The 461373-nt window shown below is 59.7% G+C and carries 404 protein-coding genes, 2 pseudogenes and 1 riboswitch (1 of these 407 cut by a window edge); of the genes and pseudogenes, 202 read left to right on the forward strand and 204 right to left on the reverse strand.

Going from position 1 to position 461373, the window contains the following annotated elements:
• Positions 1 to 172: 172 nt before the first annotated feature.
• Complete coding sequence (locus HU718_RS17035; RefSeq protein WP_186616073.1) at positions 173 to 1390, reverse strand: MFS transporter; 1218 nt, start codon at positions 1388 to 1390, stop codon at positions 173 to 175.
• 131 nt (positions 1391 to 1521) lie between these two features.
• Between HU718_RS17035 and HU718_RS17040 the strand changes: the two genes are divergently transcribed.
• On the forward strand, positions 1522 to 2157 hold the full coding sequence (locus HU718_RS17040) for a TetR/AcrR family transcriptional regulator (RefSeq protein ID WP_186616074.1): 636 nt from the start codon (positions 1522 to 1524) through the stop codon (positions 2155 to 2157).
• 33 nt (positions 2158 to 2190) lie between these two features.
• Here HU718_RS17040 and HU718_RS17045 read toward each other — a convergent pair whose 3' ends face one another.
• A complete protein-coding gene (locus HU718_RS17045) occupies positions 2191 to 2556 on the reverse strand; it encodes an avidin-fold protein (protein ID WP_186616075.1) in 366 nt (121 codons plus the stop codon).
• A gap of 189 nt (positions 2557 to 2745) precedes the next feature.
• On the opposite strand from HU718_RS17045, the gene HU718_RS17050 reads away from it, so the two are divergent.
• From HU718_RS17050 to HU718_RS17065, 4 genes are all read left to right on the forward strand, one after another.
• Entirely contained in the window at positions 2746 to 3306 is a 561-nt protein-coding gene (locus tag HU718_RS17050) for a hypothetical protein (RefSeq protein WP_186616076.1), read from the forward strand.
• A gap of 461 nt (positions 3307 to 3767) precedes the next feature.
• Entirely contained in the window at positions 3768 to 4130 is a 363-nt protein-coding gene (locus HU718_RS17055; protein ID WP_186616077.1) for a DUF6124 family protein, read from the forward strand.
• A gap of 244 nt (positions 4131 to 4374) precedes the next feature.
• Positions 4375 to 6234 (forward strand): RNA-directed DNA polymerase, encoded by a 1860-nt coding sequence (locus HU718_RS17060; RefSeq protein WP_186616078.1) that lies wholly within the window; start codon positions 4375 to 4377, stop codon positions 6232 to 6234.
• On the forward strand, positions 6227 to 7771 hold the full coding sequence (locus HU718_RS17065; RefSeq protein WP_186616079.1) for a DNA polymerase: 1545 nt from the start codon (positions 6227 to 6229) through the stop codon (positions 7769 to 7771). The genes HU718_RS17060 and HU718_RS17065 overlap by 8 nt, the downstream gene beginning before the upstream one ends.
• A 284-nt stretch (positions 7772 to 8055) precedes the next feature.
• Here the strand turns inward: HU718_RS17065 and HU718_RS17070 are convergent, their stop codons facing one another.
• Entirely contained in the window at positions 8056 to 8859 is an 804-nt protein-coding gene (locus HU718_RS17070) for a 2OG-Fe(II) oxygenase (RefSeq protein WP_186616080.1), read from the reverse strand.
• A gap of 260 nt (positions 8860 to 9119) precedes the next feature.
• Here HU718_RS17070 and HU718_RS17075 point away from each other — a divergent pair, with 260 nt between their 5' ends.
• Positions 9120 to 10091: an AraC family transcriptional regulator gene (locus HU718_RS17075; protein WP_186616081.1), complete on the forward strand. Its 972-nt coding sequence runs from the start codon at positions 9120 to 9122 to the stop codon at positions 10089 to 10091.
• 696 nt (positions 10092 to 10787) lie between these two features.
• Here the strand turns inward: HU718_RS17075 and HU718_RS17080 are convergent.
• The gene (locus HU718_RS17080; RefSeq protein ID WP_186616082.1) at positions 10788 to 12707 is read right to left on the reverse strand and encodes a tyrosine-protein phosphatase; all 1920 of its coding nucleotides are present in this window, start codon (positions 12705 to 12707) and stop codon (positions 10788 to 10790) included.
• Positions 12708 to 12867: 160 nt separating this feature from the next.
• On the opposite strand from HU718_RS17080, the gene HU718_RS17085 reads away from it, so the two are divergent.
• Complete coding sequence (locus HU718_RS17085) at positions 12868 to 13317, forward strand: GNAT family N-acetyltransferase (protein ID WP_186616083.1); 450 nt, start codon at positions 12868 to 12870, stop codon at positions 13315 to 13317.
• A gap of 118 nt (positions 13318 to 13435) precedes the next feature.
• Here the strand turns inward: HU718_RS17085 and HU718_RS17090 are convergent, their stop codons facing one another.
• Complete coding sequence (locus HU718_RS17090) at positions 13436 to 13702, reverse strand: DUF6555 family protein (RefSeq protein WP_225936804.1); 267 nt, start codon at positions 13700 to 13702, stop codon at positions 13436 to 13438.
• Positions 13703 to 13844: 142 nt separating this feature from the next.
• Here HU718_RS17090 and tspO point away from each other — a divergent pair, with 142 nt between their 5' ends.
• Together tspO and HU718_RS17100 are read left to right on the forward strand one after the other, a co-directional pair.
• A complete protein-coding gene (tspO, locus tag HU718_RS17095) occupies positions 13845 to 14285 on the forward strand; it encodes a tryptophan-rich sensory protein TspO (protein ID WP_186616084.1) in 441 nt (146 codons plus the stop codon).
• Entirely contained in the window at positions 14285 to 15271 is a 987-nt protein-coding gene (locus HU718_RS17100; RefSeq protein ID WP_186616085.1) for an alpha/beta hydrolase, read from the forward strand. The genes tspO and HU718_RS17100 overlap by 1 nt, the downstream gene beginning before the upstream one ends.
• Positions 15272 to 15281: 10 nt before the next feature.
• On the opposite strand, the gene HU718_RS17105 is transcribed toward HU718_RS17100, so the two are convergent.
• The gene (locus tag HU718_RS17105; RefSeq protein ID WP_150707928.1) at positions 15282 to 15476 is read right to left on the reverse strand and encodes a hypothetical protein; all 195 of its coding nucleotides are present in this window, start codon (positions 15474 to 15476) and stop codon (positions 15282 to 15284) included.
• A 235-nt stretch (positions 15477 to 15711) separates the two neighbouring features.
• Between HU718_RS17105 and HU718_RS17110 the strand changes: the two genes are divergently transcribed.
• Entirely contained in the window at positions 15712 to 17571 is a 1860-nt protein-coding gene (locus HU718_RS17110) for an ABC transporter ATP-binding protein (protein ID WP_150707927.1), read from the forward strand.
• 91 nt (positions 17572 to 17662) lie between these two features.
• On the opposite strand, the gene HU718_RS17115 is transcribed toward HU718_RS17110, so the two are convergent.
• The 5 genes from HU718_RS17115 to HU718_RS17135 form a co-directional block, all read right to left on the reverse strand.
• On the reverse strand, positions 17663 to 18736 hold the full coding sequence (locus tag HU718_RS17115) for a patatin-like phospholipase family protein (protein WP_225936805.1): 1074 nt from the start codon (positions 18734 to 18736) through the stop codon (positions 17663 to 17665).
• Between the two features lie 11 nt (positions 18737 to 18747).
• On the reverse strand, positions 18748 to 19653 hold the full coding sequence (locus tag HU718_RS17120) for a diguanylate cyclase regulator RdcB family protein (RefSeq protein WP_186616087.1): 906 nt from the start codon (positions 19651 to 19653) through the stop codon (positions 18748 to 18750).
• On the reverse strand, positions 19650 to 22163 hold the full coding sequence (locus HU718_RS17125; RefSeq protein ID WP_225936806.1) for a dynamin family protein: 2514 nt from the start codon (positions 22161 to 22163) through the stop codon (positions 19650 to 19652). The genes HU718_RS17120 and HU718_RS17125 overlap by 4 nt, the downstream gene beginning before the upstream one ends.
• Positions 22164 to 22202: 39 nt before the next feature.
• Positions 22203 to 23615 carry a hypothetical protein gene (locus HU718_RS17130; protein ID WP_186616088.1) on the reverse strand — a complete coding sequence of 471 codons (1413 nt, stop codon included), beginning with the start codon at positions 23613 to 23615 and terminating at the stop codon, positions 22203 to 22205.
• 242 nt (positions 23616 to 23857) lie between these two features.
• On the reverse strand, positions 23858 to 24271 hold the full coding sequence (locus HU718_RS17135; protein WP_016984875.1) for a PaaI family thioesterase: 414 nt from the start codon (positions 24269 to 24271) through the stop codon (positions 23858 to 23860).
• 214 nt (positions 24272 to 24485) lie between these two features.
• Here HU718_RS17135 and HU718_RS17140 point away from each other — a divergent pair, with 214 nt between their 5' ends.
• Complete coding sequence (locus tag HU718_RS17140) at positions 24486 to 25016, forward strand: ATP-binding protein (RefSeq protein WP_016984874.1); 531 nt, start codon at positions 24486 to 24488, stop codon at positions 25014 to 25016.
• A gap of 18 nt (positions 25017 to 25034) precedes the next feature.
• Here the strand turns inward: HU718_RS17140 and gbdR are convergent, their stop codons facing one another.
• The 3 genes from gbdR to HU718_RS17155 form a co-directional block, all read right to left on the reverse strand.
• Positions 25035 to 26135 (reverse strand): choline metabolism transcriptional regulator GbdR, encoded by a 1101-nt coding sequence (gbdR, locus tag HU718_RS17145; RefSeq protein WP_150707923.1) that lies wholly within the window; start codon positions 26133 to 26135, stop codon positions 25035 to 25037.
• Between the two features lie 89 nt (positions 26136 to 26224).
• Entirely contained in the window at positions 26225 to 27625 is a 1401-nt protein-coding gene (gene gabP / locus HU718_RS17150; protein ID WP_186616089.1) for a GABA permease, read from the reverse strand.
• Between the two features lie 313 nt (positions 27626 to 27938).
• Positions 27939 to 28421: an HIT family protein gene (locus tag HU718_RS17155; RefSeq protein ID WP_186616090.1), complete on the reverse strand. Its 483-nt coding sequence runs from the start codon at positions 28419 to 28421 to the stop codon at positions 27939 to 27941.
• A gap of 312 nt (positions 28422 to 28733) precedes the next feature.
• Here HU718_RS17155 and HU718_RS17160 point away from each other — a divergent pair, with 312 nt between their 5' ends.
• Both HU718_RS17160 and HU718_RS17165 read left to right on the forward strand, forming a co-directional pair.
• Positions 28734 to 30080, forward strand: coding sequence for a HEAT repeat domain-containing protein (locus tag HU718_RS17160; protein WP_150707920.1), 1347 nt, complete (start codon positions 28734 to 28736; stop codon positions 30078 to 30080).
• A gap of 282 nt (positions 30081 to 30362) precedes the next feature.
• Positions 30363 to 30839, forward strand: coding sequence for a short chain dehydrogenase (locus HU718_RS17165; RefSeq protein ID WP_102899044.1), 477 nt, complete (start codon positions 30363 to 30365; stop codon positions 30837 to 30839).
• A gap of 47 nt (positions 30840 to 30886) precedes the next feature.
• Here HU718_RS17165 and HU718_RS17170 read toward each other — a convergent pair whose 3' ends face one another.
• Complete coding sequence (locus HU718_RS17170) at positions 30887 to 31321, reverse strand: HhH-GDP family DNA glycosylase (protein WP_186616091.1); 435 nt, start codon at positions 31319 to 31321, stop codon at positions 30887 to 30889.
• Positions 31322 to 31516: 195 nt separating this feature from the next.
• Between HU718_RS17170 and HU718_RS17175 the strand changes: the two genes are divergently transcribed.
• Positions 31517 to 31765, forward strand: coding sequence for a DUF6555 family protein (locus HU718_RS17175; RefSeq protein WP_016984867.1), 249 nt, complete (start codon positions 31517 to 31519; stop codon positions 31763 to 31765).
• A gap of 2 nt (positions 31766 to 31767) precedes the next feature.
• Positions 31768 to 32160, forward strand: a complete 393-nt coding sequence (locus HU718_RS17180) for a GFA family protein (protein WP_150707918.1) — start codon at positions 31768 to 31770, stop codon at positions 32158 to 32160.
• A 68-nt stretch (positions 32161 to 32228) separates the two neighbouring features.
• On the opposite strand, the gene HU718_RS17185 is transcribed toward HU718_RS17180, so the two are convergent.
• Complete coding sequence (locus HU718_RS17185) at positions 32229 to 33236, reverse strand: NAD(P)-dependent oxidoreductase (RefSeq protein WP_186616092.1); 1008 nt, start codon at positions 33234 to 33236, stop codon at positions 32229 to 32231.
• A gap of 496 nt (positions 33237 to 33732) precedes the next feature.
• Between HU718_RS17185 and HU718_RS17190 the strand changes: the two genes are divergently transcribed.
• Both HU718_RS17190 and HU718_RS17195 read left to right on the forward strand, forming a co-directional pair.
• Complete coding sequence (locus HU718_RS17190) at positions 33733 to 34095, forward strand: DUF6124 family protein (protein WP_186616093.1); 363 nt, start codon at positions 33733 to 33735, stop codon at positions 34093 to 34095.
• A gap of 226 nt (positions 34096 to 34321) precedes the next feature.
• A complete protein-coding gene (locus tag HU718_RS17195; RefSeq protein WP_007916145.1) occupies positions 34322 to 34540 on the forward strand; it encodes a hypothetical protein in 219 nt (72 codons plus the stop codon).
• A 370-nt stretch (positions 34541 to 34910) separates the two neighbouring features.
• Here HU718_RS17195 and HU718_RS17200 read toward each other — a convergent pair whose 3' ends face one another.
• Positions 34911 to 35102, reverse strand: coding sequence for a hypothetical protein (locus HU718_RS17200; protein WP_225936807.1), 192 nt, complete (start codon positions 35100 to 35102; stop codon positions 34911 to 34913).
• 492 nt (positions 35103 to 35594) lie between these two features.
• Here HU718_RS17200 and HU718_RS17205 point away from each other — a divergent pair, with 492 nt between their 5' ends.
• From HU718_RS17205 to HU718_RS17235, 7 genes and pseudogenes are all read left to right on the forward strand, one after another.
• Positions 35595 to 35957, forward strand: a complete 363-nt coding sequence (locus HU718_RS17205; protein WP_217868227.1) for a DUF6124 family protein — start codon at positions 35595 to 35597, stop codon at positions 35955 to 35957.
• A gap of 286 nt (positions 35958 to 36243) precedes the next feature.
• Entirely contained in the window at positions 36244 to 36435 is a 192-nt protein-coding gene (locus HU718_RS17210) for a PLD nuclease N-terminal domain-containing protein (RefSeq protein WP_016984858.1), read from the forward strand.
• A gap of 199 nt (positions 36436 to 36634) precedes the next feature.
• Entirely contained in the window at positions 36635 to 37780 is a 1146-nt protein-coding gene (locus tag HU718_RS17215; protein WP_186616094.1) for an AI-2E family transporter, read from the forward strand.
• Positions 37781 to 37812: 32 nt separating this feature from the next.
• Positions 37813 to 38646: a DUF2955 domain-containing protein gene (locus HU718_RS17220; RefSeq protein WP_225936808.1), complete on the forward strand. Its 834-nt coding sequence runs from the start codon at positions 37813 to 37815 to the stop codon at positions 38644 to 38646.
• On the forward strand, positions 38640 to 39086 hold the full coding sequence (locus HU718_RS17225; RefSeq protein ID WP_150707915.1) for a potassium channel family protein: 447 nt from the start codon (positions 38640 to 38642) through the stop codon (positions 39084 to 39086). Before HU718_RS17220 ends, HU718_RS17225 begins: the two co-directional genes overlap by 7 nt.
• A gap of 177 nt (positions 39087 to 39263) precedes the next feature.
• Positions 39264 to 39824: pseudogene (locus HU718_RS17230) on the forward strand (nucleotidyltransferase family protein).
• A 100-nt stretch (positions 39825 to 39924) separates the two neighbouring features.
• Positions 39925 to 40392 carry a thiol-disulfide oxidoreductase DCC family protein gene (locus HU718_RS17235; protein WP_186616096.1) on the forward strand — a complete coding sequence of 156 codons (468 nt, stop codon included), beginning with the start codon at positions 39925 to 39927 and terminating at the stop codon, positions 40390 to 40392.
• On the opposite strand, the gene HU718_RS17240 is transcribed toward HU718_RS17235, so the two are convergent.
• Together HU718_RS17240 and HU718_RS17245 are read right to left on the reverse strand one after the other, a co-directional pair.
• Positions 40376 to 40867 carry a DUF2269 family protein gene (locus tag HU718_RS17240; RefSeq protein ID WP_186616097.1) on the reverse strand — a complete coding sequence of 164 codons (492 nt, stop codon included), beginning with the start codon at positions 40865 to 40867 and terminating at the stop codon, positions 40376 to 40378. The genes HU718_RS17235 and HU718_RS17240 overlap by 17 nt on opposite strands.
• Position 40868: 1 nt before the next feature.
• The gene (locus HU718_RS17245) at positions 40869 to 41996 is read right to left on the reverse strand and encodes a saccharopine dehydrogenase family protein (protein ID WP_186616098.1); all 1128 of its coding nucleotides are present in this window, start codon (positions 41994 to 41996) and stop codon (positions 40869 to 40871) included.
• Between the two features lie 270 nt (positions 41997 to 42266).
• Between HU718_RS17245 and HU718_RS17250 the strand changes: the two genes are divergently transcribed.
• Complete coding sequence (locus HU718_RS17250; RefSeq protein WP_186616099.1) at positions 42267 to 43853, forward strand: EAL domain-containing protein; 1587 nt, start codon at positions 42267 to 42269, stop codon at positions 43851 to 43853.
• A 20-nt stretch (positions 43854 to 43873) separates the two neighbouring features.
• Here the strand turns inward: HU718_RS17250 and HU718_RS17255 are convergent, their stop codons facing one another.
• From HU718_RS17255 to HU718_RS17280, 6 genes are all read right to left on the reverse strand, one after another.
• Entirely contained in the window at positions 43874 to 44017 is a 144-nt protein-coding gene (locus HU718_RS17255; RefSeq protein WP_202883839.1) for a hypothetical protein, read from the reverse strand.
• A 156-nt stretch (positions 44018 to 44173) separates the two neighbouring features.
• A complete protein-coding gene (mdeB, locus tag HU718_RS17260) occupies positions 44174 to 46837 on the reverse strand; it encodes an alpha-ketoglutarate dehydrogenase (protein WP_186616100.1) in 2664 nt (887 codons plus the stop codon).
• Between the two features lie 36 nt (positions 46838 to 46873).
• Complete coding sequence (locus HU718_RS17265; protein WP_186616101.1) at positions 46874 to 47182, reverse strand: putative quinol monooxygenase; 309 nt, start codon at positions 47180 to 47182, stop codon at positions 46874 to 46876.
• A gap of 27 nt (positions 47183 to 47209) precedes the next feature.
• The gene (gene nfsB, locus HU718_RS17270) at positions 47210 to 47863 is read right to left on the reverse strand and encodes an oxygen-insensitive NAD(P)H nitroreductase (protein WP_095118542.1); all 654 of its coding nucleotides are present in this window, start codon (positions 47861 to 47863) and stop codon (positions 47210 to 47212) included.
• 54 nt (positions 47864 to 47917) lie between these two features.
• Positions 47918 to 49090, reverse strand: a complete 1173-nt coding sequence (locus HU718_RS17275; RefSeq protein ID WP_186616102.1) for an L-dopachrome tautomerase-related protein — start codon at positions 49088 to 49090, stop codon at positions 47918 to 47920.
• Positions 49091 to 49138: 48 nt separating this feature from the next.
• Complete coding sequence (locus HU718_RS17280; RefSeq protein WP_110719809.1) at positions 49139 to 50146, reverse strand: zinc-binding alcohol dehydrogenase family protein; 1008 nt, start codon at positions 50144 to 50146, stop codon at positions 49139 to 49141.
• 110 nt (positions 50147 to 50256) lie between these two features.
• Here HU718_RS17280 and HU718_RS17285 point away from each other — a divergent pair, with 110 nt between their 5' ends.
• The 8 genes from HU718_RS17285 (at position 50257) to HU718_RS17320 (ending at position 58066) form a co-directional block, all read left to right on the forward strand.
• Positions 50257 to 51150, forward strand: a complete 894-nt coding sequence (locus HU718_RS17285) for a LysR family transcriptional regulator (RefSeq protein ID WP_180700042.1) — start codon at positions 50257 to 50259, stop codon at positions 51148 to 51150.
• A 45-nt stretch (positions 51151 to 51195) separates the two neighbouring features.
• Positions 51196 to 51401, forward strand: a riboswitch (cobalamin riboswitch).
• Between the two features lie 92 nt (positions 51402 to 51493).
• Positions 51494 to 53431, forward strand: coding sequence for a TonB-dependent receptor plug domain-containing protein (locus HU718_RS17290; protein ID WP_186616103.1), 1938 nt, complete (start codon positions 51494 to 51496; stop codon positions 53429 to 53431).
• A complete protein-coding gene (locus HU718_RS17295; RefSeq protein WP_186616104.1) occupies positions 53431 to 53790 on the forward strand; it encodes a (2Fe-2S) ferredoxin domain-containing protein in 360 nt (119 codons plus the stop codon). Before HU718_RS17290 ends, HU718_RS17295 begins: the two co-directional genes overlap by 1 nt.
• Positions 53787 to 54704, forward strand: coding sequence for an ABC transporter substrate-binding protein (locus HU718_RS17300; RefSeq protein ID WP_186616105.1), 918 nt, complete (start codon positions 53787 to 53789; stop codon positions 54702 to 54704). The genes HU718_RS17295 and HU718_RS17300 overlap by 4 nt, the downstream gene beginning before the upstream one ends.
• A 54-nt stretch (positions 54705 to 54758) precedes the next feature.
• Positions 54759 to 54962 (forward strand): PLD nuclease N-terminal domain-containing protein, encoded by a 204-nt coding sequence (locus HU718_RS17305; RefSeq protein WP_016984840.1) that lies wholly within the window; start codon positions 54759 to 54761, stop codon positions 54960 to 54962.
• A 183-nt stretch (positions 54963 to 55145) separates the two neighbouring features.
• Positions 55146 to 56234 (forward strand): NAD(P)/FAD-dependent oxidoreductase, encoded by a 1089-nt coding sequence (locus HU718_RS17310; RefSeq protein ID WP_150729068.1) that lies wholly within the window; start codon positions 55146 to 55148, stop codon positions 56232 to 56234.
• A 45-nt stretch (positions 56235 to 56279) separates the two neighbouring features.
• The gene (locus tag HU718_RS17315; RefSeq protein WP_150707900.1) at positions 56280 to 56600 is read left to right on the forward strand and encodes an isochorismate lyase; all 321 of its coding nucleotides are present in this window, start codon (positions 56280 to 56282) and stop codon (positions 56598 to 56600) included.
• Between the two features lie 56 nt (positions 56601 to 56656).
• Positions 56657 to 58066 carry an aminotransferase-like domain-containing protein gene (locus HU718_RS17320; RefSeq protein WP_186616106.1) on the forward strand — a complete coding sequence of 470 codons (1410 nt, stop codon included), beginning with the start codon at positions 56657 to 56659 and terminating at the stop codon, positions 58064 to 58066.
• Here HU718_RS17320 and panB read toward each other — a convergent pair.
• Positions 58054 to 58869, reverse strand: coding sequence for a 3-methyl-2-oxobutanoate hydroxymethyltransferase (panB, locus tag HU718_RS17325; protein WP_186616107.1), 816 nt, complete (start codon positions 58867 to 58869; stop codon positions 58054 to 58056). The two genes, HU718_RS17320 and panB, sit on opposite strands and share 13 nt — an antisense overlap.
• A 312-nt stretch (positions 58870 to 59181) precedes the next feature.
• On the opposite strand from panB, the gene HU718_RS17330 reads away from it, so the two are divergent.
• Positions 59182 to 59664, forward strand: a complete 483-nt coding sequence (locus HU718_RS17330; protein WP_150729070.1) for a GNAT family N-acetyltransferase — start codon at positions 59182 to 59184, stop codon at positions 59662 to 59664.
• Between the two features lie 167 nt (positions 59665 to 59831).
• Positions 59832 to 61373 carry a methyltransferase regulatory domain-containing protein gene (locus tag HU718_RS17335; RefSeq protein ID WP_150707896.1) on the forward strand — a complete coding sequence of 514 codons (1542 nt, stop codon included), beginning with the start codon at positions 59832 to 59834 and terminating at the stop codon, positions 61371 to 61373.
• A gap of 33 nt (positions 61374 to 61406) precedes the next feature.
• On the opposite strand, the gene HU718_RS17340 is transcribed toward HU718_RS17335, so the two are convergent.
• Positions 61407 to 61880, reverse strand: coding sequence for an anti-virulence regulator CigR family protein (locus HU718_RS17340; RefSeq protein ID WP_181429367.1), 474 nt, complete (start codon positions 61878 to 61880; stop codon positions 61407 to 61409).
• A gap of 126 nt (positions 61881 to 62006) precedes the next feature.
• Between HU718_RS17340 and HU718_RS17345 the strand changes: the two genes are divergently transcribed.
• Positions 62007 to 62462, forward strand: coding sequence for a VOC family protein (locus tag HU718_RS17345; protein ID WP_102899075.1), 456 nt, complete (start codon positions 62007 to 62009; stop codon positions 62460 to 62462).
• 44 nt (positions 62463 to 62506) lie between these two features.
• On the opposite strand, the gene HU718_RS17350 is transcribed toward HU718_RS17345, so the two are convergent.
• On the reverse strand, positions 62507 to 63490 hold the full coding sequence (locus HU718_RS17350; RefSeq protein ID WP_186616108.1) for a hypothetical protein: 984 nt from the start codon (positions 63488 to 63490) through the stop codon (positions 62507 to 62509).
• Positions 63491 to 63696: 206 nt separating this feature from the next.
• Here HU718_RS17350 and HU718_RS17355 point away from each other — a divergent pair, with 206 nt between their 5' ends.
• The gene (locus tag HU718_RS17355) at positions 63697 to 64383 is read left to right on the forward strand and encodes a hypothetical protein (RefSeq protein ID WP_186616109.1); all 687 of its coding nucleotides are present in this window, start codon (positions 63697 to 63699) and stop codon (positions 64381 to 64383) included.
• A gap of 86 nt (positions 64384 to 64469) precedes the next feature.
• Here HU718_RS17355 and HU718_RS17360 read toward each other — a convergent pair whose 3' ends face one another.
• Both HU718_RS17360 and HU718_RS17365 read right to left on the reverse strand, forming a co-directional pair.
• Positions 64470 to 64736, reverse strand: a complete 267-nt coding sequence (locus tag HU718_RS17360; protein ID WP_186616110.1) for a hypothetical protein — start codon at positions 64734 to 64736, stop codon at positions 64470 to 64472.
• 174 nt (positions 64737 to 64910) lie between these two features.
• Positions 64911 to 65756 (reverse strand): hypothetical protein, encoded by an 846-nt coding sequence (locus HU718_RS17365; RefSeq protein ID WP_186616111.1) that lies wholly within the window; start codon positions 65754 to 65756, stop codon positions 64911 to 64913.
• Between the two features lie 281 nt (positions 65757 to 66037).
• Between HU718_RS17365 and HU718_RS17370 the strand changes: the two genes are divergently transcribed.
• Entirely contained in the window at positions 66038 to 66805 is a 768-nt protein-coding gene (locus HU718_RS17370) for a hypothetical protein (RefSeq protein WP_186616112.1), read from the forward strand.
• Positions 66806 to 66897: 92 nt separating this feature from the next.
• On the opposite strand, the pseudogene HU718_RS30005 reads toward HU718_RS17370, so the two are convergent.
• A pseudogene (locus HU718_RS30005) lies at positions 66898 to 67008 on the reverse strand (MarR family transcriptional regulator); the annotation flags it as partial.
• 125 nt (positions 67009 to 67133) lie between these two features.
• Here HU718_RS30005 and HU718_RS17375 point away from each other — a divergent pair.
• Entirely contained in the window at positions 67134 to 67292 is a 159-nt protein-coding gene (locus HU718_RS17375; RefSeq protein WP_095118515.1) for a DUF2986 domain-containing protein, read from the forward strand.
• A gap of 62 nt (positions 67293 to 67354) precedes the next feature.
• Positions 67355 to 67789 carry a helix-hairpin-helix domain-containing protein gene (locus HU718_RS17380; RefSeq protein WP_186616113.1) on the forward strand — a complete coding sequence of 145 codons (435 nt, stop codon included), beginning with the start codon at positions 67355 to 67357 and terminating at the stop codon, positions 67787 to 67789.
• Between the two features lie 19 nt (positions 67790 to 67808).
• On the opposite strand, the gene HU718_RS17385 is transcribed toward HU718_RS17380, so the two are convergent.
• On the reverse strand, positions 67809 to 68336 hold the full coding sequence (locus tag HU718_RS17385; RefSeq protein ID WP_186616114.1) for an AAA family ATPase: 528 nt from the start codon (positions 68334 to 68336) through the stop codon (positions 67809 to 67811).
• Positions 68337 to 68679: 343 nt separating this feature from the next.
• Between HU718_RS17385 and HU718_RS17390 the strand changes: the two genes are divergently transcribed.
• From HU718_RS17390 to HU718_RS17400, 3 genes are all read left to right on the forward strand, one after another.
• Positions 68680 to 69147 (forward strand): metallophosphoesterase family protein, encoded by a 468-nt coding sequence (locus HU718_RS17390; protein ID WP_102899085.1) that lies wholly within the window; start codon positions 68680 to 68682, stop codon positions 69145 to 69147.
• Positions 69148 to 69280: 133 nt separating this feature from the next.
• Positions 69281 to 70063 (forward strand): methanethiol S-methyltransferase, encoded by a 783-nt coding sequence (gene mddA / locus HU718_RS17395; RefSeq protein ID WP_186616115.1) that lies wholly within the window; start codon positions 69281 to 69283, stop codon positions 70061 to 70063.
• Between the two features lie 143 nt (positions 70064 to 70206).
• Positions 70207 to 72588 carry a DUF3772 domain-containing protein gene (locus HU718_RS17400; RefSeq protein WP_186616116.1) on the forward strand — a complete coding sequence of 794 codons (2382 nt, stop codon included), beginning with the start codon at positions 70207 to 70209 and terminating at the stop codon, positions 72586 to 72588.
• Positions 72589 to 72592: 4 nt separating this feature from the next.
• On the opposite strand, the gene HU718_RS17405 is transcribed toward HU718_RS17400, so the two are convergent.
• Genes HU718_RS17405 through HU718_RS17445 form a run of 9 tightly spaced genes read right to left on the reverse strand, consistent with a single transcriptional unit; the run spans position 72593 to position 82264 of the window.
• Positions 72593 to 73711, reverse strand: a complete 1119-nt coding sequence (locus HU718_RS17405; RefSeq protein ID WP_110719835.1) for an NAD(P)/FAD-dependent oxidoreductase — start codon at positions 73709 to 73711, stop codon at positions 72593 to 72595.
• A complete protein-coding gene (locus HU718_RS17410; protein WP_150707880.1) occupies positions 73708 to 74811 on the reverse strand; it encodes a DegT/DnrJ/EryC1/StrS family aminotransferase in 1104 nt (367 codons plus the stop codon). Before HU718_RS17410 ends, HU718_RS17405 begins: the two co-directional genes overlap by 4 nt.
• Positions 74795 to 76036 carry an MFS transporter gene (locus HU718_RS17415; RefSeq protein ID WP_095118508.1) on the reverse strand — a complete coding sequence of 414 codons (1242 nt, stop codon included), beginning with the start codon at positions 76034 to 76036 and terminating at the stop codon, positions 74795 to 74797. Before HU718_RS17415 ends, HU718_RS17410 begins: the two co-directional genes overlap by 17 nt.
• A complete protein-coding gene (locus tag HU718_RS17420) occupies positions 76033 to 78297 on the reverse strand; it encodes a glycosyl hydrolase family 65 domain-containing protein (protein WP_202883840.1) in 2265 nt (754 codons plus the stop codon). The genes HU718_RS17415 and HU718_RS17420 overlap by 4 nt, the downstream gene beginning before the upstream one ends.
• A complete protein-coding gene (locus HU718_RS17425) occupies positions 78291 to 79337 on the reverse strand; it encodes an NAD-dependent epimerase/dehydratase family protein (RefSeq protein ID WP_095118507.1) in 1047 nt (348 codons plus the stop codon). The genes HU718_RS17420 and HU718_RS17425 overlap by 7 nt, the downstream gene beginning before the upstream one ends.
• Before the next feature lie 2 nt (positions 79338 to 79339).
• On the reverse strand, positions 79340 to 79972 hold the full coding sequence (locus HU718_RS17430) for an HAD family hydrolase (RefSeq protein WP_150707879.1): 633 nt from the start codon (positions 79970 to 79972) through the stop codon (positions 79340 to 79342).
• Between the two features lie 49 nt (positions 79973 to 80021).
• Positions 80022 to 80504 carry an adenylyltransferase/cytidyltransferase family protein gene (locus tag HU718_RS17435; RefSeq protein ID WP_052229445.1) on the reverse strand — a complete coding sequence of 161 codons (483 nt, stop codon included), beginning with the start codon at positions 80502 to 80504 and terminating at the stop codon, positions 80022 to 80024.
• A 7-nt stretch (positions 80505 to 80511) separates the two neighbouring features.
• Positions 80512 to 81015 (reverse strand): GNAT family N-acetyltransferase, encoded by a 504-nt coding sequence (locus HU718_RS17440; protein WP_186616117.1) that lies wholly within the window; start codon positions 81013 to 81015, stop codon positions 80512 to 80514.
• Positions 81005 to 82264, reverse strand: a complete 1260-nt coding sequence (locus tag HU718_RS17445; protein ID WP_186616118.1) for an aspartate aminotransferase family protein — start codon at positions 82262 to 82264, stop codon at positions 81005 to 81007. The genes HU718_RS17440 and HU718_RS17445 overlap by 11 nt, the downstream gene beginning before the upstream one ends.
• Positions 82265 to 82947: 683 nt before the next feature.
• Between HU718_RS17445 and HU718_RS17450 the strand changes: the two genes are divergently transcribed.
• The gene (locus tag HU718_RS17450; RefSeq protein ID WP_186616119.1) at positions 82948 to 83409 is read left to right on the forward strand and encodes a DUF3574 domain-containing protein; all 462 of its coding nucleotides are present in this window, start codon (positions 82948 to 82950) and stop codon (positions 83407 to 83409) included.
• A 149-nt stretch (positions 83410 to 83558) separates the two neighbouring features.
• Here HU718_RS17450 and HU718_RS17455 read toward each other — a convergent pair whose 3' ends face one another.
• From HU718_RS17455 to HU718_RS17550, 20 genes are all read right to left on the reverse strand, one after another.
• Entirely contained in the window at positions 83559 to 84959 is a 1401-nt protein-coding gene (locus HU718_RS17455) for an APC family permease (RefSeq protein ID WP_186616120.1), read from the reverse strand.
• The gene (locus HU718_RS17460; protein ID WP_186616121.1) at positions 84949 to 87336 is read right to left on the reverse strand and encodes a TonB-dependent receptor plug domain-containing protein; all 2388 of its coding nucleotides are present in this window, start codon (positions 87334 to 87336) and stop codon (positions 84949 to 84951) included. Before HU718_RS17460 ends, HU718_RS17455 begins: the two co-directional genes overlap by 11 nt.
• 464 nt (positions 87337 to 87800) lie before the next feature.
• A complete protein-coding gene (locus HU718_RS17465; protein ID WP_150707873.1) occupies positions 87801 to 88466 on the reverse strand; it encodes a sulfite oxidase-like oxidoreductase in 666 nt (221 codons plus the stop codon).
• 159 nt (positions 88467 to 88625) lie between these two features.
• Positions 88626 to 89681, reverse strand: a complete 1056-nt coding sequence (locus HU718_RS17470; protein ID WP_186616122.1) for a substrate-binding domain-containing protein — start codon at positions 89679 to 89681, stop codon at positions 88626 to 88628.
• Positions 89682 to 89704: 23 nt separating this feature from the next.
• Entirely contained in the window at positions 89705 to 90730 is a 1026-nt protein-coding gene (locus HU718_RS17475) for an ABC transporter permease (RefSeq protein WP_186616123.1), read from the reverse strand.
• Positions 90723 to 92279 (reverse strand): sugar ABC transporter ATP-binding protein, encoded by a 1557-nt coding sequence (locus tag HU718_RS17480; protein WP_186616124.1) that lies wholly within the window; start codon positions 92277 to 92279, stop codon positions 90723 to 90725. Before HU718_RS17480 ends, HU718_RS17475 begins: the two co-directional genes overlap by 8 nt.
• Positions 92280 to 92287: 8 nt before the next feature.
• Positions 92288 to 92959 (reverse strand): methionine ABC transporter permease, encoded by a 672-nt coding sequence (locus HU718_RS17485; protein WP_150707869.1) that lies wholly within the window; start codon positions 92957 to 92959, stop codon positions 92288 to 92290.
• Complete coding sequence (locus HU718_RS17490; RefSeq protein WP_186616125.1) at positions 92956 to 93756, reverse strand: methionine ABC transporter ATP-binding protein; 801 nt, start codon at positions 93754 to 93756, stop codon at positions 92956 to 92958. Before HU718_RS17490 ends, HU718_RS17485 begins: the two co-directional genes overlap by 4 nt.
• On the reverse strand, positions 93753 to 94562 hold the full coding sequence (locus HU718_RS17495; protein WP_150707867.1) for a MetQ/NlpA family ABC transporter substrate-binding protein: 810 nt from the start codon (positions 94560 to 94562) through the stop codon (positions 93753 to 93755). Before HU718_RS17495 ends, HU718_RS17490 begins: the two co-directional genes overlap by 4 nt.
• Before the next feature lie 27 nt (positions 94563 to 94589).
• Positions 94590 to 95636: an isopenicillin N synthase family dioxygenase gene (locus tag HU718_RS17500; RefSeq protein WP_186616126.1), complete on the reverse strand. Its 1047-nt coding sequence runs from the start codon at positions 95634 to 95636 to the stop codon at positions 94590 to 94592.
• 497 nt (positions 95637 to 96133) lie between these two features.
• Positions 96134 to 97051, reverse strand: a complete 918-nt coding sequence (catA, locus tag HU718_RS17505) for a catechol 1,2-dioxygenase (protein WP_175554084.1) — start codon at positions 97049 to 97051, stop codon at positions 96134 to 96136.
• Between the two features lie 171 nt (positions 97052 to 97222).
• The gene (gene catC / locus HU718_RS17510) at positions 97223 to 97513 is read right to left on the reverse strand and encodes a muconolactone Delta-isomerase (RefSeq protein ID WP_007916075.1); all 291 of its coding nucleotides are present in this window, start codon (positions 97511 to 97513) and stop codon (positions 97223 to 97225) included.
• Between the two features lie 15 nt (positions 97514 to 97528).
• Positions 97529 to 98650, reverse strand: a complete 1122-nt coding sequence (locus HU718_RS17515) for a muconate cycloisomerase family protein (protein WP_150707863.1) — start codon at positions 98648 to 98650, stop codon at positions 97529 to 97531.
• Between the two features lie 23 nt (positions 98651 to 98673).
• Positions 98674 to 99435, reverse strand: coding sequence for a 1,6-dihydroxycyclohexa-2,4-diene-1-carboxylate dehydrogenase (locus HU718_RS17520; RefSeq protein ID WP_186616127.1), 762 nt, complete (start codon positions 99433 to 99435; stop codon positions 98674 to 98676).
• A 20-nt stretch (positions 99436 to 99455) separates the two neighbouring features.
• A complete protein-coding gene (gene benC, locus HU718_RS17525) occupies positions 99456 to 100469 on the reverse strand; it encodes a benzoate 1,2-dioxygenase electron transfer component BenC (protein WP_186616128.1) in 1014 nt (337 codons plus the stop codon).
• 20 nt (positions 100470 to 100489) lie between these two features.
• The gene (benB, locus tag HU718_RS17530; protein WP_102899109.1) at positions 100490 to 100978 is read right to left on the reverse strand and encodes a benzoate 1,2-dioxygenase small subunit; all 489 of its coding nucleotides are present in this window, start codon (positions 100976 to 100978) and stop codon (positions 100490 to 100492) included.
• Positions 100978 to 102333, reverse strand: coding sequence for a benzoate 1,2-dioxygenase large subunit (gene benA, locus HU718_RS17535; protein WP_186616129.1), 1356 nt, complete (start codon positions 102331 to 102333; stop codon positions 100978 to 100980). Before benA ends, benB begins: the two co-directional genes overlap by 1 nt.
• A gap of 152 nt (positions 102334 to 102485) precedes the next feature.
• Positions 102486 to 103442, reverse strand: a complete 957-nt coding sequence (locus HU718_RS17540; RefSeq protein ID WP_186616130.1) for an AraC family transcriptional regulator — start codon at positions 103440 to 103442, stop codon at positions 102486 to 102488.
• 876 nt (positions 103443 to 104318) lie between these two features.
• Positions 104319 to 105242: a bifunctional helix-turn-helix transcriptional regulator/GNAT family N-acetyltransferase gene (locus HU718_RS17545; protein WP_186616131.1), complete on the reverse strand. Its 924-nt coding sequence runs from the start codon at positions 105240 to 105242 to the stop codon at positions 104319 to 104321.
• A gap of 67 nt (positions 105243 to 105309) precedes the next feature.
• The gene (locus HU718_RS17550; protein WP_102899113.1) at positions 105310 to 105585 is read right to left on the reverse strand and encodes a hypothetical protein; all 276 of its coding nucleotides are present in this window, start codon (positions 105583 to 105585) and stop codon (positions 105310 to 105312) included.
• A gap of 137 nt (positions 105586 to 105722) precedes the next feature.
• On the opposite strand from HU718_RS17550, the gene HU718_RS17555 reads away from it, so the two are divergent.
• Together HU718_RS17555 and HU718_RS17560 are read left to right on the forward strand one after the other, a co-directional pair.
• Positions 105723 to 106559 carry an AraC family transcriptional regulator gene (locus tag HU718_RS17555; RefSeq protein ID WP_186616132.1) on the forward strand — a complete coding sequence of 279 codons (837 nt, stop codon included), beginning with the start codon at positions 105723 to 105725 and terminating at the stop codon, positions 106557 to 106559.
• A 55-nt stretch (positions 106560 to 106614) separates the two neighbouring features.
• Positions 106615 to 107211 carry a LysE family translocator gene (locus tag HU718_RS17560; RefSeq protein WP_186616133.1) on the forward strand — a complete coding sequence of 199 codons (597 nt, stop codon included), beginning with the start codon at positions 106615 to 106617 and terminating at the stop codon, positions 107209 to 107211.
• A 112-nt stretch (positions 107212 to 107323) separates the two neighbouring features.
• Here HU718_RS17560 and HU718_RS17565 read toward each other — a convergent pair whose 3' ends face one another.
• Positions 107324 to 108094, reverse strand: a complete 771-nt coding sequence (locus HU718_RS17565; RefSeq protein ID WP_150729098.1) for an AraC family transcriptional regulator — start codon at positions 108092 to 108094, stop codon at positions 107324 to 107326.
• A 231-nt stretch (positions 108095 to 108325) separates the two neighbouring features.
• On the opposite strand from HU718_RS17565, the gene HU718_RS17570 reads away from it, so the two are divergent.
• The 7 genes from HU718_RS17570 to HU718_RS17600 all read left to right on the forward strand — a co-directional run bounded on the left by HU718_RS17570 (position 108326) and on the right by HU718_RS17600 (position 116776).
• A complete protein-coding gene (locus tag HU718_RS17570; protein ID WP_186616134.1) occupies positions 108326 to 109951 on the forward strand; it encodes an APC family permease in 1626 nt (541 codons plus the stop codon).
• A 22-nt stretch (positions 109952 to 109973) separates the two neighbouring features.
• A complete protein-coding gene (locus tag HU718_RS17575; protein WP_186616135.1) occupies positions 109974 to 110900 on the forward strand; it encodes a 4-hydroxyproline epimerase in 927 nt (308 codons plus the stop codon).
• A 55-nt stretch (positions 110901 to 110955) separates the two neighbouring features.
• A complete protein-coding gene (locus tag HU718_RS17580; RefSeq protein ID WP_150750952.1) occupies positions 110956 to 111903 on the forward strand; it encodes a dihydrodipicolinate synthase family protein in 948 nt (315 codons plus the stop codon).
• 72 nt (positions 111904 to 111975) lie between these two features.
• Positions 111976 to 113568: an aldehyde dehydrogenase (NADP(+)) gene (locus tag HU718_RS17585; protein WP_186616136.1), complete on the forward strand. Its 1593-nt coding sequence runs from the start codon at positions 111976 to 111978 to the stop codon at positions 113566 to 113568.
• Positions 113558 to 114820: an NAD(P)/FAD-dependent oxidoreductase gene (locus tag HU718_RS17590; RefSeq protein ID WP_186616137.1), complete on the forward strand. Its 1263-nt coding sequence runs from the start codon at positions 113558 to 113560 to the stop codon at positions 114818 to 114820. The genes HU718_RS17585 and HU718_RS17590 overlap by 11 nt, the downstream gene beginning before the upstream one ends.
• Before the next feature lie 172 nt (positions 114821 to 114992).
• Positions 114993 to 115826 (forward strand): oxidoreductase, encoded by an 834-nt coding sequence (locus HU718_RS17595; RefSeq protein WP_186616138.1) that lies wholly within the window; start codon positions 114993 to 114995, stop codon positions 115824 to 115826.
• A gap of 11 nt (positions 115827 to 115837) precedes the next feature.
• Complete coding sequence (locus tag HU718_RS17600) at positions 115838 to 116776, forward strand: AraC family transcriptional regulator (protein ID WP_150729105.1); 939 nt, start codon at positions 115838 to 115840, stop codon at positions 116774 to 116776.
• A 5-nt stretch (positions 116777 to 116781) separates the two neighbouring features.
• Here the strand turns inward: HU718_RS17600 and HU718_RS17605 are convergent, their stop codons facing one another.
• The 3 genes from HU718_RS17605 to HU718_RS17615 form a co-directional block, all read right to left on the reverse strand.
• On the reverse strand, positions 116782 to 116994 hold the full coding sequence (locus tag HU718_RS17605; RefSeq protein WP_150729106.1) for a hypervirulence associated TUDOR domain-containing protein: 213 nt from the start codon (positions 116992 to 116994) through the stop codon (positions 116782 to 116784).
• 29 nt (positions 116995 to 117023) lie between these two features.
• On the reverse strand, positions 117024 to 117224 hold the full coding sequence (locus tag HU718_RS17610) for a hypothetical protein (protein ID WP_150707851.1): 201 nt from the start codon (positions 117222 to 117224) through the stop codon (positions 117024 to 117026).
• Between the two features lie 169 nt (positions 117225 to 117393).
• Positions 117394 to 118320: a Gfo/Idh/MocA family protein gene (locus HU718_RS17615; RefSeq protein WP_186616139.1), complete on the reverse strand. Its 927-nt coding sequence runs from the start codon at positions 118318 to 118320 to the stop codon at positions 117394 to 117396.
• A 188-nt stretch (positions 118321 to 118508) separates the two neighbouring features.
• On the opposite strand from HU718_RS17615, the gene HU718_RS17620 reads away from it, so the two are divergent.
• Both HU718_RS17620 and HU718_RS17625 read left to right on the forward strand, forming a co-directional pair.
• On the forward strand, positions 118509 to 119558 hold the full coding sequence (locus HU718_RS17620) for an NAD(P)-dependent alcohol dehydrogenase (protein ID WP_127928461.1): 1050 nt from the start codon (positions 118509 to 118511) through the stop codon (positions 119556 to 119558).
• Positions 119559 to 119681: 123 nt separating this feature from the next.
• Positions 119682 to 120377 (forward strand): tRNA (adenine(22)-N(1))-methyltransferase, encoded by a 696-nt coding sequence (locus HU718_RS17625; RefSeq protein ID WP_302471966.1) that lies wholly within the window; start codon positions 119682 to 119684, stop codon positions 120375 to 120377.
• A gap of 351 nt (positions 120378 to 120728) precedes the next feature.
• Here the strand turns inward: HU718_RS17625 and HU718_RS17630 are convergent, their stop codons facing one another.
• The 5 genes from HU718_RS17630 to HU718_RS17650 all read right to left on the reverse strand — a co-directional run bounded on the left by HU718_RS17630 (position 120729) and on the right by HU718_RS17650 (position 129663).
• Positions 120729 to 120992 carry a PAAR domain-containing protein gene (locus HU718_RS17630; RefSeq protein WP_116029674.1) on the reverse strand — a complete coding sequence of 88 codons (264 nt, stop codon included), beginning with the start codon at positions 120990 to 120992 and terminating at the stop codon, positions 120729 to 120731.
• Between the two features lie 92 nt (positions 120993 to 121084).
• Positions 121085 to 121426, reverse strand: coding sequence for an immunity protein Imm33 domain-containing protein (locus tag HU718_RS17635; protein ID WP_186616141.1), 342 nt, complete (start codon positions 121424 to 121426; stop codon positions 121085 to 121087).
• 3 nt (positions 121427 to 121429) lie between these two features.
• A complete protein-coding gene (locus HU718_RS17640; protein WP_116029672.1) occupies positions 121430 to 126118 on the reverse strand; it encodes an RHS repeat-associated core domain-containing protein in 4689 nt (1562 codons plus the stop codon).
• Complete coding sequence (locus HU718_RS17645; RefSeq protein ID WP_217868228.1) at positions 126115 to 129021, reverse strand: type VI secretion system Vgr family protein; 2907 nt, start codon at positions 129019 to 129021, stop codon at positions 126115 to 126117. The genes HU718_RS17640 and HU718_RS17645 overlap by 4 nt, the downstream gene beginning before the upstream one ends.
• A 126-nt stretch (positions 129022 to 129147) precedes the next feature.
• Positions 129148 to 129663 (reverse strand): Hcp family type VI secretion system effector, encoded by a 516-nt coding sequence (locus HU718_RS17650; RefSeq protein ID WP_007949952.1) that lies wholly within the window; start codon positions 129661 to 129663, stop codon positions 129148 to 129150.
• Between the two features lie 433 nt (positions 129664 to 130096).
• Between HU718_RS17650 and HU718_RS17655 the strand changes: the two genes are divergently transcribed.
• The 4 genes from HU718_RS17655 to HU718_RS17670 all read left to right on the forward strand — a co-directional run bounded on the left by HU718_RS17655 (position 130097) and on the right by HU718_RS17670 (position 132742).
• Complete coding sequence (locus HU718_RS17655; RefSeq protein ID WP_016987787.1) at positions 130097 to 130312, forward strand: tautomerase family protein; 216 nt, start codon at positions 130097 to 130099, stop codon at positions 130310 to 130312.
• Positions 130309 to 130965 carry a DsbA family oxidoreductase gene (locus HU718_RS17660; RefSeq protein ID WP_150709127.1) on the forward strand — a complete coding sequence of 219 codons (657 nt, stop codon included), beginning with the start codon at positions 130309 to 130311 and terminating at the stop codon, positions 130963 to 130965. Before HU718_RS17655 ends, HU718_RS17660 begins: the two co-directional genes overlap by 4 nt.
• A gap of 49 nt (positions 130966 to 131014) precedes the next feature.
• On the forward strand, positions 131015 to 131725 hold the full coding sequence (locus HU718_RS17665) for an SDR family NAD(P)-dependent oxidoreductase (RefSeq protein ID WP_122844663.1): 711 nt from the start codon (positions 131015 to 131017) through the stop codon (positions 131723 to 131725).
• Positions 131726 to 131818: 93 nt separating this feature from the next.
• Complete coding sequence (locus HU718_RS17670) at positions 131819 to 132742, forward strand: LysR family transcriptional regulator (RefSeq protein WP_150709126.1); 924 nt, start codon at positions 131819 to 131821, stop codon at positions 132740 to 132742.
• A 33-nt stretch (positions 132743 to 132775) separates the two neighbouring features.
• On the opposite strand, the gene HU718_RS17675 is transcribed toward HU718_RS17670, so the two are convergent.
• The 3 genes from HU718_RS17675 to gabT all read right to left on the reverse strand — a co-directional run bounded on the left by HU718_RS17675 (position 132776) and on the right by gabT (position 135353).
• On the reverse strand, positions 132776 to 133264 hold the full coding sequence (locus HU718_RS17675) for an Lrp/AsnC family transcriptional regulator (RefSeq protein ID WP_016987783.1): 489 nt from the start codon (positions 133262 to 133264) through the stop codon (positions 132776 to 132778).
• 44 nt (positions 133265 to 133308) lie between these two features.
• The gene (locus HU718_RS17680; protein WP_123594368.1) at positions 133309 to 133965 is read right to left on the reverse strand and encodes an HAD family hydrolase; all 657 of its coding nucleotides are present in this window, start codon (positions 133963 to 133965) and stop codon (positions 133309 to 133311) included.
• Positions 133966 to 134060: 95 nt separating this feature from the next.
• The gene (gene gabT, locus HU718_RS17685; RefSeq protein ID WP_150729112.1) at positions 134061 to 135353 is read right to left on the reverse strand and encodes a 4-aminobutyrate--2-oxoglutarate transaminase; all 1293 of its coding nucleotides are present in this window, start codon (positions 135351 to 135353) and stop codon (positions 134061 to 134063) included.
• A 271-nt stretch (positions 135354 to 135624) separates the two neighbouring features.
• On the opposite strand from gabT, the gene HU718_RS17690 reads away from it, so the two are divergent.
• Positions 135625 to 136551 (forward strand): 2-hydroxyacid dehydrogenase, encoded by a 927-nt coding sequence (locus HU718_RS17690; protein ID WP_150729113.1) that lies wholly within the window; start codon positions 135625 to 135627, stop codon positions 136549 to 136551.
• Positions 136552 to 136669: 118 nt separating this feature from the next.
• Here HU718_RS17690 and HU718_RS17695 read toward each other — a convergent pair whose 3' ends face one another.
• From HU718_RS17695 to HU718_RS17755, 13 genes are all read right to left on the reverse strand, one after another.
• Complete coding sequence (locus HU718_RS17695) at positions 136670 to 137749, reverse strand: tartrate dehydrogenase (protein ID WP_186614987.1); 1080 nt, start codon at positions 137747 to 137749, stop codon at positions 136670 to 136672.
• 26 nt (positions 137750 to 137775) lie between these two features.
• Positions 137776 to 139233: an NAD-dependent succinate-semialdehyde dehydrogenase gene (locus tag HU718_RS17700; RefSeq protein WP_186614985.1), complete on the reverse strand. Its 1458-nt coding sequence runs from the start codon at positions 139231 to 139233 to the stop codon at positions 137776 to 137778.
• A gap of 161 nt (positions 139234 to 139394) precedes the next feature.
• A complete protein-coding gene (gene argE / locus HU718_RS17705; protein WP_150707215.1) occupies positions 139395 to 140552 on the reverse strand; it encodes an acetylornithine deacetylase in 1158 nt (385 codons plus the stop codon).
• The gene (locus tag HU718_RS17710; RefSeq protein ID WP_186614982.1) at positions 140549 to 141703 is read right to left on the reverse strand and encodes an NAD(P)/FAD-dependent oxidoreductase; all 1155 of its coding nucleotides are present in this window, start codon (positions 141701 to 141703) and stop codon (positions 140549 to 140551) included. The genes argE and HU718_RS17710 overlap by 4 nt, the downstream gene beginning before the upstream one ends.
• Positions 141700 to 143076, reverse strand: coding sequence for an FAD/NAD(P)-dependent oxidoreductase (locus HU718_RS17715; RefSeq protein ID WP_150707217.1), 1377 nt, complete (start codon positions 143074 to 143076; stop codon positions 141700 to 141702). The genes HU718_RS17710 and HU718_RS17715 overlap by 4 nt, the downstream gene beginning before the upstream one ends.
• Positions 143058 to 143366 carry a (2Fe-2S)-binding protein gene (locus HU718_RS17720; protein ID WP_016987774.1) on the reverse strand — a complete coding sequence of 103 codons (309 nt, stop codon included), beginning with the start codon at positions 143364 to 143366 and terminating at the stop codon, positions 143058 to 143060. The genes HU718_RS17715 and HU718_RS17720 overlap by 19 nt, the downstream gene beginning before the upstream one ends.
• Positions 143363 to 145204 (reverse strand): ABC transporter ATP-binding protein, encoded by a 1842-nt coding sequence (locus tag HU718_RS17725; protein WP_150707218.1) that lies wholly within the window; start codon positions 145202 to 145204, stop codon positions 143363 to 143365. Before HU718_RS17725 ends, HU718_RS17720 begins: the two co-directional genes overlap by 4 nt.
• Before the next feature lies 1 nt (position 145205).
• A complete protein-coding gene (locus tag HU718_RS17730) occupies positions 145206 to 146081 on the reverse strand; it encodes an ABC transporter permease (RefSeq protein WP_016987772.1) in 876 nt (291 codons plus the stop codon).
• Positions 146078 to 147034 carry an ABC transporter permease gene (locus HU718_RS17735; RefSeq protein WP_077572462.1) on the reverse strand — a complete coding sequence of 319 codons (957 nt, stop codon included), beginning with the start codon at positions 147032 to 147034 and terminating at the stop codon, positions 146078 to 146080. Before HU718_RS17735 ends, HU718_RS17730 begins: the two co-directional genes overlap by 4 nt.
• Before the next feature lie 45 nt (positions 147035 to 147079).
• The gene (locus HU718_RS17740; protein WP_150707219.1) at positions 147080 to 148717 is read right to left on the reverse strand and encodes an ABC transporter substrate-binding protein; all 1638 of its coding nucleotides are present in this window, start codon (positions 148715 to 148717) and stop codon (positions 147080 to 147082) included.
• A gap of 93 nt (positions 148718 to 148810) precedes the next feature.
• Positions 148811 to 150085, reverse strand: a complete 1275-nt coding sequence (locus HU718_RS17745; protein WP_150729114.1) for an NAD(P)/FAD-dependent oxidoreductase — start codon at positions 150083 to 150085, stop codon at positions 148811 to 148813.
• 44 nt (positions 150086 to 150129) lie between these two features.
• Complete coding sequence (locus tag HU718_RS17750; protein ID WP_016987768.1) at positions 150130 to 150798, reverse strand: haloacid dehalogenase type II; 669 nt, start codon at positions 150796 to 150798, stop codon at positions 150130 to 150132.
• A gap of 474 nt (positions 150799 to 151272) precedes the next feature.
• Positions 151273 to 152745, reverse strand: a complete 1473-nt coding sequence (locus HU718_RS17755; protein ID WP_077572459.1) for an aldehyde dehydrogenase family protein — start codon at positions 152743 to 152745, stop codon at positions 151273 to 151275.
• A gap of 242 nt (positions 152746 to 152987) precedes the next feature.
• On the opposite strand from HU718_RS17755, the gene HU718_RS17760 reads away from it, so the two are divergent.
• Positions 152988 to 153845, forward strand: a complete 858-nt coding sequence (locus tag HU718_RS17760; RefSeq protein WP_186614979.1) for a GNAT family N-acetyltransferase — start codon at positions 152988 to 152990, stop codon at positions 153843 to 153845.
• A gap of 47 nt (positions 153846 to 153892) precedes the next feature.
• Positions 153893 to 154600 (forward strand): cupin domain-containing protein, encoded by a 708-nt coding sequence (locus HU718_RS17765; protein WP_150729116.1) that lies wholly within the window; start codon positions 153893 to 153895, stop codon positions 154598 to 154600.
• Positions 154601 to 154722: 122 nt separating this feature from the next.
• On the opposite strand, the gene HU718_RS17770 is transcribed toward HU718_RS17765, so the two are convergent.
• Positions 154723 to 155733, reverse strand: coding sequence for a LacI family DNA-binding transcriptional regulator (locus HU718_RS17770; RefSeq protein ID WP_186614977.1), 1011 nt, complete (start codon positions 155731 to 155733; stop codon positions 154723 to 154725).
• A 204-nt stretch (positions 155734 to 155937) separates the two neighbouring features.
• Here HU718_RS17770 and HU718_RS17775 point away from each other — a divergent pair, with 204 nt between their 5' ends.
• Genes HU718_RS17775 through HU718_RS17785 form a run of 3 tightly spaced genes read left to right on the forward strand, consistent with a single transcriptional unit; the run spans position 155938 to position 159454 of the window.
• On the forward strand, positions 155938 to 157101 hold the full coding sequence (locus tag HU718_RS17775; protein ID WP_264083884.1) for a Gfo/Idh/MocA family protein: 1164 nt from the start codon (positions 155938 to 155940) through the stop codon (positions 157099 to 157101).
• Positions 157091 to 158173 carry a sugar phosphate isomerase/epimerase family protein gene (locus HU718_RS17780; RefSeq protein WP_150729119.1) on the forward strand — a complete coding sequence of 361 codons (1083 nt, stop codon included), beginning with the start codon at positions 157091 to 157093 and terminating at the stop codon, positions 158171 to 158173. Before HU718_RS17775 ends, HU718_RS17780 begins: the two co-directional genes overlap by 11 nt.
• 42 nt (positions 158174 to 158215) lie before the next feature.
• Complete coding sequence (locus tag HU718_RS17785; protein WP_186614972.1) at positions 158216 to 159454, forward strand: nucleoside permease; 1239 nt, start codon at positions 158216 to 158218, stop codon at positions 159452 to 159454.
• Positions 159455 to 159521: 67 nt separating this feature from the next.
• Here the strand turns inward: HU718_RS17785 and ycaC (HU718_RS17790) are convergent, their stop codons facing one another.
• Together ycaC (HU718_RS17790) and HU718_RS17795 are read right to left on the reverse strand one after the other, a co-directional pair.
• Positions 159522 to 160154 (reverse strand): isochorismate family cysteine hydrolase YcaC, encoded by a 633-nt coding sequence (gene ycaC / locus HU718_RS17790; RefSeq protein ID WP_007916011.1) that lies wholly within the window; start codon positions 160152 to 160154, stop codon positions 159522 to 159524.
• A gap of 128 nt (positions 160155 to 160282) precedes the next feature.
• Positions 160283 to 160879 carry a TetR family transcriptional regulator gene (locus HU718_RS17795; RefSeq protein WP_186614969.1) on the reverse strand — a complete coding sequence of 199 codons (597 nt, stop codon included), beginning with the start codon at positions 160877 to 160879 and terminating at the stop codon, positions 160283 to 160285.
• A 141-nt stretch (positions 160880 to 161020) separates the two neighbouring features.
• Between HU718_RS17795 and HU718_RS17800 the strand changes: the two genes are divergently transcribed.
• From HU718_RS17800 to HU718_RS17815, 4 genes are read left to right on the forward strand one after another with little or no spacing between them, the layout of a single operon-like run.
• Positions 161021 to 162121 carry an alkene reductase gene (locus HU718_RS17800; RefSeq protein ID WP_186614966.1) on the forward strand — a complete coding sequence of 367 codons (1101 nt, stop codon included), beginning with the start codon at positions 161021 to 161023 and terminating at the stop codon, positions 162119 to 162121.
• A gap of 60 nt (positions 162122 to 162181) precedes the next feature.
• Positions 162182 to 162964 carry an SDR family NAD(P)-dependent oxidoreductase gene (locus HU718_RS17805; RefSeq protein WP_186614964.1) on the forward strand — a complete coding sequence of 261 codons (783 nt, stop codon included), beginning with the start codon at positions 162182 to 162184 and terminating at the stop codon, positions 162962 to 162964.
• Positions 162965 to 162978: 14 nt separating this feature from the next.
• Entirely contained in the window at positions 162979 to 163809 is an 831-nt protein-coding gene (locus HU718_RS17810) for an alpha/beta fold hydrolase (protein WP_186614961.1), read from the forward strand.
• 56 nt (positions 163810 to 163865) lie between these two features.
• The gene (locus tag HU718_RS17815) at positions 163866 to 164864 is read left to right on the forward strand and encodes an NADP-dependent oxidoreductase (RefSeq protein WP_186614958.1); all 999 of its coding nucleotides are present in this window, start codon (positions 163866 to 163868) and stop codon (positions 164862 to 164864) included.
• A 199-nt stretch (positions 164865 to 165063) separates the two neighbouring features.
• Here the strand turns inward: HU718_RS17815 and HU718_RS17820 are convergent, their stop codons facing one another.
• The gene (locus tag HU718_RS17820; RefSeq protein WP_095111883.1) at positions 165064 to 165996 is read right to left on the reverse strand and encodes a helix-turn-helix transcriptional regulator; all 933 of its coding nucleotides are present in this window, start codon (positions 165994 to 165996) and stop codon (positions 165064 to 165066) included.
• A 569-nt stretch (positions 165997 to 166565) separates the two neighbouring features.
• Between HU718_RS17820 and HU718_RS17825 the strand changes: the two genes are divergently transcribed.
• The 4 genes from HU718_RS17825 to HU718_RS17840 all read left to right on the forward strand — a co-directional run bounded on the left by HU718_RS17825 (position 166566) and on the right by HU718_RS17840 (position 170496).
• Positions 166566 to 167915: an MFS transporter gene (locus HU718_RS17825; protein ID WP_186614956.1), complete on the forward strand. Its 1350-nt coding sequence runs from the start codon at positions 166566 to 166568 to the stop codon at positions 167913 to 167915.
• Between the two features lie 99 nt (positions 167916 to 168014).
• On the forward strand, positions 168015 to 168707 hold the full coding sequence (locus tag HU718_RS17830; protein ID WP_150795015.1) for a fumarylacetoacetate hydrolase family protein: 693 nt from the start codon (positions 168015 to 168017) through the stop codon (positions 168705 to 168707).
• 41 nt (positions 168708 to 168748) lie between these two features.
• Entirely contained in the window at positions 168749 to 169507 is a 759-nt protein-coding gene (locus HU718_RS17835) for an SDR family oxidoreductase (protein WP_150795030.1), read from the forward strand.
• Positions 169508 to 169539: 32 nt separating this feature from the next.
• Entirely contained in the window at positions 169540 to 170496 is a 957-nt protein-coding gene (locus tag HU718_RS17840; protein ID WP_186614954.1) for a 2-hydroxyacid dehydrogenase, read from the forward strand.
• Positions 170497 to 170905: 409 nt separating this feature from the next.
• On the opposite strand, the gene HU718_RS17845 is transcribed toward HU718_RS17840, so the two are convergent.
• Entirely contained in the window at positions 170906 to 173032 is a 2127-nt protein-coding gene (locus tag HU718_RS17845; protein ID WP_186614951.1) for a TonB-dependent siderophore receptor, read from the reverse strand.
• 267 nt (positions 173033 to 173299) lie between these two features.
• On the opposite strand from HU718_RS17845, the gene paoC (HU718_RS17850) reads away from it, so the two are divergent.
• Positions 173300 to 175513, forward strand: coding sequence for an aldehyde oxidoreductase molybdenum-binding subunit PaoC (gene paoC / locus HU718_RS17850; protein WP_186614947.1), 2214 nt, complete (start codon positions 173300 to 173302; stop codon positions 175511 to 175513).
• Positions 175514 to 175525: 12 nt separating this feature from the next.
• Here the strand turns inward: paoC (HU718_RS17850) and HU718_RS17855 are convergent, their stop codons facing one another.
• On the reverse strand, positions 175526 to 176236 hold the full coding sequence (locus HU718_RS17855) for a carboxymuconolactone decarboxylase family protein (protein ID WP_225936809.1): 711 nt from the start codon (positions 176234 to 176236) through the stop codon (positions 175526 to 175528).
• Positions 176237 to 176542: 306 nt separating this feature from the next.
• Here HU718_RS17855 and HU718_RS17860 point away from each other — a divergent pair, with 306 nt between their 5' ends.
• Together HU718_RS17860 and HU718_RS17865 are read left to right on the forward strand one after the other, a co-directional pair.
• On the forward strand, positions 176543 to 177490 hold the full coding sequence (locus HU718_RS17860; RefSeq protein ID WP_186614944.1) for an NAD(P)-dependent alcohol dehydrogenase: 948 nt from the start codon (positions 176543 to 176545) through the stop codon (positions 177488 to 177490).
• The gene (locus HU718_RS17865; RefSeq protein WP_102899148.1) at positions 177490 to 178194 is read left to right on the forward strand and encodes a helix-turn-helix transcriptional regulator; all 705 of its coding nucleotides are present in this window, start codon (positions 177490 to 177492) and stop codon (positions 178192 to 178194) included. Before HU718_RS17860 ends, HU718_RS17865 begins: the two co-directional genes overlap by 1 nt.
• A gap of 33 nt (positions 178195 to 178227) precedes the next feature.
• Here the strand turns inward: HU718_RS17865 and curR are convergent, their stop codons facing one another.
• Positions 178228 to 178812 carry a TetR family transcriptional repressor CurR gene (curR, locus tag HU718_RS17870; RefSeq protein WP_102899149.1) on the reverse strand — a complete coding sequence of 195 codons (585 nt, stop codon included), beginning with the start codon at positions 178810 to 178812 and terminating at the stop codon, positions 178228 to 178230.
• 212 nt (positions 178813 to 179024) lie between these two features.
• Between curR and HU718_RS17875 the strand changes: the two genes are divergently transcribed.
• The 4 genes from HU718_RS17875 to HU718_RS17890 all read left to right on the forward strand — a co-directional run bounded on the left by HU718_RS17875 (position 179025) and on the right by HU718_RS17890 (position 185340).
• Positions 179025 to 179702, forward strand: a complete 678-nt coding sequence (locus tag HU718_RS17875; protein ID WP_186614941.1) for a type 1 glutamine amidotransferase domain-containing protein — start codon at positions 179025 to 179027, stop codon at positions 179700 to 179702.
• Between the two features lie 102 nt (positions 179703 to 179804).
• Positions 179805 to 180929, forward strand: coding sequence for an alkene reductase (locus HU718_RS17880; RefSeq protein WP_186614938.1), 1125 nt, complete (start codon positions 179805 to 179807; stop codon positions 180927 to 180929).
• Between the two features lie 281 nt (positions 180930 to 181210).
• Positions 181211 to 182749 carry a cryptochrome/photolyase family protein gene (locus HU718_RS17885; RefSeq protein ID WP_186614935.1) on the forward strand — a complete coding sequence of 513 codons (1539 nt, stop codon included), beginning with the start codon at positions 181211 to 181213 and terminating at the stop codon, positions 182747 to 182749.
• Between the two features lie 128 nt (positions 182750 to 182877).
• Positions 182878 to 185340: a PAS domain-containing protein gene (locus tag HU718_RS17890; RefSeq protein ID WP_186614932.1), complete on the forward strand. Its 2463-nt coding sequence runs from the start codon at positions 182878 to 182880 to the stop codon at positions 185338 to 185340.
• Here HU718_RS17890 and HU718_RS17895 read toward each other — a convergent pair.
• Positions 185302 to 186849 (reverse strand): sensor domain-containing diguanylate cyclase, encoded by a 1548-nt coding sequence (locus tag HU718_RS17895; protein WP_150729134.1) that lies wholly within the window; start codon positions 186847 to 186849, stop codon positions 185302 to 185304. The two genes, HU718_RS17890 and HU718_RS17895, sit on opposite strands and share 39 nt — an antisense overlap.
• A gap of 265 nt (positions 186850 to 187114) precedes the next feature.
• On the opposite strand from HU718_RS17895, the gene HU718_RS17900 reads away from it, so the two are divergent.
• Both HU718_RS17900 and HU718_RS17905 read left to right on the forward strand, forming a co-directional pair.
• A complete protein-coding gene (locus tag HU718_RS17900; RefSeq protein ID WP_186614930.1) occupies positions 187115 to 188371 on the forward strand; it encodes an MFS transporter in 1257 nt (418 codons plus the stop codon).
• Positions 188372 to 188551: 180 nt separating this feature from the next.
• Positions 188552 to 189574, forward strand: coding sequence for an alpha/beta hydrolase (locus HU718_RS17905; RefSeq protein ID WP_186614927.1), 1023 nt, complete (start codon positions 188552 to 188554; stop codon positions 189572 to 189574).
• Positions 189575 to 189659: 85 nt separating this feature from the next.
• Here HU718_RS17905 and ycaC (HU718_RS17910) read toward each other — a convergent pair whose 3' ends face one another.
• Positions 189660 to 190292 (reverse strand): isochorismate family cysteine hydrolase YcaC, encoded by a 633-nt coding sequence (gene ycaC, locus HU718_RS17910; protein ID WP_007916011.1) that lies wholly within the window; start codon positions 190290 to 190292, stop codon positions 189660 to 189662.
• A gap of 211 nt (positions 190293 to 190503) precedes the next feature.
• Here ycaC (HU718_RS17910) and HU718_RS17915 point away from each other — a divergent pair, with 211 nt between their 5' ends.
• Together HU718_RS17915 and HU718_RS17920 are read left to right on the forward strand one after the other, a co-directional pair.
• A complete protein-coding gene (locus HU718_RS17915) occupies positions 190504 to 192090 on the forward strand; it encodes a sensor domain-containing diguanylate cyclase (RefSeq protein WP_186614925.1) in 1587 nt (528 codons plus the stop codon).
• Between the two features lie 135 nt (positions 192091 to 192225).
• Entirely contained in the window at positions 192226 to 192972 is a 747-nt protein-coding gene (locus tag HU718_RS17920; RefSeq protein WP_186614922.1) for a response regulator transcription factor, read from the forward strand.
• A 329-nt stretch (positions 192973 to 193301) separates the two neighbouring features.
• Here HU718_RS17920 and HU718_RS17925 read toward each other — a convergent pair whose 3' ends face one another.
• The 6 genes from HU718_RS17925 to HU718_RS17950 form a co-directional block, all read right to left on the reverse strand.
• Positions 193302 to 193688 (reverse strand): DUF6124 family protein, encoded by a 387-nt coding sequence (locus HU718_RS17925; protein WP_225936810.1) that lies wholly within the window; start codon positions 193686 to 193688, stop codon positions 193302 to 193304.
• A 632-nt stretch (positions 193689 to 194320) separates the two neighbouring features.
• Positions 194321 to 196279 (reverse strand): MacB family efflux pump subunit, encoded by a 1959-nt coding sequence (locus HU718_RS17930; RefSeq protein WP_186614919.1) that lies wholly within the window; start codon positions 196277 to 196279, stop codon positions 194321 to 194323.
• Positions 196280 to 196281: 2 nt separating this feature from the next.
• A complete protein-coding gene (gene macA / locus HU718_RS17935) occupies positions 196282 to 197430 on the reverse strand; it encodes a macrolide transporter subunit MacA (RefSeq protein WP_102899161.1) in 1149 nt (382 codons plus the stop codon).
• Positions 197431 to 197496: 66 nt separating this feature from the next.
• Positions 197497 to 215343: a non-ribosomal peptide synthase/polyketide synthase gene (locus tag HU718_RS17940; protein WP_186614916.1), complete on the reverse strand. Its 17847-nt coding sequence runs from the start codon at positions 215341 to 215343 to the stop codon at positions 197497 to 197499.
• Complete coding sequence (locus HU718_RS17945; protein WP_186614914.1) at positions 215340 to 228356, reverse strand: non-ribosomal peptide synthetase; 13017 nt, start codon at positions 228354 to 228356, stop codon at positions 215340 to 215342. Before HU718_RS17945 ends, HU718_RS17940 begins: the two co-directional genes overlap by 4 nt.
• 257 nt (positions 228357 to 228613) lie before the next feature.
• The gene (locus tag HU718_RS17950) at positions 228614 to 235021 is read right to left on the reverse strand and encodes a non-ribosomal peptide synthetase (RefSeq protein WP_186614911.1); all 6408 of its coding nucleotides are present in this window, start codon (positions 235019 to 235021) and stop codon (positions 228614 to 228616) included.
• A 477-nt stretch (positions 235022 to 235498) separates the two neighbouring features.
• Between HU718_RS17950 and HU718_RS17955 the strand changes: the two genes are divergently transcribed.
• The 4 genes from HU718_RS17955 (at position 235499) to HU718_RS17970 (ending at position 238963) form a co-directional block, all read left to right on the forward strand.
• The gene (locus HU718_RS17955; RefSeq protein WP_150707254.1) at positions 235499 to 236293 is read left to right on the forward strand and encodes a helix-turn-helix transcriptional regulator; all 795 of its coding nucleotides are present in this window, start codon (positions 235499 to 235501) and stop codon (positions 236291 to 236293) included.
• Between the two features lie 33 nt (positions 236294 to 236326).
• Complete coding sequence (locus HU718_RS17960; protein WP_186614909.1) at positions 236327 to 237721, forward strand: efflux transporter outer membrane subunit; 1395 nt, start codon at positions 236327 to 236329, stop codon at positions 237719 to 237721.
• Between the two features lie 157 nt (positions 237722 to 237878).
• Positions 237879 to 238484 carry an SCO family protein gene (locus HU718_RS17965; RefSeq protein ID WP_008079652.1) on the forward strand — a complete coding sequence of 202 codons (606 nt, stop codon included), beginning with the start codon at positions 237879 to 237881 and terminating at the stop codon, positions 238482 to 238484.
• Positions 238484 to 238963 carry a copper chaperone PCu(A)C gene (locus HU718_RS17970; RefSeq protein ID WP_186614906.1) on the forward strand — a complete coding sequence of 160 codons (480 nt, stop codon included), beginning with the start codon at positions 238484 to 238486 and terminating at the stop codon, positions 238961 to 238963. The genes HU718_RS17965 and HU718_RS17970 overlap by 1 nt, the downstream gene beginning before the upstream one ends.
• A 79-nt stretch (positions 238964 to 239042) precedes the next feature.
• Here HU718_RS17970 and HU718_RS17975 read toward each other — a convergent pair whose 3' ends face one another.
• Positions 239043 to 239540 (reverse strand): hypothetical protein, encoded by a 498-nt coding sequence (locus tag HU718_RS17975; protein WP_186614903.1) that lies wholly within the window; start codon positions 239538 to 239540, stop codon positions 239043 to 239045.
• 233 nt (positions 239541 to 239773) lie between these two features.
• On the opposite strand from HU718_RS17975, the gene HU718_RS17980 reads away from it, so the two are divergent.
• Together HU718_RS17980 and HU718_RS17985 are read left to right on the forward strand one after the other, a co-directional pair.
• Positions 239774 to 240148 carry a hypothetical protein gene (locus HU718_RS17980; RefSeq protein WP_186614901.1) on the forward strand — a complete coding sequence of 125 codons (375 nt, stop codon included), beginning with the start codon at positions 239774 to 239776 and terminating at the stop codon, positions 240146 to 240148.
• The gene (locus HU718_RS17985; RefSeq protein ID WP_110719896.1) at positions 240145 to 240351 is read left to right on the forward strand and encodes a helix-turn-helix transcriptional regulator; all 207 of its coding nucleotides are present in this window, start codon (positions 240145 to 240147) and stop codon (positions 240349 to 240351) included. Before HU718_RS17980 ends, HU718_RS17985 begins: the two co-directional genes overlap by 4 nt.
• 26 nt (positions 240352 to 240377) lie before the next feature.
• Here HU718_RS17985 and HU718_RS17990 read toward each other — a convergent pair whose 3' ends face one another.
• Complete coding sequence (locus tag HU718_RS17990; RefSeq protein WP_186614898.1) at positions 240378 to 241082, reverse strand: hypothetical protein; 705 nt, start codon at positions 241080 to 241082, stop codon at positions 240378 to 240380.
• Positions 241083 to 241198: 116 nt separating this feature from the next.
• Positions 241199 to 242215, reverse strand: coding sequence for an ABC transporter substrate-binding protein (locus tag HU718_RS17995; RefSeq protein ID WP_186614896.1), 1017 nt, complete (start codon positions 242213 to 242215; stop codon positions 241199 to 241201).
• 418 nt (positions 242216 to 242633) lie between these two features.
• Between HU718_RS17995 and HU718_RS18000 the strand changes: the two genes are divergently transcribed.
• Entirely contained in the window at positions 242634 to 244844 is a 2211-nt protein-coding gene (locus HU718_RS18000) for an LTA synthase family protein (protein WP_186614894.1), read from the forward strand.
• Between the two features lie 68 nt (positions 244845 to 244912).
• Here the strand turns inward: HU718_RS18000 and HU718_RS18005 are convergent, their stop codons facing one another.
• Complete coding sequence (locus HU718_RS18005) at positions 244913 to 245326, reverse strand: hypothetical protein (RefSeq protein WP_095118432.1); 414 nt, start codon at positions 245324 to 245326, stop codon at positions 244913 to 244915.
• Positions 245327 to 245598: 272 nt separating this feature from the next.
• On the opposite strand from HU718_RS18005, the gene katG reads away from it, so the two are divergent.
• Positions 245599 to 247869 (forward strand): catalase/peroxidase HPI, encoded by a 2271-nt coding sequence (gene katG / locus HU718_RS18010; protein WP_186614892.1) that lies wholly within the window; start codon positions 245599 to 245601, stop codon positions 247867 to 247869.
• A 283-nt stretch (positions 247870 to 248152) separates the two neighbouring features.
• Here katG and pepN read toward each other — a convergent pair whose 3' ends face one another.
• The 6 genes from pepN to HU718_RS18040 are packed head-to-tail and all read right to left on the reverse strand — an operon-like array spanning position 248153 to position 254669.
• A complete protein-coding gene (pepN, locus tag HU718_RS18015; protein WP_186614890.1) occupies positions 248153 to 250810 on the reverse strand; it encodes an aminopeptidase N in 2658 nt (885 codons plus the stop codon).
• 10 nt (positions 250811 to 250820) lie between these two features.
• On the reverse strand, positions 250821 to 251651 hold the full coding sequence (locus HU718_RS18020; protein ID WP_150707264.1) for a DUF2797 domain-containing protein: 831 nt from the start codon (positions 251649 to 251651) through the stop codon (positions 250821 to 250823).
• Complete coding sequence (locus HU718_RS18025) at positions 251648 to 251908, reverse strand: YeaC family protein (protein ID WP_007919229.1); 261 nt, start codon at positions 251906 to 251908, stop codon at positions 251648 to 251650. The genes HU718_RS18020 and HU718_RS18025 overlap by 4 nt, the downstream gene beginning before the upstream one ends.
• A 33-nt stretch (positions 251909 to 251941) precedes the next feature.
• A complete protein-coding gene (locus HU718_RS18030) occupies positions 251942 to 252811 on the reverse strand; it encodes a rhomboid family intramembrane serine protease (protein WP_150707265.1) in 870 nt (289 codons plus the stop codon).
• Entirely contained in the window at positions 252808 to 253779 is a 972-nt protein-coding gene (locus HU718_RS18035) for a metallophosphoesterase (RefSeq protein ID WP_150707266.1), read from the reverse strand. The genes HU718_RS18030 and HU718_RS18035 overlap by 4 nt, the downstream gene beginning before the upstream one ends.
• A complete protein-coding gene (locus HU718_RS18040; RefSeq protein WP_003224174.1) occupies positions 253779 to 254669 on the reverse strand; it encodes an NAD(+) kinase in 891 nt (296 codons plus the stop codon). The genes HU718_RS18035 and HU718_RS18040 overlap by 1 nt, the downstream gene beginning before the upstream one ends.
• Before the next feature lie 115 nt (positions 254670 to 254784).
• On the opposite strand from HU718_RS18040, the gene HU718_RS18045 reads away from it, so the two are divergent.
• Positions 254785 to 255735 (forward strand): DUF1853 family protein, encoded by a 951-nt coding sequence (locus HU718_RS18045; RefSeq protein WP_186614888.1) that lies wholly within the window; start codon positions 254785 to 254787, stop codon positions 255733 to 255735.
• 130 nt (positions 255736 to 255865) lie between these two features.
• Here the strand turns inward: HU718_RS18045 and HU718_RS18050 are convergent, their stop codons facing one another.
• Together HU718_RS18050 and HU718_RS18055 are read right to left on the reverse strand one after the other, a co-directional pair.
• On the reverse strand, positions 255866 to 257149 hold the full coding sequence (locus HU718_RS18050; protein ID WP_150707268.1) for an arsenic transporter: 1284 nt from the start codon (positions 257147 to 257149) through the stop codon (positions 255866 to 255868).
• 155 nt (positions 257150 to 257304) lie between these two features.
• Complete coding sequence (locus tag HU718_RS18055; RefSeq protein ID WP_038366013.1) at positions 257305 to 257862, reverse strand: NADPH-dependent FMN reductase; 558 nt, start codon at positions 257860 to 257862, stop codon at positions 257305 to 257307.
• Positions 257863 to 258046: 184 nt separating this feature from the next.
• Here HU718_RS18055 and HU718_RS18060 point away from each other — a divergent pair, with 184 nt between their 5' ends.
• Both HU718_RS18060 and HU718_RS18065 read left to right on the forward strand, forming a co-directional pair.
• Positions 258047 to 258277 carry a hypothetical protein gene (locus HU718_RS18060; protein ID WP_095118425.1) on the forward strand — a complete coding sequence of 77 codons (231 nt, stop codon included), beginning with the start codon at positions 258047 to 258049 and terminating at the stop codon, positions 258275 to 258277.
• 85 nt (positions 258278 to 258362) lie between these two features.
• Positions 258363 to 259256: a LysR family transcriptional regulator gene (locus HU718_RS18065; RefSeq protein ID WP_186614886.1), complete on the forward strand. Its 894-nt coding sequence runs from the start codon at positions 258363 to 258365 to the stop codon at positions 259254 to 259256.
• On the opposite strand, the gene HU718_RS18070 is transcribed toward HU718_RS18065, so the two are convergent.
• The 5 genes from HU718_RS18070 to HU718_RS18090 all read right to left on the reverse strand — a co-directional run bounded on the left by HU718_RS18070 (position 259222) and on the right by HU718_RS18090 (position 264585).
• Entirely contained in the window at positions 259222 to 259836 is a 615-nt protein-coding gene (locus HU718_RS18070) for a GNAT family N-acetyltransferase (RefSeq protein ID WP_102899182.1), read from the reverse strand. The genes HU718_RS18065 and HU718_RS18070 overlap by 35 nt on opposite strands.
• A 14-nt stretch (positions 259837 to 259850) precedes the next feature.
• The gene (locus tag HU718_RS18075) at positions 259851 to 262106 is read right to left on the reverse strand and encodes an Orn/Lys/Arg family decarboxylase (protein ID WP_150707270.1); all 2256 of its coding nucleotides are present in this window, start codon (positions 262104 to 262106) and stop codon (positions 259851 to 259853) included.
• Between the two features lie 189 nt (positions 262107 to 262295).
• Positions 262296 to 263054, reverse strand: a complete 759-nt coding sequence (gene dnaQ, locus HU718_RS18080; protein WP_186614883.1) for a DNA polymerase III subunit epsilon — start codon at positions 263052 to 263054, stop codon at positions 262296 to 262298.
• Between the two features lie 211 nt (positions 263055 to 263265).
• The gene (rnhA, locus tag HU718_RS18085) at positions 263266 to 263736 is read right to left on the reverse strand and encodes a ribonuclease HI (protein WP_064390484.1); all 471 of its coding nucleotides are present in this window, start codon (positions 263734 to 263736) and stop codon (positions 263266 to 263268) included.
• Positions 263737 to 263826: 90 nt separating this feature from the next.
• Positions 263827 to 264585, reverse strand: a complete 759-nt coding sequence (locus tag HU718_RS18090; protein WP_038366031.1) for a class I SAM-dependent methyltransferase — start codon at positions 264583 to 264585, stop codon at positions 263827 to 263829.
• A 66-nt stretch (positions 264586 to 264651) separates the two neighbouring features.
• Between HU718_RS18090 and gloB the strand changes: the two genes are divergently transcribed.
• The 8 genes from gloB to fabI all read left to right on the forward strand — a co-directional run bounded on the left by gloB (position 264652) and on the right by fabI (position 275717).
• Positions 264652 to 265419 (forward strand): hydroxyacylglutathione hydrolase, encoded by a 768-nt coding sequence (gene gloB, locus HU718_RS18095; RefSeq protein ID WP_186614881.1) that lies wholly within the window; start codon positions 264652 to 264654, stop codon positions 265417 to 265419.
• 99 nt (positions 265420 to 265518) lie between these two features.
• On the forward strand, positions 265519 to 266982 hold the full coding sequence (locus HU718_RS18100) for a transglycosylase SLT domain-containing protein (protein WP_007910577.1): 1464 nt from the start codon (positions 265519 to 265521) through the stop codon (positions 266980 to 266982).
• Positions 266983 to 267522: 540 nt separating this feature from the next.
• Positions 267523 to 269355: an extracellular solute-binding protein gene (locus tag HU718_RS18105; RefSeq protein ID WP_186614879.1), complete on the forward strand. Its 1833-nt coding sequence runs from the start codon at positions 267523 to 267525 to the stop codon at positions 269353 to 269355.
• A complete protein-coding gene (locus HU718_RS18110) occupies positions 269352 to 271193 on the forward strand; it encodes an extracellular solute-binding protein (RefSeq protein ID WP_186614877.1) in 1842 nt (613 codons plus the stop codon). The genes HU718_RS18105 and HU718_RS18110 overlap by 4 nt, the downstream gene beginning before the upstream one ends.
• 4 nt (positions 271194 to 271197) lie before the next feature.
• Positions 271198 to 272271: a microcin C ABC transporter permease YejB gene (locus HU718_RS18115; RefSeq protein WP_007910584.1), complete on the forward strand. Its 1074-nt coding sequence runs from the start codon at positions 271198 to 271200 to the stop codon at positions 272269 to 272271.
• Position 272272: 1 nt separating this feature from the next.
• Positions 272273 to 273292, forward strand: coding sequence for an ABC transporter permease (locus HU718_RS18120; RefSeq protein ID WP_016987120.1), 1020 nt, complete (start codon positions 272273 to 272275; stop codon positions 273290 to 273292).
• Position 273293: 1 nt separating this feature from the next.
• A complete protein-coding gene (locus tag HU718_RS18125; RefSeq protein WP_095111844.1) occupies positions 273294 to 274904 on the forward strand; it encodes an ABC transporter ATP-binding protein in 1611 nt (536 codons plus the stop codon).
• Positions 274905 to 274922: 18 nt separating this feature from the next.
• Positions 274923 to 275717, forward strand: a complete 795-nt coding sequence (gene fabI / locus HU718_RS18130; protein ID WP_007910591.1) for an enoyl-ACP reductase FabI — start codon at positions 274923 to 274925, stop codon at positions 275715 to 275717.
• 573 nt (positions 275718 to 276290) lie between these two features.
• Here the strand turns inward: fabI and HU718_RS18135 are convergent.
• From HU718_RS18135 to HU718_RS18150, 4 genes are read right to left on the reverse strand one after another with little or no spacing between them, the layout of a single operon-like run.
• Positions 276291 to 277256, reverse strand: coding sequence for a GGDEF domain-containing protein (locus HU718_RS18135; protein ID WP_186614874.1), 966 nt, complete (start codon positions 277254 to 277256; stop codon positions 276291 to 276293).
• Between the two features lie 55 nt (positions 277257 to 277311).
• A complete protein-coding gene (locus HU718_RS18140; protein ID WP_186614872.1) occupies positions 277312 to 277890 on the reverse strand; it encodes a hypothetical protein in 579 nt (192 codons plus the stop codon).
• 1 nt (position 277891) lies between these two features.
• On the reverse strand, positions 277892 to 280054 hold the full coding sequence (locus tag HU718_RS18145; RefSeq protein WP_186614869.1) for a xanthine dehydrogenase family protein molybdopterin-binding subunit: 2163 nt from the start codon (positions 280052 to 280054) through the stop codon (positions 277892 to 277894).
• 22 nt (positions 280055 to 280076) lie between these two features.
• Positions 280077 to 280532 carry a (2Fe-2S)-binding protein gene (locus HU718_RS18150; RefSeq protein WP_150707277.1) on the reverse strand — a complete coding sequence of 152 codons (456 nt, stop codon included), beginning with the start codon at positions 280530 to 280532 and terminating at the stop codon, positions 280077 to 280079.
• Positions 280533 to 280798: 266 nt separating this feature from the next.
• On the opposite strand from HU718_RS18150, the gene HU718_RS18155 reads away from it, so the two are divergent.
• Positions 280799 to 281629 carry an alpha/beta fold hydrolase gene (locus tag HU718_RS18155; RefSeq protein WP_186614866.1) on the forward strand — a complete coding sequence of 277 codons (831 nt, stop codon included), beginning with the start codon at positions 280799 to 280801 and terminating at the stop codon, positions 281627 to 281629.
• 130 nt (positions 281630 to 281759) lie between these two features.
• Here the strand turns inward: HU718_RS18155 and HU718_RS18160 are convergent, their stop codons facing one another.
• A complete protein-coding gene (locus HU718_RS18160; RefSeq protein ID WP_186614863.1) occupies positions 281760 to 282152 on the reverse strand; it encodes a GFA family protein in 393 nt (130 codons plus the stop codon).
• An 863-nt stretch (positions 282153 to 283015) separates the two neighbouring features.
• Here HU718_RS18160 and HU718_RS18165 point away from each other — a divergent pair.
• On the forward strand, positions 283016 to 283381 hold the full coding sequence (locus HU718_RS18165) for a DUF6124 family protein (RefSeq protein WP_077572365.1): 366 nt from the start codon (positions 283016 to 283018) through the stop codon (positions 283379 to 283381).
• 228 nt (positions 283382 to 283609) lie between these two features.
• On the forward strand, positions 283610 to 284278 hold the full coding sequence (locus tag HU718_RS18170; RefSeq protein ID WP_186614860.1) for a class I SAM-dependent methyltransferase: 669 nt from the start codon (positions 283610 to 283612) through the stop codon (positions 284276 to 284278).
• Positions 284279 to 284663: 385 nt separating this feature from the next.
• Here HU718_RS18170 and HU718_RS18175 read toward each other — a convergent pair whose 3' ends face one another.
• Complete coding sequence (locus HU718_RS18175; RefSeq protein WP_186614857.1) at positions 284664 to 284915, reverse strand: transmembrane sensor/regulator PpyR; 252 nt, start codon at positions 284913 to 284915, stop codon at positions 284664 to 284666.
• Between the two features lie 287 nt (positions 284916 to 285202).
• Between HU718_RS18175 and HU718_RS18180 the strand changes: the two genes are divergently transcribed.
• The 8 genes from HU718_RS18180 (at position 285203) to HU718_RS18215 (ending at position 292534) form a co-directional block, all read left to right on the forward strand.
• A complete protein-coding gene (locus HU718_RS18180) occupies positions 285203 to 285727 on the forward strand; it encodes a sigma-70 family RNA polymerase sigma factor (RefSeq protein ID WP_186614854.1) in 525 nt (174 codons plus the stop codon).
• Positions 285728 to 285731: 4 nt separating this feature from the next.
• Positions 285732 to 286697 carry a FecR domain-containing protein gene (locus tag HU718_RS18185; protein WP_186614851.1) on the forward strand — a complete coding sequence of 322 codons (966 nt, stop codon included), beginning with the start codon at positions 285732 to 285734 and terminating at the stop codon, positions 286695 to 286697.
• Between the two features lie 89 nt (positions 286698 to 286786).
• Complete coding sequence (locus tag HU718_RS18190) at positions 286787 to 289207, forward strand: TonB-dependent siderophore receptor (protein ID WP_186614848.1); 2421 nt, start codon at positions 286787 to 286789, stop codon at positions 289205 to 289207.
• 94 nt (positions 289208 to 289301) lie between these two features.
• Positions 289302 to 289805 (forward strand): VOC family protein, encoded by a 504-nt coding sequence (locus HU718_RS18195; protein WP_110719925.1) that lies wholly within the window; start codon positions 289302 to 289304, stop codon positions 289803 to 289805.
• A 35-nt stretch (positions 289806 to 289840) separates the two neighbouring features.
• Positions 289841 to 290674 (forward strand): AraC family transcriptional regulator, encoded by an 834-nt coding sequence (locus HU718_RS18200; protein ID WP_186614845.1) that lies wholly within the window; start codon positions 289841 to 289843, stop codon positions 290672 to 290674.
• Positions 290675 to 290856: 182 nt separating this feature from the next.
• Positions 290857 to 291159 (forward strand): ArsR/SmtB family transcription factor, encoded by a 303-nt coding sequence (locus HU718_RS18205; protein ID WP_007910618.1) that lies wholly within the window; start codon positions 290857 to 290859, stop codon positions 291157 to 291159.
• Positions 291160 to 291220: 61 nt separating this feature from the next.
• Positions 291221 to 292204, forward strand: a complete 984-nt coding sequence (locus HU718_RS18210) for a zinc-dependent alcohol dehydrogenase family protein (protein ID WP_186614842.1) — start codon at positions 291221 to 291223, stop codon at positions 292202 to 292204.
• Positions 292205 to 292225: 21 nt separating this feature from the next.
• Positions 292226 to 292534, forward strand: coding sequence for an antibiotic biosynthesis monooxygenase family protein (locus HU718_RS18215; protein ID WP_150707327.1), 309 nt, complete (start codon positions 292226 to 292228; stop codon positions 292532 to 292534).
• A 116-nt stretch (positions 292535 to 292650) separates the two neighbouring features.
• Here the strand turns inward: HU718_RS18215 and HU718_RS18220 are convergent, their stop codons facing one another.
• From HU718_RS18220 to HU718_RS18230, 3 genes are all read right to left on the reverse strand, one after another.
• Positions 292651 to 293238: a LysE family translocator gene (locus HU718_RS18220; protein WP_186614839.1), complete on the reverse strand. Its 588-nt coding sequence runs from the start codon at positions 293236 to 293238 to the stop codon at positions 292651 to 292653.
• A 197-nt stretch (positions 293239 to 293435) separates the two neighbouring features.
• On the reverse strand, positions 293436 to 295673 hold the full coding sequence (locus tag HU718_RS18225) for an ATP-binding protein (RefSeq protein WP_186614836.1): 2238 nt from the start codon (positions 295671 to 295673) through the stop codon (positions 293436 to 293438).
• Complete coding sequence (locus HU718_RS18230) at positions 295670 to 296284, reverse strand: biliverdin-producing heme oxygenase (protein WP_150707329.1); 615 nt, start codon at positions 296282 to 296284, stop codon at positions 295670 to 295672. The genes HU718_RS18225 and HU718_RS18230 overlap by 4 nt, the downstream gene beginning before the upstream one ends.
• A gap of 275 nt (positions 296285 to 296559) precedes the next feature.
• On the opposite strand from HU718_RS18230, the gene HU718_RS18235 reads away from it, so the two are divergent.
• A complete protein-coding gene (locus tag HU718_RS18235; RefSeq protein WP_186614833.1) occupies positions 296560 to 297180 on the forward strand; it encodes a LysE family translocator in 621 nt (206 codons plus the stop codon).
• Here HU718_RS18235 and HU718_RS18240 read toward each other — a convergent pair.
• Complete coding sequence (locus HU718_RS18240) at positions 297177 to 297590, reverse strand: VOC family protein (RefSeq protein ID WP_186614830.1); 414 nt, start codon at positions 297588 to 297590, stop codon at positions 297177 to 297179. The genes HU718_RS18235 and HU718_RS18240 overlap by 4 nt on opposite strands.
• A gap of 210 nt (positions 297591 to 297800) precedes the next feature.
• Between HU718_RS18240 and HU718_RS18245 the strand changes: the two genes are divergently transcribed.
• The 4 genes from HU718_RS18245 (at position 297801) to HU718_RS18260 (ending at position 301190) form a co-directional block, all read left to right on the forward strand.
• Positions 297801 to 298883 (forward strand): bifunctional transcriptional activator/DNA repair enzyme AdaA, encoded by a 1083-nt coding sequence (locus tag HU718_RS18245; protein WP_186614827.1) that lies wholly within the window; start codon positions 297801 to 297803, stop codon positions 298881 to 298883.
• Positions 298884 to 298915: 32 nt separating this feature from the next.
• On the forward strand, positions 298916 to 299713 hold the full coding sequence (locus HU718_RS18250) for an isocitrate lyase/PEP mutase family protein (protein WP_186614824.1): 798 nt from the start codon (positions 298916 to 298918) through the stop codon (positions 299711 to 299713).
• A gap of 1 nt (position 299714) precedes the next feature.
• Entirely contained in the window at positions 299715 to 300344 is a 630-nt protein-coding gene (locus tag HU718_RS18255; RefSeq protein WP_186614820.1) for a DNA-3-methyladenine glycosylase family protein, read from the forward strand.
• 330 nt (positions 300345 to 300674) lie between these two features.
• Positions 300675 to 301190 carry an HvfX family Cu-binding RiPP maturation protein gene (locus tag HU718_RS18260; RefSeq protein WP_150708773.1) on the forward strand — a complete coding sequence of 172 codons (516 nt, stop codon included), beginning with the start codon at positions 300675 to 300677 and terminating at the stop codon, positions 301188 to 301190.
• Positions 301191 to 301193: 3 nt separating this feature from the next.
• Here HU718_RS18260 and HU718_RS18265 read toward each other — a convergent pair whose 3' ends face one another.
• The gene (locus HU718_RS18265; RefSeq protein WP_186614817.1) at positions 301194 to 302810 is read right to left on the reverse strand and encodes a L,D-transpeptidase family protein; all 1617 of its coding nucleotides are present in this window, start codon (positions 302808 to 302810) and stop codon (positions 301194 to 301196) included.
• 151 nt (positions 302811 to 302961) lie between these two features.
• On the opposite strand from HU718_RS18265, the gene HU718_RS18270 reads away from it, so the two are divergent.
• The 4 genes from HU718_RS18270 (at position 302962) to HU718_RS18285 (ending at position 306269) form a co-directional block, all read left to right on the forward strand.
• Positions 302962 to 303672 carry a murein L,D-transpeptidase catalytic domain family protein gene (locus HU718_RS18270; RefSeq protein WP_095118392.1) on the forward strand — a complete coding sequence of 237 codons (711 nt, stop codon included), beginning with the start codon at positions 302962 to 302964 and terminating at the stop codon, positions 303670 to 303672.
• A gap of 255 nt (positions 303673 to 303927) precedes the next feature.
• Positions 303928 to 304185 (forward strand): DUF2790 domain-containing protein, encoded by a 258-nt coding sequence (locus HU718_RS18275; RefSeq protein ID WP_150708770.1) that lies wholly within the window; start codon positions 303928 to 303930, stop codon positions 304183 to 304185.
• A gap of 9 nt (positions 304186 to 304194) precedes the next feature.
• On the forward strand, positions 304195 to 304866 hold the full coding sequence (locus tag HU718_RS18280) for a heavy metal response regulator transcription factor (protein ID WP_016985270.1): 672 nt from the start codon (positions 304195 to 304197) through the stop codon (positions 304864 to 304866).
• Entirely contained in the window at positions 304863 to 306269 is a 1407-nt protein-coding gene (locus tag HU718_RS18285) for a heavy metal sensor histidine kinase (protein WP_186614814.1), read from the forward strand. The genes HU718_RS18280 and HU718_RS18285 overlap by 4 nt, the downstream gene beginning before the upstream one ends.
• 455 nt (positions 306270 to 306724) lie before the next feature.
• Here HU718_RS18285 and HU718_RS18290 read toward each other — a convergent pair whose 3' ends face one another.
• Complete coding sequence (locus HU718_RS18290; protein ID WP_186614811.1) at positions 306725 to 308137, reverse strand: MFS transporter; 1413 nt, start codon at positions 308135 to 308137, stop codon at positions 306725 to 306727.
• Between the two features lie 103 nt (positions 308138 to 308240).
• On the opposite strand from HU718_RS18290, the gene HU718_RS18295 reads away from it, so the two are divergent.
• The gene (locus HU718_RS18295) at positions 308241 to 309128 is read left to right on the forward strand and encodes a LysR family transcriptional regulator (RefSeq protein WP_186614808.1); all 888 of its coding nucleotides are present in this window, start codon (positions 308241 to 308243) and stop codon (positions 309126 to 309128) included.
• Here the strand turns inward: HU718_RS18295 and HU718_RS18300 are convergent.
• Positions 309125 to 309745 (reverse strand): cell wall hydrolase, encoded by a 621-nt coding sequence (locus HU718_RS18300; RefSeq protein WP_150708766.1) that lies wholly within the window; start codon positions 309743 to 309745, stop codon positions 309125 to 309127. The genes HU718_RS18295 and HU718_RS18300 overlap by 4 nt on opposite strands.
• A gap of 199 nt (positions 309746 to 309944) precedes the next feature.
• On the opposite strand from HU718_RS18300, the gene HU718_RS18305 reads away from it, so the two are divergent.
• A complete protein-coding gene (locus tag HU718_RS18305; protein WP_186614805.1) occupies positions 309945 to 310796 on the forward strand; it encodes a CAP domain-containing protein in 852 nt (283 codons plus the stop codon).
• 202 nt (positions 310797 to 310998) lie between these two features.
• Here the strand turns inward: HU718_RS18305 and HU718_RS18310 are convergent, their stop codons facing one another.
• Complete coding sequence (locus HU718_RS18310) at positions 310999 to 311196, reverse strand: hypothetical protein (protein WP_186614803.1); 198 nt, start codon at positions 311194 to 311196, stop codon at positions 310999 to 311001.
• 112 nt (positions 311197 to 311308) lie between these two features.
• Between HU718_RS18310 and moaA the strand changes: the two genes are divergently transcribed.
• Positions 311309 to 312307 (forward strand): GTP 3',8-cyclase MoaA, encoded by a 999-nt coding sequence (gene moaA / locus HU718_RS18315; protein WP_186614801.1) that lies wholly within the window; start codon positions 311309 to 311311, stop codon positions 312305 to 312307.
• 36 nt (positions 312308 to 312343) lie between these two features.
• Positions 312344 to 313240 carry a bestrophin family protein gene (locus HU718_RS18320; protein WP_186614798.1) on the forward strand — a complete coding sequence of 299 codons (897 nt, stop codon included), beginning with the start codon at positions 312344 to 312346 and terminating at the stop codon, positions 313238 to 313240.
• 180 nt (positions 313241 to 313420) lie between these two features.
• Here the strand turns inward: HU718_RS18320 and HU718_RS18325 are convergent, their stop codons facing one another.
• Both HU718_RS18325 and moaB read right to left on the reverse strand, forming a co-directional pair.
• Positions 313421 to 314626: a molybdopterin molybdotransferase MoeA gene (locus HU718_RS18325; protein WP_186614795.1), complete on the reverse strand. Its 1206-nt coding sequence runs from the start codon at positions 314624 to 314626 to the stop codon at positions 313421 to 313423.
• The gene (gene moaB, locus HU718_RS18330; protein WP_186614793.1) at positions 314623 to 315162 is read right to left on the reverse strand and encodes a molybdenum cofactor biosynthesis protein B; all 540 of its coding nucleotides are present in this window, start codon (positions 315160 to 315162) and stop codon (positions 314623 to 314625) included. Before moaB ends, HU718_RS18325 begins: the two co-directional genes overlap by 4 nt.
• Positions 315163 to 315450: 288 nt before the next feature.
• On the opposite strand from moaB, the gene HU718_RS18335 reads away from it, so the two are divergent.
• The 4 genes from HU718_RS18335 to HU718_RS18350 all read left to right on the forward strand — a co-directional run bounded on the left by HU718_RS18335 (position 315451) and on the right by HU718_RS18350 (position 321592).
• Positions 315451 to 316350 carry a LysR family transcriptional regulator gene (locus HU718_RS18335; RefSeq protein ID WP_150708760.1) on the forward strand — a complete coding sequence of 300 codons (900 nt, stop codon included), beginning with the start codon at positions 315451 to 315453 and terminating at the stop codon, positions 316348 to 316350.
• A gap of 695 nt (positions 316351 to 317045) precedes the next feature.
• Positions 317046 to 318389 carry a chromate efflux transporter gene (chrA, locus tag HU718_RS18340; protein WP_186614791.1) on the forward strand — a complete coding sequence of 448 codons (1344 nt, stop codon included), beginning with the start codon at positions 317046 to 317048 and terminating at the stop codon, positions 318387 to 318389.
• Positions 318390 to 318797: 408 nt separating this feature from the next.
• Entirely contained in the window at positions 318798 to 320162 is a 1365-nt protein-coding gene (locus HU718_RS18345) for a glutamine synthetase family protein (protein ID WP_186614789.1), read from the forward strand.
• Positions 320163 to 320308: 146 nt separating this feature from the next.
• Positions 320309 to 321592, forward strand: a complete 1284-nt coding sequence (locus HU718_RS18350; protein WP_186614787.1) for an NAD(P)/FAD-dependent oxidoreductase — start codon at positions 320309 to 320311, stop codon at positions 321590 to 321592.
• Positions 321593 to 321697: 105 nt separating this feature from the next.
• Here the strand turns inward: HU718_RS18350 and HU718_RS18355 are convergent, their stop codons facing one another.
• The gene (locus HU718_RS18355; RefSeq protein ID WP_186614784.1) at positions 321698 to 322483 is read right to left on the reverse strand and encodes a DeoR/GlpR family DNA-binding transcription regulator; all 786 of its coding nucleotides are present in this window, start codon (positions 322481 to 322483) and stop codon (positions 321698 to 321700) included.
• A gap of 253 nt (positions 322484 to 322736) precedes the next feature.
• Entirely contained in the window at positions 322737 to 323630 is an 894-nt protein-coding gene (locus HU718_RS18360; RefSeq protein ID WP_186614782.1) for a LysR family transcriptional regulator, read from the reverse strand.
• A gap of 85 nt (positions 323631 to 323715) precedes the next feature.
• On the opposite strand from HU718_RS18360, the gene HU718_RS18365 reads away from it, so the two are divergent.
• Positions 323716 to 324492: an NAD(P)H-dependent oxidoreductase gene (locus HU718_RS18365; RefSeq protein ID WP_186614780.1), complete on the forward strand. Its 777-nt coding sequence runs from the start codon at positions 323716 to 323718 to the stop codon at positions 324490 to 324492.
• Between the two features lie 64 nt (positions 324493 to 324556).
• On the opposite strand, the gene HU718_RS18370 is transcribed toward HU718_RS18365, so the two are convergent.
• Entirely contained in the window at positions 324557 to 325075 is a 519-nt protein-coding gene (locus HU718_RS18370) for a transporter suffix domain-containing protein (protein WP_016982834.1), read from the reverse strand.
• A 121-nt stretch (positions 325076 to 325196) separates the two neighbouring features.
• On the opposite strand from HU718_RS18370, the gene HU718_RS18375 reads away from it, so the two are divergent.
• The 3 genes from HU718_RS18375 to HU718_RS18385 are packed head-to-tail and all read left to right on the forward strand — an operon-like array spanning position 325197 to position 328888.
• Positions 325197 to 326750, forward strand: coding sequence for an efflux transporter outer membrane subunit (locus HU718_RS18375; protein ID WP_225936811.1), 1554 nt, complete (start codon positions 325197 to 325199; stop codon positions 326748 to 326750).
• The gene (locus tag HU718_RS18380; protein ID WP_186614778.1) at positions 326743 to 327873 is read left to right on the forward strand and encodes an HlyD family secretion protein; all 1131 of its coding nucleotides are present in this window, start codon (positions 326743 to 326745) and stop codon (positions 327871 to 327873) included. The genes HU718_RS18375 and HU718_RS18380 overlap by 8 nt, the downstream gene beginning before the upstream one ends.
• On the forward strand, positions 327863 to 328888 hold the full coding sequence (locus HU718_RS18385) for a DUF2955 domain-containing protein (protein ID WP_150708752.1): 1026 nt from the start codon (positions 327863 to 327865) through the stop codon (positions 328886 to 328888). Before HU718_RS18380 ends, HU718_RS18385 begins: the two co-directional genes overlap by 11 nt.
• Here HU718_RS18385 and HU718_RS18390 read toward each other — a convergent pair.
• Entirely contained in the window at positions 328873 to 329319 is a 447-nt protein-coding gene (locus HU718_RS18390; protein ID WP_186614776.1) for a YMGG-like glycine zipper-containing protein, read from the reverse strand. The two genes, HU718_RS18385 and HU718_RS18390, sit on opposite strands and share 16 nt — an antisense overlap.
• 172 nt (positions 329320 to 329491) lie before the next feature.
• Here HU718_RS18390 and HU718_RS18395 point away from each other — a divergent pair, with 172 nt between their 5' ends.
• Together HU718_RS18395 and yidD are read left to right on the forward strand one after the other, a co-directional pair.
• A complete protein-coding gene (locus HU718_RS18395) occupies positions 329492 to 329734 on the forward strand; it encodes a hypothetical protein (protein WP_011333569.1) in 243 nt (80 codons plus the stop codon).
• A 17-nt stretch (positions 329735 to 329751) separates the two neighbouring features.
• The gene (gene yidD / locus HU718_RS18400) at positions 329752 to 329937 is read left to right on the forward strand and encodes a membrane protein insertion efficiency factor YidD (RefSeq protein ID WP_225936869.1); all 186 of its coding nucleotides are present in this window, start codon (positions 329752 to 329754) and stop codon (positions 329935 to 329937) included.
• Between the two features lie 19 nt (positions 329938 to 329956).
• On the opposite strand, the gene HU718_RS18405 is transcribed toward yidD, so the two are convergent.
• The 3 genes from HU718_RS18405 to HU718_RS18415 all read right to left on the reverse strand — a co-directional run bounded on the left by HU718_RS18405 (position 329957) and on the right by HU718_RS18415 (position 331945).
• The gene (locus tag HU718_RS18405; RefSeq protein ID WP_186614774.1) at positions 329957 to 330976 is read right to left on the reverse strand and encodes an AbrB family transcriptional regulator; all 1020 of its coding nucleotides are present in this window, start codon (positions 330974 to 330976) and stop codon (positions 329957 to 329959) included.
• A gap of 141 nt (positions 330977 to 331117) precedes the next feature.
• A complete protein-coding gene (locus tag HU718_RS18410; RefSeq protein WP_186614762.1) occupies positions 331118 to 331540 on the reverse strand; it encodes an HD domain-containing protein in 423 nt (140 codons plus the stop codon).
• Positions 331541 to 331555: 15 nt separating this feature from the next.
• A complete protein-coding gene (locus HU718_RS18415) occupies positions 331556 to 331945 on the reverse strand; it encodes a hypothetical protein (protein WP_186614759.1) in 390 nt (129 codons plus the stop codon).
• A 164-nt stretch (positions 331946 to 332109) separates the two neighbouring features.
• On the opposite strand from HU718_RS18415, the gene HU718_RS18420 reads away from it, so the two are divergent.
• Complete coding sequence (locus tag HU718_RS18420; RefSeq protein ID WP_186614757.1) at positions 332110 to 332541, forward strand: hypothetical protein; 432 nt, start codon at positions 332110 to 332112, stop codon at positions 332539 to 332541.
• A 113-nt stretch (positions 332542 to 332654) separates the two neighbouring features.
• On the opposite strand, the gene HU718_RS18425 is transcribed toward HU718_RS18420, so the two are convergent.
• On the reverse strand, positions 332655 to 333068 hold the full coding sequence (locus HU718_RS18425) for a hypothetical protein (RefSeq protein ID WP_186614755.1): 414 nt from the start codon (positions 333066 to 333068) through the stop codon (positions 332655 to 332657).
• Positions 333069 to 333676: 608 nt separating this feature from the next.
• Between HU718_RS18425 and HU718_RS18430 the strand changes: the two genes are divergently transcribed.
• Complete coding sequence (locus tag HU718_RS18430) at positions 333677 to 333982, forward strand: fructose-bisphosphate aldolase (RefSeq protein WP_186614753.1); 306 nt, start codon at positions 333677 to 333679, stop codon at positions 333980 to 333982.
• 115 nt (positions 333983 to 334097) lie between these two features.
• Here the strand turns inward: HU718_RS18430 and HU718_RS18435 are convergent, their stop codons facing one another.
• The 5 genes from HU718_RS18435 to HU718_RS18455 form a co-directional block, all read right to left on the reverse strand.
• Positions 334098 to 335942, reverse strand: coding sequence for an NERD domain-containing protein (locus HU718_RS18435; protein WP_186614745.1), 1845 nt, complete (start codon positions 335940 to 335942; stop codon positions 334098 to 334100).
• Positions 335943 to 336233: 291 nt separating this feature from the next.
• Positions 336234 to 336782, reverse strand: coding sequence for a cupin domain-containing protein (locus tag HU718_RS18440; RefSeq protein ID WP_007950154.1), 549 nt, complete (start codon positions 336780 to 336782; stop codon positions 336234 to 336236).
• A 582-nt stretch (positions 336783 to 337364) separates the two neighbouring features.
• Positions 337365 to 338648, reverse strand: a complete 1284-nt coding sequence (locus HU718_RS18445) for an NAD(P)/FAD-dependent oxidoreductase (RefSeq protein WP_150731145.1) — start codon at positions 338646 to 338648, stop codon at positions 337365 to 337367.
• A gap of 49 nt (positions 338649 to 338697) precedes the next feature.
• Entirely contained in the window at positions 338698 to 340188 is a 1491-nt protein-coding gene (locus tag HU718_RS18450) for an aldehyde dehydrogenase (RefSeq protein ID WP_034155535.1), read from the reverse strand.
• A 250-nt stretch (positions 340189 to 340438) separates the two neighbouring features.
• Positions 340439 to 341815: a glutamine synthetase family protein gene (locus HU718_RS18455; protein WP_007918694.1), complete on the reverse strand. Its 1377-nt coding sequence runs from the start codon at positions 341813 to 341815 to the stop codon at positions 340439 to 340441.
• Positions 341816 to 342097: 282 nt separating this feature from the next.
• Here HU718_RS18455 and HU718_RS18460 point away from each other — a divergent pair, with 282 nt between their 5' ends.
• The 5 genes from HU718_RS18460 (at position 342098) to HU718_RS18480 (ending at position 347439) form a co-directional block, all read left to right on the forward strand.
• Positions 342098 to 342859: a gamma-glutamyl-gamma-aminobutyrate hydrolase family protein gene (locus HU718_RS18460; protein ID WP_186614743.1), complete on the forward strand. Its 762-nt coding sequence runs from the start codon at positions 342098 to 342100 to the stop codon at positions 342857 to 342859.
• Positions 342860 to 343228: 369 nt separating this feature from the next.
• Positions 343229 to 344371, forward strand: a complete 1143-nt coding sequence (locus HU718_RS18465) for an ABC transporter ATP-binding protein (protein ID WP_186614742.1) — start codon at positions 343229 to 343231, stop codon at positions 344369 to 344371.
• Positions 344372 to 344400: 29 nt separating this feature from the next.
• On the forward strand, positions 344401 to 345282 hold the full coding sequence (locus tag HU718_RS18470) for an ABC transporter permease subunit (protein ID WP_371042493.1): 882 nt from the start codon (positions 344401 to 344403) through the stop codon (positions 345280 to 345282).
• Positions 345279 to 346151, forward strand: coding sequence for an ABC transporter permease subunit (locus HU718_RS18475; protein ID WP_186614740.1), 873 nt, complete (start codon positions 345279 to 345281; stop codon positions 346149 to 346151). The genes HU718_RS18470 and HU718_RS18475 overlap by 4 nt, the downstream gene beginning before the upstream one ends.
• 190 nt (positions 346152 to 346341) lie before the next feature.
• Positions 346342 to 347439 (forward strand): polyamine ABC transporter substrate-binding protein, encoded by a 1098-nt coding sequence (locus HU718_RS18480; RefSeq protein ID WP_186614738.1) that lies wholly within the window; start codon positions 346342 to 346344, stop codon positions 347437 to 347439.
• Positions 347440 to 347682: 243 nt separating this feature from the next.
• Here HU718_RS18480 and thpR read toward each other — a convergent pair whose 3' ends face one another.
• Entirely contained in the window at positions 347683 to 348204 is a 522-nt protein-coding gene (gene thpR / locus HU718_RS18485; RefSeq protein WP_186614736.1) for an RNA 2',3'-cyclic phosphodiesterase, read from the reverse strand.
• A 107-nt stretch (positions 348205 to 348311) separates the two neighbouring features.
• Between thpR and HU718_RS18490 the strand changes: the two genes are divergently transcribed.
• Positions 348312 to 348506, forward strand: a complete 195-nt coding sequence (locus HU718_RS18490) for a hypothetical protein (RefSeq protein WP_150708741.1) — start codon at positions 348312 to 348314, stop codon at positions 348504 to 348506.
• Positions 348507 to 348669: 163 nt separating this feature from the next.
• On the opposite strand, the gene HU718_RS18495 is transcribed toward HU718_RS18490, so the two are convergent.
• Both HU718_RS18495 and HU718_RS18500 read right to left on the reverse strand, forming a co-directional pair.
• The gene (locus tag HU718_RS18495; protein WP_186614734.1) at positions 348670 to 349023 is read right to left on the reverse strand and encodes a DUF1428 domain-containing protein; all 354 of its coding nucleotides are present in this window, start codon (positions 349021 to 349023) and stop codon (positions 348670 to 348672) included.
• 2 nt (positions 349024 to 349025) lie between these two features.
• Positions 349026 to 350108 carry a hypothetical protein gene (locus tag HU718_RS18500; protein WP_150730259.1) on the reverse strand — a complete coding sequence of 361 codons (1083 nt, stop codon included), beginning with the start codon at positions 350106 to 350108 and terminating at the stop codon, positions 349026 to 349028.
• 287 nt (positions 350109 to 350395) lie between these two features.
• Between HU718_RS18500 and HU718_RS18505 the strand changes: the two genes are divergently transcribed.
• The gene (locus HU718_RS18505; protein ID WP_150708738.1) at positions 350396 to 350671 is read left to right on the forward strand and encodes a hypothetical protein; all 276 of its coding nucleotides are present in this window, start codon (positions 350396 to 350398) and stop codon (positions 350669 to 350671) included.
• Between the two features lie 95 nt (positions 350672 to 350766).
• Here HU718_RS18505 and HU718_RS18510 read toward each other — a convergent pair whose 3' ends face one another.
• Both HU718_RS18510 and HU718_RS18515 read right to left on the reverse strand, forming a co-directional pair.
• Positions 350767 to 351834 (reverse strand): hypothetical protein, encoded by a 1068-nt coding sequence (locus HU718_RS18510; RefSeq protein WP_224795143.1) that lies wholly within the window; start codon positions 351832 to 351834, stop codon positions 350767 to 350769.
• 110 nt (positions 351835 to 351944) lie between these two features.
• On the reverse strand, positions 351945 to 352148 hold the full coding sequence (locus tag HU718_RS18515; protein WP_007918829.1) for a hypothetical protein: 204 nt from the start codon (positions 352146 to 352148) through the stop codon (positions 351945 to 351947).
• A gap of 243 nt (positions 352149 to 352391) precedes the next feature.
• On the opposite strand from HU718_RS18515, the gene HU718_RS18520 reads away from it, so the two are divergent.
• The 4 genes from HU718_RS18520 (at position 352392) to paoC (HU718_RS18535) (ending at position 358340) form a co-directional block, all read left to right on the forward strand.
• Positions 352392 to 354146 (forward strand): L-lactate permease, encoded by a 1755-nt coding sequence (locus HU718_RS18520; RefSeq protein ID WP_186614732.1) that lies wholly within the window; start codon positions 352392 to 352394, stop codon positions 354144 to 354146.
• A gap of 422 nt (positions 354147 to 354568) precedes the next feature.
• Complete coding sequence (gene paoA / locus HU718_RS18525) at positions 354569 to 355192, forward strand: aldehyde dehydrogenase iron-sulfur subunit PaoA (RefSeq protein WP_095118347.1); 624 nt, start codon at positions 354569 to 354571, stop codon at positions 355190 to 355192.
• Positions 355189 to 356145 (forward strand): FAD binding domain-containing protein, encoded by a 957-nt coding sequence (locus HU718_RS18530; protein ID WP_150730261.1) that lies wholly within the window; start codon positions 355189 to 355191, stop codon positions 356143 to 356145. Before paoA ends, HU718_RS18530 begins: the two co-directional genes overlap by 4 nt.
• The gene (gene paoC, locus HU718_RS18535) at positions 356142 to 358340 is read left to right on the forward strand and encodes an aldehyde oxidoreductase molybdenum-binding subunit PaoC (RefSeq protein WP_186614730.1); all 2199 of its coding nucleotides are present in this window, start codon (positions 356142 to 356144) and stop codon (positions 358338 to 358340) included. The genes HU718_RS18530 and paoC (HU718_RS18535) overlap by 4 nt, the downstream gene beginning before the upstream one ends.
• 377 nt (positions 358341 to 358717) lie before the next feature.
• Here paoC (HU718_RS18535) and HU718_RS18540 read toward each other — a convergent pair whose 3' ends face one another.
• Positions 358718 to 359194: a (R)-mandelonitrile lyase gene (locus HU718_RS18540; RefSeq protein ID WP_186614728.1), complete on the reverse strand. Its 477-nt coding sequence runs from the start codon at positions 359192 to 359194 to the stop codon at positions 358718 to 358720.
• Positions 359195 to 359291: 97 nt separating this feature from the next.
• Between HU718_RS18540 and HU718_RS18545 the strand changes: the two genes are divergently transcribed.
• On the forward strand, positions 359292 to 360185 hold the full coding sequence (locus HU718_RS18545; RefSeq protein ID WP_150730264.1) for a LysR family transcriptional regulator: 894 nt from the start codon (positions 359292 to 359294) through the stop codon (positions 360183 to 360185).
• A gap of 359 nt (positions 360186 to 360544) precedes the next feature.
• Here HU718_RS18545 and HU718_RS18550 read toward each other — a convergent pair whose 3' ends face one another.
• Entirely contained in the window at positions 360545 to 361489 is a 945-nt protein-coding gene (locus tag HU718_RS18550; RefSeq protein WP_186614725.1) for an aldo/keto reductase, read from the reverse strand.
• A gap of 112 nt (positions 361490 to 361601) precedes the next feature.
• Between HU718_RS18550 and HU718_RS18555 the strand changes: the two genes are divergently transcribed.
• Entirely contained in the window at positions 361602 to 362372 is a 771-nt protein-coding gene (locus HU718_RS18555; protein WP_186614723.1) for an alpha/beta hydrolase, read from the forward strand.
• Positions 362373 to 362646: 274 nt separating this feature from the next.
• Positions 362647 to 363513, forward strand: a complete 867-nt coding sequence (locus HU718_RS18560; RefSeq protein ID WP_186614721.1) for a CAP domain-containing protein — start codon at positions 362647 to 362649, stop codon at positions 363511 to 363513.
• Here the strand turns inward: HU718_RS18560 and HU718_RS18565 are convergent.
• The 3 genes from HU718_RS18565 to HU718_RS18575 all read right to left on the reverse strand — a co-directional run bounded on the left by HU718_RS18565 (position 363483) and on the right by HU718_RS18575 (position 367428).
• Complete coding sequence (locus HU718_RS18565) at positions 363483 to 364424, reverse strand: DHH family phosphoesterase (protein ID WP_186614720.1); 942 nt, start codon at positions 364422 to 364424, stop codon at positions 363483 to 363485. The two genes, HU718_RS18560 and HU718_RS18565, sit on opposite strands and share 31 nt — an antisense overlap.
• 101 nt (positions 364425 to 364525) lie before the next feature.
• Entirely contained in the window at positions 364526 to 365809 is a 1284-nt protein-coding gene (locus tag HU718_RS18570) for a Zn-dependent hydrolase (RefSeq protein WP_150730073.1), read from the reverse strand.
• A gap of 134 nt (positions 365810 to 365943) precedes the next feature.
• On the reverse strand, positions 365944 to 367428 hold the full coding sequence (locus HU718_RS18575; RefSeq protein WP_186614718.1) for an NCS1 family nucleobase:cation symporter-1: 1485 nt from the start codon (positions 367426 to 367428) through the stop codon (positions 365944 to 365946).
• 625 nt (positions 367429 to 368053) lie between these two features.
• Between HU718_RS18575 and hydA the strand changes: the two genes are divergently transcribed.
• The 3 genes from hydA (at position 368054) to preA (ending at position 372292) form a co-directional block, all read left to right on the forward strand.
• The gene (hydA, locus tag HU718_RS18580) at positions 368054 to 369493 is read left to right on the forward strand and encodes a dihydropyrimidinase (protein ID WP_186614716.1); all 1440 of its coding nucleotides are present in this window, start codon (positions 368054 to 368056) and stop codon (positions 369491 to 369493) included.
• Between the two features lie 156 nt (positions 369494 to 369649).
• Complete coding sequence (locus HU718_RS18585; RefSeq protein WP_186616444.1) at positions 369650 to 371017, forward strand: NAD(P)-dependent oxidoreductase; 1368 nt, start codon at positions 369650 to 369652, stop codon at positions 371015 to 371017.
• Positions 371018 to 372292: an NAD-dependent dihydropyrimidine dehydrogenase subunit PreA gene (gene preA / locus HU718_RS18590; protein WP_077573438.1), complete on the forward strand. Its 1275-nt coding sequence runs from the start codon at positions 371018 to 371020 to the stop codon at positions 372290 to 372292. It abuts the gene before it with no gap.
• Between the two features lie 284 nt (positions 372293 to 372576).
• Here the strand turns inward: preA and HU718_RS18595 are convergent, their stop codons facing one another.
• Positions 372577 to 373197 carry a TetR/AcrR family transcriptional regulator gene (locus HU718_RS18595; RefSeq protein WP_007919317.1) on the reverse strand — a complete coding sequence of 207 codons (621 nt, stop codon included), beginning with the start codon at positions 373195 to 373197 and terminating at the stop codon, positions 372577 to 372579.
• 139 nt (positions 373198 to 373336) lie between these two features.
• On the opposite strand from HU718_RS18595, the gene copC reads away from it, so the two are divergent.
• Together copC and copD are read left to right on the forward strand one after the other, a co-directional pair.
• Positions 373337 to 373699, forward strand: coding sequence for a copper homeostasis periplasmic binding protein CopC (gene copC / locus HU718_RS18600; protein WP_180699887.1), 363 nt, complete (start codon positions 373337 to 373339; stop codon positions 373697 to 373699).
• A 3-nt stretch (positions 373700 to 373702) separates the two neighbouring features.
• Entirely contained in the window at positions 373703 to 374560 is an 858-nt protein-coding gene (gene copD, locus HU718_RS18605; protein ID WP_186616443.1) for a copper homeostasis membrane protein CopD, read from the forward strand.
• 114 nt (positions 374561 to 374674) lie between these two features.
• Here the strand turns inward: copD and HU718_RS18610 are convergent, their stop codons facing one another.
• Positions 374675 to 375817, reverse strand: a complete 1143-nt coding sequence (locus HU718_RS18610; protein WP_186616442.1) for an HlyD family secretion protein — start codon at positions 375815 to 375817, stop codon at positions 374675 to 374677.
• On the reverse strand, positions 375814 to 377469 hold the full coding sequence (locus HU718_RS18615; protein ID WP_186616441.1) for an MFS transporter: 1656 nt from the start codon (positions 377467 to 377469) through the stop codon (positions 375814 to 375816). The genes HU718_RS18610 and HU718_RS18615 overlap by 4 nt, the downstream gene beginning before the upstream one ends.
• A 295-nt stretch (positions 377470 to 377764) precedes the next feature.
• Between HU718_RS18615 and HU718_RS18620 the strand changes: the two genes are divergently transcribed.
• The 6 genes from HU718_RS18620 to HU718_RS18645 all read left to right on the forward strand — a co-directional run bounded on the left by HU718_RS18620 (position 377765) and on the right by HU718_RS18645 (position 384009).
• Positions 377765 to 379060, forward strand: a complete 1296-nt coding sequence (locus HU718_RS18620; RefSeq protein ID WP_150811774.1) for an OprD family porin — start codon at positions 377765 to 377767, stop codon at positions 379058 to 379060.
• Positions 379061 to 379341: 281 nt separating this feature from the next.
• Positions 379342 to 380166, forward strand: coding sequence for an NAD-dependent epimerase/dehydratase family protein (locus HU718_RS18625; protein WP_127928752.1), 825 nt, complete (start codon positions 379342 to 379344; stop codon positions 380164 to 380166).
• 30 nt (positions 380167 to 380196) lie between these two features.
• Positions 380197 to 381090, forward strand: coding sequence for an SMP-30/gluconolactonase/LRE family protein (locus HU718_RS18630; RefSeq protein ID WP_186616440.1), 894 nt, complete (start codon positions 380197 to 380199; stop codon positions 381088 to 381090).
• Between the two features lie 63 nt (positions 381091 to 381153).
• Positions 381154 to 382125, forward strand: coding sequence for a TRAP transporter substrate-binding protein (locus HU718_RS18635; protein WP_150730276.1), 972 nt, complete (start codon positions 381154 to 381156; stop codon positions 382123 to 382125).
• A gap of 76 nt (positions 382126 to 382201) precedes the next feature.
• The gene (locus tag HU718_RS18640) at positions 382202 to 382729 is read left to right on the forward strand and encodes a TRAP transporter small permease (protein WP_034156125.1); all 528 of its coding nucleotides are present in this window, start codon (positions 382202 to 382204) and stop codon (positions 382727 to 382729) included.
• The gene (locus HU718_RS18645; RefSeq protein WP_150750820.1) at positions 382729 to 384009 is read left to right on the forward strand and encodes a TRAP transporter large permease; all 1281 of its coding nucleotides are present in this window, start codon (positions 382729 to 382731) and stop codon (positions 384007 to 384009) included. The genes HU718_RS18640 and HU718_RS18645 overlap by 1 nt, the downstream gene beginning before the upstream one ends.
• A gap of 42 nt (positions 384010 to 384051) precedes the next feature.
• On the opposite strand, the gene HU718_RS18650 is transcribed toward HU718_RS18645, so the two are convergent.
• The 3 genes from HU718_RS18650 to HU718_RS18660 form a co-directional block, all read right to left on the reverse strand.
• Positions 384052 to 384852: a sulfite exporter TauE/SafE family protein gene (locus HU718_RS18650; RefSeq protein ID WP_186616439.1), complete on the reverse strand. Its 801-nt coding sequence runs from the start codon at positions 384850 to 384852 to the stop codon at positions 384052 to 384054.
• 9 nt (positions 384853 to 384861) lie between these two features.
• Entirely contained in the window at positions 384862 to 386106 is a 1245-nt protein-coding gene (locus HU718_RS18655; RefSeq protein WP_186616438.1) for an NAD(P)/FAD-dependent oxidoreductase, read from the reverse strand.
• Between the two features lie 164 nt (positions 386107 to 386270).
• Complete coding sequence (locus HU718_RS18660; protein ID WP_007915092.1) at positions 386271 to 386612, reverse strand: ArsR/SmtB family transcription factor; 342 nt, start codon at positions 386610 to 386612, stop codon at positions 386271 to 386273.
• Between the two features lie 91 nt (positions 386613 to 386703).
• Between HU718_RS18660 and HU718_RS18665 the strand changes: the two genes are divergently transcribed.
• Positions 386704 to 387567 (forward strand): MBL fold metallo-hydrolase, encoded by an 864-nt coding sequence (locus HU718_RS18665; protein ID WP_150730280.1) that lies wholly within the window; start codon positions 386704 to 386706, stop codon positions 387565 to 387567.
• 125 nt (positions 387568 to 387692) lie between these two features.
• Complete coding sequence (locus HU718_RS18670; RefSeq protein WP_186616437.1) at positions 387693 to 388550, forward strand: tyrosinase family protein; 858 nt, start codon at positions 387693 to 387695, stop codon at positions 388548 to 388550.
• Positions 388551 to 388553: 3 nt separating this feature from the next.
• Here the strand turns inward: HU718_RS18670 and bkdR are convergent, their stop codons facing one another.
• Positions 388554 to 389042: a Bkd operon transcriptional regulator BkdR gene (bkdR, locus tag HU718_RS18675; RefSeq protein WP_016985245.1), complete on the reverse strand. Its 489-nt coding sequence runs from the start codon at positions 389040 to 389042 to the stop codon at positions 388554 to 388556.
• A gap of 185 nt (positions 389043 to 389227) precedes the next feature.
• On the opposite strand from bkdR, the gene HU718_RS18680 reads away from it, so the two are divergent.
• The 5 genes from HU718_RS18680 (at position 389228) to HU718_RS18700 (ending at position 395429) form a co-directional block, all read left to right on the forward strand.
• Positions 389228 to 390463, forward strand: a complete 1236-nt coding sequence (locus HU718_RS18680; protein WP_034156130.1) for a 3-methyl-2-oxobutanoate dehydrogenase (2-methylpropanoyl-transferring) subunit alpha — start codon at positions 389228 to 389230, stop codon at positions 390461 to 390463.
• A 1-nt stretch (position 390464) separates the two neighbouring features.
• Positions 390465 to 391523 carry an alpha-ketoacid dehydrogenase subunit beta gene (locus HU718_RS18685; RefSeq protein ID WP_003224000.1) on the forward strand — a complete coding sequence of 353 codons (1059 nt, stop codon included), beginning with the start codon at positions 390465 to 390467 and terminating at the stop codon, positions 391521 to 391523.
• Positions 391524 to 392795, forward strand: coding sequence for a dihydrolipoamide acetyltransferase family protein (locus tag HU718_RS18690; protein WP_077573471.1), 1272 nt, complete (start codon positions 391524 to 391526; stop codon positions 392793 to 392795). It abuts the gene before it with no gap.
• A 7-nt stretch (positions 392796 to 392802) separates the two neighbouring features.
• Positions 392803 to 394176, forward strand: a complete 1374-nt coding sequence (lpdA, locus tag HU718_RS18695; RefSeq protein ID WP_186616436.1) for a dihydrolipoyl dehydrogenase — start codon at positions 392803 to 392805, stop codon at positions 394174 to 394176.
• A gap of 233 nt (positions 394177 to 394409) precedes the next feature.
• Positions 394410 to 395429 carry a branched-chain amino acid aminotransferase gene (locus tag HU718_RS18700; RefSeq protein WP_053121443.1) on the forward strand — a complete coding sequence of 340 codons (1020 nt, stop codon included), beginning with the start codon at positions 394410 to 394412 and terminating at the stop codon, positions 395427 to 395429.
• A 250-nt stretch (positions 395430 to 395679) separates the two neighbouring features.
• Here the strand turns inward: HU718_RS18700 and HU718_RS18705 are convergent, their stop codons facing one another.
• From HU718_RS18705 to HU718_RS18715, 3 genes are all read right to left on the reverse strand, one after another.
• Positions 395680 to 396513, reverse strand: a complete 834-nt coding sequence (locus HU718_RS18705) for a TIGR03915 family putative DNA repair protein (RefSeq protein ID WP_186616435.1) — start codon at positions 396511 to 396513, stop codon at positions 395680 to 395682.
• Positions 396510 to 397730 carry a putative DNA modification/repair radical SAM protein gene (locus HU718_RS18710; RefSeq protein ID WP_007915071.1) on the reverse strand — a complete coding sequence of 407 codons (1221 nt, stop codon included), beginning with the start codon at positions 397728 to 397730 and terminating at the stop codon, positions 396510 to 396512. The genes HU718_RS18705 and HU718_RS18710 overlap by 4 nt, the downstream gene beginning before the upstream one ends.
• Positions 397731 to 397877: 147 nt before the next feature.
• A complete protein-coding gene (locus tag HU718_RS18715; RefSeq protein WP_186616434.1) occupies positions 397878 to 398636 on the reverse strand; it encodes an ArsR/SmtB family transcription factor in 759 nt (252 codons plus the stop codon).
• Between the two features lie 79 nt (positions 398637 to 398715).
• On the opposite strand from HU718_RS18715, the gene HU718_RS18720 reads away from it, so the two are divergent.
• Positions 398716 to 399819, forward strand: a complete 1104-nt coding sequence (locus tag HU718_RS18720) for a cytochrome P450 (RefSeq protein WP_186616433.1) — start codon at positions 398716 to 398718, stop codon at positions 399817 to 399819.
• Positions 399820 to 399947: 128 nt separating this feature from the next.
• Here HU718_RS18720 and HU718_RS18725 read toward each other — a convergent pair whose 3' ends face one another.
• Positions 399948 to 401267, reverse strand: coding sequence for an Nramp family divalent metal transporter (locus tag HU718_RS18725; RefSeq protein WP_077573596.1), 1320 nt, complete (start codon positions 401265 to 401267; stop codon positions 399948 to 399950).
• 72 nt (positions 401268 to 401339) lie between these two features.
• A complete protein-coding gene (locus HU718_RS18730) occupies positions 401340 to 401876 on the reverse strand; it encodes a chalcone isomerase family protein (protein ID WP_102899285.1) in 537 nt (178 codons plus the stop codon).
• Between the two features lie 147 nt (positions 401877 to 402023).
• Between HU718_RS18730 and HU718_RS18735 the strand changes: the two genes are divergently transcribed.
• Positions 402024 to 402797 carry a hypothetical protein gene (locus tag HU718_RS18735; RefSeq protein WP_186616432.1) on the forward strand — a complete coding sequence of 258 codons (774 nt, stop codon included), beginning with the start codon at positions 402024 to 402026 and terminating at the stop codon, positions 402795 to 402797.
• Between the two features lie 84 nt (positions 402798 to 402881).
• Positions 402882 to 403439 carry a DcrB/PsbP domain-containing protein gene (locus tag HU718_RS18740; protein WP_150793689.1) on the forward strand — a complete coding sequence of 186 codons (558 nt, stop codon included), beginning with the start codon at positions 402882 to 402884 and terminating at the stop codon, positions 403437 to 403439.
• On the opposite strand, the gene HU718_RS18745 is transcribed toward HU718_RS18740, so the two are convergent.
• The 4 genes from HU718_RS18745 to HU718_RS18760 all read right to left on the reverse strand — a co-directional run bounded on the left by HU718_RS18745 (position 403429) and on the right by HU718_RS18760 (position 407183).
• The gene (locus HU718_RS18745) at positions 403429 to 404145 is read right to left on the reverse strand and encodes an alpha/beta hydrolase (protein ID WP_186616431.1); all 717 of its coding nucleotides are present in this window, start codon (positions 404143 to 404145) and stop codon (positions 403429 to 403431) included. The genes HU718_RS18740 and HU718_RS18745 overlap by 11 nt on opposite strands.
• A 180-nt stretch (positions 404146 to 404325) precedes the next feature.
• Positions 404326 to 405438 (reverse strand): succinylglutamate desuccinylase/aspartoacylase family protein, encoded by a 1113-nt coding sequence (locus HU718_RS18750; RefSeq protein ID WP_186616430.1) that lies wholly within the window; start codon positions 405436 to 405438, stop codon positions 404326 to 404328.
• Positions 405439 to 405638: 200 nt separating this feature from the next.
• Positions 405639 to 406418: an ABC transporter substrate-binding protein gene (locus HU718_RS18755; RefSeq protein ID WP_150708856.1), complete on the reverse strand. Its 780-nt coding sequence runs from the start codon at positions 406416 to 406418 to the stop codon at positions 405639 to 405641.
• A gap of 336 nt (positions 406419 to 406754) precedes the next feature.
• Positions 406755 to 407183, reverse strand: coding sequence for a rhodanese-like domain-containing protein (locus tag HU718_RS18760; protein WP_186616429.1), 429 nt, complete (start codon positions 407181 to 407183; stop codon positions 406755 to 406757).
• Between the two features lie 101 nt (positions 407184 to 407284).
• On the opposite strand from HU718_RS18760, the gene ftrA reads away from it, so the two are divergent.
• The 6 genes from ftrA (at position 407285) to HU718_RS18790 (ending at position 411474) form a co-directional block, all read left to right on the forward strand.
• Entirely contained in the window at positions 407285 to 408259 is a 975-nt protein-coding gene (ftrA, locus tag HU718_RS18765; protein WP_186616428.1) for a transcriptional regulator FtrA, read from the forward strand.
• A 437-nt stretch (positions 408260 to 408696) separates the two neighbouring features.
• Positions 408697 to 409077 carry a DUF6124 family protein gene (locus HU718_RS18770; protein WP_123376665.1) on the forward strand — a complete coding sequence of 127 codons (381 nt, stop codon included), beginning with the start codon at positions 408697 to 408699 and terminating at the stop codon, positions 409075 to 409077.
• A gap of 2 nt (positions 409078 to 409079) precedes the next feature.
• Entirely contained in the window at positions 409080 to 409349 is a 270-nt protein-coding gene (locus HU718_RS18775) for a hypothetical protein (RefSeq protein ID WP_007915053.1), read from the forward strand.
• Positions 409350 to 409655: 306 nt separating this feature from the next.
• Positions 409656 to 410876, forward strand: coding sequence for a colicin E3/pyocin S6 family cytotoxin (locus HU718_RS18780; RefSeq protein ID WP_180700143.1), 1221 nt, complete (start codon positions 409656 to 409658; stop codon positions 410874 to 410876).
• Between the two features lie 14 nt (positions 410877 to 410890).
• Positions 410891 to 411130 carry a pyocin S6 family toxin immunity protein gene (locus HU718_RS18785; RefSeq protein WP_180700142.1) on the forward strand — a complete coding sequence of 80 codons (240 nt, stop codon included), beginning with the start codon at positions 410891 to 410893 and terminating at the stop codon, positions 411128 to 411130.
• Between the two features lie 8 nt (positions 411131 to 411138).
• Entirely contained in the window at positions 411139 to 411474 is a 336-nt protein-coding gene (locus HU718_RS18790; protein ID WP_180700141.1) for a hypothetical protein, read from the forward strand.
• A 59-nt stretch (positions 411475 to 411533) separates the two neighbouring features.
• On the opposite strand, the gene HU718_RS18795 is transcribed toward HU718_RS18790, so the two are convergent.
• Positions 411534 to 411872 (reverse strand): FKBP-type peptidyl-prolyl cis-trans isomerase, encoded by a 339-nt coding sequence (locus HU718_RS18795; RefSeq protein WP_053121462.1) that lies wholly within the window; start codon positions 411870 to 411872, stop codon positions 411534 to 411536.
• 163 nt (positions 411873 to 412035) lie between these two features.
• On the opposite strand from HU718_RS18795, the gene HU718_RS18800 reads away from it, so the two are divergent.
• The gene (locus HU718_RS18800; RefSeq protein WP_186616427.1) at positions 412036 to 413112 is read left to right on the forward strand and encodes a sensor domain-containing diguanylate cyclase; all 1077 of its coding nucleotides are present in this window, start codon (positions 412036 to 412038) and stop codon (positions 413110 to 413112) included.
• A 5-nt stretch (positions 413113 to 413117) separates the two neighbouring features.
• Here the strand turns inward: HU718_RS18800 and HU718_RS18805 are convergent, their stop codons facing one another.
• Together HU718_RS18805 and HU718_RS18810 are read right to left on the reverse strand one after the other, a co-directional pair.
• The gene (locus HU718_RS18805) at positions 413118 to 413582 is read right to left on the reverse strand and encodes a hypothetical protein (protein ID WP_186616426.1); all 465 of its coding nucleotides are present in this window, start codon (positions 413580 to 413582) and stop codon (positions 413118 to 413120) included.
• Positions 413583 to 413683: 101 nt separating this feature from the next.
• Positions 413684 to 413989 (reverse strand): RcnB family protein, encoded by a 306-nt coding sequence (locus tag HU718_RS18810; RefSeq protein ID WP_116030094.1) that lies wholly within the window; start codon positions 413987 to 413989, stop codon positions 413684 to 413686.
• Between the two features lie 433 nt (positions 413990 to 414422).
• Between HU718_RS18810 and HU718_RS18815 the strand changes: the two genes are divergently transcribed.
• A complete protein-coding gene (locus HU718_RS18815; protein WP_077573511.1) occupies positions 414423 to 415715 on the forward strand; it encodes an MFS transporter in 1293 nt (430 codons plus the stop codon).
• A gap of 12 nt (positions 415716 to 415727) precedes the next feature.
• On the forward strand, positions 415728 to 416498 hold the full coding sequence (locus HU718_RS18820; protein WP_016986234.1) for a substrate-binding domain-containing protein: 771 nt from the start codon (positions 415728 to 415730) through the stop codon (positions 416496 to 416498).
• Here the strand turns inward: HU718_RS18820 and HU718_RS18825 are convergent.
• On the reverse strand, positions 416488 to 417402 hold the full coding sequence (locus HU718_RS18825) for a LysR family transcriptional regulator (RefSeq protein ID WP_186616425.1): 915 nt from the start codon (positions 417400 to 417402) through the stop codon (positions 416488 to 416490). The two genes, HU718_RS18820 and HU718_RS18825, sit on opposite strands and share 11 nt — an antisense overlap.
• 251 nt (positions 417403 to 417653) lie before the next feature.
• Here HU718_RS18825 and HU718_RS18830 point away from each other — a divergent pair, with 251 nt between their 5' ends.
• A complete protein-coding gene (locus HU718_RS18830) occupies positions 417654 to 419462 on the forward strand; it encodes a monovalent cation:proton antiporter-2 (CPA2) family protein (protein ID WP_095118284.1) in 1809 nt (602 codons plus the stop codon).
• A 118-nt stretch (positions 419463 to 419580) separates the two neighbouring features.
• On the opposite strand, the gene hcnC is transcribed toward HU718_RS18830, so the two are convergent.
• The 5 genes from hcnC to HU718_RS18855 all read right to left on the reverse strand — a co-directional run bounded on the left by hcnC (position 419581) and on the right by HU718_RS18855 (position 424489).
• Positions 419581 to 420840 (reverse strand): cyanide-forming glycine dehydrogenase subunit HcnC, encoded by a 1260-nt coding sequence (hcnC, locus tag HU718_RS18835; protein WP_150708931.1) that lies wholly within the window; start codon positions 420838 to 420840, stop codon positions 419581 to 419583.
• Entirely contained in the window at positions 420833 to 422242 is a 1410-nt protein-coding gene (hcnB, locus tag HU718_RS18840; protein ID WP_186616424.1) for a cyanide-forming glycine dehydrogenase subunit HcnB, read from the reverse strand. The genes hcnC and hcnB overlap by 8 nt, the downstream gene beginning before the upstream one ends.
• Positions 422239 to 422556 (reverse strand): cyanide-forming glycine dehydrogenase subunit HcnA, encoded by a 318-nt coding sequence (gene hcnA, locus HU718_RS18845; RefSeq protein WP_102899299.1) that lies wholly within the window; start codon positions 422554 to 422556, stop codon positions 422239 to 422241. The genes hcnB and hcnA overlap by 4 nt, the downstream gene beginning before the upstream one ends.
• Before the next feature lie 240 nt (positions 422557 to 422796).
• Entirely contained in the window at positions 422797 to 423336 is a 540-nt protein-coding gene (locus tag HU718_RS18850; protein ID WP_186616423.1) for a hypothetical protein, read from the reverse strand.
• Positions 423337 to 423559: 223 nt separating this feature from the next.
• Positions 423560 to 424489, reverse strand: a complete 930-nt coding sequence (locus HU718_RS18855) for a membrane protein (protein WP_007914999.1) — start codon at positions 424487 to 424489, stop codon at positions 423560 to 423562.
• A gap of 307 nt (positions 424490 to 424796) precedes the next feature.
• On the opposite strand from HU718_RS18855, the gene HU718_RS18860 reads away from it, so the two are divergent.
• Both HU718_RS18860 and HU718_RS18865 read left to right on the forward strand, forming a co-directional pair.
• Positions 424797 to 425480 (forward strand): response regulator transcription factor, encoded by a 684-nt coding sequence (locus HU718_RS18860; RefSeq protein WP_064120914.1) that lies wholly within the window; start codon positions 424797 to 424799, stop codon positions 425478 to 425480.
• A complete protein-coding gene (locus tag HU718_RS18865) occupies positions 425458 to 426852 on the forward strand; it encodes a sensor histidine kinase (RefSeq protein WP_110719425.1) in 1395 nt (464 codons plus the stop codon). Before HU718_RS18860 ends, HU718_RS18865 begins: the two co-directional genes overlap by 23 nt.
• A 131-nt stretch (positions 426853 to 426983) precedes the next feature.
• Here HU718_RS18865 and HU718_RS18870 read toward each other — a convergent pair whose 3' ends face one another.
• The 3 genes from HU718_RS18870 to HU718_RS18880 are packed head-to-tail and all read right to left on the reverse strand — an operon-like array spanning position 426984 to position 429232.
• A complete protein-coding gene (locus tag HU718_RS18870; RefSeq protein WP_105708726.1) occupies positions 426984 to 427394 on the reverse strand; it encodes an SRPBCC family protein in 411 nt (136 codons plus the stop codon).
• Positions 427395 to 427415: 21 nt separating this feature from the next.
• Positions 427416 to 428213, reverse strand: coding sequence for an SDR family NAD(P)-dependent oxidoreductase (locus HU718_RS18875; protein WP_150793665.1), 798 nt, complete (start codon positions 428211 to 428213; stop codon positions 427416 to 427418).
• On the reverse strand, positions 428210 to 429232 hold the full coding sequence (locus HU718_RS18880) for an aldo/keto reductase (RefSeq protein WP_186616422.1): 1023 nt from the start codon (positions 429230 to 429232) through the stop codon (positions 428210 to 428212). The genes HU718_RS18875 and HU718_RS18880 overlap by 4 nt, the downstream gene beginning before the upstream one ends.
• Positions 429233 to 429345: 113 nt before the next feature.
• Between HU718_RS18880 and HU718_RS18885 the strand changes: the two genes are divergently transcribed.
• The gene (locus HU718_RS18885) at positions 429346 to 430242 is read left to right on the forward strand and encodes a LysR substrate-binding domain-containing protein (RefSeq protein WP_186616421.1); all 897 of its coding nucleotides are present in this window, start codon (positions 429346 to 429348) and stop codon (positions 430240 to 430242) included.
• A 202-nt stretch (positions 430243 to 430444) separates the two neighbouring features.
• Positions 430445 to 431104: a methyltransferase family protein gene (locus tag HU718_RS18890; RefSeq protein WP_186616420.1), complete on the forward strand. Its 660-nt coding sequence runs from the start codon at positions 430445 to 430447 to the stop codon at positions 431102 to 431104.
• A 121-nt stretch (positions 431105 to 431225) separates the two neighbouring features.
• Here the strand turns inward: HU718_RS18890 and HU718_RS18895 are convergent, their stop codons facing one another.
• Complete coding sequence (locus HU718_RS18895) at positions 431226 to 431894, reverse strand: HAD family hydrolase (RefSeq protein ID WP_186616419.1); 669 nt, start codon at positions 431892 to 431894, stop codon at positions 431226 to 431228.
• Positions 431895 to 431950: 56 nt separating this feature from the next.
• Positions 431951 to 432364, reverse strand: a complete 414-nt coding sequence (locus tag HU718_RS18900; RefSeq protein ID WP_150708921.1) for a response regulator — start codon at positions 432362 to 432364, stop codon at positions 431951 to 431953.
• Positions 432365 to 432563: 199 nt separating this feature from the next.
• Here HU718_RS18900 and HU718_RS18905 point away from each other — a divergent pair, with 199 nt between their 5' ends.
• Entirely contained in the window at positions 432564 to 433505 is a 942-nt protein-coding gene (locus HU718_RS18905; RefSeq protein ID WP_186616418.1) for a class I SAM-dependent methyltransferase, read from the forward strand.
• 140 nt (positions 433506 to 433645) lie between these two features.
• On the opposite strand, the gene HU718_RS18910 is transcribed toward HU718_RS18905, so the two are convergent.
• Positions 433646 to 434425 (reverse strand): helix-turn-helix transcriptional regulator, encoded by a 780-nt coding sequence (locus tag HU718_RS18910; protein ID WP_186616417.1) that lies wholly within the window; start codon positions 434423 to 434425, stop codon positions 433646 to 433648.
• 110 nt (positions 434426 to 434535) lie between these two features.
• Here HU718_RS18910 and HU718_RS18915 point away from each other — a divergent pair, with 110 nt between their 5' ends.
• Both HU718_RS18915 and HU718_RS18920 read left to right on the forward strand, forming a co-directional pair.
• A complete protein-coding gene (locus tag HU718_RS18915) occupies positions 434536 to 435651 on the forward strand; it encodes a polyamine ABC transporter substrate-binding protein (RefSeq protein WP_186616416.1) in 1116 nt (371 codons plus the stop codon).
• Between the two features lie 149 nt (positions 435652 to 435800).
• Complete coding sequence (locus HU718_RS18920) at positions 435801 to 436919, forward strand: DmpA family aminopeptidase (protein WP_186616415.1); 1119 nt, start codon at positions 435801 to 435803, stop codon at positions 436917 to 436919.
• A gap of 344 nt (positions 436920 to 437263) precedes the next feature.
• Here HU718_RS18920 and HU718_RS18925 read toward each other — a convergent pair whose 3' ends face one another.
• Positions 437264 to 437896, reverse strand: coding sequence for a TetR/AcrR family transcriptional regulator (locus HU718_RS18925; RefSeq protein WP_150708916.1), 633 nt, complete (start codon positions 437894 to 437896; stop codon positions 437264 to 437266).
• A gap of 161 nt (positions 437897 to 438057) precedes the next feature.
• Here HU718_RS18925 and HU718_RS18930 point away from each other — a divergent pair, with 161 nt between their 5' ends.
• Entirely contained in the window at positions 438058 to 438498 is a 441-nt protein-coding gene (locus tag HU718_RS18930; protein WP_186616414.1) for a hotdog fold domain-containing protein, read from the forward strand.
• A 64-nt stretch (positions 438499 to 438562) separates the two neighbouring features.
• Here HU718_RS18930 and HU718_RS18935 read toward each other — a convergent pair whose 3' ends face one another.
• The 4 genes from HU718_RS18935 to HU718_RS18950 form a co-directional block, all read right to left on the reverse strand.
• Positions 438563 to 439249 carry a GNAT family N-acetyltransferase gene (locus HU718_RS18935; RefSeq protein WP_150708914.1) on the reverse strand — a complete coding sequence of 229 codons (687 nt, stop codon included), beginning with the start codon at positions 439247 to 439249 and terminating at the stop codon, positions 438563 to 438565.
• A 51-nt stretch (positions 439250 to 439300) separates the two neighbouring features.
• On the reverse strand, positions 439301 to 439858 hold the full coding sequence (locus HU718_RS18940) for a YceI family protein (protein WP_186616413.1): 558 nt from the start codon (positions 439856 to 439858) through the stop codon (positions 439301 to 439303).
• Positions 439859 to 439937: 79 nt separating this feature from the next.
• Positions 439938 to 440936 carry an acyltransferase family protein gene (locus HU718_RS18945; protein WP_150708912.1) on the reverse strand — a complete coding sequence of 333 codons (999 nt, stop codon included), beginning with the start codon at positions 440934 to 440936 and terminating at the stop codon, positions 439938 to 439940.
• A gap of 152 nt (positions 440937 to 441088) precedes the next feature.
• Complete coding sequence (locus tag HU718_RS18950; RefSeq protein ID WP_186616412.1) at positions 441089 to 442444, reverse strand: MATE family efflux transporter; 1356 nt, start codon at positions 442442 to 442444, stop codon at positions 441089 to 441091.
• 200 nt (positions 442445 to 442644) lie between these two features.
• Here HU718_RS18950 and HU718_RS18955 point away from each other — a divergent pair, with 200 nt between their 5' ends.
• From HU718_RS18955 to HU718_RS18965, 3 genes are all read left to right on the forward strand, one after another.
• Complete coding sequence (locus tag HU718_RS18955) at positions 442645 to 443208, forward strand: chorismate mutase (RefSeq protein WP_150731300.1); 564 nt, start codon at positions 442645 to 442647, stop codon at positions 443206 to 443208.
• 164 nt (positions 443209 to 443372) lie between these two features.
• Positions 443373 to 443852 carry a phage infection protein gene (locus HU718_RS18960; protein ID WP_150811771.1) on the forward strand — a complete coding sequence of 160 codons (480 nt, stop codon included), beginning with the start codon at positions 443373 to 443375 and terminating at the stop codon, positions 443850 to 443852.
• Between the two features lie 147 nt (positions 443853 to 443999).
• Positions 444000 to 445643 carry a sensor domain-containing diguanylate cyclase gene (locus tag HU718_RS18965; RefSeq protein ID WP_186616411.1) on the forward strand — a complete coding sequence of 548 codons (1644 nt, stop codon included), beginning with the start codon at positions 444000 to 444002 and terminating at the stop codon, positions 445641 to 445643.
• Here HU718_RS18965 and HU718_RS18970 read toward each other — a convergent pair whose 3' ends face one another.
• The 3 genes from HU718_RS18970 to HU718_RS18980 all read right to left on the reverse strand — a co-directional run bounded on the left by HU718_RS18970 (position 445644) and on the right by HU718_RS18980 (position 447790).
• Positions 445644 to 445937, reverse strand: coding sequence for a hypothetical protein (locus HU718_RS18970; protein WP_150793648.1), 294 nt, complete (start codon positions 445935 to 445937; stop codon positions 445644 to 445646).
• An 82-nt stretch (positions 445938 to 446019) separates the two neighbouring features.
• Positions 446020 to 446406, reverse strand: coding sequence for a c-type cytochrome (locus tag HU718_RS18975; RefSeq protein ID WP_186616410.1), 387 nt, complete (start codon positions 446404 to 446406; stop codon positions 446020 to 446022).
• A gap of 52 nt (positions 446407 to 446458) precedes the next feature.
• Positions 446459 to 447790, reverse strand: a complete 1332-nt coding sequence (locus tag HU718_RS18980; RefSeq protein WP_186616445.1) for an aminotransferase-like domain-containing protein — start codon at positions 447788 to 447790, stop codon at positions 446459 to 446461.
• Between the two features lie 89 nt (positions 447791 to 447879).
• Between HU718_RS18980 and HU718_RS18985 the strand changes: the two genes are divergently transcribed.
• Positions 447880 to 448773, forward strand: coding sequence for a DMT family transporter (locus tag HU718_RS18985; RefSeq protein WP_186616409.1), 894 nt, complete (start codon positions 447880 to 447882; stop codon positions 448771 to 448773).
• Between the two features lie 3 nt (positions 448774 to 448776).
• Here the strand turns inward: HU718_RS18985 and HU718_RS18990 are convergent, their stop codons facing one another.
• The gene (locus HU718_RS18990) at positions 448777 to 449592 is read right to left on the reverse strand and encodes an AraC family transcriptional regulator (protein ID WP_186616408.1); all 816 of its coding nucleotides are present in this window, start codon (positions 449590 to 449592) and stop codon (positions 448777 to 448779) included.
• Positions 449593 to 449723: 131 nt separating this feature from the next.
• On the opposite strand from HU718_RS18990, the gene HU718_RS18995 reads away from it, so the two are divergent.
• Complete coding sequence (locus tag HU718_RS18995) at positions 449724 to 450236, forward strand: carboxymuconolactone decarboxylase family protein (protein ID WP_186616407.1); 513 nt, start codon at positions 449724 to 449726, stop codon at positions 450234 to 450236.
• Between the two features lie 563 nt (positions 450237 to 450799).
• On the opposite strand, the gene HU718_RS19000 is transcribed toward HU718_RS18995, so the two are convergent.
• Positions 450800 to 452245: a SulP family inorganic anion transporter gene (locus HU718_RS19000; protein ID WP_186616406.1), complete on the reverse strand. Its 1446-nt coding sequence runs from the start codon at positions 452243 to 452245 to the stop codon at positions 450800 to 450802.
• Between the two features lie 156 nt (positions 452246 to 452401).
• Between HU718_RS19000 and HU718_RS19005 the strand changes: the two genes are divergently transcribed.
• Both HU718_RS19005 and HU718_RS19010 read left to right on the forward strand, forming a co-directional pair.
• Complete coding sequence (locus HU718_RS19005) at positions 452402 to 452719, forward strand: DUF7693 family protein (protein ID WP_095113668.1); 318 nt, start codon at positions 452402 to 452404, stop codon at positions 452717 to 452719.
• 53 nt (positions 452720 to 452772) lie between these two features.
• A complete protein-coding gene (locus HU718_RS19010; protein ID WP_134176579.1) occupies positions 452773 to 453318 on the forward strand; it encodes a hypothetical protein in 546 nt (181 codons plus the stop codon).
• Positions 453319 to 453359: 41 nt separating this feature from the next.
• On the opposite strand, the gene HU718_RS19015 is transcribed toward HU718_RS19010, so the two are convergent.
• Positions 453360 to 453995 (reverse strand): hypothetical protein, encoded by a 636-nt coding sequence (locus HU718_RS19015; protein WP_186616405.1) that lies wholly within the window; start codon positions 453993 to 453995, stop codon positions 453360 to 453362.
• Positions 453996 to 454124: 129 nt separating this feature from the next.
• A complete protein-coding gene (locus HU718_RS19020; RefSeq protein ID WP_186616404.1) occupies positions 454125 to 454583 on the reverse strand; it encodes a GNAT family N-acetyltransferase in 459 nt (152 codons plus the stop codon).
• A 143-nt stretch (positions 454584 to 454726) separates the two neighbouring features.
• On the opposite strand from HU718_RS19020, the gene HU718_RS19025 reads away from it, so the two are divergent.
• Positions 454727 to 455371: a TetR/AcrR family transcriptional regulator gene (locus HU718_RS19025; RefSeq protein ID WP_186616403.1), complete on the forward strand. Its 645-nt coding sequence runs from the start codon at positions 454727 to 454729 to the stop codon at positions 455369 to 455371.
• Positions 455372 to 455390: 19 nt separating this feature from the next.
• On the opposite strand, the gene HU718_RS19030 is transcribed toward HU718_RS19025, so the two are convergent.
• The 3 genes from HU718_RS19030 to ggt all read right to left on the reverse strand — a co-directional run bounded on the left by HU718_RS19030 (position 455391) and on the right by ggt (position 458929).
• Positions 455391 to 456404 carry a lysozyme inhibitor LprI family protein gene (locus HU718_RS19030; RefSeq protein WP_186616402.1) on the reverse strand — a complete coding sequence of 338 codons (1014 nt, stop codon included), beginning with the start codon at positions 456402 to 456404 and terminating at the stop codon, positions 455391 to 455393.
• 197 nt (positions 456405 to 456601) lie between these two features.
• Positions 456602 to 457135 carry a cysteine hydrolase family protein gene (locus tag HU718_RS19035; RefSeq protein WP_186616401.1) on the reverse strand — a complete coding sequence of 178 codons (534 nt, stop codon included), beginning with the start codon at positions 457133 to 457135 and terminating at the stop codon, positions 456602 to 456604.
• A 66-nt stretch (positions 457136 to 457201) separates the two neighbouring features.
• Complete coding sequence (gene ggt / locus HU718_RS19040) at positions 457202 to 458929, reverse strand: gamma-glutamyltransferase (protein ID WP_186616400.1); 1728 nt, start codon at positions 458927 to 458929, stop codon at positions 457202 to 457204.
• 154 nt (positions 458930 to 459083) lie between these two features.
• On the opposite strand from ggt, the gene HU718_RS19045 reads away from it, so the two are divergent.
• Positions 459084 to 459599 carry a methylated-DNA--[protein]-cysteine S-methyltransferase gene (locus HU718_RS19045; protein ID WP_150731287.1) on the forward strand — a complete coding sequence of 172 codons (516 nt, stop codon included), beginning with the start codon at positions 459084 to 459086 and terminating at the stop codon, positions 459597 to 459599.
• Positions 459600 to 459693: 94 nt separating this feature from the next.
• On the opposite strand, the gene HU718_RS19050 is transcribed toward HU718_RS19045, so the two are convergent.
• On the reverse strand, positions 459694 to 460284 hold the full coding sequence (locus HU718_RS19050) for an NUDIX domain-containing protein (protein WP_186616399.1): 591 nt from the start codon (positions 460282 to 460284) through the stop codon (positions 459694 to 459696).
• Between the two features lie 194 nt (positions 460285 to 460478).
• Between HU718_RS19050 and HU718_RS19055 the strand changes: the two genes are divergently transcribed.
• Positions 460479 to 461373, forward strand: partial view of an RHS repeat-associated core domain-containing protein gene (locus tag HU718_RS19055; protein ID WP_217868230.1) — the 5' end (the start) only. Its footprint extends 3884 nt past the window's final position; the window shows 895 of its 4779 coding nt (coding positions 1-895); its start codon is at positions 460479 to 460481; the stop codon falls past the right edge of the window.

Raw genomic sequence — 461373 nt, forward strand, 5'->3', positions numbered from 1 at the left:
GAATTCCGTGGGCTTTCTTTTGGTTTCGAGACCATAACATGGCTGCAAAGCCACGGTTTTAGATGAGACGCTTCTGGCCGGTTGCCGACGTCGACGACATTCAGATTCAGGTCAAAAGCGCTAAGCGTGCCATGGTCGCCCTCGAGGCTCACGCAGTGCGCGCATCCGGGCATCAGTGCCCGGCAACCGCAACCGCTCCAGCAACACGCGGCCCCGATCTGAACCCATGCACCCGCGCGCCGAAGGCAATGGCAAACCCTACGCTCACCAGCACCACCATGGCCCAGGGAAACGAGGCAACGCCCCAGCGGTCGAGCAACACCCCGCCGACCACCCCGCTGCCGGCAATCGCGCTGTTCCACGCCACCACATTCAACGACAGCGCGACATCGGCGCCGTCACCAGCAGCATCCGCCAGTGCCGTCTGCAACAAAGTCGCCGCGCCGCCAAAACTCAATCCCCACACCGACACGCCGATGTAAATCACCTGCGGCACATGCCCCATAAATCCCAGCACCACGCAAACACCAGCGAAGGTAGCGAGGCTCACCAACACCGTTTTGCGCAACAGCGGCTCAACCAGTTTCGCGGTCAGCCAGATCCCCGCCAGCGCGGCGATGCCGAACACCAGCAACACCAGATCCACGCGATCGGCCAACCCCGCCGGCGCCACGAACGGCGCAATGTAGGTGTAGAGAATGTTGTGCGCCAGCATCCAGCTGATCACCACCGCCAGCACCGGTCGGACGCCCGGCGTCGTCAGCACATCGCGCAGCGACAGGCGCTGATGCGCAGGCTGTGGTGGATAGTCGGGGACTTTCACCAGCACCCATACGATCAAAATCAAAGTCAGCCCGGACATAATGCCGAACGTCGTACGCCAACCGACCAGCCCTCCCAGCCATGTGCCGAGCGGCACCCCCAAAGACAAGGCAATCGGCGTACCGACCATGGCCAGCGCCAACGCCTTGCCCTGTTGATCCGGCTCGACCATGCGCCGCGCATAACCAGCCAACAGACTCCACGCCAACCCTGCCGCCACCCCCGCAAAGAAACGCGCCACCAGCGTCACGCCATAATGCGACGACAGCGCCGTGATTGAGTTGAACAGCAGAAAACCAACGATGGTCAGCAGCAACACATTGCGTCGACGCCAGCCACGAGTGGCAATGGTCATCGGGATCACCGCCAGCACCGAGCCCAGCGCGTACGCGGTGACCATTTGCCCGGCCATGGAAGGCGAAATCGCCAGACCATCACTGATCAGCGGCAACAGCCCGGCGGGCAGGGTTTCGGTGACGATGCAGATAAAACCGGTCATAGCCAGCGCCAGCAAGGCGCCGATGGGCAGGCTTTTCGGCGCTGCCGATAGAGTCATTGAGGGTGTCACAGGAAACTCCTTGAGTTTGGAAATTCAGACTTGCGTACCGATCGATATAAAATACTGGCGGCAGCCGAGGCACGTTGTCAACGACTTATGTATCGACTAGTATCCAAATCACTTTCCGAGGAGTCTTTGCTATGGCCAGAACCGGCCGCCCCCGCGCATTCAATCGCGACAACGCCGTCGACCAGGCCATGCAATTGTTCTGGCAACACGGCTACGACTCGACATCCCTCGCCCTGTTGAAGGCTGAACTGGGCGGCGGCATTTCCGCGCCGAGCTTCTACGCCGCGTTCGGCTCCAAAGAAGCCCTGTTCGACGAATGCGTGCAGCGTTACCTGGCGACCTTCGCCCAAGTCACCGAATGCCTATGGGACGAAACCCTGCCGCCACGCCAAGCCATCGAAACCGCACTGCGCCAGTCAGCACGCATGCAGTGCGACGACGGCCACCCGAAAGGCTGCATGGTCACCCTTGGCGTCATGAGCGCACCCAGCCCGGAAAACGCCCACGTCGCTCAAGCACTCACCCACTCCCGCGCCCGAACCCGCGCCGGGATTGTGGCGTGTGTCGAACGTGGTGTGAGTGAAGGACTGTTAGCGGACGACACGAACGCCGCCGCCATGGCGACGGTGTTCGACAGTTTCCTGCAGGGGATTTCCATCCTTGCTCGGGATGACACGCCGATTGAGAGTATTGATGCGGCGATTACGCAGGTGATGCGGACGTGGGATGTAGCGGCGGTGAGTCAGCCTTCATTGGATTTTCAGTGACTGAAAGGCTCGCGTAGCTAAAAAACCGGGCGGCTACGCGGCCGCCTCAACATAACTCGACTCCCCGCCACCCTCGGCCCCCGACAACCAACCCCACACAAACCGCAACGTCGTCCGCCCCGCCTCATCAACCCCCACCACGCCCCGCGACCAACCCGCGCGAATCTCGCCATCCGTGGTGATGCACTGATAAAGCAGCTCGATACTGTCCGGCCCGGTCACCCGCCCGACCTGGTTGCCCATGCGAATATGCCCACCCGCATAAGTCCCCCAAACCGCCGCGCCTTCGACGAAGTATTCAAACACCGTGCGTGCATCGGACAAGCCCTGAGCGTTATTCGCCACGGAAAACCGACGGTTGTGCAAACGCTCGATGACTTGCGAAAAAGCAGATTCCATAAACCACACATCCTTAGTCGAGAAGATCCATTCCAGCCTGCGGGCATCCTAATCCATTACTTCCGCGCAGCAAGGCTCTACAGCCGTTTTCTGCCAACCCAACCGCACAGCCACGTTTGACGGTCCTACCCGCCCCACCTAGTCTGCCCAAACACCCTGACAGCCAAAACCGAGTTCACGAGAGGCAAGATGAGCAACTTCCCAATCGTCGCCACCGTCCTCTCAATGATCCTCGGGCTCTCCGTCACCCGCCTGCTGCTCGGCGCATTAACGGTGTTCCGCATCCGCCGCGTAGCCAAGCCAGATTGGGTGGCACTGGTCTGGGCGGTGATGCTGTTTACCATGCAGCTGCAATTCTGGTGGGCCGTCAACGCACTGTCGGCGGTGAAACAGACCTTCTCGTTTCTCGAATTTCTACTGTTGGTGATGCTGACACTGTCGCTGTTCGTCACGGCGGCGTTGCTGCTGCCGAGCCGCAGTGAGGATGAGCAGAACGGATTGCGCGTGTATTTCGAACAGGATGGGCGCTATGCATTGCTGTCGCTGTCCACGTATCTGTGCCTGGGGCTGATCGTGAATGTCACGCTGTTTGAGGCATCGCCGGTGGCGCTTTGGGGTTTGCTGGATGTGATCATGATTGTGTTGCCGATTGGCGCGTTTGTGGCTCGGTCGCGTACAGCGTATGCGGGGATTACGCTGATTTATGTGCCTATTAATGTGATCGACATGCTGATTTCGCTGGCGAATTAACTCCCACCTGTAGCGAGAGGACTTGCCCCCGATGGATCGCGAAACGGCTCTCGCTCATCCACTCTCCGAAGACATCGCAAAACAGCTCTAACTGCCCTGTTGAAGCAATTCCTGGACTTTGTTTAAAGACACCCCAAGTTACGTCATCCCAACCTACAACGCCTTGCGCCGTTGCCTACGACTACGCCAGAATCCGCCGGCTTGTGCGCCTCGGATGCGGGTTCTATTGTGGGTCGGTCACTGAACAGCAGTGATCGGGTTTGGTAGCCCGACTTTCCCAGGCGCATTGCGCACCTTTCGCAGAGATCGTTTTTTTGATCTCCGCTTTATGGTGGCCATGCGTAGGGCGTCCTCGGACGCGCCGGGCTCCTGGGCCGGTCTACCAACCTGTGCATGGCCGCCACCCCTCGTTTGGTAGCGAAGTGTGATGGCTCCTTAATCGTTTCCCAGGAGTTTCATCTATGTTCAAAATTACGCCGAATCCGCCAGAAATCGATCCGATTGCGGGCGACGAATCCCCAGACGCCAAGAAATTCAACGAAGCCGTCGACCGCGCCCTCTCCCATTACCTCGGCCCTGCCCCGGAAATCATGCTCACCCCGTACCAAACCAACAAGATGTTCATCGCCAACCCGAACACCAAGACTGAGGAATTGCTGGTGAATGCCAGTGAATCACTCGGCTCGGCATCGGTGATGCTTGGGGATGTGATCGGGCTGGTGCAGGGACCGGCACGCAAGACGCTGCAAGGCATTGCGCAGGTGGTAATGCTTGGGGAGTTGGCGGTGAATCGGGCGTTGGATAACGTAGTGCCGACGGAATAACGAAAAAACCTCCATGACGGTTGGGATACCGTCATGGAGGTTGATCAGACATGCCGACCAAGACTGAAAGTAAATCCGTCCCCTTTTTGTCCCATCTTTTTACAACCATGGCAGACATTCAAATAAGTGCTAGAGTTCTAAAGGAATTTTTACGCTGCGTTCCTGTGAGATTTAAGCCCTCAAACCAATATCAATATTGCGCATCGAAAATATAAATTAAAATAATCTCCAAAGAAAATTAGACATGTCGGAAGAACTGGGAAGTGAAGCACATAAAACCCGACCTGACTTAGATCCCGAAGCCCACTCCAAAGCAGAGAAAGTAAAACAAGATTTAAACTCCATCATACATCTAATTGAAAATAACGACCCTACTTTAAAAACCAAGAAAATCAAAAAGAAATTACATCACCTTATAGAAACATGTATCGCTCACGGCATCCTAAAAGAAGACACGCCAAAAAAAGCCATTGAATTATTAGCGTTTGACATAGACGTAGATGCAGTACTACAACACTTAACTCAAGACATGAGAGATGATTGGTTTTTTGATGTCCTCCAGCACAGAGACTTAATTGAAAACAAAAAACAGCTGCATGAAAACCTTCAGAGTCTAATACTAGATGGCAACGGAAAATATCAAGGCGCAATTAGAACCGTGTACGACATTCCCAAAAAAAGCATTGGGTTAAGATATTCTCTAGAAACAGACTTTTACGATCGTTTTATTTACCAGGCCATCTGCTCATTTCTGATCCCATATTATGACCCATTATTGTCACATAGAGTGCTTGGACATAGATACAACAAGAACAGATCATCCGAGCGCTACATATTTAAAAGCCGCATCGATCTTTGGACCACTTTCGAAGGAGTGACCAAAACCTCTCTTCAAAACAATCAGACCCTACTAGTAACAGACCTCATAAATTATTTCGAAAACATATCAATTGACTCAATAAGATCAGCCTTTGAAGAGAGCATAGACAAAATCGCAGCAACCGGGCCAAAAAAACTAATGATACGAAATGCAATAAATACACTCTGCGAACTCTTAAGTCGCTGGGGATTTAATGAAAAACATGGCCTGCCACAGAATCGAGATGCATCATCATTTATTGCGAATGTTGTCCTGAACTCTGTTGACCAAACCATGGTTTCTCTTAAATACGATTACTACAGATACGTTGACGACATTAGAATCATATGCAGCTCACCACAAGCAGCCAAAATTGCGCTGACTGAATTAATCAATCAACTCCGAAAAATCGGAATGAATATCAACTCTGCAAAAACCAATATCCTAACCAGCAATAGCGCTACTGAAGAAATCAGTGAAAGCTTTCCCACTTCAGACGACCGCAGCCAAACAATTGACAGTATGTGGCGATCCAGAAGTAGAAGAGTTATAGCTAGATCTGCAAAATATATTCACCAGTTACTCCGAGAATGCATTAATGAAAAACAGTCTCAATCAAGACAGTTTCGCTTCGCCATAAATCGGCTCATTCAGCTTACAGAAGCCAACTTATTTGATATACACACAGACATAGCAGTAGAGCTTAAGCAATTATTAATTAAAACCTTAGAGGACCACGCAGCATCTACAGACCAGTACTGCCGCATATTATGGGCATTAAAGCCGTCTTCAGATGAACTTGAAACAATATCCGCCTACCTTCAAGATCATGATCGCTCTATTTATTCTTGGCAGAATTTTCACTTATGGCTATTGCTTGCAAGAGCAAAATTCAAAAACAATGAAATTATAGGCTTCGCCAGAAAAAAACTTACCGAAAACTTACTTCACTCCGAATGCTCCGCCATATTTATCTACTTACGCTGCACCAATGAGACGGATCATCTTCGTCCATTAATTCAAGAGTTCAGCAATGACTGGCCTTTCTATCATCAGAGAAATTTCCTTCTCGCCATAAACGAGTTCGACAAAGAAGATGTCGCCGAGTTGCTACCAAAGATTGGCACAAAACTTATGTGGACTGGCTTACGCGCGAAGCCTTACTTTGAGAATGGAATACCTTTACTTGACAGAGAGCCGGCCAGCGCTTTAAGCATTTACGAGGAAATAAGTCCTTATGAATAACAATAAAAAAGCACTACTTTTCATTCACGACTACACTGAACAGGGCAATGATTTATTTTATTTATGGGACGGAGCTCAGATTGGAGAGGTGACAGCCGAAAAACTTGTCACGGATGATGCAGAGATCATTTGTCATGACTATTGGTTAATAGCACCAGCGATATATAGAACAACCCAGCAACTACCAAAAATCATTACCGACGTTGAAGAACTCCGAATCTCGACATCTGGCAAAAAGACCGATAGAGAACTAAAAGAAAAAACTGACATTGCACAGTCGTTAAAGGCGCGGGTTGATGCGGACACGATCAAAAAATATCTTGCCATTTTCCACCGAAAATCTGCGGTAGATGACAGCATTCTCACTACAATAGGCCAAGCTTTGCTAGAACTATCAGAGGAGATAGAAATATTAGCAAAGAAACTTGACGAATGGGATCGCTTCATCAAGATAGAACGACCAATAACAGAGCAATTAATACAATCAGCAGCTAAAGGCATTGCAATAAACGAAGAAAAACTTCGCTTACACAAGAAAAATATTGAATTTGATTATTACATGACACTGAAGTCCTTCTCATCAAAATACAATGTGCCGTTAGAAATACCGTCAGACGCTGAAATCATTAACTATCTTGAACCAAAAGGGTATGATTTTTCCGGAGTAAACGTTGACTACGTTTTAAAATTCGTACCGATGCAGGACGACTTCGCCATAGATCTTTTAAAGCTCATGAAAATTGCAAAATCGAGAAAGGTACTCAACCTGATCCCTTTAAGTCAAAGAAGGATATATCCTATAACAGATGTTTTCGGCTCAGTCACCTCTCGCATATACTTCAAAGACCCTTCATTACAAAATCTAGCTAAACAGCACAGAAATATACTAGCGCCGGATAAAGGAAAATTATTTTCCTACGTCGACTTTGATCAGTATGAAGCTGGGATAATGGGCATATTATCTGGTGACAGCGAAATCCTGAGACTTTATGCCAGCGGCGACCTTTACGAAACCGTTGCAGAGGAAGTTTTTGGTAATAAAACCAATCGGAAGGAGGCGAAAAGGCTATTTCTCTCATACGCTTACGGAATGCGAAAACAAAGCCTTTATGATGCAGCATCAAACTACGGTGCAAATAGACAGGCAGCAAAAGATTTTTTTAACAAATTCTCTGTTTTCGAGAAATGGAAAGTCGCTATACATTCGGAATTTCAACAACAAGGCTATGTCAAAACCTCCTTAGGAAACCATATGCAACGTGAAATAATCGGACCTTTATCTGAACAAGAAAAGAGATCTTCCGTGAGTCAAATAGTACAAGGCACCGCATCTCTCATATTCAAAAAAACACTTTTAAACCTGAGGAGCGAAACCAACGTTCAAATCAAAGTACCAATGCATGACGCCGTACTTTTCCAACATGATGAAAAATTCAACGCTGAGACGGTCGCGCAAATATTCTCCTCTACCATGACCGAGCATTTCGAGGGAAAAATTCAAGGAAAAGCATCAATTAGTGAGTTTTTTGAGAATTAACGTTCGACAATATTAGTAGACAGACACTTTGAGCCTTGGTGTTTGTGTCTGTTTAAGGTGCCTTATATGCGTATTATGATGAGGATCACTTAGGCAAGCATCTGCTCCAACCATGCCTTTCCTAATTTTAAGTCCGCATCGACTGACTAGGGATCGTCGGCGCTAGTGGGCAAGCTGCCTCTTGAGCAGGAGTTGACCACCACCGTCACCGATCCGGCCGACCTCGACCCCGCATGCAAGTCGACTCACAGGAATTAGTGGCTTTGTCGAACGCCAATGAGCCTTCACCTCTTCGTCTTAAACAACTTACTCACGTAATACCTCAAACTCCACCGATCCTTCGGCCGCGGCTTATAGTGCGTTTTATTCCTCTGCCCCGGCTCCCCACCCACCCCACTCGCCGTGTAGTAATAAAGCGCAATCGACCGCCGAGTGATGTGCTCCGGCGTAGTCAACGGCTCCGGATGCCCGTGATTGCTGTCCTTATCCGTATTGAAAATCACACACCGGTTATAAATCGGCAGCACCTTCTTCAGGCAATTCTTCATCCCCACATCCCAAAGCTCCAGGTTGCCGCCGTACGCCTCCTGCCAGTCCTCGGTCAGGTAAATGATCACGTTCAGTCGTCGTTCAACGTTGAGCTTTTTGTTCAGCCGAAAATCCGAGTGCACGCCGAGGAAGCCGCCGGTTTTGGTTTCGTGCAGGCCACCACCTGCGAAGTAGGGATCAGGAATCAGCCCTTGAATACCGGTGAGTTTTTCGAGGAATTCCAGCATGGGTGCGGAGTTGAAGGTGTTGAAGACGTTCTTCAGGTACGGGCTGCAGGCGTTGGGGCTGATCTGGCGTTTGAGTTGGCCTTTGTAGCCGCGCTCGTAGATTTGTTCGTTGTTGGTCGGTTCGACCGGGAAGTGTTCGCGGATGCTGGCGATGACGTCTGCTTGCAGGAAGTTGTCGATGACGATGTGCGGGAATGGTGTGGCTTGGGTGTATTCGTGGGTCAGCAATTCGCCGAAAGCGCTGGCGGCGTTTTGGTCGAAGTCGAGTTCGGGGGTCAGGGTGATGGGGAGTGTTTGTATGTTGGCTTGCATTGCCGCTCCGATGATCTTTATGGCTTTCAGGGCTGGTCAAACAGGGCTTGGCGCGGTGCCTCTGTTTGTTCGCTGAGTCGAGTGGCGAGCAGGTTGCCATGTTGGCAATGGCCTGCCGAGTGTCCTTTGCTTAAACGTGGCGCTGCGGTGTTACGGCATGTTTCTAGCTGTCACAAACGCGTCATATTTCCTCTGCTAATCTCTTCGGCGCCCTGCCCTACACCCCAGTCCTAGAGCCCCCAACCGAAGGTGCCGCCAAGGTGTTTCCGTCTCCCGTTCGCCAGCAAATCATCCTGCGCTCCGACAACCTCCGTTCGGACGACTTCGGTGCACTGTTTTCCCGATTGTTTGGCAATCGTTATGCCGACAATCCGCCGCTGCCGTCGAACATCATTATTGGCGGTGTTTACGGGCGCCATGATGGCGTGAGTTTTCGGCGGATGCATTATCACGGTGATTTCACCGTCGCTTTCCCCGATCCACAGGATGAGATCACGTTCGTCATTCCCACTGCTGGCAAGATCGTTTTCAACCACGCTACTGAGTCCATCGGTATGTCGCACGTGGGGCTGGCGATCGATAAGGCGGATATCCGTTCGATGCGCTTTCTGGATGATCACGCGCATCACGGGATGTCGATCAATCGTCTTCAGCTCACCGAGCGGCTATCGGCGCTATTGGATAAGCCGATTCTGCAGAAGATTGTTTTTGAGCCGAGTGTGGATCTGAATTCGGCGGCGTTTCAGGGGATCAAGGCGTTGATTGATCTGGCCACGGGGACGGAGTTTGATCTGCTGATCAACAGCGGAACGTTGATGCCGTCGCGGTTGCGCGAGATGTTGGTCGATGCGGTGCTGGAGGCTTGGCCGCATAACTTTTCCGAGGCATTGCAGCGGCCGGCGCCGATGGTTGCGCCAAAGCATGTGAAGTTGGCGGTGGAGTTTATTCAGGCGCATCCGGAGCAGTTGGTCAGTGGCGTGGATCTGGCGCGGTTGAGTCATGTGAGTCAGCGCGCATTGCAGGAAGGGTTTCGGCGGTTTGTCGGGATGTCGATTGTGGCGTATCAGCGGCAGGTGCGGCTGGAGCGGGCTTATGAGGATTTGAAGCGGCGGGGTTCGGGGTCGGTGACGGAGGTGGCGTTGCGGTTTGGGTTTAGCAATGTGGGGCGGTTTTGTCGGTATTTTCAGGGGGCTTATGGGGTGAGTCCGGCGGAGTTTCGGGCTCGGGGGTGATTGGGTAACAGGTTTGCAAGGTAACTTGTGGTGAGAAGATTTAGCTAAACGTCGCACCCCGCCGATGGGTCGCTAAGCGTGGGGATGACACGCCGGCGCGGTTGATCGAGGAGTGGGCGCGGAGGCGTTTGGCCGAGTTGGCCAGTTGATTTTGCGTTAACTGCTTTCCCCTCACCCTAGCCCTCTCCCCAAGGAGAGGGAACCGAGCCGGGGATATTGAAGATCTACACCGACCCGAGAGTCTTGCTTTGAATCCATAATCGCCTCGATCTTTCAGGTCGATGCATGACGCAAGACGCCTCGGTCAGTCCCCTACAAGCGAAAGGGACACTCGCAGGTTTTGTGGTGGGGCTGCCCCTCATCGGAACGCCGCCCGCCCATCCCTCTCCCGAGGGAGAGGGAGCCGATTGGTGGGCTTTTCAAAATTTGAGCTCGACTCGGTATGCCACGTCGGTGTAACTCTTCCAATCCACGCGGTCAGTCCCCTCTTCCTTCGGGAGAGGGTTAGGGTGAGGGGCTTTTGATTGGCTGCTATCGGATGGAATCAAATGTGTGGGAGCGGGCTTGCTCGCGAATGCGGTGGGTCAGTCGATGTTGGTGTTGGCTGATCTGGCGCTTTCGCGAGCAAGCTCGCTCCCACATTGGGTTTTGGGGCGTTTGTTGGATGGGGTCGTCCTTCCTTGACCCCGTTTTGTTTTAGAACGCGTAACTGGCCTTGAGGCCGCCGTTGAAGCCGTGGCTGTCGCCGCCGCCATTGGCGCCGACTTCTGCGCCGAGGCTCAGGGCGCCGAGGTTGGCCATGAGGTTGACGCCGCCGCTGAATTGGTCGCGGTTGTCGAAGGCCGCGCGTTGTTCGATGTCGAGGCCTAGCAGGTGGCTTTGGCTGTCGACCTGGTTGTTGCCCAGTGTGCGTTCGTAACCCACTTGCACGCCCGGCACCAGTTGCCATGCGCCCATCGCCACCGGGGCGAAGGCGACGTTGAGGTTGGCGACGGCGCTGCGGCGGGTGGCGCTGTTGTCGTCGACGTCGAGGGCCAGTTCGCTGCCCTTCTCTTTGAAGCCGTTGAGGTCTAGGTGGCTGACTCGGAAACCGAGGCTTGGCTCGAAGGTCATGCCGTTGATTGGGGCGCGGTAGCCGAGGGCGACGGTGGCGCCGGTGAGGTCGCCGTGGGTGTCGCCTTTTGCAGTGCCGAGGCCGCCGCCGAGGTCGCGTTTGCTGTCGTAGTCGACGTAGCCGGCGCTGGCGTTGGCATCGAGGAACAGGCCTTGTTCGAGGCTGGTGAAGCCGTAGCGGGCGCCGACGTTGAGGAAGGTGAAGTCGGTATCGGCTTCACCACCCGCGCCGCCGACGCTGCCCTTGCTGTAACCGAAGCCGCCGCGTGCGCTGAGTTGTTCGCTGTAGCGCTGGGTGATGCCGACCATCAGGCCTTGGCTGTGTTCGTTGCTGCTCTCGGCGTGGGCCGAGCCGTCGGTGCCGAGGTAGCCGGCGAGCGCGGTGGTCCAGAGGCGGTATTGGCCGACCTTGAGGTCAGTGCCGCTGGCGAATGGCGCGGCGGCTTGTTCGATCATTGCGTTTTGGCGCAGCAGGTAGCTGGCGGCGTCGGCGTGTACCTGGCCGCCGACCTGGGATTCGACACCGCCGAGGGTGCCAGCGTCGATGGCCGATTGCAGGTAGTAGTTGTAGGCGCTGTAGGTGCCGGACAGATCGGTATTCTGCAATTGGCGAAGCAATTCGGCGCCAGCGGCGGCGTTGCCGATCAGCCCCGCCTGACCCGGCAGGCTGTTGTATTCGACGAGTTTGCCGCGCAGGACGTAAATGGTTTCCTGCGACAGGCCGAGGCCTTGTTTGAGGTAATTGTCCATGCTGCCGTATTGCGCGGTGACTTCGTCGAGACCGGCCTGCAAGTAGCTGGCCTGGACGCCGAGCAACGGCTCATACACGGCGGCCATACTTGGCGGCATGGCTTTCAACGTGGCGGCGACGCGGGCGGCGGTGTAGTCGTTGGTCGCCAGATAATTGGCCATGATGGTCGCATTGTCGACACCGGCGATGCTTTGCAACACAGCGGCGGTCCAGCCGGTGCGGTCCTTGCCGGCGGTGCAGTGGAACAGTTGTGCGCCGTCGGTGCTGGCCAGTTCGTTGAACAGTTTGTTGAACTGGCCGCGCATGCCAGCGTCGCTGACGAACGCGCGGTTGGTCTGCTCCATCATGGCGATGGCGTCGGCGGCGCTTTTGAAGGAGATGTTGGTGATGTTCGCGCCGGAGGTGGTGCTGCCGATGATGTCGATGTTCTGGTAGGTCGCTCCGCTCAGCATCGTGTCCGGAGTGGCGGCGATTTCGCTGGGGGTGCGCAGGTCGTAGACGGCTTTGATGCCGAGGCTGTTGAGGGTCGCCAGGTCGGAGGCCGTCGGAGTTACCGCGTTGGCGCGGTAGAACACGCCAGCGCGCATGGTGCCGTCGTGGGCGGTGGAATACGCGGTGGTGGTGCCGGCGACATCGCGGAAATTGTCCATGCCTTGCAGGCGCGGCGTGTCCAGCAGCACGGGCTCGGCAGCGTGGGCGGCGGCGATGGACAGGCTCAGTACGGACAGCGAACACAGAAGACGTTGAAACACGGTGCAGCCTCATTGTTTAAGCGTTGGGCTGATCACTATGGGTAGGCAAGTGATACTGAATATGACAGTTTTGCTTTGAACGGAAATGGCTGCGCGATCGGGCCGTGGGGTGCGCGATTGGTCCATCCGTTGGAAGGTAACGTCTCAGGGATTAACGAAAATGGACTTTCAGATTAGAACGGCAACCCGCGACGATGCAGCAGTGATCAGTGAACTCATCGTGAGGACTTTGCATGAGTCCAATGGACGCGACTATTCAGCGCAAATCATCGAGCAAGTGCAGCGCAGCTTTTCACCGCAGGCGATTCTGGCATTGATGGTCAGCCGTCAGGTTTATGTGGCGACCTTCAATTGGCGCGTCGTGGCAACCGCCAGTCTTGATCAGGACGTGGTGCGCAGCGTGTTTGTCGAGCCTGCGTGGCAGGGCAAAGGGCTGGGTAAGCGGTTGATGGAAAAGCTTCAGTCTGTCGCCGTCAGCCAAGGTCTTAAAAAGCTGCACGTGCCCTCTTCGATCACGGCTGAAGGTTTTTACCGAACGCTTGGATTCGACAAAATTCGCGACGAATATCACGGTGCCGAACGCACGATTATCATGCAGAAGAGGTTGTGACCTGAGCGGCAGAGCCACTGTAGGACTGAGCCTGCTCGCGATAGCGGTGTGTCAGCCAACCGATGTGCAGGATGACACTGCGCTTTCGCGAGCAGGCTCGCTCCCACAATGACCGGTGTCAGTTGGTCTGGCTGACCACGTTGATGTGCGTGATCCCTACTCGCTCGGCATGTTCGAGGATCTGCTCGGGCGTTGAATCTGCGGTGGGCATGAGCAGGCCGTTTTCAGCGTCGCCCAAGTGCAGTTCCAGCAGATGCATCGCGGCTTCGTGCTTGGCCAACTGCTGCTCCTTGAGCTCAAGCAGAAAAGTCCTGGGCTCGCCGTTGAATCGATATTCGATGTGATAGGTGTACATGATTTCATCCGCGTCAGTAGGAAAAGGCACTGTTTATCCTGACGCGACGGTCAGTTTTTAGTTCAAATTGAATCGCCCCTCAGGCCAATCTGGAATTCATGGCAAACTTTTCGCGCGTCGGGGCGTCCTTTTCTTAAACCCCTTACCGGCTGATCTCAGCCAAGGACTGGCGATGACCTTCTTTATCTTTCTTCTGGCCTGCGCGGCTGCGGCAACCACCGGCGTGATGTTCAAACCGGGGCCGTGGTACGAAGCGCTGAACAAACCTCGCTTCACTCCGCCGAACTGGGCATTCCCGCTGGCCTGGACGATTATCTATCTGCTGCTGGCCTGGGCCGGTTATCGCTTGAGCCTGATCCCCGGCAGCCAGACCGTGCTGGCCTTGTGGGCGGCGCAGATTGCGCTGAACACGTTGTGGACGCCGGTGTTCTTCGGCGCGCATCAGGTGTTGGCGGCGATGGTGATTCTCACCGTGTTGTGGCTGGTGGTCGCGGCGATGGTGGTGCTGGCGATACAACTGGACCTGATCACGGGGTTGATCCTGTTTCCTTATCTGGCGTGGCTGTGTGTTGCCGCTGCGTTGAATTTTTTTATCCTGATCAAGAACCGCTGATGACCAATGCCAATTGGGGTAGTGAAACACCGTGGCCGCAAGGTGAGCGTGAGTTGGCGCAGGTGCGGGCCTTCAACAGGAAGCTCGCCTGGCTGCCACGCTTCAAGATCCGCAATCGACTGACGCCGCGCTTGATTCAGGCTCTGTTGCGCGCGAGTCAGATTGGCGGCTCGGGCGCGTTGCGCAAGCTTGGCCTGACCGCTGAGCGCAAGCTGATTGCTAACGTGCCGGTGCGGATCATCCGCCCCAAGGGCCGGGCGAAAGGCGTGGTGCTGGATTTTCACGGTGGCGGCTGGGTGATCGGCAATGCGCAGATGGACGATAACTTCAACGCGGCCATCGTCAATACCTGCGAAGTGACGGTGGTTTCGGTCGACTATCGATTAGCGGTTTCAACGCCAATTGAAGGTCTGCTGCAAGACTGCCTCAACGCTACTCGCGGAGTATTGAGTGATGCCGAATTTGCCGGTCTGCCTGTTGTAGTGGTCGGTGAATCGGCGGGCGGTCATCTGGCGGCGGCGACCTTGTTGACGCTCAAGCAATGGCCCGATTTACTGCAACCCATCCGCGGCGCACTGCTGTATTACGGCGTCTACGACCTGACCGGAACCCCAAGCGTACGCAGTGCGCCTGCCGACACACTGGTGCTGGACGGCCCCGGCATGGTCGAGGCGCTACGTCTGCTCACGCCCAACCTGACTGACGAACAGCGCCGTCAGCCACCGTTATCACCTCTGTACGGCGACTTCAGCGGTTTCCCGCCCGCCCTGCTGTTTGCCGGTGAACTCGATCCGCTGCGCGACGACACCCTCGACATCGCCAAGCGCTGGGCGCAATCAGCGCCGGTCGAAATGTACCTGCTGCCCTCCTCGCCCCACGGCTTTATCCACTTCCCCACGGCCATCGCTCAGGGCGTGCTGGCCTATAGCCGGAAATGGATTTCGGCACGCATCGAGGCCGTTAAGGTGCCTGACGAACTGGCGTAAACGTTGAGGCTCAGGCGAGGTAAAAGAAGTACAGCGCCAAACCCAGCAACTGCATGAGCAACAGGATGGAGAGCAAATGATTGCAGCCCTTCCACGCCTTGCTCACCGGTTGGTTTTTTGCCACTCGGTAGCGAAGATAACTGTCGAGTGAAAGTGACGCCGCAGGGATCAGCACGAACAGGAACATCAAAAAGAAATTAAACATTTCCTTTGCCCGTCGACTCCCAACATGAAACCGGATTTGTTCGCTGCATCGTGCACTGCTCAAGTCGTCTGAGCAGATAGCTTAGCTGATCGGCATGTACCCGGGATCCTTGGGGTTCTGCCACATAGTGATCCCGGGCAATAACACTTAGTGGGGACAAGTCGGTGACGTGCGATCCCTCAAAGCCGCCATTAAGTGGCAAAATCCCCCGACCCTGATCATTTCGGAGACCACAATGCTTCGCGTGTTTGAACAACGGCTCGACCCATTTCCTCCCGACGAAGCACCACCTCCGCCCGTCGGCCTGATGCGGTTCCTGTGGGCCTGCACACGTGGCGCACGCGGTTATATCCTCGCGCTGGCGCTGCTCAGTGCCGGTGTGTCGATCTACGAAGCCTGGTTGTTTTCCTTTCTTGGCCAGGTCGTCGATCTGCTCTCGACGTGGCAGGCCGGCGGCGGGGTCAACGCGCAAGAAAGTCGCGTGCTGTGGGGCATCGGCATCGTGTTGTTCATCAGCATCGGGCTGGTGGCGCTGCGCACCATGGTTCAGCACCAGATCCTCGCGATCAATCTGCCGCTGCGGTTGCGCTGGGACTTCCATCGGCTGATGCTGCGACAAAGCCTTTCGTTTTTCTCCGATGAGTTTTCCGGGCGGGTCACGACCAAGGTCATGCAGACCGCGCTGGCCGTGCGCGAAGTCCTGTTCACCCTGATCGAAATCGCACCGGGCATCGGCGTTTACTTCATCGCGATCATCGCCCTCGCTGGCGGTTTTGCCTTGAAACTGATGCTGCCGTTCATTGCCTGGCTCGCATTATTCGGGCTGGCCATGGTTTATTTTGTGCCGCGCCTGGGGAAGGTCGGCCAGGAACAGGCCGATGCGCGATCATCGATGACCGGGCGCATTGCCGACGCCTACACCAACATCACCACGGTGAAACTGTTCTCGCATTCCAAACGTGAAGCCCACTTCGCCCGCGCGGCGATGGAGGATTTCAAGCTCACCGGTTTTCGCCAGATGCGTCTGGTCAGTCAGTTCGAAATCGTCAATCAGGCGCTGGTGGTCGGGCTGATTATCGGTGCCGGCGGCTATGCCCTTTGGCTGTGGCATCTGGGCCAGGTCGGCACCGGCGCGGTGGCGGCGATTACCGCCATGGCGCTGCGCATCAACGGCATGTCGCACTGGATCATGTGGCAGATGACGTCGCTGTTCGAAAACATCGGCACCGTCCAGGACGGCATGGCCACCCTCACCCGTGGCCCCAAAGTGCAGGACGCGCCGAACGCCGCCGTGCTGGTGCCGGCGGGCGGCGCGGTAACGTTCGACAAGGTGAACTTCAACTACAACGGCGAACGTCAGGTCCTCGACAACTTGAGCCTGAATATCCGCCCCGGCGAAAAAATCGGCCTGGTCGGCCGCTCCGGTGCGGGCAAATCGACGCTGATCAATCTGCTGCTGCGCTTCTACGATGTCGACAGTGGTGAGATTCGCATCGACGGCCAGAACATCGCAAAGGTGAGCCAAGACAGCCTGCGCAGCGCCATCGGCATGGTCACCCAGGACACGTCGCTGCTGCACCGCTCGATACGCGACAACATCGCCTACGGCCGCCCGGACGCCACCGACGAAGACATCCGCCGCGCCGCCGCTAACGCACAGGCCGACGGTTTCATCAGCCAACTCAGCGACAAGCAAGGCCACAGCGGCTACGACACCCTGGTCGGCGAACGCGGCATCAAGCTCTCCGGCGGCCAGCGTCAACGCATTGCGATTGCTCGGGTGATGCTGAAGAACGCGCCGATCCTGCTGCTCGACGAAGCCACCAGTGCGCTGGATTCGGAAGTCGAAGTGGCCATTCAGGAAAGTCTTGATGAAATGATGCAGGGTAAGACCGTCATCGCTATTGCGCATCGGTTGTCGACGATTGCGGCGATGGATCGACTGATTGTCATGGACGAGGGGCGGATTATCGAGCAAGGGACGCACACTGAGTTGCTGAACAGAAACGGCATTTATGCGCGGCTCTGGCAGCATCAGAGTGGTGGGTTTCTGGGTGAGGATCAGGGTGTGGCGGCGGCGATGGATCAGGCTTGAGGGTGAAGGACCGAAGGCAATCGCTCATGAACGATTGCCTTCGGCTGAAGCGGACATTCAAGCCCTTTACTCTTCCAGAATAAACTCCTTGTCAGGGCTGCTTCGACAACCGCGCCATCGCATCAGCCAGTGTGTCATCGGCGCCTGCGGACTCACTGGCGATACTTGCAAGAGCCGCCTGCGCGCCCCGCAGTTGATCGCGGCTTTGCTGAGCCTTCATGACTCGGCCAACACAATGCAGCGTGTCCTGATAACCCTGCTCGATCCAGGTCGGGATCTTGTCGACATCAAAACCGAGCAGGTCCTGAGCACCGCTCATGAGACCGGTCGCTCGGTTCAGGCTTTGCTGGGGACGAATTTCCAGGATGGTCGCCTCCGGAAATCGTTGACGGCTCCATGGAGAACCATCACTCAGGTGAGTGACGATCACCAGGTTGCATCCGGCTTCCAGCAAAGGGGTGATTGGCGTGTTGCCCTGCATCGTCTGCCAGCCACCTTGACCGCCGTCCGAGAAACGCTTCGCACCCTGTTTGCGCGAGGCGAACAATAGCGGGATTGCAGCAGAAGCCAGCAAAGCCTGTTTGCGCTCGTCTTCCGGGAGGGACTGTATATGCACGAATTCCGAATCCGGTGTATTGCTCAGCCCCAGCTCGGCGATGAATGCTGACGCCAAGTCCTGCAGGCCACCGTTGCTGCGATACAACGACACATAGAGCGGCAGCCCTGTCGCTAGCTGCTTGCTGTCGAGAAACTCATCCATCAGTTGCTTCAACGGTTGGTCGTCCAGCAAGCCTTCGTCTAGCCCATCAAGCCAGCTCGGCAACTCGAACTCGAAGGCGCCCGCTATTTTCTTCACGGCGTGAACAAGCCCGAGCACAGCCCCTGCCCCCTGAATCCGCAGGCCCGCTGCAGCCAACAGCGCCAGATATCCAGGCGCTTTCATGCTCAACGGGGAGTCATTGGCCAATCTTTCCCAGACAGCCTCAAGGCGCTCGACAGCAACATCCAGCGATGGAGAAGAAGCCAGAACGCCGCCGTTGAGAGCGCCAATGCTGGCCCCTGAAACTGCGTCGATACGGGTGCCGAGTTCGCGCAAGGCTTTGAGCACACCGACCTGATAAGCTCCCTTTGCCCCGCCACCAGAGAGCACCAGGCCAACTTTCATGGGCGTATCCATCACGAAGCCTCCAGAAACAGCTCACTGATCATGGCCTCTGTCACACGTGGCGCACCAATGATGCGGGGCAAATGCACAGGCAACTCTTCGGGCGTCTGCGACGCCGCAAACGCGAACGGTGTGGAATAAGGATCCGTCCAGTCACCCAGATAACGGATAGCATCTTCGCCGTCAGCAGACACGACACCGCCAACAGGACGAGCCAGCCATCGGTCGCGAGTCGCGATACGCTCGCCCTGACTGATTCCCGCATCCTTGTTTATCTGAATGATTGCCTGATTGGCCAGACGCTCAAGCTGTTTTTGTCGTTCGTGCCCGGACACTGTCTGGCAATAGTCGCCAAACGCCCCCCACCGCAGTTCTTCAAGTGCTGCATAGCAGCGCCCGGACAGCGTGAACATGTTGAACCGCCCTGCTCCCCACTTGCCGAAAACATCGTCCAGATGCAAGTGTGCCTGCTGTAACCGGTCAATCCTGGCGACATTGCGATCCAGATCATCACATCGTTCGTCCAGGCGTTGCGAAAGCAGATTAATGGCCTGGCGGCTCTCTATCGAAAAATCGACGAGGGTGGCGACGTCACGCTTGAGCGCATTGACCCGGTTGTTGACTTGAACAATCGCATGGTTGCCTTTTGCCAACGACTCGCTCAAGTCTTTCAGCCAGTTCAACGCCCCTTCCACACCATCGGTGAGGCTTGCGTTGATCTCAGCCTGATTGCGATCACCCTGACCGGTAAAGCCGTCGTAAAGGCGAGCGAAAAATCCATCCCGCTTGGCCATGTAACGTTGGCGTTCACGCGCGACATCAATGCCGTTGGCAAAGTCCACCACGAATTTTTCGGGCAGACACGTCAGTGTCTGGCAGATATCCGAGCCGGGTGAAATCGGGGTCTGCTCACTCATGCCGCCACCTCAACGCCCGCGGAAGGGACGTCACGTTTGAGCGCATCACTGTCCTTTTGAATACCAGGCACATGGCGCTTGAAGCCTGCCAGCAGTTCACCCAGTCTTTGCTGCTGCCCTTGATCGGACTGTTTGTCGCGAATACTTTGATTCAGGTCGCTGCGGATGGACTCGACGGTGAGCCTGAGTTCATCAAAGAAGTTGTCAACACTGGCCTCCAGTGGCTTGGCGATAGTCTCGACCGTGGCACTCGCCAAACCAGCGAACAGATCGGCGACAGACTTTTCGATGGAGGCCTTCACCTTATTGACGTCGATTTCAAAGTATTCTTCTTTTGATGAATAGGTTTCCCAACCCCAGTCATCTGTGTCGAAGAAGCTGCAAATGCCCCCCCACAAGCCACCGGCTCGACGCCGACGGCGCACACTGCGCTGCTTATTTTCGATGACCTCACCCAACACTTCTCCACTGGAAGGTCGCATTGAAAGCGCTGGCATGGGTGGTAGTTTGATTGCAATGGCAAAGCCGCTACGGTTCAGGCGCTGGTTGAGTTGACTGATAATCTCACTGGCTTGAGTTGAAATGCCTTGCTCGAACAAGACATGAAAATCTCTCAGAATGAGTTCAGTCTCTGCGACCAGACGTCTCTCATTGAGCGTGATTATCTCGCGGACGCCGTTCTCGATACCTTGCGTAATCTCTTTAGCTTTTTCGCGATCGCTGAGTTTGATGACAGGCGTATTTTCATCAAACTCATAGCCGTAGCTCGTCCGTCGTCTTTCCAGCCTCCGCTGGCTAGCCGCACCTGTAAGCATAGAGAGCAGCCCGGTCAGTGAATCTCTTTTGCGCTCCTGAGGTTGTTGCTCCTCGGTTTCCTTGCCCGCTTTGAATCCCTCTTGAATCTGGTCGCTGATGGCGGCACGAATTTCAGAAAAGACCTTGTCCATCTTTCCATCAATGGCTTGCAAGGCACGCTCGGCATCCTTTCGCGTCTTGGCTTCCAGGCCGCTGATGCGCTCTATGTCATTGCGTAGAGAATTGATCTGCTCGCTCAATTCTTCTACGCCCTTTCCCAGCGCAGCATCTCGAACAGAGAGAAAGTTGTTCAATCTGGCCGCGATGTCAGCGAGCTTGGCGGCAGCAGAAGCCACGGCAAGTGTCGCAGCGCCGGCGTGGGCTTTACGAATGATCTGATCCAGAGGGGCCGCGAACAACGAGGCATTCCAGAGTGCGTTGGCCGCTGTTTTCACAGCCTCCGGATTTGTCACCATGCTCGTCCAAAGCATGCCGAACGCTGCTTTACCGAAGTCCTCCACCCAGGCGTTCTGCTCGCCGACAATCGTCGGCAAGCAGCCATTGAGTGCCAACTCGCGTCGTGCACGGTTGGCAAGATCGCCGAATTTTGACGATACGGGGAATACCTGAGAATGCTGTAGTCGACCCTCCATCAATGAATCAGCAACAAGGCGTTTGGTCTGCGCCTCATCATCACTGTTGCGATCTTTCTCATCGAACTTGTTGACGAGCGCAAACATCCGCCCTTGAGCTACATCTGCGATTCGCTCCAACTCCTGGCGCACATGCTGGTCAGCATCCGACTTGAGTTGAGTGAAGTCCAGAACGGCTAAAACAGCCGAGGCGTTTTTCAGTTGCTCGCCAAGCATTTTGCGAAGATGCTGCTGGCCGGCTTCATTCGGGCCGGGCGTGTCGAGCAAGGTCAAACGGCCCAAACCTTCTGGCATTGCGGCCAAATGGGAAAACTCGACTTCAATAGCGGGGATTTCGTGAATTTCGTCATAGCTATCAAATGGGAAGTCCACGCCCAACTCGAGCGCTACGCGCACTAGGTCATTCAAGCTTCTGAGGAACCAAAAAATGGCCTCAGGACCCTGATAGCAGTTGTCAAACCGCTGATTCTCGTCAATTAGCCGCAGCAGGGACTGCATATCCTTGTCGTCAATCAGTTCGTAGGGCAATTGTTGCCCGGCGGGGTCACGCAACAACTCATGCAACTCAGCTACGACACTGTTGATCGGGCCGATGTTTTCCAGACGCAAAACAGGTTCGATCTGGCCGGGGGTATGACGAATAAGCGTCGGTAGAGCGGTCATCGGACGATTTCGATTTGGCAGCACCTCGGTGCCGACAATGGCGTTAATCGTCGTCGATTTACCTGCCTTCATCGTGCCTACGACGGCCAGCACCATTTCCAGGCGCTGAAGCTTGTCTGCTTCACCCCGGAGCATTTGCAAATCTTTCTGGATGCTGGCCTGGGTAAACGTCTGGTGCTCATGACCGTGCTCATCAACCACGACGCCGTCTGCATCCTTCATTCGTTGCAGCAGATCGATTTCCACTTCAAGCAAACGCAGGGATTCTTCGCGCAGCAGTTCGATATTTTGCTCGTACATCTGATCTCCTTGAAAATTAGCGGCCCGGATTGTGGTCCTTGAATCTGCCAATGCTTTACTCACAACAGCTGTCACTGCATCAAATAACGAAGGGAACATGGCCAACGCCTCAGAAACTTGAAAACTCACGGTGTGCTATCAGCGAACGTCGTACCCCAACATAAACAACGAACGCTCCAACATACTTAATGTCACGGGGAAACCCTGAGCGCGCAGCATTTGGCCCGTAGTCCACAGCAAGCGGCTGCTCATCCGCACAAGCTCAGCCCACTCCCTGTTGCGTGCAGGAATGTCGCTGGAGGTGGTATAGAGGCTTGTGAAAATGAAGAGGTCTTGCGAAGGATTTCTCGTTTCATCCTTTTGGTTCGCGGTCTTGGTATTCGGGCCCCAGCGAAATGCCAAATCCGCAGGAACCGTGCGCTCAGCATTTGCCAAAAGCCAAGTGCGCGCCAACAACCCCAATGCCGCACCCACACGACCGTCATAAATAATCAAGCTGTCCGGCGCCGCGGCGGCATAGATCTTGGTCATCGCCGAATTCATCAACAGTGTTTTTCCGTTGAAATCGTCCAGCGGGTCTGCACATGCGCGGTCAAGCAACTTAACGGCCCTGCGGATTGAACGGCACAAGGTCTTGGCTGCCGCCTGCGACTCGACACACTGCAAAGAAGCATCGTCAGCCTTTCGCGCTACGCCCCCCCAGGCAAAGATCGCCTTGCACGCAACCAACGCTGCAGCATCATCATTGGCCGCCAGGCTCTTGCGCAGCTCAGCTGCAATACTCGCAAAATCATGCGGTGCGGCTTTTTCAGGCCAGCAATAGTGTTGATTCGCCTGGCTCAAGCTCTGGCACCACCAATCGCTGGCGCCATGCCGAGCTCTCCAGTCTTTCCAGGAATGGTGCCTACTGACCTTGTAGCGATGCGAAAACGAACCTGCTGCACCTGTCCATAAACCGCTCAGATACTGAGCAAAATCAAATTGCCTGGCAGTGAGCAAACCCTTCCCGACTCGTCGTACCGGGTTCGAAAATGAAAGATCATTGGCTGCGAGAGGCGTCACGAGCCAGACAGCATTAGGCGTCGATGTGCGAATATCGACCACGCCGAGTGCTTGCAGAATTGGCAGTACGTAATTGATGTTTCGCGTGCCGTACGCTCCGCTCAACGTAACTCTACTGGCACGACAGAGCGGGCCGGATAGCGTCGGATCATTGTTCGACTTGATCAGGCACGGACTTTCAATCCCATGGCTGTGTTGGTGAAGGTAATTCAGCGCAGCTTCGAACGCCGATCTGAGCAGGACGTGGCGCTTGGAGGCGACCAATACGATCACCCGGTCATCGGCGAAACCTTCAACGATGTATTCACTGCGTTGGGACGGAGTCCGAAGTCGACTCAGCTCTCCCATGCGCGACCAGGCACGAGAAATCGTTTGCACCACCCTCTGCGTCATGCTGATTCCTTTCGATCTCAAAGCTGCTCGCGACTGACTGAAACTGGCTGGCCGATCCATCTCCAAGATCGCCAATATGATGTCGAAAAGGCGCACGAAGGCGCTCCCTTTCCCATGATTCCACTTCAGTCTGCTTTGGCAGCGGCGCCCGATTATGCACAGGAAGACATCGAAATGCCATCACACCAGACACCGACCAAAGTTTTATCGACGCGGCCGAAACTCAATCAGCAACGGCCCTGATTGGCTTACCGTACGAGTTTCAACGGGTGCGCCAAAAGATGCAGTGGCGCAAGGATTAATGGCACAGTGACCAACGCTTTGATGAATACTCACTTTCAACCCATCGGCACCGCAAACACCGCACTGGCCCGCGCAACCGTTCGCTCACCAACATTCAAACTAACTGCAGCAAACGCCAATTGACGTCCCTTTTTCGAGTACTCCAGACGTACCTCCAGCCACTCATTCATTTTTACCGCGCCGAGATAATCCAGGGTCATGCTCGCGGTGATCAATGGCTGTGGAGGGTCGCTGGAAAAGGCCATGGCGTAACCCATCCCGACATCGGCCAATGTCGCCAATACCCCGCCATGCAAGGTGCCACGGCCGTTGGCATGGCGTGAGTCAGTCAATAAACCCAGCTCCAATTGCAGCCCGCTGCCGCGCGCGTAGATCGGGCCCAGCAAATCCAGCAACGGGCTGCTGCGGCTGAATGGGGTGAATCCCTCGGGAATTGCGGTGGCGTCCATGGTCCCTCCGTGTGCCGGCGACTCACCGGCGTCATTGAGCTGAATACTTCGATTCAGTTGGAAGGTTTATGGGGAATGATGTAACGGGGGAAGAACTATACGGATGCGGAATCTGCACTGATAAACCGTGCGCCCTGAATGGGCGGTACTTACACCCGGGGAGCTGTCTTGATACCTTGCCGAACCGAAACAGGCTCTTGTTCAAGGAGGAAAATTGCGGATCTACATTACAGGCGCTTCGTGTGCGGGCGTGACGACATTGGGGCAGAACCTCGCCCTTTTGCTCGACCTGCAACACGTCGATGTCGATGATTATTACTGGCTGCCCACCAATCCTCCGTTCACGACTAAACGACTACCCGATGAACGCGTTTCATTGATGCAGCGAGAACTCGGCGACGACGATTGGGTGTTGACCGGCTCGTGTATCAATTGGGGAGATGCGCTGATTGCCCATGCCGATCTGATTGTGTTCGTTGTCACACCTACGCCTGTTCGCCTTGAGCGGCTGGCAGTACGGGAAAGGCGCCGCTTTGGAGATCGGATTGCGCCCGGTGGTGATATGCATGAAATACATGTGGCCTTTCGAGAATGGGCCTCGCAATACGACAATCCAGACTTTTCAGGACGCAATCGAGCGTGGCACGAGTCGTGGTTATCAGCGCAAACAGCCCCGGTGTTGCGAGTTGACGGCATGAGAAGTACTGAAAAAATGGCTGCGGATGTCATTCAGGCTTTGTCGTGATCGCGGGAACCAGAACGATCAGCCCGTAGACACTAGATCGCCACCCTCCACCATCCGAACGCTGGCAAACGTCGATTCGTTGCGTGCCTGATCAAACGTCGTCAGCGGCTTGATCATTGACGGCTGCGTTACCGGTTTACGGCTCATCTCAGAACCGGATCGCTCGTCGCTCGGCGGCACGCCAAAGTGCTCGCGATAGCATTTGGAGAAATGCGGGGTGGAGACGAAACCGCAAACATACGCCAGCTCAACGATCGACAAGGAGGTTTGCTTGAGCAGCTGTCGCGCGCGAATAAGCCGCAACTTCAAGTAGTAGCGCGACGGCGTGCATTGCAGGTATTTCTGAAATAGCCGCTCCAGTTGCCGACGTGACAAATCGACGTATTCAGCCAGGTTATCCAGGTCGATCGGCTCTTCGAGATTGGCCTCCATCAAAGCAACAACTTCTTGCAGCTTGGGCTGATGCGTGCCGACCACATGTTTGAGCGGCACTCGCTGATGGTCCTGCTCGGTGCGGATGCGTTCGTAGACGAACATCTCGGAGATGGCGTTGGATAGCTCACGACCATGATCGCGCGCAATCAGGTGCAGCATCATGTCCAGCGGCGCGGTTCCGCCGGAGCTGGTGAAACGGTTGCGATCGAGGGTAAACAGGCTGGTGCTGACACTGACGCGCGGGAAAGCTTCCTGCATGGCTGCCAGAAATTCCCAATGCACGCTGCACTCGTAGCCGTCGAGCAACCCGGCTTTGGCCAGCGCCCAGCTACCGGTGCACACCCCGCCCAAGCGCTTCGATTGACGCGCCAAGGCTTGCAACCAAGTCGTGTGCTCGCGGGTAATCGAACTCTGGATGCCGACGCCACCGCAGACGATGACCGTGTCCGCCACAGCGGGATTGCTCCACGCTCCATCCGGCGTGATCGGCACGCCATCGCTGGCCCAGACCGCCGCGCCATTGGGGCTGAAGGTATGCCAGCGATACAGCGTTCGCCCCGTCAGTTGATTGGCCATGCGCAATGGCTCGACGGCGGACGCCAGCGACATCAGGGTGAATTTGTCCAGCAGCAGAAAACCAACGGTTTGTGTCTTACCGTCGGCCGCGGTGGGGGTCGATGACATCATGTCCTCATAAAGATCGGCCTGAGATGCAGGCGTCGGTCATATCCCTCGGCCTTCGCCAAGGGAGTATCAGGTTCGGCGCCAAAGCCTTACCCCACCGACGTGACCCTCGCCGCCGGCGCAGGATGACGCGACGTCACCAGGCCGATAAAGGAAATCGCCAGCGCCAAGCCGATGGTTGTGGTGACTTCGGTGCGGTGTTCCGGGGTAATCATCATCACCGCCAACGCTGCGCAGATGAACACAATCACCAGCCACGTCAGCCAGGGAAACAGCCACATGCGAAAGGTCAGTTCGACGTTGCGCTGTTGCAAAATCCGCCGCATGCGCAACTGCGACACGGCAATGGCGAGGTAGACCAGCAAGGCAATCGCCCCGGAGCTGGCCAGCAGGAATTGAAACAGTCCGGCGGGCATGAAATAGCTCCACACGGTGATTGACGCACCGATCACGGTGCTGGCGATGACCGCTGCGCGCGGAACACCTTCCGAGGACGTCGCCTTCAGCATCTTCGGCGCGTCGCCACGACGACCCAACGAAAACAACATGCGCGAGGCAATGTAGATCGAGGAGTTCATGCAACTGGCTACGGCGATCAGTACGACGATGTCGACCATAAACTTGGCATGGGGAATGTTCATGATTTCCAGGGCCCGCTGATAGGAACCTACCGAGGCCAGCAACGGATCATTCCAAGGCACCACAGAGATGACCACGAAAATCGACAGCAGGTAAAACACGCCGATACGCCAGATTACCGAACGCGTGGCTTTGGCTATGTTTCGCGACGGGTCATTCGATTCGGCGGCGGCGATGGTCACCGCTTCGGTACCGATAAAGCTGAACATGATGGTGATGAAAGCGCCGACCACCGCTGACAAGCCGTTGGGTGCAAACCCACCGTGCTCGGCCATCAGCCCACTCAAACCGCTGACTTCTCTGTCGGGAATACAGCCCATCAACACGGCAAAACCAACGCCGATAAAACCAATGATCGCCACGACCTTGGCCATGGCGAACCAGAACTCGAATTCGCCGTACTTGGACACGCTGAACAGGTTGGTCACCACCAGCGCAATGATCGAGCCCAACGCGAACAGCCATGCATCAACCTGCGGAAACCATTGGTTGAGTACATGCCCGGCGGCGAGCGCTTCGATAGGAATCACCAGCACCCAGAACCACCAGTAGAGCCAACCGATAGTGAACCCCGCCCAGCGCCCGATGGCATGGTCGGCATAGGTCGAGAACGAGCCAGTGTCGGGGTTAGCCACCGCCATTTCGCCGAGCATGCGCATGACCAGCACCACCAGCAAACCGGAAAACAGATAGGCCAGAAGAACCGCCGGCCCCGCCGCCGCAATGGCATGCCCCGAACCTACGAACAAACCGGCGCCGATAATCCCGGCGATGGACAACATAGTGACGTGACGAGGCTTGAAGCCCTGCGCCAATTGGCTACTCGAATCCGTTGAGTTCGGGCTGATCATTGGTTTTTTTATTCTCTGCTGATCGACATTTAAGCAAGTTGACCGGGCAAACGAGTACGCTCGTTGCCTGCTGAACCTCCCGAAAGAAGCCCGTTCAACCGCCGCAGTTCTTATCAACCCCATGATCTGAATGGGGTTATTTTGATGTGAAGACACGTCACCTTACCCGGCCTGCCGGACGACTCAATAGCCTGATTGCGCCATGATTGTGTCTGATATCGACATGCAAAGACCGAACGGTCGAGATCGGCACCAAGCAGTCAGCGAGAAGTCGCAGAATAGTTTGCGGGTTCGTTGTGCCTTGTTCCAACAATCAGCCAAACGCAATACGCAGATGTTTGATCACTTCTTCAATGGAAGGGCCTTGCGCCTGCGGTGGTATCGGGTTTTCCCCAAACTCCCGCCAGACGAACAACGTCAGCTCTGCACCGTCAGTCGCTGACGCAGCGCATTCAACGTGGGCAAACGTATCGAGGAGCCGATATCGCGTGTCCTGCCAGAACAGCGCTTCGACCCAGTGATAAACCGGAATGAAATGGAAGTGGATCGGTAAACCCGGCTGATGCCCGTAGCGACCGATGTAGAGGTGTTTTGGCGTGAGTTGTCGCTCGATGACTTGCTGGGTTTTGGCAAGCAGACCGCCCAACTCGCTCAAGGCATCGGATGACAACTCGGCCAGCGATGTGGTTTCGACCTTCGTCCCCAGCATCAGATAGCCGGGAAGCGTGTTCGCCAGATGGTGATTGATGATCCAGTGTTCGGTTTCATGAATGATGAAATTCGGGGCAATTTCCATGTGCCGGAGGTCCTGAAGCAATTGAGGCCAAAGAGTAACAAAGGACTCGTCACGATGCCTGCGCAGATCCCGATCCCCCGGCAATGTAAACATCATCCGCGCCCGACGCGGCGCGTTCGGCTCCGCCCACCATGGGCAACAATAGTCATCACTCATAAGGCAACGTTTGAAGAGCTTTAAAAAAATCAAGTCGCTCCTGACCGAGTTGAGGTCTTCAGAAAAACAAGGATTTTTTTGCCCTCCGGCGCAAGTCGCGTAGGCTGGCGCTTTTGCGCAAAAAATCACCCCCGCAAGGACGCACAGGACTGCCCCATGAACACCACTCAAGACTGGCTGGCTCGGTTGGCACAAAAGCAAGGACAGTCTTCCACCTATGAAGATTATCGGCGCAACGAGGCGCTGGAGATCCTCACTCGCCTCGGCAATACCGGCACATGGGCCGACGTGAGCAATCACTCCAACGGTTTTGTTCGAGAGGTTGCGGTGCGAGAACTGTGCAGACAGCCGTCCCCCGAAGCATTAGCGGTGTTGATCGAACGCCTGAACGATTGGGTCACGCAGGTGCGCGATTTGGCGGCGGCGGGCCTGCAACGCTACTTCTCGCCTGCTCATACACAGGCCTGGTTGTCCGCTCTTGAACCGGTGATGGCATTGGCAGCGCAACGCCGGGTCGACCACAGTCAGACGCTGTCGACGGTACGCAAAATGCTGCAATCGGCGGAATGCCGGGATGAGGTGTACGCCGACCTCTTGAATCGCCAGGGCAAAGCCGCGCGCTACCTGTTTACGCTTTTGCTGGAAAACCCTGAAGATCGCGAAGCCCTGCTCCGCAGCGCTTTGGCTCATCGTGAATTGACCGTACGCTTGATGGCGGTGCCGGCGAGTGCGATGTTGCCGGCGGCACAAAGTCTGCCGTTGCTCCTCGATGCGATGTCGCGCCCCGGCGGCAAAATCCGTGTGCGCGTGCTGTATGCGCTGCTGCCACTACTTGCCGATCCGAAACCGGTTCTGCGCGAAGCCTTGCTGGATGTGTCACCAGCCGTCCGCAATCTGGCGCTGTGGGCCGCACCGCGTAATGACGTTGATGCGCATGCCGTCCTCACCGAGCGCCTGAGCCAGCCTTTGCCCACGGCAAAACAACACTGGCTGGGCGTGATCGGCCTGACCACTGAACTCAATGACACGTTGCCAGAACACTGGCATACAGCCGCACTGCGCTCGGCCTTTGTCACTGTGCGACAGGCCGCAGCGCGCCTGCTTCGCGCTGATCAATTGCCTGAACTGTTCGCGGCGCTTGATGATCCGTCGGATAAAGTTTTTTCGGTGGTGATTGCGCAACTGGACAAAGTTGCCTGGTCTTTGTTGATCCGCGGAATGACAGCCAAACTTGACCAAGACTGGCATGAACTCCCGCTGACGCGTCGCAACGCCATTTTCCAACTGCTCCCGACCTGGCAACAAATCGGCTACTTGTTAGGTCGCCTCGATACAGGGCATGCGGGGCAAACCTACTGGATAGGTCAAATCGAAGGGTGGTGCGACAGGCAGTATCTGGCTGTCGATCCGGTAACGCCCAAGGCCGAGCGCGAAGCAATGCGGGAAAAGCTTCGGGAGTTGACGGCAAAGGGGCTGATCCGCTCGGGTGCTCGCTTTTCATGACCCCGCAGCCTCAACAGACAGGACTCAAGATGATCCGCCGGTCATAGACCAGTGATAGCGTTTGGTGCCGTTCCTCAAACGCCACCTCGGGCCTGACGTACATAGAAAAGCCCCTGGCACCCGATGAACCTGTGGCGCTGCTGCTTCGTCCGGTCTTCATCGGGCCAAGTTGTTTTCACCGTTACCGGTTCATTTCGGGACAACGCCTACCTTTCCTCCTTTACATGGAACGACAGTCGATCCTTGTTCTCTACCGCTGAACCTACAGCGGAGGGATTGACCATGATTGCCCCTGAAACCGGTATGAGAGCGGGTGAGCGATATCGCATAGAAAGCGTCGAGCGTGCGCCGCAATTTCCTGGATTTTTCCTCGACGGCAAGTATTACCTGGGTCCCGAGTTGCAGACGGCCGTAGGCTGGCTCGAAGGGCAGAATTTCTTGTATGACCAACTCGATCCCAATGGCGAACCGGTTTATCCAGACAGACTCGTTGGCACGATCACCGGGCGAACGCTGGAACTGGCAGATGGTTTGCGCCTGAGCATCGAGGAAATGCCGTTTCAGGCAGAAGTCGTTACGCCACTCCAGACGTTTGACGAAGCGAGCATTGCAACCCGACCACTGGCGATATCGCGGCGACATGCAGCAGCAGGCTTGCGCCAGCCGATGCAACCTTCGGCGCTTCTGGTTGCAGGCGCTGCATTGCTGGTCGGGCTGTGCCTGCTGGCAATCAATCGTTCTGGTCGTCGAGTCAGGTAGCCTTCGCACGACGCGGGTAGTGGCCGCTGCTTTGTCACGGCCCGCGCTCAAAGGCTGATCGCAGAGCCTGCTTCGCGCATGAATATTTCCACGGTTTTCGGACCGATGCCGTCGAATTCTGCGAGGCGCTTTTCAAAGGCCTGACGATCGGCGCTGGCCTCGACCATATGGCTGACCTTGCCCGCGTATTCATCGTTTAGCTTGCGGGCCAAGGCGTGAAGACGTACGGCGGTGGTCTCGTCATAACGCACGTAATGCGCCTCCCCGAGCATCGCGACCAGTTCACGATGGCTGCACGCAGCCAGTTTGCTCGGTGTATCGCGCCCGTGTTTATCAGCGATCACCCGATAGGCTTCGGCAGCGATTTCGGCCTGTATCCGCTTGCCCATCAAGAAACTGGCAAGCAGCCACTTAAACAGCGCAGCGTCATCGTTGTGCTTGAAATGAATGTTCAAATCCTCGGCGCTGATCGTCTTGTTCACCGGTTATCTCCGGGGCTGAAATCGTGGGGTATTTTCGTCCGCGTGTGTGCTTGGCAGACGCTTGATCTTTAGGCCGCCGCCGGTTCCAACCGTTCAAAGCAAAGCGTTTGTCAGCAGCCTGAAACAAACCGCGAAAATCCTTTGAATTTTTTGGGTTGGCAAAACTCATTTGCGTATGAGCGTAAGGAGGAACTCATGAGCAACGTCGACATCTTCGTCATCGAATACAAACTGCACGGCCAGCCAAAATCATTCGTCATCCGCGCCAAGACCATGCGCAACGCTGACGCATGGCATTGGGCGAGTTGCGACGCCGGCATTGCACCCATTCCCAAACCCGGCAAGCCACCGTTGAAAGTCATCTCCAAACCCCAGGCCGAGCGGTTCGGCATCACCGAGGTGAAATGGCGCGAAACGGCAACGGTGGACTGGATGGAGGCTTGATCATGCTCAAACAGATCGGCACCACACCCATCCGCCGCGACCATCGCGCGAGTTGTCATTGCGGCGCCGTGATCCTCGAAATCCACCTGCCCGACGGCCTGCCCACGCCCCATCGCTGCGACTGCTCGTTCTGCAAACGCCGAGGCGCGATCGTCGCGGCAGTGCCGGCGGCTGACCTGAAAGTGATTCGAGGAAAATCCGCATTGTTGAAGTACAGTTTTGGCCAGCAGGTGGCCGAGCATTTTTTCTGCGGTAACTGCGGCATCTACACCCATCACCGACGCAGCACCAACCCGCAGGAGTTTGGTTTCAATGTCGGGTGTCTTGAAGGGGTTAATCCTTATGATTTGGGTGAGGTGCCGGTGGCGGATGGTGGGGCTTGGCAGTCGCCTTAGCTGGCGAGCGCATCAAGGCTCGCCAGCGGTTCAATGAGCAAGATCGGCATTGCCGAAAGCGACCTGCCTTATTGCACCTTAAGCTCAAGCAACTCACCGCCCTCCTTGCTCAGACGCTCCAGATAAGCACCGGCCTCCAGCAACTGATAAGGAAAGTACAGGCCTGCTGGCGTCGGCGCTCGACCGTCGAGCCCAAGCAATCGCTCCAGCAGCATGGCGATGCTCAGCCCCGTAAGTGCAGCGGCGCCTGCCGGGTGAACGAGGGCATGCCGGGTGTGCAACGGTAGCCCTTGATGATCCTCGCCGACCATTTCGATAAGAATTTCGGTCGACATCGGCCGGCCCGCGCGCCGTGATGAACTCACCCCGCTGGCGAGATTGAACTGAACATTCGGTGCATCGGTGGCGGCCGCCAGACCAGTGACGTCGATGGACGAGAAACCGCTGGCTTGCATCGGCGTACCGTCCAGCGCACGGAAGCTGACGTTCTTGTCCTCCCCTTCGCGCCAGACGTAATCGCCCTCGCGCCGAGTCAGGGCGGCAGGCAGCATCTTGTTCAGGTGCTCGAAATCCTTGGCCACGGTCGGCCCGCCACCGTCCTCCTCGTCGACCAACGCATCAATGCGGATATCGCGCACCCGCGAAAACGACTCGGCAAGGTGCAGCGCCGCCACCGTCGTTGCACCCACCATCCATTCGTAACCCAGCACGATGGGCGCCGCGTCAGGGCGATGGATGAAACTGGCGATTTGCGGTGCAATCTCGAAAATGCCGGAAGAAATGCTCAGATGCGGCACCTTGCGCTGCTGCGCGAAACGCAGCCCGGCAAGGGAATGATCCATGTAGAAAACCGCCACGGCGCTGACCGGGCGATCGCCCAACCCGAGGTCATCGGCAGTTGGGTCAATGACCACCCCCTGCGCCCCGCCCATTTCCTCGGCAGCTTGTTGCGCCTTGGCCAGGTCGCGGCCGCCGATCAACAACGGGACGTCGGGATAGGCAGCGCGCAGCGCTTCGGCAGAACGGTGGCCAATCGCGCCGGAACCGCCCAGGAATAGAATTGGATGAACTGACATAGGTATCCTTCCTCGTCTTTTTGGGGTTGCAACTTAGTGTTGGTGCGTGCCTTGGCGTGAGGGTTCCCCACCATTGGCTGAGCTGGAGGATGGACCGACGAATGTCAGTTTGAACAGCGTGTTGATGAGGCGTGTTTAGGAGTTTTTCGTGGTTGTTTAAAAGACACGTCGCGTTACCTGCTTAAGGCTACAACGTCTTGCGCCGTTGCCTACGACTACGCCAGAATCCGCCGGCTTGTGCGTCTGGGGCGCGGGTTTTATCGTTTCCGGGTCACTGAAAAACAGTGATGGGGTTTGGTAGCCCGCTTCCATATGACGCATAACGTCACCGTGCGCAGATGCTTTTTCAGCATTTGTCTTATGGTGGCCATGCGCAGGGCGTCCTCGGGCGCGCCGGATTTTCCATATGGGCCGGTCTACCAACCTTCGTATGGCCACCACCTTTCGTTTGGTAGCGAAGGTGATGGTTCCTTAAGTCCCATATGGAGCTTCATCTATGTTCAAACCAACGCCGAATCCACCAGAAACCGATCCAGTCTCACCCTACAAATTCCCAGACTCCCGAACACTCAACGACGCAGCCGAGCGCGCCCTCGATTACTACCTCACGCCAACCCAACGCATCATGGGCAGCGACCAGAAACACGCGCCCATGTTTCTGGCCAACGCCGACTACGACAGCGAATCCCTGCTCGTCAACGCCAGCGAGTCCCTCAGCTCAGCCACCGAAATGCTCTGCAACTTCGCCGCCCTCCTGGACCCAGGTCACCGCAAGACTGCGCTGGGGATTGCGCAAGTGGTGATGCTGGGGGAGTTGGCGGTGAATCGAGCGCTGGATAATGTTGTGCCGGTGGATTGAGGGGTATTCCCTTTGTGGCGGTGGTGTGGCTGCTGTCACAAAGGGATCAAGATTGCATTGGGCGTCTGCTTTCGGCCAGAAGCGACCGGACTGCCTGATAAATAAATCTGTCCCCATTCCACCCGGCGATGAGTTCCCCTTCCTTGAACCATGAAGGCAATGTGATAGCATGCGCTCGCCCCCGGAGAGGGGGAATTTTTCTACATCCCGCAAGGAATATGCCCCCGTGAAAGACTTCGTCATCAGCGTAAACAACACCGTCCTCTATCTCTCCCTGGCGTTCATCTGGCTGGTCGCTATCGTCGCGATTTTCACCAGCGGGTTCCTCCCGGCGCTGGGTATCTTCGTGGCCGGCACCCTGTGCTGGTGCATCATTTCCGGCTTCTGGTTCGTCCAGTCGGCGACCTACGAAGAACTGCGCAAGCTAAACGCAAACAAAGGCTGAAACGTCAGGGCGGAGCAGTAAGTGCCCCGCCCTACCCTGAGCGCTTGGTTCCGTGCCGAGCGCTCTCGCCCACTTTAATGGCTCGCATAAATCCCGCATTCTCCGAAATCCTGAAATTCCCGCCATTCCTTTTCTGCCAATAAAAGCCCAGTACTATCTTTCAAGAAATATCCCCGTCCCTTGTTCTCATCCGCTGAGTGACGAACTAAAGGTGGTTTGGTTTGGGACATTATCTGACTGCGCCATAGCTGACCGACATCAGAACTGCACTCTCATGGCATCTCAACGATTTACCGGTCGAATACGACTACGTAGAACAAAAAGAAGAAATGGGACAGATTTATTCTCTGAAAATAAATTTGTCCCTTTTTTACTGATCGGCAGCAGGATCAATGACCACGCCCTGCGCCCCGCCCATTTCTTCTGCGGCTTGCTGAGCCTTTGCCAGGTCACGGCCGCCGATCAGTAACGGTACGTCGGGATGGGCGGCGCGTAAGGCTTTGGCAGAACGGTGGCTGATGGCGTCGGAGCCGCCCAGAAACAGAATTGGATGAACTGACATAGGTATCCCTCCTCGTCTTTTTGGGTTGCAACTTATGTTGGTTGCGTGCCTTGGCGTGAGGGTTCCAAGCCATTGGCTGAGCTGGAGGATGGACCGACGAATGTCAGTTTGAACGGCGTGTTGATGAGGCGTGTTTAGGAGTTTTTTGTGGCTGTTTAAAAGACACGTCGCGTTACCTGCTTAAGGCTACAACGTCTTGCGCCATTGCCTACGACTACGCCAGAATCCGCCGGCTTGTGCGCCTCAAGGGCCACCGGTAACTTGGTTCGCATCACTGATTCCCAGTGATCGGGTTTAGTAGCCCGTGGTAAATGAAAGTGCACAAGCGTCCATCAAAAGGTATTCACGTACCTGCACTCGATGGCGGCTGTGCGTAGGGCGCCCTCGGGCGCGCCGGCTTTCTTCTTTTCCCCGGTCTACTAACCTGCGTACAGCTGCCACCCCCTGTTTAGTAGCTCGGAGCGGCGGCCACACCACAGGAAAAAGAAGAACATGTTCAAGATCACGCCGAACCCGCCGGAAACAGATCCGGCCTCCCCGTATGAATCCCCCAACTCCAAGAAATTCCACAAAGCCGCCGAACGCGCCCTCGATTACTACCTCACGCCAACCCAACGCATCATGGGCAGCGACCAGAAACACGCGCCCATGTTTCTGACCAACGCCGACTACGACAGCGAATCCCTACTCGTCAACGCCAGCGAGTCCCTCAGCTCAGCTACCGAAATGCTCTGCAACTTCGCCGCCCTCCTGGACCCAGGCCACCGCAAAACTGCGCTGGGGATTGCGCAAGTGGTGATGCTGGGGGAGTTGGCGGTGAATCGAGCGCTGGATAATGTTGTGCCGGTGGATTGAGGGGTGATCCCTTTGTGGCGGTGGTGTGGCTGCTGTCACAAAGGGATCAAGATTGCATTGGGCGTCTGCTTTCGGCCAGAAGCAGACCTCAAGGTGTCTCCGGAATCAAAGGTGATTCAGCCCTCCAATAATTACGGCATTTGCAATCCACAACAGAGCAGCGCGGATCTGTCTTGCCCATTTGCGCGAAGAAGCAAAAAGCGCGGCCCGTTTTTTCGCAGGCCCAACACCACGTTGCGTTTTATGGCCTATCTTGAAGCGTAACTTCACTCGCAGGACTGCATACATGGGCTCTTTTTTGTACGACCTTATCGCCTTCGTCATTTTCGTTCTGGATATCTGGGCAATCATCAATGTGGTGAAAAGCTCGGCAGAAACACCGAAGAAAGTTTTATGGGTGGCGCTGGTCGCGCTTCTGCCAGTGATCGGCCTGATCATCTGGGCAATAAAAGGCCCTCGTAGCAAAACACGGGTATGAGCCTCCAAAACGTTCAGTAGCAGGATCACCCCGCTATGAAAGGGGGCGTAAGGTCTCCGGTATTCCTCTAAAAAACACTCAAGCGATCCCCCGCGACGGTTATAAATCTGCGGTCATGGGGATGGTTTTCTGATCGCCCAACCTTCGAAAAATCAGCGTCTATACTGCCTCCACGCGACGAATAGCAAGGGATTAGGCAATGTTAAACACAAACATTTCTGCAAGGGCGCTATCCGGTGGTTTGCTCGATGTGTTGATTCGCGCCGGATTGATCACGGTACTGGTGCTGTTCTGCTTTCAGATCTTTGAACCCTTCCTCAATCTGATGCTTTGGGCAGTGATCCTGGCGATCACCCTGTACCCACTGCACACCCTGCTTAAGCGCAAATTGGGCAATAAAGATGGCCGCGCCGCGACGCTGATCGTCGTGGTCGCCCTGGCCTTGCTGATGGTGCCGATTTATCTGCTGGGCACCTCAATCACTGAATCGGTCGAAGGCTCCTTGGCAATTCTCAAGTCCGACACCGTGACCATTCCACTGCCCAACGAAAAAATTGCCACCCTGCCGCTCATTGGCGAACGGCTCTATGCCTTCTGGTTGCAGTCGGCGACCGACATGAGCAGCGTGGTGATGAAGTTGATGCCGTACATCAAAACAATCGGCTTGACCTTGCTGGGCAAGATGGCTGGAGTTGGCGTGGGCTTTCTGTTGTTTATCGGTGCCCTGATCATCGCCGGTGTGCTGATGGCCTACGGCGACAACGGCGAACGCAGCGCCATCGCCATCGCCACCCGTCTTTCCGGCCCGGAGCGCGGCCGACGCATTGCGACACTGTGCACCGCGACCATTCGCGCGGTCGCCCAGGGCGTGGTGGGTATCGCCTTTATCCAGATGCTGCTGGTGGGCGTCGGCTTCGTGCTTATGGGGGTGCCCGGTGCCGGGCTGCTCGCCATGGTTGCGCTGTTGATGGGGATCATGCAGTTGCCGGTAATCCTCGTGACGGTGCCGGTAATCGCCTATGTCTTCGCCACTGACGGCACCACGCTCGGTACCGTCGTTTTTTGCATTTACAGCCTGATCGCCGGCATGTCCGACAACGTCCTCAAGCCATTGATGCTCGGCCGCGGCGTCGACGTGCCGATGCCGGTGATTTTGATCGGTGCGCTGGGCGGTATGGTCAGCGGCGGGTTTATCGGTCTGTTCATTGGGCCGGTGATGCTGGCGGTCGCCTATCAACTGTTTTGGCAGTGGATCGACGACCAGCCGCACATCGAGGTTCTGGATGAACTATTGAGCGTTGAGCCACCGCAACGTGGGTCAGCGAACGAGCTCCCGCCGGTCTGAGGCGCATGCGCTTGAAGGCATGTCCTGCCCGCATGAGCCGGTTACTGCTGTGTGCCGCCGTGGGCCTGAGTGGCTGCGTGCGTCTGGGCCTGTTTCTGGTGTTCCGCTATGGCATGCGAGGCTGCAGCGCGCTGGTCGCGACCTTCATGGTGGTCGGCTTGACGATGATCAGCGCGGCCGGCGCCACCGACTTCGATCTGGCCCTGCAGGTGGTGGTCTCGTTGGTCAAAGGCATGCTGCTGGCGCTCACGGCGGTGTCGATCAGCCACTGGCTGTTCCCGGATCCCATCGATACACGACCACCCGCCCCCGCACCGACCCTGTCGGCAGATGAGGTCAACTGGCTGGCGTTGCGCGCCGCGCTGGTGGTGATGCCTGCCTTCCTGTTGGCGCTGATCGATCCGGCCAGCTACATGCCGATCACCATGAAGTCGGTCAACCTCGGCCAACAGAGCACCGTTACCAGCGCGCGATCTGCCGGGCGGGAACTGCTCGGCTCAACCCTGCTCGGCGGCCTGCTGGCGATTATCTTCTGGTTCGCCCTGGGCCTGTTCGTCAATCTGTGGATGTTCTTCCTGTGGATGCTGCTGTTCGGGCTGCTACTGGCCCGAAAACTCTATGGGCTGAGCCCTGGCCGCTACACGCCAGATTTCTGGCTCAACAGCCTGATGACCATGATCATTCTGCTCGGCCAGTCGGTGCAGGACAGCGCCGCCGGCAAGGATGTCTATACCGCCTTCACGATCCGCATGGGGCTGTTCATTCTGGTCACGCTGTATGCCTGTGCGATGGTTTATCTGCTTGATAATCGCCGGCAACGTCGCAACGCCTCTAACCCAACCTCTACAGAGGATCGCACATGCTGATCAATTTCCTCGTGGGTCTGCCGGTGATCGTGCTCTGCGTGGTTTTGCAGGCGGTGTTCCTGGCCCTGTGTGCGCGGCGTTATGCGTCGCAGCAGCGCAAGATGAAGGCGTGCCACTCCAAGACAGATGACGTGCGTTTGTTGTCGATGGTCATGGTGGTGATGCTCATCGGCAACTATGTGCAAATGGCCCTGTGGGCCTTGCTGTTCCTGCTGCTAGGCGAGTTCAAAGACTTCACCAGCGCGCTGTATTTTTCCGGCGTGACCTTCTCCACGTTGGGCTATGGCGATGTGGTTCTGAGCCCGCAATGGCGCTTGCTCAGCCCGCTGGAGGCGGCTAATGGCATTCTTATGTTCGGTGTTTCTACGGCAATCATGACCGCTGCCGTCATGGACATCATCAAACAGAACGCGATTGGCGAACAGGAGCGTTCGCGTTGAAACATTGCGGCTTAGGCCGCGGCTTTCTTTGATGAAGTCGACAATCCGCTTATGGCCGAAAGCGGACATTCACGACGATCCGCTTCTGGCCAAAAACAGTCGAAAGCATTCATCGAATGTCACGATTGTGGCTACCTTTGACAAGATCAAATGACCAAGCGCAATGAGAAAAACCCAATGCAGCACGAAGCACAGCTAAAAACCCTGCTCACTCAGGATCCTGTAAGGATGAAAATCCTGCGCATAGCTCGCGAGCTGAACTTGCCGGACTGCTGGATTGGCGCCGGCTTCGTGCGCAGCCTGGTGTGAGATCACCTGCATCAGCGCCAGTCTTCAGCGCTGCGCGCAGATATCGATATCATCTGGTTCGACCCGGCACGTGCCAGTGCGCAAACCGATTCGGCACTGGCAGGCACACTATCGAGCCTCTGTAGCGAATTGAACTGGTCTGTAAAAAATCAGGCTCGAATGCACTTGCGCAACGCCGATGCTCCCTATCGCTCCGCTGCCGATGCAATGACCTATTGGCCCGAAACCGCAACCGCCGTCGCTGTCAGACTTGATCATCACGATGAGATAGAGGTTTTGGCGCCGTTCGGGCTGGAAGATCTGTTCTCGCTGGTGGTGCGGCCAACAGAGCGATTCAGAATCGAAAAACATGCCATGTTTCTGGACCGCATTCGAGCCAAAGCGTGGCGTGAGACTTGGCCCGACTTGATATTTGTCACGGAGCGGTGAGTTCACACTCTCGCCGGTTCTTGCCAGGTACGGCCATTCGCAGACAGCAACTTCTAAGGCTATGATCGCAACATTCCAGCCTTTCCCGAACCCAGCCCCAATGCCCACCTCAAAAACCCGCCCTACCCCCGCCCCGCTCCTCAATCCCGGCGAATCCGTCGTCCTCTTCGATGGCGTCTGCAAACTCTGCAACGGCTGGGCACGTTTCCTTATCCGCCACGACCACCAACGTCGCGTGCGTCTGGCCGCCGTGCAATCGCCCGAGGGTCAGGAGCTTCTGGCATGGGCCGGCCACCCCATCGACCAATTCGACACCATGGCCGTCATCCGCGACCACCATTACTGGGAACGTTCCGACGCTTTCTTCGAGGTCATCAGCCAATTACCCGCCCGCTGGCAACCGTTGCAGTTGCTGCGCGTTTTCCCCCGCAGCCTGCGCGACTGGGCCTACGACCGTATCGCGCTAAACCGCTATCGCCTGTTCGGCAAATACGACACTTGCCTACTCCCCACTCCAGATCACGAACAACGCTTCCTGAAAGCCGCAGCACCTACACCAGAAAGCTGAACAACTGCACCGGCGTCATCTTCGTGGACATCATCAGCACGATGACAAACATTCCGGCAAAACCCATCACGCCCATCCAGAACCATTTCCGGTACACGGCTTGATACTGCTCATCCAGCGCCGCGCCCACTTCGTTCGCACTCGCCGCCATCACGCACAGGCGTTTCTGCAACAGCAGCACCGGCAACCACAGCGAGCCGACGCAGAAAAAGATGATCAACGAGGTCAGCACCCACTCGGTGCTCATGCTCAGCCCCGACAGGCGCATCAGCAGATAACCGGTGATGATCTGCACGAAACCGGCCGGCGTGGTGATCCACGTGTCGAAGCCGACGACCATGCGCGCGACGTGGGCGATCACTTGCGGGTTGCGCGTGCGGCTGGCGGCGATCAGGTAGAGGTAGGAGCCCATGCCGAAACCGAACAGAAAAATCGCGGCGATGATGTGCAGGTACTTCAGGCACAGGTAGAGCATGTCAGCGCTGCCCGTCCGAGAAGTTCACGATTAGGCTCAGGTTGGCCGGGTCGTTGATCGCGGCCATGTATTCGGCGACGCTGATTTCGCCCACGCACGGTCGGGCGCCGGCGGCCGGTACGTAGCCCGAAGCCATTTTTGTCGCCAGGGCCACGGCGGCGCAGCTGGGGATTTCCGGGCCTTTGTCGTTCAGGGCGGTGAGTTGCGCGGTCATCGACAGCGGTTTGCCGTCAACGCCGAGGCCTTGAACGTCGATGTACATCGCGCTTTTGCCATCGCCGAAACGCTCGAAGCGCAGGCCCAGTCGATGCAGTCTGCCGGCCCACAGGGCATGGTCGCGAACAAGTCCGACTTTCAGTGCCTGCGCCAGCAAGCCGTTGGCGATGCCGCCGAGTTTGAGCCCGGCGCCGGCCTTGAACTTCAGGGTCTGCGCGCCATAACGGCTGGCGAAGATGTCCATGTCCGGGACATCAACGTTAGCCAGCAGCCTGGTACCCATCTGCGGCATTTTGCGCAAGGTCAGATCGAGCCAGCCGGATACTTCATGCACCTTGCCGTTTTTGAGTTGCTTGATCGGTTTGCCGGCATAGGCGAGTACGCCTTCGATGGTCGACAGCCCCGGCATTTTCGCCGATGAGGAAATGCCGTGTTCGATCGAGTCGATGCGGGAAAAGCGCTGGCGCTGTTCATCGATGATTGCCGACGACAGCGTCGGCACCGAACTGCAACCGCTGAGGATCGCCACGCCAGCCTGTTTCGCCCGCGCATCAAGCACGTCGATGCCATTGACGAACGTGCGGCAGTCGGCCAGATCGCAGTAGTTCACGCCCGCGTCGATGCAGCTCTCGGCGACGGCATAGGATTGCCCCTGAAACGGCCCGCCGGTGTGGACGACCAACTGAATGTTCAGCGCTCTCAATGCGGATTTGAACTCGCCGCCCATGGCGTCGCCGCACCAGCCAGCGCAGACGTTGGCTGAATGACGGTTGAGCTCATCGAGTTTATTTTGCAACTTGCGCGGATCGCGCCCCGAAAGCACCAACTCCACATCCGCCATCAACGCCAGATGCCGGCACACGATGCTGCCGAAATTTCCGTAACCACCGACCACCATCACCCTGAACGGCATGCAATTCTTCCCTAAGTCATTCCATCACACAGGCGTGCAGGATATAGGGCTGAACGTCAGCAAGCCATTCAGATCCGTTGCTCGCCACCCATTTGCGCTACTACCGGGTACGCAGCGGAGAAACGCGCGGTTCCGGTTTTGGAGCTTGATCCATCCATCACACACATTGATCTGCAGCAATATCGGTAAGCCGCTGCCGTCGTAATCTGTCTTTGCTGAAATCAGCCGTGCTGTGCGCACGTCACAGGCCTGTGGCCAAGGTGGCGACAAATGAATAAAAAACGCATCGTCTGGGGGAGCATTCTCCTGGGGCTTCCGTGTGTCTTGCTGCCAGTGATTCTGATGGGCTACCTCGCCTGGATGCTCAATCTGGCGTCTGCTCAGCAGCGTCTGGAAACCCTTGCTGCCGTGGCCTCCAGCCGCGCCAACGGCACGTTCAATGAAGCCGCCGGAGCACTGAAAGCCATCGCCGGGTCCGAGCTGGCACCGTGCACGCCTGAGAGCATCGATGAGATGCGCCTGCTGACCATCAACACGTTAACGGTGAAGTCCGTCGGCTATGTCGAGCAAGAAATCTACGCATGCGGTTCATGGGGCTTAGTCGGCCAACACGTGACACCATGGCGCGAGGACTTCACCACCGCCGACGGTGTGCGCATATCTCTCGATGTGCAGTCGCGCATCGTCCCTGCCAAACCGATGATGGCGCTGCAATACGCGGCCTTCAATGTGCTGGTCGACCCCGCGCAATTTCTCCATGTGATGCTGGACGAAGACCTGCACCTGGCAGTCGGCACCGCTGCCGGGGATCTGGTCGGCGTCTCACGCCCGGGCGCCGAACATTTTTTGACACGCGTGCATTCCGGCCCCACCTCGGGTCTGCAGGACGGTTACCTCTACACCCTCGTGCACAGCGGCGATTGGGTCGCCATCGCAGCTCTGTCGCGCCGGGATCTGCTGCAAGGCCTGATCCGCATGGAGATGTTGCTGCTGCCGATCGGCGGGTTGCTGGCCGGCATCCTGGCGCTGCTGATCATCAGGCGCACCCGTCAATGCCTGTCGCCGCTGGCCGAACTGCAGCAAGCCGTGCGCAATCGTGAGTTCGTCGTTCATTACCAGCCGATCATGGATTTGAGCGAAGGGACATGCATCGGCGCCGAGGCACTGGTGCGCTGGCAACGTCCGGACGGCAGGCTGGTGCGACCCGACGCGTTCATTCCGATGGCTGAACACAGCGGCCTGATCCTGCCAATCACCGATCAAGTGATCGAGTGTGTGATGCGCGATCTCGGCCCGCTGCTGGTCGAACAGCGCGATTTGCACGTGGCAATCAATCTGGCCGCCGAGGACGTTTGCAGTGGCCGTTTTCTGCCCAAGCTGGAAGCTGCGTTGAGCCAGACCGGCGTGCGTGCGCATCAAATCTGGCTGGAAGCCACCGAACGCGGTTTTGTCGAAATCGACTCGGCCCGCAACACCGTCAATCAAGCCCGCGCACTGGGTTATCTGGCCGCCATCGACGATTTCGGCACCGGTTTCTCCAGCCTTCAACACTTGCAGCAATTGCCGCTGGATGTACTGAAGATCGACAAGTCGTTCGTCGACACCATCGACAAGGCCCCTGACGCCGGTTCGGTGATCAACCACATCATCGAAATGGCCAAGAGCATGCGCCTGCAGATTGTCGCCGAAGGCATCGAAACCCCGGCGCAGCTGGATTACCTGCGCGATCACGGTGTGCATTTCGGTCAGGGCTGGTTGTTTGCCAAACCGATGCCGGCCGAAGAGTTTCAGCGGTTCTATCAAGAGCAGGCGAGCGTTGTGATCGATCATGATGCGCAGGAGCCCGTGCTCCAGTAGGTGTAAGGTTCCCTGCCACCCTACCGTTTGGACAAACGAAACACCGTCATCGGCCATTGCACCCGCGGCGTGCCGTCATTGAACAGACCGACGCGATCCATTTGCGCAGCGGGCAGCCAGAGTGTGCCGTCGCGATCAAGAAACGGCGCATCGACCCAATGCAAGCTGCGCACCCGGCCAGCACGGCTGCAAGCATCAGCCCATACAACGGGGCGCGTGCGACTTTTACAGGCGTGACGCCGAATTCGACCAATGTACCGAACGACATGGATCTGCCTCTGATGTGGGTTGATGAAAGAAGCGACACACGACGTGTAGGCTCAGCAGTTCCAAGGAGCTTCGGCATCGGCGTCGATGGCGTATTTCGCCCGAGCCTGGGCATGTGCCTGCGGATCGACCGAAGCAAGCGCCGCCAAAACGATGTGATAGCGATCCACCTCAAAGAAGCTGCGCAACTCCGCGCGTGTGTCGCTGCGTCCAAATCCGTCGGTGCCCAGGCAGATGCACGGCGCCTGTAAATACGGCACCACCAATTGTGCATAGGCGCGCACGTAATCACTGGCTGCCACGACTGGCGCGTGACCGGGCAGACAATGCAGCAGGTGACTCTGGCACTCGACATCGCCGCCGAACACTTGCTGGCGCTGTACCTCGCGGGCATCCCGGGCGAGTTCGGAGAAGCTGGTCACGCTCCACACTTCGCTGCTGACTTGCCACTCTTGATCCAGCATGTGCGCGGCGGCAATCACCTCGCGCAGAATCGCTCCCGAACCCAGTAAACGAACCGCCGCTACCTCCTCACCATAGCGGGCATAGAGGCGCATGCCGCGAATCACGTCCGCGTGTTCGTCTGGTTCAAGTGAGGCCTGAACGTAGTTCTCGTTGGTTACCGTCAGGTAATAGAACTCATCCTCTTGCTGCTCAAGCATGCGCCGGCTGCCATGGTCGATGATCACCGCCGCCTCGCTGGCAAATGCCGGGTCGTAGGCGCGGCAATTGGGCACAGTGGCTGCCATCAACTGACTGGAGCCGTCCTGATGCTGCAGTCCTTCACCGGCCAGCGTTGTGCGCCCCGATGTGGCGCCGATCAAAAAGCCTCTGGCGCGCTGATCGGCTGCTGCCCAGATCAGATCGCCAATGCGCTGAAAACCGAACATCGAGTAGTAGATGTAGAACGGCAGCATCGGCTCGCCATTGACGCTGTAGGACGTGGCCGCAGCGATCCAGGAAGAAATCGCACCGGCTTCGGTGATGCCTTCTTCGAGCAGTTGCCCGTCGGTTGATTCCTTGTAATAGAGCAGCGCGCCGGCATCTTCTGGCTCGTACAACTGGCCGACAGATGAATAAATCCCGATCTGCCGGAACAGATTCGCCATGCCGAATGTGCGCGCTTCATCGGCGACAATCGGCACAATGCGCGGCCCCAATTGTTTGTCCTTGATCAGATGGGTGAACAGTCGCACCACCGCCATGGTCGTCGAGTTTTCACGCTCATCGGCCGTCAGCGCAAAACGGCCATAGCTGTCGAGCGGTGGCACTGCTATGGGTGCAGCCACACCGTTGCGCTTGGGCAGGTAACCGCCGAGTGCCCGTCGCTGCTGATGCAGGTATCGCAGCTCGGGGCTGTCGTCGGCCGGTTTATAGAAGCGCATTTGTGCCACGGCCTCATCGTCCAGCGGCAAGGCGAAACGATCACGGAAGGCCTTGAGCACCTCGATATCGAGTTTTTTCTGCTGGTGCGAGGTGTTGCGCGACTCGCCGATCTGGCCCATGCCGAAACCTTTCTTGGTTTTGGCGAGCACCACGGTCGGCCTGCCCTTGTGCTTGCGCGCGGTCTCGAACGCGGCATGCAGCTTGCGAAAGTCGTGACCGCCCCGGCGCAACGCATCGATCTGCTCCGGGCTCATGTCTGCAACCAACGCCTGCAACTGCGGGTCCTGGTCGAAGAAATGGCTGCGGTTATACGCGCCGTCATTGGCCCCCAGATTCTGGTACTCGCCATCCACCATCCCGGCGAAGTGGCGTAACAATGCATGGCCGTCATCGCGGGCAAACAATGGGTCCCAGTCCGAACCCCACAACACCTTGATCACGTTCCAGCCGGCGCCGCTGAACAGTGACTCCAGTTCCTGAACGATTTGCCCGTTGCCGCGTACGGGTCCGTCGAGACGCTGCAGATTGCAGTTGATCACGAAGGTGACGTTGTCGAGACTCTCACGCGCTGCCAGCGAAAGCGCCGCGATGGACTCCGGCTCGTCCATCTCGCCATCACCAAAAACGCCCCAGACATGCCGCCCCTCTGTCGAGGCAATTCCACGATGCTGCAAATACCGCAGGAACCGTGCCTGGTAAATCGCATTGATCGGGCCAATCCCCATTGAGCCCGTGGGAAACTGCCAGAAGTCGGGCATCAGCCAGGGATGCGGATAGGAACACAATCCGCCGCCCTTCACTTCTTGCCGGTAACGCTCCAGTTGCGACGCCTGCAAACGCCCTTCAAGAAAGGCCCGCGCGTACACCCCGGGGGCAGAGTGCGCCTGGAAATAAACCAGATCACCCCGCCCGGCTTCGCTGTCCGCACGGAAAAAGTGATTGAAGCCGACCTCGAAAATTTCCGCCGCCGAGGCGTAACTGGCGATGTGACCGCCCAATTCGCCATAGGCCTTGTTCGCTTTCGCCACCATGGCCAGGGCGTTCCAGCGAATGATCGAAGTGATGCGCTCCTCCATCACCAGATCCCCGGGATAAACCGGCTGCTGTTCGAGCGCGATGGTGTTCTGGTACAGCGAATACGCACTCGCCGTCGTTTGCACGCCGAGACGGCTGGCCTGCTCGGCCAGTCGCAGCAGCAAAAACCGCACGCGCGGTCTGCCGCCGACTTTGGCAACACCTGCCAGGGCTTCCAGCCACTCGTTGGTTTCAATGGCATCGATGTCTTCGTGAACCGGCGTTCCGTGGGTTGGCCGTGGCGCGGTATCTTTCATGGCAGAACACCCTGACAGGTTGAATGGACGACTGGATCAGTTCGAGACGTGCTCAAGAAATATCAGTTGCAGCGGCTCCTCCAGCAGCTCATCCGCCGCGGCGGCAAAGCGCTTGAAGTAAGGCATGGCGAAATGCGCATCCAGTGCCGCCTGATCCTTGAAGGCCTCGCGCATGTAGAACGTGCCGCGCTGGTCGCGCAGTTCAAACAACACATAGTCGAGATTGCCCGGCTCTGCGCGTGTCGGTTCCACCAGCGCCAGCAAGCCTTGTTTCAAGGCCTGCTCCTGGCCTGACCTGGCCTTGAGCACGGCAATCGAGATCAATGCTTCGGCAGACTTGCTCATCTTCAATACTCCAGGGACCGGTTGCATTCAGAGAAAGGTAAACAGCGACTGGGCCGGCAAGCGTGACTTGGGCAGGCCTGCGTTGAAGTCTTCGCTGCTGTGATAGCCCAGGCTGACCACGACCAGACTGGTGAAGCCCTGTTCGCGCAGGCCCAGTTCACTGTCGAGGACTTTGCTGTCGAAACCTTCCATCGGCGTCGCGTCGATACCCAGCGAGGCGGCACCCAGCAGCAATGTGCCCAGCGCGAGGTAGGTCTGCTTTTCCATCCAGTGCTGCAGGTCTTTCTGATCGAAGCGATGCAGATCGACAAAACCGCGCCGTCCACGCTCCTGCCCTGCTCGCGCCTCGGCATTGTGAAAACGCCCGTCCATGGCTTCCTGAGCCAGCAACGCTTGCAGGTATTCCTCCGGCAGATGCGTGCGAGTACAAAAGACGATGACGTGCGACGCGTTGAGTATTTTTGGCTGATTGAAGCTGAACGGTCCCTGGGTACTGTGGGCGATTCGCGCCCGGCTCTGATCACTCTCGGCAACCACGAAATGCCAAGGCTGGGAGTTGACCGACGACGGGCTGTTGCGCAGTTGTTCCAGCAGCAACTCCAGTGTGTGCCTGGGAATCTTGCGGTCGGCATCGAAAACTTTTGTGGTGAAACGGCGCTTGGCCAGAGAAACGAGATCCATGATTGAACTCCTGATCTGAAAAGTGAAAACGCAGAACTCAATGCAGCGTGAAAATCAGCGCGTTGGCGCCGGCGCTGCGTCGATCTTCAGGCGCATCAGGCTGTAAGGCTTTTGCCGCTGATCCTGCCCGGAACGGAATGCCGCCTGGCGATGCAACTGGTTGGCGATGAAATACAGATAGCCATCGGGGCCAATCGACAATGTGTCTGGCCAGAGCAGACGCGGGTCGTGGACCAGCGTTTGCCATTGGCCGTCCGGCAGTCGTTTGCGGATCGCGTTGTGCTCGTAATCGCCGGCATAGATGGCGCCGGCGGCGTCAGCCTCCAGACCATCGGACGCGCCCTTCTCCCCCAGATCCTGCACGGCAGCCGTCAGTTGCTGTTCACTGAAGTTGGCATCACGCAGCAACGCGGTGGCCACCGAATACAGGTGCCGACTCGACAGCGGTGTGAAATACAGCGTCTTGCCGTCCGCCGACAGCGCGATGCCGTCCGAGGCCACGCCCAGCGGTTTGCGCTTGCCGTCCGGACTTTCAACGGTGAGTGGCAGGCCTTCAACCACCGGGACAAACGTCGGGTCGACCGAGGTTGCCGGCACACCGCTCAAACGGCGCATGGCACTGCCGCTGGCGATGTCCATGACGATGATCGCGCCCGGTCCGCGCAGGGACGAGTCAGTGAGATAGACCGTCCCCTCGGGGCCTGTGCGAAAGTCGAAACGCATGTCGTTGACGTAGGTGCTCGGCAACATGACGTTGTCCGGGAACACCAGACGCTTGACGATCTGGTTGGTGACCAGGTCCACCGCGATCAGCTTCGCGCCCTTGGGTTTTGGGTCGGCGAAGCCCGGCGCGGCGGTATCGAGCAACCAGACACGGCCCCGCCCGTCGGCCACCACGCTCTGTACGCTGATCAGACCATCACTGGGATCGTTGAGGTTTTCCCGGTTGATCGCCGCGTTCGGGTAAGCCACGACTTTGCCGTCGCGGATCTCGCCCACGGTGAACGGCACGTTGTCGCCCCAACGCGGGAAGTTGACGAAGATTCGCCCGGTTTCGGTGACGGTCACGCCGGTGGGCATCGCGTCATAGAACGCATGGACCTGTTCGAGCGTGCCGAACGATCGGTCGGCGGGGGCATTGGCCGGCAACGCGACGGCGCTGATTGCATGGGCGAACGGCGCCGCCATGACCATGGCCAATGCAGCAGAAAGCTTTTTCATACGCATGAGCTGCTCCTGACCGGCCCGCGTACAGGCCCGTCTGAATGAGTGAAATCAGAAACCTTCGAGCACCAGTTTGCCTCGGGCCTTGCCGCTCTCGACCAAGGCATGGGCACGGCGCATGTTTGCCGCGTTGATCGCGCCAAAATGTTCACCGACAGTCGTTTTCAAAATGCCTTGGTCAATCAGATCGCTGACGCGATTGAGCAGGTGATGCTGCTCGATCATGTCCGGGGTTTCGTACAGCGAACGGGTGAACATCAGCTCCCAGTGCAGCGACAGCGATTTGCGCTTGAGCGGCATCACGTCGAGGCTTTCAGGATCGTCGATCACGCCCAGACGCCCTTGTGGTCGAAGCACTTCGATCAGTTGGGCAAAATGCTGCTCGGTATGGGTCAGGCTGGCGACATGGCTGACCTCGTCAATGCCCAGTGCCTGCAACTGTGCGAGCAGCGGCTGACTGTGATCAATGACGTGATGCGCGCCCAACTGGCGGACCCAGTCAGCCGTTTCCTGCCGCGAGGCGGTGCCGATGACGGTAAGCTGCGTCAACTGTCGGGCCAGTTGCACCAGCATCGAACCGACGCCGCCCGCTGCGCCCGTGATCAACAGGCAATTGCCCTGCCCTGAACCTTCGCTGACACCGAGACGGTCGAACAACAATTCCCAGGCGGTGATCGACGTCAACGGCAATGCTGCCGCATCCGCTGCACTTAACGAACGCGGTTTGTGCCCGACGATTCGCTCGTCCACCAGGTGAAATTCGCTATAACTGCCGGTGCGGGCAAGGGAGCCTGCGTAGAACACTTCGTCGCCAGGCTGAAACAGCGTCACTTCAGCACCGACCTCACGGACGATGCCGGCGGCATCCCAGCCGAGGATTTTCGGTTCTTTGGTGAAAGTGCCGGCGCGCACTTTGGTATCGACCGGATTGACCGACACCGCACGAACTTCTACGAGCAAATCCCGTGGGCCGGGAGTCGGCACCGGCAGGTCGATGTCCTGCAACGATTGCGGATCTTCAATGGGCAAAGCGTGTTGGGTGAAGGTGATGGCTTTCATGGAAACTCGCTGTCTGAAGAGCTGATGTGCTCACTTGCCGCCATCTTCGACTTCCCAGACACAAAGAAAAACCAGCAGAATGGGCCAACACTTTCACTGCAGGAGTGAAAATGATCCGCATTGATGATCTTGGTTTGTTCACCCGCAGCGCCGCGCTGGGCAGCTTCACCGCTGCCGCCCTCGAGGCCGATTTATTGCCCGGTCAGGTTGCCGCGGCGATCAAGCGTCTGGAGCGTGAACTCGACGTGCGCCTGTTTGCGCGCACCACCCGCAGCCTGCGATTAACCGCCGAGGGCGAGCAATACTTGCCCACCGCCCACTCGGTGCTGGAGGCGCTCAAGCAAGGCCAGGAAAACCTGCGCGGTGAAAACGCCACGTTGCGCGGTGTGCTGCAAGTGACGGCGCCGTCAGATCTGGGGCGCAACATTTTGCTGCCGTGGCTTACGCTGTTTCGCCGCCAGCACCCGGAGCTGACCTTGCGATTTTCTCTGTCGGACCAGATCGCAGACTTGTTTCGCGACCCGGTAGACGTGGCGATTCGATACGGCTCGAATGAGGATGCCAACTACGTGGCGCTGCCGTTGGCACCGTGGAACCGGCGGGTGCTGGTCGCCGCACCGGAATACGTGGAGCGCCACGGATACCCGCAAACACCGGACGATCTGCACAACCACCCTTGCCTGCTCTACCAGCAAGGTGGCCGGGTCTACGACAAGTGGAGCCTGGGCAGTGAAACGATCCAGGTCTCGGGACCGATGTTCAGCGACGACGCCGACGTCGTGCGCCGCTGGGCGTTGAGCGGCGAAGGCATCGCCAACAAATCATGGCTGGACGTCAGTGCAGACGTGATCGCAGGGCGGCTGATCGTGCTGCTGAAGGATTTCCCCGGCAATGCCTCACCCTTGAGTCTGGTGTGCCCGCATCGCAAGCAGATCAGCCCGGCGGTGTCTCAGCTTTATACGTGGTTGAGTGGCCAGTTTGCCGCTCTGGAACGCATCCAATAGCCCCCCCGTTGCTTGCCACATTGACGAACCGCCCGTCGGATGTTCAGATGCCGCCCTGTTTCAGGTGTCCCATGCCGCCGTGCATGGGGTGAAACGGGAAACCGGTACGTTCTTTTCGAACAAGTCCGGTGCTGCCCCCGCAACGGTATGCGCGTGATGCTTTCGACAGACCACTGTGGCCACTCGGCCATGGGAAGGTGAAAGCCTCGATACGCGCGAGCCCGGAGACCGGCCTGAAATGCTGTTTGGCAAAATCCTGCGGTGGGCGGGCATGGGCCGGTATTGGCTGTGCGCGATGCCTTCTCCTGCATGCTCTTCTGCGAAGATCCTTTTCGAGAAGACAATGATTCGACCTTTCAACACTTGTGCTCCAACCCTGTTCCTTGGCTGCCTGTTCAGCCCGCTGCTACTGGCCGACGACACGCCGCTGGAACTCAATCAGCAAATCGTTTCTGCACCGTCAGTGGAATCGACCACTGTCGCCGACATGGCCAGGTTCGGCAGTAAAGTCGAGATCGTCAGCCGCGAACAAATCGAACGCGCCGGCCCCAGCGCCGATGTCAGCCGCGTCATGCAGATGCTCATTCCCGGCCTGTACGTTGCGCCGAAAAACGGCCCGTTCGACTACGGTACCTATTCGCTGCTGGGCGGGCGCAACGACGACACACTGATCCTGCTCGACGGTGTGCGACTGAACAATCGCCTGTACGGCGGCCTCTATCTGGACACCCTGCCGGCCAACGCCATCGAACGCATCGAAGTGCTCAAAGGTGGCCAGAGCCTGTTGTTCGGCACCCAAGCCGTTTCCGGTGTGATCAACATCGTCACCCGCAGCCCGCAGTCGCGCAAAGCCTCCGGTGAAGTGAATCTGGGCGTCGACAGTTTCGGCGGCACCAGCGAAGACGCTCGGGTCGAGAATATCTTCACCAACGGTTTCGGCGATCTCGGCTTGCTGGCGTACGTCAGCCACAACGTCTCCGACGGTTACCAGCCGTATCGCAACCGTGACATGAAAAACGTCAGCGAGAAGAACCGTGCCTACGAAGTCACCACCTTCGGCGGCAAGGCCATTCAGTCGTTCGGCGATGATTCGCGGCTGGAACTGTTCTACCAATACGCCGACGCCAACCTCGATTTCGCCCGCCCGGTCGACAATCACACGACCACCAACGATCGCGTGCAGCAGATCGCCACGGCGACCTTCGAGCAGAACATCAACGAGCGCCTGAGTTACTTCGTCAAAGGTCATATCAACGACTGGGACACGCGCTACACGCGGGTCAACAACGTCGCCGGCGGCGGCACCAAAGTCATTAACCACAACGACTATTGGGGCTTCACCGACTGGGGTGTGCAGGCCGAAGGCAAGGCTGAATTGCCCGGCGGCCATGTGCTGGTGTTTGGCACCGACAATCAATGGTTCAAGGGCCAGGACGATGTACTGATCATCGATAACGACAAGGCCGAAGCCCATGCGTTCTACACGCAACTGCGCCCGCAGATCGACGCTCTGCCCGACTGGCATCCAAGCATCGGTGTGCGCCACGAAGCCATGAGCGGCGGCGACGGTGCCACCGTTGGCATGCTCACTTCGCTGTATGACCTCAACGACAATTGGTCGGTGCGCGGCCAATACGGCAGCGCTTACAAACTGCCGAACGCCGAGCAACTGTTCGTCAATGAACCGGGCGACGAGATCGGCAATCGCAATCTGAAACCGGAAAAAAGCCGCAACGCGGAATTGGGTGTCGACTACAAAGGCTTTCTGCTGGATCGCGAATTCAGCGCCAGCGTGACCCTGTTCAAACGCAAGATCGACGACCTGATCACCCTCGACGGCATTCAGTGGGTCAACGGTGAAGGCCTGGTGCGCATGCGCGGTTTCGAGGCTGACGCGAAACTGACGCTCAACGATCAGTGGAGTCTGCAAGCGGACATGACCCGCAACCTCACCGAATCGCGCACGGGGGCGACGATCAATGACATCCCGAGCTTCTTCGCCCGTTCCCGCGTGGGTTATGAATCGGAAAATCGCCTGTGGGGTGCCGGCGGCGCGATCCGCTACATCCGCGACATCACCAGTTCGAAACAGGTTGAATACGGCCACTATTCGGTGGTCGACGCCGACGCTTATCGCTACCTCGACAACGCCCACCAACACCGCGTGAGCCTGCTGGTGGAAAACCTCTTCGACCGCGATTACGTCACCAGCCGCTCGAGCAATGTCGACAACCTCGGCCGGCCGTTCACCTCCGAAGTGCGCTACACGTACCGCTTCTGATGAGTGAGATCAAAACCGTCGACGGCGTCGACACGCACCCGGACTGGTCGCACGTTCCCGAGCATGCGCGCCATGTGTTCCTCTGCACCGGCCCGCGCTGTACTCAGCGCGGCGCCCAACAGCTATGGAAAACCTTGCGCCGGCACCTGCTGGAGCACGATCGCATCGAAACCCCGGGCGGTGTCTTGCTGACGCGTACGCACTGCCAGTTTCCGTGCAATCTGGGGCCGATTGTCACGGTGTATCCGGAGCGCTGCTGGTATGGCGTGCGCAGCAACGATGAGGTGCGGCGGCTGGTCGAGGGGCATCTGGTCGGCGGTGAAGTTGTTGCGGATTTGCTGATCAAGGCGCGGACATGAGATCGATCCTGGTGGCGCTTGGCGCCCTGCTCTGCTCACTGCCCGTACTCGCCGACAGTTATCGCAATTGCAGCGAACAATGGAACGCCGTGAAGCCTTTACGCATCGTCGCGCTCAATCAGCATGCCGCCGATATCGTCCTGGCGCTCGGCGCGGGGCCTGCATTGGTCGGCGTGGCTTACCTGGATGACAACGCTGCCGGACAGCGACCATCCGAGTATTTCGGCGTTCCGGTGATCGCCCGGCAGTATCCGGCCAGCGAAGTGCTTTACGCTGCGAAGCCGGATCTGGTGATCGGAGGGTTTGCCTCGGCATTCGGCGACGGTGTGACTTCACGCTTGGGGCTGGCGCGTAATGGCGTCGGTTCGTATCTATTGGAGTCGGCCTGCAATGGGCATTCGCTGGATTACTTCGCGCATGTGCGCAATGACTTACTGACGCTGGGCAAGCTGCTGCACCAGCAGCAAAAAGCCCAAGCGTTGATCGACTCCATGGAAACCGACCTCGCCAGCGCCCGGGCCTTGGCTCGTACGGGCCAACCGTTGTCAGTGTTCTATCTCGACAGCGAAGTCAAAGGCCTCGACAGCGAAGGCCGACGTGGCTTCGTCACGACGCTGTTGGCCGCCGTCGGTGCACGCAATGTATTCGCCGACATCAATCTTTATCGGGTGACCGTCAACAGCGAAACCCTGCTGGCCAGCGACCCGGACGTGATCCTGCTGGCCGACGCCGAATGGTCGCCCGCCATGCGCAAACGCTATCTGCTGACCCACGATCCGGTGCTCTCACAACTGCGCGCGGTGCGTGAAAACCGAATGATCGACATCCCTTTCACTCACCTGCTGCCGACCTTTAACAGCGGTCGGGTGGCACTGGAACTCGCTCGCCAGCTCAACGCCTTGAACAAAAAATAAATGAACCTGCCGCACCCCACGCCACCTAACGCACAGACCATCAGGAGGTAGCCAATGCAAATCGAAACCGTGTGGATCGTACTGGCGGCAGTTCTTCTGCTTATCGAACTCTGGGCCATCAATCGGGTGCGCAAGAGCGAGGGGAAATCGAGCAATAAAGGCGTGTGGATCGTGCTGATCGTGTTTGTGCCGTTGTTCGGGTTGATTGCCTGGGCGTTGGCGGGGCCCAAGCATGTCCGTCAGCATTCGGCGTCGTAATCTGACCCTTGATCCATAGCGACTGAGCATCCGTCACGGACTGGCATTCCAAATGCCCGCCGAAGATATGCCCGCTTAACCGGTTGCCAGCGTACGAGCCCGGCTTCGGCCGGGCTTTTTTTCTGGTTGCTCACAGCCTCTCCCTGCTGCAGGATCAGCCGATCGACAACAGGGAATGTTGAAATGAACCAGACAACACATCGGCGAATTGTGGTGGTGGGTGCGGGCATCGTCGGCGCCTCGATTGCGTATCACCTGTCCGGCAAAGGTGCGCAGGTCACGTTGATCGAGGCCGGCGAGATCGCGAGCGGCGTGACGGCAAGCTCTTTCGCCTGGATCACTGCCGCGCACGCCGGCGCTGATCCGATTGCGCAGTTGCGCGGTATGGCCATAGAAGCATATCGACGACTCGAAACCGAGCTGCCGGATTTGCAGATTCGCTGGACCGGGGCTTTGTCGTACAACGAATCAGCAGAGTATCCGGCGTCGGCGACATTGTTATCGTCTGCCGAGGTGCTTGCCCGCGAACCCAATCTGAAAAATCCCCCACCCTGCGCGTTATTTCTTGCGGAAGAAGGCGCACTCGAAGCCGTTCAGGCCACCCACGCCTTGATTGTCGGCGCCCAGGCGCTGGGGGCGCAATTGCTCACGCAAACCAGAGTGACCGCTTTCAAAACCTGCAACGCAGATGTCACCGGCGTTGAAACCACAGCGGGCACGTTTGATGCCGACCTTGTTGTGCTTGCCGCGGGGACTGGCACCCGACAGTTAACACAGATGCTCAACGTCTCCCTGCCCATCGAGGCCTCGCCCGCCATTGTCATCCACTACCAGACCCAACCGGGCCTCGTCAAAGGCATCATCTCCGGCCCAGACATGGAAATTCGGCAAAGCGCCGACGGCACGTTGCTGGCCGCTGAAGATTATCTGGGAGAGGCGTCGGGCAACTCGCCGACAGACATCGCCCGGCAAACCGCCGAAGCCATACGCAAAGAACTTCACGGGGTGTCTTTCATTGCGCCGCAAACCGTCGCCGTCGGGCTGAGACCCATGCCCGCTGATGGCATCCCCGTGGTCGGTTACTTGCCAGGGGGCGGCGGGGTTTACGTTTGTGCGATGCATCCCGGTGTGACGCTGGCAGCAATCGTCGGGCGCCTCGCCAGTGAAGAGCTGCTGGATCGCCAGTCATCTGCTGCCCTTCAACCGTGCCGCCCAGAGCGCTTTTTTCAGAATTCCGGCACAGTGACAAACAACGCTGCTCTTACCCGCTGAAAACCCGCCGCACTATCACCAACAAATCGAGAGGCACCGACGCACATGGAAGTCATCAATACGTTACAACCCGCCGAATGTGCGGACATGCAAGATATTCGAAGTGAAATCGACCGACTCGATCAAGCGGTGATCAAACTGCTGGGCAAGCGCTTTCAGTACGTACTCGCTGCCTCGAAGTTCAAGACCTCGGCGACCTCAGTGCGGGCACCGGAGCGTTTTCAGGCGATGTTGGCAACCCGTCGCGACTGGGCCGAAAGCGAAGGCTTGAATGCAGATGCCATTGAGAAAATGTACCGCGACCTGGTCAATCACTTCATTGCTGAAGAGATGAAGCACTGGGCGGCGGCGCAGACCGACAACTGACTGCTTTGGCGCAATCTTCCGTTTGCGCCGTAGGCTGACAATCAAGGAGAACAGCATTGACGCCTCCCAAGGACACCGCGTTCGCCTTTCAAGCGGTCTACCACTACATCGTCGGCCTGATCGAGGTGGCCAGTGGCACGACTGAGCAGAAACTGCCGTCCCTGCGACAACTGGCCCTGCGCCTCGGCGTTTCGGTGTCGACGACCAAATACGCCTATGCACTGCTCGAAGACGAGGGCCGAATTTACGCCAAAGCCAGATTCGGCTATTTCACCCGGTCAATACCAGCGGCGCCAGTGGCTATCAGCTCAGCCAATCTTCTGGACCACGTCTTCGCCAGCGCCCGTCGGCCCGGCATGCTGGCGCTGAGCAGCGATGCGCCGGCGATGCTGCTGTCGCTGCAAGGCCCATTGTTGACAATGGAGCGCGAACTGACCCGCCAATACCCGCACTCGCACGCGCCTCTTTATCAGTCCCTAGGTGAACCCGAATTGCGCGCGGCCCTGGCGGAACGCTACACCCGTTCCGCTCACAACCACTGGCAGGCCGAGCAGGTGTATATCGGCGCGGACCTGAGCAGCGTAGTGGAGTTGTCGCTCAGTGCCTTGAATCTCGGTGGCACTGTGGCGCTGGTGGAGTCGCCCTGCTCATGGGCAATTCTGCGCCAGTTGCAGGCGGCCAACATCCGCGTCATCGAAATGCCCCTCGGCGATGACGGCCGCTTCGATCTACCCGCGTTGAAGGCGTTACTCACGCGCGAATCGGTGCGCCTGGCGGTGCTCTCCTCCACGGTGAATATTCCCCAAGGCCAGTTGATGCCAGCGCACGATAAACAGCAGATCTGTGACTGGCTGGCCGAGAGCGATATCTGGCTGTTCGAAAACGACACCTGGGGCGAGTTGAGCTTCTCCGATTCACCCGCGCGCTATCGCGATTTTGCCGACCCCGACAAGCTGCTGGTGTTCTCGACGTTCGACAAGATCATTGGCGGCGAAGCCCCGTATGGTTATGTGCTGTGCCGCCAGCAGGCCGCGCAATTTCATCGATTGTTCATGCAGCGCGGATTTCGCCTCTCGCCAATTCGCCAGAAAGCGATTGCCAGACTTTACAGCTCCAGGCGCATCGACCAGCACCTGACCACCCTGCGAGCACTGTTGCTCAAGCGCATGCAACAGCTACAGACTTTGTTGGAAGAACACGGTAACGGTCAGTGGCAGGTAGTCGCCCCACAGGGCGGTGCGAGCTTCTGGCTCAAAGCTGTGCGTCCAATCAACATGCAACGGGTGTTCGAGCGCCTGCTGACCGAGCGGATCGTCATCGCCCCCGGCGAAATCTTCAGCCAGCAAGGCGCCTGGAAGCAGCACCTGCGCCTGAGCTACACCCTCGATTGGGACAAGGATATCGGCCACGCGGTGAAACGACTGGCGCAGGCGTTCACCGAAGAAAACCGCGTCTACAGTCCATAGCAATGCCGCGCCTCAGGAAACCGACCATGGCGCACATCGTCAGCAAACTGTGCGCAAGCATCGCTGATCACCGCGCCGACATCGGCGTAGCGTTTGACGAAGCGCGGCAGATGCTCACCGCCCAGGCCGAGCACATCTTCGGTGACCAGCACCTGCCCGTCGCAGGCCGGTGAGGCGCCGATGCCGATGGTGGGCATTGGCGAGTCCAGGGTAATCTGCCGCGCCACGCCCTCCGCCACTCCTTCGAGCAACAGGCTGAAGGCGCCCGCGTCGAGATTGGCCCGGGCATCTTCGGCAATCACTGCACCGGTTTCAGCGGTCAAGCCCTGAGCCTTGAAACCGCCCATGACGTTGACGAATTGCGGCATCAGGCCGACATGGGCCATCACCGGAATCCCACGCGCCACGAGAAACTCGACAGTGGACGCCAAGGCCTTGTTGGCCTCCAGCTTGACCGCGTCGCAACCGGTGCGCGCCAATACCTGAGCGCAATTACGAAAGGCCTGCTCGTGGGATTCCTGATAACTGCCAAATGGCATGTCGGCGACCACACAGGCCAGGCGCGTGCTATCGACCACCGCCCGCGTGTGGCCGATGATTTCTTCGAGCTGCATGCTCAGCGTCGAGGCGCGGCCATAACCGACCATGGCCGTGGAGTCGCCGACCAGAATAAAGTCGACGACCGGGTCGATCAGCTTGGCGATGCTGCTGGTATACGCCGTCAGCGAGACGATTTTCTGTTGGCCTTTCATGGCAACCAACTGCGGCACGGTCAGGCGTTTGGTGCGGGTATGCAGGCTCATGGGTGACTCCTTGAGGCAGCCGCCCGTAAACGATAAATGTTGTCGAAATCAACGCAAAAATCTTCCATACAGTGCTCAATTCCAAAGGTTTCGAGCGCTCGATTATTCGCCTGACGTAAAAACATTCAATGCACAGATCTACCTGAAAAAGCGACCCAGGGGCCCCCCGCGTCAGTCTGCCCGGTTGAAATGCCGATAGGCATCGGGATGCTTTATTTCGTCGTTTAACGCAGGATGTGTTGCTCGTGCAGCGCCCGCCACGCCTTTTCATCCAGCACGCCGAATTCCTCACGTCCTAAAGGAAAGCCATTCATGGAAGAAGTCATTACCTACCGAACTGCCACCGCCGAAGATGCATTGGCGATGTGCGAACTGGGTCAATTACTCAATTCGGTTCACCACGCCGCCCGCCCCGATATCTACGCCGCCGCCACCGAAGATTTCGCCCGCGACTTGCCGCACTGGGCCGGGGTATTCGAAAAACCCGGGCAGATTGTCTTCATCGCCAGCGCCGGTGAACGGCCCGTGGCGTTCATTACTGCCACCCTGTCCGCCAGCGCCGGCCCTTTGATGCAGCCGCAGAATGTGGTGCGCATCGGCTCGGTGTGTGTCGCCGAACCGTTCTGGGGCAAAGGCATTGGCCGCGCGCTGATTCAACGGGTTAAGGACTGGGCCATCGAGCAGAATGCACAGGACTTGCGCCTGACGGTCTGGCCTTTCAACGAGCGCGCGGTGCGCATGTATGCCGAGTTCGGCTTCGAGACCCGCGCCCTGGAGATGGGCGTGCGTTTGTGAGGAGCGGCCAACTCCGATCATGAATAACCCCGGCAAAATATCAGCACGAACCCTATCGAATGGTTCGATCCTGCCGACAACATCCTGTGTGGACAGCGAGAGGTTTCAACGACGCAAGTCCGTCCCGTATAAAGCTACTTTCAATGACGATTCAAGAGGCTGCACCCATGAGCAATGCCTGGAATGAAGGTTATTTCACGGACGAAGGCTACACCTACAGCTATAGCCGGGAAATCAATCCGGTTTTCCAGCGTTATTGCCTGTTGTTGCGCGGCTTTGCCGGCCTGGACAATCCCGACGGTTATCACTGCGAGCTCGGTTTTGGTCAGGGTGTATCGATCAATATACACGCCACGGCCAACCCGGCAGGCTTCGTCGGTACCGACTTCCACCCCGGTCAGGCGGCCCATGCCATTGAGCTGGCGGAACTCAGCAACAACGGCGCAAAACTCTATGACGACAGCTTCGAGCAACTGCTTGCGCGCCATGATTTGCCGCAATTCGACAGCATCAGCCTGCATGGCATCTGGACCTGGGTCAGCCGCGACAACCAGAAGCTGATCGTCGAATTCGCCCGCCGCCACCTCAAACCGGGTGGTCACCTGTACGTCAGCTATAACGCATTCCCGGGCTGGTCGCCTTCAGCGCCGTTGCGCCAGCTGTTCAGCCTGCACGACCGCTTTGCCAGTCACTCGACGCGGGCGGATCAGCGCATCGATGCCGCGTTGCAGTTTTCCGAAGCGCTGCTGGCGGCCAACCCCAAGTACGCCATCGCCGCGCCGAGTCTGGGCGCCCGGCTGCAGACCATCAAAGGTCAGGACCGCCAATACGTCGCCCACGAATATTTCAATCGCGACTGGAACTGCATGTATTTCGCCGACATGGTGGATGCGCTGGCCCCGGCCAAGCTCGATTACGTCACGACGGCGGTGCCGCTGGATTCGGTCGACGTACTCAACCTGAGCGCCGAAGGCCTGGCCTTTCTCGACGGTATCGAACACCCGGTGATGCGCGAGCAGGCGCGTGACTACTTCGTCAACCAGGCTTTCCGTCGCGACCTGTATGTGCGCGGTGCCAACCGACTCAGCGCTGCCGAGCGCCGATCGCGAATGCTCAATACGCGATTTGTGCTGATGCAACCGACAGAAAACGTAGCGTCCAGTGTCACCGGCCCTGCTGGCGAAGCGTCACTGCAAGCGGAAATTTACCGCCCGGTCCTCGATGCACTCGCCGGCCAGACCTACGAAGCCAAAACGATGCAGCAGTTGCTCGATGCGGTGTCACCAATGGCCTACGACGATCTGGAACAGGCCATCGCCATCCTGGTCAGCATGGGCTCGGTAGCCCCTTGCCAGAGCGAAGCCGCCGAGGCGCTGGTGTACGAACGCTGCGCCGCGTTCAACTTGCAACTGTGCAAGCGCGCGCTGTTCAACGCCGATATTCAGGTGCTGAGCAGCCCGGTTACCGGTGGTGGCGTCACGGTCAGTCGCTTCCAGCAACTGTTCCTGATCGCAATCCGCCAAGGCAAACAGCACCCGGCGGAGTGGGCGCAACTGGCGTGGAGCGTCATCGCCGAACAAAACGAAGTGTTGGTCAAGGACGGCAAAACGCTGACCACCGCCGAAGCCAACATCGCCGCACTGACCGAACAGGCCCAGGCATTTGCCGAGCAATCGCTGATCGTGCTGAGTGCTTTGAAAATCGTTTGATCGGCGTGGGTGGTGCGCAACGGGCAGTAAATCTTAATCAAACGCCCCGTTGAGCACCTCGTAAATCAGGCCGGTGGCCAACGCGACCAAGATCAGGTCCGTGCCCACCTGCTGCCATTCGTAGCCATCGTAATGCGGCAAATGACCGACCAGGCGTCCATCGAGCTTTTTCGCGATCCCGGGTGGCAACGGTTTACCGCGTGCAAGATTCTTTTGAATGCCCGGTGGCAGCGCAGGCCCCGGGCTCCAGTAGTCGCGGTAGCCGCCAACAATCCCGAGCACATTGCCGCGATCGATACTAGGGGCATGACTCCAGTCACCGCCAGAGTTGTTGCCCTTGTTGCCATTGCCTTTCTGGTTACCGTGACCCTGCATGTTCTGCGGATTGCCCTTGCCATTGCCATTGCCCTGCCCCTTGCCATTGCCGGGATCGGCCAATGCCATCGCCGAGCTGAAAACCAGGGCCAGGGAAGAAATCGTTGCAATCAACTTACGTGACTTGATCATGCGGCGCGCCTTCATGGTGGGATGCTCCTGTGTCATCTTGACGTTACACATCAGCTTAGTTTATTCCGGCTGACCGATCGTCGATTACAGCCCAGCCCATCGACACCGCCTGACAGGAGCTATTTCATGGAGCTGAAGTTCAGCCACATCGACGTACTGGTCAAAGACCTTGAACAAGCTTGTGCCTATTACGCGCAGATACTGCAGGCGCGGATCTCCACAACGCAGATCTGGAATCGCGGGGGCCTGCACGTACGCTATGCCGTGGCGTTGATCGGTCAGGAACGCTTCATGCTGGTCCAGCCGCTGGCGGGCAATCTCAAGGAGCTGTTGGATACGGTGGGCGAAGGCATGATTTACCGTCATTGCTACACGACCCCTGATATCGAACTGGCCTACGACGAACTGATCGCCAGCGGGGTTCAGCCGGAGGACGAAAACGGCCAGCCGCTGATTCGCGAGAACCTGCAGTCGCCCTCCGGGACACGCATCATCTGGCTGCCGAAACGCTTCGGGCATTTCTCGATCGAGATTCTTGAGGAGAAGGCGCTGGGGGCGTTTATCGAAGCCGCATTTGCCTGAACGTTATGCAAGATCCTCGTGGGTATTTTTCAGTTTGCTGCCCCTCAATCCATTCGGTTGCGCTCAATGATAATGACCGGAAAACGCTTTTCTTTGAACAAACCAAGCAACTTGCGCCAGGCAGCCCCGACCATCGCCGCTATCTGGGGAATATAGGGAAAAGAAACAAATACGCCAGGCGGTCCCGCTGACACTTGTCGATTACTCGCAGTCAATTGAAGGAGGATCGTACAAAGCTCATCCCAATCTGTTGCATTCGACGGATTCGTAGGTGCGCCGACGCTATAAACACCCCGCCTCGGTATGCAATCCACACCGACAAGAGTGTTATCGATCTTGGTCCTGTTAAATAAAGCCTCGATGACTTCACCCAGCGTGGTATTGCAGAGTTTTCCATGAACGGCAGGTGCGCACATCCACCTGGACCGCCAATTGCCGCTGGTGTTCCAGCCTGCACTTTTGCTTCCCGGAGCCGCGGCGTACCAACCATAAGGTGGCGGGCTGGAAAGGTGTTTCAGGGTAAAAGTGCCCAACAACGGGCCACGACAGCCATTCGCCAGATGCAAGTTAAACTCCGGCCAGTTGGAGAGTAACGCGAGTTCTTTATTGGTAGACAGATTGGGACGCGATGGCGAGAGTGCTGTTACCGGAACCGATGGAAGAGATGCCTTCGGGGCAGCCTTGGCCTGGATAATCAAGCCTCTGGTGCGAGTTCTGAAGGACTGATGATCGCGCGTGAAAACATCCATGACAAAAATCGCCGCGTCGCCCAATTCCACCGGACGGGTAATTTTTTGTTGATAAAAGTCTTCTGTACCTGAAACGGTCATATCCGCATAAGGTCTTTTGTCGATCCAGCCGAGTGTCACCGTTATCGCACCGTTGGTAGGATCTGCTGCGAGCGCTTGCTGCAGATCAGACACAAATGCCGGAGCGAAAAGTCGTCTCAACTGTTCAAGCTCTCCATAGCCGCCGAACCCACGATATTGAAGAGAAATTGCCTTATCGATATCCGTACTTAAACTCATGCCAGTCCTTGGTTGCGTCGTGGAAAAATATCCCAATGTCGAGGTTCTACAGACCTTATAGAATTGTCGCAACAGTTCCAGGGTAAGTAGACTGTCCTCCTGCGTCCTTTTTCAGCGTTCAACCCACGAGCCATAAAGTCTCTTGCTGGCACGCTCCCACCTATTCCCACACAGAGCCTGAAAGCTTGGCTATTGAAGGAAATAAAATGACCGCATCTATCAGGCGGGACGAAAATCTTCGACGTTTCAGAAAATATCTGCGCATTGACGCGGCTCTGTTTATCGCCAGCATGGTGGGAGCTTTCACCCTCAGCGGTTTTGCACACTTGGAGAAATTCTATCTGATACTCGATGTACCGATCGAACGGGTGAACATCAGTGCACAGCAGTTTTCGGCCTATGGCGCCGCCGGATTCGGATCCTTCCTGGGTTCACTATTTTTTGCTATGTCTCTGGTTGGAACCGTCACCCTTCTCATGTTGATTTTCGAGAAACCCCGGGGCGACACAGTTGATTCCGCAGCCAGCCCCAAGTGGATTGCCAACGTACGTGACCGTGCTGCAGAAAATCGCGTTGGGTTCATTGCTGTCGGCATGCTCTGCCTGCTCACGTTTGTGCTGTTATCCACTTGGTATTTTTTGATACGCGCCCCTTCAAACACTGGCCGGGCAGCGGCGCTGAAACTTGCGTCCACATGCGATGTGCGTCATGTGGTTTACGCAAACCTCGACAAGTACGAGGGATGCCAGATCGCAGAATCCAACGACATGCTTTACTTCTTGAAGCGACACCACAACGACTCAACGGGCGTCGAGTTCCATACCTTTGAGTTACCGAAAGCAGGCATAAGAAGCATCACAGGGGAAAAGCAGAGGCTCACGTATAAACAGTGAAACGACGAAAGCCGCTTACTTGCCAGGCATAAAAAACCCGGCTGATAAGGCCGGGCTTTTGCCAGTACTACGCTCATACTCTGCATTCAGACTGCACGGCGTTCAAGCAGACGGTCTGCCCCACCTTCGGCAACCAGGTTGCCCTTCAGACGATCCGAACCATCGGCAGCGACCGCGTCGCTGAACAGTGGGTCAGTTTGAGTCGCAGCGGCAACGGCGTCGCTGAACAGTGGGTCAGTTTGGGTCGCGGCGGCAACGGCGTCACTGAACAGTGGATCAGTTTGGGTCGCAGCGGCAAAGGCGTTCATTGCAAAGACCGAGAAAGCGATGCCGAGGATGGTTTGGCGTTTCATGTTGATGCTCCGTGTGCAGTGGGTGGGTATGGAGCTGATCTTACGCCGCGACAGCGATATGAGAACCTGATTGAGTTAATGGTTGTTATTGACGCAGTCAATGGCACAGCTGAGCATCGTGGCGATGGCGGCTCTACGGCTCGGCGAGACCACCGGCGCTACCTCGGTTCGAAATCAACGCTGGCCGCTGGTGTTGTAATCACACACCAACGTTCTGAATGTCCGTGGGATCGGTACGTACTTCAACAAAGGGTAGATCGCAGGCTCGATATCTTCACTGGCAGTGATTTTCGGGGCGATGAGTATTTTGCTGCGACTGCTATCGAGGTAAAGCACGTCAAACTCGTCAGGATGGACTGTGCTGCAAGGCGAGTAGCTATTGAAGTCTGCCGCATGAGCAAAACGATAGAGAACTTGGCCGCGACGCTCATCCGATGCCAGCACTTTGGTCACAAATATGGCCGTCAACAGAAACACCAGACAGTTTGATAAATGGCAGACCATATAGCCGGCAGTCCGCTCACCTTTGCGACGTGCCTCGGAATACCGTACGAACATGGCGAATGAGGCAATGAAAATCAGGTAGAAAAGTAACTTCAGTTTAGCCACGGCATGCATGAATGTCGCTGCGGCCAAGGTCATCGGCAGCAGAGACGGGTCGACGTGAAACATCTGATTTATTTCTGCTTGAGCATCGATCTTGGCGAAAACACTCAGGCCACCCAGAAAAACCGCCCAGATCAGCAAGCTCGACTTCAAATGCATCAGCTTCTGAGCGAGTTTGATTTCGATCAGGCTCATCAGAATGTAGAAACTGAGAAGCATCGACACGGCAAAAGCCAGGACGAATATCGTCGGATAAGGCGTGCTTGAACGGACCGCGAAGCCAGCAATGACGATGAGCAGGAAGGCGATGACTGCCAGCACGCATAGTGCCCTGACCGTCGCAATCGGGTTGAGTGATTTGCTCTGCGTTTCACTATGGGTAACAGCTTGAGTCGGGAGGGGAATGTCCTGCATGGGCAGTCGGTCCTTGATTCGGGATTGAGGTTCTCGGCGCAGCATTCTTCTCAACGTATCGGCAATCAGTCCCGATGCTGAAGCGCCTGAAAGTGGCAACCCGGGATGTCGATCAACATTCATCAGGCACAAGCGGTTCCCGATGATTCACGACTATGCTGGAACTACGATGACATTTGCACGGCCAGGCAAACCGAACGGTTTGCAGGCCTGGGCGGTGCGGCGCCCCTTTCACCCCTGCCGACTCAGGAAAACCGCGCTGAAGGACAAGGAGATCCGTCATGCCCGATCATGCCCGCACCACCACCGCAGCCCTCCTCATCAGACACCCGACTGTCGAGATGGTCACTCCAACCTATCAAAGCGACGACGAGACCCTTGACGGCGGTGTTTGCCGCGGCATGGCCAGCCGCTGGATCGGCGCACAATTGCTTGGCGGCAAGAACGTCGCCCAATTCCGCATACTTGCGAACAACACTGACGGTAAAGTGAACATGGAGTTCGTCAGGTACCAGGCTGCATTCAACGCTGTTGGCAAAGAGTTCGATAGCGCGTGTGTCCAATACGAAAACCTCAGGGCCGAGGCCGATCGGCTGAAGGGCGTATTCAACGGGACGCTCGAGAAGGGCTGGTTCGAATGGATGCCGACCGCGCAAAGCGTTGCAGACGCTGAGGAGGCAGCGTTGAAAGCAGAGAAAACGCTTCTGGCATCAGTCAGCATTCTGTACAGATATATGTCGGGCGGACTTCACGAGGTCAAAAAGGTAACCGATGTTGACTACACCACCTTTGAGCAAGCGCTCCACACGCACCTCACGGGGAATGGTTTCTACTACATCGGTCTCGGCGGCACACACGCAATCGCCTTCTACATCGCACAAGCGGGCGAATGCCTGTTCATCGACGCCAATACTGGCGAATGGAAGTCGCCAGATCTTGCGACCTTGTCGACTTTTTTCAGCGACTATATGTCCAGCCTTTACCTGACCGAGTACGCAGGAAAGCGAGTCGATATTTACCACCTCCCGCACATGCTCGACGCCACCTAGCGACTTGTTGATTACGCGTGCTATTGCTGGTCGATCGGGCCTGCTCACCTTCGATCCAGGGCGGTGACTCGGTATGGGCATTAATGGGAGCGTACGGACGTCTTTTTCGAAATCCTGCGAAACAGCTTTTTGCCGAGACTGCCAACGGTCTGGTTGTCCTCCTTCCACAGCGCAACGAGCGTGATGTATTGCGTGTGGTTGACGATGTTAGAAATGAGGTTGCCTGGACCCTGTCCATGCGTCAGGATTCTCCCGACTTTGTCCCGCAGGACGAGCAAACCAAATGCCCTTCGAGCGTCGAGACTTAACTGACAAACCGAGTATCACCATGAACCGCCAGAAAAAGCTGCAGCAGTTGTTCAAAGAAAAAGCGAAAAAAGCCAGTGCAAAACTGGCTCCCAAGAAACCCAAATACATCAGCAAGGCTGATCGAGCGAAGCTCGAAGCTGAAGCGGGTTCTGACTCAGTGATGTCTTCTGAGAGCTGATCCTTGTCTGCCGATCAAAGCAAAGTCGTCGACGCCTTCAGTGCGCATTCCTGGCCGCAGTGTTGGGCGAGATCACATTGCCGCTCGACGTGGCGAGCGAATCGGTCAACGACGATCTGCCACTCCTCGCGCCGTTCTTCGTCCGGCTGCGCAGGATCGGCGTCGAACATCTGATGAACCACGACACCTTTGAGCCTGAAACGACTTTAGGAGCACGCATGCTGGAACATGTTGATATCGAAGATCTGTATAAAATCGAAGGTTCTCTCCATAAGCATCTGCAAATTGAAGGGGCCTTGTCTTCACTCGGCGGCCCAGGCTGGGATGGCTTTGGCTTCAAGAACAGAGTTCTGAAAGAGCTGGGTTATGACGTCGATGCACAAGGCAACACCGACGCAATGAAAATCAGGGCTTACAACACGGCCGCTGACGCCATCAACAAACTCGGCGCAAAAATTACCGCCAAAAAGCTGCTGTCCGAGCTGGGCATTTCCTGACAATACGCTCAACCGCCATTTACTTCGCTCGCCGGGCAGTCAAAACCGCACTGATTGACTGACTGTCCGTTGGCTTAATCTTCAGGCCTTCTCCTGGCACGCTGAAAAGTGCTCGTACTCTAGTGCTGCCATCGTACGTTCTGTATATAAATCGAACCGCTGCCTTTGCAATATCGTCAGGAAGATAATTCAGAATCATTGGGCTGTGGTTAGTCACCAATACTTGCTGCCCCGAGGACCGAAGCACTTCTACCAACTGCTCGACGATTTCCGGATTAACGCCGTTTTCGACTGCATCAAAGAGAAGCAACGAGTTGCCGTGGCTCAATTGAGCAATAATTGCAAGAATTCGAAGCAAACCATCGTTAACGTGCTTTGAATCAGTGTCTATTCGCTCGCCTTCAAACTCTTCAATGATTGACAGCTTCTTCCAGCCCGCTCTTTCTTGCTTGACCTTGAAGTCCACTACAGCAGGATAAAATTCCCTAAGCAGACTCACCAGCTTATCGCGTGCTTCACACTTGATCCCAAACAAAAACGAAGACAACCTCTCGCCACCAACACCGATATCAGTAGCAGCCTCTCGCAGAGAAGCCCCGCATCAGGTGTGGAGACAAAAGTTCAAGAGAGCGAATATTAGAAACTTTCTCTTTCAACTCAATTATTTCCGGCGTCAAAACTTACTAAATCAAACCACCCTGCATTTCACCCTCAATTCCCAACCGATGACACCGTTACGTTCGCCATGGACAGCGCCTCGAACTGAATACGCAAGACGTTACACATTGAAACGTTATTGCGTGGTGGTTGCTGACGGAGCCTGCTCAAAGCAGAGACAAATTGTTCGATTGTCAGCAAACAGGTCACCCTCTTCCTGCTAACCTGCGCCCATGAAAACCGCCATCATCTCCGATACCCACGGCCTCCTCCGCCCTGAAGCCCTCACCTGCCTGCAAGGCTGTGACCTTATCATCCACGCCGGAGATATCGGTTGCCCTGAGATCCTCACGCAACTCACCTCTATTGCCCCTACCCACGCCGTGCGCGGAAACAACGACCTCAACCTGCCCTGGGCGGCCAACCTCCCGGACTATCTCACCTTTGAGATCAACAGCTGGCAAACCCTGCTGACCCACGATATCGCCGACGTCCCTGCCGATCTCGACAGCAAGATCAAACTCGTCATCACCGGCCACTCGCACAAACCCTGCATCCAATGGCACGGTGATTGTCTTTACCTCAATCCCGGCAGCGCCGGTCGCCGTCGTTTCAAACTGCCGGTCACATTGGCACTTCTCGACGTATCGGCTGATACGCTCACCCCTCAGCTGGTGCACCTGCTGGATTCCCCTGCGTGATGGGACAGCCCGCTCGGCTGAAAACGTCAGCAGACAAAATGCGGCTGGAAATCCCTGCCACGTTTAGAGGTTATCCTTCAGTTAATCCACAGGTGCGAGTTTGCAGTCCACGCTATGACCGAGAGAATCGATCATGAATATGTCATCCAATGTAAAACCACAAACAGCAACTCTGGCCAGCCGTTTGGCCTATCTGTTTTACAGCCTGAGCTGTTATTTCATTTTCCTGCTGACGATTTTGTACTTGATCGGTTTTGTTGGCGGGTTGGTGGTCCCCAAGAACATCAACTCAGGCGACTATCGCAATCTGCCCCTTTCAATACTGATCGACATTGCCCTCATAACGCTGTTCGGTCTTCAACACAGCGTTATGGCCAGGCAAGGCTTTAAAGCAAGGTTGGCGCAATGGTTGCCTCCCGCCATGGAGCGAGCGACTTACGTGCTGTCGAGCAGCCTGATGCTGTTGCTGCTCTTCTATCTATGGCAACCCATTCCCATGTCGATCTGGAGCATTCGATCGAGCTTTGCCGCCACGCTGGTTTCCGGGCTTTTCTGGGCCGGATGGCTACTCATATCGTTCGCGACCTTCTTGATCAGCCATTCCGAATTATTTGGCGTAAGCCAGGCAATTCGGGCTTTTCGGCGCACTGAAGTACAAACCTCACCCTTCATCACGCCATCGCTCTACAAAATGGTCAGGCACCCCATGTATCTGGGTTTCCTCATCGCATTCTGGGCGACACCCAACATGACAGTCGGACATCTGGTCTTCGCCTTGACGTGTACGATTTACATATTGATCGGCACTCATTTTGAAGAGCGCGATTTAGTCAGAACGTTCGGCAACAACTACCTCGACTATCAACAGCGAGTGGGCAAGCTTCTGCCCTTCTGGAAAAATTCAGACGACGTATAACCATCGAGATCCCAAGGGTAGCCAGCCTCAAAGGTGCGTCACGGAGCCGACGTTGCGCGCCATCCACCTGAAATTTTTTCTCGGCCCTCGCCCTGATCACCTAACCTCATAGACTGTGTGATCAATTCGAGCCTCCCCCCTCCATGCGCAACACATTGAAGTCGCTGATCCTTGTCGCGCTCATGCTGCTTGTTCCCGCCGGTTCGTCAATGTGGGCGGCGGATTTGCCAGCGCCCTCGACGAGCGCCGCCGCGCCGCTTGCGGTCATCAATCAAAGTGACTTGCAGGCCCTGCAACTGCGTCTCGACGGGCTCAAGCAACAGATCTCGTCCGCGAACAACTACAACCAGCTCGAGGGTCCGCAGGATCGGGTGCAGGCGTTCATTCTGGATGTCGACCGGTTGTCGGCGGCGTTGTTGCCGCAGCAGGCGCAGTTGGCCGTGCAGTTGGGAGTGCTGGGGGCCGCGCCGGACGCAGAGGTAGCGGCGGAACAGGCGGATATCGTCGCGCAACGGGCGTCCCTGGCGGAGCAGAAGAACAAAGTAGACGGGACGCTGAAGAGCCTGGCGGCGTTGAAGCAGAGCGCGGCGGATCTGATTACGCAGATCGCCGGCATCCGTCGCACACTGCTGGAAAGTGAGCTGACGCTGGGCACTGACAGCGTGTTGAGTCCAAGTTTCTGGTCGCCACTGGTGAGTCCGACCGAGGATGATCGTCAGCGTCTGCGTTTTTTCGTCGCGCAGGTGCGTGACACATGGGCCACCGTGTGGGCCCCGGGCCAACGCGTCTATACCAGTGTGCTGATGGCGTTGGCGCTGATCATCTGGACGTTCGGGCGCTGGCTCGCGGAACGGGGTCTGACCTGGGTGTGCATTTACCGCATGCCCGAGGGACGCCTGCGCCGCAGTGCACTGGCGTTCGCCTCGGCGCTGGCGACCATCGCCACCACCGGCATAGCCTTGCAGTTGCTGTTCTATGCCTGCACCCGCCATCAACCTTTGCCGCCGGTGCTGGAAACTTTCTCCGAAGAGTTCGAGAAGGTCGTGTATGCCTGCGTGCTGCTCACCGGGTTGAGCCGCGCGTTGCTGTCGACCGAACATCCCTCGTGGCGCCTGCCGGCGATTGCCGATCAGGTGGCGCTGGCGCTCAAGCCCTACCCGCGCATTCTGTCCTGCACGTTACTGGTGCTGGTGACGCTGGTGCAGGTCAGCAACGCCACCGGTATGAGCAGCCAGATCGTGATCGCCGGGCGCGGGGTCATTTCGATCGTCGTGCTGGCGATCGTGACGGTCCTGCTGTTGCGCGTCGGCAAGGTGCACAAGGCGCTGGTCGCGGCCGATGATGCGGCGGCGAACAGTACGTTTGCCGGGGTGATTTACACCATTGCCGGCATCTCGATGTTTGTCTCGGCGATCGCGCTGCTGGCTGGCTACGTGTCGCTGGCGCGGTTCATCAGTTATGAGCTGGTGTGGGCGTACATTGTCTTGTCGGGTTTCTACCTGCTGATCCAGTTGATCAAGGATGTCTGCGAGCACGTGTTTTCGCCACGGCACGCTAGCGGCAAGGCGCTCAAACAGTTATTGGGTATCGGTGATCGACGACTCGATCAGATTTCGATTCTGCTGTCCGGTTTCAGTCGGGCCGCGCTGTTGCTGCTGGCGGTCATCGCTCTGTTTGTCGGCGGCATCGGCACCACGCTCGGGCAACTGGCGAGCAATATCATGGCAATCCTTGGCGGCGCCGGGTTGCGCAAGCTGAACATCGTTCCCGGCCATCTGCTCAATGCCGTGCTGGCGCTGATGATCGGCATCTGGCTGATCCGCGCCCTGCGCCGCTGGCTCGACAATGAGTTCCTGCCCAAGACCGACATGGACCCGGGCATGTGCGCTTCGCTGAGCACGCTGTTTTCCAACATCGGTTATGCCTTTGTGATTCTGCTGACGCTGTCGTCGCTGGGCGTGCAGTGGACCAATCTGGCGTGGATCGTCAGTGCGTTGTCAGTGGGCATCGGTTTCGGCTTGCAGGAGATCGTGAAGAACTTCGTCTCCGGCCTGATTCTGCTCACCGAGCGTCCGGTGAAAGTTGGCGATTTGATCAGCATCAGTGGCGTCGAAGGCGATATTCGCCGGATCAACGTGCGCGCCACGGAAATCCAGCTCAGCGACCGCTCGATTGTGATCGTGCCGAACTCGCAACTGATCTCGCAGAACCTGCGCAACGTGACACTGGGCGGCAGCGCGCAAGGCGTCGCATCGCTGGAGTTGGTGTTCCCGCTGGACATCGATCCCGAAGCGGTCAAAGACCTGTTGCTCACAACTTATCGGGAGAACGAAACCATCCTCGATAAACCGGCGCCGTTCGTGCGCTTCAGCAAGCTGTCGCCGGACGGAATCACCTTGACGGTGACCGGGTACGTGGGCAGCCCGAGGATTGTCGGGGTGACCAAGAGCGATCTTTTGTTCGAAGTGCTCAAGCGTCTGGGGGCGGCGGGAATTGCGCTGGCGCAGCCGGCGGCGAGTACGTGAGTAATCAATGAGGCGAACAACCGCCGATTTCCTGCACGACGCGGTCCGCCAAAGCCAGACAGCTCGTCAGCCCCGGAGACTCGATGCCAAACAGATTCACCAGACCCGGCACGCCATGCGCCGCTGGGCCACTGATGACAAAGTCCGCCGCCGGTTGCTGTTCGCCGCTGATCTTCGGGCGGATGCCGCTGTACGCCGGTTGCAGACTGCCATCGGGCAGCCCCGGCCAATAGCGGCGAATCGCCTGATAAAAGCTGTCGGCCCGCTGCGGGTCAACGCGGTAATCAACGTCCGCGACCCATTCCACATCCGGCCCGAAGCGCGCCTGCCCCGCGAGGTCGAGCGTCATGTGGACACCGAGTCCGGCGGCTTCGGGTGCGGGGTAGACCAGATGGCGAAAAGGTATCCGCCCGCTGAAGCTGAAATAGCTGCCTTTGCACAACCGCGGCACGGGAATGAACGATGAGCACAGGCCGGTGATACGACTTGCGACTTGCGGCGCCGACAAACCGGCACAATTGACCAGTTCGCGACAACCCAGGGTCATGGGCTGCGCACCGCCCATCCGCAACTCGATCCCGGCAGGGTGACAGCGGGCGGATTCAAACGGGGTATGAAAGGCAAACGAGGTGCCCATGGACTCGGCATCCGCTTGCAGGGCGAGCATCAAGGCATGGGAGTCGACAATTCCGGTGGAGGGCGACCAGAGTGCCGCGACACAGGACAGTTCCGGCTCCAGCGCCAGCGCCTGGCGCGCGTCGAGCAACTGCAAGCCCTCGACACCGTTGCGCCGCCCCTGCTCCCACAAGCGTTGCAAGGCACCGCGCTGCGCGTCATCGGTCGCAACGATCAGCTTGCCCAGACGCTGGCAAGCCACGGCGTGCGCCTCACAGAAGGCATACAGACGACGGTTGCCTTGCACACACATTTGCGCCTTCAAGCTGTTGCCGGCGTAATAGATACCGGCATGGATGACCTCTGAATTGCGCGAACTGATGCCCGTCCCGATGCCCTCGCCCGCCTCCACCACAATCACTTCACGCCCACTCGAGGCCAGTGCCCGGGCCACCGCCAGCCCGAGCACACCGGCGCCGATCACTACGCATTCGATATCGATATTCACCGCCCCTCCGTGCGTTCGAATTGCTTGATCAGCGTGGTGACCTTCTCCACCTCGCCATCCGACAAATGATGATGACAAGGAAGGGTGAGCATTTGCCGGGACAGACGTTCGGTATTGGCCAGCACGAGGCGCGGCTGACTGCTCAACCAGGCTTTTTGCCAATGGATGGGCAGCGGATAATGAATCGCCGTTTGCACATCGTACTGCGCCAGAAACGCCTGCAAGCGATCACGATTTTGCGACTGCACGACATAGTGATAATAGGAATTTCCCGGCTTGCCGCCACCCAGGTCGGTACCCGTACGAGTGGTGCCGAGGACGTCATCATAGAAAGCGGCGATTTCCACACGTCTTTTCAGCCATTGATCCAGATACTGCGCTTTGACATTGAGCGCCGCGGCCTGCAACGAGTCGAGGCGCGAATTGATCCCGAACCGCACCGATTCGTTACGGGTTTCCAGGCCATGATTGCGTGCAATACGTGCGTATTCGGCAATCTTCGGATTGCGGGTGACCAGCATCCCGCCATCCCCCAGGCCCCCAAGCGTCTTCAACGGATGCATGGAAAAGGCTGAGGCATCGCCTCGAGTGCCGACTTGCTGACCGTCGAGGGTAGTGCCGATCGCCTGTGCGCAATCCTCGATGACGGCCACTGCGCGGGCACGGCACAGGTCGAGGATGGCATCGATATTCAGCGGACGTCCGCGCAGATAGACCGGAATGACCGCTTTGGTCCGCTCATTCAAAAGGGGCGCGATCGTATCGACGTTCATCAGCTCATCGTCGCCCACGTCCGCCAGGATCGGCCGGGCACCTGCCGCCACAATGGCACCGACGGTGGCGACAAAGGTATTGGCGCAGGTAATGACTTCGTCGCCAGGCCCGATATCCAGCGCACGCAATGCCAGAAACAACGCATCCGTGCCTGAATTGAGGGCCACCGCATGCGCCCCGCCACAGCGTTCCGACATCCAGGCTTCGAACGCCAGAACCTCTTCACCCAGGATGAATTCGCCTGACTGCAGGAGCGCCTGCCAGCGCTCGAAAATCTCGCTCGAAAGGTCTTGGGCCTGTTCCTGGACGTTATTGCACTTGATCATTTCGCGCACTCCTTGGCATGAACATGAGGGAAGTCAGGACAATCAGCAGGGTCCCGACCGCACTGACAACAGCGGTAAGCGTGAGGGTCTGGGAGTAGCCGACGATTCCGCCGACCACACCGCTGCCCAGATAGATGAAGGGGTGCACGCCGCTGGTCACGAAGGTATCGACCGCCACGACCTTGCCCAGATCCTTCTCCGGGGAATGTGTCTGCATGGCAGTTGCCCAGCCGGTGAGCCAGGAGGCTTCGACGATGCCGACGAACGTCGCCCCCAGAATCGCCATCCACGCCGATGTGCCCAGCCCGAGCAAGGCCATTGCCCCCGCGAGGAACAATCCGCAAGTGACGGCGAGCCCCACCAGTCGCTCATGCCCCGAGGCCAGCACCGTGATGACCGAACCGATGCAAGCGCCGAACCCCGATGCCGCCAGGCAATAACCCCACATGTCTTCACTGAAGCGCTGACTGATCGCATAAGGGGCAACGACCAGAAAGATCGGGAAACACAACACGTTCACCACCAGCGTCGCGGCAAAACCCAACAGCAGCGTGGCGTTGTTGACGACCACGGTGATGCCGTTGAGCGCTTCACGCAGCGAGAACTCTTCTTCCGATTCATGGTGGCCGACATTCGGCAGCTGCGCGGTGTAAATGGCAGCGCAGAAGAAGGTCAGCCCATCGATCAGGATCCCCCACACTGGGTCCCAAAGAATGATGAACACCCCTAGCGTCGCCGGAAACAGAATGGCGACCAGGTTATCGATGAAGTTCATCGCCCCGTTGCCCGCCACCAGGGCCTTTTTCGGCAACAGATTGACCAGCAGCACCTGTGCACAGGGTTTCGATACACCAATACCGATACCGAAGATCAGATACGCCAGCACCAAAAAGCCCCAGTGCGCCCCTGTCACCAGCAGCGCAACGGCGGCCAGTTGCGCAAGGCCTCGCGCCGTATCGGTGTAGATGAGTACCTGCCGGGGCGATTTGCGATCCGCCAGCATCCCCCCGGCCAGCGCACCGATAACGGTTCCGACACCGACGGCAGCCATGATGAAACCAAATACATCACCACCGAAACCGTCGCGAATCAGTGCGATCGGCAGCGCCGCCAGGCAGATGGCATCGCCGGCCATCGACAGGCCCTGGCCAATCAGCAACTTGCGAAACGGCAAGACACCCAAGGCTTCGTTGTAAGGTGACAAGCGTTCTTTGATAGAAATCATGGGTGCCCCTCCTTGAGGCCTATTCGTCCATCCTCGCCGCGCTGGGTCGGCAACTGGCGATCGCCGTGGCGAATCTCCAGCTCGTCGTCACCGAGTACGGAAATCCGCAGTCTTTGCCCGCGGAACTGCAGAGTGAAATGGTAAGCCTGCCAGTGTGCGGGCAACTTCGGTCGGAAGGCCAGTTGGCCCGATTCGATATCCAGCCCCGACAGCCCCTCGACCAATCCTTGCCAGGCGCCGGCATAGGCGGAAAGATGCAGCCCGTTGCTGTAGTCGTCGACCGGCGTGAAGTCGAGGTTATAGCGGCTGGCCCGGGCAATGAAATCGGCACTGGTGTGCGTCTCGCCCAGATGCGCGGCGACGACGGCATGCGGGCCGTAACTCAACGAGGACTCATGCACCGTACGCGGTTCATAGTAATTGAACGCGGCGCGCTTCACGGCCGCTGAAAAATCGTCGGGAAACATCGACATCAACAGCACGATGTCAGCCTGCTTGACCAGTTGCGAATCGAAGTTTTGCAGTTTCTCCGCGCTGTCGCGTTCGACCTCGTCGGCAAACTGCGGCCCACGCTGTTTGACCACACGCAGGCGGGTGTCCGGCAATGCCGCGTAACCTTCGAACTCCTCAGGAATGGCCACCCCGTCCACCGTGATCCACGGCAGGTAGACGTTATCGGCTATCGCTTGCCAGAGTCGGCGTTGCGCGCCAGACACCCCGGGAAAGCCCGGGCGGTCCAGCAATGAAAGCACCCGCCGGATACTCCAGCGCAGCAGGTAATTGGTAAAGAAACTGTTGTTCACGTGGTAGTGATACTCGTCCGGGCCCATGACCGAATTCACCACATAGGCCTGCTTGCTCTCTGACCACTTGAACACCGATGCCGCGAATCGAGCGCTTTCAATCAGGATATCGAAGCCCCGAGACGCCATGAACGCGTCATCACCGGTTACCGCCCAGTACTTGTTCACGGCATAGCTGACGTCTGCCGAAATGTGCAGCACCTCATCGACACTCCACTCTCGCCTTATGTCCTGTTCAGGATAGGACAACACATAATGCGGGCCATTTTCGCCGCCCTGATCGTTGGACGCCTCCGGGAACCGTGCGCCGCAAAAGCCAGTGGAACGCGCGAACTGCAGCGCTTTTTCAATGAAGGTGTAGCGGTAGTCAATCAATGCCCTGGCAACGTCCGGCGCGTTCCAGATCCAGAACATGCACTTGTGCAGTTCGGTGTCGAAGAACGTCGCACCAGAATGGTAAGTGCTGGTCAGGCCTCGCGCCGGCGATATCGTGCCATTGACGCCATGCGCTGCGCCGAGGCCATGTTGCAGTAATTGGAATACTGCGTACTTCATACCCAGATCAGTGCACGTGTGCGGAGCCTGAATGGTGACTTCATGCTCACGCCAGAGGCTGTTCCATTGGCTCAAATGACAGCCTTGAATCCTTGCGACATCAAAGTCGCCGGCAAACGTGTCAGGGTGGGTCTGATCGCTATCGACGCCCACCCGCCAATGCGTCACCAACCGGTGCTGGCTGACCGCTGCAAAGTCGAGGGTCACCGAAGCCACACAACCCTCTTGCCCCTGCCGCCAGGAAACGACGGAACTCGCCGTTGAATCCGCCTGTTCGACGCGCACGTCATAACGCAGCCGCTGCTCGGCCGTGTCGACGATCAGGCTGAACGACGCTTGATCGACAACGCTTTGCCCGAAATGGTAATGCCGCGCGGTCAGCCAGTCACAAGCCCCGAGGTATTCGTTCGACGCGCTGCCATCCACTCCGTAATCAAGCCTCAATCGATGGCCTGCGGTGCCAGTGCCGAGGCGTTTCAAACTGATCTGCGTCGACACCGCCGCCTGATCCGGGGCATCAATGAACTGGGTGACCGTCAGCTCATATTGCACACCGGCCAGCTGAAACTGCTCGCAACTGCTGACGGTCGCCTGATCGAGTGCCAACACCACCACGGGTTCGTTGCTTGCCGGCTCAAGCGGCAACCCCGTATCAACATCGTAAAGCCGCAGGATGGCCGGCGCGGGCAAGGCAATGATTTCCCGCGAGACGCCGACACCGGCCGCATACACCCCCGCCAACAGCAACTGCGTGCGCCGGCTGCGTGGCGATGCGTTGGGCATGTGCGCACGCACGCCGAGCAAGGGATTGGCCAGGGTCGCCACGCACGCCGCGAAGGACGACGATCTCGCGTCGATCGCGACAATGTCTTCGCGGTGCTCGCCGTAGGAAATGCTCAGCACGATGCGCCTCCTGACGCCTGGAACGACCAGTCGTTGTGCAGCATGTTGCGTACGTTGTGATAACGGATATCCGCTAACACATCGCCGCTGTCCTTGAAGTTCCCCGACTGCCACTGCTCGCAGATTTCGACGATCGCATCGCGGATCGAAAAGATGAATTCGAAACCCAGCGTCTGTTGCACCCGTCGGGAATCCAGCCGGTAGGATCGAACATCGTCACTGTGGGTCGTGGTGATCGGCACATTGGTGCGGAAGTACCGATCGACAATCTCTTTTACCTGACTGGCAATGTCGGTCACCGTGTGGTTCTCGTAGCCGACATTGATTGCCGTCCCGGACACCTCGCCTAGGGACTCCCGTTCGACCAGCATCGTATACAGCCGGGTCAGATCGCCGATATGCACGTTAGGGCGATACTGACTGCCGCCGAATACGGTGATTTCACCGCGCGCCAGCGCACTGGCGGTCAGGATGTTCACGGTCAGATCCAGACGTTGCCGAGGCGACCAGCCGCACACCGTGGCGGCGCGAACCGCGACAGTCTCGAACGATGAATCGGTCAGTTCGAAGAGTATCTTCTCGCCATCAGCCTTGAACCGGTTGTAGTCGGTGATGGGCACGCAGGGCTGGCGTTCGTCGACAAAAGGTTCTGCATTGACGCCGTAGACACTCGCTGAAGACGCGTAGATAAAACGCCGGCAACCCAGACGCTTGGCGCTGCTCATGAGATGCGGCAGGCAATCGATGTTTATCGATTGGCCCAGTTCCGGGGCCGAATTGAAACTCGGATCGTTCGCCACTGCAGCAAGATGCACAACGGTGTCGACACCTTGCAGCGACGTTTCCACGAGCGCCGGATCGCGTATGTCGCCCTTGATGAATTCCAGGCCGGGATGGTTCAGCAAACCTTCGAGCCCGTTGCCGAAATACAGCGCATCCAGCACCCGGACGCGGTACCCGGCGGCAAGCAGTTTGGGCACCAGACGCGAGCCAATGTAGCCAGCACCGCCGGTAACAAGAACAGTTGATTCCTTTTTCATGGTTAATTCCTTCCCTGTGATGAGTGCGCCAGCGTGAATTCATCAAGCGATGACAGTATTGAAGCGCGTGGATGGCTAGCCTTGGGTTCAAGCGGATCACGGCGAATCTGCCAGGCGCGCACGCCCAGGCCGCACGCCAGGTCAGTCGCATAGGGGCTGTCGTCGATCAGGTGAACATCCTGCGGAGCGTGGTCGCCGATCAGTTGTTGAACCAGTTTGTCGCGGGTTTGATGTGGTGCTTGCCGGGTAATCGAGACCGGCGCCTGTCCCCATACGTTCGCCCGTTTCAGCGCCGCCTCGAACAATTGCGGAGCATTCAGCGACGCCGTATAGAACATCACCGGCTGCGCGGACGCTTCGATGCGCTGCAGCAATCGCAAAGAATCCTCGAACAGCTCGGTGCCCGGTGAGAGCCGCTGGAATTCCTCCTGTTTGTACGCGGCCAGTTCGTCGGCGCTGAACCTTGCGGACGTTGCACCGCCGGCATGACGGGTGGTCAGCGCCAGCAGTCGGGAAGCGCCTTCCATGCGTGGCCGCCCGGCGATGTGCTCGATGTATTGCTGCGATGTCAGTTGCTGTCCTGAAAACTCAAGGGCCGCATTGCGCCAGGCTTCGAAATGCGGTGTGTCGATCATTGTTCCGTCGAGATCAATCAGTAAAAGGTTCGACATGGTTGTTTACCTGTCAGCTGTTCTTGGCCATGACCAGTTGAGCGATCCTGGAAGTCGAGTCGAATATCTTGTCGTCCGTCAGCACCATCCGCCCTCCCACGCTTTCAACCAGCGCCCGCTCCGCCTGCAGTCTGGTGTCCGATCCATCGGTGTAATCCGCGCCCTTGAAATACAAATTGGGGCGCAATGTCTTGATCATGAATTCAGCGGTAGCTGTATGGTTGACGATGACGTAATCGCAATAACGGATGGAAGCGAGAAACTCCGCGCGCTTTCGATCGGGAAATACCGGCCGGTCCGCGCCTTTGTTCACGTATGGGTCTGCGGTGACGGATACGAACAGTCGATCGACCATCGTATTGGCGCGCTGCAGATGATAAATATGCCCAGGGTGAACAATGTCAAAACAACCGTGACAAAGCCCGATCACCAAACCTTTTTCGCGGCAATAAACCGCCTCGTCCTGCAATGCAGTAATGTCATTCAAAACGCCCATGATAAATTCAATCCTTTGATTTGAGAGATTTAGCCATGATGTTCAAGTGTTCAAACTCACCCCAATAATCGGGAAGTTGCCCGACGATCTGAAAGCCATTGCGTAAATGAAAGCGGTAGGCCGCCCGTTCTCTGTCGATATTGCCGATATCGAGACACAGCCAGGCCTTCTTATGTTCCAGTGCAAACTTTTCAATCTCGTCATATAACAAGGACGCAACGCCATATCGACGATATTCACTGTCAACAATCAACCAGTCTGCCCATAACACATGCTTTGACGGGATAGCGCCCGGAGCGCACCCCATGGTTCCGATGACCACATCGCCAAGTGCGGCAATAAAACGATCGCCCTCATGGTTTGGGTCAGCGAGTTCCCGGGCAAATTGCTCACCGGCAGATTCAGTCAAGTCCTCGCTGGAACCAATTTGTGCGACCAGTGCCAGCACTGCCGGCATATCGGACTTTATGAATCGGCGAATGCAAATATCCCGATCAAGTTCATTTTCCATGGAATGGAATCCTCTTGAGTGCCGAATCCAGTCGCTCACAGGCATCCGCGATCATTTCCGCTGTGTGCGCCGCGCTAAGTGTTACCGGCTCAGGACAGTAACCAAGGGGCATCAGAAAGCCATACAGGTTGTATTCGCAGGACAACAGATAAAACAACTTCTGGGCAAAATCGATCGGATAAAAACCTTCTATCTCCTTCATTGTCCGAGGACGTTCGGAAGTGCCGATATGGACGCCGATTCGACCGCCATAACCATCGATATGGCAAGGAATCCGGTGTTTATCGAAGACATCCCGAAGTCCCGATTTCAACTGAGACTCCAGCGCGGCGACGTGCCGATGCACCGCACCGTCCTGCAGGTGATCGATAGCGGCAAGTGCGGCGGACACAGAAAGATAGCGCCCGGTGTTGGTGCCACTGATCTGCACCGGACCGCGGGGCGCGATGACATCCATGTACTCGGCTTTACCGGCAATCCCGGCGATGGGCATGCCGCAACCGAACGCCTTGCCGAAGGCGGCAATGTCAGGAGTGACCGCGAAATCTTTCTGCGCACCGCCGATATTGGCGCGAAACCCGGTCAGCACTTCATCGAAAATCAACAACGCCCCGTGCCGCGTGGTCAGTGCCCGCAACTCTTGCAGAAAGCCCTCGTCCGGTTTGATGCAGCCGAGGTTCAGGGCGACAGGCTCCAGAATCACGCCCGCGACATCGTCCTTGTACTTTTCAAAGGCGTGCTCCACGGCTTGCAGATCGTTCCAAGAAACCGCCACCGTCAAACTTCCGAATTCGTTCGGAATACCCACAGTACCTGACAGACGCTCCAGTTCTCCGCCGGCCAATACCTCACCCGAGCGTGGCGAAGAATCCACGTTCCAGGTCAGCGAATCATTGAGCCCATGAAAATGGCCTTCAAACTTGATGATGATTCGTTTGCCGGTAACGGCACGGGCAATGCGCGTTGCATACATGGTGGCTTCCAGGCCGGAGTTCACCAGTCGCAACTTCTCGGCGCACGGCACCACCGCGCAAAACTTCTCGCTCAACAGGCGATGTTCATCGGTTTCGTATTGTTGGAGAAAACCTCGCTCCAAGGCTTTGCTGATCGAATGTTTGATGACCGGACTGTCGTGCCCTAACAGGCATGAACCCCAGCCCATAATATAATCGTCGCACCATTCGCCAGAGGATAATTGAATACGCGCACCCGCAGTATTCTGCACATTGATCGGCCCAACTACCGACAAGTGATTCCATCCTGACAGTACATTTCCAACACGTGTTTCCCTTAAACAATCCATGACCACTGACACTCCTTTCATACCATTGAGTGTGAATAACAACCCTGCACTCACGCAGGACACAGGCGCTATAAGGCATGCAAAAAAACTCACACGAAAAATCGCGCGACATTCGAAATCAGACAAATACTTAGTCAAGTAAAGTTGTGAAGAAAGAACCTAGTCTCGCCCCCTCACAGCGTCAATTTAAAAACTAAATCGCAAACACAACAAGCTGATTCCCATGAAGAAAAACTTTCCTTAAACACAAACAGCCAAACAACCCGCGCAGCTTATTTCAAAAAATTATAAATTAATTAAACAGCAAACTTATCAGCAGGTTATGCCATCCATTCCTACCAACGCTTCAATATAAAAAATCTGATACGCAAATTCCTCGAGCATCTGAGATGATCAATTAATTGTCCGACTATTCAAGAAGCAAAGGTCATCACTTAACAATTGGCGCACGGCAGCACATACCCGAAACTGACGCGAACCGCTTTAAAACCCTTGGACATGAAACGATTAAATACGCCGCAACCTCTTATTCCAGAAATAGAGGCCATGTAAGTTTTTTAATCTTTTATCGCTATTTAGCTCGCATTCTATAATTGCCCCGCCTGCACTCATATAAGAAGGAAAGCTCCATGCCAAAACGCTTGTTACTGGTTGCACTGTTCGTTGCGGTCGCCGGTTGCGCCAGCCCTCCTCCCGCCTCTGTTCACACCCACAATCCATCCAGTTCCACTCTGCAGGGCGACGCCTCGCGTCCGGCGCAGGCGCAGTGGATTCGCACCGAGCTGTATTTCTCGGTGGGTTCGATCGATGGCAAGGACGGTGCAGTCAGTCCGGCGCGCTGGCGCGAGTTTCTTGATCAGGAGGTGACGTCGCGGTTTCCTGATGGATTCAGTGTGCTTGATGCTTATGGGCAATGGCGGGATAAGGGCGCCAAGGAGCCTGAGCGGTTGAGTACCAAGGTGATTGTGATTTTGCATGAGAACAGCGCGAAGAATGGGGCCAACATCGAAGCGATTCGACTGGCTTACAAGCGTATTACCGGGGACTTGTCGGTGCTGCGGTTGTCGCAGCCGGCAGAGGTCTCCTTCTAGAATCAGAAGCCCCTCACCCTAGCCCTCTCCCAAAGGGAGAGGGAACTGAGTCGGGGAAATTGAAGAAGTCCGCCGACCTGATACTGGCTCACTGAATCCATAATCGACCTCGACTTGTATTTGCTTCAAGCCATAATCGATTCGGTCTTTCAGGTCGATGTATCACCCAAGACACCTCGGTCGGCTCCCTCTCCCTCCGGGAGAGGGCTGGGGTGAGGGCTTGGCGTCAGTCGGCTCAATACTGCCAGTATCACCGCACCCACCAACAACACCGCGATCCCGAAAAACGCCCCACACCCCACCACCGTCACGCTGGAATACAGCATGTACAGGCACAACCCGAAGAACAGCAACGGCAACAGCGGATACCACGGCACCTTTACCGGCCGCGGCACATGGGGAAAACGTCGCCGCAAAATAATCAGCGCTACGCTGCTCAAACTCAGAAACAACCAATAAACCGGGGTCAGGTATTCAACCATGGTGTTGAAGCCGCTCTGCGTGAAACTGCCAAACAGCACCAGCAGCAACGCCACCGCACCTTCTGCCAGCAACGCTTTGCGCGGCACACCATGCCGGTCATCCCAGGCGCCGAAACTGCGCAGTTGCGGCACATCACGCGCAGCCGCGTAAGTGGTGCGAGCGCCGACCAGCAAGGTCGAGTTGATGGTCGCGATCGCGGCGATGCCAACCATCAGCAAAATCAGCAGGACACCCGGCGCACCGAATGCGCGGTTCAACAACTCAACCGCCGGTGCATTGCTGGCGGCCAGTCCGGCGAATCCCAGGCCTTCAACGAACGCCCAATTGAGCGCCAGATAAATCGCCATCAACACGCTCAGCGCACCGAGCATGGCAATGAAAATCCCCCGCCGGTCATCACGCACTTCTGCCGATAACGTCGCCGCATCGCTCCAGCCTCCGAACGCCAGAAACACAAAAATCATCGCCGCCGAAAACCCGGCCACACCGGTGTTTTCCGCGACGGGCGCAAGACTCGGCGCAGGCGCTTCGATGCCTTGCCAGGCCAAAAAAACGCCGGCACTGGCAATGCTCAAAAAACCCAGTGCAAGCAGGCCAACCAGCAAGGTCTGCGTGATGAAGCCGATGTGTTTACCGGCAAGATTAAGCAGCACCAACGCCGCAATCACCGCCCCGGCAAACAGCCCCGAACCGTACGGTCCCAGCGGCACCACCGCGTTGACGTAATCGGCAAACATGAACGCCGACAAGGCAATCCACCCGGTGTGCATCACCGAAAACCGCGACCAGGCGAACAAGAATCCCATACGCTCGCCATAAGCGGTGCGCAGAAAGTGATAGTCACCACCCGGGTGCGGAAACGCTGTGGCCATCTCGGCAAAACACAGCGCACCGATCATCGACGCGACACCACCAAGCACCCACACCAAGTAGAAATGCTCCGGTCCGACGTTGAGCGCCACGGTCGGCGCGGTTTTCAGGATGTCGGTGGTGATCACCATGCCCAGCGTGATCAGCAACGCCTGAAAAACCGGCAGATGGCGCCCCGGCCCCGCGTCAGAAACCATAGGTGGCGCGGGCGTAGTAGTAAGCGCCGTTGGTGCCGATTGGCGACAGTACGTCGTACGGCAGGTTGCCGCCGTAGTTGATCGCCGAGCCGGAACGCTCCGGGTAGTTGTCGGTGAGGTTGTTGCCGCCCACCGCGATGTTGAATTTCGGCGTGAATTTGTAAGCCACCTCGGCGTCCAGTTGCCACACGGCACCGTAGGTTTGCTCCGGTTGCGAGTCGCCGAAATCGAACACGCGAGTGGTCTCGCCCTGGCGCGTCAAGCGTCCGAGCAGGCCCCAGTGTTCGCTGGCCCAGTTGGCGGAAAAGATGAAGCGATCCTTCGGCGCAGCGTCGGTCAGGGTGTTGGTTTCTTCGACGCCAACGAGCGCGTCATTGCCGATGCCCAACGCCGTCAGTTGCGACGGCGTGCCTTTGGTGCTGGTGACTTTGGTGTGGTTGTAGGTGTACGCGGTGGTCAGGCCCAGTTGCCCTTCGTAAAACGGCTGATGGTAGTTGAGCACCAGTTCGGCGCCGTCGGTGCTGGTGTCCGCCGCGTTGGTGAAGAAGTTGACGTCGTGCACGCCAGCAACGCCGAAGTTGTCGTTGATGTAGTTTTCCAGGGCATCGCTGCCAATGCGTTGCGACAGGGTGATGCGGTCTTTGACGTCAATGCGGAACACGTCCAGCGAGGCATCGAAGCGTTCGTTCAACTGAAAGGTCAGACCGAGGCTGAAGTTTTTCGAGGTTTCCGGATCAAGCTTCTCGGCGCCGAGTGCACGGGCGATCGGATCGTTGACCGAGAGCACACGGATGTCGGTCAGGGTACCGCCATCGCCGAAGTTGCTGGTGGTGTTCTGGAAGCCGCTTTGGGCCAGCGACGGCGCGCGGAAGTTGTTCGAGACGGCACCGCGCAAGGCCCATTGTTCGGTGAGTTTGTAGCGACCGCTGAGTTTACCGGTGAGTTTGCTGCCGGCATCGTCGTAATGCTCCCAGCGCGTGGCGGCGTCGACGAAGAAGCGGTCGGTGAGATCGCCGGACAACTCGGCGTAAGTGCCGAACACGTTGCGATCCAGATCCGACTCTTCGCTCGGGCGCAGGCCGTTGGCGCCGTCGGCTCCGGAGCCGATGTAGGAGGCCTCGTCACCGGCATAGGTCAGGTAGTTTTCGTAGCGGTATTCGCCGCCGACCGCCAGTACGAACGAGCGCCCGCCCAGGCGAAGTTCGCGGCTGAAATCGAGGTTGCTGGTGGTCTGGCGCAGCTCGTAATCGCCGGTGTCGAACTTCGTCGGTGAGTCTTCGCCGAGGCTGACGTTAAGCGTGCGCCGGGTCGAGCCATCGAAGCGGTTGCGACCGTGAGTGACGCTGCTGTCAAAGTCCCACTCGTCACCGAGCAGGCCTTTGAAACCGGCGGTGGCGGAGACGTCCTTGTTGTCACCGAGCGATTGCGGCAAGTAGCCGTTGGGGTAGAACTGCGGCTGTTCGTACGGGTAGCGATAGAACTCGGCGCCGGTGGTGTGGCGCTGGTTGTATGTGCCAAAGCTGTAGGCCTTGCCGCCGGCCAGCGGCAATTCGCTGTTGAACCAGAGGTTGACGTCCCGCGCGACGCCGTCGCCCATCACATAGTTGCGTTGGCCGGGGGTGTCGGCAAAACCGTCGAAACCGGCGCGGTTGGTCGGGTTGCGATCCTTGTATTCGGTACCGCCACGAATAAACCCGCCCTCCTCGCCCAGGCGCGTGCCGATCTTCGCGGTGGTGACGCTGTTCTGGCCGTCGGTGGTGGTCTTGTCGATGGCGTCCTGACGGGTGTGATAGGCGCCATAACTGGTGGACACCTCGCCGCCCTCGGGCGCGTCGTCGAGAATGATGTTGATCACCCCGGCGATCGCATCGGAGCCGTACTGCGCACCGGCGCCGTCACGCAGCACTTCAATGCGTTTGATCGCGCTGAGCGGGATCGAGTTGAAATCCACCGGTGCGGTACCGCGCCCGATCTTCGACGAGTCGTTGACCACCGCTGACGTATGGCGACGCTTGCCGTTGACCAGCACCAGCACCTGATCCGGACTCATGCCGCGCAGTTGCGCCGCGCGCACGTGGTCGGCGCCGCCGGAGTTGGATTGGCGCGGCAGGCTGAAGGACGGCAACAGCGTCTGCAACGCCGCGCCCAATTCACCGTCAGCGGCGCCGGCGGATTTGAGGTCTTCGGCAGTGAGCACGTCGACCGGCATCGGCGAATCGAGCACGGTGCGCGAAGTGCCACGGGTGCCGGTGACCAGCACGGTACCGAGGCGGGATTCGCTGTCAGCGCTGACGGAAGTTTCTTCGGCGTTGGCCGGAAGTTGCCAAATAGCGGACACAACGGCAGCCGCCAGTAATGAACGGGAACGGTAATGCATATAACAGCTCCTTGAATCGCAGTTAATACCCAGCCGTTGCCGACAATAAAAGTGCGGCAAGCAATGCGCGGCAATGTCTGCTGTAGTTTTGGATTTCTGGAAGGCAGTGAAGGCTTTTCAGGTTTTGATAATGGCTGTTGCGTAGTTTCCCCAGCGTGAGTCGTTTCCCCTTGAAACTCGATGCTAGACGAGCGGCTGCGGGCCGTAAAAGAACCAATAACGCTTAGGTTAGATCGCTCTAAAAAGTTGTTCTTAGTCCAACAGAAGTGTTGCTGAGCCAACACCAGAACCAACTAACCTACAACTAAGCAAGGTGCGGAATACATCACCCTGTGGGAGCGAGCCTGCTCGCGAAAGCGCTGGATCAGTCACCAAAAAGGCAACTGGCCCGGCCCCTTCGCGAGCAGGCTCGCTCCCACAGGTTGATCGTATTCCAATGTTTCAACAGGCTGCGTCCTGGAGACTTAATCGAACGCTTTCTCCAGCCAGGCATCCTCGGCAATATCCAGTTCATCCCCACTGAATCGCTGCTCGGCAAACGGATCAGCGTGCAGGTGAAAGCCGTTCTGCTCCCAGAACCCCGGTTGTTCCTGCTCGACGAATTCAAGCCCGCGCAGCCACTTCGCGCTCTTCCAGAAATACCGCCCCGCCACCACCAGCCGTAGCGGCCAGCCATGTTGCGCGGTCAACGGCTGGCCGGCGTAATGGGTGGCCAACAGACTGTCGGGGTGCAACAGATCATCGAGTCGCAAGTTGGTCTGGTAATCGGGGTCGGCATGAGCCATGACGAACGCTGATGTCGGCTGGATATCGAACGCCTGCAACAAATCCTGCAGATGCACCCCGCTCCACTCGGTGTCGAACTTCGACCAGCGTGTCACGCAATGGATGTCACATCGCAGTTGCCGCTGTGGCAGTGCCTGCAGATCGGCGTAACGTAATTCGATTGGCTGTGCGAGCGTGCCGGACAGGCGCAGCGACCAGTTGGCGAGGTCGTATTCTGGCACTTCGCCTTCGTGCAGGATTGGAAAACGCTCCGTCAGCACCTGGCCTGGGGGTAGTCGTTCCCCGAGCACCGGATCGGCTTTCGGCGAACGGCTTTTGCGAAGGCGTGCAGCTTTGTTGTGCATGTAAACTCCAGAACTCCCCTCAGTTTGCGCAACTACGCATTACCCCTGTGGGAGCGAGCCTGCTCGCGAAAGCGGTGGGTCAATCAACAGAAATATCAACTGATCAGACCTCTTCGCGAGCAGGCTCGCTCCCACATGGGCGATGTCGTGGCAAATGTTCTAGTTGGCCACGGGAATCCACGGGGCCCGCGCGACATTAGCGGTATCACCGAAGCTGGGGAGCTTCTGCGCCAGATCTCGAACATTCTTCACATCCAGATCCAGCAACTGCTGGCGAGTAATCAGCGTCGGCGGTACCAGCACCTGATGCCCCGGATTTTCCCCGGCAATCAACATCGCCAGGCTGCGCACGCTGATCGCCCCGGCGACTTGCGGATTGACCGCCGCCGTCGCCACCCAAGCGCTTTCCGCTTCTTTCATGATCTGAATATCAGCGGTAGAAATATCGGCGCTGTAGATCTTCACCTTGCTCGTCAGCCCTGCCTCATCAACGGCAATTTTCGCGCCTTTGGCAAACTCATCGAACGGCGCAAAAATCACGCTGATGCCTGGATTGGCTCGAAGCACGGCGCTGGCCTGATCCGCCACCGAGTTGGCGATCGGCGGATTCAACGTGCCAAAGCGTGCCTTCTCGACGATCCCCGGATTGGCTTTCTTCACCTGACTCCAGATCTCGTCGCGACGCTCCATCGGCGTAAAACCGCTGATGTACACGTAGCCGGCATCAAACTGCGTGCCGTTGTCCTTGACTGCTTGATCCAGCGCCAGACGTGCCAGCGCGTGGTGATCCTGCTCGACCTGGGTCACTTGCGGCGTGTTCAGATCGACATCGAAAGCGACGACCTTGATGCCTTTGGCGATGGCCCGGTCAATCGGCGCTTTCAGTGTTTCGGCCAGGCCGAGCTGAACGATGATGCCGTCGACGCCGAGATCAATCGCCTGATCGATCATCTCGCCCTGGCTTGCCGCCTGCTGTCGGGCATCGAATACGCGCAGGTTGGCACCCAGCGCTTCGGTCTGTTTTTCCACGCCACGCAAGTACGCCTCGGGGAAGTCCCCGGAAAACAAATACCCCACCAGCGCGATCTGCACCTGACCTTTATCAAACGGTGCGGGCGCGCCGGGCAAGGCTTTGGCCTGAGCGCTCAGCGCCATTGCCGAAAGCAACGCACCGGCGAGGCAGTGACGGGCGAATTGTGTGATTGAACCGTGCATACAACTTCCTTGCATAAAGCGGCTCAACGCGCCCGATGCGCGAGGCCGAAGGTGAACATCAGGGCCAGCACCAGCACCAGTCCCTTGACGAAATCCTGCGCGTAATATGGCGCGTTGAGCATGGTCAGGCCGTTGAGCAGCGCTGCCACCAGCAGCGCACCGACCAGCGTGCCGAAAGCATTGGGCTTCTTCGCACCAAGCACGGCAAAACCGATCAAAGCGGCGCCGAGGGCATCCAGCACCAGACCGTTACCCGAACTGACGTCGCCGCGACCCAGGCGCGCAGCCAGCAACAATCCGCCCAGCGATGCGAGCAACGCCGAGAGCACGTAAGCCAACAACTTGAAGCGCTGCACCGGCGCACCGGCCAGTCGTGCGGCCTGCTCGTTGCCGCCGATGGCATAGAACAAACGACCAATGCGCGTGCGTTCGAGAAACAGCCACACGGCTAAAGCGACTGCGGCGGTAATCAGCACGGGAATCGGCACCACCTCCCACAATCGCCCACGCCCCAGCGCCAGAAATGCGGCACTGAACGTACCTTCGGTTTCCTCACCACTGGGCAAGGTCATGCCCACTGCAATCGAGCGTCCACCGGTGGGAATCAGCTGCACGCCGATCACCAGAAACATGCTGCCCAGCGTCGCGAGAATGTCCGGCACCCGCAGTTTGACGATCAGCCAGCCGTTGAGCAGGCCGACCAGCGCCCCGCCCGCCAGACTGATCAATACCGCAGGCACCGCACCCCAGCCGAGCACGACCATCACGTAGCTGGCGATCATCAGGCTCATCGCCGCCACAGCGCCAATCGACAAATCGAGGCCGCCGACGGCCATGGTCAGCGTCACGCCCAGCGCCAGCAGCGCAACAATCGACACCGATTGCAGGATGCTGAACAGGTTGCCGACGCGCAGGAATGCCGGCTCGGCCACACTGAAAAACACCACGATCAACGCCAGCAGCCACAGCAGGCCGTAGCGAATCAATACGTGCAGCAGGCGCTCGGCGGGTGCCGCTGCGCTCGATAACAGTGAACTTGAATCAGGCACTCGCTCTGCTCCTTGGCGTGGCTTGAGGGGAATGTTCGGTGACGTCGCTGCCGGCCAATGCAGCGACCAGATCAGCACGATTGAGGCCGGCGCGCGGGTACTCGGCGACCACGGCGTGATCGCGCACCAGCAGGATGCGGTCAGCAATTTCCAGGGCTTCATCGACGTCGGCGCAAATCACCAGCGTCGCTCGGCCCTTGGCGCTGTCGCGCAGCAGTTGGCCGATGTCGCGGCGGGCGCGCACGTCGACGCCTTGAAAAGGTTCATCGAGGATCAATACCCGCCCTTCGCCGAGCAGCCAGCGGCCGAGCACGACTTTCTGTTGATTGCCGCCTGACAGTGCGCTCATCGGCACATCGATACCGCCAGTCTTGATCCCCAGCGCCGCCACTTGTGCCTCGACCGCCGTGGCTTCGGCGCGGTTGCGGATAAAACCGCCACGGCTGAAGCGTTCGAGAAACGGCAAGGTCAAGGTCCGGCGCAGGGAAAAGTCCGGCACTAGTGACTGACTGGCGCGGTCTTCGGCGGCGAAGAAAACCCCGCTTTGAATGGCCTGGCGCGGTGAGTTTGCGTGCCACGCAACACCATCCAGTTGCACGCGGCCCGACAGCGCTTTACGCAGGCCGAACAGCACCTCGGCGATTTCACTTTTACCGGCGCCCAACAGCCCGGTCAGCACCACCACTTCGTTTTCGTGCAGGGTCAGATCGAACGCGGCGGAACGCGACAGAATTTGCATGGCGTTGAGTTTCAACACCTCGCGCCCGGCCACGCGCGGCTGGTAGACATGCTCGGCCAGCGCCTGTCCCAGCATGGCGCTCACCGCTTCCGGCAATTGCCGAGCGGTGAACTCGCCCGCGAACTGGCCATCCCGCAACACAATGGCGCGATCTGCCACGCGTTGCAGGTCGGAGAGTCGATGGGAGATGTACAGAATCGCCACGCCGCGAGTGCGCAAGGTGTCGATCAAACCAAACAAGCGCTGCGCTTCGGCATCGGAAAGTGCTGCTGTCGGCTCATCCAGAATCAGCAGGCGCGGCTGCAAAGCCAAGGCTCGAGCGAGCACCACCAATTGCCGTTCGGCCTGACCGAGATGCTCGATTGGCTGCTCCAGCGGCAAGGTCAAACCCAACCCGGCAGCAATGCTCGCGGCGCGCTCCAGCAGGCGTTTACGATTGAGCCAGAAGTCCGCGTCCGGCTTGCACAGTTCATCGAGCAGAAGGTTTTCCGCGACGCTCAAACCCGGTGCGATGCCCTCGTTGATCTGCTGGTGCACCGCGACAATACCGAAGCGTCGCGCCGACAGCGGCGAACTGAAATGGCGTGGCGCGCCGTCTAGCCAGATCTCGCCAGCATCGGCGGTCTGGCTGCCCGCGAGGATCTTCACCAGAGTTGACTTGCCCGCACCATTGGCGCCGAGCAGCGCCACCACTTCGGCGGGATAGATGCCCAGGCTGACGGCATCCAGCGCCCGGCTCGCACCAAATATTTTGCTCAACTCACGTACACGAATCAGCGGCTCACGGGCCACAGCGACCGGCACCCTCATACAAATCCTTAGCGGCGATGCGCCAGCGAACGAACCAATCGATCGCCCAGGCTTTGCACGCCCTGGACGAGGATCACCAACACCACCACCGTGGCAACCATCACTTCATTGTTGAACCGCTGATAGCCGTAACGAATCGCCAGATCACCGAGCCCGCCACCGCCGATCACCCCGGCCATCGAGGAAAAACCGATCAGCATCACCAGCGTCAAGGTGATCCCGGCCAGCAACGCCGGCAGCGCTTCGGGCAACAGCACTTTGAAGATCACATGACCAATGTCGCCGCCCATGGCGAGGATCGCTTCGATGCGACCCTTGTCGACTTCGTCCAGAGCGTTTTCGACGATGCGTGCGAAGAACGGAAACGCGCCGATGGTGATCGGCACCACAGCGGCGGTGCTGCCCAGCGTCGTACCCACCACCAGCCGCGTCAGCGGGATCAGGGCAATCAGCATCACCACGAATGGCAGCGAACGGCCGAGGTTGACCACGCCACCCAGCACGGCATTCAAGCGTGGCATCGGCAACAGTCCGTCGCGGCGACTGATGAACAGCAACACGCCCAGCGGCAGGCCGATCAGCAGCGTGAACAGCCCCGCGAGCAAGACCATGTACAGGGTTTCACCGGTGGCGGTGAACACCAGTTGCAGGATTTCATCCCAATTGACCGTGCGGTTCATGAGTGCGCCGCCCGTACGCCGTATTGTTTGAGAAAACTCAGGCCCAGCTCAGCGTGGCCCAGCGGCAAGCCACAGGTCGGCCGCAGCGAAGCGCCGAGTTGCGATTGCGCATCGGCCAGCAGACGGGGCACCGGCCCGGCTTCCACCAGACGTCCATTGGCCATGAACGCAGCGTGATCGCAGATCGACTTGACCACGTCCAGTTCGTGGGTGATCAACACGATGGTCACGCCCAGTTGCCGATTGATATCGCGCAGCAATTGCAGGATCGATTCGGTGGTTTCCGGGTCGAGTGCACTGGTGGCCTCATCCGAGAGCAGGTACGCCGGCTCAGCGGCCAAAGCGCGGGCAATGCCGACGCGCTGTTTCTGCCCGCCGGACAACTGCGAGGGAAACGCCTGCGCTTTGTCACTCAAGCCAACCAGCTCCAGCAGTTCGCGCACCCGCACATGGCGCCACGGCTTGCCGACATTGGCGATTTCCAGCGGGACCGCGATGTTGTCGAACACCGTGCGCGAATGCAGCAGGTTGAAGCCCTGGAAGATCATGCCGATGCGCTGGCGCTGCTGGCGCAGTTCGCTGACCGACAGTGTCGTCAGGTCAACGCCATCCAGCACAATGCGTCCGCTGTCCGGTCGCTCGAGCAGATTGAGGCAGCGCAGCAGCGTCGACTTGCCCGCCCCGCTACGCCCGAGAATCCCGTAGACCGCGCCGTCGGGAATGCTCAGCGAGACCTGATCGAGTGCCGGTTGCGCGGCCGAAGGATAAGTCTTGCTCAACTGCTCGACGGCGATCATGGCTTGCTGCCCGCCACCGGAATCACCGAGCCGGCGAAGTTGTCGCTGATGTATTTGGCGACCTCTGGCGACGTCAGGTCCTTGGCCAGTTGCGCGATACGCGGGTCGTGTTCGAGCTTGGGCGTGGTCACCAGAATGTTGGCGTAAGGATTGTGCTCGGCTTTTTCCAGGCCCAAGGCATCCTTGGCCGGCACCAGGCCTGCGTCGAGCGCGTAGTTGCCATTGATCACGGCCAGATCGACGTCGTCCAGCGAGCGCGGAATCTGCGGCGATTCGATCTCGAGAATCTTCAGTTGTTTCGGGTTCTCGGCGATGTCTTTGGGCGTTGCCTGATCCGCCGCCGGGTCGTTGAAGCCGGGTTTGAGCTTGATCAGGCCGTTGTCCTGCAACAGATACAACGCACGACTAAGGTTGGTGACGTTATTGGGCACGGCGACGGTGCCTTTTACCGGTACATCGGCGAAGCTTTTATGGCGATGCGAGTAGATGCCCAAGGGTTCGATGTGCACCGTGGCGGCCACCGCAAGTCTCTCGCCGAGGGCCTTTTCCTGGGATTTCAGGTACGGCAAGTGCTGGAAGTAATTGGCGTCGACGTCACCGTGCACCAACAGCTCATTGGAGTTCACCCCGTTGGGGATCTCGATGACTTTGAGATTCAGTTGCGGATCGATTTTCTGGATGTACGCCAGAATCTGCGCGTGGGGCACCGGGTCGGCAGCCACTCGCAACGGCTCCAGCGCCTGCGCACCGAACGACGTCACCAGCGCGCCGAGCACGGCCAGGGTCAAACCTGCTTTCTTGATCATGTGCGGAGTCCTTGAGCGAGTGATGAGTCAGGCGGATTTACGAACGGGCGGTGGCGGCAGTAGCGCATCGGCGTAGAAGCGCTGCGCGACATCGGGATGCGAGCGCAAACGACCTTTGAGGTAGTTCCAGCCGACATCGCGAAACAGCGGATTGAGCGGATCACTCGCCGGCCCGCGCGCCTCGCGCAACAGTGCGGTGGGCAGCGGATACAGCGGCACCACGGCATCCAGTTGCGCACCGAGGAAGAACGCGACAGACAGGCGTTCGCTATCCGCCGGAGGTGAAACCACGCGATGCACCGTGGCCCGCAGATAACCGTTGCTGGCCAGTTCGAGCAGTTCGCCGATGTTCACCACCAGGGTGTTCTCGCGCGGCAACGCATCGATCCAGCGGCCATCTTCGATCTCGACCTGCAGACCGGCCTGCTGGTCTTGCAGGAGGAAGCTGAGGAACCCGGAATCTTTGTGCGCGCCGACACCTTGATGGCTCGACTCGCTGTTCTGGCCGGGATAGCGCATCAACTTGATGTGTTCGTTGGGTTTGTCGCCGTAGAGCTGATCAAACGCATCGGCGCGCAGCGAGAGTGCCTGAGCGAACGCACGCAGTAGGCGCAACGACATCCGCGTCATCGCCTCTTGCCATTCCAGCAGCAAAGGTTTCAGTTCCGGCAGTGCCGCCGGCCATTGGTTGGGGCCTTGCAGCCGCGTCCAAAACGGGCTGTTCGCCGTCAATGGCAACGCCTCGCGCTCGGCGCCCAGATCAAACTGCTCGCGCAGATCAGGCTGGCCACGGGTGATCTCCGAAGCGGCACGGTTGTAACCGCGAAAGTGCGGTGAATTGATCATGCCGACAGCGGTTTTCTCGCTGTCGGGCAAGGCGAAAAACTGGCGGGCGTGGGTCTGCACCTGCTTGAGCAAGTCGCTGTCGATACCGTGGCCGGTCAGGTAAAAGAAGCCGACGTCGCGGGCGGCGTGGCGCAGGTTTTCGAGAAATTCGTAGCGCTGTTGCGCTGTGCCTTCGAACTGCGACAGGTCCAGCGTCGGTAATGTGGAGATATCGAGGGTATGCGGCATGATTCACTCCCGTGTGAATCAAACCTGAAGAACCTGTGATCGATTCAGCGTGTGCCGTCATGGCAATCGGGGGTCTATCGGTTTGATGCGTTTTGATTCGTCGTTGCGACAAAACTAAACGATCTTAAAAATACGTAGCCAATATCTTTTTCGCATTACCTTAGGCCTGATTTCCCCTCACCCCAGCCCTCTCCCAGAGGGAGAGGGAGCCGACCGCGTTGTCTTGCGTTATGCGCCGACCTGAAAAACCGGGTTGGATTCGGTAAAAAACGTTCAGGTCGGCGTAGCGCTAAAGATCACCTCGGTCAGTCCCCTCACCCCAGCCCTCTCCCGAGGGAGAGGGAGCCGACCGCGTTGTCTTGCGTTATACGTCGACCTGAACAACCGGGTTGGATTCGGTAAAAAACGTTCAGGTCGGCGTAGCGCTCAAGATCACCCCGGTCAGTCCCCTCTCCCTCTGGGAGAGGGTTAGGGTGAGGGAACCAGACGACTCGGTATCAAGCGTCCTGCAACGCACGCGGCCGCTGACTGCGTTGTTCGGCACTGGCGTCCGGCGCCGGTTGCAACTGGAAGTCGAACTTCAGCTCGGCATAACGCCCCAACGCTGCGTCCTCACGGAACACCACCTCCCCGACCAAGCCTTCACGGGTCGCATAGGCAAAGTCATCCCACAAATATTGATCACCCGACAGATTGATCTGCGTCGTCAGGTGCCGATGCCCCGGCGCGCTGATGAAAAAGTGCACATGTGCCGGACGCTGGCCATGGCGCCCGAGCTGGTTCAGGCATTCCTGGGTCGGCCCCTGCGGGTCGCAGCCATAGCCGGACGGCACGATGCTGCGAGCGCGGTAGCGGCCGTCGGCGTCGGTAATGATGCGTCGACGCAGGTTGTACTCGGACTGGCTCGAGTCGAAAAACGAATAGGTGCCCTTGGTGTTGGCGTGCCACAGGTCAACGGTAGCGCCGGCCAATGGTTGGCCGTGAAGATCGAATACCTGGCCTTCAAGGTGCATGACGGTGGCGACGCCCTCTTCGCTGCCGTCATCCATTCGGCATTCACCTTCGCACAGGGGCGCGCCGGCAACGTACAGCGGGCCTTCGATGGTGCGTGGCGTGCCGCCGGTCAAGCCGATCTGTGCATCCTTGGCGTCCTGCAACAGGTCGAGGAAGTGCTCGATGCCAAGGCCGGCGACCAGCAGTCCGGCTTCGGAACGCGCGCCCAAACGGTTGAGGTAGTCGACCGCTTTCCAGAACTCGTCCTCGCTGATTTCGAGGTCTTCGATGATTTTCGCGCTGTCCTGCAAGATGCGCAGGACGATGTTTTTCAGCCGGGAGTTGCCGTCGTCGTTGGTAAAACCGGCGGCTTCTCTGAAGAAGGCTTGCAGCTCGGCGGTGTGGGCAATTTTCACGGTCATGGTGGTTACCTCATCTTGTTGTTTTGTTGGCGCAGTTTCTTGGCTCCCCCCGATCCCCTGTGGGAGCGAGCCTGCTCGCGAATGCGGTGGATCAGTCACTATTGATGCCGAATGACATATCGCTTTCGCGAGCAGGCTCGCTCCCACAAGGTTTTCGGGGCGGACCGGAATTTAGCGATCGTCCGTATGGATCGACGACGGATGCCGGCAGAGACCATCAACCTCAATGTCCATGTAGGGAAACAGCGGCAAGCGCATCAGCGTGTCGTGCAGGGCCTCAACACTCGGCACATCGAACACGCTGTAATTGGCGTAGTGCCCGGCGATGCGCCACAAGTGCCGCCAGACGCCGTCGCGTTGCAGCCGTTGCGCCAATTCCTTTTCGTCCGCCTTGAGCCGGGTGGCCAGCGACGGGTCCATGTCGACGGGTAATTTCACGGTCATTTTTACGTGGAACAACATGGTGACTCTCCTGATTCAGTGGCGACGAAAACGCGCCAGACGCTCTTCGTCCAGCGTCAGGCCAAGGCCTGGAGTTCGCGGGATATGCAGGTGGAAATCGCGGTACTGCGGCGTTTCAGTGACGATGTCTTCGGTCAGCAACAACGGCCCAAACAGCTCGGTGTCCCAGGTCAGTTGTTTGAGCGTGAGGAAGGCGTGCGCCGAGGCCAGCGTGCCGATGGAGCCTTCGAGCATGGTGCCGCCGTACAGCGCGATGCCGGCGGCCTCGGCGATTTGTGCGGTGCGCAATACGGCGCGCGGGCCACCGTTTTTGGCGATCTTCAGGGCGAATACACTGGCAGCGCCGTCGGCCGCGAGGCTGAAAGCATCCTCGACGCTTTCGATCGATTCGTCGGCCATGATCGGCGCCAGGCTGCGCTGATTCAGGCGAATCTGCCCGGAGCGGTTGACCCGCGAAATCGGCTGTTCAATCAGGTCGATACCGTTGTCACCGAGCACCTGACAGCCGCGAATCGCCTGGGATTCATCCCAATACTGGTTGACATCAACCCGCACGCTGGCGCGCTCGCCCAAGGCTCTTTTGATCGCCACCACGTGTTTGAGATCCTGTTCCAGCGGGTTGGCGCCGATCTTCAATTTGAAGATGCGATGGCGACGCGCTTCGAGCATCTGCTCGGCTTCGGCGATGTCGCGGGCGGTGTCGCCGCTGGCCAGGGTCCAGGCCACTTCGAGGCTGTCACGCACGCGGCCGCCGAGCAGTTCGCTGACCGGCAGACCGAGGCGCTTGCCTTGGGCGTCGAGCAATGCGCTTTCGATACCGGACTTGGCGAAGGTGTTGCCCTTGGCGATCTTGTCGAGCCGCTGCATCGCGGCGTTGATGTTATTGGCGTCCATGCCGACCAGCGCCGGCGCCAGATGCGCGTCGATATTGGCTTTGATGCTTTCCGGGCTTTCATAACCGTAGGCGAGGCCGCCGATGGTGGTCGCTTCACCGATGCCTTCGATACCGTCACTGCAGCGCAGACGCAGAATCACCAGGGTCTGTTTTTGCATCGTGTGCATCGCCAGCTTGTGCGGGCGAATGGTCCGCAGATCGACGATGATCGTCGATACGCTTTCAATCAGAATTCTCTGCATGTCTGTGTCCCTTGAAAACGTGATCAACCGAGGTCGCCGCCACCGACCGGCAAAGTCACGCCGGTGATGTACGAGGCGTCATCGGAGGCCAGAAAGAGGATCGCGCCGACCTGTTCGTCGAGGCTGCCGTAGCGTTTCATCAGGCTGCTGTCGAGGGTTTGCGCAACGATTTCCTGATACCAGGCCTGCTCCTGCGCCGACTGTTCGCCGGCATTGCGCGGGATGCGCCGGGGCGGCGCTTCGGTGCCGCCCGGTGCAGTAGCGTTGACGCGAATGCCGCGCTCGGCGTTCTCGAACGCCAGGCACGCGGTCAGCGCATTGATGCCGCCCTTGGCCGCGCCGTACGGCACGCGATTGATGCTACGGGTGGCAATCGACGAGACATTGACGATGGCGCCGCGCCCTTGCTTGAGCATGTACGGCAGCGCGGCGTGGCAGCACCACAGGGTCGGGAACAGCGAGCGGCGGACTTCGGCTTCAATCTGTTCGACTTCGTAATGCTCGAACGGCTTGGCCCAGATCGTGCCGCCGACGTTGTTGATCAGGATGTCGAGTCGGCCGAAGGTGTTGATGGCTTCAGCCATGACCCGTGCACAATCGGCGTATTGCTCAAGGTCGGCGGTCAACGCGAGAACGCCCTCGCCTTGCAGTTCGTGAACCAGCTCGGAGCGATCAACCGCGACCACTTGCGCGCCTTCGTTCAGCAGGCGTTCGCAGACGCGGCGGCCGATACCCTGCGCCGCGCCGGTGACCAGCGCGACCTTGTTGGAGAATCTGTTGTTCATGACAACCTCGAAAAAGGATTTCAGGCAGCCGCAGCGGCAAATTTTTCGTAGTAGAAATTCGCGGGAGTGATGCCCTGCTCGCGGATGTATTGGCTGACCGCTTCGACCATCGGCGGCGGGCCGCAGAGGTACACGTCGACGTCGCCTTCATTGAGGTGGCGCGGCTCGATGTGCTGGGTGACGTAGCCCTTGAGTGGATGCGCACTCTGCGGGTTGGCCACGCAGGCGCCGAAACTGAAGTTCGGGATGCGGGCGGCGAAGACTTCGAGACGATCAAGTTCAACCAGATCGAAATCGTTGGTCACGCCGTAGATCAAATGCACGGGATGATCGCTGCCCTGCTCGGCGATCTTTTCCAGCATCGCAGTGAACGGTGCCAGGCCGGTGCCGCCCGCCAACAACAGCAGCGGCCGCTTGATCTCGCGCAGGTAGAAACTGCCTAAAGGCCCCGCCAGGTTCATGCTGTCGCCGGCCTTGGCCAACCCGGTGAGGAAGCTGCTCATCAAACCGCCAGGCACGTTACGGATCAGGAAGCTGACTTCGCCGTCCTTCTGCAACGAGCTGAAGGAGTAGGCGCGGGTCTGCTCACTGCCGGGCACTTGCAGATTGACGTACTGGCCCGGCAGAAACGCCAGTTTGCTCAGCGCTTCGCCCTTGATCGACAGCGCGATAGTGCTTTCGGACAACTGCCGGACAGCGCTGATCGATGCCTGGAAGTTCGCTTGTTCGGTCTTGCACACCTGCGAGCCTGCCGGCACTCGCACCACACAGTCGCTTTCAGCGCGCATCTGGCAGGTCAGCACATAGCCTTGCGCAAGCTCGTCGTCGCTCAAGGCGTCTTCAATGAAGTTGTCGCCCATGTCGTACCGCCCGGCTTCGGCGAAACATTTGCAGGTGCCGCAGGCGCCATCGCGGCAATCCAGCGGGATGTTGATGCCTTGGCGATACGCCGCGTCGGCCACGGTTTCATGGCCGCTGGCCTCGATGAAACGGGTGACGCCGTCTTCAAAATTAAGCGCGATCTGGAAATTCATGGTGCACCTCGTCGTGTCGACTAGATGTGATAAATGTCGATGACCTGACGGACGTAATCGTTTTTCAGCACGACTTTCTTGGCCTTGATCAGCGGCTGTTCGCCACGCAGATCGAGGGTGTAGAAACTGCTGCCGAAGTAGCTGTCGGTGACCTGATAGCGAAAGCTCAGGGTGTGCCAGTTGAAGCGCACCAGGCACTGGTCTGCGCTCTGCTCGACGATTTCGATGTTGCTCAGGTTGTGCGAAGTGCGGGTGTCGGGGATGGTCGCGCTGGAGCGCTCGGTCTTGATCCGAAAGATGCGGTCTTCGAGGCCGCCACGGTTGCCGTACCAGATCAGCGAGATTTCGCTTTGCGGGTCTTCGGTGAGCGTGTCGTTGTCGTCCCAGGCCGGCATCCAGAAGGTCGCGTCGGCGGCGTACAGTTCCAACCATTGATCCCACTGGCCGTCATCGAGATAACGTGCTTCGCGATAGAGGAAGTCACGCACGGTGTCGTAGCGGTTGCTCATCACACGGCCTCCACGGGGATCAGTTGTGGTTCGCTGGCAGCGGCTTTGAGCATGGTTTCCTGCCAGTACTTGTGTTGCAGCACGAACAGGCCTTCGTCTTCGGTACGCATGCCGGAGAGCAATGGTTTAAGGTCGATTTCTTCGGCGGCGGCGTCGGCGCCTTCGACCCAATGGGTGGCGCCACGGGACATGTCGTTCCAGCCGCGACCCGCGCCATAACCGGTCTGGCATGAGCGGAACTCTTCCAGATCATCCGGCGTGGCCATGCCGCTGACGTTGAAGAAGTCTTCGTACTGCCGAATGCGTTTGGCTCGGGCTTCGGCGCTCTCACCTTTGGGGGCGATGCAGTAAATGGTGATTTCGGTCTTGTCGACCGAGATCGGCCGGGCGATACGGATCTGCGAACTGAACTGATCCATCAAGTAAACGTTGGGGTACAGGCACAGGTTGCGCGAGTTTTCGATCATCCAGTCGGCGCGGGCCTGGCCGAAATCACGGGCCAGTTCGTCGCGGCGCTCATAGGCCGGACGGTCTTCAGGGTTGGCCCAACGGGTCCAGAGCAGCAAATGGCCGTGATCGAACGAGTAGAAACCGCCGCCCTTCTTCGCCCAACTGCCGGCGCTCATGGTCTTGATCGCTTCACCCGCTTCGCGCTGCTGGCGCTGGTTCTGGGTGGCGGCGTAGTTCCAGTGCACCGAGCTGACGTGGTAGCCGTCAGCACCGTTTTCGGCGGTGAGTTTCCAGTTACCTTCGTAGATATACGAGCTGGAGCCGCGCAACACTTCCAGGCCTTCTGGCGACTGATCGACGATCATGTCGATGATCTTCGCGGATTCGCCCAGATGTTCAGCCAGGGATTTCACATCGGCATTCAGGCTGCCGAACAGGAAGCCGCGATAGGACTCGAAACGCGCAACTTTGGTCAGGTCATGGGAGCCTTCGCAGTTGAAGCCTTGCGGGTAACCGGCCTCGCTCGGGTCTTTGACCTTGAGCAGTTTGCCGCTGTTGTTGAACGTCCAGCCGTGAAACGGGCAGGTGTAGCTGGAGCGATTGCCGGACTTGTGCCGACAGAGCATCGCACCACGATGGCTGCAGGCATTGAGGAACGCATTGAGCACACCGTCCTTGTTGCGTGCGATGAAGATCGGCTGGCGCCCCATGGTGGTGGTGAGAAAATCGTTGTTGTTGGGGATCTGGCTTTCATGGGCGAGGTAAATCCAGTTACCTTCGAAGATGTGCGCCATTTCCAGTTCGAACAGACGCGGATCAGTGAACATCTCCCGCTTGCAGCGGTAGGCGCCCTTCTCTTGGTCTTCATCAAGCATGGCATTGAGGTAGTCGATTCCCAGGGACATGGCCGGGGCCTCCATTGTTATTGTTCAGGCCAGGTCAGATTAGGGAGGCGATGCACGGGGCAATAGCCGAATCCTGCAGATCGCTATCCGTTTTGTGCAGGATGGCGCGGCAGATGATTCGGCGTGTTTCGGAAGGGGTTTAGCGCAGTGTTTTAGTGGCGGCGTTTGAAGGTCTGCGATGGCAGTTCGCCGTACTGTTGGCGATAGCTATCGGAGAAGCGGCCGAGGTGCAGAAAGCCGTAGTCCAGGGCCAGCTCGGTGAGATTGCGTACCGGGCAGCGTGGGTCGCTGAGGCAGGCGTGAATGCGTGCCAGTTTGCGCTGGCGGATGTATTGCATTGGCGTGACGCCGAGTTGGCGTTCGAACAAGCTGTACAGCGAGCGCGGGCTCATGCTCGCCTGTGCGGCCAGATGTTCGGCGGCCAAATCCAGTTTAAGGTTGCGTTCGATGTAATCGAGAATGCGCTCGAAGCTGACATTCGGTGCGCTCAGGCACTCACGGCTGACGTTGGTGTTCATCAGCGAAATCAGTTTGCTGCCGATGATCTGCGCGTAATGCTCCTGTACCCGCAGCAACGGATCGCTGGCCTCGGCTTCCTGACAGATCATCGCCAGCAGGTTGGTGAAGCCTTCCAGCTCATCCAGCCGATAGTGATTGCGCAGGAAACGGATACCGCTTGCCGGACGCTGCCAACGCTGCTCGTCGCACACCGATTCGAGCACGCTGACCGGCACCTTGAGAATGAATTTCTCGCAGTCTTCCGAGTACGTCAGATCAACCGGATCATCCGGGTTGATCAACAGCAACTCGCCGGGCACCAGATGCTGTTCGCGCTTGTGCCCGCGCCACAGGCAATTGCCTTGCAAGAGCACTTGCAGGTGGTAAACGGTCTCCAGCGCCACTGAGGTCACGCGCACGCTGCCGCCATAGCTGATGCGGGCCAGATCGAGATCGGCGAGTTTGCGATGGTTGAGGCTGGCTTGCGGGTGGGTGGTTCTGGACAGGCCGATGAAGTGCTGGCCGACGTGCTGATTGACGTAGTCGGAGACGGCATAAGGGTCAGCGTGACGGAACACGCTGCTGCGATCGCTCAGCAGATGGCTGTCCATGGGGCATTGCTCGTTGTTGTCGTTATTTTCGGATCACGGGGTTTCAGGCATCACGAGTCACAGTACGCCGGAGTGTCGGGGTGGGCAATTGGGCGAAGGTTTGGGTACTCGATAATCGAACGCTTTTTGCGGACTACAGAGTGGTTTGAACAACGCCTACACTTGCCGAAGAAATGCCCTACACGCAAAAAAAACCCGACACAGAAAAATCCTACTTATGACAGTTTTATAAAACAAAAAAAACCCGTTCCAGTCGAAACTGAAACGGGCTTCTCCCACCTCAACGGCCGTTACTTCAGGTCGTCAAAGCGGTCTCGCAGGAACTCGTAAAAGCGAAATGCTTTAAACAATCTCCATACAAGGCTCAGCGTACGCAGCAAAAGCTTCATACGTTTTGGCCTCCAGGGCTGGGGGCCAAACCTCCGGCAAACTTACCGGATCATGCTTGCCTTCAGCCTGCACGTTAAAGCAGCTAGTGAGGCGGCCGGTTGAAATCCCTCCGAAACATCATTCCGGCACGGGTGCAAAACCGTGTCAAAGGGCATGAAACCGTTTAGTCACCAGCCTGGCCTCAGCGCTGCTCGAACAAGTGAGCGCCCGCATCATAACCTTCATTCAAAGGCTTTCAGGAAAAGTAATTTTCTGTTTTGTTAACCATTATTTCTGCCAGCTTTTTCTGGAAACCAAATAGCGCAGACAACCAGTTTATTACGAACTTTAACCTTGCAAGGGGGCACAAAGACTCCTACCATGAGCGAACGTTAAAGCAGCTAGTGAAGCAACAAACCTCAGCCGCAAACCGAGGTTAAAAAACCACCCCGCTAAGGTGGTTTTTTTTCGTCTGCCTTTTCACTGCACTCGACGATGAAAATCAGATCACAGCACCCGCGCCCACGTCTGACTCACCAGATCCTTGCCAAAGCTGTGAACCGCTTCTTCCTCCACCAGTTCAAACCCGGCCTGCTGATAAATCTTGCGTGCAGCCGTCAGGTTGCTGGTCGTCCACAGGGTCATTTTCTGGTAGCCAACCTGGCGGGCGAAACGCAGGCACTCCTCGACCAGACGGCTGCCAATGCCCAAGCCCCGCGCGCTGGCGTCGACGTAGAGCATGCGCAGTTTGGCGGTGGTGGCGTCCTGACGGACGATGAACACGGAGCCGATGACCTTGCCGTCCTTTTCCGCAATCCAGCAGCGCTCGCTCGTCGGGTCGTAATCACGCAGGTACTTGGCGACCACCTCGGCCACCAGCGCCTCGAACTCCGAATTCCAGCCGTATTCACGGGTATACAGGGCCGCTTGTTGCTGCATCACCGTGCCCATGTCGCCGGGCTGCGGATCGCGTAATACGTAGGTTGCGTCTTTGTTGCCTTGCAGCAGTGTCTGGATCAACGTCATGGCGCCGATCAGTTGCTTCTGCTGCGGTTCAGGCAATCGCTCGAGCATGGCGACGATCTGTTCGCGGGAGGCCTTTTCCAGCGGGATCAGGATTTCACGGCCCAGGTCAGTAAGGTGTAATTGCGCAGCGCGAGCATCCGTGGGTGACGGCACTTTCTGGATCAGGCCGCGCTTCTCGAAACCGCTGATGATGCGGCTCATATAACCGGCGTCGAGGCCGAGCATCTGGCGCAGATCCGCGCTGGTCAGATCACCGCGCGAGGCCAGCTCATACAAAATGCGTAGCTCGGTCAGCGAGTAGTCGCTTTGCAGCAGATGCTCCTGCAGTACGCCGATCTGATGGGTGTAGAAGCGATTGAAGCCGCGCACGACGTCGGCTTGCTCGAGGAGATGGCTGCTGGACATGGCAAACACTCAGATAATTGCTTAAGGCAACTATATATTTGCCTAAAGCAACCATGTCAACAGAAAGCTATTTACATTTGGCCAAGACCACCTGACAGGTGTTCGGCGTGCCCCCGGAGCGCCCGGCATAACGGATGCAGTTGTTCATCGATTTCTGCCGGGCCATGTTCAGACTGGAGCCCCACGCCAGACCGCCCTCGCCGACCGACGGCAAGGCTTTGGCGTAGCAGGCGTCCCCAACGCCGGAGGGCGGATAGTGTTTGCGGCTTGAGCAGCCTGCCGTCAGCGCCAGGCTGAGGGCGATCAAGGTGAGTAAAACCCCACGCGAGCATCGGTTCATCATCGCATTCCACCTGTCGCCAAAGGGGCCGTGACCTACAGAGTCTAGCCCCCTCACCTGCACAAATCTTCTAAACGTCGACGAGCATTGCGCGGTATTTTATGGGGCCGCACCTTTCAATGGCGAACTCTGGAGCCTTCGTGGATAAACGCAACTGGATCGAGCTGTCCCAGGATGTCGACACCGGGATTGAATCGATTCGCGCTCACTTTGAGGGCCATGCCTACGATCCGCACTGGCATGACAGCTTCCTCGTCGGCGTTACCGAGCAAGGTGTGCAGCAGTTCAATTGCCGCCGCGTGCGCCATCGCAGTACGCCGGGCAACGTGTTCCTGCTGGAGCCGGGGGAGATCCACGATGGGCAAGCGCCGACCGAGGAAGGTTTTACCTATTCGATGCTCTACCTCGATCCGCACTGGCTGGAGCGTGAACTGCATGCGCTGTTCGAAGACGCACCGTCCGACAGCCAGCCCGGTTTTGCCGACACGCTGAGTCAGGACCCGCGTCTGGCCACAGCGATCAGCCACGCTTTCCAGGCGTTGCATGACGGCGATCTGCGCATCGTCCGGCAGACCGCCGTCGATGGCTTGCTGAGCTCGCTCACGCGGCATCTCGACTGGCGCAAGCGCCAGGTTTTCGATCCGCGCCTGCCGTTGGTGGCGCAACTGGCGCGGGATTATCTGCACGCGCACACCTATGAAGATATCGGTCTCGATGATCTCGCGCAGGTCTGCGGAGTAGACCGTTTTCGTCTCAGCCGCGCCTTCAAGTCTGCTTTTGGCCTGGCGCCGCACGCGTACCTGATCCAGCTGCGCTTGGCCAAGGCGCGGCAGTTACTGGCTCGGGGTGAAACGCCGGCGCAGGTCGCCAGCGTGCTCGGTTTTGCTGATCAGAGTCACCTTGGGCGCTGGTTCCGCCGGGCCTACCAACTCACTCCCGCCGACTACCGCAAGCGCTGCTCAAACCTTCCAGACTGACGCACGTCAACTGGCGATCATGGATGCCTGTTTTCATTTTCAGGGAATCCGGATCATGGCGTCATTATTGCCCTTCCTGCTGTTTGCTTTCGTTGCCTCGATCACGCCGGGGCCGACCAATATTCTGGTGCTGAGCCACAGTTCGCGCCAAGGCTTGCTCGCCACTCTTCCAATCATTTTTGGCGCCTGTGCGGCGGCGGCGCTGATTGTGTTGGTGGTCGGCCTCGGTGCCGGCGAAACCTTGCTGCGCTACCCGCGCGTGCAGCAAGCCATGGCCTGGGGCGGTGTGCTCTGGTTGAGCTGGCTGGCGTGGCAGATCTTCCGCAGCGCGCCGCCATCGCTGGACCCGACGGGTACGCAGGAAGAAGGTTTCAGCGTGCTGGGCGCCGCCATGCTGCAACTGGTCAACCCCAAGGTGTGGATGATGGCCGTGGCGGTGGTCAGCGTGTTTGTCGGCGGTGATGACAAGACCTTGCGGCTGCTGGTTTTGTCACTCGCGTTTCTGCTGGTGTCGTTGCCGTGTATGACGTTGTGGGCGTTACTGGGCGTGGGCAGCGCGCGGTTGGTGGGATCGCCGAAAGCGTTCAAGCGGATGAATGCGGCACTGGCGCTGTTGTTACTGCTCTCGGCATGGCTGACTGTCCTGAAATAACTCCACTGTAGGAGCTGCCGAAGGCTGCGATCTGTTGATCTTGATCTTAAAAAACAGAATCAAAAGATCGCAGCCTTCGGCAGCTCCTACATAGCGCTTCAATACCATTTCATCAGGGTGAGGTGGCCTGCCGATACTCGCGCGGAGTAAACCCGGTCGAGGCCTTGAACTGCCGAGTGAAGGCGCTGTGATCGGTGTAGCCGCATTGCAGCGCCACATCGGTAATCGGCAGGTCGGTGTGCAGCAAGCGGTGCGCATGTTCGAGGCGCACTTTCTGGATCATCTGCCGTGGCGTCAGGTGGAACACCCGTTTGCAGTAACGCTCCAGTTGCGCCACGGAAATACCGGCGATACGGGTTAACTCACCCAACGTGACGCGGCGATTGAAATTCGCGCGGATGTGCTCATCGACAGCCGCCAGCCGCTCGAATGCCGGATGCGTTTCACTGGCCGATTGCAGGTCCACGGAAATCCCCGCCAGGCCAATGATCACGCCATCACGGTTGTACAGCGGCTGCTTGTGCGTCAGGCACCAGCCCGGTTCGCGACTGCCATACAGGTGCAGCTCCAACTGATCCTCCAGTACAAAGCCCTCTTCCAGCACCTTGCGATCCTGCTCGGTGTAGCCCGGCCCAAGTTGCGCCGGGAACACCTGCGCGCTGGTCTTGCCCAGTAACGGGCGTAAATCCTTCAAGCCACAGCGCTGCACCAGCGTGCGATTGGCGAGCACGTAACGGGCCTGCACATCCTTGATGAAAATCGCCGCGTTGGGGATCACATCGAGCATCGGCAACAACAGCGCCGCACCGGCCAACAACTCCTCCAGTGTTTGCGGACGATGCCCATCAATGTCTTGTGACAGGATCGAAAACGCCTGTTGCATCAAACAACACCCTCGTAACGTGGATGGACGAAGCGCCCGCCATGCGGCCTTCGTGTGCAGATTGCAGCATCGCTCAAGACCTGTCGAGGGCCACGTTTCGCCAGTGCGATTGTGCTGATTTCGTCATCGAAGCCGCCGCAAAACATCAATCGCCACACCATCGATGAGTTCAAAGTCTGGCCGTCCCAGTGACACAACTGCCTATCCAATAACTCACAAGAAGGCGATGCCATGTCAGGCCAAGGCAAGTTCAAAAAACAGCTTTCACTGATCGACCTCACATTTATCGGGCTCGGGGCGATCTTCGGTTCCGGCTGGTTGTTCGCGGCCAGTCATGTGTCCGCCATTGCCGGGCCGGCGGGGATTTTTTCCTGGCTGCTGGGCGGTTTTGCCGTGTTGTTGCTGGGCATCGTCTATTGCGAGCTGGGCGCTGCATTGCCGCGAGCCGGCGGTGTGGTGCGCTATCCGGTTTACTCCCACGGGCCGCTGCTGGGCTACCTGATGGGCTTCATTACCCTGATTGCGTTTTCCAGCCTGGTGGCGATCGAAGTGGTTGCCTCACGCCAATACGCGGCGGCATGGTTTCCCGAGCTGACCAAGGCTGGTTCTGGCGATCCGACGATTCTCGGCTGGCTGGTGCAGTTCGGCCTTCTGTGCGTATTTTTCCTGCTCAACTACCGCAGCGTAAAGACCTTCGCCAAGGCCAATAATCTGGTCAGCGTGTTCAAGTTCATCGTGCCGCTGCTGGTGATCGGCGTGCTGTTCACCTTCTTCAAACCGGCGAATTTCCAAGTACAAGGTTTCGCCCCGTTCGGCTTGTCCGGTATCGAAATGGCGGTGTCGGCGGGCGGTGTGATTTTCGCTTACCTAGGGCTGACGCCGATCATCTCGGTGGCCAGTGAAGTGAAGAATCCACAGCGCACCATTCCCATCGCACTGATCCTCTCGGTGCTGCTGTCGACGCTGATTTATGTACTGCTGCAAATGGCCTTTCTCGGCAGCATCCCGACGGAAATGCTCGCCAATGGCTGGGCCGGTATCAGCAAGGAATTTTCCCTGCCGTACCGCGACATCGCGCTGACGCTGGGCGTGGGCTGGCTGGCGTATCTGGTGGTCGCCGACGCAGTGATCTCGCCGAGCGGCTGCGGCAACATCTACATGAACGCTACCCCGCGAGTGATTTACGGTTGGGCGCAGACCGGCACCTTCTTCAAAGTCTTCACCCACATCGATGAAAAATCCGGCATCCCGCGACCGGCGCTGTGGCTGACCTTCGCCCTGTCGGTGTTCTGGACCCTGCCGTTCCCGTCGTGGGAGGCGCTGATCAACGTGGTTTCCGCTGCGCTGGTGTTGAGCTACGCCGTAGCCCCTGTGACCGTGGCCGCGCTGCGCCGCAATGCGCCGGACATGCCGCGCCCGTTCCGGGTCAAGTGCATGGGTCTGCTCGGGCCGGTGTCGTTCATCATCGCCGCGCTGATCGTCTACTGGTCGGGCTGGAACACCGTGTCGTGGCTGCTCGGCCTGCAAATCCTGATGTTCGTGGTCTACCTGCTCTGCGGTCGTTTTGTGCCGACCGCTCACCTCAATCTGGCCAGCCAAGTGCGCTCCTCGGCGTGGTTGATCGCCTTCTACGCGGTGACCATCGTGCTGTCGAAGCTCGGCACCTTTGGCGGCCTCGGCATCCTCGCACACCCGTTCGACACCATCGTCGTCGCTGCTTGCGCCACCGGCATTTATTACTGGGGCGCCGCGACCGGTGTGCCGGCGCATCTGCTGCGTCTTGAAGAGGACGATGAGGAAAGCGAAGTCACCGCCTCCGCCGCGACCGTGGCTGCGCGCCCTGCCGGCGCCTACTGAAATCACCTAAAGGAATCTATCCATGAAAAAACTACACGTCATTGATTCCCACACCGGCGGTGAACCCACGCGTCTGGTGATGACAGGCTTCCCCGATCTGCCCGGCAACAGCATGGTGGAAAAACGCGATGCGCTGCGCACTGAGCATGATCAATGGCGCCGCGCCTGCCTGCTGGAGCCCCGTGGCAATGATGTATTGGTCGGCGCGTTGTATTGCGCGCCAGTCTCGCCGGACGCCACGTGCGGGGTGATTTTCTTCAACAACGCCGGTTATCTGGGCATGTGCGGCCACGGAACGATTGGTCTGATCAACTCGTTGCAGTACCTGGGGAAAATCGAACCGGGCGTGCACAAGATCGACACCCCGGTCGGCCCGGTCAGCGCCACTTTGCATGGCGACGGAACCGTCACCTTGGGCAACGTCCCCGCTTATCGCCACCGCAAACAGGTACCGGTGGATGTGCCGGGTTACGGCCGCGTGTTGGGCGATATCGCCTATGGCGGCAACTGGTTCTTCCTGGTTTCCGAGCACGGCCAGACGCTGACCATGGACAACGTCGAACATCTTACGGCGTACACCTGGGCGATGCTCAAGGCTCTCGAAGACCAAAGCATTTTCGGCGAAGACGGTGCCGTCATCGATCACATCGAACTGTTCGCCGATGACGATCGGGCCGACAGCCGCAACTTCGTCATGTGCCCCGGCAAAGCCTACGACCGCTCCCCGTGCGGCACCGGCACCAGCGCCAAACTCGCCTGTCTGGCCGCCGACGACAAGCTGCAACCCGGCGCAACCTGGGTGCAGGCGAGCATCACCGGCAGCCAGTTCGAAGGCCGCTTCGAATGGCAAGGCGAACGCATTCGTCCGTACATCACCGGACGCGCGTACATGACCGCCGACAGCACCTTGCTGATCGATGAAGCAGACCCGTTCGCGTGGGGCATCTGAGCCACCGCGCAGACTTTTCACCTTACTTTGAATGATGTGCCAAGGAGTTAAAACAATGAGCGACAACATCTTCACCGGTTGCATGCCGGCCCTGATGACCCCGTGCACCGCCCAGCGCAAACCGGACTTCGACGCGTTGGTGGCCAAGGGTCGCGAACTGATCGATATCGGCATGAGCGCCGTGGTTTATTGCGGTTCGATGGGCGACTGGCCGTTGCTCACCGAGGCTGAACGGCAGGAAGGCGTGGCGCGTCTGGTCGCTGCCGGCATCCCTACGATTGTCGGCACCGGCGCGGTGAATTCCCGTGAAGCGGTTTCCCATGCGGCGCACGCGGCAAAAGTCGGCGCGCAGGGTTTGATGGTGATTCCCCGCGTGCTGTCCCGTGGTGCTTCGGCGACTGCGCAAAAAGCCCACTTCGCCGCGATTCTGCAAGCCGCACCGAACCTGCCAGCAGTGATCTACAACAGCCCTTACTACGGCTTCGCCACCCGCGCCGACCTGTTCTTCGAACTGCGTCGCGAGTACCCGAACCTGATCGGCTTCAAGGAATTCGGCGGTGGTGCCGACCTGCGTTACGCCGCCGAAAACATCACCAGCAAAGACGATGACGTGACCCTGATGGTCGGTGTCGACACGCAAGTGGTGCACGGTTTCGTCAACTGCAACGCCACCGGTGCGATCACCGGTATCGGCAACGCCCTGCCCCGCGAGGTGCTGCAACTGGTGGCGCTGAGCAAGCAGGCGGCCAAGGGTGATGCCAAGGCCCGTCGTCAGGCGCGAGAGCTGGAATCGGCGCTGGCGGTGCTGTCGTCGTTCGATGAAGGCTGCGATCTGGTGCTGTACTACAAGCATCTGATGGTGCTCAACGGCGACAAGGAATACACCCTGCACTTCAACGAAACCGATGCGTTGAGCGATTCGCAGCGGCGTTATGCCGAGAAGCAGTACTCGCTGTTCCGTCACTGGTACGAGAACTGGTCGGCGGAACAGAACTTCGCCTGATCAACGCCTCCTCACCTGCCGCGATGCGTTGTGCTACGCGGCAGGCATTTCCCTTTTTATCAGGAAGACACCATGACTCTGACGGGCCACATGCTGATCGGGCAGCACTCGGTTGCGGGTAATCGCGAGGCTATTCGCGGGATCAATCCGGCCACGAATGAAGCGCTGGAACCGGCGTATGCCGGAGGATCGACGGAGCATGTCGAACAGGCCTGCGCGCTGGCCTGGGCAGCGTTCGATGTTTATCGCGAGACAGCACTGAATCTCCGCGCCGAATTTCTGGAAAGCATTGCTGGAGAAATCGAAGGGCTCGGCGATGAACTGATTGACCGTGCCCATGCCGAAAGCGGTCTGCCGCGTGCACGGTTACTGGGCGAACGCGGGCGTACTTGCCAACAATTGAGAATGTTCGCCCGCACCGTCCGCGGCGGTGAATGGCTGGACGTGCGCGTCGATAGCGCGCAGCCGCAGCGCCAACCGCTGCCGCGCGCGGATCTGCGTCAACGGCAGATTGCACTCGGGCCGGTCGCGGTATTTGGTGCGAGCAATTTTCCGCTGGCGTTTTCAGTCGCGGGCGGTGACACCGCATCGGCACTGGCCGCCGGTTGTCCGGTGATCGTCAAGGCGCACAGTGCCCATCCCGGCACCAGCGAACTGGTCGGCCGCGCAGTCGCTCGGGCGGTAAAAGCCTGTGGTTTGCCGGAAGGCGTGTTCTCGTTGCTGTACGGTTCCGGCCGCGAAGTGGGCATTGCGTTGGTCACTGATCCACGGATCAAAGCAGTGGGTTTCACCGGTTCGCGCAGCGGCGGTCTGGCGCTGATTCAAGCGGCGCAAGCGCGGCCCGAACCGATTCCGGTGTATGCGGAAATGAGTTCGATCAATCCGGTGTTGCTGTTTCCAGCGGCGTTGGACAATCGCACGCAAGCATTGGCGGCAGGATTTGTGGCTTCGCTGACATTAGGCGCGGGCCAGTTCTGCACCAACCCGGGCTTGGTGATTGCCTTGAAAGGACCGGCGCTGGACAAGTTTGTCGCCGCCACCGCCGTAGTCATTCAACGCAGTCCGGCGCAGACGATGCTGACACCGGGCATCTTCAGTGCTTACGAGTCTGCCGTGAATGCAGTGGCCGAGAATGCCAGCGCGAACATCGCCGGTGTTGGTCAGAGCGGCAACGGCCCGAACCAATGTCAGGCCTGTGTATTCGTGACCGAGGCCGCTGACTTTCTCGCCGATCACCGCCTGCAAGCGGAAGCATTCGGGGCGGCGGCGCTGATCGTGCAATGCAGCAGTGAGGCTGAAATCCGCGAGGTCACCGAACATCTGGAAGGCCAGTTGACCGCCACGTTGCATCTGGATGACCAAGACCTGGAACAGGCGCGTGCATTGCTGCCGACGCTCGAGCGCAGGGCCGGTCGCTTGCTGGTCAACGGCTGGCCCACCGGGGTCGAGGTGTGTGACGCGATGGTGCATGGCGGGCCGTTCCCGGCCACGTCCGACTCGCGCACGACATCCGTCGGTACAGCGGCGATCCTGCGTTTCCTGCGCCCGGTCTGCTATCAGGACTTCCCCGACAGTTTGCTGCCTGACGCATTGAAACAAGGCAATCCGCTGCAATTGCGTCGCCTGCTCGATGGGCAAAGGGAAGCGCAGCACCATGACCAATAACGTCTCCCACGACATCGCTGTAGTCGGCGCCGGCATCATCGGTGTCGCCTGCGCACTGCGTCTGGCACGCCAAGGATTGCGCGTGGTGGTCATCGATTCGCAGCAACCCGGCCACGGCGCCTCGTTCGGCAATGCCGGGCATCTGGCGACCGAGCAAGTGTTTCCGATCGCCGATGCGTCCATCCTCAAGCGCCTGCCGGCCATGTTGATGGACCCAATGGGACCACTGCGACTGGACTGGAAGTACCTGCCGCGCGCCTTGCCGTGGTTCACGCGGCTGCTGTTGAATCTGCGCCCGGCGCCTTTTCAGAACACCGTGGCAGGTTTGCGCGCGCTCAATGAAAACAGTCTGCAGGCTTGGCAGCGCTTGCTCGCCGACATCCAGCGGCCGGACCTGCTGAAGATCGATGGCTCGTTGCTGGTGTTCGAACGGCCCGAATCACGTCAGGCAATCCAGGCACTAAAGGCCCGAATGCATCAGCAGCAGGTGCCGGTCGACTACTGGCAGGCCGGCGCCATCCGCGAAACCGCACCACAACTCAGCGAACAGATTCAGGGCGGCTTGTTTTTCCCGCGCACCGGGCATTTCATCGATCCCTACCGCGTGGTCTGTGAACTGGTCGAAGCGGCCAAGGCCAGTGGCGTGAGTTTTGTCCAGCAACAGGTTCAGGGCGGCCACGTGCAGGAGCACGGGGTCACGCTGACCACCGGCAATGGCGCTCTGACTGCAAGTCGCGTGCTGATCGCCTGCGGTGCGCACTCAGCGAAACTCACCGCCGCCCTCACCGGCAAAAAAGTACCGCTGGACACCGAGCGCGGCTATCACCTGATGCTGCCGCAGGAGCGCGACCGCCTGCCCATCCCCGTCACCTCGCTGGAGCGCAAGTTCATCATGACGCCGATGTCCGAGGGGTTGCGGTTGGCGGGCACCGTCGAGTTCGCCGGGCTGGAAAAGCCACCGAGCATGGAACGCGCGTGGCAGTTGCATCGGTTGAGTCAGGGTCTGTTCCGCAAGGATCTGAGTGCTGAAGCGGCGACGCCTTGGATGGGTTTTCGACCGTCATTGCCGGATTCGTTGCCGGTGATTGATCAGGTCTGTGAGGGCAAGGTGTTGCTTGCGTTTGGGCATCAGCATCTGGGGCTGACGCAGGCGGCGGTGACGGCGGAGATGGTGGTGCGGATGACGGACGCAGATGCAATCCGGGCAACGGCTTTGCCAAGTGGCGCGCCCTATCGACTGGCACGTTTCTGACGGCCACAGAACAGCAAGATCGAACGTGAGCGTGCTTAGCGGCGCTGCCACCGTTTTATCTGCACATCACGAGCGCCTGATAGGAATAGGCAAGGCTGCAAGACAAACCGGCATAGGTTACCGCTTGGGTGGTGGTTACCATGACGTCACACCCGAGTCATTGGAGACCGTCATGAAACCCAGCAAAACCCTGTTCATCACCGGCGTCAGCAGCGGTTTCGGCCATGCACTGGCCAAGGAAGCCATTGCCAACGGCCACCGCGTGATCGGTACTGTGCGTAATGAAACCGACCTGAAAAACTTCCAGGCGCTGTCCCCGGAGAACGCTTACGGCGTGCTGCTGGACGTCACTGACTTTGAGCGGATCGACAGCGTCATTGCGCAAGTCGAAGCCACGCATGGCCCGGTCGATGTGCTGGTCAACAATGCCGGTTACGGTCACGAAGGCATTTTTGAAGAATCGCCGCTGGAGGACATGCGCGGTCAGTTCGACGTCAATGTGTTCGGCGCGGTCGCAATGACCAAAGCCTTCCTGCCCTACTTCCGCCAGCGTCGCGCCGGCCACATCCTCAACATCACCTCCATGGGCGGCACCATCACGATGCCCGGCATCGCCTATTACTGCGGCAGCAAATTTGCGCTTGAAGGGATCTCCGATACCCTGAGCAAAGAGCTGCGCCCCTTCAATGTCTTCGTCACGGCGGTGGCGCCTGGCTCGTTTCGCACCGACTGGGCCGGCCGTTCGATGCAACGCACCGCGCGCAGCATTGCCGACTACGACGCCAGTTTCGACCCGATCCGCCAAGCCCGGGAAGCAAAAAGCGGCAAACAGCTCGGCGACCCGCAAAAGGCTGCGCAAGCGATGCTGCAGATCATCGATTGTCCCGAGCCTCCCGCCCATTTGTTACTCGGCAGTGACGCGTTGGGACTGGTGCGTGACCGACTGCAACAGGCGCTCGACGAGATTGATCAATGGCAAGCGCTGAGTTGCTCCACCGATCACTGAGAGAGAAAACAATGACGCCGGCCGATGGCAGCACCGCGCGCATGGTGCAACTGATGGAAGTCCTCGCCCCGGTCGAGGGCTACAACCTCAGCGCGCTCGATGACGTGCGCTTCCTGCGCTCGAATCGCCCACTGACGCGCACTCCGGTGTTGTACGACCCCGGCATTGTCATCCTCTGCCAGGGTCGCAAGCGCGGTTATCTGGGTGAGGACACCTACGTCTATGACGCGCAGCATTATCTGGTGGTGTCCGTGCCCATCCCCTTCACCATGGAGACCGACGCCACGGCAGCCGAGCCGATGCTCGCGATTTACATGCAACTGGACTTTCAGTTGGCCAGCGAGTTGATGGTGCAAGTCGATGAGGTGCATGGCGTCAGCGATGCTGAGCCAAAAGGCATGTACGCCTCGCCGATGGACGACGCGCTGCGCACCACGACCTTGCGTTTTCTCGAGGCGATGAGCGTCGCTGGTGAAGCGCAAATTCTCGGGCCGGCGCTGGTGCGTGAGATCTATTACCGCATTCTCACGGGCGAGCAAGGTGGATCAATGCGTGCCGCGCTGCATCGTCGCGGGCATTTCGGCAAGGTGAGCCGGGCGATCCGCAAGATTCACAGCTGTTATCAGCAGCGCCTCGACGTCGAGCAATTGGCCCATGAAGCGAGCATGAGCGTGCCGAGTTTTCACCTGCACTTCCGCAATGTGACCGATACCTCACCGATGCAATACCTGAAGTCGACACGCCTGCACCAGGCGCGGCTGCTGATGCTGCGCCAGGCCATGAGCGCATCGGCGGCAGCGTTCGACGTCGGTTATGAAAGCGCCTCGCAATTCAGTCGCGAGTTCAAACGGTTTTTCGGCCGGACGCCGCAGGCGGAGATTGAATGGATGAAGACGACGTACTCATTGCCGCCGCCGACAACGCCTTCCGAATTCGTATCGTCGCACTAGTCCGGTCATTTCGCGGGATGAAGCGCCGCGCCGTGGTGCATTGCCAGATGCCCGGTCTTGTCACTTTTGACTTCGTACTGCGGCTCGTCCTTGGAAGCAGGCCGATAGCGGCCCATGAACTCGACATCCCGGGTGTGCACCTTGACCACCTTGCCGCGAATCTCGCCGGTTTCGCTGTTCCAGTGAACCGCGTCGCCGACCTTGAATGACGTGCTCATGGCCTGTCCCCCACACTTATTCAATCCGGTCATTGCGACTCAGGATGCTCGCTCGACACCGAGTTATTGGCCGCCACATCCGTCATGTCTTCATCGAGCGGCGACTCTTCATCGGCGGGCAACGGAACCTCGGGCGGGTTGCGTTTCGGATCATGCCCCGTCTCATTGTCCGTGGTCCGTGTCACGTCTTGCTGTGACCGGTTGCCCGGTGCATTTTCATCGATGTCCATGCTTGCTTCTCCGTTCTTGTACGCGGGATATCCGCGCTTAAACGTGAGAGGCAACGGCACAGCGCAAGTGCCGGGCACTGGACGAACGGTGCTCCAACGAAAAAAGCCTGCCGTTCAGGGCAGGCTTTCGCTTGGTGACTAAAAATAATCGTGCCGGGCCAGCCGCGCTCTAATCGTAAAACGCCTCAACCAACACCCGACTGCCGACAAAAAAACTGTCCGCCACCAAGCGCAACGGCTGCACATCCAGGTCACTGGCCTTATCGCCAATCAACTGCTGAAAATGCCGATACACTGCCGCGTACTCACCCTCCCCCGACACGGCCTGACGCACGCCATCGATGCTCAACAACGCGCCGCCGTTATCCAGACGCAGAACACCCTCGGCGCAACGCACCTCGATACTCCACAGCTCATCATGGCCATGGTCGAAGTCGAACTCCGCACGCACATCGAGTTGATGCGCATCAGCCATTTTGATCGACGCAGCAATCGGCGATTGGCAGTTGCTCGGCACGCGCAGTTCAGCCGATTCGACAAACAGCGGCAGCTTCAGCAGATGGGTGACGATCGACAAGGCATTGATGCCCGGATCGAATACGCCGAGGCCGCCGGGTTGCCAAATCCAGGTCTGCCCGGGGTGCCATTTGCGTACATCTTCTTTCCAGTCGATCTGCACGCTTTGCAGCGTGCGCGAGGCGAGCCAGTCGCGCGCGGCTTCGATACCGGGCGCATAGCGTGAATGCCAGGCAAACAAGGCGCTGACGCCCCGCTCTGCTGCCTGATCAACCAAGGCCAATGCCTCACCCAAAGTGGCACACGGTGGTTTTTCCACCAACACGTGTTTGCCGGCGGCCAGCGCTTGCTGCACCAGGGCAAAACGACCTTGCGGCGGCGTGCAGAAGGCAATCGCATCCACCGGCGGACCGTTTTCCAGCAACTCACTCAACGATTGGAAGTTCTCAACGCCCGCGCAGGGCTTGCCCTGGGTGGCGACGGAGACCAACTGGAAAGCGGGATTGGCGAGGATTGCCGGCACATGTTGATCCTGGGCGATCTTGCCGTAGCCCACCAGACCGAGACGGATTGGTTGCATCAATGACTCCTGTTTTGATTTTGTTGTCGTCAGTGAATCGGGAGATTACCTGCAAACGCCACGAGCGTCTGTCCGCGCAATGTCACAACAACGCACAGGATCAGGCAAGGATTGCACAGGAATGCACTAGTGCCCGAAGCGCTGGAAAAGAAACAATGCCTTACGACAAACCGATCGAGGATGTTCCCATGCTTGTACAAGCCTACGGCGCCCACGCGGGCGACAAACCCCTTGAACCGATGCAGATTAATCGCCGCGCGCCGGCCGCCCATGATGTGCAGATCGATATCGCCTTTTGTGGCATCTGCCATTCGGATCTGCACCAGGTGCGCGCGGAATGGGCCGGCACGCAATTCCCTTGCGTCCCGGGCCACGAAATCGTCGGCCGCGTTTCCGCCGTCGGTGCACATGTTTCGGACTACAAGGTCGGTGATCTGGTCGGCGTCGGTTGCATCGTCGACAGCTGCAAACATTGCGATGACTGCGAAAGCGGGCTAGAAAACTACTGCGACGGCATGATCGGCACCTACAACTTCCCGACCGCGGATGCGCCGGGCTGGACGCTGGGCGGCTATTCGCAAAACATCGTTGTGCATGAACGCTACGTGTTGCGTATCCGTCATCCTGAAGCGCAACTGGCCGCCGTCGCACCGCTGCTGTGCGCGGGCATCACCACCTACTCGCCGCTGCGTCACTGGAATGCGGGACCGGGCAAGAAAGTCGGCGTGGTTGGCATCGGTGGCCTTGGCCACATGGGCATCAAACTGGCTCACGCTCTGGGTGCCCACGTTGTCGCGTTCACTACCTCTGAATCCAAGCGTGAAGCAGCCAAGGCGCTGGGCGCCGATGAGGTTGTGGTGTCGCGCAACGCGGAAGAAATGGCCGCACACGCCAAGAGTTTCGACTTGATCCTCAACACGGTCGCCGCCCCGCACGATCTCGATGCTTTTCTGGTGCTGCTCAAGCGTGATGGTGCCCTGACGCTGGTCGGTGCGCCGGCCACCTCGCACCCGTCGCCGAACGTGTTCAACCTGATCATGAAGCGCCGCACGATTGCCGGTTCGATGATTGGCGGCATTGCCGAAACTCAGGAAATGCTCGATTTCTGTGCCGAGCACGGCATCGTTTCCGACATCGAACTGATCCGCGCCGACCAGATCAACGATGCCTACGAGCGCATGCTCCAGGGCGATGTGAAATATCGTTTCGTGATCGACAACGCAACGTTGGCTGGCTAAGCCTCAGCGCCCATTGGCCGTTCAGCGCGGCCAATGGGCCATCGAATTCCGTCGCCGGGATTTGACAGGTCCGGCGTTGCTCGCCAGAGTCGCACCCCTTTGCCTGCCATCAAGGGGTTGCCGTTGAACGAACAGACATTGTCCATGCGCCTCGAGCGGGTGGCTGCCCACGTACCTGCCGGTGCGCGACTGGCGGATATCGGCTCGGATCACGGCTATCTGCCGGTGGCGCTGATGCGTCGTGGTTTGATCAGCGCGGCCGTGGCTGGCGAGGTTGCGGCGACGCCGTTCCACGCGGCTGAACGCACTGTGCGCGAAAACGATTTGCAGCAGCACATCTGTGTGCGCAGGGCCGATGGTCTGGCAGCAATCAAACTTGACGACGGCATCACCGCCGTCAGCGTCTGCGGCATGGGCGGTGAAACCATCCGCGACATCCTCGACAGCGGCAAGGCTCACCTCAACGGCCAGGAACGTCTGATCCTGCAACCCAACGGCGGTGAACAACCCTTGCGCCAGTGGCTGATGGAAAACGGCTACCGCATCCTCAGTGAAGAAGTGCTGCGGGAAAACCGCTTCGACTACGAAATCATCGTCGCCGAACGCGCCGAACCGGTGAGCTATTCCGACCAGGAACTGTACTTCGGCCCGCTACAGATGCAGGCACGCAGTCCGGAGTTTCTGGCCAAGTGGCAACGCATACTGAACGAAAAGCAAAAGACCCTCGGTCAGTTCGCCCGGGCGCAGCAGGCTTTGCCCGAGGCGAAGGTACGAGAGATCACGCGACAGGCTGAATGGATCGCGCAGTTGCTGGCTTGAGAAGCCGTGGCCGGCAGGTGCGCATGCGCCAATTCCGCGGGCAGGCTCGCTTCCAGATTCTGGTATTGACCTCACGTCAACACTTCGCCCTTTCGTCCCTGGGCTTTGCTTTTGTCACCGTCACACTTGAACGGGAGTCCAAGTGTGACGGTGACGTGATGCTGCCCTCCCTTGAATTACAGTTGAGGGATAACGTTGTAAATCTCTGGCGGAGAGAGTTCTGAGTTCGCTTGAAAACCCTGACGTCATTGCCTTCCTCCGCAGCCGCTACCGCCCACTGCATTCAAATTACATTTCTTCACTAAGGTCAAACGCCACGCCGCTGGCTCTCCGTCAGCGGCATTACAGCACTCAGCTGACGACCGCACCCTTCGGGCCACTGGCAATCAGCGCAGCGCCACAGGCGGTTTTCATGCCATCGAGCGCGATGGGCGTGCCATCGACGGTGTAGGCGCTGCTGCCCTCGGCAATCGGGAATATCCCTTTGCACAACGGGCAACTGACCTTGTGACCGACACCGGCAATCGGCTTGCCATTGAGGTCAGTCCGGGAGAAGGCTTCGAGGACCTTGCCACCGTGAGTGGTGGAGTCGCCCAAGCGAATGGCGTCTTTCATGTTGTCACTCCTTTGACCAAGCCGCTGATATTCCATTTGATCCACGGGATCAATCAAACGCGAAACCGGTGGTGAACCGGCTTCAATACTCCTTACTCAGCCATCCAGACATCTTCATAGCCGGCTGTATCGATGATGAATTTTGCGCCAGTGGGCAGACAAAGATAATTCACAACCTGAGGCAACATTTCACTCAGGTGGTGAACATGGACAGGCTTGTAGAAGTCATCCGCGTCAGAGAACTCACCACAGTGAATAAACCAGCTGATATTGCCGTCTTCCGGCAATTTAACTCTTGTGCCATAAATCGGCGACTTGCCAAGCGAGTCAATAGCGATCGCGACCATCTCTTCGGGCGGTTGCACAGGCATTCCATACTTGCTACAGATTTCTGTTTGCGCCTGGTCCGGATAAACAGCGTCAGCCTTTTGCATAAATCAGATTCCCAGCTTGGTTTTCATACATTTTGAATACGATGATGCATGCCCACCCTGTTTTTTTGAGCAGACGGGGCAGTGTGACTGCACAGCCAACAACGAGGACTGATGCGTCACATCGTTAGTGCCCGTTCGATAATACTCCACCACCAAGGCATCTTTGTGATCAGCAACCATTTTAGGCGCCACGGTTCCACACACCACACAAGGTAGGCCCTGTACCGAGGCGGTTTGCGCCGTAGTAGGCCCACACGCCGAACTTCGAGCGTAAGGCTTTGTAATGCCAGGTTTTGGAGCAAATTGACTCTTGTCGGGAATACCCAGATTGTTCATCGGAACGGTTTTCCCCGTACCGTCTGGGGTATTCGTCAAGCCTAGAGGGTCAATCCAGCCTGTGGGGTTAGGCGCGTAAGCGTAGGTGTTCAAACCACCTGCATAACCTACCGGGTCCTTGCTTATGAATCGACCGACACCAGGGTCATAGTAGCGATGGCGGTTGTAATGCAGGCCGGTCTCGACATCGTGGTACTGCCCCTGGAAACGTATCGGGTTGGCCAACCCCAACTGCTGTGCTCGAGCGGAACGTTGCTCACGAACCTCTCCCCATGCCTTGTAGTGAGCACTCCAGGCAATCTCACCGTTCTCATCAGTGAGTTCTAATGGTGTCCCCATACGATCGCACTGGTACCAGGCAATCGCATCGAAACTTTGTACAGTCGGTTGGTGATTCCACAAGGGATCGTCGTCGAGCGTGTAGTCGCCAACATAATCGGGCAGTCCTGACAGTTGTATCGAGCCGTTGGAAACAGCCTGGGCTACCGGAATGTAAGTGCCTGGCTCAAAAACGTAATGAACCGTTCTCCCCGTTCCGTCATCTGCTTGAGCAGGACTGCTTTCCCACGCCAGGTTATCTCCGTCCCAGCCAAATAACGTGAAACCGCAGCCTAACTCTCTTTGTTTACGAGCATGTTCGTTGTGATTCCACTGAGACCCTGCCTCTGGACGCTCCTTGTAGTGAGCATTGGAGTTTTTGTACAGGCGCCGGCCCAACGCGTCATAAGCGAAATCGACACTCAAACGTGCATCGTCGAAATTCACCATTCGATCAAACAGATCCCAGCGCATACGGCTGTAACTTCCGTTGTGCCATCGCTGGATAAGATTGCCACGCTCGTCGTACTCATAGTGAGTACCGGCGTATTCACGCAGGAGGTTATCGAGCAACTTGCTGCGCGGCGTGTCCTGATCAAGCGGTCTTCGAACCTGCGTAACCGCGTCATCCAACAGATTACTGGCCGGATCGAATGCAAATGTTTCGGTGCCCAGTCGGTTGACGGCACTGATGAGACGGCCAACCGGGTCGTAGCGGTACGCCAATGGGCCCCGTCGAGTGTCGTTAATCTCGGTCAACTGGCCCACTGCATCGTACTTATACTCGCGCTTGAGTAGAGTCGATTTGTCGTCAGAGTGCCCCAGCAGTTGCTCCTGAAGCCGCCCAGCCGGGTCCCACTTCTGGGTTTGTAGTAGCCGATTACCTTGATGGCGTGCCACTTCACGGTGCAGATCGTCGCGCTCGTATGCAATCAGATCATGATCGTCCAGTCGTAACCCCAGAAGGTGGCCACTTCCATAGGTCAACCAGCTCACCTTGTGCCCGTCTGGGCGAACCGTCGCTATGCGTAGATTGAGAACGTCGTATTCATGTTTCCAGACAGCGACAAGAGGCATGTCGAGATCCAGATAGTGCTGGTGTTCACGAATAAGATTGCCGGCAGGATCATGAAACCAGTTCAGGCGACTGTTGCCGTTGCTGGCCATGACCAGACGACCATTTCCGTCATAGGCATACGCTTCACTTTGAGACTCACCGCCCAGATTTGCATGACGATCAGTCAGGCGCCCCATGGAGTCGAAGTTGAACTTGATGACACGCTGGCCATTGAACTTGCTATCCAGGCGCCCGGTTTCAGGATTGTATTGATAGCGAGTCGTGCGTCCGTCGAACCCCCTCTCCTCCAACAAGCGGCCAAGCGGATCGTAGTGAAAGTGGGCGCGTTGTTCGTTCTCGTTCTCCAAGGCAACCAGACGACCCAAACGGTCCCAGCTGTAACGCAGGCTCTGCTCGGCGGCATCTACACGCTCACTGACGAACCCGGCCGCGGTATAACTCCAAGTTGTGCATTGCGCCAATGCATCAACGTGCGCCAGCAGTCGCCCCTCTGCGTCCCGCTCAAAACGCTCTTCCGTTTTGTCAGGATGTTTGATCAGCACCAACTGACCATTTCTGTATTCGTATTCAGTGCTTTGTCCGGCGGCGTCAGTGAAGCAGATCATCTGGCCACGCGCATCGTACGCCCATGCGCTGGCCTTGCCAGAACAGTCAACGTACTTGGTCAGTTGGCCGGCCTCGTTGTATTCGATCGCTTTTTCATTGCCGTTGGCATCTTTGATGGCAATTGGCAGTCCGGCCTTGTTATAGGCGTACTCCGTCTTGTTGCCTAAAGGATCTATCGCCTCAACAAGGTTGCCGCGGTCGTCATACCCTCTTTGCCACTGACCACCTTCTGCGTCACTGATTTTGATCAGTTGATCATGGTCGTCAAACGCGTAGTACTCGACGCTGTCATCCGGGCGGATGTGTTCAACCATGTTCCCGTGGGCGTCGTAGCTGAAGCGATCGGTACTTCCATCTGTATGAACATGACGAACCAGATTTTTGGCGTCGTCACGAAAGAACCATTCAGAGCGCTCATCCGGATGACGGATGCGATAGGTATAGCCAAGGATGTCGTAGTAATGCCAGGTCTCGTTGCCATACGCGTCCGTCACATAGGTCAAACGAATATTGTCATCCCACTCAAGACGCGTATCGAAGCTGCCATCGTCCGCCCATTCCCGAATAGCCTTTGCGTCGGCGCCACGCCCCTGCCATTCGATGTTCATGCCCCGGGCGGTTCGATCGGTATAGCGAGTGATCAAGTGATGCTCGTACTGATACGACCAAGCGGCTCCATTTTCATCCTGGGCCAGAATCAGATTGCCGAAGGTGTCGTATTGATAACTGCACAGTTGACGCTGAGGCACGCCATCCTTGATCTCCCACAAACCGGTGAGACGTCCGTGATCATCAATTAACGTGCCCAGATGCGAAAGCACTTGAGTGACTTCGTCCTGATAAGTCATCAAGTCCGACAGGATCGATTCGTCACCGTGACGATGCTCGTAATGAAGCATGATCCCGGCACCGTTACGAAGTACAACGCCAGCCAACAGATAGCGCCGACCATGACGGACGTAGGTTTCCTTGCGCTCAAAGCCGTGGCATAACAGCAACTGATCTTCTCTGCTGCGGATCAGCGTGACGTTCTCTATAGGGTCATAGTGAAACAGTCCGACCTTGGGGAGTGGGTAGTCGTGGCTTCTGCCATCGGAGCCAAAAAAGACCAGACCCTCTTCTCGGCAATCGAAGCGTGTGCTCAGTTCGGTTACCCAGCGTGCACCCAATGAGCCTTGGTCATAGGCATCCAGTCGAGAGTTATAGGTTCTCGACCACTCGATTGGAAAGGCACCGGGCAGACTGAAGTCGATATGACGAAGTAGCTCTGAGCCCAGCGAAAAACTAATACTGTGGCAGGTCCCCGTACAAGCGACGTTCTTGTTTGGATTGGCTGCACCTTTGGCCGGTGCTTGATGACTGGAGGCCTCTAATCGACCTTCCCCGGCCTTGCGTTGTGCCTTGCTGGTCGCATTGGGTTTGACGCTCGCGCTCTGACCATGCCCACGGCGCTTGCGCCACGTCAAAACAGCACCGCTGAGCATTTGCAATAACCAGCCGATCGAATGACGTGTACCTGGATCCCCCAACTTGCTCAGTTGGGTTTTTATCTCAGGCCCCATGGCTCGCAAGGTTCCGGTATGCGTCAACACCAGCTTCTTGGCTTGATCCGGAAGCAGATTCCTGGCTGCACTGTTGGCGACACCCTTACCTACTGCTTTGTAAGCACTGAAGGCGGCACCAAAAATGTTCCCGATGGCCGCTTTAGGATCACTGAGCAGTTGATTGCCCGCCGTGGTGATTTTCTGACTGGCCGCGCGTGCATCGCCTTTCGCGTCAAGCTTGCCGTTGACGACGGCCTCAAGCCCTTTGGCAATTTCGCTGACCGCGCTTTCGCCCAGTTTTCCAGCGTCAGCGAGTATCCCGGAAAGCTTTCCTTGGGCTTGTTTGACGAAGTCATCAATCGTGCCGACGATGGTTGCATTCAAATGACCGACCAATACTTCAATCATTGAATCGCCCAACAGCATTTTGACGCTGTTGCGCAGTTCCTGACGAACAAGAAACAGGGTCGGACGCAAGCTCATGCGCGCTGCAGCCATCGTGGGAGGCGCGGGCAAGACACCAATCAGGTTGATGCCCAGGCTCACCCAGTCGAGCAGTTCGCGCTGCTTGCTTTTGGTGAGGGTCACGATATCGCCAAGCGCATCAACCAGCGCCATGATGTTGCCGACAACAGGCAGGGCTCCAGCTACACCCTTGATACGATCCAGCGTAACCACATCGCCACTGATAGATCGCAGCCAGGCATCAAATCGAGCCGCACCGCGCCCGACATCCTGCACATCCAGAGTGTTCAACGGTACAACGGCGACCTGTGGTTCACGTTTTTGCGCACCGGCTGCTTCAGTCATGACAGTACTTCTCCGGTCAGGAGGCTTGGAGTTTTAACAACAGATTTCGAAATCGTCGGCGCTGGCAGACTCGGCAATTTGCCCGCCTTGCTCGCCGCTCCAAGAAGACCCGAAGCACTCGGCAACGCCGCACTCGCCAGCTTCGGCAACCCGGCCACCCCGCCCTGCACCACGTCTTTCACCTGCTGCGCCGTTTGCATCGCGCCTTGCGCCGTCTGCATCGCACTCATCCCTGTTTGCGCCATGTCCTTGCCCTTCTCCAACATGTCCCAACTCTTGCTCGGCAACACCTGCGCGACCATCGCCTGCACCTGACTCGGCACGTCTTCGGCACCCGGCGGATTCACCGGCCACTCCGGTTTGCCGATGTAACTGCCATCGCTCCAGGTATCCGCCGGATCCTTGCCGAACAGCACACGCGCCGGCCCCGGTGCGGCGCCGGCGACACTGGCGAAACCTTTGCCGTCGAGCTTGCCCTTGATGCTCTTGCCCAAGGCATCGATGACTTCGTAGTCGCCCTCCTTTATGCCCTGACGCCCGGCGTACTGGTTGAACAATTCCAGATTGCCCTTGCCCGGTTTCGGCGGTTCCGGGAACACCCCGGCCAGACTTTTCGCGCCGGTGTAGGCGAAGTTCGCCGCGTGTGCGGTGTAAGGGCCGCTGGTGGCGTGGGTGATGCCGCCGGCGTTGTAGGTGGTGGCGCTGCCGCCGCCCTGAATCACCAGTTCGGTTTTCGCGGTGATGGTGATGCGGTCGGCGTTGGCGGTGATGTTGAGTTTGGCCAGCAGGTTGATGCTGTCCTTGAGCGCACGCACGTCGATATCACCGGAGGCCGCCACCAGCCGCCAACCCATGCTCTGCACGAACAGGCGCATGCCGCGACTGGCGCTGGCGAGCAGGCGTTTGCCGATGGACAGACTGGTGTGGCCGGTGCTGCTCAGCGCCAGGTGTTCGCCGGTGGCGATGTGGCTGGAACGTGGCGTGGTCAGGGCGATGCCGGCCGGGCTGGCGAGCACCAGATGCGGTTCGGTGAACTCGGGGAATTCGTTGGCGGTGAGGTTCGCCGGACCGCTACCGAGCACGCCTTGATGCTGGGCGTGCAGCGCTTTGGCGACGTCGTCCTGATCGCCGGCTTCCTGGGCTTGCAGCTCTTTGGCTTGCACCGCAAAACCGTCCTGCTGATCGCTGGCCGTCGCGAGGCGTTCAGCGGTTTCCGGCAGATCTTTGTGGTGCTTGGATTCGTTCGGACGCGGCTCAGTGGTGATGAGCAGACCGGCCGCCGCACGCACCGCACCGTGGCGGTCGGTTCTCAACTCAAAACCTTCACCACGCGGCTGACCACCGCTCGGACGTGGATGAGTCAGGTAACCGAGATTGATCGCACTCGCGCCGTGGTCGCTGCGCAGCGCGATGCTGATCTCGCTGGTGGTGTCGTCGATGCGCAGTTCGTTGGCGCGGCTGCCCTTGTATTCCTTGCTCTTGACCGTCGCCAGCGTCTTGAAATCCGGCAGTTTATACGGCGGCAGATTCGCGCCGTGGTACAGACAACCGGTGATCAGCGGCTGATCAGGATCGCCCTCCAGAAAGGTGATCAACACCTCCATGCCGACCCGTGGGATGTTGATCGAGCCAAAGGTTTCCGCGGCCCAGCTCGACGCGACGCGCATCCAGCAACTGGTCATGTCGTCGTGCTTGCCTTCGCGGTCCCAGAAGAACTGCACCTTCACCCGGCCGTATTGGTCGCAGTAAATCTCTTCACCCTCGGGGCCGCAGACCACCGCGCTCTGGGTGCCGAGGACTTTCGGTTTCGGGTGATCGAGTGGCGGACGGTACGGCACGTCCCACGGGATCGCGCTGAAGCGGTTGCGGTAGCCCTGGTGGAAATCGTCCTTGAGGTCGGTGGTGTCGCTGGTCACCGACTCTTCGAGCACCTGCGGCTGTTTGCCTTCGTGGAAAATTTCGGTGAGCAGCCACAAGTCATTCCACGTCGGGTTGGCGTGCTCGGTCAGGGCGAGAAAATGTCCGCTGACCAGAATCGGCTGATCGCTGTTGCCTTCGGCCAGACGGTAGTCGCTGCGATGGCGTTCCAGCGCGCGATTGGCCAGGTGTTTACCACGCTCGCGATCGACGAAACGGCCCGGGTAATCGTAGTCTTCGAGGTCCGGTTGCGCGCTGCTTTTGGCATCGCTTTCCAGCTCGATCTTCGGTTTGACGAAGTCGTAATCGCGGCGCGTGGTGCGGCTGGTGCGGGTGACCAGACGCAGGCCGAAGCGCTTGACCACCGGTTTGTCAGCGACCAGTCCGGAGTCTTGCTGATAGGCCACTGGCGCGAGTTTCGGGAACACCGTTTGGTCATCGCCGAAGGTCAGTTTGTGGCCGCTGGACGTGTGCTGGAAGTGGTAGTGAATCCCCTCCTCCTCGCACAAGCGCTGGATGAAATCCAGGTCCGACTCGTCGTACTGCACGCAGTAAATCCGTTCCGGATAAATCGCGCTGAGCTGGAAGTGGTAATCGCTGGCAAGGATGCCGTGTTCTTCCAGCACCTGGATGATGATCTGCTGCACCGTCATCTGCTGGAAGATGCGCTGGTTGACCCGGTGCGCGAGGTAGGCCAGTTGCGGGCGCAAGGAGATTTTGTAACGGGTCAGACGCTTGCCCGCCTCGCCTTGGGCGATGCTGTAGACCAACCCGTGAATCCCCGTGCCGGTTGGCGACAGCTGAAGAAACGCCAGTTTGTGCAGCACGCTTTCGAGGTTGATCGAGGCCTTTTCGCTGACCAGTTCCAGCTCGAATTCGAACGACGTGTTGAGGGCCTCGCGACCGGTGAAGGACAGCACCTGGAAATCGCTGTCGATGCCATCGACGGTCAGATTGAAATGAGGCTGGTTGGCCGGTGAGAACATCCCTTGTTCCTCGCGCAATGCTGCGACGCGCAACAGCCCTCAAGGGGCTATTGGCAAAAAATTCTTTAGAAGTGAATCCGCCCCGACCAGTCATGCCGATCGGGGCGGTACAACCATCAGCCGTAATTAAACGACTGGAGCACGCCAGTCATCGGAACCCGAAGTACCGGAGACTTCGTGGGTCCAGGTGATTTTGCGGTAGGTGAACTGCACTTCTTCCAGGTGGGTGAAGTGCGCGTTGCCTGGATCCTGGCAGTTGTGCATTTTGTTGTTGATGGCGACGATGATCGCGTCTTCCAGTTTGGTGGTGTAGTAGTGCTCTTGGGTGCCTTGCGCCGAAGTGCGGTACCACTGGATAACGATTTCGCTCATGCGCTCGCCGGAGGTCAGCGCTGCTTGCAGCAGCGGCGAAGCCTTGTCGTAGACCTTGGTGATGACCACTGGCTTGTGCACGCGCTGACCGGTTGGCTGACCGGATTGCGGGTCACGCGGGATGATCACGTCGTGGGTGAAAGCCTGAACCATGACTTGGTCTTCGTGGCCTTCCTGGTAGGTGTTGCCAACGGAGTCGGCGGTGAATGCGCCGGCAGTGATCAGACCTTGTTTTTCGCCGGTAACCGACATGTACGCTGGTGTTGCCATGGGGATGCTCTCCTTGCTTAAAACACACAACCGACAGGCACCATTGCCTGTCCGGGCAGGCTTGAGCTATCAAACTCCATGCCAGCTATCACAAAACCATTATTCTTCAACGCCTTAAACAAACAGCCCGTACGCCGACCTTTGAATAAACGAGATTAAACAAATAAAAGTGCGCAACTTTTTGCGCAGTGGTGTGCAAGAAGTTGCGCACTTGTCTGAAAGCCTCGGTTCATAAGGCCTGCACAGACTTTCCCGGATGAAAACAGGCCAGGTACTGCGCAACTTCTTGCGCACTTCACCGCACGCAGCCATTTGATACACCACATCACAAATGATGTACCTCAAAGCCTATTTATCAATCTTGCGTGGCTTCTTAAAGTTCACTCCAACAGCGGCCCATCATCCTGACGGGCTGGCCAGTGGAGCGATCCCCATGCCTTTCATCAGCGTACGCATCACCCGTGACGGCGTGACCCGGGAACAGAAAGCCCAGGTCATCAAGGAAATCACCGAAACGATGCAGCGGGTGCTGCACAAGGATCCGAAACTCACCCACATCGTGATCGAGGAAGTCGACACTGATAACTGGGGTTATGCCGGCATCACCACCACCGAGTATCGCCAACAGTTGGCGGATTCGCAGTCATGAGCCGGGCCGTGAAAATCGATTTCGTCTCGGATGTCGTTTGCCCTTGGTGCGCATTGGGCGCCACCGCTCTGGAGCAAGCAATCAAGAATCTGGCGGGCGAAGTCGATGTGGAACTGACCTACAAACCGTTCGAACTGAACCCCGACATGCCCGCCGAAGGTGAACACGCCATCGAGCACATGATGCGCAAATACGGGCGCAGTGCTGAGCAAGTGGCGGATCGCAACGCGATGATCATCGAACGCGGCGAGCAGATCGGTTTTCACTTCGACCTGGAAAAACGCAGCCATTTCCACAACACCTTCGATGCCCATCGATTGCTGTTCTGGGCCGCCACACAAGGACGTCAGCGTGAGTTGAAGCAAGCCTTGCTCAAGGCCTACTTCACTGACGGCATGAACCCGAATGACCACGCCACGCTGGTGATGCTGGCAGGCGCAGTCGGGCTCGATAGCGAGCGCGCACAAGAGGTGCTGGCCAACGCTGAGTTCAGCCAGGCCGTGCGCGAACTTGAACGGTTTTATCAGCAGCGCGGCATCGATTCGGTTCCGGCCATGGTGATCGACGACAAACAGGTCATCCCCGGTTCCCAGTCCGTCGCTTATTACCAGCAAGCGTTACGTCAAGCTGCGCAGATTGCGGCTCACGCCTGACACCCGAACTTCGTTTTTTCAAACCATTCAGATTGCATGAGGAAACATCATGAGCACGTCCAAAAAAGTTGTAGTGATCACCGGCGCTTCGCAAGGCATTGGCGCAGGTCTGGTCAAAGGTTTCCGTGAACGCGGCTATCAGGTTGTCGCGACCTCGCGCTCGATCAAACCGTCCACCGACCCGGATATTCTCGCCGTCGCCGGTGACATCGCCGACCCGCAGACCGCCGAGCGCGTGATCCGCGAAGCCGTTGCACGTTTCGGTCGTATCGACACTCTGGTGAACAACGCCGGGATTTTCGTCGCCAAGCCTTTCACCGAATACAGCCAGGCAGACTACGCACAAGTGGTGGCGACCAACATGAGCGGCTTCTTCCACATCTCACAATTGGCGATTGCCGAAATGGAGAAAAACGCCAGTGGCCATATCGTCAGCGTTACCACCAGTCTGGTCGACCACGCGATTGATGGCGTGCCGTCGGTGCTTGCATCACTGACCAAGGGCGGCATCAACGCGGCGACCAAATCCCTGGCCATCGAGTACGCCAAGCGCGGCATTCGGGTCAATGCGGTATCGCCGGGCATCATCAAAACGCCGATGCACGGCGAAGAAACCCACGCCGCCCTCGGCAGCCTGCACCCGGTTGGGCATATGGGTGAGATCGACGACATCGTGCAAGCGATCCTCTACCTGGACGGTGCGAACTTCGTCACCGGCGAAATCCTCCATGTCGACGGTGGTCAGAGCGCTGGCCATTGATACCTCCCCGCAGCACTGCCGGTATGTACCGGCGGTGCCGCTTCATGAGATAAGCCTGAGAATGATCCGTCAGTTGATCCTCAGGCTTATCCCATGAAGCGCCACTTTGAAGACTTGCAGTTAGGCAGCATCGAACTCTTTTGCCTCGCCGCTGAAGCCGGCAGCTTCACCGCCGCCGCGCAGCTCGCGGGTGTCACGCCGGCCGCGGTGAGCCGGTCGATTCTGCGTCTGGAACAGCGCTTGGGTTCGCGCTTGTTCGCGCGAACCACGCGCAGCATTCGTTTGACCGAGGCCGGTAGAAACTTTTTCGTCCAGTGCAGCCAGGCGCTGACGCAACTGGTCGAAGCGCAACAAGAGGTCATGGGCGCACAGTCGTCACCTTCAGGGCTGTTGCGCATCAGCCTGCCCACCACTTACGGGCATCACCGCATCCTGCCGCTGCTGCCAAAATTCCGCGCGCTCTACCCTGACGTCAACGTCGACATCCACTTGGGCAACCGCAATATCGACTTCGTCGGCGAAGGCTACGATCTGGCGATCCGCGTACGCGCCCAACCGGATTCGACCATGGTCGCGCGGCTGCTGGAGGATGCAAAACTGGTGGTGGTCGCCTCTCCCGACTATCTGAAAAAGGCTGGCGTACCCGAAACGCTGGAAGATCTGGTGCAACACGAATGCATTCAGTTCGAACTGCCCAGCAGCGGACGGCGGATCTCCTGGCTATTCCAGGAAAACGGCGATGATCGGGAAGTGATTTCCGAGGGGGGCTACTCCTGCTCAGACGATGTGCTCGGCGGCGTCACCCTGGCCAAACACGGCGCGGGGGTCTTCCAGACGTACAAGTTCATCGTCGAAAAGGAGCTGGCCGACGGCAGCCTCGTTGAGGTGCTACAGCCTTACGCCGGGCGTTCGCGACCTTACACCTTGCTCTACCCGCACGGCCGCTATGTGCCGCAACGGGTCAGGGCGTTTGTCGACTTTCTGTTGCAGTTTCGTGATGAGTGGGCTGGGGCTTAGCGCTGAAGTCCACGCGGTGGCAGCAACTGCAGTTCAGTGCCGCAGCAACTTGCGCAGCGGCACGCCATCCTTGAGTACGGGCGACTTGATGACGATGTAACTGAAGTACTTGGAAATGCCGATATTCTTGTCCAGCAAGCTTTCGATCACTTCCTGATAATGCTGGATGCTGCGGGTCATGAAGCGCACCAGATAATCGTAGCCACCGCTGATCAAATGACATTCAAGCACTTCGTCGACCAAACGAATATTGGATTCGAATTTGGCGAAATCCTCGCGTTTGTGATCGCTCAAGGTGATTTCCGTAAACACCGTGACCGAGTCGGTGATCTTCGCCAGATTCAGGTGCGCTTTGTAGCTGGAAATATAACCCGCTGATTCCAGTCGCTTGACCCGTTGCAGACACGGACTGGCCGACAGCCCGACGGCATCGGCCAGGCTGACGTTGGTCATGCGGCCATCCTTCTGCAACTCGACCAGAATGCTGATGTCGATCCGGTCCAGTTTTACTATCCCTTCCATTGCATACCTCTGACTGCCATTTGTAGGACAATCTTCTAGCAAAATCAGCGCCGTAATGACAGCTGATGCTGAGTCACCAGGTCCGCCATGCTGTTGATGCAGTATTGCGCCGAGCAGGGCGTGGGTTGCCTGCCCCGATCACGACTGATCAGGCACACGTCATTCTCCGACCCTCGGCGCGCACCTGCGCGCGTGATATGGAGAATGTCGCCCGGTACCAGTGCGTTGGCGCTCAGCCAATTGGCGTCCTGCAACGGTGCGTCGGCCAATGAGATGAAGTCGTCGGCATTGATCCCCAAACGCTCGCACAGCGGGCCACGATCTTCGGCATCGCGGTCACCCTGAACCAGCAGGCGGTAGAACTTGCGCAGGTACAACATCGCACCTGGCGCGTCTTCGAACAATGACCATGCCGCCACCGACCGGGCAAAGCTCATGCCCTCCTCCCAACTGGCATTCAAGCCCCAGCGTTCTGCGAGTTGACGATGGGCGAAACACAACATGCCACTGAAGCCTAGCTCAGCGAAACGCGGATACAGCGCATGCAGCACTTCACGGTATTCAGCCAGCACCTGATCCTTGTCCGGATGACCACCCCGACTGACCAGCAGCGGTAGCAATGCCGTCCAGACCCCCGAGTCGCGGTCGACCAGCGCTTCATCGCAATCAATGAGCAACGCTCGATAATCAATCAGTCCCATGGCGTGCGAAGCCTCCAATGATGCATTCCATCCGTCCATGCTCCACAAATGCTCACAAGCGATGCACTGCCGCACCGCCGCGAGCGCACAGGCACTCAGTTCAAGACGCGTGCCAAGGCGCTTTCGAGAATCTGCAAGGCTTCGTCGATCTGCGTCGGCGTGGCCACCAGTGGCGCGAGAAAACGCAGAACATTGCGGTGCACACCGCACTTGATCACCAGCAAGCCGCCCTTGCGCGCCTCATCGATCAAGCGTTGATTCAGATCCGCATCGGGTGTACGCGCGTCGTCAGGCTTGATCAACTCGATCGCCAGCATGAAACCGGTACCGCGCACGTCGCCGATTTGCGCGTAACGGCTCTGCAACTTCAACAAACCCTGACGCAAGTGTTCGCCCAGCGCCTCGCCGCGTGCCAGCAACTGCTCCGCCTCAAAGGCCTCGATCACCGCCAGCGCCGCTGCGCATGACAACGCGTTGCCGCCGTAAGTGCCGCCCAGACCTCCGGGCAACGGCGCGTCCATGATGGCCGCTTTACCGACCACCCCCGACAGCGGCAAACCACCGGCCAGACTTTTCGCCACGGTTACCAGATCAGGCTGGATGCCCGCGTGCTGGAAACCGAACCATTTGCCCGTGCGGCCGAACCCCGTCTGGATTTCATCGAGAATCAGCACGATGCCGTGCTTTTCGGTCAGCGCGCGCAGGGCCTGAAGGAACTCGGCCGGTGCCGCGAGAAAGCCGCCGTCGCCCTGCACGGGTTCGATGATGATGGCAGCCACCCGCTCAGGCGCCACTTGCGTTGCGAACAGTTCCTCGAGGGCCTTGAGCGCCATGTCACTGGTCAGGCCGCGATAGGCATTCGGGTAAGGCGTGTGAAAAACCTCCGGTGCAAACGGGCCGAAGTTCTGTTTGTAAGGCTGGCTCATGCCGGTCAGCGTGGTGCCCAGCAAGGTACGACCATGGAAGCCGCCACGAAAGGCAATCACCGCCGAACGGCCGGTGTGAGCCCTGGCGATTTTCACTGCGTTCTCGACCGCTTCGGCGCCGGAGGTGAAGAACGCGGCCTTATAGGCTTGCTGGCCGCCGATCATTTCACACAGGCGCTGGGCCAGATCCAGATAAGGTTGATAGGCGACCACCTGGAAGCAGGCGTGCGAAATTTTGTGCAATTGCTGCTGCACCGCCGCCACCACTTTGGGATGGTTGTGACCGATGTTCAACACGCCGATGCCGCCGACAAAATCCAGGTAGCGCTTGCCGTCCACGTCCCACAACTCGGCGCCCTGGGCGCGATCAATCACCAATGGGTGAGCGGTAACCAGGCCACGCGGCACGAATTGATCGCGCTGACGGAGCAAATGAGGGGTGTCGTCGACTTTGCTATTCATGGCATTTCCCATCGTGAGTCCGGCAACCTGGAGGTGGTTGCGATGGTGTTCAGATTAAGGCTTGCGCGAAACGAACTACGCCGAACTTCCCCCCTGAGAAATTCGGATCGACTGTTTTGACCCTGCCAAACGGCAGATTCCTTCAGCCCGCCGAATCTGCCGCCGTCGCGTTCATCGAGCGTGACGCAGACCGTTTGCACTGACGCTTTCGACAGATCCTGCGCCGGCATTGCGCGATCATGAAAGCACCTACCCCTTTCAGGAATTGCTCATGGCCCTGCTTTATAAAGCTGACCCTGTACGCGGCGAACAGTGGCAAGCGTTGTTCGCCGAACACGCCCCGGACATCGAATGGCGCGCCTGGCCAGATATCGGCGATCCGGCCGACATTGATTACCTGGCTGCGTGGCAAGCGCCGGACGATCTGGCTGCGGTGTTGCCAAACCTGAAAGTGTTGTTCGCGCTGTCGGCCGGTGTCGATCAACTGGATCTGAGCCGCATTCCACCCAGCCTGCCGGTGGTGCGCCTGCTTGATCCCGGCATCACCCGTGGCATGTGCGAATACGCCAGTTTCGCCGTGCTCTGCCTGCACCGCGACATGCTGCGTTACCGTCAGCAGCAAATCGCGCGTTGCTGGCAAGCGCATATGCTGCAACCGGCGCACACGCGGCGGGTCGGGGTAATGGGGCTCGGTGCGCAGGCGCAACAGATTCTGGCGACGTTGCAGCCGCTGGGCTTCGCGTTGAAAGGCTGGGCGCGCAGCCGCCATCAAATTGCCGGCGTGGATTGCTTCGCGGGTGACGCGCAACTGTCGGCGTTTCTCAGCCAGTGCGACATTCTCCTGTGCGTGTTGCCGCTGACCGAACAGACCCAAGGGATTCTTGATCGTGACGTGTTCCGGCAACTGCCGCACGGTGCGGCGCTGATCAATATGGGCCGTGGTGGGCATCTGGTGGAAAGCGATCTGTTGCAAGCACTGGACAGCGGACAGCTCAGTGGCGCGGTGCTTGATGTATTACAGGAAGAACCAGCACCGGCGGATCATCCGTTCTGGGCGCATCCAAAGATTCTGCTGACGCCGCACATTGCGGCGATGACGCAACCGCAAACCGCATTTGCGGTGTTGCTGGAAAACATTCGCCGGTTTCAGCGCGGGGAGCCAATGGCGGGCCAGATCGACCGCCAGCAGGGTTACTGAAAACATCAATAACCCAAGTGTGCGAGCCTGCTCACGAATGCGCATCGTCAGTTGATCGTCTCCGGGCTGACACCGCTTTCGCGAGCAGGCTCGCTTCCCCAGGCTGATTGACGTGGGCTTAAAGGATGTCGGCGATGGCTTTACCGACGTCTTGCGTCGCGCCTTTTCCGCCGAGATCCGGGGTAATCGGGCCGTCGGCAATCACCTGCTCGATTGCCCGCAATATCCCGTCATGCGCGGCCCGATAACGCTCATCACCGTTGCCGAGAAAATCGAGCATCAAAGCACCGGACCAGATCATCGCAATCGGATTGGCAATGTTCTGCCCGTAGATATCCGGCGCCGAACCATGCACCGGTTCGAACAACGAGGGAAAACGGCGCTCAGGATCGAGGTTGGCCGAAGGCGCAATGCCGATGGTTCCGGCACACGCCGGCCCCAGGTCGGACAGGATGTCGCCAAACAGATTCGAGGCCACGACCACATCAAATCGATCCGGTTGCAAGACGAACCGTGCGCAGAGGATATCGATGTGTTGCTTGTCCCAGGTAACTTGCGGGTAGTTCGCCGCCATCAACGCGGTGCGCTCGTCCCAGTAGGGCATGCTGATGGAAATGCCGTTGGACTTGGTCGCCGCCGTCAGACGCTTGCGCGGGCGGCTCTGGGCCAGATCGAAGGCAAATTTCAGAATTCGGTCGACACCGCGACGGGTGAACACTGACTCTTGCAGCACGAACTCATGCTCGGTGCCTTCGAACATTTTTCCGCCTACCGAGGAATACTCGCCCTCCGTGTTCTCGCGGATCACCACGAAGTCGATGTCGCCCGGTTCGCGCCCGGCCAGCGGGCACGGGACACCGGGAAACAGGCGCACCGGACGGATATTCACGTATTGGTCGAAATCACGGCGAAACTTCAGCAGTGATCCCCACAACGAAATGTGATCGGGCACCTTGTCTGGCCAGCCGACCGCTCCGAAATAAATCGCGTCGAAGCCCTTGAGCTGCTCAAACCAGTCATCGGGCATCATCTGCCCATGCTCCAGGTAGTAATCGCAGTTGGCCCATTCAAGAACTTCAATGTTCAAGTCCAACTGCCATTTGCTCGCAGCCTTCTCCAGCACACGCAAACCTTCGGGCAACACTTCCTTGCCAATGCCGTCGCCGGCAATCGCGGCGATCTTGAATGCCTTGCTCATTGAACCTGCCTCCCCATGCATGTGAATTACAGCCCGCCGATGTGGAAGGCTTTGACTTCAAGGTATTCATCCAGGCCGTACTTGCTGCCCTCGCGGCCTAGCCCCGATTGCTTGATACCGCCGAACGGCGCGACGTCCATGGAGATGATTCCGGTATTGAGGCCGACCATGCCGAACTCCAGCGCTTCGCCGAACCGCCAGGAGCGGCGCAGATCCTGGGTGAAATAGTAGGCACCCAAGCCATACGGCGTGGCATTGGCCAGGGCGAGCGCTTGCGCCTCATCGTCAAACCGCATCAACGGCGCCACCGGGCCGAAGGTTTCTTCGTTGGCCAGCAGCATGCCGGCATGCGCATCGCTCAGAACGGTGGGTTGCACGAACTGGCTGCTGGCATCCGGCATGCCGCCACAGAGCAAGCGCGCGCCCTGAGTCAGCGCATCGTCGATGTGCCGCGCGACTTTGCTTACCGCGGCCGGGTTGATCAGCGGGCCAATCGTGACGTCAGCCTCCAGGCCATTACCGACCTTGAGCTTGCCGACCTCTTCCACCAGTCGCTGAGCGAAGCGTTCATAGATGCCGTTTTGCACAAGGATGCGGTTGGCACACACGCAAGTCTGGCCGGCATTGCGAAATTTGCTGAGCATGACCCCGGCCACGGCCTGCTCCAGATCGGCGTCATCGAAGACAATGAAGGGCGCGTTACCGCCCAACTCCAGACTCAAACGCTTGATGTGCTCGGCGCTCTGGCGCATCAGCAAACGGCCTACAGGGGTCGAGCCGGTAAAGGAAATCTTGCGAACTGTCGGGTTGCCGGTCAGCTCTTCACCAATGCCGGCGGGCATTCCGGTCACCACATTGAACACACCGGCCGGAATACCGACACGTTCTGCCAATACCGCCAGCGCCAGCGCCGACAGCGGTGTGAGATCCGACGGTTTGACAATGATCGGGCAACCCGCCGCCAGCGCCGGCGCGCATTTTCGGGTGATCATCGCATTGGGGAAGTTCCACGGCGTGATCGCCGCGCAGACGCCGACCGGTTGTTTCAAGGTCAGCAGCCGACGGTCGCCGCCAGGTGCCGGCATGGTTTCGCCGTAGACACGGCGGGCCTCTTCAGCGAACCACTTGACGAACCCGGCACCGTAGCGGATTTCGCCTTTGGCTTCGTTCAGCGGCTTGCCCTGTTCGCAGGTCATGATCAGTGCCAGATCATCGAGGTTGTCGATCATGGCCTGATACCAACGCTCGAGCAAAGTGGCGCGCTCGGCGGCCGGGCGCGCACGCCAGGCTGGCCAGGCCTTGTCGGCGGCCTCGATGGCGCGGCGGGTCTCCGTGCCTTGCATGGCCGGCACCCGGGCAAGCAACTGACCGCTGGCCGGATCAATAACGTCGAGGGTCGCGGCGTCATCGGCGCCGATCCACTGCCCGTTTATATAAGCGAGTTCTGCCAAAAGGCTGGAGTCTTTCAAACGATTCTTGAGCATGGTCGAGTCCTGATTCGAGACATGCTCCAGTCTAGGGAGGTACTACGGGGGAGGATGCTGAAAGCGCTTTGAGGACGGCGTCGGATGCTGAAATTTTCGCCGCAACAGCAGATCAACACAAAATCCTGTAGGCGCGAGCCGGCTCGCACCTACAGGCACCGTCATTGTTTCAGCGAACCCAGCAAACCCTGAAGAAACCGCTCCCCGGCCTCCATCTGACTGACCTCGATAAACTCATCCGGCTTGTGCGCCTGCTCGATCGAACCCGGCCCGCACACCACCACCGGCACATCCAGACGCTGCTTGAACAAACCGCCTTCCGTGCCGAAAGACACCTTGGACACACCGGTATCCGGCGCGGCGAAGTTTTTCAGAAAGCGCACGGCTTCGACGCTCGGATGCGTGTCGAGCCCAGGATAGACATTCAGCGTTTCGATCTCGATGGCGGCGACGCTCGACAGTAAACGCGCCTCGCGCACGATCAGCTCGGCGCGCTCCTGCATCTGCGCGAGAAACTGGTCCAGATCATCGGCCGGCAAGTTGCGCACCTCGAAGTCCAGAGTGCACAGATTGGGCACGATGTTCAGGGCCCGCCCGCCACCAATCTGACCGACATGCACCGTGGTGTAAGGCACGTCGTAATCCGTATCCTGGGCGCCCTGCTCCTGCAATTGGCGCTGACTGTCGCGCAGTGCGGCGATAAAGTCGCAGGCCACGTGAATCGCATTGACCGAGCGAGGCGCCAGTGAGGAATGCGCTTCCAGGCCACGACAGTAGGTGCGATAGGAGCCCTTGCCCTTGTGCCCGAGTACGAACTGCATGTTGGTCGGCTCGCCAATCAGGCACAGAAACGGGCGCACCGGGGCTAGATGCAAAACGTCGAGCAAGCGCCGCACACCGACGCAGCCGGTTTCTTCGTCGTGGGACAATGCCAGTTGCAATGGCCGGTTCAGCGAATGGTCGGCAGCGTCGAGCATCGCGTCGATGGCCAAGGCAATGAACCCTTTCATGTCGCAACTGCCGCGCCCGTAAATTCGCCCGTCCTGCAGGGTCGCCTGAAACGGCTCAAGCGTCCACGCCTGCCCTGCCGCCGGCACTACGTCGGTGTGCCCGGACAGCAGGATACCCGGCACGCCTTGCGGGCCGGTGCTGGCGAACAGGTTGGCTTTCCTGCCGGTTTGGTCTTTGACGATCAGCGACTCGATGCCCTTGCTCAGCAGCAATTCGCGGACGTAATCAATCAGGGCCATGTTCGACTCCGAAGAGACTGTGTCGAACGCCAACAAACGCTTGAGAATCTCCAGTACGCGCGGCTTCATGAGGCTTTGCTCCGTTGCTCGGTCAGGGTGGCGAACCGGCGGATGGAGAACGGTTCAATCGAGGTGCTGGTGCTGCCGGTGCTGATCAGTTCGGCCATGACGTCACCCACCCCAGGGCCGAGCTGGAAGCCGTGACCGCAGAATCCGAAGGCATAGAACAAACCGTCAACCGTGCCGCTCGGTCCCATGATCGGCAAGGAGTCCGGCAGATAACCTTCAATGCCACTCCAGACGCGGATGATGTTCAGATTGCCGACACCTGGCAGCAGGCGCCGCATCTGTTCCATCTGATTGAGCAGACTGCGCGGCTCGAAATAGGCGCGGCGATTGAGCATGTCCGGCTTGCTGCGGTAGCCGCCACCGATGACGATGTTGCCGCGCGGAATCTGCCGAAAATAGATCACTTCCTCGGCGATCTTGGTGTAAACGCCAATCACCGTCGGCAACGCGTACGGCACCGGCTCGGTCACGGCCATTTGCGGGCCGTGGGTGCCCAGCGGCACCGGTTCGCCGAATTGTTGCGACAGCTTCTGCCCCCACGCACCGGCAGTAATCAACAACTGTGCCGCGCTGAACTGGCGGCCATCGGTGGTGCTGACGCGAAAATCGCCAGCAACCTTTTGCACTTCGGCCACTTCAGTCTGTTCCTCGATCCGCGCCCCCTGACGCCGTGCTGCCCGGGCAAATGCAGGTGCCGCCAGGCGTGGATTGGCGTGACCATCGTGCGGAGCGTAAGAGCCACCCTTGACGTCTGGGCCAAGGAAGGGAAAGCGCTCATGCAACGCTTGGCCACGGTAGATTTGCAGATCCAGTTGCGCCGCTTCCGGCGCGTTGGCATACGCCTCCAGTTCGGCAATTTCGTCGTCGCGATAACACACGCGCATGTGCCCGCTGGCGATGAACTCCAGGTCGTCATCGATCAGTTCCGGCAAGCGCTTCCACAATGCCCATGAACGGTTGGCCAGTTCCAGTTGCCCCAGATAGCGGCCCTGACGACGGACGTTGCCGAAGTTGACACCGCTGGCGTACTGGCCGATCTGGTCACGCTCAAGCAGGATCACCGAGTGCCCGCGACGACGCAGGAAAAACGCTGCCGCCGAGCCCATCAAGCCACCGCCGACAATCACCACATCAGCTTTTTCAACAGTCATGGCGACACCTCCTCGGTGAACATCGAAAGCGGTTTGACCGGCGCCTGGCCGCGTTGTCGACCGACCTGCTGCACGCTGACACCCGCCGCTGCCGCGATCACCTCGGCCCCGGCCTGGGAACAATAACGGCCCTGACAGCGGCCCATGCCGACCCGGCTGAACGCTTTGGCACGGTTGACCTCACAGGCGCCCTTCTCGCTGACAGTGCGGCGCAGCTCACCGGCGCTGATCATTTCGCACCGACAGACAATGGCAGCGTCCGGCAACGCCGCAGCTTGCTGCGCAGGCCAGGGAAAGGCTTGCGCCAGACCAAGACGAAACTGATCCATCACCACCAGCGCCTGCCGTTGTTGCTCACGCAGACCGGCGTTTACCGGTTGGTTCAAATCTTCCAGCAAGGCCATGGCCACCAGTCGCCCGGCGTGCTCAGCCGCATCGGCACCGCGAATTTTCGCGCCGTCGCCGGCAGCGTAGACACCGCTGACCGACGTGCGCCCCGCGTCGTCGACCGCCAGCCACCACTGGCCGGACGCCTGGTCAAAAGCCATCCGGCATCCCGCCAGATCCGCCAACTGAGTTTCCGGACGCAAGTGATAACCCAGCGCCACGGCATCGCAATCCAGACTCAGCGTTTCACCTTTACCGGTGCGTATCCGCACGCCGCTGACGCCGCTGGCTGCATCACCCAGTACCTGCAACGGCTCGACGCCGAGATGCACCGGTATCTTTGCCCGATACAACTGCGCCAACAATTTCATCCCGGTCAACAGCACGCCGGGGCGCGCGAGCAATTTCGGCAGTGCGCCGATGCGCTTGTGCAGCGGCGAGGTGTCCAGCACCGCGGCCACCGTCGCCCCGGCTTTCACATACTGACTGGCAACCAGATACAGCAACGGCCCGCTGCCCATGAACACAACGCTGCGACCAATCGACACCGCTTGCGACTTGAGCGCAATCTGCGCCCCGCCAAGGCTGTAAGTGCCCGCCAGTTGCCAGCCTTCAATCGGCATCAGCCGGTCAGTGGCGCCCGTGCAGAGCAGCAACGCGTCGTAATCCAGCGTCGAGTGCCGGCCCTGACTGACGCAGCACAATTGTCCCGGCGTGAGGTTCCACACCAGGGTGTCCGGGCGATAGTCGATCCGCTCGCGCAGGTGATCAAAGCTCTCATGCAGGTCTTGCGCCTTATGCGCTTCGCTGCCGTACAGCGTGGCGTAATTGCGGGTGAATCCCTCGGGCTGGCGACGATAGATTTGTCCGCCGTCGCGGCGATTTTCATCGATCAGCGTCGGTTTGAAACCGGCCGCCACCAACGTTTCGGCACAACGAATGCCCGCAGGCCCGGCGCCGACAATGACTATGCGTGCAATGGCCATTTTGCCTCCGGTTGCGTGGTGACAATGTCCAGGCCTTCACGCACTTCATTGGAACAGGCGCGCAAACGCTCGCCGCTGCGCGTCCAGACCCAGCAATCCTGGCAGGCGCCCATCAGGCAAAACCCGGCGCGTCGACCTGAATCAAACTCCGATTGACGCAAGGCATTGCCGTGAGTCAGTACGGCAACCATCAACGTGTCACCCTGCAACGCTTGCACCTGCGCACCATCCACCGTCAGGTTGACGCTAGGTCGCCCCTGTTCGGCCAGCCTTACAAAACGCCCGCTCATGCATAGGCTCCCTGACTCAGATTGATGACATCGCGCTGGGTTTTCAGCAGTTCGACGCTGTCGTGGTGACAGAGAATTTCACTGCCGCCGTCAATGTTGCGACGCACAGGCGCGCTGCGATTGCACAGGCCATCGACCCGCACCGGACAGCGGTCGAGGAACGTACACAGTTCTGGTTCGTCGGATCTGGCCCCCACCGGCGGCAGTTCCCCACACGTCGTGCCGCAATTCTCCAGCCAGCCCTGGCGCAGTTCCGGGACAGAATGAATCAGCAAGTCGGTGTAGGGGTGAAACGGCGGCTGGGCAAATGCCTGACGCGTCCCAGCCTGAACTTTGTGGCCGCTGTACATCACCACAATGTCATCGCACAGCGCCCGCACGGTGGAGATGTCGTGACTGATAAACAGGTACGAAACGCCCAGCTCCTGACGCAGATCACGCAACAGTTCGAGAATCGCCGCACCCACCACCGTGTCCAGTGCCGAGGTCACTTCATCGCACAGGATCAAGTCCGGTTTTGCCGCCAGCGCACGTGCCAGGTTGACCCGTTGTTTTTGCCCGCCGGACAGTTCATTCGGCCGACGTTCGGCCAGGGTTCGGGGCAAACGCACCAGATCGAGCAGTTCGCCGATTCGTTCGTGCAACGCCGCGCCCTTGAGGCCAAAATACATTTTCAGCGGCCGACCGAGGATGGTGCTGACACTGTGCATCGGGTTAAGCGCGGTATCGGCGTTTTGAAAGACCATCTGTATCCGTCGGAACTGCTCATCGGTGCGTTCGGACAGGCAGCCGCCGAGTGGCTGACCATCGAAGGTCAACCCGCCCAGCGCCGGACACAGCAACCCCGCCACCACCCGCGCCAGCGTCGACTTGCCGGAACCGGACTCACCGATCACGCCAATGGCCTGCCCGCGACGCACGGTCAGATCAATGTCTTCCAATACGCGGATCGCCGGCATGCCGTGCGTGTTCTTGTTGCCGTAGCCAGCGGTCAGGCCTTTGATGGTCAGCAGCGGTTGCTCTTCAGCAATGCCGCAGGGTGGCCGGATCGAGGTGTCCGGGCGCGCGGCGGCCAACAGGCTGCGGGTGTATTCATGGGCCGGCCCCTTCAACAACGGCGCGGTAGCGCTCTGTTCGAATATCCGGCCGCCATTGAGCACCACAATCTGGTCAGCCATTTGCGCCACCACCGCCAGATCGTGGGACACGTAGACAGCGGTCGCACCCCGTTCGCGAACCACCCGTTTGAAGGCACGCAACACGTCGATCTGGGTGGTCACATCGAGGGCGGTGGTCGGTTCATCGAGGACCACCAGCAACGGATCGCTGATCAGCGCCATCGCCGCCATCACCCGCTGCAATTGCCCGCCCGACACCTGATGCGGATAACGTTGGCCAATGCGCTCAGGGTTCGGTAATGCGAGGTCGCGAAACAACGCGATGGCTTTGGCCTCGAGCACCGCACGGGTGCCCAAACCGTGAATCAATGCGCCCTCCACCACTTGATCTAGCAGTCTTTTTGCCGGATTGAACGCCGCCGCCGCGCTTTGCGCGATGTACGACACACGGTTGCCGCGCAGTTTTTGCAGTTCTTTTTCGCTGAGGGCCAGCATGTCGTGCTCACCGACCTGCACCACTCCGCCGGACAACCGGCAGCCACGCCGGGCGTACCCGAGCAAGGCCAGGGCGATGGTGGTTTTGCCCGACCCGGACTCACCGATCAGCGCCAATACTTCGCCTTTTTCCAGGGCGAAACTCACGCCTTTGACGATTTCGCTTTCACCGCGCTCGCCACACGCGACCACCCGCAAGTCTTCGACTCGAATCAATTGGCTCATTTCAATGACCTCCCGAACGGCGACTGCGGCGAGACGACAGTCTGTCGATAAACAGATTCACGCCAATGGTCAGGGTGCCGATTGCCAGTGCCGGAATGACGATGGCCGGGGCGCCCTGATTGAGTCCGCCGATATTTTCGCGCACCAGCGAACCAAGGTCGGCGTCGGGTGGTTGCACGCCCAGACCAAGGAAGCTCATGCCACTGAGCAGCAACACAATAAAGCCGAACCGCAGGCCCAGATCGGTCAGCACCGGGTTGAGCATGTTCGGCAGGATTTCCACACAGGCAATGTACAGGCGCCGTTCGCCACGGGTACGCGCCACTTGCACGTACTCCAAAGCCTCGATGTTCACTGCCATGCTGCGGGCAATGCGAAAGGCCCCGGGAGCGAAGCTCAGCACGGCGGTGCATACCAGCAACATCACCGACGAACCAAACGCCGAGACCATGATCAGCGCGAGCATCTTGCTCGGGATCGAGATGAACGCGTCCATCAGGCGACTGATCACTTCGTCCAGCCATTTTGGCGACACCACAGACAGCAGCGCGCAACTGGTGCCCAGGCCACTGGCCAATATCGCCGCAATCAACGCCAGGCCCACCGTGAAGCGGGCGCCGACGAGCACGCGGCTGAGCATGTCACGGCCCAGATAATCAGTGCCGAACGGGTACAGGGCACTGATGCTGTCAAAGACATTGTCCGACACCACTTCGCCCACCGGATGGGGTGCCAGCCACGGGCCGAACATTGCCACCAGCAACCACAGAAGGCACATCGCAGCACCGATCAGACCCAGCCAGGCCGGGCCATGGGACACCTTGCCCACCGACAGGTCGGGCGCTGAAGGCGTCGATTTCACAATGAGATTGTTCATTGGTTTCTCAGCCTCGGGTTGGACAAAATGGCGCACAGGTCGGCGAGCAGCACCAGCCCCAGGTACGCTGTACAGAACAACATGGTGCAGGCCTGAACCAGTGCCATGTCACGGTTGGTCACGGCATCGACCATCAGGCTGGCGATACCGGGATAGTTGAAGATGGTCTCGACGATGACCACCCCGCCCAGCAGGTAGGAAAGGCTCAGGGCGATGGCGTTGGCAATCGGCCCGATCGCGTTGGGCAAGGCGTGCCGCAGTACGATACGGATCGGGCTGACCCCTTTGAGCCGAGCCATTTCCACGTAAGGACTGTCGAGTTGATCGATCACCGCTGCGCGGGTCATGCGGGCCATTTGCGCGACGATCACGCAACACAGGGTCATCACCGGTAAAGCGTAAGTGCGCATGAATTGCCACGGTGAAGTGATGTCGCTGGCATAGGACAGCGCCGATAACCAACCCAGGTTTACCGCGAAGATCAGCACCGCCAGGGTCGCCACCAGAAACTCCGGAACGGCGACCATGGCCAGGGTGAAAAAGCTCAGCAGGCTGTCGAGTCGCCCGCCCCTTCCCATCGCCGAACCGATGCCCAGAATCAGCGCCACCGGTACCGAAACCAATGCAGTAGCGCCGGCCAGCATCAAGGTGTTGGGGACGCGCCCGGCCATCAGCTCACCCACCGGCATGGCGTTGGAAACCGACAGGCCCATGTCGCCACTGAGCAAGTTCATCAGCCAGTGCAAGTAGCGCAACACGCCGGGCTGATCGAGGCCCAGTTTCAGGCGCAACGCCGCGACCTGCTCCGGCGTGGCGAACTGCCCAAGCGATTGTTGCGCGGCGTCGCCCGGCAATACCGCCGTGATCGCGAACACGACCATGGACACAATCAACAACGTCACGATCGCGGCGCCCATGCGCCGGCCGATCAACCACAAGGTGTTGCTGTTCATCGCCTGTCCTCCTGCACTGTTACTGCCGCTCAAACCGACGGCTTATCAAGCGTCCAGCCAGACCTGCTCGGCGAACATGTAACCCATGAAGCCGCCCAGCGGATTGCTGCTGTAGCCTTTGATGCGCTGGTCAACGCCATCGATGTTGCTGATGAACACCGGCACGCCGATGCCGCTGTGGTCGTGCACCAGCGATTGCATATCGGCGTACATCTTGCTGCGCTTGGCGTCGTCGGTTTCGGCGCGGGCGAGCATCAGCAGTTGGTCGAACTGATCGTTCTGCCAACCGGACTCGTTCCACGGCGCTTTCGACTGGAAGAACTGCGAGAACATCACGTCGGCGTTCGGCCGCGGGTTGATGTTGCCGAAGCTCAGCGGGTGCTTCATCCAGTGGTTGGACCAATAGCCGTCGCTCGGCAGACGGTTGACGTCGAGTTTCAGCCCGGCCTGTTTCGCCGATTGCTGCAACAGCACCGCGATATCCACTGAACCGGTGGCGGCCGGCGATGCGACCAGCGGCATGCTGATGTTTTCCATCCCGGCTTTCTTCAGCAGGAACCGGGCTTTTTCCGGGTCATAGACGGTTTGTGGCAGGTCGGCGTTGTAATAGCGCGAACCCGGCGCAATCGGATGGTCGTTGCCGACCACGGCAAAGCCACGGAACACCGCCGATTTGACCTGCTCGCGGTCGAGCAGATACTTCATCGCCTGGGTGAATTCGGCGCTTTTGCCGGGCATCTGATCCTGACGAATGATCAAATCAGTGTAGTTGCCCGACGGCGCATCAACGACCCGATGCTTGGCACTGGCCTTGATCCGGGTGGTAGAACGCGGATTGACCTCATTGATCATGTGTACGTCGCCGGAAAGCAGCGCGTTGACCCGCGACGGTTCGTCACCAATGGCGATGAACTCGATTTCGTCGAGGTACGGCAGGCCTGGTTTCCAGTAACCGGTGTTGCGCGCAGCCACCGAACGCACGCCCGGTTTGAATTCCTTGACCTTGAACGGCCCGGTGCCGATGCCCTGATTGAAGTCGGTGGTGCCTTCGGGAACGATCAGCAGGTGCGACACCGCGAGAATCGACGGCAGCTCTGCGTTGGGGGCGCTCAGGCGGATCTGTACTTCGTTGGTGCCGGTAGCCTTGATCTCGACGAACTGCTCCATCAGCGGCATGACTTTCGAACCGGTGAGCGGGTCCTTGTGTCGCGACAACGAAAACACCACGTCGGCGGCGCTCAGGGTCTTGCCGTTGTGGAAGGTCACGTCTTTGCGCAGGGTGATGGTCCACACGGTGGCGTCGGTGTTGTCGATGCGCTCGGCCAGTTCCAGTTGCGGCACCAGATGCGAGTCGAATCGGGTCAGGCCGTTGTAGAACATGTAGTGGCGCACATAATCGGTGGACAACGCGCCTTTGGCCGGGTCGAGGGTGTCCGCCGTGGAACTGGACATCCCGGCGACACGAATGCGCCCGCCCGGTTTGCCTTTGCCCGGTGTTGCCGCTTCATCGGCGAACAGCTTGCCGGCAGCGCCAAACAGGCTGCCGGCGCCCGCCGCGGCGACCCCCGCGACACCGAGCATTTGCAGGGCATGACGGCGTGACATGCCACGATTGAGGCCCTCGAAAACCCGCAGGCTTTCTTCGCCGGAGATCAGGGGTGAGTCGTTCTTGTTGTCAGTCATATCAGTGCTACCTGTCGAAGATGAGAAGGCTCGAGTGTTCCGGTTGACCGGAACGTCCTGAAACGCAAACGACGGTGACGCCACAACAGCAACTCAATGCAGATAATCCTGAAAGCGGTAATACGCGCCCACGAACGGCAAAAACCAAGGCTTGCCGAAATGCCCGGGGATGGCTGGCCATTCAAGTTCGCGCCACGGATTGGCCTCGACGTTACCCGCCATCACCTCGGCCATGACCTGGCCCATGTGTACCGACATCTGTACACCGTGGCCGCTGTAACCCATGGAGTGAAAAACCCCGCCATGCTGACCGGCCCGAGGTAGCCGATCGGAGGTCATGTCGACCAGTCCGCCCCAGCAGTAGTCGATCTTCACCTCGGCCAATTGCGGGAACATCTGCACCATGGCGGCTTGCAGAACCTTGCCGCTCTTGACGTCGTTGACGCTGTCGGACATGGCGAACCGCGCGCGGCCGCCAAACAGCAAACGGTTGTCCGGGGTCAGGCGAAAGTAGTTACCGATCATGCGGCTGGTGACATAGGCGCGACGACACGGCAGCAATTGTTCGATCAACGCGTCTGGCAATACCTCGGTAGCGATGACGAAACTGCCGACCGGAACGATGCGCCGCCGATACCAGCTCAAGCCGCCGTGTTGACAGGCGCCAGTGGCGAGCAGCACCTGCCCGGCGTGCAGCGAACCCTTGCTGGTATTGACCTGATAGCCGCCGGCCTTGGCCTTCCAATCCAGCACCGAAGTGCCTTGATGGATCAGAGCACCGTGCCGCGCCGCCGCTTCGGCCAAGCCGACGCCGAAGCGGCCGACGTGCATTTGCACGCCGTTGCGTTGCAGCAGAGCGCCGTGAAACTGTGCCGAATTCACTTCAGCGCGAGTCTGCTCGGCGGACAACAACTCGACATCGGCATCGACCTCACGACGAATCAGCTCACAAGTGCGCGCCAGGCCTTCGTAGTGCATGGGTTTGGCGGCCAGTTTCAGCTTGCCGTTGCGGATCAGGTCGCAGGCGATCTGCTCCTGCTCCACCAGCGAAACAACACTTTGCACTGCTCGCTCATACGCCTGGTAATAGGTGCGCGCCCTGTCCGCACCGAGGCTGGCACTGAGGCCGGCGTAATCCTGGGCCACTCCGGTGTTGCATTGCCCACCGTTACGCCCCGAAGCTTCGCCGATCACTCGCCCGGCTTCGAGCACCACCACACTGGCACCCTTGAGCGCCAAGGCGCGGGCCGCCGCCAACCCGGTGAAACCACCCCCCACGACGGCCACATCGACCTGCGCGGGCAATGCGCCGAGTTGCCCACCGGTGAAGGCCGGCGCGGTGTCGAGCCAGTAGGATTCACTGCCCATGTCTGATTCGCCTATGCCAGAAAAAATGCCGATGCCGATGCAACTCAGAGACCGACCAGCGCCGGCAGCCCGCCGATGTCAGTGATCTGCTGATAGCCGTAAAACGCATTGCCCGGGACTTCGTGACCGCGGGCGACGAAGGCCTTGTTCTTGATCTTCATGTCGTGTGCCGGCATCAAGTCATAACGGAAGCTGGAGGACACATGCAAGATGTCTTCCGGGCCGCAGCCAAGGTTGTCGAGCATGAACTCGAACGCCGCCAGGCGTGGCTTGTAGGCTTGTGCCTGCTCAGCGGTGAAGACCTTGTGAAACGGCGCGCCGAGTTTGTCGACGTTGGACATGATCTGACTGTCGCTGGCGTTGGAAAAAATCACCAGCGGGATCTTGTCGGCAATTTTCGACAGGCCGGCCGGCACATCCGCGTGTGGGCCCCAGGTTGGCACAGCGTCGTAGTACAGCTGACCTTCGTCGCGGTACTCGACGCCCCAACGCTTGCAGGTACGCGCCAGTGCTGTCTTGAGAATCTCGTCGTAAGGCATCCAGTCGCCCATGACCTGATCCAGGCGATAAGCCGAGAAATCCTTGACGAACTGGTCCATCTGCTCCGCTGGCACGCGATCGGCGAAGAGTTCGCGCGTCATGGTGCCCATGTGGAAATTGGTCAGCGTACCGTAGCAGTCGAACGTAATGAATTTGGGACGAAGAAAGCTCATTGGGTGCGATCCTGAAGTTCGTTGAGGTCATGGCGCGGCCAGCATTCGCTTGATTGGCAAGCGGTGATGCAACGCTGCAGCACACCGTCATTACAACACTGTGAATTCAGCAGATGGCGTTAAAAGCGACCTCTGCTCGATACAAACCACCGTTTTGGCCACCTGCCTCAGCAGACTTTGCGGCTCGCTCCAGCGTTGGGCAAACCCTGTATTTGTGCGCCCTTATGGACCTCCTTTGGCTGTTTGCGCGCTGGTTTTGCGGCATTCACCGCAGAAACTGCGCCGCGCAAAACGAAAACGGGCGCGCCCCTAAGGACGCGCCCGTTTGGCGGCTGATGCAAGCGTTACTGATGCCACTGGATGACCCGATCTCTGCGAGCGCGAACCTGCTCGCAAAGCGCTGTGTCAGGCAACATCAATGTCGCCTCAGACGCCCTCTTCGCGAGCAAACTCGCTCCCACGGTTTGATCGGCATTACTGAACAATATCGATCAGCACACTCTTGAAGCGCAGATTGGCCTCGAACGCCTCGCGCCCCAGGTCCTTGCCGATACCGGAACGTTTATAGCCACCGGTGGGCAGGATGTAATCGTTACTGCGCCCGTAACGGTTGACCCACACCGTCCCCGCCTCCAGTTTGCGCACCAGGCGCAAGGCGCGATTGATATCGGCGGTGTGTACGCCCGCGGCCAGACCGTAAGTGGCGTGCGCAGCCAGACTGAGTGCCTGCTCCTCGTCATCGAACGCCTGCACCGTCAGCACTGGCCCGAAGATCTCTTCGCAGACCGCCGGATTCTGATTGTCGACCCCGGTCAGCAACGTCGGTTGATAGTAAGCACCGCCCATCTCTTCAAACAGCCCGCCGCCGGTCAACACCTCAGCCCCGGCCTGGCGCGAGCGCTGGACGATGCCATCAATACGACTGGCCTGCAGCCGCGAAATGATCGGTGACAGCGTGCTTTGCGACGACCAGGTAGGGCCGGGACGCAGCGTCTCGAAATAAGCCTGCAAGTGCGCCAGGAAGGGTTCCATGATCGAGCGCTCAATCAACAGCCGTGAGCCGGAGACGCACACCTGGCCAGCGTTACCGGTAATTGCCAAGGCCACGGTGCGCGCGGTTTTGGCAATGTCGGGGATATCGGCGAAGACCAATTGTGGACTTTTGCCACCGAGCTCCAGTGTGACCGGTTTGGGCCCGACCAGCGCGCACGTCGACATGATGCTCGAACCGGTTGCCGTGGAGCCGGTGAACGTCACTTTACCCACACGCGGATGTCGGCACAGTGCGTCGCCCGTCACACGGCCATCCCCCTGCACGACGTTGAAGATGCCGGCCGGCAGCCCCGCGAGCAACGCCAGTTCAGCAAAGCGCAGACTGGAGAACGGCGTCAGCTCTGAAGGTTTGAGCACCACGGCATTGCCCGCAGCCAAGGCTGGCGCGACCTTCCAGGACGCCATGCTCAGCGGAAAATTCCATGGCGCAATGGCGGCGATCACCCCATAGGGTTCAGCAATCTGCATGCCCAGGCGATCAGTCTGGGTGGCGGCGACCTGACCGCCATGCTTGTCCGCCAGTTCGGCAAAAAAACGAATGCCTTCGGCCACATAGGGAATATCCCAGGCGATCACATCTTTGTGCGGGCGGGTTGAGCCGACGGCTTCCAGAGGCGCAAGAATCTCCGCGTCCGCCTCAATCAGATCGGCCCAGCGCCGCATCACCCGCGCCCGCTCGCGCGGTGGACGGCTGGCCCAGTCGCTGCGATTGAAGGCCTGCCAGGCATTATTGACGGCTTCGTCCACCAGGTCGGCATCCGCCACCGGTAGTTCGGCATAGACCTGGCCGTCGGAGGGGCGAACCACTTCCAGCCCTGAATGCGCATCGCGGTATTGACCGTCAATGAAGTGGGCGCTGCGAACAGCGATAAGGCGGGGATCGAAGCTATTCATGGAGCACTCCAGAAGAGGGGCCGGCGAGTCATTACTCAGGCCTCCATCGTAGAAAAAAAGCCCAAGCATTTGCTGCCGACCTTGCCGTGCAAATAAGTAGTAAGTGTGGTCTTGCGGGCATCGTCTCGCCGAATCTGCCGAATGCGCGATCGCCCCTTGTCAGCGCTTCACCCAGATGGGATACAGGCACCATCGCGCCGCAAAACCGGGCGCTCGCGCACATTGTTCAACGGAGACTCGCCATGTCCGCCTCACACCCGTCCGATTATGTTTATCGCCCGATGACCGCCGCCGATCTCTGCGCCGCCCATGCCTTGTCCGTGCAACTGAAATGGCCGCATCGACTGGACGACTGGGCGATGCTGCAACGGGTCAGTGCCGGTTTCGTCGTGCTTGATGGCGAACGCTTGATCGGTACGGCATTCGCCTGCCCGCAAGGTGATTTCGCCACCATCGGGCTGGTCATCGTCAGCGACGACTACCAAGGCAAAGGCATCGGACGCCAGTTGATGGAGCAAGCCCTCGATGCCTGCCAGGCGCGAACGCCCATGTTGAATGCGACCCTCGCCGGTGCGCCGCTGTATGCCAGTCAGGGTTTTGTCGAGTTTGGCAGGATCCAGCAACATCAGGGCCAGGCGCACGCACCGGCGCTGACCTCGCTGGCCGAGGGCGAAGCATGTCGTGCGCTGACGGCTGCGGATCAGCAACAACTGTTGACGCTGGCGAACGCTGCCAGCGGTCTGGATCGGCGCGCGGTGCTGGACGACCTGGCGCCGGTGGTGGAACAGTCCGTCGGCATTCAACGCGACGGCCAGTTGCGCGCCTTCGCGCTGATGCGCCCGTTCGGACGCGGCCGCTGCATAGGCCCGGTGGTTGCTGAAAACCTCGAACAAGCCGAGTACTTGATCGGCACATTGTTGAACCAAGTGCCGGACGCCTTTGTGCGCATCGACATTCCAGCCGATTGTGGCCTCGCCGAATGGCTGGAAACAGCCGGACTCAAGCAGATCGACACCGTTGCGCAAATGGCCCGGGGCACGCCTCCTGCGGCCGCCAATGGCGTGCGCCAGTTTGCTCTGGTTACCCAAGCCATCGGTTGATTGCGCTGTTGCAGTGCCTCAACGTTTTCTAATGGAGTGTTCTTCGTATGTCGCAACCTACTGTTGTGCTGTTGGCTCGCGCCGACGGTGGCCGCATCGCTACGTCTTTCGAACAGATGGCGCTGAGCGCCAGAGATCCTTTTGCCGCTGGCCGACGCGTTGCTTGGCACGGTGCTGACGGCATCAGTGCAGGCATCGTTGAGGTTGGCGAGTCGATGGACATCGAGGATTTTGCGCACACCGAAACTATTGTCGTGCATGCCGGGCACGTGCGGCTGAAAGCCGGCGAACAGACATTGGCATTGACTGTCGGCAGCAGCGCAGTGATCGGCCGTGGCACCTCGCTGCGAATAGAGGCTCAGGTCGGAACGCAATGGGCTTTCTGTGCGATGACCACTGACACCCCGACACCCGGCCTCACCGGCCTCGATCCGTTGGCGATGCTATCGCCGTCGGCGGCACCGCAAGAGCAGATTCTGATTGGCGCGACACCACAATGCCGTTCGCGCAATGCCTTCGAAGATCCGGTAACCGATCTGCGTGTCGGTGTGTGGGATTCGACGCCCTATGAACGCCACGGCCGAGCACACACACTCAATGAGTTGATGCACCTGATCGAAGGCAGCGTCGCATTACTCGCGCCGGACGGATCGAGCGTTACAGTCGATACCGGCGACAGCGTGTTCGTACCGCGCGGTGCGTCCTGCGCGTGGAAGAGTACGCGCTATGTGCGCAAGGTTTACGCGGTTCGATAGTCGCCTGTTTTTTTCAGAGCCATGAGGATCCACCATGACTGTGGCGAGGGAGCAAGCGCCCTCGCCACAGGTTTTTTTTGCTCGTGCTATCGCTTGGTTGCGTCGGCTTGGAATTCAGAGATTCACCTACCCGCTTGATCAACCCGCGCCGTGCTGTCGCGCTTGGTCAACGCGAACGGCAACACCACATGCCGTTGCGGCAACGGCTGTTTCTCGATCAGCGCAATCAGCATTTCCACGGCTTTCTCGCCAAACATTTCGGCGGGTTGAGCAATGGTCGTCAGCGGTGGATCGCAGTACGCGGCCATTGGAATATCATCGAACCCGGCGAGAGAAATATCCTCCGGCACGCGCAGCCCCTGCTCTTTGATCCACTTGAGCGCGCCGATGGCCATTTCGTCATTTTCACAAAACAGCGCGCTCGGTCGGTGGTCGAGCGCGAGCAGTTTGCCGGCACCTGAATAGCCCGCGTCGAGCGTGAAATCGCCGTGACAGATAAGCGTGTGATCGAGCGCGAGACCGGCATCGCGCAGGGCCGCCTCATAACCCGCCAGACGATCACGCGTGAGCGGGCTGCCTTTCGGTCCTTTGATCAGTCCGATGCGCTGATGCCCCATCGCGATCAGGTACTCGGTCATGGCTTTGGCCGCCGCAACGTTATCCAGACTGATCGTTGGATGCCGTCCGTGCCGGATGACTTCGCAGGCATTGACGATCGGGGCCAGTGCTGGCTCGGCGGCAGATTCTTCGAAGGGATCATAGGCGCGCAACTGAATGACGCCATCGGCTTGATGGGCGTGCACCAGATCAGCGAACTGGCGCTCAAGTGATGCCTGGCCCCGGGTGTCGCACAACAGCAACCGGTAACCGGCGGCCTGCGCGGCTTTTTGTGCGCCGCTGATCACTCTGGCGAAAAAGGTGTTGGCAATGGTCGGGACCAGAATCACCAGGTTTCCCGTTCTACGCGAGCGAAACTGCACCGCCATCAAATTCGGTCGATAGCCGGTTTGCTGGACGGCGGCCATGACCCGCTCGCGGGTATCGGGCAGCACCCGCTCGGGGGACTTCAATGTTCTCGACACCGTTGCCACCGAGACACCCGCCAGCCGTGCCACTTCGCGGATATTGGACAAGACTGCCTCGCTCTTTCAATCAAATCGGCCGTCGAGCTTACCGCACAGCGTCACGCGCTGAAACGTTGGCATTCGTCAGACACGGTTTGACACCCGGTAATTTCAGGCCTAGATTTCGCCGACGATGTAACCGGTTACATCATCGATATTCCGCACCACTCCACTGAGAAAATTGCCATGATTGCTGCAGGTCGAAAAATAAGAATGGGCTTCGTCGGCGGTGGTGAAGGTGCCTTCATCGCCCAGGCACACCGGCAAGCCGCCGGTCTCGATGGACGCTTCGAACTGGTCTGCGGTGCGTTCAGCCGCGACGCCCACAACAATCAACGCAGTGGTGCGGCGCTTGGGCTGCCTGCGCAACGCTGCTATGACGCCTGGCAAGACATGCTGACCGCCGAACAAACACTGCCGGCCGATCAGCGTATGGAACTGCTGGTGATCGTCACGCCCAATCACCTGCACGCCCCTATCGCCAGTGCAGCACTGAGTGCGGGTTTCCATGTGTTCAGTGAAAAGCCTGCTGCGCTCAATCTGGCGCAAGTGCAGGACCTGGCCCGCGTGGTCAACAACAGCCAGCGAATTTACGCCCTGGCGCACACCTACCTGGGGTATGCGATGGTCTGGCAGGCACGCGAGATGGTCGCCAGCGGTGAAATCGGGCGTCTGCGCAAAGTCCTCGTCGAATACCCGCAAGGCTGGCTCAGCAGCGATGTGGCTGGCGAAGGCAACAAACAGGCGGGCTGGCGCGACAATCCTGAACAATCCGGCATCGGTGGCTGCATCGGTGACATCGGCACGCACGCGTTTTCCCTCGCGGAGTTTGTCGCCGGTCAACCCATCCAGTTCATCAGCGCGATGCTCGGGTCACATTTGAGCAGTCGCCAACTGGATGACGACGCCTCGATGCTGTTCAAAATGGCCGACGGCGCCAGCGGCGTATTGATCGCCAGCCAAGTGTGCGCCGGCGAAGAGAACCCGCTGAAGATTCGTCTGTATGGCGACAAGGGCGGGCTGGAATGGCGTCAGGAAGAGCCCGCCAGTCTGATCCATCGCCCCTTGAATGAGCCGATGCGCGTGCTGCGCTCGGGCCTTGGTCAACCTTGGCTGTGCGCAAACGCCACGCGGCGCATGCGCTTGCCCGCCGGGCACCCAGAAGGCTACCTCGAAGCTATGGCCAATCTCTACGGTGACCTCGCGCAGGCCATTTTCAACGATGCGAGCGGTCCTGACGCACCGGGCGTTCCCGGCATAGCCACCGGGCTGCGCGGCATGGCCTTCATCGAGACCGCCATCGCCAATCATTGTGGCGAAGCCAAATGGACCGCAATACCTGACCTTGCCAATGGAGCAACCGCCAATGAACGTTGATCATCAAGGCCCGAGCGGAATGCGCGGCCCCGGCATCTTTCTCGCCCAATTCATCGCCGACGAAGCACCTTTCGATACCTTGGCCAACATCGCGCAATGGGCCGCTTCTCAAGGCTACAAAGCCATTCAGTTGCCAACCCTCGGCACGCGCTTCATCGACCTTGAACGCGCCGCCGACAGTCAGGATTACTGTGACGAACTCGTCGCCGAATGTGCCAAGGCCGGCGTAGTGATCAGCGAACTGTCGACGCACCTGCAAGGCCAACTGGTCGCGGTGCATCCGGCGTTCGACGCACTTTTCGACGACTTTGCCCCGGCAGCGCTGCGTGGCAATCCGCAAGCACGCACCGAATGGGCGATCAACCAGTTGAAACTGGCAGCACGCGCCAGTCAGCGCTTGGGGTTGACGGCCCACGCGACCTTTTCCGGCGCCCTGCTCTGGCCGTACGTCTACCCGTGGCCGCAACGTCCTGCCGGTCTGGTGGAACAGGGCTTTGCCGAATTGGCGAAACGCTGGTTGCCGATCCTCGAGTGCTTCGATGAGGCCGGCGTCGACCTCTGCTACGAGATCCACCCCGGCGAGGATCTGCACGATGGCGCCTCTTTCGAGCAATTCCTCGAAGCGGTGAATCATCATCCACGCGCGGCAATTCTGTATGACCCGAGCCATCTGTTACTACAGCAAATGGACTACCTGGGCTTCATCGATCGCTACCACGCGCGCATCCGCATGTTCCACGCCAAGGACGCGGAGTTTCACGCCAGCGCGCGATCCGGCGTCTACGGCGGCTATCAGGGTTGGGTTGATCGCCCGGGCCGGTTTCGTTCACTGGGCGATGGCCAGATCGACTTCAAGGCGATCTTCAGCAAACTGACTCAATACGACTTCAACGGATGGGCCGTGCTGGAGTGGGAATGCTGCCTGAAAGACGCGGCACAAGGCGCTGCCGAAGGGGCGGCCTTCATCGAACGACACATGATCACCCGAACCCGCAAGGCATTCGACGATTTCGCCAGTGTGAGCGCTGACGAGCAATCCAACCGGCGTCTGCTGGGCCTTGGCGAACGCTGATTACCACGCTGTTACCGACATAAAAATAATACGGTGATTGAAATGAACGTAATGAATGCGCGACTCAGCGTCATGATGTTTTTGCAGTTTTTTATCTGGGGCGGCTGGTTCGTCACCCTCGGCACTTTCCTCACCACGACACTGGCAGCAAGCGGCGGCCAGGTGGGTATGGCTTTTTCCACGCAGTCGTGGGGCGCGATCATTGCGCCGTTTTTCGTTGGTCTGATTGCTGATCGTTTTTTCAATGCCGAACGCATCTTGGCGGTGTTGCACCTGCTGGGTGCGGTGCTGCTTTTTCAGCTTTATCGGGCACCTGATTTCAGCGCGTTTTATCCCTATGTGCTGGCCTACATGCTGGTCTACATGCCAACCCTGGCCCTGGTCAACGCGGTAGCCTTCCGACAGATCAAAGACCCGGCCCGGGAGTTTTCCCGCATCCGCGTGTGGGGCACCGTTGGCTGGATCGTCGCCGGCATCGTGATCAGCTTCGGCTTTGCCTGGGACGCTCAACAGGCGATTGCTGCGGGCGGTTTACGCAACACGTTCCTGATGTCTGCCGTGGCCTCGCTGGTGTTGGGGCTCTACAGCTTCAGCCTGCCGAAAACCGCACCGTTGAAATCCACCGCCGATGCGCCTGGCATCAAACAGATGCTGGGGGCCGACGCGTTGGGCCTGCTCAAGGATCGCAGCTATCTGGTGTTCTTTCTTGCATCCATCCTGATCTGCATTCCTCTGGCGTTCTATTACCAGAATGCCAATCCGTTCCTGGCCGAAATCGGTGTCACCAACCCCACCGCGAAGATGGCCCTCGGTCAGGTCTCCGAAGTGCTGTTCATGCTTCTGCTACCCCTGTTCATCCAGCGTTTCGGCATCAAGATTGCCTTACTGGTCGGCATGCTGGCCTGGGCCTTGCGCTATGTGTTGTTCGCCTACGGCAACAATGGTGACCAAGCGTTCATGCTGCTGATCGGTATTGCGCTGCATGGCGTGTGTTATGACTTTTTCTTCGTCTGTGGGCAGATCTACACCGATGCCAAAGCGCCCGAGCGCTTCCGCAGCTCGGCTCAGGGCCTGATCACCTTGGCCACTTACGGTGTGGGCATGCTGATCGGATTCTGGGTGGCGGGTCAGATCACTGACCACTTCACCGCGCAAAATGGCCACGACTGGAGAAGTATATGGCTGTTCCCGGCAGGATTTTCGGTGGGGGTTCTGCTGTGTTTCGCACTGGCGTTCAAAGGCCGAGGCGGCGAAAAGGAGGCAATGCCGTCGACCGTCTAGAAACGCCGGCAGAAAAACAGAAAAAGCCTGCTTTTCAGGGCAGGCTTTTCGTCTACATCGCGCAGGCTTACTTCTGCTGAGCGGTCAGCGCCGAGTAGCTGTTCATCAGATTGCGGTAGTTGGGGATTCGCTGCGACAGCAAGTTACCCAGCCCTTCAATGTCGTTGCGCCAGTCGCGGTGCAGCTCACACGCCACCGAGAACCAGTTCATCATCTGCGCACCAGCCTGAGTCATGCGGCTCCACGCGGCTTGTTGCACGGTGGTGTTGAAGGTGCCGGAAGCGTCGGTGACCACAAACACATCAAACCCTTCCGCCAGCGCCGACAAGGTCGGGAACGCTACGCAGACATCCGTCACCACGCCGGCAATGATGATTTGCTTGCGACCGGTGGCCTTGATCGCTTTGACGAAGTCTTCGTTGTCCCAGGCGTTGATCTGGCCTGGACGAGCGATGTACGGCGCGTCCGGGAACATCTCTTTCAACTCTGGCACCAGCGGGCCATTCGGGCCTTGTTCGAAACTGGTGGTGAGGATGGTCGGCAGTTCGAAGAACTTGGCCAGATCCGCCAGGGCCAGCACGTTGTTCTTGAACTCGTTCGGCGAGAAGTCCTGGACCAGGGAAATCAGGCCGGTCTGGTGATCAACCAGCAGCACGATGGCGTCGTCTTTGTTCAAGCGGTTGTAGGTTGGAGTGGTCATGGTGTGCGTCCCTTTTGAGTTTTTGAAGTTGTTGTTGCGTTCAAGTTGGGTACAGATTACTGACGCACAGGGACGGGATAAATCGGCTGAAAAGCGTTTCACCGTCAACTCAAAAAGGACAATGCCGATCAACCAGCCACTTCTGCACTGTCGGCAGACATCAGCAACGACGCGGTCATCTCAGCGTGGCATACCGCAAGTATTTCATCGGCCAGCGCTGAATCAGCCGGACAGGCACGCGACAAAATAATCGCGCCAACCGCACGCGCCAGCATGTCGATCATTTTCACTCGCCCCTCACCAGATGCCGCGTCTGGCCCTGTCGGGTACTTGTCGCCAAGCGTCTGCAGCGTGCGCTCGATGCCGTCGGCAAACGCCGTTTTCACTTCGTCAGACTGACGCGCTGCGTCGCCGCACAAAGCGGCCATGGTGCAACCGCTGCCCCGCCCGTCCCGATGTTCTTTCGACACATAAGCGTCGATGAAGCCTTGAACATCGACCATTTCGGCACCGACCAACGAGCGCGCAAGGCTGTTGGCCGAGGCTTCGGACATCAGGTCGGCCTTCGAGCCAAAGTGTTTGTAGAAACCGCCGTGGGTGAATCCGGCCGCCGCCATGAGATCCGCGACGCCGACACCGTCAAAACCTCGCTCACGAAACAGCACCGAAGCGGTCTCGACGATGTGCTCGCGGTTTGCCTGGGCCTGGGCTTTGGTGACTCTCACGTGCAATACCTCCGCTGAAAAATCATGCGCCGATGATACATAGATGTCGGCCATAATCAAAACCGTTGACAGTTTAGATTTCGATCATCATCCTAATTACAGACATTATCGCTGCTCATCCACAGGCACGGATCCAACCCCATGACCGATCAAAATCTGTTCACGCCGTACACGCTTGGCTCCCTGACGCTGGCGAATCGAATCGTTCTCGCGCCGCTGACCCGTAATCGGGCGGGCCAAGGCCTGGTGCCCAGTGAGTTCGCGGCCACCTATTACAGCCAGCGCGCCTCCGCTGGCCTGCTGATTTCTGAAGCGACGCAGATCTCCCGACAAGGCCAGGGCTATCAGGACACCCCGGGGATTTACACGCAGGCGCAGATCGATGGCTGGCGCAAGGTGACCGCTGCGGTGCACGAAAAAGGCGCGAAGATCTTTCTGCAACTGTGGCATGTCGGTCGTGTTTCGCACGTTGATCTGCAGGAAAACGCTGCTGCGCCGGTTGCCCCTTCCGCGATACGCCCAGCGACAAAAGTGTTCGTCAACAACCGCTTTGAAGACGTTTCCGCGCCGCGAGCACTGGACATCAGCGAACTCCCGGGGATCGTCAACGATTTCCGTCAGGCAGCGGTCAACGCGATCGCCGCAGGATTTGATGGTGTGGAGATCCACGGTGCCAACGGCTATTTGCTCGATCAATTCATCAAGGATGGCGCCAACGTGCGCACCGATGCCTACGGCGGCTCGATTGAAAATCGTGCGCGCTTGTTGCTGGAAGTGACGGCCGCGGTCGTCGCCGAGATTGGCGCAGATCGCACCGGCATTCGCCTCTCGCCGGTGTCGCCGGCCAACGGGGTGTCGAGCAGCGACCCGCAAGGGCAATTCGACTACATCGTCGAGCAACTCGATGCGCTGGGCATCGTTTATCTGCACGTGGTCGAAGGCGCAACCGGTGGGCCGCGCGATGTCGCGCCGTTCGATTTCGGCGCTCTGCGCCAGCGTTTCAAAAACACCTACATCGCCAACAACGGCTACGACCTCGAGCTGGCGAACGCGCGGATTGCCGAGGACCACACCGATCTGATCGCCTTCGGTCGCCCGTTCATTGGCAATCCCGATCTGGTCGAGCGCCTGGCGGCCGGTGCGCCGTTGGCCGGATTCAACCCCGCCACCCTGTATGGCGGCGGCGCGGAAGGCTACATCGACTACCCGACCCTGGCTGAATGGAGCGCTGCGGCTCAGTAAGCCGAGCCCCGGCGCATTTACTGCCTCTCCTTAATCGTTTTTTTGAAAAGAGATGACCCTATGAACGCCCACCTTACTGTTCTTATCACTGGCGCCTCGACCGGCATCGGCGCGGTTTACGCCGAACGTTTCGCCCAACGCGGGCATGACCTGGTGCTGGTCGCCCGCGATCTTCAGCGCCTGGAAACACTCGCCGCGAAACTGCGTAGCGAACACAGCGTCGCCGTGGATGTGCTTCAGGCCGACCTGACCCAACTCAAAGACCTGACCACCGTCGAAACGCGCCTGCGCGACGATGCGCGCATTGGCATCCTCGTCAATAACGCGGGCGCCGCGCAGTCCGGCAACTTCATCGAGCAGAGCACCGACAAAGTGGCCAATCTGGTTGCCCTCAACACCACGGCACTGGTGCGGCTCGCCAGCGCCATCGCACCCCGTCTGGCGAAGGCCGGTAACGGCGCCATTATCAACATCGGCTCGGTGGTCGGTCTGGCCCCGGAGTTCGGCATGTCGGTCTACGGCGCGACCAAAGCGTTTGTGCTGTTCCTGTCTCAGGGGCTGAGCCTGGAACTGTCGCCACTCGGCGTCTACGTGCAAGCCGTGCTGCCGGCCGCTACCCGCACGGAAATCTGGGATCGCGCGGGCATCGACATCAACACCTTGAGCGAGATCATGGAAGTCAGCGATCTGGTCGATGCGGCGCTGGTCGGTTTCGATCGTCGCGAACCGGTGACCATTCCGCCGCTGCATGAAGGTGAGCGCTGGGATGCCTTGCAGACCGCGCGGCAGGGCCTGCTGGCACAGATCCGCCAGTCGGCAGTCGCCCAGCGCTATCTGGCGTGAGTCCAGTGGAACAAATGCCGTTCATCACAGCCGCCAACCAATCGATTTTGGTTGGCGGCACGGCCTTCGCCTATCGAGACCTCGGGCCGAAATCGGCGGTGCCGCTGATCCTGCTCAATCATTGGGGAGCGGCACTCGACGACTTCGACCCGCGAATCGTCGATGGTCTGGCGCGAACCCGGCGCGTGCTCGCCATTGACTATCGCGGTGTCGGTGGCTCAGGCGGCACCGCGCCCCTGACCGTCGCACAGATGGCCGACGACGTCATCAGCCTGATCGCTGCGCTGGAATTCACCAGCGTCGATCTGCTGGGTTTTTCCCTCGGCGGATTCGTTGCTCAGGACATCGCGCTCAAAAATCCTGCCTTGGTGCGGCGCCTGATTCTGACCGGCACCGGACCGGCTGGCGGAGTCGGTATCGCCAAGGTCGGTGCGGTTTCCTGGCCACTGATGCTCAAGGGCTTGCTGACCCTACGCGATCCCAAATTCCATCTGTTTTTCACCACAACCGCCAACGGACGGCGGGCCGCGACAGACTTCCTGCAACGTTTGAAAGAACGCCGCAAAGATCGCGACAAGCGCCCGACACCCAGCGCTTTTCTGCGGCAGTTGAAAGCCATCAAGGCATGGGGAAAACAGCTGCCGCAGAACCTTGGCGGCCTGCAAATCCCGACGCTGGTGGTCAACGGTGACAGCGACATCATGGTGCCCACGGTCAACTCGATTGATCTGGCGAACCGGATTCCCTACGCGCAACTGATCATTTATGAAGACGCCGGGCACGGCGCGATTTTCCAGAACTACGCTGACTTTGTCAGCAAGGCGCAGGCGTTTCTCGACAGCTGAACCCATCTGCTCAGGCAACCCTGCCCTCCCCCAGAACCGTGAGAGCCGTCCCCACCATGAAAGCTTATTTTATCGATCGCTACGGCAAGCAGAACGGGCGTATTGGCGACGTGCCCGAGCATGTACCCGGCGCCCATGACGTGCTGATTGAAGTACATGCCGCCAGCGTCAACGTACTCGATTCAAAGATTCGCAGCGGCGAATTCAAACTGATTCTGCCGTACTCATTCCCCTTGGTGCTGGGCAACGATTGTGCCGGCGTGGTGATTGAGGTTGGCGCAGCGGTCAAGGGTTTCAAGCCCGGCGACGCGGTGTATGCGCGCGTACCCGAAGAGCGAATCGGCACGTTTGCCGAGCGAATCGCCGTCGAGCAAAACGCCGTAGCGTTGAAGCCAGCCAACCTCAGCATGGAACAGGCCGCGGCGATTCCCTTGGTTGCCCTGACAGCCTGGCAAGCGCTGGTCGACATCGCCCGTTTGCAAAAGGGTCAGAAGGTCTTGATTCACGCCGGTTCCGGCGGTGTCGGAACAATTGCCATTCAACTGGCCAAGCACCTCGGCGCTGTTGTCGCGACCACCACCGGCACCGCGAATGTCGAATGGGTTAAAGCGCTGGGCGCGGACGTGGTGATTGATTACAAACAGCAGAACTTCGAGCGCGAATTGCGCGATTACGACGTGGTGCTGAACAGCCTCGGCACCGACGTTCTGGAAAACTCGCTCAAGGTACTCAAACCGGGCGGCCAGCTGATTTCCATATCAGGCCCGCCAACAGCCGAGTTCGCCAAGGCGCAGGGCCTGGCGTGGCCGCTGCGGCAAGTCATGCGCTTGTTGAGCCTGAGCATTCGGCGCAAGGCGCGCAAGCAGGATATCCGTTACAGCTTCCTGTTTATGCGGGCCAACGGTGCACAACTGCAAGAAATCACCACGCTGATTGAAGCCGGCGAAATAAGTCCTGTGCTTGACCGCACCTTCGCTTTCGAGTCAGCGGGCGAAGCCCTGTCTTACGTCGAACAGGGCCGTGCGAAAGGCAAGGTAATCGTGCAGATCAAATAGTTGCCTGCCTGTAATCATCTGGCGAAAGAACCATGGATAACGTTGCCTGCGACACCGAAAAGCCCCCCGCCGACGAACTGCAAGACACGGAGAACAAACACCCACCTGAACCCGCGAACCACGAAACGCCCGACCCTAAGCAGCACAACGCAATACTTGGTGTTGCTCCGATCGTCTGGCGGCCCTTGATGCTTGAGCCCTAGGTGTTCAACGGCGATTGCGGCGTATCCGGATTGAGTTGCCGGCGGCGAAACTGTCCCGGCGGCTGGCCGTGAATCTGCCGAAAGCGTCGGGAGAAATACGCCTCGTCAGCGAAGCCGCACAACCGTGCGACCTCGCCCACCGAGCGCGTGCTGTTGAGCAGGAAATTGCGTGCCGCGTGCATCCTGCGTTCGAGCACCAGTTCGGTGAAGGTCTTGCCGATCTCCTTGCGCAACCAGTGCGTCAGATAGGTCGGGGACAGGTACGTCGCCGCAGCCACCTTGATCAGATTGAGATCGGGATCGGCAATGTTCTTGCGCAAGTATTCGAACATGCGGCCCAGCGCATCCCGGCGGCTGACCTCGGCCGCATTCTCCTCGGCCAGACGCTTGAGTGGCTCGGCATAAAGGAAACACACGCTGCCAATCAGTTGCAGCAGCAAGCCTTTGAGCATCTCGCGCGTACCAAACTGACGGTTCTCGTCCAGCGTGCGCATCTGCTCGATCAAGGCACAGACCTTGGCGAAATCCTCATCCCCGAGAATGAAATCCAGATGCTCCTGAAAACGGAATGGCGATAACTCCGGCGCCAGCAGAATCGACACCTCCTCCAGGTCCATCGGGTCGCACTGCAAATGCGGCAAGAGAAAGGTCTGGGAAAAATTGATCACCATGAAATTGCTGTCCGCTGGATGCGGGATTACGTGCACTCGGTGCGGCAGGATGAATGCCAGGGTATTGCGCGGAAACGGACGCTCGACGTTACCGATGTGCTGCACGGTGTCGCCACCGAGGTTGATCTGAATCTGGAAATACTCGTGCCGATGGGGACTGGTCTCGGCGCGCCGGCCCTTTTTGTCGCGAATATAGAAGTCGGTCAATTCGCTGCGCTGCTGCATGACATAGGTGGGAATACGGCTGAGTGACGACATCTGCGCAGAATCCTCGACAGGTATTGGCAGTGAGCTGACGACCCTCATCTTGCAGACATGTACGCAATACACGCAAGCAGTCATACGATGACCTGCCTTTCCAAGGAATTTTTATCCTCGATATGGCGTTTAGCCTGTCCAAAACCGCCGAGAACGTATCAAGATTTTTTATTGTTAATAATCAATGTATTAACAGCCATACCTAAAAATACACTTAGGAAATCATCGGATTTATTTTTTGGACAGGTTTTGCAACGCCGCCTCCATAGAAAAAAAACGTTCTAACCCCTCGGTTGCTTTACCAACGTTGTACGACCACTGTGAGCCGACGCAGCCCAACCTCTTCCAAAAACAATCACAGGTGTGCACGTCATGATTCTGCTATTCCCCCTCGCCACCCCTCCCGACATTGTCTCGATCACGCCGACTGGAAGACGTTTCTGAACGTCTGACGCCGGCTGTTCGCACCGTTCGTTTCAGTATCGATTGGCATGCCCCGACCATCGCGGGCAAACGCCTTCGGCTGCACGAAAACATCTCGACTCTTCTAACAATAACGAGGTCTCTTCATGTCGAATTCACATTCTTCCCAAGCCACCGTGCCGCCGGTGATAGACGGCGCCCGGGACGCCGTCGTGCCGCAGCGTCTGCCCTCGCGGCGGCGCTGGTTCATGCTCTCGTTGCTGCTGATCGCGACGATCATCAACTACATCGACCGGGTCAATATCTCGATTGCCGCGCCGTTCATGGCCAAGGATCTTGGCTTGGACAAGATCGAGATGGGCCTGATTTTCTCGGCATTTGCCTGGACTTACGCCTTGGCCCTGGTGCCGGCCGGGTTCATCGCCGACCGCTTCGGTTCGCGCTTCACTTACGGGGTTTCCCTGATCAGTTGGTCGACGGTGACCGTGTGCCAGGGCTTTGCCACGGGCTTCGCGTCCTTGTTCGGGTTGCGTCTGGCGGTCGGTGCGATGGAAGCACCGGCGTTTCCGGCCAACAGTCGTGCGGTGACGGTGTGGTTTCCGGCGCGGGAACGCGGTCTCGCCAGCAGCATCTACGTCTGCGGGCAATATCTGGGGACAGCGTTGTTTACTGGTGCCCTGCTCTGGCTGGCAACCACCTTCGACTGGCGTCACGTGTTCTACAGCACCGGCGTACTCGGCATCGTCTTCGGCGTGCTTTGGCTGTACCTGTATCGCGATCCGCTGAACTGCAAGAAAGTCAGCAAAGAAGAACTGAAGTACATCGAAGCCGGCGGCGGTCTGGTCAAAAGCAGTCAGGAACGCACCCGCTTCAACTGGCGGCAAATTGCTGAACTGTTCAGCTACCGCCAGATCTGGGCAATTTGCGTCGGCAAATTCGCCAGCACCTCGGCGCTGTACTTCTTCCTGACCTGGTTCCCCACCTACCTGATCGAAGAACGCAAGCTGACCATGATCAAGGCCGGGATCTTCGCTGTTCTGCCGTTTGTAGGCGCGACGGTCGGCATCCTCCTCGCCGGCATCGTCTCTGACTTGTTGATCCGCCGTGGCTACTCGATGTCGTTCGCCCGCAAGTTGCCACTGGTGATTGGGTCGATGCTGGGGATGTCCATCGTTCTGGTGAATTTCACTGATTCGAACACGATCTGCATCGCCGTGCTGACCATTGCGTTCTTTGCGCAAGGCATCGCCTCGTCTTCGTGGGCGGCCGTGTCGGAAGTCGCGCCCAAGGAGCTGATCGGCTTGACCGGCGGAATCACCAGCCTGGCCGCCAACATCGGCGGCATCGTCACGCCGATCGTGATTGGCGCGATTGTGCATGCCACCGGTTCATTCGCCTGGGCCTTCTGGTTCATTGGCGGCGTGGCGCTGATCGGCACCCTCTCCTACTCGCTGTTGCTCGGACGCTTGTACCGCATCGAGTTGAAGGTGCGCTAAAGCCAACAGCACCGTTTTCTCCAACTGGAGGCGGCTTTCGTCCAACTTCACCAACGACTGCCGCCGTACGCTGAAGCTACCAACAGGACTCATAACAGGATGAACATGACTGAATACGTCTTCACGCCGGATCTGCCCGTGACCTTGCCCGTTGTCGGCAGTGAACAACGTTTTCCCGTTGGCCGGGTATTTTGTGTCGGCCGCAATTACCCGTGGCCAGATGCCGTCGGCCAGTCGCGCCAGCCACCGGTGTTTTTCATGAAACCAGCCAGCAATGTCGTCGACGCCGTTGGTGAGGTGGCATTCCCTTCGCTGACCGAGGATTTCGCCCACGAAATCGAGTTGGTAGTGGCCATCGGTGAAGGCGGCGCGAATATTCCGGAGAGCGAGGCGCTGGCTTATGTCTGGGGCTATGCCGCCGGCCTCGACCTGACCCGCCGAGATGTTCAGCGTGCCGCCAAGAGCAATGGTTTGCCGTGGGAAGGTGCCAAGGTGTTCGACGGCGCCGCGCCGATGACCGCCATCGTGCCAGTGACCCGCGCGGGCCATCCCGAAGGCGAATTGTGGTTGAACGTCAACGGCGAGGAGCGTCAGCGCGACAGCCTCGACAGCCAGATCTGGTCGGTGGCTGAAGTGATCAGCCGGATCTCCCGGTCAGTGGCGTTGAGGGCCGGCGACCTGATCATGACCGGCAGCCCGGCCGGCGTCGACGGCCTGCAACCGGGCGATGTGATCAACGCCGGAATCGACGGGATCGGCCAACTGGAAATGCGCGTCGGCCCGCGGGCCTGAACGCCGCAGTGATTTGAAGACAGGAGAACAACAAGATGTCCATCACTCAACCTTTGAAAGTCGCGCTGGTCACCGGTGCCGGTAGCGGAATCGGCCGCTCTGTGGCGCTTGGCCTGTTGGCCGACGGCTACACCCTGGTGCTTGCCGGTCGCCGGCCGGAACCGTTACAGGCGCTGGTCGAACTGGCGGCAAGCGAGGGGCACGAAGCCCTCGCGGTGCCCACCGATGTGCGCGACCCGGTCAGTGTCGATGCGCTGTTCGCAACCATTGCCGAGGTCTACGGAAGACTGGATGTGGTCTTCAACAATGCCGGGGTCAATGCCCCCGCCGTGCCCTTGGATGAGTTGACGTTCGAACAGTGGCGCAACGTGATCGACACCAACCTCAACGGGGTTTTCCTCTGTGCTCGTGGTGCCTTCGGACTGATGCGTCGTCAACAGCCTCAGGGCGGACGCATCATCAATAACGGGTCGATTTCGGCGCACACCCCGCGCCCGTTCAGCAGCGCCTACACCGCCAGCAAACATGCGGTGCTGGGCCTGACCAAATCGCTGGCGCTGGACGGTCGCGAATTCAACATCGCCTGCAGCCAGATCGACATCGGCAACGCCCTGACCGAGATGTCGGTACGCATGACCAAAGGTGTACGTCAGGCCAACGGCAGCATCGCCGTGGAGCCAATGGTCGACGTCAAGCATGTCGCTGATGCCGTGCGCTACATCGCCGGCCTGCCGCTGTCGGCCAACGTTCTGAACATGACCGTCATGGCCACCGCCATGCCGTTTGCCGGTCGCGGTTGAACCGGCCTTTTTATTCGGTAAGAGAGGTTTATATGAAGCCAGAAGTCTTGCAGTTGAGCCCGATCCTGATTCCTGAAATCAACACGCGTCTCGATGAACTGTTTACGGTCCGACGCTATTTCCAGCAGGCAGACAAACAGGCGTATTTGCAGGAACACGGCGTGAATATTCGCGGAGCGATCACCGGTGGCCATACCGGCATCACCCAAGCCGTCATGGCGCAACTGCCGAAACTTGAAGTGGTGGCGGTCAACGGCGTCGGCACCGATGCGGTTGACCTGGCTTATGCTCGGGATCGCGGCATCCGCGTGACGGCGACCATTGGCGCGTTGACCGAAGACGTCGCCGACCTTGCCATCGGTTTGCTGATTTCCGTGTGTCGCGGGCTGTGTACCAGTGATCGCTATGTACGCTCGGGTCAATGGCCGCACAGCACCACACCGCTGGCGCCTCTGCCGCTGGCACGTCAAGTGTCCGGCATGCGTATCGGCATTGTCGGCATGGGCCGGGTTGGCCGTGCGGTAGCCAGCCGAGCGGCGGCCTTCGGCTGTCCGATCAGTTACACCGACCTGCAACCGATGAGCGATGTCAGCCACACTTTCGTCGCCGACCTCAAACAACTGGCCCGCGACAGCGATGCGCTGATTCTCGCCGCCGCTGCCGACAAGGCTGAAGCCATCATCGATGCTTCCGTGCTACAGGCCTTGGGCAAGGACGGTTATCTGATCAACGTGGCACGGGGCAAACTGGTCAACGAGGTTGATTTGCTGGCGGCGCTGAATGCCGGCGAGATCGCCGGTGCAGGGCTGGATGTGTTTGTCGATGAACCGAATGTGCCAGAAGCCCTGTTCGGTAATGAGCAAGTGGTGCTGCAACCGCACCGCGCCAGCGCCACCTTGCAGACGCGCACGCGAATGGGAGAAATGGTGGTGGCGAGCTTGCTGGACAGCTTTGCCGGGAAAACGCCGCAAGGTTGTGTCACTGGCTAAGTGGCGGGTGCCGAAACAGCTGCCCTCACCCTAGCCCTCTCCCCCAGGAGAGGGAACCGATTGGGGGATATTGGCGATGGACGCCGACGTGCAATAGCGGCTGTGAATCCAATGCCGCCAAGCACTGCGGATGGACCCGTAATCACCGCGATCTGTCAGGTCGATGGATAACCCAAGACACCTCGGTCGGCCCCCTCTCCCGCAGGGAAAGGGGCCGATTGGGGGATGTTGGCGATGAGCACCGACGTGCAATAGCGCCTGTGAATCCATCACCGTCAGGCATTACCGATGAATCCATAATCGACGCGATCTGTCAGGTCGATGCATAACCCAAGACACCTCGGTCGGCTCCCTCTCCCTCCGGGAGAGGGCTGGGGTGAGGGGCCGCCGTTGCAGCGTCGAACGCGGCTTACAAGGTGTAGGAAATCCCCACCTGCACCGTTCTCGGCGCTCCCGGATAGGCGTAGACATTACCGAACGCGCCCTCTTCATAATCCCGATCAAACAGATTCTTCACGTCAAGATTGAGCCGCACCTTCTCGTTGACCTTATAGAAGCCGAGCAAATCGACGACGGTGTAGCTGTCCATCGAGAACGCAGTATTGGCGGTTTGCCCAGCACGCTCGTCGACGTATTTGAGTCCGGTGCCCAGGCCCAAACCTTTAAGCGCTCCGTCCTGAAACTCGTAAACGTTGAGCAGGCTGAAGCTGTTTTGCGGAATGTTCATCAACCGTGTGCCGGAGCGGATCACATTGTCCTTAGTCACTTCGGCATCCACGTAGGCGTAGCCGCCGATCACCCGCCATTCGGGTGTCAGGTTGCCGGCGACGTTCAGGTCGAAACCGCGGCTGCGCACTTCCCCGGCCGCGACGTTGAAGGTCGAGTCCACCGGATCGGTGGTCAGCACGTTGCGCTTTTCGATCTGATAGATCGCCGCATCGACGCTCAACTGATGATCCAGCGCTTCCCACTTGACGCCCATTTCGTAGGATTTGCCTTTCTCCGGTGCAAAGCCTCCGCCCACGCGGCTCGCGCCGGTATTGGGCTTGAACGAGCGCGCAGTGTCGGCGTAGACCGCCAGCGTCTCGGTCAGGTCGTAGGTCACGCCGATGCGCGGGGTCACCGCGTTGTCGCTGGCCTGCCAGTTTTTACCGCCGGGTACGTAGGTTTCATAGTCGTGCTCGAAACGCTCGAAACGTGCCCCGGCCAGGACCTTCAGACGCTCGGTCAACGCCACCTGATCCTGGACGAACGCGGCATAGGTCTTGAGGTTTTCCTTGTCGTGGGTCGGCGTGCGGGTCAATGCCGGACGCGGTTGGCCGTAAACCGGATCGAAGATGTCGATCGGGTAGGCGCCGACCGCGCCGCTGGAGCGCTGAATGATCGACTTGTAGTCGTAATCTTCATACTCGATACCGGTCAGCAAGGTGTGCTGCAAGCCACCGGTGCTGAAATGACCGGTCAGATTGAGTTGAGTGTCCTTGTCGGTCCACTCCAGTTTGCGGTAGTTGAAATTGCGCCCCAGGGTTCGACCGTCATCGGCAATGCCGTTGGCTTCGATCGCGTTGCCTTCAAGCGAGCCGTCGAGCCACTGGAAGCCACCGCCCAGCGTCCAGTCATCATTGAGCAGATGTTCGACGCGCAGTTGCGCCATGTTGTTGTCGTTGTGCAACTTGCCGGCGTCTTTCTCGCCGAAGAACGTGTCGCGCGAGGCGGTGCCGATCTGTTTGGCGTAACGCGTCACGCCGCGATCCAGTGGATGATTGTTGCGCATGAAATCACCCTCGAAGATCACTCGGGTGGTATCGCTGGCCTGCCAGGTCAGCACTGGCGTGATGCCGTAGCGCTCGGTCTCGACGTGATCGCGAAAGGTATCGCCGCCCTCACCCACCACGTTCAATCGATAGGCCAGACGACCCTCTTCGTCCAGAGGGCCGGAGGCGTCCAGCGTGCCGCGTTTCATGCCTTGATCATTCAACTGACTGCCCAACGTGACCGTGCGCTCGGCCAATGGCTGCTTGGACACAACGTTGAAGGTGCCGCCCGGATCGCCACGACCGTAGAGCATTGTTGCCGGCCCACGCAGCACTTCCAGACGCTCGATGGTGTTGGCGTCGGGCATGTTCGGGTAGCCGCGATTGATCGGGAAACCGTTGCGGTAGAACTCGCCGGTGGTGAAGCCGCGCACGGTGAATGTGGTCAGCCCCTGCCCGCCGAAATTGTTCGCGCGGCCGACGCCGCCGGCGTAATCCAGTGCGTCTTGCAGACGGGTGGCGCCGAGGTCTTCGACCGCATCCTTGGTCACTACGCTGATCGATTGCGGGGTTTCATGGATCGAACTGTCGGTGCGCGTGGCGCTGGCCGAGCGCGTCGCGCGGTAACCCTGCACCGGGCCGTCGGCTCGTTCGTAATCCGCTGTACCGACCACGTCGGTCGCCTCCAGCTCTAGCGCTGAGGATGTTGAATTGGCCTGTTCGGCCCACGAGGAAGAAGACAACGCCTGCAGCACGCAAATGGAAAGCAGAGTACGACGCATGAAATGAAAACCTTGTGAATAGGCCAGAACGAAGGGTGAAACCGCCAGAACAGCGGCGCGGATGGTATACCAGAGATCGTGTAATTGAAACTTATTCTTATTTGTCATGTTGGTCAGGATTCGTGAGCAGGACTCATGACTCCATCCTGGCAAGGCGCATTATCAGATGCGGTTCAATGGCCTAGGCTCGTAGGCGATATGGCCTGCAAACGCTGGCGCTGAGAAGCCCGGCGGTGGCCGACAGCCCGCCCGAAGAGGAACTCAGCGATGAAATTCGACACACCGGCCGGCACTAATCCGATCGATCAATTGAACGTCATCGGCCAGCCCGCCGACCGCATCGATGGCAAGTTGAAAACCACCGGGACCGCGCCCTACGCGTATGAACAACATGCCGCAGTGCCCAATCCGGCCTATGGGTATATCGTCGGCGCCGGGATCGGCAAGGGACGAATTGCCTCGATCGACTCGACGCAGGCGAGCAACAGTTCCGGGGTGATCGCGATCGTCACCTACGAGAATGCCGGGCCTTTGGCCAAGGGCGAGTTCTATGTCGCGCGCGCCTTGGCTGGCCCGCAGGTGGACCACTATCACCAGGCTGTCGCGATCGTCGTCGCGCAGACATTTGAAGAGGCCCGCAGCGCCGCCCACCTGCTGGAAATCACCTATGTCGCCGAACCCGGCGCGTTCGATCTGGCGGCCGCCAAGGATTCGGCGACCCCGCCGCCACCCGCTGGTTTCGGCCCCCCGCCGCAGACGCAGACCGGAGATTTCGAAGGCGCCTTCAACGCCGCACCGATCCAGATCGACCAGCACTACAGCACGCCGCCGGATCAGGCGCACGCGATGATGGAACCCCACGCCACCATCGCCCAGTGGAACGGCAATTCGCTGACGTTGTGGACGTCGATCCAGCAGATCAACTGGGGCGTGCGCGATCTGGCCAAGACACTCGGCATACGCAAAGAAGAAATTCGTTTGATATCGCCCTACATCGGCGGCGGTTTCGGCGGCAAAGGCACGATCCTGTGTGACGCGGTGCTGGCGTCGCTGGCGGCGCGCCACGCCAGGCGCCCGGTGAAAGTCGCGTTGCCACGTCCGCTGATGTTCAACAATTTGACCCATCGCCCCGCGACGCTTCAACGCATTCGCCTCGGTGCCAGCCGCAGAGGTTTGATCACAGCCATCGGCCATGAGAGTTGGTCAGGCAACCTGCCCGGGGGCCGGGCCGAAGCCGCGACGGCCTCGACACGTTTGCTCTACGCTGGCGCCAACCGCATGACCCGCTTGAATCTTGCCGTGCTGGACCTGGCCGAAGGCTCGGCCATGCGCGCGCCGGGGGAAGCACCGGGGATGATGGCGCTGGAAATTGCCATGGATGAACTGGCGGAAAAACTCGGCATCGACCCACTGCAGTTGCGCCTGCTCAACGATACCCAGGTCGACCCCGAACAGCCATCACGACCGTTTTCCACACGGCAGCTCGTCGAGTGTTTACAAACCGGCGCCAAGCAATTCGGCTGGCACCAGCGCAACGCAAGCGCCGGCCAACGCCTGGAGAATGGCTGGCTGATCGGCATCGGTCTGGCGTCTGCCATACGTGGCGCGCCAACCACCGCATCGGCGGCCCGTGTGCGTCTTGATCGGCACGGCACAATCACTGTCGAAACCGACATGACTGATATCGGCACCGGCAGCTACACGATCATTGCGCAGACCGCCGCCGAGATGATGGGTGTGGAACTGGACCGGGTCGAAGTGCGCCTTGGCGACTCGCGCTTTCCGGAGTCGTCGGGATCGGGCGGGCAATGGGGGGCGGCGTCGTCAACCGCCGGGGTCTATGCCGCTTGCGTCAAGTTGCGCGAAGCCGCTGCCCGCGCCGTCGGATTTGATCCGCAAACGGCCGAATTTTCCCACGGCGAGGTGCACGATGGCACGCGGCATTTTCCTTTGGCTCACGCGGCGGCCGCAGGCGATCTCGTTGGCGAAGATCGCATGGAATTCGGCGATCTGGCCCAGCGCTTTGCCCAGCAGACCTTTGGCGCACATTTCGCCGAAGTCGCGGTCAACGCGGCGACCGGCGAGATTCGTCTGCGTCGGCAATTGGCGGTCTGCGCAGCAGGGCGGATTCTCAATCCGAAGACCGCGCGCAGCCAGATCATCGGCGGCATGACCATGGGCGCCGGGGCCGCACTGATGGAAGAACTGCAGGTCGACAAGCGCCTTGGTTTTTTCGTCAACCATGACCTCGCCGGTTACGAAGTGCCGGTGCACGCCGACATTCCCCATCAGCAGGTGATTTTTCTCGATGAGGTCGACCCCTACGCCACGCCGCTCAAGGCCAAAGGTGTCGGCGAGTTGGGCATCAGTGGCGCCGCAGCGGCCATCGCCAATGCGATTTACAACGCCACTGGTGTGCGCGTGCGCGACTATCCGATCACGCTGGACAAACTTATCGCGCACTTGCCGGAGCAGATTTGACGCCCTGTTCAGTCAGCCCGGCGCGCGCTGGCTGAACACTTCCTTGAACACCGGCACGGCGGAAAACGCATTCGGCCATCCGGCATAGAACGCCAGTTGGGTAATCATTTCCGCCGCTTCGGTCTGGCTCAAACCATTGTCCATCGCCCGACCCAGGTGATAGCCGACCTGGCCGGTCTGCCCGTTGGCCACCAACGAACTGACCGTGATCAGGCTGCGATCGCGAGGCGCCAGACCTGGCCGCAGCCACAGATCGCGGAACAGCGCTTTGGTGGTGAACTCGACCAGCCCCGGCGCCACTGATCCCACCGCCGCATTCACGCGCTCCACGCGGTCAGCTTCGCGAGCCTGGTCCAGCGGCAGCAACGACGGCGCAACCGGTGCCAATTGCGCAGCAACAATGTCGCGCGCGCTGAACACCTCGCCGGCGATAGGCAGAGCCGCTGACGCATTGCCCCAACCGGAATAAAACGCCAGGTGATTGAGCGTTTCGGACAGCTCAAGCGGCGTGACACCGTTGTCCAGCGCAAGGTTGAATTGCGCGGCCATCTCGGCGGTTTGCCCGCGTGCAATCAACACCGCAACCGTCACCAGACTGCGGTCACGCGCTGACAATCCCGGGCGTTTCCATACTTCGCCAAACAACATGGCATCGGTGTTATGAGCCAATGCCGGGGACACGGCAGCCGCGGCGTCGGAGGTCATTGCAGGTGAACGTTTCATGGAGGTCGAACCTTTTTCAGTTGAAGCACAGGCTGTCAGCAACAGTGCGATGGCCGTCAACAGAAGTCGGCTGGAGTGGGTCACGCTACGAACCGGGAGTGCTGCCATCGTTAAGCTCCTGCTGACGGGATAATCAGCCGCTACGGTAAACCGACGAGGATCTTGCGACTATCTGCGCTCAGCTTCATGAAGTCATGAACACCGTTCATCAATCTGCCTCCTCCATAGAAAGCGAATGGTGCCAAAAACTGGCACTGCCCCGTTATAGAGTCGGTGTCATGTTCACTCTCGGAAGGCGAACCCAACATGTCAGCAGGCTATAAACGTATTCAGTACTCGTGCTACGGCGGTCCGGACGTGATGCGCATCGAAGCATTCCAGTTGCCAGCACCCGGCAAGGATGAAGTGCTCGTGCAGGTCAGATTTGCAGCGATCAACCCCATTGACTGGAAGTTGCGTCAGGGCCGGATGAAGCTGATCACCGGCAGAGCATTTCCGCGCGCGATGGGTATGGATTTCTCTGGCGTGGTTCTTGCGGTTGGGGCGAGCGTCAGCCGCTTCCAGGTCGGCGAAGCGGTTTTCGGGCTATCCCGCTTCAAGGAAAGTGGCGCATTGGGCGAAGCCGTCGTGACCAAGGAGGACTTTCTGGCGAGCAAACCGGATACTCTTTCCTTCGCCGATGCGGCGTGCCTCGGCACACCGGGCGTTACCGCGTGGAACGGGTTGATCGACAAGGCCAGACTGCAAGCCGGTCAGCAGGTTTTCATCAATGGTTGCGCGGGGGCAGTCGGCGAAGCGGCGGTGCAGATCGCCCTGATGTCGGGGGCCAAGGTATCGGGCAGTTGCAGCGCGTCGAACGTTGCCCGGGCACAGGCGCTGGGGGTATCGACCGTCTACGACTACCGGTTAACGGACCTGACAAGACTGCCGGCGCGCTTCGATGTGGTGTATGACACGGCCGCGACGATGACGGTCTCGACCGGTATCGGATTGCTGCGTCCGGGCGGCTGTTTGCTTGATCTCAATCCGGGTCCGGGTAAATTCCTGCGTGGCTTGATTGATCGGCGACTGAAACTGGTCATTGGCACACCGCGACACGAAATCCTCGAAACACTGGCCAGTGCCGCCAGTGAGGCACGCTTGAAGATTCGGCTAGGAGAAGTGGTGCCGCTGGACGGCGCCATACAACTGATCCGCGAGCTCGAACAGGGCCGCAAACTCGGCGGCAAAGGTGTCGTCGCCATGGAGCGTTAATGGCCAGAAGTCATCGTCTGTTTGAGCTGATGCAAGCGCTGCGGCGTCATCGTCGTACGGTGTCCGGCAAAGCCTTGGCGGCTGAATTGGGCGTGTCGTTGCGCACCATTCGCCGCGACATCGTCACGCTGCAAGGCATGGGGGCCGAGATCGACGGCGAGCCGGGCCTTGGGTATGTGCTCAAGCCCGGTTTTGTCCTGCCGCCGCTATCGTTCAGCGCCGAGGAAATACAAGCCTTGGTCATCGGCGCGCAATGGGTCAGCCGGCAGACCGACAGCCAACTCGCGGGCGCCGTCAACAATGCCCTGGCGAAAATCAGTGCCGTGCTGCCCGCGCAGATGCGGCCGATCTTCGAAGACGAAACCTTTTACGTGGCCAAGCCGCACAAGCCCGGCACAACCATCGACCTCAGCGAGATTCGTCGGGCGCTGCGCGAGCAGAACAAGCTGCGCATCGCGCTAGCGCTCGAACATGCGGAGGCCGCCGAACACATCATCTGGCCGATCATGTTGGGCTTTATCGAAGGCAAGCGCTGCATCGCAGCGTGGTGCGAAGGCGACAGCCGGTTTCGCGTGATCGATATGGCTGACCTTGCGACGGTGCAGGTGCTCGTCGAACACTACGCGCCTGACCGCCGGCGCTTGATCAAACAATGGCGTGCCGAGGATGTGCGGCCCTGCAACAGTCAGGGCGAGGTGTGTTGAGCCATGTAACCTGGGCCACAACGGCCCCGCCGCTCACACCGCCAGCAGTTGTCGGGTCATCGCCATCGAGGTCTGCAGCGACTGCCCGGTACGCTGCAATTTGTTCAGCAAACTGGCGCCCAACCACAGCTGATAAAGGGTTTCCGCCAGATGCCGGGCGTCGCCTGCAGGCAGGCTGTTTTCGGCCTGGCCCTGCTCGATGCACAGAGTGATGCGCGCCACCACTTGCTCGGCGCCATCGCGCAAGGTCAGACGCATCGACTCCGACAAGTCGGCGACTTCAGCGCTGAGCTTCACCACCAAACACTCATCGCCATGCCCTTCGAGGGTGCAGCGGTTCTGCCAGCCCTGCCAGTAATCCATCAGCCGCTCGTAAGCGCTCAGCCCCGGCAGCGTCAGGCGCCGTTCCATGTCGGCGAGGTAGCCGACGAAGTAATCCGCGAGCAACGCCTGGCCGTACAACTCTTTGGATTTGAAGTAGTGATAGAACGAACCCTTGGGCACACCGGCGGTTTGCAGGATTTCGTTGAGGCCGACACTGGTGAAGCCCTTCTCGGCCATCATCCGGTGGCCGGTGTCGAGCAAGTGTTGGCGGGTGTCGTCGTAGGTCGCTTTCATCGGGCGCACATTACCAGGCAATAGACCAGTCGTATATTTCGAGGAACGGAAGTTTGCCATACCTGTCGATGAAAAACCGCAGGATAAAAAATTACTAGACGACTGGTCTAATTGGAATCTATGCTGCGCCCCGACAAACGTTTTCTGACCGGTGTGGCCGATGTGCGAATCCTTCGCTCAATCGAAGACACCTGATCGACTCAAGGTGCTCTATGAAAATCCTGATGGTTTTGACTTCCCACGATCAACTCGGCAACACCGGCAAGAAAACCGGCTTCTGGCTGGAAGAGTTCGCCGCGCCCTACTACGCCTTCAAGGACGCCGGCGCCGACGTCACGCTTGTCTCGCCGGCCGGTGGCCAGCCGCCGCTGGACCCGAAAAGCGATGAGCCCGACGCGCAGACCGCCGAGACCGATCGCTTCCGTCAGGACCCGGCGGCACAACAGGCACTGGCCAACACCGGCCGCCTGGCCGACGTCAGCGCTGATGATTTCGATGCGGTGTTTTACCCGGGCGGCCACGGCCCACTGTGGGACCTGGCCGAAGACAAACAGTCGATCGCGTTGATCGAAGCGTTTGACCGCGCTAACAAGCCACACGGCTTTGTCTGCCATGCACCAGGTGTGTTGCGTCATGTCCTCACCGCTGACGGCAAACCGCTGGTGCAGCACCGCCAGGTCACCGGTTTCACCAATGCCGAAGAAGAGGCCGTTGGCCTGACGGACGTGGTGCCGTTCCTGATCGAGGACGAGTTCCAGCGCCTCGGCGGTCATTACTCGAAAGTCGCTGACTGGCAGGTTCATGTGGTCGCCGATGGGCAACTGGTCACTGGCCAGAACCCTGCCAGCTCCGCCGCCGTCGCGAAAAAACTGCTGGAGATGCTGGGCTAAACCCTCGCGTCCAACCTTCCTAACGCCGGGTGCGTCTTGCCCGGCGTTATTTTTTACCCATTCAATAGACGACTGGTCTAATAAATCACCAAAAGGTCACCCATGAACAACAGCCGTTTCTTCACCCCGGCCAAACTCGGCCATCACACCCTGAAAAACCGCATCGTCCTGCCGCCACTCACCCGCCAGCGCAGCACCCAACCGGGCAACGTCGCCAATGAACTGATGGCCGAGTATTACCAACAGCGCGCCGGCGCCGGTTTGCTGGTCACCGAAGGCACGCAGATCGAACCCCGAGGTCAGGGTTACGCGTGGACGCCGGGCATTCATACGCCTGAACAAATCGCCGGTTGGCGCAAAGTCACCGAGGCGGTACATGCCGTGGACGGGGTGATTTTCGCGCAGTTGTGGCACGTCGGCCGTGTCTCCCACACCGCGCTGCAACCCGACGGCGCAGCGCCGGTTTCGGCCTCCGCCGTGGCTACAGATCGGGTCAGCGTGTTTATCGAAACCGCCCCCGGCGCCGGTGAACTGGTGCCTCCGTCGGCACCTCGAGCGCTGAGCACCGATGAAGTTCAGGAACTGGTGCAGCTATATATCCAAGCCGCACGCAACGCGATGGACGCCGGTTTCGACGGCATCGAATTGCATTGCGCCAACGGTTATCTGGTGAACCAGTTCATCTCAGCCCACAGCAACCTGCGCGGCGATCAGTACGGTGGCTCGCTGCACAACCGCCTGCGCTTTCTCAAGGAAGTGGTCGCCGGCGTCGCCGAGTGCATCGGCAAGGAAAAAGTCGGCGTGCGCTTCGCCCCACTGTTTACCACCACCGATGAAGCGCGCACTTACCTGGGCATGGTCGAAGAGGATCCGCACACCACTTACATCGAAGCGATCAAAGTGCTGCAGGACGTGGGCATCGCCTATCTGTCGATCGCCGAAGCCGACTGGGACAACGCCCCGGCGATGCCCCTCTCGTTCCGTCAGGCGGTACGCGACTCCTTCAGCGGTGCGATCATTTATGCCGGGCGTTACACCGCAGAATCCGGGGCGCAACTGCTCGATTCCGGGCTGGCAGACTTGGTCGCTTTTGGCCGCCCGTTCATGGCCAACCCCGATCTGCCTGCACGTATCGCCAATGACTGGCCGTTGAATGCGTTGAACCCGGCGACGGTGTATGGCGGCACCGCCGAGGGCTATGTGGATTACCCCCTTTATCCCGGCTGAGCCTTTAAGGCAACGTAAAGCGCTCCCGTAACAGCAGGAGCGTTTATCCGAGTCGGAGTGCAAGCCCTTGTGGGAGCGAGCCTGCTCGCGAAAGCGGCGGGTCAGTCACGCACACTGTTGAATGTGACGACGCCTTCGCGAGCAGGCTCGCTCCCACAGGGGGGGATGTGAATATTCACCGCACAAAAACCTATACACAGACTACAATCTGTACAACTATCTGGACTTAGCACTTAAACGTCCACTCGGCAGCCTGCTGCTCTTTACGCTGAATCCGTGAAATGAACAAAACCCATCGGCTGTGCCTCGTTCTGGGTGACCAGTTATCGTTTGATCTGGCTTCATTGGCAGGTCTGGATCGCGAACAGGACCGTGTGCTGCTGGTCGAGGTCATGGAAGAAGCCAGCCATGTTGCTCATCACCCACAGAAGATCGCCCTGATCTTCAGCGCCATGCGTCACTTCGCTCAAGCACTGAAAGACCAAGGCTTCCGCGTGCATTACGTGACCCTCGACGACCCGCACAACAGCGGCTCGGTGCCCGGCGAGTTAAAGCGCTGGCAGGCGCTGCTGCAAGCCAAGGAGGTGCACCTGACCGAATGCGGCGACTGGCGTCTGGAGCAATCACTGAAGGATTGTGGCTTGCCGATCCACTGGCATGCCGATAACCGTTTCCTCTGCAGCCGCGACGAATTCCGCGCGTGGGCCGCTGGCAAAAAGCAGTTGCGCATGGAGTTCTTCTACCGCGAGATGCGCCGCAAAAGTCGCCTGCTGCTCAACGGTGACGGCACGCCGGTCGGCGGCGCGTGGAACTTTGACGCCGACAATCGCAAAGCCCTGCCCAAAACCGTCAAGGCGCCCTACCCGGCGGGTTTTACCAACGATGCAATCACCCTCGAAGTTCTCGCACTGGTCAAGGAACGCTTCGCCAGTCACTACGGCAGCCTCGATGATTTCAACTATCCGGTGACGCATGCCGATGCCCAGGCATTGTGGGCGTACTTTCTCGATTACGGCCTGGCCGGCTTCGGCGATTATCAGGACGCCATGGCCAGCAACGAACCGTTTCTGTTCCATGCCCGCATCAGCGCTGCACTGAACATTGGCTTGCTCGATCTGCGCCAACTCTGCAGTGACGTGGAGTCGGCCTATTGGTCCGGCAGCATCGCGCTGAATGCCGCCGAAGGCTTCATCCGCCAACTGATCGGCTGGCGCGAATATGTCCGGGGCGTTTACTGGCTGCACATGCCGGAGTACGCCGAGGGCAATGCCTTCGGTAACACGCGGCGCCTGCCAGAGTTTTACTGGACCGGCGACACGCAAATGAAATGCATGCGCCAAGCCATCGGCCAAAGCCTCAAACACGCCTACGCCCATCACATACAGCGCCTGATGGTCACCGGCAATTTCGCCCTGCTCGCCGGCATCTCACCGAGCCAGATTTGTGAATGGTATCTGGCCATTTACATGGACGCTTTCGATTGGGTCGAACTGCCCAACACCCTCGGCATGGTCATGCACGCCGACGGCGGTTACCTCGGTTCCAAGCCTTATTGCGCCAGCGGCCAGTACATCAACCGGATGTCCGACTACTGTCGCGACTGTGCGTACTCGGTGCGTGAAACCACGGCCGACAACGCCTGCCCGTTCAACGCGTTGTACTGGCATTTCCTGATGCGCCACGGCGACCTTCTGCGCGGCAATCAGCGCATGGGCATGATGTACAAAAACCTTGATCGCATGCCGTTGGAAAAACAGCAGGCTTTGTGGCAACGCGGGCAGAGTCTGCTCGACAGACTGGATCGCGGCGAATCGCTATGAAAACGCGTGTGCCTTTGGCCCGTGTGCAACTTAAACATGGCGCCCCGGGTCAATGGCTGACAAAGCTTGTGAGGCCGATGACTTGAGACACGCCAATTGAACGCAAGCCAACCATCAACGCATGAAGGGTGAACATCCTGAAACAGCTTACTCGCGAGGAGCTTGAGTCTGAGGTCACGCGCCTGCGTCTGGCCGTCAAGGCGACCTGCGACGCCGTCTGGGACTGGGATCTGAAAACCAATCAGGTCATCTGGAACGACTCGCTGCAACAGGCGTATGGCTACGCGTCAGCAGCCATCGAGCCGACCTGTGACTGGCGATTTGCGCAGATTCACACGCAGGATCGCGCGCGCGTGACAACCTCGATTCGCTCGGCCATTGACGGCTCTGGCACGACCTGGAGCGCTGAGTACCGCTTCCTCTGCCACGATGGTTCATACGCCGAAGTGCTGGATCGCGGACATTTGATCCGCAATGCCGATGGCAAAGCCGAACGCATGATCGGTGCGATGCTCGACCTGACCCGTTCGCGCAGCGCCGAGACGGCATTGCGCCAGAGTGAAGAGCGCTTCAGCACCATTCTGGAAACCATCGAAGCGGCGTTCGCCATCGTCAAAGTCAAATTCGACGCCGACGACCAACCCATCGACTATTTCTTTGTCGAGGCCAACCCGGCGTTCGAGCGTCAGGCCGGGGTCAACCTGCGGGGCAAGTGGGTCACCGAGTTTGCGCCCAACCTGGAGAAATTCTGGTTCGAGACCTACGGCCATGTGGCCAAGACCGGCGAACCGGCCAACTTCGAGAACTACGCCAATACCTTCGAACGTTGGTTCGATGTGCGCGCCGTGCGTGTCGGCGACCCGGCCGATCGGCAGATTGCGATCTTCTTCAGCGATGTCACCGAGCGCCGCGACGCGCAAGAACGCTTGCGCATCAGCGAGGCGGTCGCCCGGGAAAACGTTGAGCGGGTACAACTGGCCCTTGCCGCTGGCGCCATTATCGGTACCTGGCACTGGCACTTGCCCAGCGATCGCTTCAGCGTCGATGAGGCCTTCGCGCGGGTGTTCGACCTCGACCCGGCCTGGGGTCTCGACGGTCTGAGTCTGGAGCAAGTGGTGATGACCGTTCACCCGGACGACAGGGAAGGACTCACCACCGCGATCAACGAAGTCATTGCCCGTGGAGGTGCCTATTCGCACCAATACCGAGTGCGCGGCGCGGATGGCCAATACACCTGGATTGAAGCGAACGGCCGCGTCGAGTGCGCCGAAGACGGCACGCCTTTGCGCTTTCCCGGCGTGCTCATCGATGTCGAAGACCGGCGCAATGTCGAAGCCGAGCGCGACCGGGTCACCGCCGCGTTAAAGGCGCTCAACGACACACTGGAACAACGGGTCTCGGCGCGAACCGCAGAACTGATGCAGGCCGAAGAGAAGTTGCGCCAATCGCAGAAAATGGAAGCGGTCGGGCAACTCACCGGCGGTCTGGCCCATGACTTCAACAACCTGCTGGCAGGCATTTGCGCCTCCCTTGAACTGATGGAGAAACGCATCGGCCAAGGCCGTCTGAACGACATCGACAAATACATGCTGATCGCCCAGGACGCCGCCAAACGCGCCACCGCCCTGACCCACCGCCTGCTCGCCTTCTCCCGGCGCCAGACCCTCGATCCACGGCCAACTGAAGTCAATGCACTGATTGCCGGCATGAGCGAACTGATCCAGCGCACCGTCGGCCCGAGCATTCGCCTGAAGACGGTCGTCGCCGCCGATCTGTGGCCGGCGCTGGTCGATGCCAGCCAACTGGAAAACGCCCTGCTCAACCTGTGCATCAACGCCCGCGATGCGATGCCCGATGGCGGCAGCATCACCGTCGAAACCGCCAACCGAACCCTGGATGCTGAATCAGCGCGCGTACGGGAAATGCCCGAAGGGCAATACCTGTGCTTGTCGGTCGCCGACACCGGTACCGGTATGAGTGCGGAAGTGATCGCCAAGGCCTTCGACCCTTTTTTCACCACCAAACCGCTGGGCCAGGGCACGGGCCTTGGGCTGTCGATGATCTACGGTTTCACCAAGCAATCCGGCGGGCAGGTGCGGGTGCAATCGACCGTGGGTCAAGGCACCATCATCTGCATTTACCTGCCGCGCTACCTCGGCGAAACGCAGCGCAATCAGGATGACACGCAAAGCTCAGCGACGCCTCATGCCAAGGCCGGTGAGACCATCCTGATTGTCGACGACGAACCCACCGTCCGCATGCTGCTCAAGGACGTGCTGAGCGACCTCGGCTACGACTTGCTCGAAGCGGGCGACAGCGTTGAAGGATTGGAAGTGTTGCGTTCCAGCGCGCACATTGATCTGCTCATCACCGATGTCGGCTTGCCGGGCGGCATGAACGGCCGGCAAATGGCTGATGCGGGCAGGCAAATCAGGCCGAAACTGAAGACTTTGTTCATTACCGGGTACGCGGAAAACTCGGTGATCGGTAACGGTCAACTCGGCCCGGGCATGCAGGTGCTGACCAAACCCTTTGCTGTCGACACGTTGGTGTCACGCGTCAGTGGCCTGCTGTCCACCGAAGTCGAGTAAGGCTTGCTCGCGAGACACCATGAAGCGGTTGCGCCCGGCCAACTTCGCTTGATACAGCGCCTGATCGGCTGACTCGATCAAACCGTGCACCGGGTCCAGGTGCGACCCGCGCGCGGCGGCGATGCCAATGCTCAGGCTCACGCGGGCCACCGGGCTTGTCGGGTGGGCAATGTTGGCTTTCTGCAAGCGCTCGATAATCAACTGCGCTACCACGGCGGCACCGTCGATGTCGGTGGCGGGCATGATCACCGCGAACTCTTCACCGCCGTAGCGCGCGACCAGGTCTGACGGTCGCCGCACACATTCATCCAGCACCCTGGCGACAGCTTGCAGACAAGCGTCGCCGGCAACGTGCCCGAGCGCATCATTGAACAGTTTGAAATAGTCGATATCGATCATCAGCAAGGCCAGCGATGAGCCGTCGCGCTGTGCCCGCCGCGCCTCTGTGGCCAGGGTCTGGTCGAAGCAGCGCCGATTCGCCAGACCGGTCAGCGCATCCTTCATGGCCAACAACTCCAACTGTCGGTTCGAGCCGAGCAACTGCTGCTGAGCGATGCGCAGTTCGCCTTCAACCTGGGTCCGGCGACGGATATCGAGGATCAAGAACCAGCCAATCAGACCGGTGAGCCCCAACAACCCCGCCACCACCACCGCCGACAACAGCGCTTCCGTTCGCCACGCCGTGAGCGCTTCACGCTTGCCGATGGCGACCGTGGTGATCAGCGGCAACTTCTCGCTTTTGCGGAAGGCGTAGAGGCGTTCGACGCCATCCAGGCTGGAGGTATACGACGCGGTACCGACCGATTGATCGACCAGGTACTTGGCGTAAATCGGCGACTTGGAAAAGTTGCGGCCCATGTCCTGCTCGCGGAACGGATAGCGAACCAGCAACGTGCCGTCGGTATACGACAAACCGATGGCACCTTCCTGCCCGACATCGAGTTTGCCGAACAGGCGCAGGAAGTTTTCCACGCCCAAGGTCACGGCCACCACCCCGGCGAACTCGCCACGATCATCGTTGAAACGGCGGCTGACGGTGATCACCCACTCCTGATTGGAGCGGCTACGGATGGGTGGCCCGATAAAAGGTTCGCGGCTCGGGTCGTCACGATGATGAATGAAGTAGACCCGATCACTGCTGTTGGCCCCCGCCGGGATCGGTCGATTGGACGACATCAGCCAATGACCCTGACGGTCATAGATGGTGATACCGCTCATTTGTGGCATCAACGGCTGCTGGCGGTTGATCAGCGCACCCAAGCGCTGGATCTGCGCGGGGCCACTGCCTTCGGTTTCCAGGCGTTCGACCAGCCCGAGCAACAGCAGCGAACTTTGCCGGACAATGCCCTCGGAATAGGTCTCGAGTGCCTGGGTCAGGTTCAACCCGTGCACGTTGACTTCCTCCAGCGCGCGATCGCGCGAGGACAGCACTTTCCAAATGGTCAGCGACGCCAGAGAGCAGCCGATGACCAGCAGCAAGAGGATGACGAGGTGGGTATCACGCTTCACGAAAGTACCTAATGGAAAGTCCGGTTTCCCGTTCCGGCTGTTACTGATTCAAGGCAATAACAGCGGTCGTATGTCCTCGACCGGCGCAAGGATACAAGCAGCGCGTCGAACGTGCAGCAACCGTATGACGGAACGTCGTTTTCAGCCCTTTGGCGTTGTTTCGCAACGACACGGCGGCGGCCTGCAACTTATATTCACGGGCGCAGGTCATTAGGCTTGCTGAGGTTGAATCCATCCGCAAACCTCAAATATTGAAGACACTGCCGTGGCCGCTGACCTCGATCGCCGCAATAACCTGTCACTGGACAGCCTGAATTTTTTCCTCGCTGACGTGCGCGACGGTCTCGGCCCCTATCTGGCCATTTACCTGTTGGCGGTGCATCACTGGGAGCCGGCCAGCATTGGTCTGGTCATGACCATTGCCGGGGTCGCCGCGTTGATCACCCAGACACCGGCCGGCGCCTGGGTCGACAACAGCCGGCGCAAACGAGCGTTGATTGCGATCGCCGCGCTGCTGGTGACCGGCAGTTGCCTGCTGCTGCCGTTCGTGACGTCCTTCACCTGGGTGGCGTTGACGCAAACCCTGAGTGCGATGGCCGCCTCGATATTCGCCCCGGCCATTTGCGCAATCACCTTGGGCATGACCGGGCCGCGAGCGTTTACGCGCCGAACCGGGCGCAACGAAACCTTCAACCATGCCGGCAATGCCTGCGCCGCCCTCCTCGCCGGTGTGTTCGCGTATCTGTTCGGCCCGGTGGCGGTGTTCTACCTGATGGCGGCCATGGCGCTGGCCAGTGTCATTGCCATCGCCTGCGTTTCGCCAGCAGCCATCGACCATGATCTGGCCCGTGGACTGGATCCGGCGGACGCCGGGCATCGCCAGCCTTCCGGGTTATCCGTGCTGCTGGGCAACCGGTCGCTGTTGCTGTTCGCCATTTGCTGTGCGCTGTTCCACCTCGCCAACGCGGCGATGTTGCCGCTGGTGAGTCAAAAACTTGCGCAAGCCAATTTGCAGATGGCCACCCCGCTGACCTCGGCCTGCATCGTCGCCGCGCAACTGGTGATGGTGCCGGCGGCATTACTGGTCGGGGCCAAAGCCGATGTGTGGGGACGCAAACCGCTGCTGCTGGCCGGTTTTCTGATCCTGCCATTGCGCGGTGTGCTCTATACGCTGTCGGACGATGCTTACTGGCTGGTCGCGGTGCAGCTGCTCGACGGCGTCGGCGCCGGTCTGTTCGGTGCATTGTTTCCGATCATGGTCAAAGACCTCACTCAAGGCACCGGCCACTTCAACGTCAGCCTCGGCGCACTGACCACGGCCTTCGGACTCGGCGCGGCGTTGAGCAACGGTCTCGCCGGGTTCGTTGTGCAAGAGGCCGGTTACAGCGCGGCGTTTCTGACCCTGGCCGGTATTGCGGCGGTGGCGGTTGTGCTGCTTGGGATCGGGGTTCCGGAAACCCAGCGCAGCGGTCGTCAGGCTGAAAGCGGATTGGTCGAGGCCAGCACTGAATCCTCTGCGTAATCCATATCCCTTCCCAGCCCTCTCATTGCCGCCATCTCGTGTCTGCGCGGCGTTGAAAATCCAGATTCAGTGGATCAGGCAAGCAATCCAGAGGAATGCACTTCGGCGCTGAGGCGCTGATCGAGAGAATGTTCGGGCACAGGCTCAGACGAATAAACCCTCAATCGCAAGGACATTCCAGTGAAAGGTTTTTGCTTGGCCTTCGGGCTGCTCTTCAGTACTTTTTCAGCCATGGGAGCCGATATGTCGAACGGCGCAGACAACTTCTACACCAGCGATAAAGTGACCGTGGAAAAGGTCACCTTCAAGAACCAGTACGGGATGAAGGTCGCAGGCAATCTGTTCAGCCTGAAGAACCTTGACCCGCAGTCCAAAAATGCCGCGATCATCGTCGGCCACCCGATGGGCGCGGTGAAAGAGCAAAGCGCCAATCTCTACGCGACCAAAATGGCCGAACAAGGCTTCGTCACGCTGTCGTTCGACTTGTCCTTCTGGGGCGAGAGCGAGGGCCTGCCACGCCAGTCGGTTGCACCGGACATTTATGCCGAAGACTTCAGCGCAGCGGTGGACTTTCTCGGCACTCGCCCACTGGTCGATCGCGAGCGTATCGGCGTGATCGGTATTTGCGGCAGTGGCAGCTTCGCCATCAGTGCCGCCAAGATCGACCCACGTTTGAAGGCGATTGCCACCGTCAGCATGTACGACATGGGCGCCGCCAACCGTAACGGCCTCAAGCATTCGCTCACGCTAGCGCAACGCCAATCCATCATTGAACAGGCGGCGCAGCAGCGTAACGCGCAGTTCTGGGGCGGCCCGATCCGCTACACCGGCGGCACACCGCTCAAACTCACCGGCAACGCCGTGGGTGACGAGTTCTACGATTTCTACCGCACACCGCGTGGTCAGGTCACGCCGGCCGGCGCTTCGCCGCAGACCACCACCATGCCGACGCTGATCAGCAATGTGAAGTTCATGAACTTCTACCCGTTCAATGACATCGAGAGCATCTCCCCGCGCCCGCTGCTGTTCATTGCCGGCGCTCAGGCGCACTCCCGCGAATTCAGTGAAGACGCTTACCAGCGCGCGGCCGAGCCCAAAGAGCTGCTGATCATTCCAGGGGCCGGCCATGTCGACTTGTACGACCGGGTCAACCTGATTCCCTTCGCCAAATTGACCGAGTTCTTCAGCCATAACCTGAAGTAACGCCATCGCAACGCTGCCAGCGCTTTAAAGCGCAGACACGACAAAAGCCTGCTTTGAGGGCAGGCTTTTGTCGGGTCGCGTTCGCTTACTTTTGCTGAGCTGTGAGCGCCGAGTAGCTGTTCATCAGGTTGCGGTAGTTAGGGATCCGCTGCGACAGCAGGTTGCCCAGACCTTCAATGTCGTTGCGCCAGTCGCGGTGCAACTCACACGCCACCGAGAACCAGTTCATCATCTGTGCGCCAGCCTGCGTCATGCGGCTCCAGGCGGCTTGTTGCACGGTGGTGTTGAAGGTGCCAGACGCGTCGGTGACCACAAACACATCAAACCCCTCTGCCAGCGCCGACAAGGTCGGGAACGCTACGCAGACATCCGTCACCACGCCGGCAATGATGATCTGCTTACGGCCGGTAGCTTTGATCGCTTTGACGAAATCTTCATTGTCCCAAGCGTTGATCTGGCCTGGGCGAGCGATATACGGCGCGTCCGGGAACATCTCTTTCAGCTCTGGCACCAGCGGGCCATTCGGGCCTTGTTCAAAACTGGTGGTGAGGATGGTCGGCAGTTCGAAAAACTTGGCCAGATCAGCCAGGGCCAGCACGTTGTTCTTGAATTCGTTTGGAGAGAAGTCCTGCACCAGCGAAATCAGGCCGGTCTGGTGGTCGACCAGCAGCACGATGGCGTCGTCTTTGTTGAGGCGGTTGTAGGTTGGAGTGGTCATGGTCTGCTTCCCTTTTGAGTTTTAGAATTTGTTGTTGCGTTCAAGTTGGGTACAGATTACTGACCCACAAGGACGGGATAAATCGGCTGAAAAGCGTTTCACCGTCCACTCAAACAGGACAATTCAACGATAGCGCACCCTCCTTTCCGAACTTCTCGGCAATCCTTGTCATACTGTTGCGATGCATTACGTATGAAAAAAGGAGATGTTCATGCTCGGACGCCGCCCGCCAGAGCCGAACACCGAAGACCCAAGCAGAGCCGCCTCTGCCCGTAACGCCTTGCGCGCTGGCTCGACATTCCGCCTTACGGTCAGCTTTATGCTGGTGGTGGTACTGGCCTTTCTGACGGTCGAGAGCTGGCGCACCTGGCGCGACTATCGCGCTGCATTCGCCTCCGCGCGCGATTCGGTGACCAACCTGGCCCGCGCCACTGCACAGCATGCCGAAGACACCATTCGGCAAATGGATGTGCTGACCGCCGCCCTGAGTGAGCGGATCGAAGGCGATGGACTGCAGAACCTCGACGTGCCGCGGATCCACAAACTGCTGGTGCAGCAATCGAAAATCATGCCGCAGTTGCATGGCTTGTTCATCTACGGCGCGGATGGGCAGTGGATCGTTACCGACAAGGAGGTCACGCCCGAGACCGCCAACAATGCCGATCGCGATTACTTTCAATATCACCGCAGCCATGATGATCGGCAGGTGCGCATCGGTGATGTGGTGGAAAGCCGATCGACCCATGACCTGATCATTCCCGTCTCCCGCCGCCTGAACAATCCCGATGGCTCGTTCGCCGGGGTGCTGCTGGGCACGGTCAAGGTCAGCTACTTTGTCGACTATTACGGCGACTTCAGGATCGATGACAAAGGCGCACTGGTGCTGGCCAGACGCGACGGCACCATCCTCGTGCGCCGGCCGTTCATCGCCTCGGTGATCGGCAAAAGCCTGGCCAACAGCGAGATCTTCAAGGTCTACCTGCCCAACGCCAACGCCGGTATTGCGCAAGTCCGCGCGGTGGTCGACGACACTGAGCGGTTGTATGGCTATCGCGCGCTCACCACCTATCCGCTGGTGGTCGAGGCCGGGCTTTCACGGGACTCGATCATCGAACCGTGGCAGCAGGATTTGCTGAAAAACGGCTTCGTGCTGGTGTTTCTGATTTTGGTGCTCAGCGGTTTCGGCCTGGTCGTGCTGCACCAGTTGCGCCAGCGCATGGCCATGGAGCGGGAAATTCGCTACGCGCACCAGACCATGCGTGACATGGCGCTGACCGACAGCCTGACCGGACTGGGCAACCGCCGACGCCTGGACAACGCGCTGATGGACGAAATCCGCCTGGCGCGGCGACAGGGTTCCGCGCTGTCATTGATCATGCTCGATGTCGACCACTTCAAACGCTACAACGACCAGTATGGCCATGCGGCGGGCGATGATTGCCTGAGCGCTGTCGGGCAGGCGATCCAGCAAGCGGTCAAACGACCGAGCGACCTGGCGGTGCGCTACGGCGGCGAAGAATTCACCGTGCTGTTGCCCAACACCGACAATGCCGGCGCCATTCAGGTTACCGAAGACATACTGCAGGCCATCCGCGCACTGAAACTGGAGCACGCCGGGCATCCATTGGGCTATGTCACCGCCAGCGCCGGGATTACCACTTGGCATCCAGTCGATGACACGGTAACCCCGGCGACCCTGTTGAAAGCAGCCGATACCTGCCTGTATCAAGCCAAGCAACAGGGCCGTAATCGCTGGTGCTCACAGGGCAAACAACCCGACATCGCGGTTATGAGCTAATAACACCTTCATTAAACCGTCGCTCAAACGTTGTACTAGGATAGGATCCAAGTCTGCGGTATTTCGTCGACCAAGGAGATCGTCGACAGTGCTGCAGACGTTTTTGAATTAACGCTTCTCAGGGATGACACGCATATGAACTCACACTTGTTCCCCCAAATCGGCAAGGTCATTGCCAGCACCGGCAGCCGGCACTTTTCGCGCATGCTGCATGACCTGATCCTGACGCAACTGGCGGTAGACGCCACGCACATCCGGCAGATGCGTGTCGAACCGGTGGGCCGCGCGTCGAGCCGCAGCGAGCCTGAGCCGCTGAAAGAGCCGGCCCTGCTCGCCGAAACGGTATTTTCCGAACACAGTGCGGCGGCCCACCATTTACAGAATCCGCCGGCCGCGACCAGCGCGGACGCCTCGCAACTGCACCTGACCCGGCGCAAGGACGGCTACCGCTACGTGATTTCGGTGTATCGCAACGACGAGTCGCAGCGCTTTTCCGCGCAGGAACGCAGCCTGTTGCAGGACATCTCCCCGGTGCTGCTGCCGATGGTGGAAAAACACATCAACGCCCTGCAACCGGCCAACCCTGATCCACAAAGCCCACCCGAGTCAGCCGAAGGCAACGGCCTGGAAACCTTGCGCCTGCGCTTTGACGAGCGTCTGGAGCAACTGGGGCTGAGCCTGTCGAACCGCGAAACCGAAGTGTGTGTCGGCCTGCTCGCCGGGCGCACGGCGCCGGAATTGGCCGAGCAGTTGGCGCTGAAGGTCAACACCGTGGAGAGCTATCTGAAACGGGCGGCGATCAAGTTGGGGATCAGCGGGCGGCATTCGTTGATGCGCTGGATGTATTCGCCGTTGGAGGCGTTGGCGTCGAGTGCGGCTTGATACGCAGGGATTGCGACGCCTTCGGTATTTGGGTGGGTCAGTTGGATCTACCCCCTCACCCCAGCCCTCTCCCCCAAGGGGGCGAGGGGGAAAGGGAGCCGATCTCGATTGAATTCAAAACTGAGTTCGACTTTTGAGCCGAACTTTGTGCTGTTCAAACCCTGAGTTCGACGCGATATTTCAGGTCGGCGTAGCTCGAAAGAACACCTCGGTCAGTCCCCTCTCCCCCTGGGAGAGGGTTAGGGTGAGGGCACTCCCGCGACGTCCTCCAATGCCTGATTCACCGCCAATTCCCCCAACATCACCACTTGCGCAATACCCAGCAAGGTCTAGCGATGCGGCCCCTCCAGCATCCCGGCAAAATCACACAACATGACCGAGGCCGAGGCCAGCGATTCACAGGCGTTTGCCAGCAGGGATTCGGTATCGGTTTGCGGGTTGACCCGGAACATAGCGTTGGGCGTATAGGGCGTGGCCATGTCACTGGCCGATGACAACGATTCGTAGGCTTCAACGAGCAGGGTTTCGTCGTCGATGGTGGGGTCGATCAGGTAGATCTTGCCGGTTTTGCGGGTGGGTTTTGAGGTTTTGAGCGCGGAAGGGTTGAGGTAGAAATTGATCGCCCGTTCTGTGGCCTCTTTGATGTTTTGAGGTTCGAGTGCGGCGTCGTAGGGGATTGGATCGGTATCTGGTGGGTTGGGTGTGGCTTTGAACATAGATAAAGTCTCGTATCGAAATTAACCGGAGCCATCACTTTCGCTACCAAACGAAGGTGGCGGCCATGCGCGGGTTGGTAGACCGGTCGATACGGAAACCCGGCGCTCATGAATGAGCCCCACGCATGTCCACCATATAAAACGCAGCCGCAAAAAAGAGACTGCATAAGGTGGCGCCATACGGCGGTACCGAAGCGGGCTACCAAACCCGATCACTGATTTGCAGTGACAGGCAAACGATATATCCCGACCCATAGCCGCGTAAGCCGGCGGATTCTGGCGTACGCGTAGGTAACGACGCAAGGTGTTGTAGGCGGCATGACGTAACGGGTCGTGTAATTTAAACGGGCAATCGGCGTTGTGTTTATTGATGGAAAAACTGGATGGTGGTGGTTTCAGGTTTTGCGGTGTGTCAGTAGGATTCCCCCCTCACCCCAGCCCTCTCCCCCAAGGGGGCGAGGGGGAAAGGGGGCCGATCTTGGTTGGGTTCGAGCCTGAGTTTGGCTTGGGAGTCGATCTTTGTGCTGTTCAAAACCTGAGTTCGACTCGGTAGTTCACGTCGGTGCATCTTCAGCAAACACCACGGTCAGTCCCCTCTCCCTCCGGGAGAGGGCTAGGGTGAGGGGCCGCTTTTAATCCCGCGCCAAAGCCTCGATCGGATCAAGCCGCGAAGCATTCCGCGCCGGCACAAAGCCAAACACAATCCCGATCAACGTCGAGCACACCACCGCCGTCAGCACCGACGCCAGCGAAAACACCATCTCCCACTCTTTGATAAACACCGAAAACAAATGCCCGATGGCATACGACAGGGAAATCCCGATCGCCCCGCCCAACAGGCACACCATCACCGCCTCCACCAAAAACTGCTGACGAATGTCCGACTGCCGCGCGCCCACCGCCATGCGAATACCGATTTCCCGCGTACGCTCGGTCACCGACACCAGCATGATGTTCATCACCCCGATACCGCCGACCACCAGGGAAATCACCGCAATCAGCGACAGCAGCAACGCCAGTGAGCGGCTGGTTTTCTGCACGGTCTGCAAGACGCTGTCGAGGTTGTTGGTGAAGAAATCCTTGGTGCCGTGGCGTTGCAGCAACAGTTGAGTAACGTGCTCTTCCACGACTTTGCTCGGCTGGCCGTCCTTCATGCGCACGCTGATGCTGTCCAGATAACGCTGACCCAATACCCGCCCGGCCGCCGTTTCATAAGGCACCCAGACATTCAGGGTCTTGCCCGAGGCGAACAGGCTTTTATCCTGCGCGGCCACGCCGATCACTGTGCACGGCAGGTTGCCGATCAGGATCACCTGACCCAACGGATCCACGTCTTGCCCGAACAAACGTTGGCGGGTGTTGTGATCGATGACCACCACCTGCGCCTGGCGCCGTGCATCGTTTTCGTTGAACGGGATGCCCGCGGCCATCTTGATTCCGCGCACTTTGAAGTACTGGTCGCTGACGCCGTTGACCTGCGCGTCGAGGTCGATATTGCGATAACGCAGCAACAGGCTGCGGCCGATCATCGGCGTGGCGCTGTCGACGTAATACAACTGATTCAGCGCGGTGACATCGGCCGGCGTCAGGGTTTCGATGGCGGCGGCACGTTTGTCGCCGTAACTGCTGCCGGGATAGACATCGATGGTATTGCTGCCAATGGCGGCGATGTCCTTGAGCACGTAGTTCTTCGCGCCCTCCCCAACTGCGGAAATCGACACCACCGAGGTGATGCCAATGACGATGCCGAGCATGGTCAGCAAGGTACGCATGCGATGGGAAATCAACGCCACCCAGGCCATGGCGAACGCTTCTTTGAACAAACCGAGACTGGCAACAAGACGTCGAGAGGCAGTGGCTTTCGGCGTCACCGGTTCATCGCTGAGCAGGTGCGTGGTGTCGCGCTCGTTGGCGCGGTCGCTGAGGATTTCGCCGTCGCTGACTTCAATGATGCGCTCGGCGTTGGCCGCGACTTTCGGGTCGTGGGTCACCAGAATCACCGTGTGGCCCGCCGCGTGCAGCTCCAGGAGGATGCGCATCACCTCCTTGCCGCTGACCGTGTCGAGTGCGCCGGTCGGCTCGTCGGCGAGGATCACCTCGCCGCCATTCATCAACGCCCGGGCGATACTCACCCGCTGCTGCTGACCGCCGGAGAGCTGGCTCGGCCGATGCGTCAAATGCCCTTCCAGACCCAGTCGCGCCAACAACTCGCGGGCGCGGGCATGGCGCTGAAGCTGCGGCGTACCGGCGTAAATCGCCGGCATCTCGACGTTGTGCATCGCGCTCAAATGCGGCAGCAAGTGGTAACGCTGGAAGATGAAGCCAAAGTAGTCACGGCGCAGTTCGGCCAGCGCCTGATTGTCCAGATCGCGGGTTTCCTGGCCGTTGATCCTGTAGCTGCCAGCGGTGGCGTAATCTAGGCAACCGAGGATGTTCATCAGCGTCGATTTGCCCGAGCCCGAGGCGCCGATGATCGCGACCATTTCCCCGGCATTGATCGTCAGATTGATGTTGTTCAGCGCGAGAAACTCGCGGTCGCCAGCGGTGAAACTGCGGGTGATGCCGGTGAGCTGTAGCAGTGGCTCAGTCATGCTCAGGCCCCCGCCACATTCGTCAGCGGATCACCGATGACCACGCGATCACCTTCAGCCAGACCGTCGTTGATCTGCACTTTGACGTTGTTGTTGATCCCGGTCTGCACATTGCGCGACTGCGCGTGGCCCTTGGCGTCGAGCACGCGCACGGGGAAGCTGCCATCGGCATTGCGCGGGCCGAGCGCCGCCACCGGTACGGTCAGCACCGACTTGGCGGTGTCGAGGATAATGCGCACCTGCGCGGTCATCGAAATGCGCAAACGATGGTCGGGGTTCGGCACCTCGAACAAGGCGTTGTAGAACACCGCGCTGCTTTGTTTCGGCGTGCCGGCGGGTGGCGTTTCGAGGAAGTTCTGCGGCGCCGGGTCCGTGCCGCGCAATTTCGCGTAGTAGCGTTTGTCCTCGCCGAGAATGGTGAAATACACTTCTTGGCCCGGGGCGATGTGAATCACATCGGCTTCGGACACCTGCGCTTTCACCGTCATGGTGTCCAGATCCGCCAGTTTCAGCAGGACCGGCGCCAGTTGGCTGGCGATCACCGTTTGCCCTTCTTGAGTGACCACGCCGACCACGTCGCCATCGATTGGCGCGACAATCCGCGTATACGCCAGATTGACCTTGGCCGTGTCGATCTGGATGTGCGCGCTTTTGATCTGCGCGTCCAGCGACATCAGATTGGCCTGTTGTACCTGATAGTCCGACTCGGCGGTTTCAAAGTCCTGGCGCGAGATCGACGCGTCGTCCTGCAAGTTCTTGTAGCGCTCGTAAATCGCTTTGGTCTGCCTCAGTTGAGCCTGAGTGGCGCGTTTTTGCGCTTGCAGGTTTTCCTCATCGACCTGGGCCTGACGCAGGGTGTTCTGCAATACCAGCGGATCGATTTCCGCCAGCCACTGGCCCTTCTTCACCTTGTCGCCGACCTTGACCTTGAGCGACTTCAACTGCCCGGACACCTGCGCACCGACGTCCACTTGTTTGATGCCTTCGAGCAACCCGGTGGCCAGCACCGCGTTTTCGATGTCACTGCGTTCAACCGGGGCGGTCAGGTATTGCGGCGCCTCGGCCGGTGCCTGCACCGCGTAGAACGCCAATCCCGCCACCGCGACCAACGCCAGACCCATACCGACTTTGCGCAACTTCGACTTTTCCATAAATGACCACAAGTCCGTTCAGGGGTGAGCCCGGCCAGCGGCCGGGCTCTGGTAGATAAACAACAATCAGGAAACCACTTGGCCGGCCGGCACTTTCAGGCCGTCATGCCACCACGCCGCGAGACTGAAGACATTGGGCGCCTTGAGAATCGTGAAGTGGTTGCCCGGCCCGTACCACACCGCCAGATCCGTCACCTGGCGCTGCCAACCTTCAACCATCGCCGCTTGCTCGCGCTGATTGCCCCACGCATCCAGCGTCGGGTCATCGACCAGCGCCAGCCGCACCGGCCCGGTGTAGGCCAGTTGCGGTTGATAGACCGTGCGCAAGGCTGTGGCGAAGGTGCGGACCGGGCCGTGCATCGCCTGCGCTGACGAACGCGCAGACAACACACCGGCGCGCACCATGCCCTCGTGCAACAGGCGCATTTGCGTGGTGTCGTCAGCCTCGGCGAACGCCAGCGGATCGATGCCCAACGACTTGCCGCTGGACAGTTGCAGCGTCTCGATCAAGCGTTCCAGCGCGGCAGTCGTCGTGTACGGTTTGCCCGCCGTACCGTTGCCGCCGGGCGATTCGCTGTCTATCAGGGTCAACGACGCCACCTCGCGCCCGGCTGCCTGCAACTGTGCGGCCATGGCATGCGCGACCCAACCGCCGAACGAATGGCCGATCAAGTGCAGCGGGCCTTGCGGATACAACTGCTCGACGGCTTGCAGATAACACGCGGCTGCCGCTTCTACCTGACTGTGCGGCACGCCGTTGCCATCGAGCCCGCGCGGTTGCAGACCGATGATCGGCCACTCCGGGCCCAAGGCCTCGGGCAAGTGAATGAATCCGGTGACACTGTCGCCCGCCCCCGGCACGCAGAAGATCGGCGCATGCCCGGCGTGTCCGCTCTGAATGGTCAACAGTGGCTGATAGGCCTCTGGCTCCGGAGCCTGCGCAGCGGCCATTACCTGACTCAAGGCCTGACCGAGCGCCTGAATATCCGGTGCTTTCATCATGCTGCGGTGATCACCCGGCACATCGATGCAGCGCAGCAAGTCGCTGGCGACTTTCTGCTCCCAGCCGCGGGTTGGGCTGGGCTGTACCTGCCCCGGCATTAATCCCTGCGCGCGGAACAAGTGCACCGGCTGACTGGCCGGGCTGACCCGGTAATGCGCCAGCGCCAGGCCATGAGCGGCCTCACGATCAAAGTAACTCCAGGCATCCGCTGCACTCAGTGCGGCCAGTTCCGGGTCAGGCAATTGCTGTTCGCAGCAGCGTTGGAACAGTGCGTCAAACGCAATGAGTTCGACTTCAGCCTCCAGCCGCTCGACCTCAGCCAACGCCGGCAGCCCTTCTGCACCGCGCATCTGCGAACGCGCGCGGCAATGCTCCAGTAACTGACGTTTGTCGCGATGCTCGCCGCTCCAGCGGGTTTTATCCTGGCTGGCCGGATGCGGCGCGTAGGTATCGAGCAGGCCGACAAACGCCACCGTCTCATCGAGACCGAGCAATTGCTGGGCGATTTCATACGCCAGCAAGCCGCCAAACGACCACCCGGCCAGACGATACGGCCCATGCGGCTGCACCGAGCGGATGATCCCGACCATCCGCGCGGCCATGCATTCAAGGGTACGCAGTTGCGGCTTCCCCAGCGGCACACCGGGCAAACCGTAAATCGGAAACTGCCCCTCGATGTGCATCGCCAATGCCGGAAAATACACGTCCCGACCGCTGAATTCATGGATCAGGAACAGCGCATTGCCGCCCTCGCCCGGTCGTACCACGACCAGTCCTTCCGGCTGCGCGGGCACGGCATGGCGTTGACTGAGCAGCGCCGCCAGCGACTCGACACTCGGACGCTGGAACAGCTCCGCCAGCGTCACCTGTTGCCCCGCACGTTGCAGCAGGTTGACCAGACGAATCGCCAGCAGCGAATGCCCGCCCAATTCGAAGAAGTTGTCGTGACGTCCGACCTGCTCGACATTCAACACTTCACCCCAGACCCGCGCCAACAAGGTTTCGACCTCGCCTTGAGGTGCTTCGTAATGTCGGCTGAGTACCGCGTCGAGACCCGGCGCTGGCAGCGCCTGACGGTCGATCTTGCCGTTGGGACTCAACGGCAGAACCTCGAGCGCGACAAACGCGCCCGGCACCATGTACTCGGGCAACTGCTCGAGGATGAAGGCGCGCAACGTGTCGATAGCGGGCGCAGCAATGCCCTCGCGCAGAGTGAAATACGCGACCAGACGCTCGTCGCGCATCAGCACCACCACCTCGCGAACCTGCGGGTGCTGGATCAACCGCGCTTCGATTTCACCGAGTTCCAGACGCAAGCCGTGCAACTTGACCTGGAAGTCGTTGCGCCCGAGGAATTCGAGGTTGCCGTCCGCGCGGTAACGCACCAGATCGCCGGTACGGTACAAGCGATCACCGGCCACGAACGGGCTGTCGATAAAGCGCTCGGCCTGCATCTGCGGCAGTCCCATGTAACCGCGCGCCACGCCGATACCGCCGATGTGCAACTGGCCAATGACGCCCAGCGGCACCGGTTGGTCATGCGCATCGAGCACATACAGACGCGTGTTGCAGATGGCTTTGCCGATCGGCAATTCCGACGTTGGCACCGGCATGTGTGGTTCCAGTGTCCATGCCGTGCTGTCGACCGTTGCTTCGGTCGGGCCATACACGTTATGCAGGCGCACCCACGGCAGGTGCTGGCGCACAGCAGCGGCCAGCGCCGCCGTGAGTTCTCCGCCTCCACAGAAAATATCGCTGAGGCTGGTGCATTCACTGACCTCCTGCAGTTCAACAAACTGCTGCAACAGCGCCGGCACAAACTTGACCACGGTAATCCGCTGCTGACGAATTACTTGCGCCAGATACGCCGGTTCCCGATGACCGCCCGGCCGTGCCAGTACCAGGCGTACGCCGGCCGTCAGCGGCCAGAAGAACTCCCACACCGAGCCATCGAAACTGAACGGCGCTTTCTGCAACAACGCGCCATCCGGGGTCGGCGGGCAGATCTGCGAGCCCCAATGCATCAGATTGCACAAGCCACGGTGTTCGAGCATCACGCCTTTCGGTGTACCGGTCGAACCCGAGGTGTAGATCATGTACGCCAGATTCGAAGGCGTCAGGCCAGACACCTGCGGATTGCTCGCCGATTGTTGGTGCCAGGTGCATTGGTCAAAATCGATCAGCGCCACTTCGCTCTCGACGAACAGCGATCGGGTGGCGGTGTGTACCAACACCGCCACCGGCGCGCAGTCGCGGAGCATAAAGTCGAGGCGCTCCGCCGGGTAAGCCGGATCCAGCGGCACATAGGCACCACCGGCCTTGAGAATGCCGAGCAGCCCGACCACCAGATCGAGTCCACGCTCGACGCACAGCGCCACCCGCGCATCCGGCACCACGCCTTGCTCACGCAGGCGATGCGCGAGGCGGTTGGCACGGGCATTCAGCTCGCGATAGGTCAGGCTGTGTTCGCCCGACTGCACGGCGATGGCATCCGGCTGACGCTGCACCTGCGCTTCGAACAGGCTCTGGATCGGTTGCTCGACCGGGCAATCAACTGCCGTCGCGTTGAAATAGCCGAGCAAGCGCTGCTGTTCATCCACCGCAAGCAGATTGACCTGCGCCAACACCGCCTGATCATCACTGACCAGCGCCGCCAGCAAGCGCTGCAAGTAACCGCTAAAACGCCGTACGGTCGACTCATCGAACAACGCCGTGGCATAGCGCAGCGCACCACGGATTCCTTGCGGGTTTTCGCCGAGGCTCAGCGACAGGTCGAACTTCACAAAGTGATTGTCCCCGGCCAGACCTTCCAGCGTTAGCCCGCCCAACGCCAGGGCGGGCGCGACGCTGCTGTCCCAGCTCACCAAGGTCTGGAACAACGGCGTGTGGGAAAGGCTGCGCACCGGCCGGGTAATTTCCACCACGTGTTCGAACGGCAGATCCTGATGCGCCTGCGCCGCCAACGTCTGCGCCTTGACCCGTGCCAGCAGCGCTGCACCGGTCAGATCGCCCGAGGTATCGATGCGCAACGCAAGGGTATTGACGAACATGCCGATCAATCCTTCGATTTCGGCACGGTTACGGTTGGCCACCGGCGAGCCGATGACCACATCGGACTGCCCGGAGAGGCGCGCGAGCAACATCGCCCAGGCGCTCATGAGCACCATGTACGGTGTCACGGCATGACGCTGACACAACGTCTTCAGGCCGGCGCTGGTCTGCGCATCCAGTTCGATCTCGACACTGCCGCCACGGTGATCCTGTTGCGCCGGACGCGGGCGGTCGGTTGGCAGGCTCAACAATGCCGGGGCGCCGGCCAGGGTCTGCTGCCAGTAATCGCTCTGGCGCTGCAGCACCTCACCGCTGAGCCAGCGACGTTGCCACACCGCGTAGTCGGCGTATTGCAAGGCCAGCGGCGGCAGCGGATCGTCCTCGCCGAGGCTGAACGCCTGATACAGCGCCATCAATTCACGTGTCAGCACACCCATCGACCAGCCGTCGGAGATGATGTGGTGCATCGTCAACAACAGCACATGGTGCTCATCGGCCAGCCGCACCAGCCGACCGCGAATCAATGCGTCATCCTGCAAGTTGAACGGCGCGCGCGCTTCTGTTTCGAGCAAGGTGCGCAAGGCCTCTTCGCTCTGCGGCTGTTGCCGCCAATCTTCCTCGATCAGCGGCAGGCCACTGTCGACCGGGGCAATCAGCACCTGTGCTTCGTCATTCAATTGGGTGAAACGACTGCGCAGGGTTTCGTGGCGAGCGACGATCCGCGCCAATGCCCGTTGCAGGGCCACGGCGTCGAGTCGACCACGCAAATGCAAGCCCAAAGGAATGTTGTAGGCGGTGTTGCCGCCGTCCATCTGCGCGAGGAACCACAAGCGTTGCTGGGCGAAGGACAACGGCAGCGCCTGATCGCGCGGCGCCGGCAGAATCTCCGGCAAGCGGCTGCGTTCGGCCTGACTCAACACCTCGGCGACCGCCGCCAGTTCCGGGTTGGCAAACAGATCGGCCAGCGCCAGTTCCACACCCAATTGCTGGCGCACCTGGGAGAGCATGCGCATGGCCAGCAATGAATGGCCGCCGAGTTCGAAGAAGTTGTCATGGCGCCCAACCTGTTCGACCTGCAACACCTCGGCCCAGACCCGCGCCAGGTTTGCCTCCAGTGGATTGGCCGGCGCCTCGTAGACCCGACTGAGCAGCGCCTCCTGGGTCGGTGCCGGCAGCGCCTTGCGGTCGACCTTGCCGTTGTTGTTCAACGGCAAGACATCGAGTTGCACCCACGCTGTCGGCAGCATGTATTCCGGCAGACGCGCGTGCAATTGGGCGTGCAGTGCGGCGCTGTCCAACAGTCCCGCGTGCGCCGTGTAGTACGCCACCAGACGCGGGCTGTGCTGACCGTCACGGCGCGCCAGCACCACTGCTTCCTTGATGCCCGGGCAGTTCAGCAGGCGGTTTTCGATTTCCCCCAGTTCGATGCGGAAGCCACGGATCTTCACCTGATCGTCGTTGCGCCCGATGCAGTCGAGTTGCCCCGGCGCCAGCCAACGCGCGAGGTCGCCGGTGCGATAGAGCAGCGCGCCCGGCGTCGCGCTGAACGGATCGCGGAGGAATTTCTCGGCGGTCAGATCCGGCCGGTTCAGGTAACCCAGCGCCACACCCTGCCCGCCGATGTACAACTCGCCGGTGACGCCCAGCGGCACCGGTTGCTGATACGCATCGAGCACGTATGCCTGCGTATTGCCGATCGGCCCGCCAATCGGCACGCTCTCGGCGTTTTCCGCCACTTCGCGCACTTCAAAGGTTGTGGCATAGGTGGTGGTTTCGGTCGGGCCGTAGCAATGCACGATGCGCAATGCTGGCGCCTCGGTCAGCAATCGCCGGAACGCCGCCGGATCGCCACGCTCACCGCCGCACAGCAGAATCCGCAGGCCCTTGAGCACTTGCGGAATCAGTTGCACGTACTGGTTGAACAGCGCAGTAGTGACGAACAGGATCGTCGCGCCACTGGCACTCAGTTCGCGACCAAAGGCATTCGGATCGAGCAAGGTTTGATGGTCAATGATCACCACGCGACCGCCATTGAGCAGCGGCCCCCAGATGTCCATGGTGCTCGCATCGAACGCCGGGTTCGAGGCGAAGACCACACGATCCTGCGCATTGAAATCGGCGTAACCGTTATTAAGCACCAAGCGGCCGATGCCCCGGTGCGGCACCATCACTCCTTTCGGCGTGCCGGTGGAACCCGAGGTGTACATGATGTACGCCAGCGACTCGGACGACTGCACAAGATTCGGGTTGTGCGTCGGCTGGCCGTTGAGGATCAGCATGTCCAGATCGATACGCGGTGCGGCGTAGTCGATGACTTCGCCGCTCAAGGTCAACAGCGCCACTGCGTGACAGTCCTCGACCATGAACGCCTGGCGCTCGCTCGGTGCATTGATGTCCAGCGGCACATAGGCCGCCGCGCATTTGGCAACGGCCAGTTGCGCCACCAGCAACTCCAGCGAACGCGGCAGCAGGATCGCCACGTGGTCGCCCGGTTGCACGCCCTCTTCGACGATCAAATGATGGGCCAAACGGTTGGCCTGAGCGTTCAGCTCAAAGTAGCTCAGTGAATGTGCGCCATGCACCGCTGCCACAGCTTTGGGATGCGCCGCAGCCTGCTGTTGGAAAATTCCGTGCACGGTCAGTGTTTGCGGGTAGTCACGCGCGGTGGCATTGAAGTCGTACAGCAAGCGCTGGCGCTCGTCGTTTGCCAGCAATGGCACACGTTCCAGCACCGTTTGATCATCGGCAACCATCGCGTCGAGCAGACGTTCGAAGTAGCCGATGTAACGCTTGATCGTCAGCGCATCGAACAGCGCCGTGGCGTAGTTCAGCGTGCCACGAATCACCCCGTTGACCTCGCCCAGTGTCAGCGTCAGGTCAAACTTGGCGACCTCGCCCGGCCCGGCAACACCCTCCAGTGTCAGCTCGCCCAACGCCAGTTGCGGGCCGACGCTGCTGTCCCAGCTCAGCGTGGTCTGGAACAACGGGCTGTGCGCCAGACTGCGCACCGGTCGGGCGATTTCCACCACTTGTTCAAACGGCAAATCCTGATGCGCTTGCGCCTCCAGTGTCCGCGCCTTTACCCGCGCCAGCAGCGCTTCGACACTCGGGGCGTCCGAGGTGTCGATGCGCAAAGCGAGTGTATTGACGAACATGCCGATCAACCCTTCGATTTCAGCGCGGCTGCGGTTGGCCACCGGCGCACCGATCACCACATCGGTTTGCCCGGACAGACGACTCATCAGCAGCGCCCAGGCGCTCATCAGGGTCATGAACAGGGTCGCGCCGTGACGTTGGCTCAACGTTTTAAGGCCAGTGCTCAAGCGTTCGTCCAGCAACACCTCGACGTTGCCGCCGGTGTAATCCTGCTGCGCCGGTCGCGGGCGATCGGTGGGCAACGTCAACAAGGCCGGCGCGCCGTCGAGGGTCTGCTGCCAATAGTCACTTTGCCGCTGCAGCACGTCACCGCTGAGCCACTGGCGTTGCCACACCGCGTAGTCGCCGTATTGCAGGGTCAGTGGCGGCAGCGGATCAGGCTGACCGTGGCTGAACGCTTGATACAACGCCATCAGCTCGCGGGTCAGCACGCCCATCGACCAACCGTCGGCGACGATGTGATGCACGGTCAACAGCAACACACAGTGATCGTCGGCCAGGCGCACCAACCGCCCGCGAATCAACGGATCGTTGTGCAGATCAAACGCTGTCGAGGCTTCCTGCGCCATCAATCCCTGCACGGTGTGCTCGGCTTGCAGGTCTTGGCGCAGGTCGTCCACGCGCAACAGCAAAGCGCTGTCGACCGGGGCAATCGACACGTGGGCGCTGTCGTCGAGGCGGATGAAACGGCTGCGCAGGGTTTCGTGGCGGGCGACGATCCGCGCCAGCGCCGATTGCAGGGCATCGACGTCGAGGTGACCGCGCAGGCGCAGGCCCAGAGGAATGTTGTACGCCGAGTTGCCACCCGCCATCTGCGCCAGGAACCACAGGCGTTGTTGGGCGAAGGACATCGGCAGCGCCTGATCACGTGGTGCCGGCAAGATCTCCGGTAATGTGCTGCGCCCGGCGCGATTCAATACTTCAGCGACTGCGCTCAATTGCGCGTCGGCAAACAGATCACTCAGCGCCAGTTCGACGCCGAGGCGCTGACGGATCAGCGAGGCCATGCGCATCGCCAACAGCGAATGACCGCCGAGTTCGAAGAAATGATCGTGACGGCCGACCTGCTGGACTTGCAGCACTTCGGCCCAGATCTGCGCCAGTGCGGTTTCCAGCTCACCTTGTGGCGCCACATATTCGCGGGTCGGCAGCGCGGCCAGATCAGGTTTCGGCAACGCCTTGCGGTCGACCTTGCCATTGGCGGTCAGCGGTAAAGCCTCGAGCCGGACGAACGCGGCGGGCACCATGTAATCCGGCAACTGCATGAGCAACTGCGCGCGCAATTCAGCCACCGCCAGTGGCTCGGACCCCGCCAGTTCGGTGAAATAGGCCACCAGTCGCGGCTGGCCGGGTTGGTCCTCGCGAGCCAGTAGCACCGCTTCGTTGATACCGGGGAGCTGATTGAGGCGGGTTTCGATTTCCCCCAGTTCAATGCGCATGCCACGGATTTTCACTTGGTCGTCGTTACGCCCCAGGTAGTCGAGCGAGCCGTCTTCGCGCCAACGAGCAAGGTCACCGGTGCGGTACATGCGCGCATTCGGGGTGTTACTGAACGGGTCTTGCAGAAAGCGCTCGGCGGTCAGATCGGCGCGGTTCAGATAACCCCGAGCCACGCCCGCGCCACCGACGTACAACTCGCCCATGACGCCCATGGGCACCGGACGTTGCTGCTCGTCGAGCAAGTAGACCGCCGCGTTCGCCACCGGTTTGCCGATGTGCAACGCTGCGCCAACGTCAACGCGCCCGGAAGTCGCGACCACGGTGGCTTCAGTAGGGCCGTAGTTGTTGATCACGGCGAAGCGCTGGTCGCGGTTGAACTGGCGCAAGCGATCTCCACCGATCAGCAAAGTACGCAAAGTCGGGTGATCGAGGTTCTGGCTGAACGCGTATTCAGCAATCGGCGTTGGCAGGAAGCTCACATCCAACGGTTGCCCGCGCCACCATTCGAGCAAGGCGTCGATGTCTTCGGTGCCGTCATGGGTCGGCGCCAAGTGCAAGGTCGCACCCACACACAGCGCCGGCCAGACTTCCCACGCCATCGCATCGAAGCCAAACCCGGCAAGGCTTGAGGTGTGGCTATCGGCGCGTAGATCGAACGCTTCACAGTGCCAGTCGACCAGGTTGGACAACGTCTGATGCTCGACCATGACGCCTTTGGGCAGACCGGTCGAACCCGAGGTGTAGATCACGTAGGCCAAATGCGCAGCGCTCAATTCCGGCACCGCAGGGTTGTGCTGCGCCTGCGCCGGCCATGCGCACAGGTCGACATCGATCACTGGCACGGTCAGCAGTGGCAGTCTCTCGTGCAGATCGCTTTGCGTGAGCACTGCAACTGGCGCGCTGTCGCTCAACAAATAGCTGATCCGCTCGGCGGGATGCGCCGGATCGATCGGCACATAACCGGCGCCAGCCTTGAGAATGGCGACCAGACCGACCAACGTTTCCAGACCGCGGCGGGCGACGATGGCCACACGATCATCGGGTTTAACGCCCTGTTCGATCAGGTGATGCGCCAACGCATTGGCCTGGCGATTGAGCTGCAAGTAAGTCAGTGGCTGCCCGGCCAACAACGCTGCCACAGCCTGTGGACGCTCGGCGACCTGCGCCTCGAAACGCTGGGCAATCGTCAGCCCGCGCGGGTAGTCAGCCGCGGTCGCGTTGAAGCCCGCCAGCAACTGTTCACGCTCGAGCACTGGCAGGATCGACAACCGATCAGAACCCACATTCGGCGTGTGCTCCAGCGCATCAAGCAACGCGCTCAACGCAGCTTGCATGTACCCGCAGATTCGCTGTGCATCAATCCCCGCCCCGGCCAATACCTTCAGGCTGAAGTCTTCGCCGAGATCATCAACGCTGAGGGTCAGGCGATAGTTGGTGTGTTCCTCGGCCTCGAGCAATTGCATGCCGTGCCATGCCGCTTGCACCTCTGCGGATATCGGCCCGACCGGGGTGCTGTGACGATAGTTGAGCAGCGTGCTGAACAGCGGCGTGCCCGCCGGCATGGCGCTGCATTGCTGCACCTGCGCCAGTTGCGCATGCTCGTGAGCGAGCAACTGACTCAGGCGTTCGTGGGTCGCCAGTGCGGCGCCTTTGACGCTATGGGCGTTCAGCTCGATGCACAGCGGCAAGGTGTTGATGAACACCCCAAGCGCGCGTTCCGAGCCTTCACCGCCCTGCAATCGGCCGAGCAACACGGTGCCGAACACCACGGCGTCGCGCCCGGACAATTGCCCCAGCACCTGCGCCCAGGCGAGGTGCATCAGGCTGGCGGCGCTGACACCCAAGCGCCGTGCCTGTTGACGTACGCTGTGGCTGAGGGTGTTTTCCAGCGTCAACTGCGCTTCTTGCGCGGGACCGTCATGGGCAATATTTTGCCCGTAGGGCAAGGTCGGCTCATTGATCGCGCCGAGCATTTCGCGGAAGAAGCTTTCGTGCTCTTGCGCGCTAAGCCCGGCGCGGGTGTGCGCCACGTAATTGCGATACGGCACCGGCTCGCTCAAGTGTGCGGCGTTGCCCAGCAGAAACGCCTGCATCTCGTGCTGCAACACCTCAAGCGCCACGTGATCCATGACCAAATGATGGAACAGCAACAACGCAACCACGCGTTGATTGGACACATCGCGGCTGTACACCACGCGCATCAGCGGTGCCTCGGTGACGGGCATGCGGTAGTTATCGATGGTGAAGCGGTCACGCAACTGGCTCAGCGCATCGCCCGCTTCGGCGTCCAGCTGCAAGGCCTCGCAGCCCAGCGAAGCCTGACGCCAGACCACTTGCACCGGCTCTTCAAGGCCTTCCCAGAACAGCGAAGTACGCAGAATGTCATGCCGTTCAATCACCCGTTGCAGGGCGACAGTAAAGGCCTGCAAACGCTGTTCGTCAGCGAAGGCAAACTGCGCCTGCAACACGTACGGATCGCCCTGCGCGGCCGACAGATGATGGAACAGGATGCCGGTCTGCAAAGGCGCCAGCGGGTAGATATCCTGCACGTTGCGCGCACCGCCGGGGACACTCGCGACGATTCGGTCGATCGTCGCTTGATCCAGCGCCACCAGTGGCAGCAGTTCGGGCGTGATGCGCGGGCAATCGGCTGGAATCAGATTCGCCGGCACCGCCGCCTCGGGTTCTCCACCCACTGCTGCAGCGAGCGCGGCCAGCGTCGGTTGGCCGAACAGCACGCGAATGTCCGCCGACAGCCCGGCCCGGCGCATGCGCGCAACCAGATTGACCGCCAGCAACGAGTGGCCGCCCAGTTCGAAGAAATGATCAAAGCGCCCGACCCGCTCAACCTTGAGCAACTCGGCCCAGATACCGGCGATCACGGTTTCAACTTCACCGACCGGCGCTTCGTACTCGCGGGTCGACAGTGCAATCTGCTCGGGAGCCGGCAAAGCCTGTCGATCCAGTTTGCCGTTGGGGCTCAGCGGCAAGGCCTGCAAATGCACAAACACGGCAGGCACCATGTAATCCGGCAGATGCGTGAGCAATTGGCTTCGCAACTGATCGTTCTCAAAACACTCGCCGCTGTAGTACGCCACCAATCGCTGATCGCCCGGCACGTCTTCACGGGCCAGCACCGCCGCTTCACGCACGCCGTCGATGTGCGTCAGGTGCGCCTGAATCTCGCCCAGTTCAATGCGCAAACCACGGATCTTGACCTGATCGTCGTTGCGCCCCAGATACTCGATGTTGCCATCGGCCAGATACCGTGCGACATCGCCGGTGCGGTACAAACGCGCGCCGGGCTGATCACTGAATGGATCGTCGAGGAAGCGCTCGGCCGTCAGCTCAGGCCGGTTCAAATAACCCCGCGCCACCTGCACCCCGCCCAGATACATCTCGCCGACCACACCCAACGGCGTCGGTTGCTGATGAGCATCAAGGATGTACACGCGGGTGTTGTACAGCGGTTTGCCAATCGGCGGCGCGCCTTGCGGTACTGGCGATTGCGGTTCCAACGTCCACACCGTGCTGTCGACGGTGGCTTCGGTCGGGCCATACACGTTGTGCAGGCGCACCTGCGGCAGACGCTCGCGGACGCTGCGCACCAACGCGGCGGTCAGCTCACCACCACCACAGAACACATCGCTCAGGCTACTGCACTCACCGACTTCTTCCACTTCAAGGAATTGTTGCAACAGCGCCGGTACAAACTGGATGACGTTGACCTGTTGCTCACGAATCAGTTGCACCAGCGCGGCTGGATCGCGGTGGTCATCCGGGCCGGCGAGAACCAGGCGCATGCCGCAGCTCAACGGCCAGAACAGCTCCCACACCGAGGCGTCGAAACTGAACGGGGTTTTCTGCAGCAGCGCGGCGCCGGTAGAAAGCGGGCACAGCCCTGCGCTCCAGTGCAGCAGATTGCCCAGGTTGCGGTGCTCGACCATCACGCCTTTCGGCGCGCCGGTGGAGCCGGAGGTGTAAATCACATAGGCCAGGTTCGCGGCGCTCAGGTCTGGCACTTGCGGATTGCTTTGCTCAAGGTTTTGCCAGGTGCACTGGTCGAAATCGACCCGCACGCCCGCCCACTCGGCGATCAGCGCACGCGTCGGCCCATGCACCAGCACCGCCACGGGCGCGCTGTCCTCAAGCATGTAGGCCAGACGCTCGGCGGGATAACCCGGGTCCAGCGGCACATAAGCGCCGCCAGCCTTGAGAATCGCCAGCAGACCGACCAACAACTCCGGCCCACGCTCGACGCAGATCGCCACCCGCGAATCGCGATCCACACCGCACTGGCGCAAGTGATGAGCGAGTTGGTTGGCACGGAGGTTCAACTCGGCGTAGCTCAAACGCAGCTCACCGGCCACCACGGCGTCAGCGTCAGGTGTGCGCAACACCTGCGCCTCGAAGCGACCATGAACGGTCTGCTCGAGATCGTGGGCGACGGCGGTTGCGTTCAGATCGAACAGCAGATGCTGACGCTCGTCATCTGCCAACAGCGCCACCTGCTCCAGTACCGCTTGATCGTTGTTGACCATTGCCTGCAACAGTCGCTGGAAGTAACCGACATAACGCTCAATGGTCGATTCGTCGAACAGGGCAACGGCGTACTCCAGCACACCGCGAATCCCGCCCGGCGCCTCAGCCAGCGTCAGCGATAAATCGAATTTGGCGAAGTGGCTCGGCTCGGCGACGCTTTCCAGTGTCAGCTCGCCCAGACTCAGGCTAGCGCCGTGGCCGCTGTCCCAACTGAACATCGCTTGAAACAACGGGCTGTGCGCCATGCTGCGCAGCGGCCGGGTGATTTCCACCACTTGCTCGAACGGCAGATCCTGATGCGCCTGCGCTTGCAGCGTGCGCGTCTTGACCCGCGCCAGTAGCGCTTCGCTGCTCAACTCGCCCGAGGTATCGATACGCAAGGCCAGGGTATTGACGAACATGCCGATCAAGCCTTCGATCTCGGCGCGGGTACGGTTGGCGACCGGCGAACCGATGACCACTTCGGCTTGCCCGGACAAACGACTCAACAGGCTCGCCCAGGCACTGAGCATGAGCATGTACATCGTCACGCCGTGACGCTGGGCCAAGGCCTTGAGTCCGGCGCTCAGGCGTTCGTCGAGCACCACATCGACGGTGTTGCCGGCGTAATCCTGCTGTGCCGGCCGCACGCGGTCAGTCGGCAGCGTCAACAGTGCCGGAACGCCCGCCAAGGTCTGTTGCCAGTATTCACTCTGGCGCTGCAACACCTCACCGCTGAGCCAGCGCCGCTGCCACACCGCGTAATCGGTGTATTGCAGCGTCAGCGGCGGCAGTGGATCCGGTTGACCCTGGCTGAACGCCTGATACAGCGCCATCAGTTCGCGGGTCAAAACACCCATCGACCAGCCATCGGAGATGATGTGGTGCAGGGTCAGCAACAACACGTGATGATCCTCGGCGAGACGCACCAACCGCCCGCGAATCAGCGCATCGTCCTGTAAATCGAACGGCCCCGAGGCTTCGCCCTGAATCAGCGCCTGCAAGGTTTCATCGGGTTGCGGGTGCTGGCGCAAATCTTCAACGCGCAGCAGTAGACCGCTGTCGACCGGGGCGATCAGCACTTGCGCCTCGTCATTGAACTGGGCAAAACGGCTGCGCAGGGTTTCATGCCGCGCGACGATGCGCGCCAAGGCTTGTTGCAGGGCCGGTTCATTCAGCTGCCCACGCAGGCGCAAGCCGATGGGAATGTTGTACGCGGTGTTGGCGCCTTCCATTTGTGCGAGAAACCACAAGCGCTGCTGAGCGAACGACAACGGCAAGGCGCCGTCACGGGCCACCGCAACTATTTCCGGTTGCGTGCTGCGCCCCGCTTGCGCCACCGCCTCGGCAACCGCAGCCAGTTCGGCGTTGGCAAACAGATCGCCCAGCGCCAGTTCCACGCCAAGACGCTGGCGAACCTGGGACACCATGCGCATGGCCAGCAACGAATGGCCGCCGAGTTCGAAGAAGTGGTCCTGACGCCCTACTCGCTCGACCTGCAGCACCTGCGCCCAGATCTGCGCCAAGGCGCTTTCCAGTTCGTTGTGCGGGGCCTCGTATTCGCGGCTGAACAACGCCGCACGCTCGGGTTTCGGCAAGGCCTTGCGGTCGACCTTGCCATTGGCGGTCAACGGCAGCGCGTCGAGTCTGACGAAGGCCACCGGCACCATGTACTCCGGTAACTGGGTCAGCAGGTGCGCGCGCAACTCGGCCACGGCCAACGGTTCGACCTGGCTCTGCTCGGTGAAATACGCCACCAGGCGCGGCTGGCCGGGTTCATCTTCACGCGCCAGCAACACGGCTTCCTGAATGCCGGGCAACTGATTGAGGCGGGTTTCGATTTCGCCGAGTTCGATGCGCACGCCGCGGATTTTCACCTGATCGTCGTTACGCCCCAGGTACTCGATCGTGCCGTCCGCACGCCAGCGTGCGAGATCGCCGGTGCGATACATGCGGGCATTCGGCACGGGGCTGAACGGGTCATGGAGGAAGCGCTCGGCGCTCAGGTCGGCGCGGTTCAAATAACCGCGCGCCACCCCGGCGCCGCCGACATACAACTGGCCCATGACGCCAATCGGCACCGGACGCTGCTGTTCATCCAGCAGGTACACCGTGGCATTTGTCACCGGTTTGCCGATATGCAAGGCGTCACCCGCCTCGATGCGTCCAGAGGTCGCGACCACGGTGGCTTCGGTCGGGCCGTAGTTGTTGATCACATCGAATTGCTGATTGCGGCTGAACTGGCGCAATCGGTCGCCACCGATCAGCAGCGTGCGCAGCGTCGGGTGTTCAAGGTTCTGGCTGAAAGCATATTCGGCGACTGGCGTCGGCAGGAAACTCACGTCCAGTGGCTGCGCGCGCCACCAGTCGAGCAGCGCATCGATGTCCTCGCTGCCCTCGTGCGTCGGTGCCAGATGCAAGGTCGCGCCGGCACACAACGCCGGCCAGACTTCCCAGGCCATGGCGTCGAAACCGAACCCGGCAAGGCTTGAGGTGTGGCGACCGGCGCACAGATCAAACGCGCTGCAATGCCAATCGACCAGATTCGACAAAGTGCGGTGTTCGACCATCACGCCTTTGGGCAGGCCAGTGGAGCCAGAGGTGTAGATCACGTAGGCCAAGTGCGCGGCGGTCAGGCCTGGCACGTGCGGATCAGAAGTTTCGCTCAGCGGCCAGGTCAGCGGGTCGAGATCGATCACCGGCACCGCCAGTGCCGACAAGCGCTCAAGCAAATTGTTCTGGGTGAGCACGGCGACGGGGGCGCTGTCGCTGAGCAAGTAGTGCAGACGCTCGGCCGGGTGCGCCGGGTCGACCGGTACATAACCGGCGCCGGCCTTGAGAATGGCGACCAGCCCGACCAGCGTATCGAGGCCACGGCGGGCGACGATGGCGACGCGATCATCAGGCTTCACCCCAAGCGCGATCAGGTGATGGGCCAAGGCGTTGGCATGCCGGTTGAGTTCGGCATAACTCAATTGCTCACCCAGGAACTGTGCTGCCAGCGCTTCTGGTCGCTGCGCCACTTGCGCCTCGAAACGTTGGGCAATGGTCAACGTTGCCGGGTAGTCGGCCTGAGTGGCATTGAACGCCAACAGCACCTGCTCGCGCTCGGCCGCCGGCAGAATCGGCAACTGGTTGATTGCGGTATCGGGCGCCTGCTCCAGCGCCAGCACCAGACTTTCCAGGGCGCAGTGCAAGTAATCGCAGATGCGCTGTGGATCGACCTCGGTGGTGGCCAGCAAGGTCAGGCTGAAGGCATCACCGTAATCATCAACGCTGAGGGTCAGCGGATAGTTGGTGCGTTCTTCGGAGCTGATCGTGCTGATACCTTCCCAGGCGGCAAGCACCTCGGCACTGGCCGTCGCCGCCGTGTGGCTATGACGGTAATTGAGCAAGGCACTGAACAACGGCGTCGGCGCGACCACGCCACTGCAACGCTGGGCCAATGCCAGCGGCGCGTGTTCGTGGCGCATCAGCGTGGTCAGGCGTTTGTGCGTCGCCTCCACCGCCGCACGTACGCCCTGCGCATCGACATCGACCCGCAGCGGCAAGGTGTTGATGAAAATCCCCAGCGCCCGTTCGGTGGCTTCGGCGCCTTGCATACGGCCCATCAGCACCGTACCGAACACTACGTTTTGTTTGCCGGTGAGCACGGCCAACACCTGCGCCCAGCCCAGATGAAACAGGCTCGCGGCACTCACGCCGAGTTGCCGCGCCTGCGCCCGCAGACGCTGGCCGAGCAACGGATTGATCGGCAGGCTCAGCTCGGTGATGCCGAGGCCGTCACCCTGCACATCCTGCAAACCGTAGGGCAGCGTCGGCTCGGCAATGTCAGCGAGCATCTCGCGGAAAAACCCCTCGTGCTCGGCTTCGCTGATGCCCAGCCGCGCCTGCGCCACGTAATTGCGAAACGGCAGCGGGCGCCCGAGCATTTGATCCTGGCCGGTGAGGCAGGCGAGCAGTTCGTGACGCACCACATCGAGTGCCGAGTGATCCAGCGCCATGTGATGGAACAGCAACGTCGCGACCACGCGTTGACCGTCCTCGTCCCACGCGTAGGCCAGACGCATCATCGGCGCGCACCGCACGTCCAGACGGAAATGCCGTGCATCGAAGCGCTCGTGCAGTTGCTGCAATGCAGCGCTTGCGCCGTCTGCCAGCACGACCTCTTCGATCGGCAACTGTGCCTGACGCCAGACCACTTGCAGCGGCACGTCCAGCCCCTCCCAATGCACCGCCGTGCGCAGGATGTCGTGGCGATCAATGACCTTTTGCAACGCCTGGGCGAAATCCTGCAGACGCTCACGGCTGCTGAACGCGAAGTACGATTGCATGACGTAGGGATCGCCCTGCTCGTTGCTCGCGTGGTGATAGAGGATGCCTTCCTGCAACGGCGCCAGTGGGTAGATGTCCTGCACATTGGCGGCGCCGCCCGGGACCTCGGCGAGCAAGCGATCGAGGGTCGCCTGATCCACTTCGGCCAGGGTCACCATCGCTGGGGTGATGTGCGTGGTGCCGGGGAGGATGCCGTTGGCCGGAACGTCGATCTGGCCGACGCGGGTGGCCGAGTATTGCCCGGCCTTGATCAGTTCGATCAGCGCCGGTTTGTGCTCGCGCAGCGCGGCAAGCAACGCCGGATCGCTCAACGCCTGTTTGTTGCCGTTGACGCGCAATTGCTCATCGGTCACCGCCAACTGAATGTCTTTTGCCTTCAGGGTTGCCAATAGTTCGAGCACATTCACAGGACGATCTCCATTCTTTCCGTAATTGCGGCGTAGCCGGCCAGGGTCGGTTGTTCGAACAGCGACCTGACATCGGCTTCCATGCCTTCCTGACGTAACCGGCCGATCAGACTGACCGCCAGTAATGAGTGACCACCCAGTTCAAAGAAGTGGTCGTGGCGCCCTACCCGTTCAACGTTGAGCAGCTCGGCCCAGAGCCGAGCGAGGGTGATTTCGACGTCGCCGACCGGGGCTTCGTATTCACGTGTTTTCAGCGATTGCTGATCCGGCGCCGGCAGTGCTTTGCGGTCGAGTTTGCCGTTGGGGCTCAGCGGCAAAGCGGCGAGATGCACGAACACGGCGGGCACCATGTAGTCCGGTAAATGCTCGAGCAAATGACTGCGCAGCAGGTCGATTTCCAAACGCTCACCGGTGTAATAGGCGACCAGACGTTTGTCGCCCGGTACGTCTTCTCGGGCGACCACCACGGCTTCCTGCACACCGTCGATCTGGGCAAGCCGCGCCTGAATTTCGCCCAGCTCAATACGCAGACCGCGGATCTTCACCTGATCATCGTTACGCCCCAGATACTCGATGTTGCCGTCCGGCCGATACCGCGCAACGTCACCGGTGCGGTACATGCGCCCGCCAGGCTGGAACGGATCGTTGAGGAAGCGCTCGGCACTCAGCTCAGGCCGGTTCAGATAGCCGCGCGCCACCTGCACGCCAGCGATATACAGCTCGCCGACCACGCCTTGTGGCACCGGCTGCTGTTGCGCATCGAGGATGTACAGGCGGGTGTTGGCGATCGGTTTGCCGATCGGGGTGTTGTCCGGGGTCTGCTCGATGGAGCCGGCGCAATCCCAAGCGGTGACGTCGACGGCCGCTTCGGTCGGGCCGTAGAGGTTATGCAACTCGCTGCCCGTTAACTGAAGTTTGAAACGCCGCACCACACTGCCCGGCAAGGCCTCGCCGCTGCACATCACCTGCCGCACGCTGTCGCAGCGTGTGGTGTCGCTGTTGGCGAGGAACACGTCGAGCATCGATGGCACAAAGTGCAGCGTGGTGATGTGTTCGCGCTCGATCACTTCGCTCAGGTATTGCGGATCCTTGTGCCCGTCCGGTCGTGCCATGACCAGTCGCGCACCGGTCATCAGCGGCCAGAAGAACTCCCACACCGACACGTCGAAGCTGAACGGGGTTTTCTGCAACACCGAATCGGCATCCGTCAGTTGGTAAGCGTCCTGCATCCACAGCAAGCGGTTGACCACACCTGCGTGTTCGTTGACCACGCCTTTCGGTTGGCCGGTCGAGCCGGAGGTGTAGATCACGTACGCGCTGTGCTGGGGTGTCAGCGCCGAAATTTGCGGGTTGTCGGCGGACAAGCGTTGCCAGGTGTTCTGGTCAAGGTCGATTACCGGTGCCGAGAGTGCTCCCAACAACGCGCGGGTCGCCCCGTGCACCAGCACCACGGCCGGTGCGCTGTCCTCGAGCATGTAGGCCAGCCGTTCCGGCGGATAGGCCGGGTCGAGCGGTACATAAGCGGCGCCGGCCTTGTTGATCGCCAGCAGGCCGATGACCATTTCCAGACTGCGTTCGACGCAGATCGCCACCCGCGAATCGACTTGCACGCCAAGGCTGATCAAATGCCCGGCCAGGCGATTGGCGCGCTCGTTCATCTGCGCGTAGCTCAATGCCTGATCGCCGGCGACTACGGCGACAGCCTGTGGCGTACGTCGCACCTGCGCTTCGAACAAGCCGTGCAGCGTCTGCTGCAAATCGTAATCGACGTTGGTGTCGTTGAGGCCGAACAGCAACGTATGCCGCTCTTCGTCCGACAACACCGTCAGGCGATTCAACGCTCGCTGTGGGGTGTGCTCCAAGGCTTCAACCAGCGCGGTCAGCGCGTTGTGCATGTACTGACCGATGCGTGCTGCGCCGATGCGCGACGGCGTCATCACTGTCAGTTCAAAACCGCTGCCGAGATCGTCGACATTGAGGGTTAACGGGTAATTGGTGCGCTCCTCACCGGCAAGGGATTCGATGCCCTGCCAGGATTCACGCTTGGCCTCTTGTCGGGTTTCATTGTCGCTGTGCCGGTAATTGAGCATTGCGCTGAACAGTGGCGACGGCGCCGCAACACCGCTGCAACGCTGGGCCAGCGCCAGCGAAGCATGTTCGTGGGCCAGCAGCGCACTGAGCCGCGCATGGGTCGCCTTGACCCCGGCGCGCACATCGGTTTCGTCGACATCCACGCGCAATGGCAAGGTGTTGATGAACATGCCCAGTCCGCGATCCGCACCCGCGCCGCCCTGCATGCGGCCGAGTAACACCGTGCCAAAAACCACCCGCTCCTGAGCGGACGTTGCCGCCAGCACCCGCGCCCAGGCGAGGTGGAACAGGCTGGCAACGCTGACGCCGAGCAACCGTGCCTGACTGCGCAGACGCTGCGCCACCACGGCGGGTAGCGCCTGGCAGACTTCCTCGATGTCATTGCCGTCGCCGTGCACGTCCTGCAAGCCGAACGGCAGGGTCGGTTCGTCGATGTCGCCGAGCATCTCGCGGAAGAATGCTTCGTGCTCTTGTTCGCTGACGCCTAGGCGGGTCTGCGCGACATAATTGCGGTACGGCACTGCGGCCACCGGCAGGCGCTCATCGCCCTGCAAAATCGCCTGCATTTCTGCGCTGACCACAGCCAGCGCGGTGTGGTCCATGGCAATGTGATGGAACAACAGCATGGCAACCACGCGCTGATTGTCCGGGTCGAGGGCATACACCAAACGCAGCAGCGGTGCCTGATCAAGCTCCAGACGACAATGCCTCGCATCGAAGCGCGCACGCAACTGATCGATGGCTTCACCTTGCGCAGGCTCCAGCGCCACGGCTTGGACCGGTAGCTCCGCATGCCGCCAGACCACTTGCACCGGCGCCGTCAGGCCTTGCCAGACAATCGAAGTACGCAGGATGTCGTGGCGCGCCATGACTTGACGCAGCGCCGCAGCGAACCCTTGAAAACGTTCAATACTGTCGAACGCCAGACACGATTGCAGCAGGTACGGATCGCCTTTCACGGCGCTGAGATGGTGATACAGAATCCCTTCCTGCAACGGCGCCAGCGGATAAATGTCCTGCACGTTGGCCACCCCGCCCGGCACCGTAGCGACGATGCGTTCGATGCTGGCCTGATCCAGTTGCACCAGTGGCAGCATGTCCGGGGTGATGTGCGTGCAGTCGGTCGCAATCAGATTCTCGGGTACTGCAACCTCGCGCCCGCTGCCCACCGCTGCCGCCAGCGCAGCCAACGTCGGCTGGCTAAACAGCACGCGCACGTCGGTGCTCAGATCGACCTGCCGCATGCGTTCGATCAGCGTCACCGCCAGCAATGAATGCCCGCCCAATTCAAAGAAGTTGTCGTGACGGCCGACCTGTTCAACGTTCAAAACGTCAGACCAGATCTGCGCCAGCGCGATTTCCACCGAACCTTGCGGCGCTTCATATTCGCGACTCAGCCACGCCGTTTGATCCGGCTCCGGCAACGCCTTGCGGTCAAGTTTGCCGTTGGCAGTCAGCGGCAGTGCTTGCAGACGCACGTAAGCGGCGGGCACCAGGGCCTGCGGCAACTGTGCTTGCAGATGACTGCGCAAGTCCTCGACTTCGACGCTCAGGCGTTCGGTAAACCACGCCAGCAACTGGCCGTCGCGCACCAGCACCACGCAATCCTGCACGGCCTCGTGGCGGCTCAACGCCGCTTCGATTTCGCCCAGTTCGATGCGCACGCCGCGCAGTTTGACCTGATCATCGTTGCGCCCCTGGTATTCGACGCTGCCGTCAGCCAGCCAGCGTGCAAGGTCACCAGTGCGGTACATGCGCGCCTGCGGTTCGTCGCTGAACGGATCGTCGAGGAAGCGTTCGGCGCTCAGCTCAGGGCGATTCAGATAACCGCGCGCCACACCGGCGCCGCCGACATACAACTCGCCAGCGACGCCGATTGGTACCGGGAGCTGCTGATCGTCGAGCAGGTAAATCTTCGCGTTGGCCATCGGCCGACCGATGTGCAGCACCTGCCCGGCCTCGACCGCGCCAGAAGTCGCAACCACCGTGGCTTCAGTCGGGCCGTAGTTATTGATCACCGCGAACGTCTGCTCGCGGGGGAACTGGCGCAATTTGTCGCCACCGATCAACAGCGTGCGCAAAGTCGGGTGCCCGAGGTCGCGACTGAACGCATATTCGGCCACCGGCGTCGGCAGGAAGCTCACCTGCAACGGCTGCGCGCGCCACCATTCCAGCAACTCATCGAGGTGCTCGTTGTTCACCGTTTGCGGCGGCAGGTGCAGGGTCGCGCCGACACACAGCGCCGGCCAGACCTCCCACGCCATGGCATCGAAACCGAAACCGGCGACGCTCGACGTGTGGCTGCCGGCGCGCAGGTCAAAGGCCTCGCAGTGCCAGTGCACCAGGTTTTCCAGCGTCGCGTGTTCGACCATCACGCCCTTCGGCTGGCCGGTGGAACCGGAGGTGTAGATCACATAAGCCAGATGCGCCGGGGTCAGCGCCGGCAAATGCGGATTGCGGTCGGACAACTGCTGCCAGGTGGGATTGTCCAGATCAATCAGCGGCACGCTTCCGAGCAAGTCAGCCGTCGCAGCCTGCGCCAGCACCGCCATCGGCGCGCTGTCCTGCAACAGATAAGCGATGCGCTCCGCCGGGTACGCCGGGTCAACCGGCACATAACCGGCGCCGGCCTTGAGGATCGCCAGCAACGCAACGAGCATGTCCGGGCTGCGGCGCAGGCACACGGCGACGCGGTCATCGGGCTGCACGCCGAGCCCGAGCAAGTGATGGGCCAGGCGATTGGCACGCTGATTGAGCTGCGCGTAGGTCAGGTGCTGATCGCCCTGCACCACGGCCAGTGCCTCCGGCTGTTGATCGGCCTGCGCCTCGACCAAGCGCTGAATCGTCGCGCCACGCGGATAGGCTGCTGAGTGCTGGTTGAAGCCGACCAGCAAATGTTCGTATTCCGCCACCGAGAGCACCGGCAACCGGTTGAGCGGACGTTGCGGCGCCTCTTCCAGTGCCGTTATCAGATGTTCGAGCGCGGTGTGCATGTAACTGCAAATCCGTTGCGCACCGATCTCGGCGACTGCCAGCACGTCGAGGGCAAACCCTTCGCCCAGATCATCCACCGACAGCGTTAGCGGATAATTGCTGCGCTCCTCGCCGCCAAGCATGCGCACGCCCTGCCAGATACCCTGGCCGTCGTGCGGCTGCTGCTCGGCGGCACTGTGTCGATAGTTGAGCAACGCGCTGAACAGCGGCGCCGAACCGGACATGCCAGTGCATCGTTGAGCCAGCGCCAGCGATGCGTGTTCATGGCCGAGCAGTGCCGTCAGCCGCGCATGAGTGGACTTCACCCCGGTGCGCACACCTTCAGCGAGATCAACTCGCAGCGGCAAGGTGTTGATGAACACCCCCAGCGTGCGGTCAGCGCCCTCGCCGCCCTGCATGCGCCCCATCAACACGGTGCCGAAGACCACGTCGCGGCGGCCGGAGACCACGCCCAGCACCTGCGCCCAGGCCATGTGCAACAGGCTCGCCGGGCTGACGCCCAACTGCCGGGCCTGTTCACGCAGGCGCAGATTGAGCGCCGCATCGACCGGTTGCAGCGCTTCTTCGATGCCGCGTCCGTCGCCCTGCACATCCTGCAGACCGAACGGCAAGGTTGGCTCGTCGATATCGCCGAGCATCTCGCGGAAGAACGCTTCGTGCGCCTGCTCATCGGCGCCCAGGCGGGCCTGCGCCACGTAGTTGCGGTACGGCATCGGCGGCGTCAGCGTGTCGAGCTGATCGAACATCAATGCGTGCATTTCCCGCCCGATCACGTCCATGGCGGTGTGGTCGAGAATCGAATGATGGAAGAGCACGATGGCGACGACTTGCTGTTGCGCCGGATCCTCGGCGTAGACCATGCGGATCAGCGGTGCCTGATTCAGATCGAGGCGGAAATGCCGGGCATCGAAACGCGCGTGCAACTGCTCGAGGATGTCTCCATCCTGCGCATCAAGCGACACTGGCTGGACGACCATCTGCGCCTGACGCCAGACCACTTGCTGCGGGCTCGGCAAACCTTCCCAGACCACGCTGGTGCGCAGAATGTCGTGGCGGGCGATGACCTGCTGCAAGTGCTCGGCAAAGGTTTGCAAACGTTCGAGGCTGTCGAAAGCCAGACGCGATTGCAGCAGGTACGGATCGCCCTGCTCAGCACTGAGATGGTGATAAAGAATGCCTTCCTGCAACGGTGCCAGCGGGTAGATATCCTGCACATTGGCGGCACCACCCGGTACCGTGGCGACGATACGATCGATACTGGCCTGATCCAGCGTGGTCAGGGTCAGCATATCCGGGGTGATGTGCGTGCAATCGGCCGCAATCAGATTGGCCGGCACTGCGATTTCCCGGCCACTGCCCAAGGCACGCGCCAGCGCGGCCAGACTCGGCTGGTTGAACAGCACCCGTACATCGGCGTTCAGACCGGCCTGACGCATGCGTTCGATCAGGCTCACCGCCAATAGCGAATGGCCGCCGAGTTCGAAGAAGTTGTCGTGACGGCCGATCTGTTCGATGTTGAGTACGTCGGCCCAGATCTGCGCCAACGCGATCTCGACCGGGCCTTGCGGCGCTTCATATTCACGGCTGAGCCACGCGTCCTGATCCGGCTCGGGCAAGGCTTTGCGGTCGAGTTTGCCGTGGGCCGTGAGCGGCAGGCTGTCCAGGCGCACGTAAGCGGCCGGCACCAGGGTGTCCGGTAGTCGCGCTTGCAGATGGCGGTGCAAGTCGCCGATCTCGACCTGCTCGATGTCAGTGAACCACGCAACCAGACGCCCGTCGCGTACCAGTACCACGCATTCGCGGACCGCGTCATGAGCGCTCAACGCGGCTTCGATTTCGCCGAGTTCAATGCGTACACCGCGCAGTTTCACCTGATCGTCATTGCGCCCCAGGTATTCGATATTGCCGTCGTCCAGCCAGCGCGCGAGGTCGCCGGTGCGGTACATCCGTGCGTGCGGCTCGTCGCTGAACGGGTCGTCGAGGAACTGTGCAGCGGTCAGTTCCGGACGATTCAGATAACCGCGCGCAACCCCGGCGCCACCGACATACAACTCGCCTTGCACACCGGTCGGCACCGGTTGTTGCTGGCGGTCCAGCAGATAGACTTTGGCATTGGCAATCGGCCGGCCAATGTGCAAAACCCGCCAGGGCTCGATACGCCCGGACGTCGCCACCACCGTGGCTTCGGTCGGGCCGTAGTTGTTGATCACATCGAACGTCTGATCCCGTGGGAACTGGCGCAATTTATCGCCACCGATCAGCAGCGTGCGCAGAGTCGGATGGCCCAGTTCGCGACTGAATGCGTATTCGGCGACCGGGGTCGGCAGAAAACTCACCTGCAATGGCTGAGTGCGCCACCACTCGAGTAATTCATCGAGGTGTTCGTTGCCGATTGAAGGCGGTGGCAGGCGCAAAGTCGCGCCGACGCACAACGCCGGCCAGACTTCCCAGGCCATGGCATCGAAACCGCAACCGGCAACACTGGCGGTGTGGCTGCCGGCGTGCAGATCGAAAGCTTCGGCGTGCCAGTGCACGAGGTTTTCCAGAGTGCGGTGCTCGACCATCACGCCTTTTGGCTGCCCGGTGGAGCCCGAGGTGTAGATCACGTAGGCCAGATTCGCCGGGGTCAGCCTCGACAGTGCCGGGTTGGTGTCAGGCAAGTGCCGCCAGTCGTTGGTGCCCAGATCGATCACGGGGACAGCGCCAAGCAGGTCGCGCGTCGAGGCCTGCGCCAGCACCGCGATCGGGTCGCTGTCCTGCAACAGGTAGGCGATGCGTTCTGCCGGGTAATCAGGATCAATCGGCACATAACCGGCGCCGGCCTTGAGAATCGCCAGCATTCCAACAAGCATGTCCGGGCCGCGACGCAGGCACAGCGCGACACGGTCGTCGACTTGAACGCCGAGGCCAATCAAGTGATGGGCGAGACGATTGGCGCGCTGATTCAGTTCGCGATAGCTGAGCTGTTGCTCGCCCTGCACCACCGCCAGCGCCTTGGGATGCGCCGTCACTTGTGCTTCGAACAGGCGCGGCACGGTCTGCGCCGGCGGGTAATCCCGACCGCTGATATTGAAGCCAACCAGCACCCGTTGCCGCTCGCCCGGCGACACGATCGTCAGTTGCTGCAACGGCGCCGTCGGCGTGTACTCCAGCGCCGTGACCAGACTGTACAACGCGGTTTGCAAGAAATCGCAGACTCGCGCACCGTCCACCTGCGGCACGGCTTGCACGTTCAGGCGGAAACCTTCGCCGAGGTCATCGACGCTGACCACCAGCGGATAATTACTACGCTCGCGCGAGCTGAGAATCTGCACGCCGTCCCACGTGACAGCGGCCGAATCCGGCGCACTGTGGCGGAAGTTGAACAAGGTGCTGAACAGCGCCTGCGACCCGGCGACACCACTGCAACGCTGGGCCAGTGCCAGCGAGGCTTGCTCATGGCCGAGCAACTGCGCCAGACGCGCATGGGTGGCACGCACGCCGCTCTCTACCGAATCCACCCCGACGCTGACGCGCAACGGCAAGGTGTTGATGAACATGCCCAACGCCCGATCAGCGCCCTCTCCGCCCTGCATGCGCCCCAGTAACACGGTGCCGAACACCACGTCTTGCTGGCCGGAAACCTGCGCCAAGACCTGAGCCCAGGCCTGATGCACCAGACTCGCGACGCTGACGCCCAGCCGCCGTGCCTGCTCACGCAGACGCTGGCCAAGGCTGGCGTCCAGCTCGGAATGACTGTCGAGGATCGCGCTGCCGTCGCCGTGCACGTCCTGCAAACCGAAGGCCACGGTGGGTTCGTCAATGTCAGCAAGCATTTCGCGGAAGAACGTCTCATGGGCCTGTTCATCGGCGCCGAGCCGCGCCTGCGCGACAAAGTGGCGGTACTGCACCGGCGGCGGCAGATCGCTGCTGACGCCGCGCATGACGTCGTTCATTTCCGCCACCAGCACATCCAGCGCGGTGTGATCGAGGACGATATGGTGCAGCAGGAGAATGCCGATCCAGCGGTTGTGCGGCTGATCTTCGGTGTAGATAAAGCGCATCAGCGGCGCGCGATTGAGGTCGAGACGATAGTGGCGTGGATCGAAACGCGCCTGCATCTGCTCGAGCACGTCGCCGTCGAGTTCGTCGGCATCGACGCGTTCCAACGCCAGTGGTGCTTCACGACAGACCACCTGTACGGCTTCTTCGAGCCCCTCCCAGACGATGCCGGTGCGCAGAATGTCATGGCGTTTGATCACGCCGTTCAAGGCACGAACAAAGTCTTTGATCTGCGCCAGACCGTCGAAGGCAAATTGCGCCTGCAACACATACGGATCGCCGGCGCTGGTGGCCAGATGGTGATAGAGAATCCCTGCCTGCAACGGCGCCAGCGCATAGATGTCCTGCACATTGGCGATGCCGCCCGGCACAGTTGCAACGACACGGTCGATCGCTGCTTGATCGAGATTGGCCAGCGGCAGCATCGCCGGAGTAATGCGTGTGCAACCCGGTTCGATCAGGTTGTCGGGAACGACAATCACACGCTCGTTGCTCAAGGTTGCCGCCAGCGCGGCCACGCTCGGCTGACCGAACAGTACGCGCACGTCGCAATGCAAATCCTGTTGGCGCATGCGTTCGATCAGCTTCACTGCCAGCAGCGAATGACCACCGAGTTCGAAGAAGTTGTCATGACGGCCGACCTGCTCGACACCGAGTAACGTCTGCCAGAGTCCGGCAATCAGGTTTTCCACGGCACCGACCGGCGCTTCGAAACCACGGTGGGCGAAGGCCTCGCTGTCCGGTTGCGGCAAGGCTTTGCGGTCAAGCTTGCCGTTGGTGGTCAGCGGGAAGGCTTCCAGGCGAACGAACGCGCTCGGCACCATGTAGTCGGCCAGCGTCGCCAGCAAATGATCACGCAATTGCGCCACATCAGGCGCCGCACCTTCGTCGGCCAGCCAGTAGGCGACCAGACGCTGATCGCCGGGGCTGTCTTCGCGGGCGATCACCACAGCTTCGCGCACGCCTTCGCAAGTAGACAGGCGCGCCTCGATCTCGCCCAGCTCAATACGGAAGCCGCGAATTTTCACCTGATCGTCATTGCGGCCGAGGTATTCGAGGCTGCCGTCCGCCGCCCAACGCGCAAGGTCGCCGGTTTTATACAACCGCGCCTCGGCGTTTGCGCCAAACGGATCATTGATAAAACGCTCGGCCGTCAGCGCTTCGCGATTCAGATAACCGCGCGCCACCCCGGCGCCGCCGACGTACAGCTCACCGATCACGCCGACGGGAACCGGTTCACGCTGCGCATCGAGGACATACAGTTGCAGGTCGGGAATGCGCACGCCAATCGGGCTGACGCCAAGCAACTGCGCGTCGGAGGCCTGCAACGGCCGATATGTCACGTGCACCGTGGTTTCGGTGATGCCGTACATATTCACCAGCCGTGTTCCGGCATTGCCGACCCGCGCATACCACGGTTTGAGCAAGCCCGGCTCCAGCGCTTCGCCGCCGAAAACCACTTCCCGCAAGGAATGCTGCAAGGTGCTGCGGCCCTGGGCGGCGATTAGTTGGCGGAATGCGCTCGGCGTCTGGTTGAGCACGGTGACGCCGGTTTCGCAGAGCAATGTATAGCAGTCGTCCGGCGAGCGGCTGACGGCTTGCGGGACCAGCAGCAATTGCCCGCCGAACGCCAACGCGGCCCAGATTTCCCACACCGAGAAGTCGAACGCGAAGGAATGAAACAGCACCCCGATGTCTTGCTGGTTGAACTGGAACCAGTCCTGGGTGGCAGAAAACAGCCGCGCCACGTTGCGGTGCTCGACCATTACGCCTTTGGGTAAACCGGTGGAGCCCGAGGTGTAGATCACGTACGCCAGATGCGCCGGGGTCAGCTCGGGGATCTGTGGATTGCTGTCGAATTCGGCCTTGAGGTGAGCGCTGTCGAGGTCGATCTGCGGCACCTTGAGAGCGGCTACGCGATCGCGGGTCGCAGCCTGCATCAGCAGCGCTGCCGGGGCGCTGTCCTGCAAGGTGAAGCTGATACGGTCCAGCGGATAGGCCGGATCGATTGGCACGTAGCCGGCGCCAGCCTTGAGCACGCCGAGCAGGCCAATGATCATCTGTGGGCCACGCTCGACGCAGATGGCCACGCGGTCGTCGGGGCGGATGCTGAGGGCCAGCAGATGATGGGCGACCTGATTGGCGCGACGATTGAGCTCGCCGTAGCTGAGCGTCTGCCCTTCGAAGATCAGCGCCGTGGCGTCCGGGCGGGCCTGTACATGGGCTTCGAATTGCTGGTGGATCAGCGGGGTGTCGGGGAACTGCGCCAGCGGCGAATTGCTGCCGTGCAGCAGGTGTTCGCGTTCGCTGGCGGGGAGGATTTTCAGCTCTTGCAGCGCCACATCGGCACTGGATTGCAGGGCTGCCGCCAGACTCTCCAGCGCCGCATTCAAGTAAGCGGCCATGCGCTCGGCACCCAGCGCAGCATCCGCCAGGGCGGTGATGCGCAAGTCCACGCCGAGGTCATCGATGTTGACGGTCAGCGGGTAGTTGGTGCGCTCGCGGGCGCCGAGCACCTGCACACCGGGGGCAATGTCGACCACGTCAGCGACTTCTTCGACGCTGCTGTGCCGGTAGTTGAGGATCGCGCTGAACAGCGGCGTCGGCACCGCGACGGCGCTGCAACGTTGGGCCAGGGCCAGCGAGGCCTGCTCGTGCGCCAGCAACGCAGTCAGGCGCTGATGGGTCGCCCGCACGCCGGCGCGCACGCTTTGCGCGCCGACATCAACGCGCAGCGGTAAGGTGTTGATGAACATGCCCAACGCCTGCTCGCCGCCCTCGCCCGCGTCCATCCGCCCCAGCAGTACGGTGCCAAACACCACCGCCGTGCGCCCGGATAATTGCCCCAAAACACGTGCCAGCGCCAGATGCGTCAGGCTCGCGACACTCACGCCCAACTGCCGCGCCTGCTCGCGCAACTGCCGGCTCAAGTGGCTGTCGAGCATCAACGCGGCTTCCTCGATGGTGTGGCCGTCGCCCTGTACATCCTGCAAACCACACGGCAGCGTCGGCTCGTCGATATCGGCGAGCATTTCGCGGAAAAACGCTTCCTGCGCCTGCTCACTGCCGGCACTGCGTGCCTTGGCCAAGTGATCACGATACGGCACCGCCGCTGGCACTTGCGCAGTCTGCCCGAGCAGACAGGCCTGAACTTCCCGGCGCAGCACATCCAGTGCCACGTGATCCATGATCATGTGATGAAACAGCAACAGCGCAACGACGCGGCCCTGAGCCGGATCCTGCGCATAGACCATGCGCAGCAGTGGCGCTTGCTGCATGTCGAGGCGGAAGTGCTGCGGGTCGTGGCGTTCGAGCAGTTGCGTGAGCACGTCTCGGTCGCTGTCGACGGTAATTGCCTGACACACCAGCGGCGCCTCGCGCCAGACCACTTGCACCGCCTCGTCGAGGTACTCCCAGACAAATGAGGTGCGCAAAATATCGTGCCGCTTGACCACCCAACGCAGCGCGTCGGCGAAGGCGTTGAGGCGCTCCTGACTGTCGAACACGAAACGCGCCTGCGAGATGTAAGGGTCACCGGCAGCGGCCGAGAGGTGGTGATAGAGCATGCCCTCCTGCAACGCGGACAACGGATAAATGTCCTGCACGTTGGCGGCGCCACCCGGCACCGTGGCAACGATGCGGTCAAGGGTGTGCTGATTCAGCGTCACCAGCGGCAGCATGTCCGGGGTGATGCGAAAGGCCGGGCTCAGCCAGTCACCGCCGTGTTGGGCAACCAGCTCCAGCAGTTGCGCCTTGTGCGCCGCGAGGCTGTCCCACAACGCGTCATCCAGCGCGTCGTCGCTGCCCAGAATGACCAGGTCTTCATCTTCCTGTTGAAGGCGGATCGCATGGGTGGAAATGGCAGCCATCAGTTCGCTGAAATGCATGAGGTAACCTGCTGTAAATACGGAAAAAAGGAGCGCGCAGCAGCGAGTCCGTGCACGCGGCGCGCAGCCTGGAAAAACTAAAACATCGGGGCGTGGGTGTCTGACATGGGAAGCGGGGACAAGCCGTGCGCTTGAGCACCGCAAGCCCCCTGTGGGAGCGAGCCTGCTCGCGAAAGCGGTGTGTCAGTCGACATCAACGTTGACTGAACCAACCCCTTCGCGAGCAGGCTCGCTCCCACAGGGTTTGTGTCCGACGGTCAGAGACGACGCTTGCGGTTGAGGTTGGGGATGGTGGTCTGGGCGATCTCGACCTGCTTGGCCTGTCGCGAGGTCTGTGCCGCCAGCGCGGCCAGCGTCGGCTGGCTGAACAGTGTCCGCGCGTCGACATGCAGGCCGGCCAGACGCATGCGCGCGACCAGACTGACCGCCAACAGCGAATGCCCGCCCAGTTCGAAGAAGTTGTCGTGCCGCCCGACCTGCTCGACGTTGAGCACCTGCGCCCAGATCTGCGCCAAAGCACTTTCCACGTCGCCTTCGGGCGCCTCGTAAGGACGGCTGAGCAACGCCTCCGCCCCCGGTTCCGGCAACGCCTTGCGATCGATTTTGTCGTTGGGCGTCAAGGGCAGCGCCGCCAGCATCACGTAAGCGCCAGGCACCATGAATTCCGGCAACTGCGCCAACACATGTGCTCGCAATGCTTCCAGCGTCGGTGCAGCCTGCTCGGCCCGCACGCTGTAATAAGCCACCAGCCGCTCATCGCGCACCAGCACCACCGCTTCGCGAATGGCCGGATGTTCGAGCAGCCGCGCTTCAATCTCGCCCAGCTCAAGACGAACCCCGCGCAGCTTGACCTGAAAGTCGTTGCGCCCGAGGAATTCGAGGTTGCCATCGGCCCCGTAACGCACCAGATCACCGGTGCGATACAAGCGATCACCGTTCACGAACGGGCTGTCGATAAAGCGTTCGGCCTGCAATTGCGCCAGTCCCAGATAGCCGCGCGCCACGCCCACCCCGCCAATGTGCAAATGCCCACTGACGCCAATCGGCACCGGTTGATCGCAGCCATCGAGGACATACAGCCGCGTGTTGCTCAGCGCCTTGCCGATCGGCACCAGCGTCGGCGGCACCGGCTCGCCGGGCTCCAGCGTCCAACCGCTGCTGTCGACCGTGGTTTCGGTCGGCCCATAGACGTTGTGCAGACGCACCCACGGCAGGCGCTCGCGCACTTGCCGGGCCAGGGCGACGGTCAACTCGCCGCCACCGTTAAGCACGTCGGTGAGGCTGGTGCACTGGCTGACATCGTCCTGCTCGATGAACTGCTGCAACAAGGCCGGCACGAACTTGACCACGGTAATGTTCTGTTCGCGGATCACTTGCGTGACATAAGCCGAATCGCGATTACCGTCGGCCCGCGCCAGCACTAGGCGCATGCCCGAGCACAGCGGCCAGAAGATCTCCCACACCGAACTGTCGAAACTGTACGGGGCCTTTTGCAGCAACGCGCCGGTTTCAGTCGGCGGCGACAACTGCGAGCCCCAGTGCACCATGTTGCAGGCACTGCGGTGCTCGATCATCACGCCCTTCGGCGTACCGGTGGAGCCGGAGGTGTAGATCATATAGGCCAGATTCGTCGCGCCGAGACCCGGTACCGGATTGTCGTGCGGCTGGTCCTGCCAGGTGCCGAGGTCGAGATCGATCAGCGGCACGCCGGGCTCGCCGAGCAGATCGCGCGTCGCCGCGTGCACCAGCAGCGCGACCGGTGCGCTGTCTTGCAACATGTAGTTCAGGCGTTGCAGCGGATAATCCGGATCGAGCGGCACATAGGCGCCGCCCGCCTTGAGAATGCCCAGCAAACCGATCACCAGCTCAGGCCCGCGCTCGACGCAGATCGCCACCCGTGAATCCGGCTGTACGCCGAGTTCGCGCAGATGATGGGCCAGGCGGTTGGCCTGCTCGTTGAGCTGGCGATAGGTCAGGTGCTGTTCGGCGAATTGCACGGCGATGGCATTCGGTTTGCGCTGCACCTGTTGTTCGAACAGCGCCTGCAGCGGCTGGTCCATCGGGCAATCGACTGCCGTATCGTTGAACTCGATCAGCAGCCGTTGCAGTTCTTCCTGCGGTAACAACGACAGGCTATTCAGCGGCCGCTGCGGCGTGGTCTCCAGCGCTTCGACCAAACCGTTCAGCGCCGACTGCACATAACTGCAAATTCGCAGCGCGCCGATGTTCGACAACGTTCGGGTGGTCAGGCGTAAGCCCGTGCCAAGGTCATCGACACTCAGAGTAAACGGGTAATTGGTGCGCTCCTCGTTGGCCAGGGTTTCGATGCCCTGCCAGGTTTGCCGGGAGGTTTTTTGCTCGACATCATCGCTGTGCCGATAGTTGAGCAAGGCACTGAACAACGGCGCCGGCGCGGCAACGCCACTGCAACGTTGAGCCAGCGCCAAAGAAGCGTGTTCATGGGCGAGCAAAGCGGTCAGGCGTGCATGGGTGGATTTCACCGCTGCGCGCGCGCCCTCGCCGACATCGACCCGCAGCGGCAAGGTGTTGATAAACACTCCCAGCGCCCGGTCGGCCCCCGCGCCGCCCTGCATGCGGCCCATCAGCACCGTGCCGAACACCACGCTTTGCTGGCCAGATGTCGCCGCCAATACTTGCGCCCAAGCGAGGTGGATCAGGCTGGCGACGCTGACGCCGGCCAGACGCGCCTGCTGTTGCAGACGTTGATACAGATCGCTCGTCAGGGTTTGCTCGGCTTCTTCGATGTTGCTGCCGTCGCCCTGCACATTCTGCAAAGCGAACGGCAAGGTTGGCTCGTCGATGTCGGCGAGCATCTGGCGGAAAAACGCTTCATGCTCCTGTTCACTGACACCCAGTCGCGTCTGCGCCACATAATTGCGGTACGGCACCGGTGCCGCCAGCGGTTCAGCGCTCCCGGACAGGCAGGCGTGGATTTCTTCGCGCATCGCCTCCAGCGCGATGTGATCCATCGCCAAATGATGGAACAGCAAGATGCCGACCACCCGGTTATGCGCCGGGTCTCGGGCATACATCAGGCGCACCAGCGGTGCCTGACTGACGTCGAGGCGATAACGCCGCGCGTCGAAGCGTGCGTGCAACTGATCGATGATTGCGCCGCCAGCAGGGTCAAGCTCGACTTCCTGCACCGGCAAAATGGCCTCGCGCCAAACGACCTGAACCGCTGACGTCAGCCCTTCCCAAACCACCGCCGTACGCAGGATGTCGTGCCGTGCGATAACCGCGCGCAACGCAGCGGCGAAGGCTTCGACCCGCTCAAGGCTGTCGAACGCCAGCAGTGATTGCAGCAGGTATGGATCGCCCTGCGCAGCGGTGATGTGGTGATAGAGAATGCCTTCCTGCAACGGCGCCAACGGGTAGATGTCCTGCACATTGGCGGCGCCACCCGGCACCGTCGCAACGATGCGTTCGATCATCGCCTGATCCAGTTGCACCAGTGGCAGCAGCTCTGGCGTGATGTGCGTGCAATCGGCGGCAATGCGATTGGCCGGCACTTCGACTTCGCGGCCGCTGCCCTCCGCTGCAGCCAATGCGGCCAGTGTTGGTTGGCTGAACAACACGCGAACATCGCTGCTCATGCCAATCTGGCGCATGCGTTCGATCAGGCCGACGGCGAGCAAAGAGTGGCCGCCCAGCTCGAAGAAATGGTCGTGACGCCCTACCCGCTCGACTTGCAGGACCTCGGCCCAGATCTGCGCCAAGGCGATTTCGACGTCACCTTGTGGCGCCTCGTATTGTCGCCGGATCAGCGCTTCCGGCCCCGGTGCCGGCAACGCCTGGCGATCAAGTTTGCCGTTGGCGGTCAGCGGCAACGTCGCCAAGCGGATGTAGGCGGCCGGTAGCATGGCGGCTGGCAAACGCGATGTCAGGTGCGCATGCAGTTGCAGGATGTCCAGCGCTTCACGCTCGGTGAACCACGCCAACAGTTGGCCGTCGCGCACCAGCACCACGGCTTCCTGCACCGCGTCATGGCTGGCCAGTGCCGCTTCGATTTCGCCCAGTTCGACGCGCACACCACGGACTTTCACCTGATCATCGTTACGACCGATGTACTCAAGGTTGCCATCGGCGCGCCAGCGGGCGAGATCGCCGGTGCGATACATGCGCGCATCCGGCTGCGCACTGAACGGATCGTTGAGGAAGCGTTCGGCCGTCAGATCCGGACGATTCAGGTAACCCCGGGCAACCCCGGCGCCGCCGACATACAGCTCGCCGATGATGCCGATCGGCACCGGACGCAGCTGATCATCGAGCAAATACGCCGTGGCATTGCTCACGGGTTTGCCGATGTGCAACGCCTGCCCCGGTGTGATCAACCCCGACGTGGCGACCACCGTGGCTTCGGTCGGGCCATAGTTGTTGACCACCGCAAAAGACTGCGCACGGTTGAACTGGCGCAGACGATCACCGCCGATCAGCAAGGTGCGCAAGGTCGGGTGATCGAGTTGCTTACTGAAGGCATATTCGGCAATCGGCGTTGGCAGGAAGCTGACATCCAACGGCTGCGCCCGCCACCAGGCGAGCAGCGCGTCGATGTCTTCGTTGCCTTCGCTCGCGGGTGACAAATGCAGCGTCGCCCCGGCACACAACGCCGGCCAGACCTCCCACGCCATCGCGTCAAAACCGAAGCCGGCCAGACTCGAGGTGTGCTGCCCGGGAGCGAGTCCGAATGCCGCGCAATGCCAGTCGACCAGATTGCCCAACGTGCGGTGTTCGACCATCACGCCTTTGGGCAAGCCGGTTGAACCTGAGGTGTAAATCACATAAGCGAGGTTGTTCGTGGCCAACCCCGGCAGGTCAGGATCGGTCGTGTTGTCGAGCGACCATTCTCGGCGATCAAGCTCGATCACTGGCAGCGCTGTGGCGGGCAAGCGATCACGCAAATCACTTTGCGTCAGCAGCGCGACCGGAGCACTGTCGCCGAGCAAATAACTCAGGCGCTCGGGCGGATGCGCCGGGTCAATCGGCACATAAGCAGCACCAGCCTTGAGAATCGCCAGTAGCCCGATCAATGTCTCCAGGCTCCTGCGCGCGATGATCGCCACGCGGTCATCCGGCCGTACACCGAGGCCCAGCAGATGATGGGCCAACGCATTGGCTTGCTGGTTCAGCTCGGCATAGCTCAGGGTTCGTCCCTGATACGTCGCGACCACCGCGTCCGGTTGTTCGGCCACTCGGGATAAGAATCGCTGATGAATCAGTGGGCCTTGCGGATAACTGACGCGGGTGTTGTTCCACTCATTGAGCAGAATGAGCTCTGCCGGGCTATTGAGGTTGAAATCGGCGATCGCCAGTGCCGGGCATTCCAGACCCTGCTCCAGTATCAACAACAAGCGCTCGGTCAACGACGCGATCTCGTCTGCCGAGAAATAGGCCGGCGAGTACACCAGATGCAGCCAGGCCTTGTCGTTGTAACGGTTGCTGCGCAGGTGAAGGGCCAGCGGTGTCGCCTCGTGCTGGTTGGAGACCTTGACCGAGTGTCCCGACGCCTCACCGTAGCGATAATCATGGTCGTCCTGCTCGTAGGACACCGACAACTCGAACAGTTGCGCTCGGTCTTCACGCAACAGACCCAGCGCGCGGTTCATCTCGCTTAGCGGGTAGCGTTGATGGCGAAAATCCTGCTTCAGGCTATCGCCGATTGCCTTGATCAATTGGCCAAATGACAGCGCCCGGCCAAAGCCCATGCGCATTGCACTGACCTGGGTGAACAAGCCCAAGGTGCTTTTAAAGCGGGCACCGGAACGATTGAGAATCGGCAAACCGACCACCCACTCGTCACGCTGGGCGGTACGACTGAAATACACATGCAGCGCCGCCAGCAACACGTGAAACGCCGAGCCACCGAATTGTCGCGCGCAATCTTTCATGCGCTCGTGCAGCACGGCAGGAAAAGCCTCGACGTGGATGCGACTGGGCGCCGCTTCAGGCTCAAGGGGTTCGCGATGACGGGGAATCAACAAGGGTTCAGGCAGGCGGCGGTACTTGTCCAGCCAGTAGCGTTGATCGCGCTCATAGCGAGGTGACTGATGGTAGCGCGCGTCATCTTCGATAAAGCCGACATAGGACGGTGCCGCCCTGCGCGGATGCTCGCCACGGCACAACGCGCTGTAGATCTCGCCCACCGACTTGAACAGCAGCGCGAACGCCCAGCCATCGATGATTAAGTGATGGGCCTGGGCCGCCAACCAGTGGCGATGCCGATCGAGGCGAATCAGGCTGAAACGGAACAACGCTTGCCCGCTCAACACAAAGGCCTGCGTCATCTGCGCTTCGACCAGCGCCCGGGCTGCCGACCGCGGATCGGGTTGCCCGCTGACATCATGCACCGGCATGACCACCCGCAGCGCCTGCGCAAACCCTTGCAACGGCAACCCATCGTGACCAACGTCCGAGAGCAGAACAATGCGCAAGGCGTCGTTCGCTGCCACCAGAGATTCAAGCGCCGATTGCAGCAATGCCGGATCCAGCGGCCCGCTCAGTTCGACGTAACCGCCAATGTTATACAGCGGCGAATCACCGCGGCTGAGTTGGTCCAGCCAGATATCCCGTTGGGCGGCAGTCAGCGCGAATGTCTCGACAGGCACGGACAGATCGCCCGCCACGTTGGCAGAAGTAGGCTGCATAAGATCCTTCTCATGAAATTTTGCCGGTATTCAAGCATCGGCCCCGCCACCGACATGACACCTGAAACCCGGACAACCAACACCCTGATATGCGCCATCGGCGTGGTTATCGCAGGCAACGTCTAAAAATTCGGAGAGGAAATACTGAAAAGCTTGTAGGAAAAAAACCACATACCAGCGCCGCCATTTGCCCGAGCGCTGCCGATCAGAATTCACCATCACCCGGTTTTCCGGGGCCTGAGCGTGACTGAACAGTCACGCTCGCCGTTACGCCGGTGTTCAACACCGTCAGAACCCCGGCGCCAACAATCAGAAATAGTGGCACTTTGTGTCCCTGTTTTCCCCTACAGACGTAGGACAAATCCATAGGCTTAAATCCCGCTCCAGATCGTGTTCAAGGAGAAATGACGGCGTGGGCGGTTTTTGCAGAGACGGCAGACGATTCAGTGAGGGTTCTGAACCAGGGATGACAAGGATATGAATCTGACCGGCAGTATTCGCAATATGGAAAACCCGCACTTCTATTGGCAACTGGGGGAACTGATCGCAAGCACGGGCGATGATCACTTCGCCACGAACATGTTTCAGTTGGTGGACACGTTGGTGCCGGTCAATCGGGTCGATCTTAGTGAATGGACGCTCGATGAACGTCAGGCCAGCGTGGTTGAAATCAAGCCGTTGGGCAGTGCCGGCTTACCGCAGACTTTCCCCCCGCCCGATCCGCTGGAGAGACTGGACGATCATCCGTTGTTGCAGAAAATAATCGAAATGAATGACTCGTTGCTGATTCAGTTGAAAGCCTCACTGCTACCGCGTCATCCACAGCACAGCGTGCATCAGTGCAACCTGGTGTCGCGCACTTCAAACCGCCGCTGCGTCATCTCGTTTTACCGTCCGCACACCCAGCGAGTTTTTTCTCTGCCGGAGCTGTCGTTTCTCAAGCGCCTGTCCGACACCCTGCTGCCGCTGATAGAACGACATGCGCAAATCAGCCGACAATCCCTCGCCAAACAGCCACGCCAACCCTTGGCCGAGCTGGATCAGGCTCCGCTGGCGCAAGTATTCGATGAGCGCCTGGCGATCAGCGACATCGCCTTGTCGGTGCGTGAGAAAGAAGTCTGCCTGGGCCTGCTGACCGGCGGCACCGTGCCGCAAATGGCGGAAAAGCTGCGGGTGAAAAACAGTTCGATCGAGACGTACCTGAAACGCGCCACGGCCAAACTCGGCGTCAGTGGCCGCCATGGTCTGGCGAAATGGATGGCCGGGGCCTGAGCACAACGCTCTTTACATGCATGAGGCAGTTCGATGTTTACGTTGCGACTTTCCCTGCTGTCCATCGCGGTGCTGATGGGCGGCTGTTCATTGATTCCCGAGTATCAGCGCCCCGCTTCCCCCACCGCCGCGCAGTATCCGACAGCAACGCAGGCTGCAACGGGCAGCGAGGACTGGCGCACACTGTTCACTGACCCGGCGCTGCAACAGTTGATCGAAAGCGCGCTGGTCAACAACCGCGACCTGCGCGTGGCGGCCCTCAACGTCGAAGCCTTCCAGGCGCAGTACCGCATTCAGCGCGCCGACCTGTTCCCGGCGGTGTCGGCTAATGCCAACGAGCTGCGCCAGCGCATGCCGCCGAGCGTGACCCAGGGCAAGGCGCTGATCAATTCGACGTACTCGGCCAACCTCGGTATCAGCGCCTATGAGCTGGATTTCTTCGGTCGCGTACGCAGCCTCAGTGAGCAGGCGTTGCAGACCTGGCTCTCGACTGAAGAGGCGCGGCGCAGTGCCGAGCTGAGTCTGGTCGCCAACGTCGCCAACGCCTACCTGACCTGGCGTGCCGATCAGGAGCTGCTGGTTCTCACTCGCGAGACCCTCGCCGCCGATGAACAGAGCCTGCACCTGACCACCCGCAACCGCGAGGCCGGCAAGTCGTCGGCGCTGGAGCAGGCGCAGGCGCAGACCAGCGTCGACAGCTCACGGGCCAATCTGGCGCGCTATCAACGTCAAGTCGCCCAGGACCTCAACAGCCTGACCTTGCTGGTCGGCGCACCGGTGCCGGACGCCCTGCCCGGCCGTCCGCTGGCCAGCGATCTGGTGCAACAACTGCCGGCCGGGCTGCCTTCGGATTTGTTGCAACGGCGCCCGGACATTCTTCAAGCGGAATACAAACTGAAAGCCGCCAACGCCAATATCGGCGCAGCGCGGGCGGCGTTTTTCCCCAGTGTCAGCCTGACGGCGAATGCCGGCACCTCCAGTCGTGACCTGTCCGGATTGTTCGGCGGCGGCTCGGGCGCGTGGATGTTTCAGCCACAGATCAGCCTGCCGATCTTCAATGCCGGCAGCCTGCGCGCGAGTCTCGATTATTCGAAGTTGCAGAAAGATGTCGCGGTGGCCGAATACGAAAAATCCATTCAAACCGCGTTTCAGGAAGTCGCCGACGGCCTCGCTGCACGCAGTACCTATCAGCAGCAATTGCAGGCGCAGCGCGATCTGGTCGCGGCCACCCAGACCTACTACAACCTGGCGCAGAACCGCTATCAGAATGGCGTCGACAGCAGCCTGACGTTCCTTGATGCGCAGCGTTCGCTGTTCAGTTCGCAGCAGGGTCTGATCACCGATCGCCTCGCGCAACTGGTCGCCGAGGTCAATCTGTACACCGCGCTGGGCGGGGGCTGGAGCGTTGAGGATTCGCGGGTGCAGTGAGTCCGTCGTCACTTTTTCTTACACCTTTTGTCGCTCGATCCTGTGCCGTGCGGCGATCCGTGGCCGGCCTCTGCCCTCAGTTTGGTATCATGCGCCGCTTTTACGGTTAACCCCCCGCCAGTCCTGCTGACTGACGGGCTGCAAAAGGCGGTATTAGATGACGGCTTTGTTGACTCGCCGCAAGGTGCTTGCGGGAATGGGCGTGCTCGGGCTCGGCCTGCTCGCCGGCTGCGACACCCGCGGCCAACTGTCGTACAAGTACGGCAAGGATCTGAGTAACAAGATCATGGGGCGCACCTTCAAACTGAAGAACACCGATGGCGAAACCATGACGCTGTCGAGCTTCCGCGGCATGATGCCGATGGTCTTCTTCGGCTTTACCCAGTGCCCGGCAGTCTGCCCGACCACCCTCGCCCGCGCGGCGAAAATCAAGAAACTGATGGGCGCCGATGGCGACCGTTTGCAGGTGATCTTCATCAGCCTCGATCCCGAGCGCGATACGCCAGAAATCCTCGACGCTTACATGAAAGCCTTCGACCCGACCTTCGTTGCGCTGTACGGCACGCTTGAGGAAACCGCAGCCACGGCCAAGGAATTCGACGTGTTCTACGAGAAAGTCCCGGCCGGCGACACGTACACCATCTCGCACACCGCCACCAGTTACGTTTACGACTCCAACGGCGGCTTGCGCCTGGGTCTGTCCACCTCGCTTTCGGCAGAACAATGCACGGAAGATTTGCTTACTGTTATGGAGGTTTGCTGATGCAACCTGTTCTGAACCACCTCAAACGCGCTGTCATCGGTCTGTCTCTGCTGGGTCTGGCATTCCAGGCGACCGCAGCGACCAAAGTCGACGATGCCTGGGTCCGTGCCACCGTGCCGACCCAGTCCGCCAGCGGCGCGTTCATGACCCTCACCGCCGACAGCGACAGCAAGCTGCTCAGCGTCGCCACCCCAGCGGCCCGAGACGTGCAGATCCACGAAATGACCATGAAGAACGACGTCATGAGCATGGGCCCGGTGAAGTTCGTCGAGCTGCCAGCCGGCAAAGCCGTGAAGCTTGATCCTAACGGCTACCACGTGATGCTGATGGGCCTGACCGCTCAGCTGAAGGAAGGCGACAGCGTGCCGCTGACCCTGACCGTGGAAAACGCCAAGGGCGTGAAAGAGACCATTGAAGTTAAAGCGCCGGTGCGCGCGCTGACCAACATGGAAGGTCACGATCACAGCAAAATGCACTGATCTGACTGAGCGGCAATAAAAAAGGGGCGGCCTGATCGATGATCAGGCCGCCCCTTTTTTGTTTTTGATGTGTGCCGAATTAACGATTGCGAGCCAAAGCCCTGCGCACGCTTTCCCGTGACATCCGCGAGCCGGAACGGGGCACGGCTTCAACAACGGTTGCCTTGGCCAACTGTTCCTTGCGCTTTTCCACCTCACGCCACTGGTAACCGAGATATCCGCCTGCCGCCACAATCCCCAGCCAACCGAACACCGAACTGACAAAGAACCACAGCGCCAGTGTGATCCACACGGTTTTCGAGGTGAACAACTTCAAACTGTCATCGACAGGCGGCGGTTCCTCCGGTTCAACCGCTGCCTGCGTCACCGGTACTCTATGCACCCCATCCAGATCAATGCGCCAAGCGAAGTCCGCCCCGGCCACCGGAATGTCTAGCTGATTGCCTTCAGCACGATGCACCCGAATGTCGCCATCGACGAGCGACATGGAGCTGAAACTGATCTGGGCTTCATAGTGAATCTCGCCGTGGACCTGGGTCATGACCGTTCGTTTTTGGTCAATGGGGGTGTCGCGCATGTCGATTCCTTGAGCGTTCCACGTCGGACGACGTGCGAAGGGATAATCCGTTGGGCTCGAATGCTACTGAGTGGTTATTACGCTGTCCAGAAAGCGTGACCCTAAGCTGCAGACCTACGCGAAATCCTCCGGCATGAGTATGTTCGCGGCTACCAGCCATGATGGAAAGCGTGCTTTACATCGGATAAGTCTTCGGCGACCATGTAAAGGGTCTTTTACATAGGAAGTAAAGAATGAACCGGTACTACCTCGAATTGGGCGCTGCATTAATCATCTACATGCTGGTCCTGACAGCTTCATTGATTGCCTCGCAATACCTGATGGACGCCCCCATCGTGCTGCGCTCGGCCGTCGCACTGACCCCGATCCTTCCAGCAGGCCTGATGTGCTGGGCCATCGTGCGCAATATGCGGCGCATGGACGAAATGCATCTGCGCATCCAGTTCGAAGCCTTGGGGTTTGCCTTCGCCGCCTCGGCACTGTTGACCTTCAGCTACGGTTTTCTGGAAAACGTCGGCGCTCCGCACATTCCGTGGACGTGTGTGTGGCCGGTGATGGGGCTGATGTGGATTGTCGGCCTGCAAATTGCGCGACGCCGCTACCAATGAAAAACCGCCTCAAGGAATTGCGCGCCGAGCGCAAATGGTCGCAAGTCGATCTGGCAGAACGCCTGAACGTGTCGCGCCAGACCATCAACGCGATTGAAAACGAACGCTACGACCCGAGTCTGCCATTGGCTTTTCAGATTGCCCGGGCGTTCGAGATGCCGATTGAAAGCATTTTTGATGATGGCGAACCTGCGCGCGACTGACCGTCGCACGCGGCTCGACGACGTGCTCAGCCGTTGCGTGACAACGCCTTGCGCACATTGATGCTGGTCACGGCTGCGGGCTGGGTCGGTGCCTGCACCTCGGGCTGATCGGGCGCTTGTGCCTGGGCAGGTTGCGGTGCGTGATATTGGCTTTCGACCCGCTGATTCAATTGGGCAAGAAAGCTATCCAGTGCCGTGATCAGCAGCTTCTTGCGCTTGGAGCCTTTGACGCACTGATAAATGTAGTAGCCCGCCCCCACCAGAAAACCCAGTACGCCTGAAACGAAACCGATGCCGACCCACAAGACAAAAGCAATCAGCAAAGGCTTCCAGCGAAACGGTGACAGTTCGAGTTCGGTGTTCAGCGCCTTGCCATCGCGAATCTGATATGTCTTGGCTGAGGTCTGGTTTTGCAGGTGAGTGTGCAAAACGGTCTTGCCATCGTTGCTGACGGCGCTGATCAGCGAAATGTCCTGCCCGCTGCGCAGAGGAATATCGAGACCGCGCAAATGGATATCGTGTTCGATGCCGTCGGCCGTTTTGATCCAGAACTCATGATTGACGACCAACACAGTGTTGATCTGAAGTGCGACAGATTGGCCAAGGCTGTTGACTTGTCCGTTACCACCGGTGGAGGTGATGTGGGTTTCGCTCATTTTTTCGCTGCCCACCACTTCACCGCTCAACACAGTGAAGTCAACGGTCAGATCGCCATGGGTGAACTTGTGCATTGGGGGTCCTTGATGCGTCGGCCGACGTTCGGGATAGAAATCCATAAGCCGCGAATGCTACTAAGTGGCCATCTCCCTGTCCAGAACGCCACGCCCCCTCGTCATCAATCGCCCACTTAGCTCCCCGCGCCACCATGCGCCTCTTCAAAAAAGTAATCCTTCCAGCTGTCAGCCTTGTTCTTCAGTACGCCCAGCTCCTGCAACTTCTCGGCGTAGATAAAGGTGCGCTGCGGCACCACGGTGAAATCGATTTCCGGGTCCTTGACGATTTGCTCAACCAGGGCCAGCGGCAACTTCGACTGTTCGACACGAATGTACGCCTGAGCCGCCGCCGGTTTGTCGGCCTTGATGATCTTCTCGGCCTCGGCCAGCGCGTCGTAGAACGCCTTGTAGGTTTTCGGGTTTTCGTCGTGGAATTTTTCCGTGGTGTAGAGCACGTTGAACGTCGCCTGGCCGCCGAGCACGTCATAAGAGCTCAGCACTTTGTGCACGTTGGGATTCTGCAACGCCTGATACTGGAACGGCGGGCTGGAGAAGTGCGAGTTGATTTCCGAGCCGCCGGCAATCAGCGCCGCCGTCGCATCGGGGTGCGGCAGGCTGACCGAGATGTCGTCGAATTTCTTGTACTGTGCATCACCGAATTCCTTGGCGGTTTCGATCTGCAAGGTGCGCGACTGGAAGCCTACGCCGGCGGCAGGCACGGCAATCCGGTCCTTGTCGGTGAAGTCCTTGAGGGTCTTGATGTTCGGATTGTTGGTCAACAAATAGTTGGGCATCGAACCCAGCGCGGCAATGGCTTTGACGTTCTGTTTGCCTTTGGTGCGATCCCACACGGTGAGCATCGGCGGGACACCAGCAGACACCACGTCGAGCGAGCCGGTGAGCAACGCTTCGTTCATCGCCGTGGCACCGGAGATGCTGTTCCAGTCGACCTTGATGTCGAGGCCCTGCGCCTTACCGTGTTTTTCGATGAGGTTCTGATCGCGTACCACATCGAGAATCAGATAACCGATACCGAATTGCTGGGCGATGCTGATCTTGCCTTCGGCCTGAGCGCCGGTGCTGAACAACGCACTCGCCGCCAGAGAAGTGGCCAGCAGAGTCAGTGCAGAACGTTTGAACGGTGTGGCCATGACAACCTCGCAGCATGGGGTGGTTTGCTGAAAGGCCTGACTTTATAGATATAAAAAACAGAAATTAAATATCTTTATCGCATATCGATAGCACGGGTTGTTGAGCGGAATGAGGATGAGAGCTTTTGATTCCGGGTTCCGATAACAAGATCAAAAGATCGCAGCGTGCCGCAGCTCCTACATTGGAATTCGGTGGCGGCTCGAAGGGTTAAACAGCCTGAAACAATAAATCTACCAGCCTCGATATCGTCGATTGCCGTGTGACCCGAGGGCCGGTCAGGGCTGCAGACGCGCCATCACCTTCGAAAGCCCGCGCACCAACGCATCAGTTGAGCGTTTAAAAGGGCGATCAGACAGCCCACCCTTGGTATCATCGCGCACACTTTTATGACGATTTAATGGCTGGAAGGTCTTTTTTGTGAGCGCTCTTTTTAACCGGTTGCGGCAGCCACATGCCCGCCTCTTTTCGTTGATCTTTCTCGTGCTGATTGTGCCGGTGTGCCTGCGTGCGGCACTGGGCTGGTCGGCACCGCTGGGTTATTTGTCGGACCTGGCCATTGGCAGTCTGTTGGTGGTATTGCTGCATCGCCGGGCGTGGTGGCTGGCCTTGCCGGTATTGCTGTTCTGGGGTTTGCTGGCGGTGGCGACCGCTGAACTGGTCAGCGCTGTCGGGCGTCTGCCGACGCCTTCCGACATTCATTACCTGATCGATCCGCAGTTCGTGGAAAATTCCACGGGTGGCGGGCTGGCGCATCCGGCGCTGGGCATCACTTTGCTGCTGGCTCTGGTGTTGTGGCTGCTGGCCCAATTTGCTGGCCGTGGCATGCAGCGTCCGCCCCTGCCCCGCGCTGTCTGGGGTGCGCCGCTGGTACTGTTCGCCGCGCACTGGGGCGCGCAGAACCTGTGGCCGAGCGAGGCCGATCCATGGCGCCAGTACAACCTGCCGCACCAGTTGCTGGCCACTGAAGTTGCTGATCTGCAGATTCGGGGCGAGGAATGGCTGGACGGTGATATCGAAGAACCTGCGCCGGCCATGGCCGGGCTCACCGATGTCGACCTCAATGGGCAGAAACTGCTGGCCGCACCGGGGCAAGCGCGCAATGTGCTGGTCATCGCCCTGGAAGGCATTCCCGGCGCCTATATCCGCGCCAACCGCGAGGCCATCGGCAGCCATTATCAGGAAGACCTGATGCCCAACCTCAGCCGCTGGGCCGAGCGCGGCATGAACACTCCGGATTACGTGCTGCACACGCACCAGACCATTCGCGGTCTGTACGCGATGCTTTGCGGCGATTACGACAAACTCAACAACGGCACGCCCAAAGGCGTGGAGATGCTCACCCTCAACGAGCGCAATCAGGCCTGCCTGCCGGCACAACTGCGTGAACACGGCTTCAGCACGCACTATCTGCAAGGTGCCGGGCTGCGCTTCATGGCCAAAGACAAGATCATGCCGCACATCGGTTTCGATGCGACTCATGGTCTGGAATGGTTTACCAACAGCAACTATCTGGAGTTCCCGTGGGGCAAGGATGACAAGGCGTTTTTCGAAGGCGCGCTGGACTATGTCGGCCAACTGAAAAAGCAGAAGCAGCCGTGGATGCTGACATTGCTGACCGTCGGCACGCATCAGCCCTACTCCGCGCCCGAGCAATACCTGGAGCGCTACGAAACGCCAAAACAGGCGGCCGTCGGTTATCTCGACGATGCGCTGGAGCAGTTCCTCAACGGCCTCGAACGCCAAGGCGTTCTGAAAGACACGCTGGTAGTGATCACCTCGGATGAATCCCACGGCATCGACGGCGTGCGACTGGCCTCGTCGTGGGGTTTCAATCTGACCCTGGCGCCGGAGCATGAACAACTGCCGCGCCTGAATGCCGGGGTTTACGGCCACGTCGATCTGAGCGCCTCGATCCTCGACTATTTCGACTTGCCGGTACCCACCGCACTGAGCGGCCGCTCATTGTTTCGCGACTACGATACCGGTCGCGAAATCATGTCGTTCACCAACGGCAAGCTGCGCTATCACAACGGTCAAGGCATCTTCTCCGAATGCGACATGCCGCGCCGCTGCCGCTATTACGAGAGCGCCGGTTTCATCGCCGAAAGCGCCAAATACAAAGGCAACTACAGCGGCCACCCGGCCCGGCAAATTGCCGCCCGCGCCAACGCGCTGGACCTGTCGCTGCTGCGCACACCGCTCAATCATCGCTATCAGTTCGGCAGCACCAACGTCATCCCGCTGCAAGCGCAGATCAACGATGACTGGGCCGACAACCTGATCGGCGCGCAGTACCTGGAAATGCCCAAAGGCTCGCACACCCGCGTGCGCCTGACCGTGCGCTCGGTCGATCCGCAGCAGGCCGCGTACATTCAGCTCAAGGCCAAGGAGTTTGAACAGGACGTGCAGATCGGTTTGCCACAGGAGATGGTCGCAACCGCCGACCAGCCACTGGAAATGAACTTCAGCTTCGACAACCCGCAAGAGCGCAAAGCGTTTTCTTTCCATTTGCTGGGTTATGGGCTGGGCGCGGTTGAGGTGACGGATTTCAGTGTAATTACGGAATTGCCAGGGCAGGAGGACACTTTGGATGAGTCTCCGCTGGTTGATGAAGAGCAAGCCAGCTGAGCAAATGTTTTCCTGAGCACTCTATATAAGAGCGGGGTGCCAAATGGCGGCACCCCGCAGGCTCCTAACTAAGCTCTCGTAACATAAAACCCGCCAACCATTGTTATGCCGTCCCCAAGTACGAGATCAATAACTCCATGAATCGTATTGCGATCATCACTCAAAGTATAAGTCGCGAAACCATGGATGGAACGGTAAGAAACATTGCCAGACTTAATCCACCAAAAATCCAAATGATAGGGCAAGGGCAGCTCTATCTTATGAGGCCCATTACCCACTACAGATAGGGGAAAACTCATCCACGCAGTGTTTTCGGAGTCAGCAACCGAGAGAATGTGACAAACGTCCGATAAGACCTCAAAATCCACATCGGCGGTCGCATAAATCAGCCCATTACTTACCTCCGCATAAATAAACCCTCCAGCATTTCCTTTAGTTTCCAACAACGACTTCATACGTGCCTCAATCTGATTACGGTCCATATATTCTCCTCAACGCTCTCATAGTTAATTTTGTATTTGAAACACTGCTACGTTAGGCGCGCACGTTCTTTCTGATCTACTGTCATAAATGACAGTTTTTTATATCAATAAGAAATAAAAACCCCGCCAGATAACATTTAGTTAACACGCGAAAGACTTTGCCTATCAGCCTCCAATAGTCGGCCTATTAGCTGACTCTCCAAGTCGGGTCTAGCCTTACTAGTCCGAAGTCGGCACGAGCCGGCCGTAGCAGACCTGATAAGGACCCGAACATGGCAAACGAATCGAAATGCCCGTTCAACCACGCCGCCGGTGGTGGTACGACGAACCGTGACTGGTGGCCGAATCAACTCAACCTGAAAATTCTCAGCCAGCATTCGCCCAAGTCCGACCCGCTGGGCAAGGATTTCGACTACGCCAAAGCCTTCAAGAGCCTCGACTTTCAAGCCCTGAAACAAGACCTCAACGCGCTGATGACCGACTCCCAGGACTGGTGGCCGGCCGACTTCGGCCACTATGGCCCCCTCTTCATCCGTATGGCCTGGCACAGCGCCGGCACCTACCGCACCGCTGATGGCCGTGGTGGCGCCGGTTCCGGCCAGCAACGTTTTGCGCCGCTCAACAGCTGGCCGGACAACGTCAGTCTCGACAAGGCCCGCCGCCTGCTATGGCCGATCAAGCAGAAATACGGACGCAATATTTCCTGGGCTGACCTGATCGTTCTCACCGGGAACGTTGCGCTGGAATCCATGGGCTTCAAGACCTTCGGTTTCTCCGGTGGCCGTCCCGATGTGTGGGAACCGGATGAGGACGTGTACTGGGGCTCCGAGCACGAATGGCTGGGTGGCGACAGCCGTTACGGCAAAGACAAGTCCGCCATGCAGGAGCCCGGTGACGGCACGCTGGTGGCCGAGCCGGATTTGCATGGCAAAGAAGAGAGTCGCACCGATCAGGGTGAGCGTAATCTGGAAAATCCGCTGGCCGCCGTGCAGATGGGCCTGATTTACGTGAACCCCGAAGGCCCTGAGGGTAATCCCGATCCAGTGGCCTCGGCCCACGACATTCGCGAAACCTTTGGCCGCATGGCCATGAACGATGAAGAAACCGTCGCGTTGATCGCTGGCGGTCACGCCTTCGGTAAAACCCACGGCGCCGGCCCTGCCGATAACGTCGGGCCTGAGCCGGAAGCGGCCGGCCTCGAAGAACAGGGCCTCGGCTGGCGCAACGCGTTCGGCACCGGCAAGGGTGGCGACACCATCACCAGCGGCCTCGAAGTGACCTGGACCACCACACCGACGAAGTGGAGTAATAACTACCTGGAAAACCTGTTCGGTTTCGAGTGGGAATTGAGCAAAAGCCCGGCAGGTGCGCATCAGTGGATTCCGAAAAACGGCGCCGGTGCCGGCACCGTTCCCCACGCCCATGATCCGAACAAGAAGCTCTCGCCAACCATGCTCACCTCCGACCTGGCGCTGCGTTTCGACCCGGCTTACGAGCAGATTTCCCGGCGTTTCCTCGCCAACCCTGATCAACTGGCCGACGCCTTCGCCCGTGCCTGGTACAAACTGATCCACCGCGACATGGGCCCGCTGTCGCGCTACCTCGGCCCGGAACTGCCGAACGAAGAACTGCTGTGGCAGGATCCGATTCCGGATGTCACTCACCCACTGATCGACGACAGCGATGCCGCAGCGCTGAAAAGCAAAGTACTCGCCTCAGGCCTGTCGGTGTCGCAACTGGTCTCCACCGCCTGGGCGGCATTCTCGACGTTCCGCGGTTCAGACAAGCGCGGCGGCGCCAACGGCGGTCGCCTGCGTCTGGCGCCGCAGAAGTTCTGGCAAGCCAACCAGCCTGAGCAACTGGCAAAAGTGCTGCAAACCCTTGAGGGCATTCAGGGCGAGTTCAATGGCGGCGCCGCCGGCAAGAAAGTCTCGCTGGCAGACCTGATCGTGTTGGCAGGGAATGCCGGGATTGAGCAAGCAGCGAAAAACGCCGGGCACTCCGTCTCCGTGCCGTTCAATCCGGGGCGTACGGACGCCAGCCAAGAGCAAACCGATGTCGACTCGTTCGGTTTCCTTGAACCGATTGCCGATGGTTTCCGCAACTACAGCAAGGGCAAATACACCGTGTCGGCCGAGGCGCTGCTGATCGACAAGGCACAACTGCTGACCCTCACCGCGCCGGAAATGACTGTGCTGCTGGGTGGTTTGCGGGTGTTGAACACCAACGTCGGGCAGACCCGGCATGGCGTGTTCACCTCGCAGACCGAGGCGCTGACCAATGACTTCTTCACCAACCTGCTGGACATGGGGGTGGAGTGGAAGCCAACGTCACGAGATGCGGATGAGTTCGAAGGACGCGACCGTAAAACCGGCAGCGTGAAGTGGACGGCGACGCGGGTTGATCTGGTGTTTGGTTCCAATGCGCAATTAAGGGCGCTGGCTGAGGTGTATGCCAGTTCGGATGCCAAGGAGCAGTTTGTTAAGGACTTTGTCGCGGCTTGGACGAAGGTGACGAATCTGGATCGGTTTGATTTGAAGTAATTTTCGGTAGATAAAAACGCCGCATTTTTTAATGCGGCGTTTTTTGTGTGTACGGCTTGGGTTTTGTGGTGATGCGTGAATCCTACCCCCTCACCCCAGCCCTCTCCCCCAGGGGGGCGAGGGGGAAAGGGAGCCGATCTTCGTGTTGTTCAAAACCTGAGTTCGACTCCGGACTTTCAGGTCGGCGTATAGCGCAAAGACACCTCGGTCAGTCCCCTCTCCCACTGGGAGAGGGCTAGGGTGAGGGCCGATCCGCAGCTGGAACACCGACTCCAACACACCATCAAGCCAGACTTTTGCTCACCACCTCATACACATCACTCGACAACTGCCCCGATGCCCGAATCCGCTCCAGCTCGCCCTTCATCAAGGCCTGACGCGCATCGTCATATTTGCGCCAGCGAGTCAGCGGCGCCAACTGCCGCGATGCGATCTGCGGGTTAAAGCCGTTCAGCTCGATCACCAGATCCGCGAGGAAACGATAGCCGGAGCCATCCGCCGCGTGGAAGTTGATCAGGTTCTGCCCGGCAAATGCACCTACTAGCGCACGCACCTTGTTCGGGTTCTTGATGTTGAACGCCGGGTGCTGCATCAACGCTTTCACCCGCTCCAGACCGCCGGGCAAGGTGCTGCCGGCCTGCACGCTGAACCACTGATCCATGACCAGCGGGTTATCCTTGAAGTGCTCGGCAAAACTCGCCAGCGCCAGTGCTTTCTGCTCTTCGAACGGTGAGTTGACCAACACCGCCAGCGCAGTCAGGCGCTCGGTCATGTTGTCGGCGTTTTCAAACTGCTCCAGCGCCGCCGCCAATACTTCCGGCTTACCACTAAGCATCAGATAAGACAGCGCAATGTTCTGCAGCGCGCGACGAGCAAAGTGCTCGGCCTCGGCCACATACAGGGTCTTTTTCGACAGGTCACGGTTGGCCTGATAACGCAGCCACAGCGCCTCGAACAAGCCTTCGGCCAATTGCTTGCGCGCGAACTCGCGAGCGATATGGATCGCATCGACATCCGCCACTTCGCTGATTTCAGTGAGGTACGCCTCACCCGGCAGCGAGAGCATTTCCGCGACCATGGCCTGATCCAGCGATTCGTCCGACAGCACCGTGCGCAACGCCGAAACCAGACGCGGATCAAGCTTCAGGCTCTCGCCCTTCTGCTGCTGACCAATCAGCTCTTGCAGCACTTGCACCGACAGTTGTTGACCGGCATCCCAGCGGTTGAAGCCATCGCTGTCGTGCTGCATCAGGAACATCAATTGATCGCGGTTGTACGGGAAGCTCAGTTTCACCGGCGCCGAGAAGCCGCGCAGCAGCGATGGCAGCGGTTGCTCAGCGATGTCGACGAAGGTGAAGGTCTGCTCGGCTTCGGTGACCGAGATCACGCGGGTGGTGCCTTGCGCCGACGCTTCACCGCTCAGACGCAGGGCAATCTCGTTGCCCTGGCTGTCCAGCAGGCCGAGTTCGACCGGAATCACGAACGGCAGTTTTTCTACTTTGTCCGGGGTTTCCGGGCAGCTCTGGCGGAAGGTCAGGCTGTAAGTTTTCGCGGCGGCGTCGTAAGACTCGCTCACCGCCAGACGCGGTGTGCCGGCCTGGCTGTACCAGCGCTTGAACTGGGTCAGGTCGACGCCGTTGGCATCTTCCATCGCCTTGATGAAGTCATCGCACGTCACGGCTTGGCCGTCGTGGCGCTCGAAGTACAGATCGCTGCCCTTACGGAAACCTTCAGCGCCGAGCAAGGTATGGATCATGCCGACCACTTCCGAACCCTTTTCGTACACGGTCAGGGTGTAGAAGTTGGAGATCTCGATGAAGCTGTCCGGGCGCACGGCGTGAGCCATCGGGCCGGCATCTTCGGCGAACTGATGGGTACGCAGATAAGCCACGTCCTGAATGCGCTTGACCGTGGCCGAGTTCATGTCGGCGGAGAAGCCGGAATCACGGAATACGGTGAAGCCTTCTTTCAGCGACAGCTGGAACCAGTCGCGGCAGGTCACGCGGTTGCCCGACCAGTTGTGGAAATATTCGTGGGCGACGATTGCTTCAACGCGCTGGTGTGCAGCGTCGGTGGCGGTTTCGGCGCGAGCGAGTACGGCGCTGGAGTTGAAGATGTTGAGGCCTTTGTTCTCCATCGCGCCCATGTTGAAGTCGTTGACCGCGACGATCATGAAGATGTCCAGATCGTACTCGCGACCGTAGACCTCTTCGTCCCAGCGCATCGACTTCTTCAGGCTGGTCATCGCGTGCTGGCACTTGTCGATGTTTTCCGGCTCGACGTAGATGCGCAGCGCAACATCGCGGTCGGTCATGGTGGTGAAGCTGTCTTCAACGCACCACAAATCACCGGCCACCAGCGCGAACAGGTACGCCGGTTTCATGAACGGGTCTTCCCAGGTTGCCCAGTGCCGGCCGTCTTCGCCCGGGCCCGAGGCAATCGGGTTGCCGTTGGAGAGCAGCACCGGGTAACTGTGCTGTTCGGCGACCACGGTGGTGGTGAACTTGCTCATCACATCCGGACGGTCGAGGTAATAGGTGATCTTGCGGAAACCTTCGGCCTCGCACTGGGTACAGAACATCGTGCCGGACTTGTACAGGCCTTCCAGCGCGGTGTTGGTTTCCGGGTGGATCTTGACGCTGGTGTCGACCGTGAAGGTTTCGGCTGTCGGCTGCAGGGTCAGATGGTTTTCAGACAATTGATAGTCAGCAGCGCCAAGCTCTTTATCGGCCAGCGTCACCGAGAGCAATTCCAGCTGCTGGCCGTCGAGCACCAACGGCGGCAAGCCCGGGCCACGTGCCGGGTTGCGGCGCATGACCAACTGCGCGTGCACCAGGCTGTGATCCTCGAACAACTCGAAGGTCAGGTGTGTTTCGTCGATCAGGTACTCGGGCGCCTGATAGTCCTTCAGGTAAATCATCTTCGGTTGTTCGGTGCGCATGCTGGAGTCCTTATTGATGCACGGCGAGCTGATAGGCCGTGTACTTGCGAATATTGATCACGCCGGTATCGAAGATCAGGTACTGGCCTTTGATGCCCAACAACGTGCCTTCGGCAATCGGGTTCTTGTCCAGGTTGAAGCTGACGATTTTCGCCGGGTATTGCTCGACCGGATAGCGGATTTCGAGAGGTTCTACATCGGCAATCGTCTGAATAGCTTGTAGGCCGAATCGCTCTTGCAGGCCTTGCAGACCTTCGGCGCAACTGTCGAACAGCTGATCGCGCACCTGCGCCAGATCGACCGCCGCCGCATCGCCTTTGAGTAGCGCGCGCCAGTTGGTTTTGTCAGCCACTTGACTGCGGAACAGATCTTCAACGAAACCGGACTGCTGCCGTGTGGCAACGCGCATGATCGGCAACGCCTGACACGCACCCTGATCAATCCAGCGAGTCGGCAGCTGCGTAGCACGAGTGATGCCAACCTTGATCCCCGACGAATTGGACAGGTAAACCACGTGGTCGGTCATGCAGAATTTCTCGCCCCACTCAGGCTCGCGGCAGGTACCGGCCTCATAGTGGCAGCGCTCCGGGCTCATGATGCACAGGTCGCACTGCGCCAGTTTGGTCATGCACGGGTAGCAATAGCCCTGACTGAAACTGGTTTTGGTCTTGCGCCCGCAATGGGTGCAGTGGATCGCCCCCAGGTACTCCAGACGCACCGTGGTGCCGATCAACGGGTTGACCGGCACCTCGACGTCATCCAGACGAAACGCGTATTGCACGTTCGGCCCGTCCAGGCGCGCCGACATTTTGCTGATTGCACCGCGGCCAATCTCGATCAATGGATGGCATCCGACTTGAACAGGATGTTCGGCACTTCGATCGACTTCGACGCACATTCCTGCGGGCCCATGTAACCGGTGCGCTGGTCTTCAGGCAGGTTCTGGATTTCCCAGGCGATCATCGCCTGCAACGACAGCTCGCGCTGCTCAGCGGTGAGTTTGCCACCGTCCGACCACTTGCCGATTTCCACGGCCAGTTTCAGACTCTCGTAGATGTCCGGGGTAATGTTGTTGATCATGTCGTTAAAAGAGGACATCAGGGTCTCCGTGCTCTTTATTCACTGAAAATTTTAGGCGGCCAGTTTACGGCGGTTATACAAACCACCCAACAAACCGGTGAAGCATCCGATGAGTAACCCGCTGACATGCGCGGCGTTGGCGATTTCGCCGAAGCCGATCACCGAGATCAGCCCGGACATGCACACCAACAACCAGATCAGCATCATTGCCAGTACACCACGCGGCAGACGATAGGCCGGGTTCGGCGACAGCAGCTGGAAGATCCAGCAATGCCCGAGCAAGCCGTAAAGTACTCCGGACAGACCACCGAACAAGGTCGCGCCGCTCCAGACAAACTGCGCGTAGTTGGAAACGAGGCTGAACAGCAGCGTCAGGCCGATCAGGTTGATGCTGCCCTGGCGCGACTCGATACGCCGCCCCAGCTCCCAGTACCACATGCCGTTCATGGCCAGGTGGAGGATGCCGAAGTGGATCAGCATCGGCGTGACCAGCCGCCACCACTGCCCCGCCGCCAGACTGTCGGCCAACGGCGTGAAGTGGATGTATTCGCCGATCACCTGAAAATCGAGAAAGGTCAGCCAGCGCAGGGTCTGCAGGTTTTCGCCCAGATAAGTCAGCCCGCCAACGATCAGGCACAACAACAGGATGAACCCCGTGGCCTTGGCGTATTTCAGTTGCTCGGCAAAGCTCGGCCGCTTGAAGGTCGGCGCGACCGGGATGTCCATTTGCTGATCGGGATCGCCCGCCGGGAAGCGCTCGTACAAGGAGCGCACGTCTTCGCTGATTTCTGCCGGCGCCCACAACACTTGTTCGCCGGCCTCTTCGCTGACCCGATGCGGGACCTGCATGCGTTGCAGCAGTTTGACGAAACCACTCAAGTCCACCGCCAACGGCAGACGTAATACCGCTACCGCACTCATTGCAGCACCTCCGGCCGCTCGACATCGACCCAGACAAATTTATGCGGATCCAGACGTGTTTCCTGATCCAGACGATAGGCGACCAGTTTGCCGTAGAGCACCGCGCTGTAATCCAGACACGCGAGGTTCGGGCGGATCGGCGCCGGTTTGCCGCTGCGCCAATAGTGGCCGACGAACAACAACGGCTCGTCGACGCCGTAGCGCAGCAGGTTGTTTTTTTCGCTGGAGGTCAGCGGCTTCTGCGCCACCGGATCTGGCAGTGCATCAGGCTGGAAAACGATATCGCCGTAAGTCTTCGGATCGTCCTCCCAGAACTTGGTGCGGAAGAACGAGCGCACCAGACCGTCGCCGCTGGTCATGGTCAGACCATCCGGCAGGCGCATATCGGTGCCGCGCAACAGACGGTCGAACACGGTGCAAGCGAAACTGTCCGGCACCGCCGAGGCCTGCAGGAAGTGTTCGTCGATGCAGCCATCGGGGAACAGCGCGCGCAACGGTTCGATCAGTCCGGCATCCCAGCAAGCGTGGACAACACGGAAACGTCCGGCGTCGACAAACAGCGGCAGCTCATAGAACCAGCGCTGGAAATCATGCCAGTCGCCAGGATGGTCTTCGAACTGGGTCAGGGTTTCGTGCAGCAGGCGCGCATGGCGCGGCGTGTGTTCGCGGACGAACTGCTTGCCGCTGCCCGGTAGCGCCGGCGTGCTCCAGCCGAGCGCGTTGAATTCGTGGTTGCCCATGATGCACAAGGCCTGACCGGCCTCGACCATGTCGTGAACGATGTGCAGCGCCTCGCGAATGCGCGGGCCACGGTCGATGATGTCGCCGACGAACACGGCCATGCGCGAAGGATGCCGCCAGACCCCGCCCTGCTTGTGATAACCGAGACGGTCCAGCAAGTGTTCGAGGGTCAGGGCGCATCCGTGCACGTCACCAATCAGGTCATAACTGCGCGCGGGATCGAGCATCAGTCGCCTCCACCGCCCAGCTTGCTGCCCCAGCCGAGCTTGGTGCGGCAGACTTCGTAGTAGTTGTGATCGAGCGGGTGAATCAGCCGCAGCTTCTGCGCTTTCTTGCTGACGGTGATGGTGTCGCCCGGCGCGCAGGTGAAATGGTTCTGCCCGTCACAGGAGACTTGCGGGTAAATCTGCATGTTTTTCGACACGACGATTTTCAGCTCACTGTTGCCATCGACCACAATTGGCCGGCTCGACAACATATGGGGGTACATCGGCACGATCACAATGGCATCGAGCTTGGGATGCATGATCGGCCCGCCGGCGGACAGTGCGTAAGCGGTGGAACCGGTCGGCGTGGCGACGATCAGGCCGTCGGCCTTCTGGCTGCAGACGAACTGGCCGTCGATGTACAGCTCGAACTCGATCATCCGCGTCGATTTTCCCGGGTGCAGCACCACGTCGTTGAGCGCATCGCCCTGACCGATGGCCTCGGCATGGCGGCGCACTTCGGCCTGCAGCAGGAAGCGGTTTTCCACCAGATAGTGGCCGTCGAGCACCTTGGCGACTTCGACTTCCAGCTCGTCCGGGCGAATATCGGTGAGGAAACCGAGGCTGCCACGGTTGATCCCCAGCACCGGAATATTGTGTTTGGCCAGCGCTCGCGCGGCGCCGAGCAGGCTGCCGTCACCGCCGACGACGATGACCATGTCGCAGACTTCGCCGAGCATCTTGCGCGACGAAGTTTGCAGGCCGTGGCCCGGCAGGACTTCGGCGATAGTGTCTTCGAGGATCACATGCAGGTGACGATCGAGCAGAAACCGTTTCAGTCGGCGGACGGTATCCAGCACCTGGGAACTGCCCAGGCGACCGATGATGCCGATATTACGAAATTGCTCCATGGGACCTCTGCGGACAATCGAAAACGCGAAAAACCCGATTATGGGCGAAAGCGCCGGTTAGACAAAATCCTTTCAGCCTCAAGGGTGCGCTCGTGTTTACGGCTATGCTCGCAAGATGATCCTATTTCCTGACTTGCTGCAGTTGCCCCACCAATTACGCCACCCGGAAGTGCGCGATCTGGCGTGGGTGATCCTCGCCCCGCCGATGCTCGCCACCACGCCGTGGCCGCAGCGCCATCCGCTGGCGGGCAGCGATTGGGTGCACGATCCAGAGCGACTGGAACACTGGTTGCGCCAGCTCGACCGCGACAGTTATGGCTTGCTGCATTGGTTGTCGCAGGCACGCACGCGGCGCCTGGGCCTGTATTACGAGCGGCTGTGGCAGTTTGCCGTGGAGCATGCGCCGGGCATCGAGCTGATCGCCGCCAACCTGCCGATCCGCCGCGAGGGCCACACCCTCGGCGAACTGGACATGCTGCTGCGTGACCGCGATGGCGTGCATCACCTGGAGCTGGCGATCAAGCTTTATCTCGGCCCACAGAATGGCGACGGTCGTGATGCGGCGCAGTGGCTGGGGCCGGGCTGTCATGATCGGCTGGATCGCAAACTGGCGCATCTGGCCGAACATCAGTTGCCAATCTCGGCGCGTCCGGAAAGTCGCGAAGTGCTGGCGGCGCTGGATATCGAGGTGTTCAGTGCGCAACTGTGGCTGGGCGGTTATTTGTTGTATCCGTGGCCTGGACAGGCTGAATCACCGAGCGGCGCACATCCGCAGCATTTGCGCGGTAGCTGGTTGCATCAAAAGGATTGGCCGGCGTTTGTCGCGCAACGCCCGGCCGGGCGCTGGCAACCCCTGCCCCGGCATGCCTGGCTGGCGCCGGCGCATTACCCGGCGGATCAGACCTGGACGTTGGAGCATTTACGGATGTGGCTGGAAGACCTGGAGCCGCTCGCCCCGGCGCAACTGTTGGTGCGCCTGACAGAGAATGCGCGGGGGGAATGGGAAGAGGCGGAGCGGTTGTTTCTGGTGTCCGATCTTTGGCCGAATGTCCCCGGCCAGGCCTGAAGTTTTTAGTGCGTGACCCGGCCTCTTCGCGAGCAGGCTCGCTCCCACATTTGGACTGCATTTCAAATGTAGGGAGAGGCGATACATCCCCCTGTGGGAGCGAGCCTGCTCGCGAATGGGCCACCTCGGTCTAGAGCGAAAGCCGCACAGCCAAAGCCGCCAACGTCACCAACAACACCGGCACCGTCAACACAATCCCGACCCGGAAGTAATACCCCCAGCCAATGTGAATGCCCTTGCGCTCCAGCACATGCAGCCACAGCAACGTCGCCAGACTGCCAATCGGGGTAATCTTCGGCCCCAGGTCACTGCCGATCACATTGGCGTAAATCATCGCCTCCTTGATCACTCCACTGGCCTGACTGGCATCAATCGACAACAAACCAATCAACACCGTCGGCAGGTTATTCATGATCGACGACAGCAACGCCGTCAGCACGCCCGTGCCCATTGCTGCGCCCCACACACCATGACCGGCAAAGACATCCAGCCAACCGGCCAGATACCCGGTCAGCCCGGCATTGCGCAGGCCATACACCACCAGATACATGCCCAGCGAAAAAATCACGATCTGCCAAGGCGCTTCTTTCATGACCTTGCGCGTGGAAATCTTGTGGCCACGGGCAGCGATGCCCAACAACAGCGCGGCGCACACGGCGGAAATCGCACTGATCGGAATGCCCAAGGGCTCCAAGGCGAAACAGCCGATCAACAGGATCGCCAACACCGCCCAGCCCGCATAAAACGTGGCTTTGTCATGGATCGCGGTTTCTGGATGCTCAAGCTGCTCCGGGTCGTAAGCCTTGGGAATGTCGCGGCGGAAAAACCACAGCAACATGCCCAGCGTTGCCGCGACGCTGACAAAGTTGACCGGCACCATCACCGCTGCGTAGCGGTTGAAGCCGATGTGAAAGAAGTCCGCCGAAACGATGTTGACCAGGTTCGACACCACCAGCGGCAGGCTCGCGGTGTCAGCGATAAACCCTGCGCCCATGACGAATGCCAACGTCGCCGCCGGGGAAAAGCGCAGCGCCAGCAACATCGAAATCACGATCGGCGTGAGGATCAGCGCCGCGCCGTCATTGGCGAACAACGCCGACACCAGCGCGCCGAGCAGCACCATAAACGCAAACAACTTGCGCCCACTGCCGCGCCCCCAGCGCGCCACGTGCAATGCGGCCCAATTGAAAAAACCGGCTTCGTCGAGCAATAGACTGATGATGATCAGCGCGACGAAGGTGCCGGTAGCGTTCCAGATGATCTGCCACACCAGCGGGATATCGCTCAGGTGCACAACGCCAAAGATCAGCGCCAGCACCGCGCCAAGCGTCGCACTCCAGCCGACGCCGAGGCCTTTGGGCTGCCAGATGACAAGGGTAATGGTCAGCAGGAAAATCAGTGACGCAGCGAGCATCCGCAACAGCCTTAAATTGAAATGGGGTTATGAAGCCAACACAAAACCTGTAGGAGTGAGCCTGCTCGCGATAGCGGTGAGTCAGTCGCTTAATCGTCAACTGACTCACCGCTATCGCGAGCAGGCTCACTCCTACATTGTGTTCCGTGTATGGCTTACTTTTTGTGTTGCTCTACGAACTGTCCGTACGCATTGATAAAACTTTGCAGAAAAGGTTTCACCGATTCGCTCAACTTGCCCGCCTCGTCAAACGCCGAACCCGCGCCGCCCAGATACGCTTCCGGCTGCTGCATGCACGGCACATTGAGAAACACGAACGACTGGCGCAGATGCTGGTTGGCACCGAAACCACCAATGGCACCCGGCGATACACTGATCACCGCCCCCGGCTTGCCACTCCAGACGGCCTTGCCATAAGGCCGCGAACCAACGTCGATGGCATTCTTCAGCGGCGCCGGCACCGAACGGTTGTATTCGGGCGTGACAAACAGCACCGCGTCGGATGAACCCACTTTTTGTCGAAAAGTGCTGTAGGCTGCCGGCGGTGAATCGCCGTCGATGTCTTCGTTATAAAGTGGCAGATCGCCAATTTCGACAATCTCAAGCTTGAGGTTCGCCGGGGCCAGCTCCGCCAGCGCCAGGGCGACTTTGCGATTGATCGAAGCTTTGCGCAGGCTACCGACCACTACAGCGACGTTGTAGACATTGCTCATGGAAGAACTCTCGATGGTCCGTGGGAGGAGCCCGTAGTTATAGATGATCCGGTGACGATTCCACCAGCACCCGAGGTAAATTCCCGCGTGTTGATTATTTTTTTCCTGTAGGAAAACTTACAGGCCTTGATGGCGGTCTACCAAGCCGCAAATCAAGCGTTTTATCTCCAGAGGTTCTAAGCAGATGGCAGCAGTACTGGTCGGTCAGTTCCATGCAAGAGATGCGGAAGGCCGCGTTTATTCCGTGCATGAGTTCCAGGAATCCAACCCGTCGGCAGACGGTTCCACTGGCTCGGAGCCGATTTACAAGTTGGCCATTGGCGATCGCGTCAACAAGGTCAACGAGAACGAGTTTCTCCTGGTTCAGTCAGGCATCACCCTGATCCGCGAGCCCGAGCCAACCGTCGCTTCATAACTGGCCGTTATGAGCAGAAGTCATATGCGCAGACTTGGGGTAGGATTCAGCCACTGACCCCACCTGCTGAACATGGACTTCACGCATGCGTTTACGTCATATCGAAGTGATTCAGGCGCTCTTGCAGACCGGTCACCTGGGCACCGCGGCCGAATGGCTGCAGTTGCCGGTGACCGAGGTCGAAGAGCGTTTGCGCGAAGCCGAGAGTCAGTTGGGGTTCATGCTGTTCGCCAGCGTGCGCGGGCGCCTGCAATCGACGCCCGAAGCAAGGGCGTTACAGGTAGAAATCGCTCACGTTTATGAAGCGTTGGAACCCGTGCAACGGCTGGCCAGCAGCCTCAAGCAATACCTCGCCCCGCCACTGCGCATCATCGGCACCCCGCCGCTGGCGCAACAATTACTCCCGCAAAGCCTTGCTGCCCTGCGCCGACGCCTGCCCGATGCGCCGTGCAGCCTGCTCAGTGCGCCGACCCGCGATATCGTCCGCAGCCTGTTGTTGCGCGAAAGCGAACTGGGCTTGAGCCTGCACGACCCCGAACATCCCGACATTGATTGCCGGCCATTGGCCCAGGGCAAGCTGCAACTGCTCGCGCCCCACGGCTGGCTGCAACCGAAACAGAAATACATTTCCCTGCAGGATCTCGCGGGCCAGGCCATGGTCGGCCTCGAAGGCCAAGACCCGTTGAGCCCGGCGCTGGAAAACAAACTTCAGGCGCTGCGCCCGGCACCGAGCATCCAGACCCGGGTGCAAACCCATCAGATGATGCGCAGCATGGTCGAGGCCGGCGAAGGCCTGGCCATCGTCGACCCGTTCACCGCACTGGGCGCGCGCGCCGCCGGGCTGGATGTCTGCCCGCTGTCGCCAGCCGTGCCGATCAGCCTCTACGCGCTGACCTTCAAGCACGCCGCGCCGTCGGCGGCGATTCAGACGTTACTGGCGATCATCACGGAACAAGCCGAGGCGATGCTGGCGAGCTGAGCGAGTTCTCCAGCGGATTATCGAACAATCGATACCAGAACAACGCCACTTCGGCGGTGTTCGGATCAATGCCGCGATAGCGCAACTGGTCCACGCCACCAATCACGTAGCCACAACGCTCATACAATCGACAGGCGCCGAGGTTGTTGTTCTGGGTTTCGAGCATGATGCCCGGCAGCTTTTTCTTGCGACTCCAGAACTGCGCGACATCGAGCAACGCCTTGGCCACACCATGACGCCGGGCCGGCGCATGCACCGCCAGCTCATCGATGTGCGCAAAACCGTTCCAGTTGGTGCTGATCACCAGATGGCCAACCGGCTCATCGTCGAGATAGGCCATGAAAATCGCGCTGTCCGGCGCGTTGTGGAAAGCGCTGAACTCTTCCGGATCAATGCCGTAGCATTTGCGGTACGGCACGATCGGCGTCACCCGCCATTGCTCGACCGGCTGACCAATGACGGCGGCGCCATAAGCGGCGACTTCGAAACTGAAGTCGCTGCCCCAGATATACGGCGCAAAGCCTTCATCGGCGACGCGCACCGACAGCCCTGGGTATTTCGGATTCATGACCGGTTGCATACTGGGAAAAGTCCTCATTCCTTGACGCAATCGACAGTGTACTGCCGTCCATTGCCTTCATCTTCGTGCTGCAATCCATGCACATCCGCGACAAAACCGGGGAAGCTGCTATCGAACGTGCGAGCAAATTTCAGGTAATCAATGATCGAGCGGGTCGATTCGGTAAAGCGTTCGCCGGGCATGATCAATGGAATCCCCGGCGGATACGGTACTAGCATGACCGCAGCAATCCTGCCTTCCAGCTCATCGATCGGCACCGCCTCGACTTCGCCGCGCACCAGATGATCGTAGGCGTGAGCCGGTTTCATGGCAATTTCCGGAAGCACGGTGTACATGCGTTTGAGGTGTTTGGCTGTGGCGTTGCTGCGGTAGCAGGCGTGCAATTGATCGCACAGATCGCGCAGGCCCATGCCGCGATAACGCGCGGTGTCTTCTTGTGCCACACACGGCAGGCAAGTTTCCAGACGCACGTTGGCATCGTAGCTGCGTTTGAATTCGAGCAATTCGGTGAGCAGCGTGCTCCATTTGCCTTTGGTAATGCCCATCGAGAACAGCACCAGAAACGAATACAGCCCGGTTTTTTCGACAACCAGTCCACGCTCCCAAAGAAACTTGCTGACCACCGCCGCCGGAATCCCCTTCTCGCTCAACGCACCGCCGGCATTCAATCCCGGCATCACCAGCGTGACTTTGATCGGATCGAGCAAAACGTAATCGTCACTGACTTCGCCAAAACCGTGCCACTCGGCGTCCGGCTGCAATAACCAGTCTGCGGTCTGCACGCGGTCGATGCCCTCGACGCCCGGCGGCTGCCAGATCGAAAACCACCAGTCATCGGCGGCGATGTGCTGACGCAGATTGGCCAGCGCGCGGCGAAAGCTCAGCGCTTCGTCAAAGGTTTCCTGCAACAGCGAACGCCCGGCCGGGCCCTCCATCATCGCCGACGCCACGTCCAACGAGGCGATGATGCTGTACTGCGGCGAGGTCGAGATGTGCATCATGAACGCTTCATTGAAACGGTCGCGGTCGAGTTGCCGCGCTCCGCCGTCCTGCACATGAATCATCGACGCCTGACTGAAGGCGGCAAGCAGCTTGTGCGTGGAATGCGTGGTGAATACCAGCGGACTGTCTTCGCTGCGCGAAGTGGCCATGCCGTAGCGCCCGGCGAAGAATTCGTGAAACGCCGCATAGGCGTACCAGGCTTCGTCGAAATGCAGCACTTCGACACTGTTGCCGAGGCTTTGCTTGATCAGTTCGGCGTTGTAGCAGAGGCCGTCGTAGGTCGAGTTGGTGACCACGGCGAGTTTGACTTTCGCTGCGCGACCCTTGGTCAACGGACTGGCGTCGATCTTCGCTTGAATCGATTCGCGGCTGAACTCGCTCAGCGGAATCGGCCCGATAATCCCCAGTTCATTACGCTCCGGGCACAGGTACAGCGGAATCGCACCGGTCATGATGATCGCGTGCAAAACAGACTTGTGGCAGTTGCGATCGACCAGCACCAGATCGTCGCGCGCGACCATCGAGTGCCAGACAATCTTGTTGGCGGTCGAGGTGCCATTGATCACGAAAAAGGTGTGATCGGCGCCGAAATTGCGCGCTGCACGCGCTTCGGCTTCAGCGAGCGGCCCGGTGTGATCGAGCAGCGAACCAAGCTCTGGCACCGACACAGACAAATCCGAACGCAAGGTGTTTTCACCAAAGAACTGATGAAACGCCTGCCCTACCGGACTCTTGTGATAAGCCACCCCACCGCCATGGCCGGGGGTGTGCCAGGAATAATTGGAATCGGCGGTGTGCTGCACCAGCGCCTTGAAAAACGGCGGCAGCAAGCCGTCCAGATACTTGCGCGCTGCGCGGGCGACTTGCCGGGCGAGGAACGGCACGGTGTCTTCGAACAGATAGAGGATGCCGCGCAGTTGATTGAGCTCCGCCATGGCATCGGCCGGTGCATTTTCCAGGGTGACTTGCTCGCCGAGGGCGAAGATCGGCAGATCCGGTGCGCGCACCCGCGCCAGACCGATCAGTTCGGCCATGTTCTGCAACAGATGCGAGTTGGTGCTGGCGTCCTCGGCGGCAATCAGCATGCACGCGAGGCCATGGTGAGTCGATGCCACCAACCGCCCTTCGGTGTAGTCGATGGCCGAAACGATATTGAAACCTTCCTGCTCCAACTCCCGGGCGATGCCACGGATACGGTCACCGGCGACCGTGTCGGCCTTGATGTCGCGATGGACGATCAACACCGGAAACTTCAAATCTTTGTACATGAGGCTCAGTGTCCTGAGGCGGCAGGTTTGAATCTGCCAATGCACTCAGGGTAGAGGGTTGCAGCGAAAGTGGCGAGGGTGGCCAGTTGTCAGTATTTCCAGAAACAAAAAGATCGCAGCCTCCGGCAGCTCCTACATTGGAATGTGATCCCCTGTAGGAGCTGCCGCAGGCTGCGATCTTTTGATCTTTCAGGCTTGAGCGTCAGCCTCGGCGATCTGCGTCCACATCGCAGGGCCGCCCGCCGATTTGGCAATAATTTCCAACCGCACCAGATGCGCCGCCAATTCATCTTCCGTCGCACGAATGATCCGCGCAGGCTGACGATCCGCCGGCAAGCGCCGAATCTCGGTGGCCGAGTTGTCCGCGCCATCGCCCGTGCCATTGCCATCAGACGCATTACCCGCCAGCGACAGACTGGTCTGGCCGCCGGTCATGGTCAGGTAGACGTCGGCGAGAATTTCCGAGTCGAGCAAGGCGCCGTGCAATTCACGGCCAGAGTTGTCGACACCGTAACGTTTGCACAAGGCATCGAGGCTGTTGCGCTGCCCCGGGTGACGCTCCCGGGCCATCATCAGGGTGTCGAGGATCGAGCAGTGCTGGGTGATGTCAGCACGATCCTTCTGGCCCATCAGCGCGAATTCGTTGTTGATGAAACCAACGTCGAACGCCGCGTTGTGGATGATCAGCTGTGCGCCTTTGATGAACTCGAAGAACTCGTCGGCGACTTCGGCAAAGCGCGGCTTGCCGACGAGGAATTCGTTGGTGATGCCGTGGACGCCGATGGCGCCTTCATCACTCTCGCGATCCGGTTGCAGGTAAACGTGAAAATGCCGGCCCGTCAGGCGCCGACCGATCAGTTCGACACAGCCGATTTCAATGATCCGGTGACCATCGGTCACCGGCATGCCGGTGGTTTCGGTATCGAGTACAACGGATCTGGTGGCCATCAGTGTTCAGCTCTCAACGGGTCGATCTTGCAAAAAACGCGGATATTAGCACGCTCGGTGGGGTGTTTCAGGTGGACCGTGGCGCGCCCTTCGCGAGCAGGCTCGCTCCCACATTGGAATGCATTCCAATATGGGCATCAGATCTGGAATGCATTTCCCTGTGGGAGCGAGCCTGCTCGCGAATGGCCGCACCACGGTGCATCAGAGAGAATCAGGTCTGCTTGTAGCCACGAACCTCATCCACGCCACGGTTCGCCAACTGGTCCGCCCGCTCGTTACCGTGATGGCCAATGTGCCCACGCACCCATTTCCAGGTGACCTTGTGGCGGTTGACCTGCTCGTCCAGCTCTTTCCACAGATCAGCGTTTTTCACGGGTTCTTTCGCTGCGGTTTTCCAGCCACGCTTCTTCCAGTTGGCCATCCACTCGTTGATGCCCTTCATCACGTATTGCGAGTCGGTCACCAGCAGCACTTCGCACGGGCGCTTCAAGGCTTCGAGGCCACGGATCGCGCCAAGCAGTTCCATGCGGTTGTTGGTGGTATTGGCTTCGCCGCCCCACAGTTCCTTTTCAACGCCCTTGCACACCAGCAAGGCGCCCCAGCCGCCCGGGCCGGGATTGCCTTTGCAGGCGCCGTCAGTGAACAGTTCTACGGTGTCGACGCTTTCAACGCTTTCGCTCATGCCACTCTATCCAGAAAAATGCCTGTCTTGCCGATCACGGATCGACAATGACCGAGGCCGGGACAAGCCCGGCCACAAATAAAAGAAGGTTTACGGTTCGATGCGCCGGCGGTTGACCTTGGCCATCGGCAGCGGAATCAGCTTGCCCATCGGCTCGCGGCGTTCCTGACGCAACGGCCTGAGCCCCACGACGATCTTGCGCGCGACCAATAAATAGAAGCCACCGCCCGACAGTTGCCAGTCACCGGCCTTGCGTTCCCAGCCGGCCAGACGGGCCTGCCACTTGGGTGACGCGAGCGGCGGACGATAGCACCCGAAGCGGCGTTTCTCCAGCGCAAAGCCGAGCAGATTGAGCCAGTCGGCGACCCGCGACGGCGAGATACAGCGCGCCTTTCGCAGGGCGTCGTGGGCGAAAACATGGCGCAAGCCCCAGGTGCTCCAAGGGTTGATGCCGATGATCAGCAAATGCCCGCCGGGACGCACGCTGCTTGCCGCTTCACGGAGTAAACCGTGGGGTGACAGGCAGAAATCCAGACCGTGCTGCATCACCACCACGTCGGCGGCATGCTCGCTCAGCGGCCAGGCCTGCTCTTCGCAGACGATTTCGACGCCCGGCAACGGCGCACCGAGGCGCACATTGCGCTGCACTTGCGGCGCTGCCGGCGGGGTTTCGGCCGATGGCCCGTAATGCACCAGATAACCGCCAAAGAATCGGCCCAACTCGTCTTCGAGCATGCGCCGCTCTTCATCGAGCAGAAATTGCCCGAGCGGGCCGGACAGCCATTCACGGGCTGCACCGATCAGGGCCAGCCAGTCAGGATCAGCCTGTGCGAACGCTTTATCACTCATCGCATTCTCCAAAGCGCCAGGAACTACTAAGATGCGCCAATGTTTTCCGCTTGGCGAATTCCGACGATGATACAGATCAGTGCCCTGCCCGCGTTCACCGACAACTACATCTGGTTGTTACAGGATCACCGCACCCAGCGCTGCGCGGTGGTCGACCCGGGCGATGCCGCGCCGGTGCAGGCGTGGCTTGACGCGCATCCGAGCTGGGTGTTGAGCGATATCCTGATCACCCACCATCACCATGATCACGTCGGCGGCGTCGAACGCCTGAAAGCGGCGACCGGGGCGAAAGTCTACGGCCCGGCCAGCGAAAGCATTCCGGGGCGCGATGTGGCGCTCCAGGACAACGACACGGTCAGCGTGCTCGGCTGGGACTTCGACGTCTATGCGGTGCCCGGTCACACCTTGGGACACATTGCCTACTATCACCACGGTCTGCTGTTCTGCGGCGACACGCTGTTCGCTGCCGGTTGCGGACGCCTGTTCGAAGGCACGCCGGAGCAAATGCACCACTCGCTCGGGCGACTCGCCGCGTTACCGGAAGATACGCTGGTCTACTGCACTCATGAATACACCTTGAGCAATCTGAAGTTTGCCGCCGCCGTCGAGCCAAGCAATCCGCACATTGCCGCCCGTCTGGAAAAAGTCACCCAGCAACGGCAAAACGGCGTGATGACCCTGCCCTCGACCCTCGCTCTGGAAAAGCTCACAAACCCGTTTTTGCGTACCACTGAAACATTAGTTACACAAAAAGTGGACGAACGGGCAGGCGCTCAAAACCGGGCGCCGAGTGAGGTATTTGCGGCTCTGCGGGCATGGAAAGATACGTTCTAAGTGACCCAGCACTTGATACAAAAATTCTGAATGGTTGACCTAGGGGGGTGCGCTTTCTAGAATCGCCCGACATTTTTGCCCGGAACTTACTTCCAGCCAATGTCGTCATCCATACGTAAGTCCGTCAATTCAGACGCATTGACCCGCTTGGCGCAAGCCATCGCGGTGGCTGTGTCCGCCACGCTGGCGGGCTGTTCCAGCCATGCTCCGCAGACTGAAGCGACCCATACGCCGAACATTGCTGCGCGAGCCAAGCAGAAGCCGATCTGGCTGACCGAAAAGCCCAGCCCACAGGTTCCCCAGGACATCTGGGAACGCATGCGCCAGGGCTTTCAGCTGCAGGAAGGCCTCGGCGTCAACCCGCGCATCGAGCAACAGCGCCTGTGGTTCGCCAGCAATCCCTCTTTCCTCGAGAACGCCGGCGAACGCGGCAGTCTCTATATTCACTACATCGTCGAACGCCTCGAAGAACGCAACATGCCGCTGGAACTGGCCCTGCTGCCAGTCATTGAAAGCGCCTACAACCCGATGGCCTATTCCCGGGCCGATGCGGTGGGTCTGTGGCAATTCATTCCTTCCACCGGGCGTTACTTCAACCTGCGTCAGACCCGCTTCTACGATGGCCGTCGCGATATCACCGCGTCGACCACCGCAGCGATGGATTACCTGACCCGTCTGCACGACATGTTCAACGGCGACTGGCTGCTGGCCCTTGCCGCGTACAACGCCGGTGAAGGCACGGTCAGCCGCGCGATCGAGCGTAACGAAAAACTTGGTTTGCCAACCGACTACTGGAACCTGCCGCTGCCGGCGGAAACCCAGGCGTACGTGCCGAAATTGCTGGCGCTGTCGCAAGTGGTCCTGGCGCCGGAAGCCTACGGCGTGAATCTCAACCCGATCGCCAACGAACCGTACTTCCAGGTCGTCGAAATCAACCAGCGCATGGACCTGTCCAAGGTTGCTGCGGTGGCCAACATCGACGAAGACGAACTGTTCCAGCTCAATCCGGCCTTCAAGCAACGCACCACCATCGACGGCCCTCAGCATCTGCTGGTGCCAACGTCGAAGGCGCAATTGCTCACCGCCAGCTTGCAGACCATGCGACCTGACGAACTGATCAGCCCGCGTTCGCTGAAGCCGGTATTCGAGGGTGCTGACCCATCGGAAGTGGCCAAGCTCAAGCGTGCTTATCGCGTGAAGCGTGGCGACAACCTCGGCTCCATCGCCAAGGCCAACAAGGTCGAAGTCAAGGATCTGCAACGCTGGAACAAGCTGACCGGCAAGAACCTCAAGGTTGGCCAGACGTTGGTGATGCAAGACACCACCAAGCGCGCTCCGGCACGCAAGTCTGGGCGCGTCAATACAGTGATTGCGGCCAACAGCAAGAGCAAAGGCAAGGACGACAGCGCGCAGCAGACTCAGTACAAGGTCAAACGCGGCGATACGCTGTATGTCGTGGCCAAGCGTTTCAACGTTGAGATGCAGCATCTCAAGCGCTGGAATCCGGGTGCGGGTAAAGCACTGAAGCCGGGGCAGATGCTCACGGTTTATCAGCCGCACTGATGAAGAGCCCCTGAGTTTTCAGGGGCTTTTTTTTGGATCAGGTTTTTGTGGTGTGCTTTAGATCCCTCCCCCTCACCCCAGCCCTCTCCCCCAAGGGGGCGAGGGGGGAAAGGGAGCCGATCTCCGTGCTGTTCAAAATCCGAGTTCGACTCGGTATCGCACGTCGGCACAACCCTCCAAAACACCGCGATCAGTCCCCTCTCCCCCCGGGAGAGGGTTAGGGTGAGGGGCTTTTCAAACGTGAGTTCAACTCGGTATCGCACGTCGGCGCAACCCTCCAAAACACCGCGATCAGTCCCCTCTCCCTCCGGGAGAGGGTTAGGGTGAGGGGCTTTTCAAAACGTGAGTTCGACTCGGTATCGCACGTCGGCGCAGCTCTCGCAAACACCACGGTCAGTCCCCTCTCCCCCCGGGAGAGGGTTAGGGTGAGGGGCTCTTCGCGCAAACGATTAACCCTGCATTAACCCGCATCTTTTTCCTGTCCAGACAAGCTGTTACTGTACGGCCCACTAAGCCCAAGCCGCCTGGATCGGATCTGACTTGAAGCGTCCCCTCCTCCTGCTCCTGATCAGCCTGGCCTTGAGCTCAACCGCAAGCGCGACGATTACCGAAAGTCACGGTTATGCGCAGTTCGGCACGCTCAAGTACCCGGCCAGATTTACCCACTTCGACTGGGTCAACCCGCAAGCGCCCAAGGGCGGTACGTTGCGGGTGATGGCGTTCGGCACCTTCGATACGGTCAACCCGTACACCTTCAAGGGCACCAGCCCGGTCACCACAGCGAATTTCCTCCAGTACGGCATCAATGAGCTGAACGAGCCGCTGATGGTCGGCACCGGCCAGTACTCGCCTTCCGGTGACGAGCCCGCTTCGAGTTACGGCTTGATCGCGCAATCGGTGGAGTACAGCGAAGATCGCAGCTGGGTGGTGTTCAATCTGCGCCCGGAAGCGCGTTTTCACGACGGCACTCCGATCACCGCTTATGACGTAGCGTTCTCCTATCGAACACTGCTCAAGGACGGCCACCCGCTGTACCGCACCGCGTTGCAGGAAGTGCTGCGGGTCGACATTCTCAACAAACAGCGCATTCGCTTCGTGCTCAAGCGCTCGGGCAATCCGCTGTTGATCCTGCGCCTCGGTGAGTTACCGGTGCTGCCGCAGCATTACTGGAAAGACCGCGACTTCAAAGCCACCACCTTCGAACCGCCACTGGGCAGCGGCCCGTATCGCATCACTTCGGTGACGCCGGGCCGGCAACTGATCTTTGAACGGGTCAAGGATTACTGGGGCAAGGACTTGCCGGTCAATCGCGGCAAGTACAACTTCGATCGCATGCAAGTCGAGTTCTACCGCGACAGCGACGTGGCCTTCGAAGCGTTCAAGGCTGGCGAGTTCGACATCTACATCGAGCATCAGGCGAAGAACTGGGCCAACGGCTACAACTTCCCGGCGATACGCCGTGGCGATGTGATCAAGGCGCAGATCCCGCATCAGATCCCGACCCAGAGTCAGGGCCTGTTCATGAACACCCGCCGCGCAACCTTCGCCGATGTGAAAACCCGCGAAGCGCTGGGCCTGATGTTCGACTTCGAGTGGACCAACCGCGCGCTGTTCAGCGATGCCTACAAACGCACCACCAGTTACTACCCCAACAGTGAATTCACAACCTCCGGCCTGCCGGTCGGGCATGAATGGCTGATGCTCAAGCCGTACAAGGATCAACTGCCGGCCAAGCTGTTCACCGAGCCGTTCACCCTGCCAAAAACCGACGGTCGCGGCATTCCCCGGGACACCATGCGCAAAGCCTTGGCATTGCTCGCCGAGGCCGGCTGGAAGCTCAACGGTCAGCGCCTGCAAAACGCAAACGGCCAACCGCTGCGGTTCGAGCTGTTGCTGGTCAATCCGAATCTGGAGCGCCTCTACCAACCGTACATCGAGAACCTCAACAGCATCGGCATCGACGCGCGCCTGCGTACCGTGGATCGTGCGCAGTACAAGCAGCGCCTCGATCAATTTGATTTCGACATGATCTCGATGACGCTCAACCAGACCCTCAGCCCGGGCCTTGAGCAGTGGCAGTACTTCCACTCCAGCCAGGTCGGGGTCAAGGGCAGCAAGAATTACGCGGGCATCGCCAATCCGGTGGTCGATCACCTGCTCGAACAATTGCTCGCCGCGCGCACTCGCGACGAGCAGGTCGCCGCCGGCAAGGCGCTCGACCGCGTGCTGCTCTGGCAGCATTACAGCATTCCCAACTGGTACCTCAATTATCACCGTCTGGCCTACCGCAACCGGTTGGCCTTCGTCACCACGCCGCCCTACACCCTGGGCCTGAGCGCGTGGTGGCTGAAGTCTTCGGAGAAAGATCGATGAAACCTATCCGCGCCCTGCTCGTCCAGGCTAGCGGTTTGCTGTTTGCCGGGCTGGCGTTTGCCGCCCCGCAACACGCCGTGACCCTGTACAACGAGCCGCCGAAATACCCGGCCGATTTCAAGCAGTTCGATTACGTGAACGCCGACGCGCCCAAGGGCGGCATCTTCCGTCAGGCCGGGTTCGGCGGCTTCGACAGCCTCAACCCGTTTATCAGCAAAGGCGTGCCGGCCGATGACGTCGGGCAGATCTACGACACCCTGACCAAGCACAGCCTCGACGAGCCGTTCACCGAATACGGCCTGATCGCCGGCAAAATCGAAAAAGCCCCGGACAACAGCTGGGTGCGCTTCTACCTGCGTCCCGAAGCGCGCTTCCATGACGGTCACCCGGTGCGCGCCGACGACGTGGTGTTCAGCTTCAACACGCTGACCAAAGAAGGCTCGCCGATGTTTCGCGGCTACTACAGCGACGTTTCTGAAGTCATCGCTGAAGACCCGCTGAAAGTGCTGTTCAAGTTCAAACACAGCAACAACCGCGAGTTGCCGCTGATCCTCGGCCAGTTGCCGGTGCTGCCAAAACACTGGTGGGCTGATCGCGATTTCACCAAAGGCAATCTGGAAATCCCGCTCGGTAGCGGCCCGTACAAGGTCGCCGAAGTAAAGGCCGGGCGTTCGGTGCGTTACGAGCGGGTCAAGGATTATTGGGGCAAGGACTTGCCGGTCAACCGTGGCTTCTACAATTTCGACACGATGACCACCGATTACTACCGCGACAACACCGTCGCCCTCGAAGCCTTGAAGGCCGGGCAGTTCGATTACTGGCTGGAAATGACCGCGAAAAACTGGGCCAACGCCTACAACATTCCGGCGGTCACCGAAGGCCGCTTGATCAAGGAACAGATCGCCAACAGCAACCCGACCGGTATGCAGGGTTTCGTCTTCAACCTACGCCGCCCGCTGTTCCAGGACGCGCGCGTGCGTCAGGCGCTCGGTCTGCTGTTCGACTTCGAATGGACCAACAAACAGCTGTTCAACGGTGCCTACTTCCGCACTCGCAGCTATTTCGAAAACTCGGAAATGGCCGCCACCGGACTGCCCGACGCCGATCAACGGGCGATCCTCGAGCCGTTTCGCAGCAAACTGCCGGCGCAAGTGTTCAGTGAAGCCTTCGAAAACCCCAAGACCGATGCCAGCGGCATGATCCGCGCTCAGCAGCGCGAGGCCTATCAACTGCTGCAAGAGGCCGGTTGGAAGATCGTCGACGACAAAATGGTCGACGCCACCGGCAAACCGGTGGTGATCGAGTTCCTGCTCGCGCAGACCGAGTTCGAACGGGTTTTGCTGCCGTTCAAGCGCAACCTCAGCGACCTTGGCATCGATCTGGTGATCCGCCGCGTCGACGTTTCGCAGTACATCAACCGCGTGCGTTCGCGGGACTTCGACATGATGGTCGGCAGCTTCCCGCAGTCCAACTCGCCGGGTAACGAGCAGCGCGAATACTGGATGAGCGCCGCTGCCGACAAGGCCAGCAGCCGTAACACCATGGGGCTGAAGGAGCCGATCGTCGATCAACTGGTCGAGAACCTGATCAACGCCGACTCGCGCAAAAGCCTGGTGGCCCATGCCCGTGCGCTGGATCGTGTGCTGCAATGGGGTTACTACGTGATCCCCAACTGGCACATCAAGACCTGGCGCGTGGCTTACTGGAATCACATCGGTCACCCGAAGGTCTCACCCAAGTACGACATCGGCATCAACACCTGGTGGGTCAAGCCTGACGCGAAACCGGCGATAGAAGTCGAAACCAAACTGCAAGCCGACCCTGCGGGCACGGAGTAATCAGATGCTGGCGTATATTTTTCGGCGACTGCTGCTGATCATCCCGACGCTGTTCGGCATTCTGCTGATCAACTTCGTGATCATTCAGGCCGCACCCGGTGGCCCGGTGGAACAGATGATCGCCAAGCTCGAAGGCTTCGAAGGCGCCACCAGCCGGATTGCCGGCGGCGGTGCCGAGGTGTCGGTGGCCGGCTCGTCCTATCGCGGCGCGCAGGGGCTGGATCCGGCGCTGATCAAGGAAATCGAGCACATGTACGGGTTCGACAAATCGGCCCCGGAACGTCTGTGGATCATGGTCAAGAACTACGCACAGCTGGATTTCGGCGACAGTTTTTTCCGCGACGCCAAGGTCATCGACCTGATCAAGGAAAAGATGCCGGTGTCGATCTCGCTGGGGCTGTGGAGCACGCTGATCATGTACCTGGTGTCGATCCCGCTGGGGATCGCCAAGGCTACGCGACACGGCAGCCACTTCGATGTGTGGACCAGTTCGGCGATCATCGTCGGCTATGCGATCCCGGCGTTCCTTTTTGCGATTCTGCTGATCGTGGTGTTTGCAGGCGGCAGTTATCTCGACTGGTTTCCGTTACGCGGGCTGACCTCGAACAACTTCGATGAACTGAGCTTCGGCGGCAAGATCCTCGATTACTTCTGGCACTTGGCGCTGCCGGTGACTGCACTGGTGATCGGCAACTTCGCGACCATGACCCTGCTGACCAAAAACAGCTTCCTCGACGAGATCAACAAGCAATACGTGGTCACCGCCAAGGCCAAAGGCCTGACCCGCCACCGCGTGCTCTACGGCCACGTGTTCCGCAACGCCATGTTGCTGGTGATTGCCGGTTTCCCGTCGGCGTTCATCGGCATCTTCTTCACCGGCTCGCTGCTGGTGGAAGTGATCTTCTCCCTCGACGGCCTCGGCTTGATGAGTTTCGAAGCGGCGATCAACCGCGATTACCCGGTGGTGTTCGGCACCTTGTTCATCTTCACCCTGCTCGGGCTGGTGGTGAAACTGATCGGCGACCTCACCTACACCCTGGTCGATCCGCGCATCGACTTCGAAAGCCGGGAGCATTGAGATGAACCTGTCCCCTCTCAACCGCCGCCGCTTCGAACTGTTCAAGGCCAACAAGCGTGGCTGGTGGTCGCTGTGGCTGTTTCTGATTCTATTCGGCGCAAGCCTCGGCGCCGAGTTGATCGCCAACGACAAGCCATTGGTGGTGCATTACGACAACAATTGGTATTTCCCGGCGATCAAGCGTTACCCGGAAACTGCGTTCGGCGGCGAATTCCCGCTGGAAGCCAACTACAAGAGCCCGTACATCCGCGAACTGCTCAAGGCCAAGGATGCGTGGGTGTTGTGGGCGCCGATTCCCTACAGCTATCAGAGCATCAACTACGACCTGAAGGTCCCGGCGCCGGCGCCACCGTCGGCGGACAACCTGCTCGGTACCGACGATCAGGGTCGCGATGTGTTGGCGCGGGTGATCTACGGTTTCCGCATCTCGGTGCTGTTCGCGCTGACGTTGACCGTGCTGAGCTCGATCATCGGCGTGATTGCCGGCGCATTGCAGGGCTTTTATGGCGGCTGGGTCGACTTGGCCGGGCAGCGTTTTCTGGAGATCTGGTCGGGCTTGCCGGTGCTGTATCTGCTGATAATCCTCGCCAGTTTCGTCCAGCCGAATTTCTGGTGGCTGCTGGGGATCATGCTGCTGTTCTCGTGGATGAGCCTGGTCGACGTGGTGCGCGCCGAGTTCCTCCGTGGCCGCAACCTCGAATACGTGCGTGCGGCACGGGCGCTGGGCATGCAGAACGGCGCGATCATGTTCCGCCACATCCTGCCCAATGCGATGGTCTCGACCATGACGTTTATGCCGTTCATCCTCACCGGCGCCATCGGCACCCTCACCGCTTTGGACTTCCTCGGTTTCGGCTTACCGGCCGGCAGTCCGTCGCTGGGTGAACTGGTCGCCCAGGGCAAATCCAACCTGCAAGCGCCGTGGCTGGGCATGAGTGCCTTCGCCGTGCTGGCGTTGATGTTGAGTTTGCTGGTGTTTATCGGCGAGTCCGCTCGCGATGCCTTCGACCCGAGGAAGTGAAATGAATCAGGACAATCTGATCGAAGTGCGTGACCTCGCCGTCGAATTCGGTTTCGGCGAGCGCGTGCACCGGGTCGTCGAAGGCGTGAGTTTCGACATCAAGCGCGGCGAAACCCTCGCGCTGGTCGGCGAATCCGGCTCAGGCAAATCGGTGACCGCGCACTCGATCCTGCGCCTGCTGCCCTACCCGATGGCCCGCCATCCGGCCGGCAGCATCAACTATGCCGGGCAAAATCTACTGGGCCTGAGCGAAAAAACCATCCGTCACATTCGCGGCAACCGCATCGCGATGATCTTTCAGGAGCCGATGACCTCGCTGAATCCGCTGCATTCGATCGAGAAGCAGATCAACGAAGTGCTTGGCATCCACAAGGGCCTGACCGGCAAAGTCGCGACCAAGCGTACGCTGGAGCTGCTGGAGATGGTCGGCATCCCCGAGCCGCACAAGCGTCTCAAGGCCCTGCCCCACGAATTGTCCGGCGGCCAGCGCCAGCGCGTGATGATCGCCATGGCCCTGGCCAACGAGCCGGAATTGCTGATTGCCGACGAGCCGACCACCGCGCTGGACGTGACCGTTCAGCTGAAAATCCTCGATTTGCTCAAGGAATTGCAGGCCAGATTGGGCATGTCGCTGTTACTGATCAGTCACGATTTGAACCTGGTGCGAAGAATTGCGCATCGTGTATGTGTCATGCAGCGCGGTTGCATCGTCGAACAGGCATCGTGCGCAGAGCTGTTCCGTTCGCCGCAGCATCCGTACACTCGGGAATTGCTTGGCGCGGAACCCAGCGGAGGCCCGGCGAGCAATAAAATCGGCGCGCCGCTGCTTGAAGTCGAGGACCTGAAAGTCTGGTTCCCGATCAAGAAAGGCCTGCTCAAGCGCACGGTGGATCACGTCAAGGCAGTGGACGGCATCAATTTCAGCCTGCCTCAGGGTCAGACTTTGGGGATTGTGGGGGAAAGCGGTTCCGGCAAATCCACGCTGGGTCTGGCGATTTTGCGGCTGATCGGCAGCAAAGGCGCGATCCGCTTTGAAGGCAAGCAGCTAGACTGCCTGACGCAGAACGAGGTTCGCCCGTTGCGTCGGGAGATGCAGGTGGTGTTTCAGGACCCGTTTGGCAGCCTGAGCCCGCGCATGTGTGTCAGCGATATCGTTGGCGAAGGCCTGCGGATTCACAAGATGGGCACCGCCGAGGAGCAAGAAGCGGCGATTATTGCGGCATTGAAGGAGGTAGGTCTGGATCCGGAAACCCGGCACCGCTACCCCCACGAATTTTCCGGTGGGCAACGGCAACGAATCGCCATTGCCCGGGCTTTGGTGCTGAAACCGGCGCTGATCCTGCTGGACGAGCCGACTTCGGCGCTCGACCGGACGGTGCAGCGGCAAGTGGTGGAGCTGTTGCGTTCACTGCAAGCCAAGTACAACCTGACGTATTTGTTTATCAGCCATGACCTGGCTGTCGTCAAAGCGCTGAGCCACCAGTTGATGGTGGTCAAGCATGGCCAAGTGGTCGAACAGGGAGACGCGCAAAGTATTTTTGCCGCCCCCCAACATCCGTATACACAGCAGTTGCTGGAAGCCGCTTTTTTGGCACCAGCCACTGCGCAATAACCTGAAGAGGAGCAACACATGGGTTTTCTCGCCGGTAAGCGCGTACTGATCGTCGGTGTCGCCAGCAAGCTGTCCATCGCATCCGGCATCGCTGCCGCCATGCATCGCGAGGGCGCTGAGCTTGCCTTCACTTATCAGAACGACAAACTGAAAGGTCGTGTTGAAGAATTCGCCCAAGGCTGGGGTTCGAGCCCTGAGCTGTGCTTCCCGTGCGACGTGGCCAGCGATGAAGAAATCGCCAAGGTTTTCGAAGCACTGAGCAAGAAGTGGGACGGCCTGGACTGCATCGTTCACTCCGTTGGCTTCGCTCCGGGCGACCAACTGGACGGCGACTTCACCGAAGCCACCACCCGTGACGGTTTCCGCATCGCTCACGACATCAGCGCCTACAGCTTCGTGGCCCTGGCCAAAGCCGGCCGCGAAATGATGAAAGGCCGCAACGGCAGCCTGCTGACCCTGTCGTACCTGGGCGCCGAGCGCACCATGCCTAACTACAACGTGATGGGCATGGCCAAGGCTTCGCTGGAAGCTGGCGTACGTTACCTGGCCGGCTCCCTGGGCCCGGACGGCACCCGCGTCAACTGCGTATCGGCTGGCCCGATCCGTACCTTGGCAGCCTCGGGCATCAAGAACTTCCGCAAGATGCTGGCCGCCAACGAAGCGCAAACTCCGCTGCGTCGCAACGTCACCATCGACGAAGTCGGCAACGCCGGCGCCTTCCTGTGCTCCGACCTGGCGTCGGGCATCAGCGGCGAAATCATGTACGTCGACGGCGGCTTCAACACCACCGCCATGGGCAACATCGAAGAGTGATCTTCGCTTAGCCAATAAAAAACCCGCCTGTTCAGGCGGGTTTTTTTATGCCTGCAACACTGTCCCCTGTGGGAGCGAGCCTGCTCGCGAAGAGGCCGGCACATTCAGCAGAGATGTTGCCTGATCGGACGTCTTCGCGAGCAAGCTCGCTCCCACATGGATTTGTGGTGAACCGGGATTTTGTGAATACAGTAGGATCTGTGGGAGCGAGCCTGCTCGCGAAGAGGCCGGCACATTCAACAGAGATGTTGTCTGACCGGACGCCTTCGCGAGCAGGCTCGCTCCCACATGGATTTGTGGTGAACCGGGATTTTTTAAACACAGAAGGATCTGTGGGAGTGAGCCTGCTCGCGAAGAGGCCGGCACATTCAGCAGAGATGTTGCCTGATCGGACGTCTTCGCGAGCAGGCTCGCTCCCACATGGATTTGTGGTGAACCGGGATGTTGTGAACACAGAAGGATCTGTGGGAGTGAGCCTGCTCACGAAGAGGCCGGCACATTCAACAGAGATGTTGCCTGACCGGACGCCTTCGCGAGCAGGCTCACTCCTAAAGGGGATTTGCGGTGCATTCGCTAACAGCGCTTCAGTGCCTGCTTGTGCACATACATCGCACTATCGGCATCCGCCAGCAGCCGGTCCACAGTCTCATGGCGCTCAGCGTCGTATTCGATCTGCCCGACACTGAAGCGAATCGCATAGCCCCGGTGCAACGTGGCATTACGCTCCTCGAGAATATCCTTGAGCCGCGCCATGATCGCCGTGGTTTCGATATGGCTGGAGCCGGTCAGCAGCGCGAAGAACTCATCCCCGCCCAAACGCCCGACCACATCACTCTCGCGAAAGGCGATGCGCAGCACGTCGGCAAAGGTCTTCAGCGCACTGTCACCCTCGGCATGTCCATACAGATCGTTGATCTGTTTGAAGTCATTAAGGTCGAAAAACAGTAAGGTCGCCGGCCGTTTTATCCGCGCGCAGGCGTCCAGCGCATGCTGCGCCAACTGCTTGAAGCCGCGACGGTTGGACAATAACGTCAACTCGTCCATGCTCGCGATCTGCACTGCGGCCAACTCTTGCTCGGCCATCTCGGCGAGATCCCGCAACAACGCACGCTCTTCCTCGTCGAGGTCGCGGGGCTTGGTGTCGATCAGGCACAGCGTACCCATTTTGTTGCCATTGGGCACAGTCAGCGGGTAACCGGCGTAGAAGCGAATGTTCGGCGCACCGGTGACCAGCGGGTTGTCATGGAAGCGCACATCTTCGCGGGCGTCCGGCACCAACAATAGGCCGTCGTTAAGAATCGCATGGCCGCAGAATGAAACATCCCTCGGCGTCTCGCTGACATCAAGCCCCACGCACGACTTGAACCACTGCCGGTTGGTGTCGACCAGCGTCACCAGTGCAATCGGCACATTGAACAGGCGTTTCGCCAACCGTGTCAGTCGGTCGAAACGCTCTTCAGGGGCGGAATCGAGCAGTTCAAGACCGTGCAACGCTTGAACGCGCGCCGTTTCATTCGCAGGTTTTCCTGGAACCAGCATCAGCACACTCCATTGGCAACAATGCTTTCAAGCGTAGCGCTAATTTGGCAATGGCTCACATTTGCGCTACCGGGCATGGCCCGCCCGCCTCGGCCCAGAGCTTGAATTGCGTGACAAAAATATCGTGCGGCACCGGCACCGGTGCGCGCCCTGCCCCGGGATTCCAGCCCCAGAGCACCAGTTTGTCTTCGCTGACGTGCTTGATCAGCGCGGCAAAGTCGCGATCGCCGTTGCTGGAGCGATCCTTGATCATCGCGCAGAGCTTGTCCGGTGGCAGGCCGATCCAGGCCATTTTGTGCGCCGCCGGCGGCAGGCTCCAGTGCGGCGCACCCGGCGGTGCATGCGGGCCGTAACTGGCCGGCGGATTGTTTTCCGCGTGACAGGTCGCACACGGCAAACCGGCGGCACCCTTGCCGTCCATGCCGCGCACCACGCTCATCGCATGGGGGATACCGGCGTCGAACTGCAACGGCGAATCACCGGGAATATGGCAGTTCTGGCAACGCGGGCTCTGGAAGACTTTCTGCACCGTGCCGAACGCCTTCAGCGCTTCCTGATCATCAGCAAACAGGTCCGAGGCATAACCGCCCAGCCCCAGCAAAATCACCGTACCCAACACTAGATGTCGTTTCATCTCACACCCCCGACAGTTGCAGCGGCAACTCGCGCAGGCGTTGCCCTGTCAGGGCGAACACCGCGTTGGCCACGGCTGGGGCGGTCGGCGGCACACCGGCCTCGCCGATGCCGCCGGGTTTGTCGCTGCTGGGCACGATGTGCACCTCGACCACCGGCATCTCGTTGAGCCGCAGCACCTGATAATCGTGATAGTTGGATTGCACGACCGCGCCATCCTTGAGCGTCAGTTTGCTGTGCAACGCCATGCCCAGACCGAAAGTGATGCACGATTCCATCTGCGCGGCGATGCTCTGCGGATTCACCGCGATCCCGCAGTCCACCGCACAGACCACGCGATGCACGCGAATCGTCAGATTGTCCTGCGACACCTCGGCGACCTGCGCCACGTAGCTGCCGAACGACTCGTGCACCGCCACGCCCAGCGCATGGCCGTCCGGCAACGGGGCTTTCCAGTTGGCCTTTTCCACCGCCAGATTGAGCACGCCCAAATGCCGAGGATGGTCCTTGAGCAAGGTTCTTCGGTACTCCACCGGATCTTTGCCCGCCGCCGTGGCCATCTCATCGATCAGCGATTCCATGACAAAACCGGTATGGCTATGGCCCACCGAGCGCAGCCACAGCACATTGATGCCGGTCTTCGGCGAATGCAGATCGACTTGGTGATTGGCCAGGCCTTTGACGTAAGGACTGTCGGAAACGCCTTCGACCGACGTTGCATCAACGCCGTTCTTGACCATGGTTTTTTCCAGCATCGTGCCGGCCATGATCGACTGCCCGACCAATACATGCTGCCAGCTCGACGGCAGGCCATCGGCACCGAGCCCGATCCGCGCCTGATGCAGGAACATCGAACGGTAGTAACCGCCACGAATATCGTCCTCCCGCGACCACACGGTTTTCACCGGCATGGCCGCGGCTTTCGCCACTTGCACCGCTTCGGCGACAAAGTCTGAAGTCGGGTTGGCCCGGCGCCCGAAACCGCCGCCAAGGAATTCGGTGTGGATTTCCACCTGCTCCGCCTTCAGTCCGGTGATCTTGCCGGCGACCATTTGATCGAGCGTCTGAAACTGCGTACCGGTCCAGATCTCACATTTTTCCGCGCTGATTTTCACCGTGCAATTGAGCGGTTCCATCGGTGCGTGGGCCAGATACGGCACGCTGTATTCGACGTCGATTTTCTTCGCCGCTTTACCAAAACTGCCCTTGGCATCACCGGCCTGACTGGCTAACGTGCCTTGCGTGGCGGCCAGTTTGCGGAAACTCGCCAGCAATTTCTCGCTGCTCAGATCCGCATGCGGGCCCAGATCCCAATCGACCTTCAGCGCATCGCGCCCCAGTTTCGCCGCCCAGTAATGATCAGCGATCACCGCAACGCCCGTCGGCACTTGCAGCACTTTGTGCACGCCCGGCACCGCCAGCGCTTCAGCGCCTTCGAAAGATTTAACAGTGGCACCGAATACCGGTGGGCGCGCGACCATCGCGGTCATCAGGCCTTCAAACTGCACATCCATGCCGAACTTGGCGCGGCCGGTGATTTTCTCCGGCGTGTCGAGGCGTTTGGTCGGTTTGCCGATGACTTTCCAGTCTTTGGCTTCCTTGAAAGTGATCGACTTCGGATCCGGCACCGGCAGTTGCCCGGCGGCGTCCGCCAGCTCGCCGTAAGTTGCGCGTTTGTCGCCAGCGATCACCACACCCGATTCAGTGCGAATCGCCGAAGGCGCCACTTCAAAGCGTTTCGCCGCCGCCTCCACCAGCATCTGCCGCGCCGTTGCGCCTGCCAGTCGATAACGGTCGAACTCCATCCACGTCGACGTCGAGCCGCCGGTAATCTGCATGCCGCCAAACCCCGGCATGCCGTAATCCGCCGCCGACGCCGGTGAATGTTCAACGCGGATTTTCGACCAATCGGCGTCCAGCTCCTCGGCAATCAACATAGTCAGGCCGGTCCAGATGCCCTGGCCCATCTCCGAATGCCCCAGCAAAACGGTGACGCTGTTGTCTGCTGCTATGCGCAAAAACGCATTCGGCGCGAAAACCTTGCCTTCATTTTCCGCCGCATAGGCAAACTTATGCCCGCCGGGGACGACAAACGCCACCACCAGCCCGCCGCCCAACACGGCACTGCCTTTGAGAAAACCCCGACGCGATACAGGACTGTTCATCACCTATCTCCCACAGATTGAATCAGCCGATTTCCGATGCACGCTTAACCGCTGCGCGAATGCGGGGATAGGTGCCGCAACGGCAGATGTTGCCGGAAAGCGCCTGATCGATATCGCTGTCGGTGGGGTTGGGGATTTTCGCCAATAAGGCTGCGGCAGACATGATCTGCCCCGACTGGCAGTAACCGCACTGCACCACGTCGAGTTCGGCCCAGGCTTGCTGCACCGGGTGCGAACCGTCGGTGGACAGGCCTTCGATGGTGAGAATTTTCTGGCCGTGGGCCACAGCTGTTGCGGGGGTGATGCAGGCGCGCAACGGTGCGCCGTCAACGTGCACGGTGCAGGCCCCGCACTGGGCCATGCCACAGCCGAATTTGGTGCCGGTCAGGTGCGCAACATCGCGCAGGACCCAGAGCAACGGCATGTCCGCGGGGACATCGAGCTCCTGATCCTTGCCATTGATATTCAAGGTCAGCATCGGGGAAATTCCTCAGACTCACGGTGTTCTGAAGGGGCGTCGCTGTGGCCATCAATGCCAACGCACGCCTCGGCTTATCCCTTTCAGCAAAGCCTAATTTGCGCACGAAGCCAGACGTTACGACCACCGGTCATGCAGATGTCGACTTTAATCCTACAGTTGATAACGGCTCTCACCGAGCCGGCACAGTAGAAAACTCGTCATGAGCGAAACCGGTCCGCGATTACCGCGCGGGTTATCCATCAGATTGGTCTGGAGTTGCGAACATGGGATTTGTCACCTGCAAAGACGGCGTCGAGATTTTCTACAAGGACTGGGGCCCGAAAGATGCGCCGGTGATCCACTTCCACCACGGCTGGCCGCTCAGTTCCGACGATTGGGATGCGCAGATGCTGTTTTTTCTCGGCAAAGGCTTCCGAGTGGTTGCCCATGATCGGCGGGGGCATGGACGTTCGAGCCAGGTCTGGGACGGCCACGATATGGATCATTACGCCGACGATACGCTGGCGGTGGTCAATCATCTGGGCCTGAAGAATGTCGTGCATGTCGGTCACTCGACCGGTGGCGGTGAGGTGATCCATTACATTGCCCGGCATGGTCAGGCCAACGTCGCCAAAGGCGTGCTGATCAGTGCGGTGCCGCCGTTGATGGTGCAGACCGAGAGCAATCCGGGTGGCCTGCCGAAGTCGGTATTCGATGATTTTCAGGCACAACTGGCGGCGAATCGCGCGCAGTTTTATCGGGATATTCCGACCGGGCCGTTTTATGGCTACAACCGGCCGGGGGCCACGCCATCGGAAGGGATTATTGCCAACTGGTGGCGGCAAGGGATGATTGGTGGGGCGAAGGCGCATTACGATGGGATCGTGGCGTTTTCGCAGACCGATTTCACCGAGGACTTGAAGAAGGTCACGGTGCCGGTGCTGGTGATGCATGGCGAGGATGATCAGATTGTGCCGTACGCGGACTCGGGGCCGTTGTCGGCGAAGTTGCTGCCCAATGGCACGCTGAAGTCGTATCCGGGGTTCCCGCACGGGATGCCGACGACGGAGGCCGAAACGATCAACGCGGATCTGTTGGCGTTTATTCGCGGCTGAGATCATTGGCAGCCATACACTTCCCCCCTGCTCGCGAATGCGATCTTTCAGTTGAACTTGAGCTGAATGACCCACCGCTTTCGCGAGCAGGCTCGCTCCCACAAGGGGGATGTGATTGGGCTCACGTCCATTATTCCTCTGTGCGACTTGTGCTTTCGCGATCACGCTCGTAGTGGTGAGCCAATGGCAGCGCCGGTAGCCAAGACTCGCGGCGGATGGTCCAGAGTTCGTAGGTGGGTTTGAACTGATTAGGCTCATCGAGCGATCCGACGTTGACCTCTACTTCATCTGCCGAACGCGCGAACACCGGAGAGCCGCAGCGCGGGCAGAAAAAGCGCCCGTTGTAGTCGCGGGTTTCGCCGGTGACCTTCAACGCATCCTCGGGAAATATGGCCGAGGTGCCGAACAGCGCGCCGTGGCGCTTGCGGCAGTCGAGGCAGTGGCAGATGCCGACGCGGTAGGGTTGACCCGTCATCTCGAAACGCACATCGCCGCATAGGCAACCGCCAGTCAATCGATTCATGTCACACCTCCTCTTCAGAATTTGAAATTACCGATAACCCAGACGACAGCCCTCACCCTAACCCTCTCCCAGAGGTAGAGGGAACTGACCGCGCTGAATGTGCAAGTTGCACCGACTTGAGATACCGAGTCGAACTCAGGTTTGAAGAGCACAAAGATCGGCTCCCTTTCCCCCTCGCCCCTTGGGGGAGAGGGAACTGACCGCGCTGTATGTGCAAGTTGCACCGACTTGAAATACCGAGTCGAACTCTGGCCTGGAAGTACATGGAGATCTGCTCCCTTCCCCCTCGCCCCTTGGGGGAGAGGGAACTGACCGCGCTGAATGTGCAAGTTGCACCGACTTGAGATACCGAGTCGAACTCAGGTTTTGAAAGGCCTGGAGATCTGCTCCCTTCCCCCTCGCCTCCTTTGGGGGAGAGGGCTGGGGTGAGGGGGGAATCGCACTGACACACCGCAAAACCCAAAGCCCCCGCCATCCAGTATTTTCATCAATAAACACGAAGCCGTGATCACGTTTAAAGCACACAAACCGTTACGCCATCCTCCCTACAACACCTTGCGTCGTTACCTACGCGTACGCCAGAATCCGCCGGCTTACACGGCTATGGGCCGGGCTATATCGTTGGCCTGTCACTGCAAAACAGTGATCGGGTTTGGTAGCCCGCTTTAAATTGTCGTTGTTGCGACACCGTCGATGCTGTCTCCTTTTTTTGAGGTATGGCTTTGAATGGTGGGCATGCGTGGGGCTCATCCGTGAGCGCCGGGTTACCCAATTTGACCGGTCTACCAACCCGCGCATGGCCGCCACCCGCCGTTTGGTAGCGAGGGTGATGGCTCCCATTTTTTCAAATTGGAGCTTTATCTATGTTCAAAATCACGCCAAATCCACCGCCCACCGATCCAATCCCTCACGACCCCGCGCTTAACCCGCAAAAGGTCAAAGAAGCCACCGACCGCGCCCTCGACTACTACCTGCGACCCGAAGCACTGGGTGCTCCACCAAGCTCGCCTCCGTTTCGCCCCGTCTACCTTGTCGACCCCACGCTGGATGAAGAAACCCTGTTGGTCGAAGCTTGCGAATCACTTTCATACGCCCACTCCATGGCCGGTAACATCGCCAACTCAATAGGCGGCCCGGAGCGCAAACCGCTGCTGGCGCTGCAACAGGTGATCATGCTGAACGAGCTGTTGGTCAATCGACTGCTGGACAAGCTGCGCGTACCGCAATAATCACCAGACCGAATGAGTGAGGGGTTACCTGCCCCTCACTTTCGCTTCGCCCCTCCGTCGCTTGATGAGCAAAACCCATCAAGCCATCGTGCTGATCCGCACAGTCACCTTCTTTAATATCCGAATCGCCGTGAGCATTCGTCACTGTTTAGGGTTGCGATTGGTGCGCGTAAGGCTCGCCTGGCGATCAACGTCCATACTGTGGTTTTCGATACAGTGGACACCGCCATGCCCTCCCCCGAATCCAGCCTTTTGCAGAGCTGGCACGACAACGCTGAGGCCTGGATCGAAGTGATCCGCAGCGGCGCTATCGAAAGCCGTCAGCAGGTAACCGATCAAGCGATTCTGCTGGCGATCATGGGCCGGCAGCCGCAGCGCGTACTTGATTTGGGTTGCGGCGAAGGCTGGTTGTTGCGGGCGCTGGCGGATCGCGGGATTGATGCGATCGGTGTGGATGGCGATGCGCGGCTGGTTGAAGCGGCGTGCCTGGCGGGGGCGGCCCAGGTGCATGTCGCCAGTTATGACGCGTTGGTCGAGGCGAAGGTCGACGTGGGCCGTGACTATGAGCTGATCTGCGCCAATTTCTCATTGCTGCATCAGGACGTCATCCCGCTGCTGGCGGCGATGAATGCGCTGCTGGTTCCCGGCGGCACGTTGCTCATTCAGACACTGCATCCATGGTCTGTCGCGGCAGGCAATTACCAGGATGGCTGGCGCGAAGAAACCTTCGCCGGGTTCAAGGGCCAGTGGCAGCCGATGCCCTGGTATTTCCGCACGCTGTCGAGCTGGCTTAATGCGCTCGATATGGCCGGGTTCCAACTGGCCAGCCTGCAAGAGCCACAACACCCGCAAAGTCCCGTGCCGCAGTCATTGCTGATGGTTGCCGAGCGCCGCTGAGCTTGCAGAATTTCCACCATCCATTGTAGGAGTGAGCCTGCTCGCGATAGCGGTATGTCAGGCAATACAGATTCAGACTGTGCCAACGTCTTCGCGAGCAGGCTCGCTCCCACAGGGTTTTGCGTTGACCACATATCCAGGGAACGCTGCGGCCCACTGTGGGAGCGAGCCTGCTCGCGAAAGCGGTGTGTCAGGCAACATAGACTCCGACTGTGCTGACGCCTTCGCGAGCAGGCTCGCTCCCACAGGGTTTTGCGTTGACCACATATCCAGGGAACGCTGCGACCCACTGTGGGAGCGAGCCTGCTCGCGAAAGCGGTGTGTCAGGCAACATAGACTCCGACTGTGCTGACGCCTTCGCGAGCAGGCTCGCTCCCACAGGGATCTATGCGGTTTGCGGGATCATCTGCAGACCACGGATGCGGTACTGCGCCAGCAGGCGCATGACGTAGCCGATCTTGATCAGGGTCGGGCCGAGGATAGTCAGGGCGTGCATCGCCACCCGCAGCGCAATCGGCATGTGGCCGTTGTAGAGATACGCGCCGTAGATGCCGGCCAGCAGCATGATCAGCCCGGCGACGAGAACTTTGCTCGACAGGTGCAGAACGTTCAGCGGGCTTTCGAAGAAAGTGAGCATGGTGGCGTACTCCTGATCGGTTCGTTGTGTACTTTGAGTACTTCAAGTCCCGTGCCAGATTTTCAAGCCAGAAGAATCAGTCACTTGAAGGGAATCGAGTCAATTTGACACAAACGCAATGAAGTCATTTTGACTCTGAACCTTGTCATTAGGACTGCACCCCATAAAAAACCAAAAACCCTCCACCTAAAAGCAAACCAATATCATTTGCGCACTCCCCATCCTTTTGCTTTAATCGCGACCCATTCTTATTTAGACCGATACCGGTCGCCCTGGACGCTGCGCTGATGACCGTCGCCGATGCCTCGCTCGTGCAAAATCTCTACCTCAGCCACCATCGCTGGCTGCATGAGCTATTGCGTCGACGCCTGAGCAACGCGATGGATGCCGCCGACCTTGCCCACGACACCTTCGTGCGCGTGCTCAAGCGTCCACAAGCCTTCAATGGCGAAGTCCATGAGCGCTCCCATCTGGCGACCATCGCCCGTGGGTTGTGCGTTGATCACTGGCGCCGTCGGCAACTCGAGCAGACCTGGCTCGACACCCTCGCCAGCCGCCCGCCCGCTGTGCAGCCGTCGCCCGAGCAACGGGCGATCATCGTCGAAACCCTGCACGAAGTGGATGCCATGCTTCAGCGCCTGCCGCAACGGGTCAGCGCGGCGTTCATCCTCGCCCAGCTGCACGGCATGCCGTACAAACTGATCGCCGCACAGATCGGCGTCAGCGAGCGGATGATCAAGAAATATCTGGCGCAGGCGATGATGCATTGCGCGATCCTCGAAGCTGAACTCGACGGCTTGCTGATTGAGTAACCCCGTGAACAAACTCAGCCATGCCAGCCTTGAGCAGGCCGCCAACTGGTACGTGCAATTGCATGACGAGCAGGTCGCCGAGCCTGAGCGTCTGCGTTGGCAGGCGTGGCTGGCGCAAAGCCCCGAGCATCAGGCCGCTTGGCGTTATGTCGAACGAGTTGGGCAACGTTTCGCGCCATTGCAGAACGAAAGCGAAGCCGTCAGCCACGCCCTGCGCAACAGTGCGCGCAGCTCGATCAGCCGCCGCCAGTCGCTCAAAGCCTTACTGATTCTCGCGGCCACCGGGCTGGCGGGCTGGGCGGTCGGGCGCAACACGCCGCTGCTGGACTCGGTCGAACGCTTGAGCGCCGATCTCTCCACTGGCACTGGGGAAACCCGCGAAGCAACCTTGAGCGATGGCAGTCGAATCTGGCTCAACGCCTTGAGCGCGTTGAACGTGCGTTTCGATGCCCGCCAGCGCTTGCTGCAACTGCGCGCCGGCGAAGTGCTGATCGACACCGCGAAAGACCTTGGTCGCGCCTTTTGGGTCGAGACCGAACAGGGCCGGATGCGTGCGCTGGGGACGCGTTTCAGCGTGCGCCAGACGGATCGCAACACGCTGCTGAATGTCTACGAGGGCGCCGTTGAGGCCACTAACCACCAAGGCGATAGCCAAGTGGTGCAGGCCGGTCAGCAACTGGTATTCAGCGCAGGCCGGTTGTACACCGCGACCTCAGCGGATCCAGCGCGCGAAGCCTGGCGCCGGGGCGTGCTGCTGGCTGATAACCTGCCGCTCGGCGAGCTGATCGAAGAACTTAGCCAATATCGGCCGGGGCATCTGCATTGCGATCCGGCCGTGGCCGCGCTGCCGGTGATGGGTTCATTTCCACTCAAGGACACCGATCAAGCCTTGCGCCTACTGGAGGCGGCGTTGCCGATCCACATCGATAAAACCTTCAACTGGTGGGTCAGCGTCGGGCCGAAAGTCTGAAGATTTTTTCTTCTCTCGGTTCCCTTTTCGCAAGTTCATCCGGTTAACCCTCAATAGCCCTCACGTCGTTGATCGCCCCCGGGAACTCCATGTTGCGCTCCACCCTCGCCCGCTATCGTTTTGCTCTGGCCATGGCACCCGCCGTGCCGGGGTTGTGCGTGTCGATGGCGCTGGCAGATGTGCAGAAGCAGCATTACGCAGTGGCGCCCGGCTCATTGGTCACAGCGCTCAACCACTTTGCCGAACAGAGCGGCGTGTTTATCGCCGGGCACAATGATCTGGCAGCGGACAAACACAGCGCCGGCCTGAGCGGCGATTACACCCCGCAACAGGCCTTGCAAATCCTCCTCAAGGGCAGCGGCCTGCAAGCACAGCGCCTGAGCGGCGGCGGTTATGTCCTGCGCAGCACAGCCACTGCAGATCCACTGCAACTGGACGCCACCACCATCAGCGGCAAAACCCTCGGCGCCATCACCGAGGACACTCACGCCTACACCACCGGCCTCAGCGCCTCCGCCACCGGCCTGCCGCTGTCCCTGCGCGAGACCCCGCAATCGGTCACGGTGATCACCCGTCAGCAACTCGACGATCAGGGCGCCAACGGTATCGCCGACGTGTTGCGCCGCGCGCCGGGCATCAGCGTGCAGAACTACGACAGCGAGCGTTGGGAGTTTTCCAGCCGTGGCGCACCGATCAGCAATTTCCAGTACGACGGCGTCAACACCGACTACGACGGCGTCTACGACTACGGCACCACCAGCACCGACATGGCGACCTTCGACCGCGTCGAAATCATCAAGGGTGCCACGGGATTGATGACCGGCTCGGGCGACCCGTCGGCCACGGTCAACCTGATTCGCAAACGCCCTACTCCTGCGTTCAAAGCCGCACTCAGCGGCAGCGTCGGTTCGTGGGACAACTACCGCAGTGAGTTCGATGTCTCCGGGCCGCTGAACAACAACCTGCGCGCCCGCTTCGTTGGCGTTCATCAGCAGCGCAGCGCTTACGCCGATCACTACCAGAACAGCAAGGACATCGCCTACGCCATCGTCGATGCCGATCTGAACCCGGACACTCTGTTGACCATTGGTTTCGATCAACAGAACACCCGCTCACGCGGCGCCACCTGGACCGGTTTTCCGATGTTCTACAGCGACGGTTCGCGGACGAATTTCTCGCGCTCGTTCAACCCGGCAACCGACTGGAGCCGCCGCGATTTCATCAACCAGACGCTGTTCGCCTCCGTCACCCGGCAACTGCCAAACGACTGGATCTTGAAGCTCAGCTACGACCGCAAACACCGCGAACACGACACCTTGCTCGGCTCTGCCAGCGGCAGCAATCCGGACCCGCTGAGCGGCGACGGCATGTTCCTCTACATGGGCCAATTCAAGGGCGACGAGGTGCAGGACAACCTCGATATCAACCTCGGCGGGCCGTTCAGCCTGTTCGGGCGCGAGCACCAGTTGCTGGTCGGTTTCATGTCGATGAACACCCGCCAGGACAACCCGGTTTACGGCTCGGTGTACCCGCCGCTCAACGGCAGTATTTTCGACTGGCATGGCGAGTTCGCCAAACCGGATATCCCGCAGATCGGCACGAACGCCATCCGCCAGCGCCAGACCGGCGCATACGTCTCGACGCGCTTCAAGGCCAGCGACGATCTGGCGCTGATCCTCGGCGCACGCGTCAGTGATTTCAGGGGCAGCGACCATCTCGATTACAGCAACCCGAACACCGCCAATGTCCGCGACGGCTACCGCCAGACCGGGGTGGTCACACCTTATGCGGGTGTGGTCTACGACCTCGATGACACCTACTCGCTCTACACCAGCTACACGCGCATTTATCAACCGCAACTGAGCAAGGACGCCACGGGCCAGATACTCGACCCGGTGCAGGGCGACAGCTACGAAGCGGGGATAAAGGCCGAATATTTCAACGGCCGGCTCAACGCCAGTTTTGCCGTGTTTCGCATCGAGCAGGACAACGTCGCCGAACAGGTCAGCGGCTTCGATAATCAGGCTGTGTACCGGGCCGTGCAAGGCGCGACTACAAAGGGCTTCGAGTTCGAACTGGCCGGTGAAATCGCCGACGGCTGGAACCTCTCCGCCGGCTACGCCTACAACCACACCCGCGATGCCAAAGGTGATCCGGTGTACGCCTCGATTCTACAAACCACCGCGCCCGAGCAATTGGTGCGGGTGTTCAGCAGCTATCGCCTCCCCGGCGTCTGGCAAAACCTCACCCTGGGCGGCGGCGTCAGTTGGCAAAGCGAATTCTTCGGCGAGGTGTTCCAGCCCGGTACCGAGCAGAACGCGCGCATCACGCAGGACAGTTACTACCTGGTCGACGCGATGGCGCGCTATCGCTTCAATGAACACCTGAGCACTTCGCTCAACATCAAGAACCTGTTCGACAAGACCTACTACACCGGCCTTGGCAATTTCGGCACCGGTTTCTACGGCGAACCGCGCAGCCTGCAACTGACCGCGCGCTGGGATTTTTGACGCACGGCAACTTGTCGATCTACGGCACCGGCAATCGACCAGGGACTGACTACGCTGTTAATCCAGCGTGTCTAACCTGCCGAGGATGACTGCCATGCAACGCTTTCAGAAACTCACGCCCTGCCTGTGGTTCGACGATCAGGCCGAAGCAGCCGCGAAGTTTTACTGCTCGATCTTCGATCACGCGAAAATCACCGGCCTGACCCACTACAGCAAGGTCGGCCAGGAATTTCACGGCAAACCGGAAGGTGCGGTGATGACCGTCAGTTTCGAACTCGATGGCCAGACCTTCACCGGCCTCAACGGTGGGCCGCTGTTCAAGTTCAGCGAGGCGATCTCGTTTCAGGTCAATTGCCAGAATCAGGAAGAAGTCGACCATTTCTGGGGCAACCTGTCCGAGGGTGGTCCCGTCGAAGCCCAGCAATGCGGCTGGCTGAAAGACAAGTTCGGCGTGTCGTGGCAGATCGTGCCGGTGGCGTTCATGCACATGATGCTGGATGCCGACACCAGCAAATCGCAGCGCGCCATGCAGGCGATGTTCACAATGAAAAAACTCGACATTGCCGAACTCGAACGGGCCTTTGCCGGCCAGAGCTAATACACTGGCGCCCTGGCCTGCCGGGAATAACAACGATGAAACACGCTGCCGCCAAACACCCTGAAAAAGCCCCGCGGTTCTGGCGTGACGCGGCGCTGCCGTTCATTGAAGCGCGGGCCATCGCCGATGGCCGCGAGGTCTGCTACGCACGACATTCCCACGCGCATTTTTCCATTGGCGCGATCACCGCCGGGCGCAGCACCTATGTGCATGAGCAAGCTCAGTTCGAAGTCGCAGCAGGCACCGTGGTGCTGATGAATCCCGGTGATGTGCATGCGTGCAATCCGATTGATGACCAGCCTTGGTCGTACGTGATGCTGTACGTCGAGACGCCCTGGCTGACGGATTTGCAGCATCAGCTGGGCTTCGCCAGTGATCTTGAGTTTCGGCGTTTTTCCACCACTCACCTCGACGATGCTGCACTGTTCAATGAGCTGAATGGACTTTATGAAACGCTGGTCGACCCGCAACAGGATGTGCTGCGCAAACAGAGCGCAGCAGTGGAGTTTTTCAGCGACCTGCAACTGCGTTTGAACCCCGCCGGCCCCTCTCTGCGCGAGCCCAATTTCAAACTGGAACGCGCTGCGGATTTCATCCGCGAACACTGCACCGAAGTGCTGAACCTCGACGACATCTGCGCCGCGGCACAACTGTCACCGTCATACCTGATCCGCGCCTTCAAACAGCATTACGGCATGACGCCCCACGCGTTTCTGGTCAACCAGCGCATCCAGTTTGCCCGCGAGCGTTTGCGCAGTGGCCAGTTGATTGCGGATGTGGCGCTTGAGGCAGGGTTTGCCGATCAGGCGCATTTTCAGCGAGCGTTCAAGCAGCATCTGGCGGCCACGCCCGGGCAGTATCGCGGCTGACACTTCATCTGAAACTCGACACTGCCCCCTGTGGGAGCGAGCCTGCTCGCGAAAGCGGTGTATCAGTCACGGCGATATTGACTGTGCCAGCGCTTTCGCGAGCAGGCTCGCTCCCACAGGGTCAGACTCTGGCCAACATATTCAGATATTGACATATCGGTAAATTCCGATATCTTCGCGGCATGGACCTACTCGAAATCTTCAAAGCCCTCTCGAACCGTACACGCCTGGAAATCCTCAAAGGCCTGAAGGATCCCGAGAAACACTTTCCTCCCCAGGATGAGGGTGACGTGCACACGGTGGGCGTTTGCGTCAGCAGTATTCAGGAGGGCGTCGGGCTGTCGCAGTCGACGGTGTCCGATTATCTGGCGACGCTGCAACGCGCCGGCCTGGTCGAAGTCAGGCGCATTGGGCAGTGGACCTATTACAAACGTAACGAAGCAGCGATCAGTGCGCTGGCCGAGATCATCGGCAGCGAGCTGTAATTTTTTGCCCCAAGATATCGAGAATTCCCGATATCCCTTTTTACCGAAACGAGGCAATGCAATGAAAGCGATGATCCTTACATCATTTGGCGGCGCGCAATCGTTCGAGCTGCGCGACGTACCCAAGCCAGTGCCACAAGCGGGCGAAGTGCTGGTGCGGGTGCACGCCACCTCCATCAATCCGCTGGATTATCAGGTTCGCCGTGGCGACTATGCCGATCTGGTGCCCCTCCCCGCCATTACCGGCCACGACGTTTCTGGCGTTGTCGAAGCCGTTGGGCCGGGGGTGACGGCCTTCGTACCGGGCGACGAGGTCTGGTACACCCCGCAAATATTTGCCGGCCCGGGCAGTTATGCCGAGTACCACGTTGCGGCGCAAAGCATTGTCGCCAAGAAGCCGCCCGCGTTGAGTCACCTCGAAGCGGCCAGCCTGAGCCTGGTGGGCGGAACCGCGTGGGAAGCATTGGTCGTGCGGGCCGCGCTCAGGGTCGGCGAAAGCATTCTGATCCACGGCGGTGCAGGCGGCGTCGGCCATGTTGCGATTCAGCTGGCCAAAGCCATCGGCGCGAAGGTCTTCACCACCGTGCGTGAAGGCAATTTCGAGTTCGCCCAGAGCATGGGCGCCGATGTGCTGATCGATTACGAAAAGGAAGATTACGTCGAGGCGATCCTGCGCGAAACCGAGGGCCGCGGCGTCGATGTGGTGTTCGACACCATCGGCGGCAACGCCTTGTCACGCAGCCCGGATGCACTCGCGCAACTGGGCCGCGTGGTGTCGATCGTGGACCTTGCCCAGCCTCAGAACCTGATTCAAGCCTGGGGCAAGAACGCCAGCTACCACTTCGTTTTCACCCGACAGAATCGCGGCAAGCTCGATGAGTTGAGCGCGTTGATCGCCAACGGTCAGTTGCGCCCGCACGTCGGCGCGGTCTATTCGCTGGCCGACATCGGCCTCGCCCATGCACGGCTGGAAAGTCGCAATAACGGGCTTCAAGGGAAAATCGCGATTGCCGTCGCACCGTCGTCTCAAGTCGACAATCGCTGAACTCACTTCGAGGAGAACATCATGGTTTACGAGATCGCTCTGCTACCCGTTCACCAAGAACAAACTGCAGCGTTTCGGCGTGCGTTTGCCGAGGTCGAGCCGTTGCTCAAACGCGCCAAGGGTTACGGCGGCCACCTGCTCGCGCAAGGCATCGAAACGCCCGAGGTCTTCAATCTGATCGTGCGCTGGCAGTCCCTTGAGGATCACACGCCGGGGTTTGAAGCGAGTGAAGACCATCGGCTGTTCATGCTGGGGCTGGAAGATTATTTTTCGGACGAGCCGAAGGTCTGGCACATTGAGGGGGGCGATTTTACGCAACCATTCAACTAGTCTCTGGCAGTGACGCCGATCAATGTGGGAGCGAGCCTGCTCGCGAAAGCGCTGGTTCAGTCGGCATATTCAGTGACTGACACACAGCATTCGCGAGCAGGCTCGCTCCCACAGTGTCAAGTGCACAACAAGTAGATAGCGCTCAGTGCCAACAACCCCGCCATGCTCCGATTGAACCAGCGCATCCCCGCCGCATTGCTCAAATACCCACGCAAAAACGTCCCGGCATACGCCCAGCAGCCGACAGACAGATAACAGATCACCAGATACACCGCCGCAAACTGCCACACCAGCCGCGACTCGCCATCAGCGACAAACGCGCCCATGCCCGCGACACACGCCAGCCAGGCTTTCGGGTTGAGCCATTGCATCACCGCGCCATAGAGCATTGATGGCGCTCGTCCGGAATCCTTGGCGTTCAGCTGTCCATCATCCACAGCCAGTTTCCAAGCCATGAACAGCAGAAACGCCACACCGGCCAGTTGCACCACGCGGGTCATGAATGGCCAGAGTTTCAGCACCTCGTGCAAACCCAGGCCCATCAACACCAACAGCAACACAAACCCTAACGTGGCCCCGGCAACATGCCGCTGACTGGCGCGAAACCCGAACTGCGCCCCGGAACTCAAAGCCACAATATTCACCGGTCCCGGCGTGATCGACGCCGCCAACGCAAACGCCGCCATGGAAACAATCAGACTCATCGCACACCTGCTTCAAATCGAGGAACAAGGTGCTCACCTTAGCCAGCGCCCGATCCCCGGTATTGAAGAAAATGCCCCTGACGACACAAATCCTCTGTGGGAGCGAGCCTGCTCGCGAAAGCGGTGGATCATTCAATGCTGCATTGACAGAACAACCCCATTCGCGAGCAGGCTCGCTCCCACATTAAAATCTACGCTCAGTCCAGACGCGGCACGGTGAAGCGGAACTCGCTGCCCTGCCCCGGTTCGCTCTCGGCGAAAATCCGCCCGCCATGGGCTTCGACGATGCCTTGGGTGATGTACAAACCAAGGCCGGTACCGGTCGGGTTGCCCTCTTTCACCGTCCAGTAACGATCGAACACGTGCGGTAGATGCTCCTTGGGAATGCCTTCGCCGCTATCGCGAACAGTGAAGACGATTTCATTGCCGACGGAGGTGGCATGCACGCCGACCCTGCCCAGTCGCGGGGTGAATTTGATCGCGTTGCCGACCAGATTGGACAGCACCTGGAACAGCCGCTCAGGGTCGGCGTGGATGCGCAGATCAGGATCGGCGTCGAAGGAAATGCTGATGTCCTTGTCCAGTGCCAGCGGCGCGAGCAACGCCTGCGCTTCTTCGAACATCTGCCCGACGTCAAGTTTCTGCGGGGTGATGGAGTAGCGCCCGGCGTCGATTTTCGAGGTATCGAGCAAATCCTCCAGCAGCGTGTTCATGCGTCCGGCAGCCTGCTGCATGGTGTCGATGGCCGTGGAGATCCGGCGCGAAGTGTGCGGGCCGTCCGAGCTAAAAGCCTTCTGCATCATGCCGCAGAGCATCGAGATCACGGTCATCGGATTGCGCAGATCGTGGGACACCACCGCCACCAGCTCATCGCGGGCGCGCACCGCTTCCTGCTCGCGGCGCACCTGACGGGCCAGATCGTTTTCCAGCGCCGAACGGCGCAGGTCGTTGGCAGCGAACAGGTCGCCGTGGCTCCACTTGGTGGAGATCCCGGCCATCTCGACTTTCCAGATTTCAAACGAGGTGCGCGGACGCAAACGCAGGCCGGCGTCGGAGTTTTCCAGGTCCAGTGGCTTGCGCGGATCGCCGCTCCAATTGATGTTTTCCTTGACCTCGGGGCGGAACCAGAAAACACCGTTGTCCACCGGTTTTGGCAGGCTCATGGCGAGCACGCCGCTGGCCACCTGCTGATATTGCACGGCCGGCGGGTAAACGCTGGCCAGGTGATGACTGGCAAACACCGCTTCGCCGCTGTCTTGCAACCACTTGTGCAAGGCGCGGATTTCTTCCGGCTCCGGACAGTTGCCGTAGCGGTGCAGTTGTTTGTCTTCGATGATCGCGATACCGCCGGCATTGGTCAGCGCCATCAGGGTTTGCGGTTGGTTGGCGAGGCCGTCGAAGACATTTTGCGGCGAGTCGATCATCGCTTGATTGAGCAGCGCCAACGCCTCGACTTTCTCTTCACGCTGGCGGCTGATCTCCAGGGCTTCCATGGCGCTGATCTGCAGTGACAGCACCTGGCCGATGGTCTGACACGCGGCGCGCAATTCGTGCGGCACGTGCAACGGCTGGCGATTGCCGCAACTGATCAGGCCCCACAACTTGTCGCCCTTGAGCAGGGAAATGCTCATCGACGACAACACGCCCATGTTCTTCATGTACTGACAATGGATCGGCGACACGCTGCGCAGCGTGGCAAAACTCAGATCCAGCGGCGTGTCGGTGTCCGGGCGCAGCTTTGGCAGCAGCGGCACCGGTTGGTAGTCGGCATTGGGGATGATCCGCAGCCAATTGGTGCGATACAGCTCGCGCGCCTGCTCGGGAATGTCCGACGCCGGGAAGAACAGGCCATTGAACACTTCCATCGACGGGTCGGAGGCTTCGGCGATGACCTGGCCATGGCCCTCCTCTTCGAAACGATAGATCAGCACCCGGTCGTAACCGGTCATGGCCTGGATTTCCTTGACGCTGATGTCGTACAGCGCCTGCAACGTGGTGGCCGCTTGCAGACGCTGGAGCATGCGCCCCAGATGCGTCTGGTTGCCGGCAACATTACGTGGCTGGAAGTTCTCGACGTGAATTTCCAGCTCCAGAATCAGCACGCCCTGATGCCGATGCAGCAGGCCCTCGAACGCGGTGCCGTTGAGCTTGAAGCGCAGCGGCTGCAAGTCTGACAGCGACGGATGCAGCAAGGCTTCGCGCACTTGCGCCGCTTCGGCGTCGCCGATCAGGCTTTCCAGCGGCTCGCCGATCAGGCTCTGCGGCTCCCGGGCCAGCAGGGGTTCGACGTTGGCGCTGACCTGAATGATCGTCAGCTCAGGTTCGCTCAGTGTCAGCAGCAAGCCGTGGGGCTGGATCGCACCGGGGAAACGAATCGGCTCGTCGGCACAGTTGGCCAGCAGTTCTTCAAAGGCTTCTTTGTCTTGCGGAGTCATGCCAGTACCTCCCGGCTTTCGAGCCAGTGCTCGAAACAGCTGAATGTGGTTTGTGCTGCCGTGACGACAGCGGCGCGCTCGGCGGCGCTCATTGGCCGACTGCCGAGGTATTCAATAAAGTCACGCCAGCGCCGGCCCGTGGCGGCGCCGTAGATATCGAGAAAAGCCGCGCCGTTATTGGCTTCCAGGCCTAATCGTGAAGAGATTTCGCGGCGCAGAATCTGCCCGCCGAGGGTCGCACCCTCGAGGACGTAGAGCACGCCCAGGCAGGCAGCGCTTGAGTCGATGAGCGGCAACTGCTCGCACTGCGGCAGGCTTTGCAGCGCTGCGGCAGATACGCCCAGGGCTAGCAGGTCGGCGCGCAGGGTTGGCGTTTTGAGACGAGGCGTCAGTTCAAAATCGGCAGGAATGGCATCGCTGCGTAGCAAGGCGTTTTCCAGCGGCAGATAGAAGCCGTAATAAGCCTGCATCAGCCGCACAAAAGCCTGCGTATCGAGAGCATCGGAGAAAAAAGGAAGGCGTTTTTCCAGTGCGATGTGCAGTTCGGCAGTGCCGGCTCGCAGATCTTGCAGCACCGGTGGCACATAAACTTCACGGGCCTTTGCTTGCATGTAGATCGCTCTTGGTGGGGCCGCCTGGGGCCAAACGGGGTGGGGGCAACGTCGGCGAAATTTTACACGGCAATCGCCATTTCTGACCGGATAGATAGTTTTTTCTGACAAAACCATCACCCTATGACTGATACAGAGTGAAAGCTTCTGCAAAAAGTTCGACCGCGTTGCCCAACAGCGCCGGGCGCTGTACCGCGACAGCGCTGCGTGACTGTATGGGTCTGGGCGCGTGGGGGCTGTGATAAAAATATCGTTCTCGTTACTGGAGTGCCGTCATGGATCTCGCCACGCTCATCCTGTTTCTTCCGGCCTGTTTCGCCCTGAACATGGCCCCCGGACCAAACAATCTGCTGTCGGTCAGCAACGCCACGCGTTATGGCTTTCGCCGCGCCTGCACGGCGGGCATCGGGCGGATTCTGGCGTTCGCCGGGATGATTGCGCTGGCCGGTGCGGGCCTGTCGGTAGTGCTGCAGACCTCGGAATGGCTGTTCCATGCGATCAAGATCATTGGCGCGGGGTATCTGCTGTATCTGGCCTGGCAGTTGTGGCGGGCCAATCCCGAAGCCGAGCAGCAAGTAACGGGCGCGACCGTTGGTTTTTTTGCATTGGCGCGGCAGGAGTTTCTGGTGGCGGCGGGCAATCCGAAGGCGATCCTGTTGTTTACCGCGTTTCTGCCGCAGTTCGTCGACCCGGCGCACCCGGTGCCGGCGCAATTCGCGGTACTCGGCGTGCTGTTCCTTTTACTGGAGTGGATTGCCATCAGCGCCTACGCCTGGATGGGCCTGCACATGCGCCGCTGGTTCGCCGAGCCGCGCGGCAAACGGATCTTCAATCGTTGCTGCGCAGGCTTGCTGTCGGCAGCGGCTTCAGTGCTGTTGATGGCGAAACGCGCTTAAGCCTCGGACGGGCCTTTGAGTTCGACCTGATTGCCGTCCGGGTCGAAGCAGTACAGCGACAGCCCTTTGCCTTCGGCGCCGAAGCGTGATTCGGCTTTTGCGGCGGTGAGACCGAAGGTTTGCAGATGTGCAATCAGTGCAGCCTCATCAAATGGCTCAATGCGCAGGCAGAAGTGATCGACATTACGCCGCTCGGCCCCGGCCGCCCCGCCGCCCTTGCGGCCGAGTTCGCCTTGCAGGTCGACGAGGTCGATCATCGACGTGCCGGCGCGCAGGTGTATCAGGCCCAGCGGTTCGTTGCGCTTGACCACTTCGGCGCCGAACACCTGGCTGTAGAAGTCGATGCTGCGTTGCAGATCGGCGACGCGCAGGACGATGTGATCAATGTGTTGGATGGAAAACGGATGCATCGGGCACACCTCAACAAACGGTAGGAGCTGCCGATAGCGGCGATCTGGGATTTTGGGACGCCGAGCGTCCCGGGCTGCATTCCCACGCAGAGCGTGGTAACGATCAAGATCGCAGCCTGCGGCAGCTCCTACACGGTAGTTCAGGGGATTTGAAAATTCACTGTCGATTTTTCGGTGGAGCCATCGAGAATCTGGTTTTACTCTCGAACCATGAACATACAAACCGCTGTCCTGCCGCCCCACGCCGAAATGGTTCGCGCCATGCTCGAACGCGACACTGCCTATGAAGGCGTGTTCTTCACGGCCGTGAAAACCACCGGGATCTTCTGCCGCCCCAGTTGCACGGCGCGCAAGCCGAAACCGGAGAATGTCGAGTTCTTCGCTCATGCCGATGACTGTCTGTCGGCGGGCTATCGCGCCTGCCTGCGCTGCAAACCGCTGGACGCCGCCGCCATCGCCCCGGACTGGGTGCAGCGACTGCTCAAAGCCGTGGAAGCCGATCCGGAGGTGCGCTGGAGCGATGCGCAGTTGCTCGCCGAAGGCATCGAGCCGCTGAAGCTGCGGCGCTGGTTCAAGCAGCATTTCGGCATGACCTTCCATGCATGGCTGCGCACGCGCCGGCTGGGCATGGCGCTGGGCGGGATCAAGCAAGGTGCGTCGATTGACCATGCCGCGTTTGATTCGGGCTATGAGTCACTGAGTGGTTTTCGCGATGCCTTTCAGAAGTCATTCCACATCACCCCGGGCCGCGTCGCCCAGAGTGAGCCACTGCTGTTCACCCGGCTGACCACGCCGCTGGGGCCGATGATCGCCATGGCCGAACGCCGTGGGCTGGTGTTGCTGGAGTTCCTGGATCGGCCGGCGCTGACCCGCGAAGTCGAAGAGTTACAGAATCGCTACGGCTACGCAGTCGCGCCGGGGCACAACGCGCATTTGCAGCAGATCGAGCAGCAACTGGCGCAGTATTTCGCCGGCAAGCTGAACACCTTTACTGTGCCGCTGCACTTGCCCGGCAGCGAGTTTGCCCGGCAGGTCTGGTCAGCGTTGCTGCAAATCCCCTACGGTCACACCAGTACATACGGCGCCATCGCCGCCAGTTTGGGCAAACCCGGCGCCAGTCGCGCGGTCGGTCTGGCCAACGGGCACAATCGTTTGTCGATTGTGGTGCCCTGCCATCGGGTGATCGGCGCGGATGGCTCGCTGACCGGCTATGGTGGTGGGCAGCCGCGCAAAGCGTTTCTGCTGCGGCTGGAAAACGCCGCCGTGCAGCTCACCCGACAACTGGCATTCTGACCAACCCCATCAACTGACAAGAAGGATTTTTGATGAACGCGCTCGCTACGCAGTTTCACCAGTTGCACCAGCAAGGCCTGTTGATTCTGACCAATGTCGCCGACGCCACCGGTGCGCGACTGGTCGAGCACTTGGGCGGTAAAGCCGTGGCCACCAGCAGTGCGGCGGTGGCCTGGGCACACGGGTATCCGGACGGCAACACCCTGCCCCTTGAACGACTGGTGTCGACGGTGGAATCTATCGCCCGGGTGATTAGTATTCCATTGACCGTGGATGTCGAGGCCGGGTATTCCGATGACCTCGGGCGCGTGGCCGAAGTGCTCGATGCGGTGATCGCGGCGGGTGCCGTCGGCATCAATATCGAGGATGGTTCGGCGGATCCTGAATTGCTCGCGCGCAAGATCGAAGTGGCACGACAAGTGGCCGGTAAGCGCGATGTGCAACTGTTCATCAATGCGCGCACCGATGTCTATCTGAAAAGCCTTGTGCCAGCCGAGGATCGCGTCGCCGAGACCCTGCATCGGGCGGCGCTGTATCAAGCGGCCGGCGCTGATGGTTTGTTCGCGGCGGGTGTCACGTCGGCCTATGAAATCGAGGCCATCTGCAAGGGCACTGCGCTGCCGGTCAATGTCCTTGGGTTCGCTTGCCTGCCTTCGCCTGAAGAACTGCAAGCGCTGGGCGTGCGCCGCTTGAGCGCGGGTTCCGGCATTGCCGAATTCCTCTATGGCGCGATGGGTGGGCTGGTGAAAAGCTTTCTGGCCAGCGGCAAACTCGATAGTCATGACCTCAAGGCGTTCACTTATGGCGAAGTCAACGGCTTGCTGAAATAGCATGGCCGATGTCTATCAAGCGGCCAGCGAGTTTCTGGCTGCGCTCGACCCGGACTGGCAGCGTCACATTGCCGCTGCCGGCCCATGCCTGCATCAACCGCATCCGGCACGCGATCCGTATGAATCGCTGGTGCGGGCGATTGCTTATCAGCAACTGCATGCCAAGGCCGGCGATGCGATTGTCGGGCGGTTGGTGGGGTTGTTTGCGGGTCAGACGTTTCCTCGTCCCGAGCAGATTCTGGCGACGGATTTCGAGCGCATGCGCAGTTGCGGGTTTTCCGCAGGCAAGATCGCGACGATTCAGGGGATTGCCCAGGCGACGCTGGATGGCGTAGTACCGGATTACGCCACGGCGCTGGCGATGGACGATGAGGCGTTGATTGAGCGCCTGGTCAGTTTGCGCGGGGTGGGTCGCTGGACGGTGGAGATGTTGTTGATCTACAGCCTGGAGCGCATGGATATTCTGCCGGCCGATGACTTTGGTGTGCGCGAGGGTTATCGGCGGTTGAAGGGGTTGGAGGTGCAGCCGACGCGCAGGCAGATGGTTGAGATTGGATTGGCGTGGCGGCCGTATCGGACGGTGGCGGCTTGGTATTTGTGGCGGGTGCCGAAACCGCTGCCCTCACCCTAGCCCTCTCCCAGTGGGAGAGGGAACTGATTGGGGGATATTGGAGATTTACGCCGACTTGAAATAGCGCCTGTGAATCCATGATCGCCAAAACCTGAATCCATAATCGACTGGATCTTTCAGGTCGATGGATGGCACAAGACACCTCGGTCAGTCCCCTCTCCCTCCGGGAGAGGGCTAGGGTGAGGGGCTTTTGACTGTATCGCACTGTATACCCCGAAGCCTCAGACACACCCAACGCACAATCCCCCACCCCGCCGACACATCCCCGATACACCCCGACGCTGAAATACCCCGGTCGATTCAACTTGTTCAATCCACCGGAGACGCATCATGACCGCCACCCTTTCAACCGCCGTCAAAGGCCTGCACCTGAACCTCGATCGCGCCGGCACCTGGCTCGCCCCTCTGACCCTGCGCCTATTCATCGCCTGGGAATTCTTCGAGTCCGGGCTGGAGAAATTCAACGGGCAGAACTGGTTCGAAGATATTCAGGAGCGCTTCCCGTTTCCGTTCGACCATCTACCGGCAACGCTGAACTGGGAACTGTCGATGTGGGCCGAGCTGATCTGTGCGCTAGCGATCCTGGTCGGTGTCGGCACACGAATCTCGGCGATCTCGCTGATCGTGGTCACCGTCGTCGCCACCGCCGCGGTGCACTGGCCCGCTGACTGGTCGTCGCTGAGCGAGTTGGCGCAGGGTTATGCGATCACCAATAAAGGCTTTGGCAACTTCAAGTTGCCGGCGATCTACCTTGCGGCGCTGATACCACTGGTGTTCGCCGGCGCTGGCAAGTTGAGCATCGATGCGTGGCTGGCGCAGGTGTTCTGGCACCGCCACGCTCGCTGAGGCTCAATGCGCGCGATCAAGCCCGACGAGCAAGGCGCTGTCGCGACTGTAGATGTCCGGCGAATAGCGCACATGGCCAGCGCTGTCGACCTGCGCGGTCCAGTAGGTCATCAGGATCGGCACTGGCGCCGACAAGCGAAATTCGTGGGTGGTGCCGGTGGCCAGCAAGGTTTCGGTGCGGGCCTTTTCCGCCGGGGTCAGCAGCAGATCGCGCAGCTGCATCGGGTGCTCGACGCGCACGCAACCGGAGCTGAAGGCCCGCGGGCCTTTTTCGAACAGCGCCTTGCTTGGCGTGTCGTGCAGGTACACCGAAAATGGGTTGGGAAAGCGGATAACCATTTGCCCCAGCGGATTACGCGGCCCGGCATCCTGACGCAGCATGATGTTGCCGGGGTTGTCCCAATCGATGTCCGCTGCCGCCAGCGGCTGTCCGTTGGCGTCGAGCACCTGCAGGTTCTGTCGACTGAGGAAGGTCTGATCCTTGCGGATCTCCGGCAGTTTGTCCTCCTTCCAGATGGTCGGCGGCACGGTCCAGGTCGGATTCAGGGTCAGGCGCGTGACACGGGACTTCAGCAACGGGGTCTGGCGCTCGGCACGGCCGACCTGGGTACGGGTCTGCCATACGGGCACGCCGCCCTGATACAACGTCAGTTCAGCGGCGGCGACGTTGACCAGCAGGCCATTGGGTTCCATGTCCTGGGACATCCAGCGGAAACGTTCGAGATTGACCCGCAGTTGTTCACGGCGCGTCAGCGGAGTGATGTTGAGTTCGGCAATCGTCCCCGGTCCGACCACGCCATCAGCCTGGAGCGAATGGTTGGCCTGAAAACTCTTCACCGCGTCGACCAGAACGCCGTCATACGCATTGCCGGGTGTACCAATGATCTGAGTCAGATAGCCTTCGCTGTACAGACGCTGAGCCAGTTCCGGCACGCGTTGGTCTTCCATGTCCGGGCGCAGTAGCGGCCCGTTGCCCACCGATTGCCATTGCGGCAAGGCTTTGAGCCGTTGCGCCGCGTACAGCTGACGCAGATCCTGATATTGCGCCAGACGCGGCCGCGCCAGGTCGAACGCAGCGGGAATGTCGTGCATGCCCGGTACGGCGATCGCCAACAATTCCGCCTGACGGTCACGCGGGGTGGCGTCGGCATGCCACAGCGGTTCGAAGTGTGATTGCAGCAGGCTTCCGTAATGCAGATCCTGCAGGGCCTGGAGGTAGTTGCGGCTGATATCGATGTCGGCACACAACTCGCCATCCTGAGGCGCCGTGGTCGCGACCGGATAGCGCTTTGGATTGAGACCATCATCGGCCAACAGCTGTAATTGTGCCTGCAACATCGGCAATCGCGCAGATTCACTCGCCCACACCGGCATCCAGTCCTGCTGCTGGTAGAAGGCTTGCAGTTGCGTCAGCGCCGGGCCGTTGAGCTGTGCCGCAATCGCCGGGCACGACTGCGGCAGGCTGATCAAGACAGCCTGCAACGGACTTTGCGGCTCGACCGGCATCTCGGCCGGTGGCGTTGGCAATGTCTCCAGCGGCGGCAACGGCTCATCGGCACAAGCGACAAACGGCGCAGCGAGCAAACAAATGCTCAAGTAGCATGCGTACTTTTTGAACAACTGCTTTACTCCAATCCATGGCCGTCCAGATGATGGCCAACCTTACATCAGGTGCGCTTGAGAGTCAGGCTCGATCGACGGGCTTGCGGGTATTGACTGGGAGTCAGGAGCCAAAGTGCCAAATAAGTAGCAAGTGAGGACACTTTATAAAATGTTGACGTTTTTGCGCCGACTTCTGTTGACTGCCACCGCTCTCGTCGTGACCAGTCCCGTTTTTGCCGCCGGCAAACCATCGCCGGTTCTCTTCACCAGCCTCGCGCACGCCGCGCCAGAACTCAATCCCCAAGCGCTGAAAGGTGCATTGAGCGCCATGCAATGCGCGGTCAACAACGGTGCGAAGCCGTCCCGCCACCTGGCGATCATCGACTATTCGCAACCGTCCACCGAACGCCGACTGTGGATCTTCGACCTCAGCAAAAAGAAATTGGTGCTGCGCGATCTGGTCGCTCATGGGTCCAACTCCGGGGAAAACTTCGCTACGCAGTTTTCCAATGTCGAAGGCAGCTACCAGTCCAGCCTCGGCCTGTTCCGCACGCAGGAAAGCTACAGCGGCACCCACGGTTATTCGCTGCGCATGGACGGTCTGGAGCCAGGCTTCAATGACATGGCCCGCGATCGCGCCATCGTCATTCACGCCGCCAGTTACGTAAACCCGTTGTGGAGCAAGAAACAGGGGCGCATCGGTCGCAGTCAGGGTTGCCCGGCGGTTCGACCACAGATTGCCAAGCAGGTGATCGACCGGTTGAAGAATGGCCAGTTCATGTTTTCGTGGTATCCGGATCAGCGCTGGTTGAAGTCGTCGCCGTACCTGAACTGCCAGCCGCAGCAGGTGGCGAGCATTCTCAATACCCATGCGAGCTGACAGAGCATCCCAATTCCCCTGTGGGAGCGAGCCTGCTCGCGAATGCGCTGGGTCAGACACTTTAAATGTGTGCTGACATACCGCATTCGCGAGCAGGCTCGCTCCCACAGGGATAGTGTTCCTTCAGTTAAACCGTTTTCATCCGTTTCATTACAACTTTGTCATTCAGCTGTCGGTTTGCCGTGCGGATCGCTCGGTAGCCTGAAGTTGTCCCGGCGCCAATGCCGATCAACTTTGACCACTGAGTGACTGACCATGAAAAGCCTCCTGCTTGCCTTCACCGCCCTCCTCGCCACCGGCAGCGTGTTCGCCGCGAACATGCCCGACACCGCCGTGATTCATGACAAATCCGGCTTCTACGTCCATCTGGATGTCGACAAAGTCCTGTCCAGCACCGATATTTCACAAACGTGTGGCGTGGTCCCGGCGCAATTGAATTACCTCGACCATCAGGGCCGCGAACATGTGCTGGACTATCAGGTACAAGGCAGCGGCTGCATCAATGACCATTGAGGCTGATCGATGAATATTCTGGTTGTCGAAGACGAACCCAAGGCGGGCAATTACCTGCTCAATGGTTTGCAGGAACTGGGTTACAGCGTCAGCCTCGCCCGCGACGGTGCCGACGGGCTGCACCTGGCGCTGGAACACAGTTTCGATGTGATCGTGCTCGATGTGATGATGCCGAAAATGGATGGCTGGGAAGTCCTGCGCCGGTTGCGCAAGGAAGCGGACACACCGGTGCTGTTCCTCACCGCCCGCGACGATATCGCTGACCGCGTCAAAGGCCTGGAACTGGGTGCCGACGATTACCTGATCAAGCCGTTTTCCTTCGCCGAACTGGTGGCGCGCCTGCGCACCCTGACCCGGCGCGGGCCGATCCATGAAGACGAACAACTGCAAGTGGCCGACCTGCAGATCGACGTGCTCAAGCGCCGCGTGACGCGCGCCGGGGTGCGCATCACCCTGACCAACAAGGAGTTTGCGTTGCTGCAGTTGTTCGCCACGCATACCGGGCAGGTGTTGGCGCGTTCGCTGATCGCCTCACGGGTGTGGGACATGAATTTCGACAGCGACACCAACGTCGTCGATGTCGCCGTGCGCCGCTTGCGGGCGAAGATCGATGACCCGTTCCAGCTCAAGCTGATCCACAGCGTGCGCGGCATCGGCTATCGCTTCGATACGCAGCCATGAGCAGCCGACGCGCGTATTCGCTGACCCTGCGCCTGGCACTGGTGTTCGCCTTGCTCGCCTTCGCTTCGCTGGCTGGCCTCGGTGCCGCGCTGTACAACGAACTGGAGCAACAGTTGATCCGCCGTGATGACACCGCGCTGGTCAGCCGCGTCGATCAGTTGCGCAGCTTCCTCAACGACAGCAACACCCTGGAGCTGATCAAGAACAAACCGGCGCTGTTCCAGAACATGCTCGGCAACCGCGAAGCACTGCTGACCATCGGCGCACCAGGGCAACCGCCGCTGCTGGTGGTCAACCCGGGCAATCTGAACACGCCGACGTTGCCAGCAGTACCCATCGATCATGCGATGACGCTGAACGATGTGCAGCATTTGCCGAGTGTCGACGGCGTACCGTTTTCGGCGGTGGCAGCGAGTATCGATTCCGGTGAGCTGGGCAATCTGCAAGTCACCACCGGGCGCCTGATGAGCGAGCGCACGGCGATGCTCGCCAATTACCGCCTGAGTGTTTATGGCCTGGCCTCGCTGGCGGCGTTGTTGCTGGCGGTGGTCGGTTGTTTGCTGGTGTATCGCGGATTGTTGCCATTGCGGCGACTGGCGAAACACGCCCACGGTATCGGCGTCGGCAACCTTGGTGAACGCCTCGCCAGCAGCGGTGCGCCACGAGAATTGCAGCCGATGATCGAAGCGTTCAATGCCATGCTCGACCGCCTCGCCAAGGGCTTTGCGCAGTTGAGTCAGGTGTCCACCGACATGGCCCATGAGTTACGCACGCCGATCAACAATCTGCTCGGCGAAACTCAGGTCGCGCTGCAGCAGCACCGCAGCATCGAGGCCTACCAGCAGTTGCTCGCCTCTAACGTCGAGGAGCTTGAGCGGCTGACGCGGATGCTCGACAACATGCTGTTTCTGGCGCGCACCGACCCGGCCAGTGCCTTGAGCCAGCGCCAGGAGCTGGATGCGGCGGATGAGATGCAGCGCATTGCCGATTACTTTGAAGGATTGGCGGCTGATGTCGGGGTATGCATTGAAGCGCGTGGCAGCGGTGTGATCTGGGCCGAGCCGATGTTGTTGCGCCGCGCGTTGGCCAACCTGTGTGCCAATGCGATCAAGTACGGCGCGGCGGATTCGACGGTGCAGGTGGAAGCGATTGCCGAGGCGGATGGCAGCTATCTGCGGGTACGCAACCACGGCACAACCATTGCGCCGGAACACTTGGCGCGGTTGTTCGAACGCTTCTACCGGGTCGACCAGTCACGCGAGCGCTCGGCGCAATCCAATGGCCTCGGCCTGTCGATTGTCGCGACCATCATGCAACTGCATCAGGGCCGCTACAGCGTCAGCAGCGCGAATGGCATCACCTGCTTCGAACTGTTCTTCCCCGCCCGGCAACCTCGGGGTTGAACATCACCACTTTTCCCTGTGGGAGCGAGCCTGCTCGCGAAAGCGCTGTTTCAGTCACCGGAGATGTTGGCTGTGCCGGCCTCTTCGCGAGCAGGCTCGCTCCCACATTCGATCTCGGTTCGGCCGAAGATCTACTGATCCAATCGATCCCTTGTGGGAGCGAGCCTGCTCGCGAAAGCGGTGTATCAATCACTGGAGATGTTGCCTGTGCCGGCCTCTTCGCGAGCAGGCTCGCTCCCACATTCGATCTCGGTTCGGCCGAAGATCTACTGATCAACCCGATTCACTGTGGGAGCGAGCCTGCTCGCGAAAGCGGAGTGTCAGTCACCGGAGATGTTGGCTGTGCCGGCCTCTTCGCGAGCAGGCTCGCTCCCACATTTGATCTCGGTTCGGCTGAAGATCTACTGATCCAATCGATCCCCTGTGGGAGCGAGCCTGCTCGCGAAAGCGGAGAGTCAGTCACCGGAGATGTTGGCTGTGCCGGCCTCTTCGCGAGCAAGCTCGCTCCTACAGTTGAACTGCGCTCGGCTTATGATCAAAGCCATAGCCATCAATGCCACCGCGACGCCAAAAGTAATGTGCAAGCCGCTGGCAATGACGGTTGCAGGGGCTTGCGTCGGATCCCCCGCCGCCAGCGCAAACACCGCGCCCATTACTGCCGCCCCGGTAATCAACCCAAGATTGCGCGCCAGCCCGAGCATCGCCGAAACCACGCCACGCTGATCCTGCCTGACCCCGGCCATCAGTCCGGTGTTGTTGGCTGCCTGGAACAACGCGTAACCGACAGCTATCACCATGATCGGCATTACGTACGCGGGCAGTCCCATCCTCATGGGCAACAGTGCCAGCAAGCTGCAACCGCCGGCCATCCCGAGCAACGCGCCCGGCACGATTCGTCGCGCACCGAAGCGATCCACCAAACGTCCCGCCGGTACCCCACTCATTGCGGACAACAACGGTCCGATCGATAACGCCACTCCGACCATTGTGCTGCTGAGACCCAAGCCCCGATGCAGGTAAAACGGCCCGACCACCAGCGTGGTCATCATCACCGTTGTCACCAGCAACGTCAGCGCCAGACTGCTGCTCAGTCGCCGGTCGCTGAACAGCGACAAGCGAATCAACGGTGCCTTGGCCTTCTTCTCGACTACGACGAACAACCCGACACCGCACAGGCTGGCCAGCAACAACGGCAACGTGAAACCTTCGAGCGTCATTGCCAGCGCATAGGCTGCCAGCGTGAAAACCAGCACCGCGCTGCCAGAATAATCGAACGCCATGCGCCGCCTTGCTGCCCGATCCGCCGGCAAATAGCGGTACACCAGCCACGCATTGAGCAAGCCCAACGGCACGTTGAGCAGGAAAATCGCCTGCCAGCCGACATGCGTCATCAACAACCCGCCCAGCGACGGCCCAAGACTGGTGCCCGTCGCCGACATCGTTGCCAGCAAGCCCATCGCGCTGCCCGCCCGCGATTTGGGCACCGCTTCTGACACCAACGCCACGGTCAAGGCGAACATGATCGCCGCGCCAACACCTTGCACCGCCCGTGCGCCAATCAGCCAACCGAGTCCCGGTGCCAGCGCACAGGCCAGCGAAGCGCTGGTGAAAATGCCGATCCCGATCAACAGCAATCGACGCCGACCGAAGCCATCGCCCAGCCGCCCGACACTGACAATCAAAGTGGTGATCGCCAGCAGGTAAGCGAGCACGATCCATTGCACTTGCTGAAACGTCGCATCGAACGCCGTCGCCAGAATTGGCAAACCGGCGTTGGCAATGCTGGTGTCCAGCGATGGCATCAACATCGACAGGGCCAGACTGGTCAGCGCCCAACGGGCAGGAGTGCTCAGGGGTTCTCGGGACATGGGAGGCTCGCAGCGCAAAGGTGTTCTGCCATAGCCTGAGCCTCGACAACACCCGGCGCAAGACGCATGCTTTGCACTCAATACCTGCATGGAACGCTATGTCATGACCACGCCGGACCTGAACCTGCTGATCACCCTCGACGTGTTACTGCGTGAAGGCAGCGTCGCCCGCGCCGCCAAATGCCTGCGCTTGAGCCCTTCGGCCATGAGCCGCGCCCTCGCCCGTCTGCGCGAAACCACGGGCGATCCGTTGCTGGTGCGAGCGGGGCGTGGCTTGGTGCCAACGCCGCGCGCATTGGAATTGCGCGAACGGGTCAGTCATCTGGTGCAAGACGCCGAGGCGGTTTTACGGCCCGCCGAAGTGCTCGACCCTGGCCGCTTGCAACGCACCTTCACCCTGCGCAACACCGACGGCTTCGTCGAAACCTTTGCCGCCGCCCTGCTCGCGCGGATCGCCGAAGAAGCACCCGGCGTGCGTCTGCGCTTTGTGCAGAAAGCCGACAAGGACAGCACGCCGCTGCGCGAAGGTCGCGTCGATCTGGAAACCGGCGTGGTCGACGACAGCACCGACCCGACGCTGCACAGCCGCATCCTGTTTCAGGATCAGTGGATCGGTGTGGTGCGTGAGGGGCATCCCTTGAGCACGGGGAAAATCACTAGCAGGCGCTTTGCCGGCGGCGAGCACATTCTGATCTCACGCCGCGGACGCAGCAGCGGCCCGGTCGACGAAGCGTTACTCGCACTCGGCCTGACGCGAGACATCGTCACCTCATTCGGTGGATTCTCGGCGGCGCTGACGCTGGTGCGTGAATCAGAGCTGATCGCCACGGTACCGCAGCGGCACACCAGCAAACTGCGCACCGGTCTGCACAGCTTCGCCCTGCCCTTCGCGATGCCGGACATCAGCGTGTCGATGCTCTGGCATCCGCGAATGGGCGCCGACCCGGCGCATCGCTGGTTGCGCGAATGTGTACGGCAGGTCTGCGCTTAACGCGCGTCGCCACCGGCAGGTTTGTAGAAGAGGAATTTTTTCGTTTCAGCGGTTCTGCGGTATTCCTTGGCCCAGCTCGGATGAACATTGCGGTCGTGGAAATACAGCGCGCCGTTGGTGCGATCCTTGAGCTGGCGGTTCAGCGCTTTGCGGGCGATATCCTTGGCCAGCGTGTATTCGGCATCTTCCTTGACCTGATCCGGACGCCCGTCGCACCACCAGGAAAACTGGCAGCTCTTGGTTTCCGAGCCTTGTTTGACGACAGCGCACACCGTGTCGGGGAAGCCTTCGTGGCCGAGGCGATTCATCACCACACTGGCCACCGCTTCCATTTCCGGCGTGTCTTTGCCTTTGGCTTCCCAGTAGATACTGCGCGCCAGGCAAGTGATCGGATCATCCAGCGGCGCCGCGCCGGCCGGGTCGACCGCCTGCACTTCGGTCGGGGTGATGGCTTCGGCTTTCGGTGCCGGTGCGGCGCTGACTTTGTCCGCCGCTTTCTCCTCCAGCACTTGGGCTTTTTCTTCAGCCTTCGCTTTGATCGGGGCCTGATCGGTGGCCCATGCAGAGCCTGCCAACAGGGTGAATACGAGACAACCCGCCCAGCCTTTCAATCCCATGTCTGTTCTTCCGGCAGCGCCCGATGCGGGCAAGGTGTTACGTCGGGGAGACACCCGATTTGCGGGGTCTTCGGTGAGTGTAGACGGCAAATCCATCGGCAAAGTTGCGCAGAAAACAGGCCGAATGAAGAAAAAAGACATTGCACTCACCGGGGTCGTTTCGCGCATCATGGGCGCATTCAGCTCAAGGGAGATTTCCATGCGCTTCATGCCATCCGTTTTGCGTCTTGCCGCGTTGTCCGTGGGCGTTATGTTGGCCATCCCGGCGCTGGCCGGCGATGAGTCGCAATTGATCGAGTCGATCAACAGTTATCGCAGCCAACCGCAGCGTTGTGGTTCGCAGGCGTCGAATGAACTGCCACCGTTGTCGGCCGATCCGCGTCTGAGATTACGCGCCACCGGAGCTGTCGATCTGCAACAAGCCATGGCCAGCGCCAGTTACCCGATGGTCAATGTGCAGGCGATCACCCTCAACGGCCCGCGTGATGCGGCGTCGGCAATGCAGGCGATTCAGGAGAGTTTCTGTCAGGTGGTGCTCGATCCGCAGTTCGTCGATGTCGGTGTCAGCCGCGATGACCGTGACTGGCGCATCGTGCTGGCGCGGCCACTGCTGTCGGCCAAGTTGGGCGATGCGCAAAGTGAGGGGCAGAAATTGCTCAGTGAACTCAACGTCGCTCGCAGCCAGGCGCGTCAGTGTGGTGGTCAGGCTTTCGCCGCTGCCGCACCCTTGGCCTGGAATGCAACACTGGGCACGATCGCCCAGGATCACAGCCGCGACATGGCCAACAACAATTACTTCGACCACAAGGACCGCGACGGCCGCACCCCGGGCGATCGCGCGGAACTCGCCGGTTACAGCGGCCAACAGGTCGGCGAAAACATCGCCGCCGGGCAAGACACCGTGCACAAAGTCGTCGAAGGCTGGCTCGCCAGCCCCGGCCATTGCGCCAACCTGATGAACCCGCAATACCAGGAACTCGGCGCCGCCTACGCGACCGACCCGAAAAGCAGCGCCGGGATCTACTGGACCGCGATGTTCGGCGCGCAGTAAACCCCATATCAAAAACACCACAACACCTGTGGGAGCGAGCCTGCTCGCGAAGAGGCCTTTCATTCAACATCAACGTTGTCTGACCTGACGCCTTCGCGAGCAGGCTCGCTCCCACAGTGTTCGGCGGTGTTTACATATTCTCCAACCACCACAAATCCCTGTAGGCCTTCGCCTGCTCGCGATGAGGCCATTACATTCAACATCAATGTGTCTGACCTGACGCCTTCGCGAGCAGGCTCGCTCCTACAGGGAAAATCAGGGGCTCGGGAAGATCAACAACAACCAGCTCAGACACTGTAATGACCGCCTTGTCGAAAGCCTCCATCACGGCGAAAAAACCTTTATTTACTGGAGTTTGCAAAACTAAAGAAGCAACTTTCGGCGAAAAGAATTTGTTCATCGACGGGATCAATCACCCGTTCATTAACAGTGATTGGACGGCACTTAAAGTTAGCCATAACCTGCGCTGACCAAACTCCTTCAACCGGGGTTTTCATTCCTGCGAGGCTGTCATGTCAGAGCGTGTCTTGATCGATGGTTACAACCGCCGCGTCGACTATCTGCGCATGTCGGTGACCGACCGCTGCGACTTCCGCTGCGTCTATTGCATGGCCGAAGACATGCAGTTTCTGCCACGGCAACAAATCCTCACCCTGGAAGAGATCTATCAACTGGCGCAGAGCTTTGTGGCGCTCGGCACGCGCAAGATTCGCCTGACCGGTGGCGAGCCGCTGATCCGTCCGGGCGTGGTCAAGTTGTGCGAGCAGATCGCCGCCCTGCCCGGTCTGCGCGAGTTGTGCATGACCACCAACGGTTCACAACTGGGCAAACTCGCCGCGCCGCTGTTCGACGCCGGGGTCAAGCGCCTGAACATCAGCCTCGACAGCCTTGATCCGCAGCGCTTCAAACAGATGACCCGCACCGGCGATCTAGCGCAAGTGATCAAAGGCATCGATGCCGCGCGCAAGGCCGGTTTTACCCGCACTAAACTCAATGTTGTGGTGATGCAGGGCCGTAATGATCAAGAGATCAATGATCTGGTCAGCTTCGCCATAGATCGTCAGCTCGACGTCTCTTTCATCGAAGAGATGCCGCTGGGGATCATCAGTGAACACAGCCGCGCCGAGTCGTTTTTCTCCAGCGCCCAAGTGCGCGAAAAAATCGCCGAGCGCTATACCCTGATCGACTCTGCCGAGTCGACGCAAGGCCCGTCACGCTACTGGCGGCTGGCCGAGGCGCCGGAGATTCGCCTGGGGTTTATCTCGCCGCACAGCCACAATTTCTGCGGCACCTGCAACCGCGTGCGCCTCACCGTTGAAGGGCGCCTGCTACTGTGTCTGGGTAACGAGCATTCGGTCGATCTCAAAGCGGTGCTGCGTGCGCATCCGGGGCAACCGCAGCGGCTGGAGAAAGCCATCGTCGAGGCGATGAAACTCAAGCCGTATCGGCACACTTTCGAAGTGAACGATGATGTTCAGGTCGTGCGCTTCATGAACATGACCGGCGGCTGATCCCGCCAGTTTCATCGGTTATCGGAACAGCACAGCATGATCATCAGACCCAAGGTCAACCAGTTCGCCATTCTCTTCACCCTCAAGGGTTCGATCGCCAAACGCATCGCCCTGCGCACGTTGATGGTCACCCTGCTCGCTTCGGCTATCGTGCTGGTGGAAATCCTCCATCCAAGCAACTTCACCAAGGTCAACGCCACGCCGTTTACCTTGCTCGGTTTGTCGCTGTCGATCTTCATGAGTTTTCGCAACAACGCCTGTTATGACCGCTGGTATGAGGCGCGCAAGGCGTGGGGCGAAGTGATCGTGCACATTCGTTCGGTGATTCGTGAAACCCATGTGATTCGTGAGTCGGCTGAGCGCAAGCCGTTGTTGCTAAATCTGTGTGGCTTTGCTCATGCGTTGAACGCGCGGCTGCGCAAGGAAAGCGAAGCGGACGCCAGCGGCCAATGGATCATGCCGAAACCCGATCCGCAGACGCCGGATTACAGTGGGCGCATTCTACAAACGGTTGGCCAGCAGTGTTCCGATCTGCATCAAAGCGGCGAGCTGACTGAATGGCGCTACATGCTGCTGGCCAACCATTTGACCAGCCTGACTCAGGCACAAGCGGTGTGCGAACGGATCAAAACCACGCCACTGCCGTTTCCTTACACACTGTTGCTGCACCGGACGATTTATCTGTTCTGCATCCTGTTGCCGTTTGCCATGGCAGAGCCGCTGGGCTGGCTGACGCCGCTGTTCACGGCGATTGTCAGCTACACGTTCTTTGGCCTGGATGCGATTGCCGATGAGCTGGAAGACCCGTTCGGCCGCGACGAAAACGACCTGCCCACCGATGCACTGGTGCGCACCATCGAGCGCGATATCCTCAGCGAACTGGGTGCAGAAGTACCGCCGGCGCTGAAGCCGGTGGACTATGTCTTGAGCTGATCCTTCTCTCCAGGCACCCCGAAACCCTGTGGGAGCGTACACCGCGGATATTGATGACAACCACAAAACCATTGTAGGAGTGAGCCTGCTCGCGATGGCGCCGGCCCACTCAACATCTTCGTCGACTGACCCTCCTTCATCGCGAGCAGGCTCACTCCTACAGTTTGATTGGTGGTGAGGTCAGAACAGTTCGTTGAAGGGGATGAAGCGCAGCGGGTCGCCGAGGTTGTGCGTGCTGTGCTCAGGGATTTCAACCAGCCCGTCGGCCCAGGTCGCGCCGAGCAGGACGCCGGAGCTTTGGTTTGGATAGAGCACCGCACGCCCTGCTTCCAGCTTCACCCGCAGGTATTCACGACGACCGCCGGCCTTGGACCAGTCGAATCCTGAATTGACTGTAAAACTCAGCGGCATGACCTCTTCCACGCCTTGAATACGCAGCAGATACGGCCGTGCCAATAAACCAAAAGTCACCAGCGCCGAGGTCGGATTGCCCGGCAGACCAATCACCGGTACCGTGCCGAAATGGCCCACGGTCAGCGGTTTGCCAGGCTTGATCGCGAGTTTCCACAACAGCGGTTTGCCGTTGTCGCGCAGCACCTGCCCGAGGCAATCGGCATCGCCGGCAGACACCCCGCCCGTGGTCAGAATCAGGTCGGTCGCCACATGCAGTTGCTCAAGCTTGAGCCGCGTCTGCGCCGGGCGATCCGAGAGGATGCCGGCGTCGATCACCTCGCAGCCCAGCTCTCGCAACCAGTGGCCGAGCAATACGCGGTTGCTGTTGTAGATGCTGCCGAGGCGCAACGGCTGACCCGGTTCGACCAGTTCATCACCGGTCGACAGCAGCGCCACACGCGGGCGACGCACCACGTGCAGGTGCGTCAGCCCTTGCCCGGCGGCGACTGCCAGTTCGAACGGCCCAAGGCGCTTGCCGGCCCGCAGCAGGATGTCGCCGACGCGATTTTCCTGACCTTGCGCGCGGATGTTCTGCCCCGCCTTGAGTGGCTGCAAGAAGCGCACGCGGCCGTCCTCCAGCACGTCGACGTTCTCCTGCATCTCGACGCAGGTGGCGCCGGGCGGCAGCGGTGCGCCGGTAAAAATCCGTGCGCAGGTGCCGGGCAGCAAGGTATCCGGCGCCTGCCCGGCGTAAACCTTTTGCGAGACCCTCAACGGCTGACGGTGCAGATCGGCGAGATTGAGCGCGTAACCGTCCATGGCGCTGTTCGGCCACGGCGGCAAGTCGAGTGTTGCCACCAGATCACTGGCCAGCACCCGCCCACGCGCGTCATCCAGCGGCAGCACTTCGCTGTCTGCCAACGCTTGCTGATCAGCCATGCGCAACAACTGGTCGAGTGCGTCTTCGACCGGCATCAACGGTGAACGATTCATCCACGTGTTCCGCAGGCTTGCACGGCTTTCAAGTGCGGAACGAAGTTGCACGGGCGATGACGGTTGTCGAGTTGCTCGGCAAGAATGCCTTCCCACGCCGTGCGGCAGGCACCGGTCGAGCCCGGCAGGCAGCACACCAGCGTGCCGTTCGACAGCCCGGCCAGCGCGCGGCTTTGCACGGTGGACGTGCCGATATCCAGAATCGAAATCGCCCGGAACAGTTCGCCGAAGCCGTCAATCTGCTTATCAAACAAGCAGGCCACCGCTTCCGGCGTGCTGTCGCGAGCGGTGAAACCAGTGCCGCCAGTGATCAGCACCACCTGAATGCCTTCGTCGGCGATCCACTGGGCGACCTGGGCGCGGATCTTGTACAGATCGTCCTTGAGCAGGTTGCGCTCGCTCAGTGTATGACCGGCCTCCAGCAAGCGACTGACCAGCAACTGGCCCGAGGTGTCGCTGGCGTAATCGCGAGTATCGCTGACCGTCAGCACGGCGATGTTCAGGGGGACAAACAGGGCATCGGCTTTTGCGCTCATGACAGTTCTCCGGCAGCAGTTAATCAACATTGCCGAGCAGCCTAAGTGCCACTTATGAGTACTGTCTAATCACTCTGGCCAACCACATTATCGAGCGGCTCTATCGGTGCCTTTCACATTGTTCAAGGCCAGTAAAACCGGCCCTGATAGAGCTGATCGATAGTCACTTAAACACTTCCGATTGGACGGATAACCGTTCAAGTGAGATCGTCGCACCCTGCGCTTTCGTGCGTCTCGCGCATCTGCGTCAATACTCAATCAAAAATTTTCCATCGAGCAGGTGCCATCGTGGACATCAAGCAACTCAAGTTCCTGATCGCGCTGGACGAAACCCGCCACTTCGGCCAGGCCGCCGCACGCTGCCACATCACCCAACCGACGTTGTCGATGCGCCTGCGTAATCTGGAAGACGAGCTGGATCTGGTGCTGGTCAACCGTGGCCAGCGCTTTGAAGGTTTCACCCAGGCTGGCGAACGTGTGCTGGCCTGGGCGCGCACTTTGCTGGCGGCACACGATGGCTTGTTTGCCGAAGCGGCGGCGTGTCGCGGGCAACTGGTGGGCAGTTTGCGTCTGGGTCTGGTGCCGCTGAGCAGCTTCAATCCGGTCAATTACATTCAGGGTTTGTCGGGGACGTATCCGGAGTTGAAGTTCAGCCTGTCGTCGCTCAGTTCCGATGAGATCATCGCCAGGCTGGGCAACAATCAACTCGATCTGGGCGTGTGCTACCTCGACCACGTCAACCCGAACTATTTCGAGTTTTTCGAGATCGGTGAAACGCGCGTAGGGTTGCTCTACGACAACCGGCATTTCCATTTCGAAGGCTCGCAAATGAGCTGGGAAGAGGCCGCCGAGTTGCCGCTGGGCATGATCACTGCTGGCATGCATTACCGTAAATCCATCGACTTGAGCTTTCGCAGCCGTGGGCTCAGCCCGCAGCCGATCATGGAAAGCGATTCGACTTATCAACTGTTGCAGGCGATTCACCAAGGTTTCTGCTGCGCGATCATGCCGCTGGACAGTGGGCTTGAGGAGCCGATCGAGCACCTGTCGTTCATGCAATTGCCGGATGCCAGTGTGCTGGCGCCATTGGGGCTGGTGATGCGCAAGACCGAACCGCGTTCGGCGATTGCCGAGAAATGTTTTGCCGAGGCGCGGAAGTTGTTTGGGGTTGAAGTGTCTGCCGAATAATCGTCGTTGAATGTCATGCCCTCATCGCGAGCAGGCTCACTCCTACAGGGGAACGCATTCCAAATGTAGGAGTGAGCCTGCTCGCGATGAGGCCGGACCAGCCAATACACATCTCGGTTGATCGACCAAAGCAATCACCACATCGGAACAAGCGATTGGACGCGTTTTTAACGCCCCGCGAATCTATAGCCCGATCCCGGAGTTTTCTGCATGAGCCCCACGCTCACCCAGGGGTTCTCACTGGGTCGAGGGCCGGGAATGCGGTCGGGATGCGGCGTTGCGCTGGAGTCTGGCGCATGCCTGAAAAGCAAAAGCCCCTCACCCTAGCCCTCTCCCTGAGGGAGAGGGGACTGATTGGGGGATATTGCAGAAGTACGCCGACGTGAAGGAGTTGTGGTGAATCCACAATCGATGGGATCTTTCCGGTCATGGAGAACGGCAGACACCTCGGTCGGCCCCTTCGGGTGACCATCAAATCCATAATCGACTCGATCTTTCAGGTCGACGGATAACGCCAGACACCGCGGTCGGCCCCTTCGGGTGACCATCAAATCCATAATCGACTCGATTTTTCAGGTCGATGGATAACGCCAGACACCGCGGTCGGCTCCCTCTCCCTCTGGGAGAGGGCTGGGGTGAGGGTTGAAAGTCTGATTAGATAGCCGCTCCGCCAGGACCCAACTCCGGAGTCTCGCTTGAGCACAGCGCCGAACAACCTGCACCGCCCCGATCCCGTCACCCTGCGCCAGGCCTGGCGCTTCTGGCTGAAACTCGGCTGCATCGGTTTCGGCGGCCCGGCCGGGCAGATCGCGATCATGCATCAGGAGTTGGTCGAGCGCCGACGCTGGATCTCTGAAAAGCGTTTTCTGCACGCGCTCAACTACTGCATGTTGCTGCCTGGCCCCGAGGCTCAGCAATTGGCGACGTACATCGGCTGGCTGTTGCATCGCACTTGGGGCGGTGTCATCGCCGGTGCGCTGTTTGTGCTGCCGTCGTTGTTCATTCTGATCGCGTTGTCCTGGCTGTACGTTGCCTTCGGTGACGTGCCGGCAGTGGCCGGGGTGTTTTACGGGATCAAACCGGCCATCACCGCGATTGTCCTGCACGCCGCACATCGCATCGGCTCGCGTGCTTTGAAGAATGCTTGGCTGTGGGCGATTGCCGGGGCGTCGTTCGTGGCGATTTTCGCCTTCAACGTGCCCTTCCCTTTGATCGTCCTCGGGGCTGCGCTGATCGGCTATATGGGCGGACGTTTCGCACCGCAGCGGTTCAGCAACGGTGGTGCGCGCAACAGCGAAAAATCCTTCGGCCCGGCGTTGATCGACGACGATACGCCGGCGCCGGAACACGCCCGTTTCAGCCTGCCGAAGCTGCTGCGCCTGGGGTTGGTCGGCGCAGTGCTCTGGTGTTTACCGATGGCGTTGTTGACAGCATTGTTCGGCTGGGACGGCACCTTCACGCAAATGGCCTGGTTCTTCACCAAAGCCGCGCTGCTCACGTTTGGCGGCGCCTACGCGGTGCTGCCTTACGTCTATCAGGGCGCCGTCGGGCATTACGGCTGGTTGACGCCGACGCAGATGATCGACGGCCTCGCCCTCGGCGAAACCACCCCGGGCCCGCTGATCATGGTGGTGGCGTTTGTCGGTTTCGTCGGTGCCTACGTGCAACCGACGTTCGGCCCCGAACATGCCTTTGCTGCCGGCACACTGGCAGCAACCCTGGTGACCTGGTTCACCTTTCTGCCCTCGTTTCTGTTCATTCTGGCCGGCGGGCCATTGGTGGAATCGACGCACAACGAACTGAAGTTCACCGCACCGCTGACGGCAATCACCGCTGCCGTGGTCGGGGTGATTGTGAATCTGGCGTTTTTTTTCGCCTATCACGTGTTCTGGCCGAACGGTTTTGCCGGGGCGCTGGATCTGTTTTCGCTGATGCTGGCGGTTGCGGCAGCATTGGCGCTGTTCGTTTTCAAGCGCGGTGTGATCAGTGTGTTGATCGTTTGCGCCCTCGCCGGGCTGGGCTTTCATCTGATGCGTTGAACCCTGGCCTGCGAATCTCCCGTTTACACGCCCGCGAATTCCCCCTTACTATCCGGGCACACCGGTCGGCGGGTCAGCCCGCCACCGACGTTTTCCGCCAACGGAAACACGCGTTATGAGTACGTCACCACAACAACGAAAATCGTTGAACGTCTCTACCCTGCGCGCCCTCTCCCACAGGGGCGGCGTATGAATCGTATCGTCAATCTCCCCATGGCCCTGCGCCGTTCCAAGCTGCGTCACTCCGCACGCCCGCCGGATATCGCCCGGTCTGTCTGATCGCGTCCGTTAAAGAACCGCGACAGCCCCCTGCTTCTTGATATCCCTGCCAGGACAGCCACGCCTATTGCTGCGTCGTGTCCGGCCCGAATCTGCGCGCCTGTGCGGCGCCATCGTGAGTGATTGATTATGAAATTCGCAGCCATCGAAGACGCACACCTGTTCCTTGAACAGAACCCCGATATCGACATGATCGAGCTGTTCATTCTCGACGCCAACGGCGTGCCGCGCGGCAAGCTGTTGCACCGCGAAGAACTGCTCGCTGTATACGAAAGCGGTCGACCGCTACCGAGCACCATCCTCGGTCTGACCGTGCAGGGTGAAGACGTCGAGAACTCCGGTCTGGTCTGGGACGTCGGCGATATCGACTGCCGCGCCTACCCGCTGGAAGGCAGCCTGGTGCGCCTGCCATGGCGGCAGATTCCGACCGCCGCCGTGCAGGTCAGCATGCACCCGACCGAGGGCATGCCAGCGAGCATCGCCGACCCTCGGCACTTGCTGATCAAGGTCATCGACGGCCTCAAAGCCGAGGGTTATTACCCGGTGATGGCTTGCGAACTGGAGTTCTACCTGCTCGATGCCAAACGCGATCACAACGGCCGCCCACAACCGGCGCTGGACGCTGACGGTGGTCGACCGCGACACACTCAGGTGTACGGTTTGCGTGAGCTGGAACAGATCGAACCGTTCCTCGCCGACCTCTACGGCGCCTGCAAACTGCACGGCATTCCGGCGCGCACAGCGATTTCCGAATACGCGCCGGGTCAGGTGGAAATCACCCTCGAACATGGCGACGCATTGGAGGCGATGGACCAGGCCGTGCGCTACAAACGGCTGGTCAAAGCCATCGCCCACAAGCACGGCATGCAGGCGACCTTCATGGCCAAGCCGTTCGATGATCTGGCCGGCACTGGCATGCACATGCACGTGAGTCTGGCCGATGGCGCGGGGCAAAATCTGTTCGCCTCCGAAGACCCGGCCGGCACGCCGCTGCTGCGCACGGCGATTGGCGGCATGCTCGCGTCGTTGCTCGACTCGTTGCTGCTGTTCTGCCCGAACGCCAACTCGTATCGACGCTTCCAGGCCAACAGCTACGCACCGCTGGCGCCGACCTGGGGCGTCGACAACCGCACCGTCAGCCTGCGCGTACCCGGTGGCCCGGCCAACACTCGGCACATCGAACACCGCATCTGCGGCGCCGATGCCAACCCGTATCTGGCAGCGGCGGCGATCCTCGCCGGGATTCATCGTGGCATTCGTGAAGACCTTGATCCCGGTGCGCCGGTTGAGGGCAATGGTTATGCGCAGGCGAAGGAATTGTTGCCGACCGATTGGTTGACCTCGCTGCAGGCGCTGGAGAATTCGGTGTGGGCACGGGATGCCTTGGGGCAGGAATTTCTCGGGGTGTATCTGGCGGTGAAACGTGCCGAGTACCAGCAGTTCATGGCGGAGGTGGGTGAGCAGGATTGGCGGTGGTATCTCACCGAAGCCTGAAGACTCACCACTACCCCCTGTAGGAGTGAGCCTGCTCGCGATGAGGCCATGTCAGTCAAATCATCTGTGAATGACACACCGCTATCGCGAGCAGGCTCACTCCTACAGGGACCGCGTACAACCTAAGAATTTGTGTGGACACTGACATGACCGAACGCTGCAACTCCTACTACACCGCCACCCTCAACCAGGACACCAACTACCCGACCCTGCAAGGCCGGCACAAGGTTGATGTGGTAATTATCGGCGGCGGTTTCACCGGCGTTGCCACCGCTGTCGAACTCGCCGAAAAAGGCCTTAAAGTCGCTATCGTCGAGAGCCACAAGATCGGCTGGGGCGCCACCGGGCGCAATGGCGGACAAGTTACCGGCAGCCTTTCCGGTGACGGCGCGATGCGCAAACAGATGCGCCCGAAGCTCGGCGACGACGTCGATGATTTCATCTGGCACCTGCGCTGGCGCGGGCATGAAATCATCCAGCAACGCGTCGAGAAATACGGCATTCAATGCGACCTCAAACACGGCCATTTACACGCCGCGTACAAGCCCAGCCACATGACTGACTTGCGCAAGGATTACGAAGAAGCCGTACGGCGCGGATTAGGCGATGAAGTCAGCCTGCTCGACCGCAGTCAGGTGCGTGATCTGCTGCAGAGCGACCTCTACCACGGCGCAATCAAGAACATCCGCAACATGCATCTGCATCCGCTCAACCTGTGCATCGGTGAAGCGCGGGCGGCGGAAAGTCTTGGCGCGCTGATCTTCGAAAACAGCGAAGTGCTGGAGATCATTCACGGCGCTACGCCCGGTGTGCGCACGGCTCACGGGCAGATCGATGCAAATCAGGTGATGCTCGCCGGCGACGTCTACCACAAGCTCGAACCGGGGCAGCTCAAGGGCAAGATTTTCCCGGCCATGGGCGGGATCGTCACCACCGCGCCACTGGGCGATCTGGCAAAACAGATCAACCCCGAAGACCTTGCGGTGTATGACTGCCGTTTCGTCCTCGACTACTACCGCCTCACCGCCGACGGCCGCCTGTTGTTCGGTGGTGGTGCCAACTACAGTGGCAAGGATTCACGGGACATCGCCGCCGAACTGCGCCCGTGCATCGAGCAGACCTTCCCGGCGCTCAAAGGTGTGCAGATCGATTACCAGTGGAGCTGCGCGATGGGCATCGTCATCAACCGCATTCCGCAACTGGGCAAGCTCTCGGACAACGTCTGGTACTGCCAGGGCTATTCGGGGCACGGCATCGCGACGACGCACATCATGGGCGAAATCATGAGTCGGGCGATCACCGGGCAACTGGAGCAGTTCGATACGTTTGCCCAGTGCCAGCACATTCGCGTGCCGATGGGGGATTTGTTGGGCAATCCGTTGTTGGCGGCGGGGATGTGGTATTACCAGATGCTTGAAAAGTTGCGGTGATTGCACTGTCCCTATCGCGAGCAGGCTCACTCCTACATTATGGAATGCGATCTCCTGTAGGAGTGAGCCTGCTCGCGATGAGGTCATCAACCCCACCACAAAACCTCAATCCGGCAACTGCTCCACCACAATCCCCAACCGCCGATAATCCTCGACACTCCCCGACGCTACATGCCGCTCGGTAATCAGCGTATGCAGGCGCGTACACGGCGCCACCACAAACGGTTCCACCGCTCCCAACTTGTCCGCCGTGGTCACTGCAATCACTCGCGTCGCGCCATCAAGCATCGCCTGCTTTACCGGCACTTCATCGAAATGCAGCGAGGTGATCCCCACCTCCGGATGAATCGCACACACCCCGGTAATCGCCAGATCCGCCCTGATCCCTGCGAGCAAACGCAGCGCCTCATGCCCACCCGCCGCCATCGTCCGTGGATTCAGCTGGCCGCCAGCGAGAATCACTTTCACTGCCTTGAATTCGGACAAGGCAATCGCCGTCATCGGCGAAGCAGTCACCGCCGTGATGCTGATATCTGCACGCAACGAGCGCGCCACTTGTAGCGTGGTCGAGCCGGAATCGAACAGCACAATCTGCCCGTCCTCAATCTCCTGCGCCGCTCTTTGCGCCAAACGGATCTTGACCTCATCCGTCTCGTCCAGCCGCGTGAAGTAATCCTTTCCGGAATCCTTCGGACGCGGCAACGCCCCGCCGTGCACGCGCTGCACCAGCCCGGCATTGTCCAGTTCGGACAGGTCACGGCGGATCGTGTCCTCGGACACCGCGAAGTGTTGGCTCAACTCGGACGCCATGACTTTGCCGTCGCGTTCGAGCAGTAAAAGGATTTTCTGCCGGCGCAGGGATGGCAGTTCAGCCGCTGAATGATCGTGCATGGTTGTGCCTGTTTGTGCTTGTAGTTGCAGGTTTCGCGAGACTAACCAAAGCCTCGGGCAAAAACAAATCGGCAGGTATCGATTGTTTCGATCTTTGGAATCAATAAGGCGAATTTTTTCTTTGCTTTCAACCTGTTCAGAATGACCCCACTCTAAAAGTCTCAGGATGAACACCTCATGAATCTCAATTTTGCATTTGCGTGCATGATCGTCGTGTCGTTTGCGATTGCCTTGGGCCACGCCTGACAACGTCTCAGACCGACGCCAGCAAATGCTCGCGCAGCCATTTGTGCGCCGGATCGCGGTGCGAGCGTTCGCCCCAGAACATCGCCATTTCGTAACCGGGCACCTCCAGCGGCGCGTCGACCACTTGCAATGCCGGGTTGCCACGCACCAGTCGTGACGGCAGCATCGCCACCAGATCGGTGCTGGCCAACACCGACATCGCCATCAGAAAGTGCGGCACCGACAGCACCACTTTGCGCATCAGCCCGACATCGGCCAACGCCCGGTCGGTCACCCCGAAAAAGCCCCCACCCTCGCGCGACACCATCACGTGCTCCAGCGCGCAGAACTGTTTGCGTGTGGGTGCAGACTTCAGCCCCGGATGGCCGATTCGACCTGCCAGTACATAACGCTCGGTAAACAGCGGCCGTCGGTGCAACTCCGGCGGCGCGTCTTCGCTAATGTGCAGCGCCAGATCGAACACGCCCTGCTCGGCCTGTTTGACCAAATGCGCCGGCGTCAGATCGATCACCGCCAGCCGCGTGCCCGGCGCCTGTTCGCGCAAACCGCGCAGGGCCGGCAGCACCACCGTCGACTCGCCGTAATCCGTCGCGGCGATTTTCCAGGTGTGCGTCGCCTGCGCCGGGTCGAACGCACTGGCCGGCGCCACCGCCCGCTCCAACGCTTCCAGTGCCTCGCGCAACGGTTCACGCAACTCATCGGCGCGCGCCGTCGGGCGCATGCCGCGCGGCCCGGGCAACAGCAGCGGATCGCCGAAGATGTCGCGCAGCTTGGCCAAATGCACACTCACCGAAGGCTGCGACAGATTCAACCGTTGGGCCGCGCGGGTGACGTTGTGCTCCGACAGCAACACATCGAGGGTCAACAGCAGATTGATATCCAGCCGTCTTAAATTATTCATGGCTATACCAGACATATCAGACATTCATTTCCAATATACCGGTTGAACGCCGATCCTGCTGTCACTCAGCCAACGGAGTTGCAACATGAACGTATTACTGGTTTACGCCCACCCGGAACCAACATCCCTCAACGGCGCGCTGCGCGACTTCACCGTCCAGCGCCTGCAAGCCGCCGGCCACAACGTGCAGGTCTCCGACCTCTACGCGATGAACTGGAAAGCCACCCTTGACGCCGATGACGCGCCGGAACGCGATACGACGAAACCGTTTCACGCCTCCCTCGACTCAAAGGTCGCCTACGCCGAAGGCACCCAATCCGCCGACATTGCTGGCGAACAGGAAAAACTGCTGTGGGCCGATGCACTGATCCTGCAGTTTCCACTCTGGTGGTTCACCATGCCGGCGATTCTCAAAGGCTGGGTCGATCGCGTGTATGCCTACGGCTTTGCCTACGGCGTCGGCGAGCACTCCGACAGCCGCTGGGGCGAGCGTTATGGCGAAGGCAAAATGAAAGGCAAACGGGCGATGTTGATGGTCACCACCGGTGGCTGGGAGTCGCATTACGCCCCGCGCGGGATCAACGGGCCAATCGATGATCTGCTGTTTCCGATTCAGCATGGCGTTCTCTACTACCCTGGTTTTGACGTGCTGCCGCCCTTCCTGACCTATCGTGTCAGCCGGATGGATGAAGCGCGGTTCACCGAGACGACCGAGGCGTTGGGCCAGCGTCTGGACGAGTTATGGAGTACACGGCCAATTGCATTTCGGCAGCAGAACGCGGGGGAGTACGACATTCCTGCGTTGACCCTCAAGGATCACGTTGCGCCGGATCTAGTGGGCTTTGCCGCCCACATCCGCTGACCTCACGCCTACCTTGTGGTGAGGGGTTTTATCCCCCCGCCACAATGGCTCTAGCAATCAACGTTCAAACGGACACCACCTTCGCCGTACGCACAAAAAGTGCATGGGCCTTGTCCCAGAAATTGCCGCCCAGCACAAAGAAGCTGCCGATGAACATAAGATCCCCGAGCATCTGCATCTGCCACAGATTGGGCCGCAACCCCGGCCAGAAATTATCGAAATACGGTTCCAGAAACGACGACAGCAACGGCAGGCAAAACATCACCACGCCCACCCGATGCCGCAGTGGCGAGACTTCAGCGACAGGCGTCGGAAGCATCCCCGAGACATGTCGGCCAATGGTGCGTTTGAGCTCGGCAAACCCGGCCTTGCCCATCACTGCGATGACCACCAGCAACAGCACCTTGTTACTGATAAAGAGCACGCCGGTCAGCGCCGCGACTTTCGAACCGGGCACGTCGAGGGCGGCGGCCAGTGGCACCATCAGCCACGAGCCCAGCATCAGGCAAATGATCGCCACGCCAACCTTGAAGCGCCAGGTGGCAGCGGGGGTCGGTGTCAGCGGATCTTGGACAGTTTCCATGGTTTTATACCTGTTTGGGTGGGGTGCAGACGCCTGAAAAGCGTAGCAGCAGATTCACCTGAACAACTTGCAATTCGCCGTCTATGCTCCACTGATATTTGCGGGTCAGGGACATAACGCAATGCCTTCAACAACAGCCCTGCTGACGCGGCCCGGTTACCTGTTGTTGCTTGGCGCCTTGAGTGTCAGCAGCTGCGTACGCCTGGGACCGGACTTTCAGGCGCCGGGCGAAGCGTGGAGCAAGCAGTGGAACAGCGCGGCACTGGAGCAGGCCAGCGAACGCGCTGCCCAACCGGATCTGCGCCAGTGGTGGCAGGTATTTGCCGACCCGATACTCGACCGCCTGATCGCCGCCGCCGATGCGCATAACAGCAGCCTGAAAATCGCCGGCCTGCGGGTACTCGAAGCCCGCGCCCAACTGGGCGTCGCCGAAAGCGGTCGCTACCCGCAGCTGCAACAGGTCGGGGTCGACAGCCTGTATGTCGACCGTCGTCAGTCGGGCGGCAGCAATCCTCAGGATCTGCACTTCTGGCAGCACAGCGCCGCGTTCGATGTCGGTTGGGAGCTGGATTTCTGGGGCCGCTTCAGCCGTGCCATCGAATCCTCGGACGCCAGCTATTTCGCCGCACAGGCCAACTACGAGGACGCCCTCGTACTCCTGCGCGCGCAAGTCGCCGACACCTATTTCTCCCTGCGCACCACCGAGGCACGACTGCGCGTTGCCCGGGAAAACGCCGTGCAGCAAAAACGCAATTTCGAGATCACCGAAAAACTCTTCAACAGCGGCCAGAGCGCCGAGCTCGACCTGCAGCAGGCAAAGACCCAATACCTCGGCACGCTGAGCAGCATTCCGGCCTTCGAGGATCAACTGTTGCGCACGCGCAACGCTCTGGCGGTGCTGGTTGGCCAGCCGCCCGGTGGCGCAGCATTGCTGGCCGAGCAAACCGGGCTGATCCCGCTGACGGATCGCGCCGTACTGCAGGACGTTCCGGCCAACCTGCTGCTGCGCCGCCCGGACGTGCGTGCGGCGGAACTGAATGTCGCCGCGCAATCGGCGCTGGTCGGGGTCGCCGAAACCGATCTGTATCCGTCGCTGACCTTACTCGGCAGCATCGTCTGGTCGAGCGATACCCTCGGCGCCACTCCGCGCAGCTTCGACCTGATCGGCGGCCCGAGCCTGCGCTGGAACATCTTCGATTACGGGCGCATCCGCAACAACGTGCGGGTCCAGGACGCGCGTTTGCAGCAACTGATCGAGGCCTACCGCGACAAGGTTCGCCAGGCCGCACGCGAGGCTGACGATGCCGCCAGCGGCCTGAGTAAAGCGTTGGAGCGCGAACGCATTCTGCGTGAAGCCGAAGGTGCGGCGCGGCGCTCGCTGGTGCTCGCCAACACGCAATACCGCGAAGGCTATTCGGACTTTCAGCGGGTACTCGATGCGCAACGCGCACTGCTGGAATTGCAGGACAACTATCTGGTCAGCCGCAGCAACGCCGTGAGCAACCTGATCGCCCTCTACAAATCCCTGGGTGGCGGTTGGCAAAGCACTTCGCCGCAGGTCGACGAACCGACCCGCGAACAGATGCAACAACGCACAAATTGGGGCGACTTGCTCACCGCGCCGCCCGCCCAACCGCTGTATCCACTCCCGTCGCAGGACAGCCGCCATGACTGACGCCGCACCTCCCGCCCCGGCTCCGACTCCCGCGCCAGCCCCGACCGATCCGGCAAAAAAAGGCATCCGCTGGGTGCTGCTGGTGATTGTGCTGAGCCTGGCCTGGTATCTGCTCGCCGACCGCTACACGCCTTATACCCAGCAGGCGCGGGTCGGCGCATTCGTGATCCCGGTGGCGGCAGAAGTCGCCGGTCGGGTGATCCGGGTCAACGTGCGCAACAATCAGGACGTCAAGGCTGGCGACGTGCTCTTTGAACTCGACCCGCAGCCGCTGCAAATCGCCGTGGATCGGGCGAAAGCCGATCTGGAGTCGACCCGCCGTCAGGTCGGCGCCAGCACCGCCGGCATCGCTTCGGCGCAAGCCTCGCTACGCGCCGCGCAAGCCAACGAACTCAAGACGCGGCAAGACAATCAACGCCTCGAAGGTTTGTACAAACAGGATCCGGGCACCATCTCCGTGCGCTTGCTTGAAGTTTCGCGAGCGAACCGCGAACAGGCGGTCGCCCAGGTCGCCGCCGCCCGCGCCGAGGTGCAACGCGCCCAGGAACAGGAAGGTGGCAACACCGAGACCAACGCGCAATTGCGCAGCGCCGCTTCGGCACTGGCCAAGGCCGAACTGGACCTGGCCAACACCCGCATCGGTGCGCGTTCGGCCGGATTGATCACTGACCTGCGCACCGACGTCGGCCAGTTCACTGCGGCTGGCAGCCCGGTGATGACCTTGATTGCCATCCACGACGTATGGATCAGCGCCGACCTCACCGAAAACAACCTTGGCCGTGTGCAACCCGGAACGCCGGTGGCCATCGTCCTCGACGCGTTGCCCGGCGCAGTACTTGATGGGCAGGTGCGCAGCGTCGGTTATGGCGTCAGCGTCGGCCAGACACCCGCGCCGGGCACCCTGCCAAGCATTCAGAACAGCCGCGACTGGTTACGTCCGGCGCAGCGTTTTCCGGTGATCATCGAGTTCACGCCAGAGGCGAAGAAACGCCTGATCGACAGCCGCGCGATCCGTGCCGGTGGTCAGGCTGAAGTCATGGCCTTCCCCACCGAAGGCAACCCGCTCAATCCGCTGGGGCGGCTGTTTGTCGGGCTGATGAGCTGGCTGTCGTATGCCTACTGAGCGCAGCGTCCCGGCGCAACGAGCGTTGCGCCTGGCGTTCGGCACGGCGCTGTGCACCGCCGCCAGTTATGCGCTGGCGCTGCCGCTGGCGTTTATCTCGCCGGTGTTGGCGGTGCTGCTGCTGGCCAGCCTGCCCCGACCATTGCCGCTCAAAGGTGCGCTGGTGCTAGCGTTGGTCGCGGCGCTCACCACCAGCATCGGCCTGCTGCTGATGCCGCTGCTGCGTTACTACCCGGTGAGTGGCGTGTTGTTGATCGGCCTCGGTTTGTTTCTGGTGTTCCGCTTTGGTTTGCGCGGCGGCAACCCGCTGATCGTGACCTTTCTGGTGATCGGCATGACCATGATCTCCGCCGCCGGGTTCGCTGAATTCGATCTGGCGATAGCGGTGATTGGTGCGTTGGTCAAAGGCCTGTTGCTGGCAGTCGCGGTGGTTGGCGTCAGCCACGCATTATTCCCGGAACCGGCAAACAGCCCCGTCCCACCCAAGCCGCCCGCCATGCCCGCCGACGAGGTACCGCGCGTGGCCCTGCGCGCCACGCTGATCGTGCTGCCGACCTTTTTGCTGGCCCTGAGCGACCCGGCCAGCTACATGCCGATCATCCTCAAAGCCGTCAGCCTCGGCCAGCAAAGCTCCACGACAAACACTCATCACGCGGGGCGCGAACTGGTCGGCTCGACCCTGCTCGCCGGCGTTTTGGCGGTGCTGGTGTGGTGCGGATTAAGCCTTTTCGTGCACTTGTGGATGTTCTTCCTGTGGATGTTGCTGATCGGGCTATGGCTGGCGCGCAAACTCTATCGCCTCAGCCCGACGCAATTCAGCCCGGGGTTCTGGCTCAACACCCTGATAACAATGATCATCCTGCTCGGCCAATCGGTGCAGGACAGCGCGGCAGGCAAAGACGTCTACACAGCATTTGCCGTGCGCATGGCCCTGTTTATCCTGGTAACGCTTTACGGCGTTTTGATGATGCACCTGCTCCATGGGCACAGAACCCGCCGTCAAGGCGTGACCTGATAGCCGCGTCCTTGCAAACACCCGGTGTAGGCACTGGAACTGGCCGCTGCATCGGTTTTGCTCTGCGCGCGCCGCTCTTGCCGCTGTCGAGAGCCACCGACTACCGCACCGGCCGCGGCGGTTTGCTGCGCACGGTTCTGTCGGTAATCCTGCTTGCGATCATCGTCGACGCGATCGTAAACCTCGTCGTGTTGACGACCGCGGACTTCAGAACCTGCGGCTCCGGCGGCGGCACCGACAGCGGCGCCCTTGAGACGGCCGCCGGTTTGCGGTGTGGACGTCGTTGAAGTCGAGGCGATGGAGTGGCAGTCGTTGATGTCGATCTGGGTTTGCTGGGAGGTCTGACCTTTGAGCGGGACGATGGATTCGGCGCTGGCTTGAGTGGTTAATATCGCAGCGATCAAGAGTGGGAGGAACGGTAGGCGATTCATGATTACCTCCGGCGGGGCCTGGGGTTGGCGGTGGTGCGGGGTAATCAGGGAGTGTAGTTCATGCAGGGACTCGATCTAGCGAGCTGATAATCGCAAAGAAACATCAAATCACGTATAAACGTGCGGTTCTGTCATTCACTTTTGAATGCAGCGATGGAAAGGATCAGCAAGGATGTATGTATATAAAATGGTTCAAGTACCGCCAAATATCGAAGTTCGCGCCAAGGAACATCGGGGCAATGAAGCGGCCGCTTACCTGCAGAATGTGGTGAACTCCCATGCGGAAGACGGATGGGAGTTCTACCGAATCGATACCATTGGGGTGTCCGTCAAGCCAGGATGTTTCGACGCGCTTTTAGGTAAGAAAAACGTACTGACCGAGTATTACGTGATCTCCCTACGAAAGCCTGCATGATGGTCCCTATCGCCATAATGGCAATTCGTTGCTACCAGAAAATGGCGCCTGAAAGGCTGAGATCGGCATGCAGATTCGAACCAAGCTGTTCGAACTATTCGATTTTGGCCTTTCAGAAATATGGCTTTTTGAAGGGGTGCGATCTGACTGCACGGCGGATTTGCAGATGCCGTTACCCAAACGGTGGCACTGATTACCCATAGCAACAGAAAATTTTCAGGATCAGGCCTCTTTTCTCCTCCGCCGCACCTGCACCAACAGCGCTGGCGCAAAGTGCAGCAGCACCATCCGCGCCAAGTGGTGAGTGAGGATAAACACCACATTCAGCCCGCCCGCAAACGCAACAATCGCAATCGTCTCGATCGCCCCCGGCATGTACGCCAGCCATAGCGACAACGGATCGCTGCCGAGCAATCGCGCCGCCACTTCAGCAAATGCCGCCGCCACCACGATCATCAACCCGACCGAGACCAGCGCCGTGCGGCCATGCAGGCCCAATTCCCTGACGCCCAAACCCTGAAACCGCGAGCCGATGCGCACGCCGAGAATCAGCGCCGCCAGATTCAAGCTCCAGTCGGGCATGTGAAAACCGTGCAACCAGCCTGCTTTTACAAAGACTGCGGTGATGATGATCGCCGTGAGCATGAAGGGCGCCGGCACGCCGATCACCAGCAGCAATCGACCGAGCACGACACTCAAGCCGATTACCGAGAAAACCGTCAACGCCATGCCGGTGGTCAACGGATCGCTTTCAACAGCAGCCACCGACACCTGCCCCGGAATCAAAAAGCTCACCAATACCGTGATCAGCAGTAACCGCATCAGGTGCACGATGATGACTTTGCTCGACGCCTTCTCCGACTCGAGCAAATCAAACACCGCCGCCAGTGCCCCCGGATACACCGCGAGTAGCGCATCCGTGCGATTCCACCCTGCCCCACGCGTCAGCCACCAACCGGCCAGGGCAATCTGCATCGTCAGACACAGCAGTAACACGCCAAGGCTTGGGAGCATGGTCGACGCCGTCGCACTGTCCCACGCTTCGAACATCAGCCCGGTAGCGATGCCCAAGGTGACCTGGATATAACCCAAGCCATAAGGCGTTGCCGGTGCGAAGCCTGATCGCGTCACGATCAGCGCAGTGACGAGAATCGAGCCCAGCAGCAAGCCGTGAGGCAAGCCGAGGGATTGCAGCACCGCGCCAAACACGGCGGCGATCAACAGACAGAAAATGGATTTCATATTCGCCTTCCTGGCAATTCAACTGACCCAACACGATCCCGTGTAGGAGCTGCCGCAGGCTGCGATCTTTTGACTTTGAATCTAAAAAACAAGATCAAAAGATCGCAGCCTTCGGCAGTTCCTACATGGGCGTGTCCATTTTTATGAGCGCAACCGTCCAATCGCGCGACGGTATTTTTCGATCCGTTCCAGATCCTCCCAACTCGGCGAGGTGATCCGTGACAGGTCGCTGTTCTCTTCCAGATCCGCCAGTTTCACCACCCGGCCGATCGGGTTTTGCGCGGCGCGTTCGACGAAATCATCATAGGACTCGCCCGGCACTTTGGTCACCGACGCAATGGCCGTCAGCACCTCTTCGCTGAAGCCTTCCTTACGCAGATCATCGAGACTGATTTCGCAATCCTCGACCACATCGTGCAGCACCGCGACGATGCGTTCTTCCAGCGAGGTCATGCGCAACATCACCTTCAGCGGATGCAGAATGTACGGTGCCCCGCCCTTGTCCACCTGCCCCGCGTGTGCGGTGGCAGCGATGGCAATGGCGCGTTCGAGTGTTTGAGTCATAGGGGTTTCCTCGGGTTAAACGCCATACCGGCCGCCAACGTGGATATTACGTTTCAGCCAGGCACCAATGGCCTTCAAGCGACCGACTGGCTTCGCTGGCTCGGCGTGACGCTTGAGAATCATCGACACCAATGTCACTTGATCCACACCAGGATGTGCGTCAATCAACTCAGCGACCCAGGCACAATCAGACTTCTTCAAGTGCTCACGCCACTCACCGGGCCAGGCTTCCAGCTCATCCAGCGCCAACCAGCGCGCACCGCCCTGCCCACCATGCCCCCCGGCCGTCGACTGTTCGAAACAGAAAGGCGTGGCCGCTCGGGACAGGTCGATGTTGAAAATGTAGACGTCGTGGGTTGGGTGCTGCGACGTGGGGGCGTTGTTGCGGCTGCCGATTTCAATCATGGGCAATATTCCAATCCTTGGGCGCTAGATGTGTCCGATTGTTTCGCAGTCTACGCGAATAGCGCAAATCAAAAACCTGATGGAACCTCCTTCCCCTGCGCTATCTCGAAACCATAAGCGCCAATTCATTGATCAAAACCGGCGCCATTGAAGAGGAAAGCCCGATGAACATTCGATTCCTGCTTCTGCTCGCCACCTTTTGCGTCATCCCCACCTGCGTCATGGCCGAAGGCTGCGACGTCGAAACCCGATCCTCCAGCACCTCCGTGCCTACCGTTTCGGGCCACAGCTGCTATGAATACGAAGGCATGCCGGTCAATTCCATCGACTGGTCATGCAGCAACGAAAGCAAGGACATGGTCAACGCCGTCAAGAAAAAGGTGCAGCAGTGCGATGACCACTATCAAGCCACGTGCATCGCCACCCTCACCCAGGAATCCCTGGCCAACCCGCACTCCACCAGCAAGGACAAAAACGCCAAAGCGTTGAATATTCCGGATGGCGCGCAGGTGACCACGTATTACTACGGCGCGGAGAATCTGGGGCAGGCGAAGATTGATTGTGAAAGTGGCGGTGGGCATTGGAAGGCGAAGTGACGTTTGTTTAGCGCACATAAAAAGGGACACCGCTGGGTGTCCCTTTTTCGTGCATCAACACATCCATTGTGGCGAGGGAGCTTGCTCCCGCTGGGCTGCGGAGCAGCCCTAAATCAGCGCTTCATGGCTTCACACTGATTGCGCAGATCCCAATCGCCGATGCTCGAACAGCTACTGCCCTGCTTCGCTTCACAGAAGGCGCGCTGGTCACGATCCCCGATACCAGCGCATGAACCGCCTTTCTCCGCTTCGCAGGCCGTACGCAAATCGTAATTGTCGATGGAATAACAACTACTGCCCTTCTTGGCGTCGCAATAGGCGCGCTGGTTACGATCCTCGATACTTGCGCATGAACCACCCTTCTCCGCTTCGCAGGCCGTACGTAAATCGTAATCGCCAATGGAATAACAGCTGCTGCCTTCCTGCGTGGCCTGGCAATAATTGCGTTTGTCAGGATCACTGATGCTGGCACAACTGGCGGAAACGTAACCGCTGAACATCAACAACATCGCAAGAATCAGCTTCATCTCACACTTCCTTGGGCTTACCAGGAAACAGCCTGGCACTGCTTGATCCGTTCTCAATGAGCGTCGCGACACGCCATCAAATTGACATCGTTTTTAAGGAAAGTTCCAAACCGGATGCAAAGCCATGATTTGAGATTCGACCGAATTTGAAGTCTGAAAAACGCGTAGGAAAACACCCCTTGTGGTGAGGGGATTCATCCTCGATGGGTTGCGAAGTGGCCCCGAACCGGCGAGCTGAATTCTCCTGACACAACGTGGGCGCCGGATTACGACGACTGCGTCGCCGAGCGGGAGCAAGCTCCCTCACCACAGGGGTGGGTTGGCGTCCTACAAGTCGGTTGTGGGTGCGGGAATTGCTGCCTAGAGTGGGGCTGTCGCTGACCGCAGTTGGCGATGGGTTTCGCAGCCCTAAGGAGAAATTGGATAACACCGCCTAACGACAATTCTGTCAAAATTCGCCGGCATTACGTTTTATGGCGGCTGTGTGCGGGAGACTTTCGAGTCTGCCGAGTCTGGTTTCTCCTCGGTCTGCGAACCTGCTCACAGCCGCCACCCATTATGTTTCGCAGCAGAACGGTGGCTCATTTTTTATTGAGAGACCATTCCTAATGACGATCAAAAAACCGCTCCACCACTACGCCCGCATGTCACACCCCGCCACCGACCACCCTGTCCTCCTGATCGACGCCGACGCCCCACTACGCGACCTCCACGCCTGCCTGGCCGAACGCCTCAACGCCGTCCTCAAATACCTCGACCTCATCGCCTGCACCAGCCTCCGCGACTACGCCGAGCACGACATCAACACAGTGACCAACATCGCCAGGATCATGGTGCAGGATGTGAGTGATGTGTTTCGGGTGATTGAGCAGCGGGGGTTTGATATTCTCGAAAAACAAGTCCATAGCAAATAACGAAAATGCAGCAGAGCCATGACACGAAGAACTACTAATCAATCATGGCTCACTGCATAAAAATCAAATTAAATAGCAAGCTATCACATTAAAATTAAAAACCATAAAACCCAACTTATTTTCGATTACCGCGCCTAGATTGCTTCTCCATCCTCCTTTTCGACTTTGCCTTTGACTTATTTTTACCTTTCTTACCTCCACCTTCACTTCTTGAGAAAAAATAGCTCTTATCAAAAGGCCTCAACCCCGGACTGACAGGCTCACAAACATATTTTTCTCCTTTCTTTTCGGCAAAATATATTTTATCAAATATATCAGACTCATCTATACCCAAAGGAATGAACCCAGCCTTAGCAGTAATAAAATCATGCAACCCACCATACTTCAGAAAGGCTCCGGCAAATTCAAGCTCATCACTCCCAAAAACTTTACCATGGAGTAGCGCGCGCTCATTGATATACCTGCGCAGATCAGACTCCCCCTTCCCCAAATGCAATAGGCCATCAAACATATATTCAAGGTCAGTTATACAAACAACCCATGGATAGGCACCCTCCCCATGCTTCTCGAGTAACATTGACAAATTGGTGGCAATAGGACCGAAGTCCTCTCGAGTAACGCACACACAAAAAACCTCAGAGAAACTTGAGCGTTTAATCTCAGCGATAACTTTACCCTTTTTATCATATAGCCTCGTAAGCTCCGACTTAAGAACCTTTTCCCTCAGAGCATTAGCCTGTTCATAAGCCTTCTGAATCCCGGACTTACTCCTAAAATGATCACGGATACGCTGATACGCTTTGGTTGGATCTCGCAAGGGCTCTCGAGGAGGAGAAGCCTTAGATTCCACAATGTAAAGCGCGTCATTTGAAATCACTACCAAGTCATGCTCTAGATGAGAATCATCAGTCTCATATGCACTTTCATAAAAAATCGCGCTCGGACTTAATATTCTCTTAAAAGCTTTTACCGTGCTACTTTCAAGCCTCCGATCACGTGCAGGCAGGTATTTTTTAGAAGCACTTCCCCCACTCAACAATGCTTCGACATTATCAATCACCGCTTGATGGTATGAATTATTAGCAACAAAATAAAATGTTTCACCATCACAGCTAATTAAAGGTTTAAGCACGACAGGGTTTTGATCAGTAATATACAATAGCGAATCCGACTCACCTCTAATGGAAACAAAATTCTCTCTAATACTATTAGCTACAGCTTCGCCAAACTCCTTTGAAATACTTTCAAAGGAAACGCTAAAGGGATTGGGCAAATCGTCCCCATTCATCAACTCAACAAATTCTTTGGAGTTTCTAGATTCTAATAATAGCCTTTTCAGGTCTTGTCCTTCTTTAATACCGCTAACGAACTTAGCATGAAACTCCTTAAGCCGAGAATCAAAGAGCACTTTATTAGCCGCATTATTACCAATAACTGCCGCCTCAATAAAATCACCCACTGCTAGCATTTCATTATGGCAAATACCGAATTTTTCTCGAATTTCTTTTTCAAATCCGTCAAACGAAATTTTTATCCATTTACGAATTTGATCACTACTCGCTTTAAAACCGCTCATAAAATGATGTAAGAATGCGGGCATTGCTAGTTCACGGTGAGAATGCCAACTCTCACTCATGCCGCCTACAAGCTCATCTTTCGTAGGAAAATACGCTAGCCCGTACTTGAAAAATATAGACTCAAGTATTTTCACCAACGCAGACTCTTTTTTTTCGTCAAGCACTTCTCCTATAGTCGGCTCTTCTTGCGAACATGCAATCGCCAACAAATACATACCCTGCCTGAGTGGACTTCCCAGATTTCCTTTTACAAAATGTCCCTGATTGAATTGCATTTGCTGCCTATTTACAAAATCAACAAGATCCTCAATTGAAAGCACGCTTACTATTTGCTTGAGCTTTTGAACTTCAGAGATCATCTTCTTATGCAAAACAGCGTCCATCTGCCCCCTCCAAATCAAAAAAATGTAAAAGCTAAAGAATCAAAGCTATTTAAATACTCGCAAAATCAAGACATCAATAAAAGATTAGGTCCAAGAAGCAGCTCATTTCCATCACCAGCCTGCTTCTCATTAACGTGTTTCAAATAACAAATCAAGAATTCATGATAGCCATACGAAAAAAAAATGCATAACGTCATCTAAATGCATTTTGATATGCGATATTCTCAAGCACAAAAAAACCGCATTCCTGCGGTCTTTTTTGCAACGCTAAGCTTTGGCTGAAGCCTTACCTCAAAAATTCGCCGGCGTATTCGCACTAATTATCTCAGCCTCATCCGCCCCGATATTCCGGAACTTATGCGGCAGCGTCGTCGGGAAGTAATACCCATCCCCCGCATTCAACACACTCACCGACCCATCCACGGTCAACTCCACCGTGCCACGCGTCACCAACCCACACTCCTCGCCTTCCGCATGCACAATCGGCTCTTCCCCGGAGCTCGCGCCCGGTGCGTATTGCTCGCGCAGCAAGCGCATCTGGCGGCTTGGTACCGAGGCGCCGATCAGCAGCAGGCGCAAACCATGGCGGCCCAGATCAGGCTGTTCATTGGCACGGAACACGTATTGATGTTCGCGCGGGGGTTGGTCGAAGGTGAAGAAATCGGCCAGGGACATCGGTATGCCTTCGAGCAGCTTTTTCAGGGAGCTGACGGAGGGGCTGACGCGATTCTGTTCGATCAGGGAGATGGTGGCATTGGTCACGCCGCTACGCCGGGCCAGCTCGCGCTGGGAGAGTTTGTAGCTTTCGCGTACTAGTTTGAGTCGAGAACCCGTATCCATGACTGCCTTATGTGAGAAGTACTTAGGCTCTGCGCGAAAACTGCCTGCGCGACGATCATGCTGCGTTAAAAACAGGCTCGGAATGCTCATGTAGGGCCCTACACTCCGCTTCCTCGCCTGTTTTTGCCTTGCCTGATCGCCGCTCGGCGGTTCTCGCGCAGACCCACGGGTAATGGGGGTGGGTGGCGGGTGCCGCGCGAGGGGCGCGGATCACGTTGCTCCCGTGTCCCGGAACCGTGAAAGGCGGCTATTAAATCACGTTTGCCGGTGTTGCTCAGCAGGTTCGATGGACGGTGGGGTAAAAGTCCTTCTTGCCTTGGTAATGCAGACCTGTAGGAGTGAGCCTGCTCGCGATTGGGTGGCACATTCACCATTATTTTTGACTGGATGACCGCCTTCGCGAGCAAGCTCGCTCCCACAGGAATTGGTGTTGTTCTGTAGGAGTGATGGCGCCTTACAGGCCTCATCGCGAGCAGGCTCACTCCTACAATTTGATCTTTGGTGTTTCAGTCGGATTGATGTTGCATGTACTGGCAGGTAAAAAACCGGCGGGGTCTTGGGGACCGCCGCCGGGGAGGTAACTTAGATGCCGAAACGGTCGCGCAGCGAGTAGTAGACGGCGCCGAGGGCGGTGAGTGGCGCGGAGAACGTGCGGCCACCGATCATTGGCATGTGCGGCAGCGATGCAAAGGCGTCGAAACGTTCGGCATCGCCGCGGATCATTTCCGAGATCAGTTTGCCGGCGAGGTGCGAGCAGGTGACGCCGTGGCCGCTGTAGCCTTGCATGTAGTAGGCGTTCTTTTCGATGCGGCCGAATTGCGGCATGCGTGACATGGTCAGCAGGAAGTTGCCGGTCCAGCGGTAGTCGATTTTCACGTCTTTGAGCTGCGGGAAGGTCTTGAGGATCTTCGGGCGGATCAGTTGTTCGATGTCGTCCGGTTCACGCGCGCCGTAGACCACGCCGCCGCCGTAGAGCAGACGGTTGTCGGCCGTCAGGCGGTAGTAATCCAGCAGGTAATTGCAGTCTTCGACGCAGTAGTTGTTGGTGATCAGGCTGCGCGCCTGCTTCTCGGTCAGCGGTTCGGTGACGACGATCTGTGAGCCGCACGGCATGCTTTTCGCGGTGACGCGGTTGTCGAGACCTTGCGGCAGATAAGCGTTGCCGGCGATCAGCAAGTACTTGGCGCGGACCTGGCCTTTGGCAGTGCGCACGACGTTGGGCTCGCCATATTTGATTTCCACGGCCGCCGATTGCTCGTAGATCTTGCCGCCTAAACGGGTGATCGCAGCCGCCTCACCGAGCGCCAGGTTCAGCGGGTGAACGTGGCCGCCCTGCATGTCCAGCAAACCACCAACGTAAGCATCGGAGCCGACTTCGCGACGAATCTCAGCCGCATCAAGCATCTTCAGATTGCGGTTGCCGTAACGTTCCCAGCCGCGCTTCTGCTCGGCCAGACCGTTGAGTTGTTTCTTGTTCATTGCTGCGAAGATGCCGCCCGGGCGGTAGTCGCATTTGATGTCGTATTCCTTGATGCGCGAACGGATGATGTCGGCGCCTTCGAAGATCATGCTGCCGAGGATTTCCGCAGTCTTGTCGCCGTAGCGCGCTTCGATCACGTCGACGTCGCGGCTGTACGAGTTGACGAGTTGACCGCCATTGCGACCGCTGGCGCCGTAGCCGACTTTTGCCGCTTCCAGCACCGTCACTTTGTAGCCGGCTTCGGTGAGGAACAGCGCCGAGGACAGGCCGGTGTAGCCGGCGCCGATGATGCAGACGTCGCACTCGACCGACTCTTCCAGAACCGGGAAGTCTATGACTTCGTTGCGGGTGGCGGCGTAGTAGCTGTTTACGTGTTGCTGTTTCATACGTTTCTCCGAGGGCCGCCAATCAAAGGCGACCACCGCTGTAATAGAGTCAGAGCTTGATCCAGGTCGCTTTCAGCTCGGTGTACTTGTCGAACGCGTGCAGCGATTTGTCGCGACCGTTGCCCGACTGTTTGAAGCCACCGAACGGTGCGGTCATGTCGCCGCCGTCGTACTGGTTGACCCAGACGCTGCCGGCACGCAGGCCACGGGCGAAGGTGTGCGCCTTGCTGAGGTTGCTGGTCCATACACCGGCGGCGAGGCCGAAGATGCTGTCGTTGGCGATCTGCAGCGCTTCTTCAGCGGTGTCGAAGGTGATCAGCGACAGCACCGGGCCGAAGATTTCTTCCTGGGCGATGGTCATCGCGTTGGTCACGCCGTCGAACAGCGCCGGTTGCACATAGAGGCCACCGGTTTCTTCGAGGGTGCGTTGGCCGCCGGCGATCAGCTCGGCGCCCTGCTCGCGACCGATGCTGATGTAGCGCAGCACATTGTCGAGTTGACGCTGATCGACCACGGCACCGACGGTGGTCGCCGGATCGAGTGAATGACCCGGTTTCCATGCTTGCAGCGCTTCCACCAACAGCGGAATGAATTGCTCGCGGATCGAGCGCTCGACCAGCAAGCGCGAACCGGCAGTGCAGACTTCGCCCTGGTTGAAGGCAATGGCGCCGGCCGCCGCTTGTGCTGCCGCGCGCAAATCCGGTGCGTCGGCAAACACCACGTTCGGGCTCTTGCCCCCTGCTTCGAGCCAGACGCGTTTCATGTTGCTTTGGCCTGCATAAATCATCAGTTGCTTGGCAATCGCCGTGGAGCCGGTGAAGGCCAGCACGTCGACGTCCATGTGCAACGCCAACGCTTTGCCGACGGTGTGGCCGAAGCCTGGCAGGACGTTGAACACGCCTTTCGGAATGCCGGCATCCAGCGCCAACTGCGCGATGCGGATCGCCGTCAGCGGCGATTTTTCCGAAGGTTTCAGAATAAACGAATTGCCCGCCGCCAGTGCCGGGGCGAATTTCCAGCTGGCCATGATCAGCGGGAAGTTCCACGGCACGATGGCCGCGACCACGCCGGATGGCTCGCGAGTGACGAGGCCGAGTTGATCATGCGGTGTGGCGGCGACTTCGTCGTAGATCTTGTCGATGGCTTCGGCGCTCCAGCGGATCGCGTTGGCGGTCGCCGGGATATCGATGCTCATCGAATCGCTGATCGGTTTACCCATGTCGAGGGTTTCCAGCAGCGCCAGTTCTTCCTGGTTCTGCAGGATCAGATCGGCGAAGCGGATCAGGATGCGCTTGCGCTCGGCCGGGGCTTTTTTCGCCCAGATGCCGGACTCGAAAGACTGGCGCGCGACTTCGACGGCGAGGTTGGCATCGGCTTCATCGGTGCTGGCCACGGAGGCGAGGAAACGGCCGTCGACGGGGCTCAGGCATTCGAACGTGTCGCCACTGATGGCCGGGCGGTATTCACCGTTGATGAACGCGCGGGCTTCGATGGTCAGGGACTGGAAGCGTTGTTCCCAGTCGTTGCGGGTCGTTGTCATTGTTGTGGCTCGACAAGGGGGGATTGGGGGTGTCGGGTTGCTGTGTCTGGTTTGAGATGGCTGCCCTCACCCTAGCCATCTCCCAGGGGTAGAGGGGACCGACCGAAGTGTCTCGGGATCTGCACCGACCTGAACGACCGAGTCGAATATGGATTCGGCAAAAATCGTTCAGGTCGGCGGATTGCCCGAGCATCCCCGAATCAGTCCCCTCTCCCTTTGGGAGAGGGTTAGGGTGAGGGGCTTCTAAACGTCAGACCGTATGCAGATACCAGTTGTACTCAAGGTCAGAAATCGAGTTCTCGAACTCGGCCAGCTCGCTTTCCTTGCACGCGACAAACACGTCGATGTACATCGGGTCGATGTAGCGGGCCATGACTTCGCTGTCGTCCAGCTCGCGCAGTGCATCGCGCAGGTTGTTCGGCAGGCTCTGTTCGTTCTGCTCGTAGCTGTTGCCTTCCACCGGCGCGCCCGGTTCGATCTGGTTGGTCAGACCGTGGTGAATACCGGCCAGTACCGAAGCCATCAGCAGGTACGGGTTGGCGTCAGCGCCAGCAACACGGTGCTCGATACGCACAGCATCGGCCGAACCGGTTGGCACCCGGACCGCAACGGTGCGGTTGTCGATGCCCCAGCTCGGCGAGTTCGGTACGTAGAACTGCGCGCCAAAGCGGCGGTACGAGTTGACGTTCGGGCAGAGGAACGCCATTTGCGCAGGCAGGGTCTCCAGCACACCGCCGATCGCGTGACGCAGTGCGGCGTTCTGCTCGGGATCCTCGCTGGCGAAGATGTTGTTGCCTTCTTTGTCCAGGATCGAAATGTGCACGTGCAGACCGTTGCCCGCCTGACCCGGATACGGCTTGGCCATGAAGGTGGTGTCCATCTCGTGGTCGTAGGCGATGTTCTTCACCAGACGCTTGAGCAGGACGGCGTAGTCGCACGCCTTGATCGGGTCGGAGACGTGATGCAGGTTGACTTCGAACTGCGCCGGGGCGCTTTCCTTGACGATCGCGTCAGCCGGGATGCCCTGCTCTTTCGCGCCTTCGAGGATGTCTTGCAGGCAATCGACGTATTCGTCGAGATCGTCGATCAGGTAAACCTGAGTCGACACCGGACGCTTGCCGGACACCGGCGAACGTGGCGATTGCGGACGGCCATTCACGTTGTCCTGGTCGATCAGATAGAACTCGAGTTCGAATGCCGCGCAGATAGTCAGACCGAGGTCATCGAATTTGCGCACGACGTTGGCCAGCACTTCACGCGGGTCAGCGAAGAACGGCTGGCCTTCGATCTCGTGCATGGTCATTAAGAGTTGTGCAGTTGGGCGTTTCTGCCACGGCTCGATGCTCAGGGTGCCGGGGATCGGGTAGCAGATGCGGTCAGCGTCGCCGATGTCCAGACCCAGGCCGGTGCTTTCCACCGTGGAGCCATTGATGTCGAGGGCGAAAAGCGAGGCCGGCAGGTTGATGCCTTTCTCGTAAACCTTATGAAGACTGGTGCGTTCGATGCGCTTGCCGCGCACCACACCGTTCATATCCGCAATCAGAAGGTCGACGTACAAAACCTCAGGATATTTCTTAAGGAATGCGTTTGCTTCGTTGAGTTGAACGGTACGCAGAGGGACCGACATGATGCACCTATTTAGCTGTTAATTATTATGTTCACTGCTGTTTCGCCGAGCCAGTCAACCCGAACGGCAAAGTGAAGTCAATAGCGAACAGATGACCGCTCAGGGTTTATTTTTCGGGCTTTTTTTAACACTTGCGTGCCAATACAGGCGCCACAGCCCCGAGAATCATGAAGATTTGATGAACGGCGTTTAGAATTTTTTACATGGCAGTTGTTAATTAAAATCAACGAGGCTAAGCTCCGGAAAAGCTCGTTCAAGTGTCAAACTTCGAGGTGAATAAAAATGGCATTCAAGCCATTGATCGGCGTTACTGCGTGCGTCAAACAGATTGGCCTGCACCCCTATCACATCAGCGGCGACAAGTACGTACGTGCTGTCAGCGTTGGCGCTAACGGGCTGCCAGTGGTCATTCCTTCCCTTGGCAACCTGACTGAAATCGAAGACCTGCTCGGTCAACTCGACGGTCTGCTGCTGACCGGTTCGCCCTCGAATGTGGAACCTTTCCACTATCAAGGCCCGGCCAGCGCTCCCGGCACGGATCACGATCCGGCGCGGGATGCCACCACCCTTCCTTTATTGCGCGCAGCCATCGCGGCGGGCGTTCCGGTACTCGGCATTTGCCGGGGCTTCCAGGAAATGAACGTGGCGTTCGGCGGCAGCCTGCATCAGAAGGTGCATGAGCTGCCGGGCATGCTCGATCACCGTGAAGCCGACAGCCCGGACGTGGCCGTGCAGTACGCACCGGCGCATGCGGTGACCGTGCTCGCCGGCGGCGTGTTCGAGGCGCTGGAACTGCCGAGCGAGTTTCAGGTGAACTCGATTCACAGCCAGGGCATCGATCGCCTCGCCCCCGGCCTGCGTGCCGAAGCGGTGGCGCCGGACGGTTTGATCGAGGCGGTCTCGGTCGAGCACAGCCCGACCTTCGCCCTCGGCGTGCAATGGCACCCGGAATGGCAAGTGCTCGACAACCCGAACTACCTGAAGATTTTCCAGGCATTCGGCGCGGCTTGCCGGCAACGGGCGGCGCAGCGCAACAAACGCTGACACAACCCAAAGATCACAACGATTTACTGCCCCCACGAATGACGGGTGTGCCTTTGCACATCCGTTATTCGTGAACAGCAACACCCGTAATAACAACAAGTACGACCCAGGCAGCCAGGACGGCGGCGCCGACCAAGCCGGATCGGTACGGGTAATGCCAGTCAGGTAAACGCATTTCCACTGTGGGAGCGAGCCTGCTCGCGAAAGCGGTGTATCAGCAAACAATGATGTCGACTGACACTCCGCATTCACGAGCAGGCTCGCTCCCACGGGTTCTGCACCATAGCTGACAGGCATCCCGTACAGGCTTGCAATCCACTTAAGCCCGGCCACATTGGCCAGGCGAACGAAACCTGTTGGGAGTTTCACATGGCAAACGCCTCCAGCACTTACAGGAAGGCACTTGAAGGTCATCAGCAACCGAAAAAGGTGCTGGTGAAAGTCGATCGTGTCACCAAGAAGTTCGACGAAACCGTGGCCGTGGACGATGTGTCCCTGGAGATCCATCAGGGCGAAATCTTCGCCCTGCTCGGTGGCTCCGGTTCGGGCAAATCGACCCTGCTGCGCATGCTCGCCGGTTTCGAGCGGCCGACCGAAGGGCGGATTCTGCTCGACGGCGTGGACATCACCGACATGCCACCGTACGAGCGGCCGATCAACATGATGTTCCAGTCCTACGCGCTGTTCCCACACATGACCGTCGCGCAGAACATCGCCTTCGGCCTCAAGCAGGACCGTTTGCCCGCCGGCGAAATCGACGCCCGTGTCGATGAAATGCTGCGTCTGGTGCATATGACTCAATACGCCAAACGCCGTCCGCACCAGTTGTCCGGTGGCCAGCGTCAGCGCGTCGCCCTCGCCCGCTCGCTGGCCAAGCGTCCGAAGCTGTTGCTGCTCGACGAGCCGATGGGCGCGCTGGACAAAAAGCTGCGTTCGCAGATGCAACTGGAACTGGTGCAGATCATCGAACGCGTCGGCGTGACCTGCGTGATGGTGACCCACGACCAGGAAGAGGCCATGACCATGGCCGAGCGCATCGCGATCATGCACCTCGGTTGGATCGCTCAGATCGGCAGCCCGGTCGACATTTATGAAGCGCCGGTCAGCCGCATGGTTTGCGAGTTCATCGGCAACGTGAACGCCTTCGACGGCACCGTGGTGGAAGACCTTGAAGGCCACGCGATCATCCACAGCCCGGACTTGCAGCAGAAGATCTACGTCGGTCACGGCGTCAGCACCTCGGTGCAGGACAAGTCGGTCACCTACGCGATCCGTCCGGAAAAAATGCTCGTCAGCACCACCCAACCCGAGTTCCGCTACAACTGGTCCGAAGGCAAGGTGCATGACATCGCCTACCTCGGCGGTCACTCGGTGTTCTACGTCGAATTGCCCGGCGGCAAAATCGTCCAGTCGTTCATGGCCAACGCCGAACGCCGTGGCGCGCGCCCGACCTGGGACGACAAGGTCTACGTCTGGTGGGAAGACGACAGCGGCGTGGTACTGCGCTCATGAGAACCTTCAATCAGCAATTCCTGCGCCTGGTGCCCAGCGGGCGAAAACTGGTCATTGGCATCCCGTTCATCTGGCTGTTCCTGTTCTTCATGCTGCCGTTCTTTCTGGTGATGAAGATCAGTTTCTCGGAAGCCGCGCTGTCGATCCCGCCGTACTCGGAGATCTACACCTACGCCGAACAGAAATTCCAGCTGCTGCTGAACATCGGCAACTACACCATGCTCGGCGAAGACGAGCTGTACCTGTCGGCCTACCTCGGTTCGCTGAAGGTCGCGGCGCTGAGCACGATGATGTGCCTGCTGATCGGTTTCCCGATGGCCTACGCGATCACCAAGACCGGCAAGGAAACCCAAAACGTCCTGCTGCTTTTGATCATGATGCCGACCTGGACCGCGATCCTGATCCGCGTTTACGCGTGGATGGGCATCCTCAGCAACAACGGTTTGCTTAACGCATTTCTGATGTGGACGGGACTCACCGATCACCCGATCGAGATCCTCAACACCAACACGGCGGTCTATATAGGGGTCGTGTACGCGTATTTGCCGTTCATGGTATTGCCGCTGTACGCCAACCTCGTCAAGCACGATGGCAGCTTGCTGGAAGCCGCGCAGGATCTCGGTTCGAGCAACTTCAACAACTTCTGGAAAATCACCGTGCCGCTGGCCAAGAACGGGATTATTGCCGGCTGCATGCTGGTATTCATTCCGGTGGTCGGTGAGTTCGTGATTCCGGAACTGCTCGGTGGCCCGGAGACGCTGATGATCGGTCGCGTGCTGTGGCAAGAGTTCTTCAATAACCGCGACTGGCCGGTGGCGTCTGCGCTGGCGGTGGTGATGCTGTTGATCCTGATTGTGCCGATTCTGCTGTTCAACCGCAGCCAGGCCAAAGAGATGGAGGCACGGGGATGAAACGCTTCGGTTTTTCCAAATTCATGCTGATCTTCGGTCTGGTGTTCATTTATCTGCCGATGCTGATTCTGGTGATCTACTCGTTCAACGCCTCGAAACTGGTGACGGTGTGGGGCGGCTGGTCGGTGAAGTGGTATGTCGGTTTGCTCGACAATACGCAACTGATGGGCTCGGTGGTGCGCTCGCTGGAAATCGCCTGCTACACCGCGATTGCTGCCGTGGCGCTGGGCACCCTCGCCGCTTTCGTGCTGACCCGCGTCACGCGCTTCAAGGGTCGCACGCTGTTCGGTGGTCTGGTCACCGCGCCGTTGGTGATGCCTGAAGTGATCACCGGTCTGTCGCTGTTGCTGCTGTTCGTGGCCATGGCGCAGTTGATCGGCTGGCCGCAGGAGCGTGGCATCGTCACGATCTGGATCGCCCACACCACGTTTTGTGCCGCTTATGTCGCGGTGGTAGTCTCCGCGCGCTTGCGGGAACTGGATCTGTCGATCGAAGAAGCGGCGATGGATCTCGGCGCGAAGCCGTTCAAGGTGTTTTTCCTGATCACCATTCCGATGATCGCGCCATCGCTGGCGGCGGGCGGGATGATGTCGTTTGCCTTGTCGCTGGATGACCTGGTCTTGGCCAGCTTCGTCTCCGGGCCGGGTTCGACGACCCTGCCGATGGAAGTGTTCTCGGCGGTGCGTCTGGGCGTGAAGCCTGAGATCAACGCCGTGGCCAGCCTGATTCTGCTGGCGGTGTCGCTGGTGACCTTCCTGGTCTGGTACTTCGGCCGCAAAGCAGAAGCCAACCGCAAACGAGCGATTCAGGAAGCGATGGATCAGACCGCGAACGAGTCGTGGCAACCACAGCAATCCGCCACCGCTTGACCCTGTAGGAGCTGCGGCACGCTGCGATCTTTTGACTTTGTTTTTGCAGATCAAAAGATCGCAGCCTCGTTTCACTCGACAGCTCCTACACAAATGTAGTCAGCCCCTCGGTCAGTCCCCTCTTCCCCTGGGAGAGGGTTAGGGTGAGGGGGCTTTGCGTAACGTGAATAAAAACAATGGAGTTGTACCGATGAAAATGTTTGGCAGGACTCTGCTGACACTGTCCTTAATGGGCGCAATCGTCATGGGCGCCCAGGCCAACGACAAGGTGCTGCGTGTTTACAACTGGTCCGATTACATCGCGCCGGACACCGTCAAGAAATTCGAAGACGAGACCGGCATCCGCGTGACCTACGACGTCTTCGACAGCAACGAGACCCTTGAGGCGCGCTTGCTGGCGGGCAAATCCGGCTACGACCTGGTCGTGCCGTCGAACAGTTTCCTGGCCAAGCAGATCAAGGCCGGCGTCTATCAGACGCTGGACAAATCGAAGCTGCCAAACTGGAAGAATCTCAACCCGGTGCTGCTGAAAAACGCCGCCGCCAGTGATCCGGACAACGCCCACGCGTTCCCGTACATGTGGGGCTCGATCGGCATCGGTTTCAACCCGGCCAAGGTCAAGGAAGTGCTCGGCGCCAATGCCCCGACCAATTCCTGGGACTTGCTGTTCAAGCCGGAAAACGCTGAAAAACTCAAAGCCTGCGGCATCAGTTTCCTCGACTCGCCGACCGAAATGATCCCGGCCGCCCTGCACTACCTGGGCTACCCGGTGAACGACAAGGACGCCGCGCACATCAAGGAAGCCGAGGCGCTGTTTATGAAGATCCGCCCGAACGTGGCGTACTTCCATTCCTCGAAATACATCTCCGATCTGGCCAACGGCAACATTTGCGTCGCGGTCGGTTACTCCGGTGACGTGCTGCAGGCCAAGGCCCGCGCCGTGGAATCGGGCAACAACGTGGTGATCGACTACAGCATTCCCAAGGAAGGCGCCGGCAGTTTCTACGACATGGTCGCGATCCCGCGTGATGCCGCCAACGTCGAGAACGCTTACCTGTTCATGGACTTCCTGATGCGTCCGGACATCATCGCCGAGATTACCAACAGCAACGGCTACAGCAACGCCAACGCGGCGGCTACGCCATTGGTGGATGAAGCGATCCGCAACGACCCGGGTTCGTACCCGTCGCAAGCGGTGATGGCGACGCTGTATGCGGTGCCGGATCAGCCGATTGCCACGCAGCGAATCATGACCCGTGGCTGGACCCGGGTGAAGCTCGGTAAATAAAAACACCGATGATCAACAATGTGGGAGCGAGCCTGCTCGCGAAAGCGGTAGGACAGGCGACGAAAATATTGGATGTGCCGACGCCTTCGCGAGCAGGCTCGCTCCCACAGTAAAGCGATGCAGTGTAAAAATTTCCCGTTCACGCAGCGCCTTACCACCGCTGCACCCTGCTATGAACGGCCTCACCTGGCTTCCTCGGTCAAGGTGAATTTCAGGCGCCCTCGGGCGCCTTTTTTTGTGCCTTCAGATCAGCGACCAATCTTGCAGAATGCGATAACGACCCTTGTGCGATTCGAACAAGGCAAAACGTTCTGCACGCAGGAAAAACTCCGGCGGCGTGGCGGATTCCGGTTCCGGCGCACGGTAGTCGCGGGCCAGGGTCAGGTGCGGGCGAAACTCGCGAGACGGCTCCTCAAAGCCGAACGGCAACATCGCCTGTTCCAGCGCGTAGACCAGGCGCAGTAACGCCGGCGGTGCCTGCTCCGGCGCGAGCGACAACACCCCGGCGCGATGCCAGACCTGCAAACGATCCAGCGCAATCTTCAATGGCTCACCCGGCGTGCGCACTTGCCCGGCCGCTTCACAGACTTCATTGATCTGCGCCAATGGCACCGCGCCAAGGAACAGCAACGTCAGATGAAAATTATCCGCAGGCACCGGTTTCCCGGTTCTCAAGCCCAGATCTGCTCGCCATTGTGCAATCGCCTTGCGCTGCGCCGGCGGGCAATCGAGGGCGAAAAACAGTCGCTTCGCTTCATCGGTCATGGCCCTGCTCCCCTGTTCATCGTTATCCGCCGGATTCTACACAGCCTGATCTGACGACTCGTGACAGCTGGCTATAGTTCAAGGATTGCCATCAACCGGAGACCGCCATGCGTGAGATCCTCAGCAAAGAACCGTGGTGGGCGCGGCCGCCGCATCCCGGGCAGGATGAAAGCGAACTGGAATGGGGCTGGCTGGTGCATTACAGCGAGGGTGAGCCGCGCTTCGAATTCGTCCGCGAACGGCCGACTGACGAGCAGATCCGCAACCGCAAAAGCTGCCGCATCACCCCCTCAACCGAGTGAATACAGCCGGTAAACACTCACCCTGTGGGAGCGAGCCTGCTCGCGAAAGCGGAGTATCAGTGACCTTTTTGTCGATTGACACACCGCATTCGCGAGCAGGCTCGCTCCCACAGGGGGTTTGTGGTGAAGCATGAATCTTGCCCATTCCGCAATTGGCAGGGGTTCAAGGTTCGAGGATATTTTTAAAACCACCAAAGATCATGCGTTGGCCATCGAACCCCATCGGGTTGACGTCCGGTTGCATGCGCGGGTCTTCCATCATTTTTGCCATGCCGGCATCACGGGTGGCTTTGTCCGGCCAGATCAGCCAGCCGGACGACACCGTCTCGCCTTCCTTGAGTTTGACCGCCATAGGGAATGACGTGACCTTGCCCTCCGGCACGTCATCGCCCCAGCACTGAACCACGTCCTGTGCGCCGTATTCCTTGAACAGTTTCGCCGCGATTTCACAGTGCTTTTTGTACTGATCAAGGTTGGCAGTCGGCACCGGCGCTACAAAAATATCGATGTAAGCCATGATCACTCTCCTTGCACGTTGGGTTCGATCTGCTGACTGGTCGATCGCGGCGGCTGCCATTCGACAGCATTCCCCCCCAACCCGACCGACGGTTCATCGCCCCCGCCCAGATTGCGCTCGACTTGCCCGGCCATGTACAGCGTGCCGGCCATGACGCCGGTGGTCGGGTTCTGCACCAGTTTCAGCCAGGCCTTGTCGAAGGTGCTGCCCAGACTGCTGCGGATCAGCGCTTCACTGTCCGGCCGGTCATTGGCCTGAATGATCGCGCGAATGCCCGCCACTCCCACCGAAATCAGTCCGCCAGCCAGTTTCCCGGCCGCTGCTGCCACCGCGCTGGCAGCCCCACGCGGGGCCATTTCCGCTTCCATCCGTTGGCTGGCGCGTTTGGCCACCGGCGCCATGCCGGCGTCGGTCGAGGCGATGCCTTTGGCGCCACCCTCGGTGTGAATCTTGTCGATCAGCGCGGCGTAGGCCGGCAGCGTGTTCAGCGGCTCGGTACTGATGACCTGAAACAGCGAAGCATCCCGCGCCGGCGGCGGGCCCAGCGCAATGGCCGGGACTTTCTGCAAATGCCCATTGAGCTGACCAACGGGCACACCATGACGCTGGGCGATAAGCGGCATCTGCTGCGCCATCAACTGCGCATAGAACGCCGTGGCCTGGCCGAGAATCGCGTCCGGATCGACCTCCACCGCGACCGGCGCTAGCACCCTTTCCTGATATTGCTCAAGCAGATACGCCGCCAGGCGCTTGGCCGACGCATCTTGCTCACCACCGGCATTGATCGTGTACCAACTGACCTTCATCGACAGCCATTCCTGGGTCCAGTAGCTGCTGAACCACGGGATGAAATTTTCTTCAGTTTGCTGATAGACCCGAGTGCGCCAATGTTCCATCGAGCCACGGGCGAAGACTTTGACCTGCTCGGTGGACTGCTGCGAAGCACTGACGATTTCCCGGTCGATCTGCTGCCAGGTTGCCGGCGAGATGAACACGGCCTGGGGCGCTGCCACCGGGGCCCGCGCGGAAGTCGCGCAGCCGGCCAGCAGAAGCAGTGCGGCGACGAGCAGCGCACGCGGGTTCACGGTGGCGGTTTCCTTTAAACAGGGAGGATGCAGATCTGAGTATAGGTGTGAGTATCGGGCCGTTTGTCCGGTTGTGGCTGGACTGGCGCCTTCGCGAGCAGGCTCGCTCCCACAGGGGAATGCATTTCAAAGTGGGAGCGAGCCTGCTCGCGAAGGCGCCATCAGCAACACCCCAAAAGCCCCAACCATCACTGTCATCGATATTCACCATCGCCACGAATGCCTTCCGCCCACCCCCCATGAAAGGCACGATTAGCCCATCCGAAACACAACGAGGAGTTCACAACATGATTCACACCCACGTCACACTCTCCGTGAGTTTCCCGGTGTTCGGCAGCAACTATTACGACCAGCACGTCGTGTCGCACAAGGCGCAGGCACTGGTGTTCAACGAAGATTTCGAAGATCTGCTGATGCCGGCTGCAACCAATCACTTCAGCAATGAAGTGGTCGGCATCAACGATCAGTTCCGTTTTCTGAGCGACATTCTCGCCACCCATTTGCTGGACATCGAGGCCGCCGTGCCTGCGCGATCCAGCGTCCGGGCGAGCGCTCACTTTTAATTGCCGTAACGGACGCCTGGACAACCGAGCGCCCATGAAAAAGCCCACTGGTCATCACGACTCAGTGGGCTTTTTTACATCGGCGATAAATGCAGTCAGCGCTTCCAGCACTCGGAATAACGCGAACACACGTCGTACTGCGTATCCATTTGCGCCATGCGCTCGAGATGATGATTGATGGTCTCGGCCATCACCTTATTGGTGGCCTGGAAATAATCCATGATCGCCAGTTTTTCCTGCTCGGCCGGCGCCGAATTAGCGCGCTTGCCGGACGTATCTTCGCTGTGCGACCACTCTTTCAACTGCTTGTCGTCAACGCTGCGCAGGCGCTGGCGATATTCATCGGTGGCCACTTGCAGCGCCCGCGTCCTGTTAGTGCCAGCCTCTTTTTCAAATTCAACAAGGTTCTGACGGTACAGCGTCCAATACTCGTCTGGCAGGGCAAAACCGAGTTTGCCCTTGCGTTCGCTGATCAGCGATTCGAGTTTCTCAGGCGTCATGCTGGCAGGCGGCTCCTTGGCCGGGTCGGGCTTGATCATGACAATCACGCTGCCATTGACGATCTGCTCGATCAGCGCAGCACGCTCTGGCGTGTCCGGCAGCAGTTTCGGCGGTTGCGGGAAAAGTGCGTTGCGCCCGTAACAGGCAGGAAAACCGCCACGCTTGACGGTCAGAGGCATACGCACATCCTTGCCATCCACCCGCTGCAAACGCTCCACCAACGTCGAACACTGGCCACGTCCGGTAAAGCCGAAGGTCACCTCGTATTCGGCGCCGCGCTCCGGTTTCAAGTTGAATCCGGTACCACAGGTACCATGCCCCAACTGAGTCATGACCTGGAGATACAGGTCTTTTTCCGGCGGCAATTTGATTTCCAGATAACCACGGGCGTCTTTGGGTGCGGCGACGCTCATGCCGACCCGGCGCTGGCTCTCGGCGATAAACAGATTGTTCAGCGGCCCGGTGCTCATGCCATCGCAATGCTCGGCATCGAAATAATTGAGGGTGGCATTGGACAAGTTAGCGACGAAACGCAGTTTGGCTGCGTCAGGCACGCTGGCGTCCTGATAAGTCCCCGTCTGCGTGCAGCCGACGAGTGCAAAAGCGGCTACGACAGAGCTGAACAGCGCAGGCGAATAGCGCAGAAAAGAAGCGACAGACATGATCATCCTTGGAGGAAGGCGCGAAAAAGCGGCGATGCTACTGAATTGCCACTACTGCGTCCACCCTCGTCATGTCTGTTCGCTTGGGTGTCTGCCGATTACTTCACGGCTCAGTCATCATCCCGATCGCGATAGTAACGACGCCCGTCGCGGCGATCATCGCGATCATCCCAACGCCGATCGTGGTCGTAATTGCGGCCATGATCGCGGTCGTAATGCCGGCCATGGCGGTGGTCATCATCAAAATCCGCGACGCAGCCGCCGAGCAATACGGCGGCAGTCACAGTCAGCAGCATCGTTGTTGCACGCTTCATTCAACACTTCCCTAAAACCAAGGTCTTGACGATGGAATCGGCGACGCTGCCCACGCCTTCAGGACGCGGTGCGCGCAGCCGCAGATACGACCGGGCAAATCAGCGTTGATTCAGTGGCCACCATTGACCGTTGGTCGCCCCGTCCGCGCTGTACGAGCGGCGGCGAAATGCCACCTATACTGCTTGCAACCTAGCCCCACGCAATGGATCTGCGCCCTCAATAACAACAAGCAGAGGTGGACCATGGTCTGGCAGCAAATTTACGACCCGTTCGGCAACCCGGTGATCTCCACGCTCATGGCCGCCGTACCGGTGGTGGTGATGCTCGCGGCGCTGGCGTTCTTCCACGTCAAGGCGCATCTCGCGGCGCTGCTGGCGCTGGCGTCCGCCCTGCTGATTTCGATTTTTGCCTTCGGCATGCCGGCGAGCATGGCCGGCTCAGCGGCGTTGTTTGGCGCGGCCAATGGCTTGTTGCCGATCGGCTGGATCGTCCTCAACATCATCTTCCTGCATCGCCTTACCACCGAGAACGGCTCGTTTAAAGTGCTGCAGGATTCTCTCGCGCGCATCACCGATGACCGTCGTTTGCAGTTGCTGCTGATCGCGTTTTGCTTCGGTGCGTTTTTCGAAGGTGCGGCGGGGTTCGGTACGCCGGTGGCGGTGACCGGGGCGATTCTGATCGGTCTCGGTTTTTCGCCGCTGGCCGCGTCCGGTCTGGCGCTGATCGCCAACACCGCCCCAGTCGCATTCGGCGCGCTAGGCACGCCGATCATCACGCTGGCCAAAGTCACCGGGCTGGATGAAATGGAGCTGTCGATGATGGTCGGTCGGCAGTTGCCGTTTTTCTCGGTGCTGGTGCCGTTCTGGTTGATCTGGGCGTTTGCCGGTTGGCGCAAGATGCTGGAGATCTGGCCAGCGATTCTGGTGGCGGGCGTCAGCTTCGCGATCCCGCAATTTCTGGTATCTAACTACCACGGGCCGATGCTGGTGGATGTGATCGCCGCGCTGATTTCCATGGCCTGCCTGACGCTGTTCTTGAAGGTGTGGAAACCGGCGACCATTCACACCTCCGCTGCGCTTTCGGGGCGTGTCGACAACTCCAAGGTCGATGAAGAAAAAATCACTGCCAGCGCCGCGTTCAGCGATCAGGCGCGCCCGGCGGTGATGCGCGCATGGATGCCATGGATCATCCTCACCGTGTTTGTGTTTGCCTGGGGCACGCAGGGCTTCAAGAATATGTTCGACACCCGGCCCGCCATTGATCCGGTAACCCACTCGGCCAAGCTCGACCCGCAGGGCAAGCCGCTGCGTGAGGCCAACCCGATTTTCGCCCCGGCAGTGACGTTCACCAGCCTGCACCTGCAAATCGAAAAAGTGCCTCCCGTGGTTGCCGCGCCGAAAGCGGAAGAAGCGGTGTACAAATTCACTTGGCTGACCGCCACCGGCAGCGGGATCTTGCTGGCGGCGATTGTCGGCGGTTTGCTGATGGGTTATTCGATTCCGCAACTGATCAAGCAGTATCTGCGCACGTTGTGGGTGGTGCGGTTTTCGCTGATTACCATCGCGGCGATGCTGGCGCTGGGGTTCCTCACGCGCTACTCGGGACTCGACGCGACCATGGGCCTGGCGTTCGCGGCGACGGGGATTTTCTATCCGATGTTCGGCACCTTGCTCGGTTGGCTGGGTGTGGCGTTGACCGGTTCGGATACGGCGTCGAACGTTCTGTTTGGCGGGTTGCAGCGGGTCACCTCGGAACAGCTCGGCATCAGTCCGGTGCTGATGGCGGCGGCGAACAGCTCTGGCGGGGTGATGGGCAAAATGGTCGATGCGCAATCGATTGTGGTCGCCTCCACCGCGACCCGCTGGTATGGGCATGAGGGCGAGATTCTGCGCTATGTGTTCTTCCACTCGATCGTGTTGGCGATTCTGGTCGGTGGGCTGGTGACGTTGCAGGCGTATGTGGCGCCGTTTACTTCGATGGTGGTGGGCGGGCATTAGTCCGGCCGGACACATATCCAATGTGGGAGCGAGCCTGCTCGCGAAGGCGTCCGGTCTGCCAATGAAGATATTGGCTGTGCCGGCCTCTTCGCGAGCAGGCTCGCTCCCACAGGGTTCAGGTTGTTAGTGAAATGATGGTTACAGCGCAGATCCTTGTAGGCCTTCGCCTGCTCGCGATAGCGGTGTGTCAGTCACCACATCGCTCACTGGTCTATCGCTATCGCGAGCAGGCTCACTCCTACAGGGGATTGTGTCGTACCGTCGATTAATGAGCTAAGCACATAACTCTATAACGAAAATCCGACAAAACCTTTTCCTCTCTCCGGCAGTCACTCCTTAACGAGACCGGCGATGACGCTGGCTGCCCGCTTGGGCCATCCACGACCCTGCTGCCCTGATGAAGAGAGAAAAGGAATCGAACCATGACGATTTCCCGACGCGGATTTCTGATCCTCGGCGCCGTGACCGCCACCGCCTTCGCGATGCCGCCGTTTATCAGCCTCAAGGCCTACGCGGCCAATCTGGAGCAACCGGCCATGAGCAAAGTGACGATCAACGTCAACGGCAAGCCGCGTGCGCTTGACGTCGACACCCGCACCACCCTCCTTGATGCCTTGCGCGAACACCTGCACCTGACCGGCAGTAAAAAAGGCTGCGACCACGGCCAATGCGGCGCCTGTACGGTGATCGCCGATGGTCGACGGATCAATTCCTGTCTGACCCTGGCGGTGATGCACGAAGGCAGTGAGATCACCACCATTGAAGGTCTCGGCATGCCCGACAATCTGCACCCGATGCAGGCCGCATTCATCAAGCACGACGGCTATCAGTGCGGCTATTGCACGCCGGGGCAGATCTGCTCGGCGGTGGCGGTGATCAAGGAAATCCGCGATGGCATTCCCAGCCATGTCAGTGAAAGCCTCACCGAGGCGCCACGGTTGATTGCCAGTGAGTTTCAGGAGCGCATGAGCGGCAATATCTGCCGCTGCGGCGCCTACTCGAACATCATCGAAGCCATCACCGAAGTCGCGGAGGTGCCGGCATGAGACCGTTCAATTACAGCCGCGCCGACTCCCCCGCCGCGGCCGCCGCACAAGCTGCACAAGTTGAAGGTGCGCGGTTTATCGCTGGCGGCACCAACCTGCTCGACCTGATGAAACTCGACATCGAAACGCCGTTGCACCTGATCGATGTCAATCACCTCGGTCTGGATCAGATCGAAGCCACGCCAGAAGGCGGACTGCGCATCGGCGCGCTGGTGCGCAACACCGATCTGGCGGCGGACCAGCGCATCAGAAAAGACTACGCCCTGCTCTCCCGCGCCCTGCTCGCCGGGGCTTCCGGGCAGTTGCGCAACATGGCCACCACCGCTGGCAACCTGTTGCAACGCACGCGCTGTCCCTACTTCTACGACACGAATCAGGCCTGCAACAAACGCCAACCCGGCAGCGGTTGCGCAGCGATCGGCGGAGTCAGTCGGCAACTGGGGATTATCGGCGTCAGCGACGCGTGCATCGCCACGCACCCGAGCGACATGGCAATTGCCATGCGCGCGCTCGATGCGCAGATTGAAACGGTGAAACCCGATGGCACGACCCGCAGCATCGCCATGGCCGATTTCCATCAGTTGCCCGGCACCACGCCGAACATCGAAACCAGCCTCACCCCCGGCGAATTCATCACCTCGGTGACACTGCCCGCACCGCTTGGCGGTACCCACGTTTATCACAAGGTGCGAGATCGCTCGTCCTATGCGTTTGCGCTGGTGTCAGTCGGTCTGATCCTGCAAAAGGACGGCAGTGGCCGCATCGCCGTCGGCGGTATCGCGCCGAAACCATGGCGGGTTGAGGCCGCCGAAGCGTTGCTGCCCCAAGGCGCCAAAGCGGTCAGCGCACGCCTGCTCGACGGCGCCACGCCGACCCACGACAACCAATTCAAACTGACCCTGGTCGAGCGCACGCTCGGTTCGGTGTTGGCGCAAGCGAGGGAGCAAGCATGAAATTCGACACGCCCGCCACCACCAACCCAATCGACCAGTTGAAGGTCATCGGCCAACCCACCGACCGCATCGAAGGCCCGCTGAAAACCAGCGGTCAGGCGCCTTACGCCTACGAGCAGCATGAGGCGGTGGCCAATCAGGCTTACGGTGTCATGGTCGGTTCAGCCATCGCCAAGGGCCGCATCAACAATATCGATCTTGAACAGGCGAAAGCCGCGCCGGGTGTGCTGGCCATCGTCACCGCCGCCAACGCCGGTAAACTCGGCAAAGGCCAATACAACGCCGCGCATCTGTTGGCCGGGCCGGAGATTCAGCACTATCACCAGGCTGTTGCACTGGTGGTTGCCGAGACGTTCGAGCAGGCCCGTGCAGCTGCGCAATTGGTCAAGGTCGACTACGTCGCGACCAAAGGCGAGTTCGATCTGGCCAGCGTGCGTGGCCAAGGCGTCGAGCCGAAAGACGAATTGCCCGACGTCAGCCACGGTGATTTCGCCAAGGCCTTCGCCGCCGCGCCGGTGCAGTTCGATCAGACCTACACCACGCCGGATCAATCCCACGCGATGATGGAGCCGCACGCCACGTTGGCGGCGTGGAAAGGCGATCAACTGACCTTGTGGACATCGAATCAGATGATCGCGTGGAGCGTCGGCGACATCGCCACCACCCTCGGCTTGCCCAAGGAAAAAGTCCGGCTGATTTCGCCGTACATTGGCGGTGGTTTCGGCGGCAAGTTGTTCGTGCGCGCCGATGCGATCCTCGCCGCCCTCGGTGCGCGCATGGCTGGCAGGCCGGTAAAAGTCGCCCTCGCCCGCCCGCAGATCGCCAACAACACCACGCACCGCCCGGCGACGATTCAGCGCATTCGCATGGGCGCGACGGCGGACGGCAAACTCACTGCGATCGCCCACGAAGGCTGGTCGGGCAATCTGGCGGAAGGCAAAGTCGAGGTCGCGGCGCAACCCAGTCAGTTGCTGTACGCAGCGGAAAATCGGCTGGTCAGCATGCGCCTTGCGCCGCTGGATTTGCCCGAAGGCAACGCCATGCGCGCACCCGGTGAAACGCCGGGGCTGATGGTCCTGGAAATTGCCATGGACGAGATGGCCGAGCAGCTCAAGCTTGATCCGGTCCAGTTCCGGATTCTCAACGACACGCAGGTCGATCCGATGAAAACCGAGCGGCCGTTCTCGCAGCGGCGCCTGATCGAATGCCTGCAAACCGGCGCGGAGAAATTCGGCTGGGACAAACGCAATGCGCAACCAGGTGCACGGCGGGAGGGTCGCTGGCTGATCGGCATGGGCGTCGCTGCGGCGATCCGCAACAACCTGCTGGTCAAGTCGGGCGCGCGGGTGCGGCTGGAGCGCGATGGCAAGGTCACGGTGGAAACCGACATGACCGATATCGGCACCGGCAGTTACACGATCATCGCGCAGACGGCGGCCGAGATGATGGGCGTTGGTTTGAAGGATGTGAGCGTGCATCTGGGCGATTCGAGTTTTCCGGTGTCCGCAGGTTCCGGCGGGCAATTCGGCGCTAACTGCTCGACTGCCGGGGTGTATGCCGCGTGCATGAAACTGCGTGAGGCGGTGGCGGGCAAGTTGGGGATGGCGGCGGATCAGGCGGAGTTTGTCGACGGTCAGGTACGGCTCGGCAGCAAGAGCGTGCCGTTACGCAATGCCGCGCAAAACGGCGCTGTGGTGGCTGAGGACAGCATCGAATTTGCCGACCTGGCCGAGCAGTATCAGCAGTCGACGTTCGGTGCGCATTTCGTTGAGGTCGCGGTGGATGCGGCGACCGGTGAAGTGCGAGTCCGCCGGATGTTGGCGGTGTGCGCGGCCGGGCGAATTCTCAACCCGAAAGCGGCGCGCAGCCAGGTTATCGGCGCGATGACTATGGGCGTTGGTGCGGCGTTGATGGAAGAGTTGGCGGTGGACAAGAAGCTCGGCTTTTTCGTCAATCATGATCTGGCCGGGTATGAAGTGCCGGTGCATGCCGACATTCCGCATCAGGAAGTGATTTTTCTTGATGAGACCGATCCGGTGTCTTCGCCGATGAAGGCCAAGGGTGTTGGTGAGTTGGGGATTTGCGGGGTCAGTGCGGCGGTGGCGAATGCGATTTACAACGCCACGGGGGCGCGGGTGCGGGAGTATCCGATCACCCTCGATAAAATCCTCTCTTCACTGCCGGAGATGATCTAAACGCCTGAAAAGAGCCCCTCACCCTAGCCCTCTCCCAAAGGGAGAGGGGACCGATCCGGGGATATTCGAGGGCTGCACCGACGTGAACGTCTTGCTGTGAATCCATAATCGACACGGCACTTTCAGGTCGATGAATAACGCTTTGCTGTGAATCCATAATCGACTCGGTCTCTCAGGTCGATGGATGACGCCAGACACCTCGGTCGGCCCCCTCTCCCTCCGGGAGGGCTGCGGTGAGAGAAATTGGAGAATTTCACCGATCTGAAAGCCCCAATGTGAATCCATAATCGACCCGGTCTCTCAGGTCGATGTATGGCGCAAGACATCTCGGTCGGCCCCCTCTCCCTCCGGGAGAGGGCTGGGGTGAGGGAAGCGCTTCACTCGGAACCCGGATACTGCTCATCACTCACCTGCTCCATCCAATCCACTACTTTGCCATCCAACACTTCGGCAATAGCGATATGGGTCATCGCCGTGGTCGGCGCCGCCCCATGCCAATGCTTGGCCCCCGGCGCGATCCACACCGTATCCCCAGGACGAATCTCACGCACCGGCTGCCCCCATTCCTGCACAAACCCGAACCCTGCCGTGACGATCAATGTCTGCCCCAACGGATGAGTGTGCCACGCGGTACGCGCACCCGGCTCAAACGTCACCGTCGCACCACTGACCCGCGCCTCGTCTGAGCCTTTGAACGGCGCATCGACACGGACAGTGCCAGTGAACCAATCCGCCGGGCCTCTGGCCGAAGGTTGCGAGCCATTGGGCGTGACCGTCACACGCGGGGTTTCATCGGCCTGCACCTCACCCGCCAACAGAGAAAGGGTCAACGCAGAAGCGGCAATCGGGTTCATGGCAATTCCTCCAAATAATCAATGCCACTACTTTACCCAGCCGAACTCTTCAGATAATCGACTAGAATTCAAAAAAACTTATGCAGGACACTCATCAATGCTTCGGGAAAACGCCACTGACCTCCTCGCCTTCCTCGCCGTCGCCCGCGAGCGCAGTTTCACCAAAGCGGCGGCCAAACTCGGCGTCTCGCAATCGGCGCTCAGCCACACCATTCGCGCACTCGAAGCCCGTTTGGGCCTGCGTCTGCTGACCCGCACTACTCGCAGCGTCTCGCCCACCGAAGCCGGTCAACATCTGCTGCAAACCATCGGCCCGCGCTTCGAAGAAATCGAACTGGAACTCGCGGCCCTGAGCAACCTGCGCGACACCCCCGCCGGCAAGCTCCGCATCAGTGCCACCGATCATTCGCTGGACTGGCTGCTGCGCCCGGTGCTCAAAGACTTTCTGCCGCAGTACCCGGACATCGCCGTCGAAGTCTGCTGCGATTATGGTTTCGTCGACATCGCCGGCCAGGGTTTCGACGCCGGCGTGCGCCTGGGCGAAGACGTCGCACAAGGCATGATCGCCACCCGCATCGGTCCCGACATGCGCATGGCGGTGGTGGGTTCACCCGCCTATTTCGCCAAACGCACGCCGCCGCAAACGCCAAGGGATCTGACCGACCACGCCTGCAATAACCTGCGCCTGCCCACCAATGGCGGGTTGTACAGCTGGGAATTCGAAAAGGCTGGGGAAAGCCTGAAAGTGCGGGTATCCGGGCAGATCACCCTGAACGGCGTCTACCCGTTGCTCGACGCTGCGCTGGACGGTTTTGGCCTGAGTTACATCCCGGAAAACGTCGTCGCGCCGTATCTGGCCGACGGCCGTTTACTGCAGGTGCTGGAGGATTGGTGCCCGACGTTTGCCGGGTATCACCTGTATTACCCGAGTCGACGTCAAGCAGCACCGGCGTTTGCGTTGTTGCTGGAGGCGTTGCGCTATCGCGCTTGAGCGACTTGTCACGTTTTAAAGCAACCCGCAGCGCCCCAAGACGCCTTGGCTATCTGCACGGCCGCGTACACAGAGTTCGCCGTCACTGTTGCAATCTGCCCGCGCTGCATGCCCAGACAAACATACTGTTCGTTATGGGCGTACGCAGCGAACAAAATCAGCAAGAGACAAACCCCGGTGCAATAGGTGAACCTGCGGCCTTGCACGTCCATGATCGTTCTTCTTTGGTGAGGCAGGAATCTCCATACTCACCGACAAACAACCCCCTTCCAACTGTCAGATATGACAGTCTTTCAGACCGTTTCGAAATTAATACAAGCCTGAACCAACGTGAAGTCGCGATCGTTTGGCGAGCTCGATCAACCCATCAACGCAATCAACTGATGCCGCTGCGCATCCGTGAGCATCGGCCCGAACCCGGCCTTGGCGTTATCGGCCATGTAACGCGGATTGCCCGTGCCGGGTATCACGCAAGTCACCGCCGAATGTGCGAGCAGAAACTTCAACGCCAGTTGCGGCCAGCTGTTGACCTGCACGTCCGACACCCAGCCCGGCAGCGGTTTGCCTTTGAGCCGGGCCAGCAGTCCCCCGCCACCGAACGGCCGATTACAGATCACTGCCACGCCACGCTCGCGACACAGCGGCAGAATGCGTTTTTCCACGCCACGGTCATCGAGGGCGTAATTGATTTGCAGAAAATCCAGTTGTTCGACCTTCAACACCGCTTCGACTTCTTCATAGGCCGAGTCCGTGTAATGGGTGATGCCGATGTAACGGATGCGCCCTTGGGCTTTCCATTCACGCAGGGTCGGCAGGTGGGTTTGCCAGTCGAGCAGGTTGTGGATCTGCATCAGGTCGATGCGTTCGGTGCGCAGCAGGCTGAACGACTGCTCCATCTGCGCGATGCCCTCCTTGCGCCCGCGCGTCCACACCTTGGTCGCCAGAAACGCCGGCGAACGCGGTTCGTGGATCGACAGCAGCTCACCGGTAGTTTCCTCTGCCCGGCCATACATCGGTGAACTGTCGATCAGCGTGCCGCCCTTGGTGAACAGTTCATCAAGCACCGCCGGCAGTTGCCGGTAGGCCGGATCGCCGGGGGCGACGTCGAAGCCGCGATAGGTGCCCAGACCCACGATGGGCAGCGACTCGGCGCTGGACGGGATGGCGCGGGTCTGCATGGCGTGGCCTCCGGTAGTCGCGGACGTAGTGGTTGTGGCCAACGCCCGATCAAAGGTGAAGACCGCCGAAACCCCGGCAGCCAGCGTAAGCAATCGGCGACGGGAGTAACCCTCAGTGTGGCTCATGCTGGTTCCCCTGCTGCGTGAATCTGTTGCATGTTGTGTGTGCGAGCGGCCCGGCTGCAGGGCTGGACTACACTGCGACAGCGATCCTTCACACACCGTTAAAAGTAGCCGAATGTCCCGAACCCTGATGTCACTCGTCGCATTGATCGTTGCCGTGTACTTGGTGCTGTGTGCGGCGCTGTTCTTTTTTCAGCGCTCGCTGATCTATTTTCCGCAGCCTAATGCCGTCACTTCCGCTGATTCACGGATGACACTGTCGATGCCGGACGCGCAGATTTCGCTGATCACCCGCGAGCGTGTCGGGCCACGGGCGCTGATCTATTTCGGTGGCAATGCCGAGGACGTGTCGCGCAATCTGCCGGAGTTTGCCGAGGCGTTTCCCGATTACGCGGTGTATCTGCTCAACTACCGCGGCTTCGGTGGCAGCGGCGGCTCACCGTCGGAAGCGGCGATTGCCGAGGATGCGCTGGCGCTGTTCGATCAGGTCTATGCCAGTCATCCGCAGATTGCCGTGGTCGGGCGCAGTCTCGGTTCCGGAGTGGCCGTGCGTCTGGCCAGCCAGCGACCGGTGCAACAGCTGATTCTGGTGACGCCTTACAACAGCCTCGAAGAAATCGCGGCGCAGCAATATCCGTGGGTGCCGGTGAAATGGTTGCTCAAGGATCGCTTCGAATCCGGCAAATACGCCGCGCATATCCGCGTGCCGACGTTGCTGCTGGCGGCCAGTGACGACGAGGTGATTCCGCGCGCCAGCACGCAGCGTTTGCTGGAGAACTTCCCGCAAGGCGTGGCGGTGCTCAGGGTGGTGCCGGATTCGGGGCATAACTCGATCTCGGATCGTGCGCAGTATTTGCAGTGGATGAAGGATGTGTTGAATCGGTGATAGTGGTCTGCCTGTGTCTTTTGTATTGTTTTCAGTGACGCCATCGCGAGCAGGCTCACTCCTACAGGGGAACGCATTCCAAATGTAGGAGTGAGCCTGCTCGCGATAGCGTCATCCGGCGCAACATAGCGCTCTGTTTGATTCCACTGTTCGTCGCTTCGCCGTAAAGCCTTCACCGCCCCTTGAACCAAGTCCAAAAAGCCCAGTCCTACTCGCGCCGCTTTCTGCGGTTCACTCACCTTTTGCGCTGTCCTCCTTCAGAGCTGCCCGTCTCATGCGCCACGCCGTTCGCTCGTCTCGCTTGGTTTCGCTGTGCCTGCTGATCCTTTCGCCGCTGCTCGCTGCAACCGCCCATGCCGGTGCGGAGCGGCAACTGGTGGCTGCCATCAACGACTATCGCGCCCATCCGCAACGTTGCGATCGACGCCCAGCGCAACGCGTGGCACCGTTGGCGCTGAAGTCGAACCTGGCCTTGCCGATCGGTTATCGCTATGCCGGCGGCATGCGTGAAGCGTTGAAGTCGTCCGGGTATTCCGCCGTGGCGGTGCGCAGTATTCGCGTGGTCGGGGCCGAGGACGCCGAGGAGGCTTTCGACCTGCTGCAGGACGAGCACTGCGCCGCGCTGCTGGATGCCAGCTACGCCGACATCGGCGTCAGCCGCTCGCGCAATGAGTGGCAAGTGGTGTTGGCGCAACCGGTGCTCGACAGCCGCGTTGGCGATAACCGCAGCGTCGGCAAGGCGCTGCTCGCCGAGGTCAACGCCGCGCGCGCCCGGCCACGGATGTGTGGACGCCAACGCTTCGCCGCCGCCCGGCCATTGAGCTGGAACGCCGCGTTGGGCGCCGCCGCACAGGGACACAGCAAAGCCATGGCTTACGGCAACTATTTCGCCCACCGCGACCCGGACGGCGACCTGCCCGCCGATCGCGCCCGTGCGGCGGGTTATCGTGGTCGGCAAATTGGCGAAAACATTGCAGCCGGGCAGAGTTCACCGGGCAAGGCCATGGCCGGATGGCTGGCCAGTCCCGGGCACTGCGCCAATCTGATGAATCCGATGTTTACCCAGGTGGGGGCCGGGTTTGCCAGTGAGGCGCGCAGTGATGAAGGGGTTTACTGGACGATGCTGTTTGGTGCGCAGTGACTGCCAGCGTCCAGCCCCAATTTCAACAGTTCCTTGCGCAGCATTGACGGCGCCCGCACGGCCAATCCGGCCTGCCAGTCGAGTGGCAACAAGCGATTGAGCTTTTGCTGGCTGACCTCGGTTGGCGCCAGAAAGCAGCTTTTGTGGTCGCGGATACTGATCACATTCAGCAGCCAGTCATCGCCCTGCTGCGCCATCCAGCCATTGATCATCGGCCGGTGCTTTTGCAGCAAGGCGTCGGCATCCCACACCGTCATTTGCGCGAAAAAGCCTGGCAGGTTGCTCTCGGGTTTCATCCGTTTCGAGTCGGCTGCCAATGCAGAGCCCAGGTTCGACTCGATGTTGGCCTGGCACTCGAGAAAATATTGCCGAGGCCAGTCTGCCGGCAGTTTTGCCCGTGAAGTGAGGTCGGTGTAGGCCTCGATGTCCGCTGGCGTGGTCATCTGCCCGGTGAAATTCAGCGTGTTGTCGAGAATCGCGGTGGCCAGTAATGCGGCACTTTGCACGCTGATCTGCGGCAGCACACCGGCCGTCTGCCAGCGCTGAAAAACCTGAGTCGCTGCGGCGCCGATCGGGCGGATATCGGCAGCAGATCCAAGCTTCTGCGCCCAATAATGCTCGTACCCCGGATGATGATCGATGATCTCTACCACCCGCTCGCGCACCACCAACGGGTCGAAATGGTAATAGTCGGAGACATCGACCATGACAAACTCATCGTCCAGCGTCGGCAGGTAATCGTCAAAAGCAGCAGCCCAGCCGAGTACGGTTTGCGAAACGCTGACGTTGGGTTGCGCGCTGCTGACGGCGCGGGCGGGAACGCCTTGCAGGTTGAGCAATTCTGCGTAGGCGATGCAGCAGGCGTAGGCGTCGATGTCCAGATAGGACGCGCCGGAGGTGATGATTTTCATGGGCCGGCAACATCGCACAGGTTTGTGACGTTTGGGTGACAGGAAAAGATCGCAGCCTCGTTTCACTCGACAGCTCCTACAAGGCTACGACCTTTTGATCTTCAGGCTGCGCGCTGTCCTCCCGCAACCATCGCCGACGCCGCCAGCATCGCCCGCAACAACACCGCACATCCGGCCGCCAGATCGTCCGGCGCGGCGTTCTCGATTTCGTTGTGGCTGATGCCGCCTTCGCACGGCACGAAGATCATCCCGGCCGGGCCGAGTTCGGCGAGGAAAATCGCGTCATGGCCGGCGCCGCTGACGATGTCCATATTCGACAAGCCAAGCCCTTTCGCTGCGCCGCGCACCGCTTCCACGCAGCCTTTTTCGAAGTACAGCGGCGGGAAGTCCGCTGTCGGCGTCAGTTCGTAAGTCAGGCCGTGTTCCTCACAGGTGGCTTCGATGACTTGCTTCACCTCGGCAATCATCGAGTCCAGACGCGCCGGCTCCAGATGACGGAAGTCGAGGGTCATGCGCACTTCGCCGGGGATGACATTGCGCGACCCGGGATAGGCTTGCAGGCAACCGACCGTGCCGCAGGCGTGAGGTTGATGGCCGAGCGCGGCGCGGTTGACGGCGCCGACGATTACCGAGGCGCCGACCAGCGCATCTTTACGCAAGTGCATCGGCGTCGGGCCGGCATGCGCTTCGACGCCGCGCAGCTTGAGGTCGAACCACTTCTGCCCCAACGCGCCGAGCACCACGCCGATGGTTTTCTGCTCGTCTTCGAGGATCGGGCCTTGTTCGATGTGTGCCTCAAAATAGGCGCCGACTTTATGCCCGCTGACTTTACGCGGGCCGGCGTAACCGATGGCGTTGAGCGCTTCGCCAACGGTGACGCCGTCGGCATCGACTTTGGCGAGGGTTTCTTCGAGGGTGAATTTCTCCGCAAACACGCCGGAGCCCATCATGCACGGGGCGAAGCGCGAGCCTTCTTCGTTGGTCCAGACCACCACTTCCAGCGGCGCTTCGGTTTCCACGCCGAGGTCGTTGAGCGTGCGCAGCACTTCGACACCAGCGAGCACGCCGAAACAGCCGTCGAACTTGCCGCCGGTGGGTTGGGTATCGATGTGGCTGCCGGTCATCACCGGTGGCAGGTTGGGATTGCGCCCGGGACGACGGGCGAAGATGTTGCCGACGGCATCGACGGTGACGCTGCATCCGGCGTCCTTGCACCATTGCACGAACAGGTCGCGAGCCTGGCGGTCGAGATCGGTCAGGGCCAGGCGACAGACACCGCCCTTGACCGTGGCGCCGAGCTTGGCCAGCTCCATGAGCGACGCCCATAAGCGGTCGCGGTTGATGTGCTGATGGCTCGATTGCAGAACGTCTACGGCTGCGTTCATGGGGATCTCCTCAGGCTGCTTTTCTTATGGATATTGCTGTGGTGTCGGGTAGACCGCTATCGCGAGCAGGCTCACTCCTACAGGGGAACGCATTCCAAATGTAGGAGTGAGCCTGCTCGCGATGAGGCCTGTCGCTACACCGCCGTTTTAACGGCAGAGGGCTGCGCGCGCATCACGCACAACCCGTAATAAATAATCCCGCCCAGCGCCGAGCCGGTGAACCAGCCATAGCTGTAGAACCAGCTGAACGCATCGCTGCCCAGCGACAGCAAGGTCAGCACCACCGGCACCCCGAACGCGAGAAACCCGGCCCAGTTCCACGCCGGATACACGTCATCGCGGTACAACCCGGCCAGGTCCAGTTGCTGTTTCTTGATCAGGAAATAGTCCACCACCATGATCCCGGCAATCGGCCCGAGCAGGCTCGAATAACCGAGCAGCCAGTTGGAATACACGGTTTCCAGACTGACATCGGAAACGATCAGACCGAGTTTTTTCAGCAGTTCATGGCCCATCAGCACCAGCCCGACAAACCCGGTCAGCAACACCGCTTTGGTGCGGTTGATGACTTTGGGCGCAATGTTCTGAAAGTCGTTGGTCGGCGAGACGATGTTCGCGGCGGTGTTGGTCGACAGCGTGGCGATGATGATCAACGCCATGGCCACCGCCACCCACACCGGACTCTGGATATGACCGATCAGAGTGACCGGATCGGAGACGGTCACACCGACCAGTTTCACCGAGGCGGCCGTCATGATCACGCCGAGGGAGGCGAACAGAAACATGGTCAGCGGCAGGCCGAAAATCTGCCCGAGTATCTGATCTTTCTGGCTCTTGGCGTAACGGCTGAAGTCCGGAATGTTCAGCGACAACGTCGCCCAAAACCCGACCATCGCGGTCAGCCCGGCGGCGAAGTAACTCACCACACTGGCGCCCTCCGGACGTTTCGCTGGAATCGCCAGCAGCTCGGTCATCGACACATTGGGCATCGCCCACACCAGCAGACCGATGCCGACCGCCACCAGCAGCGGCGCCGACAAAGTTTCCAGCCACTTGATCGACTCGGCGCCACGAATCACCACCCACAGATTCAACGCCCAGAAAATCATGAAGCCAATCACCTCCCCCGTGCCGCCGAGGGATTTCCAGCCCTCGAACACCGAGCCGAGAAACAGGTGAATCGCCAGCCCGCCAAACATCGTCTGGATACCGAACCAGCCACACGCCACCAGCGCGCGAATCAGACACGGCACGTTGGAACCGAGGATGCCAAACGATGAGCGCAGCAACACCGGAAACGGAATGCCGTACTTGGTGCCGGGAAACGCGTTGAGCGTGAGCGGAATCAGCACGATGACGTTGGCGAACAGAATCGCCAGCAACGCTTCACCAACGGTCAGGCCAAAGTAAGCGGTGAGTACGCCGCCGAGGGTGTAGGTCGGCACGCAGATCGACATGCCGACCCACAGCGCGGTGATGTGCCATTTGTTCCAGGTTCGTTCGCGCACCTTGGTCGGTGCCATGTCGTGGTTGTAACGGGGACTGTCGAGGACGTCGCTACCGGCTTCAAGCTCGAACAAGCCGTCGCGCTCGGTCACTTGCGATCTGATCTGTTGCATGGCCGCTCCACTGTTCTTCTGATTATTTTTCTGCTCATCAGGCGGCTTGCACACACAGGTGCAGCCGGACGATGGCCGGAGGAACTGACAACTTTCGTGCACCGGCCATGGTGTCAGCGGCGGCATCAATAAACGTGCCGGGTGCCCCGCTTGCGCATCGGGCCGAGCGTTAAACGCTTTGCAACTTTCTGATATTAATCAGTTTTAATTATTCACCGGATGAGTTCGCGGAAACTTGTCTGAGTGCTCAGACTAAACACCTGGCAAGTTGTCCGAACAGACAGGACTCAATCTGGTGCACTGCATTTATTTTCATTGTGAGCGAGCAACCGCAGCTCAACTTCAAGCGGCTGATTTCACATAGGAAATCTTGCTCATATTTCCATCCTGTCAAGTGCGTCAAAATGGTGAGCAGCCTCACCATTTTGGTGATTTTCTGTTTTTATCGTTATTTTTCAAATACTTAAAACAGTCATAAGCTTATAAAAAATAATCTTGCTCTATTGCAAATCTGCGACTAGTTTCTATTCCTGACAGCGCTGACAGGAATACGCTCTGCAGCGCTGTACATCAATAAAACATCTAGAACCGGCACAAGTCGGTCAATGCCTGCGAGGAACTCGGAATGTCTCTGTTGATCCGTGGCGCCACCGTTGTTACCCATGATGAAAGTTATCGCGCCGACGTCTATTGCGCCGACGGCGTGATCAAAGCCATTGGTGAAAACCTGGATATTCCCGCCGACGCCGAAGTGCTCGACGGCAGTGGCCAATACCTGATGCCCGGCGGGATCGACCCGCACACCCACATGCAGCTTCCGTTCATGGGCACCGTGGCCAGTGAAGATTTTTACAGTGGCACGGCGGCGGGACTGGCCGGTGGCACCACATCAATCATCGACTTTGTGATTCCCAATCCGCAGCAGTCGCTGATGGAAGCGTTTCATCAGTGGCGCGGCTGGGCGGAAAAGTCGGCTTCCGACTATGGCTTCCACGTTGCGATCACCTGGTGGAGCGAACAGGTGCGTGAGGAGATGGCCGAGCTGGTCAGCCATCACGGCATCAACAGCTTCAAGCATTTCATGGCTTACAAGAACGCGATCATGGCCGCCGACGACACACTGGTGGCGAGTTTCGAACGTTGCCTGGAACTCGGCGCGGTGCCGACCGTGCACGCAGAAAACGGCGAGCTGGTCTATCACCTGCAACGCAAGTTGATGGCCCAAGGCATCACCGGGCCGGAAGCGCATCCACTGTCGCGGCCGTCGCAGGTTGAAGGTGAAGCGGCGAGCCGGGCGATTCGTATCGCCGAAACCATCGGCACGCCGTTGTACCTGGTGCACGTCTCGACCAAAGAAGCCCTCGACGAAATCACCTATGCGCGCAGTAAAGGCCAACCGGTGTACGGCGAAGTGCTCGCCGGGCATTTGCTGCTCGATGACAGCGTCTATCAACACCCGGACTGGCAGACCGCGGCCGGTTATGTGATGAGCCCGCCGTTCCGTCCGCGTGGTCATCAAGAGGCGCTGTGGCACGGACTGCAAAACGGCAATCTGCACACGACCGCGACTGACCATTGCTGCTTCTGCGCCGAGCAGAAAGCCGCAGGGCGCGATGACTTCAGCAAGATTCCCAACGGCACGGCCGGTATCGAAGATCGCATGGCGGTGCTTTGGGATGAGGGGGTTAATTCCGGCCGTTTATCGATGCAGGATTTCGTCGCCCTCACCTCCACCAACACCGCAAAGATCTTCAATCTCTATCCGCGCAAAGGCGCGATTCGCGTCGGCGCCGATGCCGATCTGGTGCTGTGGGATCCGCAAGGCACCCGGACCATTTCCGCCAAGACCCACCATCAGCAGGTGGACTTCAACATCTTCGAAGGCAAGACCGTGCGCGGTGTGCCGAGCCATACCGTCAGCCAGGGCCGGGTGGTCTGGGCCGATGGTGATTTGCGCGCCGAGCGCGGTGCCGGGCGCTATATCGAACGGCCGGCGTATCCGGCGGTGTTTGATTTGCTGAGCAAGCGGGCTGAGTTGCACAAGCCAGTTGCTGTGAAACGCTGAAATCCAGGCCTTCGGCCTTCGCGAGCAAGCTCGCTCCCACATTTGAAATGCATTCCCCTGTGGGAGCGAGCCTGCTCGCGAAAAGGCCAGTCCAGGCAACACAAAAACCAATGCCCATCAGAGGCAGCACCTCAAATAACCGTGAGGCCATAAACCGTGATCGAGACCCTGAACCATCTCCCCCACCCGCACGAAAGCGCGGCCGCCCTCGCCGGGCATTTCACCGATCTGGCGCCGCCGCTCAACGATCGGCAGGCACATCTGGAAGCCTCGCGCTGCCTGTATTGCTATGACGCGCCGTGCGTGAATGCGTGCCCGAGCGAGATCGACATCCCGTCGTTCATCCGCAACATTCATCAGGACAACGTCCCTGGCGCGGCGCAAAAAATTCTCTCGGCGAACATCCTTGGCGGCAGTTGCGCACGAGTCTGTCCAACCGAAATCCTCTGCCAGCAAGCCTGCGTGCGCAACAACGCTCAGGAATGCGCGCCGGTGCTGATCGGCCTGCTGCAACGCTACGCCGTCGACAATGCACACTTCACCGAGCACCCGTTCCAGCGCGCCGCCGCCACCGGCAAAAGGATTGCCGTGGTCGGCGCCGGGCCGGCCGGTTTGTCCTGTGCACATCGCAGCGCCATGCACGGCCACGACGTGGTGATTTTCGAAGCACGGGAGAAGGCTGGCGGCCTCAACGAATACGGGATCGCCAAGTACAAACTGGTCGACGACTACGCGCAGAAGGAACTGGATTTTCTCCTGCAGATTGGCGGCATCGAGATTCGTCACGGGCAAAAACTCGGCGAGAATCTGACCCTCAGCGAACTGCATCAGCAGTTTGACGCGGTGTTCCTCGGCCTCGGCCTCAACGCCAGCAAGCAACTCGGTTTGTCCCATGAAGATGCCCCGGGCTTGCTCGCCGCCACCGATTACATTCGCGAACTGCGTCAGGCCGAAGACCTCACGCAACTGCCGCTGGCCGAGCGCTGCATCGTCCTCGGCGCCGGTAACACGGCGATCGACATGGCCGTGCAAATGGCCCGCCTCGGTGCTCGTGATGTGAATCTGGTGTATCGGCGTGGTGCTGCCGACATGGGCGCCACCGGCCATGAGCAAGACATCGCCAAAGCCAATCAGGTACGCCTGCTGACCTGGGCGCAACCGGAAGAGGTACTGCTCGACGCTCAGGGCCATGTGCGCGGCATGCGTTTCGCCCGCACCGATCTGGTCGAAGGACGCCTGCAAACCACCGGCGAAACTTTCGAGCTGGCTGCTGACGCGATCTTCAAAGCCATCGGCCAGGCGTTCGATGGCAGCGCCCTCGCCGACCCGCTAGCCCGCGAACTCAAGCGCCAGGGCGAGCGCATTCAGGTCGACGAAAACCTGCGCACCAGCATCCCCGGCGTGTATGCCGGCGGTGACTGCACCAGCCTCGATCAAGACCTCACCGTGCAAGCCGTGCAGCACGGCAAACGCGCCGCCGAGGCGATCAACGCTCAACTGATGCTTAACGTGGAGGCTGCGTAAATGGCCGATCTGTCGATTGTCTTCGCTGGCATCAAAGCACCGAATCCGTTCTGGCTGGCCTCTGCGCCGCCGACTGACAAGGCCTACAACGTCGTCCGCGCTTTCGAAGCGGGCTGGGGTGGCGTGGTGTGGAAAACCCTCGGAGAGGACCCGGCGGCGGTCAACGTCTCGTCGCGTTATTCGGCGCATTACGGCAACAACCGTGAAGTGCTGGGCATCAACAATATCGAACTGATCACCGACCGTTCGCTGGAGATCAACCTGCGCGAAATCACTCAGGTGAAGAAGGACTGGCCGGATCGCGCACTGATTGTTTCGCTGATGGTGCCGTGCGTCGAGGAGTCGTGGAAACACATCCTGCCGCTGGTAGAAGCCACCGGCGCTGACGGCATCGAACTGAATTTCGGCTGCCCGCACGGCATGCCTGAACGGGGCATGGGCGCGGCGGTCGGTCAGGTGCCGGAGTACGTTGAGCAAGTCACACGCTGGTGCAAGACCTATTGCTCGCTACCGGTGATCGTCAAACTGACGCCGAACATCACCGACATCCGCGTCGCCGCCCGCGCCGCCCATCGCGGTGGCGCCGATGCGGTGTCGCTGATCAATACGATCAACTCGATCACCAGCGTCGATCTGGAGCACATGGTCGCCCTGCCCACCGTCGGCAGCAAAAGCACGCATGGCGGTTATTGCGGCTCGGCGGTGAAGCCGATTGCGCTGAACATGGTCGCCGAAATTGCCCGCGATCCGCAGACCCAGGGCCTGCCGATCTGCGGCATTGGCGGCATCGGCAGTTGGCGCGATGCGGCGGAATTCATGGCGCTGGGCAGCGGCGCGGTGCAGGTGTGCACGGCGGCGATGCTGCATGGCTTTCGTATTGTCGAGGAAATGAAGGATGGTTTGTCGCGGTGGATGGACAGTCAGGGTTACGCCAACATTGCTGAGTTTTCCGGGCGTGCGGTGGGCAATACCACGGACTGGAAGTACCTTGATATCAACTATCAGGTGATTGCGAAGATTGATCAGGATGCGTGCATTGGCTGCGGGCGCTGTCACATTGCTTGCGAGGACACTTCACACCAGGCGATCGGCAGTCTCAAGCAGGCGGACGGCACGCATAAATATGAAGTGATTGATGAGGAGTGTGTGGGTTGTAACTTGTGCCAGATCACTTGTCCGGTGGCGGATTGCATCGAGATGGTGCCGATGGAGACTGGGAAGCCGTTTCTGGACTGGAATCATGATCCGCGGAATCCGTATCACGTGGCGGTCTAGATCACCGACTGATCCAACAGCCCCCTCACCCTAACCCTCTCCCAAAGGGAGAGGGGACTGATTGGGGGATGCTGGCAAACTCCGCCGACCTGAAAGTGCTGATGTGAATCCATAATCGACAAGACTCACAGGCAAGCACTGCCTTGACTCCATAATCGATACATGAACAGGCAAGGACTGCCTTGAATCCATAATCGACTGGATTTTTCAGGTCGATGTACCTCGCAAGACACCTCGGTCGGCCCCCTCTCCCTCCGGGAGAGGGCTGGGGTGAGGGTCTGCTTTTAGGGTTCCAACCCGATCCCACGCAATATCACACTCGTCACCGTCTGCACCGCCCGCTCAAACTGCATGTCCGACAACGGCTGATGTTCATTCAGAATATTCACCTGATGATCAAAGTCAGCATAGTGCTGCGTCGACGCCCAGATCATGTACAGCAAACTCGACGGCTCCACCGGCAAAATCCGCTTGTCTTCAACCCACTGGCGAATCTTCGCTTCCTTCATTTTCGCCCAGTCATACAGGCTGACATCCAGCGCCTCACCCAAGGTTGGCGCGCCGTGGATGATTTCGTTGGCCCAGACTTTCGAGCCGTACGGCCGACTGCGCGAGTGGTTCATCTTGGCGCGGATGTAACTGCTCAGCACCACGCGCGGGTCGTCGAACATCTCGAAGCACAGCGCGTCCTGCTTCCACACTTCCAGCAGGTCGAACAGCACCGCGCTGTACAGCTCGCTCTTGGTGCTGAAGTAGTAATGCAGGTTGGAGCGCGGCAATTGCACTTCAGCCGCGATGTCGGCCATGGCGGTACCGCCGAAACCTTTTTCGGCGAAGACTTTTTCCGCCGCCAGGAGGATTTTCTCGACGTTATTGCGACGAATCTCGATCTTGTGATTGCCCATGAGGGCTCCCTGACAACAGCGTTGCCCAAGACTAGCATCCGCTCTGCTCCGCGGGCGACCGCTGCAAACAAAACTTCGTACTGGCGTCAGCGGATGGCTAAACTGACGCCTCTTCACTCCTGCCTCAGAGGTATTCGCGATGCTGTTCAAGAACGTCCTGACCACCACTGCCCTGCTCGCTTCGCTGTTCGCCGCATCCTCCGTATTTGCCCACGCCCACCTGAAAAGCCAGACCCCGGCCGCCGATAGCACAGTCGCCGCTCCCGCCGACTTGCGCCTGACCTTTTCCGAAGGCGTCGAAGCCAGTTTCACCAAAGTCACCGTGACCAAGGATGGCGCAGCGGTCGCGATCAAGCCACTGACCACCGAAGGCGACAAGAAAACCCTGATCGTCACCCCCGCCGCTCCGCTGACCGCTGGCGAGTACAAAGTCGAATGGCACGCGGTGTCGGTCGACACGCACAAAAGCGAAGGCGCTTATCAGTTCAAGGTGGGCCAGTAATTCATGAGTGAAGCGCTGGTGCTGTGCCGCTTTGTGCATTTCATCGTGGTGTTGATGCTGTTCGGGGCCTGGCTGTTCAGGCCGTTGCTGCTCAAGGATGAAGCGCCGCAAGTGGATCGGCACCTGGCGCGACTGGCGCGCTGGCTGGCCGCTGTGGCGCTGCTCAGCGGGATTGCCTGGGCGCTGTTGATCACCGCGAGCATGGCCGGTTCGGCAGCGGCGGCGTTTGATCCGGATACGGTTGCGCTGGTGCTGGGCAATACGTTTTTTGGTCAGGTATGGCGTTGGCATCTGCTGATCAATGCTGTGCTGTTGGCGCTGCTGTTTACACCTTGGCGCTCGAGCATGCCGTTGCGGTTGGGTTTGAGCGGCTTGCTGCTGGCGACCCTGGCACCGGTCGGGCATGGCGCCATGCTCGATGGCGTGAGCGGGCAATTGCTGATTCTCAACCAGATTGTGCATCTGACCTGCGTGGCGGCGTGGCTGGGCGGGTTGTTGTTGCTGGTGATGATTCTGCGTCAGCCGACGGAGCCGATGCGTGAAGTTTTGCGGCGCTTCAGCGGAGTCGGTTATGCCTTGGTCGCGGGGCTGCTGATTACGGGTTTGATCAATGTGCGCGTGCTGACTGGCCAGTGGTGGCCGACGCCGTTGTTCAGCGGGTTTGCGCTGATTCTGCTGATCAAGGCGCTGATCGTGCTGGGGATGCTTGGGCTAGCGCTGTTCAACCGCTTGCGGGTTGATGATTGCGAACAACGCATGGGTGCGCTCAGGCGCAGTGTGATGCTCGAATGGCTGCTCGGCATTGGCGCAGTGGCGGCGGTTTCACTGCTGGGCACCCTGCCGCCGATGATCGCTGGATAAACACCGTTCAAATGTGGGAGCGAGCCTGCTCGCGAAAGCGCTGTGTCAGATAAAGAAATGTTACTGATACGACGCTTTCGCGAGCAGGCTCGCTCCCACAGGGTTATGTGTTGATCAGTGGGGCTGGGTGTTGCCGGCGGCGGTGTCGATGCTGACCACTACCGACATCCCCGGCCGCAACCGTTCCTCTTCCTGCTGATCCGGATCGATGGTGATCCGCACCGGCACGCGCTGAGCAATTTTCACAAAGTTGCCAGTAGCGTTATCCGCCTGTAACAAGGCAAATTCCGACCCCGTCCCCGGGGAAATATGCTGCACATGCCCGGTGAATTTGCGGTGGTTCAAGGCATCGACAGTGAAGCGCACCGGTTGCCCGACCCGCACATTATCCATCTGTGTTTCCTTCATGTTGGCGATCACCCATTTCTGGTTCGGTACCAGCGCCATCAACTGCGCGCCGGAGTTGACGTAGGCGCCGAGACGCACGCCGATCTGCCCGAGCTGACCGTCACGCGGGGCAACGATGCGCGTGTTCGACAGATCGATTCGCGCCAGTTGCACCGCCGCTTCGGCGCTGGCCACTGCCGCTTCCAGCGAGCCGCGATTGACGATCACTGTTTGCAGATCCTGACGGGCGATTTCCAGATTGGCCTTGGCCTGCGCCACCCCCGCAACACTTTGCGCATTCGCCGCCAGTGCTACATCCATCTCACGCTTGGACACCGAACCGTCGCGCACCAATTCCTGATTACGGCGCAGATCCGCCTCGCTTTTGCGCAACTGCGCTTCACTGTCAGCTTGAACGGCCTGACGCAATTTGATCGTCGCCTCGGCGCTGTTGCGTTGCTGCACGACGTTGGCCAACGCAGCTTTCTGCACCGCCAATTGCGCCAGTGACTGATCGAGCCGCTGCTGATAGATACGGTCATCCAGCCGCACCAGCAAATCGCCGGCCTTCACGTACTGGAAATCCTGTACCGGCACTTCATAGACGTAACCGGCGAGTTGCGGGCCGATGATCGTCACCTGCCCGCGCACCAAGGCGTTTTCGGTGGTTTCGACCGCACTGCTGAACGGCGGCAATTGCCAAGCATACAACACGATCAGCACGCCGACGATGGCAATCGCGGCAAAGCCCAGCGAGGAGATGATCCGCACCCGCAGCGAACGTGGCTCGGTGTTTGGCGATGACGGCGGCGCCTCACCCTCGGGCGTGGCAGCGATGGCATTGGTGGTAGTGGTGGTCGGTTCGGTCATGAAGAAGTGGCACCGCTGGAAGGTGTGGATGGCGCCGTGGCGACGGCTTTGGTGGTGCTCATCAGCCACAGCGCACGAATGGACAGCCAGATCATGGTCAACACCGCAATCACGGCGATCAGCATGAACACATCGTTATAGGCCAGCACATTGGCCTCACGGGTGGCAGCGTTGGCCAGGCTGCGAATCCCCGCCAGGTTGCGCAGACTCGGATCGGCCAACAGCGAACCGTACGCCGAGCCGCCGCTCTGCACGCGCGCAGCCACCAAAGGGTCAGACAGCGTCAGGTGCTCAACGATTTGACTGGAATGAAATTTTTCCCGGACGATCTGGAACGTGCCCAGAAGCGCCGCACCGAGCAGGCCGCCGAGGTTATTGCAGATCCCGAACAGCACGGAAAAACTCACCAGATTGCGCGGATTGGTCAGCACGTTGCGCGTGCCGAAGACCATGGTCGGGCCGAGGAAAAATGTGCTGCCGAACGCCAGCAGAAACTGACTGAAATAGAGATTTTCCGGGCGGGTCAGGTTGTTGGAAAAGCTGTCCATCACCGACCCGGTGGCCATCAGACCCAGCGAGATGATCAACGGCATCAGCAGGTGTTTGGGGTCGATCGTCAGTGCGCTGGTCACCAAACCCGCGACGCTGCCGATCAGCATCACCACATACAGGCTGTGCAACTGCTCGTAGCCCATGTTCAGGTTCTGCATGAAACCGACCGCACCGGTGGACTGCTCCGAGGTGACCATGCGAATCAGGGTCACCGCCAGCGCCAGCCGGATCATCGTCCCGCTGCCCAGCCAACGGGTCATCAGCAGCGGGTTGCTGCGGTTATGTTCGATCGCCAGGCCGGCGATGATCAAGGCAATCGAAGCAGCCAACGCATAGCCGATCCAGTCGGCCTCCAGCCACCAATCGATCCGCCCCAGCGACAACACCGCGCACAACAACGCCACACCCGTGGCGAGAATGGCGAAGGTAAGGAAGTCGAGTTTTTCGAAGGTTTTGAAACGGTCGCCCGGCGGCAATTTGAGCAGCAAAACGCAGCCGAGCGACAGTAACGCCATGCCCAATTCGAACAGGTACAAGCCGCGCCATTCGGCGATCTGCAGCAAGTCTTCGGAAAACAATCGCGCCAACGGCAGCGCCAGTTGTGACGTGCCGAGGCCGAGCACCAGCGCCTTCAGCCGCCACTTCGCCGGGAAGGCCTGGACCATGTAATACAGGCCCAGCGAGCTGAGCGCCGCGCCGACCATGCCGTGCGCCGCCCGCACCGCCACCGCCGAATTGAGGTCATTGACGAACAGATGGCCGAAGGTCACCAGCGCATACAACACCAGGAACACTTCGGTGAACGCGCGCAAACCGAATTGCTGGCGAAACTTCACCAGCAGCAGGTTCATCGACACGTTGGTCATCACGTACGCCGCCGGCAGCCAGGCCATTTCGGCGGTGGTCGCGCCGAGTGCACCTTGCAGATAAGGCAGGTTGGCCACCACCAGCGAGTTGCCCAAGCCACCGGTCACCGCCACCAGCACGCCCACCAGCGCATAGGCCAGGCGCTTGGGGTTGGAGTGCAACGGCGTCGAGGGGGAACCGGGCAGACTGGGCTTTTCGTGGGGCTGCCAGTTGCGCGGGGCGTATTGATCCATTGCAAGGCCTTGTACGGAGAGTGGGTGAAGTTTGCCGCAAATTCACGGTTAAAACACTTTCCCCCTTGTGGGAGCGAGTCTGCTCGCGAAAGCGGTGTGTCAGTCGACAACGTTGTCGGGTGAAAATCCGTATTCGCGAGCAGGCTCGCTCCCACAAGGGGTCTGCGTGGTGACAGATAGTCATCGCACAACTTGCTGTTGACATTCCCGTAAAACCTAGGAAATATCCGCACCCATGTTGTACGACGACGTATAACAAATAATAAAAACAACAAACGAAACAGGGAGCGTCACAGTGAGCACACTCGTCTGCAGTTCCGTCCGCCCTTCCCGTCTTTCCGTCACCCGCCCGCGTACCGCTTTAAGTCTGATCGGCTGCAGCAGCCTCGCCCTCGCCTTGCCGATGAGCGCCGAAGCCGAAGGTTTTCTCGACGACAGCAAAGCCACGCTGAACCTGCGCAACGCCTACTTCAACCGCAACTTCGTCAACCCGGCCAACCCGCAGGGCAAGGCTGAGGAGTGGACGCAGAACTTCATCCTCGACGCCAAATCCGGTTTCACTCAGGGCACCGTCGGTTTCGGCCTCGATCTGCTGGGGATGTATTCGCAAAAGCTCGATGGCGGCAAAGGCACCGGCGGTACGCAACTGCTGCCGATCCACGATGACGGGCGCCCGGCGGACAATTTCGGCCGGCTCGGTGTGGCGCTGAAGGCCAAGGTATCGAAGACTGAACTGAAGGTCGGCGAATGGATGCCGGTGCTGCCGATCCTGCGTTCCGATGATGGCCGCTCACTGCCGCAGACCTTTCGCGGCGGCCAGATCACCTCCACCGAAATCAATGGCTTGACCGTCTACGGCGGCCAGTTCCGTGGCAACAGCCCGCGCAACGACGCGAGCATGGAAGACATGTCAATGAACGGCCGTGGCGCGTTCACTTCCGATCGCTTCAACTTCGGCGGCGGCGAGTACAGCTTCAACGACAAGCGCACGCAGGTTGGTGTCTGGTACGCCGAACTCACGGACATCTACCAGCAGCAGTATTTCAACCTCAGCCACAGCCAGCCTGTGGGCGACTGGACGCTGGGCGCCAACCTCGGTTTCTTCACCGGCAAGGAAGACGGCAGCGCCCAGGCTGGCGACCTCGACAACAAGACTGCGTTCGCTCTGCTTTCGGCCAAATACGGCGGCAACACGTTCTATGTCGGCCTGCAAAAACTCAGCGGCGACGACGCGTGGATGCGGGTCAATGGCACCAGCGGCGGCACCCTCGCCAACGACAGTTACAACGCCAGTTATGACAACGCCAAGGAACGTTCCTGGCAGTTGCGCCATGACTACAACTTCGTCGTACTCGGCGTTCCCGGTCTGACCCTGATGAACCGCTACATCAGCGGCGACAACGTGCACACCGCCACCACCAATGACGGCAAGGAATGGGGCCGCGAGTCGGAACTGGCCTACACCGTGCAAAGCGGGCCACTGAAAAATCTCAACGTGAAATGGCGCAACGCGACGATACGCCGGGACTTCAGCACCAACGAATTTGATGAAAACCGGATCTTTATCAGTTATCCGATTTCGTTGTTGTAAAGCCAGGCGCCACACCGAGTTTCCCTGTGGGAGCGAGCCTGCTCGCGAAGGCGGCGTGTCAGTCGACATCAATTCTAAATGACACACCGCTTTCGCGAGCAGGCTCGCTCCCACAGGGGATTGCATTGCAAATACGGAACTGTGGTGATTGAAAAGAGGCCAGGCCTTCCGTCATCTACACCAAAAGTCGCGTTGACAAGTTCCGGAAACCCTACCGATACTTCAGCGCAGTCATACGACAACCTACAACAAACCTAATAACAATCGTGTAAGGGATTGCCATGACATCTACCTCCACTCCCCGCGCCCCGTTCAACCGTCTGCTGCTGACCGGCGCTGCCGGTGGTCTGGGCAAAGTTCTGCGCGAACGGATGCGCCCTTATGCCCATGTCCTGCGCCTGTCAGACATCGCCGCCCTCGCCCCGGCCGTCGATGACCGCGAAGAAATCGTCCTCTGCGATCTGGCCGACAAACACGCCGTGCATCAACTGGTCGAAGGCGTCGATGCGATCCTGCATTTCGGCGGCGTCTCCGTCGAGCGGCCCTTCGAAGAAATTCTCGGCGCCAACATCTGCGGCGTGTTTCACATCTACGAAGCCGCGCGCCGGCATGGTGTGAAGCGAGTGATCTTCGCCAGCTCCAACCACGTCATCGGCTTTTACAAACAGGACGAACCGCTCGACGCCAGCTCCGCACGGCGCCCCGACGGCTACTACGGACTGTCCAAGTCCTACGGCGAAGACATGGCCAGTTTCTACTTCGATCGCTACGGCATTGAGACCGTGAGCATCCGCATCGGCTCCTCGTTCCCCGAGCCGCAAAACCGTCGAATGATGCACACCTGGCTGAGCTTCGACGACCTCACGCAATTGCTCGAACGCGCGCTGTACACGCCGAATGTCGGCCACACCGTGGTCTACGGCATGTCCGCCAACAAAGAAGTCTGGTGGGACAACCGCTTCGCCAGCCACCTCGGGTTCGAAGCGAAGGACAGCTCCGAAGTGTTCCGCGAAAAGGTCGAAGCGCAGCCAATGCCGGCCGCCGATGACCCGGCGCGGATCTATCAGGGCGGCGCGTTTGTCGCGGCCGGACCGTTCGGCGACTGATCACCCTGACAACGACGCAAAGGAATGAGTATGCAAGCCGAATTGATCGTCGATGCCCGCAACGCCGTGGGCGAAAGCCCGGTCTGGGTGGCAGAGGAAAACGCGCTGTACTGGGTGGATATTCCCAACGGCGGCCTGCAACGCTGGAGCGCTGACACGGGCCATGTGCATGCCTGGAAAACCCCGGAAATGCTCGCCTGCATCGCCCGCCACAGCCGTGGCGGCTGGGTCGCTGGCATGGAAAGCGGTTTCTTTCATCTGCACCCGCACAGCGACGGCAGCCTCGACAGTGAGCGACTTGCCAGCGTCGAGCACGGCCGCAAAGACATGCGCCTAAACGATGGTCGTTGTGATCGCCAGGGCCGCTTCTGGGCCGGCAGCATGGTGCTGAACATGGGCCTGAGTGCGCCCGAAGGGCGGCTCTACCGCTACGGTGCCGGGCAGTCTGGCGTGATCGAAGCGCAGCTCGACGGTTTTATCGTGCCCAACGGCCTCGGCTTCAGCCCCGACGGCAAGACCATGTACCTGTCCGATTCACACCCCGACGTGCAACTGATCTGGGCGTTCGATTACGACACCGAGACCGGCACGCCGTCGAACCGCCGTGTTTTCGTCGACATGAACCATTTCCCCGGCCGGCCCGATGGCGCTGCTGTGGACGCCGAAGGTTTCTACTGGATTTGCGCCAACGACGCCGGCCTCATTCACCGCTTCGCGCCGGACGGTCGACTCGACTTCTCACTGGCCGTGCCGGTGAAAAAACCAACCATGTGCGCCTTCGGTGGAACCCGGATGGACACCTTGTTCGTCACCTCGATTCGTCCCGGCGACGACCACGACTCGCAATCCCTGGCCGGCGGCGTGTTCGCCCTGAATCCCAACGTCAAAGGCCTGCCGGAACCGCTGTTCGACGATTCGCTGTAACACCCGCCTCTGCTGCACCGCTGCGCCTTGAACACAACAATAACAAGACTGGAGACTCACCCCATGAACTTCAAACGCACCTTGCTGGCCGCTGCACTCCCGCTGATGTTTACCTTCACTGGCGCCGCTCAGGCACTGCAACTCAAATTCGCTGACATTCACCCCGCCGGTTATCCAACCGTGGTGGCCGAAGAAAACATGGGCAAGACCCTGACCAAGGAAACCAACGGCGAGCTGACCTTCCAATACTTCCCCGGCGGTGTGCTGGGCTCCGAAAAAGAAGTCATCGAGCAGATGCAAGTCGGCGCCGTACAGCTGTCTCGCGTCAGCCTGGGTATCGTCGGCCCCGTGGTCCCGGACGTGAACGTGTTCAACATGCCGTTCATCTTCCGCGATCACCAACACATGCGTAACGTCATCGACGGCGCAGTGGGCGACGAGATCCTCGACAAAATCACCAACTCCGAATTCGGCCTGGTGGCCCTGGCCTGGATGGACGGCGGCACGCGCAACGTCTACACCAAGAAACCGGTACGCAAGCTCGAAGACCTCAAGGGTATGAAAATCCGCGTGCAAGGCAACCCGATGTTCATCGACATGATGAACGCCATGGGCGGTAACGGTATCGCCATGGACACCGGCGAGATCTTCAGTGCCCTGCAGACCGGCGTGATCGACGGCGCGGAAAACAACCCGCCAACCCTGCTCGAACACAACCACTTCCAGAATGCGAAGTACTACAGCCTGACCGGTCACCTGATCCTGCCAGAGCCGATCGTGATGTCAAAAATCACCTGGGAAAAACTGACGCCGGATCAACAGGCGCTGGTCAAGACAGCCGCCAAGGCGGCCCAGGCCGAAGAGCGCGTGCTGTGGGACAAGAAGTCCGCTGCCAGTGAAGAAAAACTCAAGGCCGCCGGCGTCGAGTTCATCGAGGTCGACAAAAAACCCTTCTACGACGCCACCGCCTCGGTTCGTGAGAAATACGGCGCGCCGTATGCCGATCTGATCAAAAAGATCGAAGCCGTTCAGTAACGCCTCCCGCTCCGTCCCCATGAACAAGGCCCGGTGCGCCCGATGACTGCGGCGCACCCGGTTACGGTGGAACCCGATGAAGAATCTACTGCTGCGTATCAACGACAAGATCTACATGACGTGCATCTGGGTCGCCGGCCTTTCCGTCCTGGCGATTTCCCTGATGATTCCCTGGGGCGTGTTCGCCCGCTACGTGCTGGGCACCGGTTCGAGCTGGCCCGAGCCCACGGCGATCCTGCTGATGATGGTGTTTACCTTCATCGGCGCTGCCGCCAGTTACCGCGCCGGTGCGCACATGGCCGTGGCCATGCTCACCGACCGCATGCCGCCGCAACTGAGAACCGCGGCGGCGATTTTTTCCCAGCTGCTCATGGCGGCGATCTGCATCTTCATGACGATCTGGGGCGCCAAACTGTGCATGTCCACCTGGAACCAGTTCATGGCGGCCCTGCCCGATCTGCGCGTGGGCGTGACCTATCTGCCGATTCCGCTGGGCGGCTTTCTGACGCTGATTTTTGTTCTGGAAAAACTCTTGCTCGGTGACCAGAGCAAACGACGCGTCGTGCAGTTTGACCTGGTTGAAGAAAGTGAAGGTGCCGCTTAATGGACGCTCTGATACTGCTGGGCAGTTTTATCGCTTTGATCCTGATCGGCATGCCGGTCGCCTACGCGCTGGGCGCCGCCGCGCTGATCGGTGCATGGTGGATCGACATTCCGTTCCAGGCGGTGATGATTCAGGTCGCGTCGGGGGTGAACAAATTCTCGCTGCTGGCCATTCCGTTCTTCGTCCTGGCCGGTGCGATCATGGCCGAGGGCGGCATGTCCCGTCGCTTGGTGGCGTGTGCCGGGGTGCTGGTGGGTTTTGTCCGCGGTGGCCTGTCACTGGTCAACATTGTCGCCTCGACCTTTTTCGGCGCGATCTCCGGTTCGTCGGTGGCCGACACCGCGTCGGTGGGCTCGGTGCTGATTCCGGAAATGGAACGCAAGGGCTATCCACGGGATTTCTCCACGGCCGTGACTGTCAGCGGTTCGGTGCAAGCCCTACTGACCCCGCCAAGCCATAACTCGGTGCTCTACTCCCTGGCCGCCGGTGGCACGGTTTCGATTGCCTCGCTGTTCATGGCAGGCATCGTGCCGGGCTTGCTGATGAGCGCCTGCCTGATGGTGCTGTGTCTGATTTTCGCGAGAAAACGCAATTATCCCAAGGGTGAAGTGATCCCGATGCGCCAGGCGTTGAAAATCGTCGGCGAAGCCCTCTGGGGCCTGATGGCGATGGTGATCATCCTCGGCGGCATCCTGTCCGGCATCTTCACCGCGACCGAATCGGCGGCCATCGCCGTGCTCTGGTCCTTCTTCGTGACCATGTTCATCTACCGCGACTACAAGTGGAGCGAACTGCCGAAACTGATGCACCGCACGGTGCGGACGATTTCGATCGTGATGATCCTGATCGGTTTCGCCGCGAGCTTCGGTTACATCATGACCCTGATGCAAATTCCGGCGAAGATCACCACGATGTTCCTGACCCTGTCGGACAACCGCTACGTGATCCTGATGTGCATCAACGTCATGCTGCTGTTGCTCGGCACGGTGATGGACATGGCACCGCTGATCCTGATCCTGACGCCAATCCTGATGCCGGTGATTCTCGGCATCGGCGTCGATCCGGTGCAGTTCGGCATGATCATGCTGGTGAACCTCGGGATCGGATTGATAACGCCGCCGGTGGGTGCGGTGCTGTTTGTCGGTTCGGCGGTGGGCAAGGTCAGTATCGAGAGCACTGTGAAAGCGCTGCTGCCGTTTTATGCGGTGCTGTTTCTGGTGTTGCTTCTGGTGACCTACGTGCCGGCGATTTCGCTGTGGTTGCCGCATCTGGTGTTGTAAGCGGTTAATGGATCGCAGCCCTCACGGGCTGCGATTTTTGCTTTAAGCCCCCAACAACATATACCCCGCCACAACCAGACAGACACTGGCAAACCCCACCTGCAACGCCCGCGCCGGCACCCGCGCACAGAGCTTGCGCCCAATGATCATGCCGACAATGCTGGCGACGATAAACGCCGCGCCCTGCGCATCAATCCGCACACCGGCGTGAAACGAGCCGATCACCCCGATCGCCGAAATCAGACTGATCACCATCAACGACGTCGCGACAATCCCGCGCATCTGCACGTCAGTCAGTTGCTTGAACGCCGGCACGATCAAGAAGCCGCCACCGACCCCAAGCAAACCGGACACCACCCCGGTAATCGCGCCCAACGCCGCCAGCGTTGCGGTGCATTTGGCAGTCCAGTCGAAACGCCCGGTTTCTTCATTGAGCATGCAATTCTTCTGACCCCAACTGGCATGGCCATGATCACTCGGCCCTTCCTGCTGACGCTCGCGGCGCAGCATGCGCCAGGCCACCATGACCATAAGCAGACTGAACAGGATCATCAGGATTTTCTCCGGCAACTGGTGCGCGAAGTAAATGCCCAACGGCGAAAACACCGCGCCGAGCGCGGCAATCAACAACGCCGCACGATAGCGCACCAGACCATGACGCAAACCGTCGATAGCCCCGACCGCCGCCGCACTGCCCACCGCAAACAACGCCACCGGCGCTGCCTGGGTCATCGTCCAACCGAGGCCGAGGACCAGCGCCGGCACCGCGAGAATCCCACCGCCGGCCCCGGTCAAACCGAGCACCAACCCCATCACCACACCAAACAGGCTTGCCAGCAACATAGGATGTTCTCAGTCGACTTTGGACAGGCCGGTCAGCCACTCGCGCCCTTTGAGCATGCCGTTCCAGTAGAACCACGGCAGCAGCGTCGCCTTGAGCAACCACGCCGAGCGCCGCGCCACGGTCGGGTCCATCGGGAAGGTCGGCAGCAACTTACCGGCATAACCGAACTCGGCGAGAATCACCTTGCCCTTCTCCACCGTCAGCGGGCAGGAACCGTAGCCGTCGTACTTCAGCGGCAGCGGTTGCTGCTTGCGCAGGGCGAGCAGGTTTTCCGCGACCACCACCACTTGCTTGCGCACCGCTGCGGCGGTTTTCGCGTTGCTAGTGCCGCAGATATCACCGAGTGCAAACACCTCGGGATAGCGCGGATGCTGCAGGCTGTGCGGGTTGACTTCGCACCAGCCGGCGGCGTCGGCCAGAGGACTCTGGGCGATGAAATCCGGCGAGATCTGCGGAGGCACAACGTGGAGCAGATCGAAAGTTTTCGCCACACGGGTGACGTTGCCGTCAGCGTCCTTGATCTCGAACCACGCGGTTTTCGCCGGGCCGTCGACCTTGACCAGATTCGAGTTGAACGCCAACTGCGCGTTGTACTTTTCGATGTACTTCATCAACGGCGGCACGAACGTCGCCACGCCGAACAGGGCGGCGCCGGCCAGATTGAATTCGACATGGATGTTGTTCAGCGACCCGTTTTTGAGCCAGTGATCGCAAGACAGATACAGCGCTTTTTGCGGTGCACCGGCGCATTTAATCGGCATCGCCGGTTGGGTGAACAGTGCTTTGCCGCCGCGCAGTTTCTGCACCTGATCCCAGGTGTATTGCGCGTGCTGGTAGCTGTAGTTGGAGGTGACACCGTGCTGGCCAAGGCTTTCCTGCAAGCCTTCAATCTTCTCCCAGGCCAGACGCAGGCCGGGGCAAACGATCAGGTTTTGATAGCTGACCGTACGTTGATCGCTGAGGGTCAGTTGGCGCTTGTCCGGGTCGATTGCGGTGACCGCCGCTTGCAGCCAGTTCGCTTGTCTGGGCATGACCTTGTTCATCGGCCGGGCGGTGTCTTTGACATCGTAGGCACCACCGCCGACCAGCGTCCACGCCGGTTGATAGTAATGCTGGGCGCTCGGTTCAATCACGGTAACTTTCAGAGCCGGATCACGTTTGAGCAGACTGGCGACAAAACCGATACCGGCCGTACCGCCGCCGATGACCACGATGTCTGCACTGATGGATGGGCCCCAGTGTTGATCGTTCATTGCTTGTTCCTTTTGCTGCACGCAAGGATTTCTCAGCCTTCACACAAATCCATTGTAGGAGTGAGCCTGCTCGCGATAGCGGTGGGTCAGCCATATCTTTATTAACTGATACACCGCTATCGCGAGCAGGCTCACTCCTACAGGGGTTGTGTGTTGGCTGGCATTTATTGGTGGCCGAGACTTTTCAGCACGGCCCCGCAATACAATCCGGACAGGGTCTTCATCACCTGAATCACTTCCGGACTGGCGAGGCCGTAGAAAATGTACTTGCCTTCACGCCGGGTCGCGACCAGCCCTTCATCACGCAGGATGCCCAGTTGCTGGGACAGCGTCGGCTGGCGCACGCCGGTCATCTTTTCCAGTTCGCCAACGTTGCGTTCGCCCTGGGTCAGTTGACAGAGGATCAGCAGGCGATCCTCATTGGCCATGGCCTTGAGCAAGGCGCAGGCCTTGGAGGCCGAAGCACGGAGTTGGGCGACTTCACATTCGGTCAGACTGGATTGCATTTGCACGATGCCTTCAAGGTCACTTAAGCTGCGAACATTATGTTTTTAGATAAAGTGTTGCAACCCATTTCCCTTGTTCAGGTTGGTGTCCATGCCCGCGCAGATTGAATCGTTCCTCGACCCCGCCTCTTCGACCTACAGCTATGTGGTCTATGAAGCCGACGGCGGGCAATGTGCAATCGTCGATCCAGTGCTCGATTACGACGGTGCTGCCGGGCGCACCTGCACCGTGCAGGCCGACAAAATCACCACCTTCGTTCGCGCGCACAGCCTGCAGGTACAGTGGCTGCTGGAAACCCACGCCCACGCCGATCACCTGTCCGCCGCGCCCTATCTGCGCCGGGAGCTGGGCGGGAAAATCGCTATCGGTGAATCGATCAGCAAAGTGCAGAACGTGTTCAAGGCGCTGTTCAATCTGGAGCCGGAGTTCTGCGTTGATGGCTCGCAGTTCGATCACCTGTTTGCACCGAACGAATCATTCCGCATCGGCAATCTCAAGGCTACGGCCCTGCACGTCCCCGGCCACACCCCGGCGGACATGGCTTATTTGATCGATGGCGAGCAGATTCTGGTGGGCGATACGCTGTTCATGCCGGACGTCGGCACCGCGCGTTGCGACTTTCCCGGCGGCAACGCCCATCAGTTGTATGCTTCGATCCACAAACTGCTGGCCTTCCCCGCCAGCGTGAAACTCTACGTTTGCCACGACTATCCGCCCGAGGGTCGCGCCTCGCAGTGTCAGAGCACGGTCGGCGAGCAGCGCAAAAACAATATTCATGTGCATGACGGGATCGATGAAGCGGCGTTCGTCGAGATGCGCACAAAACGTGACGCGGGGCTGGGCATGCCAACGCTGTTGCTGCCGGCGATTCAGGTGAATGTGCGGGCGGGGAATTTGCCACCGGCGGAGGAAAACGGCGTGGTTTACCTGAAGATTCCGCTCAATTCCCTATAGGAAAAAACCGCTCGGGACGTCGCCGGATTATTTTTCCTACAAACGCTGGCGATAGTGATGAACTGGTGAAAATCCTCTCAGCGATCAGACTCCATTGGGCAAACATTCAATGGAGTTTTCGCAATATGGATATTCGCCGTAATCACCGTGACATGACCGCGCAACAGAAATCCGCATTCATCGATGCCATCCTGAGGCTGAAGAACAACGTCGACAGCGTACTGCGCCCCGGACAGCAAAGCCGCTACGATGATTTTGTCCAGATCCACAAAAATTCGATGGGCCGGGGCAATCCGCTGACGCCCAACCCGCATCGAAGCCCGCTGTTCTATCCGTGGCACCGGATTCTGATCCGCCAGTTCGAACTGGCCCTGCAGTCCGCCGCCAATGACCCGACCATCACCCTGCCCTACTGGAACTGGCAACTGACCGGGGCCGACAACCCCTTCACCTCGGACTTCATGGGTTCAAACGGTGACAACCTGCAAGACCAGCGCGTCACCGGCGGGCCGTTTTCCAGAGAGCAATCGCAGTTCGAAGTGAGAGTCTGGGACGAGGGCATCGGCAACACCGGCATTCGTCGAGATCTCGGGACAAACGGCGCACTGCCCACCGCAGAGACCGTCATATCGACGCTCAACAGGACGCCTTACTGGATGGAAGCAAGCGGTTGGGAAAATATCTCGGAAACCGAACTGCACAATCCGGTACATGCCTGGATAGGCGGCAGCATGGCGCAAGCCTCCTCACCCAATGACCCGATCTTCTTCCTGCACCACTGCTACCTCGACTTGTTGTGGGAGCGCTGGAAACATCAACATCCTGGCACTCCCGGCTTTACCAATGAGGCCGGCTCGGCAGACATGAACGAGACCGTGCTGGTCTTTCATCCCGCCAACGAACTGGCGCCCTGGGCGCAAACCTTTACCGTCCAACAAACCCTCTTCACCACAGAGCTCGATTACCGCTATGACTACATATGACCCTCAGCTGCCCAGCGTCAAACCGTTAGCGGGTAACGGCAGCGCGGTCTTGTAGCGCACCTGCTTCAGCGCAAAGCTTGACCGGATATTCGCCACACCCGGCACTTTGGTCAGGAAGTCCATCATGAAGCGCTCCAGCGACTGAATCGTCGGCACCAGGACCCGGATGAGGTAGTCCGGGTCTCCGGCCATCAGGTAACACTCCATCACCTCGGGGCGATCGGAAATCGCCTCTTCGAAATGCTGCAACGCCTCCTCGACCTGTTTCTCCAGACTGACGTGGATGAACACGTTCACGTGCAGCCCCAGCAGGTCGGCGTCCAGCAGCGTCACTTGCTCGCGAATCAGCCCTAATTCCTCCATCGCTTTCACCCGGTTGAAACACGGTGTCGGCGACAGGTTGACCGAGCGTGCGAGGTCGGCATTGGTGATGCGCGCATTCTCCTGAAGGCTGTTGAGAATGCCGATATCGGTACGGTCCAGTTTGCGCATGAGACAAAACCACCTGTTTTTTATGTTTATGCAGAATTTCTATCTGCAAATGATCGCCAGCGCAACGAAACAGAGATAAATATTCTTCTTGCCCGGGCCTATGATTGTTGTAGGACAAGATTTCTTCTACCGAAGAATGACTGCCAGCTCACTACAAGAAATTCACAAGATCGAGCGTAGAAGCCATGACCCAAGCGTATGAACCGCTGCGCCTGCACGTCCCTGAACCCTCGGGCCGCCCAGGCTGCAAAACCGACTTTTCCTACCTGCATCTGACCGATGCCGGTACGGTGCGCAAACCTCCCGTCGACGTAGAACCAGCCGACACCGCCGACCTGGCACGTGGGCTGATTCGCGTACTCGACGATCAAGGCAACGCTCTTGGCCCATGGGCCGAGAACGTGCCGGTCGAGATCCTGCGTAAAGGCATGCGCGCCATGCTCAAGACGCGCATCTACGACAACCGCATGGTGGTCGCCCAGCGTCAGAAAAAAATGTCGTTCTACATGCAGAGCCTTGGCGAGGAAGCCATTGGCAGCGCCCAGGCGCTGGCCTTGAACATCGACGACATGTGCTTTCCGACCTACCGCCAGCAAAGCATCCTGATGGCCCGCGAAGTTCCGCTGGTCGACCTGATCTGCCAACTGCTGTCCAACGAACGCGATCCGCTCAAGGGCCGCCAGTTGCCGATCATGTACTCGGTCAAGGAAGCGGGTTTCTTCACCATCTCCGGCAACCTCGCGACCCAGTTCATTCAGGCGGTCGGCTGGGGCATGGCTTCGGCGATCAAAGGCGACACCAAAATCGCCTCGGCGTGGATCGGAGACGGCGCCACCGCTGAATCGGACTTCCACACCGCCCTCACCTTCGCCCACGTTTATCGAGCGCCGGTGATCCTCAATGTGGTCAACAACCAATGGGCGATTTCGACCTTTCAGGCCATCGCCGGTGGTGAAGCCACCACCTTCGCCGGACGCGGCGTCGGTTGCGGCATCGCCTCGCTGCGCGTTGACGGAAATGACTTCTACGCCGTCTATGCGGCGTCTGCCTGGGCTGCCGAACGCGCCCGCCGCAACCTCGGCCCGACCATGATCGAATGGGTCACCTACCGCGCCGGCCCGCACTCGACCTCCGACGATCCGTCGAAATACCGTCCGGCCGATGACTGGAGCCACTTCCCGCTGGGCGATCCGATTGCCCGCCTGAAACAGCACCTGATCAAGGTCGGCCACTGGTCGGAGGAAGAACACGCCGCCGTCAGCGCCGAGCTTGAAGCCGAAGTGATTGCCGCGCAGAAACAGGCCGAACAGTACGGCACCCTCGCCGGCGGTCAGATTCCAAGCGCCGCGACCATGTTCGAAGACGTCTACAAAGAGATGCCGGAGCACTTGAAGCGCCAGCGTCAGCAGTTGGGGATCTGACATGAACGATCACAACAACAATATTCAGTTGGAAACCGCCATGACCACGACCACCATGACCATGATCCAGGCCCTGCGCTCGGCCATGGATGTGATGCTTGAGCGTGATGACAATGTCGTCGTGTTCGGTCAGGACGTCGGCTACTTCGGCGGCGTGTTCCGTTGCACCGAAGGCTTGCAGACCAAGTACGGCACCTCGCGGGTGTTCGACGCACCGATCTCGGAAAGCGGCATCGTCGGCGTGGCCGTCGGCATGGGCGCCTACGGTCTGCGTCCGGTCGCCGAGATTCAGTTCGCCGACTACGTCTACCCGGCGTCCGACCAGATCATTTCCGAAGCGGCACGCCTGCGTTATCGCTCGGCCGGCGAGTTCACCGCGCCGATGACCCTGCGCATGCCTTGCGGCGGCGGCATCTACGGCGGCCAGACCCACAGCCAGAGCATCGAGGCGATGTTCACTCAGGTCTGCGGCTTGCGCACCGTGATGCCATCCAACCCGTATGACGCCAAAGGCCTGCTGATCGCCTCCATCGAAAACGATGACCCGGTGATCTTTCTTGAGCCGAAACGCCTGTACAACGGCCCGTTCGACGGCCACCACGACCGCCCGGTGACGCCGTGGTCGAAACACCCGCAAGCCCAGGTGCCGGACGGTTACTACACCGTGCCGCTGGACGTTGCCGCGATCACCCGTCCGGGCAAGGACGTGACCGTGCTGACTTACGGCACCACCGTGTACGTGTCGCAAGTCGCTGCCGAAGAATCCGGCGTTGATGCTGAAGTCATCGACCTGCGCAGCCTGTGGCCTCTGGACCTGGAAACCATCGTCAAATCGGTGAAGAAAACCGGCCGCTGCGTGGTGGTTCATGAGGCCACCCGCACCTGCGGTTTCGGCGCCGAGCTGGTGTCGCTGGTGCAAGAGCATTGCTTCCATCACCTGGAAGCGCCGATCGAACGCGTCACCGGTTGGGACACCCCCTATCCGCACGCGCAGGAGTGGGCGTATTTCCCAGGGCCGTCCCGAGTGGGCGCGGCGTTGAAACGGGTTATGGAGGTCTGAATGGGCACGCACGTTATCAAGATGCCGGACATCGGCGAAGGCATCGCAGAAGTAGAACTGTCGCAGTGGCACGTCAAGGTTGGCGATCTGGTCGTTGAAGATCAGGTGCTGGCTGACGTGATGACCGACAAGGCGATGGTCGATATTCCCTCGCCAGTGCATGGCAAGGTGATTGCCCTCGGCGGTCAGCCGGGTGAAGTGATGGCGGTTGGCAGTGTGCTGATCAGCATCGAGGTTGAAGGTGCCGGTAACTTGAAAGAGTCCGCCGCACCCGCGCCCGTTAAAGAGGCGCCGGTCGTAGCGAAAGTTGAAGCGGTTGTCGAGAGCAAACCTGCTCCAGCCGCCCCGCGCCCTGCTGCGGTTTGCCAAGGCCCGATGGTTGCGCGCGAAGCAGACGAACGCCCGCTCGCCTCGCCGGCCGTGCGCAAACATGCACTGGATCTGGGGATTCAATTACGTCTGGTGCGCGGTTCCGGCCCGGCCGGTCGTGTGTTGCACGAAGACCTTGAAGCCTATCTGGCGCAAGGTCAGTCGAACGCTTCGGCACCAGTCGCCGCCGCTTACGCCCAGCGTAACGAAGAAGAACAGATTCAAGTGATCGGCATGCGCCGCAAGATCGCCCAGCGCATGCAGGACGCTACCCAGCGTGCCGCACACTTCAGCTATGTCGAGGAAATCGATGTCACCGCAATTGAAGAACTGCGCGCGCACTTGAATGAGAAGCACGGTGCCAGCCGTGGCAAATTGACCTTGTTGCCGTTCCTCGTTCGCGCCTTGGTCGTCGCCCTGCGCGACTTCCCGCAGATGAACGCCCGTTACGACGACGAAGCCCAGGTCATCACTCGCCTCGGCGCCGTGCATGTCGGCGTCGCCACGCAAAGCGATGTCGGCCTGATGGTGCCGGTGGTGCGTCACGCCGAGGCGCGCAGCCTGTGGGACAGCGCTACAGAAATCTCGCGCCTGGCCAACGCCGCACGCAATGGCAAGGCCAGCCGCGACGAATTGTCCGGCTCGACCATCACCCTGACCAGCCTCGGTGCGCTGGGCGGCATTGTCAGTACGCCAGTGCTGAACCTGCCGGAAGTGGCGATCGTCGGCGTCAACAAAATCGTCGAACGGCCGATGGTCGTCAAAGGCCAGGTGGTGATCCGCAAGATGATGAACCTCTCCAGCTCGTTCGATCACCGCGTGGTCGATGGCATGGACGCGGCACTCTTCATCCAGGCCATTCGCGGCTTGATCGAACAACCTGCCACTTTGTTTGTGGAGTAAGGCTCGCATGCAATCTCTGAACACTACGCTGCTGATCATCGGCGGCGGCCCTGGCGGCTATGTAACGGCAATTCGCGCCGGGCAACTGGGCATTCCGACCATTCTGGTCGAAGGCCAATCGCTGGGCGGCACCTGCCTGAACATCGGCTGCATCCCGTCGAAAGCGCTGATTCACGTGGCTGAGCAGTTTCACCAGACCCAGCATCATAGCCAGCATTCGACGCTGGGTATCAGCGTTGCCGCGCCGACCCTCGACATCACTAAAAGCGTCGAGTGGAAGGATGGCATCGTCGATCGCCTGACCACCGGCGTTGCTGCGCTGCTGAAGAAGAACAAGGTTCAGGTCATCAATGGCTGGGCCAAGGTCATCGACGGTAAAACCGTTGACGTTGGCGACACGCGCATCCAGTGCGAGCATCTGGTGCTGGCCACCGGTTCGACCAGCGTCAATCTGCCGATCCTGCCGATTGGCGGGCCGATCATCTCCTCCACCGAAGCGCTGGCGCCGAAATCCGTGCCGAAACGTCTGGTGGTGGTTGGCGGTGGTTACATTGGTCTGGAACTGGGCATTGCTTACCGCAAGCTCGGTGCCGAGGTCAGTGTGGTCGAGGCGCAGGATCGCATCCTGCCGGCCTACGACGCCGAACTGACGCAACCGGTGCATGACGCGTTGAAGCAACTGGGCGTTAAGTTGTATTTGAAACACAGCGTGCTGGGTTTCGACGGCACCTTGCAGGTACGCGATCACGAGGGCGAGACCCTCAACCTGGAAACCGATCAGGTGCTGGTCGCCGTCGGTCGCAAACCGAATACCCAAGGCTGGAACCTTGAAGCACTGAATCTGGACATGAACGGTTCGGCAATCAAGATCGACAGCCGTTGCCAGACCAGCATGCGTAACGTCTACGCCATCGGCGATCTGAGCGGCGAGCCGATGCTGGCCCACCGCGCCATGGCCCAAGGCGAGATGGTTGCCGAGTTGATCAGCGGCAAAACCCGCGAGTTCAACCCGACGGCCGTTGCTGCCGTGTGCTTCACCGACCCGGAACTGGTGGTGGTGGGCAAGACGCCGGACGAGGCCAAGGCTGCCGGGCTGGACTGCATCGTTTCCAGCTTCCCGTTCGCCGCCAACGGCCGGGCGATGACGCTGGAGTCGAAAAGCGGTTTTGTGCGTGTGGTCGCTCGTCGGGATAACCATGTGATTGTCGGCTGGCAGGCGGTGGGCGTCGGCGTTTCCGAGCTGTCGACGGCGTTTGCGCAAAGCCTGGAAATGGGCGCGCGGCTGGAAGATATCGGCGGCACCATTCATGCGCATCCGACCCTGGGTGAAGCGGTGCAGGAGGCGGCGTTGCGTGCTTTGGGGCATGCGTTGCACCTGTAAGTGGTGGTGGCAACACCGGCCCCTTCGCGAGCAGGCTCGCTCCCACATTTGAAATGCGTTCCACCTGTGGGAGCGAGCCTGCTCGCGAATTCTTGAGGGCAACACGATTTATCTGTCTGTCATCCGATAGTCCGGGCTGCGAAACCGCTCAAGAATGAAGTATTGTTGTGCCCATCCAAAAAACGTCAGAAGCCTTGAACCGTTTCGACGGTTGTTCAGTGATAGAGGGTGTCATGGGTAACGAAAGCATCAATTGGGACAAGCTGGGTTTTGACTACATCAAGACCGACAAACGCTATCTGTCGTACTTTCGCGATGGCGAGTGGGACAAAGGCACCCTGACCGAAGATAACGTGCTGCACATCAGCGAAGGCTCGACGGCCCTTCACTATGGCCAGCAGTGCTTCGAAGGCATGAAGGCCTATCGTTGCAAGGACGGCTCGATCAACCTGTTCCGCCCGGACCAGAACGCCCTGCGCATGCAGCGCAGCTGCGCGCGTCTGCTGATGCCGACGGTCGACACCGAGCAGTTCATCGAAGCCTGTAAAGAAGTGGTTCGTGCCAACGAGCGTTTCATCCCGCCATACGGCACTGGCGGCGCGCTGTACCTGCGCCCGTTCGTGATCGGCGTCGGTGACAACATCGGCGTGCGCACGGCACCCGAGTTCATCTTCTCGATTTTCTGCATTCCGGTCGGTGCTTACTTCAAGGGCGGCCTGACCCCGCACAACTTCCAGATCTCCAGCTACGACCGCGCCGCCCCACAAGGCACCGGCGCAGCCAAGGTTGGCGGCAACTACGCTGCCAGCCTGATGCCGGGTTCGAAAGCGAAGAAAGCCAACTTCGCCGACGCGATCTACCTTGACCCGATGACCCACACCAAGATCGAAGAAGTCGGCTCGGCCAACTTCTTCGGGATCACCCACGACAACAAGTTCATCACGCCGAACTCGCCGTCCGTGCTGCCGGGCATCACCCGCCTGTCGCTGATCGAACTGGCGAAATCGCGTCTGGGCCTGGAAGTGGTTGAAGGCGACGTGCTGATCGACAAGTTGTCGGACTTCAAGGAAGCCGGCGCTTGCGGTACGGCTGCGGTGATCACCCCGATCGGTGGTATCAGCTACAACGATCATCTGCATGTGTTCCACAGCGAAACCGAAGTCGGCCCAGTGACCCAGAAGCTCTACAAAGAGCTGACTGGCGTGCAGACCGGCGACATCGAAGCGCCTGCGGGCTGGATCGTCAAGGTTTGATTTGACGGGTGTTGATGTAGAAAAAGCCCTCCACCGAGTGATTGGTGGGGGGCTTTTTTTGTGGCGTTTGGCGCAGTATTTGTGGCGTGCTTGAGATTCTTTCCCCCTCACCCCAGCCCTCTCCCCCAGGGGGCGAGGGGGAAAGGGAGCCGATCTTTGTGGTATTCAAAATGTGAGTTCGACTTGATCGTTCAGGTCGATGGATCAAGTCCAAACACCTCGGTCAGTCCCCTCTCCCTCTGGGAGAGGGTTAGGGTGAGGGGCTTTTCAGTGCGATGCGTTTACCTGCACGATCAGCAATCCCACTCGCCTGCCCATTCTGCTGCTTACCCATCCGCGCCTGCGTAATCAACCAGGGAATCAACTCCCCCTCCGGCAGATTCTTCCAGAACCGCGCCGGCAAATGCCCCTGCATGACCTTCTCGTTCAACCGCGCTGGATTGAAGATGTGGCTGTAATAAGTCAGCCACAGATCGCCATGAGGATCGTCAATGTTCTGCGCCAACTGCTGCCATTCCTGCGGGCATTGACGTTGATGAATCAGTTGCTCGCCATCGTAATAAACCCCATCGCGCGGCGTGGCGATCAACCAGCGATGTCGGCCCATTCGCCCGATGAAATGCTCACTGGCGCTGTGCAAAATGTCATGGGCCGGTTCATGCCAAGCCACATATTGCGGACCCGCGCTGGATGAAGGGCGTTCGATGAAGCGTACAAATGCATGCAGGTGATGGGCTTCGCGATTGACTTGTTTGATCCGTCGCTGCAACTCGCTACCAAGTTTGTCCCCGGCCATCATCGCCGTGCGATCGCCATGGCTGACACGCCACAACACCTCATAGAGCAGGCTCCAGCGTTGATCACCACGATAGCGCGAGGCTTGCTCCAGCGTGTCGAGCAGCGCTCGCGGAATACGTGCCTGAAACGGCCCCTGCCCTTCAGGCACCGGCTCATCACTGGCAAACAGATCAGCCACGCCTAGCGAAGCCCAGCTCACCAGACTCGGATCGACTTCATGGCTCAGCAGCCAGCGCGCCTGCTGGCGCCACGTGTCGAACAGATCATCGCAATCGAGATTGATCATCCCCACAGCCCCATTTGCTGCGGCATTGGCCGGTCGCGCAGTTGCTGATAGAGCAAATGGCTGGTGACCTCAGCCTGCTGCGGGTGATAGTCGCTGGTGATGATGAACGGCTTGGCCTTGGCCAGCACACAGCGCATGCGCGCGACGTCTTCGTAACGAATGCGCCGCTGTCGGCGCAACTCCACCAGACGTTCGGTGGTGCGCAGTCCGATGCCGGGAATACGCGCGATCAGGGACGCTTCGGCACGGTTCAGATCGAGCGGGAACACCTCGCGATTCTGCAACGCCCAGGCCAGTTTCGGGTCGATGTCCAGCGCCAGATTGCCCGGCCCCTTGAGCAATTCATCGGCGCTGTAGCCGTAGCTGCGCAGGAGAAAATCGGCCTGATACAAACGGTGTTCACGCATCAGCGGCGGCGCAGCGAGAGGCACGCTTTTCGGGCTGTCGGGGATCGGGCTGAAGGCCGAATAGTAGACCCGCCGCAGTCGGAAGTTGCCGTACAAGGCCTGGGCGCTGTGAAGGATGGTGCTGTCGTCGGTGTCGTCGGCGCCGACAATCAACTGCGTGCTCTGCCCGGCCGGGGCGAACTTCGCCGAGCGTGGTTCGTTCAGAACAGTCTGCACACCGGTGTAGATGGTGTTCATCGCCTGCTTGATCGACTTGATGTCCTTCTCCGGCGCCAGCACTTGCAGGCTGGCATCGGTCGGCAGTTCGATGTTGACGCTCAAGCGATCAGCGTAGCGCCCTGCTTCTTCGATCAATGCCGGATCGGCTTCGGGAATGGTCTTGAGATGGATGTAGCCGCGAAACTCATGCTCTTCGCGCAGCAGCTTCGCCACCCGCACCAGTTGCTCCATGGTGTAGTCCGCCGAGCGAATGATCCCGGAGCTGAGGAACAGCCCGCTGACGCAGTTGCGCCGGTAGAAATCCATGGTCAGCGCCACGACTTCCTCGGGGGTGAACCGGGCACGCGGGACATCGCTGGAACGGCGGTTGACGCAGTACTGGCAATCGTAAAGGCAGAAATTGGTCAGCAGAATCTTCAGCAACGACACGCAGCGGCCGTCCGGCGTGTAGCTGTGGCAAATGCCCATGCCATCGGTCGAACCCAGCCCGCTCTTGCCCTCGGAGCTGCGCTTGGGCGCGCCGCTGCTCGCGCAGGAGGCGTCGTACTTGGCGGCGTCGGCGAGGATGCTCAGCTTGTCGATGATTTGCATGGCGCGGGCTCTGTACTGTTTGCATATACAGTATAGGGTCGTCTGCGGTGATACAAGGTGGCAGATGCGCCCCTCGTCGGTCAGAAGCTGAAAATCAAAAGATCGCAGCCTTCGGCAGCTCCTACATGGATTGGGTAGGGTCGAGATTTATCGGGTGTACGCAACTCCTGTAGGAGCTGCCGAAGGCTGCGATCTTTTGATCTGCCCGTCTACCGGCCACTCAACGCCAAACCGTGCACTGATCTCCTTGCGCCCCGCCGCCGTCAACGCCAGTGCCCGACTGTCCAGATCCTGCGTCACCCACTTGCGCTTCAACGCGGTCTGCAACAGCGCCGCCCCCAGCGAGCCACCGAGATGCGGCCGGCGCATGCTCCAGTCCAGGCACGGACAGGCAAACTTGCGGCGCAGGGTCGTTAAATCCTGCACTTCTATTCCCAAACCGAGAAACAACGCCTCGCCCGTCTCACTCAAGCGATACGCCTGCTCGTCGGTTGCCACCAGCCAACCGCCCTCGATCAAACGGTCATGCAGCAACACCGCCAGCGTCCCGGCCATGTGGTCATAGCAAGTGCGGGCGAATTGCAGGCGATCCGGAGTGTGCGCCTTGAACGTCGGCGCGGCGTTCTGGCCAATCACCATCAGCGCTTCCAGCGCTTGCGCCACGCGCTGATCGGCCAGGCTGTAATAACGATGGCGGCCCTGCACATGCAGGCGTACCAGCGCCAAGTCCTTGAGTTTCGCCAGGTGCACACTGGCGGTCGAGGCGCTGACTTCGGCGATCGTCGCCAGCTCGGTGCTGGTGCGGGCGTGGCCGTCCATCAGCGAACAGAGGATTTTCGTCCGCGCCGGCTCGGCGATGGCGGCGGCCACTTGGGAAACGCCGATGTCTTGATGTTCTGCGTGCATAGTTCGCTCCCGGACGAATCATCGTCGTTGCGCAGTGGAGATAGTAGCAACACTTTCCCCGCCAACAAGGATGCAAACCATGAACCCGATCAGCGCGGCAACGCATGCCGATCCTTATCCCTACTACGCCGAACTGCGCGCAGCAGGTGGACTGACGTTTTATCCGGATCTGAAACTGTGGGTCGCCAGCAGCGCCCGTGCGGTGTGTGCGGTGTTGGCCCACGCTGATTGCCGGGTGCGTCCGGCGCAGGAGCCCGTACCCAAGGCGATTGCCGGAAGCATGGCCGGCAAAGTCTTTGGCCAACTGATGCGCATGAATGACGGTGAACGCCAGCGCTGTCCGCGTTCGGCCATCGAGCCTGAGCTGGCAGCGCTCGACCTTGAGGCGGTTAACACGTTGGTCGCCGCACGGCTGATCACAGCGGATGCCGACGGTGTGTACAAGGCAATGTTTCGTGGCCCGGTGTGCGTGGTCTCGGCGCTTCTGGGATTCACGCCGGCGCAGGCGCGGGCCGTCAGTGAGCTGACGGCTGACTTCGTCGCCTGCCTGTCGCCGTTGAGCAATGACCTGCAACTGGCCGCAGCGGATGCAGCGGCCGAACAACTGCGCGGCTACTTCATCGAGCTGCTCGCCGAACCCGCCAGCGACTTCCTCGGCGCGATCCAACAGCGTTTTGCCGGCGATGGAGAAACCCTGATCGCCAACCTGATCGGCCTCTGTTCGCAGACGTTCGAAGCCTGCGCCGGCCTGATCGGTAACACGCTGTTGGCGTTACGTCGTCAGCCGGCGTTGCGCGGCGAATCCATCGAAGCATTGCTTGGCGAAGTCCAGCGCTTCGACCCGCCGGTGCAGAACACCCGGCGCTTTGTCTCCGCGTCCTGTGAGATTGCTGGTGTGCGGGTCGAAGCAGGTGATGTGATTCTGGTTTTACTGGCCTCCGCCAATCGTGATCCGGCGCTTAACGCACAGCCTGAGCAGTTTCTGGTGCAGCGCGAGAACCGCCCCAGTTTCAGTTTCGGCAGTGGTCGGCACGAGTGTCCGGGGCAAGCGTTGGCGATGAGTATTGCCGGGGCGACGGTGCGGGAAGTACTCAAAAACGGCACCGATCTGAATCGCCTGAACTGGCACTACAGGCCTTCGCTCAATGGGCGCATTCCAGTGTTCAGCGACGTGGGCGCCTGATAGTCCGTCTTCGCGAGCAGGCTCGCTCCCACAGGGTTATGGGGTGTACACACTGTTGTGATCAACTCGAACAATGTGGGAGCGAGCCTGCTCGCGAAGAGGCCAGCCCAGTCACTGCAAATGCTGGCTCAAGCCGCCCACTGCAAAATCAACCAGCTGTTAGCGCCACTGATCACCACAAACAACCCCCACGCCAACACCCGGGTTGGCCAGCGATTCACAAACGGCCCCATCAGCTTTTTATCATTGGTCATGCGGATCAAGGGGTACAGGGCGAACGGCAACTGCAGGCTCAAAACCACCTGACTCAACACCAGCAACTTGCCAATCGCGTTATCGCCCATCAGCCACACGCCAATAAACGCCGGAATCAACGCCAGTCCGCGAGTGATCAAACGTCGCTGCCAGCACGGAATCCGCAGGTTCAGGTAACCCTCCATGATCACTTGGCCGGCGATGGTACCGGTGAAGGTCGAACTCTGCCCCGATGCGAGCAAGGCCACGCCGAACAACACACTGGCCAACGCGCCGCCCACCAGCGGATCGAGCAAGTGATAGGCGTCCTGAATGTCCACCACATCGGTGTGCCCGGACTGGTGAAACGCCGCCGCAGCGAGAATCAGGATCGCCGCATTGACCAGCAACGCCAGGGCCAGCGAACCGATGGTGTCGATGCGCGCCAGTTTTACCGCGTCCTGCTTGCTTGCGAGGTCCTTGCCGATCATCCGCGTCTGCACGATCGAGGTGTGCAGATAGAGGTTATGCGGCATAACTGTCGCGCCGAGAATACCGATCGCCAGGTACAACGGCGCCGCCTCGCCAATCGCCGCCAGTGACGGTTTGAAACCCTGGGCGACATCCGGCCAGTAGGGTTTGATTAGCAGCAGTTCAACGAAGAAACACACGCCGATGGTCGCGACCAGCACCAACATGATCGCTTCCAGTCTGCGGAAACCGCGATTCTGCAGGGCCAGCACCAGCAAGGTGTCGAACGCGGTCAGGGCGATGCCGAAGGTCAGCGAACAGCCGAGCAACAAGTGAAAGGCCAGCGCACAACCAAGCACTTCAGCCAGATCCGTAGCGATGATCGAGATTTCCGCCAGCACCCACTGCAAGCGCGCAGTCGGCGTGCTGTAGCGCTCGCGGGACAGTTGCGCCAGATCGCGCCCGGTGGCGATGCCCAGTCGCGAGCACAAGCACTGCACGACCATGCCCGCCAGACTCGCCAGCAACACCACAAACAACAGGCTGTAACCGAAGCGTGAACCGGCCTCGATGGCGGTGGCCCAGTTGCCCGGATCCATGTAGCCGATCGACACCAGCAAACCGGGGCCGGCGAAACGCAGCACGCGTTTGAAGAACGAGGCGTTAGGGTCAACCGCAACACTGCCAGCCACTTCCGGCGGGCAAAACGGCGCGGTGGCGATTTTGGGCAAGCTGAATTTCACGCACACATCCAGAAACAAGTCGGAAAGACGCAGCTTAGACGTTTCAGCCGAAGCCTAGAAGATCAAAAAAATCTATCGACTCCCCCCCAACAACTGCTCGCGCAGCTCAGGATTGCGCGTGCGCGGATCAAGCCAGATATCAAAAAACGCCCGGGCAAACAGCGGATCATCAATTTCATGCTGCAACTGCTGGCCGACAAAGAACCGCGCACCCTGCCCCGGCAGATACACCCCGGTAATCCGCGTGCCGGCCTGCACATCGACAAACGATTGCTGCATCTGTACCTGCCAACCGGCCAATTGCGCCGGACTGACGCGAGTACCGGCCAGGCGTTTGATTTCATCGACGCTGGCCTTGACCAGATCGTCGCGGGAAATGTTACGGCGGTAAATCAACTCCAGCGCAAACGGCTGACCGTCGACCAAGGGCCGCGCGGCACTCCACAGGCGCGCGTTATAGACATCGAAACCGAACACGCTGAAATCACCAGTGCCGATGATTTGCGCGCCGGGCACCGCGTCCTGCCAATTGGCCCAGGTTGGCGTCAGCAACAGCGCCCACAAGCCGATGCCGCAGCATCCGCGCAACACCTTCGGTGTTCTGTTCATCGCGGTATCGACTCCGGCAAGCCCTGATAGTCAGAGCATAGTCGGATATTGCCCCAGGCACTTTGTATACAAAATCTGAGCACATAGGCAGCAATCGCCGATCGACAATGCTAACGTGGCAAACCTTCAACGGATGGAGACTCCTGCGTGCTGATCCTCAAACTGCTGCTGATTCCCGGTTTTCTGCTGCTGATTTCCCTGGCGGGCAAACGCTGGGGGCCGAGCGTGGCCGGGTGGCTGTCGGGGTTGCCGGTGGTGGTCGGGCCGATTCTGTTTTTCCTCGCCATCGAGCAGGGTCCGGCGTTTGCCGCGCAGTCGGCGGTGGCGGCGTTATCGGCGATGTTCGCGATGATTGCGTTCTGCATCACCTACGCCCAGGTCGCGCAACGGGCGAACTGGCCGTTGGCGCTGACGGCGTCGCTGTCGGTGTGGGCCGTCATCGCTGGGGTGTTGTCGCTGATCCCGGCGTCGCTGCCGTTTTCCGTAGCGGCGGCGGCGATTGCGTTGCTGGCATCGCCGTATCTGTTTCCCACGGTGCAACCGGTGCTCAGCGGCACGGCGCCGAAGTCGGACAAACTGATCTGGCGGATGATCGCCGGCGCCGCATTGACGCTGGTGGTGACGATGCTCGCCAGCACCGTCGGCGAGCGCTGGAGCGGTTTGCTCGCGGTGTTTCCGGTGCTCGGCAGTGTGATGGCGGTGTTCTCGCAACAGACCCGCGGCCCGGCATTTACCGCCGCATTGTTACGGGCGACGGCGACCGGCATGTATTCGTTTTCGGCGTTTTGTCTGGTCTCGGCACTGACGTTGCCAAGCATGGGCCTGAGCGGATTTGCCGTCGGTGTCGCGGTCTCGGTGGCGATGCTCGGTGTGACCAAACGCCTGCTGGCCCGTCCGTTGGCGAAAGCGCAGGCGCAGTAACCGCTCAGACGATTCGCGCTGGAACGCCCGCCCTCCTCCGTGGGATGATCGCCCGCCTCGCGCGACCATCCACCGGAGATTCACATGTCATTGTTGAGCAAAAAAGCCGTCGTCCTGCTGGTGGCGGCCCTCGCCGGTTTCGGCGCCCTCCACGCGCAAGCGGCCAAGGCAAAAGCCAGCACCGAAAAAGTCTCGATGCTCGAGGGCAAGTTCACCTTTGTGCTGCCTAAAGGTTTCGTCGCCGACCCGCTGCCGACCAGCCCGAGCGGGACCACGGGCACGATGTACACCAACGAGGCCACAAAAACCGTGGTCATTACCGCTGAAAACAAGATCCCCGAAGGCCAGCACGTCAAGGACAACGACGGGCAGTTCCTCGACGGCAGCGTGTCGAGCTTCATCGAAGACCAACGCAAAGCGCTGCCGGACTTCAACAAACTCAGCGAGAAGAGCCTGACCCAGAAAGGCACCGGCCTTGGCTTGCGTCAGGTCGACAGCACCGCGACCCAGGGCGGCGGCCAGACCCTCAACACCACGCTGATGGCCGGCTCCGGCACGAAAATGGCGCTGGTGCAGGTGATTTCCCGCGCCAGCGACAAGAAAGGTCACGACGCCCTGGTGAAAACCATCCTCAAGGATTGAGCTGCTGCAACCAGCCGTTCAAGTCGCGCAGCTCGGCCGCACTGATACTGTGGCCGACGCCGGGATAGGCGTGAAACTGCGGCTTGTAGCCCAGCTTCTGTAGTTGCGTGTTGGCCGCGGTGCCGTTTTTATACGGCACCGGATCATCGGCCGTGCCGTGGCCGATGAAGATGCTCAGCGGCAACGGCGGCTGTCCGGCCTTGAGTTCAGCCTTCAACACTGGCAATAAACGCCCGCTCAATGCCGCAATCCCACCGACCGCCACTGGCGGCCTCAACCCCACTTCGTAGGTCATCATCGCGCCCTGGCTGAAGCCGATCAGGTACACCTTGCTCGGGGTGGTGTGATATTTCTGCGCCGCTTGCGCGATAAAGTCGCGCAGCTTCTGGCCACTGACCTTCAGATCATCGGTCTCGCCGTTGTAGGCGCCTTCGCCTTTCTTGCGAAACCACTGGAAACGCCCTTCACCGAGCGCCAACGGCGCCTGCACCGACAGGTAGTTGTACTGCGCCGGCAGCTGAAATTTCATGCCGATCAGATCGGCTTCGTTACTGCCGTAGCCGTGCAGGAAAATCACCAGCGGCCGCGCTTCGGCATCGGCGTGAACCAGTTCGAGGTACTTGAGCGGCAGATCGGATTGCAGCGTGGTTTGCGCCTGCACGGCGCTGGACGCCAGCAGGGTCAACAGAGCAAAGACCTTCAACATAGAGCCTTCCTTCACGGAGTGTCGGGTTCGGGGGGGAGCCTAACATCCTGCGGCGAGGATCAACATGTTGGGTGCTGCTGATGGCCCCTTCGCGAGCAAGCTCGCTCCCACATTGAAAATGCATTCCCCTGTGGGAGCGAGCCTGCTCGCGAAAGGGCCCGCGAATCCGACGAAGATCTGTCAGTCGTTGGTCAACTTGCCCGTCCGAAACGCCACCCGCCCCGCCACTTTCGCCTGCCAGATCCCCGGCTCGGTATAGCGCCCGCGATCCAGCGCAAACAACACGCCACTGGTGCCGGCGCGCACGGTGGTCACGCGATCCTGCAACGGATCCACCACCTCAAACAGCGCATCGCCCTTCTCCACCCACTCGCCGGCATTGCGCAGAAAACTGACCACACCATGGTGCGGCGCGAACAGGTATTCGGTGCCCTCGAACGGCAGGCCTTCGCAGCACTCGCTCGGTGCCGCCGGCCATTCGCCGCTGATAAAACCCTGCTCAGCAAGGAAACCGAGAATCGCCTCGCAATTGGCCTGCGCCTGATCGACCCGGGTGTCGCCCATACTGCCCAGCTCCAGCGTGGTCGCCAGATTCGCTGCCGGAATCGCGGCATTCGGGAACGCCCGCGCCAGACGCAACCACGGCGTCGAGCAGGATTCATCAAACGAGCTGCCGCCGGAATCTTCACACAGCAGCGCCACGCCGGCCTTCAGACGCGCCGCCAATGATTGCCACTGTGGCCAGTGCTGCGGCAGCGCGTACAAGTGAATCGCTGCGTCGAAATCACAATGCAGATCGAGGGTGATGTCGGCATCGCAGGCATGGCGCAGCAACAAACGATGCAACGCTTCCAGTTGCGAGGCCGGGGCCGGTAGCTCATCGAATACCTGGCACATGGTTTGGCGGATCAGTGCAACGTTGGCCTCGGCGTCAGCGCCCAGACGCTCACCGATCAACGCCCCGACCGGTGCACTGAGTTCGACGAAGGCACGGTTGAAGTTCTTGCCGCTGCCCAGCTCGAAGCGGCCCATGTGCGCGCCTTGCACGTGTTGATCGAGGCCAATCGGGTTGGCCACCGGCACCAGCTCGATCACGCCCTGCAACCGGCCTTGCTGTTCCAGCTCATTTAGGCGTTGCTTGAGTTCCCACGCGGTGCGCATGCCCGGCAGTTCATCGGCGTGCAGGCTGGCCTGGATGTACACCTTGCGGGTGCCTGCGCCGTAGCGAAACACGCTGAGCGAGCGCTCGCTGCCCAAGTGGCTCCAGGGCAGAACATGGTCGATGCGTTGCATGGGAAAATCTCCTCAATATCTGGATCACAAAGATCCCCTGTAGGAGTGAGCCTGCTCGCGATAGCGGTGGGTCAGCCAACACATTCATTGAATGACACACCGCTATCGCGAGCAGGCTCACTCCTACAAGGGTCTCACCACAATTAGAGCGCAAAAAAAGTGGCCACCGCGCCAACGGGGCCACTTTTTTCTACGGCGTATTAATGGCCGTACACATCAAAGTCGAAGTATTTGTCCTGGACTTTCTTGTACTCGCCATTGGCGCGGATTTCGCTGATGGCTTTGTTGAATTGCTCGGCCAGCGCGGTATCGCCCTTGCGCACCGCAATGCCGGCGCCGCCGCCGAAGTACTTGGCGTCTTCGTAGGTCGGGCCAACGAATTCAAAACCTTTACCCGCGTCGGTTTTCAGGAAACCGTCGCTGAGGTTGACCGAGTCGGCCAGCATCGCGTCGATACGCCCGGAAACCATGTCGAGATTGGCTTCCTGTTGCGAGCCGTAACGCACCAGGTCGATCCCGGCCGGCACCAGCACTTCGGTGGCGTAACGGTCGTGGGTACTGGCACGCAGCACACCGACTTTCTTGCCCTTGAGCTCGGTCAGCGGGTCTTTGACACCGGAGCCTTCCTTCATCACGAAGCGCGCCGGGGTGTGGTAGTACTTGATAGTGAAATCGACGTTCTTTTTGCGGTCGTCGGTGATGGTCATCGACGACAGGATCGCGTCGATCTTCTTCACTTTCAGCGCCGGGATCAGGCCATCGAATTCCTGCTCGACCCAAGTGCATTTGACTTTCATCTGCGCGCACAGCGCATCGCCGATATCGACGTCGAAACCGGCGAGTTTGCCGTCAGGGGTTTTCATCGAGAATGGTGGGTAACCGGCTTCGATACCGATGCGGATCGGCTTGGCGTCTTCGGCCACGGCGGTCAGGGACAACATCGACAGTGCCAGGGCACCGAACATCACTAGCTTCTTCATTTATAACTCCTGTGTGCGGAGGCTTTTATTGGCAGCTTTCGATTCAGCGTTCGGTCATGGCCAATTGGCTACAAACACCGAAGTGGCCGGCAGTCTATGGCGGCGCGCACAGGGTAAATTGTGTTTAAGCGACAAATACTTATGAAAGATCGGCGCACCGATTGACCGGGGTCAACGGGTGCGCCGTCGTGGTGCAAAGGCTGTAGGACAAGAGCATTCCCAGCGCAGAAAAACGCTGATTTTCCTGTAGGAGCTGCCGCAGGCTGCGATCTTTTGATCTGGTTTTTTTACCGCAAGATCAAGAGATCGCAGCCTTCGGCAGCTCCTACAAGGGGATCAGCATTCGCAGCCGATGGCGGTTTTGGCGGCTTGCTCAACGCTCAGTTGAAAACCTTCATCCAGCCATCCGGTAACCCCGCCGATCATCTCCTTGACCGGATACCCCAGCGCCGCCAGTTTCACCGCCGCCTTGTTCGCGCCGTTGCAGTGCGGGCCGGCGCAATAGACCACGAACAGCGTGGTTTTCGGGTAGCTGGCCAGTTCAACCGCCGTCAGCAACCGGTTCGGAATATTGATCGCGCCCGGCACATGTCCGCGCTCAAAGGCCAGCGGCCCACGGACATCGACCAGAACAAAATCGATCTCGCCAGCCTCCTGGCTGCTGAACACGTCGGAACAATCGGTTTCAAAGGTCAGACGATTGCTGAAGTGCATCAGGGCGATCGCCGACGGGGCTGCGGGGATGTCGCGAACGAGGCTGGTCATGGGTGTTGCTCCTTTATCTGAACGGGTGTGAACAGACTTTATCGAGCGGCCGCTTGCGGCTACAGTGGCGCATAAGACACTCACCGGGAATTTTCCGCCAAATGCCGACATCACCAGGTCTGGTCGCAATTCTGGCCTACGACGGCCTCTGCACATTCGAGTTCGGCATCGCCGTGGAGGTCTTCGGCCTGACCCGGCCGGAGTTCGATTTCCCGTGGTACACCCACGCCATCGCGGCGGTCGATCAAGGCCCGATGCGCGCCTTGGGCGGCATTCAGGTGCTGGCCGATGGTGGCCTGGAATTGTTGGCCGAGGCGCGCACCATCATCATTCCTGGCTGGCGCGATCGCAACGCGGCGGTGCCTCCAGCATTGATCGACGCGCTGTGCCAGGCCCATGCCCGGGGTGCGCGATTGCTGTCGATCTGCTCCGGTGTATTTGTGCTGGCGGCCACCGGCCTGCTCGACGGCCACGGCGCCACCACCCATTGGCGTTACACGGCGGAACTGGTGCAGCGCTTCCCGGCAATTGCGGTCGATCCGGATGTGCTTTATGTCGATTCCGGCCAGTTAATCACCTCGGCCGGCAGCGCTGCCGGGATTGATGCCTGCCTGCATCTGGTGGCGCGGGACTTCGGCACGCAAGTCGCCAACTCGGTGGCGCGGCGCCTGGTGATGTCGCCGCAACGCACCGGCGGTCAGGCGCAGTTCATTCCGACACCGGTCAGCCCGACGCCGCGCAACGATCTGTCGCGGGTGATGCAATGGGCGCGCGAGCGTTTGCATGAACCGCTGGAAGTGCGTGATCTGGCCAGCGAAGCGGCGATGAGTGAGCGTACGTTTCTGCGGCGTTTTACCGAGGCCAGTGGGCAGTCGCCGAAGGCGTGGTTGCAGCACGAACGCTTGGCGCGGGCGCGGGAGTTGCTGGAGAGCACGCCGCATAACACCGAGCAGATTGCCGAGCGCTGCGGTTATCGGTCGGTGGAGAGTTTTCGTGTGGCGTTTCGTGGTGTGGTGGGGGTGCCGCCGTCGGTGTATCGGGAGCGGTTTGGGCGGGGTGTGAGGGTTGAGTCCTGAGGTGATTTTGAAGGCGCCTTCGCGAGCAAGCTCGCTCCCACAGGGGGTACGCATTTCAAAGGTGGGAGCGAGCCTGCTCGCGAAGGCGCCCAGTCAAACGCAGCATCATTTAGACATCAGCCACAAGGCTACAGCGCCTTGCGCCTTTGCCTACAACTACGCCAGAATCCGCCGGCTTGTGCGGCTTGGGGGCTGCCGGTAACTTGGTTCGCGTCACTGAATGTTCAGTGATCGGGTTTAGTCGCTCGGTAATCCACTTAAACTGCACAACGTTCCAGACAGTAGGTATTTCGATACCTCACTCAATGGTAGCTGTGCGCAGGGCGCCTTCGGGTGCGCCGGTTTTGGTGGGTTTACCGGTCGACTAACCTGCGTACAGCTGCCACCTTTTCGTTTAGTCGCGAGGTGGTGTCGGCATCAATTTGGAAACCTACACCATGTTCAAAATCACACCAAATCCGCCCGAAACAGACGCGGAAATCGATCCAAACCCAACGTCCCCCTATTCCACACCGGGCTCCAGAAAACTCCACGAAGCCGCCGAACGCGCCCTCGATCATTACCTGAAACCCACACCGCCTTCGCCACCGCGCAGACCCAGCACCATGTTCCTCGTCGACCCCAACACCGGCGCCGAAGACCTCATGGCCCACGCCTGCGAATCCATGGCCTCGGCCAGCATCATGCTCAGCGACTTCGCCGCCCTGCTCGACTCGCCCTACCGCAACACCGTGCTCGGCATCCAGCAAGTGGTCATGCTCGGCGAACTCGCGGTCAACCGCGCCCTCGACAAAATCGACCCCGCCCTGAGGCAATAAACATGTCCAACAAAACCGATGCACAAGTCGTCGCGGCACTGGTGGCCATGGGTTTCAACGAACGGGACGGCCGCTGGGCACAAAACGCCTGCCTGGTGCTGTTCGAAAGCGAACGCGAAACCATCGTCGCCTCCGCCGTCACCGTCCTCCCCCAGCTCGATGAACTGGAAATCGACGCCGTGCTACCCGCACTGCGCCGCGTGACCCGCCGGTTCCCCTCACTGCAAAAAACCGTGGCCGACACACTGGCCGAGATGGCCCACGCAGCCTGATTGACCGCGTGATCGTTCTTCGCGAGCAGGCTCGCTCCCACACTAGATCTGCGGTGCACTCAAATCCCATGAGCATCCGCGATCAACTGTAGGAGTGAGCCTGCTCGCGATGGCTTTCTTTCTGCTAACAAATATCTGAAAACCAGACCATAGGAAGGCCCGAGCGAGTTGGCGTACCTGCCGATGTACCAATCCTGATTTTTTACACTTGTAACAACTGTCGCGATTTCAGACCCGTCCTACATCCATCAAACGTCCATTCATTTAGCGTCCGCATCGTTTTCTGACGAAAGAACAAGGACGCTCATGGCGCGAAAGACAGACAGACCTCGGGTTCAAAACCCACCGGCCGGTGACGGACACCACATCACTAGCCGCTATATGACCGACAGCGAGTTGGCAGAGCGGGAAGCTAGACAAACCGCCTATGACGATATGCTTGCCAGACAGCAAGCCTACGAAAATAGCCTAATCAAACAACCACAACAGCCTATGCCCGATGCAAAAGGTTGCGTGTTCGCTAAAAGCTGCCAGCTTCCGGATGGTGTAATCAACCATGTCAGTAGTACCGGATTTATTCCGGTCGAGAAGTTGGCTGATTTTGGAGAGTTGTCTTTGTTGGGCGGCCGCGAGCGAGACACTGCTGGGAACATTCCGCTAAAAAAAGTAGGAGGCCGTAATTTTCCTGCTGAGGCAGGAACGCTTCTATTAGCTACGACTACCACTGCAAGCCCAGGCGCAAGTGCGGTGAGTGGTGCAAGTGCAGTGACGGGAGGTGTTGTCGCTGGTGCATTGCTCGGCATTGTTGCTCTGCTTTGGCCTTCGAGTTTGGGCGACAGCTCGCTATACACAGAAGAACAACTTAAATCGCTTGAGAAAGGTCGCACTCGTGTCCGATTGCGTTTAGAACAACAAGCCGACGGCACCTTGAAAGGATATGGGTACAACACCCAGACGCGCAGCGATTGGGAGATGATTCCTGTCGTACGGTTCGTGAAGCAAGGCACCCAGCAAGTCGCAGATTTCGGTAATGGCGCAAAATTGATCTGGACACCCGCCGTAGACCCCACCAAGACAACGGTAATTCCACCGCTGGAAGGCGCACCGCAAATACCCCAGATCTGGATTTACCCGCCGACTGAGCAAGCAGACAAGATCATCGTTAATCCGGTTTACCCGCCTGAATACCACGATTTCATCCTGGTTTTTCCGGCTGACTCCGGGGTGTCGCCCCTGTATGTTGTGATTTCAAGGCGCGCTCTCGGCGGCGATATCAAGTACCACAGACCTCCCGCAACACTTCCCGCATTCCCGGATGCTTTTCCTGTCAAATCCAAAAGCAGTGTTCAAGGTGGAGGCGGTAGACGCAGCCGATGGAAGGATAGAAAAGGCCGGATCTTTGAATGGGACAGTAAAACCGGTGCTATCGAGCTTTATAACAAGCAAGGCAAGCATCTTGGCGAGTTTAACCACGAGACCGGGGAACAAATCGATCCCGCAGACCCCGAAAGATCAACCCCGAAGTAAACAGGAGGCTACAGATGTTTTTATGGATTAGCGGTTTCTTAAAGGGTGACGACGAAGACGACACCTTAAAATACCAACTTACAGTTGGGTCGAAATTTGAACCGGCAGTTCTGGCTGCAATGGGTTGGAAAAGCCTTGACGAAAGTCCCGACGGCGAGTGGCTGCTGACACTGGATCAAGCTCAAAAAATCGGCATGGCGGTTAACGAACAACTGCCAGCGGAACTCGATCTTTTTATCGGCATCAGGGGTTAACTTCGGCAATGAGCCTCATCTACCAAAACCCATCGATAAACCACGATGAGGCCGTCCGCCTACTTTCCAGCGGCATAGATGCAAACGTAATCGCCGCACTCGTATCCATTGGCCTAAATGAAACCGACAGAAACTGGGCTCAGGACATCTGCCTGAAACACCTCACCAGCAAAACCGAAGCAATTGTGGCCGCTGCGGCGACTGCACTCGGGCACATCGCTCGCCGACATGGCGAAGTGGATACAGAAACTGTTTTTTTGGCACTTGAGTCAGCTAGGCGAACGCACCCTTCACTGCAAGGAATCATCGAAGACGCGCTTGACGATATAGACGTATTCACCTGATCCACCCTGACGGTATTTGGATGAAGTAACGGACTTCATCCAAATCGACGCCCTCCATCTCAATCCTCCCGCGTCAGCACTTCCAACAACTCAATCTCAAACACCAGATTCGAATTCGGCGGAATCTTGCCCATCGTCCGCTCGCCATACCCCAGATGCGCCGGCACCAGCAATTTACGTTTGCCCCCCACCTGCATGCCCATCAAGCCCTGATCCCAACCCTTGATCACCCGCCCGGTGCCAATCACGCACTGGAAAGGTTTGCCACGGCTGTAGGAAGAATCGAACTCGCTGCCGTCTTCCAGCCAGCCCGTGTATTGGGTGGTGATCAGCGCGCCTTTGACGGCGGCTTTGCCTTCGCCGACCTGAAGATCGATTACCTGCAGTTCATCATTCATAACATTCACTCTATTGTTCAGCCGGCCGCCGTTTTCCCAGAAATGCCGGGGATTGGCAACCTGCCAGCGCAGATCAACATGGTATCGGAACTGAGTATTGAAGCATTAACATAGCCAACCGCCACTACCCCACGGATCGACCCGCCATGCTGGCAGCGCCCGAATGACTCTGTTCTGGATCAGCCTTGCCGTCGGCGCGATCATGCTCGCCATTATCGTTCTGCTGCTGTGGCGCGAACGCGGTTTGCGCAGGCAGCTCGCGCAGTACCGGGATCTGCTGAGGCGGGCCGCCGATGGCCAACACATTCAGCAGGACGGCGACGTCGAGCGCTTCAAGCGCAGCCAGTACTTTGCGCGCATTGGCACTTGGGATTGGGAAGTCGACACGGATCGGCTGTACTGGTCGGATGCGATTTACGGCATGTTCGGCTTCAAGATCGGCGAGATCACGCCGTCCTATGCGCTGTTCTGTTCCTGCGTCCATCCGGACGACCGCATCAAGGTGCGCGAGGGCGAACTGCGTTGCCTGGAGACCGGCGAAAACCACGATGAGGAATACCGCGTGGTCTGGCCCGACGGCACGATTCGCTGGCTGCGGGAAACCGGCAACGTGGTGCACAACGACCACGACGCTGTGGTGAAAATGATGGGTGTGGTGCGCGACATCACCGAAGAAAAAGCCTCGGCCAGCTACCTGCAACACCTCGCCCACTTCGATCCGCTGACCGGCCTGCCCAATCGCCTGGTGCTGGAACAACGCTTGTCCGAAGCGCTGGACCACGCGCGGCAGACCGAGACCCGCGTCGCATTGGTGTTCGTTGACCTCAACGGCTTCAAAACCATCAACGACCGCTACGGCCATGCCGCCGGCGACCGGGTGCTGGTCACCATGGCCACTCGGCTGAAACGCATTCTGCGCGCCACCGATACCGTTGCGCGCATCGGCGGCGATGAGTTCGTGGTGATCCTGCAAGACCTGGCGCCGAGCCTGAGTTTGCAGGACGAAGCCCGCAGCATCTGCCAGAAAATTTTCATCGAACTGTCGCCCCCGATCAGCATCGGCAACGACCAGCGCCACATCGGCACCAGCCTTGGCGTGGCGGTGTTTCCGGACCATGCGACGGCGATGGATCGCTTGCTGCACATTGCCGATCTGGCGATGTATGAGGCCAAGCGCAGTGGCAATAATCAGTATCGGCTGGGGGGTGGGCAGGTGATGAATCAGGTTCGGGTCGAGTAGCTCGATCAGTCCGCAGGCAGGCCAAACGGAACCCCATTGAAGGTATGCGTGCAGCAACGGCAATGAGGTTTCATATCCTCGGCAGTCAACTGCGGGTTGACGATTTGCAGCTGCTTTTGCTCATCGACGAAGAGGCCGTTGAAGTAGGCCGACTCGCCCAGTCGCACAATGTCCTCGCGATCCTCTTCATGGATGGCAACCATCCAGAACACAGGCTCTGGCCGATCAAGGCGAGATACCGCTTCGCTGAAAATCTCATCCCAATGACCGCCGACGCGAGATAACAGGAAACGAAACAACGGCGTGTAGTCGTAGCCGTGGTGTTTGATGCCATGCATAGAGCCGCGCGTGGCCTCGCTGCGGCTTTGTGCTTTGGTGTTTCGTTGGTCGCGGTAGTGCCCGCCTGGGTTGTTGCGCCAGACATTGTGGGCGGTGGTGTTTTCTTTGCGATACAGCGGTTTCTTTTCCAACGTGTTGCTCCTGAGTTCCCTTCACTCGAAACGCCCCACGGGTTTTACCCGAACGGCGCTCGATTGCAATCAACCGTCCATGGCTGATTGTTGCCGGAGGTTTAACGCGGGACCGGTTTCATCTCGACAATGGTGCCGTTGGTGATCATCACCATGACGTACTGATCATTGATCTGTACCCACTGCGCCTGCTCAACAGGTTTTTTCAGGCCCTTGGTTTTCCAGTCGATGGCTTTTTCGCTGCGCTGATAAATATCCGGGGCGCGGTCGTTGACCTTCAGTTCGCGGTCGCTGACCGGGGATTGCACGGCCTGTTCATTTGAGGTTTGCGCCGCTTGAACAAGTGGGCTGATCCCGGCAATGCCGGCGACGAGGGCCAGGCTGGCGATTAGGGTTTTGCTGTTCATCGGTGAACCTCCTGAGATGTGTGATACCTGAACTCGGACTGCCGGGTTCGGGAATCATTCCTTGTTTTTTTGCCGGGGCAGGCCGGGGGATTTTAGTTGTCAGTTGGGTCGCTATCGCGGGCAGGCGAAGAACTACAGGAGGCTGTGGTGTAAGCAGAATTTGCAGGTGCCACGAAAACCTGTGGGAGCGAGCCTGCTCGCGAAGGGGCCGGCACATTCAACATCTTCATTGTTTGGGCCACCGCTTTCGCGAGCAGGCTCGCTCCCACAATGGTCCGCGGTATCGACATAGACGGATTGATCCACTTTGCACATCAATCCATGCCAACAATGCAATTAACATCCAGTTACACCTGCGCCACCATCCGCCTCAATAAAAACCGTGCGCCGCCCTCCCGTCGCGCACGTCATAAAAGCGGTGGAGTACTTTTCTATGACAGCCTCAATCCCACACAACGGCTCGCGGGCCGGCGCCATTTTCCGGGTGACCTCGGGCAACTTCCTCGAACAGTTCGATTTCTTTCTGTTCGGCTTCTATGCCACGCAGATCGCGGCGGTGTTCTTTCCGGCGAGCAGTGAGTTCGCCTCCCTGATGATGACCTTTGCGGTGTTCGGCGCAGGCTTTTTGATGCGTCCACTGGGCGCCATCGTGCTCGGTGCGTACATCGATGATGTCGGTCGGCGCAAAGGCTTGATCGTCACGCTGTCGATCATGGCCAGCGGCACGATCTTGATTGTGCTGGTGCCCGGTTACGAAAGTATCGGCCTGTTTGCGCCAGCGCTGGTATTGATCGGACGCTTGCTGCAAGGGTTCTCGGCCGGTGCGGAATTGGGCGGAGTGTCGGTGTATCTCGCCGAGATCGCCACGCCGGGTCGCAAAGGTTTCTTCACCGCTTGGCAGTCGGCCAGTCAGCAAGTGGCAATCATTGTCGCCGCCGCGTTGGGCTACGCCTTGAACGCGTGGATGGCGCCGGAGGTGGTGGCCGATTGGGGCTGGCGGATTCCGTTTTTCGTCGGCTGCATGATCGTGCCGTTCATCTTTTTCCTGCGCCGTAACCTGGCGGAAACCGAAGAGTTCGCCGCACGCAAACACCGCCCGAGCATGGGCGAAGTGTTCCGCACCCTCGGCCAGAACTGGGGCGTGGTCCTCGGCGGCATGTTGATGGTGGCGCTGACCACCACCGCGTTTTACCTGATCACCGTGTACGCGCCGACCTTCGGTAAAACCGTGCTGCATCTGAGTACTTCGGACGCGCTGTTGGTGACCTTGCTGGTCGGTGTGTCGAACTTCTTCTGGTTGCCTATTGGCGGCCTGTTGTCGGACCGTATCGGCCGTCGTCCGGTGCTGATCGCCATGTCGCTGCTGGCCCTGGCCACGACCTATCCGGCGCTGTCGTATCTGGTGCAGGCGCCTAGCTTCAGCCACATGCTGCTGTCGCTGTTGTGGCTGTCGTTTATCTACGGCTTGTACAACGGCGCGATGATTCCGGCGCTCACCGAGATCATGCCAGTCGAGGTTCGCGTTGCCGGTTTCTCCCTCGCCTACAGCCTGGCCACCGCCATTTTCGGCGGTTTCACCCCGGCGATGTCGACCTTCCTGATTCAGTACACCGGCGATAAAGCCGCGCCGGGTTACTGGATGAGCATCGGTGCGCTGTGTGCCTTGTGCGCCACTCTTTATCTGTACCGCCGTGCCGGTGGTCGTCTGCAACCTGTCGCGGCCTGAGGAAAACTCGCCATGAAAAAACTGTTTACTGTCACCGCCCTGCTCGCCGGTCTCGCGTTCAACCTCGCGGCCCAGGCCGAAGAATTGAGCGTGATGACCTCCGGCGGTTTCACCGCTGCCTACAAGATTCTCGGGCCGAAATTCGCTGCCACCAGCGGCAATACACTGACCACCAGCCTCGGCCCGTCGATGGGCAAAGCCCCCGAGGCGATCCCCAATCGCCTCGCGCGCGGTGAGCACGCCGACGTGGTGATCATGGTCGGCTACGCCCTCGATGACCTGATCAAGCAAGGCAAAGTCGACCCGGCCTCGCGCGTTGAGCTGGCGGATTCGCGGATCGGCCTGGTGGTGCGCGAAGGCGCGCCGAAACCGGACATCAGCAGCGTCGACGCCTTGAAGAAAACCCTGCTCGACGCGCAGTCGGTGGCCTACTCCGACAGCGCCAGCGGCGTCTACATCGAGCAGCAGTTGTTCAAGAAACTGGGCATTGAAGATCAGTTGAAGCCGAAGGCCAAAATGATTGCGAAAATCCCGGTCGGCTCGGTGGTTGCCACTGGCGACTATCAATTGGGCTTCCAGCAGGTCAGCGAATTGCTGCCGGTGCCGGGCGTGAGCTTCGTCGCGAAAATTCCGGAATCAGTGCAGTCGGTAACGCGTTTTGCCGCCGGGATTCCGGTCGGCGCACAGCATCCTGAAGAAGCCAAAGCGCTGCTCGCTTACCTCGCCGCGCCGGCCGCGCAAGCTGATGTGCAGGCCACCGGACTGGATTCGGTCAAGCGCTGATCGTTGGCGGCTGGACTTTCATTTCTATCACCAGCCGCTCCAGTTCCAGTGCCGCCGGGGTCAGCGTGCGACCCCGGCGCTTGATGATGCCGACACTGCGCATCACTTGCGGATCGGTCAGCGGCACCCGCGTCAGGATCGGATGATCCGGCCCGGGCATCGCCATCAGCGGCACCGCCGCCACGCCCAACCCCGCCTCCACCAGACCGATCATTGTCGTCACATGCCGGGTTTCGCAGATGCTCGAACGCTGCGGCACCACCGTGCTCAACGCCTGATCGAGCAGAAAGCGGTTGCCGGAGGTCTTGTCCAGCGAGATGTAATCCTGCTGATAGAACTCGTCCCAGCTCACACTGCTGCGCCCGGCCAACGCATGATCGCGGCGACAAGCGACGACGTAGCACTCCTGCACAAGCGGTTCGAACTCGACTTTGGCATCCTGCGTGCCGAGAAAACTCAAGCCGAAATCCGCCTCGCCATTGACCACCGCACTCAACACATCGTGCGCGCTGGAGTCGAGCACTTTGACTTTGATCCGCGGGAATTGCTGGTGATAGCGCGCGACCACGCGGGGCATGAAGTAGTACGCCGCCGAAGGCACGCAGGCGACGGTGACATGGCCCAGACGGGTCGAAGCGACTTCGCTGATGCCCAGCAACGCGACATCCAGATCATCGAGCAAACGCTCGACGCTGGGCATGAAACCGCGCCCGGCCTGGGTCAAGCTGACCTTGCGTGTGGTGCGCTCGAAGAGTTTGACGCCGAGGGCGTCTTCGAGCTTTTCGATGCGCCGGCTCAACGCCGGTTGCGACAGGCGCACGGTGTCGGCGGCCTTGCGGAAACTGCCCTGCTCGACCACGGCGCGAAAGGCTTGCAGGTCGTTAAGGTCGAAGTTGATGGCCATGGCGGGACTCGGGGGATTGATTCGTAGAGGTTATGAATGTAACCAATTGATGCCAGATATTACAGAAATGATGAAGATCCCCTGTAGGAGTGAGCCTGCTCGCGATAGCGGTGGATCAGTCAACTCATATGTAGCTGACACACCGTTATCGCGAGCAGGCTCACTCCTACAGGGGATCTTCTGTGGATATGGAATCGCTGTAGCCCTTATCCTTGTCACCCCCGCCGTACCGTTGTCAGGAGTAACCCCCCATGCCCCATGAAGGCAATCTGTTGCAAGCCGCCGTCGTGTTTCTGTTCGCGGCCGTGCTCACCGTGCCTTTGGCCAAACGTCTGCAATTGGGTGCCGTGCTCGGTTATCTGTTTGCCGGCGTGATTATCGGCCCGTCGGTGCTGGGCCTGATCGGCAATCCGCAAAGCGTCGCGCATATTTCCGAACTGGGGGTGGTGTTGCTGCTGTTCATCATTGGTCTTGAGCTGTCGCCGCGACGCTTGTGGGTGATGCGCAAATCGGTGTTCGGCGTCGGTCTGGCGCAGGTGTTGCTGACGGCTTCGGTGATTGGCGTGCTGGCCCTGTCGGTGTTTGGCCAACCGTTGAACAGTGCGATTGTGCTTGGCCTTGGTCTGGCGCTGTCCTCGACGGCATTCGGCCTGCAAAGTCTGGCCGAGCGCAAGGAACTGACCAGCCCCCACGGGCGGCTGGCGTTTGCGATTTTGCTGTTCCAGGACATCGCGGCGATACCGCTGATTGCGCTGGTGCCGATGCTTGCCGGTGGTGCTCAGGACACCAGCAATGCCGAGGGCCTGAATCACGCCTTGCAAGTGCTCGGCGGTATCGCCGTGGTGGTGGTCGGTGGGCGCTATCTGTTGCGTCCGGTGTTCCGCGTGGTGGCGAAAACCGGTTTGCCGGAAGTGTCGACGGCCACGGCGTTGCTGGTGGTGATCGGCACGGCGTGGTTGATGGATCTGGTCGGTGTGTCGATGGCGCTGGGGGCGTTCCTCGCCGGTTTGCTGTTGGCGGATTCGGAATATCGCCATGAACTGGAAGCGCAGATCGAGCCGTTCAAAGGTCTGCTGCTCGGGCTGTTTTTCATTAGCGTGGGCATGGGCGCCAACCTTAGTTTGCTGCTCAGCGCGCCGATCACCGTGTTGGGGCTGACGCTGCTGTTGATCGGTCTGAAATTGCCGCTGCTGTTCGTCGTCGGACGTCTGGCGGGTGGCTTGAACAAGGTCAGTGCAATACGCCTCGGTATCGTGTTGGCGGCGGGTGGTGAATTTGCCTTTGTGGTGTTCAAGATCGGTCGTGATCAGGGCCTGTTCGAACCGCGCCTGTATGACCTGCTGGTGCTGACCATCACCTTGTCGATGGCGGTGACGCCGTTGTTGCTGTTGCTCTGCGCGCGGCTGGTCAGCCCGAAAGTGCAGCCGGTGGAAGTGCCGGAAAAATACCGTGAGATCGACACTGACACCCCGCGTGTAGTGATCGCTGGCATGGGCCGGATGGGTCAGATCGTGGCGCGGATTCTGCGTGCGCAGAACATCAAGTTCGTCGCGCTGGACACCTCGGTGGAAACCATCGAACTGTCGCGCAGTTTCGGCGGTGTGCCGGTGTTCTACGGCGACCCGATGCGCCCGGAAATCCTCAATGCAGCCAAGGTCGGCGAGGCGGAATATTTCGTGATTGCCACGGATGATCCGGAGACCAACATCAAGACCGCCGAGGTGGTGCGCAAGCTGTATCCGCACATGAAGATCATCGCCCGGGCCCGTAACCGTCAGCACGTGCATCGGTTGGTCGATGTTGGTGCGGAGGCGATTCGTGAGACGTATTACTCAAGTCTGGAGATGAGCCGGCGTACGTTGGTGGGACTTGGTCTGACCCAGGCCCAGGCCGATGCGCGGATCAAGCGCTTCAAGCACCACGACGAACAGGTGCTGGAGGCACAGCACGCGATTTACGACGACGCCGCCAAAGTGCTGCAAACCGCCCAGGAAGCCCGGGCGGAACTGGCGCGGTTGTTCGAGTCGGATCAACTGGAAGAAGAATCGCGCAAATCCTGAGCCACATACAAAACCCCATGTGGGAGCGAGCCTGCTCGCGAAAGCGGTGTGTCAGTCAACCTATTCGTTTCTGACAGATTGCATTCGCGAGCAGGCTCGCTCCCACAGGGGATCGGTGTCAGGCCAGTTCCAACTCCAGCGCTTGTTTGACCGGGGCCACCTCAAACCGATCTGCCAGAAACGGTGTGATATCCAGCGGCAGCGGTTCGTCGTTGACCAGTTTGTCCAGCAACACACCGGTAATCGCCGAGGTCAGAATCCCGGTGCGGAAGTGCCCGCAGGCATTCAAATACCCCTCCACCCCACGCATCGGCCCGAGTATCGGCAACTCATCCGGCGAACCCGGACGCAAGCCCGCCCAGGTGCGTTTCAGATTGACGTCCTTGAGTTCTGGCAGGCAACGCACCGCCCCCTGCACCAGCCCGGCGATTTCCGGGTAGGTGGTGGTTACGTCGAAGCCTTTGTCTTCGGTGGTGCTGCCGATCAGGATCTCGCCGTTGTCCTTCTGCGCCACGTAGCAATCGCTGGTGGTCAGGCAGCCGTTGAGAATCTTCGGCATGCGCTCGGTCAGTAGAATCTGGCCTTTCACCGGTTTCACCGGGATGCGAATCCCCGTCGCCCATTCGCTCAAGTCCGCCGCCCAGGCACCGCTGGCGTTGATCAGCGTCTTGCAGTGGAACACGCCCTCCTCGGCCGTCTGCACACCGGTGACGCGGCTGCCGTGATGCAACACGCCGGTGACGTTGGTGTTGACGAAAATGTCGACGCCGTTCTGCCGCGCGCCTTCCATGTAGGCATCGGCGAGGCGGAACGGGCTGACCTGATGGTCGCAGAGAAACTCCAGCGCCCCGCGTGCTTCATGGCTGACGCTCGGCTCGGACTCGCGCAGCGCCGCCTGATCGAGCCAGCGCACCTGGTCGGCCAGGTGCGGAATGCAGCCGACGATGTGCTCGGCGTAGAGCCGGTCTTCATCGTCATAAATGACGAATTTCAGCCCGGTCTTTTCGAACTTGAAATCCATGCCGTGATTGTCTTTCAGCTCTCGGTGCAACGCCGGGTACAGGGCGTTGGACTGCAGGGCAAAATCGAAAAACGACTCCGGCAGAATGTGCGGCGTGCTCGCGTCTACCGCCACCGCCGCGCCTTGGGTTTCGCGCTTGCGGTTGGCCGACATCATGCGGAAGAAAATCACCCCGCAGCCGAGGCCGACCGACTCGCCGATCGCCCACAAGCCACCGGCCGACGCACGGGTCGCGTTGCCCGGGCGCTTGGCATCAATCAGCGCGATTTTGAGGTTTTTGCGCTTGGACAATTGATAGGCGCAGGACGCCCCGATCACGCCACCACCGGCGATGACCACGTCATAGAACTTACTCATGGGCAGCGGCCTCCGTGTCGACAGACTGGAACGCGGAAAAAGGAATCGGATCGATCGGAAAACGCGGGCGCAGCCAACCGACGTCCTTGCGTCCGGTGGCCTGGCGCAGGCGGTCGCTGCAGTAGCCGACGCACATCCGGCCCTGGCAATCGCCCATGCTCACGCGGGTGCGCATTTTCAGGCTGGCGATGTCTTGCACGCCCTGCTCCAGCGCCAGGTCGATGTCGGCGCGGGTCGCGTGCTCGCAACGGCAGATCACCGTGTCGGCGGCGGGCAATGCGGTCTGGCCGACGCCGCGTTCGGTGTAGCGATCGACGGCGGCGCGAAAGCGCACGATGGCTTTGAGTTTGCTCAAGTAGCGGTCGCGGCGCACCCGAGCCAATTCCTCTTCGAGCACGCCACGTTGCAGCAGAATCGAGGTTGCGGCGATCTTGCCGGCGAGCATCGCCGCCTCACCGCCGCGAATCCCGCCCATGTCGCCGGCCAGATGCACGTGAGGTTCGTTGCTTTGCTGCCAGACATTCGCATTGGCGCGCAGATAACCGTCGTCGCTGAAGCCATGATCCAGGCCCATCTGCTGGCTCAGTTGCGTGCGGGGAATAAAGCCGTAGCCGACCGCGAGGGTCTTGGCTTCGAAGCGCTCGACGCGGCTCATGTCCGGTTCCCACGTGGCCGAGTACGGCGCGACGCTGACGCTTTTCAGTTCGTCCTCGCCATGGGCTTCGACCACGCCCCAGCCGTAATTCATCGGGATGCCGTGCAGTTTCAGGTAGGCGAGCATGCTCAAGCCGTCGAGGAACAACTGCGGCTTGTTCAGCAACGCCAGGCTTTCACGGGCGATCTTGCCGAACGCGCAAGCTTCATACACGCCCGCGACGCTGACGCCCGCGGCATGCAACTGCGTCGCCACCAGCGGCAGCAACGGACCGGTGCCGGCGATGATCACTGGCCCCTGCGGCTTGACCACGCCGCTTTTGATTTGCAGTTGCAGACCGCCAAGCATGATCACCCCCGGCACCGTCCAGCCCGGAAATGGCACGCTGCGTTCGTGGCATCCGGCGGCCAAGAGCAATTGCGGATACTCGATTTCGTGCAGTTGCTCGTCGCCATCCAGCACTACCAATGCACGAGTACCTTCGGCGCCGACTACGCGATGGTTGAGGCGCACGTCGATCAGCCCGGCCTGCTCCTGAAAATCACCGTGCAGTTTGCCCAGCGCTTCGGAGTAACGCGGGCCGAGATAATCCAGTTGCACGCCGTCACGCAGCGGCCCGCGATAGACCACCCCGCCGAGGCGCGAAGCTTCTTCGAGCAAGGTGCAGCGCACACCGTGGCGCGCCAGTTCGATGGCTGCGGCCATCCCCGCCGGGCCGCCGCCGACGATCACCGGTTGCAGGCTCATACGATCACCTCCTGCGCGGCGATGCGATTGACCTGGGTTTCGATCTGCATGCCGTCGCGCACCACGGTCTGACAGGCACGGCGTTTGTGCCGGCCATTGATTTTCACCAGACAGCACTGGCACACGCCCATGCCGCAATAGGCGCCGGTGATCTGGTCGTGATCGTTGCGGGCAATCTGGCGTACGCCGAGGGACTGGATAACGCTGAGGACGGTTTCGCCGATGGCGGCGGTGACCGCTTGGCCGTTGATATGGACAGTCATGTCCGCCTGCGCCAACGGCTGGATATCGAAGGTTCTTTCTTGGCAGTGCATTGCAATGTTCATCCGTGAAAGTTCGGTTGAGGTGGTGTCAGCTCCTTGCTGCACTACAGCGTGTCGACGCGTTTATTGTTGCTGTGGTTGGGGCGTCGACGCGTACTTCGTCAGCGCAACAAGGTGCGCGTGAAGCACTGTAGTTCATACCTCAGCAAAGGCCGGGATCATTTACGTTAGGCGATCTCGCCGCTCGAAATATTGATCCAGGCCAGTGAAAGCGGTTGGATTGTCCAACGATCAATTGGAGAAGACGAACTGCCCTTTGATCTTTTTTGCACCGAAGAAACCCAGGTCAGGAAACAGCAGGTTTTTCAGCCAAGCGACGAAAAAGACCATGGCCAACGTGATCGCTACGCCAATCACCGTGCCTATCGGATCTTCGCCATAGTCCTTGAACATACGTGGCATCTGGGTGATCGAGAGAAATACATACACGGTGTAGGCCTGCGCCACGTTGCGGTAAAAACCCCAAGCGAACAGCAAAGGTACGACACCAGCAAACAACCCCATGCCGATGGCCCAACCGGTGCTGATCGTCAGACCGAGGAAATAACCGCCCACCAGCCCGATCAACGCCTGGATATAGGTCAGCCCGAGCAGCACCTTTATCTTGCCGGCGTGACGATCAATCAGTTCTGGATCGGGCCACGAGCCGATCAGATACGCCAGCACCTTGTCCTTGACTGCGCCGCCGGACAACGCATTGAAGGTTTCGGTTTTCGAGCGACCGGAGTCGAGCATCTCGCTCACCTGACGTTTGATTTCCTTCTTGCTCAACGTTCTCATCCTTAATCAGAGGTCTATCGAAATACAGCACAGCGCGGATTCTCGCCTTGTTGCCCGCCAGAAAGCAAAAAGCCGCTTCCACCCGAAGGTGGAAGCGGCCGAGGCATGGGCCTCAATGGAGCAATCAGTGCACGAACAGGGCGATCAGGATGATGATCGGGATCGGTACGCCTAGGAAAAACAGCAGTAGTGAGCGCATGGTCATGCTCCTTGTTTAACGGACTGGAGTGGTCGTGGTGTAGGTGTCGACTTCAACGTACTCGACGGCATCCCGACGACGACCGCCATAGGTAGCGGCGAGGCTGGCGAAGAACGCACCGGCCAGCAGCGAGATGAACATCCACAGCGAGGTCCAGGCAGCGACTTTCGCAGCGGTGTCGGCGGCTTGTTGAGCTTTCAGCTTGGCGTCGGCCAGGGCTTTCTGAGTGCGGGCGTAGATCTCATCGACGCGGCGCTCGGCATCGGCCTGAGTCAGGTTGGTCCGCTGGGCGACCAGTTGCGCCAGGTAGGTACGGTCTTCGGCACTCAGCTGACCATTAGCCAGACTTTGCGCAAAGATACGGGCCACGGCGCCATGCGCTGCGTCATCGCTGACCGAAGCTGGACGGTCATCGCGGAACAGGCTGTCGATGTAGTAACCGTACTGGTTGCTGTCGGTGTTCGCTGCAGCAGAACCGGCCGCTTGGGTCATGGCGCTGGCAGCACCGCCAGCGACACTGGCACCGGCCTGCACACCACCACTGATCACGCTGCTGACCGAGCCGACCACCAGCACCGCAGTGACCAACGTCGCCACGCACCACGCGAGGAAGCCGTGCGCGGTGTCGCGGAAATACACTTCGTCACCGTGCATGTTCGCCCACTTCACCCGCAGGCGACCGGCGATGTAGCCGCCCATGCCGGAAGCGATGATCTGCGTCGCCGCCAGCCAGACTATCGTTGAAATGCCCAGGCCCTTGGCGCTGACGCCCTCTCCGGCCCACGGTGAAACGGCAGAGAAACCCAAACCAAACCCGAGCAGGACTAAAATCATCGACAGTGCAGCGGCAGCCGCAGCACCGGCGAAAATCGCGCCCCAGGACACGCCCGAAACGCTGCTCGACTCTTCAACGGCGGGATAAAACCCATCAGGGGATCTATTCATTGTTGTTCTGCTCCAGGCATGAAAAATGGTGTTACAACTCGTCAGCAGAGGAATTGCAGCGACCGTGCCAGTCGAGAGAATTAAATAAATCCTTTAATTTCAAACTGTTATAAAGAATGAACTTCCTAAAACCTTGCAAATTGCAACAAGGGCCGGATAACAGCGGGTTTTATGCATTGGCCTCGAATACCCATCGCGCTCGAAATTTGCGTTTGTGACAGGTGAACATGAAAGTTAATTTAAAGCGTCAGCGGATTTTCTTGGCAAAATGCTGCCATTCCGTTTGAACCGATCAGCAGGCCTGCCTATGACTCGTATCTTGACCATCGAAGACGACGCCGTGACCGCCCGGGAAATCGTCGCCGAACTGAGCAGCCACGGACTCGACGTCGACTGGGTCGACAATGGCCGTGAAGGCCTCGACCGGGCCGTGAGCGGCAACTACGACCTGATTACCCTCGACCGCATGCTGCCCGAACTCGATGGCCTGGCCATCGTCACCACCCTACGCACCATGGGCGTGGCCACGCCGATTCTGATGATCAGCGCCCTCTCCGATGTCGACGAGCGCGTACGCGGCTTGCGCGCTGGCGGTGATGATTACCTGACCAAACCGTTCGCCACCGATGAGATGGCCGCGCGAGTCGAAGTGTTGCTGCGTCGGCAAAACAGCGGCGCCACTCAGGCGACGACGCTGCAAGTGGCGGACCTTGAACTGGACTTGATCAGCCACGAAGCGCGCCGTGCCGAACAAGTGCTGACGCTGTTGCCGACCGAGTACAAACTGCTCGAATTCCTCATGCGCAACAGCGGTCAGATCCTCTCGCGGATGATGATTTTCGAAGAGGTCTGGGGTTATCACTTCGACCCTGGCACCAACCTGATCGACGTGCACATCGGCCGTCTGCGCAAGAAGATCGACGCGGCCGGCAATGTGCCGCTGATCCGCACCGTACGGGGCTCGGGTTATGTCATTGCCGAACCCGTCTGACGGCTGGCGTTCCTCCAGCAGCCGCTTGCTGGCGCTGTACAGTTCGCTGTTCGTGGCGTGGAGCGCGATCCTTATGGGGGTCATGTATTACGAGGTCTCCGGCTACCTCGACAACCTCGCCAAACATTCGCTGATGCAACGTCAGCACCTGTTTTCGCACTTTCGCGGCGAACAACTGGAAGACGCCCTCGCCGCCAGCATGACCTTCGACATTCGCGGCATCGACGCCTATGGCCTGTTCGACGCCAACGGCGTTTACCTTGGCGGTGCGCTCCAGCAGATCCCCGAAGGCCTGCCGCTGGACGGCAAGATCCACATGCTTGCCGAATGCGCCGACTCCGATGATCCGACCCTGCCCAATGACAGCTGCGACGCGGTCGCCACGCAAACCCGCGATGGCCGCTGGCTGGTGTTGCTGCGCGACAACGGCTCGCTGTTTGCGGTGACGCGGATCATTTTGCATGCGTTGTTCTGGGGCGTGTCGCTGACAATTCTGCCGGGCATTGCCGGCTGGCATTTGCTGCGCCGTCGGCCATTGCGGCGGATTCGGGCGATTCAGGACAGCGCTCAGGCGATTGTTGCCGGCGACCTGACCCACCGTTTGCCGCTGTCCAATCGCCGCGATGAACTGGACATGCTCGCCGCCATCGTCAACGCCATGCTGGAGCGCATCGAGCGTTTGATGAATGAAGTCAAAGGCGTCTGCGACAACATCGCCCATGATTTGCGCACGCCGCTGACGCGCCTGCGCGCGCAGTTGTATCGCATGCAGCAACAGGCCGGCGAAGGTTCGCAGGAAGCGGCGCAACTGGATCTGGTGCTCGCAGAAGCCGATACGCTGATGGCGCGCTTTCGCGGCTTGCTGCGGATTTCCGAACTGGAAGACCGCCAGCGCCGTTCTGGGTTTGTCGAACTTGATCCGGTGCAATTGCTGGAAGAACTGCATGAGTTTTATCTGCCACTGGCCGAGGAAGGCGAGCTGCGTTTCGACTTGAACATGCCGGAAACATTACCGGCGCTGAACGGTGATCGGGCATTGCTGTTCGAGGCATTGGCGAATCTGCTCAGCAACTCGATCAAGTTCACCCCGGTCGGCGGCACGGTGATGTTGCGTGGGGTGAACGCGGGTGGGCAGACGCGGATTGAAGTGCACGACTCAGGGCCGGGGATTCCCGAGACTGAGCGTGAGGCGGTGTTTCAGCGTTTCTACCGCGCCGAGGGTGGGCAGCCGCAGGGTGGCTTTGGTTTGGGGCTGTCGATTGTCGCGGCGATTGTCAGCTTGCATGGCTTCAGTCTTGAAGTCGGCAGCAGTGATCTGGGTGGGGCGAAACTGGTGCTCGATTGCCGGCAGAGCCTGATCGAAAACTCCTGATTCCTACTTTGGAATGCAATCAATGTGGGAGCGAGCCTGCTCGCGAAAGCGGTGTGTCATTCAACAAAGATATTGCCTGACAGTCCCTCTTCGCGAGCAGGCTCGCTCCCACCAGTTTTTGTGCTGGATGATTAAGCGGGGTAATTGGCTCGGAGTGCTTCGAGGCCACCCTGGTAGATGCCGCTGAACAGCGCCACCACTTCCTCATCGCTCACGCCTTTGGCGTTGAAACGCCCCGACCAAGTCACCCGCGCGCCCTGCCCCTGGGCTTCGACCTTGATCGTCGCCAGATAATCAGTCGCCGGGAACGGTGCCTGTTCAATCGAATAGCTGTAAGTCTTCGCCGCGTTATCGAACGCTTGCAGACGCTCGACCACCACGCCGCCGTCAGCGGTTTGCAAGGTGCGCACGCGGCCGCCGTCGCTCAGCTCACTGTTGGGAATAAAGGGCAGCCAATCGGGCAGCGTGTTGAAGCCGCCGATCAATTGCCAGACCTGATCGGCCGAGGCCGGGATGTCGATGGTTGCGGATGCTGTTGGCATAAATAAACGTCTCTCCAGAATTCAGATAGTCAGGCTGTCGACCACGCCGCCATCGACGCGCAACGCGGCGCCGGTGGTGGCCGACGACAGCGGCGAAGCAATGTAGGTGACCAGGTGCGCGACCTCTTCAACATCCGCTACGCGCTGGATGATCGAAGTCGGGCGGGCCTTGCGTACAAAGGCGTCGGCTTCGTCGCGCAGGTTGCGCCCGGATTCAGCGGCGGCATCCTTGAGCATGTCTTCGAGGCCATCGGTGAAGGTCGGCCCCGGCAGGATCGCATTGACCGTCACCCCGGTGCCAGCCAGACGTTTGGCCAAGCCGTGGGACACCGCCAGATTGGCGCTTTTGGTCACGCCGTAATTGATCATGTCCGCTGGCGTGGCGACGCCGGATTCCGAGGACAGGAAGATCACCCGGCCCCAGCCCTGCTCGACCATCGCCGGCACGTAATGCCGCGCCAGGCGCACGCCGGAAATCACGTTGACCTCATAGAAACGCGTCCACTCGCTGTCCGGCGCATCGAAGAAATCCACATCATTAAAGATGCCGAGGTTGTTCACCAGAATGTCCGCACGCGGCTCAGCAGCGAACAGCTTTTGCGCGCCTTCGGCGGTGCCCAGATCCGCCGTCAAACCACGCAACTGCGCGCCCGGCACCTTCTCGCGAATGCTCGCCAGCGCCTGCTCGACCTTGGCAGTGTCGCGACCGATCACCACCACCGTGGCGCCAGACTCGGCCAGCGACTGGCTGATGCCCAGTCCAATGCCGGCGGTGCTGCCGCTGACGATGGCCAGTTTTCCACTCAGATCAATCTTCATGCTTTCACCTCATCGATTGGCAATGGTGCACGTTCGGAAACCAGTTGGGCGTCGCGCATGGCTTGCCAGAAACCGGCAGGAATGATCGCGGATAACGCCGCGACATCTTCAGCGATTCGACCGGGTTTGCTCGCGCCGGGAATCACCGCAGCGACCGCTGGATTGGCCAGCGAGAACTGCAATGCGGCGGCTTTGATATCAACGTTGTAGGCGGCGGCAATGCGTTTGATCTGCTCGACCTTGGCGATGATCTCAGGGCTGGCCTGCTGGTATTCGAAGTGCGAGCCACCGGCCAGAATTCCTGAGCTATAAGGGCCACCGACGACGATCTCAACGTTCTGCGCCAGCGCCGAATCCATCAAGCGTTGCAGCGGGCGTTCGTGATCGAGCAGCGTGTAGCGACCGGCCAATAGGAAACCATCCGGCTGCGCTTCGCTGAGGTCGAGGGTCAGTTCGCACGGCTCGACTTTGTTCACGCCCAGACCCCAGCCTTTGATCACGCCTTCTTCGCGCAACCGGGTGAGGACTTTGAACGCGCCGGTGCGGGCCTGGTTGAAGTACTCCAGCCATTGATCGCCATAGAAGTCTTGAGCGATGTCGTGCACCCAGACGATGTCGAGGCGATCGGTTTGCAGGCGTTTGAGGCTGTCCTCAATGGAGCGCAGGGTTGCATCGGCGCTGTAGTCATTGACGATCTTGTTCGGGCGACCGTGTTCGAATACACCACTTTTTTCGCCGAGATCGCGGGCGGCGGCGTCTTCGACTTCATCGAGAATCACCCGGCCGACCTTGCTGCTCAGCACGTAGTCGTCGCGCTTGTATTGCTTTAGGGCTTCGCCGAGGCGGATCTCCGACAGACCGGAGCCGTAGAACGGCGCGGTATCGAAGTAACGCACGCCGGCATCCCACGCGGCATGCACGGTGGCTTGCGCTTCGTCTTCGGGGATGGCGCGGAACATGTTGCCCAGTGGTGCAGTGCCGAAGCCCAGCTGGCCGGGCAGTTTGTCTTTCAAGCTCATGGGTTTTTCCTCAATAGGTTCTGGGTCTGTGTGACCGTTGAGCAGATCCTAGATTGCGACACCGAGACCGTCCAAGACATAATGCGCAGCACTTGAGTCCCTACAGGTCTGACATGATCGATATCCGCCAATTGCGCTACTTCGTTGTAGTCGCCGAGGAAGAACACGTCGGCCGCGCCGCCGAACGGCTGCATATTTCCCAGTCGCCACTGAGCCGGCAGATCGCCCAGCTCGAAGAACGCCTGGGCCTGACGCTGTTCGAGCGCAGTCAGCAACGCATTCGCCTGACCCGCGACGGCCAGACTTTTCTTGCCGAAACCCGCGCCCTGCTGACCCACGCCAATCGCCTGGAATCCCTCGGCAAACGCCTGGGCCGTGGCGAAGAAGGTGGCTTGTGCATCGGCTATATCGAGAACGCCATGCACGCCGGCGTGCTGCCCAATGCCTTGCGCGTGTTGCGCGCGGATCGGCCGAATGTGCATGTCGCGTTGTACAACCTCAGTTCCGCCGAGCAATTGGAAGGCCTGCGACAGCGTAGTCTCGATATTGCCTTGGTGAGTGAGCCGCCGACCGATGACGATCCGGATCTGTTGAGTTTCCAGGTGCTGGATGATCCGATGCTGCTGGCGTTGCCGGAGCATCATCCTTTAGCGCAGCAAGCGGCATTGAGTGCCGAGGATCTGGCCGAGCAGGAATGGATCGGCGTGCAGCCGCGTCAGGATGCCAACGATGAGTTTGCCAGCGCGTGCATCCGCGCCGGCTTCACCCCGGATGTGCGCATGCAGGCGACCGAGCCTTTTACCGCGCTGGGCTTGGTAGCGTCGGGGCTGGGGATTGCGATGATCCAGAAAGGCTTGAGCCATAACGCCCCGTCGGGTGTGGTGTTGCGTGAACTGCCGTGGCTGACGCTGACTACGCCATTGTGGGCGGCGTGGCACCGGATCAATTTGCGGCCATTGGTGGAAACGTTCCGCAAAGTCCTGACTGACCGTGAGATAGCCGCTGACTGACAGGCTCGCTCCCACAGTTTCAGAAGGTGATCTCGCATTCTGTGTACGACGCCCATCCCTGTGGGAGCGAGCCTGCTCGCGAAGGGGCCGGCACATCCAACATCGTATTTGACTGACCCAACGCTTTCGCGAGCAGGCGCGCTCCCACAGGTTTTGTGGCGGATCTACACTCAACGGATCAGCACCCAGCCGTGAGATCGCCATGAAAATGTCTGCGCAAATGACCGTCGTCGCGGTACTCGCCACCCTCGCCTGGCTGGGTCTGGCGGTGTGGGGCATTGGCGGGGTGGCGATGTTCTTTTCCCATGGCTCGCTGGTGATCGTCGCACTGGCGACGGTGGCGATGGTGATTGCTTCACTGTTCAGTGAGGTCAACCTCAGCTCTGGCGAACGTGAAGATCGCGCCAATCGCTGGGTGATTCCGGCGTTCGGTGTGATCGGGCTGGTCAGTGGTTTTCTGCCGGCCTACTGCGACCGGGTGAATTTCTGGACCTTTGGCGGCGAAGGCGTGCGCTGGCTCGGCGCTTTGCTGTTTATCATCGGCGGCGCGCTGCGACTGTGGCCGGTGTTTGTGTTGGGGCGGCGATTCAGTGGGTTGGTGGCGATTCAGCCGGGGCATCGTTTGGTGACGGATGGCATCTATCAGCACCTGCGCAACCCGAGTTATCTGGGGCTGGTGATCAATGCTGTGGGCTGGGCATTGGCGTTTCGCTCGGTGGTCGGACTGATGCTGGCGGCGCTGACATTGATCCCGTTGATTGCCCGGATTCATTCGGAGGAAGCGCTGCTGCGTGCGCAGTTTGGGGCGGAGTATGACGCTTACTGTGCGCGGAGTTGGCGTTTGCTGCCCGGCGTTTATTGATTTGCGAACAAAGTCCCCTGTAGGAGTGAGCCTGCTCGCGATAGCGGTGTGTCAGTCAAATCTGTGTGTCTGACATACCGCTATCGCGAGCAGGCTCACTCCTACAAGGGATTGTGTTGTGTCAGTTTTTTTGCAGGTGGAGTTGGCCGGCGTTGTCGACTTCGACGCGGATGTCAGCATAACTGGCCAGCGTCGCATGGGCCGTTTCCAGCGGATGCTGATGCGTCGTGGTGATGATCATCAACGCCGCGCCAGCCGCTTCGGCAGCCTGAATGCCGACGGTGGCGTCTTCGAAGATCAGGCAATCACGCGCTTCCAGGCCAAGACGTTTCGCAGCCAGTAAATAGCCGGCCGGATCAGGTTTGCCGGCCTTCACATCTTCAGCAGTGATCATCAGCGCAGGCTCTGGAATCCCCGCCGCCGCCATCCGCCGCAAAGCCAGATCCCGTGGCGCCGAGGTCACCATCGCCCAGCGATCAGCGGGCAGGCTGTTGAGAAACTTCGCCGCGCCGGGAATCTCGACAATGCCTTCGACGTCTGCGATTTCCGCCTCGGTGATGACCGCCGCTTGCGCCTCGGCATCTACGCCCGGCAGGTTCAGGCGATTGATCGTGTCGATAGCACGCGCGCCATGAATGGTCGGCAAAAAGGTTTCCACGTCGACGCCATGGCGCACGGCCCAGGCTGACCAGATCCGCTCGGCAGCGGCGATGGAATTGAGGACGGTGCCGTCCATGTCGAACAGAAACGCGCCAAATGCGCGATTGAAAAGAGTGTCGTGAGCAGGCAAAAGTTCGCTTCCTCTGGCAAGGGGCCGGGCAGATGTGCCCGGCAATGTAGCACTTGTCAGTGCAGACGCGGTGCCTTGGACTTGAAAGCACTGTCGACGCAGTCGAGCAACTGGCCGATGGCCCAGGGCTTTTTGATGAACGCCACTGGATGCTTGACCCCGGAAGTCTCGGGCGTTTCATAGCCGGACATGACCATTACCGGTTTGTCCGGCCAGCGGTCGCCGACCAGATTGGCCAGATCAGCGCCATTGAGGGTGCCGGGCATGGTGATGTCGGTCAGTAGCAACGCCACGTTCGGAGCATTTTTCTCAAGGTAAAGTGATGCGGCGTCGGCACTGGTCTGCGGCTCGACCTTGAAACCTTCCTCCTGAAGAATTTCGCAGAGAAACTCCAGAATCAACGGATCATCCTCAACCACCAGAATCAATCCGTCAGGAAGGTGCGCGCTCGCCGTCGGTGTTGGGCACATGGAACTGCACTCCCTGAATTGCATGAACGATTTAGCGGCTTGAATCCGCTGCTTATCTGGTATGAGCGGCGGGCTCTGCAGAAATTCATTTTTGATACAGGTCTTTTGCGAAAGGCCATTTTTGCCCGTCGCAGGCAATCGTTCGTGACGACGTATTTGTGGTTAAAATGCCGGCCCTTTTGCTTGCCGATCCTGACCGATGAACCCTGAAGCCCTCGCCACCCTCCACGCCCATCTGCTGCCAGCCCTTGCGGCCGCACCGAGCGAAACCCGTCGCCTGTTCCACGGACGCGGACGCTGCTGGGCCGGACTGGAGCAGTTGACCGTGGACTGGCTGCAAGGCGTGGTGCTGGTGTCGCTGTTCAAGGAGCCGGTGCCTGATCAACTGGACGATCTCAAGACGTTGCTGCTGGAACTCACGGTTTCCGCCGAATGGAAACAATCTGGCGCACACACCTTGCTGATCCAGCATCGCTACTTGCCACAGAGCACCGCCGAATGGCTGCTGGGTGATGAAATCGACGAAATGACCATCGTTGAAGGCGGCTTGCAGTACCGCGTCGACCTGGGACGCAAACAGAACGCCGGGCTATTTCTCGACATGCGTTACGGGCGCAACTGGGTGCGCGAACAGGCCAACGGCAAACGCGTACTCAATCTGTTTGCCTACACCTGCGGTTTTTCCGTAGCGGCTATCGAGGGTGGCGCCAACCATGTGGTCAACCTGGACATGTCCCGCGCCGCGCTGAGCCGGGGCCGCGACAATCATCGCTTGAACGGCCATGACCTGAGCAAAGTCAGTTTCCTCGGCCACGACCTGTTCAAGTCCTGGGGCAAGGTGATCAACAGCGGCCCGTATGACCTGGTGATCATCGATCCGCCGTCGTTCCAGAAAGGCAGTTTCCTGCTGACCAAGGATTACCAGCGCGTGCTGCGTCGTTTGCCGGAATTGCTTACCGCGCAGGGCACGGTACTGGCGTGCATGAACGATCCGGCGTTTGGTTCGGACTTTCTGATTGATGGCGTGACCCAGGAAGCGCCGAGTCTGCGCTTTGTAGAGCGGCTGGAGAACCCGCCGGAGTTTCCGGACATTGATCCTGAAAGCGGCCTCAAGGCCCTGATCTTCCACCGCACTCCCTGACACCCCGAAGATCCCCTGAGCAACGCACATCCCCTGTGGGAGCGAGCCTGCTCGCGAAAGCGTTTTGTCATTCACCAGTGATGTTGACTGATCTACCGCATTCGCGAGCAGGCTCGCTCCTACAAGGTTATCGGGGTTCTTCAGATAACCGGTGGGCGCAACACCAGCGCAAACAACTCACCATGCCCGGTGACATTGAGCTTGTGATACAGATTGCGCCGATGCACCTTGACCGTCTCCGGCGAGATGCCCATCTGCTGGGCCATTGCCTTGCTGGAGAAGCCCTGCAAGATCAGCCGTGCCGTGTCGACCTCGCGCACCGTCAGCCGCGCATCGAAGCGGTCAAGCAACGTTGCCAGATCACCGACCGGCGTTTCCGCCACCGCGCCCTGCGGCGGCAACAACTGCACATGCCGACGCATCGCCGCCAACACCCAGTCACGCACGCACAGCAACCTGCCTTGCTCGGCCATGTCGAACGGCGTCGAGCGGCCCAATGACAAACCGAGCACGCCGCCCTCGACGTTGATCATGAACTGCAACTCGTCCTCGCCGACCACCAAACGAAAGTAGCTCTGGTAGTACTCGCTGTGCAGAAACTGGTCCGGCGCCACCGAGGCGAGGCTGTGCAAGCCGTCGGCAATACCGGTCGACGCGGTTTGATAGAACGGATCGAGCAGGTACATCCAGGCGCTGTAACCGGCCAGTTCTTCCTGCTCGTCGGGGCGGCCCTTGCTGTCGAAGTCGATCAGCAACTGCGGCGCCTGCCCGGCTTGCATCAGCGCCACCAGCGCGTTGTCCAGCGGCACCAACAGCCGTAACGTGTCCACCAGCGCACGCCAGAAACCGTCCTGACCGACACCGGCAAATACCCGCGCCAGGCTTTGATGCACTGGCAGTTCCTGCAGCAACGCGTCCACGCACTACCCCTTTTGAGTAACCCATGATGGGAATGGGTCAGGCCTGGCCGGCCCGATAGGCTGACCACTCTTGTTCATCACCGGCCTGCACAGGCCAGGAGTGCCGCATCATGCGTGGTCACCGTGGCTGTATCAACCTCAGTATTCAACTGGGCCTGCTCGCCGGTATGGGCGCCAGTTCGATGGCCATGGCCGCCGACGCGCCGAGCGTGCACGTCTACAACTGGTACGACTATATCGGCCCGAACACCCTCCACGATTTCCAGCGCGACAGCGGTATCCAGCCGGTCTACGACACCTTCGATAGTGCCGAAGTCCTCGAAGGCAAATTGATGACCAGCCGCAGCGGCTACGACGTGGTGGTGGCGAGCAACTTCAGCCTGCCGACGCTGATCAAGGCCGGCGCCCTCGCCCCGCTGCCACGCGAGCAACTGCCGGGCTGGAAGAATCTCGATGCCGGCCTGCTGGCGAAACTGGCCAATAACGATCCCGGCAATCAATACGCCGTGCCGTACCTGTGGGGGACCAACGGCATCGGCTACAACGTCGACAAAGTGCGCGCGGCGCTCGGCGACAAGGCGCCGGTGGACTCGTGGGATCTGGTGTTCAACGCAGACAACCTCGCCAAACTCGGCCAGTGCGGCGTGGCGATGCTCGATTCGCCGTCGGAGATGCTGCCGGTCGCCCTGCACTATCTCGGCCTGCCACCGAACAGCACCGACCCTGAAGACTATAAAAAAGCCGAGGCGCTGCTGCTGAAACTGCGCCCGCACATCGCTTACTTCAACTCGTCGAAATTCATCAGCGACCTGTCCAACGGCAACATTTGCGTGGCGGTCGGTTGGTCGGGCGCGATGCTGGAAGCCAAGACCAATGCCGAGCAGGCCAACAACGGAGTGAAGATCGCCTACAGCCTGCCCAAGGAAGGCGCGCCGGTGTGGTTCGACACGCTGGTGCTGCTTAAAGACGCACCGAATCGTCCTCAGGGTCTGGCGTTTATCGACTATCTGCTGCGCCCCGAAGTGATCGCGCCGGTCAGTGATCATCTGTCTTATCCGAATGGCAATCGCGCGGCAACAGCGCTGGTGGCCGCCGCGACTCGGGACAATCCGGCGGTGTATCCCTCCGCCGCAGCGATGGCCACGCTGTACACCCTTGAACCCCTGCCCAAAGCCACCGAACGGGTGCGCACGCGGGTGTGGAGCAAGGTCAAGAACGGCCAGTAAGAACAACGCATTCCCCCTGTAGGAGTGAGCCTGCTCGCGATAGCGGTCTGCCTGATAACACTGTTTTGCCGGACAAACCGCTATCGCGAGCAGGCTCACTCCTACAGGTTTTGTGATTCACCAGACATTTTTTAGAGAGACAGAAATCAATGAAACCTCGTGCCCGTGACCTCAACATCCGCATCGGCCAACTACATCCCGGTCCGCTCAACGCCATCACCGACGTCCGCGGTGTGCGCGTCGGCCACAGCAATGTGCGCGGCCGCAGCAGCGCCGGGCGTGACATCTGCAGCGGCGTCACACTGATCGAACCGCGCCCGGGTTCGACCAACCAGCAACCGTGTTTTGCCGGCGTGCATGTGCTCAACGGCAACGGTGACGCCACTGGGCTTGAGTGGATTCGCGAGGCGGGTCTGCTGACCAGCCCGATTGCGTTCACCAACACCCACAGCCTTGGTGTAGTGCGCGATGCCTTGATTGCATTGGATCGCCAGCAACAACCGGACGACGGGCGTCTCTACTGGAACATGCCGGTAGTGCTGGAAACTTTTGACGGTTTGCTCAATGACATCAACGGTTTCCACGTGCAGCCTGAACACGTCGCCGAAGCTTTGAGCGCAGCCGTCGACGGTCCCGTGGTAGAGGGCGCGGTCGGCGGTGGCAGCGGCATGATCTGCCATGAATTCAAGGGTGGCATCGGCACTGCGTCGCGACGTTTGAGCAGTGTTCAGGGTGGCTGGACCGTCGGCGCGATCGTGCAGGCCAACCACGGCATTCGCAATGAATTGCGGGTCGATGGCTATCCGGTCGGGCGCTACATGGAACAGACAGATTCGCCGTTCCTGCGCGCCTCATTGCCGCATCCGGGGATGGGTTCGATCGTTGTGTGTCTGGCCACCGATGCGCCGCTGTTGCCGCATCAGTGCACACGTCTGGCGCAGCGCGCGAGCCTCGGCCTGGCGCGCACCGGCGGCGGCAACGAGGATCATAGCGGCGACATTTTCATCGCGTTTGCCACGGGTAATGATCACGTACCGCCCGCTGCCTACGAAGGCAAAGGCGCGCCGACCTGTGACGGCTTGCGCATGGTCAACAATGACCATATCAGCGAGCTGTTTCTGGCCGCGACCGAGGCGGTTGAAGAGGCGATCATCAATGCTTTGCTGGCCAGTGACAGCACCGAGGGCAACGGGCATTCGGTGCCGGGACTCGATGCCGACACCCTGCTCGCTGCCCTCGAAAAATCAGGCTGGCCTGGATCGCGTTAACATCCGAATTTCCCTGTGGGAGCGAGCCTGCTCGCGAAGACGGAGTGTCAGTCGACTCAATATTGCCTGACACACCGCCTTCGCGAGCAGGCTCGCTCCCACAAAGGATTACGTCAATATTTCCAGGTTCGTGCCGCCGCCCGGGCGACTGGCGGTACTTGAGCCGCCACTTGCACACTCCTAGGATGGAATCACGCAGTGACTCCGCTCTTCGAGCACTGCGTAGGCACGGGTGCTCTGAACCCCAATCAAGCCCGTGTCTTGCTTCATGCGCACCTTGAGCCTCACGGGCTCCACTTCCTCCCCATCAAAGAGCTTTGAGGCTCTTTTTTTGTCTGCGCAAATCAGCAGTCCGGCAACGCATCGACGCGAATCGATCGCCAGGCCGCTTGCGCCAGCAACGCGCGATATTCCGCCGGTCCACCCTTCACCCGCCCGGCCAGCCAGGCACGGCAGTAACTGTCGGCCTGACCGATGATCAACGACGGCAACAGTTCGGCGGGCAAGGCCTTGAGTTCGGCTGCGCGCCCCGATTCGGCCAGCCAGTCGCGCAGACGCAGATTGCGGGTCTTGTTGCGCTCGGCCAGTTCGTCCTTGAATGGCCCTTTGGTCACGGCAAACCGCGCGTGGTACTGGAAGCGCGCCCACTCCGGTTGACGTTCGACCCAATCGACGTAGCTGAACACCAGCGCCTGCACACCTTCTTCGGTGGTTTTCGCTGCATCCAGATAGGCATCGCGCAGACGCGCCTGATCCTCCAGCGCGGTGAAAAACAACGCGGCGACCAAGCCCTCCTTGTTGCCGAAATGGTGATAGATCGCCCCGACGCTGGTATCGCACTCGGCGCGAATCATGTCGATGGTGGTGGCCTCGATGCCCTGCTCGTTGAACAGGCTCAGTGCCTTGCGAAAGATGTCGCGCTTGAGTTCGGCGCGACGACCGGGGTAGCTGCGTTCAAGTAGATCTGCGGTGTCCATGCGGCTCACTGCCTGAAAATCGGGATTGAAAGGCACACGTCGTGCCAATGAAAAACACGCACAGGTTGACAGATTTCCCGCAGACAGAATACCGTTCCGTTACAGAACATTATTCTGTAACGGAACATCATTCTGCAAAATCACTTTCCGCGAGGCTTTCCATGAGTCAGTTTCTCAGCATGTTCAACAGCGCAGGTCCGCAAGCATTCAGCCAGATGGCCTGCCAGGTCGCGCCATACTTCAGCACCATCAACCCGCTGGTGACCGAGTTGCGCGCCAACGCGGCAACGGTACAAGTGCCGTTCCGTCGTGAGATCACCAACCACCTCGGCAGCGTGCATGCGATTGCCATGTGCAACGCCGCAGAACTCGCCGCCGGGATGATGACCGACGTGTCGATCCCGGCCGGCGCACGCTGGATCCCCAAAGGCATGACTGTGGAGTATCTGGCCAAGGCAAAAACCGATGTGACGGCGGTGGCCAGTGGTGAGGGCGTGGATTGGCAGAGCGCAGGCGACAAGATCGTCACCGTGGATATTCACGACACCGAGGGCAAGCACGTGTTCACGGCGCGGATCACCATGAACGTCAAACTCGGCTGAATGACGCGTATAAAAAAGCCCTTGCTGCGGGATCCATAGCAAGGGCTTTTTCGCTGATGAGGTGTCAGTGCACAGTCAGACGCTGGCGAACAAACTCCTCGACATGACGGCTGGTCTGATCGAGGTGGCGGTCGCGTTGTTTTTCAGCGTCGAGCATGGCGCGCTTGCCGTTTTTTTGCAGCAAATAGGTGTGGATCTGCTGCACCTCTAGCGACCGGTAAATCGGCGTGGTGTCGATAAACCCGCGCAGGCCGTTGCTGCGGTAATGCCGGGTGCTCATCAACACCTGCGTTTCACGCTGGCCAATCACCTCAAAGCCCAACGCTTCGAAGTACGGGACTTTGCCGACCGTGCAGGCCAGTTCCGCGTGGGGATAACGCCCGAGCATTTCGCCGATCATCGCCCGCGCCACACCCTGACGCCGATGCCCTTCGCGCACGGCCATGTAGGCGACGCTGCAAGCTTCCCAATCGCCCTGCACCGGCAGGTACAACAGAAAGCCGATCACTTGCTCCGGATCATCCTCGTCGGTGGCGACCAGCAACTCGACGTCGGTGCCCTTCTCGCCATTCAACGCCTCCAGATACAGATGCACCTCATAGCCGACCGCGTACTGATAGACGTTGTACAGCAGGTTGCTCGGGCCGAGACCGACCGCGCTGATGTCGGTCAGGTAGTCGACGACCATTTGCAGAATCTGGCTGTTGATGCCCTCGGGGCATGGAGATTTGTAGTGGGTGAGGCGGGGCATGACGGGTGAACTCCGGCGGAAAACCGCGACATCATACCTTGTGAGGCGACATCACTGCTGTGGTGCCACGACCTTGAACTTGATGGCAATGTCCTTGGACACCACCGTGTCTGCCCACTCCCCCGCGCCGAGACCGAACTCGTCGCGCTGAAGTACCAGCTCGGCGTCGAAGATGCCGATCGTTTGGCCCGGTTTCAACTCCACCGGGACCTGAACCTCACGGGTAATGCCTTTGAGCGTGAGCTGGCCGGATATCACGAAGTGGCTCTCGTCCACCCGAGTGAAACGACTCGATTCGAACACCGCCAGAGGAAATTTCGCAGTGTCGAACCAGGCCGGCTTCACCAGTTCGGAATTGGCGTCTTCGCTGCCGGCATCGATACTGGTGAGGTCAATGTGCAAGGTCGTATGGGCGTTGGCGAGGTTGTCGGTGTCGAAGTCAAGCGTCGCCTCGAACCGGCTGAAAGTGCCATACATCCTGGAGCCCATCTGGTTGTAGCTGAAGCTGATCTGGCTCGCGGTGGTGTTGACCCGGGTGTATTCGACAGCCTGCGCGGTCGGCATGACACACAGGCACAACGCGGCAGCCAACAGCAATCGGATCGACATGGGATTCTCCGGGCATCGCTTGCCGTCGAGGGCCTCGATTGACTTAAGCAAACAACCGCCCGTTATGCCAGCTCGCGGCTCAAACGGCCAGTTCGCTGCTGCGCGATGGCACAGCGCCCTTTCTTGTACGTGCGCGCAGGCGGTGACGCCACTTCAGCGCCGGTCGCTCGACGCAGTAATACGACACAGTACTGAACACAAAAGCCAGCGCCAGCACCGCAGCAACGATATGAGCGTCATAGGCTACCGGCCAAAAACCGCGCAACAGGTACATCACCACAAAGTGGTTGAGGAACATGCCGTAACTGATATTGCCGAGGAACTCATCCAGCGGATGAAACTTGAACCGGCTCAGTAGCAACACGGCTGGAATGCCCAGCGCGATGCCGAGCGTAACCTCGGCGTTGAACGGCTGGCGCTCGATCAATCCCGTCATGATCGCCACAAACAGCAGCCCCGCCACGATCGCCGTGCCAACGGCAATCGCCACCCCTTTGCGGTCGGACTTGTACAGATAGCTGCCACACAGAAACATGAACAGCACGCCCGGCAGCAATCGATAACCGTAGATATCCGTATCGATATAGCCAAGGCAAGCCAGCAGGAAGATACCGAACGACAAGATGAACGCAGCGCCGCGCGCGTTGAAAATGAGCAGGAACGGAATCACCAGGTAGAAACACATCTCCAGCCCCAGCGACCAGGCAGGTGGCAGGATTTGCGTTCCGGCGACGCCAAACATGTAAAAGCCCAAAGGCAGGATGGGCACGCTCGAGGCTATGGTTTTAACCGTCAGTTCAGCCGCCTGGGGTGTACCGGGCAGCAAGAAATGGATCACGAGGCAGGACACGACGAAATAGAACAGAAACTGTGGGTAGAGGCGCAACGCTCTGTCGACATAGAACAGGCCGACTTTCTCGATGCTGCGGTAGTTGCGTTCGATAAGCGAGGTCATCACGAAACCGCTGATGATCAGGAACGATATGACGGCAACCACACCGGGATTGAGCCCAGCAAGATTTTTACCCATATGAGACACGGCGACCAGAACGGCCAACAACAGTCGAAAAGCTCCCACTTACACCCTCGATCATCCTTATAGTTATGCTGCTTAACCTACGATGCTTTGATTGACGATGCCAGAGGATTCTCCAAACGCCACTGCTCCCGGTGCGAAAGGCCTGTGGCGCCAACCTGATCGCACGATTGCTGAGCGATGGCCTTTACCGTTTACACCAACCGTTCGATCTTCTGATGCTGCCAGACCAGTCTGTAATACAGGGTCTGCAACACCAGCATGCCCAGATACGCCACCGGAAACGCCATCCACACGCCCTGCAAACCATATTGCCCGTCCAGCCAGTAAGCCGCCGGCAGTTGCACGCCGACCACACAAATGATCGCAATGATCACCGGCACCAACACCGTGCCGCTGGCGCGCATGATCCCGCCGATGATCGCCTGGAAGCCGAATACCAACAGGCTCCACAACATGATGTGCAGCAGATGCTCAGCCATTGCCCGGGTCGAATCCTCGGTCAGGAACAGCCCCAGCAACCAGTGCGACAACAGGTAACCGAGCACAATCAAACCGCCGGTCAGGCACACGTTGATCAACAGTCCAGTGCGCAGAATCGGCCCCATGCGTTCCAGCTGCCCGGCGCCAATGGCCTGTGCGCCAAGAATCGACGCAGTGATCGCAATCGACAACGCCGGGAACTGCACATAGTTGACGATCTGCGTCACCGCGCCATACGCCGCCGTCGCTTGCGAGCCGTGCTGGTTGACCAGCGCCAGAATCACCAGCTCCGACAGCGACAGCACAATCATCTGCACGCCAGTCGGCAGGCCGATGCGCAAGACCTTGCCGAGAATCGCCCCGTCGAGGCGCAGCGCGGCAAAGAACTCTCGGTCCGGCGCCAACGGATGACCCTTTCTGATCAACCGCCAGGACAGCCACGCCATCGCCGCCAGATTACCCGCCAGCCCCGCGTACGCCGCACTCTGGATACCCATTTGTGGCAAGCCGAACCAGCCGCGAATCAGCGCCGGGGTCAGTGCCAGCCCGACACAGGTCGACACAACCAGTGCCAGCAGCGGCGACAGCGTATCGCTGACCCCGCGCAACAGTTGCGTAAACAACACGAACACCAGCAGCGACGGCAAGATCCACATCATCACATGGGCATACGCCACCGCATCGTCGAGCACATCCGCCGGCGTCCCCAGCCCCGTCAGCGCCTGCCGCGCGAACACGCTGCCCAACACCGCAGCCACCAGACCGATCAATACGCCCAGCAACAGCGTCGCCCCGGCAATCGCCTTGACCATGTGCGGCTCACGCGCGCCCCACGCCTGACCGATCAACACACCGGCGCCCGCGCCGAGGCCGATCACCAGGGCGATAAAAAAGAACACCACGGGAAACATCCCCGACACCGCCGCCAGCGCCTGGGTGCCGAGCATCTGGCCGATGTAGATGCTGTTGACCGTGCCCGACATCGACTGCAGAAAATTGGACAGCACCATAGGTGCGAGGAACAGCAGGTAGGTGTGCCAGAGTGGGCGTTGAACGGCAGCTTGCATTGAATAGAGGTCCATCTCGAACGGCGGGAGGGCTGATGGAGGATAGCTTCGGCGAGTTGCACGCGGGGCGCAATTAACATTTCAAATCGGTGTTTATTGCCGGTGCCTACGCCTGTGTAATTGGCACGGATCTGTAGGTGTCGGTTCAGCGCTGTGGTAAACAACTGCCCACTCCCATTGCTCCCATTGAGGCTCTGTTCATGCCGCCCTTTGCCAATCTGTTGACCGCCAGCCTCCTCGCTCTGCTCGCCAGCAGCGCTCACGCCGCCGCGCCCGGCGAAACCTTGAAGCCGTTGCTGGAAACACTCAACGAACGCCTGAACATCGGCGACCTCGTCGCCCTGACCAAATGGGACAGCGGCAAGCCGATTCAGGACAGCCCCCGTGAGGCGCAGGTTATCGCCAATGCCCGCACGCTGGCCGCCGAGCACCAGCTCGACCCGGAAGAGGTGGCGCAACTGATTGCCGCGCAAATGGAGGCGAACAAATTGGTGCAGTACGGGTTGCTTTCGCAATGGCAGGCGGCGGGTGCCGCGCCGGACACTCCGCGCCCCGACCTCGGCAAGCAGATCCGCCCGCGTCTGGATGAACTGCAAACCCGGCTCTTGCAGCAATACGCTGACTTCACGCCGTATCGCCATGATGCGAATTGCCCGGTGTGGCTGGCCAAGGCGCGCAGCGGCCTGACCCACGATTCGCTGCATGAACTTGCCCTGACACGGGCGACCGGTGAACTGTGTGTTCGGGCGGCGAATTCACTCTGAGAAACCGCCAGATCAAAAGATCGCAGCCTGCGGCAGCTCCTACAGGGGATTGGTGAACCATCATTGCGGTCGATGTTCACCATCACGGCAATGAAGTTCTCATAAAAAATCCACGGCGTAACATCAGCTCCATACCAACCAACAACACCCCGGAGCACACGATCATGAAACGCCAGACCCTTCTCAGCATCGCTTTCTCGGTTTTCGCCATTAACGCTTTTGCCGCCACCCCGGCACACACCCAGGTCGCTGAAGGCGGCTCGGACAAGTTGATTGAAAGTCGTGTTGCCGAAGGTGGTTCCGATCGTCTGCTCGAACGCCGCGTTGCCGAAGGCGGTTCCGATCGCCTGATCGAACGCCGCGTTGCCGAAGGTGGTTCCGATCGTCTGATCGAACGCCGCGTTGCCGAAGGCGGTTCCGATCGTCTGATCGAACGCCGTGTTGCCGAAGGTGGTTCCGATCGTCTGATCGAACGCCGCGTTGCCGAAGGCGGTTCCGATCGTCTGATCGAACGCCGCGTTGCCGAAGGTGGTTCCGATCGTCTGATCGAACGCCGCGTTGCCGAAGGCGGTTCCGATCGTCTGATCGAACGCCGCGTTGCCGAAGGTGGTTCCGATCGTCTGATCGAACGCCGCGTCGCATAAGTCACTGGCTTCACTGCAATCCCCTGAAAAGCCCGGCCTGATCAGCCGGGCTTTTTCCTGCCCGCAACCATCCATTCCCCGACTGGCCACCCACCGCCGATTGCGCATACCATGCGGCCACAACTCCAAAACAGACCTCGCCTGCCCATGCTCAAAGCCAGTCTGCGTAGCCACCTCACCCTTTGGTTTGCCGGTTTGTCCCTGCTGACGCTGCTCAGCGTGGGCTTCTATGTGGGTCACATCGCCACTGAACAAATGAAGCAGGCCAGCGGCAATGCGCTGCTCAACACGGCGCGCTCGGCGGCATCGTTGCTGGGTGAACAACTGCGCGAACGCCAGTTGGAGGTTTATCTCCTTAGCCGCGCGCCGCATCTGGAGCGTGGCGATCTGGACAACCCGGCCATTCTCAAATCGATGCAGCTGCGCACCCAGGCGCGCGCCGAGTACGCGTGGATGGGTGTCACCGATGCCGAGGGTAAGGTGCATCAAGCGGTAAACGGCTTGCTGGTGGGCCAATCGGTGCAACAACGGCCGTGGTTCCAGGCCGGGTTACGCAGTGAGTACACCGGCGACCCTCATGAAGCGGTGCTGCTGGCGAAAATGCTGCCGGGGCTGCCGAACGGTGAGCCGCTGCGTTTCATCGATTTCGCCGCGCCGATCCATAACGCCGACGGTCAGGTGATTGGCGTCCTGGGCGCACACGCACACTGGAGTTGGGTGACGCGCATTGTCGAGTCGGCGGCGTTTTCGCATAAGAACTCAATGCCGGATATCGAGGCGCTGATCATCGACCACGATGGCAAGATTCTCTATCCCGAAGCACTGATGGGCCAGCAACTGGCGGCGACTGATTCGAAATTGCAGAACTGGACGGCGGGTAACGGCTTCCTCACCAGTATGGTCACGGTACCGACGCCATCGAGTACGGCGCTGTCGTGGTCGATTGCCGTGCGCCAGCCATTGCAAACCGCGCTGCAACCGGCGCGTCTGCTGATGTACAAATTGCTGATCCTGGGTGTGGCCGCAGCAGTGCTGTTCGGGCTGGTGGCCTATTACCTGGCGCTGTACCTGAGCCGCCCGATCGAACAGCTCGCCCGTTCGGCCCGAAAGGTCCAGAACAAAGAGCCCGGCGCGCAATTCCCGCTGCAACACCCGGTGCGGGAAATTGCCCAGCTCGGCCAATCCATCGATGCGATGACGCAATCGCTGCTCGGCAAAGAGCGCGAACTGCAAGAGGCCAATGCCTCGCTAGAAGCCACGGTGGCACAACGCACTGCGGCACTGACGCAGGCCAACGCCGAATTGCTGAGTTTGGCGACCCACGACAGTTTGACCGGCGTTTACAACCGTCGCCGTTTCGACGAGAAACTCACCGAATACACACTGCTGTTCCGCCGCACCGGACGCCCGTTTTCCCTGCTGCTGATCGATGCCGACCACTTCAAACGCATCAATGACAGCCACGGTCACGCGGTGGGTGATGATGTGCTGCAACAATTGGCGCAGCTGATTCAGAGCAGCTTGCGCACCACCGATTTCGTCGCCCGTTATGGCGGCGAAGAGTTCGCCGTGCTGTTGCCGGAAATCGCCCAACCCGACACCCCGGAAGTGGTCGCCGAGAAGATCCGCGCGACAGTTGCCGAGGCCGATTTCCCTGCCGTCGGGCAAGTCACGGTGAGCATCGGCGTCGGCCTGGCGGATCCGGCCGATAACAGCCACAACGCGCTGATCAAACGCGCCGACCAGCAGCTCTATCAGGCCAAAGCAGCGGGTCGTAATCAGGTGGCGTGATCAGCCCTGCTTCAATTCGCAAATCCCGTTGGCCCTGTTCTTCCCGGTGTACGACACCGCAGGCGAACCGTCGGGATTGATGCTCAGGGAAATGGTCACGCCAGCGCCTTTGGCTTCGAAGTAGTTGTCGTTGAATTTCTTCAACTGGCCTTCCTTGCCATTGATATAAATCGGGCCGCCCTCATCGGCGTGCACTTCGATTTTGCCCGGGCACGTAGCGTTGAGCAGGGGGATGCCGGCGTGGGCCAGTCCGGTGGCAAGCAACAGCGGCGCTGCCAATAGCAAAGATTTCATGGTGGGTTCCTTGAAGGCGGCAAAAACGCCGAATAGCTTTTTCATGTCATTTTTCAATCAGGGACTTCGGCAGCTCCTGCCGTTATTGCGAGAAGGTCTGAAGATAAGCCAACAGGTTGTCGAGTTTCTCTTCGTCGCTCAGCCCCCAAAAAATCATCCGCGTGCCGGGCACCACGCCTTTCGGATCTTTCAGATAAGCGATCAGCGTTTCGCGATCCCAGGTCACTCCCGAGTTCTTCATCGCATCGGAATATACGTAGTTGGCCGACGTCCCGGCAGCCCAGCCAATGATGCCATTGAGTTGTGGGCCGAATCCCGGGCGGGCCGATTCGCCGACCTGATGGCAGCCGCCGCACAGACGCGGGAAGATTTTCGCGCCGGCTTCGGGGTCGCCTGCAGCATGGCTGAATGGACTGAACAGGCTGGTGCCAAGAATCACGGCGAGTGACAGTGCTGCGGTGTTTTTCATCGAGGGTTCCGGGTCGGTCTGCATCGGGCGGCGCAAGGGTAGCATTTTGTTTTTACCGGTAAGCGCCAATGATCCTCCTGACCGTCGTCAATGCCTGGCGCAACACATCCATCTCTACCGAACCCAGCGCCAGCCGAATCGCATGCGGCGCATGGCCCGACACCGAAAACGGCTCGGCGGTGGTGACGGAAATCTGCTCGTGCATCAGCTCGACGACAATCTGGTCGGCGCGCACATCCTCCGGCAACGGTAGCCACAGGAAATACGACGCCGGATGGCCAACACTGGGCAATCCTTTCAACACTTCGGCCGCCAGCGCCTGCCGCGCCTTGGCATCTTTGCGTTTCTGCTCCTCGAGCAACGTCACTGTACCGTCGTCGAGCCAGCCACAGGCGATGGCGGTCATGACGCCCGGCGTGTTCCAGGTCGTGGCGCGGATGATGCGTTCCAGTGCCGGCACCACGTCGGTCGGGGCGGCAATGAAACCGACGCGCAAGCCTGTGGCGATGTTTTTCGACAGACCCGAGACGTACACCGTGCGCTCCGGTGCCAGATCGATCAGCGTACGCGGTGGGTTTTCCACCAGAAATGCGTAGGCCGCGTCTTCGATGATCGTCAGATCATGTCGACGGGCAATCGCCACCAACTGCTCGCGCTGCGCCAACGGCATCACCCAGCCCAGCGGATTGTGCAAGGTCGGCATGCTGTAAACGGCGCGCACCGAGCGACTGCGACAGAGTTTGTCCAGCGACGCGAGATCCGGCCCCTGATCGTTAAACGGGATCGCCACGACTTCCAGATGCAACGCGTCGGCCAAGACCTTGAAGCCGGAATAGGTCAGCGCGTCGGCGGCAATCACATCGCCGGGTTTGAGCAATGCCATCAACGTGACGGCGAGGCCTTGCTGGGCGCCATTGACGATCAGTACTTGCTCAGCGTCGACAGTCACCCCGCGCGTCAACAGATGCCGAGCGACCGACGCACGTTCGTGGGCACGGCCGGCGTGCGGCTGATAACGCAGCAACGCTTCCAGATCACCGGACAACGCCAATTGGCGCAACGCGTTGCGCAACAAATCGGCCTGACCGGGCAACGACGGGTAATTGAAATTGAGGTCGATCATGCCGACCGCCACGTCTTTCTGATCGATGCCCTGCCCCGGCGACAGCGAGGTTTCGCGGACAAACGTGCCACGCCCGGTTTCGCCGCTGACCAGGCCCATGGCCTCCAGCTCCGCGTACACCCGCGAGGCCGTGACCAGCGCCAGCCCTTCCTCAGCAGCCAGTTGCCGGTGAGTTGGCAACCGCGTACCCGGCGGCAACTGCCCCGAACGAATGTCGGCAGCATAGGCATCGACGATGGTCTTGTAGCGCGAACGTGGCATGCCGGATGTATCCATGACAATTCTTTGATTGTGCTGATTCTCGGTTCTAGCATCACGGCAACGCAACCCACTTCTGAGCGTGATCTGCTATGGAACGAACCTCGAATCTGACGACCCCGGCACTGGAAAAAACCAGTGGCTGGATCAACGGTTTTATCGGTGTAGTGATCTTCAGCGGTTCGCTGCCGGCCACGCGTCTGGCAGTGCTGGAGTTCGATCCGGTGTTTCTCACCGTGGTCCGCGCCGCGATTGCCGGGGTGTTGGCGGTGGCACTGCTGTGGCTGTTTCGCGAGCCGCGCCCGGCGCGCGATCAGTGGCTGTCGCTGTTGATTGTCGCGCTGGGCGTAGTGCTCGGCTTTCCACTGTTGACCGCCCTGGCGCTGCAACATGTGACGTCGGCGCATTCGATTGTGTTTGTCGGATTGCTGCCACTGGCCACAGCGATTTTTGCCGTGCTGCGCGGCGGTGAGCGGCCGCGACCGGTGTTCTGGGTTTTTTCAATTCTCGGTAGTGCGTTGGTGGTCGGCTTCGCGATTGCGCAAGGTCTGACTGCCTCGCCCACCGGTGACCTGCTGATGCTCGCCGCCATTCTGGCCTGCGGCCTCGGCTATGCCGAAGGCGCGAAGTTGTCGCGAATCCTCGGCGGCTGGCAGGTGATTTGCTGGGCACTAGTGCTGTCGCTACCGGTGATGGCGGTTTTGAGTCTGTGGCTGGCGCCCGCCTCGTTCAACACGATCAGCCTGTCGGCGTGGCTGTGTCTGGGCTATGTGTCGCTGTTCAGCATGCTGATCGGCTTTGTCTTCTGGTATCGCGGCCTGGCTCAGGGCGGGATTGCCGCGGTCGGTCAGTTGCAATTGCTCCAGCCGTTTTTTGGCCTGGCGCTGGCGGCGACGCTGCTGCATGAACACGTCAGCCTCGGCATGCTCGCCGTGACGCTGGGCGTGATCCTGTGTGTGGCCGGGGCGAAGAAGTTCGCCAAATGATCCTCAGGCGCCGGCCTTCCACTCGCGAGGGCTGAGCCCTGTCTTGCGCCGAAACGCCCGGGCCAGCGCCGAGGGACTTTCGTAACCGACCTCCTTGGCAATCAGCGCAATCGGCTTGCCTTCACGCAAGCGTTTCTGCGCCAGACTGACCCGCCAGCTCAGCAGATAATCGGCCGGCGTCTGCCCGACAACCCGACGAAACTGCTCGGCAAATCCAGCGCGGGACAGGTTAGCGACCGAAGCCAGATCCGCCACGCTCCAGGGCTTTTGCGGTTGCTCGTGCATCGAGTTCAAGGCGCGCGAAAGACGTGGATCGGCCAGCCCGGCGATCATTCCCGGTTGTTGTTCGCGGCTGCTGATCAAGTGCCGCAGCAACAGAATCACCAGCAGTTCGAACAGTCGATCCATCACCGCCACCCGCCCGCAATGCCCTTCGAACGCTTCCTTGAACAGCCATTCCACGGTGTTGCCCAGCTCCGGGATGCCCGTCAGTTTCAGCACCAGATAATCCGGCAGCGCCGCCGCCAGTGCATTGCCGGAACCGCCATCAAACGTCAGCGTTGCGCAGACCACCTGGGTGTCCATCGCCTCGTCGGCGAACATGCGATGGGCAAAAGGTCGGGGGAAGAAGATCAGCGACGGCTCACTGAGGCGGATCTCGCGTTCGCTGCCCGGCTTGAGCAGCAACTCGCCGGCCTGCAACAGATGCACATGGCCGACCGGCTCATTTTCATGAACAGCGACGCCGCAAAACGCGCCGCTGTGAAAAGTCCCGGCAGACACGCCAAAATGGCTGAGCAATGTTGAAAGGCGATCCATGGACGACTCCAAGGGCATATCTGGACGATCTGCCGCATATCCTCGACGATTTGCCGCCAATCCACCAGCCTCACTCAATAACATGACCTCCATCCCCGGCGCACTTTGCACCGGACTCTCGGAGAATCACCATGAGCCGCATCCACGCTATCAGCCTCGAAACCGCCACCGACGCCAGCCGCCCAGTGCTGGAAGGCGTGAAAAAGAAAATCGGTTTCCTGCCCAACGTCTTCACCACCCTGGCCAAAGCGCCGGTGGCCCTCGAAACCTACGTGCAAGCCTCGACGATCCTCGGCAAAACCTCGCTGAGCGCCCAGGAAAAAGAAGCGGTGTACCTCGCCACCTCACAGGTCAACGGTTGCGACTATTGCCTGGCCGCACACACCTTGTTTGCCGGCAAGGCCGGGCTCTCGGCACAGGACATCGTCGCCGCCCGCCAAGGCGAACTCAACGCCTACGCCACCCTCGCCCGTCAGCTGACCGAAAGCCGCGGCCATTTGACTGATGAACAGATCACCGCCGCCCGCACTGCCGGCATCGACGATGTGAAGATCATTGAAGTGATTGCACTGGTGGCCGTGCAGAGCCTGACCAACTACCTGAACAACGCGGCGCTGACCGATATCGACTTTCCGACCATCTGAATCCGGCCACACAAAAGCTGTTGGAGCTGACCTGCTCGCGATGGCGGTGTGTCATTCAAAGCATCTTTGAGTGACACACCGCTATCGCGAGCAGGCTCACTCCTACAGTTGGATCGGGTACATCAGCAAGAGATTGGTCGGCTGGCAGGCCGCCTTCGCGAGCAGGCTCGCTCCCACAGAAAAGCAAAAGCAGTACCCACCTCGCACCGCATCGCTTCTAACCACTCAATAGGCCGAGTGTCAGCTCGCCTGCTCTTGATCTTGATCCACGGGCGACGTCGGAAGGCTGAGTGGAGGGATTCATCCGGGGGTGGGAGCGCAGCGACCGTTTGGCGAAGCCAAACACAGCGAGAGGAGGTGCAGCGAAGCAAACCGTAGGCGCTGCCCCCGGATCGATCCCGGAACGAAGGAACCCCGAGCCCCAGCGAGCGGGCCGCACGTAGGAGCAAGCGTTTTTTTGCTTACTTTTTTTAGGCGTTTGTAAAAAAAGTGAGTCGCCGTAAGGGCGAAACCCTAAGCCGCCGTGACCGCAGCAACGGATATGTACCCGGTCAGCCAGATAATCAGTGATGCTCCTCCCCCGCCCGCTTCAGCAATTTCTTGCACCGCTCAGACAAATGAAACACCTGCAAATGCTTCCCCGCCTTGGCATAACGCTCCCGCAGAGTCTTCAAAGCAGCAATCGCCGAATAATCAACAAAACTCAAATGCCGACAATCCAAAGTGACCCGAGCCGGATCATTAGCCGGATCGAACTGATTGAGAAACGGCGCAGTCGAGGCAAAAAACAACGTGCCATGCAAACGATAAAGCTTACTGCCGTCAGCCTCCAGATGCTCATCGGCATACAGCTCACGGGCCTGCTGCCAGGCAAAGTTAAGCGCAGCGATAATGATGCCGCATAGCACCGCAGTAGCCAGATCAGTGAACACCGTAATAGTGGTCACAGCAATGATCACCAGCACATCGTTAAGCGGCACTTTGTTCACCACCCGCAACGACGCCCAGGCAAAAGTCTGCTGCGACACCACAAACATCACACCCACCAGCGCCGCCAGCGGAATACGCTCGATCAGCGGCGACAGAAACAGAATGAACAAAAGAATCAGCACGCCCGCGACCACACCGGACAAACGCCCGCGCCCACCGGAGCTAAGATTGATCACCGTCTGACCGATCATCGCGCAACCGCCCATACCGCCGAACGCACCCGAGACCATATTCGCCGCACCAAGCGCTACGCACTCACGATCCGGATAACCACGGGTTTCAGTGATTTCATCGGTGAGGTTCAACGTCAGCAGGGTTTCCAGCAAACCGACCAGCGCCATCAAAATCGCGTAAGGCGCAATGATGCGCAGGGTTTCGACATTCCACGGGATGTCCGGCAAAGCGAAAGTCGGCAAGCCACCGGCAATGTGCGCCATGTCGCCAAGGGTGCGGGTCGGCAGGCCGAACAGGTAGACCAACAGGCCGACGCCGAGGATCGCCACCAGCGCCGGTGGCACCGCTTTTGTCAGACGCGGCAAGAGGTAAACGATGGCCATGGTCAGCGCCACCAGCCCGGTCATCAGGTACAGCGGCGTACCGCTGAGCCATTCCTCACCGCTCTTGAAATGCTCCAGTTGCGCCAGCGCGATGATGATCGCCAGACCGTTGACGAAACCGAGCATCACCGAATGCGGCACCATGCGCACCAGTTTGCCCAGGCGCAGCAAGCCGAACGCCATCATGATCAAACCGCCAAGCAACACCGTCGCCAGCAAATACTGCACGCCGTGTTGCACCACCAGCGCGACGATGACCACGGCCATCGAACCCGCCGCGCCGGAGACCATGCCCGGCCGCCCGCCGAACAACGCCGTCAGTGTACAAATGATGAACGCGCCGTACAGGCCCATCAGCGGATTGAGGTGCGCCACCAGCGCGAACGCAATGCATTCGGGCAACAGGGCAAACGAGGTGGTGAGTCCGGCCAGGACATCGGCGCGCAGACGAATCGGTTTCATGGCTTACCTATCGAGCAGCCACTGAGCGCGGCTGCAAGTGTTCGGGAAAAAGAGGGTTGCGGATGTTACGGAATTGTCGCGGATCGGGCCAGTGAACGCTGACACTTGTGGGTTCGGGCTTTATGCTGGCGCGTTCCTGTATCCATTGAGTTGAACATGTCTGCCTTTCTGAGCGCCCGCGAGGTGTGCCAGCGTTTGCGTGAAGCGGCGCTGGGTGTCCTCACTTTCAAAGTCTGCGAGATGCCTGACGAGGCGGGACGGGTCGCGGTCGATATCGAGGGCTGGCACCTGCTGCTGGATTTTGAAGGTAGCCGGTTACATCACTGTGAATTTGCCCGCAACGGTGACGGACAAGAAGGCGCGCTGGACAGCTGGCAGCGTTACGGCACCGATCCGGTGAGTTTGCTCAGTACTTGGGAATTGGCGCAGATCGAGCGATTGCTCAACACGCAGACGAACGAGGTTGCTCAATGATGGCACTCTGCCCATAATTCGCGCCCTCCTCTATTCCCACGCAAGGAACTGCCGTGAAGAAGTCGCTGTTGTTGATCCCGATGCTGGCCCTGCTACTGCAAGGCTGTGGCATGACCATGACCCGCTACGAGCCGAGCTTTGAGAACGTGCAGAAGCTCAAGCAAACCCCGCCGTTGCATGCGATCAGCAATCCTCAGGTTACCGCCGAATCCGGTGAAGGTTCGCTGGTGGTTCGCGCCAACCCGGTGCGCTCGCCGTCCGGCAGCATCCCGGCGCATATTCAGGACGCGATCACTGAAGAACTGCGCAAGGCTGGTCTGCTCGATCCACAGGCGCAGCGTCAGTTGAAAGTGCTGGTGGTGAAAAACGAACTGTCCGCCGGCATGGGCACGGGCGACGGCAAACTGGCGGCTCGTTTCACCCTGCTCAACGGCAACGATGTGGTGTACGACGCGACCAAGAATGTCAGCAGCCAGTGGAGCAGCAGCTTCTTCGGTTTCATTGCGATCCCGAACGCGGTCAACGCCTACAACCCGATGTTGCGCGACTTGCTGAAAGAACTGTACAGCGATCCGCAGTTCATTCAAGCCCTGAAGTAAGGGCAAAAAAAGAGCCGCAATCGCGGCTCTTTTTTTTCGCATCAAGCCCGAGGAATACGGGTTTCGAGTGCCGAGTACTTCAGGTTCTTGCTATCGACCATTTGCTTGAGCAGCGCGTTGACCTGACGGGTGAACGTGTCATTCACCGCTTCTTTTGGCGTGTTGGCCATCAACGGAATGAACCAGATGCCGATCCAGGTGCCGATCGCATCGTGGTTGCTGGCGGTGGTCAGGGCCTGACCCGATCCGTCCACGGCTTCGAGGCTCATGGTGTACTGATCGGTGCCGTAAGCCGGGATAACCCCCAAGCTGAAACCACTGATGAAGCCCAGCACCATGGAACCGGCATTCGGCGGATGGTTGTACATTTTCAGACGCAGGCTGTAGTCGCCCGGCTGCTTCTGGAATTCGTCCAGGGTGACACGGCCGAACAGACCCGAGTCAGTGAGGATTTTTTGCAGCTGTGGTTTCAGTTGATCACGTGCTTGCGGCACTTCCACGGCGGAACCACTTTTCGGCTCGCCCTGATAGAAATCGAAATCCACGTAGACGTTTGGCTTGTTAGCGTAGTTGGCCATCGACGGCATGGTCACCGGCGCCACTTCGTCTTTGGTGAAACTGGCACAACCGCCCAGCGCAAGTACCAGCCCCAGCGCCAGAATTTTCCCGAATTGCATGATGATCCGTCCCTATGTGTACACATCCAAATGATGGCATTGCGCCTTCATTTTGAAGGCCGGGCGGATTCTAGAGAGAGCAGCCCTCGGGCGGAAGTCTGAATTGGGGAAATCGGCAAAAAAATTTGCTCAGCCCTGCCGCAAGTCGAGGATGTATGTGTAATAACCGCTGTCACGCACGTAGCCGAGGGATTCGTACAAGCCTTGCGCCGTGAAGTTGTCGGTGGCGGTTTCCAGCACCAGCCCTTTGGCGCCGGTCGCCAAGGCGAAGTCGCGTGCAGTGTTCATCAGCAATCGACCCACGCCGCGCCCACGGGCGGCGGGTGTGGTGAACAGGTCGCTGAGCAGCCAGGTACGGTGGGCATCGATGGACGAGAACGTCGGATACAACTGCACGAAACCCAGCGCTTCGCCGTGTTCATCCTGAGCAAGAAAAATCGCCGATTCGCTGGCAGCCATGCGTTCAGCGATGAAGGTTCGCGATTGCACAAGGTTCGACGGCTGCTGGTAAAAACCTCGATAAGCGTCGAATAACGCCGCCACCGCATCCAGATGTGTCGCGTCGGCTCGCACGGCCTGAAGAGTCATACGCCCGCTCCGTTTCCAATCAATGATCGAAACAGCATAGCGCTGCCCTTCGAGTATGCTGGCCTCACCGCTATATAGTTTTGTATATTGCGAAACCGAAATCGCCAGAACCTTTCCAGGCCATTCAGCCAACCTGTGTATCCATGAGCGCCATCCGCGTCCGCAACGAGCAATTGATCCTCGCCGCCGCCAGCGAAGAATTTGCCGCCAACGGCTTCGACGCCACCCAGACCCGCGATATCGCGGCGCGTGCCGGCGTGCCCAAGGCCAATCTGTATTACTACTTCCAGACCAAGGAAAACCTCTACGGCAAAGTGCTGCTGGGTTTTGTCGAACCGCTGCTGGAAGCCTCGGCAGTGCTGCGTGAAAGCGATGACCCGCTAACGGGGCTACGCGCCTACGTCGCCGCACGGATCCGGATTGCCCGCGAGCATCCGGCGATTGCCAAGGTGTTCAGTGGCGAGTTGCTGCTCGGCGGTCGACAGTTGCCGGATGAGTGCCGCGATCTGTTGCAGGCCGAAGCGCGGCGCAACGTTGAATGTCTGCGCAGCTGGATCGAGCGCGGTTTGCTGGCGCCGGTGGATCCTGAACATTTGATGCTGTTCATTTGGTCAGCGACGCGTACGTACACCAATATTGGCTGGCAGATAGGCCGGATCATGGGGCGCGAAGTGCCGCAGGATGAGGACTATCAAACGGCGGCGCAGACGATTACCCGGATGGTGCTGGAGGGCGTGGTCGTAGCGCCGCGAGTGGGCGAGATTCGTGGGGTTTTGTTTGCGACGTGATGGAGGAGTGCTGCGCAGATCAGGGCATGAAGTCTACGGGGAGTTCCAGATGATCTTTCATGCGCTCGTTCCAGTCGTGCAAGGCGTCGGGTAGACGTTTTTTCCATTTCGCAGCGTTGGTGTAATAGCGCAGACGCGAGTGGCCGGTACTGTCGTAGGTCACCAGCAGCACCCAGAAATGCCCAGCGGTTGACCGCATCACGACGCCGGTACCGCCGAGGCCACGCATCCACATCTCCCAGACCTGACTGCCCGGCACATCAGCAGAAGGCTCAGCGGTCATCAACGAGCCGGACTTTTCCACCAGCGTCTGATAATCAGTCTTGAGCAACGTGTGCAGTGCCTGGTTCTCTTCCGGAGTTTGAGCCAAGCCCAGGCTGAGCATGTCGTAATCCAGCGCCAGCGGTTGCTGCGAGGCGACAAAACGGCCGGTGTAGTAGACGCCCAATCCGGCACTGCAATATCCGCCTGCACCTACGAGCGAAATATCCAGCACACCGTTGATGGGAGTGAACAACAGGGTGCACTCGTCTTCCGAATAAACGGCCTTACCGTCCTTGAGTGTGGCGATGCCGTCCAGATCACCGGAGTTGGCGCCCTCAGCTGCCGTAATGTCGATGCTGATGTGCGTAGCATCGCGGCGCTGGGTTATCACCGTCGCCGAGGTTGAAGTCCCCGGCGGAATAAGCTGCCAGGTCGCGTCCCAACTGAAGGGCTGAGTGGCGTGTTCAAGTTCGGTCAGGCGCATCAGGTACTGGCGGCGCAAACAGGCCGTCTGCTCACCACAGGCGTTGCGATTTTTCAGCCACTGCCGCTGGTCAGTCTTGAGGGCTTGGGCATCGGGGACATTAGCCAATGTCGAATGCCACAGCTTGCCCAGCTTCTCGTCGAGCAGCGAAATCTGCGGGTCACCACAAATGGCTTTTTCAGTTTTGCTGTTGGCCGTGGCGCAATCGAAACTGCTGGCCTGGGTGACAGCGGCAAACGCAAGGGACGTCAGCAGCACGGCGTGACGCAGGGAGATCGCGAACATCGAGAGATTCCATTCTTCGGACGGCGCGCAGTATGCCAGTGCTGCCAGCGGAAATCCCTGATGTACATAGCAATCAGGGTTTCGCAATCACTGTGGGAGCGAGCCTGCTCGCGAAAGCGGTGGATCAGCCACTATCAATGTCGACTGACACACTGCCTTCGCGAGCAGGCTCGCTCCCACAAGGTTTTGTGTACGCTTCAGAACGCGATGTCGGCGGCGGGCTTGACGTCGATACGCGCCACGGAGCCAGTCAGATGCGCCAGATCCTTGTTGTGTTCGGCGATGATGTCTTCGGCGCTCATGTTGCCGTTGTCGACGGTGGAATGCGCGTCGGCCACAAGCACTACGTCATAACCCAGTTGATGGGCCTGGCGCACGGTGGCATTGACGCAGTAATCGGTTTGCAAACCGCAGATGACCAGTTTTTCGAAATCTTCGCTCGGCAGCAGTTTGCGCAAGTCTGTCTGGTAGAACGAGTCCGGCGTGGTTTTGCGTACGCGCAGGTCTTTGGGCGAAGTCTCAAGCCCTTCGGCCAGTTGCCAGCCTTCGGCACCCTGGGCCAACGGGCTGTCCTTTTCTTCATGCTGGATCAGCACCACTGGCACACCTGCCTTGCGCGCCCGGACGCTGAGACCGTTGATGGTGTCGATCACCCGGTGAATGTCATGGCACTGATATTCGCCCGAGCAGAGGGCGCGCTGGACGTCGATGATCAGTAATGCGGTAGTCATGATGAGCCTTCCTTGATCAGTCCTTGAGACAGGGGCGGACGTAAGCCCGCCCCTTTTTTACGCCCCTCAGTAACCCAGTGACAAGCCGGTGTTGCGGCGCGGATCATTGGCGCCGTAGAAACGGTTTTTGCCAACGGGCTTACCGCCCAGCGAAGGTGCCCCCACCAGAATCGCGGCGATGTGGTTGGCGTCCTGCGGGCCGGCGAACTTGTGGCCCCAGCTCTCGAGAATCTTGCGCGTATCGGGGCTGGCGGCGAAGTCCTCGAGGTTGGTTTCCTCCGGCATCCACTGCTGATGGAAGCGTGGCGCATCGACCGCTTCCTGAAGGCCCATGCCGTAGTCGATGACGTTGAGCATGGTCAGCAACGTCGCCGTGATGATGCGGCTGCCACCCGGTGTACCGACCACCATTACCACTTTGCCGTCCTTGGTGACGATGGTCGGGCTCATCGATGACAATGGTGCCTTGCCCGGAGCAATGGCATTGGCTTCGCCCTGCACCAGACCGTACATGTTCGGCACGCCGACTTTGGAGGTGAAGTCGTCCATTTCGTCGTTGAGGATCACCCCGGTTTTGCTCGCCATCACGCCCGCGCCGAACCAGTCGTTTAGGGTATAAGTCACCGACACCGCATTGCCCCACTTGTCGACGATCGAATAGTGGGTGGTGTTGCTGCCTTCATGGGGCGCTACGCCAGGTTTGAGCTCAGCCGACACGCCGGCCTTTTGCGGCTGGATGGCATCGCGCAGTTTGGTCGCGTAGTTCTTGTCCAGCAGGTGCTCGATCGGATTTTTGACGAAATCCGGATCGCCGAGGTAGCTGTTGCGATCGACATAGGCGTGGCGCATCGCTTCGATCTGGTAGTGCATGCCTTGGGCCGAATGGAAGCCCAGATCCTTCATCGGATAGCCTTCGAGGATGTTCATGATCTGGCAGATCACCACGCCGCCGGAGCTTGGCGGTGGCGCCGAGACCACATGATAACCACGGTAGTCACACTCCACCGGCGCCAGTTCGCGGGTCTTGTATTTGTCGAGGTCGGCCTGGGTGATGATGCCTTTGTTGGCCTGACTCGAGGTGACGATGGCATCGGCGACCCAGCCTTTATAGAAGCCGTCGGCGCCTTTTTCGGAAATGCTCCGCAGGGTTTTGCCGAGGTCCTTCTGCACCAGTTTCTGCCCGACCTGCATCGGCTCACCGTTGTGCAGGAAGATCGAGCCGGAATCGCGCATGTCCTTCTTGAACACGTCGGTGGCGTATTCCAGCAGCTCGACGTCACCCTGCTCCAGTTCGAAACCGTCTTCCGCCAGTTTGATCGCCGGGGCAATCATCTCTTTGCGCGGTTTGGTCCCGTATTTGCTCAATGCCAGCTCCATGCCTGAGACCGTGCCGGGCACGCCCACCGCCAAGTGGCCACGGGTGCTCAAGTCGGGAATGACGTTGCCTTCCTTGTCGAGGTACATGTTCGCGGTGGCCGCCAGCGGCGCTTTTTCGCGGAAATCGAGGAAGGTCTTGCGCCCGTCCGCCAGTTGAATGGTCATGAAGCCGCCACCGCCGAGGTTGCCTGCTGCGGGATACACCACCGCCAGCGCGTAACCCACGGCGACTGCCGCATCGACGGCATTACCGCCACTTTTCAGTACGTCGACACCCACATGGGTGGCCAGATGTTGCGCGGTGACCACCATGCCGTTTTCGGCGGCAACCGGTGCGACTGACGCCGCGTGAGCCATGAGACAGCTGAGTGCCAGTGAGGTCGCTATCAGCGTTTTGGCCAAAGGTTCGTACTTCATGAGTCGATCTCTTTTTTTGTTTTCAGGGTCTGTGCAAAACAGAGCGGGGAACGCTTCAAGAGCACCAAGCAGTATGGTCGGCTTTGCGTATTGCGCCTCCCCGCTCAGGCAGTATGCTGGGCGCTGTTGCCGCCCTGATCCGGAGTCTGCCGTCATGTCTTACACGTTCATCACCCTGCCCTCGCCCGTCGGCGAGTTGAAGCTGGTCGCGAACGGCTTACGACTGGCAGCCATCCTCTGGGAAAACGACAAACCGAACCGGGTGCGCCTCGGGCCGATGAGCGAGGCAAACGACAACCCGATCCTGATTCGAACGGCTCGACAACTTGAAGAATATTTTTCCGGGACGCGGGACTGTTTTGATCTGGAACTGGATTTCGCTGGCACCGACTTTCAGAAAAAGGTCTGGGCGGCGTTGCTGACCATTCCATTTGGCGAGACACGCACTTACAGCCAGATTGCCGAGCAGATTGGCAGCCCCAGCGCCGTGCGGGCGGTGGGTGCTGCGAACGGACGCAACCCGATTTCCATTGTCGCGCCGTGTCATCGAGTGATCGGCGCGTCGGGGAAGCTGACCGGGTTTGCCGGTGGACTCGAGGCGAAAGAGCGCTTGCTGACCCTTGAAGGTGGCGACTGGTCGCAGATTGGCAAAACCGGGGATTTGTTTTAGTCAGTCAATACAGATCAAGAGATCGCAGCCTTCGGCAGCTCCTACCTGGAATGCGTTTTCCTGTAGGAGCTGCCGAAGGCTGCGATCTTTTGATTTATTGGGCAAAAAGGTTATTCATCGCCGCATACTGCAACAGCATGATGGTCTTGGCGTCGCAGATCTCACCGCGCTGAAACGCTGCCAACGCTTCGTCGAATCGCCACTCCAGCACTTCCAGTTCTTCGGTCTCCTCTTCCAGACCACCACCGTCGCTGACCTTCGATGCGGCGTCGTATTCGGCAATGAAAAAGTGCAGCTTCTCGGTTACCGAACCGGGACTCATGTAAGCCTCGAACACCTTCTTCACATCGTGCACGCGATAACCGGTTTCCTCTTCGGCTTCATCGCGAATCCGCTGTTCCGGCGCAGCGCCTTCAAGCAACCCGGCAGCCACCTCGATCAGCAATCCGTCATGGCCATTGACGAACACCGGCAAGCGGAACTGCCGGGTCAGTACCACCGTGCGCTGTTCACGGTTGAACAACAAAATCGCTGCACCGTTGCCTCGGTCATAGACTTCACGAGTCTGACGCTGCCACTCGCCGTTGTTGCGGTGATAGTCGAAGGTGATTTTTTTCAGCAGATACCAGTCATGAGACAACACCTGAGTGTCGACGATGTTGACCCGCTCGGTTGTGTTGGACATGACGCTGGATCCTTTTGTCATTGAAGGCACCTGGGTAAGTAAAAGCCCTTTTTTGTGAACGAAAAAACGAAACCCTATACCGCCCTACAAACTATGTCGAAACATCCTACAGATATCGCCTACTCGCCCGACTTCTTTCCTGATTGATCCCCCGCAAAGTCCTCGCACCTTTTTGATGTGCGCGAGAACTGCGAATGCTTCCAACCGATCGGCTGCTGGCCCTGAACAACAGCATCGGCCTGCTCGTTGTTGCTGCTTTGAACCCGGACGAGCCGGACTTCGAACACCTGATCCGCGAATTCCGCCTGTGCCTGAACCACTACGACGCCTGGGCCGAGCAGTTCTGGACAGGCACCGCGCTGGATGTCGAGCAGGTCTTCACCGTCGGCAACGACGTGCGCCTCAGCGCGCCGATCAAGTCGCGCCAACCGCTCAGTTCATCGGTGGTCATGTGCTCGGCCAGCGGGTCGCTGACGCTGGTGCATATGTTCGAGGCCGCGCGGTTCGTGCCGATCGGCGATACGCCGGTGACGCTCGAACCGGTGCTTGCCGACGTCGACGGCGTACTGACTTTCGGCGAGCCGCTGCGTTACACCATCGGCCCCAGCGGCATTCTGCAGGTGACCGATTGCGATCGGGGCCAGCGTTATCGCATCACCTTCTTTCCCGATGTGTCCACCGATCATGTGCGTGCGCTGTATACCTCTTATGAAGGTGTCATTGCAGGCCTGGAAGGCTGGCTGCGCGGGGAATGGCGCGAATTCCAGCCGCAGTGGACGGAGTTTTCCAGCGCCGGGTTTCTTGACCGGTACGGTCAGTTGCAGCAGGCCGACTGGCGTGGGTTCGAGAAAGCACTGAATGGCGTTTGGGACGACATCAAACAAGTATTCGCCCTCCTCGCCGACCTGCAGGCCAACAGCGAAAAACTGCTTGAGTACCTCAGCGAGGCTGAACTTGAAGCGCTCCTGCAAGCGTCCAGCGAGGCCATCGCCAACGGTCTGCTGATCCTCAGTGACGAACCGCTGCTGTTCATTCATCTGGCCGCGTTTACCAGTTGGCTGAAGATGCTGCCGCCGCAATACCTGGCCG

It is taken from the genome of Pseudomonas tensinigenes, from assembly GCF_014268445.2.
GTDB lineage: Bacteria > Pseudomonadota > Gammaproteobacteria > Pseudomonadales > Pseudomonadaceae > Aquipseudomonas > Aquipseudomonas tensinigenes.

Bases quoted from the DNA above. Each gene is read 5' to 3' on its own strand.
- HU718_RS17975 (WP_186614903.1), bottom strand. From the start codon at position 239,540: ATGCGCGACACCCCCATTGACCAAAAACGAACGGTCATGACCCAGGTC.
- HU718_RS18965 (WP_186616411.1), top strand. From the start codon at position 444,000: ATGCTCAAAGCCAGTCTGCGTAGCCACCTCACCCTTTGGTTTGCCGGT.
- HU718_RS19025 (WP_186616403.1), top strand. From the start codon at position 454,727: ATGAGCGCCATCCGCGTCCGCAACGAGCAATTGATCCTCGCCGCCGCC.
- HU718_RS18955 (WP_150731300.1), top strand. From the start codon at position 442,645: ATGCCGCCCTTTGCCAATCTGTTGACCGCCAGCCTCCTCGCTCTGCTC.
- HU718_RS18175 (WP_186614857.1), bottom strand. From the start codon at position 284,915: ATGCTCACTTTCTTCGAAAGCCCGCTGAACGTTCTGCACCTGTCGAGC.
- HU718_RS18990 (WP_186616408.1), bottom strand. From the start codon at position 449,592: ATGGATCGCCTTTCAACATTGCTCAGCCATTTTGGCGTGTCTGCCGGG.
- HU718_RS18665 (WP_150730280.1), top strand. From the start codon at position 386,704: ATGCCCGCGCAGATTGAATCGTTCCTCGACCCCGCCTCTTCGACCTAC.
- HU718_RS18070 (WP_102899182.1), bottom strand. From the start codon at position 259,836: ATGCAACCGGTCATGAATCCGAAATACCCAGGGCTGTCGGTGCGCGTC.
- HU718_RS17915 (WP_186614925.1), top strand. From the start codon at position 190,504: ATGCTCGGACGCCGCCCGCCAGAGCCGAACACCGAAGACCCAAGCAGA.
- HU718_RS17250 (WP_186616099.1), top strand. From the start codon at position 42,267: ATGAATAAAAAACGCATCGTCTGGGGGAGCATTCTCCTGGGGCTTCCG.
- HU718_RS18615 (WP_186616441.1), bottom strand. From the start codon at position 377,469: ATGGATCAATACGCCCCGCGCAACTGGCAGCCCCACGAAAAGCCCAGT.
- HU718_RS19030 (WP_186616402.1), bottom strand. From the start codon at position 456,404: ATGTTCGCGATCTCCCTGCGTCACGCCGTGCTGCTGACGTCCCTTGCG.
- hcnA (WP_102899299.1), bottom strand. From the start codon at position 422,556: ATGCACTGCCAAGAAAGAACCTTCGATATCCAGCCGTTGGCGCAGGCG.
- HU718_RS18420 (WP_186614757.1), top strand. From the start codon at position 332,110: ATGAACATTCGATTCCTGCTTCTGCTCGCCACCTTTTGCGTCATCCCC.
- HU718_RS18630 (WP_186616440.1), top strand. From the start codon at position 380,197: ATGCAAGCCGAATTGATCGTCGATGCCCGCAACGCCGTGGGCGAAAGC.
- HU718_RS18710 (WP_007915071.1), bottom strand. From the start codon at position 397,730: ATGCAAATCATCGACAAGCTGAGCATCCTCGCCGACGCCGCCAAGTAC.
- HU718_RS19020 (WP_186616404.1), bottom strand. From the start codon at position 454,583: ATGACTCTTCAGGCCGTGCGAGCCGACGCGACACATCTGGATGCGGTG.
- HU718_RS17725 (WP_150707218.1), bottom strand. From the start codon at position 145,204: ATGAGCCAATTGATTCGAGTCGAAGACTTGCGGGTGGTCGCGTGTGGC.
- HU718_RS18540 (WP_186614728.1), bottom strand. From the start codon at position 359,194: ATGAACCCGATTGCCGCTTCTGCGTTGACCCTTTCTCTGTTGGCGGGT.
- HU718_RS17495 (WP_150707867.1), bottom strand. From the start codon at position 94,562: ATGATCAAGAAAGCAGGTTTGACCCTGGCCGTGCTCGGCGCGCTGGTG.
- HU718_RS18460 (WP_186614743.1), top strand. From the start codon at position 342,098: ATGGCATTCAAGCCATTGATCGGCGTTACTGCGTGCGTCAAACAGATT.
- HU718_RS18770 (WP_123376665.1), top strand. From the start codon at position 408,697: ATGTTCAAAATCACACCAAATCCGCCCGAAACAGACGCGGAAATCGAT.
- HU718_RS18350 (WP_186614787.1), top strand. From the start codon at position 320,309: ATGACCGAACGCTGCAACTCCTACTACACCGCCACCCTCAACCAGGAC.
- HU718_RS17880 (WP_186614938.1), top strand. From the start codon at position 179,805: ATGAACAACAGCCGTTTCTTCACCCCGGCCAAACTCGGCCATCACACC.
- HU718_RS17805 (WP_186614964.1), top strand. From the start codon at position 162,182: ATGAACGCCCACCTTACTGTTCTTATCACTGGCGCCTCGACCGGCATC.
- HU718_RS17045 (WP_186616075.1), bottom strand. From the start codon at position 2,556: ATGGAATCTGCTTTTTCGCAAGTCATCGAGCGTTTGCACAACCGTCGG.
- HU718_RS17240 (WP_186616097.1), bottom strand. From the start codon at position 40,867: ATGCTCTACCTGTGCCTGAAGTACCTGCACATCATCGCCGCGATTTTT.
- HU718_RS18405 (WP_186614774.1), bottom strand. From the start codon at position 330,976: ATGAAATCCATTTTCTGTCTGTTGATCGCCGCCGTGTTTGGCGCGGTG.
- HU718_RS17815 (WP_186614958.1), top strand. From the start codon at position 163,866: ATGAAAGCTTATTTTATCGATCGCTACGGCAAGCAGAACGGGCGTATT.
- HU718_RS17550 (WP_102899113.1), bottom strand. From the start codon at position 105,585: ATGATGAACCGATGCTCGCGTGGGGTTTTACTCACCTTGATCGCCCTC.
- HU718_RS17305 (WP_016984840.1), top strand. From the start codon at position 54,759: ATGCAAATCGAAACCGTGTGGATCGTACTGGCGGCAGTTCTTCTGCTT.
- HU718_RS18035 (WP_150707266.1), bottom strand. From the start codon at position 253,779: ATGCTCGATCCCGCGCGCAGTTATGACCTGATTGGTGACGTGCACGGA.
- HU718_RS18570 (WP_150730073.1), bottom strand. From the start codon at position 365,809: ATGAACGCAGCCGTAGACGTTCTGCAATCGAGCCATCAGCACATCAAC.
- HU718_RS18530 (WP_150730261.1), top strand. From the start codon at position 355,189: ATGAGACCGTTCAATTACAGCCGCGCCGACTCCCCCGCCGCGGCCGCC.
- HU718_RS17945 (WP_186614914.1), bottom strand. From the start codon at position 228,356: ATGCATTTCAGCGAACTGATGGCTGCCATTTCCACCCATGCGATCCGC.
- HU718_RS17390 (WP_102899085.1), top strand. From the start codon at position 68,680: ATGAAAACCGCCATCATCTCCGATACCCACGGCCTCCTCCGCCCTGAA.
- HU718_RS18890 (WP_186616420.1), top strand. From the start codon at position 430,445: ATGAAAATGTCTGCGCAAATGACCGTCGTCGCGGTACTCGCCACCCTC.
- HU718_RS18075 (WP_150707270.1), bottom strand. From the start codon at position 262,106: ATGTACAAAGATTTGAAGTTTCCGGTGTTGATCGTCCATCGCGACATC.
- HU718_RS17575 (WP_186616135.1), top strand. From the start codon at position 109,974: ATGAAAAAACTACACGTCATTGATTCCCACACCGGCGGTGAACCCACG.
- preA (WP_077573438.1), top strand. From the start codon at position 371,018: ATGGCCGATCTGTCGATTGTCTTCGCTGGCATCAAAGCACCGAATCCG.
- HU718_RS18445 (WP_150731145.1), bottom strand. From the start codon at position 338,648: ATGAAACAGCAACACGTAAACAGCTACTACGCCGCCACCCGCAACGAA.
- HU718_RS17100 (WP_186616085.1), top strand. From the start codon at position 14,285: ATGACCAATGCCAATTGGGGTAGTGAAACACCGTGGCCGCAAGGTGAG.
- HU718_RS18430 (WP_186614753.1), top strand. From the start codon at position 333,677: ATGACGATCAAAAAACCGCTCCACCACTACGCCCGCATGTCACACCCC.
- HU718_RS18030 (WP_150707265.1), bottom strand. From the start codon at position 252,811: ATGAGTGCGGTAGCGGTATTACGTCTGCCGTTGGCGGTGGACTTGAGT.
- hcnC (WP_150708931.1), bottom strand. From the start codon at position 420,840: ATGAGTAAGTTCTATGACGTGGTCATCGCCGGTGGTGGCGTGATCGGG.
- HU718_RS18490 (WP_150708741.1), top strand. From the start codon at position 348,312: ATGCGTGAGATCCTCAGCAAAGAACCGTGGTGGGCGCGGCCGCCGCAT.
- paoC (WP_186614947.1), top strand. From the start codon at position 173,300: ATGAAATTCGACACACCGGCCGGCACTAATCCGATCGATCAATTGAAC.
- HU718_RS17285 (WP_180700042.1), top strand. From the start codon at position 50,257: ATGATCCGCATTGATGATCTTGGTTTGTTCACCCGCAGCGCCGCGCTG.
- hcnB (WP_186616424.1), bottom strand. From the start codon at position 422,242: ATGAGCCTGCAACCGGTGATCGTCGGCGGCGGCCCGGCGGGGATGGCC.
- HU718_RS17155 (WP_186616090.1), bottom strand. From the start codon at position 28,421: ATGGAAATTGCCCCGAATTTCATCATTCATGAAACCGAACACTGGATC.
- HU718_RS18820 (WP_016986234.1), top strand. From the start codon at position 415,728: ATGAAAAAACTGTTTACTGTCACCGCCCTGCTCGCCGGTCTCGCGTTC.
- HU718_RS17440 (WP_186616117.1), bottom strand. From the start codon at position 81,015: ATGGAAAATGAACTTGATCGGGATATTTGCATTCGCCGATTCATAAAG.
- HU718_RS18520 (WP_186614732.1), top strand. From the start codon at position 352,392: ATGGTCTGGCAGCAAATTTACGACCCGTTCGGCAACCCGGTGATCTCC.
- HU718_RS17675 (WP_016987783.1), bottom strand. From the start codon at position 133,264: ATGGAAGGGATAGTAAAACTGGACCGGATCGACATCAGCATTCTGGTC.
- HU718_RS17930 (WP_186614919.1), bottom strand. From the start codon at position 196,279: ATGACTGAGCCACTGCTACAGCTCACCGGCATCACCCGCAGTTTCACC.
- curR (WP_102899149.1), bottom strand. From the start codon at position 178,812: ATGAAAGCGACCTACGACGACACCCGCCAACACTTGCTCGACACCGGC.
- HU718_RS18415 (WP_186614759.1), bottom strand. From the start codon at position 331,945: ATGATTGAAATCGGCAGCCGCAACAACGCCCCCACGTCGCAGCACCCA.
- HU718_RS18065 (WP_186614886.1), top strand. From the start codon at position 258,363: ATGCGTTTACGTCATATCGAAGTGATTCAGGCGCTCTTGCAGACCGGT.
- HU718_RS17060 (WP_186616078.1), top strand. From the start codon at position 4,375: ATGTCGGAAGAACTGGGAAGTGAAGCACATAAAACCCGACCTGACTTA.
- HU718_RS18550 (WP_186614725.1), bottom strand. From the start codon at position 361,489: ATGAGCCACACTGAGGGTTACTCCCGTCGCCGATTGCTTACGCTGGCT.
- HU718_RS17665 (WP_122844663.1), top strand. From the start codon at position 131,015: ATGAGCACGTCCAAAAAAGTTGTAGTGATCACCGGCGCTTCGCAAGGC.
- thpR (WP_186614736.1), bottom strand. From the start codon at position 348,204: ATGACCGATGAAGCGAAGCGACTGTTTTTCGCCCTCGATTGCCCGCCG.
- HU718_RS18680 (WP_034156130.1), top strand. From the start codon at position 389,228: ATGACCCAAGCGTATGAACCGCTGCGCCTGCACGTCCCTGAACCCTCG.
- HU718_RS18810 (WP_116030094.1), bottom strand. From the start codon at position 413,989: ATGAACAGCAAAACCCTAATCGCCAGCCTGGCCCTCGTCGCCGGCATT.
- HU718_RS18380 (WP_186614778.1), top strand. From the start codon at position 326,743: ATGACTGACGCCGCACCTCCCGCCCCGGCTCCGACTCCCGCGCCAGCC.
- HU718_RS18425 (WP_186614755.1), bottom strand. From the start codon at position 333,068: ATGAAGCTGATTCTTGCGATGTTGTTGATGTTCAGCGGTTACGTTTCC.
- HU718_RS17515 (WP_150707863.1), bottom strand. From the start codon at position 98,650: ATGCAGAGAATTCTGATTGAAAGCGTATCGACGATCATCGTCGATCTG.
- HU718_RS18140 (WP_186614872.1), bottom strand. From the start codon at position 277,890: ATGAAACGACATCTAGTGTTGGGTACGGTGATTTTGCTGGGGCTGGGC.
- HU718_RS18390 (WP_186614776.1), bottom strand. From the start codon at position 329,319: ATGAATCGCCTACCGTTCCTCCCACTCTTGATCGCTGCGATATTAACC.
- HU718_RS17460 (WP_186616121.1), bottom strand. From the start codon at position 87,336: ATGCATTACCGTTCCCGTTCATTACTGGCGGCTGCCGTTGTGTCCGCT.
- HU718_RS18465 (WP_186614742.1), top strand. From the start codon at position 343,229: ATGGCAAACGCCTCCAGCACTTACAGGAAGGCACTTGAAGGTCATCAG.
- HU718_RS17735 (WP_077572462.1), bottom strand. From the start codon at position 147,034: ATGAACAGCAACACCTTGTGGTTGATCGGCCGGCGCATGGGCGCCGCG.
- HU718_RS17990 (WP_186614898.1), bottom strand. From the start codon at position 241,082: ATGCACAAGTTCACCCATGGCGATCTGACCGTTGACTTCACTGTGTTG.
- benB (WP_102899109.1), bottom strand. From the start codon at position 100,978: ATGAGCAACCGCTACGACACCGTGCGTGACTTCCTCTATCGCGAAGCA.
- HU718_RS18935 (WP_150708914.1), bottom strand. From the start codon at position 439,249: ATGCCCCGCCTCACCCACTACAAATCTCCATGCCCCGAGGGCATCAAC.
- HU718_RS18375 (WP_225936811.1), top strand. From the start codon at position 325,197: ATGCCTTCAACAACAGCCCTGCTGACGCGGCCCGGTTACCTGTTGTTG.
- HU718_RS18310 (WP_186614803.1), bottom strand. From the start codon at position 311,196: ATGAACAAATTCTTTTCGCCGAAAGTTGCTTCTTTAGTTTTGCAAACT.
- HU718_RS17960 (WP_186614909.1), top strand. From the start codon at position 236,327: ATGTTTACGTTGCGACTTTCCCTGCTGTCCATCGCGGTGCTGATGGGC.
- HU718_RS18025 (WP_007919229.1), bottom strand. From the start codon at position 251,908: ATGTCCTCTTTTAACGACATGATCAACAACATTACCCCGGACATCTAC.
- HU718_RS17865 (WP_102899148.1), top strand. From the start codon at position 177,490: ATGGCCAGAAGTCATCGTCTGTTTGAGCTGATGCAAGCGCTGCGGCGT.
- HU718_RS17235 (WP_186616096.1), top strand. From the start codon at position 39,925: ATGCCCACCTCAAAAACCCGCCCTACCCCCGCCCCGCTCCTCAATCCC.
- HU718_RS17600 (WP_150729105.1), top strand. From the start codon at position 115,838: ATGACGCCGGCCGATGGCAGCACCGCGCGCATGGTGCAACTGATGGAA.
- HU718_RS17360 (WP_186616110.1), bottom strand. From the start codon at position 64,736: ATGAAACGCCAAACCATCCTCGGCATCGCTTTCTCGGTCTTTGCAATG.
- HU718_RS18995 (WP_186616407.1), top strand. From the start codon at position 449,724: ATGAGCCGCATCCACGCTATCAGCCTCGAAACCGCCACCGACGCCAGC.
- HU718_RS18930 (WP_186616414.1), top strand. From the start codon at position 438,058: ATGAGTCAGTTTCTCAGCATGTTCAACAGCGCAGGTCCGCAAGCATTC.
- hydA (WP_186614716.1), top strand. From the start codon at position 368,054: ATGTCTCTGTTGATCCGTGGCGCCACCGTTGTTACCCATGATGAAAGT.
- HU718_RS17400 (WP_186616116.1), top strand. From the start codon at position 70,207: ATGCGCAACACATTGAAGTCGCTGATCCTTGTCGCGCTCATGCTGCTT.
- HU718_RS17070 (WP_186616080.1), bottom strand. From the start codon at position 8,859: ATGCAAGCCAACATACAAACACTCCCCATCACCCTGACCCCCGAACTC.
- HU718_RS18635 (WP_150730276.1), top strand. From the start codon at position 381,154: ATGAACTTCAAACGCACCTTGCTGGCCGCTGCACTCCCGCTGATGTTT.
- HU718_RS18705 (WP_186616435.1), bottom strand. From the start codon at position 396,513: ATGATCAATCTCGATTGCGATGATCTGTTCGACACGTGGCGCCAGCAG.
- HU718_RS17410 (WP_150707880.1), bottom strand. From the start codon at position 74,811: ATGATCAAGTGCAATAACGTCCAGGAACAGGCCCAAGACCTTTCGAGC.
- HU718_RS17050 (WP_186616076.1), top strand. From the start codon at position 2,746: ATGAGCAACTTCCCAATCGTCGCCACCGTCCTCTCAATGATCCTCGGG.
- HU718_RS19045 (WP_150731287.1), top strand. From the start codon at position 459,084: ATGTCTTACACGTTCATCACCCTGCCCTCGCCCGTCGGCGAGTTGAAG.
- HU718_RS17300 (WP_186616105.1), top strand. From the start codon at position 53,787: ATGAGATCGATCCTGGTGGCGCTTGGCGCCCTGCTCTGCTCACTGCCC.
- HU718_RS19005 (WP_095113668.1), top strand. From the start codon at position 452,402: ATGTCTGCCTTTCTGAGCGCCCGCGAGGTGTGCCAGCGTTTGCGTGAA.
- HU718_RS18325 (WP_186614795.1), bottom strand. From the start codon at position 314,626: ATGAATCGTTCACCGTTGATGCCGGTCGAAGACGCACTCGACCAGTTG.
- ycaC (WP_007916011.1), bottom strand. From the start codon at position 190,292: ATGACCACTCCAACCTACAACCGCCTCAACAAAGACGACGCCATCGTG.
- HU718_RS17965 (WP_008079652.1), top strand. From the start codon at position 237,879: ATGACGGCTTTGTTGACTCGCCGCAAGGTGCTTGCGGGAATGGGCGTG.
- HU718_RS17570 (WP_186616134.1), top strand. From the start codon at position 108,326: ATGTCAGGCCAAGGCAAGTTCAAAAAACAGCTTTCACTGATCGACCTC.
- HU718_RS18220 (WP_186614839.1), bottom strand. From the start codon at position 293,238: ATGAGTCTGATTGTTTCCATGGCGGCGTTTGCGTTGGCGGCGTCGATC.
- HU718_RS18940 (WP_186616413.1), bottom strand. From the start codon at position 439,858: ATGTCGATCCGATTGCTGTTGGCTGCCGCGTTGTGCCTGTGTGTCATG.
- HU718_RS17310 (WP_150729068.1), top strand. From the start codon at position 55,146: ATGAACCAGACAACACATCGGCGAATTGTGGTGGTGGGTGCGGGCATC.
- HU718_RS18825 (WP_186616425.1), bottom strand. From the start codon at position 417,402: ATGGCCATCAACTTCGACCTTAACGACCTGCAAGCCTTTCGCGCCGTG.
- HU718_RS18870 (WP_105708726.1), bottom strand. From the start codon at position 427,394: ATGCCAACAGCATCCGCAACCATCGACATCCCGGCCTCGGCCGATCAG.
- HU718_RS17315 (WP_150707900.1), top strand. From the start codon at position 56,280: ATGGAAGTCATCAATACGTTACAACCCGCCGAATGTGCGGACATGCAA.
- HU718_RS18685 (WP_003224000.1), top strand. From the start codon at position 390,465: ATGAACGATCACAACAACAATATTCAGTTGGAAACCGCCATGACCACG.
- HU718_RS17245 (WP_186616098.1), bottom strand. From the start codon at position 41,996: ATGCCGTTCAGGGTGATGGTGGTCGGTGGTTACGGAAATTTCGGCAGC.
- paoA (WP_095118347.1), top strand. From the start codon at position 354,569: ATGACGATTTCCCGACGCGGATTTCTGATCCTCGGCGCCGTGACCGCC.
- HU718_RS18780 (WP_180700143.1), top strand. From the start codon at position 409,656: ATGGCGCGAAAGACAGACAGACCTCGGGTTCAAAACCCACCGGCCGGT.
- HU718_RS18060 (WP_095118425.1), top strand. From the start codon at position 258,047: ATGGCAGCAGTACTGGTCGGTCAGTTCCATGCAAGAGATGCGGAAGGC.
- HU718_RS17775 (WP_264083884.1), top strand. From the start codon at position 155,938: ATGGGCTTCGTCGGCGGTGGTGAAGGTGCCTTCATCGCCCAGGCACAC.
- HU718_RS18960 (WP_150811771.1), top strand. From the start codon at position 443,373: ATGAAACGCCAGACCCTTCTCAGCATCGCTTTCTCGGTTTTCGCCATT.
- HU718_RS18545 (WP_150730264.1), top strand. From the start codon at position 359,292: ATGCTTCGGGAAAACGCCACTGACCTCCTCGCCTTCCTCGCCGTCGCC.
- HU718_RS17730 (WP_016987772.1), bottom strand. From the start codon at position 146,081: ATGAACAATCTCATTGTGAAATCGACGCCTTCAGCGCCCGACCTGTCG.
- HU718_RS17695 (WP_186614987.1), bottom strand. From the start codon at position 137,749: ATGAGCAAGGCATTCAAGATCGCCGCGATTGCCGGCGACGGCATTGGC.
- HU718_RS17465 (WP_150707873.1), bottom strand. From the start codon at position 88,466: ATGCACAACAAAGCTGCACGCCTTCGCAAAAGCCGTTCGCCGAAAGCC.
- HU718_RS17980 (WP_186614901.1), top strand. From the start codon at position 239,774: ATGAACCGGTACTACCTCGAATTGGGCGCTGCATTAATCATCTACATG.
- HU718_RS17335 (WP_150707896.1), top strand. From the start codon at position 59,832: ATGAGCAATGCCTGGAATGAAGGTTATTTCACGGACGAAGGCTACACC.
- HU718_RS17670 (WP_150709126.1), top strand. From the start codon at position 131,819: ATGAAGCGCCACTTTGAAGACTTGCAGTTAGGCAGCATCGAACTCTTT.
- HU718_RS17760 (WP_186614979.1), top strand. From the start codon at position 152,988: ATGTCCGCCTCACACCCGTCCGATTATGTTTATCGCCCGATGACCGCC.
- HU718_RS18900 (WP_150708921.1), bottom strand. From the start codon at position 432,364: ATGTGCCCAACACCGACGGCGAGCGCGCACCTTCCTGACGGATTGATT.
- argE (WP_150707215.1), bottom strand. From the start codon at position 140,552: ATGAAGCCGCGCGTACTGGAGATTCTCAAGCGTTTGTTGGCGTTCGAC.
- HU718_RS17950 (WP_186614911.1), bottom strand. From the start codon at position 235,021: ATGCAGCCTACTTCTGCCAACGTGGCGGGCGATCTGTCCGTGCCTGTC.
- HU718_RS18195 (WP_110719925.1), top strand. From the start codon at position 289,302: ATGCAACGCTTTCAGAAACTCACGCCCTGCCTGTGGTTCGACGATCAG.
- HU718_RS17860 (WP_186614944.1), top strand. From the start codon at position 176,543: ATGTCAGCAGGCTATAAACGTATTCAGTACTCGTGCTACGGCGGTCCG.
- HU718_RS18565 (WP_186614720.1), bottom strand. From the start codon at position 364,424: ATGAAAATCATCACCTCCGGCGCGTCCTATCTGGACATCGACGCCTAC.
- HU718_RS18110 (WP_186614877.1), top strand. From the start codon at position 269,352: ATGAAACCTATCCGCGCCCTGCTCGTCCAGGCTAGCGGTTTGCTGTTT.
- panB (WP_186616107.1), bottom strand. From the start codon at position 58,869: ATGAGCCTGCATACCCGCACCAAACGCCTGACCGTGCCGCAGTTGGTT.
- HU718_RS17605 (WP_150729106.1), bottom strand. From the start codon at position 116,994: ATGAGCACGTCATTCAAGGTCGGCGACGCGGTTCACTGGAACAGCGAA.
- HU718_RS18595 (WP_007919317.1), bottom strand. From the start codon at position 373,197: ATGGGCAATCACAAGATCGAGATTCGTCGCAATAACGTCGAGAAAATC.
- HU718_RS18270 (WP_095118392.1), top strand. From the start codon at position 302,962: ATGTTGACGTTTTTGCGCCGACTTCTGTTGACTGCCACCGCTCTCGTC.
- HU718_RS18455 (WP_007918694.1), bottom strand. From the start codon at position 341,815: ATGTCGGTCCCTCTGCGTACCGTTCAACTCAACGAAGCAAACGCATTC.
- HU718_RS18660 (WP_007915092.1), bottom strand. From the start codon at position 386,612: ATGCAATCCAGTCTGACCGAATGTGAAGTCGCCCAACTCCGTGCTTCG.
- HU718_RS17660 (WP_150709127.1), top strand. From the start codon at position 130,309: ATGAGCCGGGCCGTGAAAATCGATTTCGTCTCGGATGTCGTTTGCCCT.
- HU718_RS18730 (WP_102899285.1), bottom strand. From the start codon at position 401,876: ATGAACAGAACACCGAAGGTGTTGCGCGGATGCTGCGGCATCGGCTTG.
- copC (WP_180699887.1), top strand. From the start codon at position 373,337: ATGCTGTTCAAGAACGTCCTGACCACCACTGCCCTGCTCGCTTCGCTG.
- HU718_RS17180 (WP_150707918.1), top strand. From the start codon at position 31,768: ATGCTCAAACAGATCGGCACCACACCCATCCGCCGCGACCATCGCGCG.
- HU718_RS17265 (WP_186616101.1), bottom strand. From the start codon at position 47,182: ATGAGCAAGTCTGCCGAAGCATTGATCTCGATTGCCGTGCTCAAGGCC.
- HU718_RS18800 (WP_186616427.1), top strand. From the start codon at position 412,036: ATGACTCTGTTCTGGATCAGCCTTGCCGTCGGCGCGATCATGCTCGCC.
- HU718_RS18745 (WP_186616431.1), bottom strand. From the start codon at position 404,145: ATGTTGAAGGTCTTTGCTCTGTTGACCCTGCTGGCGTCCAGCGCCGTG.
- HU718_RS17350 (WP_186616108.1), bottom strand. From the start codon at position 63,490: ATGAGTTTAAGTACGGATATCGATAAGGCAATTTCTCTTCAATATCGT.
- HU718_RS17290 (WP_186616103.1), top strand. From the start codon at position 51,494: ATGATTCGACCTTTCAACACTTGTGCTCCAACCCTGTTCCTTGGCTGC.
- HU718_RS18610 (WP_186616442.1), bottom strand. From the start codon at position 375,817: ATGACCGAACCGACCACCACTACCACCAATGCCATCGCTGCCACGCCC.
- HU718_RS17700 (WP_186614985.1), bottom strand. From the start codon at position 139,233: ATGCTCAAGAATCGTTTGAAAGACTCCAGCCTTTTGGCAGAACTCGCT.
- HU718_RS18985 (WP_186616409.1), top strand. From the start codon at position 447,880: ATGGAACGAACCTCGAATCTGACGACCCCGGCACTGGAAAAAACCAGT.
- HU718_RS18385 (WP_150708752.1), top strand. From the start codon at position 327,863: ATGCCTACTGAGCGCAGCGTCCCGGCGCAACGAGCGTTGCGCCTGGCG.
- HU718_RS17955 (WP_150707254.1), top strand. From the start codon at position 235,499: ATGAATCTGACCGGCAGTATTCGCAATATGGAAAACCCGCACTTCTAT.
- HU718_RS17455 (WP_186616120.1), bottom strand. From the start codon at position 84,959: ATGGTTTCTGACGCGGGGCCGGGGCGCCATCTGCCGGTTTTTCAGGCG.
- HU718_RS18505 (WP_150708738.1), top strand. From the start codon at position 350,396: ATGATTCACACCCACGTCACACTCTCCGTGAGTTTCCCGGTGTTCGGC.
- HU718_RS17680 (WP_123594368.1), bottom strand. From the start codon at position 133,965: ATGGGACTGATTGATTATCGAGCGTTGCTCATTGATTGCGATGAAGCG.
- HU718_RS17875 (WP_186614941.1), top strand. From the start codon at position 179,025: ATGAAAATCCTGATGGTTTTGACTTCCCACGATCAACTCGGCAACACC.
- HU718_RS17165 (WP_102899044.1), top strand. From the start codon at position 30,363: ATGATTGCCCCTGAAACCGGTATGAGAGCGGGTGAGCGATATCGCATA.
- HU718_RS17565 (WP_150729098.1), bottom strand. From the start codon at position 108,094: ATGCAACAGGCGTTTTCGATCCTGTCACAAGACATTGATGGGCATCGT.
- HU718_RS17580 (WP_150750952.1), top strand. From the start codon at position 110,956: ATGAGCGACAACATCTTCACCGGTTGCATGCCGGCCCTGATGACCCCG.
- HU718_RS17120 (WP_186616087.1), bottom strand. From the start codon at position 19,653: ATGAGTGAGCAGACCCCGATTTCACCCGGCTCGGATATCTGCCAGACA.
- fabI (WP_007910591.1), top strand. From the start codon at position 274,923: ATGGGTTTTCTCGCCGGTAAGCGCGTACTGATCGTCGGTGTCGCCAGC.
- HU718_RS18560 (WP_186614721.1), top strand. From the start codon at position 362,647: ATGCGCCACGCCGTTCGCTCGTCTCGCTTGGTTTCGCTGTGCCTGCTG.
- HU718_RS17800 (WP_186614966.1), top strand. From the start codon at position 161,021: ATGACCGATCAAAATCTGTTCACGCCGTACACGCTTGGCTCCCTGACG.
- HU718_RS18295 (WP_186614808.1), top strand. From the start codon at position 308,241: ATGACCACGCCGGACCTGAACCTGCTGATCACCCTCGACGTGTTACTG.
- HU718_RS18875 (WP_150793665.1), bottom strand. From the start codon at position 428,213: ATGAAGATTGATCTGAGTGGAAAACTGGCCATCGTCAGCGGCAGCACC.
- HU718_RS17215 (WP_186616094.1), top strand. From the start codon at position 36,635: ATGTTAAACACAAACATTTCTGCAAGGGCGCTATCCGGTGGTTTGCTC.
- HU718_RS19000 (WP_186616406.1), bottom strand. From the start codon at position 452,245: ATGAAACCGATTCGTCTGCGCGCCGATGTCCTGGCCGGACTCACCACC.
- macA (WP_102899161.1), bottom strand. From the start codon at position 197,430: ATGGAAAAGTCGAAGTTGCGCAAAGTCGGTATGGGTCTGGCGTTGGTC.
- HU718_RS17330 (WP_150729070.1), top strand. From the start codon at position 59,182: ATGGAAGAAGTCATTACCTACCGAACTGCCACCGCCGAAGATGCATTG.
- HU718_RS17595 (WP_186616138.1), top strand. From the start codon at position 114,993: ATGAAACCCAGCAAAACCCTGTTCATCACCGGCGTCAGCAGCGGTTTC.
- HU718_RS17175 (WP_016984867.1), top strand. From the start codon at position 31,517: ATGAGCAACGTCGACATCTTCGTCATCGAATACAAACTGCACGGCCAG.
- HU718_RS17210 (WP_016984858.1), top strand. From the start codon at position 36,244: ATGGGCTCTTTTTTGTACGACCTTATCGCCTTCGTCATTTTCGTTCTG.
- HU718_RS18925 (WP_150708916.1), bottom strand. From the start codon at position 437,896: ATGGACACCGCAGATCTACTTGAACGCAGCTACCCCGGTCGTCGCGCC.
- HU718_RS17355 (WP_186616109.1), top strand. From the start codon at position 63,697: ATGACCGCATCTATCAGGCGGGACGAAAATCTTCGACGTTTCAGAAAA.
- rnhA (WP_064390484.1), bottom strand. From the start codon at position 263,736: ATGAGCGAAAGCGTTGAAAGCGTCGACACCGTAGAACTGTTCACTGAC.
- HU718_RS17820 (WP_095111883.1), bottom strand. From the start codon at position 165,996: ATGTCGTCACTCAGCCGTATTCCCACCTATGTCATGCAGCAGCGCAGC.
- HU718_RS18715 (WP_186616434.1), bottom strand. From the start codon at position 398,636: ATGCACGCAGAACATCAAGACATCGGCGTTTCCCAAGTGGCCGCCGCC.
- HU718_RS17970 (WP_186614906.1), top strand. From the start codon at position 238,484: ATGCAACCTGTTCTGAACCACCTCAAACGCGCTGTCATCGGTCTGTCT.
- HU718_RS18365 (WP_186614780.1), top strand. From the start codon at position 323,716: ATGAACGTATTACTGGTTTACGCCCACCCGGAACCAACATCCCTCAAC.
- HU718_RS17755 (WP_077572459.1), bottom strand. From the start codon at position 152,745: ATGAATAGCTTCGATCCCCGCCTTATCGCTGTTCGCAGCGCCCACTTC.
- HU718_RS18855 (WP_007914999.1), bottom strand. From the start codon at position 424,489: ATGAATAGATCCCCTGATGGGTTTTATCCCGCCGTTGAAGAGTCGAGC.
- katG (WP_186614892.1), top strand. From the start codon at position 245,599: ATGGCAAACGAATCGAAATGCCCGTTCAACCACGCCGCCGGTGGTGGT.
- HU718_RS17110 (WP_150707927.1), top strand. From the start codon at position 15,712: ATGCTTCGCGTGTTTGAACAACGGCTCGACCCATTTCCTCCCGACGAA.
- HU718_RS17105 (WP_150707928.1), bottom strand. From the start codon at position 15,476: ATGTTTAATTTCTTTTTGATGTTCCTGTTCGTGCTGATCCCTGCGGCG.
- HU718_RS18670 (WP_186616437.1), top strand. From the start codon at position 387,693: ATGGATATTCGCCGTAATCACCGTGACATGACCGCGCAACAGAAATCC.
- HU718_RS18740 (WP_150793689.1), top strand. From the start codon at position 402,882: ATGTCATTGTTGAGCAAAAAAGCCGTCGTCCTGCTGGTGGCGGCCCTC.
- HU718_RS17470 (WP_186616122.1), bottom strand. From the start codon at position 89,681: ATGCACGGTTCAATCACACAATTCGCCCGTCACTGCCTCGCCGGTGCG.
- HU718_RS17340 (WP_181429367.1), bottom strand. From the start codon at position 61,880: ATGATCAAGTCACGTAAGTTGATTGCAACGATTTCTTCCCTGGCCCTG.
- HU718_RS18950 (WP_186616412.1), bottom strand. From the start codon at position 442,444: ATGCAAGCTGCCGTTCAACGCCCACTCTGGCACACCTACCTGCTGTTC.
- pepN (WP_186614890.1), bottom strand. From the start codon at position 250,810: ATGCGCACCGAACAACCGAAGATGATTTACCTGAAGGACTATCAGGCG.
- HU718_RS17185 (WP_186616092.1), bottom strand. From the start codon at position 33,236: ATGTCAGTTCATCCAATTCTATTCCTGGGCGGTTCCGGCGCGATTGGC.
- HU718_RS18760 (WP_186616429.1), bottom strand. From the start codon at position 407,183: ATGACCAGCCTCGTTCGCGACATCCCCGCAGCCCCGTCGGCGATCGCC.
- HU718_RS18235 (WP_186614833.1), top strand. From the start codon at position 296,560: ATGGATCTCGCCACGCTCATCCTGTTTCTTCCGGCCTGTTTCGCCCTG.
- HU718_RS18215 (WP_150707327.1), top strand. From the start codon at position 292,226: ATGGTTTACGAGATCGCTCTGCTACCCGTTCACCAAGAACAAACTGCA.
- HU718_RS18170 (WP_186614860.1), top strand. From the start codon at position 283,610: ATGCCCTCCCCCGAATCCAGCCTTTTGCAGAGCTGGCACGACAACGCT.
- HU718_RS18155 (WP_186614866.1), top strand. From the start codon at position 280,799: ATGGGATTTGTCACCTGCAAAGACGGCGTCGAGATTTTCTACAAGGAC.
- HU718_RS17125 (WP_225936806.1), bottom strand. From the start codon at position 22,163: ATGTTCCCTTCGTTATTTGATGCAGTGACAGCTGTTGTGAGTAAAGCA.
- HU718_RS17885 (WP_186614935.1), top strand. From the start codon at position 181,211: ATGAACAAAACCCATCGGCTGTGCCTCGTTCTGGGTGACCAGTTATCG.
- HU718_RS17485 (WP_150707869.1), bottom strand. From the start codon at position 92,959: ATGAACCGCACGGTCAATTGGGATGAAATCCTGCAACTGGTGTTCACC.
- HU718_RS17630 (WP_116029674.1), bottom strand. From the start codon at position 120,992: ATGAAAGACGCCATTCGCTTGGGCGACTCCACCACTCACGGTGGCAAG.
- HU718_RS17065 (WP_186616079.1), top strand. From the start codon at position 6,227: ATGAATAACAATAAAAAAGCACTACTTTTCATTCACGACTACACTGAA.
- HU718_RS18650 (WP_186616439.1), bottom strand. From the start codon at position 384,852: ATGTTGCTGGCAAGCCTGTTTGGTGTGGTGATGGGGTTGGTGCTCGGT.
- HU718_RS18040 (WP_003224174.1), bottom strand. From the start codon at position 254,669: ATGGAGCAATTTCGTAATATCGGCATCATCGGTCGCCTGGGCAGTTCC.
- HU718_RS18200 (WP_186614845.1), top strand. From the start codon at position 289,841: ATGAAACACGCTGCCGCCAAACACCCTGAAAAAGCCCCGCGGTTCTGG.
- HU718_RS18120 (WP_016987120.1), top strand. From the start codon at position 272,273: ATGAACCTGTCCCCTCTCAACCGCCGCCGCTTCGAACTGTTCAAGGCC.
- HU718_RS18645 (WP_150750820.1), top strand. From the start codon at position 382,729: ATGGACGCTCTGATACTGCTGGGCAGTTTTATCGCTTTGATCCTGATC.
- tspO (WP_186616084.1), top strand. From the start codon at position 13,845: ATGACCTTCTTTATCTTTCTTCTGGCCTGCGCGGCTGCGGCAACCACC.
- HU718_RS18655 (WP_186616438.1), bottom strand. From the start codon at position 386,106: ATGAACGATCAACACTGGGGCCCATCCATCAGTGCAGACATCGTGGTC.
- HU718_RS18210 (WP_186614842.1), top strand. From the start codon at position 291,221: ATGAAAGCGATGATCCTTACATCATTTGGCGGCGCGCAATCGTTCGAG.
- lpdA (WP_186616436.1), top strand. From the start codon at position 392,803: ATGCAATCTCTGAACACTACGCTGCTGATCATCGGCGGCGGCCCTGGC.
- HU718_RS18830 (WP_095118284.1), top strand. From the start codon at position 417,654: ATGCCCCATGAAGGCAATCTGTTGCAAGCCGCCGTCGTGTTTCTGTTC.
- HU718_RS18865 (WP_110719425.1), top strand. From the start codon at position 425,458: ATGTCATTGCCGAACCCGTCTGACGGCTGGCGTTCCTCCAGCAGCCGC.
- HU718_RS17520 (WP_186616127.1), bottom strand. From the start codon at position 99,435: ATGAACAACAGATTCTCCAACAAGGTCGCGCTGGTCACCGGCGCGGCG.
- HU718_RS19035 (WP_186616401.1), bottom strand. From the start codon at position 457,135: ATGACTACCGCATTACTGATCATCGACGTCCAGCGCGCCCTCTGCTCG.
- HU718_RS17560 (WP_186616133.1), top strand. From the start codon at position 106,615: ATGGCGTCATTATTGCCCTTCCTGCTGTTTGCTTTCGTTGCCTCGATC.
- gabT (WP_150729112.1), bottom strand. From the start codon at position 135,353: ATGAATAGCAAAGTCGACGACACCCCTCATTTGCTCCGTCAGCGCGAT.
- HU718_RS18090 (WP_038366031.1), bottom strand. From the start codon at position 264,585: ATGAGTGATAAAGCGTTCGCACAGGCTGATCCTGACTGGCTGGCCCTG.
- HU718_RS17295 (WP_186616104.1), top strand. From the start codon at position 53,431: ATGAGTGAGATCAAAACCGTCGACGGCGTCGACACGCACCCGGACTGG.
- nfsB (WP_095118542.1), bottom strand. From the start codon at position 47,863: ATGGATCTCGTTTCTCTGGCCAAGCGCCGTTTCACCACAAAAGTTTTC.
- HU718_RS17415 (WP_095118508.1), bottom strand. From the start codon at position 76,036: ATGATTTCTATCAAAGAACGCTTGTCACCTTACAACGAAGCCTTGGGT.
- HU718_RS17585 (WP_186616136.1), top strand. From the start codon at position 111,976: ATGACTCTGACGGGCCACATGCTGATCGGGCAGCACTCGGTTGCGGGT.
- HU718_RS18440 (WP_007950154.1), bottom strand. From the start codon at position 336,782: ATGGATACGGGTTCTCGACTCAAACTAGTACGCGAAAGCTACAAACTC.
- HU718_RS17640 (WP_116029672.1), bottom strand. From the start codon at position 126,118: ATGACTGAAGCAGCCGGTGCGCAAAAACGTGAACCACAGGTCGCCGTT.
- HU718_RS18860 (WP_064120914.1), top strand. From the start codon at position 424,797: ATGACTCGTATCTTGACCATCGAAGACGACGCCGTGACCGCCCGGGAA.
- HU718_RS17620 (WP_127928461.1), top strand. From the start codon at position 118,509: ATGCTTGTACAAGCCTACGGCGCCCACGCGGGCGACAAACCCCTTGAA.
- HU718_RS17055 (WP_186616077.1), top strand. From the start codon at position 3,768: ATGTTCAAAATTACGCCGAATCCGCCAGAAATCGATCCGATTGCGGGC.
- HU718_RS18135 (WP_186614874.1), bottom strand. From the start codon at position 277,256: ATGCTGGTTCCAGGAAAACCTGCGAATGAAACGGCGCGCGTTCAAGCG.
- HU718_RS17370 (WP_186616112.1), top strand. From the start codon at position 66,038: ATGCCCGATCATGCCCGCACCACCACCGCAGCCCTCCTCATCAGACAC.
- HU718_RS17425 (WP_095118507.1), bottom strand. From the start codon at position 79,337: ATGAAAAAGGAATCAACTGTTCTTGTTACCGGCGGTGCTGGCTACATT.
- HU718_RS18690 (WP_077573471.1), top strand. From the start codon at position 391,524: ATGGGCACGCACGTTATCAAGATGCCGGACATCGGCGAAGGCATCGCA.
- benA (WP_186616129.1), bottom strand. From the start codon at position 102,333: ATGTCCCTGGGAATCGACTACCTCAATGCCATGCTTGATGAAGACCAA.
- HU718_RS17345 (WP_102899075.1), top strand. From the start codon at position 62,007: ATGGAGCTGAAGTTCAGCCACATCGACGTACTGGTCAAAGACCTTGAA.
- HU718_RS18575 (WP_186614718.1), bottom strand. From the start codon at position 367,428: ATGCAACAGATCAGATCGCAAGTGACCGAGCGCGACGGCTTGTTCGAG.
- HU718_RS17855 (WP_225936809.1), bottom strand. From the start codon at position 176,236: ATGAAACGTTCACCTGCAATGACCTCCGACGCCGCGGCTGCCGTGTCC.
- HU718_RS18410 (WP_186614762.1), bottom strand. From the start codon at position 331,540: ATGACTCAAACACTCGAACGCGCCATTGCCATCGCTGCCACCGCACAC.
- HU718_RS18700 (WP_053121443.1), top strand. From the start codon at position 394,410: ATGGGTAACGAAAGCATCAATTGGGACAAGCTGGGTTTTGACTACATC.
- HU718_RS17430 (WP_150707879.1), bottom strand. From the start codon at position 79,972: ATGATCGACACACCGCATTTCGAAGCCTGGCGCAATGCGGCCCTTGAG.
- HU718_RS17375 (WP_095118515.1), top strand. From the start codon at position 67,134: ATGAACCGCCAGAAAAAGCTGCAGCAGTTGTTCAAAGAAAAAGCGAAA.
- HU718_RS18045 (WP_186614888.1), top strand. From the start codon at position 254,785: ATGATCCTATTTCCTGACTTGCTGCAGTTGCCCCACCAATTACGCCAC.
- HU718_RS17720 (WP_016987774.1), bottom strand. From the start codon at position 143,366: ATGAGCGGGCGTTTTGTAAGGCTGGCCGAACAGGGGCGACCTAGCGTC.
- HU718_RS17225 (WP_150707915.1), top strand. From the start codon at position 38,640: ATGCTGATCAATTTCCTCGTGGGTCTGCCGGTGATCGTGCTCTGCGTG.
- HU718_RS17825 (WP_186614956.1), top strand. From the start codon at position 166,566: ATGTCGAATTCACATTCTTCCCAAGCCACCGTGCCGCCGGTGATAGAC.
- HU718_RS17545 (WP_186616131.1), bottom strand. From the start codon at position 105,242: ATGTCCAGCAGCCATCTCCTCGAGCAAGCCGACGTCGTGCGCGGCTTC.
- HU718_RS17480 (WP_186616124.1), bottom strand. From the start codon at position 92,279: ATGAGGGTGCCGGTCGCTGTGGCCCGTGAGCCGCTGATTCGTGTACGT.
- HU718_RS18480 (WP_186614738.1), top strand. From the start codon at position 346,342: ATGAAAATGTTTGGCAGGACTCTGCTGACACTGTCCTTAATGGGCGCA.
- HU718_RS18300 (WP_150708766.1), bottom strand. From the start codon at position 309,745: ATGGGATTGAAAGGCTGGGCGGGTTGTCTCGTATTCACCCTGTTGGCA.
- HU718_RS18720 (WP_186616433.1), top strand. From the start codon at position 398,716: ATGAACCCGATCAGCGCGGCAACGCATGCCGATCCTTATCCCTACTAC.
- HU718_RS17750 (WP_016987768.1), bottom strand. From the start codon at position 150,798: ATGAGCTTTCTTCGTCCCAAATTCATTACGTTCGACTGCTACGGTACG.
- gloB (WP_186614881.1), top strand. From the start codon at position 264,652: ATGATACAGATCAGTGCCCTGCCCGCGTTCACCGACAACTACATCTGG.
- HU718_RS17200 (WP_225936807.1), bottom strand. From the start codon at position 35,102: ATGTCAGTTCATCCAATTCTGTTTCTGGGCGGCTCCGACGCCATCAGC.
- HU718_RS17715 (WP_150707217.1), bottom strand. From the start codon at position 143,076: ATGGCCATTGCACGCATAGTCATTGTCGGCGCCGGGCCTGCGGGCATT.
- HU718_RS18320 (WP_186614798.1), top strand. From the start codon at position 312,344: ATGATCATCAGACCCAAGGTCAACCAGTTCGCCATTCTCTTCACCCTC.
- HU718_RS17840 (WP_186614954.1), top strand. From the start codon at position 169,540: ATGAAGCCAGAAGTCTTGCAGTTGAGCCCGATCCTGATTCCTGAAATC.
- HU718_RS17115 (WP_225936805.1), bottom strand. From the start codon at position 18,736: ATGAAAGTTGGCCTGGTGCTCTCTGGTGGCGGGGCAAAGGGAGCTTAT.
- HU718_RS17740 (WP_150707219.1), bottom strand. From the start codon at position 148,717: ATGACTGACAACAAGAACGACTCACCCCTGATCTCCGGCGAAGAAAGC.
- HU718_RS18435 (WP_186614745.1), bottom strand. From the start codon at position 335,942: ATGGACGCTGTTTTGCATAAGAAGATGATCTCTGAAGTTCAAAAGCTC.
- HU718_RS17925 (WP_225936810.1), bottom strand. From the start codon at position 193,688: ATGTTCAAAGCCACACCCAACCCACCAGATACCGATCCAATCCCCTAC.
- HU718_RS18305 (WP_186614805.1), top strand. From the start codon at position 309,945: ATGCGCTTCATGCCATCCGTTTTGCGTCTTGCCGCGTTGTCCGTGGGC.
- HU718_RS17635 (WP_186616141.1), bottom strand. From the start codon at position 121,426: ATGCAAAAGGCTGACGCTGTTTATCCGGACCAGGCGCAAACAGAAATC.
- HU718_RS18355 (WP_186614784.1), bottom strand. From the start codon at position 322,483: ATGCACGATCATTCAGCGGCTGAACTGCCATCCCTGCGCCGGCAGAAA.
- HU718_RS18240 (WP_186614830.1), bottom strand. From the start codon at position 297,590: ATGCATCCGTTTTCCATCCAACACATTGATCACATCGTCCTGCGCGTC.
- HU718_RS18245 (WP_186614827.1), top strand. From the start codon at position 297,801: ATGAACATACAAACCGCTGTCCTGCCGCCCCACGCCGAAATGGTTCGC.
- HU718_RS18795 (WP_053121462.1), bottom strand. From the start codon at position 411,872: ATGAATGATGAACTGCAGGTAATCGATCTTCAGGTCGGCGAAGGCAAA.
- HU718_RS18915 (WP_186616416.1), top strand. From the start codon at position 434,536: ATGCGTGGTCACCGTGGCTGTATCAACCTCAGTATTCAACTGGGCCTG.
- catC (WP_007916075.1), bottom strand. From the start codon at position 97,513: ATGTTGTTCCACGTAAAAATGACCGTGAAATTACCCGTCGACATGGAC.
- HU718_RS18885 (WP_186616421.1), top strand. From the start codon at position 429,346: ATGATCGATATCCGCCAATTGCGCTACTTCGTTGTAGTCGCCGAGGAA.
- HU718_RS17845 (WP_186614951.1), bottom strand. From the start codon at position 173,032: ATGCGTCGTACTCTGCTTTCCATTTGCGTGCTGCAGGCGTTGTCTTCT.
- HU718_RS17190 (WP_186616093.1), top strand. From the start codon at position 33,733: ATGTTCAAACCAACGCCGAATCCACCAGAAACCGATCCAGTCTCACCC.
- HU718_RS17540 (WP_186616130.1), bottom strand. From the start codon at position 103,442: ATGGACAGCCATCTGCTGAGCGATCGCAGCAGCGTGTTCCGTCACGCT.
- HU718_RS17810 (WP_186614961.1), top strand. From the start codon at position 162,979: ATGCCGTTCATCACAGCCGCCAACCAATCGATTTTGGTTGGCGGCACG.
- dnaQ (WP_186614883.1), bottom strand. From the start codon at position 263,054: ATGGCCACCAGATCCGTTGTACTCGATACCGAAACCACCGGCATGCCG.
- HU718_RS17655 (WP_016987787.1), top strand. From the start codon at position 130,097: ATGCCTTTCATCAGCGTACGCATCACCCGTGACGGCGTGACCCGGGAA.
- HU718_RS18285 (WP_186614814.1), top strand. From the start codon at position 304,863: ATGAGCAGCCGACGCGCGTATTCGCTGACCCTGCGCCTGGCACTGGTG.
- HU718_RS18815 (WP_077573511.1), top strand. From the start codon at position 414,423: ATGACAGCCTCAATCCCACACAACGGCTCGCGGGCCGGCGCCATTTTC.
- HU718_RS18165 (WP_077572365.1), top strand. From the start codon at position 283,016: ATGTTCAAAATCACGCCAAATCCACCGCCCACCGATCCAATCCCTCAC.
- HU718_RS18160 (WP_186614863.1), bottom strand. From the start codon at position 282,152: ATGAATCGATTGACTGGCGGTTGCCTATGCGGCGATGTGCGTTTCGAG.
- mddA (WP_186616115.1), top strand. From the start codon at position 69,281: ATGAATATGTCATCCAATGTAAAACCACAAACAGCAACTCTGGCCAGC.
- HU718_RS18230 (WP_150707329.1), bottom strand. From the start codon at position 296,284: ATGCAAGCAAAGGCCCGTGAAGTTTATGTGCCACCGGTGCTGCAAGAT.
- HU718_RS18640 (WP_034156125.1), top strand. From the start codon at position 382,202: ATGAAGAATCTACTGCTGCGTATCAACGACAAGATCTACATGACGTGC.
- HU718_RS17780 (WP_150729119.1), top strand. From the start codon at position 157,091: ATGAACGTTGATCATCAAGGCCCGAGCGGAATGCGCGGCCCCGGCATC.
- HU718_RS17745 (WP_150729114.1), bottom strand. From the start codon at position 150,085: ATGGGCAGTGAATCCTACTGGCTCGACACCGCGCCGGCCTTCACCGGT.
- copD (WP_186616443.1), top strand. From the start codon at position 373,703: ATGAGTGAAGCGCTGGTGCTGTGCCGCTTTGTGCATTTCATCGTGGTG.
- HU718_RS17590 (WP_186616137.1), top strand. From the start codon at position 113,558: ATGACCAATAACGTCTCCCACGACATCGCTGTAGTCGGCGCCGGCATC.
- HU718_RS18360 (WP_186614782.1), bottom strand. From the start codon at position 323,630: ATGAATAATTTAAGACGGCTGGATATCAATCTGCTGTTGACCCTCGAT.
- HU718_RS17645 (WP_217868228.1), bottom strand. From the start codon at position 129,021: ATGTTCTCACCGGCCAACCAGCCTCATTTCAATCTGACCGTCGATGGC.
- mdeB (WP_186616100.1), bottom strand. From the start codon at position 46,837: ATGAAAGATACCGCGCCACGGCCAACCCACGGAACGCCGGTTCACGAA.
- HU718_RS18880 (WP_186616422.1), bottom strand. From the start codon at position 429,232: ATGAGCTTGAAAGACAAACTGCCCGGCCAGCTGGGCTTCGGCACTGCA.
- HU718_RS17920 (WP_186614922.1), top strand. From the start codon at position 192,226: ATGAACTCACACTTGTTCCCCCAAATCGGCAAGGTCATTGCCAGCACC.
- HU718_RS18100 (WP_007910577.1), top strand. From the start codon at position 265,519: ATGTCGTCATCCATACGTAAGTCCGTCAATTCAGACGCATTGACCCGC.
- HU718_RS18190 (WP_186614848.1), top strand. From the start codon at position 286,787: ATGTTGCGCTCCACCCTCGCCCGCTATCGTTTTGCTCTGGCCATGGCA.
- HU718_RS17490 (WP_186616125.1), bottom strand. From the start codon at position 93,756: ATGATCGCCGTCGAGCAGTTGAGCAAGACTTATCCTTCGGCCGCGCAA.
- HU718_RS18750 (WP_186616430.1), bottom strand. From the start codon at position 405,438: ATGCAACGCATCGACCATGTTCTGCCCTGGAGCCACTTGGGCAGCGAG.
- moaB (WP_186614793.1), bottom strand. From the start codon at position 315,162: ATGAGCGCAAAAGCCGATGCCCTGTTTGTCCCCCTGAACATCGCCGTG.
- HU718_RS17765 (WP_150729116.1), top strand. From the start codon at position 153,893: ATGTCGCAACCTACTGTTGTGCTGTTGGCTCGCGCCGACGGTGGCCGC.
- bkdR (WP_016985245.1), bottom strand. From the start codon at position 389,042: ATGCGCAAACTGGACCGTACCGATATCGGCATTCTCAACAGCCTTCAG.
- HU718_RS18290 (WP_186614811.1), bottom strand. From the start codon at position 308,137: ATGTCCCGAGAACCCCTGAGCACTCCTGCCCGTTGGGCGCTGACCAGT.
- HU718_RS18125 (WP_095111844.1), top strand. From the start codon at position 273,294: ATGAATCAGGACAATCTGATCGAAGTGCGTGACCTCGCCGTCGAATTC.
- HU718_RS17995 (WP_186614896.1), bottom strand. From the start codon at position 242,215: ATGGCCACACCGTTCAAACGTTCTGCACTGACTCTGCTGGCCACTTCT.
- HU718_RS18495 (WP_186614734.1), bottom strand. From the start codon at position 349,023: ATGGCTTACATCGATATTTTTGTAGCGCCGGTGCCGACTGCCAACCTT.
- gbdR (WP_150707923.1), bottom strand. From the start codon at position 26,135: ATGTCATCGACCCCCACCGCGGCCGACGGTAAGACACAAACCGTTGGT.
- HU718_RS18345 (WP_186614789.1), top strand. From the start codon at position 318,798: ATGAAATTCGCAGCCATCGAAGACGCACACCTGTTCCTTGAACAGAAC.
- HU718_RS18905 (WP_186616418.1), top strand. From the start codon at position 432,564: ATGAACCCTGAAGCCCTCGCCACCCTCCACGCCCATCTGCTGCCAGCC.
- HU718_RS17280 (WP_110719809.1), bottom strand. From the start codon at position 50,146: ATGAAAGCCATCACCTTCACCCAACACGCTTTGCCCATTGAAGATCCG.
- HU718_RS17710 (WP_186614982.1), bottom strand. From the start codon at position 141,703: ATGACTGTTGAAAAAGCTGATGTGGTGATTGTCGGCGGTGGCTTGATG.
- HU718_RS17160 (WP_150707920.1), top strand. From the start codon at position 28,734: ATGAACACCACTCAAGACTGGCTGGCTCGGTTGGCACAAAAGCAAGGA.
- HU718_RS18450 (WP_034155535.1), bottom strand. From the start codon at position 340,188: ATGACAACGACCCGCAACGACTGGGAACAACGCTTCCAGTCCCTGACC.
- HU718_RS17500 (WP_186616126.1), bottom strand. From the start codon at position 95,636: ATGCCGCATACCCTCGATATCTCCACATTACCGACGCTGGACCTGTCG.
- ftrA (WP_186616428.1), top strand. From the start codon at position 407,285: ATGCCGACATCACCAGGTCTGGTCGCAATTCTGGCCTACGACGGCCTC.
- HU718_RS18250 (WP_186614824.1), top strand. From the start codon at position 298,916: ATGAACGCGCTCGCTACGCAGTTTCACCAGTTGCACCAGCAAGGCCTG.
- HU718_RS18370 (WP_016982834.1), bottom strand. From the start codon at position 325,075: ATGGAAACTGTCCAAGATCCGCTGACACCGACCCCCGCTGCCACCTGG.
- HU718_RS17365 (WP_186616111.1), bottom strand. From the start codon at position 65,756: ATGCAGGACATTCCCCTCCCGACTCAAGCTGTTACCCATAGTGAAACG.
- HU718_RS17040 (WP_186616074.1), top strand. From the start codon at position 1,522: ATGGCCAGAACCGGCCGCCCCCGCGCATTCAATCGCGACAACGCCGTC.
- HU718_RS18755 (WP_150708856.1), bottom strand. From the start codon at position 406,418: ATGAAGAAGCTAGTGATGTTCGGTGCCCTGGCACTGTCGATGTTGTCC.
- HU718_RS18005 (WP_095118432.1), bottom strand. From the start codon at position 245,326: ATGGACCGTAATCAGATTGAGGCACGTATGAAGTCGTTGTTGGAAACT.
- HU718_RS18255 (WP_186614820.1), top strand. From the start codon at position 299,715: ATGGCCGATGTCTATCAAGCGGCCAGCGAGTTTCTGGCTGCGCTCGAC.
- HU718_RS18225 (WP_186614836.1), bottom strand. From the start codon at position 295,673: ATGACTCCGCAAGACAAAGAAGCCTTTGAAGAACTGCTGGCCAACTGT.
- gabP (WP_186616089.1), bottom strand. From the start codon at position 27,625: ATGATCAGCCCGAACTCAACGGATTCGAGTAGCCAATTGGCGCAGGGC.
- HU718_RS17690 (WP_150729113.1), top strand. From the start codon at position 135,625: ATGGCCCTGCTTTATAAAGCTGACCCTGTACGCGGCGAACAGTGGCAA.
- moaA (WP_186614801.1), top strand. From the start codon at position 311,309: ATGTCAGAGCGTGTCTTGATCGATGGTTACAACCGCCGCGTCGACTAT.
- HU718_RS17610 (WP_150707851.1), bottom strand. From the start codon at position 117,224: ATGGACATCGATGAAAATGCACCGGGCAACCGGTCACAGCAAGACGTG.
- HU718_RS17085 (WP_186616083.1), top strand. From the start codon at position 12,868: ATGGACTTTCAGATTAGAACGGCAACCCGCGACGATGCAGCAGTGATC.
- HU718_RS17650 (WP_007949952.1), bottom strand. From the start codon at position 129,663: ATGGCAACACCAGCGTACATGTCGGTTACCGGCGAAAAACAAGGTCTG.
- HU718_RS17450 (WP_186616119.1), top strand. From the start codon at position 82,948: ATGCCAAAACGCTTGTTACTGGTTGCACTGTTCGTTGCGGTCGCCGGT.
- HU718_RS18920 (WP_186616415.1), top strand. From the start codon at position 435,801: ATGAAACCTCGTGCCCGTGACCTCAACATCCGCATCGGCCAACTACAT.
- ggt (WP_186616400.1), bottom strand. From the start codon at position 458,929: ATGAAGTACGAACCTTTGGCCAAAACGCTGATAGCGACCTCACTGGCA.
- HU718_RS17615 (WP_186616139.1), bottom strand. From the start codon at position 118,320: ATGCAACCAATCCGTCTCGGTCTGGTGGGCTACGGCAAGATCGCCCAG.
- benC (WP_186616128.1), bottom strand. From the start codon at position 100,469: ATGAATTTCCAGATCGCGCTTAATTTTGAAGACGGCGTCACCCGTTTC.
- HU718_RS18180 (WP_186614854.1), top strand. From the start codon at position 285,203: ATGACCGTCGCCGATGCCTCGCTCGTGCAAAATCTCTACCTCAGCCAC.
- HU718_RS18790 (WP_180700141.1), top strand. From the start codon at position 411,139: ATGAGCCTCATCTACCAAAACCCATCGATAAACCACGATGAGGCCGTC.
- HU718_RS17985 (WP_110719896.1), top strand. From the start codon at position 240,145: ATGAAAAACCGCCTCAAGGAATTGCGCGCCGAGCGCAAATGGTCGCAA.
- HU718_RS18050 (WP_150707268.1), bottom strand. From the start codon at position 257,149: ATGCTCGCTGCGTCACTGATTTTCCTGCTGACCATTACCCTTGTCATC.
- paoC (WP_186614730.1), top strand. From the start codon at position 356,142: ATGAAATTCGACACGCCCGCCACCACCAACCCAATCGACCAGTTGAAG.
- HU718_RS18395 (WP_011333569.1), top strand. From the start codon at position 329,492: ATGTATGTATATAAAATGGTTCAAGTACCGCCAAATATCGAAGTTCGC.
- HU718_RS18510 (WP_224795143.1), bottom strand. From the start codon at position 351,834: ATGTCTGTCGCTTCTTTTCTGCGCTATTCGCCTGCGCTGTTCAGCTCT.
- HU718_RS18145 (WP_186614869.1), bottom strand. From the start codon at position 280,054: ATGAACAGTCCTGTATCGCGTCGGGGTTTTCTCAAAGGCAGTGCCGTG.
- HU718_RS18785 (WP_180700142.1), top strand. From the start codon at position 410,891: ATGTTTTTATGGATTAGCGGTTTCTTAAAGGGTGACGACGAAGACGAC.
- HU718_RS18260 (WP_150708773.1), top strand. From the start codon at position 300,675: ATGACCGCCACCCTTTCAACCGCCGTCAAAGGCCTGCACCTGAACCTC.
- HU718_RS17205 (WP_217868227.1), top strand. From the start codon at position 35,595: ATGTTCAAGATCACGCCGAACCCGCCGGAAACAGATCCGGCCTCCCCG.
- HU718_RS17220 (WP_225936808.1), top strand. From the start codon at position 37,813: ATGAGCCGGTTACTGCTGTGTGCCGCCGTGGGCCTGAGTGGCTGCGTG.
- HU718_RS19050 (WP_186616399.1), bottom strand. From the start codon at position 460,284: ATGTCCAACACAACCGAGCGGGTCAACATCGTCGACACTCAGGTGTTG.
- HU718_RS18775 (WP_007915053.1), top strand. From the start codon at position 409,080: ATGTCCAACAAAACCGATGCACAAGTCGTCGCGGCACTGGTGGCCATG.
- HU718_RS18115 (WP_007910584.1), top strand. From the start codon at position 271,198: ATGCTGGCGTATATTTTTCGGCGACTGCTGCTGATCATCCCGACGCTG.
- yidD (WP_225936869.1), top strand. From the start codon at position 329,752: ATGGCAATTCGTTGCTACCAGAAAATGGCGCCTGAAAGGCTGAGATCG.
- HU718_RS18280 (WP_016985270.1), top strand. From the start codon at position 304,195: ATGAATATTCTGGTTGTCGAAGACGAACCCAAGGCGGGCAATTACCTG.
- HU718_RS19015 (WP_186616405.1), bottom strand. From the start codon at position 453,995: ATGCAATTCGGGAAAATTCTGGCGCTGGGGCTGGTACTTGCGCTGGGC.
- catA (WP_175554084.1), bottom strand. From the start codon at position 97,051: ATGACCGTGAAAATTGCCCACACCGCCGAGCTGCAAGCCTTCTTCAGA.
- HU718_RS18970 (WP_150793648.1), bottom strand. From the start codon at position 445,937: ATGAAATCTTTGCTATTGGCAGCGCCGCTGTTGCTTGCCACCGGACTG.
- HU718_RS18980 (WP_186616445.1), bottom strand. From the start codon at position 447,790: ATGCCACGTTCGCGCTACAAGACCATCGTCGATGCCTATGCTGCCGAC.
- HU718_RS18205 (WP_007910618.1), top strand. From the start codon at position 290,857: ATGGACCTACTCGAAATCTTCAAAGCCCTCTCGAACCGTACACGCCTG.
- HU718_RS17135 (WP_016984875.1), bottom strand. From the start codon at position 24,271: ATGGACGCCACCGCAATTCCCGAGGGATTCACCCCATTCAGCCGCAGC.
- HU718_RS17435 (WP_052229445.1), bottom strand. From the start codon at position 80,504: ATGGGCGTTTTGAATGACATTACTGCATTGCAGGACGAGGCGGTTTAT.
- HU718_RS17785 (WP_186614972.1), top strand. From the start codon at position 158,216: ATGAACGTAATGAATGCGCGACTCAGCGTCATGATGTTTTTGCAGTTT.
- HU718_RS18515 (WP_007918829.1), bottom strand. From the start codon at position 352,148: ATGAAGCGTGCAACAACGATGCTGCTGACTGTGACTGCCGCCGTATTG.
- HU718_RS18625 (WP_127928752.1), top strand. From the start codon at position 379,342: ATGACATCTACCTCCACTCCCCGCGCCCCGTTCAACCGTCTGCTGCTG.
- HU718_RS18475 (WP_186614740.1), top strand. From the start codon at position 345,279: ATGAAACGCTTCGGTTTTTCCAAATTCATGCTGATCTTCGGTCTGGTG.
- HU718_RS17275 (WP_186616102.1), bottom strand. From the start codon at position 49,090: ATGCGTATGAAAAAGCTTTCTGCTGCATTGGCCATGGTCATGGCGGCG.
- HU718_RS18150 (WP_150707277.1), bottom strand. From the start codon at position 280,532: ATGCTGACCTTGAATATCAATGGCAAGGATCAGGAGCTCGATGTCCCC.
- HU718_RS18975 (WP_186616410.1), bottom strand. From the start codon at position 446,406: ATGAAAAACACCGCAGCACTGTCACTCGCCGTGATTCTTGGCACCAGC.
- HU718_RS18555 (WP_186614723.1), top strand. From the start codon at position 361,602: ATGTCCCGAACCCTGATGTCACTCGTCGCATTGATCGTTGCCGTGTAC.
- ycaC (WP_007916011.1), bottom strand. From the start codon at position 160,154: ATGACCACTCCAACCTACAACCGCTTGAACAAAGACGACGCCATCGTG.
- HU718_RS17830 (WP_150795015.1), top strand. From the start codon at position 168,015: ATGAACATGACTGAATACGTCTTCACGCCGGATCTGCCCGTGACCTTG.
- HU718_RS18275 (WP_150708770.1), top strand. From the start codon at position 303,928: ATGAAAAGCCTCCTGCTTGCCTTCACCGCCCTCCTCGCCACCGGCAGC.
- HU718_RS18055 (WP_038366013.1), bottom strand. From the start codon at position 257,862: ATGAGCAATGTCTACAACGTCGCTGTAGTGGTCGGTAGCCTGCGCAAA.